This is a genomic window from Mycobacterium sp. M23085, assembly GCF_045343915.1.
In the GTDB taxonomy this organism is placed as follows: domain Bacteria; phylum Actinomycetota; class Actinomycetes; order Mycobacteriales; family Mycobacteriaceae; genus Mycobacterium.
In genome coordinates this window covers 2563940-3023608 of sequence record NZ_CP174280.1, presented here as the reverse complement: position 1 = coordinate 3023608, position 459669 = coordinate 2563940, and the positions used below count along the sequence as shown (strand labels likewise).

General features: G+C 67.4%; 426 protein-coding genes, 1 tRNA gene, 10 pseudogenes and 2 riboswitches (2 of these 439 only partly in view). Of the genes and pseudogenes, 248 read left to right on the top strand and 189 right to left on the bottom strand.

The window, feature by feature from the left end; all coding sequences use genetic code 11:
* The 3 genes from ACIUM1_RS13905 to ACIUM1_RS13895 form a co-directional block, all read left to right on the top strand.
* A protein-coding gene (locus ACIUM1_RS13905; RefSeq protein ID WP_406813272.1) for a LysR family transcriptional regulator crosses the window boundary here: on the top strand, window positions 1–284 show its end. Its footprint begins 673 nt before the window's first position; only the last 284 of its 957 coding nucleotides appear in the window; the start codon falls outside the window, past its left edge; the stop codon is at window positions 282–284.
* Between the two features lie 93 nt (window positions 285–377).
* The gene (locus tag ACIUM1_RS13900) at window positions 378–1655 is read left to right on the top strand and encodes an MmgE/PrpD family protein (RefSeq protein WP_406813271.1); all 1278 of its coding nucleotides are present in this window, start codon (window positions 378–380) and stop codon (window positions 1653–1655) included.
* Window positions 1656–1840: 185 nt separating this feature from the next.
* Window positions 1841–2605, top strand: coding sequence for a DUF2127 domain-containing protein (locus ACIUM1_RS13895; protein WP_406813270.1), 765 nt, complete (start codon window positions 1841–1843; stop codon window positions 2603–2605).
* A 20-nt stretch (window positions 2606–2625) separates the two neighbouring features.
* Here ACIUM1_RS13895 and ACIUM1_RS13890 read toward each other — a convergent pair whose 3' ends face one another.
* On the bottom strand, window positions 2626–3240 hold the full coding sequence (locus tag ACIUM1_RS13890; protein WP_406813269.1) for a PaaI family thioesterase: 615 nt from the start codon (window positions 3238–3240) through the stop codon (window positions 2626–2628).
* 90 nt (window positions 3241–3330) lie between these two features.
* On the opposite strand from ACIUM1_RS13890, the gene ACIUM1_RS13885 reads away from it, so the two are divergent.
* Together ACIUM1_RS13885 and ACIUM1_RS13880 are read left to right on the top strand one after the other, a co-directional pair.
* Window positions 3331–4176 carry an SDR family oxidoreductase gene (locus ACIUM1_RS13885; protein WP_406813268.1) on the top strand — a complete coding sequence of 282 codons (846 nt, stop codon included), beginning with the start codon at window positions 3331–3333 and terminating at the stop codon, window positions 4174–4176.
* 153 nt (window positions 4177–4329) lie between these two features.
* Window positions 4330–4494 (top strand): hypothetical protein, encoded by a 165-nt coding sequence (locus tag ACIUM1_RS13880; RefSeq protein ID WP_406813267.1) that lies wholly within the window; start codon window positions 4330–4332, stop codon window positions 4492–4494.
* 174 nt (window positions 4495–4668) lie between these two features.
* Here the strand turns inward: ACIUM1_RS13880 and ACIUM1_RS13875 are convergent, their stop codons facing one another.
* The gene (locus tag ACIUM1_RS13875) at window positions 4669–5277 is read right to left on the bottom strand and encodes a CGNR zinc finger domain-containing protein (protein ID WP_406813266.1); all 609 of its coding nucleotides are present in this window, start codon (window positions 5275–5277) and stop codon (window positions 4669–4671) included.
* Between the two features lie 85 nt (window positions 5278–5362).
* Between ACIUM1_RS13875 and ACIUM1_RS13870 the strand changes: the two genes are divergently transcribed.
* Both ACIUM1_RS13870 and ACIUM1_RS13865 read left to right on the top strand, forming a co-directional pair.
* Window positions 5363–6058 (top strand): SDR family oxidoreductase, encoded by a 696-nt coding sequence (locus ACIUM1_RS13870; protein WP_406813265.1) that lies wholly within the window; start codon window positions 5363–5365, stop codon window positions 6056–6058.
* Window positions 6059–6308: 250 nt separating this feature from the next.
* Window positions 6309–6767 carry an SRPBCC family protein gene (locus ACIUM1_RS13865; RefSeq protein WP_406813264.1) on the top strand — a complete coding sequence of 153 codons (459 nt, stop codon included), beginning with the start codon at window positions 6309–6311 and terminating at the stop codon, window positions 6765–6767.
* 11 nt (window positions 6768–6778) lie between these two features.
* Here the strand turns inward: ACIUM1_RS13865 and ACIUM1_RS13860 are convergent, their stop codons facing one another.
* The 3 genes from ACIUM1_RS13860 to ACIUM1_RS13850 all read right to left on the bottom strand — a co-directional run bounded on the left by ACIUM1_RS13860 (window position 6779) and on the right by ACIUM1_RS13850 (window position 9677).
* On the bottom strand, window positions 6779–7525 hold the full coding sequence (locus ACIUM1_RS13860) for a methyltransferase domain-containing protein (RefSeq protein WP_406813263.1): 747 nt from the start codon (window positions 7523–7525) through the stop codon (window positions 6779–6781).
* Window positions 7526–7661: 136 nt separating this feature from the next.
* Window positions 7662–9038 carry an adenylate/guanylate cyclase domain-containing protein gene (locus tag ACIUM1_RS13855; RefSeq protein ID WP_406813262.1) on the bottom strand — a complete coding sequence of 459 codons (1377 nt, stop codon included), beginning with the start codon at window positions 9036–9038 and terminating at the stop codon, window positions 7662–7664.
* 30 nt (window positions 9039–9068) lie between these two features.
* Window positions 9069–9677 (bottom strand): TetR/AcrR family transcriptional regulator, encoded by a 609-nt coding sequence (locus ACIUM1_RS13850; RefSeq protein WP_406813261.1) that lies wholly within the window; start codon window positions 9675–9677, stop codon window positions 9069–9071.
* Between the two features lie 110 nt (window positions 9678–9787).
* Here ACIUM1_RS13850 and ACIUM1_RS13845 point away from each other — a divergent pair, with 110 nt between their 5' ends.
* The 4 genes from ACIUM1_RS13845 to ACIUM1_RS13830 all read left to right on the top strand — a co-directional run bounded on the left by ACIUM1_RS13845 (window position 9788) and on the right by ACIUM1_RS13830 (window position 14383).
* Entirely contained in the window at window positions 9788–10723 is a 936-nt protein-coding gene (locus tag ACIUM1_RS13845; RefSeq protein ID WP_406813259.1) for an oxygenase MpaB family protein, read from the top strand.
* 149 nt (window positions 10724–10872) lie between these two features.
* Window positions 10873–11637, top strand: a complete 765-nt coding sequence (locus ACIUM1_RS13840) for an SDR family oxidoreductase (protein WP_406813258.1) — start codon at window positions 10873–10875, stop codon at window positions 11635–11637.
* A 242-nt stretch (window positions 11638–11879) separates the two neighbouring features.
* Entirely contained in the window at window positions 11880–12983 is a 1104-nt protein-coding gene (locus ACIUM1_RS13835) for a phenazine antibiotic biosynthesis protein (RefSeq protein WP_406813257.1), read from the top strand.
* Window positions 12984–13018: 35 nt separating this feature from the next.
* Entirely contained in the window at window positions 13019–14383 is a 1365-nt protein-coding gene (locus ACIUM1_RS13830; protein WP_406817673.1) for an aldehyde dehydrogenase family protein, read from the top strand.
* 21 nt (window positions 14384–14404) lie between these two features.
* Here ACIUM1_RS13830 and ACIUM1_RS13825 read toward each other — a convergent pair whose 3' ends face one another.
* Window positions 14405–15148, bottom strand: coding sequence for a cutinase family protein (locus ACIUM1_RS13825; RefSeq protein ID WP_406813256.1), 744 nt, complete (start codon window positions 15146–15148; stop codon window positions 14405–14407).
* A 294-nt stretch (window positions 15149–15442) separates the two neighbouring features.
* Here ACIUM1_RS13825 and ACIUM1_RS13820 point away from each other — a divergent pair, with 294 nt between their 5' ends.
* Window positions 15443–16339 carry an SDR family NAD(P)-dependent oxidoreductase gene (locus tag ACIUM1_RS13820; protein ID WP_406813255.1) on the top strand — a complete coding sequence of 299 codons (897 nt, stop codon included), beginning with the start codon at window positions 15443–15445 and terminating at the stop codon, window positions 16337–16339.
* Window positions 16329–17894: an AMP-binding protein gene (locus ACIUM1_RS13815; protein WP_406813254.1), complete on the top strand. Its 1566-nt coding sequence runs from the start codon at window positions 16329–16331 to the stop codon at window positions 17892–17894. The genes ACIUM1_RS13820 and ACIUM1_RS13815 overlap by 11 nt, the downstream gene beginning before the upstream one ends.
* Window positions 17895–17940: 46 nt before the next feature.
* Here the strand turns inward: ACIUM1_RS13815 and ACIUM1_RS13810 are convergent, their stop codons facing one another.
* Both ACIUM1_RS13810 and ACIUM1_RS13805 read right to left on the bottom strand, forming a co-directional pair.
* Window positions 17941–22773, bottom strand: a complete 4833-nt coding sequence (locus ACIUM1_RS13810) for an HAD-IC family P-type ATPase (protein WP_406813253.1) — start codon at window positions 22771–22773, stop codon at window positions 17941–17943.
* A 162-nt stretch (window positions 22774–22935) separates the two neighbouring features.
* Window positions 22936–23448, bottom strand: a pseudogene (locus tag ACIUM1_RS13805) (nuclear transport factor 2 family protein); the annotation flags it as partial.
* Here ACIUM1_RS13805 and ACIUM1_RS13800 point away from each other — a divergent pair.
* Window positions 23439–23564, top strand: a pseudogene (locus ACIUM1_RS13800) (DUF899 domain-containing protein); the annotation flags it as partial. The pseudogenes ACIUM1_RS13805 and ACIUM1_RS13800 sit on opposite strands and share 10 nt — an antisense overlap.
* Before the next feature lie 97 nt (window positions 23565–23661).
* Here ACIUM1_RS13800 and ACIUM1_RS13795 read toward each other — a convergent pair.
* The gene (locus tag ACIUM1_RS13795; RefSeq protein WP_406813252.1) at window positions 23662–23886 is read right to left on the bottom strand and encodes a hypothetical protein; all 225 of its coding nucleotides are present in this window, start codon (window positions 23884–23886) and stop codon (window positions 23662–23664) included.
* A gap of 39 nt (window positions 23887–23925) precedes the next feature.
* Complete coding sequence (locus ACIUM1_RS13790) at window positions 23926–24291, bottom strand: nuclear transport factor 2 family protein (protein ID WP_406813251.1); 366 nt, start codon at window positions 24289–24291, stop codon at window positions 23926–23928.
* 296 nt (window positions 24292–24587) lie between these two features.
* Between ACIUM1_RS13790 and ACIUM1_RS13785 the strand changes: the two genes are divergently transcribed.
* Complete coding sequence (locus ACIUM1_RS13785) at window positions 24588–25049, top strand: SRPBCC family protein (protein ID WP_406813250.1); 462 nt, start codon at window positions 24588–24590, stop codon at window positions 25047–25049.
* Window positions 25050–25076: 27 nt separating this feature from the next.
* On the opposite strand, the gene ACIUM1_RS13780 is transcribed toward ACIUM1_RS13785, so the two are convergent.
* From ACIUM1_RS13780 to ACIUM1_RS13755, 6 genes are read right to left on the bottom strand one after another with little or no spacing between them, the layout of a single operon-like run.
* Window positions 25077–26237 carry an NDMA-dependent alcohol dehydrogenase gene (locus ACIUM1_RS13780; RefSeq protein WP_406813249.1) on the bottom strand — a complete coding sequence of 387 codons (1161 nt, stop codon included), beginning with the start codon at window positions 26235–26237 and terminating at the stop codon, window positions 25077–25079.
* Between the two features lie 37 nt (window positions 26238–26274).
* Window positions 26275–27747: an acyl-CoA synthetase gene (locus tag ACIUM1_RS13775; protein WP_406813248.1), complete on the bottom strand. Its 1473-nt coding sequence runs from the start codon at window positions 27745–27747 to the stop codon at window positions 26275–26277.
* On the bottom strand, window positions 27744–28526 hold the full coding sequence (locus tag ACIUM1_RS13770; protein WP_406813247.1) for an SDR family NAD(P)-dependent oxidoreductase: 783 nt from the start codon (window positions 28524–28526) through the stop codon (window positions 27744–27746). The genes ACIUM1_RS13775 and ACIUM1_RS13770 overlap by 4 nt, the downstream gene beginning before the upstream one ends.
* On the bottom strand, window positions 28519–30162 hold the full coding sequence (locus tag ACIUM1_RS13765; RefSeq protein WP_406813246.1) for an AMP-binding protein: 1644 nt from the start codon (window positions 30160–30162) through the stop codon (window positions 28519–28521). The genes ACIUM1_RS13770 and ACIUM1_RS13765 overlap by 8 nt, the downstream gene beginning before the upstream one ends.
* Before the next feature lie 22 nt (window positions 30163–30184).
* Window positions 30185–30925 (bottom strand): GntR family transcriptional regulator, encoded by a 741-nt coding sequence (locus tag ACIUM1_RS13760; protein ID WP_406813245.1) that lies wholly within the window; start codon window positions 30923–30925, stop codon window positions 30185–30187.
* Entirely contained in the window at window positions 30925–32547 is a 1623-nt protein-coding gene (locus ACIUM1_RS13755) for an SMP-30/gluconolactonase/LRE family protein (protein ID WP_406813244.1), read from the bottom strand. The genes ACIUM1_RS13760 and ACIUM1_RS13755 overlap by 1 nt, the downstream gene beginning before the upstream one ends.
* Window positions 32548–32758: 211 nt before the next feature.
* Between ACIUM1_RS13755 and ACIUM1_RS13750 the strand changes: the two genes are divergently transcribed.
* The 8 genes from ACIUM1_RS13750 (at window position 32759) to ACIUM1_RS13715 (ending at window position 44399) form a co-directional block, all read left to right on the top strand.
* Window positions 32759–33613 carry an SDR family NAD(P)-dependent oxidoreductase gene (locus ACIUM1_RS13750; protein ID WP_406813243.1) on the top strand — a complete coding sequence of 285 codons (855 nt, stop codon included), beginning with the start codon at window positions 32759–32761 and terminating at the stop codon, window positions 33611–33613.
* A complete protein-coding gene (locus ACIUM1_RS13745; RefSeq protein WP_406813242.1) occupies window positions 33613–35013 on the top strand; it encodes an SRPBCC family protein in 1401 nt (466 codons plus the stop codon). The genes ACIUM1_RS13750 and ACIUM1_RS13745 overlap by 1 nt, the downstream gene beginning before the upstream one ends.
* Entirely contained in the window at window positions 35010–36857 is a 1848-nt protein-coding gene (locus tag ACIUM1_RS13740) for a flavin-containing monooxygenase (protein WP_406813241.1), read from the top strand. Before ACIUM1_RS13745 ends, ACIUM1_RS13740 begins: the two co-directional genes overlap by 4 nt.
* The gene (locus tag ACIUM1_RS13735; RefSeq protein WP_406813240.1) at window positions 36854–37804 is read left to right on the top strand and encodes an SDR family NAD(P)-dependent oxidoreductase; all 951 of its coding nucleotides are present in this window, start codon (window positions 36854–36856) and stop codon (window positions 37802–37804) included. The genes ACIUM1_RS13740 and ACIUM1_RS13735 overlap by 4 nt, the downstream gene beginning before the upstream one ends.
* Before the next feature lie 13 nt (window positions 37805–37817).
* Window positions 37818–39011, top strand: coding sequence for a CaiB/BaiF CoA transferase family protein (locus ACIUM1_RS13730; protein ID WP_406817672.1), 1194 nt, complete (start codon window positions 37818–37820; stop codon window positions 39009–39011).
* The gene (locus ACIUM1_RS13725; protein WP_406813239.1) at window positions 39011–40723 is read left to right on the top strand and encodes a thiamine pyrophosphate-binding protein; all 1713 of its coding nucleotides are present in this window, start codon (window positions 39011–39013) and stop codon (window positions 40721–40723) included. The genes ACIUM1_RS13730 and ACIUM1_RS13725 overlap by 1 nt, the downstream gene beginning before the upstream one ends.
* A gap of 15 nt (window positions 40724–40738) precedes the next feature.
* Window positions 40739–42166, top strand: coding sequence for an aldehyde dehydrogenase family protein (locus ACIUM1_RS13720; protein WP_406813238.1), 1428 nt, complete (start codon window positions 40739–40741; stop codon window positions 42164–42166).
* A 238-nt stretch (window positions 42167–42404) separates the two neighbouring features.
* Window positions 42405–44399 (top strand): acyltransferase family protein, encoded by a 1995-nt coding sequence (locus tag ACIUM1_RS13715; RefSeq protein WP_406813237.1) that lies wholly within the window; start codon window positions 42405–42407, stop codon window positions 44397–44399.
* Window positions 44400–44402: 3 nt separating this feature from the next.
* Here the strand turns inward: ACIUM1_RS13715 and ACIUM1_RS13710 are convergent, their stop codons facing one another.
* Window positions 44403–45062: a class I SAM-dependent methyltransferase gene (locus ACIUM1_RS13710; RefSeq protein WP_406813236.1), complete on the bottom strand. Its 660-nt coding sequence runs from the start codon at window positions 45060–45062 to the stop codon at window positions 44403–44405.
* A gap of 111 nt (window positions 45063–45173) precedes the next feature.
* A riboswitch (M-box (ykoK) riboswitch) is annotated at window positions 45174–45409 on the top strand.
* 236 nt (window positions 45410–45645) lie between these two features.
* Here ACIUM1_RS13710 and ACIUM1_RS13705 point away from each other — a divergent pair.
* Window positions 45646–45861: a hypothetical protein gene (locus ACIUM1_RS13705; RefSeq protein ID WP_406817902.1), complete on the top strand. Its 216-nt coding sequence runs from the start codon at window positions 45646–45648 to the stop codon at window positions 45859–45861.
* 61 nt (window positions 45862–45922) lie between these two features.
* Here ACIUM1_RS13705 and ACIUM1_RS13700 read toward each other — a convergent pair whose 3' ends face one another.
* Complete coding sequence (locus ACIUM1_RS13700; RefSeq protein ID WP_406813235.1) at window positions 45923–46867, bottom strand: NADP-dependent oxidoreductase; 945 nt, start codon at window positions 46865–46867, stop codon at window positions 45923–45925.
* 181 nt (window positions 46868–47048) lie between these two features.
* Here ACIUM1_RS13700 and ACIUM1_RS13695 point away from each other — a divergent pair, with 181 nt between their 5' ends.
* Complete coding sequence (locus ACIUM1_RS13695) at window positions 47049–47663, top strand: hypothetical protein (protein WP_406813234.1); 615 nt, start codon at window positions 47049–47051, stop codon at window positions 47661–47663.
* A gap of 11 nt (window positions 47664–47674) precedes the next feature.
* Here the strand turns inward: ACIUM1_RS13695 and car are convergent, their stop codons facing one another.
* The gene (gene car, locus ACIUM1_RS13690) at window positions 47675–51256 is read right to left on the bottom strand and encodes a carboxylic acid reductase (RefSeq protein WP_406813233.1); all 3582 of its coding nucleotides are present in this window, start codon (window positions 51254–51256) and stop codon (window positions 47675–47677) included.
* Window positions 51257–51398: 142 nt separating this feature from the next.
* Window positions 51399–52154 (bottom strand): L,D-transpeptidase family protein, encoded by a 756-nt coding sequence (locus ACIUM1_RS13685; RefSeq protein WP_406813232.1) that lies wholly within the window; start codon window positions 52152–52154, stop codon window positions 51399–51401.
* Between the two features lie 296 nt (window positions 52155–52450).
* Here ACIUM1_RS13685 and ACIUM1_RS13680 point away from each other — a divergent pair, with 296 nt between their 5' ends.
* Window positions 52451–53383 carry a LysR family transcriptional regulator gene (locus tag ACIUM1_RS13680; protein WP_406813231.1) on the top strand — a complete coding sequence of 311 codons (933 nt, stop codon included), beginning with the start codon at window positions 52451–52453 and terminating at the stop codon, window positions 53381–53383.
* On the opposite strand, the gene oxc is transcribed toward ACIUM1_RS13680, so the two are convergent.
* Window positions 53367–55118, bottom strand: a complete 1752-nt coding sequence (gene oxc, locus ACIUM1_RS13675) for an oxalyl-CoA decarboxylase (RefSeq protein ID WP_406813230.1) — start codon at window positions 55116–55118, stop codon at window positions 53367–53369. The genes ACIUM1_RS13680 and oxc overlap by 17 nt on opposite strands.
* A gap of 240 nt (window positions 55119–55358) precedes the next feature.
* Between oxc and ACIUM1_RS13670 the strand changes: the two genes are divergently transcribed.
* Entirely contained in the window at window positions 55359–57008 is a 1650-nt protein-coding gene (locus tag ACIUM1_RS13670; RefSeq protein ID WP_406813229.1) for a FadD7 family fatty acid--CoA ligase, read from the top strand.
* 11 nt (window positions 57009–57019) lie between these two features.
* Here ACIUM1_RS13670 and ACIUM1_RS13665 read toward each other — a convergent pair whose 3' ends face one another.
* Both ACIUM1_RS13665 and ACIUM1_RS13660 read right to left on the bottom strand, forming a co-directional pair.
* Complete coding sequence (locus ACIUM1_RS13665; protein ID WP_406813228.1) at window positions 57020–59188, bottom strand: elongation factor G-like protein EF-G2; 2169 nt, start codon at window positions 59186–59188, stop codon at window positions 57020–57022.
* 143 nt (window positions 59189–59331) lie between these two features.
* Window positions 59332–59757, bottom strand: a complete 426-nt coding sequence (locus tag ACIUM1_RS13660; RefSeq protein WP_406813227.1) for a TIGR03668 family PPOX class F420-dependent oxidoreductase — start codon at window positions 59755–59757, stop codon at window positions 59332–59334.
* 159 nt (window positions 59758–59916) lie between these two features.
* Here ACIUM1_RS13660 and ACIUM1_RS13655 point away from each other — a divergent pair, with 159 nt between their 5' ends.
* From ACIUM1_RS13655 to ACIUM1_RS13640, 4 genes are all read left to right on the top strand, one after another.
* The gene (locus tag ACIUM1_RS13655; protein WP_406813226.1) at window positions 59917–60999 is read left to right on the top strand and encodes a S1C family serine protease; all 1083 of its coding nucleotides are present in this window, start codon (window positions 59917–59919) and stop codon (window positions 60997–60999) included.
* Between the two features lie 121 nt (window positions 61000–61120).
* A complete protein-coding gene (gene treS / locus ACIUM1_RS13650) occupies window positions 61121–62893 on the top strand; it encodes a maltose alpha-D-glucosyltransferase (protein ID WP_406813225.1) in 1773 nt (590 codons plus the stop codon).
* A gap of 108 nt (window positions 62894–63001) precedes the next feature.
* Complete coding sequence (locus tag ACIUM1_RS13645) at window positions 63002–64354, top strand: maltokinase N-terminal cap-like domain-containing protein (protein ID WP_406813224.1); 1353 nt, start codon at window positions 63002–63004, stop codon at window positions 64352–64354.
* A 66-nt stretch (window positions 64355–64420) separates the two neighbouring features.
* Window positions 64421–65107, top strand: a complete 687-nt coding sequence (locus tag ACIUM1_RS13640; RefSeq protein WP_406813223.1) for a YoaK family protein — start codon at window positions 64421–64423, stop codon at window positions 65105–65107.
* A gap of 60 nt (window positions 65108–65167) precedes the next feature.
* On the opposite strand, the gene ag85C is transcribed toward ACIUM1_RS13640, so the two are convergent.
* The 5 genes from ag85C to ACIUM1_RS13615 form a co-directional block, all read right to left on the bottom strand.
* Window positions 65168–66193: a diacylglycerol acyltransferase/mycolyltransferase Ag85C gene (gene ag85C, locus ACIUM1_RS13635; protein ID WP_406813221.1), complete on the bottom strand. Its 1026-nt coding sequence runs from the start codon at window positions 66191–66193 to the stop codon at window positions 65168–65170.
* A 223-nt stretch (window positions 66194–66416) separates the two neighbouring features.
* A complete protein-coding gene (locus ACIUM1_RS13630) occupies window positions 66417–67235 on the bottom strand; it encodes an ABC transporter permease (RefSeq protein WP_406813220.1) in 819 nt (272 codons plus the stop codon).
* Window positions 67225–68055, bottom strand: coding sequence for an ATP-binding cassette domain-containing protein (locus ACIUM1_RS13625; RefSeq protein ID WP_406813219.1), 831 nt, complete (start codon window positions 68053–68055; stop codon window positions 67225–67227). The genes ACIUM1_RS13630 and ACIUM1_RS13625 overlap by 11 nt, the downstream gene beginning before the upstream one ends.
* A complete protein-coding gene (locus ACIUM1_RS13620) occupies window positions 68052–68504 on the bottom strand; it encodes a MarR family winged helix-turn-helix transcriptional regulator (protein ID WP_406813218.1) in 453 nt (150 codons plus the stop codon). Before ACIUM1_RS13620 ends, ACIUM1_RS13625 begins: the two co-directional genes overlap by 4 nt.
* 67 nt (window positions 68505–68571) lie before the next feature.
* Complete coding sequence (locus tag ACIUM1_RS13615; RefSeq protein WP_406813217.1) at window positions 68572–69069, bottom strand: metallophosphoesterase family protein; 498 nt, start codon at window positions 69067–69069, stop codon at window positions 68572–68574.
* Window positions 69070–69155: 86 nt separating this feature from the next.
* Between ACIUM1_RS13615 and ACIUM1_RS13610 the strand changes: the two genes are divergently transcribed.
* The 3 genes from ACIUM1_RS13610 to ACIUM1_RS13600 are packed head-to-tail and all read left to right on the top strand — an operon-like array spanning window position 69156 to window position 70497.
* Window positions 69156–69470: a metal-sensitive transcriptional regulator gene (locus ACIUM1_RS13610; RefSeq protein ID WP_406813216.1), complete on the top strand. Its 315-nt coding sequence runs from the start codon at window positions 69156–69158 to the stop codon at window positions 69468–69470.
* Window positions 69471–69501: 31 nt separating this feature from the next.
* The gene (locus tag ACIUM1_RS13605) at window positions 69502–70134 is read left to right on the top strand and encodes a DsbA family protein (RefSeq protein ID WP_406813215.1); all 633 of its coding nucleotides are present in this window, start codon (window positions 69502–69504) and stop codon (window positions 70132–70134) included.
* Window positions 70135–70146: 12 nt separating this feature from the next.
* A complete protein-coding gene (locus tag ACIUM1_RS13600; RefSeq protein ID WP_406813214.1) occupies window positions 70147–70497 on the top strand; it encodes a DUF302 domain-containing protein in 351 nt (116 codons plus the stop codon).
* Window positions 70498–70524: 27 nt separating this feature from the next.
* On the opposite strand, the gene ACIUM1_RS13595 is transcribed toward ACIUM1_RS13600, so the two are convergent.
* On the bottom strand, window positions 70525–70698 hold the full coding sequence (locus ACIUM1_RS13595) for a hypothetical protein (protein ID WP_406813213.1): 174 nt from the start codon (window positions 70696–70698) through the stop codon (window positions 70525–70527).
* A 150-nt stretch (window positions 70699–70848) separates the two neighbouring features.
* Between ACIUM1_RS13595 and ACIUM1_RS13590 the strand changes: the two genes are divergently transcribed.
* Complete coding sequence (locus ACIUM1_RS13590; protein WP_406813212.1) at window positions 70849–71304, top strand: MaoC family dehydratase; 456 nt, start codon at window positions 70849–70851, stop codon at window positions 71302–71304.
* Between the two features lie 14 nt (window positions 71305–71318).
* Here ACIUM1_RS13590 and ACIUM1_RS13585 read toward each other — a convergent pair whose 3' ends face one another.
* A complete protein-coding gene (locus ACIUM1_RS13585; RefSeq protein ID WP_406813211.1) occupies window positions 71319–72614 on the bottom strand; it encodes an acyl-CoA dehydrogenase family protein in 1296 nt (431 codons plus the stop codon).
* Window positions 72615–72694: 80 nt separating this feature from the next.
* Window positions 72695–73393, bottom strand: coding sequence for a GAF and ANTAR domain-containing protein (locus tag ACIUM1_RS13580; RefSeq protein WP_406813210.1), 699 nt, complete (start codon window positions 73391–73393; stop codon window positions 72695–72697).
* A 161-nt stretch (window positions 73394–73554) separates the two neighbouring features.
* Between ACIUM1_RS13580 and ACIUM1_RS13575 the strand changes: the two genes are divergently transcribed.
* On the top strand, window positions 73555–74454 hold the full coding sequence (locus ACIUM1_RS13575; RefSeq protein ID WP_406813209.1) for a manganese catalase family protein: 900 nt from the start codon (window positions 73555–73557) through the stop codon (window positions 74452–74454).
* A gap of 85 nt (window positions 74455–74539) precedes the next feature.
* Here the strand turns inward: ACIUM1_RS13575 and ACIUM1_RS13570 are convergent, their stop codons facing one another.
* Both ACIUM1_RS13570 and ACIUM1_RS13565 read right to left on the bottom strand, forming a co-directional pair.
* On the bottom strand, window positions 74540–75118 hold the full coding sequence (locus ACIUM1_RS13570) for a hemerythrin domain-containing protein (RefSeq protein WP_406813208.1): 579 nt from the start codon (window positions 75116–75118) through the stop codon (window positions 74540–74542).
* 88 nt (window positions 75119–75206) lie between these two features.
* A complete protein-coding gene (locus ACIUM1_RS13565; RefSeq protein ID WP_406813207.1) occupies window positions 75207–76301 on the bottom strand; it encodes a F420-dependent hydroxymycolic acid dehydrogenase in 1095 nt (364 codons plus the stop codon).
* A gap of 51 nt (window positions 76302–76352) precedes the next feature.
* Between ACIUM1_RS13565 and ACIUM1_RS13560 the strand changes: the two genes are divergently transcribed.
* Both ACIUM1_RS13560 and ACIUM1_RS13555 read left to right on the top strand, forming a co-directional pair.
* Window positions 76353–76958, top strand: coding sequence for a GNAT family N-acetyltransferase (locus ACIUM1_RS13560; RefSeq protein WP_406813206.1), 606 nt, complete (start codon window positions 76353–76355; stop codon window positions 76956–76958).
* A gap of 64 nt (window positions 76959–77022) precedes the next feature.
* Window positions 77023–77373 (top strand): hypothetical protein, encoded by a 351-nt coding sequence (locus tag ACIUM1_RS13555; RefSeq protein ID WP_406813205.1) that lies wholly within the window; start codon window positions 77023–77025, stop codon window positions 77371–77373.
* Between the two features lie 33 nt (window positions 77374–77406).
* Here the strand turns inward: ACIUM1_RS13555 and ACIUM1_RS13550 are convergent, their stop codons facing one another.
* Complete coding sequence (locus tag ACIUM1_RS13550) at window positions 77407–78108, bottom strand: TetR family transcriptional regulator (protein ID WP_406813204.1); 702 nt, start codon at window positions 78106–78108, stop codon at window positions 77407–77409.
* A 43-nt stretch (window positions 78109–78151) separates the two neighbouring features.
* Between ACIUM1_RS13550 and ACIUM1_RS13545 the strand changes: the two genes are divergently transcribed.
* The 4 genes from ACIUM1_RS13545 to ACIUM1_RS13530 are packed head-to-tail and all read left to right on the top strand — an operon-like array spanning window position 78152 to window position 82031.
* A complete protein-coding gene (locus tag ACIUM1_RS13545) occupies window positions 78152–79255 on the top strand; it encodes a ferredoxin reductase (protein ID WP_406813203.1) in 1104 nt (367 codons plus the stop codon).
* Between the two features lie 42 nt (window positions 79256–79297).
* Window positions 79298–80413: a fatty acid desaturase family protein gene (locus ACIUM1_RS13540; protein WP_406813202.1), complete on the top strand. Its 1116-nt coding sequence runs from the start codon at window positions 79298–79300 to the stop codon at window positions 80411–80413.
* A gap of 44 nt (window positions 80414–80457) precedes the next feature.
* A complete protein-coding gene (locus tag ACIUM1_RS13535; RefSeq protein ID WP_406813201.1) occupies window positions 80458–80982 on the top strand; it encodes an SRPBCC family protein in 525 nt (174 codons plus the stop codon).
* Window positions 80982–82031: an LLM class flavin-dependent oxidoreductase gene (locus tag ACIUM1_RS13530; RefSeq protein ID WP_406813200.1), complete on the top strand. Its 1050-nt coding sequence runs from the start codon at window positions 80982–80984 to the stop codon at window positions 82029–82031. The genes ACIUM1_RS13535 and ACIUM1_RS13530 overlap by 1 nt, the downstream gene beginning before the upstream one ends.
* 95 nt (window positions 82032–82126) lie before the next feature.
* Here ACIUM1_RS13530 and ACIUM1_RS13525 read toward each other — a convergent pair whose 3' ends face one another.
* The 3 genes from ACIUM1_RS13525 to ACIUM1_RS13515 form a co-directional block, all read right to left on the bottom strand.
* Window positions 82127–83371, bottom strand: a complete 1245-nt coding sequence (locus tag ACIUM1_RS13525; RefSeq protein ID WP_406813199.1) for an HNH endonuclease signature motif containing protein — start codon at window positions 83369–83371, stop codon at window positions 82127–82129.
* Window positions 83372–83588: 217 nt separating this feature from the next.
* A complete protein-coding gene (locus ACIUM1_RS13520; protein WP_406813198.1) occupies window positions 83589–84692 on the bottom strand; it encodes a DUF1214 domain-containing protein in 1104 nt (367 codons plus the stop codon).
* Window positions 84689–85264, bottom strand: a complete 576-nt coding sequence (locus tag ACIUM1_RS13515) for a TetR/AcrR family transcriptional regulator (protein ID WP_406813197.1) — start codon at window positions 85262–85264, stop codon at window positions 84689–84691. Before ACIUM1_RS13515 ends, ACIUM1_RS13520 begins: the two co-directional genes overlap by 4 nt.
* A gap of 28 nt (window positions 85265–85292) precedes the next feature.
* Here ACIUM1_RS13515 and ACIUM1_RS13510 point away from each other — a divergent pair, with 28 nt between their 5' ends.
* Together ACIUM1_RS13510 and ACIUM1_RS13505 are read left to right on the top strand one after the other, a co-directional pair.
* A complete protein-coding gene (locus ACIUM1_RS13510) occupies window positions 85293–86522 on the top strand; it encodes a sulfotransferase family protein (protein ID WP_406813196.1) in 1230 nt (409 codons plus the stop codon).
* Window positions 86523–86551: 29 nt separating this feature from the next.
* Window positions 86552–87439 carry an alpha/beta fold hydrolase gene (locus tag ACIUM1_RS13505; protein WP_406813195.1) on the top strand — a complete coding sequence of 296 codons (888 nt, stop codon included), beginning with the start codon at window positions 86552–86554 and terminating at the stop codon, window positions 87437–87439.
* A gap of 28 nt (window positions 87440–87467) precedes the next feature.
* Here ACIUM1_RS13505 and ACIUM1_RS13500 read toward each other — a convergent pair whose 3' ends face one another.
* Together ACIUM1_RS13500 and ACIUM1_RS13495 are read right to left on the bottom strand one after the other, a co-directional pair.
* A complete protein-coding gene (locus ACIUM1_RS13500) occupies window positions 87468–87680 on the bottom strand; it encodes a molybdopterin-binding protein (RefSeq protein ID WP_406813194.1) in 213 nt (70 codons plus the stop codon).
* A 102-nt stretch (window positions 87681–87782) separates the two neighbouring features.
* On the bottom strand, window positions 87783–88400 hold the full coding sequence (locus tag ACIUM1_RS13495) for a TetR/AcrR family transcriptional regulator (RefSeq protein WP_406817671.1): 618 nt from the start codon (window positions 88398–88400) through the stop codon (window positions 87783–87785).
* A 141-nt stretch (window positions 88401–88541) separates the two neighbouring features.
* On the opposite strand from ACIUM1_RS13495, the gene ACIUM1_RS13490 reads away from it, so the two are divergent.
* Window positions 88542–89858, top strand: a complete 1317-nt coding sequence (locus ACIUM1_RS13490) for a cytochrome P450 (protein ID WP_406813193.1) — start codon at window positions 88542–88544, stop codon at window positions 89856–89858.
* 64 nt (window positions 89859–89922) lie between these two features.
* Here ACIUM1_RS13490 and mdlC read toward each other — a convergent pair whose 3' ends face one another.
* Both mdlC and msrA read right to left on the bottom strand, forming a co-directional pair.
* Window positions 89923–91536, bottom strand: coding sequence for a benzoylformate decarboxylase (mdlC, locus tag ACIUM1_RS13485; protein WP_406813192.1), 1614 nt, complete (start codon window positions 91534–91536; stop codon window positions 89923–89925).
* A 186-nt stretch (window positions 91537–91722) separates the two neighbouring features.
* Window positions 91723–92235 carry a peptide-methionine (S)-S-oxide reductase MsrA gene (gene msrA / locus ACIUM1_RS13480; RefSeq protein ID WP_406813191.1) on the bottom strand — a complete coding sequence of 171 codons (513 nt, stop codon included), beginning with the start codon at window positions 92233–92235 and terminating at the stop codon, window positions 91723–91725.
* A gap of 87 nt (window positions 92236–92322) precedes the next feature.
* Between msrA and ACIUM1_RS13475 the strand changes: the two genes are divergently transcribed.
* Together ACIUM1_RS13475 and ACIUM1_RS13470 are read left to right on the top strand one after the other, a co-directional pair.
* The gene (locus ACIUM1_RS13475; protein WP_406813190.1) at window positions 92323–92829 is read left to right on the top strand and encodes a nuclear transport factor 2 family protein; all 507 of its coding nucleotides are present in this window, start codon (window positions 92323–92325) and stop codon (window positions 92827–92829) included.
* Window positions 92826–93869: an NAD-dependent epimerase/dehydratase family protein gene (locus ACIUM1_RS13470; protein ID WP_406813189.1), complete on the top strand. Its 1044-nt coding sequence runs from the start codon at window positions 92826–92828 to the stop codon at window positions 93867–93869. Before ACIUM1_RS13475 ends, ACIUM1_RS13470 begins: the two co-directional genes overlap by 4 nt.
* A 23-nt stretch (window positions 93870–93892) precedes the next feature.
* Here the strand turns inward: ACIUM1_RS13470 and ACIUM1_RS13465 are convergent, their stop codons facing one another.
* Window positions 93893–94291, bottom strand: coding sequence for a PPOX class F420-dependent oxidoreductase (locus ACIUM1_RS13465; protein WP_406813188.1), 399 nt, complete (start codon window positions 94289–94291; stop codon window positions 93893–93895).
* A gap of 139 nt (window positions 94292–94430) precedes the next feature.
* Here ACIUM1_RS13465 and ACIUM1_RS13460 point away from each other — a divergent pair, with 139 nt between their 5' ends.
* A complete protein-coding gene (locus tag ACIUM1_RS13460) occupies window positions 94431–94811 on the top strand; it encodes a DUF427 domain-containing protein (RefSeq protein WP_406813187.1) in 381 nt (126 codons plus the stop codon).
* On the opposite strand, the gene ACIUM1_RS13455 is transcribed toward ACIUM1_RS13460, so the two are convergent.
* The gene (locus ACIUM1_RS13455; protein WP_406813186.1) at window positions 94805–95206 is read right to left on the bottom strand and encodes a nuclear transport factor 2 family protein; all 402 of its coding nucleotides are present in this window, start codon (window positions 95204–95206) and stop codon (window positions 94805–94807) included. The genes ACIUM1_RS13460 and ACIUM1_RS13455 overlap by 7 nt on opposite strands.
* Window positions 95207–95266: 60 nt before the next feature.
* Here ACIUM1_RS13455 and ACIUM1_RS13450 point away from each other — a divergent pair, with 60 nt between their 5' ends.
* The 9 genes from ACIUM1_RS13450 to ACIUM1_RS13410 all read left to right on the top strand — a co-directional run bounded on the left by ACIUM1_RS13450 (window position 95267) and on the right by ACIUM1_RS13410 (window position 104774).
* Window positions 95267–96178, top strand: a complete 912-nt coding sequence (locus tag ACIUM1_RS13450) for a DNA-3-methyladenine glycosylase family protein (protein WP_406813185.1) — start codon at window positions 95267–95269, stop codon at window positions 96176–96178.
* Window positions 96179–96265: 87 nt separating this feature from the next.
* Window positions 96266–96814, top strand: a complete 549-nt coding sequence (locus tag ACIUM1_RS13445; RefSeq protein ID WP_406813184.1) for a Dps family protein — start codon at window positions 96266–96268, stop codon at window positions 96812–96814.
* Between the two features lie 159 nt (window positions 96815–96973).
* A complete protein-coding gene (locus ACIUM1_RS13440) occupies window positions 96974–97966 on the top strand; it encodes a pirin family protein (protein ID WP_406813183.1) in 993 nt (330 codons plus the stop codon).
* A gap of 2 nt (window positions 97967–97968) precedes the next feature.
* Window positions 97969–98604: a TetR/AcrR family transcriptional regulator gene (locus ACIUM1_RS13435; protein WP_406813182.1), complete on the top strand. Its 636-nt coding sequence runs from the start codon at window positions 97969–97971 to the stop codon at window positions 98602–98604.
* Window positions 98605–98676: 72 nt separating this feature from the next.
* The gene (locus ACIUM1_RS13430) at window positions 98677–99618 is read left to right on the top strand and encodes a class I SAM-dependent methyltransferase (protein ID WP_406813181.1); all 942 of its coding nucleotides are present in this window, start codon (window positions 98677–98679) and stop codon (window positions 99616–99618) included.
* Window positions 99619–99646: 28 nt separating this feature from the next.
* On the top strand, window positions 99647–100588 hold the full coding sequence (locus ACIUM1_RS13425) for a class I SAM-dependent methyltransferase (RefSeq protein WP_406813180.1): 942 nt from the start codon (window positions 99647–99649) through the stop codon (window positions 100586–100588).
* 113 nt (window positions 100589–100701) lie between these two features.
* Window positions 100702–102267, top strand: a complete 1566-nt coding sequence (locus ACIUM1_RS13420) for an LCP family protein (protein ID WP_406813179.1) — start codon at window positions 100702–100704, stop codon at window positions 102265–102267.
* 163 nt (window positions 102268–102430) lie between these two features.
* The gene (locus ACIUM1_RS13415; protein ID WP_406813178.1) at window positions 102431–103855 is read left to right on the top strand and encodes an aldehyde dehydrogenase family protein; all 1425 of its coding nucleotides are present in this window, start codon (window positions 102431–102433) and stop codon (window positions 103853–103855) included.
* A gap of 55 nt (window positions 103856–103910) precedes the next feature.
* A complete protein-coding gene (locus ACIUM1_RS13410) occupies window positions 103911–104774 on the top strand; it encodes an SDR family oxidoreductase (RefSeq protein WP_406813177.1) in 864 nt (287 codons plus the stop codon).
* A gap of 27 nt (window positions 104775–104801) precedes the next feature.
* Here the strand turns inward: ACIUM1_RS13410 and ACIUM1_RS13405 are convergent, their stop codons facing one another.
* Both ACIUM1_RS13405 and ACIUM1_RS13400 read right to left on the bottom strand, forming a co-directional pair.
* A complete protein-coding gene (locus tag ACIUM1_RS13405; RefSeq protein WP_406813176.1) occupies window positions 104802–105626 on the bottom strand; it encodes a tyrosine-protein phosphatase in 825 nt (274 codons plus the stop codon).
* Window positions 105623–106840, bottom strand: coding sequence for an acyl-CoA dehydrogenase family protein (locus tag ACIUM1_RS13400; protein ID WP_406817670.1), 1218 nt, complete (start codon window positions 106838–106840; stop codon window positions 105623–105625). Before ACIUM1_RS13400 ends, ACIUM1_RS13405 begins: the two co-directional genes overlap by 4 nt.
* A gap of 115 nt (window positions 106841–106955) precedes the next feature.
* Here ACIUM1_RS13400 and ACIUM1_RS13395 point away from each other — a divergent pair, with 115 nt between their 5' ends.
* From ACIUM1_RS13395 to ACIUM1_RS13380, 4 genes are all read left to right on the top strand, one after another.
* Entirely contained in the window at window positions 106956–107417 is a 462-nt protein-coding gene (locus ACIUM1_RS13395) for a DUF1348 family protein (protein ID WP_406813175.1), read from the top strand.
* A gap of 238 nt (window positions 107418–107655) precedes the next feature.
* Window positions 107656–108762: a Re/Si-specific NAD(P)(+) transhydrogenase subunit alpha gene (locus ACIUM1_RS13390; RefSeq protein WP_406813174.1), complete on the top strand. Its 1107-nt coding sequence runs from the start codon at window positions 107656–107658 to the stop codon at window positions 108760–108762.
* Window positions 108763–109101, top strand: a complete 339-nt coding sequence (locus ACIUM1_RS13385) for an NAD(P) transhydrogenase subunit alpha (protein WP_406813173.1) — start codon at window positions 108763–108765, stop codon at window positions 109099–109101.
* Window positions 109098–110522, top strand: a complete 1425-nt coding sequence (locus ACIUM1_RS13380; RefSeq protein WP_406813172.1) for an NAD(P)(+) transhydrogenase (Re/Si-specific) subunit beta — start codon at window positions 109098–109100, stop codon at window positions 110520–110522. Before ACIUM1_RS13385 ends, ACIUM1_RS13380 begins: the two co-directional genes overlap by 4 nt.
* Window positions 110523–110550: 28 nt before the next feature.
* Here the strand turns inward: ACIUM1_RS13380 and ACIUM1_RS13375 are convergent, their stop codons facing one another.
* Complete coding sequence (locus ACIUM1_RS13375; protein WP_003874194.1) at window positions 110551–110676, bottom strand: hypothetical protein; 126 nt, start codon at window positions 110674–110676, stop codon at window positions 110551–110553.
* Between the two features lie 158 nt (window positions 110677–110834).
* Here ACIUM1_RS13375 and ACIUM1_RS13370 point away from each other — a divergent pair, with 158 nt between their 5' ends.
* The 4 genes from ACIUM1_RS13370 to ACIUM1_RS13355 all read left to right on the top strand — a co-directional run bounded on the left by ACIUM1_RS13370 (window position 110835) and on the right by ACIUM1_RS13355 (window position 114907).
* On the top strand, window positions 110835–111470 hold the full coding sequence (locus ACIUM1_RS13370) for a TetR/AcrR family transcriptional regulator (protein ID WP_406813171.1): 636 nt from the start codon (window positions 110835–110837) through the stop codon (window positions 111468–111470).
* A 216-nt stretch (window positions 111471–111686) separates the two neighbouring features.
* The gene (locus ACIUM1_RS13365) at window positions 111687–112787 is read left to right on the top strand and encodes a diacylglycerol kinase (RefSeq protein WP_406813170.1); all 1101 of its coding nucleotides are present in this window, start codon (window positions 111687–111689) and stop codon (window positions 112785–112787) included.
* A 17-nt stretch (window positions 112788–112804) separates the two neighbouring features.
* The gene (locus ACIUM1_RS13360) at window positions 112805–113545 is read left to right on the top strand and encodes a glucose 1-dehydrogenase (protein WP_406813169.1); all 741 of its coding nucleotides are present in this window, start codon (window positions 112805–112807) and stop codon (window positions 113543–113545) included.
* Window positions 113546–113566: 21 nt separating this feature from the next.
* Entirely contained in the window at window positions 113567–114907 is a 1341-nt protein-coding gene (locus ACIUM1_RS13355; protein ID WP_406813168.1) for an FAD-binding oxidoreductase, read from the top strand.
* On the opposite strand, the gene ACIUM1_RS13350 is transcribed toward ACIUM1_RS13355, so the two are convergent.
* The 3 genes from ACIUM1_RS13350 to ACIUM1_RS13340 are packed head-to-tail and all read right to left on the bottom strand — an operon-like array spanning window position 114904 to window position 117169.
* On the bottom strand, window positions 114904–115449 hold the full coding sequence (locus ACIUM1_RS13350; RefSeq protein WP_406813167.1) for a TetR/AcrR family transcriptional regulator: 546 nt from the start codon (window positions 115447–115449) through the stop codon (window positions 114904–114906). The two genes, ACIUM1_RS13355 and ACIUM1_RS13350, sit on opposite strands and share 4 nt — an antisense overlap.
* A 52-nt stretch (window positions 115450–115501) precedes the next feature.
* Complete coding sequence (locus ACIUM1_RS13345) at window positions 115502–116335, bottom strand: thioesterase family protein (RefSeq protein ID WP_406813166.1); 834 nt, start codon at window positions 116333–116335, stop codon at window positions 115502–115504.
* Window positions 116336–116350: 15 nt separating this feature from the next.
* Window positions 116351–117169 (bottom strand): SMP-30/gluconolactonase/LRE family protein, encoded by an 819-nt coding sequence (locus ACIUM1_RS13340; RefSeq protein ID WP_406813165.1) that lies wholly within the window; start codon window positions 117167–117169, stop codon window positions 116351–116353.
* 232 nt (window positions 117170–117401) lie between these two features.
* On the opposite strand from ACIUM1_RS13340, the gene ACIUM1_RS13335 reads away from it, so the two are divergent.
* The 3 genes and pseudogenes from ACIUM1_RS13335 to ACIUM1_RS13325 all read left to right on the top strand — a co-directional run bounded on the left by ACIUM1_RS13335 (window position 117402) and on the right by ACIUM1_RS13325 (window position 120417).
* Window positions 117402–118292: an acyl-CoA thioesterase gene (locus tag ACIUM1_RS13335; protein WP_406813164.1), complete on the top strand. Its 891-nt coding sequence runs from the start codon at window positions 117402–117404 to the stop codon at window positions 118290–118292.
* 5 nt (window positions 118293–118297) lie between these two features.
* Window positions 118298–119218 carry an LLM class F420-dependent oxidoreductase gene (locus tag ACIUM1_RS13330; protein ID WP_406813163.1) on the top strand — a complete coding sequence of 307 codons (921 nt, stop codon included), beginning with the start codon at window positions 118298–118300 and terminating at the stop codon, window positions 119216–119218.
* An 18-nt stretch (window positions 119219–119236) separates the two neighbouring features.
* Window positions 119237–120417, top strand: a pseudogene (locus ACIUM1_RS13325) (acyl-CoA dehydrogenase family protein).
* Here the strand turns inward: ACIUM1_RS13325 and ACIUM1_RS13320 are convergent.
* Window positions 120401–121087, bottom strand: coding sequence for a DUF427 domain-containing protein (locus tag ACIUM1_RS13320; RefSeq protein WP_406813162.1), 687 nt, complete (start codon window positions 121085–121087; stop codon window positions 120401–120403). The pseudogene ACIUM1_RS13325 and the gene ACIUM1_RS13320 sit on opposite strands and share 17 nt — an antisense overlap.
* Window positions 121088–121184: 97 nt before the next feature.
* On the opposite strand from ACIUM1_RS13320, the gene ACIUM1_RS13315 reads away from it, so the two are divergent.
* The 8 genes from ACIUM1_RS13315 (at window position 121185) to ACIUM1_RS13280 (ending at window position 128535) form a co-directional block, all read left to right on the top strand.
* On the top strand, window positions 121185–122363 hold the full coding sequence (locus tag ACIUM1_RS13315) for a CoA transferase (protein WP_406813161.1): 1179 nt from the start codon (window positions 121185–121187) through the stop codon (window positions 122361–122363).
* Between the two features lie 150 nt (window positions 122364–122513).
* Window positions 122514–123077, top strand: a complete 564-nt coding sequence (locus ACIUM1_RS13310) for a hypothetical protein (protein ID WP_406813160.1) — start codon at window positions 122514–122516, stop codon at window positions 123075–123077.
* 3 nt (window positions 123078–123080) lie between these two features.
* Complete coding sequence (locus ACIUM1_RS13305) at window positions 123081–123785, top strand: NIPSNAP family protein (RefSeq protein WP_406813159.1); 705 nt, start codon at window positions 123081–123083, stop codon at window positions 123783–123785.
* 62 nt (window positions 123786–123847) lie between these two features.
* Window positions 123848–125023: a cytochrome P450 gene (locus ACIUM1_RS13300; RefSeq protein ID WP_406817669.1), complete on the top strand. Its 1176-nt coding sequence runs from the start codon at window positions 123848–123850 to the stop codon at window positions 125021–125023.
* A 1-nt stretch (window position 125024) separates the two neighbouring features.
* Complete coding sequence (locus tag ACIUM1_RS13295) at window positions 125025–125993, top strand: zinc-binding dehydrogenase (protein ID WP_406813158.1); 969 nt, start codon at window positions 125025–125027, stop codon at window positions 125991–125993.
* Between the two features lie 7 nt (window positions 125994–126000).
* Window positions 126001–126759: an HpcH/HpaI aldolase family protein gene (locus ACIUM1_RS13290; protein ID WP_406813157.1), complete on the top strand. Its 759-nt coding sequence runs from the start codon at window positions 126001–126003 to the stop codon at window positions 126757–126759.
* A gap of 74 nt (window positions 126760–126833) precedes the next feature.
* Window positions 126834–127562: an SDR family NAD(P)-dependent oxidoreductase gene (locus ACIUM1_RS13285; RefSeq protein ID WP_406813156.1), complete on the top strand. Its 729-nt coding sequence runs from the start codon at window positions 126834–126836 to the stop codon at window positions 127560–127562.
* 34 nt (window positions 127563–127596) lie between these two features.
* Window positions 127597–128535: an alpha/beta hydrolase gene (locus tag ACIUM1_RS13280; protein ID WP_406813155.1), complete on the top strand. Its 939-nt coding sequence runs from the start codon at window positions 127597–127599 to the stop codon at window positions 128533–128535.
* Here the strand turns inward: ACIUM1_RS13280 and ACIUM1_RS13275 are convergent.
* Window positions 128532–129644 (bottom strand): alcohol dehydrogenase catalytic domain-containing protein, encoded by a 1113-nt coding sequence (locus ACIUM1_RS13275; RefSeq protein ID WP_406813154.1) that lies wholly within the window; start codon window positions 129642–129644, stop codon window positions 128532–128534. The two genes, ACIUM1_RS13280 and ACIUM1_RS13275, sit on opposite strands and share 4 nt — an antisense overlap.
* A 14-nt stretch (window positions 129645–129658) precedes the next feature.
* Between ACIUM1_RS13275 and ACIUM1_RS13270 the strand changes: the two genes are divergently transcribed.
* Both ACIUM1_RS13270 and ACIUM1_RS13265 read left to right on the top strand, forming a co-directional pair.
* Window positions 129659–130144, top strand: coding sequence for an acyl-CoA thioesterase (locus ACIUM1_RS13270; protein WP_406813153.1), 486 nt, complete (start codon window positions 129659–129661; stop codon window positions 130142–130144).
* Between the two features lie 31 nt (window positions 130145–130175).
* Window positions 130176–130616: an SRPBCC family protein gene (locus ACIUM1_RS13265; protein ID WP_406813152.1), complete on the top strand. Its 441-nt coding sequence runs from the start codon at window positions 130176–130178 to the stop codon at window positions 130614–130616.
* 32 nt (window positions 130617–130648) lie between these two features.
* On the opposite strand, the gene ACIUM1_RS13260 is transcribed toward ACIUM1_RS13265, so the two are convergent.
* Window positions 130649–131326 carry a GntR family transcriptional regulator gene (locus tag ACIUM1_RS13260; RefSeq protein ID WP_406813151.1) on the bottom strand — a complete coding sequence of 226 codons (678 nt, stop codon included), beginning with the start codon at window positions 131324–131326 and terminating at the stop codon, window positions 130649–130651.
* Between the two features lie 182 nt (window positions 131327–131508).
* Between ACIUM1_RS13260 and fadD5 the strand changes: the two genes are divergently transcribed.
* From fadD5 to ACIUM1_RS13190, 14 genes are all read left to right on the top strand, one after another.
* Complete coding sequence (fadD5, locus tag ACIUM1_RS13255; protein ID WP_406813150.1) at window positions 131509–133104, top strand: fatty-acid--CoA ligase FadD5; 1596 nt, start codon at window positions 131509–131511, stop codon at window positions 133102–133104.
* Between the two features lie 293 nt (window positions 133105–133397).
* Window positions 133398–134213, top strand: coding sequence for an MlaE family ABC transporter permease (locus ACIUM1_RS13250; protein ID WP_406813149.1), 816 nt, complete (start codon window positions 133398–133400; stop codon window positions 134211–134213).
* Window position 134214: 1 nt separating this feature from the next.
* Complete coding sequence (locus tag ACIUM1_RS13245) at window positions 134215–135084, top strand: MlaE family ABC transporter permease (protein ID WP_406813148.1); 870 nt, start codon at window positions 134215–134217, stop codon at window positions 135082–135084.
* A gap of 4 nt (window positions 135085–135088) precedes the next feature.
* Window positions 135089–136396 carry an MCE family protein gene (locus ACIUM1_RS13240; RefSeq protein ID WP_406813147.1) on the top strand — a complete coding sequence of 436 codons (1308 nt, stop codon included), beginning with the start codon at window positions 135089–135091 and terminating at the stop codon, window positions 136394–136396.
* Window positions 136393–137433 carry a virulence factor Mce family protein gene (locus ACIUM1_RS13235; RefSeq protein ID WP_406813146.1) on the top strand — a complete coding sequence of 347 codons (1041 nt, stop codon included), beginning with the start codon at window positions 136393–136395 and terminating at the stop codon, window positions 137431–137433. Before ACIUM1_RS13240 ends, ACIUM1_RS13235 begins: the two co-directional genes overlap by 4 nt.
* Complete coding sequence (locus ACIUM1_RS13230; protein ID WP_406813145.1) at window positions 137430–139022, top strand: MCE family protein; 1593 nt, start codon at window positions 137430–137432, stop codon at window positions 139020–139022. The genes ACIUM1_RS13235 and ACIUM1_RS13230 overlap by 4 nt, the downstream gene beginning before the upstream one ends.
* On the top strand, window positions 139019–140635 hold the full coding sequence (locus tag ACIUM1_RS13225; protein ID WP_406813144.1) for a virulence factor Mce family protein: 1617 nt from the start codon (window positions 139019–139021) through the stop codon (window positions 140633–140635). The genes ACIUM1_RS13230 and ACIUM1_RS13225 overlap by 4 nt, the downstream gene beginning before the upstream one ends.
* A gap of 179 nt (window positions 140636–140814) precedes the next feature.
* On the top strand, window positions 140815–141912 hold the full coding sequence (locus tag ACIUM1_RS13220) for a virulence factor Mce family protein (RefSeq protein WP_406817668.1): 1098 nt from the start codon (window positions 140815–140817) through the stop codon (window positions 141910–141912).
* Window positions 141906–143456 (top strand): MCE family protein, encoded by a 1551-nt coding sequence (locus ACIUM1_RS13215; protein WP_406813143.1) that lies wholly within the window; start codon window positions 141906–141908, stop codon window positions 143454–143456. The genes ACIUM1_RS13220 and ACIUM1_RS13215 overlap by 7 nt, the downstream gene beginning before the upstream one ends.
* Window positions 143426–144181, top strand: a complete 756-nt coding sequence (locus ACIUM1_RS13210; protein ID WP_406813142.1) for an Mce protein — start codon at window positions 143426–143428, stop codon at window positions 144179–144181. The genes ACIUM1_RS13215 and ACIUM1_RS13210 overlap by 31 nt, the downstream gene beginning before the upstream one ends.
* Window positions 144178–145149 (top strand): RDD family protein, encoded by a 972-nt coding sequence (locus tag ACIUM1_RS13205; RefSeq protein WP_406813141.1) that lies wholly within the window; start codon window positions 144178–144180, stop codon window positions 145147–145149. The genes ACIUM1_RS13210 and ACIUM1_RS13205 overlap by 4 nt, the downstream gene beginning before the upstream one ends.
* The gene (locus ACIUM1_RS13200) at window positions 145146–145706 is read left to right on the top strand and encodes a mammalian cell entry protein (RefSeq protein WP_406813140.1); all 561 of its coding nucleotides are present in this window, start codon (window positions 145146–145148) and stop codon (window positions 145704–145706) included. Before ACIUM1_RS13205 ends, ACIUM1_RS13200 begins: the two co-directional genes overlap by 4 nt.
* Window positions 145673–146440, top strand: coding sequence for a mammalian cell entry protein (locus ACIUM1_RS13195; RefSeq protein WP_406813139.1), 768 nt, complete (start codon window positions 145673–145675; stop codon window positions 146438–146440). The genes ACIUM1_RS13200 and ACIUM1_RS13195 overlap by 34 nt, the downstream gene beginning before the upstream one ends.
* Before the next feature lie 37 nt (window positions 146441–146477).
* Entirely contained in the window at window positions 146478–147179 is a 702-nt protein-coding gene (locus ACIUM1_RS13190; RefSeq protein WP_406813138.1) for a YoaK family protein, read from the top strand.
* Here ACIUM1_RS13190 and ACIUM1_RS13185 read toward each other — a convergent pair.
* From ACIUM1_RS13185 to ACIUM1_RS13170, 4 genes are all read right to left on the bottom strand, one after another.
* A complete protein-coding gene (locus ACIUM1_RS13185) occupies window positions 147172–148278 on the bottom strand; it encodes a phosphodiester glycosidase family protein (protein WP_406817667.1) in 1107 nt (368 codons plus the stop codon). The genes ACIUM1_RS13190 and ACIUM1_RS13185 overlap by 8 nt on opposite strands.
* A gap of 80 nt (window positions 148279–148358) precedes the next feature.
* The gene (locus ACIUM1_RS13180) at window positions 148359–149789 is read right to left on the bottom strand and encodes a YhgE/Pip domain-containing protein (RefSeq protein WP_406813137.1); all 1431 of its coding nucleotides are present in this window, start codon (window positions 149787–149789) and stop codon (window positions 148359–148361) included.
* Window positions 149790–149845: 56 nt separating this feature from the next.
* The gene (locus ACIUM1_RS13175; RefSeq protein ID WP_406813136.1) at window positions 149846–150571 is read right to left on the bottom strand and encodes a pirin family protein; all 726 of its coding nucleotides are present in this window, start codon (window positions 150569–150571) and stop codon (window positions 149846–149848) included.
* A gap of 25 nt (window positions 150572–150596) precedes the next feature.
* Window positions 150597–151421 (bottom strand): MarR family transcriptional regulator, encoded by an 825-nt coding sequence (locus ACIUM1_RS13170; protein WP_406817666.1) that lies wholly within the window; start codon window positions 151419–151421, stop codon window positions 150597–150599.
* 128 nt (window positions 151422–151549) lie between these two features.
* Here ACIUM1_RS13170 and ACIUM1_RS13165 point away from each other — a divergent pair, with 128 nt between their 5' ends.
* Window positions 151550–152683, top strand: a complete 1134-nt coding sequence (locus tag ACIUM1_RS13165; protein ID WP_406813135.1) for a dihydrodipicolinate reductase — start codon at window positions 151550–151552, stop codon at window positions 152681–152683.
* A 185-nt stretch (window positions 152684–152868) separates the two neighbouring features.
* Here the strand turns inward: ACIUM1_RS13165 and ACIUM1_RS13160 are convergent, their stop codons facing one another.
* A complete protein-coding gene (locus tag ACIUM1_RS13160; protein WP_406813134.1) occupies window positions 152869–154278 on the bottom strand; it encodes an alpha/beta hydrolase domain-containing protein in 1410 nt (469 codons plus the stop codon).
* Window positions 154279–154290: 12 nt separating this feature from the next.
* Window positions 154291–155425 (bottom strand): annotated as a pseudogene (locus ACIUM1_RS13155) (sigma-70 family RNA polymerase sigma factor).
* Between ACIUM1_RS13155 and ACIUM1_RS13150 the strand changes: the two are divergent.
* The 5 genes and pseudogenes from ACIUM1_RS13150 (at window position 155418) to ACIUM1_RS13130 (ending at window position 159704) form a co-directional block, all read left to right on the top strand.
* Window positions 155418–156212, top strand: a complete 795-nt coding sequence (locus ACIUM1_RS13150) for an alpha/beta hydrolase (RefSeq protein ID WP_406817665.1) — start codon at window positions 155418–155420, stop codon at window positions 156210–156212. The pseudogene ACIUM1_RS13155 and the gene ACIUM1_RS13150 overlap by 8 nt on opposite strands.
* Window positions 156213–156255: 43 nt before the next feature.
* Window positions 156256–156333 (top strand): annotated as a pseudogene (locus tag ACIUM1_RS13145) (hypothetical protein); the annotation flags it as partial.
* Entirely contained in the window at window positions 156326–157075 is a 750-nt protein-coding gene (locus ACIUM1_RS13140; protein ID WP_406813133.1) for a DUF2786 domain-containing protein, read from the top strand. The pseudogene ACIUM1_RS13145 and the gene ACIUM1_RS13140, both read left to right, overlap by 8 nt.
* A 68-nt stretch (window positions 157076–157143) precedes the next feature.
* Window positions 157144–157584, top strand: a complete 441-nt coding sequence (locus ACIUM1_RS13135; RefSeq protein WP_406817664.1) for a TIGR04338 family metallohydrolase — start codon at window positions 157144–157146, stop codon at window positions 157582–157584.
* A gap of 44 nt (window positions 157585–157628) precedes the next feature.
* Window positions 157629–159704 (top strand): beta-glucosidase, encoded by a 2076-nt coding sequence (locus tag ACIUM1_RS13130; RefSeq protein ID WP_406817663.1) that lies wholly within the window; start codon window positions 157629–157631, stop codon window positions 159702–159704.
* A gap of 40 nt (window positions 159705–159744) precedes the next feature.
* Here ACIUM1_RS13130 and mymT read toward each other — a convergent pair whose 3' ends face one another.
* Window positions 159745–159891 (bottom strand): metallothionein MymT, encoded by a 147-nt coding sequence (gene mymT / locus ACIUM1_RS13125; protein ID WP_406813132.1) that lies wholly within the window; start codon window positions 159889–159891, stop codon window positions 159745–159747.
* 158 nt (window positions 159892–160049) lie between these two features.
* Here mymT and ACIUM1_RS13120 point away from each other — a divergent pair, with 158 nt between their 5' ends.
* Window positions 160050–160703 carry an O-methyltransferase gene (locus ACIUM1_RS13120; protein WP_406813131.1) on the top strand — a complete coding sequence of 218 codons (654 nt, stop codon included), beginning with the start codon at window positions 160050–160052 and terminating at the stop codon, window positions 160701–160703.
* Between the two features lie 44 nt (window positions 160704–160747).
* On the opposite strand, the gene ilvD is transcribed toward ACIUM1_RS13120, so the two are convergent.
* A complete protein-coding gene (gene ilvD, locus ACIUM1_RS13115; RefSeq protein ID WP_406813130.1) occupies window positions 160748–162460 on the bottom strand; it encodes a dihydroxy-acid dehydratase in 1713 nt (570 codons plus the stop codon).
* 117 nt (window positions 162461–162577) lie between these two features.
* Between ilvD and ACIUM1_RS13110 the strand changes: the two genes are divergently transcribed.
* The 5 genes from ACIUM1_RS13110 (at window position 162578) to ACIUM1_RS13090 (ending at window position 168396) form a co-directional block, all read left to right on the top strand.
* Entirely contained in the window at window positions 162578–162868 is a 291-nt protein-coding gene (locus ACIUM1_RS13110) for a metal-sensitive transcriptional regulator (protein WP_406813129.1), read from the top strand.
* A 134-nt stretch (window positions 162869–163002) separates the two neighbouring features.
* Entirely contained in the window at window positions 163003–164235 is a 1233-nt protein-coding gene (locus tag ACIUM1_RS13105; RefSeq protein WP_406813128.1) for an MFS transporter, read from the top strand.
* Between the two features lie 117 nt (window positions 164236–164352).
* The gene (locus tag ACIUM1_RS13100) at window positions 164353–165390 is read left to right on the top strand and encodes a L,D-transpeptidase family protein (protein ID WP_406813127.1); all 1038 of its coding nucleotides are present in this window, start codon (window positions 164353–164355) and stop codon (window positions 165388–165390) included.
* A gap of 167 nt (window positions 165391–165557) precedes the next feature.
* Window positions 165558–166154, top strand: a complete 597-nt coding sequence (locus tag ACIUM1_RS13095; protein WP_406813126.1) for a TetR/AcrR family transcriptional regulator — start codon at window positions 165558–165560, stop codon at window positions 166152–166154.
* The gene (locus ACIUM1_RS13090) at window positions 166144–168396 is read left to right on the top strand and encodes a molybdopterin-dependent oxidoreductase (RefSeq protein WP_406813125.1); all 2253 of its coding nucleotides are present in this window, start codon (window positions 166144–166146) and stop codon (window positions 168394–168396) included. The genes ACIUM1_RS13095 and ACIUM1_RS13090 overlap by 11 nt, the downstream gene beginning before the upstream one ends.
* On the opposite strand, the gene ACIUM1_RS13085 is transcribed toward ACIUM1_RS13090, so the two are convergent.
* Complete coding sequence (locus ACIUM1_RS13085) at window positions 168380–170368, bottom strand: M13 family metallopeptidase (RefSeq protein ID WP_406813124.1); 1989 nt, start codon at window positions 170366–170368, stop codon at window positions 168380–168382. The two genes, ACIUM1_RS13090 and ACIUM1_RS13085, sit on opposite strands and share 17 nt — an antisense overlap.
* A gap of 41 nt (window positions 170369–170409) precedes the next feature.
* On the opposite strand from ACIUM1_RS13085, the gene ACIUM1_RS13080 reads away from it, so the two are divergent.
* Together ACIUM1_RS13080 and ACIUM1_RS13075 are read left to right on the top strand one after the other, a co-directional pair.
* The gene (locus ACIUM1_RS13080; RefSeq protein WP_406813123.1) at window positions 170410–171084 is read left to right on the top strand and encodes a hypothetical protein; all 675 of its coding nucleotides are present in this window, start codon (window positions 170410–170412) and stop codon (window positions 171082–171084) included.
* A gap of 7 nt (window positions 171085–171091) precedes the next feature.
* The gene (locus tag ACIUM1_RS13075; RefSeq protein ID WP_406813122.1) at window positions 171092–171775 is read left to right on the top strand and encodes a hypothetical protein; all 684 of its coding nucleotides are present in this window, start codon (window positions 171092–171094) and stop codon (window positions 171773–171775) included.
* A 4-nt stretch (window positions 171776–171779) separates the two neighbouring features.
* Here the strand turns inward: ACIUM1_RS13075 and ACIUM1_RS13070 are convergent, their stop codons facing one another.
* Both ACIUM1_RS13070 and ACIUM1_RS13065 read right to left on the bottom strand, forming a co-directional pair.
* Window positions 171780–172316 (bottom strand): XRE family transcriptional regulator, encoded by a 537-nt coding sequence (locus tag ACIUM1_RS13070; protein WP_406813121.1) that lies wholly within the window; start codon window positions 172314–172316, stop codon window positions 171780–171782.
* Entirely contained in the window at window positions 172313–175348 is a 3036-nt protein-coding gene (locus ACIUM1_RS13065) for an MMPL family transporter (protein WP_406813120.1), read from the bottom strand. Before ACIUM1_RS13065 ends, ACIUM1_RS13070 begins: the two co-directional genes overlap by 4 nt.
* 348 nt (window positions 175349–175696) lie before the next feature.
* Between ACIUM1_RS13065 and ACIUM1_RS13060 the strand changes: the two genes are divergently transcribed.
* Window positions 175697–176239, top strand: a complete 543-nt coding sequence (locus tag ACIUM1_RS13060) for a hemophore (RefSeq protein WP_406813119.1) — start codon at window positions 175697–175699, stop codon at window positions 176237–176239.
* A gap of 106 nt (window positions 176240–176345) precedes the next feature.
* Here ACIUM1_RS13060 and ACIUM1_RS13055 read toward each other — a convergent pair whose 3' ends face one another.
* Window positions 176346–177536 carry a YbhN family protein gene (locus ACIUM1_RS13055; protein ID WP_406813118.1) on the bottom strand — a complete coding sequence of 397 codons (1191 nt, stop codon included), beginning with the start codon at window positions 177534–177536 and terminating at the stop codon, window positions 176346–176348.
* A gap of 169 nt (window positions 177537–177705) precedes the next feature.
* Between ACIUM1_RS13055 and ACIUM1_RS13050 the strand changes: the two genes are divergently transcribed.
* Window positions 177706–178854 carry an AI-2E family transporter gene (locus ACIUM1_RS13050; protein WP_406813117.1) on the top strand — a complete coding sequence of 383 codons (1149 nt, stop codon included), beginning with the start codon at window positions 177706–177708 and terminating at the stop codon, window positions 178852–178854.
* Between the two features lie 42 nt (window positions 178855–178896).
* On the opposite strand, the gene ACIUM1_RS13045 is transcribed toward ACIUM1_RS13050, so the two are convergent.
* Genes ACIUM1_RS13045 through trmB form a run of 3 tightly spaced genes read right to left on the bottom strand, consistent with a single transcriptional unit; the run spans window position 178897 to window position 183334 of the window.
* On the bottom strand, window positions 178897–181764 hold the full coding sequence (locus tag ACIUM1_RS13045; protein ID WP_406813116.1) for an MMPL family transporter: 2868 nt from the start codon (window positions 181762–181764) through the stop codon (window positions 178897–178899).
* A gap of 60 nt (window positions 181765–181824) precedes the next feature.
* Window positions 181825–182538: an NYN domain-containing protein gene (locus ACIUM1_RS13040; RefSeq protein ID WP_406817662.1), complete on the bottom strand. Its 714-nt coding sequence runs from the start codon at window positions 182536–182538 to the stop codon at window positions 181825–181827.
* A 13-nt stretch (window positions 182539–182551) separates the two neighbouring features.
* Entirely contained in the window at window positions 182552–183334 is a 783-nt protein-coding gene (gene trmB / locus ACIUM1_RS13035) for a tRNA (guanosine(46)-N7)-methyltransferase TrmB (RefSeq protein WP_406817661.1), read from the bottom strand.
* 191 nt (window positions 183335–183525) lie between these two features.
* Here trmB and ACIUM1_RS13030 point away from each other — a divergent pair, with 191 nt between their 5' ends.
* The 6 genes from ACIUM1_RS13030 (at window position 183526) to ACIUM1_RS13005 (ending at window position 191809) form a co-directional block, all read left to right on the top strand.
* A complete protein-coding gene (locus ACIUM1_RS13030) occupies window positions 183526–184623 on the top strand; it encodes a hypothetical protein (protein ID WP_406813115.1) in 1098 nt (365 codons plus the stop codon).
* Window positions 184620–186164, top strand: a complete 1545-nt coding sequence (locus ACIUM1_RS13025) for a hypothetical protein (RefSeq protein ID WP_406813114.1) — start codon at window positions 184620–184622, stop codon at window positions 186162–186164. Before ACIUM1_RS13030 ends, ACIUM1_RS13025 begins: the two co-directional genes overlap by 4 nt.
* Before the next feature lie 160 nt (window positions 186165–186324).
* On the top strand, window positions 186325–188151 hold the full coding sequence (locus ACIUM1_RS13020; protein WP_406813113.1) for a phosphoenolpyruvate carboxykinase (GTP): 1827 nt from the start codon (window positions 186325–186327) through the stop codon (window positions 188149–188151).
* Between the two features lie 66 nt (window positions 188152–188217).
* Window positions 188218–189735 (top strand): fatty-acid--CoA ligase FadD4, encoded by a 1518-nt coding sequence (fadD4, locus tag ACIUM1_RS13015; protein WP_406813112.1) that lies wholly within the window; start codon window positions 188218–188220, stop codon window positions 189733–189735.
* Window positions 189736–189738: 3 nt separating this feature from the next.
* Window positions 189739–190680, top strand: coding sequence for an enoyl-CoA hydratase/isomerase family protein (locus ACIUM1_RS13010; protein ID WP_406813111.1), 942 nt, complete (start codon window positions 189739–189741; stop codon window positions 190678–190680).
* A 43-nt stretch (window positions 190681–190723) separates the two neighbouring features.
* Window positions 190724–191809, top strand: a complete 1086-nt coding sequence (locus ACIUM1_RS13005; protein ID WP_406813110.1) for an IS630 family transposase — start codon at window positions 190724–190726, stop codon at window positions 191807–191809.
* 173 nt (window positions 191810–191982) lie between these two features.
* On the opposite strand, the gene ACIUM1_RS13000 is transcribed toward ACIUM1_RS13005, so the two are convergent.
* The 3 genes from ACIUM1_RS13000 to ACIUM1_RS12990 form a co-directional block, all read right to left on the bottom strand.
* Entirely contained in the window at window positions 191983–193227 is a 1245-nt protein-coding gene (locus ACIUM1_RS13000) for an HNH endonuclease signature motif containing protein (protein WP_406813109.1), read from the bottom strand.
* A gap of 199 nt (window positions 193228–193426) precedes the next feature.
* The gene (locus tag ACIUM1_RS12995; protein ID WP_406813108.1) at window positions 193427–193942 is read right to left on the bottom strand and encodes a CD225/dispanin family protein; all 516 of its coding nucleotides are present in this window, start codon (window positions 193940–193942) and stop codon (window positions 193427–193429) included.
* A gap of 81 nt (window positions 193943–194023) precedes the next feature.
* On the bottom strand, window positions 194024–195175 hold the full coding sequence (locus ACIUM1_RS12990; RefSeq protein WP_406813107.1) for an acyl-CoA dehydrogenase family protein: 1152 nt from the start codon (window positions 195173–195175) through the stop codon (window positions 194024–194026).
* A 75-nt stretch (window positions 195176–195250) separates the two neighbouring features.
* Here ACIUM1_RS12990 and ACIUM1_RS12985 point away from each other — a divergent pair, with 75 nt between their 5' ends.
* The 3 genes from ACIUM1_RS12985 to ACIUM1_RS12975 are packed head-to-tail and all read left to right on the top strand — an operon-like array spanning window position 195251 to window position 198827.
* Entirely contained in the window at window positions 195251–196267 is a 1017-nt protein-coding gene (locus tag ACIUM1_RS12985) for a MaoC family dehydratase (protein WP_406813106.1), read from the top strand.
* Between the two features lie 50 nt (window positions 196268–196317).
* Complete coding sequence (locus ACIUM1_RS12980; RefSeq protein WP_406813105.1) at window positions 196318–197523, top strand: CoA transferase; 1206 nt, start codon at window positions 196318–196320, stop codon at window positions 197521–197523.
* Window positions 197517–198827, top strand: a complete 1311-nt coding sequence (locus tag ACIUM1_RS12975) for an amidohydrolase family protein (protein WP_406813104.1) — start codon at window positions 197517–197519, stop codon at window positions 198825–198827. Before ACIUM1_RS12980 ends, ACIUM1_RS12975 begins: the two co-directional genes overlap by 7 nt.
* 6 nt (window positions 198828–198833) lie before the next feature.
* Here the strand turns inward: ACIUM1_RS12975 and ACIUM1_RS12970 are convergent, their stop codons facing one another.
* A complete protein-coding gene (locus ACIUM1_RS12970) occupies window positions 198834–199733 on the bottom strand; it encodes an alpha/beta hydrolase (RefSeq protein WP_406813103.1) in 900 nt (299 codons plus the stop codon).
* Window positions 199734–199912: 179 nt separating this feature from the next.
* Here ACIUM1_RS12970 and ACIUM1_RS12965 point away from each other — a divergent pair, with 179 nt between their 5' ends.
* The 5 genes from ACIUM1_RS12965 to ACIUM1_RS12945 all read left to right on the top strand — a co-directional run bounded on the left by ACIUM1_RS12965 (window position 199913) and on the right by ACIUM1_RS12945 (window position 205359).
* A complete protein-coding gene (locus ACIUM1_RS12965) occupies window positions 199913–200641 on the top strand; it encodes an alpha/beta fold hydrolase (protein WP_406817660.1) in 729 nt (242 codons plus the stop codon).
* 322 nt (window positions 200642–200963) lie between these two features.
* A complete protein-coding gene (locus tag ACIUM1_RS12960) occupies window positions 200964–201617 on the top strand; it encodes an SAM-dependent methyltransferase (protein WP_406813102.1) in 654 nt (217 codons plus the stop codon).
* 168 nt (window positions 201618–201785) lie between these two features.
* Entirely contained in the window at window positions 201786–202991 is a 1206-nt protein-coding gene (locus tag ACIUM1_RS12955) for an alpha/beta hydrolase fold domain-containing protein (RefSeq protein WP_406813100.1), read from the top strand.
* Between the two features lie 44 nt (window positions 202992–203035).
* Complete coding sequence (locus ACIUM1_RS12950) at window positions 203036–204445, top strand: WS/DGAT/MGAT family O-acyltransferase (protein WP_406813099.1); 1410 nt, start codon at window positions 203036–203038, stop codon at window positions 204443–204445.
* A 128-nt stretch (window positions 204446–204573) separates the two neighbouring features.
* The gene (locus tag ACIUM1_RS12945; protein WP_406813098.1) at window positions 204574–205359 is read left to right on the top strand and encodes a crotonase/enoyl-CoA hydratase family protein; all 786 of its coding nucleotides are present in this window, start codon (window positions 204574–204576) and stop codon (window positions 205357–205359) included.
* Window positions 205360–205366: 7 nt separating this feature from the next.
* On the opposite strand, the gene ACIUM1_RS12940 is transcribed toward ACIUM1_RS12945, so the two are convergent.
* Entirely contained in the window at window positions 205367–206386 is a 1020-nt protein-coding gene (locus ACIUM1_RS12940; RefSeq protein ID WP_406813097.1) for an MIP/aquaporin family protein, read from the bottom strand.
* Window positions 206387–206620: 234 nt separating this feature from the next.
* Here ACIUM1_RS12940 and ACIUM1_RS12935 point away from each other — a divergent pair, with 234 nt between their 5' ends.
* On the top strand, window positions 206621–208156 hold the full coding sequence (locus ACIUM1_RS12935; protein WP_406813096.1) for a class I adenylate-forming enzyme family protein: 1536 nt from the start codon (window positions 206621–206623) through the stop codon (window positions 208154–208156).
* 20 nt (window positions 208157–208176) lie between these two features.
* Window positions 208177–208473, top strand: coding sequence for a hypothetical protein (locus ACIUM1_RS12930; protein WP_406813095.1), 297 nt, complete (start codon window positions 208177–208179; stop codon window positions 208471–208473).
* Window positions 208474–208478: 5 nt separating this feature from the next.
* Here the strand turns inward: ACIUM1_RS12930 and ACIUM1_RS12925 are convergent, their stop codons facing one another.
* The 4 genes from ACIUM1_RS12925 to ACIUM1_RS12910 form a co-directional block, all read right to left on the bottom strand.
* Window positions 208479–209066 carry a TetR/AcrR family transcriptional regulator gene (locus ACIUM1_RS12925; protein ID WP_406817659.1) on the bottom strand — a complete coding sequence of 196 codons (588 nt, stop codon included), beginning with the start codon at window positions 209064–209066 and terminating at the stop codon, window positions 208479–208481.
* An 89-nt stretch (window positions 209067–209155) separates the two neighbouring features.
* Entirely contained in the window at window positions 209156–209287 is a 132-nt protein-coding gene (locus tag ACIUM1_RS12920) for a hypothetical protein (RefSeq protein ID WP_406813094.1), read from the bottom strand.
* A gap of 236 nt (window positions 209288–209523) precedes the next feature.
* The gene (locus ACIUM1_RS12915; protein ID WP_406813093.1) at window positions 209524–211005 is read right to left on the bottom strand and encodes an aldehyde dehydrogenase; all 1482 of its coding nucleotides are present in this window, start codon (window positions 211003–211005) and stop codon (window positions 209524–209526) included.
* A gap of 94 nt (window positions 211006–211099) precedes the next feature.
* Window positions 211100–211867 carry a methyltransferase domain-containing protein gene (locus tag ACIUM1_RS12910; RefSeq protein WP_406813092.1) on the bottom strand — a complete coding sequence of 256 codons (768 nt, stop codon included), beginning with the start codon at window positions 211865–211867 and terminating at the stop codon, window positions 211100–211102.
* Window positions 211868–211932: 65 nt separating this feature from the next.
* Here ACIUM1_RS12910 and ACIUM1_RS12905 point away from each other — a divergent pair, with 65 nt between their 5' ends.
* Complete coding sequence (locus ACIUM1_RS12905) at window positions 211933–213099, top strand: glycosyltransferase family 4 protein (RefSeq protein ID WP_406813091.1); 1167 nt, start codon at window positions 211933–211935, stop codon at window positions 213097–213099.
* Here the strand turns inward: ACIUM1_RS12905 and ACIUM1_RS12900 are convergent.
* Together ACIUM1_RS12900 and ACIUM1_RS12895 are read right to left on the bottom strand one after the other, a co-directional pair.
* Entirely contained in the window at window positions 213079–214821 is a 1743-nt protein-coding gene (locus ACIUM1_RS12900; RefSeq protein ID WP_406813090.1) for a hypothetical protein, read from the bottom strand. The genes ACIUM1_RS12905 and ACIUM1_RS12900 overlap by 21 nt on opposite strands.
* Window positions 214822–214842: 21 nt before the next feature.
* On the bottom strand, window positions 214843–216129 hold the full coding sequence (locus tag ACIUM1_RS12895; RefSeq protein ID WP_406813089.1) for a DUF3068 domain-containing protein: 1287 nt from the start codon (window positions 216127–216129) through the stop codon (window positions 214843–214845).
* A 184-nt stretch (window positions 216130–216313) separates the two neighbouring features.
* Here ACIUM1_RS12895 and ACIUM1_RS12890 point away from each other — a divergent pair, with 184 nt between their 5' ends.
* Together ACIUM1_RS12890 and ACIUM1_RS12885 are read left to right on the top strand one after the other, a co-directional pair.
* Window positions 216314–217483 (top strand): acyltransferase family protein, encoded by a 1170-nt coding sequence (locus tag ACIUM1_RS12890; RefSeq protein ID WP_406813088.1) that lies wholly within the window; start codon window positions 216314–216316, stop codon window positions 217481–217483.
* A gap of 156 nt (window positions 217484–217639) precedes the next feature.
* On the top strand, window positions 217640–218983 hold the full coding sequence (locus ACIUM1_RS12885; protein WP_406813087.1) for a lipase family protein: 1344 nt from the start codon (window positions 217640–217642) through the stop codon (window positions 218981–218983).
* 50 nt (window positions 218984–219033) lie between these two features.
* On the opposite strand, the gene ACIUM1_RS12880 is transcribed toward ACIUM1_RS12885, so the two are convergent.
* Together ACIUM1_RS12880 and ACIUM1_RS12875 are read right to left on the bottom strand one after the other, a co-directional pair.
* A complete protein-coding gene (locus tag ACIUM1_RS12880) occupies window positions 219034–220506 on the bottom strand; it encodes an AMP-binding protein (protein WP_406813086.1) in 1473 nt (490 codons plus the stop codon).
* Window positions 220499–221479 (bottom strand): phosphotriesterase-related protein, encoded by a 981-nt coding sequence (locus ACIUM1_RS12875; RefSeq protein ID WP_406813085.1) that lies wholly within the window; start codon window positions 221477–221479, stop codon window positions 220499–220501. Before ACIUM1_RS12875 ends, ACIUM1_RS12880 begins: the two co-directional genes overlap by 8 nt.
* Window positions 221480–221601: 122 nt before the next feature.
* Here ACIUM1_RS12875 and ACIUM1_RS12870 point away from each other — a divergent pair, with 122 nt between their 5' ends.
* The 3 genes from ACIUM1_RS12870 to ACIUM1_RS12860 all read left to right on the top strand — a co-directional run bounded on the left by ACIUM1_RS12870 (window position 221602) and on the right by ACIUM1_RS12860 (window position 225104).
* Window positions 221602–223323 carry an acyl-CoA dehydrogenase gene (locus ACIUM1_RS12870; protein WP_406813084.1) on the top strand — a complete coding sequence of 574 codons (1722 nt, stop codon included), beginning with the start codon at window positions 221602–221604 and terminating at the stop codon, window positions 223321–223323.
* 153 nt (window positions 223324–223476) lie between these two features.
* On the top strand, window positions 223477–224172 hold the full coding sequence (locus ACIUM1_RS12865; RefSeq protein WP_406813083.1) for a TetR/AcrR family transcriptional regulator: 696 nt from the start codon (window positions 223477–223479) through the stop codon (window positions 224170–224172).
* Window positions 224169–225104, top strand: a complete 936-nt coding sequence (locus tag ACIUM1_RS12860) for a R2-like ligand-binding oxidase (protein ID WP_406813082.1) — start codon at window positions 224169–224171, stop codon at window positions 225102–225104. The genes ACIUM1_RS12865 and ACIUM1_RS12860 overlap by 4 nt, the downstream gene beginning before the upstream one ends.
* 22 nt (window positions 225105–225126) lie before the next feature.
* Here ACIUM1_RS12860 and ACIUM1_RS12855 read toward each other — a convergent pair whose 3' ends face one another.
* A complete protein-coding gene (locus ACIUM1_RS12855) occupies window positions 225127–226545 on the bottom strand; it encodes an NADP-dependent succinic semialdehyde dehydrogenase (protein WP_406813081.1) in 1419 nt (472 codons plus the stop codon).
* Between the two features lie 90 nt (window positions 226546–226635).
* Here ACIUM1_RS12855 and ACIUM1_RS12850 point away from each other — a divergent pair, with 90 nt between their 5' ends.
* Window positions 226636–228282 (top strand): acetolactate synthase large subunit, encoded by a 1647-nt coding sequence (locus tag ACIUM1_RS12850; protein ID WP_406813080.1) that lies wholly within the window; start codon window positions 226636–226638, stop codon window positions 228280–228282.
* Window positions 228283–228300: 18 nt separating this feature from the next.
* On the opposite strand, the gene ACIUM1_RS12845 is transcribed toward ACIUM1_RS12850, so the two are convergent.
* On the bottom strand, window positions 228301–228423 hold the full coding sequence (locus ACIUM1_RS12845; protein ID WP_406813079.1) for a hypothetical protein: 123 nt from the start codon (window positions 228421–228423) through the stop codon (window positions 228301–228303).
* A 128-nt stretch (window positions 228424–228551) separates the two neighbouring features.
* On the opposite strand from ACIUM1_RS12845, the gene ACIUM1_RS12840 reads away from it, so the two are divergent.
* Window positions 228552–229472 (top strand): LysR family transcriptional regulator, encoded by a 921-nt coding sequence (locus ACIUM1_RS12840; protein WP_406813078.1) that lies wholly within the window; start codon window positions 228552–228554, stop codon window positions 229470–229472.
* A gap of 95 nt (window positions 229473–229567) precedes the next feature.
* Window positions 229568–230722, top strand: coding sequence for an NAD-dependent formate dehydrogenase (locus tag ACIUM1_RS12835; protein WP_406813077.1), 1155 nt, complete (start codon window positions 229568–229570; stop codon window positions 230720–230722).
* 13 nt (window positions 230723–230735) lie between these two features.
* On the opposite strand, the gene ACIUM1_RS12830 is transcribed toward ACIUM1_RS12835, so the two are convergent.
* The 4 genes from ACIUM1_RS12830 to ACIUM1_RS12815 all read right to left on the bottom strand — a co-directional run bounded on the left by ACIUM1_RS12830 (window position 230736) and on the right by ACIUM1_RS12815 (window position 236979).
* Window positions 230736–232187: a lipase maturation factor family protein gene (locus tag ACIUM1_RS12830; protein ID WP_406813076.1), complete on the bottom strand. Its 1452-nt coding sequence runs from the start codon at window positions 232185–232187 to the stop codon at window positions 230736–230738.
* Window positions 232188–232274: 87 nt separating this feature from the next.
* Window positions 232275–236465, bottom strand: coding sequence for an alpha-(1->3)-arabinofuranosyltransferase family protein (locus tag ACIUM1_RS12825; protein ID WP_406813075.1), 4191 nt, complete (start codon window positions 236463–236465; stop codon window positions 232275–232277).
* A gap of 52 nt (window positions 236466–236517) precedes the next feature.
* Window positions 236518–236691: a DUF2613 domain-containing protein gene (locus ACIUM1_RS12820; protein WP_007769006.1), complete on the bottom strand. Its 174-nt coding sequence runs from the start codon at window positions 236689–236691 to the stop codon at window positions 236518–236520.
* A gap of 84 nt (window positions 236692–236775) precedes the next feature.
* Window positions 236776–236979 carry a DUF2613 family protein gene (locus tag ACIUM1_RS12815; protein ID WP_406817658.1) on the bottom strand — a complete coding sequence of 68 codons (204 nt, stop codon included), beginning with the start codon at window positions 236977–236979 and terminating at the stop codon, window positions 236776–236778.
* 121 nt (window positions 236980–237100) lie between these two features.
* On the opposite strand from ACIUM1_RS12815, the gene ACIUM1_RS12810 reads away from it, so the two are divergent.
* The 3 genes from ACIUM1_RS12810 to ACIUM1_RS12800 all read left to right on the top strand — a co-directional run bounded on the left by ACIUM1_RS12810 (window position 237101) and on the right by ACIUM1_RS12800 (window position 240252).
* Entirely contained in the window at window positions 237101–238258 is a 1158-nt protein-coding gene (locus ACIUM1_RS12810) for a glycoside hydrolase family 3 N-terminal domain-containing protein (RefSeq protein WP_406813074.1), read from the top strand.
* 64 nt (window positions 238259–238322) lie between these two features.
* Window positions 238323–238973: a TetR/AcrR family transcriptional regulator gene (locus ACIUM1_RS12805; RefSeq protein ID WP_406813073.1), complete on the top strand. Its 651-nt coding sequence runs from the start codon at window positions 238323–238325 to the stop codon at window positions 238971–238973.
* A 25-nt stretch (window positions 238974–238998) separates the two neighbouring features.
* Window positions 238999–240252: a chloride channel protein gene (locus ACIUM1_RS12800; protein ID WP_406817657.1), complete on the top strand. Its 1254-nt coding sequence runs from the start codon at window positions 238999–239001 to the stop codon at window positions 240250–240252.
* A gap of 43 nt (window positions 240253–240295) precedes the next feature.
* On the opposite strand, the gene ACIUM1_RS12795 is transcribed toward ACIUM1_RS12800, so the two are convergent.
* Window positions 240296–241138, bottom strand: coding sequence for a MaoC/PaaZ C-terminal domain-containing protein (locus ACIUM1_RS12795; RefSeq protein WP_406813072.1), 843 nt, complete (start codon window positions 241136–241138; stop codon window positions 240296–240298).
* Window positions 241139–241164: 26 nt separating this feature from the next.
* Window positions 241165–242529: a 3-oxoacyl-ACP reductase gene (locus tag ACIUM1_RS12790; protein ID WP_406813071.1), complete on the bottom strand. Its 1365-nt coding sequence runs from the start codon at window positions 242527–242529 to the stop codon at window positions 241165–241167.
* A 152-nt stretch (window positions 242530–242681) separates the two neighbouring features.
* Between ACIUM1_RS12790 and ACIUM1_RS12785 the strand changes: the two genes are divergently transcribed.
* Window positions 242682–244016, top strand: coding sequence for an acetyl-CoA C-acetyltransferase (locus ACIUM1_RS12785; RefSeq protein ID WP_406813070.1), 1335 nt, complete (start codon window positions 242682–242684; stop codon window positions 244014–244016).
* Between the two features lie 276 nt (window positions 244017–244292).
* Here the strand turns inward: ACIUM1_RS12785 and ACIUM1_RS12780 are convergent, their stop codons facing one another.
* Window positions 244293–244661, bottom strand: coding sequence for a VOC family protein (locus ACIUM1_RS12780; RefSeq protein ID WP_406813069.1), 369 nt, complete (start codon window positions 244659–244661; stop codon window positions 244293–244295).
* Between the two features lie 63 nt (window positions 244662–244724).
* On the opposite strand from ACIUM1_RS12780, the gene ACIUM1_RS12775 reads away from it, so the two are divergent.
* Window positions 244725–245177 carry a MarR family winged helix-turn-helix transcriptional regulator gene (locus tag ACIUM1_RS12775; RefSeq protein WP_406813068.1) on the top strand — a complete coding sequence of 151 codons (453 nt, stop codon included), beginning with the start codon at window positions 244725–244727 and terminating at the stop codon, window positions 245175–245177.
* 84 nt (window positions 245178–245261) lie between these two features.
* Here the strand turns inward: ACIUM1_RS12775 and ACIUM1_RS12770 are convergent, their stop codons facing one another.
* Window positions 245262–247097 (bottom strand): acyl-CoA dehydrogenase, encoded by a 1836-nt coding sequence (locus ACIUM1_RS12770; RefSeq protein WP_406813067.1) that lies wholly within the window; start codon window positions 247095–247097, stop codon window positions 245262–245264.
* Window positions 247098–247297: 200 nt separating this feature from the next.
* Here ACIUM1_RS12770 and ACIUM1_RS12765 point away from each other — a divergent pair, with 200 nt between their 5' ends.
* The gene (locus ACIUM1_RS12765) at window positions 247298–248323 is read left to right on the top strand and encodes an isopenicillin N synthase family dioxygenase (protein WP_406813066.1); all 1026 of its coding nucleotides are present in this window, start codon (window positions 247298–247300) and stop codon (window positions 248321–248323) included.
* An 84-nt stretch (window positions 248324–248407) separates the two neighbouring features.
* A complete protein-coding gene (locus tag ACIUM1_RS12760) occupies window positions 248408–248896 on the top strand; it encodes a flavin reductase family protein (RefSeq protein WP_406813065.1) in 489 nt (162 codons plus the stop codon).
* A gap of 23 nt (window positions 248897–248919) precedes the next feature.
* Here ACIUM1_RS12760 and ACIUM1_RS12755 read toward each other — a convergent pair whose 3' ends face one another.
* The 5 genes from ACIUM1_RS12755 to ACIUM1_RS12735 form a co-directional block, all read right to left on the bottom strand.
* Window positions 248920–249084 (bottom strand): hypothetical protein, encoded by a 165-nt coding sequence (locus ACIUM1_RS12755; protein ID WP_406813064.1) that lies wholly within the window; start codon window positions 249082–249084, stop codon window positions 248920–248922.
* Window positions 249085–249213: 129 nt separating this feature from the next.
* Window positions 249214–249960, bottom strand: a complete 747-nt coding sequence (locus ACIUM1_RS12750; RefSeq protein WP_085291123.1) for a succinate dehydrogenase/fumarate reductase iron-sulfur subunit — start codon at window positions 249958–249960, stop codon at window positions 249214–249216.
* On the bottom strand, window positions 249957–251888 hold the full coding sequence (locus tag ACIUM1_RS12745) for a fumarate reductase/succinate dehydrogenase flavoprotein subunit (RefSeq protein ID WP_406813063.1): 1932 nt from the start codon (window positions 251886–251888) through the stop codon (window positions 249957–249959). Before ACIUM1_RS12745 ends, ACIUM1_RS12750 begins: the two co-directional genes overlap by 4 nt.
* A 43-nt stretch (window positions 251889–251931) precedes the next feature.
* Window positions 251932–252759, bottom strand: coding sequence for a hypothetical protein (locus ACIUM1_RS12740; protein WP_406813062.1), 828 nt, complete (start codon window positions 252757–252759; stop codon window positions 251932–251934).
* A gap of 81 nt (window positions 252760–252840) precedes the next feature.
* Window positions 252841–253155 carry a hypothetical protein gene (locus tag ACIUM1_RS12735; RefSeq protein WP_406813061.1) on the bottom strand — a complete coding sequence of 105 codons (315 nt, stop codon included), beginning with the start codon at window positions 253153–253155 and terminating at the stop codon, window positions 252841–252843.
* 106 nt (window positions 253156–253261) lie between these two features.
* On the opposite strand from ACIUM1_RS12735, the pseudogene ACIUM1_RS12730 reads away from it, so the two are divergent.
* Window positions 253262–254022, top strand: a pseudogene (locus tag ACIUM1_RS12730) (isocitrate lyase/phosphoenolpyruvate mutase family protein).
* Between the two features lie 136 nt (window positions 254023–254158).
* Here the strand turns inward: ACIUM1_RS12730 and ACIUM1_RS12725 are convergent.
* Window positions 254159–254272: pseudogene (locus tag ACIUM1_RS12725) on the bottom strand (Hsp20/alpha crystallin family protein); the annotation flags it as partial.
* 227 nt (window positions 254273–254499) lie between these two features.
* On the opposite strand from ACIUM1_RS12725, the gene nirB reads away from it, so the two are divergent.
* Window positions 254500–257082 carry a nitrite reductase large subunit NirB gene (gene nirB / locus ACIUM1_RS12720; protein WP_406813060.1) on the top strand — a complete coding sequence of 861 codons (2583 nt, stop codon included), beginning with the start codon at window positions 254500–254502 and terminating at the stop codon, window positions 257080–257082.
* 10 nt (window positions 257083–257092) lie between these two features.
* Complete coding sequence (gene nirD / locus ACIUM1_RS12715; protein WP_406817489.1) at window positions 257093–257443, top strand: nitrite reductase small subunit NirD; 351 nt, start codon at window positions 257093–257095, stop codon at window positions 257441–257443.
* Between the two features lie 33 nt (window positions 257444–257476).
* Here the strand turns inward: nirD and ACIUM1_RS12710 are convergent, their stop codons facing one another.
* The 7 genes from ACIUM1_RS12710 to ACIUM1_RS12680 form a co-directional block, all read right to left on the bottom strand.
* Window positions 257477–257929, bottom strand: coding sequence for a hypothetical protein (locus ACIUM1_RS12710; protein WP_406817488.1), 453 nt, complete (start codon window positions 257927–257929; stop codon window positions 257477–257479).
* Between the two features lie 58 nt (window positions 257930–257987).
* Entirely contained in the window at window positions 257988–258812 is an 825-nt protein-coding gene (locus ACIUM1_RS12705; protein WP_406817487.1) for a sirohydrochlorin chelatase, read from the bottom strand.
* On the bottom strand, window positions 258803–259966 hold the full coding sequence (locus ACIUM1_RS12700; RefSeq protein WP_406817486.1) for a uroporphyrinogen-III synthase: 1164 nt from the start codon (window positions 259964–259966) through the stop codon (window positions 258803–258805). Before ACIUM1_RS12700 ends, ACIUM1_RS12705 begins: the two co-directional genes overlap by 10 nt.
* 77 nt (window positions 259967–260043) lie before the next feature.
* Entirely contained in the window at window positions 260044–261444 is a 1401-nt protein-coding gene (locus ACIUM1_RS12695; protein WP_406817656.1) for an MFS transporter, read from the bottom strand.
* 464 nt (window positions 261445–261908) lie between these two features.
* On the bottom strand, window positions 261909–262820 hold the full coding sequence (locus ACIUM1_RS12690; protein ID WP_406817485.1) for a 5-oxoprolinase/urea amidolyase family protein: 912 nt from the start codon (window positions 262818–262820) through the stop codon (window positions 261909–261911).
* 94 nt (window positions 262821–262914) lie between these two features.
* The gene (locus ACIUM1_RS12685; RefSeq protein ID WP_406817484.1) at window positions 262915–263589 is read right to left on the bottom strand and encodes an allophanate hydrolase subunit 1; all 675 of its coding nucleotides are present in this window, start codon (window positions 263587–263589) and stop codon (window positions 262915–262917) included.
* 112 nt (window positions 263590–263701) lie between these two features.
* Window positions 263702–264715, bottom strand: a complete 1014-nt coding sequence (locus ACIUM1_RS12680; protein WP_406817483.1) for an ABC transporter substrate-binding protein — start codon at window positions 264713–264715, stop codon at window positions 263702–263704.
* Window positions 264716–265006: 291 nt separating this feature from the next.
* Here ACIUM1_RS12680 and ACIUM1_RS12675 point away from each other — a divergent pair, with 291 nt between their 5' ends.
* Complete coding sequence (locus ACIUM1_RS12675; RefSeq protein WP_406817481.1) at window positions 265007–266398, top strand: MFS transporter; 1392 nt, start codon at window positions 265007–265009, stop codon at window positions 266396–266398.
* A 12-nt stretch (window positions 266399–266410) separates the two neighbouring features.
* Here ACIUM1_RS12675 and ACIUM1_RS12670 read toward each other — a convergent pair whose 3' ends face one another.
* Entirely contained in the window at window positions 266411–267724 is a 1314-nt protein-coding gene (locus tag ACIUM1_RS12670) for a DNA polymerase domain-containing protein (RefSeq protein WP_406817480.1), read from the bottom strand.
* A 57-nt stretch (window positions 267725–267781) separates the two neighbouring features.
* On the opposite strand from ACIUM1_RS12670, the gene fadD2 reads away from it, so the two are divergent.
* Window positions 267782–269461, top strand: a complete 1680-nt coding sequence (fadD2, locus tag ACIUM1_RS12665) for a long-chain-fatty-acid--CoA ligase FadD2 (RefSeq protein ID WP_406817479.1) — start codon at window positions 267782–267784, stop codon at window positions 269459–269461.
* Here fadD2 and ACIUM1_RS12660 read toward each other — a convergent pair.
* The 5 genes and pseudogenes from ACIUM1_RS12660 to ACIUM1_RS12640 all read right to left on the bottom strand — a co-directional run.
* Window positions 269458–270465, bottom strand: a complete 1008-nt coding sequence (locus ACIUM1_RS12660) for an IS481 family transposase (RefSeq protein WP_406817655.1) — start codon at window positions 270463–270465, stop codon at window positions 269458–269460. The genes fadD2 and ACIUM1_RS12660 overlap by 4 nt on opposite strands.
* A 156-nt stretch (window positions 270466–270621) precedes the next feature.
* The gene (locus ACIUM1_RS12655) at window positions 270622–270984 is read right to left on the bottom strand and encodes an ATPase (protein WP_406817478.1); all 363 of its coding nucleotides are present in this window, start codon (window positions 270982–270984) and stop codon (window positions 270622–270624) included.
* Between the two features lie 997 nt (window positions 270985–271981).
* A complete protein-coding gene (locus tag ACIUM1_RS12650; protein WP_406817477.1) occupies window positions 271982–274183 on the bottom strand; it encodes an acyl-CoA dehydrogenase in 2202 nt (733 codons plus the stop codon).
* A 133-nt stretch (window positions 274184–274316) separates the two neighbouring features.
* Entirely contained in the window at window positions 274317–275447 is a 1131-nt protein-coding gene (locus ACIUM1_RS12645) for an alpha/beta hydrolase (protein WP_406817475.1), read from the bottom strand.
* A 35-nt stretch (window positions 275448–275482) separates the two neighbouring features.
* Window positions 275483–275614 (bottom strand): annotated as a pseudogene (locus tag ACIUM1_RS12640) (TetR/AcrR family transcriptional regulator); the annotation flags it as partial.
* Between the two features lie 95 nt (window positions 275615–275709).
* On the opposite strand from ACIUM1_RS12640, the gene ACIUM1_RS12635 reads away from it, so the two are divergent.
* From ACIUM1_RS12635 to ACIUM1_RS12620, 4 genes are all read left to right on the top strand, one after another.
* The gene (locus ACIUM1_RS12635) at window positions 275710–276291 is read left to right on the top strand and encodes a VOC family protein (protein WP_406817474.1); all 582 of its coding nucleotides are present in this window, start codon (window positions 275710–275712) and stop codon (window positions 276289–276291) included.
* Between the two features lie 29 nt (window positions 276292–276320).
* Complete coding sequence (locus ACIUM1_RS12630) at window positions 276321–276869, top strand: hypothetical protein (protein WP_406817473.1); 549 nt, start codon at window positions 276321–276323, stop codon at window positions 276867–276869.
* Window positions 276870–277220: 351 nt separating this feature from the next.
* A complete protein-coding gene (locus ACIUM1_RS12625; protein ID WP_406817472.1) occupies window positions 277221–278696 on the top strand; it encodes a condensation domain-containing protein in 1476 nt (491 codons plus the stop codon).
* Window positions 278697–278698: 2 nt separating this feature from the next.
* Complete coding sequence (locus ACIUM1_RS12620; protein WP_406817471.1) at window positions 278699–280048, top strand: hypothetical protein; 1350 nt, start codon at window positions 278699–278701, stop codon at window positions 280046–280048.
* A gap of 15 nt (window positions 280049–280063) precedes the next feature.
* On the opposite strand, the gene ACIUM1_RS12615 is transcribed toward ACIUM1_RS12620, so the two are convergent.
* A complete protein-coding gene (locus ACIUM1_RS12615) occupies window positions 280064–280726 on the bottom strand; it encodes a TetR/AcrR family transcriptional regulator (RefSeq protein WP_406817470.1) in 663 nt (220 codons plus the stop codon).
* An 83-nt stretch (window positions 280727–280809) separates the two neighbouring features.
* Between ACIUM1_RS12615 and ACIUM1_RS12610 the strand changes: the two genes are divergently transcribed.
* The 4 genes from ACIUM1_RS12610 to ACIUM1_RS12595 all read left to right on the top strand — a co-directional run bounded on the left by ACIUM1_RS12610 (window position 280810) and on the right by ACIUM1_RS12595 (window position 285348).
* Window positions 280810–281724 carry an oxygenase MpaB family protein gene (locus ACIUM1_RS12610; protein ID WP_406817469.1) on the top strand — a complete coding sequence of 305 codons (915 nt, stop codon included), beginning with the start codon at window positions 280810–280812 and terminating at the stop codon, window positions 281722–281724.
* A gap of 190 nt (window positions 281725–281914) precedes the next feature.
* Entirely contained in the window at window positions 281915–283558 is a 1644-nt protein-coding gene (locus tag ACIUM1_RS12605; RefSeq protein ID WP_406817468.1) for a PPE family protein, read from the top strand.
* Window positions 283559–283617: 59 nt separating this feature from the next.
* On the top strand, window positions 283618–284610 hold the full coding sequence (locus ACIUM1_RS12600; RefSeq protein ID WP_406817467.1) for a permease: 993 nt from the start codon (window positions 283618–283620) through the stop codon (window positions 284608–284610).
* Window positions 284611–285348: a TIGR03943 family putative permease subunit gene (locus tag ACIUM1_RS12595; protein WP_406817466.1), complete on the top strand. Its 738-nt coding sequence runs from the start codon at window positions 284611–284613 to the stop codon at window positions 285346–285348.
* A gap of 10 nt (window positions 285349–285358) precedes the next feature.
* Here ACIUM1_RS12595 and ACIUM1_RS12590 read toward each other — a convergent pair whose 3' ends face one another.
* Genes ACIUM1_RS12590 through rpmB form a run of 5 tightly spaced genes read right to left on the bottom strand, consistent with a single transcriptional unit; the run spans window position 285359 to window position 286719 of the window.
* Entirely contained in the window at window positions 285359–285748 is a 390-nt protein-coding gene (locus ACIUM1_RS12590) for a hypothetical protein (RefSeq protein WP_406817464.1), read from the bottom strand.
* Window positions 285745–286011: a 30S ribosomal protein S18 gene (gene rpsR, locus ACIUM1_RS12585; protein WP_406817463.1), complete on the bottom strand. Its 267-nt coding sequence runs from the start codon at window positions 286009–286011 to the stop codon at window positions 285745–285747. The genes ACIUM1_RS12590 and rpsR overlap by 4 nt, the downstream gene beginning before the upstream one ends.
* Window positions 286011–286316, bottom strand: coding sequence for a 30S ribosomal protein S14 (gene rpsN / locus ACIUM1_RS12580; protein ID WP_406817462.1), 306 nt, complete (start codon window positions 286314–286316; stop codon window positions 286011–286013). The genes rpsR and rpsN overlap by 1 nt, the downstream gene beginning before the upstream one ends.
* Window positions 286317–286318: 2 nt before the next feature.
* Window positions 286319–286483, bottom strand: coding sequence for a 50S ribosomal protein L33 (rpmG, locus tag ACIUM1_RS12575; protein ID WP_068275540.1), 165 nt, complete (start codon window positions 286481–286483; stop codon window positions 286319–286321).
* On the bottom strand, window positions 286483–286719 hold the full coding sequence (gene rpmB, locus ACIUM1_RS12570) for a 50S ribosomal protein L28 (RefSeq protein WP_406817461.1): 237 nt from the start codon (window positions 286717–286719) through the stop codon (window positions 286483–286485). Before rpmB ends, rpmG begins: the two co-directional genes overlap by 1 nt.
* Window positions 286720–286815: 96 nt before the next feature.
* Here rpmB and mrf point away from each other — a divergent pair, with 96 nt between their 5' ends.
* Together mrf and ACIUM1_RS12560 are read left to right on the top strand one after the other, a co-directional pair.
* A complete protein-coding gene (gene mrf / locus ACIUM1_RS12565) occupies window positions 286816–288009 on the top strand; it encodes a ribosome hibernation factor-recruiting GTPase MRF (RefSeq protein ID WP_406817460.1) in 1194 nt (397 codons plus the stop codon).
* Complete coding sequence (locus ACIUM1_RS12560; protein WP_406817459.1) at window positions 288009–288305, top strand: type B 50S ribosomal protein L31; 297 nt, start codon at window positions 288009–288011, stop codon at window positions 288303–288305. The genes mrf and ACIUM1_RS12560 overlap by 1 nt, the downstream gene beginning before the upstream one ends.
* A gap of 29 nt (window positions 288306–288334) precedes the next feature.
* On the opposite strand, the gene ACIUM1_RS12555 is transcribed toward ACIUM1_RS12560, so the two are convergent.
* The 5 genes from ACIUM1_RS12555 to ACIUM1_RS12535 all read right to left on the bottom strand — a co-directional run bounded on the left by ACIUM1_RS12555 (window position 288335) and on the right by ACIUM1_RS12535 (window position 293249).
* On the bottom strand, window positions 288335–289210 hold the full coding sequence (locus ACIUM1_RS12555) for a metal ABC transporter permease (RefSeq protein ID WP_406817458.1): 876 nt from the start codon (window positions 289208–289210) through the stop codon (window positions 288335–288337).
* Window positions 289207–290052 carry a metal ABC transporter ATP-binding protein gene (locus ACIUM1_RS12550; protein WP_406817457.1) on the bottom strand — a complete coding sequence of 282 codons (846 nt, stop codon included), beginning with the start codon at window positions 290050–290052 and terminating at the stop codon, window positions 289207–289209. Before ACIUM1_RS12550 ends, ACIUM1_RS12555 begins: the two co-directional genes overlap by 4 nt.
* A gap of 4 nt (window positions 290053–290056) precedes the next feature.
* Window positions 290057–290980 (bottom strand): metal ABC transporter solute-binding protein, Zn/Mn family, encoded by a 924-nt coding sequence (locus ACIUM1_RS12545; protein WP_406817456.1) that lies wholly within the window; start codon window positions 290978–290980, stop codon window positions 290057–290059.
* 132 nt (window positions 290981–291112) lie between these two features.
* Entirely contained in the window at window positions 291113–292069 is a 957-nt protein-coding gene (locus ACIUM1_RS12540; RefSeq protein WP_406817455.1) for a hypothetical protein, read from the bottom strand.
* Window positions 292056–293249: a cupin domain-containing protein gene (locus tag ACIUM1_RS12535; RefSeq protein WP_406817454.1), complete on the bottom strand. Its 1194-nt coding sequence runs from the start codon at window positions 293247–293249 to the stop codon at window positions 292056–292058. The genes ACIUM1_RS12540 and ACIUM1_RS12535 overlap by 14 nt, the downstream gene beginning before the upstream one ends.
* A 228-nt stretch (window positions 293250–293477) precedes the next feature.
* On the opposite strand from ACIUM1_RS12535, the gene ACIUM1_RS12530 reads away from it, so the two are divergent.
* The 13 genes from ACIUM1_RS12530 to eccE all read left to right on the top strand — a co-directional run bounded on the left by ACIUM1_RS12530 (window position 293478) and on the right by eccE (window position 311156).
* Window positions 293478–294383 carry a class I SAM-dependent methyltransferase gene (locus ACIUM1_RS12530; protein WP_406817453.1) on the top strand — a complete coding sequence of 302 codons (906 nt, stop codon included), beginning with the start codon at window positions 293478–293480 and terminating at the stop codon, window positions 294381–294383.
* Window positions 294384–294620: 237 nt separating this feature from the next.
* Window positions 294621–296072: a PPE family protein gene (locus ACIUM1_RS12525; RefSeq protein ID WP_406817452.1), complete on the top strand. Its 1452-nt coding sequence runs from the start codon at window positions 294621–294623 to the stop codon at window positions 296070–296072.
* A 332-nt stretch (window positions 296073–296404) separates the two neighbouring features.
* A complete protein-coding gene (gene eccA3 / locus ACIUM1_RS12520; protein WP_406817451.1) occupies window positions 296405–298246 on the top strand; it encodes a type VII secretion system ESX-3 AAA family ATPase EccA3 in 1842 nt (613 codons plus the stop codon).
* A complete protein-coding gene (gene eccB, locus ACIUM1_RS12515) occupies window positions 298243–299859 on the top strand; it encodes a type VII secretion protein EccB (protein WP_406817450.1) in 1617 nt (538 codons plus the stop codon). Before eccA3 ends, eccB begins: the two co-directional genes overlap by 4 nt.
* Window positions 299856–303857 carry a type VII secretion protein EccCa gene (gene eccCa, locus ACIUM1_RS12510; protein ID WP_406817449.1) on the top strand — a complete coding sequence of 1334 codons (4002 nt, stop codon included), beginning with the start codon at window positions 299856–299858 and terminating at the stop codon, window positions 303855–303857. Before eccB ends, eccCa begins: the two co-directional genes overlap by 4 nt.
* Before the next feature lie 2 nt (window positions 303858–303859).
* Window positions 303860–304168: a PE family protein gene (locus ACIUM1_RS12505; RefSeq protein ID WP_406817448.1), complete on the top strand. Its 309-nt coding sequence runs from the start codon at window positions 303860–303862 to the stop codon at window positions 304166–304168.
* A 2-nt stretch (window positions 304169–304170) separates the two neighbouring features.
* The gene (locus ACIUM1_RS12500) at window positions 304171–305664 is read left to right on the top strand and encodes a PPE family protein (RefSeq protein WP_406817447.1); all 1494 of its coding nucleotides are present in this window, start codon (window positions 304171–304173) and stop codon (window positions 305662–305664) included.
* 63 nt (window positions 305665–305727) lie between these two features.
* On the top strand, window positions 305728–306021 hold the full coding sequence (esxG, locus tag ACIUM1_RS12495; RefSeq protein ID WP_406817446.1) for a type VII secretion system protein EsxG: 294 nt from the start codon (window positions 305728–305730) through the stop codon (window positions 306019–306021).
* 32 nt (window positions 306022–306053) lie between these two features.
* Complete coding sequence (locus tag ACIUM1_RS12490; protein ID WP_083066139.1) at window positions 306054–306344, top strand: WXG100 family type VII secretion target; 291 nt, start codon at window positions 306054–306056, stop codon at window positions 306342–306344.
* Between the two features lie 12 nt (window positions 306345–306356).
* Window positions 306357–307313, top strand: a complete 957-nt coding sequence (locus tag ACIUM1_RS12485; protein WP_406817445.1) for an ESX secretion-associated protein EspG — start codon at window positions 306357–306359, stop codon at window positions 307311–307313.
* A gap of 14 nt (window positions 307314–307327) precedes the next feature.
* The gene (gene eccD / locus ACIUM1_RS12480) at window positions 307328–308752 is read left to right on the top strand and encodes a type VII secretion integral membrane protein EccD (RefSeq protein ID WP_406817654.1); all 1425 of its coding nucleotides are present in this window, start codon (window positions 307328–307330) and stop codon (window positions 308750–308752) included.
* Window positions 308749–310158 (top strand): type VII secretion-associated serine protease mycosin, encoded by a 1410-nt coding sequence (gene mycP / locus ACIUM1_RS12475; protein ID WP_406817444.1) that lies wholly within the window; start codon window positions 308749–308751, stop codon window positions 310156–310158. Before eccD ends, mycP begins: the two co-directional genes overlap by 4 nt.
* Complete coding sequence (gene eccE, locus ACIUM1_RS12470; RefSeq protein WP_406817443.1) at window positions 310155–311156, top strand: type VII secretion protein EccE; 1002 nt, start codon at window positions 310155–310157, stop codon at window positions 311154–311156. The genes mycP and eccE overlap by 4 nt, the downstream gene beginning before the upstream one ends.
* On the opposite strand, the gene ACIUM1_RS12465 is transcribed toward eccE, so the two are convergent.
* A complete protein-coding gene (locus tag ACIUM1_RS12465; RefSeq protein WP_406817442.1) occupies window positions 311146–312345 on the bottom strand; it encodes an alpha/beta hydrolase family protein in 1200 nt (399 codons plus the stop codon). The two genes, eccE and ACIUM1_RS12465, sit on opposite strands and share 11 nt — an antisense overlap.
* 165 nt (window positions 312346–312510) lie before the next feature.
* Between ACIUM1_RS12465 and ACIUM1_RS12460 the strand changes: the two genes are divergently transcribed.
* Complete coding sequence (locus ACIUM1_RS12460; protein WP_406817441.1) at window positions 312511–313296, top strand: trans-aconitate 2-methyltransferase; 786 nt, start codon at window positions 312511–312513, stop codon at window positions 313294–313296.
* Here ACIUM1_RS12460 and stf0 read toward each other — a convergent pair.
* The 3 genes from stf0 to bluB all read right to left on the bottom strand — a co-directional run bounded on the left by stf0 (window position 313285) and on the right by bluB (window position 316318).
* Window positions 313285–314088: a trehalose 2-sulfotransferase gene (gene stf0, locus ACIUM1_RS12455; RefSeq protein ID WP_406817440.1), complete on the bottom strand. Its 804-nt coding sequence runs from the start codon at window positions 314086–314088 to the stop codon at window positions 313285–313287. The genes ACIUM1_RS12460 and stf0 overlap by 12 nt on opposite strands.
* 64 nt (window positions 314089–314152) lie before the next feature.
* On the bottom strand, window positions 314153–315571 hold the full coding sequence (locus tag ACIUM1_RS12450; RefSeq protein ID WP_406817438.1) for a sulfatase: 1419 nt from the start codon (window positions 315569–315571) through the stop codon (window positions 314153–314155).
* Window positions 315572–315649: 78 nt separating this feature from the next.
* Entirely contained in the window at window positions 315650–316318 is a 669-nt protein-coding gene (gene bluB, locus ACIUM1_RS12445; protein WP_406817437.1) for a 5,6-dimethylbenzimidazole synthase, read from the bottom strand.
* A gap of 76 nt (window positions 316319–316394) precedes the next feature.
* Between bluB and ACIUM1_RS12440 the strand changes: the two genes are divergently transcribed.
* Window positions 316395–316679, top strand: a complete 285-nt coding sequence (locus tag ACIUM1_RS12440; RefSeq protein WP_406817436.1) for a hypothetical protein — start codon at window positions 316395–316397, stop codon at window positions 316677–316679.
* Here the strand turns inward: ACIUM1_RS12440 and ACIUM1_RS12435 are convergent.
* Complete coding sequence (locus ACIUM1_RS12435) at window positions 316663–317145, bottom strand: hypothetical protein (RefSeq protein WP_406817435.1); 483 nt, start codon at window positions 317143–317145, stop codon at window positions 316663–316665. The genes ACIUM1_RS12440 and ACIUM1_RS12435 overlap by 17 nt on opposite strands.
* A 197-nt stretch (window positions 317146–317342) precedes the next feature.
* Between ACIUM1_RS12435 and ACIUM1_RS12430 the strand changes: the two genes are divergently transcribed.
* A complete protein-coding gene (locus tag ACIUM1_RS12430; RefSeq protein WP_406817434.1) occupies window positions 317343–318020 on the top strand; it encodes a phosphatase PAP2 family protein in 678 nt (225 codons plus the stop codon).
* 99 nt (window positions 318021–318119) lie between these two features.
* Window positions 318120–318779: a L,D-transpeptidase gene (locus ACIUM1_RS12425; RefSeq protein WP_406817433.1), complete on the top strand. Its 660-nt coding sequence runs from the start codon at window positions 318120–318122 to the stop codon at window positions 318777–318779.
* Window positions 318780–318783: 4 nt separating this feature from the next.
* On the opposite strand, the gene ACIUM1_RS12420 is transcribed toward ACIUM1_RS12425, so the two are convergent.
* Both ACIUM1_RS12420 and ACIUM1_RS12415 read right to left on the bottom strand, forming a co-directional pair.
* The gene (locus ACIUM1_RS12420) at window positions 318784–319278 is read right to left on the bottom strand and encodes a nuclear transport factor 2 family protein (RefSeq protein ID WP_076053801.1); all 495 of its coding nucleotides are present in this window, start codon (window positions 319276–319278) and stop codon (window positions 318784–318786) included.
* A gap of 89 nt (window positions 319279–319367) precedes the next feature.
* On the bottom strand, window positions 319368–320030 hold the full coding sequence (locus ACIUM1_RS12415; RefSeq protein ID WP_406817432.1) for a TetR/AcrR family transcriptional regulator: 663 nt from the start codon (window positions 320028–320030) through the stop codon (window positions 319368–319370).
* Between the two features lie 38 nt (window positions 320031–320068).
* On the opposite strand from ACIUM1_RS12415, the gene ACIUM1_RS12410 reads away from it, so the two are divergent.
* The 5 genes from ACIUM1_RS12410 (at window position 320069) to ACIUM1_RS12390 (ending at window position 326559) form a co-directional block, all read left to right on the top strand.
* Entirely contained in the window at window positions 320069–321298 is a 1230-nt protein-coding gene (locus ACIUM1_RS12410) for a hypothetical protein (RefSeq protein ID WP_406817431.1), read from the top strand.
* 153 nt (window positions 321299–321451) lie between these two features.
* On the top strand, window positions 321452–323410 hold the full coding sequence (locus ACIUM1_RS12405) for an Hsp70 family protein (protein ID WP_406817430.1): 1959 nt from the start codon (window positions 321452–321454) through the stop codon (window positions 323408–323410).
* 131 nt (window positions 323411–323541) lie between these two features.
* Complete coding sequence (locus ACIUM1_RS12400; RefSeq protein ID WP_406817429.1) at window positions 323542–324930, top strand: hypothetical protein; 1389 nt, start codon at window positions 323542–323544, stop codon at window positions 324928–324930.
* 112 nt (window positions 324931–325042) lie between these two features.
* Window positions 325043–325381 carry a hypothetical protein gene (locus ACIUM1_RS12395; RefSeq protein WP_406817653.1) on the top strand — a complete coding sequence of 113 codons (339 nt, stop codon included), beginning with the start codon at window positions 325043–325045 and terminating at the stop codon, window positions 325379–325381.
* 155 nt (window positions 325382–325536) lie between these two features.
* A complete protein-coding gene (locus ACIUM1_RS12390; RefSeq protein WP_406817428.1) occupies window positions 325537–326559 on the top strand; it encodes an NADP-dependent oxidoreductase in 1023 nt (340 codons plus the stop codon).
* 101 nt (window positions 326560–326660) lie between these two features.
* On the opposite strand, the gene ACIUM1_RS12385 is transcribed toward ACIUM1_RS12390, so the two are convergent.
* A complete protein-coding gene (locus tag ACIUM1_RS12385) occupies window positions 326661–327224 on the bottom strand; it encodes a hypothetical protein (RefSeq protein ID WP_406817427.1) in 564 nt (187 codons plus the stop codon).
* 317 nt (window positions 327225–327541) lie between these two features.
* Here ACIUM1_RS12385 and ACIUM1_RS12380 point away from each other — a divergent pair, with 317 nt between their 5' ends.
* Window positions 327542–328369, top strand: a complete 828-nt coding sequence (locus ACIUM1_RS12380; RefSeq protein ID WP_406817425.1) for a family 16 glycosylhydrolase — start codon at window positions 327542–327544, stop codon at window positions 328367–328369.
* A gap of 3 nt (window positions 328370–328372) precedes the next feature.
* Here ACIUM1_RS12380 and ACIUM1_RS12375 read toward each other — a convergent pair whose 3' ends face one another.
* Window positions 328373–329827 carry a hypothetical protein gene (locus ACIUM1_RS12375; protein ID WP_406817652.1) on the bottom strand — a complete coding sequence of 485 codons (1455 nt, stop codon included), beginning with the start codon at window positions 329825–329827 and terminating at the stop codon, window positions 328373–328375.
* A 231-nt stretch (window positions 329828–330058) separates the two neighbouring features.
* Between ACIUM1_RS12375 and ACIUM1_RS12370 the strand changes: the two genes are divergently transcribed.
* The 3 genes from ACIUM1_RS12370 (at window position 330059) to ACIUM1_RS12360 (ending at window position 331830) form a co-directional block, all read left to right on the top strand.
* Window positions 330059–330364, top strand: coding sequence for a hypothetical protein (locus ACIUM1_RS12370; RefSeq protein ID WP_067134226.1), 306 nt, complete (start codon window positions 330059–330061; stop codon window positions 330362–330364).
* A gap of 75 nt (window positions 330365–330439) precedes the next feature.
* Window positions 330440–331093, top strand: coding sequence for a GAP family protein (locus ACIUM1_RS12365; protein ID WP_406817651.1), 654 nt, complete (start codon window positions 330440–330442; stop codon window positions 331091–331093).
* A gap of 65 nt (window positions 331094–331158) precedes the next feature.
* Window positions 331159–331830: a GAP family protein gene (locus ACIUM1_RS12360; RefSeq protein WP_406817423.1), complete on the top strand. Its 672-nt coding sequence runs from the start codon at window positions 331159–331161 to the stop codon at window positions 331828–331830.
* Here the strand turns inward: ACIUM1_RS12360 and ACIUM1_RS12355 are convergent.
* A complete protein-coding gene (locus tag ACIUM1_RS12355) occupies window positions 331818–332591 on the bottom strand; it encodes a hypothetical protein (RefSeq protein WP_406817422.1) in 774 nt (257 codons plus the stop codon). The two genes, ACIUM1_RS12360 and ACIUM1_RS12355, sit on opposite strands and share 13 nt — an antisense overlap.
* Window positions 332592–332619: 28 nt before the next feature.
* On the opposite strand from ACIUM1_RS12355, the gene ACIUM1_RS12350 reads away from it, so the two are divergent.
* The gene (locus ACIUM1_RS12350; RefSeq protein WP_406817421.1) at window positions 332620–334119 is read left to right on the top strand and encodes a bifunctional phosphatase PAP2/diacylglycerol kinase family protein; all 1500 of its coding nucleotides are present in this window, start codon (window positions 332620–332622) and stop codon (window positions 334117–334119) included.
* Here the strand turns inward: ACIUM1_RS12350 and ACIUM1_RS12345 are convergent.
* From ACIUM1_RS12345 to ACIUM1_RS12330, 4 genes are all read right to left on the bottom strand, one after another.
* Complete coding sequence (locus ACIUM1_RS12345; RefSeq protein WP_406817420.1) at window positions 334064–335506, bottom strand: FGGY-family carbohydrate kinase; 1443 nt, start codon at window positions 335504–335506, stop codon at window positions 334064–334066. The two genes, ACIUM1_RS12350 and ACIUM1_RS12345, sit on opposite strands and share 56 nt — an antisense overlap.
* Window positions 335503–336906, bottom strand: a complete 1404-nt coding sequence (locus ACIUM1_RS12340; protein ID WP_406817419.1) for a mannitol dehydrogenase family protein — start codon at window positions 336904–336906, stop codon at window positions 335503–335505. The genes ACIUM1_RS12345 and ACIUM1_RS12340 overlap by 4 nt, the downstream gene beginning before the upstream one ends.
* 49 nt (window positions 336907–336955) lie before the next feature.
* Window positions 336956–337270, bottom strand: coding sequence for a DUF732 domain-containing protein (locus tag ACIUM1_RS12335; RefSeq protein WP_406817650.1), 315 nt, complete (start codon window positions 337268–337270; stop codon window positions 336956–336958).
* Window positions 337271–337497: 227 nt separating this feature from the next.
* Window positions 337498–337836 carry a DUF732 domain-containing protein gene (locus ACIUM1_RS12330; RefSeq protein ID WP_406817418.1) on the bottom strand — a complete coding sequence of 113 codons (339 nt, stop codon included), beginning with the start codon at window positions 337834–337836 and terminating at the stop codon, window positions 337498–337500.
* A gap of 376 nt (window positions 337837–338212) precedes the next feature.
* On the opposite strand from ACIUM1_RS12330, the gene ACIUM1_RS12325 reads away from it, so the two are divergent.
* Window positions 338213–338752, top strand: coding sequence for a hypothetical protein (locus ACIUM1_RS12325; protein WP_406817417.1), 540 nt, complete (start codon window positions 338213–338215; stop codon window positions 338750–338752).
* A gap of 239 nt (window positions 338753–338991) precedes the next feature.
* Here ACIUM1_RS12325 and ACIUM1_RS12320 read toward each other — a convergent pair whose 3' ends face one another.
* Complete coding sequence (locus ACIUM1_RS12320; protein WP_406817416.1) at window positions 338992–339807, bottom strand: L,D-transpeptidase; 816 nt, start codon at window positions 339805–339807, stop codon at window positions 338992–338994.
* A 340-nt stretch (window positions 339808–340147) separates the two neighbouring features.
* Here ACIUM1_RS12320 and ACIUM1_RS12315 point away from each other — a divergent pair, with 340 nt between their 5' ends.
* Complete coding sequence (locus tag ACIUM1_RS12315) at window positions 340148–342772, top strand: ATP-binding cassette domain-containing protein (RefSeq protein ID WP_406817415.1); 2625 nt, start codon at window positions 340148–340150, stop codon at window positions 342770–342772.
* A 4-nt stretch (window positions 342773–342776) separates the two neighbouring features.
* Here the strand turns inward: ACIUM1_RS12315 and ACIUM1_RS12310 are convergent, their stop codons facing one another.
* On the bottom strand, window positions 342777–345959 hold the full coding sequence (locus ACIUM1_RS12310; RefSeq protein ID WP_406817414.1) for a protein kinase domain-containing protein: 3183 nt from the start codon (window positions 345957–345959) through the stop codon (window positions 342777–342779).
* 132 nt (window positions 345960–346091) lie between these two features.
* Complete coding sequence (locus tag ACIUM1_RS12305) at window positions 346092–346895, bottom strand: mycofactocin-coupled SDR family oxidoreductase (protein WP_406817413.1); 804 nt, start codon at window positions 346893–346895, stop codon at window positions 346092–346094.
* 195 nt (window positions 346896–347090) lie between these two features.
* On the opposite strand from ACIUM1_RS12305, the gene ACIUM1_RS12300 reads away from it, so the two are divergent.
* Complete coding sequence (locus ACIUM1_RS12300) at window positions 347091–347639, top strand: tat pathway signal sequence (protein WP_406817412.1); 549 nt, start codon at window positions 347091–347093, stop codon at window positions 347637–347639.
* 160 nt (window positions 347640–347799) lie between these two features.
* Here ACIUM1_RS12300 and ACIUM1_RS12295 read toward each other — a convergent pair whose 3' ends face one another.
* Together ACIUM1_RS12295 and ACIUM1_RS12290 are read right to left on the bottom strand one after the other, a co-directional pair.
* The gene (locus tag ACIUM1_RS12295) at window positions 347800–348564 is read right to left on the bottom strand and encodes an alpha/beta hydrolase family protein (RefSeq protein WP_406817411.1); all 765 of its coding nucleotides are present in this window, start codon (window positions 348562–348564) and stop codon (window positions 347800–347802) included.
* A gap of 744 nt (window positions 348565–349308) precedes the next feature.
* Entirely contained in the window at window positions 349309–351075 is a 1767-nt protein-coding gene (locus ACIUM1_RS12290; protein ID WP_406817410.1) for an ATP-dependent nuclease, read from the bottom strand.
* A gap of 127 nt (window positions 351076–351202) precedes the next feature.
* Between ACIUM1_RS12290 and ACIUM1_RS12285 the strand changes: the two genes are divergently transcribed.
* The 3 genes from ACIUM1_RS12285 to ACIUM1_RS12275 all read left to right on the top strand — a co-directional run bounded on the left by ACIUM1_RS12285 (window position 351203) and on the right by ACIUM1_RS12275 (window position 352990).
* Entirely contained in the window at window positions 351203–351376 is a 174-nt protein-coding gene (locus ACIUM1_RS12285) for a hypothetical protein (RefSeq protein ID WP_406817409.1), read from the top strand.
* A gap of 175 nt (window positions 351377–351551) precedes the next feature.
* Window positions 351552–352649, top strand: a complete 1098-nt coding sequence (locus ACIUM1_RS12280) for a hypothetical protein (RefSeq protein WP_406817408.1) — start codon at window positions 351552–351554, stop codon at window positions 352647–352649.
* Window positions 352650–352741: 92 nt separating this feature from the next.
* Window positions 352742–352990: a hypothetical protein gene (locus ACIUM1_RS12275; RefSeq protein WP_406817407.1), complete on the top strand. Its 249-nt coding sequence runs from the start codon at window positions 352742–352744 to the stop codon at window positions 352988–352990.
* Window positions 352991–353518: 528 nt separating this feature from the next.
* Here ACIUM1_RS12275 and ACIUM1_RS12270 read toward each other — a convergent pair.
* From ACIUM1_RS12270 to ACIUM1_RS12210, 13 genes are all read right to left on the bottom strand, one after another.
* On the bottom strand, window positions 353519–353968 hold the full coding sequence (locus ACIUM1_RS12270; RefSeq protein ID WP_406817406.1) for a hypothetical protein: 450 nt from the start codon (window positions 353966–353968) through the stop codon (window positions 353519–353521).
* Window positions 353961–354524 carry a hypothetical protein gene (locus ACIUM1_RS12265; protein WP_406817405.1) on the bottom strand — a complete coding sequence of 188 codons (564 nt, stop codon included), beginning with the start codon at window positions 354522–354524 and terminating at the stop codon, window positions 353961–353963. Before ACIUM1_RS12265 ends, ACIUM1_RS12270 begins: the two co-directional genes overlap by 8 nt.
* A gap of 900 nt (window positions 354525–355424) precedes the next feature.
* Entirely contained in the window at window positions 355425–355883 is a 459-nt protein-coding gene (locus ACIUM1_RS12260) for a hypothetical protein (protein ID WP_406817404.1), read from the bottom strand.
* A complete protein-coding gene (locus ACIUM1_RS12255) occupies window positions 355880–356089 on the bottom strand; it encodes a hypothetical protein (RefSeq protein ID WP_406817403.1) in 210 nt (69 codons plus the stop codon). Before ACIUM1_RS12255 ends, ACIUM1_RS12260 begins: the two co-directional genes overlap by 4 nt.
* Before the next feature lie 100 nt (window positions 356090–356189).
* On the bottom strand, window positions 356190–356384 hold the full coding sequence (locus ACIUM1_RS12250) for a hypothetical protein (protein ID WP_406817402.1): 195 nt from the start codon (window positions 356382–356384) through the stop codon (window positions 356190–356192).
* A 30-nt stretch (window positions 356385–356414) separates the two neighbouring features.
* Window positions 356415–356732, bottom strand: coding sequence for a hypothetical protein (locus tag ACIUM1_RS12245; protein WP_406817401.1), 318 nt, complete (start codon window positions 356730–356732; stop codon window positions 356415–356417).
* 186 nt (window positions 356733–356918) lie between these two features.
* A complete protein-coding gene (locus tag ACIUM1_RS12240) occupies window positions 356919–357647 on the bottom strand; it encodes a hypothetical protein (protein WP_406817400.1) in 729 nt (242 codons plus the stop codon).
* 25 nt (window positions 357648–357672) lie between these two features.
* A complete protein-coding gene (locus ACIUM1_RS12235) occupies window positions 357673–357828 on the bottom strand; it encodes a hypothetical protein (RefSeq protein WP_406817399.1) in 156 nt (51 codons plus the stop codon).
* Window positions 357825–358181, bottom strand: coding sequence for a hypothetical protein (locus ACIUM1_RS12230; protein WP_406817398.1), 357 nt, complete (start codon window positions 358179–358181; stop codon window positions 357825–357827). The genes ACIUM1_RS12235 and ACIUM1_RS12230 overlap by 4 nt, the downstream gene beginning before the upstream one ends.
* Window positions 358178–358729, bottom strand: a complete 552-nt coding sequence (locus ACIUM1_RS12225; protein WP_406817397.1) for an HNH endonuclease — start codon at window positions 358727–358729, stop codon at window positions 358178–358180. Before ACIUM1_RS12225 ends, ACIUM1_RS12230 begins: the two co-directional genes overlap by 4 nt.
* Before the next feature lie 32 nt (window positions 358730–358761).
* The gene (locus tag ACIUM1_RS12220; RefSeq protein WP_406817396.1) at window positions 358762–360372 is read right to left on the bottom strand and encodes a hypothetical protein; all 1611 of its coding nucleotides are present in this window, start codon (window positions 360370–360372) and stop codon (window positions 358762–358764) included.
* Window positions 360369–360983 carry a DUF2742 domain-containing protein gene (locus tag ACIUM1_RS12215; protein WP_406817395.1) on the bottom strand — a complete coding sequence of 205 codons (615 nt, stop codon included), beginning with the start codon at window positions 360981–360983 and terminating at the stop codon, window positions 360369–360371. The genes ACIUM1_RS12220 and ACIUM1_RS12215 overlap by 4 nt, the downstream gene beginning before the upstream one ends.
* An 88-nt stretch (window positions 360984–361071) precedes the next feature.
* Window positions 361072–361338 (bottom strand): helix-turn-helix domain-containing protein, encoded by a 267-nt coding sequence (locus tag ACIUM1_RS12210; protein WP_406817394.1) that lies wholly within the window; start codon window positions 361336–361338, stop codon window positions 361072–361074.
* 108 nt (window positions 361339–361446) lie between these two features.
* Between ACIUM1_RS12210 and ACIUM1_RS12205 the strand changes: the two genes are divergently transcribed.
* Window positions 361447–362091 carry an XRE family transcriptional regulator gene (locus tag ACIUM1_RS12205; protein WP_406817393.1) on the top strand — a complete coding sequence of 215 codons (645 nt, stop codon included), beginning with the start codon at window positions 361447–361449 and terminating at the stop codon, window positions 362089–362091.
* A complete protein-coding gene (locus ACIUM1_RS12200; RefSeq protein WP_406817392.1) occupies window positions 362088–363293 on the top strand; it encodes a tyrosine-type recombinase/integrase in 1206 nt (401 codons plus the stop codon). Before ACIUM1_RS12205 ends, ACIUM1_RS12200 begins: the two co-directional genes overlap by 4 nt.
* Window positions 363294–363319: 26 nt before the next feature.
* Here the strand turns inward: ACIUM1_RS12200 and ACIUM1_RS12195 are convergent.
* Window positions 363320–363393, bottom strand: a tRNA-Gly gene (locus tag ACIUM1_RS12195).
* A 170-nt stretch (window positions 363394–363563) separates the two neighbouring features.
* Between ACIUM1_RS12195 and ACIUM1_RS12190 the strand changes: the two genes are divergently transcribed.
* The 11 genes and pseudogenes from ACIUM1_RS12190 to rfbA all read left to right on the top strand — a co-directional run bounded on the left by ACIUM1_RS12190 (window position 363564) and on the right by rfbA (window position 376706).
* Window positions 363564–364199, top strand: a complete 636-nt coding sequence (locus ACIUM1_RS12190) for a hypothetical protein (RefSeq protein WP_406817391.1) — start codon at window positions 363564–363566, stop codon at window positions 364197–364199.
* A 30-nt stretch (window positions 364200–364229) separates the two neighbouring features.
* Window positions 364230–364802 carry a dCTP deaminase gene (dcd, locus tag ACIUM1_RS12185; protein ID WP_406817390.1) on the top strand — a complete coding sequence of 191 codons (573 nt, stop codon included), beginning with the start codon at window positions 364230–364232 and terminating at the stop codon, window positions 364800–364802.
* Between the two features lie 115 nt (window positions 364803–364917).
* On the top strand, window positions 364918–366852 hold the full coding sequence (locus tag ACIUM1_RS12180) for a hypothetical protein (protein ID WP_406817649.1): 1935 nt from the start codon (window positions 364918–364920) through the stop codon (window positions 366850–366852).
* 127 nt (window positions 366853–366979) lie between these two features.
* Window positions 366980–368193, top strand: a pseudogene (locus tag ACIUM1_RS12175) (IS110 family transposase).
* A 591-nt stretch (window positions 368194–368784) separates the two neighbouring features.
* Window positions 368785–370212 carry a hypothetical protein gene (locus ACIUM1_RS12170; RefSeq protein ID WP_406817389.1) on the top strand — a complete coding sequence of 476 codons (1428 nt, stop codon included), beginning with the start codon at window positions 368785–368787 and terminating at the stop codon, window positions 370210–370212.
* A 177-nt stretch (window positions 370213–370389) separates the two neighbouring features.
* Complete coding sequence (locus ACIUM1_RS12165; protein ID WP_406817388.1) at window positions 370390–371514, top strand: hypothetical protein; 1125 nt, start codon at window positions 370390–370392, stop codon at window positions 371512–371514.
* Between the two features lie 209 nt (window positions 371515–371723).
* Window positions 371724–373172 (top strand): hypothetical protein, encoded by a 1449-nt coding sequence (locus tag ACIUM1_RS12160; RefSeq protein WP_406817648.1) that lies wholly within the window; start codon window positions 371724–371726, stop codon window positions 373170–373172.
* Window positions 373173–373275: 103 nt separating this feature from the next.
* Window positions 373276–374601, top strand: a complete 1326-nt coding sequence (locus ACIUM1_RS12155; protein WP_406817387.1) for a UDP-glucose dehydrogenase family protein — start codon at window positions 373276–373278, stop codon at window positions 374599–374601.
* Between the two features lie 45 nt (window positions 374602–374646).
* Entirely contained in the window at window positions 374647–375402 is a 756-nt protein-coding gene (locus ACIUM1_RS12150; protein WP_406817386.1) for a maleylpyruvate isomerase family mycothiol-dependent enzyme, read from the top strand.
* Window positions 375403–375431: 29 nt separating this feature from the next.
* On the top strand, window positions 375432–375803 hold the full coding sequence (locus tag ACIUM1_RS12145; RefSeq protein WP_406817385.1) for a nuclear transport factor 2 family protein: 372 nt from the start codon (window positions 375432–375434) through the stop codon (window positions 375801–375803).
* Window positions 375804–375830: 27 nt separating this feature from the next.
* Entirely contained in the window at window positions 375831–376706 is an 876-nt protein-coding gene (rfbA, locus tag ACIUM1_RS12140; RefSeq protein WP_406817384.1) for a glucose-1-phosphate thymidylyltransferase RfbA, read from the top strand.
* Here the strand turns inward: rfbA and ACIUM1_RS12135 are convergent.
* The 5 genes from ACIUM1_RS12135 to ACIUM1_RS12115 form a co-directional block, all read right to left on the bottom strand.
* Window positions 376648–377913, bottom strand: a complete 1266-nt coding sequence (locus ACIUM1_RS12135; RefSeq protein ID WP_406817383.1) for a YibE/F family protein — start codon at window positions 377911–377913, stop codon at window positions 376648–376650. The genes rfbA and ACIUM1_RS12135 overlap by 59 nt on opposite strands.
* Window positions 377914–377945: 32 nt before the next feature.
* On the bottom strand, window positions 377946–379238 hold the full coding sequence (locus tag ACIUM1_RS12130) for a pyridoxal phosphate-dependent aminotransferase (protein WP_406817382.1): 1293 nt from the start codon (window positions 379236–379238) through the stop codon (window positions 377946–377948).
* 32 nt (window positions 379239–379270) lie between these two features.
* Window positions 379271–382219 (bottom strand): heterodisulfide reductase-related iron-sulfur binding cluster, encoded by a 2949-nt coding sequence (locus ACIUM1_RS12125; RefSeq protein WP_406817381.1) that lies wholly within the window; start codon window positions 382217–382219, stop codon window positions 379271–379273.
* 251 nt (window positions 382220–382470) lie between these two features.
* Window positions 382471–384141, bottom strand: coding sequence for an Hsp70 family protein (locus ACIUM1_RS12120; RefSeq protein ID WP_406817380.1), 1671 nt, complete (start codon window positions 384139–384141; stop codon window positions 382471–382473).
* 133 nt (window positions 384142–384274) lie between these two features.
* Window positions 384275–384826, bottom strand: a complete 552-nt coding sequence (locus tag ACIUM1_RS12115) for a hypothetical protein (protein WP_406817378.1) — start codon at window positions 384824–384826, stop codon at window positions 384275–384277.
* A gap of 113 nt (window positions 384827–384939) precedes the next feature.
* Here ACIUM1_RS12115 and ACIUM1_RS12110 point away from each other — a divergent pair, with 113 nt between their 5' ends.
* Window positions 384940–385590, top strand: coding sequence for a DUF1345 domain-containing protein (locus ACIUM1_RS12110; RefSeq protein ID WP_406817377.1), 651 nt, complete (start codon window positions 384940–384942; stop codon window positions 385588–385590).
* Window positions 385591–385599: 9 nt separating this feature from the next.
* Here ACIUM1_RS12110 and ACIUM1_RS12105 read toward each other — a convergent pair whose 3' ends face one another.
* From ACIUM1_RS12105 to ACIUM1_RS12090, 4 genes are all read right to left on the bottom strand, one after another.
* Complete coding sequence (locus tag ACIUM1_RS12105) at window positions 385600–386328, bottom strand: hypothetical protein (protein ID WP_406817376.1); 729 nt, start codon at window positions 386326–386328, stop codon at window positions 385600–385602.
* A complete protein-coding gene (locus ACIUM1_RS12100) occupies window positions 386328–386894 on the bottom strand; it encodes a hypothetical protein (protein ID WP_406817375.1) in 567 nt (188 codons plus the stop codon). The genes ACIUM1_RS12105 and ACIUM1_RS12100 overlap by 1 nt, the downstream gene beginning before the upstream one ends.
* Before the next feature lie 10 nt (window positions 386895–386904).
* On the bottom strand, window positions 386905–388122 hold the full coding sequence (locus ACIUM1_RS12095; RefSeq protein ID WP_406817374.1) for a hypothetical protein: 1218 nt from the start codon (window positions 388120–388122) through the stop codon (window positions 386905–386907).
* A gap of 263 nt (window positions 388123–388385) precedes the next feature.
* Window positions 388386–388718, bottom strand: coding sequence for a hypothetical protein (locus ACIUM1_RS12090; RefSeq protein WP_406817373.1), 333 nt, complete (start codon window positions 388716–388718; stop codon window positions 388386–388388).
* A 445-nt stretch (window positions 388719–389163) separates the two neighbouring features.
* Between ACIUM1_RS12090 and ACIUM1_RS12085 the strand changes: the two genes are divergently transcribed.
* Together ACIUM1_RS12085 and ACIUM1_RS12080 are read left to right on the top strand one after the other, a co-directional pair.
* Complete coding sequence (locus tag ACIUM1_RS12085) at window positions 389164–389343, top strand: hypothetical protein (protein ID WP_406817372.1); 180 nt, start codon at window positions 389164–389166, stop codon at window positions 389341–389343.
* 456 nt (window positions 389344–389799) lie between these two features.
* Window positions 389800–389997, top strand: coding sequence for a hypothetical protein (locus ACIUM1_RS12080; protein WP_406817371.1), 198 nt, complete (start codon window positions 389800–389802; stop codon window positions 389995–389997).
* Window positions 389998–390013: 16 nt separating this feature from the next.
* Here ACIUM1_RS12080 and ACIUM1_RS12075 read toward each other — a convergent pair whose 3' ends face one another.
* From ACIUM1_RS12075 to ACIUM1_RS12055, 5 genes are all read right to left on the bottom strand, one after another.
* Complete coding sequence (locus ACIUM1_RS12075; RefSeq protein WP_406817370.1) at window positions 390014–390424, bottom strand: hypothetical protein; 411 nt, start codon at window positions 390422–390424, stop codon at window positions 390014–390016.
* 436 nt (window positions 390425–390860) lie between these two features.
* The gene (locus tag ACIUM1_RS12070) at window positions 390861–391106 is read right to left on the bottom strand and encodes a DUF732 domain-containing protein (RefSeq protein WP_406817369.1); all 246 of its coding nucleotides are present in this window, start codon (window positions 391104–391106) and stop codon (window positions 390861–390863) included.
* A gap of 186 nt (window positions 391107–391292) precedes the next feature.
* Window positions 391293–391748: a hypothetical protein gene (locus ACIUM1_RS12065; protein ID WP_406817368.1), complete on the bottom strand. Its 456-nt coding sequence runs from the start codon at window positions 391746–391748 to the stop codon at window positions 391293–391295.
* Between the two features lie 217 nt (window positions 391749–391965).
* Window positions 391966–392370, bottom strand: a complete 405-nt coding sequence (locus tag ACIUM1_RS12060) for a hypothetical protein (RefSeq protein ID WP_406817367.1) — start codon at window positions 392368–392370, stop codon at window positions 391966–391968.
* Window positions 392371–392841: 471 nt separating this feature from the next.
* Window positions 392842–393135, bottom strand: coding sequence for a DUF732 domain-containing protein (locus ACIUM1_RS12055; RefSeq protein ID WP_406817366.1), 294 nt, complete (start codon window positions 393133–393135; stop codon window positions 392842–392844).
* Between the two features lie 342 nt (window positions 393136–393477).
* Here ACIUM1_RS12055 and ACIUM1_RS12050 point away from each other — a divergent pair.
* The 12 genes and pseudogenes from ACIUM1_RS12050 to ACIUM1_RS11995 form a co-directional block, all read left to right on the top strand.
* Window positions 393478–393729, top strand: a pseudogene (locus tag ACIUM1_RS12050) (helix-turn-helix domain-containing protein); the annotation flags it as partial.
* 102 nt (window positions 393730–393831) lie between these two features.
* Window positions 393832–395580: a serine/threonine-protein kinase gene (locus tag ACIUM1_RS12045; protein ID WP_406817365.1), complete on the top strand. Its 1749-nt coding sequence runs from the start codon at window positions 393832–393834 to the stop codon at window positions 395578–395580.
* A gap of 58 nt (window positions 395581–395638) precedes the next feature.
* Window positions 395639–397192, top strand: a complete 1554-nt coding sequence (locus ACIUM1_RS12040; RefSeq protein WP_406817364.1) for a protein kinase domain-containing protein — start codon at window positions 395639–395641, stop codon at window positions 397190–397192.
* Window positions 397193–397491: 299 nt separating this feature from the next.
* Window positions 397492–397614, top strand: a complete 123-nt coding sequence (locus ACIUM1_RS12035) for a hypothetical protein (RefSeq protein WP_406817363.1) — start codon at window positions 397492–397494, stop codon at window positions 397612–397614.
* A gap of 17 nt (window positions 397615–397631) precedes the next feature.
* Complete coding sequence (locus ACIUM1_RS12030; protein WP_406817362.1) at window positions 397632–398204, top strand: VOC family protein; 573 nt, start codon at window positions 397632–397634, stop codon at window positions 398202–398204.
* A 416-nt stretch (window positions 398205–398620) separates the two neighbouring features.
* Window positions 398621–399589, top strand: a complete 969-nt coding sequence (locus ACIUM1_RS12025; protein WP_406817361.1) for an aldo/keto reductase — start codon at window positions 398621–398623, stop codon at window positions 399587–399589.
* 33 nt (window positions 399590–399622) lie between these two features.
* Window positions 399623–400372, top strand: coding sequence for an SDR family NAD(P)-dependent oxidoreductase (locus tag ACIUM1_RS12020; RefSeq protein WP_406817360.1), 750 nt, complete (start codon window positions 399623–399625; stop codon window positions 400370–400372).
* Window positions 400373–400388: 16 nt separating this feature from the next.
* The gene (locus ACIUM1_RS12015; RefSeq protein WP_406817359.1) at window positions 400389–400814 is read left to right on the top strand and encodes a nuclear transport factor 2 family protein; all 426 of its coding nucleotides are present in this window, start codon (window positions 400389–400391) and stop codon (window positions 400812–400814) included.
* 25 nt (window positions 400815–400839) lie between these two features.
* A complete protein-coding gene (locus ACIUM1_RS12010; RefSeq protein ID WP_406817358.1) occupies window positions 400840–401706 on the top strand; it encodes an LLM class F420-dependent oxidoreductase in 867 nt (288 codons plus the stop codon).
* 43 nt (window positions 401707–401749) lie between these two features.
* A complete protein-coding gene (locus ACIUM1_RS12005) occupies window positions 401750–402481 on the top strand; it encodes an SDR family NAD(P)-dependent oxidoreductase (RefSeq protein WP_406817357.1) in 732 nt (243 codons plus the stop codon).
* Between the two features lie 131 nt (window positions 402482–402612).
* On the top strand, window positions 402613–403737 hold the full coding sequence (locus ACIUM1_RS12000; protein ID WP_406817356.1) for a histidine kinase: 1125 nt from the start codon (window positions 402613–402615) through the stop codon (window positions 403735–403737).
* A gap of 17 nt (window positions 403738–403754) precedes the next feature.
* Complete coding sequence (locus ACIUM1_RS11995; RefSeq protein WP_406817647.1) at window positions 403755–404399, top strand: response regulator; 645 nt, start codon at window positions 403755–403757, stop codon at window positions 404397–404399.
* Between the two features lie 18 nt (window positions 404400–404417).
* On the opposite strand, the gene ACIUM1_RS11990 is transcribed toward ACIUM1_RS11995, so the two are convergent.
* A complete protein-coding gene (locus tag ACIUM1_RS11990; protein WP_406817355.1) occupies window positions 404418–404768 on the bottom strand; it encodes a response regulator in 351 nt (116 codons plus the stop codon).
* 162 nt (window positions 404769–404930) lie between these two features.
* Here ACIUM1_RS11990 and ACIUM1_RS11985 point away from each other — a divergent pair, with 162 nt between their 5' ends.
* The 5 genes from ACIUM1_RS11985 to ACIUM1_RS11965 all read left to right on the top strand — a co-directional run bounded on the left by ACIUM1_RS11985 (window position 404931) and on the right by ACIUM1_RS11965 (window position 409879).
* Window positions 404931–405863 carry an SDR family oxidoreductase gene (locus ACIUM1_RS11985; protein ID WP_406817354.1) on the top strand — a complete coding sequence of 311 codons (933 nt, stop codon included), beginning with the start codon at window positions 404931–404933 and terminating at the stop codon, window positions 405861–405863.
* 129 nt (window positions 405864–405992) lie between these two features.
* On the top strand, window positions 405993–406757 hold the full coding sequence (locus tag ACIUM1_RS11980; protein WP_406817353.1) for an SDR family oxidoreductase: 765 nt from the start codon (window positions 405993–405995) through the stop codon (window positions 406755–406757).
* A 506-nt stretch (window positions 406758–407263) separates the two neighbouring features.
* Complete coding sequence (locus ACIUM1_RS11975; protein WP_406817352.1) at window positions 407264–407875, top strand: recombinase family protein; 612 nt, start codon at window positions 407264–407266, stop codon at window positions 407873–407875.
* Between the two features lie 50 nt (window positions 407876–407925).
* Window positions 407926–408786 carry a hypothetical protein gene (locus ACIUM1_RS11970; RefSeq protein ID WP_406817351.1) on the top strand — a complete coding sequence of 287 codons (861 nt, stop codon included), beginning with the start codon at window positions 407926–407928 and terminating at the stop codon, window positions 408784–408786.
* A 61-nt stretch (window positions 408787–408847) separates the two neighbouring features.
* Window positions 408848–409879, top strand: a complete 1032-nt coding sequence (locus ACIUM1_RS11965; protein WP_406817350.1) for a hypothetical protein — start codon at window positions 408848–408850, stop codon at window positions 409877–409879.
* A 125-nt stretch (window positions 409880–410004) separates the two neighbouring features.
* Here the strand turns inward: ACIUM1_RS11965 and ACIUM1_RS11960 are convergent, their stop codons facing one another.
* Window positions 410005–411270, bottom strand: coding sequence for a hypothetical protein (locus ACIUM1_RS11960; protein ID WP_406817349.1), 1266 nt, complete (start codon window positions 411268–411270; stop codon window positions 410005–410007).
* A 97-nt stretch (window positions 411271–411367) separates the two neighbouring features.
* Window positions 411368–411478, top strand: a riboswitch (SAM riboswitch).
* Between the two features lie 242 nt (window positions 411479–411720).
* On the bottom strand, window positions 411721–411945 hold the full coding sequence (locus ACIUM1_RS11955) for a hypothetical protein (RefSeq protein WP_406817348.1): 225 nt from the start codon (window positions 411943–411945) through the stop codon (window positions 411721–411723).
* Between the two features lie 179 nt (window positions 411946–412124).
* Between ACIUM1_RS11955 and ACIUM1_RS11950 the strand changes: the two genes are divergently transcribed.
* Window positions 412125–413144 (top strand): TIR domain-containing protein, encoded by a 1020-nt coding sequence (locus ACIUM1_RS11950; RefSeq protein ID WP_406817347.1) that lies wholly within the window; start codon window positions 412125–412127, stop codon window positions 413142–413144.
* A 340-nt stretch (window positions 413145–413484) separates the two neighbouring features.
* On the opposite strand, the gene ACIUM1_RS11945 is transcribed toward ACIUM1_RS11950, so the two are convergent.
* The 3 genes from ACIUM1_RS11945 to ACIUM1_RS11935 all read right to left on the bottom strand — a co-directional run bounded on the left by ACIUM1_RS11945 (window position 413485) and on the right by ACIUM1_RS11935 (window position 416687).
* Entirely contained in the window at window positions 413485–414249 is a 765-nt protein-coding gene (locus tag ACIUM1_RS11945; RefSeq protein WP_406817346.1) for a hypothetical protein, read from the bottom strand.
* 575 nt (window positions 414250–414824) lie between these two features.
* Complete coding sequence (locus tag ACIUM1_RS11940; protein WP_406817345.1) at window positions 414825–416363, bottom strand: AAA family ATPase; 1539 nt, start codon at window positions 416361–416363, stop codon at window positions 414825–414827.
* 111 nt (window positions 416364–416474) lie between these two features.
* Window positions 416475–416687 carry a hypothetical protein gene (locus ACIUM1_RS11935; RefSeq protein WP_406817344.1) on the bottom strand — a complete coding sequence of 71 codons (213 nt, stop codon included), beginning with the start codon at window positions 416685–416687 and terminating at the stop codon, window positions 416475–416477.
* 477 nt (window positions 416688–417164) lie between these two features.
* On the opposite strand from ACIUM1_RS11935, the gene ACIUM1_RS11930 reads away from it, so the two are divergent.
* Window positions 417165–418349, top strand: a complete 1185-nt coding sequence (locus tag ACIUM1_RS11930) for a tyrosine-type recombinase/integrase (RefSeq protein ID WP_406817343.1) — start codon at window positions 417165–417167, stop codon at window positions 418347–418349.
* A gap of 24 nt (window positions 418350–418373) precedes the next feature.
* On the opposite strand, the gene ACIUM1_RS11925 is transcribed toward ACIUM1_RS11930, so the two are convergent.
* From ACIUM1_RS11925 to ACIUM1_RS11915, 3 genes are all read right to left on the bottom strand, one after another.
* Complete coding sequence (locus ACIUM1_RS11925; RefSeq protein WP_406817342.1) at window positions 418374–418961, bottom strand: hypothetical protein; 588 nt, start codon at window positions 418959–418961, stop codon at window positions 418374–418376.
* Window positions 418962–419110: 149 nt separating this feature from the next.
* Complete coding sequence (locus ACIUM1_RS11920; RefSeq protein ID WP_406817341.1) at window positions 419111–420061, bottom strand: amidohydrolase family protein; 951 nt, start codon at window positions 420059–420061, stop codon at window positions 419111–419113.
* A gap of 5 nt (window positions 420062–420066) precedes the next feature.
* Window positions 420067–421551, bottom strand: a complete 1485-nt coding sequence (locus tag ACIUM1_RS11915) for an aldehyde dehydrogenase family protein (protein ID WP_406817340.1) — start codon at window positions 421549–421551, stop codon at window positions 420067–420069.
* Window positions 421552–421638: 87 nt separating this feature from the next.
* On the opposite strand from ACIUM1_RS11915, the gene ACIUM1_RS11910 reads away from it, so the two are divergent.
* The 5 genes from ACIUM1_RS11910 to ACIUM1_RS11890 are packed head-to-tail and all read left to right on the top strand — an operon-like array spanning window position 421639 to window position 426850.
* Window positions 421639–422640, top strand: a complete 1002-nt coding sequence (locus tag ACIUM1_RS11910) for a LysR family transcriptional regulator (protein ID WP_406817339.1) — start codon at window positions 421639–421641, stop codon at window positions 422638–422640.
* Between the two features lie 59 nt (window positions 422641–422699).
* The gene (dnaK, locus tag ACIUM1_RS11905) at window positions 422700–424562 is read left to right on the top strand and encodes a molecular chaperone DnaK (protein WP_406817338.1); all 1863 of its coding nucleotides are present in this window, start codon (window positions 422700–422702) and stop codon (window positions 424560–424562) included.
* Window positions 424559–425218: a nucleotide exchange factor GrpE gene (gene grpE, locus ACIUM1_RS11900; protein ID WP_406817337.1), complete on the top strand. Its 660-nt coding sequence runs from the start codon at window positions 424559–424561 to the stop codon at window positions 425216–425218. The genes dnaK and grpE overlap by 4 nt, the downstream gene beginning before the upstream one ends.
* A gap of 55 nt (window positions 425219–425273) precedes the next feature.
* Window positions 425274–426452 (top strand): molecular chaperone DnaJ, encoded by a 1179-nt coding sequence (gene dnaJ, locus ACIUM1_RS11895; protein ID WP_406817336.1) that lies wholly within the window; start codon window positions 425274–425276, stop codon window positions 426450–426452.
* Window positions 426452–426850 carry a heat shock protein transcriptional repressor HspR gene (locus tag ACIUM1_RS11890; protein ID WP_406817335.1) on the top strand — a complete coding sequence of 133 codons (399 nt, stop codon included), beginning with the start codon at window positions 426452–426454 and terminating at the stop codon, window positions 426848–426850. Before dnaJ ends, ACIUM1_RS11890 begins: the two co-directional genes overlap by 1 nt.
* 26 nt (window positions 426851–426876) lie before the next feature.
* Here the strand turns inward: ACIUM1_RS11890 and ACIUM1_RS11885 are convergent, their stop codons facing one another.
* The 3 genes from ACIUM1_RS11885 to ACIUM1_RS11875 are packed head-to-tail and all read right to left on the bottom strand — an operon-like array spanning window position 426877 to window position 429439.
* Complete coding sequence (locus ACIUM1_RS11885; RefSeq protein WP_406817334.1) at window positions 426877–427779, bottom strand: aldose 1-epimerase; 903 nt, start codon at window positions 427777–427779, stop codon at window positions 426877–426879.
* A gap of 2 nt (window positions 427780–427781) precedes the next feature.
* Window positions 427782–428963, bottom strand: coding sequence for an FAD-binding oxidoreductase (locus ACIUM1_RS11880; protein WP_406817333.1), 1182 nt, complete (start codon window positions 428961–428963; stop codon window positions 427782–427784).
* Window positions 428964–428995: 32 nt separating this feature from the next.
* Window positions 428996–429439: a DUF3060 domain-containing protein gene (locus tag ACIUM1_RS11875; protein ID WP_406817332.1), complete on the bottom strand. Its 444-nt coding sequence runs from the start codon at window positions 429437–429439 to the stop codon at window positions 428996–428998.
* A 133-nt stretch (window positions 429440–429572) separates the two neighbouring features.
* Between ACIUM1_RS11875 and clpB the strand changes: the two genes are divergently transcribed.
* From clpB to ACIUM1_RS11835, 8 genes are all read left to right on the top strand, one after another.
* The gene (gene clpB, locus ACIUM1_RS11870) at window positions 429573–432119 is read left to right on the top strand and encodes an ATP-dependent chaperone ClpB (RefSeq protein WP_406817331.1); all 2547 of its coding nucleotides are present in this window, start codon (window positions 429573–429575) and stop codon (window positions 432117–432119) included.
* A gap of 106 nt (window positions 432120–432225) precedes the next feature.
* On the top strand, window positions 432226–433104 hold the full coding sequence (gene ttfA, locus ACIUM1_RS11865) for a trehalose monomycolate transport factor TtfA (protein WP_406817330.1): 879 nt from the start codon (window positions 432226–432228) through the stop codon (window positions 433102–433104).
* A 57-nt stretch (window positions 433105–433161) separates the two neighbouring features.
* Entirely contained in the window at window positions 433162–433938 is a 777-nt protein-coding gene (locus ACIUM1_RS11860) for an SDR family NAD(P)-dependent oxidoreductase (protein ID WP_406817329.1), read from the top strand.
* Complete coding sequence (pyrE, locus tag ACIUM1_RS11855; RefSeq protein ID WP_406817328.1) at window positions 433925–434464, top strand: orotate phosphoribosyltransferase; 540 nt, start codon at window positions 433925–433927, stop codon at window positions 434462–434464. The genes ACIUM1_RS11860 and pyrE overlap by 14 nt, the downstream gene beginning before the upstream one ends.
* Window positions 434465–434476: 12 nt before the next feature.
* A complete protein-coding gene (locus tag ACIUM1_RS11850) occupies window positions 434477–435379 on the top strand; it encodes a hypothetical protein (RefSeq protein ID WP_406817327.1) in 903 nt (300 codons plus the stop codon).
* Complete coding sequence (locus tag ACIUM1_RS11845; protein ID WP_406817326.1) at window positions 435376–436023, top strand: TrmH family RNA methyltransferase; 648 nt, start codon at window positions 435376–435378, stop codon at window positions 436021–436023. The genes ACIUM1_RS11850 and ACIUM1_RS11845 overlap by 4 nt, the downstream gene beginning before the upstream one ends.
* A 41-nt stretch (window positions 436024–436064) precedes the next feature.
* Window positions 436065–437180: a glycoside hydrolase family 76 protein gene (locus ACIUM1_RS11840; RefSeq protein WP_406817325.1), complete on the top strand. Its 1116-nt coding sequence runs from the start codon at window positions 436065–436067 to the stop codon at window positions 437178–437180.
* Between the two features lie 14 nt (window positions 437181–437194).
* Window positions 437195–438547, top strand: a complete 1353-nt coding sequence (locus tag ACIUM1_RS11835) for a 3-oxoacid CoA-transferase (protein ID WP_406817324.1) — start codon at window positions 437195–437197, stop codon at window positions 438545–438547.
* Between the two features lie 21 nt (window positions 438548–438568).
* Here the strand turns inward: ACIUM1_RS11835 and ACIUM1_RS11830 are convergent, their stop codons facing one another.
* On the bottom strand, window positions 438569–439261 hold the full coding sequence (locus ACIUM1_RS11830; protein ID WP_406817323.1) for a DedA family protein: 693 nt from the start codon (window positions 439259–439261) through the stop codon (window positions 438569–438571).
* Window positions 439262–439402: 141 nt separating this feature from the next.
* Here ACIUM1_RS11830 and fbaA point away from each other — a divergent pair, with 141 nt between their 5' ends.
* Window positions 439403–440440 (top strand): class II fructose-bisphosphate aldolase, encoded by a 1038-nt coding sequence (gene fbaA / locus ACIUM1_RS11825; RefSeq protein ID WP_406817322.1) that lies wholly within the window; start codon window positions 439403–439405, stop codon window positions 440438–440440.
* A 108-nt stretch (window positions 440441–440548) separates the two neighbouring features.
* Here fbaA and ACIUM1_RS11820 read toward each other — a convergent pair whose 3' ends face one another.
* Entirely contained in the window at window positions 440549–441421 is an 873-nt protein-coding gene (locus ACIUM1_RS11820) for a hypothetical protein (RefSeq protein WP_406817321.1), read from the bottom strand.
* A gap of 119 nt (window positions 441422–441540) precedes the next feature.
* Here ACIUM1_RS11820 and ACIUM1_RS11815 point away from each other — a divergent pair, with 119 nt between their 5' ends.
* Window positions 441541–441954, top strand: a complete 414-nt coding sequence (locus tag ACIUM1_RS11815) for a DUF3151 domain-containing protein (protein ID WP_406817320.1) — start codon at window positions 441541–441543, stop codon at window positions 441952–441954.
* A gap of 4 nt (window positions 441955–441958) precedes the next feature.
* Here ACIUM1_RS11815 and ACIUM1_RS11810 read toward each other — a convergent pair whose 3' ends face one another.
* From ACIUM1_RS11810 to ACIUM1_RS11800, 3 genes are read right to left on the bottom strand one after another with little or no spacing between them, the layout of a single operon-like run.
* Entirely contained in the window at window positions 441959–442855 is an 897-nt protein-coding gene (locus ACIUM1_RS11810) for a cation diffusion facilitator family transporter (protein WP_406817319.1), read from the bottom strand.
* 40 nt (window positions 442856–442895) lie between these two features.
* Window positions 442896–443678 (bottom strand): site-2 protease family protein, encoded by a 783-nt coding sequence (locus ACIUM1_RS11805; RefSeq protein ID WP_406817318.1) that lies wholly within the window; start codon window positions 443676–443678, stop codon window positions 442896–442898.
* Between the two features lie 9 nt (window positions 443679–443687).
* Window positions 443688–444266, bottom strand: coding sequence for a peptidase M50 (locus ACIUM1_RS11800; protein ID WP_406817646.1), 579 nt, complete (start codon window positions 444264–444266; stop codon window positions 443688–443690).
* Window positions 444267–444644: 378 nt separating this feature from the next.
* Here ACIUM1_RS11800 and ACIUM1_RS11795 point away from each other — a divergent pair, with 378 nt between their 5' ends.
* The 6 genes from ACIUM1_RS11795 (at window position 444645) to ACIUM1_RS11770 (ending at window position 450834) form a co-directional block, all read left to right on the top strand.
* On the top strand, window positions 444645–445577 hold the full coding sequence (locus ACIUM1_RS11795) for a histidine phosphatase family protein (RefSeq protein ID WP_406817645.1): 933 nt from the start codon (window positions 444645–444647) through the stop codon (window positions 445575–445577).
* A gap of 178 nt (window positions 445578–445755) precedes the next feature.
* On the top strand, window positions 445756–447054 hold the full coding sequence (locus ACIUM1_RS11790) for an adenylosuccinate synthase (protein WP_406817317.1): 1299 nt from the start codon (window positions 445756–445758) through the stop codon (window positions 447052–447054).
* Window positions 447051–447695, top strand: a complete 645-nt coding sequence (locus ACIUM1_RS11785; RefSeq protein WP_406817316.1) for a PaaI family thioesterase — start codon at window positions 447051–447053, stop codon at window positions 447693–447695. The genes ACIUM1_RS11790 and ACIUM1_RS11785 overlap by 4 nt, the downstream gene beginning before the upstream one ends.
* 51 nt (window positions 447696–447746) lie before the next feature.
* Window positions 447747–448994, top strand: coding sequence for a formate-dependent phosphoribosylglycinamide formyltransferase (gene purT / locus ACIUM1_RS11780; RefSeq protein WP_406817315.1), 1248 nt, complete (start codon window positions 447747–447749; stop codon window positions 448992–448994).
* Window positions 448995–449159: 165 nt separating this feature from the next.
* Window positions 449160–449600 (top strand): rhodanese-like domain-containing protein, encoded by a 441-nt coding sequence (locus ACIUM1_RS11775; protein ID WP_406817314.1) that lies wholly within the window; start codon window positions 449160–449162, stop codon window positions 449598–449600.
* A gap of 7 nt (window positions 449601–449607) precedes the next feature.
* On the top strand, window positions 449608–450834 hold the full coding sequence (locus ACIUM1_RS11770) for an O-succinylhomoserine sulfhydrylase (RefSeq protein WP_406817313.1): 1227 nt from the start codon (window positions 449608–449610) through the stop codon (window positions 450832–450834).
* Here the strand turns inward: ACIUM1_RS11770 and ACIUM1_RS11765 are convergent.
* The 4 genes from ACIUM1_RS11765 to ACIUM1_RS11750 form a co-directional block, all read right to left on the bottom strand.
* Window positions 450831–452210, bottom strand: a complete 1380-nt coding sequence (locus ACIUM1_RS11765) for an NAD(P)/FAD-dependent oxidoreductase (RefSeq protein WP_406817312.1) — start codon at window positions 452208–452210, stop codon at window positions 450831–450833. The genes ACIUM1_RS11770 and ACIUM1_RS11765 overlap by 4 nt on opposite strands.
* 881 nt (window positions 452211–453091) lie before the next feature.
* Window positions 453092–453718, bottom strand: coding sequence for a hypothetical protein (locus ACIUM1_RS11760; RefSeq protein WP_406817311.1), 627 nt, complete (start codon window positions 453716–453718; stop codon window positions 453092–453094).
* 103 nt (window positions 453719–453821) lie between these two features.
* Window positions 453822–454970 (bottom strand): acyl-CoA dehydrogenase family protein, encoded by a 1149-nt coding sequence (locus ACIUM1_RS11755; protein ID WP_406817310.1) that lies wholly within the window; start codon window positions 454968–454970, stop codon window positions 453822–453824.
* Between the two features lie 11 nt (window positions 454971–454981).
* The gene (locus ACIUM1_RS11750) at window positions 454982–456166 is read right to left on the bottom strand and encodes an acyl-CoA dehydrogenase (protein WP_406817309.1); all 1185 of its coding nucleotides are present in this window, start codon (window positions 456164–456166) and stop codon (window positions 454982–454984) included.
* A gap of 46 nt (window positions 456167–456212) precedes the next feature.
* On the opposite strand from ACIUM1_RS11750, the gene ACIUM1_RS11745 reads away from it, so the two are divergent.
* From ACIUM1_RS11745 to ACIUM1_RS11735, 3 genes are read left to right on the top strand one after another with little or no spacing between them, the layout of a single operon-like run.
* The gene (locus tag ACIUM1_RS11745; RefSeq protein ID WP_406817308.1) at window positions 456213–456584 is read left to right on the top strand and encodes a DUF3054 domain-containing protein; all 372 of its coding nucleotides are present in this window, start codon (window positions 456213–456215) and stop codon (window positions 456582–456584) included.
* A gap of 7 nt (window positions 456585–456591) precedes the next feature.
* The gene (locus ACIUM1_RS11740; protein ID WP_406817307.1) at window positions 456592–457473 is read left to right on the top strand and encodes an SAM-dependent methyltransferase; all 882 of its coding nucleotides are present in this window, start codon (window positions 456592–456594) and stop codon (window positions 457471–457473) included.
* Between the two features lie 6 nt (window positions 457474–457479).
* A complete protein-coding gene (locus tag ACIUM1_RS11735; RefSeq protein WP_406817644.1) occupies window positions 457480–457983 on the top strand; it encodes a GNAT family N-acetyltransferase in 504 nt (167 codons plus the stop codon).
* 110 nt (window positions 457984–458093) lie between these two features.
* Here ACIUM1_RS11735 and ACIUM1_RS11730 read toward each other — a convergent pair whose 3' ends face one another.
* The gene (locus tag ACIUM1_RS11730; protein WP_406817306.1) at window positions 458094–458840 is read right to left on the bottom strand and encodes an MBL fold metallo-hydrolase; all 747 of its coding nucleotides are present in this window, start codon (window positions 458838–458840) and stop codon (window positions 458094–458096) included.
* An 85-nt stretch (window positions 458841–458925) separates the two neighbouring features.
* Between ACIUM1_RS11730 and fgd the strand changes: the two genes are divergently transcribed.
* Window positions 458926–459669 carry the 5' portion of a glucose-6-phosphate dehydrogenase (coenzyme-F420) gene (gene fgd, locus ACIUM1_RS11725; protein ID WP_406817305.1) on the top strand. It continues 267 nt past the right edge of the window, so the window shows 744 of its 1011 coding nt (coding positions 1–744); it begins with the start codon at window positions 458926–458928; its stop codon lies beyond the right edge, outside the window.

Below are 459669 nucleotides of genomic sequence, written 5' to 3'. Positions count from 1 at the left end.
ATGTGCGCAAGATCAGAAGCGCTGTGCTGGCGTCACCCAAGCGCCACACCGCCCCACTCCCAACCCGATTGGGCCAGCGTCCGGTCGCCGATCCGATCCCGCTGTGGACATGGTCGCTGCTGCATCGGCAAGACGATGACCGGGCCAGTGTGCGCGGTGTCGTGACTTCGTTGCTGGCGGTTGCGCGCGGCCGGGAATGGCTGACTCCTCCCACCGGGCGGTGGTGGATTCCGCCCGACGATCCCCACCGGAGCATTCTTGATCCCGGGGCCGATCCGCGGTGAAAAGTTCCGTCAACCACACATAAGGAATCGATCCTGGACGGCGCCTCATCGCTGGGCTTCAGTGGGAGTAGTAGAGCGGAGAGGCGAAAAGTGGTGGCACAGAGCTACGTTGTTGACGAGCTGGCCGAATTCGTCGTCGGCGCACGACCGGCCGATCTGGGCGGGCAGCCGCGCGAACTGTTGAAGCGCAACGTGCTGGACAGCATCGCGTGCGCCGTCGGTTCGCTGGGTGGGGAGCTGATCCCGACGATTCGTGAGCACACGACTCAGTTCGGCGGGACCCCGACCGCCACCCTGGTCGGCGGCGGCCGCGCATCGGTGGACCAGGCCGCGTTCTTCAACGCGGTGCTGGTGCGCTATCCCGACCTGCTCGACACCTATTTGACCGTGGGCGGGCTCTGCCATCCCGCCGACAACGTCGGCGCCGTTCTGGCCGTGGCCGAGCACACCGGCGCCAGCGGGGCCGACTTCCTGCTGGCGCTGGCAATCGCCTACGAGATCCAATGCCGTTTCAGCGCACAGGTTCCCGTGATGGCCCGCGGGCTCAACCACGCGCTGCAACTTTCCATGTCGGTTGCGGCCGGCAGCGCAAAGCTGCTGGGGCTCGACGCCGAACAGACCGCCAACGCCATCGCCGCCGCGGCGGCCGACAACGTGTCGCTGGCGACCATCCATGCCGAACCGGTCTCGAACTGGAAGGGCATCTCGCCGGCGATCACCGGCATGCGCGCCGTGTACACGACCATGCTGGCCGCCCGCGGCATCACCGGGCCCAAGTCGTTGTTCGAGGGCCCACACGGGTTGGCGCAGCTGTTCGATCAGCCCATCGATTTGCACACCGCCGACCGCAGCCTCGCTTGCGTCGAGCAGACTTACTTGAAGCAGTACTGCTCGCTCATCCACGGCCAGGTGGTCATCGACGCGGTGCTGGCCGTGCGCGGCGAGACCGCTTTGCGTGGTACGGATGTCGCGAGGGTAGTTCTCGAGGTCTTTCAGGGGGCATATGACTTCGCCGGTGGCGGTGCGTATGGCGGCAAAGAACATCCGACCACCAAGGAGCAGGCCGACTACAACCTCAAGTACCTGACCGCGGTCGCCCTCCTCGACGGCGGCGTGGGCCCCGAACAGCTTGAGAATGAACGTGTTTCGCGAAGCGATGTCCAGGGTCTGTTGGCACGGGTGCAGGTCAGGCCGGCCGACGATCTGACCGCCGACTACCCGCATCGCACGGCCGCGCGGGTTCATGTGATCACCAACGACGGGCGGGAGTTCAGCCGCGAGCAGTCGGATTACGAGGGGTCACCCACCCGTCCGATGTCCTGGGAACGCGTCGTGGACAAGTTCGGCTGGCTCCGCCGAACCCTTCTGTGACGGTCCACTGCGCGATGACATAGTCGCCGCGGTGGCTCGACTCGACGAGATCGGAGTCGCCGAACTCACCGGGCAGCTCGGTGCGGTGCTTCCCGCCGCCCGGTGCGCGCGCAGCAAGCCGCGCTTCTGACGCCCGTGTGCGTGCCCCCTTGCGTGGCCGCCCGCCCGCCATGAATGATCCGGCAATGGGGAAACAACACCGCCGCAATCGGTGGGAGCTCATCACCTGCGCCGTTGCCGGCCATGTGACCTATGCACCCGACGAGAAGGCGCTCGCAGACCGGCTGAGGGGCTGCACCGGGCTGGGCGAAGTGTGGCGCTGCTTGCGGTGCGGCGAGTTCACCCTCGGCGAGCCGCACGGCCGTGGCCGCGCCGAGGATGCGCCGATGATTATGCGCGGCAAGGCCTTACGTCAGGCCATCATCATCCGCGTATTGGCGGTGGAGCGCTTGTTCCGGGCGGTGGTAATCGCGCTGGCGGCCTACGCGGTGTGGAAGTTCCGCGGGGCGCGCGGCGCCATCCAGGCCACCCTCGATCGCGATCTGCCGATCTTTCGCACCGCCGGATTCAAGGTCGATCAGATGACCATCGTGCATGAACTGGAGAAGGCGCTGGCTACCAAGCCGTCCACCCTGGCCCTGCTGACCTTGGCGCTGGCGGGTTACGCGCTGATCGAAGTCGTCGAAGGGGTGGGCCTGTGGCTGCTGAAGCGCTGGGGTGAATACTTCGCGGTGATAGCCACGTCGGTCTTCTTGCCGCTGGAGATCCACGATCTGGCCAAGGGCATCACGATGACCAGGGTGGTGACCTTCACCATCAACGTCGCCGCGGTGATCTACCTGCTGGTGTCGAAGCGGCTGTTCGGGTTGCGGGGCGGACGCAAGGCTTACGACGAGGAACGACGCGGCGAGCAGCTGCTCGACGTCGAGCGGGCCGCAGCCGAGAGCTGACCTGTCACGGGCGTCGACGGTTATGCCGGCGGCTGTTTGGGAGGGATGAAAACGCCCTCGGCCTCCACCGTGACGCCGTCCTCGTCGGCCAGGTGGCCGACGACGAAGATCTTGACCCCTTCGACGCGGTCGACGTGAGCCTGCGCGCGCAGTTGCCGGCCCAGCGCGGTGGGCCGTCGATAGCGCAGGGTCAGGGTGCCGGTGTACGCGGGCCGGTCGGGCTGGTGGGCCGCCGCGCCGAGCACATGATCGAGCACCAGGGCGCACACACCGCCGTGCACGGTGCCCGGCGGCCCCTCGTAGGCGGCGCCGAGCACGAACTCCGACCACACCAGCCCGTCGGGATCGTGATGGATGACCAGCGGCGGTGCCATCGGGTTCCGCAGACCTACCACGGCGTTGCCCCAGGCAACGGTCTGTCCGTCCGGGGTGCGGTGCACGCCGAACGGGCCGGGCAGCAGCGCATCACTCAATTCGTCTGAGGCGCTGTCGATTCTGGCTATTGCCGCAGCTACCGCCGCCGGGCCGGCTTCCGTGCGGATGCTGATGTCGAGCAGCCGGCGGACCGATTCGGCCAGCGGCGCGTACACCGACTCGAGTTGGCTGAAATCGATGCAGGGCGTCTGGTCAGGCATGCTGGCAACTTAACAGTGCGGCCACGGAGGGGCGTGCCCGTCGGGGGGCGGCCCGTTCCCCGGGCATACTGCCCTGGAACGGAGGCGTCAATGGGGACTTATGCCATTACCGGGTCGGCGTCGGGAATGGGCCGTGAGACCGCCCAGCGCCTTCGGGACAACGGGCACACCACCATCGGTGTCGACATCAAGGACGCCGATATCGTCGCCGACTTATCCACACCTGGTGGGCGCAAAGAGGCGGCCGACCGCGTCCTGGCGACCGCCGGCGACAGGCTTGACGGTGCCGTGCTGGCGGCCGGCCTGGGGCCCGGCCGCGGCCGCGACCGGATCCGCCAGATCGCAGCGGTCAATTACTTCGGTGTCGTCGAATTGCTCACTGCCTGGCGCGCCGCGCTTGCGGCCGCTGAGCGCGCGAAGGTCGTTGTCGTCGCCAGTAATTCGATGACGACGATGCCCGGTGTGCCGCGCCGGGCCGTCAACGCGCTGCTTGCCCACGATGCCGACAAGGCGGTGCGAACGGTGCGGCTGTTGGGTCCGGCGGCGCCGACGATGATGTACGGCGCTTCCAAGACCGCCGTCAGCCGTTGGGTGCGGCGACACGCGGTGCTTCCGCAGTGGGCCGGGGCGGGAGTGCGGCTTAACGCGTTGTCGCCCGGCGCGATCATGACACCGCTTCTGCAGGAACAACTGTCGGACCCCAGGCAGGCCAGGGCGGTCCGGTCGTTCCCTGTCCCGCTCGGCGGCTTCGGTGACGCGGGGCACATGGCCGACTGGATGTGCTTCATGCTGTCGGATGCCGCCGACTTCCTCTGCGGCAGTGTACTATTCGTGGACGGCGGTACCGACGCGTATTTCCGCCCCGACGACTGGCCGAAACCGGTGCCAGCGTACCGACTGCCAGGCTATCTTCGCAGGTTCAAGGGTTTTCACTAGACGCAGTGTTGCGTGCCTATATTTACGTCACCGATGTGCCGTACGCCACAAAGCGGTTTTTGTGGGGTTTACCGCGGCGCGGTGCCGTCGTAAAACGCCCGCGGTGCAATTGACTGAGTCGGCGTACAAGCCGAAAGAACAAAGGAACACACTGTGGCCACACTTCCGGCCTGGGTCAGCCAGGCTCCCGTCACTTTCGACGTGATCGCGCCACTGAAGTCGCGCGCGTACGACGTCATGCACACCGTGCTCAAAGGCACGCGACGCCCAGCGGCCGCGAGTCCGCGGCTGATGCCCAGGGGCGTCGAGCGCTGCTGAGGGCCAGTTAAGCGTCCTGGCCATCGATGCCGACTCCCCATCGGTGCGTCGCGCAAAGGAGCGATTGCGGCCGATCGGTAACGCCTCGATGGGAATTGCTGCGCCTCGAAAGCGCGCCAAATGCTGTGCTCCGCAAGGGAATTGGCGGTGGTCGGGCTCTGCTACCGGTATCGCCTACTCTGGCGGGGCACCTGACTCCGCCGCTCGAGCCCGTTCGCGCCGCCGGGCCCGGGAGGCGCGCAGGTTGACGGCGTTGCCGCACGTTTTGACGTCGTGCCACACCCCGCTGTTGTTTTTCGAGCGGTCGTAGAACGTCGACCCGCAGCGGTGGTTGTGGCATCGCTTGATCCGCCGCCAGGTGCCGGCTTGCTGGCTCAGCAGGATCTCGCCCCACAGCGCCGACGCCATCCAGCGCCAACCGCTGCCGCTGGGATCCAGCCGGACCTCCCCGGAGTCGGACAGCGCGAACGACGCGGCGACACCGCCGGGGGCCCGCCCGCTCGGCGGTTCGCCGCCCACCAGCCGCTCCACGGCGGCCCGCAGGCTGCGCAGCCTGACCACATCCGTGTCGTCCAGCTCCGGCGCCCGTAGATCCACGCCGCGCGCGGCCGACCACGCCCGCACCGCGCCGGCAGCCCAGTCGCCCGCGAGCTCCCGGTCGGCCAGCAGGTCCGGTCCGTACCCGTCGATGGCCCTGGTGTTGAGGAAGTCCTGGACCAAGCCCAGGCCGCCGGGCGCCGGGACGCACCCGTATCGCTGTGACGCACCCCACCATGAAGACATATACAAAGACTACTTGCCTATGTCGCTATGGTCAACTAACCTGACGCAGGCAAAGTGTTTTTGCCTAAGTCAAAGGAGCAGGATCATGGTCAACGTCAAGGGGTCGACGGTAGTGGTCACCGGCGGGCAGCGCGGGCTCGGCAAGGCCATCGTGGCGGAGTTGCTGGACCGCGGTGCGGCCAAGGTGTACGCCACCGCCCGAGCGCCGAAGCCCAGTCAGGATCCGCGCGTGGTCAGCGTCGAATTGGAGGTCACGGACGCGGATTCGGTGGCCGCGCTGGCGGCCCGGGCCGCTGACGCCGACATTGTCATCAACAACGCCGGTGTGCTCGGCGCCCGGAGCCTGCTCGCCAGCGACATCGAAGAGGTGCGGGCGGTCTTCGAGACGAACTACTTCGGCGCGCTGCGCGTGGCCAAGGCGTTCGCACCGATCCTGGCCGACAACGGTGGTGGGGCGCTGGTCGACGTCGCCTCGATCCTGTCCTGGATGCCCGGATCCGGCGGGTACGGCGACTCCAAGGCCGCACTGTGGTCGACGACGAATTCGCTGCGTATCGAGCTCGAGAAGCAGGGCACCCTGGTCATCGCCGCGCACCTCAGCTTCACCGACACCGAGATGGCCTCCGGCTACGACGCACCGAAGAACGACCCGCGCCAGGTTGCCCGCGCGATCGTCGACGGCATCGAGCGAGGTGACGTCGAGGTGCTGGCCGACGACGACACCCGCTACGTCAAGGCGGCGCTGTCCGGACCGGTCGAGGCGCTGCCCCGGATGGGGTGAACGGCCCGGGCGCTTGAAGGTCTGTCCGAAGGCAGCACCCCGTGGTGTGACGGTGGGTCAAGCGGGCCCTTGCGGTGGCTCACTTGGTCCGAGCCCGGACCGGGCTCGCTGCACTTCGGACAGACCACCGGGTTGTCCCGGCACCATTACCGTCGCATGCGCGCGCCGGCGCTGCGATGGCCAAAGGTCCTCAACGGCCCGACCCGAAGTCACCAGCGCATCGACCGGCGCGCCGTGTTTGGATGGCGATATGCCCGATACGGAACTCGATCGCGTAGTGAGCGCCACGCGCGTGATCTCTGCCCACGCCGCCCGGATTTTCGAACTGATCGCCGACCCGTCCCGACAGCCGAGCTGGGACGGCAACAACAACCTCGCGTCGTCAGCCGCCGGTCAGCGCGTTCATCGCGTGGGCGACATCTTCAAAACGACGTTGACCAACGGGGCGGTGCGGGAGAACCACGTCACCGAATTCGTCGAGGGCAGCAAAATTGCCTGGCGCCCGGCCGAACCCGGCAAGCAGCCCCCCGGCCACCTATGGCGCTGGGAGCTCAGCCCGGTCAACGCCGAACTCACCACGGTGACGCACACCTACGACTGGACGGCGCTCACCGACCCCAACCGCATCGAGAAAGCCCGTGCGACGACGGCCGACATGTTGCGCGAGTCGATGGACCGGCTCGCCCTGCTGGCGCAATCACCGGATTAGGCTTCGGCGGGTCAGCCCTTCTTACCGCGCACCCACTGGAAGGTGCCGAAGTTCTTCACCCGCACGCTGGTGAAACCGTTGTCCTCCAACACATCGCCGATTTCGTCGTCGTCGAACGCGTGCGCCCCGACGTTCGGCAGCAGCTGCCAATACCGGGCCAGCCGCCCGGCGGTCGGGACCATAACGGCCAGCCTGCCGCCAGGCCGCAGCACACGTGCGATCTCGGTGAGGGCGGCCGTCGGCTCCGGCACCAACTGCAGCACAGCGGTCGACACCGCCACGTCAATAGTGCTGTCGCGCAGCGGAAGTCGCTGTGCATCGGCCTTGATGAAGCCGACCTGCGGCCCCGCCTCGTTGCGGACGGCGCGGGCAAGCATCGGCTCGGAAATATCGACGCCGAGTGCCAGACCGTCGGGACCCGCGGCGCGCGCGAGCGACGCGGTGACATTGCCCGGACCCGAGCCGACGTCCAGCGCGATACCGCCCTGCGGGACGCGCAACCACTCCAAAGGCAGTTGCCACGCGCTGATCCAGCGCCGGGAAAGCGCTTGGGCGTTGTCGTAGAGCATTGATCCGATGGGGGACGCCCAGGCCGCCTGGATCGGACCGGTGTTCTTCCCGACGGCACCGTCTTCGGCGGAGCCGGTGCCGAGCAGGTCGAGATAACCCCGGCTGACGTCGGGGTCGGCCGGTGGGTCGATAAGGAGGTCCAGCGCTCGCCGGAGCGCGGGAGGCATTGAGATGTGCACGTCGGTCATGCGTACTCCTTCGATCAAATTCCAAGCTGGACGCCAACTCTCGAATGGCAAGCCGTCAAGCCTCGGCTCCGGTGAGTCCCGCCCGCAGCCTACGCCGCGGGCGGGGACGCTTCGACCGCTGCGAACCGTGGGTTGGTTAGCGCCGCGCGGCGGCGTGCTCGCGGACCAGGGCGTACAGCCGCCAATAACCGGGCACACCCTTGAGCGCGGTCTCGCGGTATTCGCCGAACCGGTGCCGTGACCCGGTGACGATGTCGCGCAGCGTGGACGACACCAGCACCTCGTTGGGTCCCGCGAGTGCCGCCACTCGCGCGCCGATGTGTACGGCCATGCCCGCGACGTCAGCGCCGCGCACCTCGACTTCACCGGCATGAATTCCGACCCGGACCTCGATGCCCAGCACGTGAACGGCGTCCACGATGGCGTCGGCGCAGGCGATCGCCGCGCTGGGGCTGCTGAACGTCGCGACGAATCCGTCTCCGGCAGTGTTGACTTCGCGGCCACCGAAGCGCTGCAGTTCGTGGCGCACGATCCTGTCGTGGTTGTCCAGCAGATCGCGCCAGCGGTGGTCACCCAGGGCCGCCGCGCGCTCGGTGGAGCCCACGATGTCGGTGAACACGATGGTGGTGAGCAGTCGCTCGGCGTCCGAGCCGCCGCGCACCCCGGTGATGAACTCTTCGATCTCGTCGAGCATGGGCGCGGTGTCACCGACCCAGTACAGGGCGTCGCCGCCAGGCAGTTCGACGAGACGCGATCCGGCGATGCGCTCGGCCAGGTAGTGCCCGTGCTCGACGGGGCTGAAGGCGGGGTTGTCGCGATGCACGATCAGCGTCGGCACGGCGACGCGAGGCAACCGGTCGCGGACATCGCCCTCCCGGACCTTATTGATGAACGCGCGGGCCATGCTGGGTGACGCGGCCCGGTTGCCGGCCATGTCCCACCACGCGCGGAATGCGTCGTCGTGGGCGACGCTGGGGGCGATAATGCCGAGCATGTCGAAACCCTGCTCGACGGCGTCCGGCTCCATCCCGACCGATGTGAATCGCTCGGCATCATCGAGCCCGGCGCCGATCGGGTAGTCCGGACCCCGCAGCGTGCGCGCCGCACCGTTGACTATGACGAGGCTGTTCACTCGGTCGGGGTGGTCGGCCGCGAGAACCACACCGGCCAGCGAAGTGAAACCCGGGGCGAAGATCGTGGCTCGCTCGCAACCGACCGCGTTCATCACCGCGAGCGCGTCCTGAGCCCAGGATTCCGGGCCGATCATGTCCAGCGAGGGAACCCGGGACGACAGGCCGATCCCGCGCTGATCGAAGCGGATCACCCGGCAGAACGACGCCAGCCGGCGATGAAAGCGGTACATCGAGGGCTCCAGGTCGACGCAGTCGATCGGGATCAGCGGGCCCGGTAGCACGAGCAGGTCCATCGGGCCATCGCCGAAGACCTGATAGGCGATGTCGATTTCGCCGCAACTGGCGTACCGGGTCCGCGGAGCCGCAGAACTCCCAGCCACGTAGTCAAGGCTAGTTCAGGATGCCGACAGTTAGCGGCCCTGCTCGCGGCTGATGATCGGGACCAGATAGCGGGCGGCGTACTCGCGCACCGCGGCTGGGTCGGAGGTGTCGAGCCGGTCGGTGGGAAAGACGATGATGCCGAGGGCGACGCGAAGCAGGATGTCGGCGATGTTGTCCAGGTCGGACTCGGCCAGGTCGGCGCCGCAACGCCGCAGCGTTCGGGCGATGCCGTCGGCGAACTGGCGAATCGGAAAGGCGTGCGAGCGGGAGAACATGCCGAACAGTTCGGGTTCGCTGTCGGCGATCCGCGAATACAGCGGGGAGTCCTGGACCAGCCGCACCCCGAGTGCGAACGCCTCGACCACCGCCTGTTGCGGGTCACAGCCGGTCGTCGCCTGGTCCAGGGTGCTGAAGAACAACCCGGCCTCGCGGCGGACCACCTGGGCGAACAGGTTCTCTTTTGAAGCGAAGCGACGGTAGATGGTGCTGCGGCTGACCCCGGCCCGGGCGGCCACGTCGTCGATGTTGGCGCGGCGCACACCGTAGGTCTCGAACACGCTTCGCGCGGTGTCCAAGATGGTGCGATCGAGATCGCTGAGCGCCTCGCCGAGATCGCCGGCTGGGCGGTGGATCGGCATCGGATCACGACCCCCACGGCAGGCTCGGCGGAAGAATGCTAGTTTGACACAAAGATACGCTTTTGTTTCTCTGCTTCACAATCCGGCCGGCATGGCCGCAGGAGGTTGGGATGACCGCGCAGTGGGCTGCAGACTTCGACTCCGGAGTCCGCGAAGCGATTCCGATGCCCATCGACGACGAGGTCGCCGACGCCGCCCCGCGGCTGGGCCCGGATTCATTGATCTGGAAGTTCTACGGGGACAATCGAACTCAGCTCTTCGGATTCCAGCGCACCGCCGGGGTGGAGAACTGCATCGAACAGCTCGCCCAGGGCGTGCTGGATCACTCCGTCATCTTCAGCGACACGCTGGGCCGGGCCAAGCGGACCGCGCCGCCCCTGATGAACACCGTCTATTCCGACGAGCCGCACGAGTGGGGCCGCAAGGTGCGCGACTTCCACAAGGCGATCAAGGGCACCGTCAGCGACGGCTCGAGGTATCACGCGCTGAATCCGGAGCTGTTCTACTGGGCACACGCCAGCTTCGTCGACCAGGTCATCTACAACACCGACATGTTCATCCGCCGGCTTTCCCGCGCCGAGAAGGAACAGATCTTCAACGAAGGCAAGGTCTGGTACAGCCTGTACGGCGTCAGCGACCGCGGGCAACCCCATACCTACGACGACTTCCTGGCCTACTGGGACGAGATGCTCGACCGGTTCGTCCCGCACAAGACCGTGCTGTACGGCACCGGCTACATCCGTAAGGGCATCCCGGGCCCGCGCCGGATCCCCAAGCCGGTGTGGAAGGTCCTGTCGGCGCCGTTGAACGCCTACACCCGGCTGGTCGTGGTCGGAACGTTGCCACCCCAGATGCGCGAGGTGTGCCAGCTGCAGTGGGACGCCAAGAAGGAGAGGCGGTTTCAGCGCGTCGCCGCGGCCATCCGCGCGCTCAACCCGCTGCTGAACCGGCTGCCGGTCCGGGTGCTCTACACGAGCTGGGCGGCCGCGGCGTGGCAGCGCGCCGGCGTCGACCCGCGCCGGCTGCACAACCGCCCGGCCGGATAACCTCATCCGCCGCGCCCGCCATTGCCGTGACACCGCACGGGCGCATAGGGCATCGTGGTTAGCCGGCTCCGCATTGGGGCATTCCGCTAGGTCGGCGGAATGGGCCGGTGGAGCGAGCCGTTGGCAGGGCGACCCGAAGGAGCACCGCGATGCAGATGACCGGCAACACCGTTCTGGTCACCGGCGGCGGCAGCGGCATCGGCCGCGGCCTGGCCGAGTCTTTCCACCGATTGGGCAACCAGGTGATCATCGCGTCCCGGCGCGGCGACCACCTGCGCGCCGTGGCCCAGGCCAACCCGGGCATGCAGACCCTGTCCCTCGATCAGGGCGACCCCGCCGACATCCGGCGATTCGCCACGGAGCTGACCGACCGCTACCCGGACCTCAATGTGGTGGTCAACAACGCCGGGATTCAGCGGGTCGAGGACCTGACGAGCAGCAACGTCGGCTTGGCCGAACAAAGCATTGTCGTCAACCTGCTGGGCCCCATCCGGCTGACCTCGGCGCTGCTGCCGGCGCTGCTGCGCAAGCCGCACGCCACGATCCTCAACGTGACGTCCGGGCTGGCCTTCATGCCCAGCGCGCTCACCCCGACCTACTGCGCCGCCAAGGCGGCGCTGCACTCCTACACCGAATCGCTGCGGTTTCAGCTGCGCGGCACCTCGGTACAGGTGATCGAGATCATTCCGCCGCATGTGCAGACCGCGCTGCAGGGCGAGCGGGGATTCGACCCCCGGGCGATGCCGCTGGAGGACTACATCACCGAGACGATGACGCTGCTGCAGACGCAGCCGCAGGCCAAGGAGATCGTGGTGGAGCGCGTCAAGGCGTTCCGGTTCGCCGAGCGTGACGGCACCTACGACGACATGTATCCCCGTTTCAACGAGGCCATCACCGCCATGCTCGGCAGCTAGGCGGCGACGGTTCGCCCGGGGCGGGATGCGATGCGAGCCGCGCTGATGGGTGCCACCTGCCGGCACGCCCACCTGGTGTCGCCCCAGCTGAACCGACGCGGCGTCACGGCTGGCGTGGCGTTGAACACCGCGTGCACAACGATGAAACTCCCTGTGAAATAAGGCGATAAAGCAACAGGCCGGTGCGGGTGGACGCCCGGTGTCCTTGGCGGAGCGGTCCAGGATGGGACAGGATCGAGGGCATGGCCGAAGTCGACTTCTCGTTGTTGGACGTCCCACGCGCGGCACCCGTCGAGGACGCCGAGGCCTATTTACGCGCGGCGATGGCGTGGCACTTCGGCGCCGACACCGGTTCGCCGTTCTGGCTGCGCGCCGCCCGCGCCCTGGACTTCAACCCGCTGACCGACGTCACCACCTTTGCCGATCTGCGCTTGTTTCCCAACCTGGTCAACGAATTGCGCAGTGGCCCAGTCGAAGATCTCATTCCGCGGGGCTATGCGGCCCAGGGATCGCCGCCGCCGCTGCCCCAGGTCTTCGAATCCGGTGGAACCACCGGCGCCCCGAAACGCACTGCGCAACTGCCGGATTGGATCGCGCAGGTCATCGAATGGCAAACCGAGGACTTCGCCACGGGCGGCTTTCGGCGGGGCCAGGGCTTTCTGTGCCTGATGCCGAGCGGGCCGCACGGCGTCGGCTACTTCTCCCGGCTGGTGTCGCAGCGGCTCGGCGCGGTTTTCCACGCGATCGACATCGATCCCCGCTGGGTCAAGAAGCTCGCCGCCCGCGGCGCCGCCGCCGAAGTGGCGGCCTATGTCGACCACGTCGTCGAGCAGGCCGTCTTCGTGTTGCAGACACAGAACGTCGCGAACCTGCACACCACCCCGCCGGTGCTGGAGGCGATCGCCCGCAACGATCGGGTGGTCGACCTGGTCAACGACAAGATCCGCTATCTGCTGCTCAGCGGCGCGCACGTGGATGCCGACACGCTCGATCTGCTGCGCGGCATCTTCCCGGCGACGACCATCACCATGGCGTTCGGCAGCACCATGGTGCTGTCGCAGGCCGTCACCCGGATCGTCGACGGCGACGCATTCGTCTTCGACCCGCGCACCCCGTACGTAGTGTTCTGGGTGGTCGATCCCGACACCGGGAAACGGGTGCCGTACGGGCAGCAAGGTCAGGTGGTGATGAACCACATCAGCAAGGGCATGTTCATCCCGAACAACCTGGAGCGCGACCTGGCGATCAGGATGCCCGGGCCGGCCGGCGAACTCAGCGATTCGGTCAGCGAGGTGCGCCCGGTGTCCACGTTCGAGGGCGAGGCCGTCATCGAAGGCGTGTACTGAGCGTGGTGGGTGAAAACGCCGTCACCGCGACCGGTTTGGTGGCGCTCGACGCTCTCGGTGCCGACGGTGAGTACCGCACCCGCAAACGTGAGGTCATCACCACCACCGCGGGCATCGCGGTCGCGGAGTTGAGCTTGGTGCCGTCGCTCTACGTTTCCCGCACGTTGGGCGCCCAGCGCAAGGCCGCGCCGCTGCCGGTCACACAGCGCGCGGCCGCGCTGTCCCGGGCCGCCGAGATCTTCGCCAACGGCGTGATAGCCGGACTGGATTTCGAGGCCTATGCCGGACTGGCGGGACGGATTTCGGGGATGCCCATCGCGCTCACCCGGGCCGGGGCCCGCGGTGTGGCCGACGCGGTCGCCGACGCGTTCGACGCGGTGCGGCCGGCTCAGCCGGTGGGGGCGACGCTGGACTGGCGCGAGCAGCGCACCCGCGCGGGTGGTGCGGTGTGGGTGCGGCGCGGCGAGGTTTTCGCGGTGCACGCCGCCGGGAACGGACCGGGCGTCCATGGGCTCTGGCCCCAGGCTCTGGCGCTGGGCTATCGGGTCGCGGTGCGCCCATCGCGGCGCGAACCGCTGACGGCGCATCGGCTGGTGTGTGCGGTGCGGCGGGCCGGGTTTCGCCCCGAGGACGCGGTCTATCTGCCCACCGACCATGCCGGCGCCGACGAAATCATCCACTCCGCCGACCTCGCCCTGGTGTACGGCGGCCAGCAGGTGGTGGACAAGTACGCCGGCGATCCGGCGGTGATCGTGAACGGCCCGGGGCGTACCAAGATGGTGATCACCGCCGACCGGGACTGGCGTGACTATCTCGACGTCATCGTCGACTCGATCGCCGGCCACGGCGGCATGGCGTGTGTCAACACCACGGCGGTGCTCTGCGAGGGCGATCCCACCGGACTGGCCGGGGCGATCGCCGAACGGTTGGCCGTCATCGAGCCGCTGCCCACCGATGACGAGCGAGCGATCCTGCCCACCCAGCCGGTCGACAAGGCCCGCGCCCTGGCGAACTTCTTGGCGGCCAAGGCCGCCGGGGCGGCCCCGCTGCTCGGCGCCGATCAGGTGGTCGCCGACCTCGGCGACGGGTATGCCGCGCTGCGTCCGGCCGTGCATGTGCTGGCCGAGCCCGACGTGGATACTCTCAATGTCGAATTGCCGTTTCCCTGTGTGTGGGTGGCGGCCTGGTCGCGCGAGGACGGGGTACGGCCGTTGCGGCATTCGCTGGTGGTCACCGCGATCACCGGCGACGAGTCGCTGATCGAGGAACTGGTCGCCGAACCGACCGTCGGCAACGTCTACGCCGGGCGTCATCCGACGTGGTTGCACGCACCGCAGATTCCGCACGACGGCTTCCTGGCCGACGCCCTGATGCGCAACAAGGGCTTCGTCAAGGACTAGACCGGAATCCCGGTCGGCCGGTTACTCGCCGAAGCCGCCGTGCGGCGACGAGACCGACTGTGCGCCGGGCCCACCCATGCCCAGGTGGCTGGAGGCGAAGGCGACGCCCTTGTCGATCATGGCGCCGTCGTCGGCGTAGGTGTCGTGCGCCGCGAAGTTGAGGCCGTCGGAGCAGACCGGGTCCTCGGTGGCGCACACCTTGATCGTCTTGTCTTGGTAGAGCGGGCCGATGACCACGGGTGGTTCGTTGAGGAAGTTCATCGCCCGCACGTTGGGCATGCCGAACAGCACCACCGAGGAGACGTGGTTGGCGACGTCGGGGGACAGCGGTTTGGGGACGGTGTTGGGGTCGATGCCATCGGGCACCGCGGCCGAGGTGACAAAGCCCATCACGGCCGCGCCCTGGGAGTAGCCGCCGAGCACCATCTTGGTGTTGGGGCAGTCGTGGGCCATCGAATTGATATGGGCGCCCGCGTCTCTGATGCCGTCGATGCCGGTGTTCCATTGGTCGCTGGCGGGGTAGTTGACCGGGTACACGTCGAACGACCGATCGCCGACGCGTTGGTGTAGCGCGTCGACGAAGGCCTGGCCGGTGGGGCCGACGCCCGGCTCTTCGCCGGTGCCGCGGGCGAAGACCACTTGCACGTCCGGACACTGGGCCGAGGCGGAGGGGATAACGGACGTGGACAGTGCCGACACGGCCACGCCCGACGCGGCGATAACTGCTGCTGAACTGAGGGAACGGACTAATTGACGCGCAATCATGCCGCCATTGTGCCCAGCCAACACGCCGCTTAAACACCGGAAACACCGAAATTACTGTGTTCTCATAAAAGAACCGCCGCTGATGCGGACGGCCGAGAGTGGTTGCGCGCGGCGCTCATCCGGCACCGGCGGCCGAGGAACTCGAGCCCCCTGCCGTCGAGGCAGTCCCGAACCACCAGGGCCGGAGCGCGGGCCCGTGCTGCAATGTGGTCTGCTACTTGTAGTTACGAGCCCGGGGCCCGGTGAAGCAACAGCCGGCCTCGGCAAGCGGCTCGAGTGGATGCGGCGGCGAAGTTGAACGCAATAGCGCAGGCCCTGAACACGGTCACGGACCACGTGGCCAACCCGGCGCGGCTCTCGGATCCCGACAAGTTGCGCAGCACCGTGTTCGGCAAGACCGCCTTGGTGACCGGCGCCTCCTACGGCATCGGTGAGGCGACCGCGCGCAGCCTGGCCGCCGCGGGGGCGACCGTCCTGGTGGTCGCGCGGTCCGAAGAACGGCTCCGCGATCTGACGGCGTCGATCAACGCCGGTGGGGGCCACGCGGTCGCCTACCCGACCGACCTCACCGACGAAGCCGCGGTGAGCACCTTGACCAGGCGGATCACCGAGGAGCACGGCCCGCTCGACATCGTGGTGAGCAACGCCGGTAAGTCCCTGCGCCGCTCGTTGCACGACCAGTACGACCGGCCGCACGACTTCCAGCGCACCATCGACATCAACTACCTGGGCCCGGTGCGACTGCTGCTGGGGCTACTGCCGGCGATGCGCCGCAACCGCAGCGGGCACATCGTGAACGTGTCCAGTGTCGCGGTGCGGGTGGCGCCGGGTCCGCAATGGGGGGCCTACCAGGCCTCCAAGGGCGCCTTCGACCGGTGGCTGCGCAGCGTGGCCCCGGAACTGCACACCGACGGCGTCGATGTCACCATCGTCTACTTCGCGTTGGTCCGAACCAGGATGATCGCACCGACCCCGCTGCTGAGCCGCCTGCCGGGACTCTCACCCGACGAAGCCGCCGACGCCATCGCCAAAGCCGTCATCGAGCGGCCGCGCACCATCGCACCGCCCTGGGTGCTGCCGGCCGAGCTGGCCTCGGTGCTGCTGGCCGGCCCGGCCGACTACGCCGCCCGGCTGTGGCACCGCCGGTTCTTCAGCGAGTCCGACACCGACGAGGCCGACGATGACGAATGATCGCGTGGTCACCACTGCCGCCCGGGCGCTGCTGCGCTCCGGCCTGCTCCACCCGCCTGCACCGGTTGCCGTTTTCCGGCTGCTCCGCGAGGCGCGCCGGGGCGGCACCAATCCTTACACCCTGCTGGCGGTCACGGCGGCCCGTTGGCCCGACCGCACGGCGATCGTCGACGACGACGGCGCGCTGAGCTATCGCCAACTGCGGGAAGTGACCGAGTCGCTGGCTCGGCGGTTGGCCGGCGAGGGTGTCGCGCCCGGGCAGGCGGTCGGGGTGATGTGCCGCAACGGACGCGGTTTCGTGGCGGGTGTTTTCGCCGCCGCCCTGCTGGGCGCCGACGTCGTGCCGATGAGTACGGAGTTTCGCAGCGACGCGCTGGCGGCGGCGGTGCAGGCCCATCGCATCTCGACCGTGGTCGCCGATGACGAATTCGCCGAACGGGTGCGGGCCGCGGACGAATCGGTTGTCGCGGTCGATCCGGCTTCGGTCGGCCCGGACGAGGGCGTCGGCAGACCGGATATCGCACCACCGGGCCGCATCGTGCTGCTGACATCGGGCACCACCGGCACACCCAAAGGCGTGCCGCGCACACCGCAACTGCGCTCCGCGGTGGGGTTGTGGGTGACGATCCTCGATCGCACCCAGTTGCACACCGGGTCTCGAATCTCGGTGGCAATGCCCATGTTTCACGGGCTGGGGTTGGGCATGCTGATGCTGACCTGCGCGCTCGGTGGCACCGTGCTCACGCGCCGCGAATTCGACGCCGAAGCCGCGCTGGCCCAGGCGTCGTTGCACCGCGCCGACGCCTTCACCGCCGTGCCCGTCGTCCTCGCGCGCATCCTGGAGCTGCCCGAACAGGTGCGGGCGCGAAACCCGCTGCCCTACCTGCGCACGGTGATCTCCAGCGGCGACCGCCTGGATCCCACGCTCGGCCAGCGGTTCATGGACGCCTACGGCGACATCCTCTACAACGGCTACGGCTCGACCGAGGTGGGGATCGGCGCGCTGGCGACCCCGGCGGATCTGCGCGAAGCGCCCGAAACCGTCGGAAGGCCCGTCGTCGGCTGCCCGGTGCGCATCTACAACAAGAACGACAAACCGGTGGGCCCACGGGTCACCGGGCGGATCTTCGTCGGCGGCGAATTGACCAGCGGGGGTTACACCGATGGCGCCGCGAAAACCGTCATCGACGGCATGACCAGCACCGGCGACATGGGCTATCTGGACAACGAGGGCCGGCTCTTCATCGTCGGCCGCGAAGACGACATGATCATCTCCGGCGGCGAGAACGTCTATCCGCGCGCGGTGGAGAACGCGCTCGCCCAGCATCCCGCCGTCGCCGACAACGTGGTCATCGGCGTACCCGACGAGCGGTTCGGTCAGCGGTTGGCGGCGTTCGTGGTCGCGCAGCCGGGCAGCGAGATCGACGTGCCGGAGTTGCGTGAGTTCCTCAAGGGCCGGGTCTCTCGCTTCGAACAGCCCCGCGACATCAACGTCGTGGACAGCATTCCGCGCAATCCCACCGGCAAGGTGTTGCGCAGGGAGCTGTCCGGCTGAACACGATCGTCCGCCTCACGGCGCTCACCGCCGGCGGACCGAAGGCTCACTCTTCGCCGGGCGCCAGGGCGGCGACCTGCTTGGCCAGCCAGTGGGGTGCCAGCGCAGAGATCGCGGTGGCGCCCGCCGTCGAACCCAGCACCCCCGACCAGGCGACCGGCCCCAGCGGTGTGCATCCGAAGAACTGACTGATCACCGGGGTTTGCACGATGCCGACCAGCACGCCGGCGCTGCCCAGCGCGGTCGCCACCACCAGCGGGCTGTGCCGGCGGGTCAGCAGCGTCTGCGCCAGCTGCGTCGTCACCAGCGCGGTCAAACCCATTGTCGCCGTGCGGCGTTCGGTCCCCGGCGTCCAACGTCCGATGGTCCAGGCGGCCGTTGCCCCGGCGGCCGTGACGGCGCCGCGGGTGACGATCTGGCGCATCAGCGGGGCATCGAGTGAGGGCGTGGGTCCGGTCAGCACCGCGCGGCGGTGCAGGCGGCGCGCCTCTTCGGCGGCTTCGGCCGATTCGTATTCAGTTTCGTCGGGTTCGACGTACTGCGACGTGACCGCCACCGCGAGCGCCGGGAACATGTCGGTGAGCAGGTTGACCAGCAGCAGCTGACGGGTTCCCACCGGGGCGCGGCCTTGGCCGAAGGCGGTCCCGATGATGGTGAACAACACCTCGCCGACGTTGCCGCCGACCAGGATCGTGACGGCGTCGCGAACGCCGGCCCACATGCTGCGGCCCTCGACCAGGGCGTCCATCAGCACACCCAGGTCCTCGTCGGTCAAGACGATGTCGGCGGCGCCGCGGGCGGCCGACGATCCGCGACCGCTCACCCCGATGCCGACGTCGGCCATCCGGATGGCGGCGGCGTCGTTGGCGCCGTCGCCGACCATCGCGGTCACCCGCCCGCAGCGCTGCAGGGCGGCCACGATCTGCACCTTCTGCTCCGGGCTGACCCGGGCGAACACCTGCACGTCGGCGACCATCCGGGCGCATGCGTCCTCGTCGAGCCCGGCGAGTTCGGCCCCGGTCACCACCCGGGCGTCGGCGGGCAGGCCGAGCTGGCGGGCGATCGCCCGCGCGGTGATCGGGTGGTCGCCGGTGATCAGCACCACGTCGCGGTCTGCGTCCACCAGCGCTTCGATCAACGGGCGCGCCGATGCCCGGGCGGTGTCGGCGAGGCCGACGTAGCCGAGCAGTTCGAGGTTGTGCGCCGCGGCGTCCACCGCGTCGGCGTCGGTGTCGTCGTCGTCGGTCTCGTGTTTCCAGCTGCGCTGCGCCACGGCGAGCACCCGCAGGCCCTGTTCGGCCAGGCCGCGGACCACCGCCTCGGCCCGCTCCTGATCTGCCTGCGGGTCGGCGAACTTGCAGCGCGGCAGGATGACCTCGGGGGCTCCCTTGAGCACCAGCACCGGCGTCTTCGCGGGGTGGCCGTTGTCGTGGCCTAACGTGCCGATGGCGGCGGCGAAGCCGCGGCTGGACTCGAACGGCACCTCCGCGATCATCGTCCAGTCCGAATCAGCTTGGCCGTTAAGCGAACTCGCGGCGGTGAGGATGGCCTCGTCGGTGGCGTGCGCGTGTCCCTGGCCTTCCTGTGGCCGTGCGGAAGCCCGTGCGGCGGCGCGCAGCAGGCCCGCCGACTCGGGGTCGGTGAGTTTCGGGAACGGGTCGTGCGGGTCGACGTCGGCGGGCACCGCACAGACCACGCGGAGCCGGTTCTCGGTGAGCGTGCCGGTCTTGTCGAAGCAGACGGTGTCGACGCGGCCCAGCGCCTCGATGGTGCGTGGCGCCCGGACCAGGGCCCCGCGGGCCGTCAGCCGCTGGGCGGCTGAGAGCTGGGAGAGGGTGGCCACCAGCGGCAGCCCCTCGGGGACGGCGGCCACCGCGATCGCGACGCCGTCGGCGACCGCCTGGCGCAGCGGCGCGCGGCGCAGCAGCGCCAAAGCCGACACCGTTGCGCCGCCGGCCAGTGTCAGCGGCAGCACCTTGCTGGTCAGTTCGCGCAGCCGGGCCTGAATTCCGGCCGCGGTCTCGACGTCGGCGACGGCCGAGATCGCGCGGTGCGCGGCGGTGCCGACGCCGGTGGCGACGACGATCGCCCGGGCATGGCCGGCGACGATGGTGCTGCCCTCGAACAGCATGCTGGCGCGGTCGGGGTCGTTGACGGCGACGGGGTCCACCTGCTTGTTGACCGGGAGCGACTCGCCGGTCAGCAGCGACTCGTCGACTTCGAGGTCTTCGGCGATCAGCAGGCGGGCGTCGGCCGGCACCACTTCGGGTGCGGCCAGGTCGATGACGTCGCCGGGCCGCAGGGATTTCGCCGACACGGTGGCGGTGCGGGTCGCGTGCCGGGCGGCCTCGAGCCGGCGGCGCGTCGTCGCGACGGCCGGAACGACCACCCGGCGCACCATCTGGTCCTGCTCGGCGAACAGCTCGGCGGCCGCGGATTCGGCCCGCAGCCGTTGCGCCCCACCGGTTATCGCGTTGACGGTCATGACGCCGGCGACCAGCAGCGCGTCGATGTTACTGCCGACGATCGCCGACGCGGCCGCGCCGACGGCCAGGATGGGAGTCAGCGGATCGGCGAGTTCGGTCCGGGTGGCGGACGCCAGCCGGGCGATGTTGTGCAAGGGCGTGCGCAGGGGGGCCAGCGCCGGGCTGTACGACAGGTCGTCGAGACGGCGCCGCCAGGATGACTCGGTTTCGACGGCGATCGGTCGCGCACCGCCGGCCAGTCGCGAGTAGACGATCTCGGGATCCAGCGCGTGCCAGGCGGTCAGCGGCTGGGGGGTGGGGTCGGGCAGCCGGAGCACTCGGGTGGCCGAGAAGGTTCCCGCCAGCAGCGCGGTGGCCGCGGCGGCATTGACCGGGTTGAGCCAGCGCCGGAAGCTCAGCGGACTGGTACTCGCCTCCTCCTCGCCGGTGACGAGCAGCAGCCCGGCCAGCGTGGTGCCGCCCTGCGCCAGGTGCACCGCCGATTCGCTGGCCGACCGGGCCACCGGGATCGCCGACAGGATGCGCACCGCGTCGGCCAGGTCTGTGCCGGTGATGATGTCCGCGGTCCACGCGGTCGCGGCGCGTGGATCATCAAGTGCCACACCGATATCGGCGATCGCAAGCGCGGCCAGGGTGTCGGTGGAGGCGAAGTCGCGATGCAGCGCGGTGATCAGCAGCACCGGTCCACGATCGGCTCGCAGCTCACGGACCACGTTCAGCAGCGGCGTGCCGGGCGGATGCGTGGTGCCCACACTGGCGGTGAGGTCTTCGGTGCCCGCGACATGGCGCAACACCACTCGCGCCCCGGTGCGATGCGCGGTCTGAAACAGCGGGATCGCGTAGGGGTCGACCTCCCAGCCCACGTCGACACTGCCGACGCGTTCACCGTCGACGATCAGGTCGGCGCTTTCCAGACCCTGCGCGGGTGTCGCCGAAGGCCCTTGGGCCCGAACCCATCGCAGCCGTGCGCCGGTCGCGGGCAACTCGTCCGGGTCGGGCTCGGGCGCCTCTTCGCCGTGCAACAGCGCGTCGGCCACCTCGTAGACCCGGTCGTCGTCCCAGCCGGGAGCGTCTCCCCGGACGCGCAAGACCGCGCGATGGTCACCCCGCAGCGCGGCCCCGTCGATCACGACCACCTTCACCCGATCCAAGCGACGCAGCGCGCCCGGGTCGAGGACCAGTTGTCCGGAATTGGCAAGCCCGCGGCCCAGTATCGCCGCGAACGCCTGGCGGCCCATGTGCGCCGCTCTCGGCACGGCGGCCTCGATCGCGCCGGCCGCGTCTTCGGTACCACCGCCGGCCACCAGCGCGCTGACCGCGGCGATCAGTGCGCCGTTCGCCGCCGAATCGACGTAGCTCTCCACCGGCCCGGCCATCGAGCCTTTGGCCTGGTCCATCGCGGCGTCGATCGTCCCGCCGACCACCACGTGGGAGGCCTCGCCGGCCGCCGCCGCGGCCCAGCTGTGCCGGGGCACATCGGACTTGGCCGAGGAGATGACCGGGACCACCGGAGCCTGCGGTCGGTCGGGCGAGGCCAGCTGGGACTCGCGGTCTCGCCACACGCGACGGTGTGCCGACGCCTCGGAGACCTGGAGGGTGCGTTGCACCAGATCGAGCACCGGGGTGCCGACCGTTTGAGTCAGCCCGTAGGCCGCCGCCGTGGTCGCCGCGAGCGCGATGTCAGTGCCCACCCGGCCCAACCGGCCCTCCAGGATCGCGACCATGCGCGGTTGATGATTGATGAGCGCGGCCGCCGCCCGGGTGGTTTGCGGCGCGGCGGGCAGTCGGGTCGCCCATCCGGTGACCGCCGCCCCGATTGCGACCAGATCCATTGCCGCCGCGGTGAGTGGCACCAGGATCGCCAGCGGATTGCCCGGGTCGGCGAACGGCGCGGAGGGCGGCGCCGACTCACCCTTGGTCCACGTGATGTCGGAGGCGATCGAGGAGACCGTCGCGCGTACCTCGTCCAGAACGTCGCCGTTGTCCGCGTCGTCGGACAGTTCGATCACCAGGCGGCCCAGTGAGCCCTCGACGTGGGCCTTGGTCACGCCCGGTATCCGTCGCACCGGTTCTTCTACGGCGGGTGCGTACTCGTGCCAGCGCGGGAACGGCAGCAACGGATCCAGGTCCAGGTGCACCCGGTTCCCGCTGTGCCAGCGCACCGGCGGCAGGATGGTGGGCGGGGAGCCGTTTGAGTAACCGTTCAAGCCGATCGCCCGGCCCGTAGTCTGGGCGACCGATTGAATGACCGGGCCGGCGAGCTCGGTTACCGGACTGGCCAACATCTGCAGCGCACCCGCGGTGCCCGCCGCGGTGGAGACACCGGCTCGCACCACTTGCGCGGCTCCGCCAGCTACACCAGCGACGACGTCGGAAACGCCGGGAATTTTCACTCGTCACCCTTCAATTACGTCTACCGCGCCTAATGATCCTGGCGTGTGGAAGACCTGTCCACACGTTGGCCGGGAAGGTAAGACCATGCGACGGCGCCGATGACGATGCAGGTCGAGCCTCCCTGAGAGAAGCAAGGGTGCGATTACGTCCCTGCCCAGAGGTTACCGGCTTGATGACAAACCAAACGTACTGACCAAGCCGGGGTCGAGGAAGACGGTTATGCCGGCGATCCCGGCGGTGCCGGCGGTCAGAACGTGAATGGAATGGGCGCGCATCGTTCCGTCGGCGCTGCGCCGGTATTCGGCAACGGCGGGTTGCGCATTCGCGGCTGTCGGGACCATCACAATATCGCCGGGCTTGGCCAGAGCGCGTCCGGCGAGGAACCGCAGCACCGCGTCCTGGCCGGTGAACCACACTGGCATGGGCGGCATTTCGAGTTTGATGTCCGCTTGCAGCAGCGCCGTGAGCGCCGCCATGTCCGCGTTCTCGAACGCCGCGCAATACCGGTCGAGCAGCTCTCGACGCGCGGCATCACCGGGCTCGGACACCTCGTCCTCGGCGGGGGAGAGTTCGGCAAGGTGGGCCCGGGCGCGCTGCAGCGCACTGTTGACCGCCGCGGGCGTGGTTTCGAGGAGCTCGGCGACCTCGGCTGCGCTGAACTGCACCGCAGACCGCTCCCTACGAGTGGTGGGACTGGCACGACACGTACGGCAGGCACGAGCCGTCACGCTGGTTCGGTGAGCCCGACCCGAACGATCCCAACGACATCCGGCCGGCGCGCGAGGACTGAACGGGTTCGCTCAATTGCCAGAATTCGGCTCGAATAACACGAATGCGCGGTAGCCGTCGGACGGCTACTCGCGCATTATTCACAGCGACGGAATTCGTCAGAGAATTCGGTGGTGTGCCCTGTTGACCTGGTACCCGGCCGGGAATGACTTCTCGATGACTTGCAGGTGGTGATCCACCCTGGACTCCAGCTCGAGGACCACGCAGCTGTCGCTCAAGGATTTTGATTCGAGAACTATGTACCGCTGACCACAATCGGTGATCGGGTCGCCCGAGTGCAATTTCTCGACCGACACCGACTCCGGAGTTGCATCTGCCTCCATTCGTGACACGTTAGGTCAATTCGGTGGGGGAGGGAATAGTCAGCCGGCACCCCGCTGCTTGAAGAACACGCTGACGTAAGCGATCAATCCGTCGTCGTCTTGCTCGAACAGGATGCATTCGGGCCAAGTGGTCGCCACGTTGTCGATCTCGAACGTCTCGGACAGCTCGGCGAAGGACACCCGGGAGTCCACATGCGAGACCCGCCGCACGTGCAACCGATGGCCCCGCAGATCGGTGCACACCTTGCGCAGAAAGGCGACGTAGCGCGCCTTGCCCTGCACCACGTCGCAGAACGGGCCCTCCCGGGTCAGGCCATCCTCGGCGATGGTGTCGGCCAGTCCGTCCCAGTCGTGAGCGGCCAGGCATTCCAGGTAGCGCTCGACCACGTGGCCTCGGGTGCCCATGTCTTCTCCGCTCGCTCGTGGGTCCACGGTAAGCGCGGCACGGCCGCGGGGCTAGGCCCGATTGCCCGGCTCCTCCTCCCGCCGCTGCGCGGCGCGCATCGTCGCAGGGCTGGGTCCGATTGCCCGGCTCCTCCTCCCGCCGCTGCGCGGCGCGCATCGTCGCAGGGCTGGGTCCGATTGCCCGGCTCCTCCTCCCGCCGCTGCGCGGCGCGCATCGTCGCAGGGCTGGGTCCGATTGCCCGGCTCCTCCTCCCGCCGCTGCGCGGCGCGCATCGTCGCAGGGCTAGGTTCCTCTTATGAGCTGGTGGACCGTCCACGCCGACCGGACGCTGTCTGAACACGTGCCCGCGCCGCCCGACGCCGTCCGCGCCTTCTACGTAGACCTGGACAACATCAAGCTCGTGCACCCGCTGATCGTGTCCGTGGAAACAGTGTCCCGCAGCGAAACCCTGGACGGCTACCAACAGGACTACCGGGTTGTCGACCGGATCCCGTTGGGGCCGTTGACCATCCGAGTCAGCTATCGGGCCCGGCTGCGGGTGCCCATCCGCGGAGACGTGCTGACCGCGGCCCACCAGTCGCCCGGTGTGCGGTTACGCGGCGTGGTGAGCTTCGAGGCCGCCGACGGCGGCACCCGGGTTACCGAACGGATCGGGATAACCGCCCCGCGGCCGTTGGCCGGGCTGACCATCCGCGAAGGGATCAAGGCGCACATCAAGATGTTGGCCGGCATCCGGAGTCACTTCGAGTCCCGGTAAACGCTTGCGCGCGGACTGGACCGGTGATCACGCGGCGGCGAAATCGATTACGCCGCGAATGTTGCGGCCCTCCCGCAGGTCTGCCATCGCCTCGTTGATCTGGTCGAGCGTGTAGTGGCGGGTGACCAATTCGTCGAGTTTCACGGCGCCGGCCTGATACAACGACAACAGCATCGGCACGCTGGTACGAGGATTCATCCCGCCGTAGAGCGCTCCCCGGAGCTGTTTGGCCGACAGCGTCATCTCCTGCAGGACAAGCGGAACCGGGGGTTCGGTGAATGGGGTGATGCCGGTAAGCACGCAGACACCACCCTTGCGGAGCAGCGTCAGCGCCAACGGGATCAGGTCCACATGCACCACGCCGGGACAGACCACGACGCGGTCGGCCATCAGGCCGGCGGTGATCTCTTTGACCAGGGGGATCGCCTCCTCGGCCGAGGCGGCGGTGTGGGTGGCGCCGAAAATCTTGGCCGAATCCCGCTTGGACTCAACCGGATCCACTGCGACGACATACTTTGCACCAACGGCGCGCGCGCCTTGCAGGGCGTTCATCCCGACGCCGCCGGCGCCGATGACGACCACGGTGTCACCGGGCTCGGTGCCCGCCGATATCGTCGCGGAGCCCCAGCCGGTGCTGACGCCGCACGACACCAGCGAGGCGGCATGGAACGGGATCGCGTCGTCGATCTTGATGACGGACCGTTCGGAGAGCACCGCGTACTCGGCGAACGTGCCGAGTTGGCCGTACGCCAACAGGTTTTCGTCACCCAGGTGCCGGCGGCAGGTTCCGTCGGTGGGCATCTCCCGTACGAACAGGCTCGCGCCGACGTCACAGATGTAGCTCTGCCCGTTCACACAGAACCGGCAGCTGCCGCACGCCGGAATGAACGAGAGCGCCACGTGGTCGCCCGGCCGCACCGACGTCACGCCCGGTCCGACTTCCGCGACGACACCCGCTCCCTCGTGACCACCCAACAGCGGGAACCAGTCCGGTGCGGGTTGGCCGCTGACGGCCAAAGCCTCGGGCGTCGGGACCACGTCGCCGGTGAAAAGGTGGTCGTCGGAGTGGCAGATTCCGGCGACGGCCATCCGCACCATGACTTCGCCCGCGTGGGGTGGATCGAGCTCGATCTCGCGGATCTCCCAGTCCTGGCCGACCCCGCGGATGACAGCGGCACGACACTTCATTTGCGACCTCCCTCGATTCCTTGTGGCACAGCCGGGCTCAGCGCGCCAGGCCGGCACGCAGTGCCCGCTTGAGCACCTTGCCGTAGCTGTTTTTCGGTAGCTCGTCGACGAATTCGTAGCGCTTCGGCCGTTTGAAGCGGGCGATGCGCTGCAACAGATGCGCGTCCAGCGCCGCGGGATCGGCCGCGCCGACGATGAACGCGACCACCACCTCGCCCCACTCGGCGTCGGGGACGCCGACCACGCACGCCTCCGCGACGCCGGGATGCTCGAGCAGGACCTCCTCCACCTCGCGGGGGTAGATGTTGCTGCCACCGCTGATGACGACGTCCTTCGACCGGTCGCGCAGCGTGAGAAAACCGCGTGCGTCGAACGACCCCATGTCGCCGGTGTAGAGCCAGCCGTCTTTGAGCGTGGCGCGGGTCGCGTCCGGATTCCGCCAATACCCGGACATGACGGCGTCGCCGCGGCAGACGATCTCGCCGATTTCGCCCGGCGGCGCTTTGCTGCCGTCGCCGCGCAGCACCGCGACCTCCATCCCCGACCTCGCATAGCCGACCGAACCCAGGATCGCCTCATCACCGGATTCATGGTCCGCGCAACGCAATCCCGTGATGGTCATCGGTGACTCGCCCTGCCCGTAGATCTGCGCGAAGATCGGCCCGAACGCCGAAATCGCCTTGCGCAGGCTTTCGACGTACATCGGCCCGCCGCCGTAGACAATCCGCTTGAGATTGGCCGGACGGCAGCGGCCCGTATTGACCAGCCGCTGCACCATCGTCGGGGCCAGGAAGGCGCTGGCGGCCGGGTGGTGCTCGCAGAGATCGAGGAACTCCTCGGGATCGAAGGCGCCCGAGGGCGGAAGCACCTGGCGGGCGGCGCGCAGCACATAGGGAAGGATGTAGAGCCCGGAGCCGTGTGACATCGGGGCCGCGTGCACCAGGCTGCAGTCCTCGTCCGGCGCGTCGATGTCGGCGAGGTGTGCGACCGTCATCGCGGTGAGGTTGCGGTGCGTCAGCATCGCTCCTTTGGACCGGCCGGTGGTGCCGCTGGTGTAGAACAGCCACGCCAGCGCCGACGGGGCCGTGCTCGGCGGCACCGACGGGACCGTGCCGAAGCGGCGCGAATAGTACTCGGAGCCAATGACTTCCGTGGTGGTTGTGGTAACAGATGCGAGTTCGGCGCCGATGGACGACGAGGCGAAAACCCGAGCAGCGCAAGCATCGTCGAGGATCTGCGCCATCTCGCGCGGATGCAGCTTGTAATTGATCGGGACCACGACGCACTCGGCGGCCCAGGTCGCGAACATCAGCTCGACTATCTCGGGGCGGTTGTGGGTCGCGATCGCGATGCGAGCACCCGGGCCGTGCTGTTGGCGAATGGATGCCGCCAGACGCAAGGCCCGGTCCCGCAGCTCGATCCAGGTGCACACGCGCCGATCCCCCTGATACACCGCACCGCGGTCGGGAAACCGGCTCGCGGCGGCGTCGAGCATCGCGAACAGATTCATCGCTCGACCCACTGCGCCGCCAGCGCCGCCTCCGAAAGATATTTCGTCGAGCTCCAACCGCCGTCGACGACGATCGTCTGACCGTTGATGAAGCTTCCGCCCGGTGAGCACAAAAAGGCGACGGTGCTGGCGATGTCGTCGATGCGGCCCAACCGCTGATGTGGGGTCATCTCGGTGTTGATCTTGCGGAAACGCTCATCCTGCAGGCGCTTTTCGACCATCGGCGTCACCGTCACGCCGGGCGCGACGGCGTTACAGCGAATACCGGACGCGCCGTACTGGCAGGCGATGTGGGTGGTCAGCGCGGTCAGCCCGCCCTTGGCGGCGGAGTAGGCGCCGCCGCGCAGGCCGCCGATGACCGCGAAGGTTGATGTCACGTTGATGATCGCCGATCCCGGTGCCATGTGTGGCAGCACCTCTCGAGCGAGCCTAAACGGCGCGCGCAGCATCAAACCCAAAAAATAGTCCAGGGTCTCGTCGTCGGTTTCGTGCAGCGGCTTGGGGCTGCCCACTCCGGCGTTGTTGATCAAGAAGTCGATGTGGCCCCACCGGCCGACCGCGAGGTCCACGATGCGGCGGGGCGCGTCATCGTCGGTGAGATCGACGGCAACCGTCGCGACGCGGTCCGAATCACCTACCGCGGCTTCCAGTTCGGCCAGCCGCGCCTCGTCGCGACCGGTGCCGAGGACCGCCATGCCCTGCTCGGCGAGCTTGGTGGCGCAGCCCAGGCCGATACCGCTGCTGGCTCCCGTGACAATTGCGACCTGCATCTCACCCATCCTTAGCCCCGCGCGGCGCCCCACCGCGGCCGGCTTCGCCGCGCATCAGCGTCGCCCGGATCTGGTGCTTGAGTATCTTGCCCGCGTCGTTCTTCGGCAGGGCGTTCCAGAGCAACACCTGCTCCGGCGCCTTGAATTTGGCGACGCCCTTGCTGACCAGCAGCGCCAGCAGGCTCGCGACGTCCGGGCGCTCCCCGCCCGCGGGGACGATCACCGCACAGGCCCGCTCACCGGTGCGCTCGTCGGGCAGCCCGACGACCGCGATCTCGGCGATCCCGGGGTGGTCGGCAAGCAGGTCCTCGACCTCCTTGGCCGAGATGTTCTCGCCGCTGCGGATGATGACGTCCTTGGTCCGGCCGGTCACCACCAGGTAGTTGTCATCGACCCAGCGTCCCAGATCCCCGGTGCGGAAAAAGCCTGCCGCATCGAAAGAATCGTCTTCGGGATGACGGTAACCCAGCAGCATCTGAGGGCCGCGCACGCAAATCTCCCCGTCGCCGGCGGGCGCGGCTTCGTGTGCCGCGAGCTTGATGTCGGCGATCCCGGGCCTGCCGTCGGTGTCCGCCGCGTAATCGGCCTCCTCCGGACGCGGTGCACCGACCGTCGCAACGGGCACTTCGGTGCAGCCGTACACCCGGGTGACCACCGAGCGGTCGAAATACGCTGCCGCGCGGCGGATCAGCGACGGCGACACGGAGGCGCCCCCGCAGATGAACACCTTCAAGTCGGGTAGGCGGGTCTCGGCGCGCTCGGCGGCGGACAACAGTTGTTGCAGAAACGGTGTGGCCCCCGCCATGTGGGTGCACCGATGCGAGTTCATCAACGTGACCGCCTCAGCCGCATCCCAGCGGTCCATCAGCACCGCGGTGGTGCCCAGCAGCAGCGGGCATTCGAAGGCATAGATCGAGCCACCGATGTGGGCGACCGGCGACGGTACCAAAAAGGTGTCGCCCGGTGCGACCGTCCAGTGCTCGCGGATCTGGCAGATGAGCGCGTGCAGCGAATTATGAGTGTGCAACACGCCCTTCGGGCGGCTCGTGGTGCCGGAGGTGTACAGGATCATCCGCACGGAATCGGGGTCCAGCGTGGGAAGCGCCGCCGGCCCGGGCGGCCGCTGAAGCAGGGCCCGATACGGCGTGTGTGAGCCGGTTTGGTCGGTTTCGGGGCCGCGCAGGACCACCACCTCGGGCGGGCGGTCCATCTCGGACGTCACGCGCTGCAGCATCGCCACGTAGTCATGGCCGCCGTAACTCTGCGGGACGAAAAGCATGGCGCTGCCGGCGTCTTCGAGAATCAGGCGCAGGTCGTGGTCGCGCAGCGATGGCAGGATAGGGTTGACCACCATGCCGGCCAGCGTCGCGGCCAGGTAGATGACGGCGCTCTCGTGCCAGTTCGGCAACATGAACGACACGGTGCTGGCCGTCGGTATCCGCGCCAACAGGGCGCCCGCCAGCGCCTCGGCCTGACTGTACAGTGTGGCGCAATTCAGCCGAATATCCTTGTCCACCAACAACGTTCGGCGCGGCGATTCCGTCGCTGCGGTGCGCAGCGCATCGGCCAGCGTCGTGTCCACCCACAACCCGCGCCGGTACGCCTCCGCCGCGTGTGCCGCGTGCTGGGCGGTCCTGGCGATCACCGCGACCTCATCGTGGGACGCCCTATTCGTCCACGCGACGCATCGTCATCGCGTACCGGAACCTCGACGACAGGTGGGTGTTGATCGTCACCTGGGCCACCTCGCCGTCGGAGGTCGTGTAGGTGCGCCGCATCTGCAGCGCGGCCGTTCCGGCTTGGACACCGAGGCCGTCGGCCAACTCCGGGGACAGCAATACGGCGGCGATCTCCTGATGCAACTGGGCGACGCTCACACCGAACAGGTCTTCGATCAATGGGAATATCGGGCCGACGTGGCGCTGCAGCAACCGACCGACCGCGGCGAAACTGCGGTTGATGTAGTACTCGGTTCGGCACAGCGGAACCGATGCGCCGTCGGCCTGCCGGTAGCCCCGGACCGACAGCCACTGGGTGCCCACCTCGAGCCCGGTCCTGGCGGCGAGGTCGTCGTCGATCGTGACCATCGCATTTCTTTCGATGGTCAGCTGCGCGCCGGCCGCGAACGCCAGCAGGTCGTCGATCGACATCGCATCCTGGGCATAAGAACTCGAGACGGGCCGGGGAACCACCCGGGTGCCCGCCCTCGGTCGGGACGCCACCAGATTGTCCTCGCGCAGCCGGCGCAGCGCCTCGCGGATGGTGTAGCGGCTCACCGCAAAGCGCTCGCACAGTTGGTGTTCGGTGGGCAACTGCGAACCCACCGGGTAGACGCCGTCGACGATCTCCTTGCGCAGCGTGCGCGCGATCTGTAAGTAGCGGTGGTCACCCGCGAGCGCCTGCGACATCACGGCCCGCCCGGTGTCGGCCGCAATGCCAGCACGCTGCCGTCGCCGTCGGCGGAGACGTAGAGCGTTCCGTCGGCCGCGGCGGTGATGCCGGCGAAGGGGCCCTGCGGTCCGGAGAACGGCGGCATCCCGCGCAGCGGCTTGGGTGTCACCCCCGGCGGGGGGCCGACCGGCAATCCGGCGGCGATCGTCTGTCGTGCGTTGCTGTCCAGATCGAACGCGATCAGCTCCTTGGCGCCTGCGTCGACGGTGTACAGCACGCCGTCTCGGACCAGAATGCCTTGCGGGCGTTGCAGATCGGCGAGCACGGTGTCGGCCTTCGAACCGCTCACCCGGATCACCCGGCCGGCGCCCGCCTCTGCCACCAGGCACGCACCCTCGGCGTCGATCGCGACGCCCACCGGCTCACGCAGCCCGGTCGCGAGCACCTCGACACCACCGGGCTGCAGCGATAGCACCCGTCCGGTGCCCAGCTCGGTGAACACCACCCCGCCGTGGCTCAGGGCGACACCGTAGAGCTGATCGAAACCGTCTGCCAGCACCTCGGTTTCGTTCACCGCCGGCCGGTAGCGGCTGACCTGGCCGCCGGACGTGGTGACGACGAACTCACCGGGACCGCTCGACGCGACGCCGCGCAGGAAGCCGGGATAGCCGGGGCTGAACAGCATCCCCGCGGTTTGCAGCGACCCGTCGGGCAGTGCGACGTAGAAGTAGGTGCCGTCGGCGATGTAGAGCCGCCCGTCGTGGCCGATCGCCAGGTCCATCGGCCAGTTGAGACCGCCCGTCAACACGGATCGCGGTGTGCCATCCGGTGATATCTCGGTGATTTCGCCGGTGAAGTTGGACACGAACAGCCGGTCGCCGACGAAGGTGCAGTTGTCCAGGCCCGGATTCAGCTGGGCGAGCAGGCGCCGTTGGCCGGTGCGGGGATCGATGCGCAGCACCTGCCCGCTGGCCACCTGCGTGGAGACGATGTGGCCCTGCGTGTCGAACTTGACCGAGTCGGGCACGCCGAGATCGCCCGCGACGCATTGCGGTTCGCCACCGTCGGGGTCGATGCGCCAAATCTCGTTGGCACCCATCACGGGGAAATACAGCAGGCCGTCCGGGCCGACCTCCATTGCATTGGGCGACGGCACGTTGTCCAGCAGCACCCGTGGCGGGCCGCCGGCCAGGTCGAATTCCAGCAGCCGTCCGCCCTCACGGCATTCGCCGATGAACAACCGGCCCTGGTGGAAGGTGATGCCGTTGGCGGACGGAACATCGTCGCGCAGCACTCGTGTCCGGCCGCTGGTGTCGCGCACGCTGACCCGGCCGTCCATCACTTCGGTCGCGTACAGGTTGCCGCCGGCGTCGAACGCGACGTCGTCGGGTGCGACGATGTCGCCGCCCTTCGGACTGGCGGTCACCAGTTCCCCGGTGCGGTGATCGAGCGCGCTGATCTGGCTGCCGGTCACCTGCGCGATGTAGATGCGACCGTCCGGGCCCGTGCGCAGACCGTTGGCGCCGAACAGCCGACTGGGCGCGGTGACCCGTTCGAGTTCCCAGCCCTCGGCGACGTCAATGGCGGGCGCCGGCGCGTACCGCGAGGGCAGCGTTGCGATGGCCCGTGAGATGGACATGCTCGCCGAGGTCCTTCCGTCAGCCGTTTGGGCTGGACGCTATCAACTCCGCCTAGTCCAGACAATAGCCGCCGGTGGGCGCCAAACCGACCTTGACATGAAAGTCCACCGATCGGAATAGTGTTCTCCAATGGACAGAATGCGATATTTTGTCCGGACAAACAGATCCCGCCGCGCGCGACGACGCAATGGCGGCAGGGGAAAGCAGGACATGGCCGATCACGAGGATCTGTTGGGGCTCGACGGTCGCGTTGTGGTGGTTTCCGGCGCCGGCGGCGGCGGCATCGGCACGACCGTGACGGCCATGACGGCGCGCGCCGGGGCCACCGTGATCGCGGTGAGCCGGTCGAAGGAAAACCTCGATGAACACATCGTTCCGCTGGCACAGCAGGGTCTGCCCGTGGTGCCCGTCGCGGCCGACGCGTCGACCGACGACGGCATCGCCGCGGTGATCGACCGCACGCGACAAGCCGGCGGCGTCCTGTACGGGCTGGTGAACGTCGCCGGCGGCGCCGAGCCGTCGACGTGGATGCCGTCCACCCGGGTGACGCGCAACGATTGGCGCAAGATCTTCGCCGACAACCTCGAAACGGCATTCTTCATGAGTCAGGCCGTCGCAGCCGAACTCGTCTCGCAGCAGCGGCCGGGATCGATCGTGTCGATCTCGTCGATCAGCGGCATGAACACCGCGCCGTTTCATATCGCCTATGGCACAGCCAAGGCCGCGATCGCGGCGATGACCCGCACGATGGCGCTTGAGTTGGCGCTCGCGGGGATTCGGGTCAATGCGGTGGCACCGGGCGTCACCGAGACGGCGGCCTCGCGCACCTACGTCGAGGAGGACCCCGATCGTGACCGGCAGGCGATCGCGATGGGCCGCCGCGGGCGGCCCGAGGAGCAGGCCGGTGCCATCCTCTTTCTGCTCTCGCAGATGTCGAGCTATATCACCGGCCAGACGCTGCTCGTCGACGGCGGGCTGGACCTCAAGTGGAGCCACCTGGACTCCGACAACACGTCCCTGTTCCTCAAAGACGAATCCTTCCGCGCGGCGATTAGGAGGATGTGATGACCGATCTGGCCAAGGACGCGAACCTTGAAGTGGCCGAAGAACTCTCGGCGCCGATGACGATCGGGGTAGAGGCGTACATTTCCGAGGATTACGCCCGCGCCGAGCGGGACAAGCTGTGGCGCAAGGTCTGGCAACAGGTCGGCCGCGTCGAGGAGCTACCCGACGTGGGCAGTTACCTGACCTACGACATTCTCGACGACTCGATCATCGTGGTGCGCACCGGCGAGCACGAATTTCACGCGCACCACAACGTGTGCATGCACCGCGGCCGCCGGCTGATCGACACCCCCGCGGGCGCCAAGAACGCCTGTGCCCGAGCCCGAAAGTCGTTTGTCTGCGGCTTTCACGGCTGGACCTATGGCCTGGACGGCGCATGCACGCACATCCGCGAGCAACAGGACTGGCAGGACGCGCTCACACCCGACAACACCCACCTTCGACCGGTCCGGGTCGATACCTGGGGTGGCTGGTTGTGGATCAACATGGACCCCGACTGCGAGCCGCTGGCCGATTACCTCTTCCCCGCCGCGAAGATTCTCGACCCGTTCGGGTGTGAGAACATGCGCTACAAGTGGCGCAAGTGGGTTGAATTCGACTGCAACTGGAAGGTCGCGCTGGAGGCCTTCAACGAGACCTACCACGTCTACACCACGCATCCGGAATTCAACAAGTTCGGCGAATTCAAAGGATGGGCGAAAGCCCAGGGCAAGCACAGCAACATCGGCTACGACGCTCCGGAGGACATGGAGGCCACCAAGTCCAAGATCCGCCTCGGCATCGGCGCCGATCCCCGCGTCTCGACCGCCGAGATGCAGGTGTACACGATGGAGGAAACCAACGCCACCACCACCCAGACGCTGGTGAACGCGGCCAGGCGACTGGTCGACGAGTTGCCTGAGGGCACACCGGCCGACAAGGTTCTCGAGCACTGGTTGGCGTCGGCCCGCCGCGACGACGAGGCCCGCGGGGTGTTCTGGCCGACGATCCCCGCCGACATCCTCGGGCAGGCCGGCACCGCATGGCAGATCTTCCCGAACTTCCAGATCGGCCAGGGCCTGACCAGCGCGCTGTGCTACGGCGCGCGCCCGCATCCCAGCTACAACCCGGACAAGTGCATCTTCGAGGTGTCGGTCTTTGAGCTGTACCCGAAAGGCGAAGAGCCGCAAACGGAATGGGAGTACACGCCGGTCGGCGACCCCAGATGGCGTTCGGTGCTGCCGCAGGACTTCTCCAACATGGCCGCCGTCCAGCAGGGTATGAAGTCTTTCGCCTTCCCGGGCACCAAGCCCAATCCGTATCGCGAGCGCAGCACCGTCAACCTGCACTACCAATTATCGAGGTATATGGGTACCGGTGAGCCCCAACCACTCTCAGGTGAGGAGCAGCCACGGGCATGACGATGTATCAAGACGGTTGCGGTCCCACCGAGACGCCCGACGACATCGACATCGCCGCGCTGCGGGAGAAATACGCCCAAGAGCGCGAAAAGCGGCTGCGCAAGGAGGGTTCCAAGCAATACATCGAGTTGGAGCACGACTTCGCCGGCTACTACGAGGTCGATCCCTACACGCCCGTGACGCCGCGCGAGCCGATTCGCCAGGATATCGACGTCGCGGTCCTCGGCGGCGGATTCGGGGGCCTGCTGTCGGCGGCCTACCTGAAGAAGGCCGGTGTCGACGATGTCCGCATCATCGAGCTCGGTGGCGACTTCGGCGGCGTCTGGTACTGGAACCGGTATCCCGGCATCCAGTGTGACAACGAATCCTACTGCTACATACCGCTGCTCGAAGAGCTCGACTTCATGCCGTCAAAGAAGTTCGCCGACGGCGCCGAGATCTACCAGCACTGCCGCAACATCGGCAAGCACTTCGGCCTCTACGATTCGGCGATCTTCTCCACCCAGGTGCGCGACCTGCGCTGGGACCAGGACACCAAGCGGTGGCGGATCAGTACCAACCGCGAAGACGACATCCGGGCCCGGTTCGTGGTGCTGGCGTCGGGTCCCTTCCACCGGCCGAAACTACCCGGCATCCCGGGGATCAAGGACTTCAAAGGCCACGCGTTCCATTCGTCACGCTGGGATTACGACTACACCGGCGGCGACACGAGCGGCAACCTGCACAAGCTCGCCGACAAGAGGGTCGCCGTGATCGGCACCGGCGCCACCGCGATCCAGATCACCCCGTTCCTGGCCCGAGACGCTCAGCACCTCTACGTCTTCCAGCGCACCCCCTCGACGGTCGACGAGCGCAACAACGCGCCCACCGATCCGGAATGGGTCAAGACGCTGCGGCCCGGCTGGCAGCGGGAGCGGCAGCGCAACTTCCACTCCTGGACCTTCGAGGGTATGGCGCTGGGTCAGCCGGATCTGGTGTGCGACTTCTGGACCGAGCTGGGGCGCAACACCGCGGCCCGGGTGCTCGCCCTGGACGACCCGGCGTCGATGACACCCGAGCAGTTCATGGCGATCCGCGAAGAAGAGGACTACAAGTTGATGGAACGGCTGCGCCGCCGCATCGACGCCATAGTCGAGGAGCCGCAGACCGCCGAGGCGCTCAAGCCCTACTACCGGTTCCTGTGCAAGCGGCCGCTGTCCAATGACGAATACCTGCCGATGTTCAACCGGCCCAACGTCACCCTGGTCGACGTCTCCGATTCCAAAGGCGTGGAACGCATCACCGAAACGGGCTTGGTTGCGGGCGGCGTCGAGTACGAGGTCGACTGCATCATCTATGCCAGCGGCTTCGAAATCACCACCGAGATCAGCCGCCGCTACTCCATCGAGGCGATCGAGGGCCGCGACGGGCTGTCACTGTTCGACTACTGGAGCGACGGCTACCAGACGCTGCACGGAATGACCAGCCGCGGCTTCCCCAACCAGTTCTATACCGGCTTCACCCAGGTCGGCATCTCGGCCAACATCGCCGCCAACTACGAGCTGCAGGGCGAGCACATCGCCTACATCATCGCCGAGGCGCTGAAGCGCGGCGCGACCACGGTGGAACCCAGCCGAGCCGCGCAAGAACAATGGTGCGCGACGATCCGGGAAACCGCGATCGACAACTCGGCGTTCGACGCCCAGTGCACACCCGGCTACTACAACAACGAAGGCGGCGGCGGGGGAGAAGGAATCCGGTCGCACCTGGGCGAACCGTACGGTCCCGGCTTCTACGCCTTCGAGGACCTACTGCGGGTCTGGCGCGACAAGGGTGACCTGGACGGGTTGGTGCTCGGCACTTGAGCGAAACCCTTGGCCCGCAACTGCGATTCGACGGCCGCGTTGCCGCGGTGACCGGAGCCGGTCGCGGGTTGGGCCGCGCGTACGCACAACTGCTCGCCTCGCGCGGGGCGAAGGTGGTCGTCAACGACGCCGGCGGCAGCCTCGACGGCGCCGGGGTCGACGCCGGTCCGGCCGAGCGCGTGGTCGCCGAGATCACGGCGGCCGGGGGTGAGGCCGTCGCATGCATCGCGTCGGTGGCCACCCGCGAAGGCGGACAGGAAATCATCCAGACGGCGGTCGACCGCTTCGGCGGCATCGACATTCTGATTCACAACGCCGGCAACGTTCGTCGCGGCTCGCTCAAGGAAATGACTTACGAAGACTTCGACGCTGTGCTCGACGTCCATCTGCGCGGCGCCTTCCACGTGCTGCGTCCGGCGTTCCCGCTGATGTGCGAGGCGGGTTACGGCCGCATCGTGCTGACGTCGTCGATCGGCGGCCTGTACGGCAACCACAACGTGGCCAACTATGCGGCCGCCAAAGCGGGTGTGGTCGGGTTGTCCAACGTCGCCGCGCTCGAAGGCGCCGCCGACGGCGTGCGGTGCAACGTGATCGTGCCCGCGGCGGTCACGCGGATGGCGGAAGGCATCGACACCTCGGCCTACCCGCCGATGGGTGCGGAACTCGTTGCACCCGTGGTGGGCTGGCTCGCACACGAATCCTGCTCGGTGAACGGTGAGCTGTTCATCGCGCTCGCGGGTCGCGTCGCGCGGGCGGTCATCGCGGAGAGCCCGGGCGTGAGCCGGGGATCGTGGACCATCGAGGACGTCGGCAGCCACCTGGAGGCGATCCGCTACGTCGAGGCGCCACTGATCTTTCCGGTCGTCCCGGACGGACACAACGAGCACATCCGCTACAGCTTCGGACTCGCTCACCGCTCAACCGACCAAGGAGCGCTCAATGGCTAGTCCGACGGGCCCGCTGGCCGGTGTGCGCGTCATCGACCTCACCGCGATGGTGATGGGGCCGTACTGCACGCAGATCATGGCCGACATGGGCGCCGACGTGATCAAAGTCGAACCGCCGCAAGGGGATAACACCCGCTACATCTCGGTGGGCCCGGCGCAGGGCATGAGCGGGGTGTTCGTCAACGTCAACCGGGGCAAGCGCAGCATCGTGCTGGACCTGCAGACCGATGCCGGAGCACGCGCGTTGCGCGCCCTGGTCGAGACCGCCGACGTCTTCATCCACTCGATGCGCGCCAAGGCGATTGCCAAGCTCGGCTTCAGCTACGATGACGTGGCCGCGATCAATCCCGCTGTCGTCTACACCAATTGCTACGGATACGGGCGACGCGGACCCGACCACGACCGCCCCGCCTACGATGACACCATCCAGGCCGAATGCGGCCTGCCCGCGGTGCAACAGCAACTGACGGGAGAGGCCGACTACGTCGGCACCATCATGGCCGACAAGATCGCCGGCCTGACCGCGCTGTACGCGACGACCATGGCGCTGTTCCACCGCGAGCGCACCGGGCAGGGCCAGGAGGTCGAGGTCGCCATGTTCGAGACGATGGCCTCGTTCATGCTCGTCGAACACGCCAACGGGGCCCTGTTCGACCCGCCGCTCGGGCCCGCGGTGTACCCGCGCACCGTGACGCCCAACCGCCGCCCGTATCGCACCAGCGACGGCTATATCGCCGCGCTGATCTACAACGACAAGCACTGGAACGCCTTCATGAAAGCCGTTCAACCCCCGTGGGCCAGCGAGCTGTACGCGACGCTGGAGCAACGCGCTCGCGAGATCGACACCGTCTACGGCCTGGTGGCCGAAACCATGAAGCAGCGCTCGACCCAGGAGTGGCTGGAGTTGTTGCGAGAGTTGGAGATTCCGGCGGCGCCGCTGAACACCCCCGGCGCGCTGTTCGACGACCCGCATCTCAACGCCGTCGGCATGTTCGAAACGGTGGACAGCCCGCACGGGCCGGTGCGCTTCCCGGGTGTGCCCACCTGGTTCTCGCAGACACCGGGCCGTGTCGCCGGGCCCGCACCCGAGCTCGGCGCACACACCGAAGAAGTGCTCGCCGAAATCGACGCGAGCAGACGCAAAAGCACCCGACACGCCGTGCCAGAAGGTGCTTTTGTGTCTGCTCGCGAGGGAAAGGAACTGTAATGGGCGTCCCCGTTTACCAGCGCATCCTCGACCTGTTCGAGGCCGAGGGCGTGAACACGATCTTTGGCATCCCCGACCCGAACTTCGTGCACATGTTCGCCGAGGCCGACGCCCGCGGCTGGTCGGTGGTCGCACCGCACCACGAGCTGAGCGCGGGATTCATGGCCGAGGCCGCGTCGCGCATGACGGGCAAGCCCGGACTGTGCATCGGCACGCTCGGCCCGGGCATGGCCAACATCGCCGGAGCGATTCAGTGCGCGCTCGTGGAGAACTCGCCGGTGATCTTCCTCGGCGGCCAGCGCGCCCGCATCACCGAGCGCCGGGTGCGGCGCGGGCGCATCCAATTCGTGCGCCAGGAGCCGCTTTTCGCGTCATCCGTCAAGTACAGCGCATCCATCGAGTACGCCGACCAGACCGACGAGATCATCCACGAGGCGATCCGCCGGGCCATGTCCGGCACCCCCGGCCCCGCCTATGTCGAGTACCCGTCGCACGTGATCCTCGAGGAGCTCGACGTCGCCGACCCGTTGCCGCCGCACCGCTACCGGCTGGTCAACCAGGGCGCCGGTACCCGCGAGGTGGCCGAGGCGGCGAAGTTGATTCGCGAAGCGAAGAGCCCGATTCTGTTGGTGGGTCACGGCGTGCACACGTCGCGCACCGGTCCCGCGGTCAAGGAGCTCGCCGACCTGATGGCCTGCCCCGTCATCCAGACCTCCGGGGGCACGTCATACATCCCTGGACTACAGGACCGGACGTTCCCCTACTTGTTCTCCCCGGCTGCCAACGAGGCAGTCGAGGAATCCGACCTTTGCGTCGCGCTGGGCACCGAACTCGGCGAACCCATGCACTACGGCAGGACCCAGCACTGGGCGGCCAACGATGCGAACCGCAAATGGGTGTACGTCGAGCAGGACCCGGCCGCCATCGGCGTCAACCGTCAGTTTGACGTACCACTGGTCGGCGATTTGCGCGGGGTGGTGCCGCAGCTTGTCGAGGCACTCAAAGACACGCCGCGCCAACCCATGCCCGCGCTACCGACCCTGATCGAGAAAGACGCGAAAGAGCTTGCCGATGTGGCGGAATCGGCACCGTCGGGACGCTCACCGATCCACCCGGCGCGTTATGTCGTCGAAGCCACCAAGGCGTTCAACGAACTCGAGGATGGCATCCTGGTGCGCGACGGCGGCGCGACCGTCATCTTTCAGTGGACGTACTCGCAGTGCAAGCCGCGCGACGTCATCTGGAACCAGAACTTCGGCCACCTCGGCACCGGATTGCCGTATGCCGTCGGGGCGTCGGTCGCCGAGGGCGGTAGGCGGCCGGTGATGCTGCTGACCAGCGACTCCGCATTCCTGTTCCATATCGCCGAGCTGGAAACCGCAGCGCGGCAACAGCTTCCGCTGGTCTGCGTGGTGGGCGTCGACCACCAGTGGGGTTTGGAAGTGGGCGTTTACAAGCGCACCTTCGCCCAGCCGTCGCCGCAGCCGGGGGTGCATTGGAGCAAGGACGTCCGGATGGACAAGGTCGCCGAGGGCTTCGGGTGCCACGGCGAGTACGTCGAGAAGGAAGAAGAGATCGGCCCGGCAATCGCTCGTGCCTACGCCAGTGGCAAGGTCGGTGTGGTGCACGTGTGCATCGACCCCAAGGCGAACTCCGAGGAGATGCCCAAATACGACCGATTCCGGACCTGGTACGCCGAAGGCACCCAGTAAGAGAAGGATGAGCTGATGCGCGAATACCTGAAGTTCTACATCGACGGACAATGGGTCGACCCGGTGCGCCCCAACAGTTTCGACGTAGAGAACCCGGCTACCGAGCAGGTGTCCGGGAAGATCTCGCTGGGGTCGGCGGCCGATGTCGACGTGGCGGTCAATGCCGCCCGGCGAGCCTTCGCCGGCTGGTCGCAGAGCACCCGCGAACAGCGCCTGGACCTGTTGCAGGCCATCCTCGCCGAATACCAGAAGCGCGCGGACGATCTCGCCGAGGCGGTCACCGAGGAGATCGGCGCACCGCCGTCGCTGGCCGCCGGGCCGCAGGTCTTCCTCGGAATCGGCCACCTGACCACCGCCATCGACGCGCTGAAGAACTTCGAATTCTCCGAACAGAAAGGCGCGACCCTGATCGCCAAGGAGCCGATCGGCGTCTGCGGTTTGATCACCCCCTGGAACTGGCCGATCAACCAGGTCGCGGTCAAGGTGTACCCGGCGCTGGCGACCGGCTGCACCGTCATCCTGAAACCGTCTGAGGTGGCACCGTATTCGCCCTACATCTTCGCCGAGATCCTGGATGCCGCGGGCGTGCCGGCCGGGGTGTTCAACCTGATCAATGGCGACGGCCCGGGCGTGGGCGTGGCCCTGGCCGGCCATCCCGACATCGACATGGTGTCGTTCACCGGATCCACCCGCGCCGGTATCGACGTGGCCACGAATGCCGCCGCGACCGTGAAGCGAGTGACCCAGGAGCTCGGCGGCAAGAGCCCCAACATCGTCCTCGACGACAGCGGCTTCGCCGAGGGCGTGCGGGCCGGCGTGGCCAACATGATGCCCAATTCCGGGCAGAGCTGTAACGCGCCCTCGCGCATGCTGGTCCCGAATTCCCGTATGGACGAGGCGATCAGCATCGCGCGTGAGGTCGCCGAACACACACCGGTGGGCGGCGACGACGCGACGGCCATCGGCCCGGTGGCGTCGCGGGCACAGTTCGAGAAAGTTCAGCGCCTGATCCAGCAAGGCGTCGACGAGGGCGCGACCGTGGTGGCGGGGGGCCCGGGCCGGCCGGCGGGACTGGACAAGGGCTACTACGTCAAGCCGACCGTCTTCGCGCATGTCACCAACGACATGACGATCGCCCGCGAGGAGATCTTCGGGCCGGTGTTGTGCATCCTGGGCTACGACGACCTCGACCACGCCGTCGAGATCGCCAACGACACCCAGTACGGCCTAGCCGGCTTCGTCTCGGGCGCCGACCTCGACACGGCGCGCGACGTCGCCGGCAGGATCCGCGCGGGATGGGTGACCATCAATCACGCGTTCGACCTGAACGCGCCGTTCGGTGGCTACAAGCGCAGCGGCAACGGTCGCGAATGGAGTGAGTTCGGCTTCCACGAGTACCTGGAGGTCAAGAGCACCCTGGGCTACGCGCCCGACAAGGCCTGACCCGGCGGACCGAAATCCGAACGCAGCAGGGCGAAAAACGCCTCGCGTGTCCTCCACCTGATCCCGCGCGCCCGCCTTTAGGCTGGCTTGCTGAACTCAACAGGAGGGGCAGCGACGTATCGGCATCAACCATGGCGCCGGGCGAGATGGTAGTTACGGCGCGCTGACAGCAAGCACAGAGCCGGGCGGGTCTCATCCCGCACCGGCTCGTCGTACTCGGCCCCGATGGGTGGCCCCGGTGCGCCGGGTCGGGCGGCTGGCGATCTGGGACCGACCGGAGCGGGCCAGCGGAATCCCGGCGCTCGACGGGCTGCGCGCGATCGCGGTCGCACTGGTGCTCATCGGGCACGGTGGCATCCCCGGCGTCAGCGGCGGGTTCATCGGCGTCGACGTCTTCTTCGTCCTCAGCGGATTCCTGATCACCTCGCTACTGCTGGACGAGCTGGGACGCAACGGCCGCATCGAGTTGACCGGCTTCTGGATCCGGCGCGCGCGGCGATTGCTGCCCGCCCTGGTGCTGATGGTGCTCACCGTGGCCGCGGCCCGCCAGCTGCTGCCCGACCGGTCGTTGACCGGGCTGCGCGACGACGCCATCGCGGCGTTCGTGTGGATGGCGAACTGGCGGTTCGTCGCCCAGAAGACCGACTACTTCACCCAGGGCGCGCCGCCGTCACCGCTGCAGCACACCTGGTCACTCGGAGTGGAGGAGCAGTACTACTTCGTCTGGCCGGTGCTGCTCATCACGGTCACGCTGCTGCTCGCCGCCCGAGCGCGGCGCCGCGGGACCCGGGCCACCGTCGGTGGGGTGCGGTTCGCCACGTTCCTGATCGCCACCGTGGGCGCGCTGGCGTCGGCGGCGGTTGCCATCGTCATGACGTCGGATGGCACCCGCGACCGGATCTACTTCGGCACCGACACCCGCGCGCAGGCGTTGCTGGTCGGCGCGGCGGCGGCCGCCCTGCTGGTTCGAGACTGGCCGTCGATGAACCGCGGCTGGTGCATGATTCGCACCCGGTGGGGACGCCGCGTCGCACGGATCCTGCCGCTGCTGGGCCTGCTGGGACTGGCGGCGGCGACGCACTACGCCACCGGCGCCAGCGACGAATTCCGCCACGGCTTGCTGATCGGGGTCGCGATCGCGGCGGTGATCGTGATCGCACCGGTGGCGCTGGAACAGCGCGGAATCGTGGCCCGCGCGCTCGCATTGCCCCCGCTGGTCTGGCTGGGCACCATCTCCTACGGCGTCTACCTGTGGCACTGGCCAATCTTCTTGGCGCTCAACGGTGAACGCACCGGGTGGTCCGGCCTGCCGTTGTTCGCCGCCCGTTGCGGCGCCACCCTGGTGGTGGCCGCGCTGTCGTATTGGCTGCTCGAGCAACCGATCCGGCGTTGGCGACCGGCGCGGGTGCCGCTGCTGCCGCTGGCGGCCGCGACCGTGGCCAGCGCCGCCGCGGTGACGCTGCTGGTGGTCCCGGTGGGCACCGGGCCCGGCCTGCGCGAGGTCGGTCTACCGCCCGGTGTGTCGGCGGTCGCGGCGGTCTCGCCGTCGCCGCCCGGGCCGAGCCGGCCCCGGGATGCCAACCGGCCCTTCACCGTCTCGGTGTTCGGCGATTCGATCGGGTGGACCTGGATGCACTACCTGCCCCCGACACCGGGCTTCGCCTTCCTCGACCACACCGTCATCGGATGCAGCCTGGTGCGGGGAACCCCCTACCGCTACATCGGCCAGACGTTGGAGCAACGACCCGAATGCGACGGTTGGCCGATTCGCTGGTCGACCCAGGTCAGCCAGGATCAGCCGGACGTCGCGCTGCTGGTCATCGGCCGCTGGGAAACGGTGGACCGGGTCAACGAGGGTCAGTGGACCCACATCGGCGACCCGACTTTCGACGCCTACCTCAACGGCGAGCTGGAACGGGCGCTGACCATCGTGGGCGCTACCGGTGTCCACGTGGTGGTCGCCACCGTTCCCTACAGCCGGGGCGGTGAAAAGCCGGACGGCCGGCTGTATCCGGAGGACCAGCCGGATCGGGTCAACCTCTGGAACACCATGTTGCGCAAGACCGTTAGCCACCACCCGAACGTCGCGATCCTCGACCTCAACAAAAAGCTGTGCCCTGACGGCGTCTATACCGCCAAGGTCGACGGCATCAAGGTGCGCAGCGACGGCGTCCACCTCACCCCCGAAGGGGTGAAGTGGCTGACGCCGTGGCTCGAGGAATCGCTGCGCTAGTCCCTAACCGCTTGTGCGGCAGCTGATCTCCATGCTGTCGCTGTCGCGGACCTGGAAGTTGAAGCTCACGTAGCCGTTGTCCTGGTTGCGCACGCGATCGAGATAGGGCGCCATATCGGCCGAGCTGGCGTTGTCGGCGATGACCAACGCACCCGTGGACAGCCGGGGCTCCAGCAGCTCGATGATCGGCAGGTACAGGTCTTTCCAGCCGTCGAGCAACACGAATTCGACCGGTCCGGCCACGTCGGCCAGCGTGGACAGCGCGTCGCCTTCCAGGATGGTGATGACATCGTCCAGGCCGGTCTCGGCGAAAGTCTTTTTCGCCGCGGCGATCTTGCTGTCGCTCAACTCGGTGGTCACCACGCGCCCGGTGCCGTTGTCGCGCACCGCCGCGGCCAAGTGAATGGCGGAGATGCCGAAGGACATCCCGAATTCGATGACGGTCGACGGGCGGGTGGCCCGAACCAGTGAATACAGCAGCCGGCCGGCCTCCGGTGTCACCGGGATGTAGAACTCGCTCATCGCCTCGGCCCGCTCCTGCGCGGTCATCGGCCGATCGAAGGTGCCGCGCCGCTCGCGCAGCAGCGACATCTGGTTTTTCGACTCGGCATACATGCGGTCGAGCGTCGACGCGACCCGGGGATCCTGCAAGGTTGTGGTCATGACATCGAGCCTAGGCGCGCAGCCTGAGCGGGCGCTGGCAGAGCGGCGGCGGGCGTCAGGGATCCGTTAAGCGTTTGACGAGGCCGCGACGCCGGTGTCAGTATGGACGCGCAAGCACCTCGGTAGGTGAGGCGTCTGCATGGATACAGGCCACTGACCCCGAACGTCGAGAGACGCCCCGGGTCAGGACAGCTCTTCCCGGACCCAAGGGTTGAGCCCAAGTGGCTTCTGGACCATCGGTTAAGGAGCGATCGCAAGCGCGGCGAAGCCGCGCGCAGGGGGTCGCGACCATCGATCAAGTCCGGATACGCCGTGCAGTGCCGAAGCTCCGACGAGAGGGGTGCGACCCACGCCATGCGCCGTGGGTCATGCCTGCCTCTTTCGTTCAGGTGACTGTGGTGACACCCGCGTGTGTCTTGGCCGTGAGGAGGTGAGGGCGAGATGTGTCCCGGCGATAGTCCCTATCCGAAATCCGTCTTGTCCCGATCCGGTTCCGGCAGTTCGTCAACCGCCTGACCTCCCGTGGTCGCGGGGGGTTGACCAGCCGTGTCGACGCCGATCGGGCCTCCGTGAGGAGAAGATCATGGCTTTTGTTGTCACACATCGTTTTTCCACTGCGTCCCGGATGCGCGGACGGTCGATGCTGCGCGCAGGCCGGTTGCTGGCCAACAGGTTTCACCTGCGGGCCTGTCTGACCCCGCAGGAGCGGGCCAACCTGTACGTCTCGAGGATGCCGATCGCAGTGGTCACCGCGTCGCTGGGTGGACACGCCTCGGGTTCCGACGGCAACCACGGTTGAGCACGGCCCCGGCGGCCGGGCGGCACAGTGTCGCCCGGCCGGTGTGGCCGGGCCGGCCGCTTCATTGTGAGTTGGTAGGCAGCAGAACGATTTTCCCGTGGGTGTGCCGCTGCTCGAGCTCGGCGTAAGCGTCGGCGACCCGGTCCAGCGGGTAGGTCGCGGCGATGTCGAACTCGATGGCGCCGGAAACGATGAGGTCGGCCATCTCGGCGAGCACCTCGGGCGTGGAGGCTTCCATGCTGCCCTCGGTCTTGGCGCCCACCTCGGCCGCCTTCTGGAACGAGATGATGGTGTCGATCCGCTCCGGGGCCACGCCGAGATCGACGGCGAGCTGGACGTAGTCCGGACCGAACAGGTCGATGAATGCGTCGATTCCGTCCGGCGCCGCCTCCCGCAGCCGCTCGGCGAGCCCGTCGCCGTACGCGATCGGAATGACGCCATGCGCGCGCAGCCAGTCGGCATTACCCGGCCCTGCGATGCCGAGCACTCGCGCCTTGCGCAACATCAGCAGCTGCACGACCAGGCTGCCCACCCCGCCGGCGGCGGCCGACACGGCGATCGTCTCGCCCGGTTGCGGCGCTACCGCGCGGACCGCCGCATACGCGGTCACACCCGCCACATAAAGCGATCCCGCTGCCTCCCAACTGAGTTGGGGAGGTTTGCGGATTAACTGGCCGACCGGAACGGCGGTGTGGGTGGCGTGGCTGGACCGGCGCAGGCTGAATCCCAATACTTCGTCGCCGACCGAAAACTCGGTGACGCCGGGCCCCGTGGCGGTGACGACACCGGCCAGGTCGCTGCCCTGGCCGGACGGAAAGGTGGCCGGGAACATCTCGTGCATCGCCCCGGCCCGGATGCCCGCTTCACCGGGGTTGATCCCGGCGGCGCGGACTTCGACCACCACCTCGCCCGGCCCGGGGGACGGCATGTCGATGTCCGCGACGTACAACACCTCACGTCCCCCGTAACGGTCGAACCGTACCGCGCGCGCCGCTGCAGCCGTCATGCCGATCTCCTTTCGGGCGAGGATGCCCTCACCCCCGCCAGCATAGGCACGTCGAAGCGCTACCCACGGGGCACCGAGTGGGCATATGTTCGTAGCAAGGGTGGTTTACGTCAGCATTTCGCCGGCGGCATCGGGAGCCGCGGTGGAAGCCGGATACCGATGACACGTGGAAGGAACGTGCGTGCACATTGATCGGATCGGCGTCCGCATCGCCGGCCGGGCCGTCGCCATCATCGCGGTCGGCGCCGCGAGCGCCGGATGCGGAGGCGCTCACCATGCCTCGCCGTCGGCGTCGAGTTCCGCAGCTTCGACCAGCTCCAGCGCCGTCACCGGCCCGCCCTCGGCCCAGCCCACGGATTACGGCGCTCTGCTGATAAAGCCGAACGATGTCGGCGGCGGTCTCACCGCACCGCAGTCGCCCATGCTCAACCCCAACAACGCACCGGGGGTCGCCCAACTGTTCGCCAACGCCGACAGCAGCCGTCGGCTCTGGGACACCATCGTCGTCGCCGCCGATCCGGCCGGGGCCGCCGCCGAATTGGCTGCTACCCAAGGCAGTTACACCGGCAAGGTGAATGGAACCTGGCAACCGCTTGCGGTCGGCGCCCACGGGGTGACGATTTCGGGTACCGCACCGGACAACTCGCAAGCGATGACCGTCTTGGTCTTCACCGAGGGTAAGGCGCTGGTCACCCTGGAATTCGACAACGCGCCCAACGATCCCGTCGACCCGGCGGTAGCCGTCGACATCGGCCGCAAGCAGGACGCTGCGATCAAGAACGGGCTACCCGGCTAGCCCGGCAGTGGTTACAGCAGACCCAGCACGCGCAGATCCGCGACATACTTGTCGATCAACTCCACCGAGAGATGCGGAATGTCCCCTACTGCACCGATTTTCGCCGCCTGCACGGCGCTGCGGAACACCTCGGTCGGGGCCGGTGCACCGCGCAGCGGCGTCTCCGGCTTCCGATAGGCGTCCAGCAACGGCAGCACCGAATGTTGCCGCTGCTTGTCCGGGAGGGCGCGCAGGGCGGTCGTGAACCGGGTCAGCCATTCGTCGTAGTCGGCGATGCGCCGGATGTCGTGGCCGGCGGCGATCAACCAGTCGACGAACACATCCAGCGAGATGCCGTCGTCGTGCGGATTCATGACGTCGAAAGACCGATAGACGCCGGAATCCTCTGCTGCGGTGGCGATCTGTTCGCCGAGTGTGGTTACCGCCTCGGCCACGAAGTCGGCGGGCAGCCCATCGTAGTGCGCCACCGGCCGGTTTCCCTGCGGATCGGTCTGATAGAAGGAGGCCGGTGCGATACCGGTGGCCAGCACGCTGAATATCAACCGGGTGAACGCATCTGGAACGTTCAGCTGTCCGGCATACCGGCTGTGCGCCAAGATCATGTCGGACCGGAACACCACGACCGGCAAGCCACACAGATCGTGCGCCTCGCGCAGCAACACCTCGCCGGCCCACTTGCTGTTCGCATAGCCGTTCGCGTAGCTGTCGTCGACCGGCCGCAGCGCGCTGACGACACGGATGTCACCGTCCTCGGTGAACGCGCCCGGATCGACCGACAGGGCCACGGCGACGGTCGACATATACGTGACGGGCTTGATCCGCGTCGTCATCGCCAGGCGAATCAACTCGGCGGTGCCCACGACATTGGGTCCGAACAGTTGGTCGTAGGGCAACACATGGTTGACCAGCGCTGCCGGATGCACGATCAGGTCCACGCTCTCGGCGAGGCGCGCCCAGGTATCTTGCCCCACACCGAGTTTCGGCTCGCCGATGTCGCCGACGATGACCTCGAGGTGGTCGGCGGCCAGCGTGCGGAACCGCTGCACCAATTGCGGGTCCCCGCTGTCGAAAACGGCCTCCAGCCGTTGGGTGGCCGCTGCGGTGTCGCCGGCGCGGATGATGGCGATGAGCCGTCCGCCGGTTTCGGCAAGCCGTTCGAGCCACTCCAGAACCAGGAAGCGGCCGAGGTAGCCGTTGGCGCCGGTGAGCAGGACGGTGTGCGGCGTGCCGTTCGCTCGCGGCAGCCCCGCGGCCTCGGTCAAAGTCTTCGCATCGATGAACTTGTCCAAGGTGAGGTCCGCGGCCCGGGCTTGCGTCGCGTCCCGACCGTGTACCGCGGCGAAGGTCGGCCGCCTCGATCCCGATTCACGCTCGGACTCAACGTATTCTGCGAGCTGACCCAGGTCGGTCGCCGGGCCGGTGATCATTCCCACCGGCACGTCGACGTCGAAGATGTCTCGCAACAGATTGGAGAAGGTCAATGCGGACAGGGAATCGCCGCCGAGTTCGATGAACAGAGCATCGGGTTCCGGTGGACCGCCGGCCAAGCCGAGCAGCGCCTCGGCGGCGCGGGTGAGGGTGAAGATCACCGGGTGCTCGGCCGCGCCTTCGCGCAGGGCACGCAGTTCGGTCACCCGATTTTCGGCCAGCTCAGCGTATAGCTGCTCGAGCCGGGCGCCGTAGCGTTCCTTGAGCTTGGGCCGCAGCAGCTTGCCCACCCCGGACAGCAGGCCGTTGTCCTCGCTGAACGGCTCCGTCTCGACCACGAAGTCGACCGGTACCTCGTAGGACTGCAGCTCGGCCAATTTGGCAGACTGCCGCAAGGATTCACCGAGGGCGGCCTTCAATGCGCCGGCGTCGCCGGCGAACCTCTGCGCGGCATCGTCGGTCGGCACGACGACCGCCAGCAGATAGGGCCGTTCGCTGTTGCCGTAGACGAAGATCTGGCGCACCAGGGCCGCGCTGGAGAACACCGCTTCCAGGCGGGCCACGGCGACGAACTCACCTTGCGCCAGCTTCAGCACGTTGTTGCGGCGGTCGACATAGGCGAGCCGGCCCGGCTCCAGTTCGGCCATCACGTCACCGGTGCGGTAGTAGCCGTCGGGGTCGAAGGCCTTGGCGGTGACATCGGGCCGTTTGAAGTACCCGGGTGTGGCGGTCAGCGACTTCACCAGCAATTCGCCTCGCGGGTAAGGCTTGTCGGTGAGGAAATAGCCCAACTCGGGAACATCGATCAGCTTGTAGTCCAGCACCGGAGGTTGGTTGATCCGGCCGTCCTTGGTCACCATGCCCACCTCGGTCAGGCCGTAGCCGTCGAGAACGTGGACGCCCAAACAGGTCTCGATGAAATTGCGCATCTCCGCCGCGAGTGGAGCGGTGCCGCAGAAGGCGGTCACGATGCGGCCCCCGAGAACCTGCTCGCGAAGCTCGGCTTGCGCCTTCGCCTCGGCCGTGGCGGTGTCGGCGCCCGCAACTTCGAAACGATCGACCGCACTCTGGTAGCGCTGGTACAGCATTTCGGCCACCCGCGGCACCAGACCCATTTCGGTGGGCCGCACCAAGTTCCAGTCGTCGAACAGGGTGGACAGATCGCTTTCCGGGACGAAGTAACTGGTACCACCCGCCTGGAACGCCGTCGACAACGGTATCCGGCCACCCAGGTGATTCAGGGGCATGAAGTTCACGTTGATCACCGGCGTATCGGCGAAGTCGGGCATCAGTTCGTTGGTCCACAGCCTGCAGAGCATCCGCTCGGTGTACATGGCGCCCTTGGGCAGTCCGGTGCTGCCCGACGTGTACATGATCATGGCCAGCCGCTCATCGGTGCCGCCGGTGAACATCGGCTCCGGCGGCAGGACTCGGCCACGTTCGATGACGTCGTCGAGGGTCTCGATCGTCACCGGGCTGCCGGCATTCACCAGCTTGACCTGCGCGCGTTCGACGGCCTCGCGCTGCTCGTCGACCTCCGGCCGGTAGTCGAAAACCAGCACCCGCCGCAACGACGAGCTACCCAGCGCCGCTTCGATGGCGAGGTCCAGATAACCGACACCGGCGGCCAATATCGATGGTTCGACCTCCTCGACGATCGGCTTCAGTCGCGTCGCCGTCGTGTTGTGCTGCAGGGGCACGGCCACCAGCCCGAGGTAGGCGCACACCAGATCGATGGTGAGGTACTCGGCGCTCGCGAAGCCGACGGTGGCGACGAAGTCGCCGGGCGCAACGGGATTGGTGGCATCGTGTCGCCAAGCGCCGGCGACGGCGCGGACGTTGGCCCACAGTTCGCGGTAGGTCATGGTGTCGAACCGCGGCAGCAGTTGCGCGCCGGTTCGGCCGGCGGCGGGATCGGTGTCCAGCGAGCGAGCGCGCCAGCCCAGCGCGGGACGATCGGCGTAGCCGTGGGCAAAAATTTCCAGGATCTGTGGTAGCCGAAGGCCGGGCCGGCGGGCCGCGTGCTGCACGGCGGGATCGGGCTTGGCGCTGCGGAACTCTTCGTCGTGGGCGTCTAAGTCGCGGATGCGGTCGGCTACCCGCTGGCGCGCCACGCTGATCGGGCCGGTAGAGCTAACTTCCGCGCGCTTGGCTGGATCGGTCATGGCCCGCCTCTCGTTCAGAGCACCCGTCTACCTGAACCAACCCCCGCGGGTCAGGCTTCCGTTCAACGGATGTGAGCGTCGTCACACAGCGAGCCAGGCGCCGCGGTGAGTTCGCACCACGCCGGAGAAACGTCGTTGGCGCTCAGGCGACGACCTGAATGGGGTCGCCCACGTTCACCTCGTTGAAGTACCAGGCGGCGTTGTCGGGGCTGAGGTTGATGCAGCCATGGCTGACGTTGGCGTTGCCTTGGGAATCAACCGACCACGGTGCGGAGTGCACATAGACGCCGCTCCAGGTGACGCGGACGGCGTACTGGGCGGTGATTTTGTACCCCTCGGGGGAGCTGAGCGGGATGCCGATGGTCCGCGAGTCCATCACCACGGTGCGCTGCTTTTCCAGCGCGGTGAAGCTGCCGATCGGGGTGGGCCGGCTGGGCTTGCCCATCGACGCCGGCATGGTGCGCAGCACCTCACCGTCCCTGCTGACGGTGAAGGTGTGCTTGGAGATGCTGGCGACCCCGAGCAGCGCATCACCGGTGTCGAAGCCCGTCGACAGGGCCTGCACGCCGACCGATACGTGCGTGTGGGCGGGCCAGTACTGGTCGGGCACCCACTGCACGACGGTGTCCTGAACCCACTCGAAGTGCCCGGGGGTGCCGCTGGGCGAGCTGACGTGGATCGACCGCTGCACGGCGGCCCGATCGGCGACCGGAGCGGTGAACGTCACCACGACCGGATGCGCCACACCCACCACGGCGCCGTCGGCGGGCAAAATCGAGGCGACCGCGGGGCTGGGTTGCGGCAGCGGCACGGCGGCGGTGCTGCGCGCGACCGGCGCCACCAGGCCCACAACCGTGATCGCGACCATAACAAATAGATAACGAACACCCCGACGCATAGCGTCCACCCTTCGAGATGGTGCGATCAACACAGCGACATTCTACTGGTTACCCACTCACCACCGATTTCAGCAAACAATGGCAGGCTGACCATCGCTCGAACGCCGACCGACGTCGGGTGAAACCGACACCGACCCTAGAGGTTTCGCGGCCACCACACCTTGGCACGCCCTTGTGGCCGAATCTGTCTGTATAGCCGCAACAGTCGTGGCGCAAACGTTGGCTTGGCCCTTCGGCCCACTGGGCGTTAGCCTCAGCGGAAGCGATGCGTGAGGCCTGAACCCGAGGAGTGCGGGTGCTCTTCCGTCAACTGGAGTACTTCGTTGCGGTCGCTTCCGAGCGGCACTTCGCCAGGGCGGCCGAAAAATGCTTCGTCTCCCAGCCGGCATTGTCGGCCGCGATCGCCAAGCTGGAACGAGAATTGAACGTCACGCTGATCAACCGCGGGCACAGCTTCGAGGGCCTCACGCCCGAAGGCGAACGGTTGGTGGTGTGGGCCAGGCGGATCCTCGCCGAGCACGACGCGTTCAAGTCCGAGGTGGACGCGGTGCGCTCGGGCATCACCGGGACGCTGCGGCTGGGCACCGTCCCCACCGCCTCCACGACCGCGTCCTTGGTGCTCTCGGCGTTCTGTTCGGCGCACCCGTTGGTGAAGGTGCACATCCTCTCCCGGCTGGCGGCCACCGAGCTGTACCGGCGGCTGCGCGAGTTCGAGATCGATGCCGCCATCGTGCATGCGGCGCCCGGCGAGGCCAACGACGTGCACCTGGTTCCGCTCTATCAGGAGCGCTACGTGCTGTTGGCACCCGCGGACATGGTGGGATCCGGTGCGGCGACGATGACCTGGGCCGAAGCGGCCCAGCTGCCGCTGGCATTGCTCACTCCTGACATGCGCGACCGCCAGATCATCGACAAAGCGTTCGCCGACCATTCGATCACCGTCAGCCCGCAACTCGAAACCGATTCCGTGGCATCGCTGTTCGCTCAGGCAGCGGCGGGCAACTGGGCATCCATCGTGCCCCACACCTGGCTGTGGACGTCGCCGCTGGGGCCGGACATCCGGGCGGTGGAAATGGTCGATCCGGTGCTCAAAGCCGACGTCGCCCTGGCCACCAACTCGACCGGACCCGGGTCGCCGATAGCCCGGGCGCTGGCCGGCTCCGCCAGACCGCTGGCGCTGAACGAATTTTTCGACGCCCAGCTGTTGGGGCTCACCCGCCGGCGCTGACTGCCGCCGGCGCTCGGCTGGCCGCGCTGGCCGGGTTCAGGTTGGACAGATGCCCGCTCTCCACCCCCGCCGCCGGGTCGAGTTCGCAGTCGATGATCGACGGTGCGCCCGAGCCGATCGCCGCGGTCAGCGCCGCGCGCAGCTCCGACGGGGTGGTGACGTGATATCCCTTGCCGCCGAAGGCCTCCGCGAGCAGCTCGTGTCGCGCCCGGGCGTTCAGCACGGTCGGGGCCGGATCCGATCCCGTTGCCGCCGCGCCGGCGGTGGCCTCGTCGCCGCGGTAGACGCCGCCGTTGTTGAGGATGACGACCGTCACCGGCAGCCGATAGCGGCAGATGGTCTCGATCTCCATGCCGCTGAAGCCGAAAGCGCTGTCACCCTCGATCGCGACCACCGGCCTGCCGGTTTCGACGGCCGCGGCGATGGCATAACCCATTCCGATGCCCATCACGCCCCAGGTTCCGGTGTCCAGCCGGTGGCGCGGCAGCTCCATGTCGATGACGTTGCGGGCCAGATCGAGGGCATTGGCTCCCTCGTTGACGACATACACGTCGCGGTTGTCCTGCAGCACAGCGCGAATCGCGCCCAGAGCGTTGTAAAACCGCATGGGGTGCGGATTCTCGGTCAGTCGTTCTGTCATCTTGGCGTCGTTTCGTGCCGTGCGCTCGGTCAGTTCGTCGATCCATTCCGGGGGCGCGGTGATCGGGTGTGCGGCCACGCCGTCACGCAGTGCGGACATCACCGAGCCGATGTCGCCGGCCAGCGGCGCCTCGATCCGCTGGTTGCTGTCGAACTCGGACGCGGCGATGTCCACCTGCACGAATTTGGCGTCCCGGTTCCATTGCGGCGACTCCCCGTGGCCCAGAAGCCAATTCAGCCGGGCACCGACCAGCAGGACCGCGTCGGCACGCGCGATCGCCAGCGACCGGGCGGCCGCGGCGGACTGCGGATGGGAATCCGGCAGCAGTCCCTTGGCCATCGACATCGGCAGGAACGGAATCCCGGTCGCCTCGACGAATTCCCGGATCACATTGTCGGCCTGGGCATACGCCGCACCCTTGCCGAGCACGATCAACGGCCGCTGCGCTCGGGCCAGCACGCGCAGCGCGCGATCGACCGCGTCGGGTGCGGGCAGCTGCCGGGGTGCGGGATCGACGACCCGCCACACCGTGCCCGCCGCGGCGGCGGCGTCCATGGCCTGACCCAGCACCTCACCGGGGATGTCCAGGTAGACACCGCCGGGCCGCCCGGACGCCGCGGTGCGAATGGCGCGCGCGACGCCGCGCCCGATGTCCTCGATCCGGTCGATCCGATACGCGGCCTTGGCGAACGGCTTTGCGGCGTTGAGCTGATCGAGGTCCTGGTAGTCGCCACGTTGCAGGTCGACCAGGGCCCGATTGCTGGAGCCGGAGATCTGAATCATCGGAAAGCAATTCGTCGTGGCGTTCGCCAGCGCGGGCAGGCCGTTGAGGAAGCCGGGCCCGGACGTGGTCAGGCAGACGCCGGGGCGCCGGGTGAGAAATCCGGCGGCGGCCGCGGCGTTGCCGGCCGAGGTCTCCTGCCGAAAACCGATGTAGCGGATTCCCGACGCCTGCGCGACGCGGGCGAGATCGGTGATCGGGATGCCGACGATGCCATAGATCGTCTGGACGTCGTTGGTCTTCAGCGCGTCCACCACGAGGTGAAAACCATCGATCATGCCCGCCGGATCGGGCGATGCCGAAGCTGTGGACATGTGGCGACTCCTCGGATGGTCTGCGGTATTGCCTTGGCCATCACTGTGACCCCGGCGCGCCGGTGATGTCCAAGACGCGGGCACTATCCGGCGATTCACGTTATCTATCGTTGCAGCTCAGCGGCCAGGCGACGTCGGTCAATAGCCAGCGGTTATCGATCGTGAGCGAACCGATATTGGACGGAGCAGAATCCCGCCCGGCAGGGTGGCATCGGTAGCAAGAGTGCAAGGAGGCCCGCGATGACGTCTGACGCGATCACCACATACGAGGGGGCGACAGGATCGGGGAGCCCCGGCGTCGCCGATCTGGTCGAGGCGGCGGCACGCCGGTCGCCGGAGGCGACGGCGCTGGTCGTCACCGCCGAGCGCATACCGGTCAGCTACCGCGAGGTGATCCGGTTGGTCGACGACCTGGCCGCCCAGCTGAAGGCCGGTGGCCTGCGGCCCGGGGACCGGGTCGCGCTGCGCGCCGGCAGCAACGCCGAATTCGTCGTCGGGCTGCTGGCCGGGTCCCGCGCGGATCTCGTTGTGGTTCCACTGGATCCGGCACTGCCCGTCGCCGACCAGCGTGCCCGCAGCGCGGCGGTGGGCGCCCGGGCGGTGCTCGTCGACCGGGCCGTCGACGCCGACAGCGACGCGCCTGCACCGAGCGACCCGCCGCGGTGGCCGATCGCGGTGAGCGTCGAACCCGGCGGCAATGCCGCGTCGGTCAGCCTGAATGTCACCGCGGCACCCGCGCGTGACGTGTCGACGCCGGAGGGGCTGCGCGACGACGACGCCATGATCATGTTCACCGGCGGAACCACCGGCGCGCCCAAGATGGTGCCCTGGACGCGCCACAACATCGCTCGTTCGGTGGCGGCCATCGTCGCCGGCTACCAGCTGGGTTCGCGGGACGCGACGGTGGCGGTGATGCCGCTCTACCACGGTCACGGTCTGCTCGCCGCGCTGCTGGGCACGCTGGTGTCCGGAGGAGCGGTGTTGTTGCCCGCGCGCGGGAAGTTCTCGGCGCATACATTCTGGGACGACATCGAGGCCGTCGGTGCCACCTGGTACACCGCCGTCCCGACGATTCATCAAATCCTGTTGGAGCGCGCGCGAACCGAGCAGCCGGGCACGACGCATGCCCTGCGGTTCATCCGCAGTTGCAGCGCGCCGCTGACCGCCGAGACGGCTCAGGCGCTGCACGACACGTTCTCGGCGCCGGTGGTGTGCGCATTCGGGATGACCGAGTCGACCCATCAAGTGGCGACGACGGCCATCGGCGGCGCGGGCCACAGCGAAAACCCCGGTGCCTCACCCGGTCTCGTCGGCCGGTCAACCGGACCGGAAATCCGGATCGTTGGGCCCGACGGCCGGGCGCTGCCCGCGGAGACCGTCGGCGAAGTCTGGCTGCGCGGCCCGACCGTGGTGCGCGGCTACCTCGGCGATCCGTCCATCACTGCAGCCAACTTCACGCAGGGTTGGCTGCACACCGGCGACCTCGGCACGCTGTCGCCGGCGGGCGACCTGATCATCCGTGGCCGCATCAAGGAACTCATCAACCGGGGCGGCGAGAAGATTTCGCCGGAACGTGTCGAGGGCGTCCTGGCCACCCACCCCGATGTGCTCGAGGTGGGGGTGTTCGGCGTGCCGGACAAGCTGTACGGCGAAACCGTCGCCGCGGTCATCGTCGCGCGCGGATCCGCCGCGCCGACGGCACAGGAGCTGACGGCGTTCTGCCGTGATCGGTTGGCCCCCTTCGAGGTGCCGGCCGAGTTCCAGCGGGCCGACGAGTTGCCGCATACCGCGAAAGGCTCGCTGGACCGACGCGCGGTTGCCGAGCGGTTCGGCCGCTGGGGGCACCGCCCGCTTGCGGGGGAGGCGTCGCCGCCCTCGGGCAGGGCCTGAACGGCGGGGTGCTAGACGGCGGCGTGGAGCCGGGCGGCCGCGGATTCCGGCATGGGTTCATAGCGAGCGAACGATCGGGTGAACGAGGCGGCGCCGTGCGCGAGTGAACGCAGGTCGATGGCGTAGCGGGTCAGCTCCACCTGCGGCACCTCGGCTCTGACCACGGTGCGCTCGTTGCCGGCGGTGTCGGAGCCGAGCACCCGGCCGCGCCGGCTGGACAGATCGCCCATCACCGCACCGACGAAGTCGTCGGGCACCAGCACCGAGATCTCGTCGATGGGCTCGAGCAGCGCCACCTTGGTCGCCGCGGCGGCCTCGCGCAGCGCTAGCGAACCCGCCATCTGGAACGCGAAGTCCGACGAGTCAACGCTGTGCGCCTTGCCGTCGAGCAGGGTGACGCGGATATCGACTACCGGGTAGCCCGCGTGTACGCCCTTTTCCATCTGGGCCCGCACCCCCTTCTCCACGCTCGGAATGAACTGCCGCGGCACCGCTCCGCCGACCACCTTGTCGACGAATTCGAAGCCGGAACCTTCCGGCAGCGGCTCCACCTCGATGTCGCACACCGCGTACTGGCCGTGCCCGCCGGACTGCTTGACGTGGCGGCCGTGACCTTTTGCCTTGCCGCCGAACGTCTCTCGCAGTGGGACCCGCAGCTCCACGGTGTCGACCGTGACGCCGTACCGATTGGCCAGCGCGTCGAGCACCACGCCCGCGTGCGATTCGCCCATGCACCACAGCACCATCTGATGGGTTTCGGGATTCTGCTCGATGCGCAGCGTGGGGTCTTCGGCGGCCAACCGTCCCAGTCCCACCGACAGTTTGTCCTCGTCGGTTTTGGCGTGCGCCGCAATCGCGACGGGCAGCAGCGGCTCGGGCATGGCCCAGGGCTTCAAGACCAACGGTTCGGATTTGTCCGAGAGTGTGTCACCCGTTTCGGCGCGGCTCAATTTGCCGATCGCGCAGATGTCTCCCGCCACCACGCTCTGCGCCGGGCGCTGCTGCTTGCCCAGCGGGAAGGACAGCACCCCGATGCGCTCGTCCTCGTCGTGGTCGGGGTGCGCTTGGCCCTTGGCGTCGAAGCCGTTGGGGGTGCCGAAAAACGACGCAAAATGGCCCGACACATGAACCGTTGCGTCGGGCCTGATCGTGCCGGAGAACACCCGGACCAGGCTGACCCTGCCCACGTACGGGTCCGACGTCGTCTTCACCACCTCTGCGAGCAACGGCGCGTCCGCCGCACACGTCAGGCCGGCGTGCGGTGCACCGACCTGGGTAAAGACCTCTGGCAGCGGATGTTCCATCGGGGATGGGAAGCCGCGGGTGGCGACCTCCAGCAATTCCAGGGTGCCGACGCCGGTGCTGCTGCAAACGGGGATCACCGGGAAGAACGACCCCCGGGCGACGGCCCGCTCCAAATCCTGGATCAGCACGGACTCGTCGATGGCCTCGCCCCCGAGATAGCGCTCCATCAGTGACTCGTCCTCGGACTCCTCGATGATTCCTTCGATCAGGGCGCCGCGCGCATGCTCGATCTGCTCGGCGTCGGATTGATTCAGTGGCCGCACGGCGCGCTTGCCGTCGGTGTATTCGTAACGCGTCTGCGACAACAAGCCGATCAGGCCGCGACAGGAGGGCAGGTCGGTGGGCAGGTAGAGCGGTAAAACCTTGTCGCCGAACGCGTTCTGTGCGGCGGCGAGTGCCTCCTGGTAATTCGCCCGGGTGTGGTCGAGCTTGGTGATCACCACGGCGCGGGGCATGCCGACCTGGTTGCATTCCTGCCACAGCGATTTGGTGGGCTCGTCGACACCTTCGTTGGCCGCGATGACGAACAGCGCGCAGTCCGCGGCCCGCAGCCCGGCGCGCAACTCGCCGACGAAGTCGGCGTATCCGGGCGTGTCCACCAGGTTCACCTTGACGCCGTCGTACGACAGGGACGCCACGGCGACACCTACCGACCGTTGTTGGCGGATCTCGGCATCGTCGTAGTCGCACACCGTGCTGCCATCGGCGACCGACCCGCTTCGGGTCAACACACCGGCGGCGACCAACAGGGCTTCGACGAGTGTGGTTTTGCCACCGCCCGACGGACCCACCAGCACCACGTTGCGAATCTCGTCCGGACCGTTGGCGGTGGGAGCGTTCCCCGCTCCTTGGGAAGTATTTGTCCTGTCGGCCATGACTTTCCTCCAGGTTGCCCAGGGCGCGCCGTTGCTGACCTAGTTAGCACCTATCTAGCTACCATTCACCCAACTTCGGTCGACCACAAGACCGTCGGGCCACATCGGTTAGCCGGCGCACTGCGGCGGCGCCGGCGCGCCACTCAGTAATGCCAACTGGACCAACGCTGCACCGCGACGGCGATCACCGCGCCGTCCAGCGAAACCGACTGATACTGAAGATATTTGGCGCGCAGCAGGCTGCGCCCGAGATCGACGGCCTGTCCGTCGCGGTGGACGGTGGCGACGCCGTCGGCGCGCACCCACCACAGCTGGGTCCAATCGTCGGCGTAGTGATCGACAAGCAGGCTTACCTGAGGGTTGCTGTCGATGTTGGCCAGGCGGCGCAGCCGCCGCGTCGTTTTCGGTTTGGCGTCGACGGCCGTGTAGATCACGTCGGCTCCGTCCCGGTCGTCGGCGGCGACCGCGAAGACCACCGGCACCAGGTGCGGCAGGCCGCCGGGCGCGACCGTGGCCAATCGGGCTACCGGGGAGCAGGTGAAGCTGGCCCTGGGGTCGAATTCGCCCACCGTGTCAGCTTAGGACGCGGCAAAAGCCGCCGGGGTCGTCAGACCTGACGCCTGCCATGCATAGCTACCTGCATTACGGTTATATACACACACATGTGCCGCCAAGATCCTCAGGCCGGGACAGCTTGTTCTCTACCGCGAAGCAGGAGGGTGACACCGATGAGCAAATCGCACCACCGCCCGGTCTGGTGGGCCTGGTTGGCCAGCGTGCTGACCGTGGTGGGACTGGGCCTCGGCCTGGGCTCCGGTGTCGGCCTCGCGCCGGCGTCGGCATCACCATCCGACCTGGCGCTGGACCGGTATACCGACCGTCCCCAGGCGCCCATCGATCCGTCGGCCATGGTCGGTCAGGTCGGGCCCCAGGTGGTCAACATCGACACCAAATTCGGCTACAACAACGCGGTGGGCGCCGGAACCGGCATCGTGATCGATCCCAACGGCGTGGTCCTGACCAACAACCACGTGATCTCCGGCGCCACCGACATCAGCGCATTCGATGTGGGCAACGGGCAGACCTACGCGGTTGACGTGGTCGGCTATGACCGCACGCAGGACATCGCGGTGCTGCAACTGCGCGGCGCCTCCGGCCTGCCCACCGCCGCGATCGGCGGCGAGGCCACAATCGGGGAGCCCATCGTCGCGCTCGGCAACGTCAACGGCCAGGGCGGCACCCCCAACGCCGTGACCGGCAAGGTGGTCGCGCTCAACCAGAGTGTCTCGGCGACGGACACGCTGACCGGCGCGCAAGAGAGCCTCGGCGGCCTCATCCAGGCGGACGCTCCGATCAAGCCGGGTGACTCCGGTGGGCCCATGGTGAACAGCGCCGGACAGGTGATCGGCGTGGACACCGCCGCCACCGACAGCTACAAGATGTCCGGTGGGCAGGGCTTCGCCATTCCGATCGGGCGCGCGATGGGGGTCGCCGGGCAGATCCGGTCCGGCGCCGGCTCCAACACGGTGCACATCGGTCCCACCGGCTTCCTCGGCATGGGTGTGATGGATAACAACGGCACCGGCGCGCGGGTGCAACGGGTGGTCGCCACCGGTCCGGCCGCCGCCGCCGGGATTGTGCCCGGCGATCTCATCACCGGCGTCGACAACGTTGCGATCACCGGCGCGACGTCCATGACCGAGGTGCTCGTCCCGCATCACCCCGGGGACAACATCACAGTGCATTACCGGTCCAGCGACGGTGCCGATCGCACCGTCAACATAACTTTGGCGGAGGGACCGCCGGCCTGACATCCGCGCCGACGCGACCAGATCGGTGGCGAATTCGTTTGCTACCGGGCGTATTTCGTCGTAAACGTGGGGGTGTGATTCCGAAAGTCGCACCCAGGGTATCCGTGGCATCGTGGATTTGATGAACGACGCAAGAGAAGCTGTCGAGCACCATCCCGAGGGTGGCAGCCACGTCCAGGACGGCGTGGTGGAGCACCCCGAGGCCGAGGACTTCAACAACGCCGCCGCGCTACCCACGGACCCGACCTGGTTCAAGCACGCGGTGTTCTATGAGGTGCTGGTGCGGGCGTTTTTCGATGACAACGCCGACGGCGCCGGTGACCTGCGCGGTCTGTTGGGGCGCCTCGACTACCTGCAGTGGCTGGGCATCGACTGCATCTGGCTGCCGCCCTTCTACGATTCGCCCCTGCGCGACGGCGGGTATGACATCCGGGACTTCTACAAGGTGCTGCCCGAATTCGGCACGGTCGAGGATTTCGTCGCGCTGCTCAACGCCGCGCACGAGCGGGGGATCCGGGTCATCACCGACCTGGTGATGAATCACACTTCGGATTCACACCCCTGGTTTCAGGAATCGCGGCACGACCCGGACGGCCCATACGGCGACTTCTACGTGTGGAGCGACACCGCCGAGAAGTACAGCGACGCGCGGATCATCTTCATCGACACCGAGGAGTCGAACTGGACCTTCGACCCGGTGCGCAAGCAGTTCTACTGGCACCGGTTCTTCTCCCACCAGCCGGACCTCAACTACGACAACCCTGCCGTGCAGGAAGCCATGATCGATGTGCTCCGGTTCTGGCTTGGGCTGGGTATCGACGGATTCCGGCTGGACGCGGTGCCCTACCTCTTCGAACGGGAGGGCACCAACTGCGAGAACCTGCCCGAGACGCACGCGTTCCTCAAGCGGGTCCGCAAGGTCATCGACGACGAGTTCCCCGGGCGGGTGCTGCTGGCCGAGGCCAACCAGTGGCCGGCCGACGTCGTCGAGTACTTCGGCGACGCCACCACCGGCGGTGACGAATGCCACATGGCGTTTCATTTCCCGCTGATGCCGCGCATCTTCATGGCCGTTCGCCGGGAATCCCGCTTCCCGATTTCGGAGATCCTGGCCCAGACGCCCGAGATCCCCGAGATGGCGCAGTGGGGGATCTTCCTGCGTAACCACGACGAGTTGACGCTCGAGATGGTCACCGACGAAGAGCGTGACTATATGTACTCCGAGTACGCGAAGGATCCGCGGATGAAGGCCAACGTCGGCATTCGCCGCCGGTTGGCGCCGCTGCTGGATAACGACCGCAACCAGATCGAGCTGTTCACCGCGCTGCTGTTGTCGCTGCCCGGCTCGCCGGTGCTGTATTACGGTGACGAGATCGGCATGGGCGACGTGATCTGGCTGGGTGACCGCGACGGGGTGCGCACCCCGATGCAGTGGACGCCGGACCGCAACGCCGGGTTCTCCAAGGCCAACCCCGGCCGGTTGTATCTGCCGCCAAGCCAGGACTCGGTCTACGGCTATCAGGCGGTCAACGTGGAGGCGCAACGCGACACCTCCACGTCGCTGCTCAACTTCACCCGGACGATGCTGGCCGTGCGGCGCCGTCACGAGGCCTTCGCGATCGGGACCTTCGAAGAGCTGGGCGGTTCGAACCCGTCCGTGCTGGCCTTCGTGCGGCAGGTGTCCGACGACGGCGACACCGTGTTGTGCGTCAACAACCTGTCGCGCTTCCCCCAGCCGATCGAACTGAATCTGCAGCATTGGAGCGGGTGCACGCCGGTTGAGCTGACCGGGCAGGTGGAGTTCCCCCGGATCGGTCACCTGCCCTACCTGCTCACGCTGCCGGGACACGGGTTCTACTGGTTCCAGCTGACCGGATGCCAGGAGGACTCATGATCTCCACCCGCGCCGTGACGATGCAGAGCGAAGCGATGAAGAGGAGTGGCGCAAAATGACCGCGCCGCCGACGATGCAGAGCGAAGCGATGAAGAGGAGTGGCGCAAAATGACTCAGCCGGCCAAGCTGCCTTGGTCTGAGTGGCTTCCGCAGCAACGTTGGTACGCCGGACGCAACCGCGAACTGTCCAGCGCCGAGGCGAGCGTGGTCGTTCCGCTCGACGACGGCCTCGACCTGGTGCTCGTCGACGCCGATTACGCCGACGGGTCCCGGCACCAATACCAGGTGATCGTGCGGTGGGATGTCGGCCCGGTCTCCGAATACAGCAGCGTCGCGACCATCGGCGCCGCCGACGACCGCACCGGTTTCGACGCGATGTACGACGCCGATGCGCCGCGGTTCCTGCTCTCGCTGATCGACTCGAACGCCTCGCGCCGCGGCGCGTCGGGCGCCGAGGTGAACTTCGCCAAGGAACCGGACGCGGTGCTGCCGCTGGAGGCGATGGCGCACGTGTCCGACGCCGAGCAGTCCAACACCAGCGTCATCTTCGACCGGGACGCCATCTTCAAGGTGTTCCGCCGGGTCAGCAGCGGCATCAACCCCGACATCGAGCTGAACCGGGTGCTCGGGCGGGCCGGCAACCCGCACGTCGCGCGCCTGCTGGGGACCTACGAGATGGCCGGCTCCGACGGCAGCGCCGACGCGGCGTGGCCGCTGGGCATGGTGACCGAATTCGCCGCCAACTCCGCCGAAGGTTGGGCGATGGCCACCGCCAGCGTCCGTGACTTGTTCGCCGAAGGCGACCTGTACGCGTACGAGGTCGGCGGCGACTTCGCCGGTGAGTCCTACCGCCTGGGCGAGGCCGTGGCGTCGGTGCACGCCACCCTGGCCGAGACCCTCGGGACCTCGCAAACCGTCTTCCCGGTGGACAACGTGCTGTCGCGGCTGACCGCGACCGTGGCCCTGGTGCCCGAGCTCAAGGAGTACGCGGCGACCATCGAAGAACGCTTCCAGAAGTTGGCCACCGAGACGATCACCGTGCAGCGGGTGCACGGCGATCTGCACCTGGGCCAGGTGCTCCGCACGCCGGAGCGCTGGCTGCTCATCGATTTCGAGGGCGAACCGGGACAACCGCTCCAGGAGCGCCGCGCGCCCGATTCGCCGCTGCGCGACGTGGCCGGCGTGCTGAGGTCGTTCGAATACGCCGCCTACGGACCGCTGGTCGACCATGGCGACGACAAGCAACTGGCGGCCCGCGCCCGCGAGTGGGTGGAGCGCAACCGGACGGCGTTCTGCGACGGGTACGCGGCCGCGTCCGGCATCGATCCGCGCGATTCGGCGCAACTGCTGGCCGCCTACGAGCTCGACAAGGCGGTCTATGAGGCGGGATACGAAGCGCGGCACCGACCGGGCTGGCTGCCGATTCCGTTGCGTTCCATCGCTCGTCTCACCGCCGCCTAGCTGTCGCCCGCACCGGCCGCCATGGGGCCGGCCTCGCACCCGTGCCTGTCTGAAAGCATGTGCGGTGTGCCAAGTGACATATTCAACAGCGAGTCGCGGTTGTCGTGGGTGCTGGCGGCGCTCGCGGGCGTGCTGGGGGCTACCGCCTTCACCCACTCCGCCGGCTACTTCGTGACTTTCATGACCGGCAATGCGCAGCGCGCGGTGCTCGGGTACTTCCGCGGTGACGTGCTGCTGTCGGCCACAGCGGGGGTGCTGATCGTCTGCTTCGTGGCGGGCGTGGTGGTTGCCTCGGTCTGCCGACGGCATTTCTGGGTGGCGCACCCGCACGGCCCGACGGTGCTGACGACTTTCAGCCTGGCGGCGGCCACCGTGGTCGACGTCATCGACGAAGGCTGGGAAGAAAACCTGCTCGACTTTGCGCCAATCATGTTGCTGACCTTCGGAATTGGCGCTCTGAATACGTCGTTCGTCAAGGACGGCGAGGTGTCGGTCCCGCTGAGCTATGTGACCGGCACGCTGGTAAAGATGGGCCAGGGTATCGAGCGCCACATCGCCGGCGGATCGGCGGGGGACTGGCTGGGCTACTTCCTGCTGTTCGCCAGCTTCGCGGTGGGCGCAGCGGTGGGCGGCTTCATCAGCACGCTGGTCAACGGGACCTGGATGCTGGTGGTGGCCACCGTCGTGTGCGCGCTGACCACCGGCTACACGTATTTCCACTCCGATCGCCGGGCCCTGCTCGACGAGGCGTGAAAAAAAGGAGCATCGGCAGTAGCGCTGACCGGTGCGCTACTGCCGATGCTGGCTTTTGCCTCAGGCCGCCGGTGGGTTGGCGGCGGGCGGGGGGGCCGCCGCGGCGTTGACGGTGTTGAGGGTTTGCAGGATATCGGGCTTCATCGCGACCAACTGCTGGTTCCAGTACGGCCAGGAGTGCGTCCCGTTCGCCGGGAAGTTGAACACCCCGTTGCGTCCGCCCGCGGCCACATAGTTGTTCTGGAACTGCTGGTTGGTACGCAGCGTCATGCCCTCCAGGAACTTCGCCGGCATGTTGTCGCCACCGAGGTCGCTGGGGGTGCCGTTACCGCAGTAGACCCAGATGCGGGTGTTGTTGGCGACCAGCCGCGGAATCTGGACCATCGGGTCGTTGCGCTTCCACGCGGGGTCACTGGACGGCCCCCACATGCTGTTGGCGTTGTAGCCGCCTGCATCGTTCATCGCCAGCCCGATCAGGGTGGGCCACCAGCCCTCGGACGGGTTGAGGAAGCCCGACAGCGCGGCGGCGTACGGGAATTGCTGCGGGTAGTAGGCCGCCAGGATCAGTGCGGAGCCGCCCGACATCGACAGCCCCACCGCCGCGTTGCCGGCGGGCGAAACCTGCTTGTTGGACTGCATCCACAGGGGCATTTCCTGGGTCAGGAACGTCTCCCACTTGTAGGTGTAGTTCTGCCCGTTACCCGAGGACGGTTGGTACCAGTTGCTGTAGAAGCTGGACTGGCCGCCGACCGGCATGATCACCGACAGCCCGGATTGGTAGAACTCCTCGAAGGCGGGGGTGTTGATGTCCCAGCCGTTGTAATCGTCCTGCGCCCGCAGGCCGTCGAGCAGGTACACGGCGTGCGATCCGCCGCCCTGGAACTGGACCTTGATGTTGCGGCCCATCGACGGCGAGGGCACCTCGAGGTATTCCACCGGAAGCCCTGCCTTGGAGAAGGCTCCCGCGACGGGGGAGCCGCCGGAGGCCACGGCGAGACCGGACAGCAGGGAGGCCCCCATGGCCGCGATCGCCAGTCGGCGCGGCATGGTAGCCGCTGCGCCACGCAACTTTTCGAAGAACGACATAGCTCTCTACCCATCCCAACTTTCATCTGCCGCATGGTGCGGTCGAATCTGTTCTCGGGGAGTGAAACACAGTGAGAGGGCCGAATTCGGTTGTCGCGGCCGGGAGGACAGATCGCGGTTAGCTAACGATTGGGCCTCGCCCGGAAATCGTCACAGTCGGGTCACGATCGGCTCTCGGAACCATACGCCCATCTTGCGATGCGATAGCACGTGCGCTAGTGCATCAGGCGACCAGGCGCCGCAAAAGTGTTGACGCCGTGACGATTCCGAGGACGGCGGCCACCACCAGCACCACGATGTCCACGGGGTTGAAGGGGGTGCCGATCAGCAGCGCCCGCAGCGCGTTCACCTCGTAACTGAGCGGGTTGACCTTGCTCAACACGTGCAGCCACGCCGGCATCACGTCGACCGGATACAGCGCGTTGGACGCGAAGAACAGCGGCATGGTGATGGCCTGGCCGATTCCCATCAGGCGGTCGCGGCTGCGCACCAGGCCGGCCAGCGTCATCGACAGGCAGGCGAAGAACGCCGCGCCGAGCATGACGATGGCCATCGCCGCAACGATGCGCAGCGGATTGACCGTCAGGCCCACGCCCATCAGGTACGCCAGCGCCAGCACACCGACCACTTGGGCCACCGAACGGACCCCGGCGGCGAACGCCTTTCCGGTGATCAGCGCCGACGCCGGGGCCGGCGTCACCATGAGTTTGGCCAGCACCCCGGCGTCCCGGTCCCAAATGATCTGTATCCCATAGAAAATGGAGATGAACAGAGCGGATTGGGCGATGATCCCCGGCGCCAGGAAAGCCAGATACGACACCGATCCGGTGGGGATGACATGTAGGTGACTGAACGTGGTGCCAAAGATCAACAGCCACAGTGCGGGCTGCACCATCCGGGTGACCAGCTCGGTCCGGTCGTGTTGCAGCTTTTGCAGCTCGACGATCGCGAACGCGCCGATGCGACTGGACAACGCGCCGATTCGTTGCCAGCCACGCGGGGCGCGAATTAAAGCTCCCGTTGCGGCGAACTCAACCGACACGGCGCGCCACCTTTCTGCTGGAACGGATTTCGCGGAAGGACCCGTTGGCTTCCGACGAATCCTCATCCGCGTCCAGACCCGATGCCGCATAGTGCCGGAACACATCTTCGAGCGTGGCGTTCGGCGACACCCGGGCCTTCAACTTGTCGGGGGTGCCGACGGCCCGCAACTGACCGCGGTGCATCAGGGCGACCCGGTCGCACAGCGCGTCGGCTTCCTCCATGTAATGGGTGGTCAGCAGCACGGTCATGCCGAACTCCGCCTGCATCTTCTGCACCTGTGTCCACACGCCGTCACGCGCAATGGGATCCAGCCCGACCGTCGGCTCGTCGAGCACCAGCAGCGACGGCCGGTTGACCAGCGCCTGCGCCACCTCGAGGCGGCGCACCATGCCGCCGGAGTACGACGACGCCAGCCGGTCGGCCACGTCGATGAGATCCATGGCGACCAGCGCCTGATCGACTCGGTCGGCGCGCTGGTTGCGGGGCACGCCGTACAATCGCGCGAACCACTGCACATTCTGTCGGCCGGTCAGCGCCGGCTCGATCGAAAGCTGTTGTGGCACATAGCCGATATTGCTTCTGATGTCGGTGGTTTGGCGGCGTGCATCCATTCCGAAGATGCGCAGTTCGCCGTGCTGCACCGGGGTCAGTGTGGTCAGCATCCGGACCATGGTGGTTTTGCCGGCGCCGTTGGGCCCCAGCAGGCCCATGGTCTCGCCGGGCCGTACCTGCAACGTCACATCGTCGACGGCGGTGAACTGACCATAGCGGTAGGTCAGGTTCCGGCCGTCGACCGCCATCGGCAGCGATCCGCTCATGATCGCAGCTCCCGCAGTTTTCGGGTCATCGTGTCGAGGACCTCCAATCCCTTTGTCAAAGACTCAATTTCGTCGTCGTCGAGTTCGTCGATCACCTTGGACAGCAACGCCCGCCGGGTGGCACGGGACGCGTCGACGATCTGCTGGGCGGGCTCGGCGAGCCGGAGTTGGCACACTCGGCGGTCGGTATCTCCGGCCGTTCGCAGCAGCAGGCCCCCGGACACCAGCTTGGTGACCAGGGTCGACGCGGTGTTGGGCACCAGCCCGAGCTCGGCGGCGGCGGCGCTGACCGAGATGCCCGGCCGGCGCCCGACGAGCCACAACAGCTCCGACTGCGACTCGGATAGCCGCGACGAATCGAAGCCGCGACCGGCCGATCTGCGGAGTTGCCGGCGAAACCTACCGACCACACCGAACAGCTCGCCGGCCACATCAGTGCGCGATCTCATATGCACCCAGAATACCTCTGTAGTCGAGCTATCTATGTGTGGAAGCTATGTGTGGCTTATGTACCCATTACCTGGGCAGACGATGCAGCAGGACGTCGGTCAGCGCGCCGTCATCCACGCGCGCGGTCATATAGGTGCAGAACGGTTGTCGCCGGCGGTCCGTCGGGGAGCCGGGATTGAGCAGGCGCATCCCCGTTTCGGTGGTGGTGTCCCACGGGATGTGGCTATGCCCGAACACGAGCACGTCGCTGTCGGGGTAGAGCCGTGACATCCGGGCGTCTCGACCGGCCGCGGCGCCGGTCTCGTGCACGACGGTGAATCGCACGCCCGCCAACGTCGCGTCCGCACGTTCGGGCAGCCGCGCCCGCAATGCCGGGCCGTCGTTGTTTCCCCAGCAGGCCAGCAGTCTGGACGCCCGGGCCCCGAGTTCGTCGAGGAACTCCGGTGCGATCCAGTCGCCGGCGTGGACGACGACGTCGGCCGCGGCCACCTCGTCCCATACCGCTGCGGGCAGGTCACGGGCGCGCTTGGGGATGTGGGTGTCGGCGATCAGCAGCAGCCTCACGGCTCCATCTTGCGTCACCCGGGGGCGGGCGCGGCCCGGACACCTTCGGCGCCCGCGGCCCGTATACCCTACGGGGTATGGTATAAATGGGCATGGCAATCGAAGGCAATGGCAGCGGACCGCGCAACGCAGGTGCCGTCGGGCAACATTCCGGCGACATGGATGCCGTTCTCACCCGGTTGCGGCGGGCGCACGGTCAGCTGGGCGGCGTCATCTCGATGATCGAGCAGGGCCGCAACTGTAAAGACGTCGTCACCCAGTTGGCCGCGGTATCGAAGGCCCTGGATCGCGCCGGCTTCAAGATCATCGCCTCCGGCCTGCGTGACTGCATCGCGCAAACCGAGGATCAGCCGGCCGTTTCCGTCGACGAACTGGAAAAGCTGTTTTTGAGTCTGGCCTGACGGCCCGGGCTGTCGAGGAAGGGGACGGTCGATGTCTACCGCTGAAAGTGATCGAACCGAACCGACGGTGACCCTGTGGCTGGACCCGGTGTGTCCGTTCTCGTGGAACACCGCACGCTGGCTGCGTGCCGTCGCCGAGCGGACCGGATTGGTGATCGATTGGCAGTTGATGAGCCTGGCGATTCTCAACGAGGGACACGAGCTGCCGCCGCCGCAGCAGGCCGAGATGCGTGATTCGCGGCAGATCGGCCGGCTGATGGCCGCCCTCGGGCGCGAGCACGGCGCCGCGGGATGGGCCGCCGCGTATTTCGCCTTCGGCGAGCGATACTTCGACCGCTCAGAACCCGTCAGTGCCCACCTCGTCGCGCAGGTCTTGATGACGGTGGGCGCCCGGGGCGCCATGGCGGCGGCGGTGTCGGACGCGTCCATGGATGACGTGGTGCGGGATCAACATCAGGCGGGGCAACGCGCGCTGGGCGAAACCGGGGGTAGCCCGATCCTGCGGATCGGCGACCACACTTTCTTCGGGCCGGTGCTGACCGGGCTCCCGGATGCCGCGACCACCACCGCCCTGTTCGACGCGGTTGCGACTTTGGCAGCGACTCCGCAATTCGCCCAGCTGCAACGGCCGCGCCCCGCGGCGGATCGGCCGAACGATGATTGAGGAGGGCATGCGGTGGAGCGGACCACAAAAGCGCTGGCGGACCAGGGATTTGGCGTGCTCACCACGATCGACGTGAAAGCAACGCTGAAGCACAAGCTCGGCGAGGATATGGAGGACTATCTCATCCTGGGCGCCTGCAACCCGACGCTCGCGCACCGCGCGCTGGGCATCCACCGCCCGATCGGCCAGTTATTGCCGTGCAATGTGGTGGTGCGGTCTGACCCCGCCGGCAATGGCGATGCGGTTCTGGTCGAAGCGATGGATCCCCAGCTCATGGTCGAGGTGACCGGCGATCGGGCGGGTTTGCAGGACGTTGCCGATCAGGCCACCGCCAAGCTGCAAGCGGCCATCGGCGCGCTCTGATAAGGGGGTTGACGCAGACCGCGGGGGCTAGCTGTCTTGGCTGCGGGCTTCGGCGCCCGACTCACCGGCATCAAACGAGTCGTCCGAACCGGCAGCCCCCACATAGGAGCCGTCTTCCTCGCCCGCGGCGGCGCGGGACTGAGTCTGATGCGTCTCAGCGTCCACGTCTGCCTCGGCTTTGTGGCCCTTGCGATCTGGCATGGTGGCTTCCTTTTCTCTCCGTGCGGCGTCCCCCGGGGGATTCCCCGGACCGCTCTCCCGAAACGCGCCCGCGTGCGGCGCATCGGCCGGATGGCCGGGGCACCGAAGCGCGGCGCTATTGTTAGCAGCCGAAACCAAGGAGGACACCGTATGCGCACCTTCGAATCAGTCGCCGAACTTGCCGCCGCCGCGGGTGAAGCCCTCGGGCACAGCGACTGGGTCACCATCACCCAGGAAGACGTCAACCTGTTCGCCGACGCGACCGGTGATCATCAGTGGATCCACGTCGACCCGGAGCGGGCCGCGTCAGGTCCGTTCGGCAAGACCATCGCCCACGGTTTCATGACTCTGGCGTTGCTGCCGCAGCTGCAGCACCAGATCTACACCGTCAATGGCATAAAGCTCGCAATCAACTACGGCCTCAACAAGGTTCGCTTTCCCGCCCCCGTACCGGTCGGCTCACGGGTGCGCGCGCAGAGCTCGTTGGTCAGCGTCGACGACGTGGGCAACGGCGCCGTGCAGGCCACCATCTCCACCACCGTCGAGATCGAGGGCTCGGCCAAGCCGGCATGTGTGGCCGAGAGCGTGGTTCGTTTCGTCGCCTGACCCCGGCGGCGCCGTCAGAACTCGGCGACCGCGTGTTCGAGCCGCTCGGCCAGTCGCGCCTGCGCTTCGGCGCGCCGAGTCGGGATATGCGCGGAAGGGAAAGGCGTTGTCACCGGCTCGTATTCACGCAGGGTCCGGCGGGCCACCGTCATCTTGTGCAGCTCGGTCGCGCCGTCGGCGATGCCCAGCGACTCGGCGGCCACCAGCATCTTGACGAACGGCATCTCGTCGGAGACGCCGAGCGCGCCATGCAGGTGCAGCGCGCGTTGCGCGACGTCGTGCAGTACCTGGGGCATGGCGACTTTCACCGCCGCGATGTCGCGGCGCACCTTCTGATAGTCGTGGTGCTTGTCGATCAGCCACGCGGTGCGCAACACCAGCAGCCGGAATTGCTCGATCTGAATCCAGCTGTCGGCGATCTTCTCCTGCGTCATCTGGAAGTCGGATAGGTGGCCATGCCTGGTCTTGCGTGACACAGCGCGTTCGCACATCATGTCAAAAGCCTTGCGTGCCAGTGCGATCGTACGCATCGCGTGGTGGATGCGGCCGCCGCCGAGGCGGGTCTGCGCGATCATGAACGCGCCACCTTCGCCACCCAGCACGTGATCGGCCGGCACCCGGACGTCGTGGTAGCGGACGTAGCCATGTGAGCCGTGCCTGCCCGACTCGCCGCCCACTGCGACGTTTCGGATGATCTCGATGCCCGGGGTCTCGCCCGGGACGATGAAGAGCGACATCTTGTCGTACGTGCGTGCGTCGGGCTTGGTCACCGCCATGACGATGAAGAACGACGCGTGCTTGGCGTTGCTGGAAAACCACTTTTCGCCGTTGATGACCCAGTCGTCGCCGTCGCGGACCGCGCTCGTCACGAACATCCCCGGGTCCGAACCACCCTGTGGTTCGGTCATCGAGTAGCACGAGGTGATCTCGCCGTCCAGCAGCGGCTGCAGGTAGCGGGCCTTCTGCTCGTCGGTGCCGAACAGCGCGAGGATCTCGGCGTTGCCGGAATCCGGCGCCTGGCAGCCGAACACCGAAGGCGCCCAACGGGAACGACCGAGGATTTCGTTCAGCAGCGCGAGCTTGACCTGGCCGAAGCCCTGACCACCGAGCTCGGGACGCAGGTGGGCGGCCCACAGACCCTGGTCTTTCACCTGCTGCTGCAGGGGCCGCAGGATGGCCATCATCTCGGGGTTCTTCTTGTCATACGGGTCGAGCGCGACCAGGTCGAGCGGTTCCAGCTCGTCGGTCATGAATTTTTCGACCCAGTCCAGCTTTGCCTGATACTCGGGGTCTGTTTCGAAGTCCCACACCGTGGCCAACCAATCCCCGGCGCAACGTCGTGCCGGACTCGTAGATGAAGCCACTTCATCCTAGAGCGCGGCAGCGGGGATCAGTCGTTGCCGCGGGTGTCAATCACGCGCTGGGCGACGTCGATGAGCTTGGTCTGGCTCTCCTGAGAAAGCCTGCGCAGCAACTCGAAGGCGCGCACGTCGTCGATTCCATAGCGCTCCATGATGATGCCCTTGGCCTGGCCGATGCGGTCTCGCGTGGACAGGGCCGATTGCATCTGCTGTCCATGCCGCGAGGCCATGATCGCCGAGGCGGCATGCGCGGCGAACACCGATCCGATGGTCTCGGCTTCGGTGTCCCACACGCCGGGCCGAAAACTGAACAGGTTGAGCGCGCCGGCGGTGCGTTCCGCGGTGTACAGCTTGAACGAGAGGCTGCTCAGCACGCCATGTTCCACGGCCGCCGGGGCGTATTGGGGCCAGCGAGGTTCCTCGCGGAGGTCGTCGGAGCGCACGATCGTTTGCTTCAGCGCGGCGTCGTGACAGGGGCCCTCGCCGAAGTCGTGCTGCAGCTTGTCGAGCTTGGCGACCAGGCTGTCGGTGTCGGCGAGCGATTCGAAATCGCCGCCCCCCTTCACGAGCAACACTCCCGCGAGGTCCGCCGCGGGTATCAGCTCCACCGCCGCGGTGGTCACGTCGGCCAAAACCCGGTTGAGCGAGCGCGGCGCAGCTATCTCCCGGGACAGCTCCGCCATGCGCGTTGCTAGCTCGTGCCGAGAGGTGGCGTCTAAAGGCTCCATGGGACCGGATTGTGCACGATGAGCCCCGCTGCGTCACCCCCGCCGTCTGCCGCGGCGCCGAACCGTCGGGCGCGTCAGCAAGCTGCTGTCTGCCGAGTTTGGGGCCAAAGGCCCCGGGTATCCGGCGTCGACAACCCGATCTCGACCCTTAGGGAGGCCCAGTGTTTGTGCACAACAAAGATCTTCAATTCGAGGTTCGCGTCGACCGACCCGATCCACGCTTCGCGTCGTTGCTGATGGAGCAGTTCGGCGGCGCCAACGGCGAACTCACCGCGGCGATGCAGTACTTCACGCAGGCCTTTGTCCTGCGGCAGAAGAACCCCAAGATGTATGACCTGTTCATGGACATCGCGACCGAGGAGCTGAGCCACCTGGAGATGGTCGGGTCGATGATCACCATGTTGCTCGACGGGCTCAACGACAACCTCAAGATCGCCAATGAGAAATGCGACTGGATGCCGGCCGTGGCGTCCAACGGCGGTGGCCGGGACGGCCTAATCCACTCGGTGGCGGTCAACCCGCTGTTTCTGGTGCTCAGTGGTGGTGGGCCGGACGTCAAGGACTCCGGAGGAAACAACTGGACCGGCGCCTACATCGATGCCAACGGCGATCCGACCGTGGACCTGCGCAACAACGTCGCGGCGGAATCGCGCGCCAAGATCGTCTACGAATACCTCAAGCAGTTCACCGACGACCCGGGCGTGCAGGACACCTTGACGTTCCTGATGACCCGTGAGGTGGCGCACTATCAGCAGTTCACTGCGGCGCTCAATGAGCTTCCGGTCAACTTCCCGCCCGGACAGCTGCCCGGCGACCCGCGCTTCCAGAACGTGGCGTTCAACATGTCCAACGGCGGCGGCGAGTCCATTCGCGGTCCCTGGAACCAAGGGCAGGGTCCCTGGCCCGAGGGTACGGAATGGGAGTACGTCGAAAAGCCCGAAGAGCAGTGGCTGGGCGGCACCACTCGCAAGAACACCGGAGCCGCGGAGAACCCGCAGGGCTCACCGGCTGTCAACGCCGAGAAGCCGTTCACCCACGAACAGCACGTTCCGACAGGGTAATTGCACGAATAGTACGTTCCCACAAGGTAATTGGGGCCGGAAGGGGCCGGGCGCCTAAAATCGGTGCCCGGCCTTAAAACCGGTATCAGTGCATCTGGGGATCTGGCGGGTTGTCCTGGCCCCGACCGGTTACCGTGTCGCGCACGTGGTCGACCACCGCCGCACCCATACCCATCGTCTTCAGCACCGCGGGATTCGGCGGGGTCCCGGGATGCGGTCGGGTCGGGGCGATCTTCTTCCCGGCTTCCAACTTCGCGCCGATCTTCTCCAGATCCTCACGGCTGAGCACGGTTTCGACCTGAGGCCACACCTCGTTCTGTTCGTAGGCGATGTGTTCCCGGGCCGCCTTGACGAATTCCTGCAACGCTTCGTGGTAGTCCGGCTCGCCCGGCTGACCGTCCTCGAGGCGCTGCAGCAACTTCTTTCCGGCCTGTTCCTGCTCGAGCGCCTTGTCGACCAGTCCGTCACCGATCGCGTCGCGTACCGCGGGCCAAAAGAACTGTTCCTCAATCGCTTCGTGCTGCGACTCGGCGATGATGAGGTTGTTCACCATGGTTTCCAGGCCGCTTGCCTGCGCACCGGAGCCCGACGGCGCGCCGTCGAGCGTTTCCAACAAACCAAGCACGCTCTTATGGTCTTGGCGAAGAAAAGTGATTGCGTCCATGCCATGCCTTCCAGTCGGAGCTGTTACGCGAAGTTGCGTGCGGATACCCGGGGTGACGGTGCCGAAACGGTAGCGGGACGAGGTCCGTTCAGCGCAACTTCGGCAAGACGTTGGTGCGGTAGAACTCGATGGCGACGACGGGATCGTCTTGCGGAAAGTGCAGGAAGGGGATTGCACCGGCATCGAGAACCCGCTGCACTGCGTCGATGTGCCGGGCCGGGTCGGTGCCGACGGTCCAGCCGGCCAACACCTTGTCGATGGGGTTGGAATCGGCCGCGCGCTGGATCTCGACGGGATTGGGCTGATCCACTGCCCCAGCCGTGAAACGCCACAGCGTGGCGGCGCGGGTCGCCTCGGCGTTGTCGCCGACGACCGCGAACAGTTCGGCGCGCTTGCCCAGCGTGGCGGCATCACGGCCAGCGTCTTGCGCGCCGGTAGCGAAGGCCGCCAACAGTTTTGGGTTCGTGACATCGCCGGCCTGGGTGATCCAGCCGTCACCACGCTGGCCGGCGAGCTTCGCGCTCTTCGGTCCGGCGCCGGCTACGAAGATTTGTGGAGGCGTGGCCGGGACATCGTAAAGCTTCAGCGAATTCGTCTGGAAATAGCGTCCAGAGAAGGAGATTCGCGAGCCACTCCACAGTTGGCGGATCAGGTCGATCGCTTCGGCCAGCCGGTCGTGACGCTCGGCGTAGTTGCCGTAGGTGTTGGTGGTGGCCTGTTCGTTGAGCCGCTCGCCGGTGCCCACTCCAAGAAACACCCTGCCCGGGTTGAGGATCGCCAAGGAAGCGAAGGCCTGGGCGACGGTGGCCGGGTGGTAGCGGTAGGTGGGACAGGTCACCCCGGTGCCGAACGAAACACGGCTGGTGGCGTTGCCGACCAGCGCCAGCGTCAGCCAGGGAAACATGGCGTGGCCTTCGTTGTCCTGCCATGGCTGGATGTGGTCGCTGGCCCACACGTATTGAAAGCCGGCCTGTTCGGCCGCCTGAGCCTGTGCCACCAGTCGATCGGTGCGGAACTGCTCGTGGGAGAGCACGAATCCCACGCCCTTGCCTTGCGGCGGCGGGCCGCTGGACTTGCCGTGCTCGCCGGCCGGCTTCGCGCATGCGTGGGTGAGCCCGACGGCCCCGAGCATTCCCGCACCGGCCGTCATCCGCCCGAATACTCGCCGCGAGATGCCGGTCACCGGGTCGGCATACCCGTCCCGCCGGGGCTCACACGCACTAGCCTGATGCGGGTGACCCCGCAGGCCCGACCGGCAGTCAAGGGCGACGTCCGTAAGCTCTCCCGCACGCTGGCGCGCGCCTTCTTCGACGACCCGGTGATGATCTGGCTCATTCCCGATCAGGACAAGCGGATCGCGCACCTGTCCCGGTTGTTCGCGACGATGACGCGCCACCACCACCTGGCCCGCGGGGGCGTGGAGGTCGCCGACGCGGACGCGGGTATCGGCGCGGCGGCGCTGTGGGATCCGCCCGGCCAGTGGCAGGAGACATCCGCTGGGCAGCTGGCGATGACGCCGACATTTCTCCGGGTATTCGGCCTGCGCTCGATGCGCGGGCGCGCGGTACAGGAGTTGATGAAGAGCGTGCACCCCGAAGAACCGCACTGGTATCTGGCCGTGATCGGCAGTGACCCGGCCGTCCGCGGCAAAGGATTCGGTCAGGCGTTGATGAGGTCGCGGCTGGACCGCTGCGACGCCGAATACTGTCCGGCCTATCTCGAGTCGAGTAAGCCCGAAAATGTGCCGTACTACCAGCGATTCGGTTTTGCGGTCACCCGTGAGATCGTGCTGCCGGACGGCGGCCCGAGCCTGTGGGCCATGTGGCGCACGCCGCGCTAGCGGCTCGATGGAATCGCGCGTTGCCCGCGTTTAACCCCCCGATGCGGCGGGCAACCGTTCGGACATGAGCGATAACCCTCAGGCCGATCTGGTAGATCCCGCGGACTTTCCCGAGGAGGGCGGCCCGGGTGACACATTGAACCCGAGCGAAGGTACCGATTCGGACGAAGTGCGCAACGACGACGGCGACATCGTCGTCGACCCGCCGGACGGCTGGAGCGAGGCCGACCGGTTCGGGATGACGGCCAGGGAAGAACGCGAGGGTGAATCGCTCGACGCCCGGCTGGCGGCCGAGGAGCCCGACGTTCCGGATGCCATCGAGCCGATCGACGACCAACCCCGGCGCGCCCATCGAGGGCAGATCGATGGCACCCCCGAGGATGGCGACTCGCTATACACGGTCGTCGACGAGTAAGTCAGTGCTCGGCTGTTTACTGCAGCCGACGCGTCAAGGCATGCTCTTCCAGCCGGCGATGCCGGTCGCGATCATGCGCAACTGTTTGACGGCGAGCCGCCGGATGTCTTCGGTGGCCTCGACGCTCTGGGAATCCTCGATGGCCTCGGCGATCACGATCATGGCGTTGACGAACAGGGTCGCCAGCACGTTGAGATCCTCCGTGGTCCACTTGTTGAGCCCGGGGAATCGCGCCAGGTCAGTGGCCAGTTCGGACGTGATCAGCCGGATCTCGGTGCGAATGGCGTACCGCAGCACGGACAGGCCACTGTTGCGTTCCCGGCCGATGAGTCGCCAGTGTTCGCGCCTGTCGGCGACGCTGGCGACCAAAATCTCGACGGAGGACTCGATCACCCTGTTCGGGTCGAGCTTGCCGGCACGCGCGTCGCGCAAGGTGTCGCGCAAGCTGCGGAAGGACTCGTCGATCAGGACCAGGCCGAGGGCCTCCATCGATTCGAAATGCCGGTAGAACGCTGCCGGCACGATCCCGACCTCGCGGGTCACCTCGCGCAGGCTCAGGCTGGAGAAGCTGCGGTCCTGCAACAGCTTGAGCGCCGCGGCGATGATGGCCCGGCGGGTTGCCTCCTTGCGCTCCTCACGTGACTGGCTTTCGCGCGTCCGCTCGCGACCAGAGCCGCGCCCGCGTGAGCTAGGAGTACGGCTGTTCACTGTGTGAACCCTACCACAGCCAGGCATTAAACCCTTGACTGCATAGCCGTTGCAGTCGCACGGTGTACATATGTTCACTCAAACCGCTCAAACTTCTGGCCGAGTCCTCGCGCGGACCCTTCGGCAGCGCGTGTTGGGTTCCGAGCTCTTAGACCTGCTGACCGGTCCGCATGGCGTCGACCGCTATACCGAGCTGGTGGCGCCGACCTGGACGCTGGGCGAAGCCCGCGCCAAGGTGACCGATGTGCGCCGGACCACACCGCGCAGTGTCACCCTGACCCTCACCCCCAACGACGCCTTCTTGTCCGCACACACCCTCAAGGCGGGCCAGTACGTCAACCTCACCGTCGAGATCGACGGTCGCCGGCACACCCGCTGCTATTCGCCCGCCAATGCCGAAGGAACGGCCGGCCTCGAGTTGACCATCGGTCGACACGAGGGTGGCCTGGTGTCGAACTATCTGTACGAACACGCCCACCGCGGCATGGTGGTCGGTCTGACCGGCACCGGTGGCGACTTCACGTTGCCGGCACGCGGACCGCAAAGCCCGCAACGCATCCTCTTCGTCTCCGGAGGCAGCGGCATCACACCCGTGCTGTCGATGGCACGCACCCTGGTCGCGCAGGGACATCCGGGCGAGATCGCCTTCATCCACTACGCCCGCACACCCGCCGAGGCGTGCTACCGCGACGAGCTGGCGGCGATGGGATCGGTGCGGGTGCTGCACGGCTACACCCGATCGGACGACGGCGACCTCGCCGGGCGCTTCGGCCCCGAGCACCTGGCCGCCGCGATGCCCGCACCCGATGCGGTATTCGTCTGCGGGCCAACGCCTCTGGTCGAGGCCGTCCAATCGCACTGCGACAACGTATACACCGAGAGCTTCGTGCCGCCGGTGCTCGATGCGCCGGCGAATCCGTCGGGCGGACGAGTCACATTCTCCGACAGCGGAGTTGACGTCGTCGACGATGGACGACCGCTGCTGGAACAAGCCGAATCGGCGGGCCTGTCTCCCGAAAACGGGTGCCGAATGGGCATCTGTCACACCTGCACGCGGCGCAAAACCGCCGGCACCGTGCGCAACCTGGTCACCGGCGCGGTCTCGACCGCTCCCGATGAGGACGTGCAGATCTGCGTGTCCGTTCCGGTCGGTGACGTGGACCTGTCGCTGTAACGACGAACCATCACAGCCAACAGAACGCTTGGAGGACAAGCAATGTCGAACGACAAAATCACCCTGACCCGAGAACAGGCCGACGCTTTCGGCCGTGAACTCGACGCCATCAAGGAACGCGTGATGGCAGAACTCGGCGAACAGGACGCCGACTACATCCGCCGCGTCATCAAGGCGCAGCGGGCGCTGGAGGTCGGTGGCCGGGCGCTGTTGCTCGCCGGATTCCTGCCGCCGGCATGGCTGGCAGGCACCACGATGCTGGGCCTGTCGAAGATCCTGGACAACATGGAGATCGGCCACAACATCATGCATGGCCAGTACGACTGGATGCGCGATCCGGCGATCTCCGGTCGCACCTTCGAGTGGGACACGGCATGCCCAGCGGATCAATGGCGGCACTCGCACAACTACATGCACCACACCCACACCAACATCGTCGGGATGGACCGCGACATCGGCTACGGAATTTTGCGGATGAGCGAAGACCAGCGGTGGCAGCCGTACTTCCTTGGCAACCCGGTCTACGCGTTCCTGCTGATGGTGTTGTTCCAGTACGGCGTCGCCCTGCACGAACTGGAAACCGAGCGCATTCGCTCCGGTGAGATCCGCCTCGAGGACAAGCGTGAGGTCCTGCGCGCCATCTGGCGCAAGACTCGTCGGCAGACCCTCAAGGACTATGTCGCCTTCCCGCTGCTGGCCGGGCCCGTCGCGCCGTTCGTCTTCACCGGTAACCTCACCGCCAACCTGATGCGCAACGTGTGGTCGTACATGATCATCTTCTGCGGCCACTTCCCGGACGGGACGCAGGAATTCACCATCGAAGAGACCAAGGACGAGTCACGCGGCATGTGGTACTTCCGCCAGGTCCTGGGTTCGGCGAACCTGACCGGCGGCAAGCTTTTCCACCTGTTGTCCGGCAACCTGTCACACCAGATCGAGCACCACCTGTTCCCCGACATGCCGGCCCGTCGTTACTCCGAGATCGCGTCGGAGGTTCAGGAGATCTGCGAACGCTACGGCATCCCGTACAACCGCGGCCCGCTGCTGCGCCAGTTCGGCACCGTCGTCCGCAAGATCGTCCGGTTGACCTTTCCCGACTCGTGGGTGCAGAAAGCCGGCGCCGAGAAGTCCCCGGAGCCCGAGCGGGTCGCCGCGTAAATCCGCGCGGCCCCGGCATTGCCTCCCGCCGGGACAGGGGGACAATGAGGTCCGTGGAATGGACCGGCGCGCGCTACGCGGACACCCCGACAGTGGAAGCCTCGACGTGGATCGACGCCGACCCGGCCCGGGTCTGGGGCCTGGTCTCCGATATCGCGCTGATGCCCGCGTTCAGCAGCGAGCTGAAGGCCGTGGAATGGGCCGACGGATCGGAAGGCCCGCGGGTCGGCGCGCGCTTCATCGGACACAACGAGCATGACGCGTTCGGGCAGTGGAGCAGCACCTCGCAGATCGTTGCCTGCGATCGGCCGCGCGAATTCGCCTGGGCCGTCGGCGAACCCAGCGAGCCTGCGGCAACCTGGCGATTCCGGCTGGCGCCGCGAGACGGCGGAACCACGCTGAGCTACTGGATGCAGATGGGCCCCGGTCGCTCGGGCCTGTCGGTGGCTATCGAGTCGATGCCCGATAAGGAACAGAAGATTGTGTTCGTGCGGCTGCGCGAGTTCGAGGGCGCGATCGGAAAGACCCTGGCGGCGATCAAACGGTTGGCCGAACACGGAGTGCATTGATGCGCACGGCCACGACGGTCGAGCTGTCCGGCGCCGGCAGCGAGGTCGCTGAGGTCCGGACGCTGGTCGTCGAGGCGGAGAAACTGGGGCTGGACATCTGCTGGGTTGCCGAGGCGTGGGGCGCGGACGCGCCGTCGGCGCTGGGCTATCTGGCGGCGTGCACCGAGCGGATGTTGCTGGGTTCCGGCGTCCTGCAGGTCGGCACCCGGTCACCCGTCCTGCTCGCCCAGACGGCGATCACGCTGTCCAATCTGTCGAACGGGCGGTTTCTGCTCGGCCTGGGTGCCTCGGGGCCGCAGGTGATCGAGGGCCTGCACGGCGCCTCGTTCAGCCGACCGCTGGCACGGATGTCGGAAACGATCGACGTCGTGCGGCAGGTGTTCGCGGGCGGGAAGATCTCTTACGCGGGAAGCGAATTCCAGATTCCCCGGCCCGGGGGTGAGGCGGTGCCGATGCGGCTGGCGACCCGCGCCGAGCACGCCATCCCGGTGTATCTGGCCGCGTTGTCGCCGGCAATGCTGCGGTTGACCGGACGGGTCGCCGACGGTTGGCTGGGTACCAGCTTTGTTCCCGAAGGCGCCGGCGATGCCTACTTTTCCCACCTCGATGACGGGCTGGCCGCCGCGCACCGCACTCGCGCCGATATCGACATCTGTCAGGGCGGCGAAGTCGCCTTTGCCGCAGACGAAGACGAGTTGCGCGACATGGTCGCGGGCCGCAAAAAGGAACTGGCCTTCAGCCTCGGTGGCATGGGATCGTCGAACACCAATTTCTACAACCGGGCCTACAGCCGGCAGGGCTGGGCCGACGTTGCAGCCGAGGTGCGTGAACGCTGGCAGCGCGGGGACCGGGACGGGGCAGCGGACTTGGTGACCGACGAGATGGTACTGGCCACCACGCTCATCGGCACCGAGGAGATGGTTTCGGCGCGCCTTGCGGTGTGGCGCGATGCCGGCGTCAACACCGTGCGACTGTATCCCGCGGGCGACACGCTGGACGCCAAGCTGGAGACCTTGGGCCGGGCGATCGAGCTGGTCCGGAATACCTAGCGGCAAAGGGCGCTTGCGCACCAATCCGCACCACCTTGATAGCGGCGGCTAATCCAGCGAAACTCCCTGTGTGCGCATATGTTTCAGCAAACAATCTAGTTGGTTGTTGGTGGTGGCTGCGCCTGAAAGGGTTCGTACCACCACCAGTCGGCGCGTTCGCCGGTGGGTCCTGGGCAGGGTGGCACCGCGGGTGGGAGTTGGGTCGGTGGGCGCGCCAGCGATCCCGGGCGAAGCGGTCGCCCGGCGTCATCGGTGACGACGAGGGCGTCCGGGGATCCGGTAATGGCGATCAGGCCCCGGTGGTGGGCCCGGTGGTGATAGGGGCAGACCAGCACCAGGTTGTCCAACTCGGTGGGGCCGCCGTCTTCCCAGTGCCGGATGTGATGGGCGTGCAGACCCCGGGTGGCCCCACAGCCGGGAACCACGCACATCCGGTCGCGATGCTCCAGGGCACGGCGCAGCCGCCGGCTGATCAGCCGGGTCGCCCGCCCGGCCCCGACGACCTGACCGTCACGTTCGAACCACACTTCACCGGTGGCATCACAGGTCAGGTATCGGCGATCGACATCGGTGAGCAGCGCACCCAGATGCAGTGCGGCCGCGCGCTCGGCGACGTCGAGATGCACCACCACCGTGGTGTGCTGCCCGTGCGGGCGGCGGGTCGCCTCGGCGTCCCAGCCCGCCTCCACCAGGCGCATGAACGCCTCAACACTGCCCGGCATCGGGGGTGCGGTATCTGATGCGGAGCCGCCATGGTCACGCTTCCACTCGGCGATCAGCGCATCCCGATGCGACGCCAGGGCCGCGTCGAACTTCGCCGCGTCCAGGTGGCCCAGGGTGATTCGATAGCAGCTGCCCTGCTCGCTGGAGGTCGAGGTGATCGACCGCTCCAGCGCGGGCCGAGGCTCGGGTTCGGGTCGCGGCTCCAGCTTGACCGCGGTACGCAGCTGGTTAACCGTCGCAACCGACGCAAGCTCTGCGTAATGCTCATCAGAACCCTGCCCAGCCCGCGCCGCAATCACCCCAACCTGGTCCAGCGACAGCCGGCCCTCCCGCATTCCTTGGGCGCAGCGCGGAAACTCTTGCAGCCGGCCCGCGATGGTGGTGATCGTGTGCGCATTGGCCGATGACCAACCCAGCTTCCAGGCAACCAACGCCGGCACCGACCGCGCCCCGGTCATCCCGCACAGCTCATCGCGATCGATCTCGGCCACGATCTCCACAATGCGGCCATCAATCGCATTGCGCTGACCGGCCAACTCCGCCAACTCCTCGAAGAGCACCTCGAGACGTTCCGTAGGGGACGCTTCGACGCTGGCTGCAGTCGCGGTCGGGGACATGACATCATCATCGCAGGGGGGTACGACAATTCTCGGCCGCCCAATCCGGGCCAGCGTGCGTCCATCAGCGCGGCGCACTTTGCCTGGGGCAGCCCCGTCCTCCGACCCTAATGCGCAGATCTCAGCAGCCCGAAACCAAAGAACAAGAGGTCAACCCGCTGCGGTGGCGATCACGAGGGCGGTGATCAGAAACGACGCGGGTCGACACCGCCGAAACTCAGCTCACCTCGGTGGGGGCGTCGGCCGCCTTGACGAGTTTCACCTCCGGCCGCTGCGGTACGCCGTCGGCAAGGAACCATCGAAACGCCAGATTGCCCCGCGGATACCCCAAAGTGGTAAGCGAATTCGGGTGTGCGGTGTTGGCGGCGGACAACACGACCGTCACCGAGCCGTCGCTGTTGACGACGGCGCTGTGGCCGTTCAGCGAGCACCGTGCATCTCGCGCGCCGAAGGTCGCCATGAACTGGTTCCACACCACTAAATTCCAGAACCTGCACGAGGGCGGCCGGTGTGTGATGACCAGCGCCTCGTCCTCGTCGAGCACGAAACTGCCGTAGGCGTAACAGGCGTCGCGCGCCGACCAGCCGAAGTTGGCATCCGGCACCTGATAGGGCTCGGCGAATGCGTTTGCGCCATGCGCGGTTTCGTGCCCCAGGGCGTGCTGCTCGTCAACCCGGTTCCCCACCGTCAGCGGCACGATGGCGAACATGGTGCGCAACCAGGTGGCGGCGGCCCGCAGGCTCGCCGCGGTCTCGGCGTCGCCGTGCCGGATCGCCTCGGGCTCGTCGAGCGCCTCGATGTGCCACGTCACCGGACGGCCGGTCAGCGGATCGGCCTGGTAGTCGCGGGTCATCAGCACGGCCGCGTCGGGCGTGGCGGGAAAATCGAAAGCGAAGTTGCCTTCCGCGTCCAGATCGAGATCGGTATCGCGGACGATCGCGACGACCCGATCCGACCAGGCGCCCGGCGACGGCTCGTTGTAGGCCGTCACCGAAAAGTACACGCTGTCACCCTTGTTCCCGGTGATGCGGTAGCGGCGGCTTGGATCGATTGGGCAGATGAAGTAGTAGGCGTCGGTGTTGTCCCCACCCCAGCGGCGGTCGCGACGGAAGGGTGTGTTCACCGCGACGAACTGTGGCCGTCCCGGTTCGGGGAAGAGGTAGGTGTCCAGGGCCACGCCCAGGGTGGCCGCCAGCATGCGGTGGCCGTCGGCGACGTGCCGGTCGTCGGTCACGGCACGGTCACCCTCGAGGAACGAGTGGCCGAGCTCGCCAAGGGTTTTCAGTAGATCGTGCCATGCGTCCGTCGATTGGTACGTCATGCGCTGATTCCTTTCAGGAGCAATCTGGTGGTGCGATCGACCCAGGCGTCATCGAGTTCGGTGGCATGGGTGAGCAGTGCTACCAGCGTGACGCCGGCAATGGTCTCGGCCAGTTCGGCGGCGGTCACGTCCGTCCGCACCTCGCCGCGGGCCGCGGCCGCCGAGAGCCAGCCGGCGAGACCGCCGCCGATGATGACGGCGAAGCGCTCCAGCAGCGCCGAATGCAGCGTCGGGTCGGCGGCCATCTCGCCGATCAGCCCGGGCAGCGCCGCCCTGGCGGCCGGCGTCGTGAGGAAAGCCATTGCGCGGCTGACCATTTCGTACAGGTCTTGGTGAGTTGATCCGGTGTCGGGGATGACGGTGCCGGCGCCGATCGGAAACACGGCCTCGTGCACCAGGTGTGCCTTGCTGGGCCAGCGGCGATAGATGGCGGGCTTGCTGGTCCCGGCGCGTTCGGCGATGGCGGAAACCAACAGGCCCGGGTAACCGGTTTCGCCCAGCAGTTCAACGGTCGCGCGCAGCACCGCGGCGTCGATCCGGGGGTCACGGGGTCTGCCAAAATCCACTACCATTACGGAACTCAGAGTAACATAAGTCGCCGTGACCGTTCGCCTTGACGACCTCGCTTGTCCCCGATTCACCGCCGAGGGTCAGCAGATTCTGGACATGATGGCCGCGATGGCTCCGCAGTGCCCGCTCGATGCCCGCGCGCTGCACGCCAGGGCCAGCGCCGATACCGGACTGCACGATTTCGGGCCGGACGATTACCGCGAACGCCTCGAGGTCTACCTCGCCGCGCTGCGCGAGATCGACGGACTGCACGACGCCGGCGTGGTGAACTTCTACGGGCAACTGCTGCAAGTCCTCAAAAACCGGCTGCTGTTGACCGAGCTGCTGACGCGCCATCCCGAGATCAATGACATCGAACTGCGTTCGCCGGTGGTCATCGCCGGGCTGCCCCGCACCGGCACCACCCATCTGCACAACTTGCTGGCCGCGCCGTCCACCTTCCGCACCATGCCCTACTGGGAAAGCAACGAGCCCTTCCCGATGCCGAACGAGGTTGGCGTCGAACCGGATCCGCGGCGAACCCGGATGGACGTCGCGGTCGGGGTGATCAACATGGTGATGCCGCATTTCCCGCTCATGCACGAGATGACCACCGACCATGTCCACGAAGAAATCCAATTGTTGGCCAATGACCTGTCCACGATGCTGCTCGAGACGCTCGCCGAGGTGCCCCGCTGGCGCGACTACTACCAGGCCCACGATCAGACGCCGCACTACGAGTACCTGGCCACCCAACTCCGGGCGATGCAGTATTTGCGCGGCGGACGGCGCTGGCTGCTCAAATCGCCCCAGCATCTCGAGCAGGTGCCCGTCCTGGACCGGGTGTTTCCCGACAGCATCGTGGTGTTCACTCACCGCGACCCCGTGCCCGTGGCGCTGTCGATGATCGCGATGATCACCTACTCCGCCCGTATGCATCGCTCGCCGGTGCCGGTGCGGCACATCGCCAACTCCTGGATCGACCGCCTCGATCAGATGCTCACCGCGCTCATCCGCGACCGCGACACCATCGGGCCCGACCGCTCGGTCGACGTCCGGTTCGACGACTTCATGGCCGACGAGCTTGGTGTGGCCGAGCGGGTCTACGCCCTGGCCGGCGAGCCGTTCACCGACGAGGCGCGCGCGGCGCTCGGCGGCTACCTCGCGGGCCACCGCCGCGGGCGGCTGGGCAGTGTCGAGACGTCCTGGGAGATGTTCGGGCTGGACGAGGGCGAGCTGCGCGAGCGCTTCGCGCCATATGCCGAGCGGTTTCTGGCCTAAACCCTTGCGAGCCACTACGTTCTCAACTCATGGTCACTATGCCCGCGCTGGACGGTGTCGAACACAGATTCGTCGATCTGGGAAGCGGTGTGACGATCCACGTCGCGGACGCCGGACCGGCGAGCGGGCCGGCGGTGATGTTGGTGCACGGCTTCCCGCAGAACTGGTGGGAGTGGCGCGAGCTGATCGGCCCGCTGGCCGCCGACGGCTACCGGGTGTTGTGCCCGGACCTGCGCGGCTCTGGCTGGAGTTCTGCGCCGCGCTCCAGCTACACCAAGGACGAGATGGCCGACGACCTGGCCGGGGTGCTGGACCGGCTGGGTGTCGCGACGGTCAAGCTGGTGGCCCACGACTGGGGTGGGCCGGTCGCCTTCATCACGATGCTGCGCCACCCGGAGCGGGTGACGGGTTTCTTCGGGGTGAATACCGTTGCGCCATGGGTGAAACCGAGCATGTCAGCGCTGCGTAATCTCTGGCGGTTCTGGTATCAGATCCCGATTTCGCTGCCGGTGATCGGGCCGCGGGTGATCAGCGATCCGAACTCGCGGTTCGTCCGCCTGCTGGGTTCCTGGGTCGGTGGCGGTTTCACCTTGCCGGAGAAGGACATTCGCATGTACCTCGAGTGCATGCAGCAGCCTGGCCACGCGGAGGCCGGTTCGCGGTGGTACCGCAGCTTCCAAACCAAGGAGATGCGCAGATGGCTGCGCGGCGAATACAACGATGCCCGCGTCGACGTCCCGGTCCGCTGGCTGACGGGCACCGAAGATCCGGTGATCACCCCGGACCTGACCGACGGATATGCCGATCACATCGATGATTTCAAGGTCGAGCTGGTCGACGGCGTCGGCCATTGGATCGTCGACCAGCGGCCTGACCTGGTGCTGGACCGGGTGCGCGCGTTCCTCGCCGAGAAATGAACGGGGTCAGGGGTTTTCGGCGTCGGCGCTAGTCGACGCCGAGGGTGACTTCCGTCGATTTGATGAACACGGTCGCCGGCTGCCCGACCTCGAGTCCGAGGTCGGTCGCGGCATCCTTGGTGACCGACGACGTGACGACCTGATCGCCGCCGTCGAGCGCCACCTTCACCACGGCCATCACGGTGCCGAGTTCGACCTCGATGATGGTCCCCCTGAGCTGGTTTCGGGTCGAGAGCCGCATCGCTGGATCCTCCATGTCAGAACTGGTCTGCGGCGAGCCTAGCCCCGCCGAAGCGTCGCCGGAATGGGTTGCCACGCTTTCGGTTACGGCGACGACGATCCGCTAATGCCGCGGTCCGAGCAGTGCTGCGGATGCATCCACGGCCGGTTCCACGATTTCTCGGACCGGTTGACCGTCTTCGACCGCAAGTGCGGTCAGCTCCCGCAGGCCCCCCAACAGGATCACGGCCAACGGCGCCGTCAACGGGGGCAGTTCGGCGCGCCGAAATCCGGGACTGGCGCTGAGGTCGATCAGCAGGCTGGTCAGCAGTTGCAGCCCGCGGCGCTGGACCGGCCGGGCGGCCGCGCCCAGTGAGGGGAGCTCACGGATCCAGCTCAACGTAATGGCCGGCCGGGACTCGATGTATCCGACGTAGGCCTCGACGGCCTGGCGGATCTGCACGTGCCAATCGGCCTCCGGATCGACCGACGCCGCGATCTTGGCGCCGAGTTTCTCGATGTCGACGGCCAGCAGCTCGAGAAAGCATTCTTCCTTGCCGGCGAAATGGTCGTAGAAGGTGCGCTTGGAGGTGCGTGCGTAGCGGACGACGTCGGCGACCGTGCTGGCGCGGTAGCCGCGCTCGGTGATCGAGGTAGCGAGGCCGTCGAGCAGCCGCTGTCGAAATGGATCCGGCTCGTCGGGTGCGTCGCCCGCGACCGCGCCGGCGGCCGTCGCTGTCACCGCTGGTGTCACGCGGGCACCCCTTTCGGTGAGTGCGCACCTTGTCAGGCCTGGTACTTCAGAGTACCGTACCGGGAAGAAGCTGCGGTACATCGCCGTACCACCCCGGTGCCGGGGCAGATGCTGGGAGAAGCCAACGTCATGAGCCAACAAGTCGCCGCCCCGCCGACCGCCATCAAGTTGCCTCCGGCGGTCCGAAGCCCGAAGTTGTTGCAGGGTGCCGGCTTTGCCGTGTCGCGACGCATGATGATGCGACGACTGTCACGCCGTTACGGAAGCGTCTTCACGCTGCGCCTGCCGATGTGGGGGCGCGTCATTATGGTCAGTGACCCACAGCTGGCCAAGCAGATCTTCACCACCAGCCCCGACGAACTCGGCAACATCCAACCCAACTTGAGCAGGCTGTTCGGTCCCGGCTCGGTATTCGGGCTCGAGGGCGACGACCATCGCCGCCGGCGGCGGCTGCTGGCGCCGCCGTTCCACGGCAAGAGCATGAAGAATTACGAGAGCATCATCGAAGAAGAGACGCTGCGCGAGATGGCCGACTGGCCGGAAGGCAGCCCGTTTGCCACGCTGCCGCCGATGATGCGGATCACGTTGAACGCGATCCTGCGCGCGGTTTTCGGCGCGGAAGGCGCCGAACTCGACGAGCTGCGCCGGCTGATCCCGCCGTGGGTCACCCTGGGCTCACGCCTTGCGGCGCTGCCGAAGCCGAAGCGCTATCCCCGGTTCGGCCCGTGGGCCCGGCTGGACAAGTGGCGGAGCCAATACGACAAGGTCATCGAAAAGCTGATCGCCGCGGAGCGGGCCGACCCGAACTTCGCCGAGCGGACCGACGTGCTCGCGCTGCTGCTGCGCAGCACTTACGACGACGGTACGACCATGTCACACAAGGAGATCGGCGACGAGCTGCTGGCCCTGCTGGCCGCCGGGCACGAGACCACCGCATCCACGCTGGCATGGGCATTCGAGCGCATGAGCAGGCACCCTGAGCTATTGGCGAGGCTTGTCGAAGAGGCCGACAACGGTGGCAACGAGTTGCGCCAAGCGACGATCCTGGAGGTCCAACGGGCAAGGACCGTCATCGATTTCGCCGGCCGCCACGTCTACCCCGAGGCCTACCAGCTCGGCGAATGGGTGATCCCACGCGGCTATTCGATCATCGTCGGCATCGCGCAGATACACGACAACCCAGATGTGTTCCCCGATCCCCGGCGGTTCGACCCGCAACGCTTCATCGACACCAAACCGTCGGCGCTGTCCTGGATCCCGTTCGGTGGCGGGACCCGCCGGTGTGTCGGGGCGGCGTTCGCCAACATGGAGATGGACGTCGTGCTGCGAACGGTATTGGGCCGCTTGACGATCGAGACTACGGACGCCCCCGATGAACGGTGGCATTGCCGCGGAGTCGCGTTCACCCCGAAGGACGGCGGCCGGATCGTGGTGCACCGGCGCTGAACTCGGTGCGGTTCGGCGCTAGAGTTCCGGCTTTGCGGCGCAGCGGGCGGTTTCCAGCGGCCGCTCAGCCCAGGTGCGCAATTTGGGGTTTCGTGGGCACCACGATGACGGTGGGCCCATCGGCGGACAGCGCCGCCTTGAACTCCTTGACCAGCTGCTCGGTATCGCCCACCGTGACGGCGTGGCAGCCGAATCCGGTCGCCAACGATTCGATATCGAGGCCGGGCAGATCCAGCCCGGGCACTCCCGGTGTCTTCTCCAGCAAGGCAAACGACTTCAGGACGGCGTATTCACCGTTACGCATCACGACGAATACAACCGGTAATTTGTGTTGAGCTGCCGTCCAGATCGCCTGAATCGAGTATTGAAACGATCCGTCACCGATCGTTGCCACCACGGCACGCTTGCGGCTGCGGGCGCGATCGCCCAGCGCGATGCCGACCGCCCCCGGCACGCCCCACCCGATGCCTCCGCTGCCGGTGGCGAAGAACGAGTTCGACCGGACGGTCGGCAGCCAGCGTGCCTGCTCGGCCATGGTCGACGTCGACTCGTTGACCAGCGCCGCCTCCGGCGGTTTCACCGTGCTCAGGGCGGAGTACACCTGAGCCGGGGTCAGCGGGGCACTCGCCGGCTCCACTGTTCCGGGCGTGCGGTCCAGTGGGCTGGGTGTTGGCCGGTGAGAACCGGTTTCGATCAACGGTGTCAGCTGCTGCAGGGCGAGCAGCGTGTCACTCAACAAGCTGTCACCCACCGGGGCGGCGCCCGTCAGCCACGGATCGGCGGAGATGTGCAACAGCTCGGTGCCCTCGGGCAGATAATCCCCGGCCACGTAGGGGTAGTAGCGGAACACCTGCGCGCCGATCACCACCGCCAGGTCATGCCCGCGCAACGTCTCGCTCACCTCGGCGATGGTCATCGGCAACATGCCCTGATACAGCGGATGATCCTCCGGGAACGACAACCGGTCCGGTAGTGGGCTGGCGTGCACAGGCGCGTTGACCTTCTCGGCGAACGCAACCGCGGCATCCCAGGCGCCGGCCCGGTCGACCTCGGGTCCGAACACCAGCAGCGGCCGCCGCGCCCGGTTGATTCGCTCGGCGAATACCCGGAGCCGATCCGCGTCGGGCGCATACCGTTGACTCGCGCTGCGAACAACGGCCGGGCCCAGCGCCGGCTTTTCCCAATCATCAAGGGGGATCGATAGATACACCGGGCCCGCTGGCGGCTGTACCGCGATGGTGTACGCCCGCATGAACGCCGCCGGCACGTCCTCGGCGCGGGCGGGCTGATACGCCCACTTCACCCACGGCAAGGGCAGCTGTGTCTCGCTGGTGTTGGTCAAATACGGTTCGCAGAGCATCATTTCGCGAGTCTGCTGCCCGGCCGTGACGATCAGCGGAGTGTTGCTCTTGTATGCCGCGATCAGGCTGCCCATGGCATTACCGGTGCCCGCCGCCGTATGCAGGTTCACCAGCGCCGGCTCGCCGGTGGACTGCGCGAACCCGTCCGCCATGGCCAGCACCGATGCTTCCTGCAGCCCCAGCACGTAGCTGAAGTCGTCGGGAAAGTTCTTGAGGAACGTCTGTTCGGTTGATCCCGGATTGCCGAATATCGTCGTCAATCCCAAGGCGCGCAACAGATCGTAGGTCGCATCCCAGACAGTAGTCGAAGACGACATGAACAAGTTCCCTTCGCCAGCGGACTTTTCACGCCTATGGAAAAGCCCATCCACGCTGGCGCGCACTGCATCCGATGGATTAGATCTTGCGCCTGCGGGATCGCGATGTCGATGTTGTCAGCGACATCGTTGCGTGCCGTTAACGGTGGCGCCGCACAGTGGGCGGTGCGGAGCCCGCCGGCGCCGCTACTGGTCCGCGGTCGCCCGGCGGGGCAATTTCCAGCCAGGGCGGATGAAGTGGCAGGTGTATCCGCCGGGATAGTGCTGCAGGTAGTCCTGGTGTTCGGGCTCGGCTTCCCAGAAGTCGCCGGCCGGACTGACCTCGGTAACCACCTTGCCGGGCCACAGCCCGGACGCCTCGACGTCGGCGATGGTGTCCAGCGCGATCCGCTTCTGCTCGTCGTCCAGATAAAAGATGGCCGACCGGTAACTGGTTCCCCGGTCGTTGCCTTGTCGGTTTTTCGTTGTCGGGTCGTGGATCTGGAAGAAGAACTCCAGCATCGTGCGGTAGTCGGTGACCGAAGGGTCATAGATGATCTCGATCGCCTCGGCGTGCGTGCCGTGGTTGCGGTAGGTCGCATTCGGGACGTCACCACCGGTGTAACCGACCCGGGTCGACACCACGCCCGGCTGTTTGCGGATCAGTTCCTGCATCCCCCAAAAGCAGCCGCCGGCGAGAATCGCTTTCTGGTTGGTCATCGTTCGTCCTCCATCACCGGCCAGCACTCGGGCAGGAACAAGCCCAGGTTACACTCCGCCGATGAGCCGCAACGCTGCCGCTAAATCATGAGCAGGCCGAAGTTCTCCCGTAGCGAACTGGCCGCCGCCTTCGAAAAATTCGAAGCGACCGTCGATGCGGCGGCGCAATCGCAGGACTGGGACGCGTGGGTCCAGCACTACACACCCGACGTGGTGTACATCGAACACGCGGCGGGCACGATGCATGGCCGTGACGAGGTCCGTGAGTGGATCAGCCGGACGATGGGCAGCTTTCCCGGCAGCCACATGGTCGCATTCCCGTCGCTGTGGTCGGTGATCGACGAGCCCACGGGACGCATCATCATGGAACTCGACAATCCGATGCGCGATCCCGGCGACGGCACCGTCGTCGGCGCGACAAACATCTCGATCATCACCTACGCCGGTGATGGCCTGTGGCGCCAGCAGGAAGACATCTACAACCCGCTGCGCTTTGTGCAGGCCGCGTTGAAGTGGTGCCGCAAGGCGCAGGAGCTCGGCACCCTCGACGAGGACGCCGCGCGCTTCATGGACCAGTACGGAGGGGCCCAGTGACCACCAGACCCAAACTCGTCATCGGCGCCAACGGTTTCCTGGGTTCACATGTGACCCGACAGCTTGTCGCCGACGGTGCCCAAGTCCGGGCGATGGTGCGACCGAACGCCAACACCCGCGCCATCGACGACCTTGCGTTGACCCGGTTTCACGGAGACGTGTTCGACACCGCCGTGCTGCAGGAGGCGATGGACGGTGTCGACGACGTCTACTACTGCGTCGTGGACACCCGCGCCTGGCTGCGCGATACCTCGCCACTGTTTCGCACCAACGTCGAAGGGCTGCGCAACGTCCTCGATGTGGCCGTCACGCAACCCGACCTGCGCCGGTTCATCTTCACCAGCACTTACACGACCGTGGGCCGGCGGCAGGGGCACGTCGCGACCGAAGAGGACGTCGTGGACACCCGCGGCTTGTCGGACTACGTGCGGTCCCGGGTCCAGGCCGAGAACCTGGTGATGCGCTACGTGGCCGAAGCCGGGCTGCCCGCGGTGGCGATGTGCGTGTCGACGACGTATGGCAGCGGTGACTGGGGCCGCACGCCGCACGGCGCGTTCATCGCCGGCGCGGTCTTCGGCAAGCTGCCCTTCACGATGGAGGGCATTGCACTGGAAGTCGTCGGCGTCACCGACGCCGCGCGGGCGATGATCCTGGCCGCCGAACACGGACGCATCGGCGAGCGGTACCTGATCTCCGAACGGATGATCGCGCTGAAAGAGGTCGTCCGGATCGCGGCCGACGAGGCGGGTGTGCCCCCGCCGCGGCGCTCGATCTCCGTCCCGGTGCTGTATGCCCTGGGTGCGCTGGGCAATTTGCGGGCCTTGCTCACCGGCAAGGACGCCGAACTCGGCCTCGCATCGGTGCGCATGATGCGTGCCGAGGCGCCCCTCGACCACAGCAAGGCCGTCCGTGAATTGGGCTGGCAACCCCGCCCGGTTGAGGAATCCATCCGCGAGGCGGCCCGATTCTGGGCGACGCTCAAGAGCGCGCAGGCCGACCGGAAAGACACCCAGGACAGCGGCGCTGCCAAGGCTGAATAGGTTGCGCCGCAGCAGTTTTCGGCTCAGCCCGGTTCGGCGATCGAATCGGCCTCGATGGTGACGATCACCCGCGTCTCGGGCACGCCGCGGAAGTTGGGATAGGGCCGGCCCAGATACTTCTGCGACAGCTCGTCGATGCTCTGGGCGCCGCCCTCGGTGGTGGTCTTGATGACCCGGCCGCGGATCGCGTAGAACCGCGCGACGTTGTCGGGGTCGGCAACGTTGATGGCCACCCGTGGATCGCGCGCGATGTTTCGCGCCTTCTGCAGGCCCTCGACGATGTTGATCACGACGTGTTCACCGTCGGTGGTGACCCAGGTCTGGGTGAGCTGCGGCGAACCGTCCGGCATCACCGTGGCCACGAAGCACGGGCTGGGGCGGCCGAGCAGGTCGAGCAGTCCGGCGGGCAGCGGTACGGACAACGTAACTCCTTCGAATCGACTTTGTTGACCGCAACCTACCTATGCTCAAAGGCGGGTCGCCCGATGGCGCACCGACCGTTGGGAAGTGCTGGCCATCGACCGGTGTTGCAGTATTGGTCGCACTCAAGGAGGAACCATCATGGCCCACCCAGAAATCAAAGAACCCAGCGCCGGGCACCCGATCACCATCGAGCCGACGAAGGGCCGAGTGCAGGTGCGCGTCAACGGCGAGGTCGTCGCCGACACCACCGCCGCGCTGGAGTTACGCGAAGCCACTTTGCCTGCGGTGCAATACATCCCGATCGCCGACGTGGTACAAGACCGGCTCACCCGGACGGATACCAGCACGTATTGCCCCTTCAAGGGAGAGGCCAGCTACTACAGCGTGACCACCTCGGCCGGTGACGCCGTCGAGGACGTGATCTGGACGTACGAGCAGCCGTATCCGGCGGTCGCGGCCATCGCCGGGCATGTCGCGTTCTACCCCAACAAGGCCGACATCACCGTCTCGGCTCAGTAGGGGATCCACCCGGGAAGAGCGGTCGCCACCGAACGGGTGTCGCCGTACAGGCGCATCGAGACGATCAGCCCGTCACGGGTGTCGAAGATGCACACGAACGGGCTGTCGTATTCGATGCCGTCGGACGTGGTGCCGGTGGCCTGCGCCTCCACCACCACGGTGTCTGCCTGATTGACGCAGCGCACCAAGTCGATGGTCACCTCGAGGTCTTGTTTGCGCCGCTCGATTCCACGCCGAAATGCGTCCTTGTCGCAGGGGGTGCGGGTGTAAAGGGTCCAGTAGGTGAAGTCGTCGCTGAGCAGGGCGAAGCCCTCGTCCAGATCGCCGCCGTCGCTGATGCTCTGCAGGAACATCCAAGCCAGTTCGCCCTGCGGGTCGTCGAACGGCGTCATCACAACGCAATACTGACCTGGGACGCAGTTGACGGTCAATCAGAACAGTCGGAGAGTCATCAGGTGAAGAGCAGGCGCACGGTCGTGTTTCCCGCAGCGGTGAGCTTCGGGCACACGCTGGCGCCCCTTCGCCGCGGCTCGGGGGATCCGTGCTTCCGGGCTCCCGGTGACGGCTCGATCTGGCGGACCAGCCTGCTGCCCAGCGGGCCCGTGACGGCCCGGATCAGCCGCGTCGCGCCCAACGCCGCGCACGCTGTGGCATGGGGCAGCGGCGCGCAGGAGTTCGTCGAAATGCTGCCCGCCATGTTGGGTTCGGAAGACGACGACTCGGACTTCGTCCCGCGCCATCCCACGGTCGCCGCCGCGTACGAACGGGTTCCACACCTGCGCCTGGGTCGAACCGGGCAGGTGCTGGAGGCCCTCATCCCGGCCATCATCGAGCAGCGGGTGCCCGGCGCCGATGCGTTTCGCTCGTGGCGGGTGCTGGTGTCCAAGTACGGGACGCCGGCTCCGGGACCGGCGCCGGCGGGGATGCGCGTCATGCCGTCGGCGCAGGTATGGCGGCACATCCCGTCGTGGGAGTTTCATCGCGCCAACGTCGACCCGAGGCGGGCACAGACCGTGGTGGCGTGCGCGCGGCGGGCCCCCTCGCTGGAACGGTTGGTGTCACGGTCGACGGAGCAGGCCCGCGCGGCGTTGATGTCGCTGCCGGGGGTGGGGGAGTGGACCGCCGCCGAAACCGCACAACGCGCCTTCGGCGACGCCGACGCATTGTCGGTGGGCGACTACCACATTCCCAAGATGATCGGCTGGACATTGTTGGGCCGGCCCGTCGACGACGCGGGCATGCTCGAACTCCTCGAGCCGATGCGGCCTCACCGCCAGCGTGTGGTCCGGCTGCTCGAAGCCAGCGGACTGGCATACGAACCCCGCCGTGGACCACGGCTGCCGGTGCAGCAAATCCACTCGCTTTGATCCTCGTGTTTTTCAGCGCGGCCATCGGGTACCCGACCTCGCAGTAACCGTGTGTGAACCCCATGGAAGGAAGCTAGGAAAGAAGCGATGACTCAGTTCACAATTCCGGGATTGACCGACAAGCAGGCAGCGCGGCTCACCGAACTGCTGCAAAAGCAACTGAGCACCTACAACGATCTTCACCTGACGCTGAAGCACATTCACTGGAACGTGGTTGGCCCCAACTTCATCGGCGTGCACGAGATGATCGACCCGCAAGTGGACGCCGTCCGCGGCTTTGCCGACGATGTCGCCGAACGCATTGCGGCCCTTGGTGCTTCGCCGCAAGGCACGCCCGGCGCCATCATCAAGGACCGCTCGTGGGACGACTATTCGGTGGGTCGGGACACGGTTCAGGCGCACCTGGCCGCGCTGGACCTCGTCTACACCGGCGTCATCGAGGACATTCGTCAATACATCGCCGAGACAGACGAACTCGACCAGGTGACCCAGGATTTGCTGATCGGTCAGGCCGCGCAGTTGGAGAAGTTCCAGTGGTTCGTCCGTGCGCATTTGGAAAGCGCCGGCGGCGAGCTGGCGCACCAGGGCACCAGCACCGAGAAGGATGCCGCGAGCAGCGCTCGTGGCAAATCCTGACCTACCCGTTTCCAGCCAAACGCCTCCACACATGCGCCCCGCCGCCTCGCAGCGGGGCGCATGTGTGCGGTCGATCCCTCTCCGCACCAGCGTCGCACGCTCCGGAATAAGTGGACCCTAGTCCGGTTATATAGGGCATTCCCTATATGAGGAGGCCAGATGCCCGCAGTCACGGCTGACACGCTGACGTTGCCCCGAGTCGGCGGTCCCGGTCCCGCCGACACCGAACGACCAGTCCGATCGATCACCACGGGCGTTCGTGGCTACGAGGGCGAGGGTTTCCCGGTCGTGCGTGCTTTCGCGGGAGTCAGCGCCGCCGCGCTGGACCCCTTCGTGCACATGGACCAGATGGGCGCGGTCGAATACGAGCCGGGGGAGCCCCGAGGCACCGACTGGCATCCACATCGCGGCTTCGAAACCGTGACCTACATGCTCGACGGGAAGTTCGCGCACCAGGACTCCCATGGTGGCGGCGGCCTGATCGCCGACGGCGCGACGCAGTGGATGACGGCCGGCTCGGGAATCCTGCACATCGAGACGCCGCCGGCCGAACTGGTCGACAGCGGCGGGCTCTTTCACGGAGTCCAGCTCTGGGTGAACCTGCCAAAAAAAGACAAGTTCGCGGCCCCGCGCTATCAGTCCATCGAAGGCGGCGACGCCGGGTTGCTCGCCTCCGACGACGGTGGAGCGCTGATCCGCATCATCGCCGGCGAAATCGACGCCCACCGCGGCCCCGGCATCACCCATACGCCGATCACTCTGGCGCACGCGACGATCGAAAACGGCGCGCGGCTCAACATTCCGTGGCGGCGCGACTTCAATGCACTGGTCTACGTCTTGTCCGGCAGTGGATACGTCGGTCCGGCCGCCCATCCGCTCCACCAGGGCCAGTTGGCGGTCCTGGGACCCGGCGATCGGATCACCGTGGGCGCCCAGCTACCCCGGGAATCGACCGGTGCGCCGGTGCGTGGCGCCATTGATGTGCTGCTTCTGGGTGGGCGGCCGATTCGCGAACCGGTATTCCACTACGGGCCTTTCGTGCTGAACACCCGCGCTGAATTGCTCGAGGCGCTAGAGGACTACCAAGCCGGAAAATTTGGCAGCATTCCGCCAAATGGGCTAATGCCGCACCGCAGGGGTGGCACACTCTAGCAATGCATCCACGGGGGAATCGCAGGCCCGGGCGTCCGCCCGCTGCGAAGGCTGATGAGACGCGGCAGCGGATCATCCAAGCTGCCCGTTTGGTGTTCAGCGAACGCGGCTACGACGGCGCGACATTCCAAGCCATCGCCGCGCGCGCCGACCTCACCCGGCCGGCGATCAACCATTATTTCTCGAGCAAGCGGGCGCTTTATCGGGAAGTTATGGACGAGACGAATGAATTCATTATCGGAACGGGCATTAAACAGGCGGAGGGCGAGACTGGGCTGGTAGCACGGCTGACGGCGTTCATCTCCGCGGCGGTGAAAGCCAATTCGGAAAATCCCGCCGGTTCGGCGTTCATTATTGGCGGCGTACTCGAATCGCAGCGACACCCAGAATGGAGCGGCACCGAAAACGAGTCCGTGCGGGTCGCCCGGGAATTCGTGCTGCGCGAAGTCAACGACGCGATCGAGCGCGGCGAGCTCGTCGGCGACATTGATGCGTCGGCGTTGGTCGAATCGCTACTCGTGGTGATCTCCGGGGTGGGCCTCTACGCGGGCTACATCAAGAGCTACGAAGAGATGCTGGCTGTTACCGGAATGCTGCGCCAACTTCTGGAAGGCGCCCTATGGCGCCCAGAGAAATAGCGCGGGAGCCGCAGTGAAGTTGCACACAAAGCGTATAGGCTAACTAACTTATCCCGGTAGCATGGACGGGATATGACTGACCTGGATGCCTCGTTACCGCCTTCCGCACGGTCTGCCGGCGACAGCTGGACCATCACCGAACTCGTCGGCGCCACCGCGCTGGGCGTGGCCGCGTCCCGTGCCGCGGAAACCGCCGGGCCCGATCCGCTGATCCGCGACGACTTCGCGCGCCTGCTGGTATCGTCCGCCGGTCCGGCGTGGGCGCGACTGGCCGACCCCGAGCTGGCCTGGCTCGACGGCGACGAACACGGACAGCGCTCCCATCGCTGCGGCATCGACTACCAGGCCGTGCGCACCCACTTCTTCGACGAGTACTTCGTGAACGCCGCCGCCGCCGGGATCCGGCAGGTGGTGATTCTGGCCGCCGGGCTCGACTCCAGGGCTTACCGGCTGGACTGGCCGACCGGCACCATGGTCTACGAGATCGACCAGCCCCAGGTGCTGGAGTACAAGACCGGAATCCTGCAGCAGCACGGCGCCGTTCCGACCGCGATCCGCCACCCCGTCGCGGTGGACCTGCGTGACGATTGGCCCGCGGCCCTGACCGCCGCCGGATTCGACGCCGCCCGACCCACCGCGTGGCTGGCCGAAGGGCTGCTCCCGTACCTGCCCAGCGACGCCCAGGACCGGCTGTTCGAAATGGTCACCGCGCTCAGCGCCCCGGACAGTCACATCGCGATCGAGATGTTCGGCATGAACTCCCGGAGCAACTCGCAGCGCTGGCTGCGGATGCGGGACCGGCTCGGACTGGACGTCAACGTGCAGGCGCTGACCTATCACGAGCCGGACCGCGCGGACGCCGCGGCGTGGCTGGCCGACCACGGCTGGCACGTGCACAGCGTGAGCAACCGCGACGAGATGGCCCGACTGGGCCGTCCGGTGCCCGACGACCTGTCCGAGGAGGCGGTCCGCAGCACCCTGCTGCGGGCGCGCCTCGGCACACCCACCGACTGACCGAGGATCGATCCAAGGAGCTACCGCCATGAGTTCACTGCGCACCCACGACGACACCTGGGACATCAAGAGCAGCGTCGGCACCACCGCGGTGATGGTGGCCGCGGCCCGCGCCATCGAGACCGAGCAGCCCGACGCACTGATCCGCGACCCCTACGCCCGGCTGCTCGTCAACAACGCCGGCGCCGAGGTCTTATGGGAGGCCATGCTCGACCCGGACGTCGTGGCCAAGATCGAAGCCATCGACGAAGAATCCGCCGCTCGGATCCAGCACATGCGCGGTTACCAGGCGGTGCGGACCCACTTCTTCGACTCGTATTTCGCCGACGCCGTCGCCACCGGGATCCGCCAGGTGGTGATCCTCGCGTCGGGACTGGACTCGCGGGCATACCGGCTGGACTGGCCGGCCGGCACCACCGTCTACGAGATCGACCAGCCCGAGGTGCTGGCCTACAAGTCGACCACGCTGGCCGAGAACGGGGTCACTCCCTCGGCCGATCGCCGCGAAGTCGCCATCGACCTGCGACAGGACTGGCCCGCCGCGCTGCGTGCCGCCGGCTTCGACCCCGCCCAACCGACCGCATGGCTGGCCGAGGGATTGCTGATGTACCTGCCCGCCGAGGCGCAGGACAAGTTGTTCACCCAGATCGGCGAGCTGAGCCCGGCGGGTAGCCGCGTGTCCGCCGAAACCGCACCGATGCACGCCGAGGAGCGGCGCCGCCAGATGCGGGAACGGTTCAAGAAGGTGGCCGAGGAACTCGGCTTGGAGGAGACCGTCGACGTCGGCGAGCTGATGTATCGCGACGAGCACCGTGCGAACCTCGCCGACTGGCTCAACGAGCACGGCTGGCGCGCTACCGCGCAGAACTCGATCGACGAGATGCACCGCCTGAACCGCGGGGTGCAGAGTTCCGAGGTGGACGAAGACAGGGACGCGTTCTCCGACTTCGTGGTGGCCGAGCGGCTGTAAAGCCCACACCGCTGGGCGGTGCCCACCTCGTCGTGCGCTGCACGTCTCATCGGTGGCTCGCGGTCCCGGTTACCGGGAATTGAGCAGGTCATCGGGAACAATGGTCACTCATTATGGGCAGCGGTCGGTCTGATCAATCGCATCGCTGGGTGCTGAGAAAGGGCCGGTTCGTCGCCGCCGCCGCTTCGGCCGTCGTCATGACCATCACCGGTATGGGCTGGACGGGCTACCACACCGCCCTGGGCAAGATCATCATCTCCCACGCGCTACCGAATGCGGCGACCACGCTGGACGGCAACCAGAACATCCTGCTGATGGGTCTGGACAGCCGGCTGGACCAGTACGGCAAGCCGCTGCCCCAAGAGATCTACGAGGCGCTGCATGCCGGTGATGAGAGCTCGGGCGGCTACAACGCCAATGTCCTGATCGTCGTCCACATTTCGGATGGTGACGGACCGATCACCGCGATATCGATTCCGCGCGACGACTACGCGGAGCTGCCGGGCTGCCCCGGGTCGGTGTGCGCCGGCAAGATCAAGCAGGCATACGGGCTGGCCTATCAGCAGTCGCTGAACTCGCAGGCGGCCGGAAATTCGGGTGGGGCGGGCGCCAACGACCTGACGGCTCGCGAGCAGACCGCCCGCGAGGCGGGCCGTAAGGCCGAAATCAACGCCGTCAACGACTTTCTCGGCATCTCGGTCGACCACTTCGTCGAGGTCACGCTGGGCGCGTTCTTTCAAATCGCCAAGGCCGTCGAGCCGATTACGGTGTGTCTCAACGCCGACACCCGGGACGGCTATTCGGGCGCCGACTTCCATCAAGGAGTTCAGCGCATCGACGCCTCGGACGCGATGGCCTTCGTGCGCCAGCGGCGCGACGAAAACGACGGCTCCTTCACCGATTTCGACCGGACGCGGCGGCAGCAGGCGTTCCTGGTCTCGTTGGTCGAGGCTGCCCGCAGCGGCGGTGCGCTGTCCAGCGTGAGTGGGCTGCGCAAACTGCTGCAGGTGGCCCGCGACAACGTCGCCGTCGACGACGGTCTGGACATCATGGAATTCGCTTCGCGCGCTTCGCAACTGAGCGAGCGGCCGCTGTCGCTCTACACCCTGCCCATCGCCGGCTTCGGCAAGGACTCGAACGGGTCCGACATCAACCAGGTAGACCTGCCGACCATCAGGCGCATCGTCAACGAGCGCTTCATGTCGGACACACCGGTCGCACTCGAGGCCGCAGCGCCGGCCACCCAGCAGCCGCCGCCACTGGCCCAACCCGCGATCCTCGATGTCGTCAACGCCACCTCACGCGACGGGCTCGCGGCGGCCATCGAGGAGGCCTTCACCGCTCGTGGCTTCACCCGTGGCAGCGCCACGACGGCGTCGGCGCCGGCCGACGACAGCGTCATCGAGTACGGCCCCGGCGCCGAGCAGGCCGCGCATGTGCTGGCCGACCAACTGCACGTGCCGGCGACGCCGAACGACACCGTGGCCGCCGGGACGGTGCGGCTGACCGTGGGTACCCGGTTTCCCGCGGCGGACTACCTGGCCCACCCCGGAGCGACAACCGACCCGTCCGGTTCCGGGCAGGTGAGCGCCGTGGCCGCCACCGGCGCCGGTGACCGCGCCCCGGCGCCCACCGACCTCAGCCAGATGACCGCGGCCAACGTCCCCTGCGTGAAGTAACCGCACCGGTCGTCGCGCCTGCGGGTGGGCCCGCGACCATCTGGCCGGGAACGGGACCGGGGTTGGGCGGATCCTTCCTATTGCTCTCCCAACCGGATGGTTAGGATCGCGGTTATCACCGATGAGCGGCCGCGGTGCAGCGGGACTCTGCTCGGGAAGGACAATGATGACCACCGAATCGGTTGCATCGAAGACATCGGGCTCCACCAACGGGACCGCATCGGCCGATGTCGCCGCCACGGTTACCCGGCTTCGTCAGACCTTCGCCACCGGACGCACCCGCGACATCGAATGGCGCAAGCGCCAGCTGCTGCAGCTGGTGAAGTTGATGGAGGAGAACGAGGCCGCGATCGCCGCGGCACTGGCCGAAGACCTGGACCGCAGCCCCTTTGAGGCCTATATCGCCGACATCGCCACCACAGCCGGTGAAGCCAAGTACGCGGCCAAGAAGGTGCGGAAGTGGACGCGTCGCAAATACCAGCTGCTGGAAGTGCCGCAACTTCCCGGCCGCGGCTGGATCGAATACGAGCCCTACGGCACCGTGCTGATCATCGGGGCCTGGAACTACCCCTTCTACCTGACGCTGGGTCCGGCGGTCGGCGCCATCGCCGCGGGTAACGCAGTCATCCTCAAGCCCTCGGAAATCGCCGCGGCGTCGGCACACCTGATGGCCGAGGTGGTGCCGAAATATCTCGACAATGACGCCATCGCGGTGGTCGAGGGCGACGGCGCGACGAGCCAGGAACTCATCGCGCAGGGCCTGGACCGCGTGCTGTTCACCGGCGGCACCGAGATCGGCCGCAAGGTCTACGAGGGGGCGGCGCCGCACCTGACCCCCTGCACCTTGGAGCTCGGCGGCAAGAGCCCGGTCATCGTTGCGGCGGACGCCGACGTAGAGGTGGCGGCCAAGCGAATCGCCTGGATGAAACTGCTCAACGCCGGACAGACTTGTGTCGCACCCGATTACGTGCTGGCGGACGCCACGATTCGCGATGAGCTGGTGGACAAGATCGGTGCTGCCATCACGAAATTCACCTCGGACAAGCCGAGCGGTATGCGGGTGGTCAACCGGCGCCAATTCGACCGGATCAGCGGCTACCTGTCCAGCGGCGACGGCAAGGTCACCGTCGGCGGGGCCTGCGACGCGTCGAACCTGCGCATCCAGCCCGCCGTGGTGGTGGATCCCGACCCGGACGGGCCGCTGATGCAGAACGAGATCTTCGGACCGGTTCTGCCGGTGCTCACCGTCCGAAACCTGGACGAGGCAATACGTTTCGTGAACTCACGGCCCAAGCCACTGTCGGCCTACCTGTTCACCAAGCGGCGTGAGACCCGCGAGCGGGTGATCAAGGAGGTGCCGGCCGGCGGCATGCTGGTCAACCACATCGCCTTCCAGGTGTCGACGGCCAAACTGCCGTTCGGCGGCGTCGGCGCATCGGGCATGGGTGCCTACCACGGCCGCTATGGTTTCGACGAGTTCAGCCACCGCAAGTCGGTGCTGACCAAACCCACCCGGCCCGACCTGTCGAGCTTCATCTACCCTCCGTACACCGAGCGGGCCTTCAAGATGGCCCGCCGGATGTTCTGACGCTTTGCTTCGAATCGATTGCTAGACCGGATTTTTCACAGCAGAGAGGAAACATATGCCTGGAGTGCAGGATCGCGTCATTGTCGTCACCGGAGCCGGCGGAGGGCTGGGGCGTGAGTACGCCCTGACCCTCGCCAAGGAGGGCGCCAGCGTCGTCGTCAACGACCTCGGCGGTTCGCGCGACGGCACCGGCGCCGGCCACAACATGGCCGACGAGGTGGTCAAGGAGATCAAGGACGCCGGCGGACGGGCCGTCGCCAACTACGACAGCGTCGCGGAGCCCGAGGGCGGCGAGAACATCATCAAGACCGCGCTCGACGAATTCGGCGCGGTGCACGGTGTGGTCAGCAACGCCGGCATCCTGCGTGACGGCACCTTCCACAAGATGTCGTTCGAGAACTGGGACGCCGTGCTCAAGGTGCACCTCTACGGTGGCTACAACGTTATCCGCGCCGCATGGCCGCACTTCCGCGAGCAGAGCTACGGCCGCGTGGTCGTCGCCACCTCCACCAGCGGGCTGTTCGGTAACTTCGGTCAAACCAATTACGGCGCAGCCAAACTCGGTCTGGTCGGATTGATCAACAGCCTGGCGCTGGAGGGTGCGAAGTACAACATCCACGCCAACGCGGTCGCCCCGATCGCGGCGACCCGGATGACCGAGGACATCCTGCCCAAGGAAGTGCTGGCGAAGCTGACGCCCGAGTACGTCGCGCCGGTGGTGGCCTACCTGTGCACGGAGGAAAACCCCAACAGCGCTTCAGTTTTCGTGGTCGGCGGCGGCAAGGTGCAGCGCGTCGCGCTGTTCCAGAACGAGGGCGTCACCTACGACAAGCCGCCGACGGTGGAGGACATCGCCGCGCGGTGGGACGAGATCACCGACCTGTCCTCGGCCAAGCAGGCCGACTTCAAGCTGGGGTAAGCGCGTTGCGGCCGGGTGGTCAGCGAGTCAGGCGAGCAGTTCGCCGCGCAGGCGTTCCACGTCCGACTCGCTGACCCCCGCGTCGCGCAGATAGCCGTCCAGCGAACCGAATTGCTCGTCGATGGTGTGGCGTGCGGCGTCCAGGTACTCCGGGCGCACCCCGAGCACTCCGTCGGACAGCCGGGCCTCGGTGAACGTGACCACCTCCGGGGTGAGCTCGACGTCGGAGCGCTGCTTGATCATCTCGGAGATGTGTTCTCGGAGTTGGGGAACCGCGGTGTTGCTGCGCAGGTAGTCGGCGACGATGGTGTCGCGGTCGACGCCGAGCACCTCCAGCACCGTGGCTATCACGAAACCGGTGCGGTCCTTGCCCGCGAAGCAGTGAGTGAGCACCGAACGCCCGGCGGCCAGCAACGAGAACACCTGCCGCACAGCGCGTTGCGCCCCGTTGCGGGTCGGAAACTGGCGGTACTCGTCGATCATGTGGCGGACCGCGGCCTGGTTGACCTCTTCGTCGGACTGGACGGCGTCGCCTTCGAACAGGCGCCGGAACGCGTGTTCGTGCGGGGCCTCGTTGACGCCCGGTGCATCGTCGCCGAGGTCGGGCAGGGGGAGCCGATGGATCTCGATGCCGTCGGGAACCAGGCCCGGACCGCGCCGGGCGACTTCCTGATTCGCGCGCAGGTCGGCGACGTCGGTGATGCCCAACTCGCGCAGCGTGGCACGCCCGGCGTCGTCGAGCCGGCTCAGCTCACCGGACCGGAACAGCCGTCCGGGCCGCAGCGCGGGCGCACCGTCGGCGACATCGCGAAAGTTCCACGCGCCGGACAGTTCTCGCACCGCCTCGGTCATTCGCCGGTAACCGCCGCGGCGAAAGCGGACTGCTCGCGGCCGATCTCGGTGCGCGCGATGGTGCGCATGTGCACCTCGTCGGGTCCGTCGAAGATCCGCATGGCGCGGTGCCAGCCGTACAGGCGGGCCAGCACCGTGTCGTCGCTGACACCGGCGGCGCCGTGCACCTGGATCGCGCGGTCGATGACGTCGCACGCCACCTGAGGAGCCACCGCCTTGATCTGCGAGACGAGTAGGTGGGCGGCCTTGTTGCCGTGCTGGTCGATCGTCCACGCCGCCTTTTCGCAGAGCAGTCTGGCCTGGTCGATCTCGTTGCGGGACTTAGCAATTGCCTGCTGAACCAGGCCCTGGTCGGCCAGCGGCCGACCGAAGGCGATGCGGTTGTTCGCGCGGTGCACCATCAGCGCCAGGGCACGTTCGGCCCCACCGAGCGCCCGCATGCAGTGGTGGATGCGGCCGGGCCCCAGCCGGGCCTGGGCGATGGCGAAGCCGCCGCCCTCTTCGCCGAGCAGGTTGGTGGCCGGCACCCGCACGTTGTCGTAGCTGATCTCGCAGTGCCCGTGCTGGTCCTGCCAGCCGAACACCGGCGTGGAGCGCACCACCGTCACGCCCGGTGTGTCCATCGGCACCAGCACCATCGACTGCTGTTGGTGACTCGCGGCCTCGGGGTTGGTGCGGCCCATCACGATCAGGATCTTGCAGCGCGGGTCGGCCGCGCCGGAGGTCCACCACTTACGCCCGTTGATGACGTAGTCGGCGCCGTCGCGCACGATCGAGGTCTCGATATTGCGTGCGTCGCTGCTGGCGACGGCCGGCTCGGTCATCGAGAAGGCGCTGCGGATCTCGCCGGCCAACAACGGCTCCAGCCACTGCTTGCGCTGCTCCTCGGTGGCGAACAGGTGCAGAGTCTCCATGTTCCCGGTGTCCGGCGCCGCGCAGTTGACCGCTTCGGGGGCGAGTTCCAGGCTCCAGCCGGTCAGTTCGGCCAGCGGAGCGTATTCGAGGTTGGTCAAGCCCGACTCGGCCGGCAGGAACAGGTTCCACAGGCCGCGGTCCTTGGCCTTGGCCTTGAGTTCCTCGATGACGGGCGGAACGGTGTGATCGTTGGGGCCGGCCTCGTGGCGGTAGTTGTCGTAGACGGCCTCAGCCGGGAAGACGAACTCGGTCATGAAGTCGGACAACCGCTTGTGGTAGTCGGTGGCTTTGGCCGACATCGCGAAGTCCATGCCCGTCACGATAGGACACCTGTCGAGTCGCCGCGTTTGCGGTCGTCAGCGCAATGCTTACGCCGCGGTGAGAACGCGGTGGCGCGGGGGCACGATAGACGGCATGAGCGAATCCCGCCCCCCGCTGCCTCCGTTCAGCCACGAAACCGCGATGCAGAAGGTCCAGGCGGCCGAGGACGCCTGGAACACCTGCGATCCTGAGCGCGTCAGCCTGGCCTACACCGTCGATTCGCACTGGCGGAATCGAGAAGAGCACATCGTCGGCCGTGACGCGATTGTGGAGTTCCTGACGCGCAAGTGGCAGCGGGAGCTCGATTACTCGCTGCGCAAGAGTCTTTGGAGCTTTGACGGCAACCGCATCGCGGTGCGGTTCCAGTACGAATGCCACGACCAGTCCGGCCAGTGGTACCGCAGCTACGGCAACGAGCTGTGGGAGTTCACCGAGTCCGGACTGATGGCACGCCGCGAAGCCAGCATCAACGACGTGCCGATCGACGAATCGCAGCGGCGCTACTTCGGGCCACGCCCGGAGTCCGAATACGGCCACGAGATCCCGCTTTGGTAGCGCAATCAAGCCCGCGCACAACCGCGTCTTGTGACCTCACAACGGTGCGGGCGCTACTGCATTGCTTCGGGGCGGCGAAGCATCGACCGGGAGTGTCGAGCGGTCGGGGGTATCCCGCCGTGGGCGTTCGCGCGTCCATGGGGAAACCTGGTTAAGGTAGCCAAGCGCGCGGCCGAGCCGGCGCCACGCCCATCGGCAGGGACAGTACGGGAAAGTACGGAAAGTAGATGTACGCGCCATGACAAATGCGCAGACGACGGTAGGAGTGGTCGCCGAGTCCGGCGCCGACGAGCGACGGGTCGCGCTGGTGCCGAAGGCGGTCGCGTCGTTGGTGAGCAGCGGCGTAGCGGTGGTGGTCGAGTCGGGTGCGGGCGAACGGGCCCTGCTGCCCGACGCGCTCTACACCGAGGCCGGGGCCAGCATCGGGGACGCGTGGGCCGCCGACGTGGTGGTCAAGGTCGCGCCGCCGACCCAGGCCGAGGTCGCCAAGCTGCACAGCGGCCAGACGCTGATCGGTTTTCTCGCGCCACGCAACGCCGAGAACTCGATCGGCGCGCTCAAGCAGGCCGGCGTGCAGGCGTTCGCGCTGGAGGCCATTCCGCGGATATCCCGGGCCCAGGCGATGGATGCGTTGTCGTCGCAGGGCAACGTGTCCGGCTATAAGGCCGTGCTGCTGGCGGCCTCCGAGTCGACCCGGTTCTTCCCGATGCTGACGACGGCGGCCGGGACGGTGAAGCCCGCCACCGTGCTGGTGCTCGGCGTGGGTGTGGCCGGCTTGCAGGCGCTGGCGACGGCCAAGCGGCTGGGCGCGCGCACCACCGGCTACGACGTCCGCCCCGAGGTGGCCGACCAGGTGCGCTCGGTGGGCGCGCAGTGGCTTGAGCTAGGCATCTCAGAAACAATCACAGCCTCCGGTGAGGGCGGCTACGCCCGTGAGCTCACCGACGAGGAGCGCGCCCAGCAGCAAAAGGCGCTGGAAAAGGCGATCAGCGGCTTCGACGTGGTGATCACCACGGCGCTGGTCCCGGGACGCCCGGCACCGCGGCTGGTCACCGCGGCGGCGGTGGAAGCGATGAAGCCCGGCAGCGTGGTGGTCGACCTGGCCGGAGAGACCGGCGGTAACTGCGAGCTCACCGAGCCCGGACGGACGGTCGTCAAGCACGACGTCACCATCGCGTCGCCGCTGAACCTGCCGGCGACCATGCCCGAGCATGCCAGCGAGCTCTACAGCAAGAACATCACCGCACTGCTGGACCTGTTGATCAAAGACGGCAAGTTGGCCCCCGACTTCGACGACGAGGTCGTCGCGGACTCGTGCGTCACTCGCGACAAGGCGGAGGCCTAGATGTACGACGAGCTTTTGGCCAACCTGGCGATCCTGGTGCTCTCCGGATTCGTCGGGTTCGCGGTCATTTCCAAGGTGCCCAACACGCTGCACACGCCGCTGATGTCGGGCACCAACGCCATCCACGGCATCGTGGTGCTCGGCGCGCTGGTGGTGTTCGGCTCGGTCGAGCACCCGTCGCTGGCGGTGCAGATCATCCTGTTCGTCGCGGTGGTGTTCGGCACGCTGAACGTCATCGGCGGGTTCATCGTCACCGACCGGATGCTGGGCATGTTCAAGGGCAAGAAGAAACCCGTATCGGCCGCCACGGCCGAGAAGGAAGGGTCGGCGGCCAAATGAATTACTTGGTGATCGGCCTCTACATCATTTCCTTCGCCCTTTTCATCTACGGCCTGATGGGCCTGACCGGGCCCAAGACCGCGGTGCGGGGCAACCTGATCGCCGCGGTCGGTATGGCGCTGGCGGTGGCGGCGACCCTGATCAAGATCCGCCACACCGACCAGTGGGTGCTGATCATCGCCGGCCTGGTAGTGGGCGTCGTGCTCGGCGTCCCACCGGCCCGCTACACCAAGATGACCGCGATGCCGCAGCTGGTGGCGTTCTTCAACGGCGTCGGCGGTGGCACGGTTGCGCTGATCGCGCTCTCGGAATTCATTGAGACCAGCGGCTTTTCGGCTTTCCAGCACGGCGAGTCACCGACCGTGCACATCGTGGTCGCGTCGCTGTTCGCCGCGATCATCGGCTCGATCTCGTTCTGGGGATCCATCATTGCGTTCGGCAAGCTGCAGGAGATCATCTCCGGCTCGCCGATCGGCTTCGGCAGGGCGCAGCAGCCGATCAACTTACTGCTGCTGGCCGCCGCCGTGGCCGCCGCGGTGGTGATCGGGCTGCACGCGCATCCCGGCACCGGGGGGGCGCCGCTGTGGTGGATGGTCGGGCTGCTGGCCGCCGCGGGGGTGCTGGGGCTGATGGTGGTGCTGCCCATCGGTGGCGCCGACATGCCCGTGGTCATCTCACTGCTGAACGCGATGACCGGGCTCTCGGCCGCGGCCGCGGGCCTGGCGCTGAACAACACCGCGATGATCGTGGCGGGCATGATCGTCGGCGCGTCCGGCTCGATCCTGACCAACCTGATGGCCAAGGCGATGAACCGGTCGATCCCGGCGATCGTCGCCGGCGGCTTCGGCGGGGGCGGGGTCGCCCCGAGCGGCGGCGACGGCGGCGACAAGACCGTCAAGGCCACCTCGGCCGCCGACGCGGCGATCCAGATGGCCTACGCCAACCAGGTGATCGTGGTGCCCGGCTACGGCCTGGCCGTCGCGCAGGCCCAGCACGCCGTGAAGGACATGGCCGCCCTGCTGGAAGACAAGGGCGTGGAGGTCAAATACGCCATCCACCCGGTGGCCGGCCGGATGCCCGGGCACATGAACGTGTTGCTGGCCGAGGCCGAGGTCGACTACGACGCCATGAAGGACATGGACGACATCAACGACGAGTTCGCCCGCACCGACGTCGCGATCGTCATCGGCGCCAACGACGTCACCAACCCGGCGGCCCGCAACGACGCGTCCAGCCCGATCTACGGCATGCCGATCCTCAACGTGGACAAGGCCAAGTCGGTGATTGTGCTCAAGCGGTCGATGAACTCCGGTTTCGCCGGCATCGACAACCCGCTGTTCTACGGCGAGGGCACCAGCATGCTGTTCGGCGACGCGAAGAAATCGGTGACCGAGGTCGCCGAGGAACTCAAGGCGCTGTAACCGCGAACGGCGCCGGTGCGCTGGGAGTTTAGACGGGCGGGTACGCCGGCGGCGGGTATCCGTTTCCGTCGGTGACCCCGCGCAGGCCCCAGGTCAGGTACCGCATGAAGAACTCGATCTCGTCGCTTCCGTCGTAATCCGGACTCGGATCCATCGGCCCCACCTCTCGACTCATCTCGTTCGATGAGGAGTCTAGTCGCATACGCCTGCACGTGACACCCGGCGTTTTGCATAAACTGTCCAACCAGTTGATTGATAGCTATTCTGGCCGCACCGGCCCTGGCCTGGCCATACCGACGATAGTGAGAACAGATGCCCACCGACAGCGTCACCCCGAATGGGCTGACCCGGCGCGAAGAGCTGCTGAAGGTCGCGACGAAGCTGTTTGCTGCGCGCGGCTATCACGGGACCCGGATGGACGACGTGGCCGACGTGATCGGGCTGAACAAGGCGACCGTCTATCACTACTACGCCAGCAAGTCGCTGATCCTGTTCGACATCTACCGTCAGGCCGCCGAGGGCACCCTGGCCGCCGTGCACGACGACCCGTCCTGGACGGCGCGGGAGGCGCTCTACCAGTACACGGTCCGCCTGCTCACCGGCATCGCCAGCGATCCGGAACGGGCCGCGGTGTACTTCCAGGAGCAGCCGTACATCACCGAATGGTTCACCAGCGAGCAGGTCGCCGAGGTCCGTGAGAAGGAAGCCCAGGTCTACCACCACGTGCACGGCCTGATCGACCGCGGGATCGCCAACGGCGAGTTCTACCCGTGCGACTCACACGTGCTGGCGCTGGGCTACATCGGCATGACGCTGGGCAGCTACCGCTGGCTGCGGCCCAGCGGCCGGCGCTCGGCCAAGGAGATCGCCGCCGAGTTCAGCACCGCGCTGCTGCGCGGACTGATCCGCGACGAAGCCATCCGTACGACCTCCCCGCTGGGGCCTTAACCGCGCAGGTGCTTCTCGAGGACCCGACGTGGCCGCACCTCGCTGTCGACGAAGTCGCGGTAAGCCGTTGCCGCTCGCGAGCGTAAGCACACGGCGAGATTGCGGTCGATTTTTCGCACTGTGCTTACGCTCGCGAGCGATCGCGCTCGGGGACGCCGGAAGTTATGGACTAGTGTCTAGAAAAGTTGTCCAGGGTTTTCAGGGACGGAGACTGTCATGGCGATCCGTGTCGCGCACGTCGGTACCGGGAATGTCGGAGGGTTGGCCCTCGCCGAACTCATCACCAACCCGCAGTTCGAACTGACCGGGGTGTGCGTTTCCACGCCCGAGAAACTGGGCAAGGACGCCGGCGAACTGTGCGGCGTCGGCCTGGACACCGCTGTTGTCACGGGCGTCAGGGCCGTCAACGACCTGGACGCGATCATCGCCGCCAAGCCCGACTGCGTCGTCTACTGCGCGATGGGCGACACCCGGTTGCCCGAGGCGATGGCCGACGTGATGCGCATCCTGGCCGCCGGCATCAACGTCGTCGGCTCCTCACCGGGGCTGCTGCAATACCCTTGGGGTGTCATGCCCGACAAGTACATCGCCCGCGTGGAAGACGCTGCCCGGCAAGGCAATTCGAGCATTTTCATCAGCGGCGTCGACCCTGGGTTCGCCAACGACCTGATCCCGTTCGCGCTCGCCGGCACCTGTCAGCGCATCGAGCAGGTGCGCTGCATGGAGATCCACGACTACGCGTCGTACAACGGGACCGAGGTGATGGACTACATGGGATTTGCCAAGCCCATGGACGAGATCCCGATGCTGCTGCAGCCGGGCATTCTCAGCATCGCGTGGGGCACCGCGATCCGTCAGCTGGCGGCCGGCCTCGGCATCGAGGTCGACGAGATCACCGAGTCCTACCAGCGCGAGCCCGCACCCGAGGATTTCGACATCGCGGTCGGCCGCGTGGCCAAGGGCACCGTGGCCGTGCTGCAGTTCGAGATTCGCGGCATGGTCAAGGGCCATCCGGCCATCGTCATCGAACACGTTACCCGCTTGCGGCCGGACCTGCGTCCCGACCTGCCCCAGCCCGCCTCCGGCGACGGGTCGTACCGCGTCGAGATCACCGGCGAGCCGTCGTACGCGGTCGACATCATCCCGAGCAGCCGCAAGGGCGACCACAACCACGCGGCGATCGCCGGTGCCGCGGGCCGCGTCGTCAACGCCATCCCCGCGGTGATCGCGGCGCCGCCGGGCATCCGGACCACCCTCGATTTGCCGCTGGTAACGGGCAAAGGCCTTTACGCACCAAGCACTTTGGTGACCACCTAAATCGAAAGGAGACCAACATGGGTCGGGTAGACGGCAAGGTAGCGCTGATCAGTGGTGGCGCCGGCGGTATGGGCGCCGAAGACGCGCGGCTGCTGGTCGAGGAGGGCGCCAAGGTCGTGATCGGTGACATCCTGGACGACCAGGGCAAGGCGCTGGCCGACGAGATCGGCGACTCGGCGCGCTACGTGCACCTCGACGTCACCCAGCCCGATCAGTGGGACGCCGCCGTCGCCACCGCAATCGGTGAATTCGGCAAGCTCAACGTGCTGGTCAACAACGCAGGTACCGTCGCGCTCGGTTCGCTGAAGAATTTCGATCTGGCCAAGTGGCAGAGGGTGATTGACGTCAACCTGACCGGGACCTTCCTGGGCATGCGGGTCGCGGTCGAGCCGATGATCGCGGCCGGGGGCGGCTCGATCATCAACGTGTCGTCCATCGAGGGGCTGCGCGGCGCGCCCATGGTGCACCCCTACGTCGCGTCCAAGTGGGGCGTTCGTGGGCTGGCGAAGTCGGCGGCATTGGAGCTGGCGCCGCACAACATTCGGGTGAACTCGGTGCACCCGGGGTTCATCCGCACCCCGATGACCGCCCACCTGCCCGAGGACATGGTGACGATCCCGCTCGGGCGTCCGGGCGAGGTTCGGGAAGTCGCGACGTTCGTACTTTTCCTGGCCAGCGACGAGTCGTCCTACTCCACCGGCAGCGAGTTCGTGATGGACGGCGGCCTGGTCACCGACGTGAATCACAAGGAGTTCTAGGGCGGTGCTATAACCGCGAGCATGCTGCGCAGCCTGGCGAGCCTGGTCGGATCGAACCACGTCGTCACCGACCCCGACGTGCTGGCGGCGCGCAGCGTCGACCACACCGGCCGGTACCGGGGCAGGGCGAGCGCGCTGGTGCGGCCGGGCACGGCCGAGCAGGTCGCCCAGGTGCTGCGGGTGTGCCGGGACGCCGGGGCGCATGTGACGGTGCAGGGCGGCCGGACCTCACTGGTGGCCGGCACCGTTCCCGAGCACGACGACGTGTTGTTGTCCACCGAACGACTGCACGCCGTCGGTGAGGTCGACACCATGGAGCGGCGCATCGAGGCCGGCGCCGGAGCCACCCTGGCCGCGGTCCAACGGGCCGCCGGCGCGGCCGGTTTGGTGTTCGGCGTGGATCTGGCGGCCCGCGACACCGCGACCGTCGGGGGGATGGCGTCGACGAACGCGGGCGGCCTGCGCACGGTCCGCTACGGCAACATGGGCGAACAGGTGCTCGGCGTGCAGGTGGCCCTGCCCGACGGCACGCTGCTGCACCGGCACAGCCGGGTTCGCCGGGATAACACCGGCTATGACCTGCCGGCGCTGTTCGTGGGCGCTGAGGGCACTCTGGGCGTCATCACCGAGCTGGAGCTGCGGTTGCACGCCACCCCGGAGCACCGGGTGACGGCGATCTGCGGGTTCGCCGACCTCGACGCGCTGGTGGCCGCCGGGCGCACCTTCCGCGACGTGGACGGCATCGCCGCCCTGGAGTTGATCGACGGCCGCGCCGCCGCGCTGACCGAGGAGCACCGCGGCGTCGGCTCCCCGGTCGCCGGCGACTGGCTGCTGCTGATCGAATTGGCCGCCGATCATGACCAGACCGAGCGGCTCGCCGAATTGCTCGACGATGTGCCGATGCGTGCCGATCCCGCGGTCGGCGTGGATCTTGTTGCGCAGCAACGGTTGTGGCAGGTGCGCGAATCGCTGGCCGAGGTGCTCGGCGTGTACGGGCCCCCGCTGAAGTTCGATGTCTCGCTGCCGCTCTCGGCGATCAGTGAATTCGAAACTCACGCGGTCGATTTGGTGCACACCCATGCCCCCGACGCGCTGCCGGTGCTGTTCGGCCACATCGGTGAGGGCAACCTGCACCTGAATGTGTTGCGCTGCCCGGCCGACCGGGAGCGGGCGCTGTATGAGCCGATGATGGAGCTCATCGCGCGATCCGGCGGCAACGTCAGCTCCGAGCACGGCGTCGGTAGCCGCAAACGCCCCTACCTCGCCATGTCACGCGATGCCGCCGACATCGCCGCGATGCGCACGATCAAGGCCGCGCTGGACCCGAGCGGATTTCTGAATGCGGCGGTGCTGTTCGACTAGCTGCCCTTGATGCCCACCGCGTGCCGCAGCTGCGCCAGGAACTGATCGGCGTCATCGCTGCGCACGATGTAGTGCGAGATCGCGATCCGGATCACCGTCGCCGCCTTCACCGCCGCGTTGGGACCGGGCATATGCCGCTGTAGGCCCTCGCGCATCTGCGGGATGACCCAGGAGAACTGCGCGATGGTGTGCTCGGGCTCGACGTCGACCATGCGCACACCGGAGTACGAATGCTGGTATTCGACGATGAACCGCAGCACGGCGTCGAGCTTGTCCACGCCCTTCAGGCCCGCGGTGGCCTTCACCAATCCACTTTCGAAGATCTGGCGCTCGTAGGCCGAAAACGCCGACAGCAGCTCCTCTTTGGAGGCGAACCAGCGATACAGCGTCGGGCGGGAGACCCCCGCCTGGGTGGCGACGTCGGACAGGCTGAGCTTGGTCTTGCCGTTGCGGCCGAGCACCTCGGCGGTGGCCGCCAGGATGCGCTGACGCGTCGAGGTGTCGGTTTCGGCGAACGTCGTCGCACGGGCCGGCTGGCTCATGATTCAAACTTTTCGAAGTAGCGCGCAGGTGTCATGGTCATTCGCTCCCACGTTAGGCCCGAGGCGGGCGCCGGCGCACCAGCACCGACTGCTGGATGGCGCCGACGGCGCCCTGCTCGTCGAACAACGTGCCGATGGTCGTCCCGATACCGTCCGGCCCGTAGCTGGTCTCCGCCCGAATTCCGATCCAGTCGCCGTCGGGCACACGAAACACGTGCACGGCCAGATCGGTGTTGAGGAACGTCCACTTGGTGATGTCCAGCTTGCTGCCGATGCCGTTGGCGCAGTCGGCCACCGCGAACAGCCGTTCCAGCTGCGTCATCGATTCGCCGTTGACCAGGTCGACGGTCGGACTGATCCAGGACTCGCCGGGGCCGTGGCTCAGCGGCTCGGTCAGCCACAGCCATTCGAGGCTGTGCACGTAATTGCGGTCCCAGTCCCGCGCCTTGAGGTTGCGGTTGAAGGCCTCGGTCCTCGGTCGGGGCAGGGCAGCGGCGGCGTGCGCCAAAGACCGTGTGTCCTGGTGCTGCAACCGCCACCCGGTGGCGCGTGCCACCGGCCGCGGTGTGCCGTCGGGCCCGGGGGCCAGCATCTCGGCGCCGAGCAGTTCGATCTGCTTGCCGGGGCGTTGCACCTCCGCGTGCACCCACAGGTCGCCGTCGGCCGGCACCCCGCCCAACAGGTCGATGACGACCCGGGACAGGCGGGTGTCGTCGCGCTGCTCGCACCGCTCAAGCGCCCGCACCAGCAGCGCCGACACCGGACCCCCGTGCTGGATGGCCGCCGACCAGGTGCCGCGCGCCAGATCGGTCGCCCGGAACTTCTCGCCCAGCGCGGCGTCGTCATCGCCGGCCGACTCGATCAGCTCGTAGTAGGCGTCGGTCATCGTCAACCTCTCGGGTCAGGGCAGGCCGGCGCCGGGAGTGGTCACCGTGACGGCATCCAGCCGGGAAAGCCGGGTGCCGACCAGGCGCTGAGGATAAGCCTCCGTGCTCGACAACAGAAACAGGGTCCGTCGCTGCGGCCCGCCGAGTGCGCAGGCGATGGCGACCCGGTTGCCCATGTCGATGCGGTCGGTGACGGTGCCGCCCGCCACGATCCGCTCGAACTGATGGGCCAGCGTCATCGACGCCCACACCCCGCCCTCGGCGTCCAGCGCGATGCCGTCGGGCGGACCGTCCAGGCCGTCGGCGAAAACCCGGCGGTCGGACAGTGCGCCGTCGTCGGCGATGGAAAACGCGGTCAGCCGCCGGCCCGTCGATTCGGCGACGATCAGCGTCCTGCGATCCGGGGTGATCGCCATGCCGTTGGGGAAGTCGAGATCTTCGGCCACCACGGCGGCACCGTCGTCGGGGTCCAGACGAAGGATGGCCCCGCCGTGCAACGCCTGGCAGCCGATGTAGGCGCGGCCCGCGTCGTCGATGACCATGTCGCCGAGGCTGGCCGGCGCCAGGTCGGCGAGATCGGCGATGGGGACCACGGTTTCGCCGTCATAGCGCAGCACCTGCCGGTGCTCGGTCGAGGCGATCAGCAGCGACCCGTCGGGCCGGAAGCCCAAACCCGACGGTGAGTGACCGGGCACCGGCAGCGTGGTCAGCGAACCACTCATGGTCGCGGTGTGGACGGCCTCGCCCAGCATGTCGGAGAACCACAGCAGGCCCTCGAACCAGCGCGGGCCCTCACCGAAGCAGAATCCGTTGGCCAGCGGCTCGGGAATCATCCGTGCCCGCTGTCGGCAAATCGGCCCGCTTTACAAAACACCGAAAAAGTGTCATGCACCGCGGGTACCGGTGTCAATCCGCCGAGCGGGCGGGCTCGCGCGCCAAGGCCCGCTGGTAGGTGTCGACCTCGGCCGGATTGCGCTGGCGCGCCGTCTTGTTAGCCGAGCTTTACAAATCTTACTGAGAGTGTCACGCTGAGCGCTGAGCCGCGAGCGCGAGAGGTGGAGTGGGTTGACGAAGGCGCCTGAGGATTCCGCGCAAACCGAATGGACTGTACAGGGCCTGCTGGACTTGTTCGACGTCCGGGAGGATGGGGACGACCGGTTCACCGGTGAGACCGGCATCGCGGTGGGCGACGAACGCCAGGTGGTGGAGGGCACCCAGGTGCTCGCGCAGGCGATTGTCGCGGTGGCCAAGCGATTTCCCGACAAGTCGGTGCGCTCGGCGCACGCGGTCTTCTCCCGCGCCATCACGGTCGGCCCGCCCATCGAACTGGTTCTCGACGTCGTGGCCGAAGGCCGCTCCACCGCCACCGCGGTGGTCGCCGTGCATCAGAATGGCCGGCGCTGCCTGAGCATCACCGCGCTGGCCGACGTCCCGACCGACGACGTCATCCGCCACCACCTGCCGCTCCCCGATGTCGCCGGCCCGGCGGACGCCAACCACTCGCCGATGCCGATGGTGGGCCGCGAGCTGCGCCTGGTCGACGTCGTCGAAGTCAACAGCCCCGACGAGGTCGGCCCGCCGGAGCTCTACGCGTGGCTGCACTACGACCCGATCCCCACCCGCGACGAGCTGGCCAAGGCGCTGCTCGCGTACTTCACCGGGCATCTGGGCATTTCCACCACGATGCGCGCGCATGAGGGCATCGGTACCGCACAGGCGCACCTGACCGTGTCCACCGCGCCAATAAGCATCTCGGTCGCGTTCCACGAACCGGTGGACTGGACCGGGTGGCTGCTCTACACGCACGAGAGCACCCAGGTCGGCGCGGGCATGTCGTACGTGCGCGGCACCGTGCACGCGCAAGAAGGTGAGCTGCTGGCCTCGTTCGCCCAGGAGGCGCTGATCCGCCCGCTGCGCACCAGCGACACGGCGATCGACTCACGCGCGCGGTTCTAACGACCATGCGGTTCACCATCACCCACCCGATGCACAGCCATCCGTACAACCCGGAGCTGGTCAGTGGGGACGGTATCGGCAAAGTGGCCTCGGCTGCCGAGACGGCCGGGATTCACGGTTTCGGCTTCACCGATCACCCGGCGCCCTCGCAGCGGTGGCTTCAGGCGGGCGGACACGATGCGTTGGATCCGTTCGTCGCATTGGGTTTCGCGGCGGCGACGACGTCCACGCTGCGGCTGATCCCCAACATCGTGGTGCTCCCGTACCGAAACCCGTTCGTGGTGGCCAAGTCCGGCGCCACCCTGGACCTGCTGTCGGGTGGGCGATTCACGCTCGCGGTCGGCGTGGGCTACCTCAAGCGCGAGTTCGCGGCCCTGGGGGTGAGCTATGACGAGCGTGCCGAGCTGTTTGAGGAATCTTTGCAGGTGATTCGGGCCATCTGGACTGGCGACGATATCTCGTTCGAGGGCAAGCACTTCAGCGCGCGCGGCATCACCGCCCATCCCCGGCCGGTCAGCGATCCGCATCCGCCGATTTGGATCGGGGGAAACACGTCGTCCTCGCGGCAGCGGGTGGCCCAGTACGGTGACGGGTGGTGCCCATTTCCCGCGCCGCCCCAGTTGGCCCAGACGGCCGGCACCGCCGCCATCGACTCCGTGCAGAAGTTGGCCGATGGCATCGATGACCTGCGACGCAGATGCGATGCGGCGCAACGGGATTGGTCGACGATCGACATCACATTCACCAACTTCGAGGGCGGCGGCCCCGCCGACGACGACTTCAACGCCGACGCCTACCTGGAGGGCCTGGACGAGCTGGCGAAGCTGGGCGTGACCTGGGTCAGCATCGGACTGCCCGGCGACAGCATGACGCACGCGCTGGAGACGCTCGACCGGTTCCGCACCCTGGTCGTCGACGCGGCGTAGCTGGATCACGGACGTCAAATGGACTTCTCCCGTGTGGTGCTCTCACCCGAGGATCAGGACTTCTTCGACCGGACCCGGGCGTTCATTGCCGAACACGTCACCGATGACGTGCGGCGGCGTGATCGAGAGACAGGCGAAAACTTCAGTGAGCCAGTGCATTTAGCGCTGGGCAAAGCGGGTTACCTGGCGTCGGATTACAAACTGGAAGCCGAAGGGGGATTCAATCCGGTGCGCCGGCGAATCTTCCACCTCGAGATCGGTCGTGCCCACACCCCGTGGTTCCACTGGGGCACCACGGCGGTCGTCGCGCGGTTGGTGAAGCAATTCGGGGCACCCGAACTCGCCGACGCGATCCTGCCGGGCGTGCTGTCCGGCGAGATCCGGCTCTGCCTGGGCTACACCGAGCCCGAAGGCGGGTCCGACGTCGCCACCTGCAAGACCCGGGCCGTGCGGGAGGCGGACGGATCGAGCTGGGTCATCAACGGCTCCAAGATGTTCACCTCGAACGCGCAGAACGCCCAGTACGTCTTCCTGCTCACCAACACCGATCCGCAGGGACGCAAACACAAGAACCTCACCATGTTCCTGGTGCCGCTGGATTCGGAGGGTATCGAGATCCAGGGCATCCGCACGCTGGACGGCGACCGCACCAACATCGTGTACTACAGCGACGTACGGGTCGATGACCTCTACCGGATCGGTGAGGTCAACGGCGGCTGGACGGTGATGCGGTTCGCCCTCGATGCCGAACACGGCATCACCGACCCGCAAGCCATGGCCTGCAGAACATTTCGATGCTGTCAGAGCACGGCCACCTGATGGCCGAGGCGGCCGACGGCGTCGCGGCGGTGCTGTCGACACCCGATGCGGCCGGCCGGCGCCCGATCGACGACGACGCGATCAGATACCGGCTCGGGCGCAGCATGGCCCGCATCGAGGCGGCCATGTCGACGCCCGGGATGTACGGTCGGGTGGCGCTCATTCAGACCATGCGTGAAGTCTCCCAGGAACTGATGGACCTGCTCGGGACGGCATCGGCACTGCCCGCCGATGCAACGGGGTCCGCCGACGACGGCGGGATCGAGTTCATCTTCCGGCACGCCGTGCCCGCCGGCATCTACGGCGGCACCATGGAGGTGTTCCGCAACATGATCGCCCAGCACGAGCTGGGGCTCGGGCGTCCTAGCTACGGCCGCTGACCGGCAGCTCGGCCGTCATCTCGACGCAGGTGTCGTCGAAACTGAGGAAACCTCGGATGGGCAGGCTTTCCGGCGGCGGGCCAAGATAGCTCCACGCGACGTCCTCGACGTACTGGTCGCCCCCGACGTACGACCAGTACGTCGCAAAGCCCTTGTAATTGCAGTAGCTCTGCGTTTCGGAGCGCCGCAGCAGGTCGGTGCGCACGTGTGCCGGATCAACGTAAAGCCGTGGGGCCAGCGATGTCTCGAACAGAATCATGGTGTCGTCGGTGTCCACCAGGGTGGTGCCGCCGACACGGACGCGCAGGCGGCGGCGCGTCGGACGGCAGTCGACGCGGTGATAGGGGTTGGGTGGGTAGTGCACCAGCGTGCGCCCCTCTTCCAGCCAGGTGTCGACCGCTTCCCAGGGCACCTGGACGAAACCCGGCGCCTCGGGTTCCGGCTGGCTGGGCAGGTCGCCGACGTCGGCGGCCGCGAAGGCGTAGCTCAACGGCCGGCCACGCCGGTGCACCAGCAGCGCCCGCTCGGTGTCGATCACCACCCGCCCGTCCTTGATGGCCTGCACCCGCCGGGGATGCGGCTCGACGTAGACGACGTCGTCGGGTATCGCGGGCGAGAAGCGCCCGGCCGGATCGTTGCTGAGCGGACCACGCCCGGCCACCAGAGTCATGCGTGCAAGCCTATAAGCCGACGAGCGTGTGCCCTATGGACCGCATTGGGGCAGTTCCGGTGCATCGGGCCCACACTCGGCCGCTTAGGGTGAATCCATGGCGGGACCGGTAGCAGGCGTCAAGGTCGTCGAACTCGGGGTCTGGGTGGCCGGGCCGGCCGCCGGCGGCATCCTGGCGGATTGGGGCGCCGACGTGATCAAGATCGAACCGCCGACCGGTGATCCGGGGCGCATGTTCGGCCGCATGCTGGGCTGCGATCTGGGCCTGAACCCGCCGTTCGAGATGGATAACCGGTCCAAGCGCAGCGTCGTACTGGACCTCGGCACCGAGGCGGGCCGCGCAACCGCCTTCGAATTACTTTCCGACGCAGATGTTTTCCTGACGAATGTGCGACCCGGCGCGTTGCAACGTCTTGGCCTCGACTTCGATTCGGTGGCGGCCGAAAACCCCCGTTTGGTCTATGGGCTCATCACCGGCTACGGCGAAAGCGGGCCGGACGCCGACCGCGCCGCGTTCGATGTGGCCGCGTTCTGGTCCCGGGCCGGGGTGGCCCACCTGCTCACCCGGCCCGGCGACACGCCACCGTTTCAGCGCGGCGGCATGGGCGACCACTCCGCCGGGATGACGCTGGCGGCCGCCGTATGCGCGGCACTGCTGGCGCGGGAACGCACCGGGGCGGGTCAACTGGTGACCACCTCGCTCTACCGGCAGGGCGCCTACACGGTGAGCTTCGACCTCAACACCTATCTGATGAGTGGGCAGCCGATCGCGATCGGCCAGCGCGAAACGATGGGCAACCCGTGCATGAACAACTACGCCGCCTCCGACGGGCGCCGGTTCTGGATTGTCGGCCTGGAGCCCGAGCGGCATTGGCCGGCGTTGTGCCGCGCGGTGAGCCGGCCCGAGTGGCGCGACGATCCCCGGTTCGCCGACGCCCGCGCCCGGGCGGCCAACTCGGCAGCGCTGATCGCCGCGCTGGATGACATCTTCGCGACGCGCCCGCTCGACGAGTGGGCGGAGGTTTTCGCCGGCGAACCGGACTTCTTCTGGTCACCGATCAACACCCTTGAGGACGTCGTCGCCGACGAGCAGTTCCACGCCGCGGGTGGAATTGTGTATGTGCCCGACGGCGCTGACGAACAAGCCGCCGTGCCGATGGTGGCCACACCGGCGGATTTTCATGGGACGCCGTGGGCACCGCGTTCTGCGGCACCGCAACTCGGGCAGCACACCGAGGAGGTCCTGGCCGACCTCGAGGCACGCCGAGGTTCTTGACGGGCCGCCAGGAGCTTTACAAAATTCGCCGGAAGTGTCACGCTGTCCGGTGAGTCGCATCGCCCGGGGCGTGATGCGGCTGCAGTCCCTGAGAAAGCCCATGACAAGCGCTTGAGACCCGCCAGCGAACTGGTGGTGAGGATTGGATCGATGGCCGCTCCCACATTCGACGTCAGCAAGAGCAGCGCTGCGAAAGCAACTCGCGCAAACGGCGAGGGCCTGCGTTACCGCCTCGACGTCGTCGCGGCCAGCGCCGTCGATGTCGTCCAGTCGGCCGGCGGCTGGCTCTACGACCGGGCCATGGCCGGTTGGGAAGTGACCGTGCTGCTGCCGCGGGCCTGCGACACCCGGTCGCTGCGGATCCTGGGAGTGCGGGCATCCGACCTCGAATCGGAGGTCGCCGGGTTGGGCGCGGGCCCGACGAGCCTGGCCGTCAGCGCCGAGGCGTTCACCGCCGACACGCGGGTGCGTGACGCGGTGCTCGAGTCGCTGGACAGCCGGTTGATCGAGGTCGCCCTGTGGGGTGAGGGATGGCCGCTGGGCGTGAATCGTGCGACGACCCGCGCCCAGCATCTGCTCAGCGGTGCGGCCCGCATGTTCAAGGGCTATGCCCTTGCGGCGGCGGGGATTCCGGGCGCCACGGTCGATGCCACCGAGACGCTGCTGTGCGACGTCGGCTCGGGGGCCGACTCAGAGCTGATCCGGCTCGACTAGACCATGAAGAAATACTTCGGACACACCCTGCTCTACCTGCACGAGACGATCTCGCTGGGATCCGGCCGAAGCGAGGGGTTCACCGAGATCTTCGCCGACACCTATCAACCGATGATGGAGCAACTCGGTGCCCGGCTGTTCGCGATCTGGGAATCTACGCCGTACAACGGTCACTGGCCGCAGGTGACGGTCATCTGGGAGATCGACGGCTTCGCCGATTACGCCAGGATCGGCGCCGCACAGGCCCGCGGCGGCAGCCACGAGGCGGCGTGCGGCAAATGGTCGGCGTTCCTGGCTGACGCTGGCGCCTCGGGGGAGGGGCGCATCATGTACCCCGGGCCCAGCAACAAGACGCTCACCCAGCTGCGGGAGGCCAATTTCACTGCGCCGCTGGTGATTCAAGAGATCATGCAAACCAAGCCGGGACGCCAGGACGACTACATCCGCGAACTGGAGCGGCTCTACGTTCCGTGGTCGGAACGTACCGGTAAGCGCTGGCTCGGTTCGTTCACCACCACCTTCCGCTACAACGAGGTCATCCACTACTGGGCACTGGACGGCGGCTGGGACTGCTTCGCCGAGCACTATCCGTCTTGGAAAGAGAGCCCACCGGCCGAGATCGTCACGTGGATGAGCGTGGCTCCCGCGTTGCGGGACGGCTGGGAGGATTCCATCCTGCAGGCCCTGCCGCCATCGCCCCTGCAGTGACGAAGCGACGCAACCAGTTGAACGCCGACGACTTTCACTACGATCCCTTCGACGCGGCGGTGATGACCAACCCGTTGCCGTACTACCGCGTCCTGCGTGACCATCATCCGGTGTACTACATGCCGCAGTGGGACACGTTCGCGCTGTCGCGCTTCCAGGACATCTGGACGGTGCTGGAAGTCAACAACGGCACGTTCGTCGCCTCGGAAGGAACGCTGCCGGCGGCATCGGTGCTGGCGCAGCACAACAGCGGGCCGGTGGACGACCCGCCGCTGCACCCGCTGCCGTTTCACGCCGTGTTCGACGCCGACCTGTACGGCGAGATCCGGCGCACCCACTCCCGGCCGTTTCGGCCGCGGTCGGTCACCGACCTGGAGGGCCGGATCCGCACGCTGGCCAACGAACGCCTCGACGCGCTGCTGCCGGGCGGTTCGTTCGACCTGACCCAGGACTACGGCGGCATCGTGGTGACCGCCATCGTCTGCGAATTGCTCGGCATCCCAACCGATCTCGCTCCTCAGGTGCTTGCCACGGTCAACGCCGGCAGCCTCGCCCAGCCCGGCGTCGGCGTGGATACCGGGCAGGCGCGGCCCAACTATTTCGAATATCTGCTGCCCGCGGTGGCGCGCCGCCGCGCCGATCAGTCCGGCGAGCCGCTCGACGTGGTCGACGGTCTGCTGGGCTATCGGCTACCGGACGGCAGCGCACTCGATGACATGGAAGTCGCGACCCAGATGCTGTGCATCTTCATCGGGGGAACCGAGACGGTGCCCAAAATCGTCGCCCACGGCCTGTGGGAACTCAGCCGGCGGCCCGACCAGCTGGCCGCCGTGCGCGCCGACCTGGACAACAACGTGCTCGTCGCCCGCGACGAGATGATCCGCTTCTGCGCGCCGGCGCAGTGGTTCGCGCGAACGGTGCGCAAGCCCTTCGAGATCCACGGCCATACCCTGAATCCGGGCCAGCGCGTCATCACCCTGCTCGCATCGGCCAACCGCGACGAGCGCGAATACCCCGAGCCCGACGAATTCATCTGGAATCGGCCGATCCGTCGCTCGCTGGCGTTCGGCCGTGGCCAACACTTCTGCATCGGATACCATCTGGCGCGGCTGGAAGTGGCTGTGCTGCTGGCCGAATGGCTTCGCCGGGTGCCCGACTACACGATTCAGACCGAGGCCGCCACCCGGCTGCCGTCCAGCTTCCAATGGGGCTGGAACAACATTCCGGTGGAGGTCTGACGTGTGGTCCTATCGGATCATCGCCCCATATCTGTTCGAGCGCACCACGATCGACGACAAGACACCCGAGTGCCTGGCCGACGGGCAGGTGCTGCTGCGGTTCCTGGCCGCCGGTGTCTGCGGCAGCGATCTGCCGGCCTTTCGCGGTGCCAAAGGCCGGATCCCGGGTGATGACGGCCGAAGCGGCCCGGAGAAAGACGGCTTTCCCATCCACGAGGTCGCCGGTGAGGTGATCGCCAGCCGGCATACCGCACACCGTCCCGGAGATCACGTCGTCGGCTGGGCGTCCGGGTTCGACGGAATGATGGAACGCATCGTCAGCGACGGTGACGGGCTGGCACCCTACGATCCGGCGCTGACCCCCGCCCAGGCGGTCGGGCTGCAACCGCTGGCCTGTGTTCTCTATGCCTGCGAGCAACTCGGCGACCTGGCCGGCCGGCACGTCGCGATCATCGGTCAGGGATCGATCGGCCTGCTGTTCTCGTACGTCGCCAAGGCGGCCGGCGCGCGACGCGTCACCGGAGTCGACCCGATCGATCGTCACGATCTGGCCAGGGCTTTCGGGGTCGACGACGCGGTGCGCGCCACCAGCGACCGCTGGGTCAGCCGACTTGGGCCCGCCGACCGCGCCGACGTCGTCATCGAGGCCGTCGGCCACCAGGTCGCCACCCTGAACCACGCCATCGACGCCGCCGCCCCGGGCGGCACCGTGTTCTATTTCGGTGTCGCCGACGACGAGATGTATCCGATCAGCATGCGGGCGATGCTGCGCAACAACCTGACACTGAAATCCGGTGTGACGCTGGACCGGCGGCGAATGCTGGAGCTGGCCGGCAAGTTCGCCGCCGAGCACCCCTGGCTGCTGGGCACCTACCTCACCCACACGTTCGGACCCGACGCGGTGCAGGACGCCTTCGACCTGGCCTGCCGGCCGGTCGCCGACCGGGTCAAGATCGCGATCGCCGGATGAGCCGACCATGACGGACGCTTCGCCGAGCAACCTGCAGCTGGCGCTGAGCCGCAAAGCCCCGATATTCGGCGGCTGGATCACCGGGCCGACGGCGCTGGGCCCCGAGGAATTCGCCCGCGCCGGTTACGATTACGTCGGCTTCGATGCCCAGCACGGCTATCTCGACGACGCCGACATCGCCGGCATCTTGCGCCACATCGAGCACGTGCCCGTCGGCACCGTGGTGCGGCTGCCCAACGCCGACGCGGCACCGATCGGGCGGGTGCTCGACGCCGGTGCCGACGCCGTCATCATCGCGATGATCGAGTCGGCGGCCCAGGCCGCCGCGGCGGTGGCCGCCACCCGCTACCCGCCCCGCGGTGTGCGCAGCTTCGGTCCGCTGCGCGCCAGCCTGGGCCACGACCCCACCGCCCACGAGTCGCGGGTCAGCGTCTTCGCGATGATCGAGACCGCGGCGGCGCTGTCCGGCATCCACGAGATCTGCGCCGTCGACGGCCTGACCGGAATCTACGTCGGCCCAGCCGATCTGGCCATCTCGCTGGGCGCCGGTGTGATCGGCGCCACCCGGCATCCCGACGTGCTCGACGCGATCGTGCGCGTTCATCGGGCGGCCTCGGACGCGGGGCTGGTCACCGGCATTCACGCCGGCGACGGCAAAACGGGCAAGGCCATGGCGCAGCTGGGATTCGGCATGATCACGCTGGCCGCCGAGTCGCAAGCGCTGCGGCGGGGAGCCACCGAACACCTGCGCGAGGCGACCCGATGACGGGTGACGACCACGCAAGGCCGCGGCCTGCTGGCCGGCTACGCCCTGGGCGACAGCCCCGAAGAGAGTCCAGCATGAACCAACGCGTCGCACTGGTGACCGGCGCCGCCGGCGGACAAGGCCGGGCCATCGCCAAACGATTGCGGGACAACGGCTTTGCGGTTGCCGCGTGCGACCGGCGAACCGACGAACTCGTCACCGCCGTCGGTGACGCGGGCGACGACGGCATGATCGCCCTCGAGCTCGACGTCACCTCGCCCGAGCAGTGGGACATTGTGGTCGCCGAGGTCGTCGGGCGCTTCGGATCGCTGAGCACCCTGGTCAACTGCGCGGGCATGCTGCACCGCGCGTCACTGACCGAAGAGACCGCCGAGGGCTTCGAAACCGCCTGGCGGGTCAACTGCCTGGGCCCGTTTCTCGGGATGCGCGCGGCGTTACCAGTGTTGCGCGCGGCGCCCAAGGCGTCGATCGTCAACATCTGCAGCACCGGAGCGATCCGGCCCTTCCCGCAGCACAGCGCCTACGGGTCATCGAAGTGGGCGCTGCGCGGCCTCACCCAGACCGCCGCGGCCGAACTCGCACCCTGCGGCATCCGGGTCAACGCCGTCTTCCCCGGACCGATCGCCACATCGATGCTCGACGAGCTCACCCAGACACGGCTCGCCGAGGCGTCGATGTTCGGGCGGATCGGCGAGGCTCGTGAGGTCGCCGACGCGGTGGCCTTCCTGGTGTCCGACGAGGCGTCATTCATCACCGGGTCCGAACTCATCATCGATGGTGGGCAATGCCTGCAGATCCGATGAGCGTCGGCATCATCGACACCGACCGGGGGACCCGATGACAGAACTCGACGGCGCCGATCGCCTCGATCCGGCGCTGCGTGACGTCGCGACGACTCGCACCGAATTCTCCGTGCCCGCAATCCAACTCATCCGCGGACCGTTCAACGAGCGGCGCCGGCTGACCGCCGAGCAGACCGATGCGCACGGGGTCCGGATCGTCGAGGGCAGCGTGCCGACGCCGGCCGGCGGCATCCGGGTGCGCATCTATCGCGGCGGGCCCGCGGACCGGGCGCCGGTCGTGGTGTACTGCCACGCCGGTGGTTTCGCGCTGGGCAACCTGGACACCGATCACCGCCAATGCGTGGAGCTTTCGCGGCGCGCCCGCTGCACGGTGGTCTCGGTCGATTACCGGCTCGCCCCCGAGCACCCCTTCCCGGCCGCCCTCGAGGACGCCGGCGCCACCCTGCAGTGGGTGGCCGCGAACGCGGCGCGACTCAACGTGGATCCGGATCGCCTGGCCGTCGCGGGCAGCAGCGCGGGTGCCGCGCTGGCCGCCTGCCTGGCGCAGCGGGCCGCCGGCGGGGACCTGCCGCCGGTGACGTTCCAGTTGCTGCACCAACCGGTGCTCGACGATCGGGTCACCCCGTCGAAGGCGCAGTTCCGCACCAGTCCGGCGTTCGACGGCGAGGCCGCCGATTTGATGTGGCGTCACTACCTTGGGCCGGCCGGCGCATCGGAATCCGCGGTGCCCGCCCGGCGCGCCGAATTCACCGGGCTGCCACCGGCTTTGATCACCTGCGCCGAGATCGACCCGTTCCGCGACGAGGCGATCGACTACGCGCTGCTGCTGCTACGCGCCGGCGTATCGGCCGAACTGCACGTCTTCGCGCGTACCTGCCACGGCTTCGATTCGCTGCTGCCCGATTGGGTGGGCTCCCAACGTTTGTTCGCGCTGCAGGGCAGCGCTTTGTCCGGCGCCTGGCTCGGCGACTAGTGGTCGAATCTGATCAGCTGTCGCACCGCGGTGCCGTCGGCCAGGTTGTCCATCGCCTCGTTGATGTCCTCCAACCGAATCGTCGACGACACCAGCGATTCCACCGGCAGTCGGCCCGACTGCCATAGCTCGACGAACCGGGGGATGTCCCGGCTGGGCACGGCGGAGCCCAGATAACTGCCGATCAGCGACCGGCCCTCGGCCACGAAACCCAACGGCGACACGCTGATTCGCGCGGCCGGCGGCGGCAGCCCCACCGTGATGGTGCGCCCGCCCGGCGCGGTCAGGTCGATCGAGGTCTCCAGCGCGGCGGGATGACCGACGGCCTCGACCACTACCGCGGCCTTCACCTTGGCGTCGGCGGCCTGCTGCGGCGTGTAGGCGTCGTGGGCGCCCAGGCGACGGGCGGCGGCCAACTTCTCCGGCAGCTGATCGACGGCGACGACGCGCACGCCGTCATAGGTGAGCGCGGTGAGCAGCGCCGCCATCCCGACACCACCCAATCCCACCACGGCGACCGTCTGGCCCGGGCGCGGATTGCCGACGTTGAGGACAGCGCCACCGCCGGTCAAAACGGCGCAGCCCAGCAGCGCGGCGACGTCGGGTGGCACGTCGGCGGGCACCGCGACCGCGCTGGCCCGATTGACGACGGCGTGCGTCGCGAAACCCGAGACCCCGAGGTGGTGGTACACCGGGTGGCCGGCCCGGCTGAGCCGAATGTCACCGCCGAGCAACGTACCGGCGCCGTTCGCCGCGCTGCCCGGTTCACACGGCGTCAGGCCCTCGGTTGCGCACGCCGCGCAGTGACCGCAGCGCGGCAAGAAGACGAGCACCACCCGCTGGCCCACGGCCAGGTCGTCGACGCCTTCGCCGACCCGCTCGACGATCCCGGCGGCCTCGTGGCCGAGCAGCATCGGCACCGGCCGTACCCGGTTGCCGTCGACCACCGACAGGTCGGAATGGCAGATGCCGGCCGCCTCGACGCGGACCAGCACTTCGTCGCGGCCCGGGGGCGCGAGGTCGAGTTCGGTGATGGTGATCGGCCGCGACCGCGCATAGGGCCGAGCCGACCCGATGTGCTCCAGCACCGCGCCCCGAATTCCAGACATGTTGGAATACAACCATGGCGTCGGCTTCCGTAGTTCCGCCCGCACCGGACGAGCTGAACAGCAACGACTTTCCGGTGCTGTGGCCGGTCGGAACCCGGTGGGCCGACAACGACATGTTCGGCCACCTCAATAACGCCGTCTACTACCAGCTGTTCGACACCGCGATCAACGCCTGGATCAACACCGGCACCGGGCTGGACCCGATCACCACGCCCGCACTGGGCATTGTCGCCGAATCGGGTTGCCGCTACTTCTCCGAACTGCAATTCCCCCAGGACCTCGTGGTGGGCCTGGCCGTCACACGGCTGGGCCGCAGCAGCGTCACCTACCGGTTGGGCGTGTTCCGGGCCGACCGGAACGAGCCCGCGGAAAACGTGCCGCGACCCATCACCGCCCTGGGGCACTGGGTGCACGTCTACGTCGACCGCGCCACCCGCAAGTCCGTCCCGATTCCCGACGACGTCCGCGCGCTGCTGGCGACCGCCACCGTGGAGCAGTAAGGGCTGACAAAGCCCCCGATATGCTTCGCGCATGCCAGTCATGAGCAAGACCGTCGAGGTGGACGCCGACGCCGAGTTGATCATGAGGATCGTCGGCGACTTCGAGGCCTACCCGCAGTGGAACGAGGAGATCAAAGGTCTCTGGGTGCTTGCCCGCTACGACGACGGGCGCCCCAGCCAGCTGCGGCTCGACACCGACTACCAGGGCATGCAGAGCATGTTCATCCAGGCCGTGTACTACCCCGGGGAAAACCAGATTCAGACCGTCCTGCAGCAGGGCGATCTGTTCACCAAGCAGGAGCAGCTGTTCAGCGTGGTGTCGATGGGAGCGTCCAGCCTGCTGACGGTGGATCTGGACGTCGAGACCTCGATGCCGGTGCCGGCGCCGATGGTGAAGCAACTCCTCAACAACGTGCTCGACCACTTGGCCGAGAGCCTCAAGCAGCGCGCCGAGCAGCTGGCCGCCAACTAGCTACCGCGCTACCCGGGTTCTCGCGATCGCCGCTAGAAGATTCCGGACCGGTCGCGCATCTCGGTCAGCCGGGTCGCCGCGTCGGTGAATTGCCACAGGGTGTGCTCGATCACCGCGGCGGTGTCGCGGCGGCGCAGCGCGGCGATCATCTGGCGGTGGTTGTCCACGGCGGCCTCTCCCCAATCCGGATCGGCGGCGTAGACCAGCACCGGCATATAGCGTGCGGCGTTCAGCAGGAACCACGCCAGTTTGATCCGCCCACTCGCCTGATTGAAGACCCGATGGAAGGCGAACTCGATGCCCGCGATGGTCTCGGCGTCGGCGGACTTGACGGCGGCGGCCAGCGACCCGTTGATCCGGTCCAGCTCGTCGATCTGGGCGTCGGTGATATGGACGGTGGCCGCGGCCGCCAGCTCCCGGGCGATCGATGCCTGCAGCCAGAAGATGTCTTCGATGTCCTGCCGGGTCAGCGGCAGCACGACGTGGCCGCGGTGCGGTTCGAGCTGCACCATGCCCTCGCCGCGCAGCTTGAGCAGGGCTTCACGCACCGGGGTGACGCTGACTCCGAGCTCGGCCGCGGTCTCGTCCAGCCGGATGAACGTCCCGGGGCGCAGCCTGCCGGACATGATCGCCGCCCGCAGATGCCCGGCCACCTCGTCCGACAACTGCGCCCGGCGCAGTGGCCGCCGACTCCTCGGTTGCATTGACATCGGTGCGTTCACGGGGGCTGCCAGGGCTTTCGTGGACTTGGCGGGACGGAGTTCAACTTTTGACCGGCGCTAACGGGGACTTGTCAGTGGACCGTCAACGCCATAGTGTGACCCACACAACACCAAGTTTTATCAAATATCAACCTGGCGCAAGCGGTGCGCGAGTGAAGGGAAGTCGGGGTTTGACCGCGCAATTGGCGAGCCAAGCGACACAGGCTAGTGAGCAGCCGTACCTGGCCCGGCGACAGAACTGGGTGAACCAACTCGAACGGCACGCGCTCATGCAGCCGAACGCGACGGCGCTGAGGTTCCTCGGCAAGACCCTCACCTGGGGCGGCCTGCACAGCCGGGTGGCCGCGCTGGCCGATGCGTTGAGCCGCCGGGGTGTCGGCTTCGGCGACCGGGTCATGATCCTGATGCTCAACCGCACCGAGTTCGTCGAATCGGTGCTGGCCGTCAACATGCTCGGCGCCATCGCGGTCCCGCTGAACTTCCGGCTCACCCCGGCCGAAATCGCGTTCCTGGTCCAGGATTGCCAGGCGCGCATGGTCATCACCGAACCGGTGCTGGCCGCGGTCGCCACCGGCGTCCGCGACCTCGAGCCGCTGCTGGGCACGATCGTGGTGGCCGGCGCTTCGACCGATGACAGCGTGCTCGGCTACGAGGACCTGATCAACGAGTCCGGTGAACAGCACCAGCCCGTCGACATCCCCAACGATTCGCCCGCCCTGATCATGTACACCTCGGGCACCACCGGGCGACCGAAGGGCGCCGTGCTGACCCACACCAATTTGACCGGGCAGACGATGACCGGGCTGTACACCAACGGCGCCGACATCAACAACGACGTCGGGTTCATCGGGGTGCCGTTCTTCCATATCGCCGGCATCGGCAACCTGCTGACCGGGATGCTGCTCGGCATCCCGACGGTGATCTACCCGCTCGGCGCGTTCGAGCCCGGACAACTCCTCGACGTGCTCGCCGCGGAGCAGGTCACCGGAATCTTTCTGGTGCCCGCCCAGTGGCAGGCGGTCTGCGCCGAACAGCACGCCCGCCCGCGTGACCTGAAATTGCGGGTGATCTCGTGGGGCGCCGCGCCGGCCCCCGACGCGTTGCTGCGGGAGATGTCGGCGCGGTTCCCGGGCACCCATATCTTGGCCGCGTTCGGCCAGACGGAGATGTCGCCGGTCACCTGCATGTTGCTGGGCGACGACGCCATTCGTAAACGCGGCTCGGTCGGCAAAGTGATCCCCACCGTGGCCGCCCGCGTCGTCGACGAAAACATGAACGACGTGCCGATCGGTGAGGTCGGCGAAATCGTTTACCGCGCACCGACTTTGATGAGTGGCTACTGGAACAACCCGGAGGCCACCGCGGAAGCGTTCGCCGGCGGCTGGTTCCACTCCGGCGACCTCGTCCGGATGGACTCCGACGGGTACGTGTGGGTGGTCGACCGCAAGAAGGACATGATCATCTCCGGTGGCGAGAACATTTACTGCGCCGAGGTGGAAAACGTCCTCGCCGGCCACCCCGGCATCGTCGAAGTCGCCGTGATCGGGCGGCCCCACGACAAGTGGGGGGAGGTGCCCATCGCCGTCGCCGCTGTCGCCGACGACAATTTACGGCTCGAGGAGCTGGACGAGTTCCTGACCGAGCGGCTGGCGCGGTACAAGCACCCCAAGGCGCTCGAGATCGTCGACGCGCTACCGCGCAACCCGGCCGGGAAGGTGCTGAAAACTGAACTGCGGATCCGCTACGGCGGCGGAGGAATCGACTAAATCCATTCTAGGGCAAGAGATTTTAGGGACAGAAAGGGAAGTTGTCGGGAGCTGTAACGTTTGCCAGTTGTTGGCGAAGGGTTAATTGTGCGGATGCGGTTCACACCTGCTTGGCCATCGGGTACATTCCTGTGGTCTCCGTTACTACTTGCCAGTAGGGAGCCGATGGTCACAGGCATCAAGCCGGGGCGAGGTGGGGGCACCCCCAGCTACATAGTGGTGAGGGGGCGAGGCGTGCTAGACGATCCGCCGCGACGCCAGGGAGCGCGCGGTGACGGCCTGAGGGGGGAGCGGTGACTTCGACGTCGACAAGTCGGCAAGGCCCCCAATTGGTCGGCTATGTGCGCGACCAGCTGCAGACTCCCCTGACGCTCGTCGGGGGATTCTTCCGGATGTGCGTGCTGACCGGGAGGGCCCTGTTCCGCTGGCCCTTCCAGTACCGCGAATTCATCCAGCAGTGCTGGTTCATCATGCGAGTGGCGTTCCTGCCGACCATATTCGTCTCGATCCCGTTGACCGTGCTGCTGATCTTCACGCTCAACGTGCTGCTCGCTCAGTTCGGTGCCGCTGACCTGTCCGGCGCCGGTGCGGCGATCGGTGCGGTCACCCAGCTCGGCCCGTTGACCACGGTGCTGGTGGTCGCCGGCGCCGGCTCGACGGCCATCTGCGCGGACCTCGGTGCTCGCACCATCCGCGAAGAGATCGACGCGATGGAGGTGCTCGGCATCGACCCGATCCACCGCCTGGTGGTTCCCCGGGTGATCGCCGCGACCCTGGTCGCAACCCTGCTCAACGGCCTGGTGATCACAGTGGGCCTGGTCGGTGGCTACCTGTTCGGCGTCTACCTGCAGAACGTGTCGGGCGGTGCGTACCTGGCCACCCTGACCACGATCACCGGCCTGCCCGAGGTTGTCATCGCGACGGTCAAGGCCGCCGTCTTCGGCCTGATCGCCGGCCTGGTCGGCTGCTACCGCGGTCTGACCGTGCGCGGCGGCTCCAAGGGCCTGGGCACCGCCGTCAACGAGACCGTCGTGCTCTGCGTCGTCGCGCTGTATGCCGTCAACGTGGTGCTGACCACCATCGGCGTGCGGTTTGGAACGGGGCACTGACATGTCGACCGCAGCCGTCTTTCGCTCCCGCTTCCCGCGGGCGGCAGAGAACCTCAACCGCTACGGCCTGGCCGCGGCCCGCGGTCTCGACGACATTGGTCAGATGGCGTGGTTCGGCGCGATCGCCATCGGGCACATCCCGCACGCGCTGCGCAACTACCGCAAAGAAACCCTGCGGCTCATCGCCCAGATCGGCATGGGCACCGGCGCCATGGCGGTCATCGGCGGCACCGTCGCCATCGTCGGCTTCGTGACGCTGTCCGGTAGCTCGCTGGTCGCCATCCAGGGCTTCGCCTCGCTGGGCAACATCGGTGTCGAGGCGTTCACCGGCTTCTTCGCCGCGCTGATCAACGTGCGCATCGCGGCGCCCGTCGTCACCGGGATCGCCATGGCCGCCACGGTCGGTGCCGGCGCCACGGCGGAGCTGGGCGCCATGCGCATCAGCGAAGAGGTAGACGCCCTGGAAGTGATGGGCATCAAGTCGATTTCGTTCCTGGCCTCCACTCGCATCATGGCCGGGCTGGTGGTGATCATCCCGATCTACTCCATGGCGATCATCATGACTTTCCTGTCCCCGCAGATCACCACCACGGTGATCTACGGGCAATCGAACGGCACCTACGAGCACTACTTCCGGACGTTCCTGCGTCCCGACGACGTGTTCTGGTCTTTCGTGGAAGCCATCCTCATCACCGCGGTCGTGATGATCACGCACTGCTTCTACGGCTATGAGGCCGGTGGCGGTCCCGTCGGCGTAGGTGAGGCCGTCGGCCGATCGATGCGCTTCTCGTTGGTGTCGGTTCAGGTAGTGGTGTTGTCCGCCGCGTTGGCGCTGTACGGCGTCAACCCCAACTTCGCACTCACGGTGTGACGCCATGACCCGACCGATTCAAACCAACGCCCCGCGAACCCCGCCATACAAGCTGGCCGGCGTGGCGCTGCTGGTCGTCTTCGCGCTGGCAATGGCACTGATCTACGGGCAGTTCCGGGGGGACTTCACGCCCAAGACGCAGCTGACCATGTTGGCGTCACGGGCTGGGTTGGTGATGGATCCGGGCTCGAAGGTGACCTATAACGGGGTGGAGATCGGCCGGGTGGGGTCGATTTCGGAGACGGTGCGTGATGGCAAGCCGGCGGCGAAGTTCGCCCTGGAGGTGTATCCGCGGTACTTGAAGCTGATCCCGTCGAATGTGAATGCCGACATCAAGGCGACGACGGTGTTCGGTGGCAAGTATGTGTCGTTGACGACGCCGGCTCATCCGTCGCCGCAGAAGATTTCGACGCACACGGTGATCGATGCCCGTTCGGTGACCACCGAGATCAACACGTTGTTTCAGACGATCACCTCGATCGCGCAGAAGGTTGATCCGGTGAAGTTGAATCTGACGTTGAGCGCGGCGGCGCAGTCGTTGTCGGGGTTGGGGGAGAAGTTCGGTCAGTCGATCACCAACGCCAACGCGTTGTTGGATGATGTGAATCCGCAGATGCCGCAGGCGCGCAAGGACATTCAGGGGTTGGCGGCGTTGGGCGACACGTATGCCAACGCGGCGCCGGATCTGTTGGACTTTCTGAACAACTCGGTGATCACGGCGCGCACCATTAACGCCCAGCAAAAGGATCTGGATCAGGCGTTGTTGTCGGCGGCCGGGTTCGGTAACACCGGTGCGGAGCTGTTCAACAAGGGCGGGCCGTATCTGGCGCGTGGGGCCGCCGACCTGGTGCCCACCGCGCAGCTGCTGGACACGTACAGCCCCGAGCTGTTCTGCACCGTGCGCAACTACCACGACATCGAGCCGAAGGCCGCGTCCTTCCTGGGCGGCAACGGCTATTCGCTGGTCGCCCACACCCAGGCGCTGTCCGGTTTGGGCCTGGTCGCCAACCCGCTGTCGCTGGTCGCCGTCGCCGCGCTGACGCTGGGCCTGGGCGGTGTCGCCGGTCTGGTGGGCGGTGCGCCCAACCCCTACACCTACCCGGAGAACCTGCCGCGGGTGAACGCGCGCGGCGGCCCCGGCGGCGCGCCGGGATGCTGGCAGCCGATCACCCACGACCTGTGGCCCGCACCGGAGCTTGTGATGGATTCCGGCAACAGCATCGCGCCGTACAACCACCTGGACACCGGATCGCCGTATGCGATCGAGTACGTCTGGGGCCGCCAGGTAGGGGATAACACGATCAACCCATGAAAATCACCGGAACCCTTGTCAAACTCAGCATCTTCTCGGTGGTGCTGCTGATCTTCACCGTGATGATCATCGTGGTGTTCGGTCAGATGCGATTCGACCGCACCAACGGGTACTCAGCGGAGTTCACCAACGTCAGCGGACTGCGTGCCGGCCAGTTCGTCCGCGCCTCCGGGGTTGAGGTCGGCAAGGTCGACAAGGTGGAGTTGGTCGACGGCGGCAAACGGGCGCGGGTGAAATTCAACGTCGACCGCTCAATCCCGCTGTACCAGTCGACGACCGCCCAGATCCGCTACCTCGACCTGATCGGTAACCGCTACCTGGAGCTCAAGCGCGGTCAAGGCGAAGGGGCCGACAAGGTTCTGCCGGCCAACGGCTTCATCCCGCTGTCCCGCACCCAGCCGGCGCTCGACCTCGACGCCCTGATCGGCGGGTTCAAACCGCTGTTCCGCGCGCTCGACCCGCAGAAGGTCAACACCATCGCGACTGCGCTGGTCACCGTGTTCCAGGGCCAGGGCGGCACCATCAACGACATCCTCGACCAGACCGCGCAGCTGACCAACCAGCTCGGTGAGCGCGACCAGGCCATCGGCGAGGTCATCAAAAACCTCAACGTCGTCCTGGACACCACAGTTCGGCACCGGCAGCAGTTCGACCAGACCATCAACAACCTCGAGGTGTTGATCACCGGCCTGAAGGACCACGGGGATCAGTTGGCCGGGGGGACCGCGCACATCAGCAACGCGGCCGGCACGGTGGCCGACCTGCTGGCCGAGGACCGCGGGCTGCTGCACAAGACGCTCAACTACCTGGACGCGGTGCAGCAGCCGCTGATCGACCAGCAGGACCAACTGCAGGACTACCTCAAGAAGGTGCCGACGGCGTTGAACATGATCGGACGCGCCATCGGGTCCTACGGGGACTTCGTGAACTTCTACGCCTGCGATATCACGCTGAAGATCAACGGTCTGCAGGCCGGCGGCCCGGTCCGCACGGTCCGGCTGTTCCAGCAGCCCACGGGTAGGTGCACGCCGCAATGAGAACACTGGAACCACCCAACCGGGTCCGCATCGGTCTGATGGGCATCGTGGTGACGGTGCTGGTGATCGGCGTGGGCCAAAGCTTCACCAGTGTCCCGATGTTGATGGCCAAACCGCACTACTACGGGCAGTTCAGCGACACCGGCGGCCTGAGCAAAGGCGACAAGGTGCGCATCGCCGGCGTGGACGTGGGCAAGGTGGAGGGCCTCAAGATCGACGGCGATCACATCGCGGTGCAATTCAACGCCGGCACCGCACGATTCGGCACCGAGAGCCGGATCGCGGTCAAGACCGACACCATCCTCGGTAAGAAGGTCCTCGAACTCGAGCCGCGCGGCAACCAGCCGCTGCGGCCGGGCGGAACATTGCCGATCGGCCAAAGCACCACGCCCTACCAGATCTATGACGCGTTCTTCGACGTCACCAAGGCCGCCCAGGGCTGGGACATCGACACCGTCAAGCAGTCGCTGCACGTGCTGTCGCAGACCATCGACCAGACCTATCCGCACCTGAGCCCGGCGCTGGAAGGGGTGGAGAAGTTCTCCGCCACCATCGGCAAGCGCGACGAAGAGGTCAAGCACCTGCTCGCCCAGGCCAACCAGGTGGCCGGCATCCTCGGTAACCGCAGCGACCAGATCGACCGGCTCCTGGTCAACACCAAGACGCTGCTGGTCGCCTTCAACGAACGGGGCCAGGCCATCAACGCCCTGCTGGGCAACATCGCTGCGTTCTCCGAACAGGTCAAGGGCCTGATCAACGACAACCCGAACCTGAACCATGTGCTGGAACAGCTGCGCACGGTCAGCGACATCCTGGTGCAACGCAAAGACGACCTGGCCAACGGCTTCACCGAGGTCGGCAAGTTCCTGCCGTCGCTGAACGAGGCCATCGCCTCGGGACCGTTCTTCAAGGTGGTCCTGCACAACCTGGCCCTGTACCAGATCTCGCAGCCGTGGGTCGACGCCGCCTTCAAGAAGCGCGGCATCGATCCGGAGAACTTCTGGCGCAGCGCCGGTCTGCCGGAATACCGCTGGCCCGACCCGAACGGGACCCGGTTCCCGAATGGTGCGCCGCCACCGGCGCCGCCGGTGCTCGAGGGCACCCCCGATCACCCGGGTCCGGCCGTCCCACCGGGGTCGCCGTGCTCGTACACGCCGGCCAACCCCGGCGGCAATGTCACCGTCGGCGACGAGGGTCTGCCGCGGCCGTGGAATCCGTTGCCGTGTGCGGGTGCGGCGTCGGGCCCGTTCGGTGGGCCGGGCTTCCCGGCGCCGGTCGACGTGATGACGTCGCCGCCGAACCCCGCGGGTCTGCCGCCGACGCCGGGCATCCCGATCGCGGGCCGGCCGGGCGACCCGCCCCCGGATGTTCCGGGAACGCCGGTGCCGTTGCCGGCGCAGGCGCCCCCGGGCGCACGGACCGAGAACCTCGCACCGGCCGGACCGACGCCGCCGCCGTCGACGTTCGCGCCGGGATTCCCGCCGGGACCGCCGGCACCACCCGGACCGGGCAACCAACTGCCGGCACCGTTCATCAACCCGGGTGGGACCGGAGGCAGTGGCGCAGCGGGGGGAGGTAGCCAGAATTGAGCACCATCTTTGATATCCGCAACCTGCGGCTGCCCAAGCTGACTCGGGCGTCGGTGATCATCGGATCGCTGGTGGTGATCCTGGCGCTCGTCGTCGGCTACGTCGGTTGGCGGCTGTACCAGAAGGTGACCACCAACACCGTGGTCGCCTATTTCCCGGCGGCGAACGCGCTGTACCCGGGCGACAAGGTGCAGATCATGGGGCTGCGGGTGGGCGCGATCGACAAGATCGAGCCGGTCGGCAACAAGATGAAGGTGACGTTCCACTACGAGAACCAGTACCGGGTTCCGGCCAACGCGTCGGCGGTGATTCTCAACCCGACCCTGGTGGCGTCGCGGGCCATTCAGTTGGAGCCCGCCTACAAGGGCGGCCCGGTGCTGGCCGACAACGCCGTCATTCCCGAAGAGCGCACCCAGGTGCCGGTGGAGTGGGACCAGCTGCGCAACAGCATCACCAACATCATCTCCAAGCTGGGCCCCACCCCCGAGCAGCCGAAGGGCCCGTTCGGTGAGGTCATCGAGTCGTTCGCGGACGGGCTGGCCGGCAAGGGCAAGCAGATCAACAACACGCTGACCAGCCTGTCGCAGGCGCTGACCGCGTTGAACGAGGGTCGCGGCGACTTCTTCGCGGTGGTGCGCAGCCTGGCGCTGTTCGTCAACGCGCTACACCAGGACGACCAGCAGTTCGTCGCCCTCAACCAGAACCTGGCCGACTTCACCACCCGGCTCGCGCACTCCGACACCGACCTGGCCAACGCGATCTCGCAGTTCGACAGCCTACTGTCCACCGTGCGCCCGTTCCTCGACAAGAACCGCGGGGTGCTGGTCCAAGACATCAACAACCTCGAGACCGCGACGAACGCGCTGCTGCAACCCGATCCGCTGAACGGACTGGAGACCGCGCTGCACGTGCTGCCGACGGCCGCGGCCAACATCAACCAGATCTATCACCCATCGCACGGTTCGGTGGTCGCCATCCCGTCGATCACCAACTTCGCCAACCCGATGCAGTTCATCTGTAGTGCGATCCAGGCCGGCAGCCGGTTGGGTTACCAGGAGTCGGCCGAACTGTGCGCGCAGTACCTCTCGCCGATCCTCGACGCGATCAAGTTCAACTACCCGCCGTTCGGGTTGAACCTGTTCAGCACGGCCGAGACGCTGCCCAAGGAGGTCGCCTACTCCGAGGATCGGCTGCACCCGCCGAACGGATATAAGGACACCACCGTGCCAGGCATCTGGGTGCCCGACACCCCGACGTCATACCGCAACACCACGCCGGGCTGGATCGTCGCGCCGGGCATGCAGGGCCAGCAGGTCGGGCCGATCACCGCGGGCCTGATGACCCCGGACTCGTTGAACGAGCTCATGGGTGGTCCGAACATCGCGCCCGTCCAGTCGACCCTGCAGACCCCGCCGGGCCCGCCAAACGCCTACGACGAGAACCCGATTGCGCCCGTCATCGGCCAGAACCCGCCGCAGGTTCCCATCCCGCCGCCGCCGCCGGGTCCCGGCGTGGTGCCGGGCCCGGTCGCCCCGACACCGGCGCCGGTGTACGCGCCCGCCCCCAACGCGGGTGGCCCCGCATCACCAGCTGACTTCGGAGGTGGCCAGTGAGGCGCGGGACGAGCGCGGTACGCGCGAGGAGCAAGCCGAACATTGGGCCAGTGAGGCGCGGGACGAGCGCGGTACGCGCGAGGAGCAAGCCGAACATTGGGCGAGTGAGGCGCGGGACGAGCGCGGTACGTGTGCTGCGGCATCGGGCCTGGCAGGGGCTGACCCTGCTGATCGCCGCGATGGTGCTGAGCTCGTGTGGCTGGAAGGGCATCTCCAACGTCCCGATCCCCGGCGGTCCGGGCAGCGGCTCGGGGGCCATGACCATCTACGTGCAGGTGCCGGACACCCTGGCGATCAACGGCAACAGCAAGGTGATGGTCGCAGACGTCTTCGTCGGCTCGATCAAGGCGATCCAGTTGAAGAACTGGATCGCCACCCTGACGCTGGGCTTGGACAAGAAGGTCAAGCTGCCCAAGAACGCCACCGCCAAGATCGGCCAGACCTCGCTGCTGGGTTCGCAGCACGTCGAGCTCGCCGCGCCCCCGAACCCGTCGCCCGAGCTGCTCAAGAACGGCGACACCATTCCGCTGAAGAACTCGACCTCGTATCCCACCACCGAGCAGACGCTGGCCAGCCTGTCGCTCATCCTGCGCGGCGGCGGCATCCCCAACCTGGAGGTGCTGCAGAACGAGATCTACAACATCTTCAATGGACGCGGCGAGGCGATCCGGGCCCTGCTCGGCAAGCTGGACACCTTCACCAACCAGCTCAACGCGCAGCGCGACGACATCACCCACGCGATCGACTCGACCAACCGGCTGCTGACCTACGTGGGTGGCCGGGCCGACGTCCTCGACCGGGTGCTCACCGACATCCCGCCGCTGATCAAGCATTTCGCCGATACCAGAAACCTGCTGATCAACGCCGTCGACTCGGTGGGACGGCTCAGCCAGGCCGCCGACCAATACCTGTCGGAGGCGCGCGGCCCGCTGCACACCGACCTGCAGGCGCTGCAATGCCCGCTCAAGGAACTCGGCAAGGCCTCGCCGTACCTGATCGGCGCGCTGAAGCTGATCCTTACCCAGCCGTTCGACATCGACACGGTCCCGAAGATCTTCCGCGGCGACTACATCAACATCTCGCTGACGCTCGACCTGACCTACAGCGCCGTCGACAACGCGTTCCTGACCGGGACCGGATTGTCGGGAGCCCTGCGGGCCCTCGAGCAGTCGTTCGGGCGCGATCCGGAGACGATGATTCCGGACGTGCGCTACACGCCGAACCCGAATGACGCACCGGGTGGACCGCTGGTGGAAAGGGGGGACAGGAATTGCTGACTCCCTTCATCCGACGCCAGCTGATCGCCTTCGGGGTCCTGACCGTCATCTCGCTGCTCGTGCTCGGTATCTACTACCTGCAGATCCCGAGCCTGGTGGGCATCGGCCGCTACACGCTGAAGGCCGACCTGCCGGCCTCCGGCGGGCTGTATCCCACGGCCAACGTGACCTACCGTGGCATCACCATCGGCAAGGTCACCGACGTCGAGCCGACCGAGCACGGCGCGCTGGCGACGATGAGCATCGACAGCCACTACAAGATCCCTGCCGATGCGACGGCCAACGTGCACTCGGTCTCGGCCGTCGGTGAGCAGTACCTCGACTTGGAGTCGGCCGGTAACCCCGGCAAGTACCTGGCGGACGAGCAGACCATCACCAAGGGCACCGTGCCCGCCGAGATCGGGCCCGCCCTGGACACCGCGAACCGCGGCCTGGCGGTGCTGCCCAAGGAGAAGATCGGCCAGTTGCTCGACGAGACGGCACAGTCCGTCGGCGGGCTGGGCCCCAACCTGCAGCGGTTGGTCGACGCCACGCAGGCGATCGTCGGCGACTTCAAGAACCAGATGAGCGACGTCAACGACATCATCCAGAACTCCGGCCCGGTGCTGGACAGCCAGGTCAAATCCGGTGACAACATCGAGCGCTGGGCGCGCAACCTGAACAGGCTGGGCGCCCAATCCGCGCAGGAAGACCAACACCTGAAAAGCATCTTGCGCCAGGCGGCCCCGACGGCCGACCAGGTGAACTCGGTCTTCAACGACGTCCGGGATTCGCTGCCGCAGACGCTGGCCAACCTCGAGGTCGTGTTCGACCTGCTCAAGCGGTACCACACCGGCGTCGAGCAGGTCCTGGTCTTCCTCCCGCAGGGTGCGTCGATCGCGCAGACGGTGGCCGCGCCGTTCCCCAACATGGCCGCGCTCGACCTGGCGCTGTCGATCAACCAGCCGCCGCCGTGCCTGACCGGATTCATTCCGGCCCCGGAGTGGCGGTCCCCGGCCGACACCAGCATCCAGCCGCTGCCCGAGGGCACCTACTGCAAGATCCCGATGGATACCCCGGCCAACAGCGTGCGCGGATCGCGCAACATCCCGTGTACGGACATCCCGGGCAAACGGGCCGCGACGCCGCGGGAATGCCGCGACCCCAAACCGTATGTGCCCGCGGGTACCAACCCCTGGTACGGCGACCCCAACCAGACCCTGACCTGCCCCGCACCCGCGGCGCGCTGTGACCAGCCGGTCAAGCCGGGCCTGGTGATACCCGCGCCGTCGGTGGACAACGGGCTGAACCCGGCCCCCTCGGACCGGGTGGCGGGCACACCCCCGCCCACCAGCGATCCGTTGTCCCGGCCGGGGTCGGGTACCGTGCAGTGCAATGGCCAGCAGCCCAACCCCTGTGTCTACAAACCCAGCGGGCCTCCCTCGGCGATCTACAGTCCCCAAAGCGGTGAACTGGTAGGGCCAGACGGAGTTAAATACTCCGTCGAGAACTCGACCAGAACAGGAGACGATGGATGGAAGGAGATGCTGGCACCAGCCGGCTGAACCCCATCGACACGGACGATCCGTTGACCACCCAGGACACGAACGAGGATTCGACGGCACCCGAGAACGGAGCCGAACAGGCCGGCCCGCAGGCCGCCGCCGAGGATCCAGTGGAATCCACCGACGGTGCTTCCGACGTCGACGTCGACGCCGACCGGTCCGAGCCCGACGGCGCCGCCGAGCATGACGCGGAATCCCTCGAGCCCGCCGCCATCGTCCCGCGCGGCCCGTCCCGGGTGGGCCGCGGCTGGCTGGCAGCCATCGCCGCGGTACTGGCACTGTGTGCCGCCGGCGTCGGGGCGGGCGGTTACCTCGCGTTGCACTACCACCAGCAAAGCCAACGGATCGCCCGCAACGACGCGGCGGCGCTGAAGGCGGCGGTGGAATGCGTCTCGGCGACGCAGGCGCCGGACACCAATGCGATGACCGCCAGCGAGCAGAAGATCATCGACTGCGGTACGGACGCCTTCCGCTCGCAGGCGCTGCTGTACACCAGCATGCTCGTGCAGGCGTATCAGGCCGCGAACATTCACGTCCAGGTGTCCGATGTGCGGGCGGCCGTCGAGCGCAACAACCCGGACGGATCGATCGACATCCTCGTCGCGCTGCGCGTCAAGGTGGCCAGTGACCAGAACCAGAGCGAGGCCGGTTACCGGTTGCGGGTGAAAATGGCCTTCGCCGAGGGGCAGTACAAGATTTCCAAGCTCGACCAGGTGACGAAGTGACGGTGGTGGTCGAACAGACTGCGCCCACGGCAATCCAAGACTCATCACGGGAAGCCTTGGCGGCCTGGCCTTCTCGCGTCGGCGCATTCGCCGTCGACGTGCTGCCGGGCATCGCCGTCATCATCACGATGGCGTTGGTGTTGCTCACCGTGCCGGCCCGCGGCGGGTGGTGGTGGCTGGCCATCTGCATCCTCGGCAGCGTCACCCTGCTGGTGCTGGTCAACCGGTTGCTGCTGCCGGTGATCACCGGCTGGACCCTGGGCCGCGCGCTGGTGGGGATCGAGGTGACGCGGCGCACCGGTGACGCTCCGGGACCGTGGACCCTGCTGCTCCGCGACGCCGCCCACCTGCTCGATACCGCGACGATCGTGGGATGGCTTTGGCCGCTGTGGGATTCACGCCGCCGCACCTTCGCCGACATGGTGGCGCGCACCGAGGTGCGCCGCCGGGTGCCGGACACGGCGCCGCCGCACATCCGGCGCTGGACCGCGGCCGCGGTGTCGAGCGCGGTGGCGCTCTGCCTGGCCGGGGCCGCGATCAGCTTCTTCGTGGTGTATTCCACGGACCGGGCGACCGATCGAACACGCGCGCAGCTCGCGACCCAGGGACCCAAGATCGTCGCCCAGATGCTGACGTACGACCCGAAGTCGCTGCACGACGACTTCGCCCGGGCGTTGTCGCTGGCGACCGACAAGTACCGACCGCAGCTGGCGGCGCAGCAGGACTTGGTGCAGAAGGGGCACCCGGTCATCAACGAGTACTGGGTCACCAACAGCTCGATCGAAGCGGCGGGCCCTGACCGGGCGACGATGCTGCTGTTCATGCAGGGCCGGCGCGGCACCGGGCCCGAGCAGCGCTACATCAGCGCGACCGTGCGGGTGAACTTCGCCAAGGGCAGCGGAAACGCCTGGCGCGTCGACGATCTCAATGTGCTGACCAAACCGAAGCAGCCCGGGGGCGGAAAATGAGCCCGCGCCGCAGGTTCGCGGCCGGCGAGCGACCCCTGCTCGTCGCACGCCCGGTCGAGGTGGAAACGCAGCGGCCGTGGCTGGTTCCGTTGGCCAGCACGCTGGCGGCACTGCTGATGGTGACGGCGATCACGGCCTGCGCGCTGATGCTCGTCTCGCACGAGTCCCGGGCGCGGACGGCGTCGAAGGACCGCGAGGTGCTCACCTATGTCACCGGTTTCATGACACAGTTCGTCTCCATCGATCCTTTTCATGCCAACGACTACGTGAACCGTATTCTGGCGCAGGCGACCGGCGACTTCGCCAAGCAGTACCAGAAGAACGCCAACGAGATTCTGCTCCAGGTCGCCCGGGCCGAACCGGCCACCGGCAGCGTACTGGACGCCGGCCTGGAGCGATGGAACGACGACGGCAGCGCCAATGTCATGGTGGCCACGGCGATCACCACCAAGTCGCCGGATGAAAAACAGGTGCTGGAGAACGCCAACCGCTGGGCGGCAACCGCGACGCAGGAAGGGAACAAGTGGAAGATCAGCAGCCTGCAGCAGGTGACGTGACCGACGAGGAGAACCCGGCCGCCCCCGTGAACGAGGCGAGTGGACCGGTAGCCGGCGACGCCCCGGCGCGCGACGGCGAAAAGCCGGACCCGGCAACAGAATCCGAAGGCGCCGACGGGGACGCGGCCGAGACCGAGAGCGCCGGCGCCGAGGCAACGGCCGAGGACGCCGAGCGGGTCACGGACCCGCCGCCGGCCGACGGTGCGGGGAAGAAGCGGCGCACCGGAAAGGCCTGGGGCGTCGCCGCCATGATTGCCGCCTTGCTGTTCGTCGGATCCGCCGCTTTCGCCGGCGCGATGCTGCAGCCGTATCTGGCCGATCGTGCCACCGCCGCAACGAAACTGAACGTCGCGCGGACCGCCGCCAACGCGATCACCACGCTGTGGACGTACACGCCGGAAAACATGGACACGCTCGCCGATCGCGCATCCCGCTATCTCAGCGGCGACTTCGAAGCGCAGTACCGTAAGTTCGTCGACGCGATCGTGGCCCCCAACAAGCAGGCCAAGATCACCAACAGCACCGAGGTCACCGGCGCGGCGGTCGAAACGCTCGACGACCCCAACGCGGTGGTCATCGTCTACACCAACACCACCTCGACCAGTCCGCTGACCAAGAACGTTCCGTCACTGAAGTACCTGTCGTACCGGCTGTTTTTGAAGCGTTCCAACAGTCGTTGGCTGGTGACCCGGATGACGACGATCACGTCGCTGGATCTGACGCCGAAAGTTTAGCGGCGACGACCGGCGGCACCGAAATATACTGCAGCCCATGGCCGTCACGTCGCCGGTATCCGAACGATGGACGGTAGCGGCGTTGCTGTTGTTGACCTTCGCCACCGGATTGGCCGACTCGATCAGTATCCTGGCGCTCGGTCATGTGTTCGTCGCCAACATGACCGGCAACGTGATCTTCCTCGGATTCTGGCTGGCTCCGAGCACCACCATCGACCTGACCGCCGTCGCGGTGGCCCTGCCGACCTTCGTCTGCACCACGATCGTCAGCGGCCGATTGGCACGGCACTTCGGCGAGCGCACCCGACCGTGGATCAGCACGGTGCTGATGACCGAGATCGTCCTGCTGGTGGCGCTGTCGGTCCTGGCGGGCGCGGGAGTGCTGCGCTATCAAGGGAATCCCAAACTGGTCATGATCGGCATCCTCGCGGTGACGTTCGGCTTACAACATTCCAGTGCGCGCCAGTTCGGCATTCGGGAGCTTTCCACCACCGTGCTGACGTCGACGATCGTCAGCCTCGGACTGGACAGCCGCCTGGCCGGCGGCACCGGGGAACGTCACCGGCTGCGCATCGGCGTGGTCGCCACCATGTGCGCCGGCGCCTTCTTCGGTGCGACGATGTCGAGATACGTGATCGCCCCGGTGTTCGCGGTCACCGCTGCGGTGATAGCGACGAGCCTGCTGATCTTTCGGCTTGGTCCTGCGGCACCGAAAACGCCTGCGGCCGTTGTTAGTTGAACGCCAGCCAGCTGGGCAGCGCCCGCTCGTGCGAATCGCAGAGCACCTGGCGGGTGTCACACGATCCGCGCGGTGATCCCGCGCCGGCCCACATGCCCCCGGTGTCGCGGCGCAGCACGATCGCCGACGAGCCGCCGCCATCCAGCAGCACGGCGTTGTCGCTGCCCAGCCCGCGGAACAGGTCCTGCATGTTGTCCGGGGTGTAATTGCCGCCCTCGAAGATGTACATCTCGTCCTTTTGCCTGGCGTAGGCCAGGGCCGTCCGGGCCGCGCTGGGCCCACCGTCGTGCAGCTGTCCGGTGTTGCCGGGCGCCAACAACCCGATGCCCGACACCGCGACGAACTTCTCGTTCTTGTTGAGCAGGTCGGCGACCACCGGAGTGGCGGCGTCATAGTCGCTCTTCGTCTTGGGCCACACCACATATGGGGCGCCGCCGGACGGCAGGATCATGGTCGACAGGGCGCTCCAGCTTTCGCCGCCGCCGGACAGGCCCTGCTTGCCGGGGTAGGCCACGGTGCCGGTGACCGCCTGGTTGGCGCGGCCCTGGCCCTGGGTGTTGTCGACGAAGGCACCCAGCGGCGAGCTGCAACCGGTCTGGCGCCAGGAGCCGCCCTTTTGGCCGCGGACGTCGAAGAAGTTGGCGTTGATCGCGATGGTCGGCTGACCCATCCGCTGCCAGGCCTGCAGCGGTGCGTACAGCTCCGAGGCCTGCCAGAGGCCCTCGGCGGTGCGCGCCCCCGGGTTGTTCTCGCAACGCGCCTGATCGCCCTGATGCGTGTCGACGAGCAGATGCGGAGACAGGCGTCCCGCCGCGTTCTTGATGATCATCAGGTGCCCGCCGTTGTTCATCTCGTACCAGCTGCCGCCGGCGTTGAGCATCGGTGCGGGATGGCCGGGGCCGAAGTTGTAGACCAGGTAGGAACCACGGGTGCTGCCGATGGCGTTGGCCAGCAGGTCACGACCGTCGGCCGCCCGCGCGAGGGGCTGCCCCGCGGTGACGGCCAGCGCGAAACAGGCGACCACGGCGGCGCAGCACGCAGCCAGCCGGCGGAAGCTGGCGCGTCGGGTCAGCACGATAGCCTTTCCGCCCGGGATCAATGCAACAACAACATCATCAGTCCCAAATGTCACACTGTCAACAAAGATCACGGTGCGGTGACGGGCCGGATACGCGCGAATTACGCTTGCTCGCTTGAGCTTTCGGGTTCGGGTTCGGCGGCGGCGGGCTCGGCCGGCTCGGGCGGCTCGGTGGCGGCGGGCTCGCCCGGCTCGGTGCGCTTGCCGCGCCGGGCCTGGTGCTGGACCTGGTGCTCCTGGGCGATGGCCAGTTCGACGGCACCCGGAATGCGGTGAAAGCCCTTGCGGTCGTAGAGATGCGTGACAATCCCACCGACCAGCAAACCGATGACCAGGCCGATCGTCGACATGATCAGCGCCTGTGTCAGGCCGGCATCGCCACGGCCGCCGAAGTACAGCAGCGACCGCGTGCCGAGGAAGACCTGGTGCATCGGTTCGAATTCGGCCAGCCAGCGGAAGAACGACGGCGTGGCCTCCAGCGGCACCGTCGCGCCGGCCGACGGCAGGCCGAGGATCACAAAGATCAGCATGCTGACCAGCAATCCGGCCGTGCCCAACACCGAGAGCAGCGAACCGGACGTGATGCCCACGGCGGCGATCGCGAAGACGCCGAACGCCCATAGCTGCCAGCTGTGATCGATGGGCATGCCGAGCCCGTCGGCGATCGCCAGGTATACCGCCGAGGTGATCAGCCCCAGCAGAACCATCATGGCCCACTTCACCAGCAACGTCTGGAATCTGGAGATCCGGACCTGCTCGGCGAATCGATACACCGGGCCGAATTCGGCCGGCACGTAACCGAGCAGCGCGTCCACCAGCGTGCTGACCACGATGCTTCCGGTGAAGCCGGCGAGCAGCAGCAAGAGTGCGTAATAGAACGCCGACAGGCCGTTACCGGTGCCGTTCGGCAGCGGGTTGTAGACGTTCGACTGGATATCGATGGGGGCGCTCAGACCCACCTGGGCCGCCTCGGGTAGCGGTGCACCACCGGTCTGCGCGACCACCTCTGCGGTAACCCGTTGTCCGGCTACGCCATTGGCCATCCCCATCGCGGAATTGAGGGTCTGGCCGGCGATGCTCGCGCCGAGGGTGCCGGCCCTCGGATTGGTGGAAACCGTGATCGACGGCCGGTCCGGGCGGGCGGGCAGCAACGCACTGGTCGCGAAGTCCCGCAACTTCGACGAGAAGCTCGGTGGGATCAGCACCTGGCCGTACACCCGCGCGGTGTCCAGTTGGCGCTTGGCCTCGCTACGGGAGAGCACGCGGACGTCGAACTTGTTCTTGTCCAACCCATTGACCAGCCGGTCGGCGATCTGTGCGCCCCCCGGGCCGGCGTCCTCGTTCACCACCGCGATGGGGAAATGACGCAGGTTGGTCGTCGGGTTCAAAATGCCGCCGAGATAGAGCGCGCACAGCGTCGACATCAGCGCCACGGTGATGACCAGGGGTGCCGCCCAAAAACGCACGGTGCGGATCGCCTTGATGTTGCGGTCGGGGTTGGGCGCCGCGTGCTGTGGCTGCGAGTGAGGCATGCCGACTCCTGTCTGTCGTGCCCACTCTATGGGCTGCGGCGCGAGCCCCTCTATCGTCAGTCACCCAGCTTCGCGTGCATCTCCCAGACCAGCAGTTCCGACGGCTCGCTCGCCGACACCCGCCGGCCGCCGGCATCGGTGCATCGCAGCGCGTCGCCCTCGTACACAGCGCCGATCCCCTCCACGTTGACCGCGCCCCGGGCTACGAAAAGGTGCAGGTAGGGGGCCTCTGGAAGGCTCACCGCCGTTCCGGCCGCCAAGCGGGTGCCGTGCAGCGCGGCGTTGCGATTGTGCAGCGTGATCGCGGCGTCATGGGCGGATCTCCCTGAGGCGATCGTCACGAGATCGTCCGCCAACAGCTTCTCGTCGATCTCATGCTGTTGGTAGCTCGGTTGGACACCGGGCTCATCGGGGACCACCCACATCTGCACAAAATGTACCGGCTCCGTGTGCGAGTCGTTCCGCTCGGAGTGCAGGATTCCGCTGCCGGCCGACATCCGTTGTGCCAGGCCGGGATAGATCACCCCGTAATTGCCGGCGGAGTCCTGATGCGACAGTTCGCCACGCAGCACCCAGGTGACGATCTCCATGTCCCGGTGCGGGTGGGTATCGAATCCCTTTCCCGGCGAGACGATGTCGTCGTTGTTCACCAACAGCAGCCCGAAATGAGTGTTGTCCGGGTCGTAGTGGTCGCCGAAGGAGAACGAGTGCCGGGAGGTCAGCCAGGGGGTGCTGGTAACGGCCCGGCCTGCCGCACGCCGGATCTCGGTGGTGGCCGACATCGTGCCAGCCTAATCTCTTCCCGGATCAGGTCACCGCCGCGGTGAGCAGCCCCTGAGCGTGCCGCAGCGCGGTGTCGAGCTCCGGCAAGGTCAGCCCGCTGGAGTGACCCAGGTGGATCTCGATCTGGTACTCCGGCTGGCCGTCAAGGCCGAATATCGGTAGCACCACGAATTCTGTTGTCGCCAAATCTCTCTCGAGCGTGTCGGTGACCGACCGCAGGGTAACCATCGTCATCAGGGTGGTGAGCTGGCGGGTGACCTGGGCCGTCGGCTCCAGCGAGGCCAGCACGTCGGCGAGCCGAGTGTGCAGCGACCGGTGCGTGTCGTCGAACCGCCATGCGCCGTAGCCGCGGGCCCGGATATCGGCCAGTACCCGCTGGTGGTCGGCGATTTCGGTGCGGGTGAGCCGGGGCATCACGCGGTGTAGCCAGCCTTGCACGAAGTCGTCGTCCCGCCAGGCCATGGCGACCAGGCCGAACGGCGGATCGATGGGGAAGCGCTGGCCCACCGCGTGTTCGCCGTCGGTGCCGTGGCCGACCGCGTCGACGGTGGTCAAATGCTTGGCGCCGATTCTCGACATCGAACAGCCCGCCCCGAGCGCGTCGTGCAGGAAGCGCAGCGCGTCCCGCCCCCGATCCAGCAGCGGAAACTGCTCGCGCAGCCCGTGGACCAACCCGAACAAGCCGCTGCCCAGCACGTAGCGGCGATCACCGCGACGCGCCACCCAGGCGCGCCGTTCCAGCTCGGCCAGTACCAGGGCACAGGTCGAGGTGCTGATCGCGCAGGTCTTCGCCAGTTCGGCCGAGGTCAGACCGCCCGACGAATTCGCCAGGGCGGCAAGGACATCCATCACGCGGGCGGTGGGAGGGGATTTGGCGCCCGGTCCGGCGCGGGTCTTTGCCATTGACGTATCCACCGTCACCTCCCTACGATCCGTCCAAAATGCAAGCGTATACGTCCTAATATTAGGAGACCGTCGTGATCAAGGTGGGAGTTTGGGGGCCGGGCTCGATGGGCGTGATCGCCCTGCGTGGGGTGATCGACCACCCGGGGCTGGAACTGGTGGACGTCGTGGTGCACAGCGACCGGAAAGCCGGCCGCGATGCCGGGGAGTTGTGCGGCATTGCGCCGGTCGGCGTGGTGGCCACCCAGGACCCGTCGGCCCTGCTGGCCGGCGATGCCGACGTGGTGGTCTACGCGGCCGGCGCCAACCTGCGGCCGCTTGATGCTACGGCCGACATGGTCTCGATCCTGCGGTCCGGCAAGAACGTGGTGTCCTGCTCGGTCGTGCCGCTGGTGTTTCCCGACGGGCTCGACGTCGCCTTCACCGGCCCGCTGCGACAGGCCGCGCTCGACGGCGGTGTGTCGTTCTTCACCACCGGCATCGACTCCGGGTTCGCCAATGACGTGCTGCCACTGGTGCTCACCGGCGTCTCGCGGGCGATCGAGTCGGTGCGGGTGACCGAGATGTTCAACTACGCGACCTATCCGGACAAGTCCGCTGTCTACGAGATCCTCGGATTCGGCCAGCAGCCCGACTACCCGGCCTTCGCGGCCCAACCGGGCATCTTCACCTTCGGCTGGGGTCCGGTGCTGCACCAGCTGGCCGCCGGCCTGGGCGTCAAGATCGACAACATTGAGGAGAGCAACGAGCGGATTCCCGCCACCGAGTCCTTCGACACCCCGACCGGTCACATCGCGGCCGGAACCATCGCCGCGATGCGCTCCACCCTCACCGGTTATGTCGACGGTAAGCCGACTTTCGTGATCGACCACGTGACGCGGATGCGCGACGACATCGCCCCCGACTGGCCGCAGCCGCACATCTCGATCCCGCCGAAGGACCTGGGCTACGGGTTGGCCTCCGGACAGGGCCTCTACCGCGTGGAGATCGAGGGCTCCCCGAGCATGCGGTGCGAATTCGAGATGGCCGAAGACCACGACCACGACCTGGGTGCGCGCATCGCGGGCGCCTCACGCATGGTGAATGCCATCCCGGCGGTGTGCGCGGCCCCGCCCGGTCTGCTGTCGGCACTGGACCTGCCGATGGTCACCGGGGCCGGATTGGTCCGCCCGGTGCAGGGGCCGCCGCCCGACAGCCGGCTGTTCTAGCTGGGCGATCGGGTCTAGCTCGGCGACGGTGAGCGCCGGAACGGCGGGAGTGAGGAGCCGGGGTATCGGGCCTAGCTCGGCGACGGTGAGCGCCGGAACGGCGCGAGTGAGGAGCTGGGCGATCGGGTCTAGCTCGGCGACGGTGAGCGCCGGAACGGCGCGAGTGAGGAGCTGGGCGATCGGGTCTAAGCCCGCTTGCCGGGATACGTTGCGGCGGCGAGCTGCAAAATTTCGGCGCGGTCGGCAGGCAGGATGAACCCGGAGCCGATCGCCTCGTCGAGGGCCGCGGTGAAGCTCTGCAGGTATTGGCTGCTGCCGCCCGGGTAGAGACGCTGAATTGTATTGGCGTCGAACGGCTCTCCGGAGCCGAAGATCGACGACATGATGCTCTCGTTGCCACCAAGCCCTGACGTCCTGGCGACCGGTACGTCGACCCATGGGGTGCGGATGCCACCCTGGGCGAGTCCGTTGCCGTCCGGAACGGGTTGCGGCGCAGCGCTTTCGGACACCTCGAGCGGGTCAGCGCCCGGCGCGGGTTCGCCGGTGGCGACCCAGGTGTCCAGCGCCGCGAGCGCCGCCTGCACCACGTAGTGGTGCTGCGGGCCGAAGTTGATGTGGTGCGCCAGTTGCTGGCCCATCAACACGTTTGTCGGCTTATAGCCGGCCACGATGGCCTCCAGCGGTGCCGAACCGTTGTCGATGAACGCCACCTGGATCGTGTAGTTGTCGGCGTGGGCGGCGCCGGCGATCTCCCACACCCGCAGCCGTTCGTTGTCCGGTTGCCTGGCGAAGTAGTAGCCCTCGCGGGGTCCGCCGAAGACGTCGGTCTCGGTGACCACCGCGAGCAATGGCACGCGCAAATCCGGGCGGAACGTCACCGCCTGCGTCACGCGGGATTCGTCGAAAATCGAGCTGCCGTCCAGCGGAGCGGCCGGACCGAACCGGGAATGCACCAGGAATCCGTCGTAGACGGGGGCCACCGGGTCGACGGCGTTGATGTAGGTGGTGAGGAACATCGCGGACTGGGATTCGCCCACTGCGATGACGCGTTGCGCGGGCAGGTTGCGCAGGATGGCGCCGTGTTCGGCACCTTTGATGAGCGTGCCGATCTGGGAGAAGATGTCGTAGGGGAACTCGTCACCCGGATGGTGCAGGGCCGCATACCGTTGCGGGTCTTGGCTTTTCAGTGACATGTCCGCGCCCAACAAGCTTTCGCCGCCCTCGACGCCCACCCGCTGGGCCGAGACCGCCACGTAGGCGTAGCCGGAGCGCAGCATTTCGCGGTGGGCCATCATCCACACGGCGGCGGCGTCGATGCCACCGCTCACGTTGAGCCATTCGACGAGCACCGTCCCGTTGAACCGCGCCGGGTCGGTCGGCGTCAACGCCACGATGCGGTTGCTGTACTCGGCCGAACCCGAAGCGGTTACGTCCCAGCGGCCGTCGGGGCCCAGCTCGCTCACCGGGCGGTAGCGGGAGGCGGTGCCGGCGACGAAGAACTCCTCGACGGCATAGCCCACGTCGGCCAGGTCGAAGGCGCTCAACAGCAGCGCCGGCGTGCCCGGCACGGGTGTCACCTGGGCGGTGTTCGCCATGACAGCAACCTCTCAGGTCTGGCTCGCGGGCAGCGAAGCGGGCAGGCCGAACCTGGCGAACAAGCTGTCGTCGAGGAAGGCTACGACGTGGGATACCTTGCCGCCCTGCACATCCAGCACATGTAGCTGAAAGGGGACGTGGACCTCGCCGGCGCGCATGTACATCGCCGCGGCGAGCTGGCCGTTGGCGATCAACGGCAGCATGCTCATGTCCCCGCTGCCCTCCGCCGGGCACCGCTGATGAATCAGGGTGACGATGTCCCGCGCGCCCCGATACCACCCGGTGTATGGCGGCATCTCCCAGATCGCCTCCGCGGTGAACAGGTCGACCAGTCCATCGACGTCGTAGGTTTCGAACGCGGCGATGTAGCGCGCCAGCAGGTCCTGGGCTTCGGGTGAATCCGGCTGCACCAGCGCGTCTTCGGAGCTGGGACCGGCGGCCTCGAGCTGGGACCGGGCCCGCTGCAGCAGGCTGTTGACGGCGGTGGTGGTGCTGCCGACCGCCTCGGCCACCTCGGCGGAGCGCCAGCCCAGCACGTCGCGCAGCAACAGCACCGCCCGTTGTCGTGGCGGAAGGTATTGCAGCGCAGCGACGAACGCCAGCCGCACCGACTCCCGCGACCCGACGACGACCGACGGGTCGGCCGGATGCTCGGTCAGTTCCGGTAGCGGCTCCAGCCACGGCACCTCGCGTCGCTCCACCAGCTCGGCGGTCGGGTCGGAGCTCCGACCGCCCAGCCCCACGGGCAGCGGCCTGCGCTGGCGCCCCTCAAGCGCGGTCAGGCAGGTGTTGGTGGCGATGCGATGCAGCCAGGTCCGCATCGAGGACTTGCCTTCGAACCGGTCGTACGCCTTCCAGGCCCGTAGCAGGGTCTCTTGCACCAGGTCCTCCGCATCGTGCAGGGATCCGGTCATCCGGTAGCAATGGGCCAGCAGCTCGCGCCGATACGGTTCGGCGTGCGCCGAGAAGTCCGCGCCGGCCGCCGGGTCACCTTCAGAGTTCTGCGCGAGAAGGCTCATCCGGATGAGCCTACGCAGTGTCGGGCGAGGCGGCCCGCATCAACAGCCATTACGCTGCCCCTAATGATGAGGACCTCCGAGTGAACCGCAGCGAACGCAGTTTCGACGGGTTCGGCGGTGTGCGCATCGTCTACGACGTCTGGACACCCGATACCGCACCGCGGGCGGTCCTGGTGCTGTCACACGGTCTCGGCGAGTACGCCCGACGCTACGACCACGTCGCCCAGCGCTTCGGCGAGGCCGGCCTGGTCACCTATGCGCTGGACCATCGGGGGCACGGCCGCTCCGGCGGAAAACGGGTGCTGGTGCGCGACATCCACGAGTACACCTCCGACTTCGACACCCTGGTCGGCATCGCCACCCGCGAACATCACGGCCTCAAGTGCGTCGTGTTGGGGCACAGCATGGGCGGCGGGATCGTGTTCGCCTACGGCGTCGAACGCCCGGACAACTACGACCTGATGGTGCTGTCGGGGCCCGCCGTGGCGGCCCAGGATCAGGTCTCGCCGCTGCTGGCGCTGGCCGCCAAGGTGCTCGGCGCCGTCGTGCCGGGGCTGCCGGCGCAGGAACTTGACGTCGACGCCATCTCCCGGGACCCGGCGGTGGTGGCGGCCTACAAAGAGGACCCGCTGGTGTACCACGGCAAGGTGCCGGCCGGCATCGGCCGCGCGCTGCTGCAGGTCGGCGAGACCATGCCGCAGCGGGCGCCGGCGCTGACGGCGCCGCTGCTGGTGGTACACGGGGAGCGGGACCGGCTGATATCCGTCGATGGCAGCCGTCGCCTCGTCGAGTGTGTGGGGTCCACCGATGTCGAGCTGAAAATCTATCCGGGGCTCTACCACGAGGTTTTCAACGAGCCCGAGCGCGAGCAGGTGCTCGATGACGTGGTCGCCTGGATCACCGCCCGGCTGTGAGGCCGGCATGTCGGCACTCTCCCGTAGTTTGTCGCCTATGACTCGCGCTGGCGACGATGCAGTGGGGGTACCGCCCGCTTGCGGGGGACGAAGCGATGAAGAGGAGCGGCGCTATGACTGACGACAAGATGCTGGCGCGTATCGCCGCCCTGCTGCGTCAGGCCGAGAGCACCGACAACACCCACGAGGCCGACGCGTTCATGTCGGCCGCGCAGCGGCTCGCGACGGCCTCGTCCATCGATCTCGCGGTGGCGCGCTCCCATTCGGCCCAGCGGTCGGCGGCGCAGGCGCCGACGCAGCGCACCATCACCATCGGGGAGGCCGGCACCAAAGGCCTACGCACCTACGTCCAGTTGTTCGTGCTGATCGCGGCCGCCAACGACGTCCGTTGCGATGTGGCATCCAATTCGACCTTCGTGTACGCCTACGGGTTCGTCGAGGACATCGACGCCAGTCACGCCTTGTACGCCAGCCTGGTGGTCCAAATGGTCCGCGCATCCGACGCCTATCTGGCCTCGGGCGCGCATCGTCCCACGCCGACCATCACCGCCCGGCTCAACTTTCAGCTGGCGTTCGGGGCGCGGGTCGGCCAGCGGTTGTCCGAGGCACGCGAGCAGGCCCGGCAGGAAGCCACCAGGGACCGTCGTCGTGCGCCGGGCACCGCTATCGCGTTGCGGGACAAGGAGATCGAGCTGGTGGACTACTACCGCGGCGCATCGAAGGCGCGCGGTACCTGGCAGGCCAGCCGGGCCTCGGCCGGGTATTCCTCGGCGGCGCGGCGCGCCGGCGATCGGGCCGGCAAGCGAGCGCGCCTGGGCAACAGTCCCGAGCTCCCCGGGGCGCGGAGCGCACTGAGCGGGTGACTGCGGGGAACTCGCCACGGCGGGATTCTCAACGCTCCAAGGTCTATGCCGCCGAGGAGTTCATCCGAATGCTGTTCGACCGCACCGCCCAGCACGGTTCGCCGGTGGTGGAGTTCTTCGGCACCCAGCTGACGCTGCCCCCGGAGGGGCGATTCGGTTCGGTGGCCTCCGCGCAGCGCTATGTGGACGACGTGCTGGCGCTCCCCGCGGTGCGGCGGCGCTGGCCCGATGTGCCGCCGCTACGGGTCCGGGGACGGCGCGCCGCCAGCGCGGCGCACTACGAAAACCACGACGGCACAGGCATTATCGCGGTCCCCGACCGCGACACCGCCGACTGGGCGCTGCGCGAGCTGGTGGTACTGCATGAAGTTGCGCATCATTTGTGCCAGGCCGGGCCGCCGCACGGACCCGAGTTCGTCGCGACGATGTGTGAGCTGACGGAGCTGGTGATGGGACCGGAACTGGGGCACGTGCTGCGGGTGGTCTACGCCAAAGAGGGCGCCCGGTGAACCCCGTCGACCCCGACGCGCGGGCGTGCGAGGTCGAAGCCCAGATGACCGACGACGAGCGGTTCGCGCTGCTGGTCTCGGTTATGGGGGCCGGCGACACGTGGCCGGTGCGCGACGAACGCATCCCCGAAAACGCCCCGATGTGCGCGGGATACGTGCCGGGGGTTCCCCGGCTCGGTGTGCCCGCACTGCTGATGAGCGATGCCGGCCTGGGCGTCACCAACCCCGGATTCCGCCCGGGCGACACGGCCACCGCGCTGCCCGCCGGTCTGGCGCTGGCCGCCAGCTTCAATCCGGCGCTGGCCCGGGCCGCGGGAGAGGTGATCGGCCGCGAAGCCCGCAGCCGCGGGTTCAACGTACAGCTCGCCGGCGCGATGAACCTGGTCCGCGACCCGCGCAACGGCCGCAATTTCGAATACCAATCCGAGGACCCGCTGTTGACCGCCACGATGGCCGCCGAGTCGATCGACGGCATCCAGCGCCACGGCGTCATCTCGACGGTCAAGCACTACTCACTGAACTGCAACGAAACCAATCGGCACTTCCTGGACGCCGTCATCGATCCCGATGCGCACCGCGAATCCGATTTGCTGGCTTTCGAATTGGCGATCGAGCGTTCGCAACCCGGCGCCGTGATGGCCGCCTACAACAAGGTCAACGGCGACTACGCCGCGGCGAACGCCGTCTTACTCGACGACGTGCTGAAGGGCGCCTGGGGCTACCGCGGGTGGGTGATGTCGGATTGGGGTGCCACGCCGAGCTGGCAGTGCGCCCTGGCCGGACTCGATCAGGAGTGCGGGGCCCAGATCGACGCGGTGTTGTGGCAGGCCGAGCCCTTCGGTGCCCCGCTGCGCGACGCGTACGCCGAGGGCGGGCTGCCCAAGGAGCGCCTGTCGGACATGGTCCGCCGGATCCTGCGGTCCATGTTCGCCGTCGGTGTCGACGACGCCGGCACCGTACCGCCGCCGGACCTGGCCGCGCACAACGAGATTGCGCTGACCGTCGCGCGGCAGGGAACGGTGTTGCTCACCAATCGAGGGCTGTTGCCGTTGGCGCCCCGGCCGGGCACGCGCATCGCCGTCATCGGCGGATACGCACACGTGGGTGTGCCGGCCGGATACGGTTCCAGCACCGTCGTGCCGCCGGGTGGATACGCGGGTGTGGTTCCGATCGGTGGCACAGGTTTGGAGGCCGGGCTGCGCAATCTCTACCTGCTGCCGTCGAGCCCGGTGGAAGAGTTACGAAAGCTGCTGCCGCAGTCCGAGATCGAGTTCGATCCCGGGATCAGTCGCGCCGAGGCGGTGCGGGCGGCGCGCGGTGCCGACATCGTGATCGTGTTCGCGGTTCGTGCGGAGGGCGAGGGCTTCGACATCGCCGACCTGTCGCTGCCGTGGGGTCAAGACCAGCTGATCACGGCGGTGGCGGACGCCAACCCCAACACCGTGGTGGTGCTGGAAACCGGCAATCCGGTATCGATGCCTTGGCACGGCTCGGTGAATGCCGTTGCGCAAGCATGGTTTCCGGGCCAGGCCGGTGCCCGGGCCATCGCAGAGATCCTCACCGGGAAGGTGAATCCGTCGGGCCGGCTGCCGATCACCTTTCCGGTCGATCTGGCCCAGACGCCGCGTCCGCAGCTGCCCGGCGCCGGTGCACCGTGGGGAACACCGACCACGATCGACTATTTCGAAGGAGCCGACGTCGGCTACCGCTGGTTCGCCGCGCGCGGTCACGAACCGATGTTCGCGTTCGGTCATGGGTTGTCCTACACCAGCTTTGACTACCGCGACCTGGTGATCAGCGGCGATGACACCCTCCGGGCCAGTTTCACCGTCGTCAATGTCGGCGACCGCGCCGGGGCGGATGTGGCCCAGCTGTACCTGACGGCCGCCGCAGGTTACCCGTGCCTACGATTGCTGGGCTTCGCGCGGGTGGAGCTGGCGCCGGGGGGCACCCGCCGGGTGACCGTCGAGGCGGACCCGCGCCTGCTCGCCCGCTACGACGCCGGCGCCAGGAGCTGGCGGATCCGACCGGGCGCCTACACGGCGGCGGTGGGTGCGTCGGCGATCGCGATGCGGCTGCAAGCCACGGTAGAGCTGACCGGTCGTACGTTCGGGCGCTGACTACACGGGCACACGCCCCAACGCACGACCGGGCCGGCGGTTACTTGACGGGAACCAGCTCGTCGCCGCACGTGCAGCGGTACGGCTCACCCGAACCCGAGCAGTGGCAGGGGACCTCGATGCGGACGCGACAGCCGCAGCCTTCGTGGCCGCATGTCAGCTCGGTACCGGCCTCGTAGTTCGCCATTTAACTCACCCTTTTCTCGTTGTGGTGACTCCTGCGGTGCGGGTCGACCGCCCCCTTACTATATACCCCCCATGGGTATACCGTAAATGGCCGTGATCGGTGCGACACCAACCCGGCTGCCGGGCCAACACCGTCGGGCACCCGCTAGCCTGGGCGCCATGACCGACCAACCAACTCCCAAAGATGTCGACGCATTCTTGGACAGCACCGTGGCGGACGGCGATCCGGTGTTGAGCGCGGCCCTGGAGGCCAGCGACGCGGCCGGATTGCCACCGATCGCGGTTTCGGTGCAACAAGGGAAGTTCTTGAGCCTGCTCGCCGGCGCCATCGGGGCGCGAAGCATCCTTGAGCTCGGCACGTTGGGTGGTTTCAGCACCATCTGGCTGGCGCGTGGCGCCGGCCCGCAAGGGCGAGTGGTGACACTGGAATACGAGCCCAAGCATGCCGAGGTGGCGCGGGGCAACCTGGACCGGGCCGGCCTCGCCGACCGCGTCGAGGTGATCGTCGGGGCCGCGCTGGACACGCTGCCGACGCTGACCGGTCCCTTCGATCTGATCTTCATCGACGCCGACAAAGAGAACTACCCGGCGTACCTGGACTGGGCGGTGCGATTGGCCCGTCCGGGCGCGGTCATTGTGGCCGACAACGTGATTCGTGAGGGGCAGATTCTCGAACCGGAGTCTGACCCCCAAGCACGGGCGGTGCGTGAGACCCTGCAGGCGATGGGAGAGGATCCGCGGCTTGACACCGCGGTGATCCAGACGGTGGGTTCCAAGCGTTGGGACGGCTTCGCGCTCGCGTTGGTGCGTTAGGGCTCAGCGCTGCTCCGGGCCGGCGACGTCCTGCTGGGCGACGATCAGCCGCAGACCGCACCGATCGCGGCCGAGCTGACCAGCTTCACGTACTTGGCCAGCACGCCGGTTTTGTAGCGCGGCTCCGGCGGGGTGAAACCCTTTTGCCGAGACTCGAATTCGGCGGGATCGGTCAGCACGTCGAGCAACTGGTTGGCCACGTCCAGGCGGATGCGGTCGCCGTCCCGAAGGAACGCGATGGGTCCGGCGTCGACCGCCTCGGGTGCAATGTGGCCCACGCACAGGCCGGTGGTACCGCCGGAGAACCGGCCGTCGGTCAGCAACAGCACGTCCTTGCCCAGACCGGCGCCCTTGATGGCGCCGGTGATGGCCAGCATCTCGCGCATGCCGGGGCCGCCCTTGGGCCCCTCGTAGCGGATCACCACGGCGTCACCCTTGGTGATGGTGCCGTCCTCCAAAGCGTCCAGCGCCGCCCGCTCGCCGTCGAAAACCCTTGCGGTGCCCTCGAACACGTCGGAATCGAAGCCGGCCGACTTGACCACCGCCCCCTCGGGCGCCAGCGAACCGCGCAGGATGGTGATGCCGCCGGTCGGGTGAATGGGATTGCTCAGTGCCCGCAACACCTTGCCGTCCGGGTCGGGCGGCGCGATCTCGGCCAGGTTCTCGGCCACCGTCGCGCCGGTCACCGTCAGGCAGTCGCCGCGCAGCAGCCCGGCATCCAGCAGCGCCTTCATCATCACCGGCACGCCGCCGATGTGGTCGACGTCCGACATGACGTGGCGGCCGAACGGCTTGACGTCGGCCAGGTGCGGCACCTTGGACCCGATCCGGCTGAAATCGTCGAGCGACAACTCCACGTCGGCCTCGTGGGCGATGGCCAGCAGGTGCAACACCGCGTTGGTGGAGCCGCCGAACGCCATCACCACCGCGATCGCGTTCTCGAACGCTTCCTTGGTGAGGATATCGCGGGCGGTGATGCCGCGCCGCAGCAGCTCGACGACGGCCGCACCGCTGCGCCGCGCGAACCCGTCGCGGCGGCGGTCGGTGGCCGGCGGCGCCGCGCTGCCCGGCAGCGACATGCCCAGTGCCTCGGCGGCGCTGGCCATCGTGTTGGCCGTGTACATGCCGCCGCACGCGCCCTCGCCGGGACAGATCGCGCGCTCGATGGCGTCGACGTCCTCGCGGGGCATCAGGCCCCGGGCACAGGCGCCCACCGCCTCGAACGCGTCGATGATGGTGACCTCGCGCTCGCTGCCGTCGGACAGCTTGGCGACCCCGGGCAGGATGGATCCCGCGTAGAGGAACACCGAGGCCAGGTCGAGCCGGGCGGCGGCCATCAGCATCCCGGGCAGCGACTTGTCGCAGCCGGCCAGCAGCACCGAGCCGTCCAGGCGCTCGGCCTGCATCACCGTCTCGACGCTGTCGGCGATCACCTCGCGCGACACCAGCGAGAAGTGCATGCCCTCGTGGCCCATCGAGATGCCGTCGGACACCGAGATCGTGCCGAACTCCAGCGGGTATCCACCGGCGGAGAACACGCCCTCCTTGACCGCCTTGGCAAGCCGGTCCAACGACAGGTTGCACGGGGTGATCTCGTTCCAGGACGAGGCGACCCCGATCTGCGGCTTGGCGAAGTCTTCGTCTCCCATGCCTACCGCCCGCAGCATGCCACGGGCGGCGGCCTTCTCCAGGCCGTCGGTGACGTCACGACTACGCGGCTTGATGTCGGCGGTTGCAGCCGAATCGGTGGTGGGCATTGTTCAAGTATGCGCTGGCCAGTCGCGATGCCATCTTCCGGGGTGATACCCCAACGGGGTATAAGCTGGAGTCCGGCGTGATGCCGCCGCAGGCGGGCGATTCAGCAGGGGTGACAGATGACGGACGACCACGGGTACTCGCAGCAGAAGGACAATTACGCCAAGCGGCTGCGGCGGATCGAGGGCCAGGTGCGGGGCATCGCCCGGATGATCGAGGAAGACAAGTACTGCATCGACGTCCTCACCCAGGTCAGCGCCGTCAACAGCGCCTTGCGTTCGGTCGCCCTGAGTTTGCTCGACGAGCATCTGAACCACTGCGTCACCCGCGCCGTCGCCGACGGCGGCGAGGAGGCCGACACCAAGCTCGCCGAGGCCTCGGCCGCAATCGCGCGCCTGGTTCGTTCCTGATCGGTGACCTAGTTGAGACCCGTGTCTCGGCCCTGATTCGGGGGGAGGCGTAGTTGCGGTCCGTACGGTAAGGCAGTGTGATCGCATTAGGCGCGACAACCCAGGAAGTGGGTAGTCCGGCCGATACAGACGCCATGACTGCCGAAACCAATGCCGCCGCGCGAACGTGGACCCCACGGATCGCGGCCCAGTTGGCTGTGCTGGCCGCCGCCGCCTTCACCTACGTCACCGCCGAGATCCTGCCGGTCGGCGCGCTGCCGGCCATCGCTCGCGACCTGCACGTCAGCCTGTTCGCGGTGGGAACGCTGTTGACCTGGTATGCCTTCGTGGCGGCCCTGACGACGTTTCCGCTGGTGCGCTGGACCGCGCACTGGCCCCGGCGGCGCGCGCTGATGCTCAGCCTGACCTGCCTGACCGCCTCGCAGGTGATCTCGGCGCTGGCGCCCAATTTCGCGGTGCTGGCCACCGGGCGGGTGCTCTGCGCCATCACCCACGGCCTGCTGTGGGCGGTCATCGCACCCATCGCGACCCGGCTGGTACCGCCGACCCACGCCGGGCGCGCCACCATGTCGATCTATGTCGGCACCAGCCTCGCGCTGGTCGTCGGGAGCCCGCTGACCGCGGCCCTGAGCCTGATGTGGGGCTGGCGCCTGGCCGTCGTCTGCGTCACCGTCGCGGCCGCCGCCGTCACGGTCGCCGCCCGGGCGATGCTGCCGGAGATGATGCTCACCCCCGGCCAGCTGGCCCACGTGGGTCCGCGCTCCCGTCACCACCGCAATCCCCGGCTGATCCTGGTGAGCGTGCTGGCGATGATCGCGGTCACCGGCCACTTCGTGTCCTACACCTACATCGTCGAGCTGATCCGCAACGTCCTCGGGGTGCGCGGGCCGAACCTCGCCTTCGTGCTGGCCGCCTACGGCCTGGCCGGCCTGCTGTCGTTGCCGCTGGTGGCCCGGCCGCTGGACCACCGGCCCAAGAGCGCCATCATCCTGTGCATCACGGGGTTGACGGCGGCTTTCGTGGTGCTGACCGGGCTGGCGGTCGGGGGTAGAAGCGGCGTGGCCACCGCGCTCATCGGGACCGCCGCCATCGTGCTGTGGGGCGCGATGGCCACCGCGGTCTCACCGATGATGCAATCCGCGGCGATGCGCAACGGGGCCGATGACCCCGACGGCGCGTCGGGGTTCTACGTGACCGCGTTTCAGGTCGGCATCATGGCCGGCTCGCTGGCCGGTGGCCTGCTCTATGAGCGCAGCATCACGATGATGCTGACCGCTTCGGCGGTCCTGATGGCCGTCGCGCTGGTCGGCATCGCGGCCAACCGGCGGATGCTCGACGTTGCTCCGACAAGCTCACCCGATTCATAGCCGCCCAGGTCAACCCGGCAATCACCGCCCACTCCGGGGCGCCGGCCGGCGCCGGTGACGGTAGCTGGCAGGGGTCCTATGCCACACTGTGTCGAGAACACGAGTGGAGGTATGCATATGTCGGGCTGGACGAGGGCCGGTATCAAGAAGGGCCTCTTCGCCGCTCTGAGCACCACCGGCTTGGCGTCCGTGGTGGGCTTGGCACTGGTACTGAGCGCGGGTCCCGCACTGGCGGATCCGGACCCGGCCCCCGCTGACCCGGGTGCGGTCGCGGCTCCGCCCCCGCCCCCGCCGCCCGACCCGCTGGCGCCCCCGCCACCTGCTGACCCGCTGGCGGCGCCGCCGCCGCCCAACCCGCTGGCACCGCCGCCGTGGATGCCCCCGGGGGCACAGCCGGTCGCGACCTCGGCCGACGGGCAGAACCCCACGCCGTTCACCGGTACGCCGCCGTTCGGGCCGCCGTCGTTGGTGCCCAAGAGCGGCTCGACCGTCGGTGTGGGCCAGCCGATCATCATCAACTTCCCCGGACCGGTGGACAACGCCGACGCGGCGATCGGCGCCGTGCACGTCTCGTCGGTCCCGCCGGTACCGGGCAAGTTCTACTGGATGACCCCAACCCAGTTGCGTTGGCGCCCAATCAATTTCTGGCCCGCGCACACCGCGGTGACCGTCGACGCCGGTGGCACCGTGTCCACCTTCCAAACCGGCGACACGCTGATCGCCACGGCCGACGACGCGACTCACCAGCTGACCATCACCCGCAACGGCACCGTGGAGAAGACCTTCCCGATGTCGATGGGCATGACGTCGGGCAATCACCAAACCCCCAACGGCACCTACTACGTGCAGGACAAGAAGGCGTCGGTGGTGATGGACTCCTCGACCTACGGGGTCCCGGTCAATTCGACCTACGGTTACAAGGTGACGGTGGAGGACGCGGTCCGCTTCGACAACGTCGGCGACTACGTGCACAGCGCGCCGTGGTCGGTGGATGACCAGGGCAAGCGCGACGTCAGCCACGGGTGCATCAACATCAGCCCCAGCAACGCCAAGTGGTTCTTCGACAACTTCGGTCCGGGTGACCCGATCGTCGTGAAGAACTCCAGCGGAGGCAACTACAAGAAGAACGACGGATCCGCCGACTGGATGAACTAACCCGCATCACCGACGCAGAATCGCCCATTTCCTCACGGAGATGGGCGATTTCGCGTTCGTGCGCCGGCCGAGACGCTCCCTGACGCGCGCGCCGAAATGAGGGGCTTTCGCCGGCCGGCGAATTATGTATAGCATCATACATAAGCCCCGACGCTTGAGGAGCTGCGATGCGTGGTCCACGCGAGCGGATGGTCGTTTCCGCCGCACTGCTGATCCGGGAGCGGGGCGCGCACGCTACCGCGATCTCCGACGTGCTCGAGCACAGTGGCGCGCCCCGCGGATCGGCCTACCACTACTTCCCCGGCGGGCGCACGCAGCTGCTCTGCGAGGCCGTCGACTATGCGGGTGACCACGTCGCTGCCCTCGTCACCGGCGCCGCCAACGGTCTGCAACTGGTGGACACGTTGATCGACAAGTACCGCCGGCAGCTGCTCGACAGCGACTTCCGCGCCGGGTGCCCGATTGTGGCGGTCTCCATTGAAGCGGGGGAGCCCCACGACGCCGAACGCGTGGTGATCGAGCGCGCCGCGGCGGTCTTCGACCGGTGGAACGGCCTGATCGCCGCGCGGTTGATTGCCGACGGCCTTCCGCCGGAGCGTGCTCGCGACTTGGCGGTGCTCGCCACCACCTCGCTCGAAGGTGCCATCGTGCTCGCGCGGGTGCGACGCGACCTGACGCCCCTCGACGTCGTCCACCACCAGTTGCGCGACCTGCTGCTGGCGGCGGCGCCCCCATCGGAAAGGAAACCCCGCGATGACCGGTGAATGGCACCCCAGCGCCTGCATCCTGTGCGAATGCAACTGCGGCATCGTCGTCCAAGTCGAAGACCGCCGGCTGGCCCACATCCGCGGCGACAAGGCGCACCCGGCCTCGCAGGGTTATACCTGCAACAAAGCGCTGCGGCTGGACCACTATCAGAACAGTGGCGTCCGGCTGACCTCCCCGCTGCGCCGCCGCGCCGACGGCAGCTACGAAGAGATCGATTGGGACACCGCGATCGTGGAGATCGCCGAGGGGTTCAAGCACATTCGCGACAGCTACGGCGGCGACAAGATCTTCTACTACGGCGGCGGCGGACAGGGCAATCACCTGGGTGGGGCGTACAGCGGCGCCTTCCTGAAGGCCTTGGGCTCGCGCTACCGGTCAAATGCGCTGGCGCAGGAGAAGACCGGTGAGGCCTGGATCGACGGGCACCTCTACGGCGGTCACACCCGGGGCGAATTCGAGCACGCCGAAGTCGCGGTATTCGTCGGGAAGAACCCGTGGATGTCGCAGAGCTTCCCGCGGGCCCGGGTGGTGCTCAACGAGATCGCCAAAGACCCGGCCCGGTCGATGATCGTCCTCGATCCGGTGGTCACCGACACCGCCAAGATGTCCGACTTTCACCTGCGGGTGCGACCCGGCACCGATGCGTGGTGCCTGGCCGCGCTGGCCGCCATCCTCGTCCAGGAAAACCTTTGCGACGAAACCTTTCTCGGCCAGCATGTGCGCGGCGCGGATGCCGTGCGCGCCGCGCTGCGCGAGGTCCCGGTGGCCGACTACGCCCGGCATTGCGGGGTCGACCTGGAGCTGCTGCGCGCGGCGGCACGGCGCATCGGCTCGGCCGCCAGCGTGTCGGTGTTCGAAGACCTCGGCGTGCAGCAGGCCCCGAACAGCACGCTGTGCTCCTACCTGAACAAGTTGCTCTGGATCCTCACCGGCAACTTCGCGAAAAAGGGCGGCCAGCACCTGCATTCGTCCTTCGCCCCGCTGTTCGGCCAGTTCTCCGGGCGCACACCGGTCACCGGCGCGCCGATCATCTCCGGACTGGTGCCCAGCAATGTGGTGCCCGAGGAAATTTTGACCGACCATCCGGACCGCTTTCGGGCCATGATCGTGGAAAGCAGCAATCCCGCGCACTCGCTGGCCAATTCGGCCGCCTGCCGGGAGGCCTTCGCAGCCCTGGAACTGATGGTGGTCATCGACGTCGCGATGACCGAGACGGCCAGGTTGGCACATTACGTGCTGCCCGCCGCCTCCCAATTCGAGAAGCCGGAAGCCACCTTCTTCAACCTGGAATTCCCGCACAACACCTTCCAGCTGCGCCGGCCGTTGCTTCAGCCCCTGCCGGGAACCCTGGCCGAACCCGAGATCTGGGCGCGGCTGGTGCGCGCGCTCGGTGTGGTGGACGACGCGGATCTGCGGCCACTGCACGAAGCCGCACAAAACGGCCGGCAGGCATACACCGAGGTGTTTCTCGCTGCCGCGGCGACCAATCCCACTGTGGCGCAGCTGCTTCCGTATGTCCTGTACGAAACGCTCGGGCCGACACTGCCGGATGGGTTACGCGGTGCGGCCGCCCTGTGGGGCCTTGCCCAAAAGACCGCGCTGAGCTATCCGGATGCGGTGCGGCGAGCCGGGCACGCCGACGGCAACGCCCTGTTCGACGCGATCCTGGACAACCCGTCGGGGGTGACGTTCACGGTGCACAACTACGCGGACGACTTCGCGCTGATCAGCCACTCCGATCACAAGATCGCGCTGGAGATCCCGTCCATGCTCGACGAATTGCGGGGGCTGTCCGGCGCCCCGGCCCAGCTCACCACGGCGGAATTCCCGATCGTGCTGTCGGTGGGGGAGCGGCGTGCCTACACCGCCAACGACATCTTCCGCGACCCGAGCTGGCGCAAACGCGACGCCGACGGTGCGCTGCGGGTCAGCGTCGAGGATGCCCAGACGCTCGGCTTCACACAGGGATGTCGGGCGCGCATCAGCACCGCGGCCGGTAGCGCCGAGGCCACCGTCGAGATCACCGAGACCATGATGGCCGGTCACGCGGCGCTGCCCAACGGTTTTGGGCTGGATTACATCGACGACGACGGGTGCACCGTCACTCCCGGCGTCGCCCCGAACGTGCTCACCTCGACCGAGTGGCGCGATCCATATGCCGGCACGCCATGGCACAAGCACGTGCCCGCGCGGATCGAGGCCGCCGCGGTGCCCAGCGGCGTCAGTTCCAGATCTTGACCCGCCGGTTCGGCTCCAGAAACAGGGCGCCGGCGTCGGCGCCTTCGAAGGCGTCGTAGAAGGCGTCCATGTTGCGCAGCACCCCGTTGCAGCGGAACTCCGGCGGCGAGTGCGGATCCACCGCCAGGCGCCGGATCGCCTCCGCTTCACGGGATTTGGTGCGCCACACCTGGGCCCAGCCGTAGAACACGCGTTGCACCCCGGTGAGGCCGTCGATTACCGGAGCGGGCTGGCCGTTCAGCGACAACTGGTAGGCCAGCAGCGCGATCGACAGGCCGCCCAGGTCGCCGATGTTCTCCCCGACGGTGAAGGCGCCGTTGACGTGGTGGCCGGGAGGTAGGCCGCGCGGCGTATAGGCGTCGTACTGCTCGATGAGAGCCTTTGTGCGGGCGCCGAATTCGGTTCGGTCGGCGTCGGTCCACCAGTCGACCAGGTTGCCGTCACCGTCGTATTTGGCGCCCTGATCGTCGAAACCGTGGCCGATCTCGTGACCGATCACCGCGCCGATGCCGCCGTAGTTGGCCGCGTCGTCGGCCTCGGCGTCGAAGAACGGCGGCTGCAAAATGGCTGCGGGAAAGACGATTTCATTCATCCCGGGGTTGTAGTAGGCGTTGACCGTCTGCGGCGTCATGAACCACTCGTCTTTGTCCACCGGCCCGCCGAGCTTGGCCAGCTCACGATCGTGGTTGACCGCGTACCCGCGCTGATAGTTGCCGTACAGGTCGGTGCGGTCGATCACCAGCGTGGAGTAGTCACGCCATTTCGCCGGGTAACCGACCTTGGCGGTGAACTTCTCCAGCTTGGTCAGTGCCCGTTCCCGGGTCTGCGGTGTCATCCAATCCAGGTCGCTGATGCTTATCCGGTAGGCCGCCCGCAGGTTGTCGACCAGCTCGTCGATGCGGGCCTTCGCTCCGGGCGGGAAATGCCGCTGCACGTAAAGCTTTCCGACCGCGTCACCCATCAGGCTCTCCACCAGCGACACCGCGCGCTTCCACCGGTCCCGGATCTGTTCGGTGCCGGTCAGCAGGCGGCCGTAGAAGTCGAAGTCCGCGGATACCAGCTCGTCGGTCAGCAAGGCGGCCCGCGCCCGGATCAGCCGCCACCGTGCCCAGCTCTTCCACACCTCGAGATCCTCGTTGCGCCACAGCTCGGCGAAGGTGCGCAGGTAATCGGGTTGGCCGACAATCACTTCCGCCAGCGACTCGGGGCGGGCACCCAGTGCGGTGGCCCAGCCCGCCCAGTCGAAGCCCAGCGCCTCGTCGTGAAGTTGGGCGAACGTGCGCAGGTTGTAGCTGAGCTCGGCGTCGCGGCGCTTGACCACATCCCAGTGCGCTTCGGCCAGTTTCGTCTCCAGCGCGACGATGCGTTCGGCGGTCTGCACGTGGTCGCCCGGGTCCCCGCCGAACACCAGGCCGAGCATCCGCGCGATGTGTGCGGGGTAGGCCTCCAGCACCTCGGCGTGCCGCTCCTCGCGGTAGTAGGACTCGTCGGGCAGCCCGAGGCCGGACTGGGTGAAATGCACCAGGTAGCGCGCCGAGTTCTTGGCGTCGGTGTCGACGTACACCCCGACCCCGCCGCCCGCGCCGGTGCGCTGCAGCGCGCCGATGGCGCGGGCCAGCGCGTCGGCATCGGCGGCGTCGTCGATCACCGCCATCTCGTCCAGGAGCGGCCGCACGCCGCGGCGCTGCACGGTGTCCTCATCCAGGAAGCTGGCATACAGGTCACCGATGCGCTGCGCGTCGTCGTCCGCGGCGGCCGAACCCTGCTCGCTGGCCTCGACGATCAGGTCGCGCACCTGCTCTTCGGCGCGGTCGTACAGTTGGCGGAAGGCGCCGTCGGTCGCCCGGTCCGCCGGTATCTCGTATTCGGCCAGCCAGCGGCCGTTGACGTGACCGAACAGGTCGTCTTGGGGGCGGATGCTGTCGTCGACAAAGCTCAGGTCGATGCCCGAGCGGATGGCCGTATTCGTCACCCCGCCATCCTTCCATCTTTCCCGGGTGCAACGATCGGGCCATGTCCGAGGGCGAGCGAACGAAGCCACCTGCCGAAGTAGATGCCGTTGACGTCGACCCCGACGACTCGGACGACGACGCGAACGACGGCGACGAAGACGAATCCGACAGCGCCGAAGTCTTTTCGAATTACGGCATCGCGTCAGCGGTGCTCGGTGTGCTGTCGGTGGCCGCGGTGGTGCTCGGATTCATGATCTGGTCCGGCCACCGCGACCAGGTCGCCGAACGCGGCTACCTGAGCCGCGCCATGCAGACCGCGGCCGACTGGGCAACCGTGCTGATCAACATGAACAGCGGCAACGTCGACGCCAGCCTGCAGCGACTGCACGACGGCACGGTCGGCGAACTCAACACCGACTTCGACGCCGCGATGCAGCCGTACAAGGCGGTGGTGGAGAAGCTGCAGTCCAAGAGCGCCGGGCGGATCGACGCGGTGGCGATCGAAACCGTGCACCACGACCTGGACACCCAGCCGGCGGGCGCAAGGCCGCCAAGAGAGGTAGTCACCACCAAGCTCCCGCCGTTCGCGAGCCGCACCGACTCGGTGATGCTGGTCGCCACGTCGGTCAGCGAAAACGTCGGCGCCAAGCCGCAAACCGTGCACTGGAACCTGCGGCTGGACGTCTCCGACGTAGACGGCAAGCAGATGATCTCCGGATTGGCTTCGATCAGGTGAGGATCCGATGAGGAACATCTGGCGGCTGTTCGCCTTCGACGTCCTGGCGCCGCTGGCCGCCATCGCGGCCCTGCTGGCCATCGGTGTGGTACTCGGCTGGCCGCTGTGGTGGGTGTCCGCCTGCTCGGTGCTGATACTGCTGATCGTCGAGGGCGTGGCGGTCAATTTCTGGCTGCTGCGCCGCGACGCGGTCAGCCTCGGCACCGACGACGACGCACCCGGGTTGCGGCTGGCGGTGGTCCTGCTGTGCACGGCGGCGCTGTCCGCGGCCGTCGCGACCGGCTACACGCACTGGACGAAGGCCGACCACGACTTCAGCAGCGATTCGCGCCAGGTGATTCAGATCGCCACCGGGATGGCCGAGGCGATGGCGTCGTTCAGCCCCACCGCCCCGACCGGTTCCATCGACCGGGCGGCGGCGATGGTCGTCCCGGAGCACGCGGCCGCGTTCAAGGAGCAGTACACGAAGTCCAGCGCCGAGCTGGCCCAGCACAACGTCACCGCACAAGCCAGCACGGTGTCGGCCGGAGTCGAGGCCCTCGGGCCGTCGGCGGCCAGCGTGGCGGTAATCCTGCGGGTGACGCAGAACGCCCCGGGACAGCCGCCCAGTCAGGCGGCGCCGGCGCTGCGGGTGACGCTGACCAAGCGGGGCAGCGACTGGCTGGTCGCCGATGTGCTGCCGGTCAGGTAGCGGATCAGTTGGCCTCGGCGGACCGAGCGGATTTCACCTTGACGAACCGATCCGACAACCGGCGGATCCGGATCATCAGCGCGGCCGTCGGGCTGGTGCTGCCGTCGAGATAGCCGTCCAGCTCCTCGGCCGTGACCCCGATGCGGGACGCGAACTCCTGCGGGGCCAGACCCGATCGGTCGATCAGGAGCCGCACATGGCGCGCCACCTCGGCGCGCTCGTTGACCTCCAGGTGGGTGCGGGCCCGCTCGAGCACCTCCCACAGCGCCTTGGCGATGCCGTAGGGCCGGGTGCCCTCGAGGACCTCCTCGACCTGGCGGGCGGTTCGCCCGTAAGGGTCGCGCTTCAGGGCGCCGGCGATGCGCTTCCACGTCGCGATGTCGCCGCCCTGCAGGGCGGAACGGATGGCCGCGGTCGGCCAGAATTCCACCGGCTGGTCGGGGTCCTGGAAGGATCCGGAAGGCGCGCTGCCGCGTTGATGCTGTTCGGGGCCCGGCCGGTGGGGCGGCGGCGCAGGGCGTCGGTCGGGTGCCAACGTCACCTCGCCTCCTCCAGCATCGCTACGGCCACGGACAGGCAGCGCTGCCTGATTGCCTCCCAGTCCGAGTCGGCCTCGGCTTCCGATCCCTGATCTTCCGGGTAGTCGCAGGGGTTGGGATCCGCGAGTCGACGGACCAACTGGGTGGCAATGCATTGCCGCCTGGACGATTTACAACAGTAATACCTGTCCATTCCGGCCAGCACCACCGCGGCGGTCTCGGGCTCCAACACATCCACCATGTCTGCAAAGTCGGCATAGTCGCGCCGACTGTTACGGCACATGATCAGGTAGCCCTTCAACCGCAGGGTCTCGGCACCGGTCGGGACCAGCAGCCGGTCGCCGGTGGGCAGCTGCACGTTGGTGGTCTCCACCGGGCTGCGCCGCTCGTATTGCGGTCCGTCGCCGACGGCGGCGCTTTCCAGCGCGTCGATGGCCACCGACAGCCGTCCCCGCCACAGCGTCACCGGGTGAACGGGCCGGTCGGTCCCGGCGATCGCCTTGGCGATGCTGTTGCGCGACGTCAGGCCGCCGACCAGTTTCTTGGCCGCCGGGGAGCCGGGGGTGTGGCCGTTGGGGCCGGGCCGCTGCTCGGCCGCGCCCACCCCGGCGCCGACCTTCTCCTCTCTGAGGGCGACCTGGTGGGGGATCTGCCCGGGCCCCAGGCCGCGGGTCTGGTCGTCGTCGTCGCCCGGCGACGCCTGGGCGTTGCGGCCGCAGCCGGTAAAGGCGAGCGGATCGGTCACGCAAATGGCGTCGGGCGCCAGGTGCTTGAGCTTCGCGGCGGACTTGAGCACCATCCGCAGGTCGGCGTTGGGCGCCACCAGGGCCGAGATGTCGTCGGGGATGACGACGACGTCGCCGAGATCGACCTCCGGCAGCGGCCGGTCGAAGTCGACCGACGGCAGCACCCGGGACAGCCACGCCGGCAGCCACCAGTTCCACTGGGCGAACATCGCCATCAGCGCGGGCACCATCACCAGCCGCACCACGGTGGCGTCCACCGCGATCGCGACCGCGCAGGCCACGCCGATCTCGGCCACCAGCGGCATGCCGGCGAACGCGAACCCGACGAACACCGCGATCATGATCAGCGCGGCGCTGGTGATGGTGCGGGCGCTGGTACTGACGCCGTAGGCCACGGCGTCGCGGGTGTTGCCCGAATGCAGGAAGCGCTCGCGGATGCGGGTGAGCAGGAAGATCTCGTAGTCCATCGACAACCCGAAGGTCATCGCCAGCACCAGCGGGGGGACGGTGCTGTCGATCGAGCTGATCTGGGCGAAGCCGAGGTCCTTCAGCCACCCCCACTGGAACACCATCACCAGGCTGCCGTAGGCGGCGGCGACCGACAGCAACGTCATCAGGACGCCCTTGAGCGCCAGGAACACCGAGTGGACCGAGACCAGCAGCATCACGAACGCGATTGCCGCGACGATGGCCAGCACCAGCGGCTCGGTCGCGGATACCTGGTCGTCGAAGTCCTTGATCAGCGCGGTCGGGCCGCCGACGTCGACGCGCGCCGTGCCCGCCTCGGCGACCTTGGGTAGCTGTGCGCGCATCCAGCCGACGGTCTCGCGGGCCTTCATGTCCTCGGGGTCCACCGACAGCACCGCGGACAGCAACGCGCTGCCGTTGTCCTCGGCGAATTGCGGCGGCGACACCGAGACGATGTTGGGTGCCTGCGACATCCGCTGACGGATCGCGCCGACGATGTGGCTGTGCTCCGGGGAGGCCGCACCGCCGTCCGGGAAGTTGATCAGCACCCGGATGGGGCCCAGCGCGCCCGGACCCAGGGCCTGGGCCGCGGCGCCCACCCCGGCGCGGATCTCGTGCGAGGAGTCGAACTGGCGCAGCAGGCTGTTGCCCAGCACCATCGACGCCGCCGGCGCGGCCATCGCGAGCAGCACCAGCGATGCCGCCAGCGCCGACATCCACGGCCGGCGCATCACCCAGCCGATCCAGCGGTTCCAGAACCGCGACTGGGTGCTCTCCGGTCGCCGCGACCAGTGCAAAAAGCCCGACCGCTTGGCGGCCGCGCGCCCGAACGTCGCCAGCGCCGCCGGCGTCAGGGTCGTCGAGGTCAGCATGGCCACCGCGACGGCCAGGATGGCGCCGGTGGCCATCGACTTCAGCGCCGGGGTGTTGATCACGTAGATCCCGGTCAGTGAGGCGATCACCGTCATCCCGGACAACACCACGGCCAGCCCGGAGGTGGCCATGGCGGCGTCGACGGCTTCGCGGGGCTGGCGCCCGGTGCGCAGTTCCTCCCGGAACCGCATCAAGATGAACAGCGAGTAGTCCACGGCGAGCGCGATCCCGAACATGGACACCGTCGAGGTCACGAACACCGACATGGTGGTGTAGGCGGACAGCAGGTAGACCAGGCCCATCGTGACCACGACCGTGCAGATGCCCAAGGCGAGCGGGATGGCCGCGGCGGCCAGCGAGCCGAACACGGCGAGCAGCACGATCAGGATGACGGGCAGGTTCCATTTTTCGGCGGCGGCGATGTCGTGCTTGGTGTTGGCCGCGGCGGCCGCGGACAGCGCGCCCTGCCCGATGACGTAGAGCCGCACGCGGCCGTTGGCGGTCTGACCGGGTTGATCGCCCTTGATGCCGACCTTGGTGCGGAGCTGCTTGGCGACGTCGCTCGTGTTGCGGGAATCCAGCCGCACCGACAACACATACGGCCGGTCGGGCTGCGGCGGCCGTTGGGCCGGGTTGGGGATTTCGGTGGTGCCCGGGATGCCGGAGGCGATCTGTCGCAGCTGCGCGACGGCGTCGTTCATGTCCTGGTAGCTGGCGTCGGGCCGGGGTGCGGCCACCAGCGCCAGCGACGAGCCGCCCTGGTCGTGGTAGAGGTCTTCGAGCTGGTCGTGCACCGCCAGCGACTGCGATCCGGCCACGTCGAACCCACCGCCGGTGAGGTTGCCCGACTGCGTCATCGCCAAATAGACCGCCGGAACCAATGCCAGCAACCAGCCTGTGAAGACCAACCAGCGGTACTTACGCAGGCTGCGGCTGAGGCGCATCATTAACTGCTGGATTTTCGCTCCCCGGTTCTCGCGTTACGCGTGTTGGCGACGATACCGCAGCAGCCTGTGGATTATGTGGGCTTATCTAGTTCCTGAGCTGCGGTGACGGGCTTGTTGTCAAGTCGCTGCGAAGACGTTGTGAACCGGTGATCCAGCGGGATTTCGGTCACACATGCACCCCCGGCTCCGTTCGGACTGGCAGGGGTGATATCGCCGGTGGCAGGATGTCGGATGGCCCGCGAGGCCCCCGGGGATTCGGGGTAAGCCCGCGCTCAGTGTGGCCGTCTGTCGCAGCCGTTTGCGAGGCGCCGATCCCGGCGGTCCGTCGCAAAGCCGTAAGGAGTTTCCATGACCAGAGCCACCGCTGGGCGGGGACGCAAAATCTTCGCCGGACTGATCGCCGCCACGGTGCCCGGTGCGGCCGTTGCGGTGCTCGCCGGCGCTCCCGCGACCGGCGCCAACGACCCGTGCGCGGCCAGCGAGGTCGCCCGGACGATCGGCTCGGTCTCCAAGTCGATGGGCGACTACCTGGACTCGCACCCCGAGACCAACCAGACGATGACCTCGATGCTGCAGCAGCAGGCGGGCCCACAGTCGGTGTCCGGGCTGAAGTCCTACTTCGAGGCCAACCCCAAGGTCGCCGGCGACATGACATCGATTGCGCAGCCGCTGACCAACCTGTCGCTGCAGTGCAAGCTGCCGATCTCGATCCCCCAGGCGATGGGCATGATGCAGCAGGCGCAGGGCGCGGCCGGCGGGCTGCCCGCGCTGCCGGGTAACCCCGCGGGCGCGTCGCCGTTGGGCGGGACCACCGGCGGCGCCCCGGCGGCGGCGCCGCCCGCGGCGACCAGCCCGCTGCCGGGCCCGTCGCGCGGCAACACGGTCGGCTAGGCCGGGGGTGGCGACCCGCTTCGCCCGGCCACGCCCTGTAGTGGCGACCCGCTGCGCCCGGCCACGGCCGCGCTTGCGATCGCCACGGCCGCGCTTGCGATCGCCACTAGGCCGGGCCGTCTTTCTCTGGATTGCGATCCGCCGGATTCCGGTCGGGCGGTAACGGCCCCTGCAGGGCGGTCTCGGTGGGATCGGCGGCGGGGTCGGCGTGAAGCGGCACGATGGGCAGCGGTCCTGTGATCGGGTCCTCGTCGGCGTCGGCGACATTCTCCGTGCGGAACACGAAGAAAAACACCACCCAGCCGATCGCGGAGATGAGCAGCCAGCTGATCAACCGGTAGATCAGCATCGCCGAAATCGCGTTGGGCAGCGACATCCCGCTGGACACCAGGCCGGGCACCAGCACCGCCTCGACGATCAACAGGCCGCCGGGCATCAGCGGTATGGTGCCGACCGCGCGGGCGGCCGCGTAGGCCACCGTCAATCCGGCCACCGAGGCGTGATCCCCGGCGGCGTACGCGGCGAAGCCCAGGCAGGCGACGTCGGCGATCCAGTTGAACATCGACCAGCCGAACGCCACCCCCAGGTCGCGCCGGCCCAGGCTCACCGATTCCAGCTGCATCAGCGTCTCGCGCCACTTGTCCAGGCCGGCGTCGGCCGGCCGGCCGCGCACCGCGTTGACCCACGCCAAGACCCGGCTGCCGATGCCGTCGATCAGTTCCGGCCGCGACGCGACGGCCTGCGCCAGCAGCAGCAGAGCGACGAAGCCGCCGAGGGTGAACAGCAACGAGAACGGGTTGTTCTTCGCGCCCAGCAGGAAAGCGCCGCCCAGCCCGAGCAAAGCCAACCCCACCGCCTGCAGCACGCCCGACATCACCAACTGCCACGACGCCACCACCGTCGAAGCGCCCCAGAGCCGCTGCTGCCGGAACAGGAAGGTCGCCGACAGCACGGGCCCACCGGGCAGCGTGGTACTCAGCGAATTGGCGGCATAGAACGCGGCCTCGGAGCGCAACTGCTTGACGTTCACGCCGGCCGACTTGAGCAGGGTCCGCTGGATCTGGGCAAAGCTGTGCATCGACGCGGCCGCCGCCGCCACCGATGCAAGCAGCCACCACCAGTTCGCCTCGTACGTGCTCCGCCAGGCCTTGGCCAGCTGATCCCAGCCCAGCGAAACCTCAACGGCAAGGACGACGGCCACCGCGCCGAGGATCACCCATCGCGCCCACCAATACTTCCCGCGGGCGGCTTCTTCGCGCGGGAAGTGGAGATTGCGGGCGGGTGCGTCGTGCGGCACGTGATTTAGGGTAACTGTGCAGGTGGCGCCGCGATCGGTGCGCATCGCCAACCGTGTCTCGGACGTTCTGGGGTCGTAACCGGATCGTGGCGGCGGCGCTCGCTCCGGATGACGCGCGGACGCCCTCGAGTCACGTTTGGCCGCGCGTCGCGGCGGATAGGCTGGCCAAATGTCAGCAAACGTCGACGATGAGTCGGTCGAACCCCTTGTCCGCAAAGCCGCAGCCTGGGCCTGGCGTTTGCTCGTCATCCTGATCGCCGTGCTCGCCCTGTTGTGGGTGGTGCAGAAGCTCGAAGTCATCGTCGTTCCGGTGCTGGTGGCGCTGCTGCTGAGCGCGTTGCTGGTGCCGGTGGTGGACTGGCTGGACACGCGGGGCCTGCCCCGCGGTGGCGCGGTGGCGCTGGTGTTGTTCGGGGGCTTCGCGATCCTGGGCGGCATCCTGGCGTTCGTCATCCTGCAGTTCATCGACGGCCTGCCCGGCCTGACCGAACAGGTGACGCAGAGCATCGAGTCGACGCGGCGCTGGCTGATCCACGGGCCTGCGCATTTGCGCAACGAACAGATCGACAGCGCGGGCAACGCCGCCATCGAGGCGCTGCACAACAATCAGGCGAAGCTGACCAGCGGGGCGATCTCCACCGCGGCCACCGTCACGGAGCTGGTCACCGCGGCGGTGCTGGTGCTGTTCACGCTGATCTTCTTTCTCTACGGCGGACGCAACATCTGGCGGTACGTCGTGCAGATCATCCCGTCGCACGTCCGCGACCGAGTGCACGAAGCCGGCAACGCCGGATACGGGTCGCTGATCGGGTATGTGCGGGCCACCTTCCTGGTGGCCCTGACCGACGCGGCCGGGGTGGGCACCGGTTTGGCCATCATGGGCATCCCGCTCGCGCTACCGCTGGCGTCGCTGGTGTTTCTGGGCGCGTTCATCCCGCTGGTCGGTGCCTTGATCTCGGGCCTGGTGGCCGTGATGGTCGCGCTGCTGGCCAAGGGCGTCGTGTACGCGCTGATCACGCTGGGCTTATTGATCGCGGTCAACCAGATCGAGGCCCACCTGCTGCAACCGCTGGTGATGGGCCGCGCGGTCTCGATTCACCCGCTCGGCGTGGTGCTCGCGATCTCCACCGGCGGCGTGCTCGCCGGCATCGTCGGCGCCCTGCTGGCGGTTCCGACGGTGGCGTTCCTCAACAACGCGATCCACGTGCTGCTGGCGCCGGATCCGTCCGCCGAAGCCGAGAAACAGACCGAGGACGCGGACGAGAAGAACACCATCCTGCAGGCCGAACCCGACCAGCCCGAGGACGAACCCGCCTGAGGCCCAAGCCTTTCCGGACGTTCGTCGGCGCAGGGCGCTGAGCTACAGCCGTCCCTCGCGACGCAGCAGATCCGCAGCGGACAAGCCGCCGCCGGAACGCCGGCGTTGCCGCGCCGGGTCGCCGTTCTCGCCCTGGCCGCGCGCATCCACCTGGTCGGCGGGGGCGTCGGGGTCGGTGCCCTCCGGGCGCAACTTCGGCAGGGCGGTGGTGGGCTCGGCGGCGTCGCCGTTGTCGTCGGGCCGGTTGCCGGGCACCGGGATGGCCCGCGTCTGATCGCCCGACGGCGGTGCCGCCGGACCAGGCGCCGGGGGTCGCGGGGGAGTTTGCGGGGCCTGCGGTGGGGGAATGGTGGGCGGCCGGTCACGGCCGGGCGCTCCCTGCGCGGCGAAGCGCGTCGTCTTCGCTTCGGTGGGTTGGCTGGGTCGGGCCGGGATGCGGGTCGTGCTCGCGACGGGATCCTGCGCGGGCCGCGGATCCGCCGGGCGCACCGGGCGCGCCGGCTCCAGCGCTCCGGGGTGGGTCGGGTCGTGCGGGGGCCGCGGTGCCGCGGCGACCAGGCTGGCCGCCACGGGTGGCCGCGCCGGCCGACCGTTGAGCGTGGGCCGCTTGCGCTCGTCGGGCAGGTCGATCTCGCCGAGCCCGATCTTGTTCTGCAGGCGCCGGGCCCAGCGGGGCGCCCACCAGCAGTCGTCGCCGAGCAGCTTCATCACCGAAGGCACCAGGAACATCCGGACCACGGTGGCGTCCAGCAGCAGCGCCGCCATCAGACCGAAGGCCAGATATTTCATCAACACCAGATCGGAGAACACGAACGACCCGGCGACCACCGCCAGCACCAGGGCGGCGGCCGTGATCAGCCGGCCGGTGGTCGCGGTGCCGATCCGGATGGCTTCGGCCGTCGACATGCCGCGTTCGCGCGCCTCGACCATGCGCGAGACCAGGAACACCTCGTAGTCGGTGGCCAGACCGAATCCGACGGCGACGACCAGCGCGATCACCACCACCATCAGCGGGGTTGGCGTGAAATTCAGCACGCCCGACAGGTGCCCGTCGACGAAGATCCACGTCAGGATGCCCATCGTGGACCCGAGCGTCAGTGCACTCATCACCGCCGCCTTGACCGGCAACACCACCGATCCGAACGCCAGGAACATCAACAGCATGGTCGCGCCCAGCAGCAGCACCAGCATCAGCGGAGCCTTGTCGAACAGACTGTGGATGCTGTCCTGCTCCAGGGCCGGCGTGCCGCCGACATAGAGGTTCAGCCCCTTCGGGGGGTTCACGGCCCGCAGTTCGGCGATCTTCTTGGCCGCATCGTTTTTGTTGACCAGGCCGTTCTGGATCACCCGCACCGAATCGTCCTTGGGCACCGTCGTCCCGTTCGGGCCGGGCACGCAGGGGTTGCCGGCGATGGCCGGACACGGCCGCTCCTGCCACTGTTTGTCGGTGAAGCCGCCGATCGAGGAAATCCGGTTGCGGATGTCGGCCACCTGCTGGTCGGTGACCTTGCTGCCGTTGCTGCTCTGGATCACCACCGTCAGTTGCTCGGTCCGGTAGCCGGGGAATCGCTTGTCGAAGTGCTCCTGGGCCAGGCGCACCGGGTTGTCCGGCGGCAGGTACTTCTCGCTCATGCCGCCGAAGGACAGGTTGCCCAGCGGAATCACCAGCAGAATCATGCCGACGGCGATCGGGATGGCGAACGCCAGCGGTCGCTTCATCACCCAGTTGACCAGCTTGCCCCAGAAGCCGGCCTCGACCTCTTCGCGGGTCTTGGTCTTCTGCAGCCGGTCCGCGAGCCAGTTCAGGTAGGCGCGCGACCACTTCCAGTTCCGCAGGAACGGCACCCGGAACGCCGTCCGCACCCCCAGCGCGTCGACGTGGCGGCCCAGGATGCCCAGGCAGGCCGGTAGGAACGTGATCGACAGCAACGCCGCCAGGCCCACCGCGGCGAAGATCGCGTAGGTCAGCGAATGCACGAAGCCCTGCGGCAACACCAGCAGGCTGGCGCTGGACGCGATGATCAGCACCGCCGAGAACGTCACGGTGCGCCCGGCGGTCATCACGGTTCTGCGCACCGCGGCCTCGGTGTCGTAGCCCTCGGCTATCTCCTCCCGGAACCGGCTCACCACGAACAGCCCGTAGTCGATGGCGATACCCAGACCGATCAGCGAGACCACCGGCTGGGCGAAGAAATGCACCGGCCCGAACACGGCGACCAGCCGCAGGATGCCCAGCGAGCCCGCGATGCTCAGGCCACCCACAATGGCCGGCAGGCCGGCGGCGACGGCGCCGCCGAACACCAGGAACAGCACCACCGCCACCAGCGGCACCGCCAGGACCTCCATGCGGCGCTGGTCGGTCGCGATGGTGCCGGTCAGGGCGTTGGCGATCGGCTCCAGGCCGGCGAGTTCCACCGCGCCGCCGTTGAGCTTCTGCAGCGCCGGCGCGATGGCCTTGTAGTTATTGAGGATGCTGTCGTCGTCGTCGCCCTTCAGTGGGATGGAGACGAACGTGTGCTTCTTGTCATCGCTGACCATGCCCTTGATGACCGGGTTCGTGCTGTCGGGAGCGGCCAGCCAGCCGGCCCAGCCGACGACCTGATCGGGGTGGTCGGTCTTGAACTTGTTGAGCTCGGCGACGACCTTGTCCCGCCAGGAGGAATCGTTGACCGTTTGCCCGTTGGGCGCCGTGAAGGTGGCCACCACGTGGCTGGTCCGGTCCCGGCCGTAGGTCTTGTCGCCCAACACCGAGGCCTTGACGGATTGGCTGCCGTCGTCGTAAAAGCCGCTCTGTGTAACATGCTTGCCCAGGCTGATTCCGAAGACGCCGCCCAGCAGACACAGAGCTACCGTGACCCCGATCACGATGTACCGGTATCGGTACACAGTTCGACCCCACCAGGCGAACACGCAAGCTCCTTACTGGATCGTTAACGACCCGCGTGGTGTCTTTCGGTTTCCAAGCCAGTGTCACACACGCGCGGTCAGCAGCGCGGACAGCGGCCGGAACGGCTGCAGCCACGCACCCTGGTCAGGCAGCGAATCTAGGCCGATCCGCGGCAACGGTTCCCGGAAGACACCAGCGATATCCTCCAGATCAACGAAGTCCAAGGTATCCGACGCTAGCGCCCAACTCGCGTGTTCGCGAAATCCGATCACCTGGACGCTGACGCCGCTTCGTGCGATGTCTTCGAGCGGCTGACGAAACGCCTGACCGTCGGCGGACGCCACCACCAGCGCCGCCAACCCTTCGGTACGCCGCAGTTCGATATGAGCCAGCATGTCGCGGTCGACGTCGCTGTCCTCGTCGATCTTCGGCTTGGCGAACACCGCAAACCCCACGTTGCGCAGGGCGTCCACCCAGGGTCGGACGACCTCGGCGCTGCCCGGTGCGATGTTGGTGAAGACGGTGGCCTCGGGCTCCACCACGACGCCCGGGCGATCGGCGCTGACCTCGGCCGTGCGCGCCAGCAGCCATCGCCCCAGGGCGTCGAACCGCGGGCGTTCCAGGGCTGTCGGGCGGCGCCCCAGGATGGAGCCCAAACCCATGTCGAGGTTCGGGGCGTCCCACACCAGCAACACGCGTCCACCGGGAGGGGAGAAGCCGCCCAGCTCGTCGCCGCTCAGCAGCGCCGGCGGCGCGACGGGTTCGGCCCCCGAAGCGGTCTCTTCGGCCAGGCTCATACTCATCGCCTACTCATCGTCTAAGCCAAATGAATTCGGTGACGGCGCTGCCCGCTTCTTGAGCCTTCGTCTCGTACTTCGTGGTCGGGCGCACAATCGAGACCGGCAGCGCAGTGCCGGGGTCAACCGGATGCAGCCGGGGCTCGCCCGCACCGACTTCGGCGATGTGCTCGGCATAACCCGCATGGTCCGTCGCAACGTGCAGGACACCACCAGGGAGTAGCCGGTCGGCTATCAAGCCAATCGTGCCGGGCTGCAGGAACCGGCGTTTGTGGTGCCGCGCCTTCGGCCACGGGTCGGGAAAGAAGACGCGAACCCCGGTCAGCGAACCCGGGGTGATGAGGCGTTGCAGGACGTCGAGGGCATTGCCGCGGATCAGCCGGATGTTGCTCACCTGGTCGCGGTCGATCGCGCACAACAGCTGCGCCAGCCCGCGGCGGTAGACCTCCACCGCGACCACATCGACATCGGGTTCCTCCTTGGCCATCGCCAGGGTGGATGTGCCACTGCCGCAACCGATTTCGAGTACTACCGGGGCCTGCCGCCCGAACCATGCGCTGATATCCAGCGGGGGCTCGGGGCCGTCGGCCTCCTCGACCGCGGCGCCCACCGACACGCCGAGTTCGGGCCAGCGCCGCTCCCACGTCTGGCGCTGGGCATCGGACAGCGCCGATCGCCGCGATCGGAACGCCGTGGCCGGGAGATAGCGCTGGTCGGGACGGTCCGGGTCCCCGGTTGGCGTGTCGGCAGACGTCGCCACCCCGCGCTGCGCATGCATTTGTCCATGGTGGCCTATAAACCCGGGATGTAGCCGCCCCTGGTCCGGATTGATACCCAACAGTTGCCTTGAACTGGTAACTGATTAACGGTGGCTCGCTTCTTGGTGACGCGGGTGCCACCATTCGGTGGGACCGTCCGGCCCCGACGTTGCTTCAAGTAGCGGCAGCGCCGGCCGGGCACGGGTCATCCAGACCGAACAGGCGGGATATGAGGGGACAAGGACACCAGACTTTCGTCGACGAGTTGGCGCGGTTTGCGGCCGATCAGGCCGACCCGCGCGTCACGGCGATCGCGCGGCGATCGGGCGCGCCCCTGCGGGTGGTGGTGCGCGGCCGCCGGGGGGTCGGCTGCCGCACGGTGCGCCGCGCCCTGGACGGCGCGGGACGCGCGGCGGGCATCGCGGTCGACGCCGGGCTGACCGATCGCGAGGTCGAGGCGGTGGTCTACGTGATCGCCGAGGTGGTCAAGCCGGAAGACACCCAGGCGATCACCCAGATGTCAGCGACCGGGCGCCCGGCGCTGGCGGTGCTGAACAAGGCCGACCTGGCGGGCTCGCTGTCCGGCCGGGGCGGCGACAGCCCGATCGCCGCGGCGCGCGCCAGGTGCACGCAGCTGTCGGCGCTGATCGGCGTGCCGATGGAACCGATGACCGGCCTGCTCGCGGTCGCCGCGCTCGACGACCTGGACAGCGCCCAGTGGACGGCGCTGTCCGCGCTCGCCGCTCACCCCGGCACCGCCTGCTTCGACGGCTCCTTCGCCGCATTCCTGGCCGCCGACGCCCCGGTGCTCACCGAGGTGCGGCACCGCCTGCTGGCCACCCTCGACCTGTTCGGCACCGCGCTGGCCGTCGCCGCGTTGCGGCAGGGCCGGACCCCGGCCCAGGTGTTGACCCTGCTGCACCGGATGAGCGGCGTCGACGCCGTCCTGGCCGGGATCGGCGCGCTGGGCGCCGAGGCGCGCTATCAGCGGGTGCTGGACGCCGCCGCCGAACTCGAGGCGCTGGCCGTCGGGGGTGGCAGCCTCGGCGAGCGGATCAGCGGGTTCCTGTCCCGGGACGACACCGTGGTCGCCCGGATGGCGGCCGCCGTCGACATGGCAGAGGCGGCCGGACTGGAGCCTGGCGATCAACGGCCGCTCGACGTGCATCGGGACCCGTCGGCGCACCTGCCGCGGGCGGTGCGGTGGCAGCGCTACAGCCGCGCGTCGGCCAGCGAGCTGCACCGCGCCTGCGGCGCCGACATCGCCCGGGGATCGCTGCGGCTGTGGTCCCAGGCCTGCGCCTCGCTGCCCGGGGAGTCCTGGTGAGCGGCGAAGCGAGCGACAATCCCGTCGCGGCGGTGGACGCCCTGGTGGCCGCGGTCGCCCCGGAGCTGGATCCGCCGGCGATTCACCGCTCCGACGTGGTGCTGGTGACCGGCCCGTGGATGGCCGGGGTCACGGCGGTGGCCGACGCCCTGCGCGAGCGGCTGCCGCAGCACAAATTCGTGGAGTCGACCGACCTGGGGCCCGGCGAGGTGCCGACGGCGGTGGTGTTCGTCGTGTCGGCGGCGGCCAACCTCACCCCGTCGGACTGTGCACTGCTGGACGCCGCGACCGAGCACACCGACGCGGTCATCGGTGTGGTGTCCAAGATCGACGTGCATCTGAACTGGCGCGACATCGTCAGCGCCAACCGCGGCTCGCTGGGCGCGCACGCGCCCCGCTACGGCCGGGTGCCCTGGGTGGGTGCGGCGGCCCTGCCCGACCTGGGTGACTCAGACGTCGACGACCTGGTCGAAGCCGTAGCGGCGCAACTGAACGACCCCGATCTCGCACGGCGAAACAGGTTGCGTGCGTGGGAATCTCGGCTGCAGACGGCGGCGCGGCGGTTTGACCGGGAGGTCGAGGGGTCGGGCCGGCGGGCTCGGGTCGAGGCGCTGCGTGATGAGCGCAGCGCCGCGTTGCAGCAGCGTCGGCAGGCCAAGAGCGAACGCACCATCACGCTGCGCGGTCAGATCCAGCAGGCCCGCGTCCAGCTGTCCCATTCCGCGCGGAACCGGTGCGCGACGGTGCGCACGGAGCTGCAGGAACACGCGGCCGGTTTGTCCCGGCGCAACATGTCCGGCTTCGAGGAACTCACCCGCGACCAGCTGGACTCGGTGGTCGCCGAGGTCAGCGAGGACACCGACACACAACTGGCCGAGGTCGCGCAGGTGGTGAACGTGCCGATGGAATTGCCGCCACCCGAGCGGCTGCCGGCCGTCGACGTCTCGCCACCCCCGCTGAAATCGCGCCGGCAGGAGACCTGGCTGACGATCCTGCTGGGCGTCGGGTTCGGACTCGGGGTGGCGGTGACGCTGAGCCGGCTGATGAGTGGGCTGGCCTCGCGGCTGAACCCCGCGCTGGCCGTCGTCGCGGCCCTGGTGTGTGTGGCGATCTCGCTGGCGCTCACCTTCATGGTGATCAACATCCGGGCGCTGCTGCACGACCGGGCGCTGCTGGACCGCTGGGCGGCCGAGGCGACGTCGTCGCTGCAGTCGGTCGTCGAGGAGCTGGTCGCCACCCGGGTACTGGCGGCCGAGTCGCTGTTGAGCAAAGCGCTGCTGGCCCAGGACGAGTCCGAGAACGCGCAGGTGTCGGCCGCCGTGGGAGTCATCGACACCGAACTGCGCGAGCACGCCCTGGCCGCCGCGCGGGCCGCGGCGGTGCGTGATCGGGAGATGCCGGCGATCGCAGCGGCCCTGGCGGCCGTGCGTGCAGAACTGGGCGAGCCGGGTATACGAGAGGACGAAAGTCACTCCGAAAACGCCGGCGGTGACGAGACCGAAAAACCCGCTTCGAGGAGCGAACATGGCGATTCGTCGTGAACTTCTGAATCGTTGTAGTGAGAAGGCTTATACCCGCCCGAGACTTCCCCGACAAGATCCTCAGGATAACCTGTAGTTAACGCCACCAAATCCTTAATCGTGTGGGCGAGAGCATAGCGAGCAGCACCAGCCCGATACGCAGAAGATCCAGGAGAGTTCGATGACCTCAGCGACCATTCCCGGTTTGGACACAGCACCCACGAATCACCAGGGCTTGCTGTCATGGGTGCAGGAGGTCGCCGAGCTCACCCAGCCCGACCGGGTGGTTTTCGCTGACGGCTCCGACGAGGAGTTCAACCGGCTGGCCACCCAACTGGTCGAGGCCGGCACGCTGAAGAAGCTCAACGAGAAGAAGCACCCCAACTCCTACCTGGCGCTGTCGGACCCGTCCGACGTGGCGCGGGTGGAATCCCGAACCTTCATCTGTTCCGAGCGCCAGATCGACGCGGGCCCGACGAACAACTGGATGGACCCGTCCGAGATGCGGTCCATCATGACCGATCTGTACCGGGGCTGCATGCGCGGTCGCACCATGTGGGTGGTGCCGTTCTGCATGGGCCCGCTGGGCGCCGACGACCCCAAGCTGGGCGTGGAGATCACCGACTCCGAGTACGTCGTCATCTCGATGAAGGTGATGACCCGGATGGGCAAGGCCGCGCTGGAGAAGATCGGCGACGACGGATTCTTCGTCAAGGCGATGCACTCGGTGGGAGCGCCGCTGGAGCCCGGCCAAAAAGATGTGCCGTGGCCGTGCAACGACACAAAGTACATCACCCACTTCCCGGAAACCCGCGAGATCATGAGCTACGGCTCGGGCTACGGCGGCAACGCGCTGCTCGGAAAGAAGTGCTACTCGCTGCGCATCGCGTCGGCGATGGCCCACGACGAGGGATGGCTCGCCGAGCACATGCTGATCCTCAAGCTCATCTCCCCGGAGAACAAGGCCTACTACTTCGCCGCCGCGTTCCCGTCGGCGTGCGGCAAGACCAACCTCGCCATGCTGCAGCCGACCATCCCGGGCTGGCGCGCCGAGACGCTCGGTGACGACATCGCCTGGATGCGGTTCGGCAAGGACGGCAGGCTGTACGCGGTCAACCCCGAGTTCGGTTTCTTCGGCGTCGCGCCGGGCACCAACTGGAAGTCCAACCCCAACGCCATGCGCACCATCGAGGCCGGCAACACCGTCTTCACCAACGTGGCGCTCACCGACGACAACGACGTGTGGTGGGAGGGCCTGGAGGGCGAGCCGCAGCACCTGATCGACTGGAAGGGCCGGGACTGGACGCCCGAGTCGGGCGAAAAGGCCGCCCACCCCAACTCGCGCTACTGCACCCCGATGTCGCAGTGCCCGATCCTGGCGCCGGAGTGGGACGACCCGCAGGGCGTGCCGATCTCGGGCATCCTGTTCGGCGCCCGCCGCAAGACCACGGTGCCGCTGGTGACCCAGGCCCGCGACTGGCAGCACGGCGTGTTCATGGGAGCCACCATGGGCAGCGAGCAGACCGCCGCGGCCGAGGGCAAGGTCGGCACCGTGCGCCGCGACCCGATGGCGATGCTGCCGTTCCTGGGCTACCACGTCGGTGACTACTTCCAGCACTGGATCGACCTGGGCAAGAACTCCGACGAGTCCAAGATGCCGAAGGTGTTCTTCGTCAACTGGTTCCGCCGCGACGAAGACGGCGGTTTCTTGTGGCCGGGCTTCGGCGAGAACAGCCGGGTGCTCAAGTGGATCGTGGACCGCATCGAGCACCAGGCCGGCGGCCAGGACACTCCGATCGGCATCGTCCCCACGGCCGACGACCTGGACCTGGACGGTCTGGACGTCGACGGGGACGACGTGGCCAAGGCGCTCGCGGTCGACCCGGCTGAATGGCGCGAGGAACTGCCCCTGATCGAGGAGTGGTTCGAGTTCGTCGGGGACAAGCTGCCCACCGGCGTCCGCGACGAGTTCGAGGCGCTCAAGCAGCGGCTGTCCGAAGCGGGCTGAACCCGTGGGCGGCGCGGCCGTCGACCACTTAACACCCGTCAAGTTTGGCGGCGGTACAGTCTGCGCATGCAGATCCGCCCCTACCTCGGCGCTGACAAACCTGCTCTCATCCTGTACCCGTCCGGAACGGTCATCACTTTTGACGACCTCGAAGCCCGTGCCAATCGACTGGCGCACCGGTTTCGCGACGCGGGTCTGCGCGAGGGCGACACCGTCGCGATCCTGATGGAGAACAACGAGCACATCCACGCGGTGATGTGGGCGGCTCGACGCAGCGGTTTGTACTACGTGCCGATCAACACCCATCTGACCGCGGCAGAGGCGGCCTACATCATCGACAACAGCAGCGCGCAGGCCATTATCGGCTCGGCGGCGCTGCGCGACACCCTGGCCGGCCTGGCCGAGCATCTGCCGGGTGGACTTCCCGAGCTGCTGCTGATCGCCGACGGCGACCTGCCGGGCTGGGAGCGTTACCCGGAATGCGTTGCCGGCCAGCCCGATACCCCGATCGATGACGAGATCGAGGGCGACCTGCTGCAGTATTCGTCGGGCACCACCGGCCGGCCCAAGGGCATCAAACGCGAATTGCCGCACGTGCCACCGGCCGAGGCGCCCGGCATGATGTCTGCGCTGGTCGGTTTCTGGATGACGCCCGACTCGATCTATCTGAGCCCGGCGCCGTTGTACCACACGGCACCGTCGGTGTGGTCGATGAGCGCGCAGGCCGGTGGGATCACCACCGTCGTGATGGAGAAATTCGACGCCGAAGGCTGCCTTGACGCCATCCAGCGGCACCGGATCACGCACGGCCAGTTCGTTCCGGCGATGTTCACCCGCATGCTGAAACTGCCTGAGCGGGTTCGCCATTCGTATGACTTGTCCAGCCTGCAGCGGGTGATGCACGCGGCGGCCCCCTGCCCGGTGGAAATCAAGAAGCAGATGATCGACTGGTGGGGGCCGATCATCGACGAGTACTACGCGTCCTCGGAGGCGCACGGGTCGACGCTGATCACCGCCGAAGATTGGCTGGCGCATCCGGGTTCGGTCGGCAAACCCATGGGGGGCGCCGTGCACATTCTCGATGAACACGGCAACGAATTGCCGCCAGGGCAGGCCGGCGAGATCTACTTCGAGGGCGGTTATTCCTTCGAATACCTCAACGATGCCGCGAAAACCGCCTCGTCGCGCGACAAGCACGGCTGGGCCACCGTCGGGGACATCGGCTACCTCGACGAGGAGGGTTACCTGTATCTGACCGACCGGCGTCACCACATGATCATCTCCGGCGGGGTGAACATCTATCCGCAGGAAGCCGAGAACCTGCTGGTCACTCACCCGAAGGTGTTGGACGCCGCGGTGTTCGGGGTGCCCGACGACGAGATGGGCCAGCGCGTCATGGCGGCCGTGCAGACCGTCGATCCTGCCGACGCCACCGACGAATTCGCCGACGAGTTGACGGTGTGGCTGCGAGACCGGTTGGCGCACTACAAATGCCCGCGATCGATCGCGTTCGAAGCGCAGCTGCCGCGCACCGACACCGGCAAGCTCTACAAGAATGGGCTGATCGAGAAGTACTCGGTGTGACCGATGCTCCGGGTGGTCGACCTGTCGAGCGCGCCGCAGCACGGCCCGGCGTCGCCGCCCGGTGTGATCGTCGCCGTCGGCTCGGCCGCCGATATCGCCGCGGCCGGATTGTGGCTTGACGCAGCGACTTTCACGCTGACCGAGGCGCCCTGCGCCGACCGGCGGGTGGTCACCGTGGATTCGGTGCCGGCGGCCGTCGACGAGCTGACGGCGCGCTGCGAACGCTGGCCGCAGGCCAGCGCGATCTGTGACGACGTGCTGCGTGGCGTCGATCCGCATGCCCCGACGCTGTCCGGGGTGGTGGCGGAGTCGTTGGCGTACTCGACCCTGCAGGCCGGTCCGGAGTTCGCGCGGTGGTTACGCGACCGCGGCCCGGTCCGCATGCCGGAGATCGTCGACCCGGTGCGGGCGAGTCGCGACGGCGATGTCGTGCGCATCGCGTTCAACCGGCCGCAACGGCACAACGCCTTCTCCACCGATGCGCGCGCCGCGCTATTGGAGGCATTGACGGTCGCGCAGCTGGATCCGTCGGTCACCGGCGTCGTGTTGAGCGGCAACGGTCCGTCCTTCTGCAGCGGCGGGGATCTGGCCGAATTCGGCACCTTCGCCGATCCGGCGAGTGCGCACCTGGCTCGCACCCGCTACAGCCCGGCTCTTGCCCTCGACGCACTGGCCGCCCGGCTGGGCCGCGGCTGCCGTGCCGAGGTGCACGGCCGGGTGCTGGGCAGTGGACTGGAGATGGCGGCGTTCTGCGGATGGGTCACCGCCCGCGACGATGCGGTGTTCGGGCTGCCCGAGCTGGCGTTGGGGCTGCTGCCCGGGGCCGGCGGCACCGTCAGTGTCACCCGGCGGATAGGCCGTTGGCGCACAGCGTATCTCGTATTGTCCGGCCGTACGGTTGACGCGCGGACCGCGCTGGCCTGGGGGCTGGTGGACGAGATCTAGTGTCGCGAGTCGTTAATTCGCGATCACTGGGTAGACTTGGGGTGTGCCGAGTCCGATTGCTGTGCCCGTGGTGTTGACCGATGAGGAACGTGAGCAGTTGCAGGGATGGGCGCGCCGCCCCAAGAGCGCCCAGGCGTTGGCCTTGCGCTCGCGGATTGTGCTTGCCTGCGAAGGGGATTCGAGTAATACCGAGGTAGCACGCGATCTGGGTATCACGCGGGGAATGGTGACCAAGTGGCGTAATCGCTTTGCCGCTGACCGCCTGGAGGGATTGCTCGACGAGCCGCGCCCGGGCCGGCCCCGGGTGGTCGGTGATGAGCGGATTGAAGCGTTGATCACCGCGACGCTAGAGACCACGCCCCCCGATGCCACGCACTGGTCGACGCGGTCGATGGCCGAGCATCTGGGTTTGAGCCAGTCGATGGTCTCGCGGGTGTGGCGGGCGTTCGGATTGGCTCCGCACAAACAGGATTCGTGGAAGCTGTCCAAAGACCCGCTGTTTGTCCAGAAGGTCCGTGACGTCGTCGGGTTGTATCTGAACCCACCCGAGCGGGCGGTGGTGTTGTGCGTGGATGAGAAAACCCAGATCCAGGCCCTCAACCGCACCGCACCGGTGTTCCCGATGCTGCCCGGCACGCCGGCGCGAGCCAGCCACGACTACGTCCGCCATGGCACCTCGAGCTTGTATGCCGCCCTGGATCTGGCCACCGGCCAGGTCATCGGTGCCCTGCACTCGCGTCACCGCGCCCAGGAATTTCTGGCCTTCCTCAAGAAGATCGACACCGCGGTGCCTGCCGACTTGGACTGCCATGTCGTCTTGGACAATGCCTCCACGCACAAAACACCGCAGGTCAAACGCTGGCTGAACGCTCACCCACGCTTCGTGTTGCACTTCACCCCGACCAGCTCAAGCTGGCTCAACCTCGTCGAGCGCTGGTTCGCCGAACTGACCACCAAAAAACTGCGCCGTGGCACCCACACCTCGGTGCGCCAACTCAACACCGACATCCGCGCCTGGATCGACACCTGGAACGACAACCCGCGCCCCTACGTCTGGACCAAGACCGCCGATCAAATCCTCGAATCCATCGCCAACTACTGCAAGCGAATTAACGACTCACAACACTAGCGTCCGTGCTGCGCCGACGGTCTTTGCGCGGGCAAGCGTGTTGAATACCCTGTGTCCGTTGGGTTTACGGCCACCGTCAGCCGTCAACGGTCAGCGGTCAGTAGAGCAGTGATCGATGCCCAGCGGGAAACCGTATGACCCGTCAACGTGTTTCACCCACCCCGGTAACCGGGTTAGTTGTTGGTGGGTGGTGGTTGGGGTTGGAAGGGTGTGTACCACCACCAGTCGGCGCGTTCGCCGGTGGGTCCTGGGCAGGGTGGCACCGCGGGTGGGGGTTGAGTGGGTGGGCGTGCCAGTGATCCCGGGCGAAGCGGTCGCCCGGCGTCATCGGTGACGACGAGGGCGTCTGGGAATCCGGTGATGGTGATCAGGCCGCGGTGGTGGGCGCGGTGGTGATAGGGGCAGACCAGCACCAGGTTGTCCAACTCGGTGGGGCCGCCGTCTTCCCAGTGCCGGATGTGGTGGGCGTGCAGACCCCGGGTGGCCCCACAGCCGGGAACCGCGCACATCCGGTCGCGATGCTCCAGCGCGCGGCGCAGCCGCCGGCTGATCAGCCGGGTCGCCCGCCCGGCCCCGATGACCTGACCGTCACGTTCGAACCACACTTTACAGGTGGCATCACAGGTCAGGTATCGGCGATCGGCATCGGAGAGCAGCGCACCCAGATGCAGTGCGGCCGCGCGCTCGGCGACGTCGAGATGCACCACCACCGTGGTGTGCTGCCCGTGCGGGCGGCGGGTCGCCTCGGCGTCCCAGCCCGCCTCCACCAGGCGCATGAACGCCTCAACACTGCCCGGCATCGGGGGTGCGGTATCTGATGCGGAGCCGCCATGGTCACGCTTCCACTCGGCGATCAGCGCATCCCGATGCGACGCCAGGGCCGCGTCGAACTTCGCCGCGTCCAGGTGGCCCAGGGTGATTCGATAGCAGCTGCCCTGCTCGGTGACCGTCGAGGTGATCGACGGCTCCACCTCACGCCGGGGCTCGGGGTCCGGTCGCGGCTCCAGCTTGACCGCGGTACGCAGCTGGTTAACCGTCGCAACCGACGCAAGCTCTGCGTAATGCTCATCAGAACCCTGCCCAGCCCGCGCCGCAATCACTCCAACCTGGTCCAGCGACAGCCGGCCCTCCCGCATTCCTTGGGCGCATCGCGGGAACTCCTGCAGCCGGCCCGCGATGGTGGTGATCGTGTGCGCATTGGCCGATGACGAACCCAGCTTCCAGGCAACCAACGCCGGCACCGACCGCGCCCCGGTCATCCCGCACAGCTCATCGCGATCGATTTCGGCGACGATCTCCACGATGCGCCCATCAATCGCATTGCGTTGACCGGCCAATTCCGCCAACTCCTCAAACAACACCTCAAGACGCTCGGCGGGACTCACCACCACAGCGCCAGCAGACGCGATCGAAGACATGACCCCATCATCGCAACCACCACCGACAAAATCGGGCCGGCCGATGCTCGGCTCCCAATCCCCAGCGCAGCTGTGATCAGTGGGCAGAGACGTCGAAACAAGCCGGACAACCGGCCCATTCAACGACAGGAAACGATGAATCCGTTGGCATTTGGCGCAGCGCGCTTTCGACGCTGCCCGCCACCGGGATCCGCCAGCCTCAGTAACCCGAATAGGTGGTGGTGGTCGTCGAGGGGATGGTGGAAACAACCGCCGCCAGGATCCCGAACCACAGCACCACGCCGATCACGAGGGCGACGGCGCCCACGACCGCGCCGATGATGGCCCATTTTTTGGCGTTGTTGGACGCCTCATAGGCCTCGGCGTAGCGGCCCTGCGCCCACAGCGCGGACACCTTGTTGGAATAGACGATCGACACGATCCCGAACGGCAGGCAGCACAGCACCGTGACCAGGATCGCCCAGACCAGATAGTTTTCCGGCTCCGGCTGACCCTGCCAGCCGGGCTGCGGCGCCGGCCATCCCGCGGGCGGCTGGGCCGGCCACGCCGGCGGCGGCTGCGGCGGGTACCCGGGCGGCGGCTGGCCCTGCCAGTCCGGTTGTTGGCCTTGCCATTCCGGGTGTTGGCCTTGCCATTCCGGGTGTTGGCCTTGCCATTCTGGTTGTTGCCCCGGCCATTCGGGCGAACCTCCGGGCGGCGCGGGAGGATAACTCATGGCGGCTGCCTTTCCCTTCGGTTCAGAAGTCAGGTAAATATACTCTCAACCTTCGTTCTGCGGCCGCAGAGCTTCACGGGATCAGATCCCACCCCGGGTCACCAGTTGCCGGGCGATGACATTGCGCTGGATCTCGTTGGTGCCTTCGCCGACGATCATCAGCGGCGCGTCCCGGAAGTAGCGTTCGACGTCGTACTCGGTGGAATAGCCGTAGCCCCCGTGGATTCGCACCGCGTTCAGCGCGATCTCCATGGCGACCTCCGAGGCGAACAATTTGGCCATCCCGGCCTCCATGTCGCAGCGTTCGCCGCTGTCGTATCGTTCCGCGGCATACCGGGTGAGCTGGCGGGCCGCGGTGAGCTTGGTCGCCATGTCGGCCAAGTAGTTACCGATCGACTGGTGCTGCCAGATCGGCCGGCCGAAGCTCTCGCGCTGCTGGGCGTAGGCCAGCGCATCCTCGAGCGCCGCGGTGGCAACGCCCAGGGCGCGGGAGGCCACCTGGATGCGTCCCGTCTCGAGCCCCTTCATCATCTGTGAAAAGCCTTCGCCCGCAACGCCGCCCAGCAACGCCGTTCGCGGTGCCCGAAAGTTGTCGAATGACAGCTCGCAGGATTCCACGCCTTTGTAACCCAACTTCGGCAGATCGCGCGACACCGTCAGACCCGGTCCGTGCTCGACGAGCATGATCGAAATGCCCTTGTGCCGCGGCCTGGCGTCCGGGTCGGTCTTGCACAACAGCGCGATCAGGCCGGAACGGCGCGCGTTGCTGATCCAGGTCTTGGATCCGTTGATCACCAGGTGATCGGCATCGTCGGCATCGGGCAGCGCGGTGGTCGTCATGTTCTGCAGATCCGAGCCGCCGCCGGGCTCGGTCAATGCCATGGTGGCGCGCATTTCACCGCTGGCCATCCGCGGCAGGTAGGCGCGCTTCTGCTCCTCGGTACCGAACAGCGCCAGCAGCTTGGCGACCACAGTGTGCCCGCCCATCGCACCGGCCAGGCTCATCCAGCCGCGCGCCAATTCCTCGGTGACCCGCACGTAGCAGGGCATTGACACCGGCGAACCGCCGTATTCCTCAGGAACGGCCAGACCGTAGATGCCGATCCGCTTCATCTGTTCGATCCACGCCTCGGGGTAGGTGTTGGCGTGCTCGACCTCGCGAATGCGCGGCTTGACGTCGCGGTCGATGAACGCCCGCACCGTGGCGATCAGCATCTCTTCTTCGTCGTTCACCTGTGATCGGCCTCCGTCTTGATGGAGGCGACCCGCGCCGCCCCTCGATTCCACAGCGTGCCAGCATGGGGCGTTGTGACGAGTGAGGGGTATGCGGCCATTCGCGAGGGCGGACCGTACTTCGACGACCTTGCGGTGGGGCAGGTTTTCGACTGGGCGCCGTCGATGACGTTGTCGTCCGGGTTGGCGGGGGCTCACCAGGCGATCGTGGGAGACCGGCTGCGTCTGTCGCTGGACGCCGACCTGTGCGGGGCGGTGACGGGCCTGCCGGCGCCGCTGGCCCATCCGGGTCTGGTGTGCGACGTGGCGATCGGGCAATCGACGCTGGGGACCCAGCGGGTCAAAGCCAACCTGTTCTATCGCGGCCTGGTCTTTCACCGGTTTCCGGTCATCGGCGATTCGCTCTACACCCGCACCGAAGTGGTTGGGCTGCGTGCCAATTCGCCCAAACCGGGCCGTGCGCCGACCGGGCTGGCGGCGTTGCGGATGATCACCATCGACCAGGCCGATCAGCTGGTGCTCGACTTCTACCGGTGCGCCATGCTGCCCGCCGGCCCCGATTTCACGCCCGAGGATGCGCCGCACGACGACCTGTCCATCATCGGTGCCGACGTACCCGGCCCGGCCCACGATCCGACCGCGCAGTGGGACGGCGCGGCGTTCCGCGACAAGGTGCCCGGCCCGCACTTCGATGCCGGCCTGGCGGGTTCGGTGTTGCACAGCACCGCCGACGTGGTCAGCAGCGCGCCCGAACTCGCTCGGCTGACTTTGAATATCGCTGCCACGCATCATGATTCGCGGGTCGGTGGGCGCCGGCTGGTGTATGGCGGGCATGCCATCGGGCTGGCCCTGGCGCAGGCGAGCAGGTTGCTGCCCAATCTGGTGACGGTGCTGGACTGGCAATCCTGCGACCACACCGGACCCGTCCACGAGGGCGACACCCTGTACAGCGAGTTGCACATCGAATCCGCCGAGCCGACCGAACACGGCGGCGTGCTGGGGCTGCGCTCGCTGGTGTACGCGGTCAGCGAGACCGCGGGCGAGCCGGACCGTCCGGTGCTGGACTGGCGGTTTCGCGCGCTGCAGTTCTGAGCGGGTTTGCCGGTCGCCGCGGCGCAGCGGGTTACGCGCACAATGGGGGCGTGAGTTCGGCTTCGCTAAAGCGGGAGTCCAGTCAGGTCAAGGAGTGGGCGAGCAGCGGTCTGGCCTACTTGACCGGGCTGCCCGATGGCCCCGCCGACTTCTCCCGCGCCAGCGTGCTGACCCGCGCGCGTGAGGTCGCCGCGGCCGTCGGCGAGCGACTGGGTATCGGTGTCGACGCGGCAAGCCTGCTGGCGGGACGGGCCGCGTTGCTGGGGCTGACGCGTGCCGGCCGGGTGTCGCCCGGCGGCGGCACCCGCCTGCTCGCCGCGCGCGACGGCTTCTGCGCGCTGACCCTCTCGCGCGCCGACGACGTCGAGGCCGTCCCGGCGCTGCTGCAGGCCGATGCGGTGGCCGCCGACCCGTGGCCGGTGCTGCAACGCTGGGCCGCCGCCCGTCCGGTGGCCGAGATCGTCGAGCGGGCGGGGCTGCTGGACATCCCGGCGGCCTGCCTGGGCGAGGCGACGCCCGCGCCGGCGTGGATACACCCCACCGGATCGCGGGTGGGACCGCGTGGCCCGCGTGGCCTGCTGGTGGCCGATCTGTCCTCGATGTGGGCGGGCCCGTTGTGCGGACGGCTGCTGGCCCGCGCCGGAGCGACCGTCGTGAAGGTCGAAAGCCCGCGCCGCCCGGACGGCACCCGGGCCGGGGTGCCCGCCTTTTTCGATTGGATCAACAGCGAAAAGCTCAGCTACCGAGTCGATTTCGACAGCCAGGCCGACGAGTTGGGTGAACTGCTCGCGGTCAGTGACGTCGTCATCGAGGGTTCGCGGCCGGCGGCGTTGGCGCGCCGGGGACTCGGGCCCGATGCCGTAACGCCGCGCGCGGGCCGAATCTGGTTGCAAATCACCGGATATGACGGCCTGAGGCCGGGCTTCGGCGACGACGCCGCGGTGGCCGGTGGCCTGGTCGGCAGCAGCGCCGAGGGGCCGGTGTTCTGCGCAGACGCCATCGCCGACCCACTGGCCGGGCTGGAGGCAACACTGGCGGTGGCCGAATCGCTGGGCCGCGGTGGTGGTGAGTTGATTCGGTTATCCATGGCAGGGGTGGCCGCGACCTATGCGGCGCTGCCGGTCGCGCCGTCGGCCTCGTCGGCGCCGGTGTCGGCACCGTCGGCCCCGACGGCGTCGCGTCCGGCGTCCGGGCTGGGTGCCGACAACGACGTGGTGCGCCACCTGGTCGGTCAAAGGCGTTTGCTGTCATGCTGATTCAACGCGCTACCCTGCTGGACGGCACCACCACAGATATCCGGGTGGGCGCGCTGATCGAGGAGATGGCGCCGGGCGAGGGTCTGGCGCCCAGAGCGGGGGAGGGTGTGCTGTACGCGGGCGGCGGCACCGTGCTGCCCGGCCTGCACGACCACCACGTGCACCTGCGCTCGGCGGCCTCGGCGCTGGATTCGTTCTTCGTCGGGCCGCCCGGGGTCAGCACCGAATCGCAGTTCACCCGATTGCTGGCGAACGCCACACCGGGTCCCGACGGCTGGATTCGCGCGGTGGGATACCACGATTCGGTTGCCGGAGAACTCGATCGGGGCGCCCTTGACGCCATCGTTCGGGACGTTCCGGTGCGCATCCAGCATCGCAGTGGGGCGCTGTGGATTCTCAATTCCGAGGCGCTGGGCCGGGTCGGCCTGGCCGAGCATCCGGACGGGCGGCTGCGCAGCGCCGACCGCGGCTGGTCGCTGGCGTTGCAGCGGCGCGAATCCGACCTGGCGGAACTGAGCCGCCAGATCACCGCGACCGGGGTCACCGGCGTCACCGACGCCACCCCCGATCTCGATGCCGACGACATGGCGTCGCTGACGGCGGCGCACCAGCGCGGTGAGTTCCGGCCGCGGCTGAGTTTTTTGTCACCGGGCAAGATGATCCTGCACGACGATCGCCTGGACCTGAACGATCTCACGGAATGGATTGTGCGCCAGCATGATAGCGGGCGGCCCGTCGCCGTGCACTGCGTGACGGCCGCCCAGCTGGTGGTGACCGTCGCGGCCCTGCGCGAGGCCGGCGGTCATCCGCAGGACCGCATCGAACACGCCGCCGTGGTGTCCGACGACCAGCTGGCCGACCTGGCCGAGCTCGGGGTCACGGTGGTGACGCAGCCGAACTTCGTCGCCGAGCGTGGCGATCAGTATCTGGCCGAGGTCCCTGCGGCCGAGCACGATCAGCTGTGGCGGGTCGAATCTCTGCGCCGCGCGCAGGTGCCGGTCGCGCTGTCCACCGACATGCCGTTCGGTCATGGCGACCCGTGGACGGCGATGCGCGCCGCGGTACACCGCACCACGCCACGGGGCGCCGTCCTGGGACCGCGCGAATGTGTCTCGGCGAGAGCGGCTTTGACGATGTTCTTGGGCCGGGCGGATCAGCCCGGCCGACCGCGCACCGTCGAAGTCGGGCAGCCGGGGGACCTGTGTGTGCTGAACGAACCGCCGGCCACGGCGCTGGCCGCCCTGGACGCCGGCCTGGTGGCGGCCACGGTCATCGGCGGTGAGCTGGTGTACTTCGCGATGTGATCGGTCTCAGCCGGCCGGGACGAGCGCGGCGCGCAGGCTGTCGCATTGGCTGTCGAAAAATCGCCGGGACACTCGAGCTTTCGGCAAGACCAGATCGAAGCCGTGGAAGGCGCCCGGAATGGTCTCGACCTGACACGGCACCCCGGCGGCCTTCAGTCGTTCGGCGTAGGCCAGGTCTTCGTCGTGGAACAGGTCGTGCGTGCCCACACCGATCCACGCCGGCGGCAATCCGCTGAGGTCGTCGCGGCGCCCGGGGACGGCGACGGCCGGGTCGGCGTTGCCGAGATAGGCCGCCCAGCCGAACCTGTTGCTGCGGTTGTCCCACAGCCGGTAGTTCGCACTGGGCGCGGTGGCCGAGCTGCGGTCGTCGAGCATGGGGTAGGTCAGCAGTTGGAAAGCCGGGCTCACCTCGGCGCGGTCCCGCGCCAGCAGGGCCAGCGCCGCCGCCAAGCCGCCGCCGGCGCTGGCCCCGCCGATGGCGATGCGGTAGCGGTCCACCGATGGCAACCCGGCCAGCCAGGTCAGCGCCGCATAGCAGTCTTCCAGCGGTGTCGGATACGGATGTTCGGGGGCCAGCCGGTAATCCACCGACGCGACGGTGATGCCCAGCCGCCTGCTGAACGCGCTGCAGAGCTGGTCGTCCTGCTGGGCGGTGCCGACCACGTATCCGCCGCCGTGGATCCACAGCAGCGCGGGCGTGGTCTCGGTGGCCCCGGCGGGCCGGAACAGCCGCACGCCGACCCCCGAACCGAGGGTGATCGTCTCGACGCCGGCGACGGGCTTGCCGAGGCGCCCCCGCCACGTCAGCCCGGCCCGCATCAGCGGAAGGGTCCGGGGGCCGATCAGCCGCCGTGGCGCGATGCGGGCAAATCGCTGCAGGTCAGGATGAACATCGTTGTTCGTCACCGCATCAGTATCACCGACGGGGAAAATCAGGGGACGGCTAGTTGGGAACTGCCGTGCCCGATCGGACATCAGGAGGCAACGTGACCGCCCGTCAGCCCCGGCTGGCCTCGCGGGTCGTCGATACGGCTCTCGGAACGCTCCGCGTTCAGGTCAGCGCGGGCACCGGGCCCGCCGTCCTCATGTGGCCCAGCCTGTTGATGACGGGCGACCTGTGGGCCGGCCAGGCCGCGCGCTTCGGCGACAGCCATCGCCTGGTGCTCATCGATCCGCCCGGCCACGGTGGCAGTGCGCCGCTGCGCGCGATGTTCAGCTTCACCGACTGCGCCCGCTGCGTCGTCGACCTGATGGACGGGCTCGAGATCGACAGGGCGCACTTCGTGGGCAACTCGTGGGGCGGGATGATCGGCGGCACCTTCGCCGCCCGCTACCCCGACCGCCTCGACCGCGCGGTGCTGATGAATTGCACGGCGTCGGAAGCCGGTGTCGCGCAAAGGATTCAGTATGCAGCCATGCTGTGGTTGGCGAGGGCGCTTGGCGGGATCCGGCCGCCGCTGACCCGCTCGGCCATCCGCGCTTTCTTGGGGCCGACGACGCTGCGCACCCGCCCGGACGTGGTGCGGGGCGTGCGGGCAGGGGTGCAGTCGGTGGACACCGGTTCGGTCCGCTGGGCGGTGCGCAGCGTGGTGTCCGCGCGGCCCGACCAGCACGCACTGCTGGCTGGGGTCACCGCCCCGGTGCTGGTGGTCGCCGGCGCCGAAGACGCCACCTTCCCGGTTGCCGAGACCCGTGCCATGGCCGACTCGATCCCCGGCGCGTCCTTCACCGTGCTCGATGGGGTCGCCCACCTGGCGGCGCTCGAAGACCCCGCGCGGGTCAACGATCTGCTGGACGCGTTCTTGTTCGGCTGATTTTGCGGGCCGGTACGGGCCCACCGGGCGCCGTAAAGCCTTGGCCAAGAATGTAACTCGGTAACGCCCGCGACCGCGGCGATGATGACGCGCGCGTCCGACCGCCGCGGGTGTTGAACCAAGCCGGGCGCTGCACCGTGGCCGCAGACAATGCCTGGAATGACGAATGGATTAGCCGAGCCGCGATCGGGGTATCGGAGCAGTGCTGACGCGCGGGCTCGCCGTCAGTTTGTTGGGGTTTGCCGGTACGTCGCCGCAACGTCCCGCGGGGGGACCGAGCGCCGACCCGCCGCCCGGTCGGGCAGGACGCGAGGGGCGTGAAATGCTTGGGCAACTCTACGATCGGGCTCTCGGCGGCGAGCGATGTTGGATTCGCCATGACGACGGCGAACTGCGGCCCCTGCCGGCGCACCGATGGTTGGGTGTGCGATGTCCCGATGACGGATCTGGTGGCGCCTTCGACGAAGTCTTCGACGAAGCCGTCACGCAGATGTGCACCGGGCCGACAATCGAGCTGGGATGCGGACCCGGCCGGTTGGTGGCGAGGCTGATCCAGCGGGGCATCCCGGCACTCGGCATCGACCGGTCGGTGACCGCGGTCCAGCTGGCGGGTCGCGGCGGCGCACCGGCCCTGTTGGGCGACGTGTTCGAGCCGCTGCCGGGCACCGGTTTGTGGCAGACGGTCCTGTTGGTCGACGGCAATGTCGGGCTCGGCGGGGACCCGTTGCGGATTCTCGGGCGCGCCTTCGAGCTACTGGCCCGCGGCGGCCGCTGCGTCGCCGAATTCGAAGCGGAGGCCATCGGCATCTGCTCGCGGTGGGTCCGGCTGGAGGTGGCGGGGGAGGTCGGTCCCTGGTTTCGCTGGGCATCGGTCGGGGTGGACAGCGCCGCCGCACTGGCGGCGCAGGTGGGATTGACGCTGAGCGGCGTCCGTCTTGTCGGGGGCCGGGTGCTCGCCGACCTGACCGCCAAATAAGCGTGTCGTCCACAGCAAAACGCCCCGCACTCAGCGAACCGCGAAAAACGGTCCGAACAGCGTAACTACCCGATCCAGCGAGCGCGTCGGGCAAAGCGCTCACGGAATCGTCGCCCGCTCTACGGAAACGTCAGTTTGCGAAACGTGGCGAGGGGTACAGTCCCGTTCATGACGGTGAATGGACCGGGCATTACCGATTGCGTGAAATGGTTGCTCCGGGCCCGCCCCGGCGACTATGCGCTGGCATTGAGCGTGGCGGGGGCTTCGCTGCCGGTGGTCGGCAAGCACCTCGAGCCACTGGGCGGTCTGACCGCCATGGGCGTGTGGGGCGCCCGACATGCACCGGAGGCGATCTCCGCGGCGACCAAGGACTGGTTCACCCCCGGAATCAACGATGTCCGGCGCCGCGACCGGGCGAGCACCCAGCAGGTGTCCCTCGCCGCGTTGCGCGGGGTCGTGTCGGCCGCGGATCTCGAGTTGGATTGGCCGGTCGCGGAGAAGACGCCGCCGATCTGGGACGGTCTGCGCCAACGCCGTTATCTCCACCGCCGCGGCGTCCACTATGGCGACCACCCCGATCAGGTGCTCGACGTCTGGCGGCGCAAAGAGCTGCCCGTACAGCCCGCGCCGGTCCTGATCTTCTTGCCGGGCGGAGCCTGGGTGCACGGCAAGTGCATGGGCCAGGGATCGGCGCTCATGTCACGGCTCGCCGAACAGGGCTGGGTATGCCTGGCGGTCAACTACCGCGTCTCGCCGCACCACCGCTGGCCGCGCCACATCATCGACGTCAAAACCGCCATCGCATGGGCACGTGCCAACGTCGACAAGTTCGGCGGCGACCGCAATTTCGTTGCGATAGCAGGGTGTTCGGCCGGCGGCCACCTGTGCGCGCTCGCCGGGCTGACCCCCGACGATCCGCAATTCGAGGCGAAGCTGCCCGAGGGCGCGGACACCTCGGTGGACGCGGTCGTCGGAATCTATGGTCGCTACGACTGGGAGGACCGCTCGACGCCGGAGCGCGAACGCTTCGTCGAGTTCCTGGAGCGGGTCGTGGTGAAGAAGTCGATCGCCCGTCGTCCCGAGATCTTCCGCGACGCGTCCCCGATCGCGCGCGTGCACCGGAATGCGCCGCCATTTTTGATCATTCACGGCAGCAAGGACACCGTCATCCCGGTCGAACAGGCGCGCAGCTTCGTCGAGCGGCTGCGGGCGGTGTCGCATTCGCTGGTCGGTTACCTGGAATTCCCCGGGGCGGGCCACGGCTACGACCTCATCGACGGGGAACGGGCCGGCGCCGCCGCGCACGTCACGTCGCTGTTCCTCAACCAGATCTACCGCACCAAGACACGCGTTGGGGCGAAAGAGGTTATCTGAATCGCCGCTGCTGAGTATGGTCCGTCTATGGGCAAGGGGCAGCGGTGAAAAGGCTTAGCGGGTGGGACGCTGTACTGCTGTACAGCGAAGCTCCGAACGTCCACATGCACACCATCAAAGCGGCCGTCATCGAACTGGACGCCGATCGCCGATCGTTCAACGTCGACGCGTTTCGGGAAGTCATCGCCGGGCGGCTGAACAAGCTCGAGCCGTTCTGCTACCAGCTCGTCGAGGTGCCGTTCAGCTTGCACCACCCGATGTGGCGGGAGAACTGCGAACTCGATCTCGACTATCACATCCGGCCGTGGCGGGTAGCGCCGCCCGGGGGCCGCCGCGAATTGGACGAGGCCATCGGTCAAATCGCCAGCACGCAACTCGATCGCAGCCGTCCGCTATGGGAGATGTACTTCGTAGAAGGCTTGGCCAACAACAGGATTGCGGTCGTCGGCAAAATTCACCACGCCCTGGCCGACGGTGTGGCCTCGGCGAACCTGATGGCCCGTGGCATGGACCTGCAGCCGGGCCCGGAGGGCGGGCCGCGCCTCTGCGACCCCGCGCCGACCGCGCGGCAGCTGGTGGCGTCGGCATTCGCCGACCACATGCGCCACGTCGGGCGGCTGCCGCACACCATCCGTTACACCGCCCAGGGTCTGGGCCGGGTCCGCCGCAGCTCGCGCAAGCTCTCGCCGGAACTGACGCGGCCCTTCGAGCCGCCGCCGACCTTCATGAACCACAAGATCACCGCGGAACGCCGGTTCGCCACCGCCACCCTGGCGCTGGCCGACGTCAAGGAGACCGGCAAGCGACTCGGGGCGACGATCAACGACATGGTGCTGGCCATGGCCACCGGCGCGCTGCGCACCCTGCTGCTGCGGTACGACGGCAAGGCCGAACCGCTGCTGGCGTCGGTACCGATGAGTTTCGACTTCTCGCCGGAACGGATCTCCGGCAATCGCTTCACCGGTGTGCTGGTAGGCCTGCCGACCAATGCCGACGACCCGCTGGAACGAGTGCGGTGCTGCCACGAGAACGCGATCGCGGCCAAGGAAAGCAACCAGCTGATGGGACCCGAGCTGGTCAGCCGGTGGGCGGCCTACATGCCACCCGCACCCACCCAGGCCTTCTTCCGGTGGGCGTCCGGCCGCGACGGACACAACAAGCTACTCAACCTGAACATCTCCAACGTGCCCGGCCCGCGGGAGCGTGGCCGGGTGGGCGGGGCGCTGGTCACCGAGATCTATTCGGTGGGTCCGCTGACCGCCGGCAGCGGCCTCAACATCACCGTGTGGAGCTACGTCGATCAGCTCAACATCTCGGTGCTCTCCGACGGGTCGACCCTGGAGGATCCGCACGAGGTTTCCGAGGCCATGGTCGCCGACTTCATTGAAATCCGCAGAGCCGCAGGGCTTTCCGATCAGTTAACGGTCGTCGAGGCCGCCATGGCTCCGGCGTGAGCGGCCCGGTTCAGTAAGTAATCGCCAGCGGCGGTAAGCGGGATCTCGGGGGACGTTAACGCCATTTCCGGCGACGGTTACCATCGGTCCGACAGCAGCCACCCCTACTCGAAGGAGCTGTGCGGCACGTGAGCACTGAGACCGAAGCAGCCGACGAACCCGAAGTTCTGGTCGAACAACGGGATCGCATTCTCATCATCACGATCAACCGGCCGAAGGCCAAGAATGCGGTCAACTCCGCGGTGGCCAACGGCCTGGCCGCCGCCGCGGATCGGCTCGACAACGAGACCGGCCTGTCGGTCGGCATCCTCACCGGGGCGGGCGGCTCGTTCTGCGCGGGCATGGATCTCAAGGCCTTCGCCCGCGGCGAGCTTCCCATCGTCGAGGGCCGCGGCATGGGCTTCACCGAGCGTCCGCCGGTCAAGCCGCTGATCGCGGCGGTCGAGGGCTACGCGCTGGCCGGCGGAACCGAGCTGGCCCTGGCCACCGACCTGATCGTGGCCTCGAAGGACGCGGCTTTCGGCATTCCGGAGGTCAAGCGTGGCCTGGTCGCCGGCGGCGGCGGGCTGCTGCGGCTGCCGCAGCGCATCCCGTCCGCGATCGCCATGGAGCTGGCGTTGACCGGTGAAAACCTCAGCGCCGAACGCGCGCATGCGCTGGGCATGGTCAATGTGCTGGCCGAACCCGGCGCCGCGCTGGACGCCGCGATTGAGTTGGCCGAAAAGATCGCGGCGAACGGGCCGCTCGCGGTGGCCGCCACCAAGCGGATCATCGTCGAGTCCCGCGGCTGGAGCCCCGAGGAGATGTTCGCCGAGCAGAACAAGCTGTTGACTCCGGTGTTCTCCTCCAACGACGCCAAAGAAGGCGCCATCGCCTTCGCCGAGAAGCGGCCGCCCAAGTGGACGGGCACCTGATACACCGCTAGGCGGCCCGATCGTCTTCTGCCGCTGAACCTTCCGGATCCGCGCTGTCCTCGACGGTGACGGGGCCGGCCACCGTCGATGCGGCATCGGTGGTCGGCAGCGGGGCCAGACCCGGCTCCGGGGTGAGCAGCATCGTCGCGCGCGCGTCCAGCACGTGCCCGATGAAGAAGTCGTAGAGGAAGATGCCGATCACCGCGCCGATCAGCGGGCCGACGAGCGGGATCCACCAGTACTGCGTGGTGCCGCCGTAATCGCCGGGGAAGGCCAGCTTTCCCCAGCCCATGAGGTAGGCGAACACGCGTGGTCCCAGGTCCCGGGCGGGGTTGAGCGCGTAGCCCGCGTTGGTCCCATACGAGCACCCGATCACCGCGACGACGAGGCCGATGACCAAGGGCGCCATGTTGCCGGCCGGCGCCTGGTTGCGGTGGTCGATCAGCGCGGCGATCAGGGCCACCAGGATGGCGGTGCCGACCAGCTGGTCCACCAGCGGTCCCAGGTAGCCGCCGTGGAAGTAGGGGGCGGGAAACGTCGCGAAGATCGAGTAGGTGTCCTGTGACTCCGGCCTGCTCAGATGGTTGGCCGCGGTGTAGTTGTCGATGGCCGGGCCGTAGACGGCGTACACCGCGGCCGCGGCGCTGAACGCCCCGAGCAGCTGGGCGATCCAGTACGGAATGACGTTGCGCCAGTCGAACTTTCGCGCCACGGCGAAAGCCAGCGTGACCGCAGGGTTGAGGTGTGCACCGCTGATTCCGCCGGCGACGTAGGCCGCGAGCATCACCGCGAACGCCCAACCGAACACGATGATCAGCCAGTTCGCCGGGCCGAACGGTACGGTCTGGCGTCCCGAGCCCGGCAGGCCGACGACGTTGAGCGCGCAGGTGCCCAGTCCGAGCAACAGCAGGACAAAGGTGCCGAAGAACTCGGCGAGCATCGCGCCGGGCAGCCCGGCGCGCAGTCTGGTCATCGTGGTGGCGGTGACCCGGGTCTGTTCGTCGATGGTTGTCGATGTCGATTCCACGTCGTTCCCAACTGAGTCGGCGGGCTGTGCCGTCGGGCGCCTGGAAGGGCGGCCCGGGCGGGCTTCGGGGTGGGTTAACCCAGCGTCAGCTGGGGGTAAACCTCGGCGGCACGCTTGGGCGATGCGGCGGGCCGACGGTGCTGGACCGCACGATGGTTGCGTGATCTAAACTACAGTCGGGCATGACACTTTTGGTCAGCTTTGTAACGTGCGGATACCGAAGAAAGATCGAGGATGAGCATTTCGCTGCTGCTCGAGATGGCCGCGTCGGGCAACCCCGAGCGCACCGCGGTGGTGTCCGGAGACCTGCGGCTGACAACGCAACAGCTCAGCGATCTCGCCGACGGCGGCGCGGGCGTGATCGCCGGCTCGAACGCCGAGCACGTCGCGTACGTGGGAACCGGCGGCGCGATGCTGCCGGTGCTGATCTTCGCCGCGGCGCGCGCCGGGGTGGCCTTCACGCCGATCAACTACCGGCTCTCCGCCGAGGGCGTCCAAGCGCTGATCGAGCGGCTGCCCGAGCCGTTGGTGATCGTCGACAGCCGTTACCGCGACGCGGTCGGCGACGTGTCGGACCGGGTGATGGTGTCTGACGACTTCTTGGCGGCCGCGGGTGAACCCGGTGCGGCCGCGGAAGTGCCCGCGTTTCCCGATCCGGACTCCGTCGCGATCGTGCTGTTCACCTCGGGCACCACGTCGCAGCCCAAGGCCGTCGAACTCTCGCACAACAACCTGACCAGTTACATCACCGGGACAGTGGAGTACGGGGCCGCCTCCGACACCGATGCCGCCCTGATCTGCGTGCCGCCGTACCACATCGCCGGGGTCAGCGCGGCGCTGTCGAATCTGTATGCCGGACGAAAGATGGTGTACCTGCCCAATTTCGATGCGCAGGAATGGGTTCGGCTGATCAACGCCGAGAACGTGACCACCGCGACGGTGGTGCCGACGATGCTGGACCGCATCGTCAACGTGCTGGACAACGGCGACGGGACGGCCATCGAACTGCCGTCGCTGCGCAACCTGGCCTACGGCGGCTCCAAGGTCGGCCTGCCGCTGGTCCGCCGTGCCCTCGAACTGCTGCCCAACGTGGGCTTCGTCAACGCCTACGGGCTGACCGAGACCAGCTCGACGATCGCGGTGCTGACCCCCGACGACCACCGCGCGGCGCAGGCGGCGGAGGGCCCCGACCAGGAAAGCTGGGCCCGCCGGCTGGGATCGGTCGGCCAGGCGGTGGCGGGCATCGAACTGCAGATCCGCGACGAGGCGGGCAATGTGCTGCCGCCGGGCCAGACCGGCGAGCTGTTCGTGCGGGGCGACCAAGTGTCGGGCCGCTACACCGGGATCGGCTCGGTGCTCGACGAAAACGGCTGGTTCCCCACCAAGGACATCGCCATGCTCGACGACGAGGGCTATCTGTTCATCGGCGGGCGCAGCGACGACACCATCATCCGCGGCGGCGAGAACATCGCCCCCGCCGAGCTGGAAGAGGTGCTGGTCGAGCACCCGCACGTGCGTGACGTCGCCGTGGTCGGTGTCGAGGATCCGCAGTGGGGGCAGGCGATCGTCGCGGTGGTGGTGCCGGCGGCGGGCGTGGACCCCGACCCCGACGAATTGCGCGAATTCGTCCGCAAGAGTTTGCGGGGATCGCGCACCCCCGACGAGGTAGTGTTTCGCGACGAGCTGCCCACCACCGCCACCGGCAAGGTGTTGCGGCGGGAGATCATCCAGACCCTCACCGGATTGCGCGCCGCACCGGCCCAGCAGTAAGCGATCAAGGACGGAAATCAATGATCAAGAACGGAACTCGTCTTGCCAGCCAGGTCTGTGACACGCAGGTGATCGTCGTCAGAAGTGCCGACAGCCTGGACGACCTGCGGTGCGGGGGTGCGCCGATGGTCCCGGTCGGGGGCGAGCGGTCCGGCGAATTGGACCCGTCGTTCGCCGACGGCACCGTGATGGGCAAGCGCTACGTCGACGAAGCCGGCGCCGAGGTGCTGGTGACCAAGCCGGGCGCGGGGAGCCTGAGCATCGGGCAGACCGCCCTGCAGCTCAAAGAGGTCAAGCCGCTACCGGCCAGCGACTGAGCAGGTTACTGCGCGGCGTCCTGCTTGCCCGAAATCTTGTTCCGGGCAACGAATTCCTTTGCCTTGATCAGGAATTCGAGCTGCTCGCCCACCTGGTGCAGCGGGCCCGCGTTGCGCGTCGAGCGGGACAGCACGATGGCGCCCTCCAGCGCGGCGATCGACATCACGGCCAGCGACGCGGCATCGGCATGGTCGAAGCCGTCGTTGACGAACGCGCGGGTGAGCGCGGTGCACCAGCGACCCAGGATAGCGCCGGCCTCGGTGGAGAGTTTGGGACCGTCGCCGTCCGAACAGCCGATCGCCGCCGCCACCACCGGACAGCCGGCGGTGAATCCGCCGTCGGTGAGCAGCTGCTCCCAGAATCCGACGAACTCCTGCAACAACACCCGGGCGCCCCGGCCGGCGGCGTCGTCGATCATTGCGGTGATCGAGTCGCCGGAGTAGCGCAGCGCCTCGGCCAGGATCTGGTTGCGCCCGTCGGGAAAGTGGTAGTACACCGAGCCGCGTGGGGCGCCGCTGCGGGCGAGCACCGCGTCGATGGTGACGCCCGCCGCTCCGCGCTCGCGCATCACCTCGGCGGCGCTGGCCAGCATCTTCGTCCGGGTGTCTCCGCGCTTCGCCGGGGCTTGCGCCGCCGAAGATTCACCGATGGTCTGCGTATGCGTACCTGTCATGGCCGGGGTCATGCAGCGTGCGAGTGCCGCAACGCCGGCCAGTGCATGTGACGTGGACTGAAGCGGAATGTGCGGCGCCGCACGTCGGGCATCTCGCGGGTGAATTGGTAGCCGGCGACGTTGAGCTCAATGATCCACATGGTGTTCTCCCGGCCTGTGTACAGCCATTGATTATGCTATGAACCATATAAGACATCCGTAAATTAAGCAATTTCTCAGGCGAAGTGTGACGTACGCCGCACAAATACCCGGTGGACCGGCGCAACGATGGCGCGCGCAAATCCCCCGGATTATGGGCTATCGCATAATCCCTACGGTGACGGAACGTTCCGCTACCGGTTGAGCAGTCCGCAGTGCACGTTCGGCGCGCGGAATCCTAGCTCTCGATGGTGTAGCCCATCGGCATCAGCACGCTCTTCTGTTGGGTGAAGTGCTCGACGCCTTCGGGCCCGTTCTCACGGCCGATGCCGGAGTTCTTGTACCCGCCGAACGGGCAGCACGGGTCGAAGGCGTACCAGTTGATCGCGTAGGTCCCGGTGCGGATCTTCTCCGAAACTTCGAGGCCCCGTTGCACATCGGAGGTCCACACGCTGCCGGCCAGGCCGTACACCGAGTCGTTGGCGATCTTGATCGCGTCTTCTTCGGTGTCGTAGGGGATGATCGACAGCACCGGCCCGAAGATCTCCTCCTGGGCGATCGTCATCTTGTTGTCGACATCGGCGAACACCGTCGGCTGCACGAAGAATCCGCTGTCCAGGCCCTCCGGGCGGCCGCCACCACACACCAGCCGGGCCCCCTCCTCGATGCCCTTGGCGATGTAGCCCTCGACCCGGGCTCGCTGCTTCTCCGAGATCAGCGAGCCGATCTGGGCGGCCGGGTCCGACGGCAGGCCCACCGGCAACGCCTGCACGAAAGCGCTCACCGCGTCCACGATTTCGTCGTACCGCGACCGCGGGGCCAGGATGCGGGTCTGGGCGACGCAGGCCTGCCCGGTGTTCATGATCCCGGAGAACACCAGCATCGGGATCGACGCGGCCAGGTCGACGTCGTCGAGCACGATGGCCGCCGACTTTCCGCCCAGTTCCAAGGTGCACGGCTTGAGCATGTCCGCGGCGCGACGGCCGATCTCCTTGCCGACCGCCGAGCTGCCGGTGAATGAGAAGATGTCGACGTCCGGGTTGGAGGTCAGCGCCTGGCCGGTCTCGATCCCGCCGGGCACCACCGACAGCACGCCCTCGGGCAGGCCGGCCTCGGCGAAGGCCTCCGCCAAAGCGTTTGCGCTCAACGGTGTTTCGGCGGCCGGCTTGAGCACCACCGTGCAGCCGGCCAGCAGCGCCGGGCCCAGCTTGTTGACGGCCAGGAACAGCGGCACGTTCCACGCCACGATCGCGCCCACGACGCCGATCGGCTCGCGGTGCACGATGCTCTGCCCGTAGCCGCCGGTGCGGACCTCTTTCCACTTGACCTGGTCGACGGCCGGGCCGGCGAAGAAGTTCAGCGCCCCGATCGAGCTCATCCAGTGCATGGTCTCGACGCCGGTCGGCGGCTGCCCGGTCTCGGCGGCGAGCAGCTGGGTGAATTGGTCCTTGCGCTCCTCCATGAGCTTGAGCGCGTTGGCGATGACGGCCGCGCGCTCCTTCGGCGGGGTGGTGGGCCAGGGGCCGTTGTCGAAGGCCGCGCGCGCCGCCGCGACCGCGGCATCGACGTCGGCGGCCGCGGCCAGCGGCACCTTTCCGACGTATTCACCGGTGGCCGGACAGTGCACCTCGATGACATCGGCGGTGGACGGTTGGGTCCACTTGCCGCCGATGAAAAGCTTGTCGTATTCGGTCTTGGCCGCAGTCTTCGTGTCGCTCATATGCGCCGCTCCTCCTCATTGCTCCGCGCTGCATCGTCGCCGGCGCGCATGGCGCCACCCTACCCAAGCCGAGGCAAAACGAGAACACGTTTCACTATTGGGGTTGCAGTACCAGCACCAGATTGCTGACCAGGAACTCGCGCAGCAGCGGCACCGAGGTCAGCCACCACGCCCATCGCGGGTGGTAGCGGGGAAATGCGGCCACCATCGCCCCGGTGTTCTCGGCCCAGCGCAGACCCTCGGCCGCGGACACCTCAAACAACGACGACCCGTAGTGGTTTTTGGCCGGGTGGCCGTGCTTGCGGGCATAGCGGGCGGCGGCCCGGGCGCCGCCGAGGTAATGGGTCAGGCCCATCTCGTGGCCGCCGAACGGTCCCAGCCAGACGGTGTAGGACAGCACGACCAGCCCGCCCGGCCTGGTCACCCGCAGCATCTCGGCGCCGAGCTGCCAGGGCCGCGGCACGTGCTCGGCGACGTTGGAGGACAGGCAGATGTCCACGGAGTCGTCGGCGAGGGGCAGCGCCATTCCCGAGGCGCGCACGAAGGTACCCGCCGCCCCGGCCACGGCGGGCCCGGCCGCATGCATTTCGCCGGGATCGGGTTCGACCCCGATATAGCGGACGCCGGCGCCGGTGAACGCGGTCGCGAAGTAGCCCGGGCCGCCGCCGACGTCGAGCAGGGTGCGGCCGGACGGCGGCTCTCCGTGCGCGGATTGCCACAGGTCGCTCACCATCGCCGCGGTATCGGCCGCCAGGGCGCCGTAGAAGCGGACCGGATCCGGTTGCTCGTAGCGAAATGCCGACAGCAGCCGCACCGAGCGGCCCAGCGTCGCCCGGCGCGCGAAGATCTCGGTGGCGGCCACCGGCCACACCCTACGGATGTGCGGCGCTGCCCGGTGCACATCATCGCCGGTTAGGCTGACGACCGATGTCTTCCGTGCGCTCCGTGCTGCTGCTGTGCTGGCGCGATACCGGGCACCCGCAGGGCGGCGGCAGCGAAGCCTATCTGCAGCGCATCGGCGCGCAGCTGGCCGCATCGGGAATCGCCGTCACGCTGCGCACCGCCCGCTACCCTGGAGCGCCGCGCCGCGACGTCGTCGACGGCGTGCGGATCGACCGCGCCGGAGGCCGCTACACGGTGTACGTCTTCGCGCTGCTGGCGATGGCCGCGGCCCGGCTCGGGGTCGGGCCGCTGCGAAAGGTGCGGCCCGACGTCGTCGTGGACACCCAGAACGGCCTGCCCTTTCTGGCCCGGCTGGTCTACGGCCGCCGCGTGGTGGTGTTGGTGCACCACTGCCATCGCGAGCAGTGGCCGGTCGCCGGCCCGGTGCTCGGCCGGCTCGGCTGGTTCGTCGAGTCGACGCTGTCGCCCCGGGTAAACCGGCACAACCAGTACGTCACGGTGTCGCTGCCGTCCGCGCGTGACCTGGTCACGCTGGGCGTCGACGGGACCCAGATCGCGGTGGTGCGCAACGGGCTGGACCAGGCGCCCGCACAGTCGTTGGCGGGCCCGCGGTCGGCGGCCCCGCGGGTGGTGGTGCTGTCGCGGCTGGTGCCGCACAAGCAGATCGAGGATGCCCTGGAGGCGGTCGCTCGGCTGTTGCCGCGGATACCGGGTCTGCACCTGGATATCGTCGGTGACGGCTGGTGGCGCGAGCGGCTCGTCGAGCACGTGCAGCGGCTCGGCATCAGTTCTGCGGTGACGTTCCACGGTCACGTCGACGACGTGACCAAACACCATGTCCTGCAAGGGGCCTGGGTGCATGTGCTGCCGTCGCGCAAGGAGGGCTGGGGGCTGGCGGTGGTCGAGGCGGCCCAGCACCGGGTGCCGACCATCGGCTACCGGTCCTCGGGGGGTCTGTCGGACTCGATCGTCGACGAGGTGACCGGAATCCTGGTGGACGGCCAGGCCGAGCTGGTGGATCGGCTCGAGGACTTGCTCGCCGATCCGGTGCTGCGCGATCAGCTGGGCGCCAAGGCGCACACCCGCAGCGGTGAATTCTCCTGGGCGCAAAGCGCCGACGCGATGCGCGCTGTGCTGGAAGCGGTGCAGGCCGGCCGCACGGTCAGCGGGCTAGTCACCGGGCGGGGCTGAGCGTGCGCGGCGCCGCCACGCACCGATCATCGCGCCGGCGCCGCCGCCCATCAGCATCGCCAGCCACGCCAGGTGCGCGATCACCGTCGCCGTCCGCCGTCCGGCCGCCACCGCCCCGGCGGTCTGCCCGCCGATCCGGTAGAGCGCAATCTCGTGGTCCCGGTAGACGGGCGCCAGCGCACCCAGGGTGCGGGCGGCCGCCCCCATGTCGCCGGCGCTGTCGGATTCCACCACCAGCCAGCCCACCCCGGCCGCGGCCAGCGCCGACGGCTCCGGCCCGGACAGCAGCAGGTCTTGCACCGCCCGGGCGTGCGCGCCTTCCCCGGCGATGGTGGTTCCCGAGATCACCAAGTCCCCGGTGCTCAGCACGTCGGCGCGCACCCAGCGGGGCAGCGGGTCGAGCACCGGTGCGGGGCCCGACCAGGAGAACAGCCGCATGGTCCCGGCCGGCAACACCGCTATCGTTCCTGGATCCGCGGCGGCCTCGTTGATCGCCGCCGTGACGGCGGGCCAGCCGCGCGGATAGCGCACCGGCGTCAGCTTGCCGAACACACCCCAGGCCAAATCGGGCAGCGCCAGCAGCAGCGCCAGGCAGCAGACCAGCGCCGGGGCGGCCGCGCCGGAAAGCCGTAGCCGGCGGCGCAACGTCACCGCCGCGCCCGCCCCCGCAAGGGCGTAGCCGGGCATCGCCAGCGCCACCCACTTCTGCCCGTCGCGCAGCACCCCGAAGCCGGGCACGGCGTCGACCACCGTGCTCAGCAGCTGCACGCCCGGGCCGGTCGCCAGCGCCGCCGGGACCAGCACCGACACCGCCGCCAGCGCCAGCAGCGGCACCGCCGCCGGGCGCCGGATGACGGTCGGCAGGCCCACCGCCACCACACCCAGCAGCACCACGGTCGAGGCCACCGCGAAAAGCGTGGTGCGCGAACCGGGGACGGCGTCGCCGTTCCAGATGCCGCCGAGGCCGGCCAGGCTGGCCAGGGTGCCCAGCCCGGGCTCGGCGCGCGGGGCGAACGCCTCGACCCCCAGCCGGTTGGCCGCCGTGTGGGCGGTCAGCGACGAACCCATCGCCGACGCCGTCAACCACGGCAACGCCGCCACCAATGCGGCGCCCGACGCCGCGGCGGCGCACCATGGGCGCGGCCAGGCCCCGCCGGGACCGTCAACCGGGGCGGCCACGCAGACCACCGCCACCGTCGCGGCGAGCAGCAGCCCGGTCGGGGTCAGGCCGGCCAGCGCGATCCAGAACGCCAACGCGAAGAACGCGGACCGGCTCGCCGTCGTCGTCCGCAGCGTCAGCATGGCCGTGGCCACCCAGGGCAGGCAGCCATAGCCGACCAGCAGGCTCCAATGGCCCTGCAGAAGCCGTTCTGCGACATAGGGATTCCAGATCGCGACGGTGGTGGCGACGAACTGGCCGGGCACCCCCGCACACGGCAGCGCGACGGCGACCAGCCGAGCCGCGCCCCACCCCGCCAGCCACAGCCCGAGAACCAGCAGGGTCTTCACCACGACGCCGCCGTCGACCAGATGGGACGCGAGCGCCACCGCGAAATCCTGCGGTGTGGCGCGCGGCGCCGAGGTCAGCCCCAGCGCGGTATCGGACAGATACGACCGCGGCGTCGACACCGCGTCGCGCAGCAGCAGGTATCCGGGCGCCAGGAGCGGCCCGACCACCAGCAGCGCCAACACCAGTGCGTACCCGGGTCGGGTCCAGCGCACGGTTAACGCATCCGGGCCGGGCTATTCCCGGTCGTGCGGGGCGGGCGGATTGATCTCGGTCGGTCCCGCCTCAGTCGGCTCATCCGGGCCGGGCGGATCGGAGCCGGGCGGACCGGACTCCTGGCGCGCCTCGGGACGCTGGGTGGGCAGCTTCTCGGTCTCGGCTTCGGCGCCGGACACCGGCTCCTCGAGGCCGCTGCGGCCGAAGAAGTCCTGGTCACCGCGGTCCAGGCCGGGGTCGGTCAGCGCGCTTTCGCTGCGCAGGCTGAACGAGGCGAGCACCCCGCCACCGATCAGCGCGATCAGGCCCACCGCGGTGAACGTGATCGGCAGCACCCGCGACCACAACGCCAGCCGGTCGCGCTCATCGCGGGCCGCGTTGATCTGGGATTCGATGGTGTCCTCGTTCGAGGTGACCTTGTAGTCGGCCAGCGTGAGCTCCGGCTTGAGCGGGTCACGGGCGAAGTAGTGGTCGGCGTGCTCGGTCTGCTTGACGATGGTGCCCGACACCGGGTCCACCCAGAACGTGCGCTGCGCCGCGTAGTAGCGGGTCATGGTGATCTGCTCGTTCGGATCGCCGCCCTGGATGCCCCACATCGACGCCGACGTGGTCTGCTTGGCGTCCTCGTTGCCGGGCAGCAGCGACGGGTAGGCCACCGGGGCCACCAGCTTGCCGTCGGCGTTGAAGCCGACGTTCTGGGTGAACTTGTACGTGGTCAGGCCGTTGACGTCTTCCTGGCTGTCGTAGTTGACGTCGAATGCCTTCTGCGCGATCGGATCGAAGTAGGGATAGGTCTTCTTCTCGGTGTGGAACGGGAACCGGTAGGCCAGCCCGTCGTGCCGCAGCGGCATCGCGGTGGGCGGGTTCTCGTCGTTGACGGCGCGCGGCTTCTGCACCGAGCCGCCGGCGTGGGTGTCGTCGGAGACGGCCAGCGCGGTCTTGCGGTTGAGGGTGACGGTGTCGACGATCGCCAGCAGCAGCCCGCTGTCCTTCTGCTTGTCGGTGCGCCGCAACGAACTTCCGACCTGAAGCGTGACCACGTCGGCGTTGGCGGGCGACTCGACGCTGATCTGCTGTTGGGAGACCAGCGGCACGTTCTGGTTGACGACGACGTGGTCGGTCGACAGCGACGAGGAGTCAAGTGCCGTCCCGGTGCCGTCAGCGATCAGCGTCGCGTCGATGTCCAGCGGGACCTTGGTGATCCTGCTGGTGGTGTACGTCGTCAACAGCAGCGCGGCAATAAGCAGGGCAGCTCCGAGGCCGATGATCCCGCATGCGGCGAACCGCAACATGACTGCTCGGTTCACGTCGCTGTGCCCTCCTCAATTCCTTGCTTCATCAGCCGCGACCCGACCCGAGCAAGCAGCCCGGGGCAAACTCGTTCGACCCTAACAGCACAACGTAAGGCAGCGGCTTACGAACCTGTTGCTCACGCGGACGGGTCCTGCGGGTGTACCCCTTCGGCGGGTGACCCGGCACAGGCAAACTGTGATGGTGAGCGATGACCAGCGGGTGGGCGGGGTCCGCAGCTTCCTGCCGGCCGTGGAGGGCATGCGCGCCTGCGCGGCCATCGGCGTGGTGGTCACGCACGTCGCGTTCCAGACCGGGCACTCCAGCGGCGCCACCGGCAGGCTGTTCGGCCGCTTCGATCTTGCCGTGGCGGTGTTTTTCGCGCTGTCGGGTTTTCTGCTGTGGCGCGGCCATGCCGCGGCGGCGCGAGAGCTGGGATCGCGCCCGCGCACCGGCCACTACCTGCGGTCGCGGGTGGTCCGGATCATGCCCGCGTATGTGGTCGCGGTCGTCGTGATCCTGACCCTGTTGCCCGACGCCGACCACGCCAGCCCGACGGTGTGGCTGGCCAACCTGACGCTCACCCAGATTTATGTGCCGCTGACGCTGACCGGCGGGCTGACCCAGATGTGGAGCCTGTCCGTCGAGGTCAGCTTCTATCTGGCGCTGCCGGTTCTGGCATTGCTGGCCCGCCGCCTGCCGGTGCGGGCGCGGGTGCCGGCGATCGCCGCGTTGGGGGCCCTCAGCTGGGCGTGGGGCTGGGTGCCCGTCCATGCCGGGTCCGGCAGCAATCCCCTCAACTGGCCCCCGGCGTTCTTCTCCTGGTTCGCCGCGGGCATGCTGCTGGCCGAGTGGGTGCACAGCCCGATCGGCCAGCCGCATCGGTGGGCGCGGCGGCGCATCGTGATGGCCGCCGTCGCGGTGGTCGCGTACCTGGTGGCGGCCTCCCCGTTGGCCGGCCCGGAGGGCCTGATTCCCGGCACGGCCACCCAGTTCGCGGTGAAGACGGCGGCGGGCTCTGTGGTGGCATTCGCACTGGTCGCACCGTTGGTGCTGGACCGCATCGATACCCCGCACCGCATCTTGGGGACCACTGCGATGGTGACCCTGGGGCGCTGGTCCTATGGGCTGTTCGTGTGGCACCTGGCGGCGCTAGCGATGGTGTTTCCCGTGCTCGGGACGTTCCCATTCACCGGCCGCATGCCCACGGTGCTGGTGCTGACGCTGCTCTTCGGTTTCGCGATCGCCGCCGTCAGCTACGCACTGGTCGAATCGCCGTGCCGAGAAGCGTTGCGCCGCTGGGAGAAACGCGAGAAGCCGGGCGAAACGCCGGAGGCCGTCGACGCGGAGGCGGACGCGATCGCGCCGTGATCCCGCCCCCGTCGCACCCGGTTCCCCGTAGTACGGTACCGAAGGTCTCGAAAGCTCATTTCTGGGTAACCCCCGGTGTGATAGCGCGGCGGGTTCCCGGGTGCCGTCAGCGGCGCGGGCAACGAAGTCGCTTCAGTGGGGGAGAGGCGTTCAACGATGAATAACGACACGATCGCGGCGCGGTCGACGGCGGACGCGCCACACGAGGAGTCGCATCCGGGCGCGCGTCCGCTCTCGCCGGACGACGACCCGTTCTACCAACCGCCGCCGGGGTATGAACACGCCGAATGTGGCACCGTGCTGCGCTCTCGCACCGTCGAGCTGGGCTTCCTGGGTGTGCTGCCGCAAAGCATTCCGGCCACCCAACTCCTCTACCGCAGCACAAACCTGCACGGCGACCCGGAGGTGGCCGTGACCACCGTCTTGCTGCCCGAACACCGCGATCCGCACACGGTGTGTCCGGTGCTGTCCTATCAGTGCGCTATCGACGCGGTGGCGTCCCGGTGTTTCCCGTCGTACGCGCTGCGCCGCGGCGCCGGGCCGATCGGGGCGTTCACGCAGGCGGAATTCCTCCTCGTCGCCGCGGCCTTGGCCGAAGGGTGGGCGGTCTCGGTGCCCGACCACGAGGGCTGTCACGGCATGTGGGGTGCACCCCGCGAACCGGGATACCGGATTCTCGACGGTGTGCGCGCCGCCGTGAGCTGCGAACGGCTGGGGTTGTCACCGTCGGCCCCGGTGGGGCTGTGGGGTTATTCGGGCGGTGGTTTCGCCTCCGCGTGGGCGGCCGAGGCGGCCGCCCACTACGCGCCAGAACTCAATATCGTCGGCGCGGTGCTCGGCTCACCGGTCGCCGACCCAGAAAGCGTCGCGCGCCGCCTCAACGGGTCGTTTTTCGCCGGACTGGCCGCGCTGATGGTTGCGGCGCTGACCGAGGTGTTCCCGGAAGCGCAGCGGGTCGTCATCGAGCACGCCACCGAAGAGGGCAGGGCGGTGCTCAACGAATTGCGGAAGCTGACCACCGCGGGCGCCGTTCGGCGGCTGCGCAACGCCGACATCGGCTCCTACGTCGACATTTCCACCGACGAACTGTGGGAGCTGCCGGAGGTGCGCCACATCTTCGACGAAACCACGCTCGGCAAGACCCCACCCGTACTGCCCCTGCTGGTGATCCAGGCCGTGCACGACAGGATCATCAGCGTCGACGACATCGATGAGCTCGTCGAGACGTACATCGCCGACGGGGTAGCGGTCACCTATCACCGGGACCGATTCTGCGGCCATCTGCTGCTTCACCCGCTATCCGCGCCGATGGCCCTCAGGTGGCTGCGCGACCGGTTCGCCGGACGGCCGCTCGACGAACACAAGAGCCGTACCGTGTGGCCGACCCTGTTCAACCCGTCCACCTACCTCGGCATGCTGAAGCTCGGCGCGATCACGGCCAAGGTGATCTTGGGACGGCCGGTCCGGTCCAGTCCGCTCTCCAAATCCGACGCGGCGTAGGCGGTTTGGGCGGATATCCCGCGTGCGCACGGCCACCGGTCCGCCGGCAATCAGCCGGTCTCCGCGGTCGCCAAGCGCTCGATGATTTGTTCCCGCACCGCCGAGCGGCGGGCCTTGCCGGCGTCGTCGCGCAACGGCTCGTCGACGAATTCGACCGTGTGCGGGACCTTGTAGCCCGCCACCTGCTCGCGCAGGAACGCTTGCACCGCAACGGAATCCAGCGTCGATCCGTCGGCCGTGTGCACCAGGGCGTAGGGCACCTGGCCGAGATCTTCGTGGGGGACGCCGACGACCAGACAGGACAACACGTCGGGGTGTGCCGAGAGTGCGCTCTCGATCTCCGCGGGGTAGACGTTGCGGCCACCGACGGTGAACATGTCGACCCGCCGGTCCGAGAGGTACAGGAACCCGTCGGCGTCGAAATACCCGAGATCGCCCAGCGAGTCCCAGCCGTCGCGGCTTTTCGCCGTGGCACCGACATAGCGGTAGGTAGGCGCACTGTCCGGGCCGGGCCGCATGTAGATCTCGCCGACCACGCCCGGCGGGCAGGGATTGCCGTCGTCGTCCAGCACCTTCATTTCCCCGGCGACCACCACGCCGACCGACCCGCGGTGCGCCAGCCACTGGTCCCCGGAGATGAACGTCAGCGCCTGTAATTCGGTGCCGCCGTACAACTCCCAGACTTTCTCCGGGCCCAGCAGGTCGATCCAGGCCTGCTTGATGGCGGGCGGGCAGGGCGCCCCCAGATGCCAAAACCGCCGGATGGACGAGAGGTCGTAGGCGCCCGGGTCGGCCTGGTATACCGGCAGCGTCCGCTGCATGATGGTCGGCACCGTCGTCAGGAACGTCACGCGATGGTCGGTGATCAGCCGCAGGAACTGCTCGGGATCGAACCGGCTCATCAGCACCAGGTGATGGCGCATCAGCAGCGCAATGGTCGCGATGGTGAAGCCGGTGTTGTGGCTCAGCGGCACCGGCACCAGGGTGGTGTCGCCCTCCTGGGCGCCCAGCGGATAGCCGATCGCCGCCGGTATCCGGCTGTCGCCGCCGGATTCGATCAGCTTGGGCCGGCCGGTGCTGCCGCCCGAACCCATCGCCTTCCACACCGGCGACACCGCCTCCGGTAACGCACCGTCCGAAAGCTCCGGATCGGGCGTGAAAACCATTGGCAAGCTTGGTATCTGGTGATGCTCGCGACCCACCAGCAGGGCTGGTGGCCGCAGGTCGAGCAGGCCCTGCAGCTCGGCATCGGGCAACCGCGCGGACAACGGCTGCGGCACCGCGCCCAGCTTCCAGCACGCCACCGCGGCCTGGATCCACTCGACCGAGTTGGGCAGCACCATGGTCACGTAGTCCCCGACGCCCACACCGCGCTCGGCATAGGCGCGGGCCAGCCGGTTCGTCGAGCGGTCGAGCTGGATCCGGGTGAGGGTCACCCCGTCGCAGCTGACCGCCGGCTCGTCGGGCGCGAGCGCGGCCAGCGCCGAGAGCTGGGTGCCGATCGGCGGGATCGGCTCACTCATATCCGCCCTGCCGCTCGAAGATGCGGCGGGGGTTGTCGACCAGCATGGTGTGCAGCTGGTCGTCGGTGACGCCGCGCTCCTTGAGCGCGGGGATGACGTCGTTGTGGATGTGGAGGTAGTGCCAGTTCGGCATCACCTGTGACACCAGTTCGTCGGGCAGCGCGTCGAAGTAACAGTTGGCGTCGTGCGACAGCACCATCTTGTCGGCGTGCCCGCGCTCGCACATCCGCGCCACGGTGTTCACCCGGTCCTCGAAGGGCAGGAACGCGTCGATGCCGAAACGGTCCATCCCGAGGTAGGAACCGGCGGCGATGAGCTCCTCGAGGTAGCCGATGTCGGTGCTGTCACCGGAGTGCCCGATGATCACCCGGCTCAGGTCGACGCCCTCCTCCTCGAAGATCCGCTGCTGTTCCAGGCCGCGGCGCAGCCCGGCGTGGGTGTGCGTGGAGATCGGCACCCCGGTGCGCTTGTGCGCCTGGGCGACCGCACGCAGCACCCGCTCGACGCCGGGGGTGACGCCCGGCTGGTCGGTGGCGCATTTGAGGATGCCGGCCTTGATGCCGGTGTCCGCGATGCCCTGCTCGATGTCGCGGACGAACATGTCGGTCATGATCTCCGGGCCGCCGAGTTCACCGCCCGGGCCCAGGTAATGGAAGTACATCGGCACGTCGTTGTAGGTGTAAAGCCCCGTTGCCACAACGATATTCAGCTCGGTGGCCGCCGCGACCCGGGCGATGCGCGGGATGTAGCGGCCCAGGCCGATCACGGTGAGGTCGACGATGGTGTCCACCCCGCGGGCCTTGAGCTCATTGAGCCGGCTGATGGCGTCGGCGACGCGCTGTTCCTCGTCGCCCCACGCTTCGGGATAGTTCTCCGCGATCTCGGTGGTCATGATGAAGACGTGCTCATGCATGAGGGTCACGCCCAGCGCAGCGGTATCGATGGACCCGCGAGCGGTATTGAGTTCTGACACGCCACTGATGCTAGGTCGACGGGCACCCGACCAACAGGGCCCTTTTGTTCCGGTCGCCCCGACGGGGCGGCTATTGCAGTACCGTCACCCTCGTCTAATCGAGAATTCCGGGGAGTCAGGTCATGTTGCTCAATCCCAACCACCTGCAACGCCAGTACCCAGACCGCCGCTCGGGCGAGATCATGGCCGCGACGGTGGACTTCTTCGAGTCCCGGGGCAAGGCCCGGCTGAAGTCCGACGATCACGAACGAGTCTGGTACTCGGACTTTTTGGACCACATCGGCCGGGAGCGCATCTTCGCGTCGCTGCTGACACCTGGCGCCTACGGGGCCTCGGAGCAGTTGGCTTGCCGCTGGGACACCTACCGGATCAGCGCGTTCGCCGAGATCGTCGGCTTCTATGGGCTGAACTACTGGTACCCCTTCCAGGTCACCGCCCTGGGACTGGGCCCGATCTGGATGAGCGCCAACGAGGACGCCAAACGCAAGGCCGCCGCGCTGCTCGAGGCCGGCGAGGTCTTCGCGTTCGGCTTGTCGGAGCAGGCGCACGGCGCGGACGTCTACCAGACCGACATGAACCTGACGCCCTCGCCGGGCGGCGGCTGGAGCGCCACCGGGGAGAAGTACTACATCGGCAACGCCAACGTGGCCCGGATGGTCTCCACCTTCGGCAAGTTCGCGGGGACCTCGGAAAATGACCGCGCGTACGTGTTTTTCGCCGCCGACTCCCACCACGATCGCTACCACCTGATCAAGAACGTGGTGAATTCGCAGAACTACGTGGCCAATTACGCGCTGCGCGACTACCCGGTGACCGAGGCCGACATCCTGCACCGCGGCCCCGAGGCCTTTCATGCCGCGCTCAACACCGTCAACGTCTGCAAGTACAACCTCGGCTGGGGCGCGGTCGGCATGTGTACCCACGCGATGTACGAGGCGGTCACCCACGCCTCCAACCGCATCCTGTACGGGACCGTGGTCACCGACTTCACCCACGTGCGGCGGCTGCTCACCGACGCCTACGCGCGGCTGGTCGCGATGCGGCTGGTCGCCACCCGGGCCTGCGACTACATGCGCAGCGCGTCGGCCGAGGACCGCCGCTACCTGCTGTACAGCCCGCTCACCAAGGCGAAGATCACCAGCGAGGGCGAACGCGTCATCACCGCACTGTGGGACGTCATCGCCGCCAAAGGCGTGGAAAAGGACACCATCTTCGAGGCGATGACCCGCGAAATCGGCCTGCTGCCAAGGCTGGAGGGCACCGTCCACATCAACATCGGGCTGCTGGGCAAGTTCATGCCCAATTTCTTGTTCGCCCCCAGCAGCGCGCTGCCGTTGATTGGCCGCCGCGACGACGCGGCCGACGACACCTTCCTGTTCGCGCAGGGCCCGACCGGCGGCCTGGGCAAGGTGCGCTTCGGTGACTGGCGCGCGCCGTTCGACAGCTTCGGGCACCTGCCCAATGTCGCGCTGCTGCGCTCGCAGATCGACGTGCTCGCCGACATGCTGGCCGGCGCCACCCCGGATGCCGCGCAGCAGAAGGACATCGACTTCGCGTTCGCGGTGGGTCAATTGTTCGCCACGGTGCCCTACGCCCAGCTCATTTTGGAGGAAGCCGGGCTGTCGGGCGTCGACGAGGGGTTGATCGACGAGATCTTCGCGGTCTTGGTGCGCGACTTCAACGCCTACGCCGTGGAACTGTCCGACAAGCCGGCGACGACGGACGACCAGGCCCGCTTCGCGCTGCGGATGATCCGCCGGCCCATCCACGACCCGGCGCGCTACGACCAGATTTGGAAGGATCACGTCCTGCCACTGAACGGCGCGTACCGGATGCGTCCCTGACGTTCGCCGCTCGACGGGCGCCCGTCCAGCGGGGCGTTGGGATTCGAGCGCCCGCCCGGCCGGGAGCTCAGCGAGAAGGCGCCGTCGGCGACCCCTTGACTGTGAGGTCCATCACAGTAGGATGACCAGTGGTCATTCGATCGAGGAGGGGCATTGCCAACGGTCACCTGGGCGCGCGTCGACCCAGCTCGTCGCGCCGCAATCATCGAAGCCGCGGAGTCGGAGTTCGGGGCGCACGGCTTCTCGCGCGGCAGCCTGAACGTCATCGCGCGCCGCGCCGGCGTCGCCAAGGGCAGTCTGTTCCAGTACTTCGCCGACAAGCGTGATCTGTATGCGTTCATCGCCGACATCGGCAGCCAGCGGGTGCGTGCCTACATGGAAGACCGCATCCGCGAACTCGACCCCAGCCGGCCCTTCTTCGACTTTCTCACCGACTGGCTCGACGCGTGGGTGGCCTACTTCGCGGACCATCCGCATGAGCGCGCGCTGCACGCCGCGGCAACCCTGGAAGTCGACACCGAAGCCCGCGTCAGCGTGCAGAACGTCATCCACCGCCACTACCTGGAAGTGATGCGACCGCTCGTCCGCGACGCGCGCGTCCGCGGCGACCTGCGTGCGGATTCCGACACCGACGCGCTTTTGTCGTTGCTGCTGTTGATATTTCCGCACCTGGCACTCGCGCCGTACATGCGTGGCCTGGATCCGGTCCTCGGGCTCGACGAGCCCACACCGGAGCAGCCGGCGCTGGCCGTGCGCAGGCTCGTCGCGGTGCTGGCGGCCGCCTTCTCGGCTGCGCCGAAAACGCCGCCAATCAGCTCAACCCGCAAACGATCTGAGGAGGTCACATGAACCGCACCCATATAGCTTCGATGGCCCAGGGGGGCCTCAACTGGGACAGCTTGCCGCTCAAGCTGTTTGCCGGCGGCAACGCAAAGTTTTGGAATCCGGCCGATATCGACTTTTCCCGCGACCGCGAGGACTGGGAACGGCTCACCGACGACGAACGCAGCTACGCGACCCGGCTGTGCGCCGAATTCATCGCCGGCGAGGAGTCGGTGACCCAGGACATCCAGCCGTTCATGGCCGCGATGCGTGCCGAAGGCCGGCTCGGCGACGAGATGTACCTGACCCAGTTCGCCTTCGAGGAAGCCAAACACGTTCAGGTGTTCCGCATGTGGCTCGACGCCGTCGGCGTCACCGAGGACCTGCACTACTACCTCGATGATGTGCCGACCTACCGCACGATCTTCTACGAGGAGCTGCCCGCCTGCCTGAACGCGCTGACGATTGATCCGTCGCCGGCCGCCCAGGTGCGTGCGTCGGTGACCTACAACCACATGGTCGAAGGCATGCTGGCGCTGACCGGTTACTTCGGCTGGCACAAGATCTGCGTGGAGCGCGGCATCCTGCCTGGCATGCAGGAGTTGGTGCGGCGCATTGGCGACGACGAGCGACGGCACATGGCCTGGGGCACCTTCACCTGCCGGCGCCACGTCGCCGCCGACGACGCCAACTGGGGCGTCTTCGAGACGCGGATGAACGAGCTGATGCCACTCGGCCTGCGTCTGATCGAAGAGGGCTTTGCCCTCTACGACCCGATGCCCTTCGGTCTGTCGGTGGACGAGTTCATGCAGTACGCCGCCGACAAGGGCATGCGACGCTTCGGCACCATTTCCAGCGCACGCGGGCGCCCGCTCGGCGAGATCGACCTCGACTATTCACCGGTGCAGCTCGAAGACACCTTCGCCGAGGAGGACGAGAAGCTGCTGGCGGGAGTGTGATGGCGGCGGCCCGGCGACGCGGTCACTCGACCTTGTCGCCGCCGGCCGCGGAGCCGCTCTCGGATTCTCCGACCCACACCGTCTTGGCGTTGACGAACGCGCGGATGCCCAGGCCGGCGAGTTCGCGTCCGTACCCGGACCGCTTGATGCCGCCGAACACCAATTCGGGATAGGACACCGTCATCCCGTTGATGAAGACCTGGCCGGCCTCGATGTCATCGATGAAGCGCTGCTGCTCGGCCTCGTCGTTGGTCCAGGCGTTGGAGCCCAGGCCAAACGTGGTGGCGTTGGCGATCTCGATGGCCTCGTCGATGTCGGCCGCCCGGTACATCGACGCGACCGGGCCGAACACCTCCTCGGTGTACAGGGCCATGTCCTTGGTGATGTCGGTGACCACGGTCGGCGGGTAGAACCACCCCGGCCGGTCGATCGGCTTGCCACCGAGGTGGATCGTGGCGCCCGCTGCCGCGGCGTCGTCGACCTGCTTGGCGATGTCGTCGCGGCCCGACTCGGTGGCCAGCGGGCCCACGTCGGTGTCCGGGTCCGTCGGGTCGCCGACGGTCAGCGCCTCCATCTGCTCGGTGAACTTGTCCACGAACTCGTCGTAGATGTCGGTGTGGATGATGAACCGCTTTGCGGCGATGCAGGACTGGCCGTTGTTCTGCACCCGGGCGGTGACCGCGGTCTTGGCGGCCTCGTCCAGGTTCGCCGAGGGCATCACGATGAACGGGTCGCTACCGCCGAGCTCGAGCACGGTCGGCTTGATCTCGTCGCCGGCGATGGCGGCCACCGACTGGCCGGCCGGTTCGCTGCCGGTCAGGGTGGCCGCCGCGACCCGGGGGTCGCGCAGGATGCGCTCGACCGCGCTGGAAGACACGAGCAGTGTTTGAAAACACCCCTCGGGGAATCCGCCGCGGGTGATGACGTCGGACAGGTAGAGCGCGGTCTGCGGAACGTTGGACGCGTGCTTGAGGATCCCGACGTTGCCGGCCATCAGCGCCGGCGCGGCGAACCGCACGGCCTGCCAGAGCGGGAAGTTCCACGGCATCACGGCCAGCACCACCCCGAGCGGCTGGTAGTGGGTGTAGGCCTTCTTGGCGCCCACCGCCTTGGCGTCGGCCGGCTCGTCGGCCAGCAGCTGTTCGGCGTGCTGCGCGTAATAGCGAAAACCCTTGGCGCACTTCAACGCTTCGGCCTTGGCCGATTTCAGGGTCTTGCCCATCTCCAGCGTCATCATGGCAGCGACGTCGTCGGCCTCCGCCTCCAGCAGGTCGGCGGTCGCGTTTGCCCACTGGGCGCGCTGGGCAAACGTGGTGTTGTGGCGGTAGTCGAGGAAACGTTCGTAGGCGCGGGCAATCGCGGCGTCGACTTCTTGATCGGTGGCCGGGGTGAAGGTCTTCACTGTCTCGCCGGTAGCCGGGTTAATGGTGGCGATGGGCACGGCGGCCCTCCTTCATCGGGTTCGTGTTGCTTGGTGGCTGAGAGTCCAACACCTAGCCTGCCACTATCGTTCCCATAAGGGAGGTGTCGGATGAGCAAAGCCGCTGAGCTGATCGTCAAGTGCCTGGAAAACGAGGGTGTGTCCGTCGTGTTCGGGGTGCCCGGCGAGGAGAACATCCGGTTCGTACAGGCGCTGGCGTCGTCGACCATCCGCTATGTGCTCACCCGGCATGAGCAGGCCGCCTCGTTCATGGCCGAGATGTACGGCAGGGTCACCGGGCGAGCGGCGGTGGTGTCGGCCACGTTGGGCCCCGGCGCGATCAACATGCAGCTCGGTGTGGCCGACGCGACCACCAACAGCACCCCGATGGTCGCCATCTCCGCACAGGTGGGTCACGACCGGGAGTTCAAGGAGTCGCACCAGTACGTGGACCTGGTGTCGATGTTCGCCCCGATCACCCGGTGGTCGGCCGGCGTCCCGACCGCGCGCGCCATCCCCGAGATGGTCCGCAAGGCGTTCAAAGTCTCCGAGGCCGAACGTCCGGGCGCGGTCTATCTGGCGGTGCCCGAGCACATCGACGCCGACGAGACCGACTACGACCTGGCGCCGTTGCCGCGCAACGTCGTCCGCGCCGACGCGCCGGCCCCCCGCCAGGTGGCCCGCGCGGTCGACGTGCTGCGCAACGCGAAGCGCCCGGTGGTGCTGGCCGGGCACGGCGCCGCGCGCGCCGACGCCACCAAAGCCCTGGTGCGCTTCTCGGAAGAATTCGGCATCCAGGTGGCCAACACCTTCCACGGCAAGGGCGTCATGCCCGACGATCACCCCAACAGCATCGGCACCCTGGGCTTCATGCGGCACGACTACGTCAACTTCGGGTTCGACAACGCCGACGCCGTCATCGCCGTCGGCTACGAGTTGCAGGAGTTCGACCCGGTGCGGATCAACCCGCAGGCCGACAAGAAGATCATCCACATTCACCGGTTCCCGGCCGAGGTCGACGCGCACTACTCGGTCGACGTGGGAATCATCGGCGACATCAGCGATTCGCTGAACGCCCTCACCGACGCGCTGTCCGGTCACACCTTCGCCCATGCCGCCGAGGTGCCAGGGTCGGGCCTGCTGAGCGAGGAATTCGAACGGGGTCAACAGGATTCGCGCTATCCGTTGGCGCCCGCGCGGGTGGTCGCCGACACCCGCGCCGCCCTGGGCCGCAGCGACATCGTGCTGGTCGACACCGGCGCCACCAAGATGTGGATGGCACGGCTGTACCCGACGTACGAGCGGAACACGTGTTTGATCTCAAACGGGTTGTCCACCATGAGTTTCGCCCTGCCGGGGGCGCTGGGCGTCAAGCTGGCGCAGCCGGAGGCCAAGGTGCTGGCCGTCGTCGGCGACGGCGCGTTCCTGATGAACTCGCAGGAGATCGAGACCGCCGTGCGGGAGCGCATCCCGCTGGTGGTGCTGATCTGGGAGGACGGCGGTTACGGCCTCATCGAATGGAAGATGGACCTCGAACTCGGGGCGCACTACTACGTGAAGTTCAACAACCCCGACGTGGTGACCTATGCACAAAGCTTCGGCGCCAAGGGATATCGGATCAACAGCGCCGAGGAGCTGCTGCCCACGCTGCGGACCGCGCTGGACGACGACGGTGTCTCACTGATCAGTTGCCCGGTCGACTACTCCGAGAATCTACGGCTGACCGACCGCCTCGGCGAGCTGGACGAAACGCTGTAGACGGCGCGCCGGCCCGGGTCAGGACGACGACTGCTTGATCTGTATCTGGTCGGTGCAGGAGTAGCCCGCCGGGTGCCCGCAGGCCGGGATCATGTAGGTCCGCTGTGCCGTGCCCACCAGGGTGTCGGGATCCCACGTCATGTGGGAGCTGGCAGCATACTGAACCGCACTACCGTCGGCGCAGGCGACGTTGTTGATCGTGTCCAGGACCCATTGACCGGCGAGCGCGCCTGGAACGGGTATCCCCCGGGCCCGTGGTCGAATAGCACATGCTGTTCCGTCAGCTGGAGTACTTCGTCGCGCTCGCGCAAGAGCGCCACTTCGCGCGCGCGGCGAGCGCCTGCTACGTGTCACAGCCGGCACTGTCGGAAGCGATTCGCAAGCTCGAGTCCGAACTCAACGTGCCGCTGGTGCGGCGGGGTCAAAAGTTCGAGGGTCTCACCCCGGAGGGCGAGCGGCTGGTGCCGTGGGCGCGGCGCATCCTGGCCGACCGCGACGCCCTCAAACAGGAAGTCACCGCACTGCGGGCCGGCCTCACCGGCGAGCTGCGGCTCGGTGTGGTGCCGGCCGCTTCGACTACCGTTGCGCTGCTGACGGATCCGTTCTGCGCGGCGCATCCGCTGGTGCGGGTTCAGCTCGAGGTCAACCTGCGCTCGGCCGGAATCGTGCAGCGGGTGCGCAAGTTCGAACTGGACGCGGGCATCCTGTATCCGGATCAACAGGACACCGCCGACCTGCTGGTCACCCCGCTGTATCACGAGCGGCCGGTGCTCATCGCCGCCGCCGAACTCGTTGGCGGCCAGGCGAACACCATGGCGTGGTCCGACGCCGTGCAGCTGCCCCTGTGTCTGCTGACCCAGGGCATGCGGGGCCGGCGGGTCATCGACGACGCGTTGGCCACCCACGGTTTGCAGGTGACCCCGCAGCTGGAAACCGATTCCGTGGCCGCGCTGTTCGCTCACGTGCGTACCGGCCGCTGGGCGAGCATCGTGCCGCAACCATGGATCCACACCCTGGGCGTACCCGCCGGGGTGAGCGTGTTGCTGCTGCGCCGCCCGTCGGTCACCGCGTTGATAGCGCTGGTGACCAACCGGGCGGAGCCGGGCTCGTTGTTGGCGCGCGCGCTGCGCCAGACCGCGCGTGAGGCCCGCATCGGCGCGACGCTCAGCGAGCTGTCCGAACCGCGCTGATCGGCGTCGCCTATCAGCCGGTCGGAATCCTGTCTTGGACACCGCGGCGGAGCGCTGGCGAGACTGGGTTCGACCGCCGGTTAAAGGAGACTTCGATGGCCAAGTGTGTGATGGTGCTCTACCCCGACCCCGTCGACGGGTATCCGCCGAGCTACGCGCGCGACAGCATTCCGCCCATCCACAGTTACCCCGACGGCAGCGCCGTGCCCAGTCCGTCGAAGATCGACTTCACCCCTGGTGAGCTCCTCGGCTGCGTGTCGGGCGCCCTGGGGCTGCGTAAGTTCTTCGAAGACGCCGGGCACGAATTGGTGGTGACCTCGGACAAGGACGGCCCGGACTCGGAATTCGAACGTGAGCTGGCCGACGCGGAAATCGTTATCTCGCAGCCGTTTTGGCCGGCCTACCTGACCGGTGAACGCATCGCGCGGGCACCGGGACTCAAGCTGGCCCTGACCGCCGGCATCGGCTCGGATCATGTGGACCTGGATGCGGCCCAACAGCGCGGGATCACCGTGGCCGAGGTGACCTACAGCAACAGCATCAGCGTCGCCGAGCACACGGTGATGCAGATACTGGCGCTGGTACGCAATTTCGTCCCGTCGCACCGGTGGGCGACCGAAGGCGGCTGGAACATCGCCGATTGCGTCGAGCGTGCCTACGACCTCGAGGGCATGGATGTCGGCTTGATCGCGGCCGGCCGGATCGGGCGTGCGGTCCTGCGTCGGCTGGCGCCGTTCGACGTCAACCTGCATTACACCGACACCCGCCGTCTATCCCCGGAAGCGGAGAAACAACTCAACGTCACGTTCCATCCCACGGTCGAGTCGCTGGTGCGGGCGGTCGACGTGGTGTCCATCCACTCGCCGCTGTATGACGACACCCGCAGGATGTTCAACGAGCAGCTGATCTCGACCATGCGGCGGGGTTCATACATCGTCAACACCGCCCGCGCCGAGGAGACGGTCCCAGAGGCGATCGCGGACGCCCTGAAGTCCGGGCAGCTGGCGGGCTACGCGGGAGACGTGTGGTATCCGCAGCCGCCACCGCCCGACCACCCCTGGCGAACCATGCCGAATAACGCGATGACACCGCATGTTTCGGGCACCACACTGTCGGCTCAGGCGCGTTATGCGGCCGGCACCCGGGAGATCCTGGAGAGCTGGTTCGCCGGCACGCCCATTCGTCCTGAGTATCTGATCGTCGAAGGCGGCAAGCTTGCGGGCACCGGAGCGCTGTCCTACCGGAAGTAGCCCCGGGCGACCCTCAACCGGCGCTGGTCGCCGTCGACAAGGCCGTCGGTGGCACGTAACCGCCGATCAGGGCGCGATGCCACCAGGCCCGATCGCGCCGCAGCTCGGCCGGCGTAGTGAAGCGGTACTGGTAAAGCTGGGCCCGCACATAGCGGGGCGGCGAATCGGGGAACGGGTTGTGACGCAACAGCCGCAGCGTCGGTCGATCGTTTACCAGCAGCCGGTACAGGAACGGCCCGAGCCACGGCTGGGCGTAGCCCGGCGAGATCGCCGCGAACCACATCAGCCAGTCCAGGCGCAGATGATAGGGCGCCCACTGCCTCGGCAGCCGGCGCAGCGCGCCCGGTTTGCCCTTGAATTCGTATTCCTGCCATACGGTTTGAGCGGAGATGACCGCGTCGTCGGTGCCTTCGATCACCACCTCCCGCCGGACCCGTCCGATGCTGCCGAAGGCCCCGTAGGTGTTCACCAAATGAAACGAGTTGAACGACATGTTCATTCGCTGCCGCGAGGACAACATGTTCGCCAGCGGCCAGTAACTCATGAACAGCACCGCGGCCGTGATCGCGGCCACCAGTACGACGAACCACAGCGGTGGCGCAGCCACACCCGCATGCGCGGGCACCAGACCGTCGGGCAGCACCATCGCCAGCGACGCGTCGTCGATGGCGCTGAACGCCAACACGATCGTCACCCAATTGAGCCAGGCGAAATTGCCCGAGGCGACCAGCCACAACTGGGTGACGACGATGATCGCGGCGGCGGCGCTGGCCACCGGCTGCGGTGCGAACAACCCGAACGGCACGATCAGCTGCGCGAAATGATTGCCCGCCACTTCAATTCGATGCAGTGGCTTAGGCAGATGGTGGAAGAACCAACTCAACGGCCCCGGCATGGGTTGCGTCTCATGGTGGTAGTACAAACAAGTCAGATCACGCCAGCACGGGTCGCCGCGCAGCTTGATCAGTCCGGCCCCGAACTCCACCCGGAACAACAGCAGCCGAACCATCCACAGCGTCAGCACCGGCGGCGCGACGTCGTGATTGCCCAGGAAGATCATCAGGAATCCGGTTTCGAGCAGCAGCGACTCCCAGCCGAACGAATACCAGGTCTGGCCGACGTTAACGATCGACAGGTAGAGCACCCACAGCGCCAGCCACATCGCCATCGCGGCCCCCAGCGGTACCGCGTCGGCGGCGCCGGCGACGATCGCCGCCGACAGCGCCGCGCCGAACCAGGCGACCGCTGAAAACAGCCGATCGGAATAGCGCAGGTGAAAAAGGCTGGGCGTCCGCCAAAATGAGTGCCTCGCCAAGAACTGCGGAACGGGCAGGATGCCATGCTCGCCGATCAGCGCGCGGAACTGGAGCGCGGCCGCGACGAAGCCGAGCAGGTAAATCGCCGCCGCGCCGCGTTCGAGCACCAGTCTGCCCACCCAATATCCGGGTGCGGAAAACCACTCCATGGCGCGAACTCCTCGGTTGGTGACGGTTACGCCGACCCGCATATCCAGTCAATCAGCCGGTAAACGGGTAGCCAATAGCCCGGCCAACTATGTGTCGAGCGGCCCCCGCGCGCGGCCGGGGATGGCAATCACCGAAGCGGCAAGCACCGCAAGCGAAATCAGCGCCAGCAACTGGACACTGGCGGAATGGCCGGCGTAGCCGTCGGCCGACCGCCAGGGCTGCCGTGACAGCGCCGCCCCGGCCAGGATCAGCCCACCGGCGCTGCCCACCGCGCTGAGGCGTGCCCAGCGCCACGGGTGCAGCGCGTACCGCAGGCCCAGGGCGGCGCCCATCACCGCCAGACCGCCCAGGCCGGCGATCACGCCCGCCGCGGCCAGCGCCGGGATGGCCGCCCATGCGCCGGGGCGCCATGGCCGCACGGGCACGTCGTCGACGTCCTTTCGTCGGCTGCGCCACAGCGCGAGCATCGCCAGCAGCGGCAACAGGGCCAGGCCCACCGCCAGGCCGGCCCGGTAGAGCGAGTTGTAGGCGAACGTCAGCGTGATGGTGCCGGCCTGCCCCGCGGGCACCACCCAGCCCTGCTGCCACCCGTTGACGGCGATCGGGGTCAACCGGGCCCCGGTGCTGGTGTGCGCCACCCAGCCCGGGTTGATGCTTTCCGGGATGACCAGTACCCGGGAGGTGGGCGACGCGGGTGCCTGCACTTCGCGTCGCGCCGGGCCCCAGGTTTGCCATGACGAAACACGCACGGGCCGTGCGGTTTCGGGGGCGGACGGAGTGGTCAGTTCGGCCCCGTCCACCACGAACTGAGCGCCGGGGCTGATCAACAGCTCCTGTTGGCCCGCGGGTAGCGCGATCGGGTCGCGGTCGCAGGGCACCGCGGGCAGGGGCGCGTCGTCCAGGATGGCCCCCACGGTGGTGTGTATTGCGGTGTGCACGAACCGACCCGCGACCGCGATGACGGGTCCGTGGTCGCAGCCGACGGTGACGTCCCGGCTGCGGTTGCGGGCCGCGTCGGCGGGTGCGATCGGGTTTCCGTCGGCGCCCAGCGCCGCGACCTCGGCCAGCCCGGGTGGCTTGAGCTGGTCGAAACCCAAGGCGTTGCGGTCGATGACGTCCTGCCAATTCAGCAGGCTGACGGTCACGGTGTCGGTCACCCGAGGTTTCAGCGACACGATCTGCGCGCCGTCGGGTTGCACGGCGGCGGCTTGCGGGCCATCGCCAAGGTTGACGGCCACCATGGTCGGGTGCGCGGGCAGCGTTGACCGGCTGGGAGCCAGCCGCACCCCGGTGACCTCAGTGGGGCGGGGCAGCGTGAGGGTCAGGGTCGCCGGCGTCTTGTGCTGCACCACCCGCTGCGGCGCCGTCCACGCGGTGGCCGGGTCGCCGTCGGTGGCCGCGTACGCCGAGCCGAGGACATCCACCGTATCGGAATCGCCATGCGCCACAGCGGTATTCGGCTCGGTGAGCAGGTCAGCCAGCTTGGGTCCCTGGCGCGGACGCACCCACACCATCGGCGTCACCGACATCGCCGTCGGCACGGTCAGGGTCCGGCTGAAAGTGACCGGCTCTTCCGGGGCCAGGGCCATCGACGGCGCGCAGCGCACACCGTCGGGCGCCTGGGCGCAACCCGGCCTGCCCAGCAGTCCCGATCCCAGGTCCCACCCGGTGATCGCCGATCCCGGCGGGGGTCCGGGCACCCGCACGGTGTGCCGCAGGTCCACCTGATGGGCGAATCCGGACGCGTCGTACTGGGTGATCGACAGATCGGTGATGCCGAACTGCACCCCGGCGGACCCGTCGTCGGTGCCCGCCGCGGTGATCCGTACCCAGGGGGTCTCGCCGAAGGGGAGCGCTGCGGCAAGCGGCTTGCCCGGCTCGTCGAAGCGCAAAGTGGTGCTGCCGGTGGCGGTTTCGATCAGGATGCGGCGTACCTGGGCGCCGACGGCGGTGGCGCTGGGTGTCAACGTGATCGCCGCGTTCGTCACCGGGTGGTCGAAATCGATCTGCATCCATTGACCGACGGCGGCCTGCAGCGAATTGGACACCCAGGCGGTCCCCGAGTCGCCGTCGACCGCCGCGGCCGGTGAATTCGCCGGTGCGACGTCGGGCATTGCGGTGGAATCCGATGACGAACTCGAGACAGTGATCCGGCCGCCGGTCCAGGCGCCGGCCACCGGATCGGCGCCGGGCACCGGATAGTCGGGCACCCGGTTGTAGGTGTGTCGGGCATCGCCGGGGGCCCGGATGGCCGACGAATGTTGGTCCACCCGGCCGTAATCCGTCTCCCGTGCCATCGGGGTGTCGGTGATGGTCACCCCGGCGTTCATCGGCAGCCCGGCACCGCGCGCGTCGGCGGTCAGCAGTGCCGGTCCCAGCGGCGGCTGACCGAGCAGCCGCCGCCGCTCGTCGAGACGCAGCAGCGCCTCGGGCCCGCCGTCGACCAGGGCCAGCCGGTCGGTGTCGACGAAATACGGTGTGGCAGGGTCGTCGTCGCCGCCGACTGCAAAGATCTCGACCGCCGGATACCGCGGCCGCAGTCCGCTGTCGGTGACGAACCCCGCCAGCGTGCCGGGGCCCACCGGCGCGCCGAACTGTGCGACCTTGCGGAGTCCGGGCGACCCGTCGATGGCGCGGTGCACCAAAATGGGGCGCGCCGAGCGTGACGTGTCGGGGTCCAGGTCGTTACGTAGCGCGATGAATGAAATGCCTTGCCGGGCAAGGGTATCGGCCAATCCGGCCGATGGGCGGCCGGCGGCGAACAGGCGCTGCACCGAATCCAGCGCCCGGATGGTCTGCGGTGGGGTCAGCGGAATGGAATCCCGCACGCCCCACGGGCTGGCACCGAGCACCTGCAGCGGCTCGTCGTGGCTGGTGCCCCACACCTGGGTGGCGAACGGCGCACCCGGAACCACGAGCACCCGCCCGGGTGTCGGTTTCCCGGTGTTGTGCTCGGTGAGCCAGTCGGCGGCCTGCTGCCAATACTGCGGGATCGCGGTGAAGGTTCCCGGCGGGGCCAGCCGCCCGGTCCACGCCAGTGACGTGCTGACCATCAACGCCGTCACGACCACGATCGCGGTCGCGATCCGTTTGTCCCGCTCCGGGTGTGCAAAGGCCCGCGACCACACCGACATTGGCGCGCTGCCCGGCAGCGGAATCCGCCCCAGCAGCTGGGCCAGGCCCAGCACCACCGGGATCCTGATCACCGACCCGAGCTTGTGCACGTTGCGCAGCGGGGCGCCGCCGGCGTCCAGGAAGGCTTGCACCGCGTGCGCCACCGGTGAACCAAGGCCGCCGCTGTATCCCGCGGCCATCAACACCACGCCGGCCAACAGCATGGTCACCAGCCGCCCGCGCGCCGGCATGGCCGGGCTCGCGAGCCCCGCCAGTCCGGCCGCCGCGACCAGGCAGGTGCCGAGCACGGCCGCCGAGCCGGTCACCAGGGGAGCGCCCGCGGTGGCGGTCGGCGCCACGTACGGGGTCCAGCTGTCGGTGCCGCGCAGCATCTCGACCAGTGACGACCATTGCGTCGTCACGCCGGAGGATTCGATGAAGTCCAGAAACGGCGGGCTGATGGCGCGCAGCATCACCAGCGCCACCACCCACCACAGCGTCGCCAACACCAGCGCGACGAGCCACCACCCGGTGTACCGCCACCACAACCGGTTCGGCCGGTGGCATGCCCACCAGATGACTGCCGGCAGGCAACCGGCCACGGTCGCGATGGCGTTCACCGCGCCCATCAGCGCGACGGCCAGGCCCGCCTGCCCGGCCAGCGCGCGCACCGACCGGTCGCTGGAGCCTCGCAGGGCCAGGATCGTGGGCAGTAACACCCACGGCGCCAACATCATCGGCAGTGTTTCCGACGAGATCGATCCCAGCGTGGTCAGCACCCGCGGCGACAGCGCGAACGCGGCCGCGGCGAGCACCCGTGAGGCCGGGCTGCCGATCCGCAGCGCCTCGGCGACCCGCAACAGCCCCCAGAAGCCCACGGTGAGCAGCAGCGCCCACCACAGCCGCTGGGTGATCCAGCCGGGAACGCCCAACGCGTGGCCGACCAGAAAGAACGTGCCGTGCGGAAACAGGTACCCGTAGGCCTGGTTCTGCGCCTGTCCGAACGGCAGCTCGCTGTTCCACAGATTGGTCGCCCGGGCCAGAAAGCGCAGCGGGTTCGCGGTCAGGTCAAGCTTGGTGTCGGGGGAGATCCGACCGGGGGACTGGGCGAACGTCAGGGCCAGCGCGATCGCACCGACCACCCACAACCACCGGCGCGCCACAGGCCCAGCCGTGGAGCATGAGACCGGCGGTTCGGTCCCCGTCCGCGACCGGCTAGCTACGGTTGCCGTACTCGACCCGGTTGAGCACTGACGACTGCGGATCGCCCCCGGGGAGTGGCGGCTTCGTGTCTTGCTGGACCATCAACGTGATCCCGAAGATCGCGGCCGCGCCGAGCAGCAGGCCAACCACAACGCTCGCTGCGGCGGGCGCAACGATCCGGTTCATCGACGGCTCCTGAGTGTCGGCTCGCGGTCATGACTTCGACTTAGCCAACCTAGCAGAAGCGTGCCGGCTTCCCCGGAGCGCTGGTCACCAGTGCAGACAGTGTCCGTGGAAACAGCGGTCGCCGTATTCCACCTGATAGGGACCGGCCGGAAGGGCGGGACGCTGCAGGCTCGGCACCTGAACCAGGCTGTGGTCGGCCACCGCGAGTGTGATCCCGACCGTGCTCGCCACCCCGACCGACAACCCCACCGCGACGCTGACCGCGGCGGCCAACGTGAAACCGTTAATCGCTGGCTCCTCCCTGCCAGTCAATCGGCGCCGCGACCGGCACCAGCCCCCCCGATCAGCAACGTACCGTTGATGCCCCCTGCAGCCGAGCACGAAACGCCCGCCGTGAAAGCATGGCCCGATGGCATTTTCGCGCGCCTTGGCCGCGCTCGCAGCCGCGTCGATGCTGGTGGCCGGTTGCGGCCACCACGCCGCGCACCCGTCCCGCCCGTCGACGTCGACGTCGAGCAAGCCGGTGGCCGCCCCGGCGCCGCCGGTGTGCGCCGACCCGTCGGCGGTGCCGGCGACGCTGGGGATCCGTGACAAACTCGCCCAGTTGCTGATGGTGGGGGTGAAGAACGCCGACGACGCCCGGGCCGTCGTCAACGGCTATCACGTGGGCGGCATCTTCATCGGCAGCTGGACCGACCTGTCGATCTTCCAGGGGCCGCTGGCCGACATCGCGGGCAAGGCGGGGCCGCTGCCGCTGGCGGTCAGCGTCGACGAAGAGGGCGGCCGGGTCTCGCGGCTCAAGTCGCTGATCGGGACGTCGCCGTCGCCGCGCGAGCTGGCGCAGACGCAAACGGTCCAGCAGGTGCACGACCTGGCGGCCGACCGCGGCAAGAAGATGCACGACTTGGGCATCACCGTCGACTTCGCGCCCGTCGTCGACGTCAGCGACGAACCCGACGACGCCGTGATCGGCAATCGGTCGTTCAGCGCGGATCCGGCCAAGGTCACCGATTACGCCGGGGCCTATGCGCAGGGCCTGCGGGACGCCGGCCTGCTGCCGGTGCTCAAACATTTTCCCGGCCATGGGCACGGCTCGGGTGATTCGCATACCGGGGGCGTGGTCACGCCGCCGCTGGACGCCCTGCAGAACAATGACCTGGTTCCGTACCGGACGCTGGTGGCCGTCCCGCCGGTCGGAGTGATGGTGGGCCACTTGCAGGTTCCCGGTCTCACCGGTGACGTCCCCGCCAGCCTGAGTCCCGAGGCGGTGCAGCTGCTGCGCAACGGGGTCGGCTACAAGGGCCCGCCATTCACCGGCCCGGTGTTCAGCGACGACCTGTCCAGCATGGCCGCCATCTCCGACCGGTACGGGGTATCGGAGGCGGTGCTGCGCAGCCTGCGCGCCGGCGTCGACGTCGCGCTGTGGGTCACCACCGACGAGGTGCCGGCGGTCTTGGACCGGTTGCAACAGGCGGTGGCGTCCGGCGACCTGCCGGCCAAGCAGGTCGACGAGTCGCTGGTGCGGGTGGCGACCATGAAGGGCCCCGGCCCCAACTGCGGCCACTAGCCGGTGTGACACCCCACCGCATTGCTTACTCTTGAGTCAGATAGACGGGCTGGAGAGGCAAGCGATGGCGGGTGGTACCAAGCGGCTACCTCGTGCCGTCCGCGAGCAGCAGATGCTCGACGCCGCCGTGCAGATGTTCTCGGTCAACGGCTATCACGAGACTTCGATGGACGCCATCGCGGCCGAGGCTCAGATCTCCAAGCCGATGCTGTACCTGTACTACGGCTCCAAGGAGGACCTGTTCGGCGCCTGCCTGAACCGGGAGATGGGCCGGTTCATCGACGCGGTGCGCGCCGACATCGATTTCCAGCAGAGCCCCAACGACATGCTGCGCAACACCATTGCGGCGTTCATGCGCTACATCGACGCCAACCGGGCGTCCTGGATCGTGATGTACACCCAGGCCACCAGCTCGCAGGCGTTCGCCCACATGGTCCGTGAGGGACGCGAGCAGATCGTCGACCTGGTGGCCGGGCTGATGCGGGCGGGTAGCCGCAACCCGCGCTCCGAGCAGGAGCACGAGATGATGGCGGTCGCCCTGGTGGGTGCCGGTGAGGCTGTCGCCAACCGGCTCAGCGCCGGCGACGTCGACGTCGAGGAGGCCGCGCAGCTGATGATCGACCTGTTCTGGTACGGCCTCAAGGGCTCGCCGGCGGAGCGGGAGCCGGCCGGGGTCCACCCCGACGCGGGCGGCTCGGAGAGCGCCGGCGACTAGGCCTACATTCGTTCAGGTGGCCCGCATCAGCGCCCCCAGTTCGGAGCGTGGGAACCTCGACTTCTTTTGCGCGGTGATCATCGTCGGGTTGCTCGCCGGAGTTGCCGGATTGACGACGACGTTCGTGCTGCGCGTCGTCCAGCACGCCATCTACCACTACAGTTTCGGCGCGCTGCTGGCCGGGGTGGCCGCCAGCAGCCCGATCCGCCGCGTTGTCGGCCCGATGATCGGCGCCGCCGTCGCGGGCCTGGGGTGGTGGCTGCTGCGGCGCCGGGCCGAGGTGCCGCCGCTGGCACAGACCATCGCCCGTCGCGAACCCGTCCCGTGGCTTTCCTGGAGCGTCGACGCCATGCTGCAGGTGCTGCTCGTCGGATCGGGGGCATCGCTCGGAAGAGAAGGGGCCCCACGCCAATTCGCTGCTGCGCTAAGCGATTTGGGAACCGGATGGCTCAAGCGGCTCGCAGCGCGCGACCGCGAGATCCTGCTGGCCTGCGCGGCGGGGGCAGGCCTGGGCGCGGTGTATGCGGTTCCGCTGGCCGGCGCGCTGTTCTCGATCCGAATCCTGCTCACCACCTGGCAGCCACGGGCGGTCGGTGCGGCGTTTCTCTCCTCCGGCTTGGCGGTCGCCGTCGGCTCGGCGATCACCCGCGATCAGCCCAACCTGCAGTGGCCGATCGAGGAGTCGACCTATCTGCTCACCGCGCACGGCTTGCTGCTGGCGCCGGTGGCCCTCGCGGTGGGACTGGCTTTCAACCGGTTGATGGCCGTGGCCCGGCCGGCCCGCCAATGGCGGACTCCGATGCTGATCCCCGCGCTCGCCGGTGCGGGCCTGGTGATGGGGATCTGTTCGCATTGGTGGCCCGAGTTGCCCGGCAACGGCCGAAGCATCCTGACGGTCAGCCTGACCAGCGGCATGACCTTGCTGTCCGCGCTGGCGATTCTGGCGCTGAAACCCCTACTGACCGCGCTGTTTCTGCGCGCCGGTGGGGCCGGCGGACTGCTCACGCCGTCGCTGGCCACCGGCGCCGCGGCCGGGGCGGCGCTGGTGTTGGCGATCAACTGGGCGACCGGGACGCACCTGCACGTGCCGGCGGTGTCGCTGGCCGGCGCCGCCGGCGTGCTCGCCGTCACCCAGGGCTCACCGATCTGGGCGGCGATCTTCGTGTGGGAACTCGCCCGGCCCCCGCTGTGGCTGTTCCTACTCTTCCTGCTGACCGCAACCAGCGCCTACGCGCTCAAAGTACTTGCCCAGGGCCGCAGTACGACGCATGCGGGCTAGTGACGGTCGAGAGCGCGGCGTTGGCGGGTCGCCGCGGTCATAACTAAAGCGCCCGGACCGTGCCGGTCAGGTGCGGGTATCCCTTGGCGATGTTGCGCAGCGAAATGTCCCAGCCGCCGTCGTGTTCGTCGATGTAAAGCCCGGCGGTCGCGGGCAGCACCACTGGTTTGCCGAACCGCACCGAATACCGGACCGCATCGGGAATTTGCGCCTCGATGTTCGCCAATACCGCTGCGGCACTGAACATTCCGTGCGCGATCACGGTCGGGAACCCGAACAGTTTGGCCGCGACCGGGTTGGTGTGGATCGGGTTGTGATCGCCCCCGACATCGGCGTAGCGCCGGATCAGCCCCGGGCTGATGCGCAGCACGGTCGACGGCGGCGCCAGCTTGGGCTGCTTCTGCGGGGGCGGCTTGGGTTCGTCGGACAGGCTGGTCCGCTGCTGGTGCAGGAAAGTCGTCACCTGGTGCCAGGCGGTGTCATTGCCGACGCTGACGTCGGTCACCACATCGACCAGCAGGCCCTTGCGGTGTTCGCGCAGGTTCTCGGCGTGCACGCGCACGCCGACGGTGTCGGTGACCGCGATCGGGCGGTATTGGGTGATGTGGTTCTCGGTGTGCACCGAACCCATTGCGGCGAACGGGAAGTCGAAGCCGGTCACCAGCGACATCACCGCCGGGAAGGCCAGCGCGAACGGGTAGGTCAGCGGCACGTGGTTGCCGTAGCGCAGGCCGGTGACGCCCGCGTACTCGGCCACGTTCGCGCGGTCGATCGGCAGTTCCTCGACGGTCACCGTGCGGGTGGGCACCTCGTTTCCGCGGGATACCACCGGCAGAGTCCCGGCGGCCGCGCGCAGCATGTTCTTCAGGCCGCTTGGCTGGTTCATGGTGTTCTCCTCGACAGCCTTTTCCTCTAGGCGCCCAACATGGCCTGGCCGCAGACGCGAATGACGTTACCCGTCACCGCATTTGACGCCGGGCTGGCGAAGTAGGCGATGGTTTCGGCGACGTCCACCGGCTGCCCGCCCTGCAGCAGCGAGTTCAGCCGGCGCCCGACCTCGCGGGTGGCCAGCGGGATGGCCGCCGTCATCTGGGTTTCGATGAATCCCGGAGCGACGGCGTTGATCGTGATGCCCTTGCCGTAGAGCTCCGGGGCCAGCGCCTGGGTGAGGCCGATCATTCCGGCCTTGGTGGTCGCGTAGTTGGTCTGGCCGCGGTTGCCGGCGATGCCGGCCATCGACGACAGGCCGATCACCCGGCCGCCCTCGCCGAGAGTGCCGTTGGCCACCAGCCCTTCGGTAAGGCGCAGCGGGGCAAGCAGATTGACCGCCAGCACGGCATCCCAGCGAGCGTCGTCCATGTTGGCCAGCAACTTGTCGCGGGTGATGCCGGCGTTGTTGACCAGGACGTCGGCGCGGCCGCCGTGATGCTCGCGCAGGTGCTCGGTGATCTTGTCGACGGCGTCCTCCGCGGTGACGTCCAGCCACAACGCGGTGCCCCCGACCCGACTGGCCGTCTCGGCCAGCGCCTCGGCGGCCGATTCCACGTCGATCGCGACCACACGCGCGCCGTCGCGGGCGAATACCTCGGCGATCGTCGCACCGATCCCGCGGGCCGCACCGGTCACGATCGCGACCTTGCCGTCCAGCGGGCGATCCCAGTCGGCCGGGGGCGTGGAGTCCGCATCCCCGACGTAGAAGACCTGGCCGTCGACGTAGGCAGACTTGGCCGACAAAATGAACCGCATCGTCGATTCCAGGCCCGTCGCGGCGGGTTTGGCATTCGGCGACAGGTACACCAGCGCCACCGTCGAGCCGTTGCGCAGCTCCTTGCCCAGCGAACGGGTGAAGCCCTCCAGGGCGCGCTGGGCGATCTGCTCGTGCGGGCTGGCGGCGGCGTCGGGCGTGGTGCCGACCACGGCCACGCGCGCGGAATGGCCCAGATTGCGCAGCAGCGGGGTGAAGAACTCGTACAAGCCCCTGAGCTTCTCGGGCGTGGTGATGCCGGTGGCGTCGAACACCAGGCCGCCGAACTTGTCGGCCCACCGGCCGCCCAGGTTGTTGCCCACCAGGTCGTAGTCGGCGTCCAGCGCGGCGCGCAGCGGCTCGACGACCCTGCCCTCGCCGCCGATCAGCAGGGCCCCGGCCAGCGGCGGTTCACCGGCCCGGTAGCGGCGCAGCGTCTCGGGTTGGGGAACGCCGAGCTGCTTGGCGAGAAACGATCCAGGACCGGAATTGACGATCTGAGAGAACAGATCGGACGAAGCCTTGGGAGCCACCGGAGCTACCTTTCATGTTCTTTCGAAGTCGGGGTATGCATACAGCACAACCGTATCGGGGACGAACTTACTGCAGAGTAAGAACAGTGGGTAGTATGGCCCCAGACGGACGGTTCCCAAACCGATAGACCGCAGAAACACGGAGACGAACAGTGGCCCCTGCAAGTTCTGAGGCAAGCAAACAGCGCAGTTCGGAGCGGCGGCGCGTGGCCGTCCTGGGCGGCAACCGCATCCCGTTCGCCCGATCGGACGGTGCCTACGCGGAGGCGTCCAACCAGGACATGTTCACCGCCGCCCTGGGCGGGCTGGTGGATCGCTTCGGATTGGCCGGTGAACGGTTGGGCGTGGTGGTCGGCGGCGCGGTGCTCAAGCACAGCCGGGACTTCAATCTGACCCGGGAATGCGTGCTCGGCTCGAAGCTGTCGTCGTACACGCCCGCGTTCGACCTGCAGCAGGCCTGCGGGACGGGGTTGCAGGCGGCCGTCGCCGCCGCCGAGGGCATCGCGGCCGGCCGCTACGAGGTGGCCGCCGCCGGCGGCGTCGACACCACCTCCGACGCGCCCATCGGCCTGGGTGACAACCTGCGCCGGACCCTGCTCAAGTTGCGTCGGGCCAAGTCCAACGTGCAACGGCTGAAGCTGGTGGGCACGCTGCCCGCGACCTTGGGGGTCGAGATCCCGGTGAACAGCGAACCGCGCACCGGGCTGTCGATGGGGGAGCACCAGGCGCTCACGGCCAAGAAGATGGGCATCAGCCGCGTCGCCCAGGACGAGCTGGCCGCCGCCAGCCACCGCAATATGGCCGCCGCCTACGACCGCGGCTTCTTCGACGACCTGGTCACGCCGTTTTTAGGGCTGTACCGCGACGACAACCTGCGCCCGGATTCGTCGGCGGAGAAGCTGGCGAAGCTGCGGCCGGTGTTCGGCGTGAAGGCCGGCGACGCGACGATGACGGCCGGGAACTCGACCCCGCTGACCGACGGCGCGTCGGTGGCGCTGCTGGCCACCGACGAGTGGGCGGCCGCGCATTCGTTGACGCCGCTGGCCTACCTGGTGGATTCGGAGACGGCGGCTGTCGACTACGTCAACGGGCGTGACGGCCTGCTGATGGCCCCGACCTACGCCGTGCCGCGGCTGCTGGCCCGCAACGGCCTGAACCTGCAGGACTTCGACTTCTACGAGATCCACGAGGCGTTCGCGTCCGTGGTGCTGTGTCACCTGCAGGCGTGGGAGTCCGAGGAGTACTGCAAGGAGCGGCTCGGCTTGGACGCCGCGCTGGGCTCGATCGACCGATCCAAGCTCAACGTCAACGGGTCCTCGCTGGCCGCCGGACACCCGTTCGCGGCCACCGGCGGGCGGATCCTGGCTCAGGCTGCCAAGCAGGTTGCCCAGCGCAAGGCCGAGCAGAAGGGCGGCGGCACCGTGCGTGCCCTGGTCTCGATCTGCGCGGCCGGCGGTCAGGGTGTCGCCGCGATTCTGGAGGCCTGACGGCGGTCGTCGCCACAAAGCCCCGGTAATTCGTCGCCCGCGATGAGTTGAGTCACACGGGGTTAGTGAGTTGGGGGCGCGGGTACCCGACCCACCGGATGGCCCCGTGTTGTGGTCTGACCCCCCGACCCCGACGGCAATACGGGGCATCCCCTAAAGCGAGCGTTGGTCCGTTACCGCGGACCGGCGTACCAAAAGGGCCGCCGCTGGAGTGAGGGGATCCAGCGGCGGCCTTTTTTGCGCCATCGACTGGCCGGCCATTTTGCGCCGAGGTTATTAGGCGCGGTCGTGCAGGGTGACGCGATAACCGTCGGGGTCGGCGAAGGTGAATGTCCGACCGAAGGGGCCGTCGATCGGTTCGGAGACGATGGTGTGACCGTCGGCGACGAGAGCATCGTGGATCGCCTGGACGTCTGTCGCGTGGAGCCAGATCGCGGTGCCGATGCCCGGCTGAGCCACGGATGCCAGATCGGTGCCGGGAACGACGTCGCGGAGTGCAAACGAGATCGGCGTGGTCTCGAAGACGACGGCGTGCGGGGGTCCCGCCTTCGAGCGGACAAGGCCGAGGTATCGCTCGTAGAACGCCTGCGAAGCGTCAAGGTCGCGCGCTTGGAGGGAGATGAAGTCGGGGCCGGTGGCGGGCATCGGGATGCTCCTTCGATTCGTGTCAGTTTTCTGACAAAGTCCAAGCTATGTCAGAATACTGACATGGGTCAAGATGTTTCCGGCGTCAATCTTCAAACGTCCCTGGGCTACTTGCTGAAAGAGGCATCGAGTGCCCTCCGCGCCGCCATGGAGGAGGTGCTGCGGCCGCTCGGAATGACCGTGACGCACTACTCCTGCCTGGAGTTGCTGGCTCAACGACCGGGTCTGTCGAACTCCGAGCTCGCTCGCGGCGCGTTCGTGACACGGCAGTCGATGAACGTACTGCTCCAGGCCCTGGAACGAGACGGTTACGTGACCAGGCCCGCGCAGGCACCAGTCGGGAAGGTTCTCCCCACGCGGCTCACGCCTCGCGGTCGACGGAGCCTGGCGAAAGCGAGCAATGCGGTCCGGTCCGTCGAGCTCAGAATGCTGGCCGGCCTGACGGATGCCGAGCAGTCAGACGCGTTTCGGATCCTGCAGAGCATGGTCCGCTGCCTGCGAGACGGCGACACATAACCGTCTGTGTTGCGATGAGTCAGACAAAAATCCCCCGCTTCGGCAGGCGAAGCGGGGGATTTTTGCGTTGCTGTCCGAGGCGGCCTAGAAGGCGGCCTCGTCGAGCTCCATGATGTCGTTGTCCAGCGTGTCGATGACCTCGCGGGTGCTGGTCAGCATCGGCAGGAAGTTCTTCGCGAAGAACGATGCCACCGCGACCTTGCCCTCGTAGAAGGACCGCTCCTCGCCGCTGGCGCCGGCGTCCAGCGCCGCCACGGCGACCGCCGCCTGACGCTGCAACAGCCAGCCGATGACCAGGTCACCGACGCTCATCAGGAAGCGCACCGAACCCAGACCCACCTTGTACAGGCTGGTCACGTCCTCCTGCGCCGCCATCAGGTAGCCGGTCAGCGTGGCCGCCATGCCCTGGACGTCGTCCAGCGCCTTGGCCAGCAGCTCCCGCTCGGTCTTCAGGCGGCCGTTGCCGGACTCGCTGTCGACGAACTTCTGGATCTGCTCGGACACGTGAGCCAGCGCCACACCCTTGTCGCGGACGATCTTGCGGAAGAAGAAGTCCTGCGCCTGGATGGCGGTGGTGCCCTCGTAGAGCGAGTCGATCTTGGCGTCCCGGATGTACTGCTCGATCGGGTAGTCCTGCAAGAAGCCGGAGCCACCGAAGGTCTGCAGGCTCTCGGTGAGCTTGGCGTATGCCTGCTCCGAGCCCACACCCTTGACGACCGGCAGCATCAGGTCGTTGACCCTGACCGCCAGCTCGGCGTCCACCCCGTGCAGGGCCTCGGCGACGGCCGCGTCCTGGTAGGTCGACGTGAACAGGTACAGCGCGCGCAGACCCTCGGCGTAGGCCTTCTGGGTCATCAGCGACCGGCGCACGTCCGGGTGGTGCGTGATGGTCACCCGCGGTGCGGTCTTGTCGGTCATCTGGGTCATGTCCGCGCCCTGCACACGGGACTTCGCGTACTCCAGCGCGTTCAGGTAACCCGTCGACAGGGTCGCGATGGCCTTGGTGCCGACCATCATGCGGGCCTGCTCGATGACCTCGAACATCTGCGCGATGCCGTTATGCACCTCGCCGACCAGCCAGCCCTTGGCGGGCACGTCGTGCTGGCCGAAGCTCAGCTCGCACGTCGCCGATACCTTCAGGCCCATCTTGTGCTCGACGTTGGTGACGAAGACGCCGTTGCGCTCGCCCAGCTCGCCGGTCTCGAAGTCGAACAGGAACTTGGGCACGAAGAACAGCGACAGGCCCTTGGTGCCTGGTCCGGCGCCCTCGGGGCGCGCCAGCACCAGGTGGAAGATGTTCTCGAACAGGTCGTCGGAGTCGGCGGAGGTGATGAACCGCTTCACACCGTCGATGTGCCAGGAGCCGTCCTCCTGCTGCACGGCCTTGGTCCGCCCCGCGCCCACGTCGGAGCCGGCGTCCGGCTCGGTGAGCACCATGGTCGAACCCCAGCCGCGCTCAGCGGCCAGCACGGCCCACTTCTTCTGCTCCTCGGTGCCGAGGTGGTACAGGATGTTGGCGAAGCCCGCGCCGCCGGCGTACATCCACACGGCCGGGTTGGCGCCCAGGATGTGCTCGTGCAGCGCCCACAGCAGCGACTTGGGCATCGCGACACCGCCAAGCGCCTCGTCGATGCCGACCTTGTCCCAGCCGGCCTCGATGACGGCGTGTACGGACTTCTTGAAAGAATCCGGCAGCGTCACCGAGTGCGTCTTGGGGTCGAAGACCGGCGGGTTGCGGTCGCCCTCGACGAACGAGTCCGCGATCGGCCCTTCGGCCAGCCGGCTCATCTCGGTCAACATTTCACGGGCGGTGTCGACGTCCAGATCGCTGTATTCGCCTTGGCCCAATGCCTTGTCAACGCCCAGAACTTCGAACAGGTTGAACGCCTGGTCGCGGACGTTGCTCTTGTAGTGGCTCACTACGGTCCTCCTCGTTGAGAATGCCACTTATGGTTGGGTACTAGGTCTAAGTTACCCACCAGTAACACCGCTAAAATATCGCTAGCGTCAGAACTATGCAAGCCAATGTGAGCTAGATTTCACTGCCTAATTAACCAACCGGTTGGGAAGCCGCAGGTCATGCCGTCAAAATCCGATTCACCTGCGGAGATGAGGCACATATGACGGATGTGCGTGGCGTCACTGCGCCGCCCCTGGAGCTGCCCACAGTCGACCTGCGGGCCGAGCCGGGCCGCCTGCGCGACGCCCTGCGCGACGCCGGTCATCAGGTCGGTTTCTTCTACCTGACGGGTCACGGCGTGCCACCGGGCCTGGTGGCGCGGATCCTGGACGCCGCTCGCCGCCTGTTCGCGCTGCCGCAGCCGGACAAGGACGCAATCGCGATGGTGCGCAGCCCTCATTTCCGCGGGTACACCCGGCTCGGCGGCGAGTTGACCCGCGGACAGGTGGATTGGCGCGAACAGATCGATATCGGGCCGGAACGCCCGCCGATCGATGGGCTGCGCACGTCCGACTATCGGTGGCTGCAGGGTCCCAACCAGTGGCCGGCGGCGCTGCCTGACCTCCCCGGCATCGTCGAGGAGTGGGACGCCGCGCTGTCGGCGGTGGCCCGCACCCTGCTGCGGCACTGGGCGGCGTCGCTGGGCAGTCCGCCCGACGTGTTCGACGCGGCCTTCGCCGATGCGCCGGCCACGCTGATCAAGATCATCCGCTACCCGAGGCACGCGGCCAGCACGCAGGGCGTGGGTGCGCATCGCGACGCCGGGGTGCTGACCCTGCTGCTGGCCGAGCCGGGCAGCACCGGTCTGCAGGTGCGGCCCGCCAGGGATTCCCAGCAAGGCTGGATCGACGTGCCGCCGCGCCAGGGGGCGTTAATCGTCAACATCGGTGAGCTGCTCGAGGTGGCCACCCGCGGATACCTGCGGGCCACCGAGCATCGGGTCAACCTGAAGAAGCCGGCGGTCGACCGCATCTCGGTGCCCTTCTTCTTCAACCCGCGGCTGGATGCTCAGATACCGGTGCTGTCGCTGCCCGGCGAACTCGAGGCGCACGCGCAGCGGGTGGACGATCCATCGGATCCGATGTTCGCCATCTACGGCCGCAACGCCTGGAAGAGCAGGCTGCGAGCCCATCCGGATGTGGCCGCGGCGCACGGATATTCGGCAGAACGCTTAGAAAACGGGTAAGGGCGGGCGCGCCGGGGCGGCCGGCGCCGGGTAGGGTCGACACTCGATGAATCCCGTCTCCGGCTCTAGGGGCGAATTGGTCCGGTGAACTCGAACAACAAGCTGACAGCGTCGTCACTTCGGGAGGCCTTCGGTCATTTCCCGTCCGGTGTGGTGGCCATCGCCGCCGAGGTGAACGGAACCCGGGAAGGCCTGGCGGCCAGTACCTTTGTGCCCGTCTCCCTGGATCCGCCGTTGGTGTCGTTCTGCGTGCAGAACACCTCGACGACGTGGCCCAAGCTCAAGGATTTGCCCATGCTGGGCATCAGCGTCCTCGGCGAGGAGCACGACGAGGCCGCGCGGACGCTGGCCGCCAAGACCGGCGACAGGTTCGCCGGTTTGGAGACGGTTTCGCGGCCCACCGGCGCTGTGTTCATCAAGGGCACCGGCCTGTGGCTGGAAAGCGCGATCGAACAGCTGATCCCGGCCGGGGATCACACCATCGTGGTGCTGCGGGTCACCGAGATCACCGTGGACGCCGACGTGGCGCCCATCGTGTTCCATCGGAGCGTCTTTCGCCGGCTCGGCGCATGATCGCCCCGCCCAGCCGGTGACGGCTAGGGGCGGTGGCTCAGCTCTTCCCGGAAGCCCTGGATGCGGCTCTCCAGTTCGGCGGCGTCGCTGTACCGGCCTTCCTTGTTGGCGAGCTGGGCGCGGACCGACAACTGCCGGATCGCGGTGCGAATGTTGTTGATGCTGGCGGTTTGTCGCATCGGTTCCATGAACTGCCTTTCCGGTCGTAAGGAACTGGCCGCAGAAACGGCCCGACAGGATGCAGTTCGGTTACCCGGGTCCCGCGGCGGCCTAACGTGCATGACCGGATGGGCAGGGATTACCGCGGCGTTGGCAGGTCAGCGACGGAACAGCTTGTTGCCGAGCCACACCACCGGGTCGTACTTGCGGTCGGCGACCCGCTCTTTCATCGGGATCAGCGCGTTGTCGGTGATCTTGATGTTTTCCGGGCAGACCTCGGTGCAGCACTTGGTGATGTTGCAGTAGCCCAGGCCGTGCTCGTCCTGAGCGTCGTTGCGCCGGTCGCGGGTGTCCAGCGGGTGCATTTCCAGCTCGGCGATGCGCATCAGGAAGCGCGGGCCGGCGAACGCCTTCTTGTTCTCCTCGTGGTCGCGGATCACGTGGCACACGTTCTGGCACAGGAAGCACTCGATGCACTTGCGGAACTCCTGGGAGCGCTGGACGTCCTCCTGCGCCATCCGGTATTCCCCGGGCTGCAGATCCTTAGGCGGCGCGAAAGACGGTATCTCGCGGGCCTTTTCGTAGTTGAACGACACGTCGGTGACCAGGTCACGGATCACCGGGAACGTCCGCAGCGGCGTGACCGTGACGACCTCATCCTCGGCGAACGTGGACATCCGGGTCATGCAGAGCAGCCGTGGCTTGCCGTTGATCTCCGCCGAGCAGGAGCCACACTTGCCCGCCTTACAGTTCCACCGGACCGCCAGGTCGGGCGTCTGGGTCTGCTGCAGGCGATGGATGATGTCGAGGACGACCTCGCCCTCGTTGACCTCAACCGTGAAGTCCTGCAGAGCGCCGTTGGCGTCGTCGCCGCGCCACACCCGCATCGTCGCGTTGTAGGTCATTTGCCACTCCCGTCTGGGGTCCGTCCCGGGTGCCCGGCGAGTTCTTCGTCGGTGTAGTACTTCTCCAGCTCGGAGATGTCGAACAGCTCCAGCAGATCGGGCCGCATCGGCGTCTGTTCCTTCTTCGTGATGGTGATGTCGGGAATCACCTCGTCGCCGTCGGACGCCTGGCAGACCAGCAGCACCTTGCGCCACGACGAATCCATCGCCGGGTGGTCGTCGCGGGTGTGGCCGCCGCGGCTCTCGGTGCGCTGCAGCGCGGCCTTGGCGACGCACTCGCTGACCAGCAGCATGTTGCGCAGGTCGATGGCCAGGTTCCAGCCCGGGTTGTACCGGCGCTGCCCCTCGACGTGGAGGTTCTTGAACCGCGCACGAAGCTTGTCGAGCCGGGCCAATGCCTCCGAGATCTCGTCGGCGTTGCGGATGATGCCGACCAGGTCGTTCATCGACTGCTGCAGCTCCAGCTGCAGCGTGTACGGGTTCTCCCCGGCAGCGCCGTTGGCCGGCGGTTCGAAGGGGGACAGCGCCCGCTTGGCCGCCGCGTCGACGGCGCCTTCCGCGATGGTCGGACGGCTGCTCAGCGCCCGCACGTAGTCAGCCGCGCCCAGCCCGGCCCGCCGCCCGAACACCAGCAGGTCCGACAGCGAGTTGCCGCCCAGCCGGTTGGAGCCGTGCATGCCGCCAGAGCATTCACCGGCGGCGAACAGGCCCGGGACCGTGGCCGCTCCGGTGTCGGCGTCTACCTCGATGCCGCCCATCACGTAGTGGCACGTTGGGCCGACTTCCATCGGCTCCTTGGTGATGTCGACACCGGCCAGCTCCTTGAACTGGTGGTACATCGACGGCAGGCGTCGGTTGATCTCCGCCGGCGTCAGCCGCGAGGCGATGTCCAGGAAGACGCCACCGTGTGGGCTGCCGCGGCCGGCCTTGACCTCCGAGTTGATCGCGCGCGCGACCTCGTCGCGCGGCAGCAGGTCCGGAGTGCGGCGGGCCGAGTCGTTGTCCTTGAGCCACTGGTCGGCTTCTTGTTCGGACTCGGCGTACTGCCCCTTGAACACCGACGGAATGTAGTCGAACATGAACCGCTTGCCCTCGGAGTTCTTCAGCACCCCGCCGTCACCGCGGACACCCTCGGTGACCAGGATCCCCTTCACACTCGGCGGCCACACCATGCCCGTCGGGTGGAACTGGACGAACTCCATGTTGATCAGCGACGCGCCCGCCCGCAGGGCCAGGGCGTGGCCGTCGCCGGTGTACTCCCACGAGTTCGAGGTGACTTTGAACGACTTGCCGATCCCGCCGGTGGCCAGCACCACCGCGGGCGCCTCGAACAAGATGAAGTTCCCGCTTTCGCGGATGTAGCCGAATGCCCCGGCGATCGCGTCGCCGTCCTTGATCAGCTCGGTGATCGTGGTTTCGGCGAAGACCCGGATCCGGGCTTCGTAGTCGCCGAGTTCGGCGTAATCCTCCTGCTGCAGCGAGACGATCTTCTGCTGCATGGTGCGGATCAGCTCCAGGCCGGTGCGGTCACCGACGTGGGCCAGCCGCGGGTAGGTGTGCCCGCCGAAGTTGCGCTGGCTGATCTTGCCGTCCTTGAGGCGATCGAACAGCGCGCCATAGGTTTCCAGCTCCCAGACGCGGTCCGGGGCCTCCTTGGCGTGCAGTTCGGCCATCCGCCAGTTGTTGAGGAATTTCCCGCCGCGCATCGTGTCGCCGAAGTGGGTCTTCCAGTTGTCCTTCGGGTTGGTGTTGCCCATGGCCGCCGCGCAACCACCCTCGGCCATCACCGTGTGGGCCTTGCCGAACAGGGACTTGCACACCACCGCGACCCGCAAACCCCGTTCGCGCGCTTCGATAACCGCGCGTAGCCCGGCGCCACCGGCACCGATCACGACCACGTCGTAGGAGTGCCGCTCGATTTCAACCATGAAACCCTCGCTAGCTAAATTCTGATTACTTTGAAAAGGCTCGTCAGCCAACAAATCTCAGGTCGGCAATGGTGCCGCTGGCGACCAGCGCGATGTAGAAGTCGGTGAGCATCAGGGTGCCCAGGGTGATCCACGCGTACTGCTTGTGCCTGGTGTTGATTTTGCTGACCTGGGTCCAGATCCAGTACCGCACAGGGTGTTTGGAGAAGTGCTTGAGCCGCCCACCGGTGATGTGCCGGCACGAATGGCAGGACAGCGTGTAGACCCAGAGCATGATGACGTTGCCGACCATAATCACGTTGCCCAGGCCGAATCCGAATCCGCCGGGTCCGTGATCGGAATGAAACGCCACGATCGCGTCGTAGGTGTTGATCACCGAGATGATGCCGGCGATGTAGAAGAAGTACCGGTGCGTGTTCTGAATGATCAGCGGGAATTTGGTCTCGCCGGTGTAGTGCACGCGGGGCTCGGCCACCGCGCAGGCGCTGGGCGACTGCCACACCGTGCGGTAATAGGCGCCGCGGTAGTAGTAGCAGGTCAACCGGAACAGCAACAGGAACGGCAGTGTCAGCGCCGCGAACGGCAGCCACCAGACGTTCGGCAGGATCTGCGGCCAGAAATCGCTGGCGCCGCCGCAGGCGGTGCTGAGACATGGAGAGTAGAACGGCGTCAGGTAGTGGTATTGCGCGACGAAGAAGTCACCCCGCTGGAAAGCCCGCGCTGTCGCATAAATAATGAATGCGGCGAAGCCGAGATCGATTCGCAGCGGCGACATCCACCACCGGTCGGTGCGCAGGGTGCGCTGCTGAATACGGGCGCGCGTGGGTGAAAAGACACCGGACGCAGGACGGTTCGCCGTGGGTGCGCTCATTTAGTGTGTTCCTCTTCGAACGGGCTGTAGGTCGAAGGGTACACAGACTGCAGCCCCCCTCTTCTGGGGGGCTTGGGTTGTTCAGGCCCGGTTGTGCCCGCCGACACCCTCGTCGTCGACGTCGCGCCAGAATTCGCTGTCGTACTGGGTGTCGGGAATGACGATCTTTTCGCCGGACTGCTGCACGGTGGCGCCCGCCAGGTCCAATTCGGACACGTCGGTGTCGAGCAGGTCGACGTCGGACATGATGCGGTCGGCGTCGATGACGATGCGCCGCATGGCCGGGCTGTCACCGTAGCGGGCCCGCAGCGAGCTCACGCACCGCCGCAGGCCGCCGATGAGGTCGTGCAGTTCGGCGAATTCGGTCGTGCCAGTCGTGCTCGGCGTGGGAGTCAAGGGATCTCCTCGGCAGTGTTTCGGATCACAGTACGCCCTCGATACTATCCACGGCACACGCCGGGCGTCAGTCCGTGGAGCCGGGATGCCGAGGGAGCAAACACTTATGACGGGACCCACCACACCGGCTGAGCGGGCCGCCGCCCTGCTCGAACTGCACCGTCCGGGTGACCCGGTCATCCTCCCGACCGTGTGGGATGCCTGGTCGGCGCGGCTGGCCGCCGGTGCCGGGTTCGCCGCGCTCACCGTGGGCAGTCATCCCATCGCGGACTCGATCGGCAAACCCGACAACGAGGGCATGTCGTTCGACGATGTCCTCACCCGGTCGCACAGATCACCGCCGCGGTCGATGTCCCGGTGTCGGTGGACATCGAATCCGGTTACGGGCAGCCGGCGGCCCGGCTGATCGAGGGCCTGCTGAGCGTCGGGGCCGTCGGGCTGAACATCGAGGACACCGTGCACTCGGAGGGCAAGCGGCTGAGGTCCCCCGGCGAGCACGCCGAGCTGGTCGCTGCGCTGCGGTCGGCCGCCGACGCGGCCGGGGTGCACGTCGTCATCAACGCCCGGACGGACCTGTTCCTGCGCCAGGATGGCGAGGCATCCGACCGTGTCGACCGGGCGGTGGCACGCCTGAACCAGGCCGCCGCGGCCGGCGCCGACGTGCTGTATCCGGTGGGCCGCCACCACCCCGACACGTTGCGGCGCTTGACCGCCGAGTTGGAGCTGCCGGTCAATGCGATCGCGCTGCCCGACCAGGACGACCCGGCGTCATTCGGTCCGCTGGGCGTGGCGCGCATCAGTTTCGGACCTTTCCTGCAGGCCGCCTTGGCGACGCGGGCCAAGGAGTTGCTGGCCCGCTGGGGCTGACGCGGTGAATCCGGCGGAACCGTTGCGGTTGTGCCGGATTCGGCTACTTCCGCCGAACTGGGCGGGGGCTATTTGGCGATCTCGATGCGCTGCGCCTGGCGCCCGGTGTAAACACCCGCACCGTCAGGACGCCGCTGAAACCGCTGGTCGCCGGGGTGTTCCAGTCAGCCGCGGCGGCGGGGCCGAAAAAGTCGGGTCACCACCGGTCGGTGTGCCAGGCCGGTCGCAACCACAATGCGAGGTTGCTCATGGCGCTTCCCTTCCAGTTCCTTGAGCTTCATTGTGAGATTCCTGTGACCGGCGCCCCTGCGACCGGCTATCGGGACAAGCATGAGCCGACCGCGCTTAAGTTCCACCTGGCCGTTCGTCGCCGGCGAACGCTCAATCACAGACCGCCCTGTGAGTTGTGAGATCCTCGTCATAGGACCGTCATATTGCGCGAGAAGACCGTAATTTCTGGCCGTTACTCTCAAAGCCATGTCTGCAGACGGGATTTCGCGCGCCAACTGTGCGCCTCGTCACATTATCGTAGTCGGACATGGCATGGTGGGGCACCGGTTCGTCGAGGCGCTCCGCGCCCGTGACACCGAGGGACTATGGCGCATCACGGTTTTCGCCGAGGAGGCCGACGCGGCCTATGACCGCGTGGGACTGACCTCGTACACCGAAAGCTGGGATCGCAAGCTACTGGCATTGCCCGGCAACGATTACGAGGGTGACGAGCAGGTCCGGCTGGTACTCAACCAGCGCGTTACCGAAATAGACCGCGCCGCAAAGGCGGTGGTGACCGCAGACGGCCGGCGGCACGGTTACGAGACGCTGGTCCTGGCAACCGGCTCGTACGCCTTCGTGCCGCCGGTGCCGGGCCACGATCTGCCCGCATGTCACGTGTACCGCACGCTTGACGACCTCGACGCCATCCGCGCGGACGCGCAGCGCACCGTCGAAACCTCGCACGCCACCGCCGGTGTCGTGATCGGCGGCGGCCTGCTCGGGCTGGAAGCCGCTAATGCGCTGCGCCAGTTCGGGTTGCAGACCCACGTCATCGAGATGATGCCGCGGCTGATGGCCCAGCAGATCGATGAGGCCGGCGGCGCGCTGCTGGCCAGGATGATCGGCGAGCTCGGCATCTCGGTGCATGTCGGCACGGGCACCGAATCGATCGAGGCGGTCGACCATTCGGACGGCACCACCTCGGTGCGGGTGAGCCTGACCGACGGCCAGGTCATCGACGCGGGCCTGGTGATCTTCGCGGCCGGGATCCGGCCGCGTGACGAGCTGGCGATCGCCGCCGGCCTGGCCCGCGCGGACCGCGGTGGCGTGCTCACCGACGTGGCTTGCCAGACAAGCGATCCCGACATTTATGCGATCGGCGAGGTCGCCGCGATCGGCGGCCGGTGCTACGGCCTGGTGGGGCCGGGTTACACCTCCGCCGAGGTGGTGGCCGACCGATTGCTGGACGGCGTAGCGGAATTCGGCGAGGCGGACCTGTCCACGAAGCTCAAGCTGTTGGGCGTGGACGTGGCCAGCTTCGGTGACGCGATGGGGACTACCGAGAACTGCCTCGAGGTCGCCATCAACGACGCGGTCAATCGGACCTATGCCAAGCTCGTGCTCTCCGACGACGCCAAGACGCTGCTGGGCGGCGTGCTGGTCGGCGACGCCTCGTCCTACGGGGTGCTGCGGCCGATGGTCGGCAGCGAGCTGCCCGGCGACCCGCTGGCGCTGATCGCGCCGGCGTCCTCCGGCGGCAGTACCGCGTTGGGCGTTGGGGCGCTGCCGGATTCGGCGCAGATCTGCTCCTGCAACAACGTCACCAAGGGCGATCTGAAGTGCGCGATCGGCGACGGCTGCGCGGACGTCCCCGCGCTCAAGGCGTGCACCTCGGCCGGCACGTCGTGTGGATCGTGCGTCCCGCTGCTCAAGCAGCTGCTGGAAGCCGAGGGCGTGGAACAGTCAAAGGCGCTGTGCGAGCACTTCAGCCAGTCGCGGGCGGAGCTTTTCGAGATCATCTCCGCCACCGAGATCCGGACCTTCTCGGGTCTGCTGGAGCGCTTCGGCCGCGGAAAGGGTTGCGACATCTGCAAACCCGTGGTCGCCTCCATCCTCGCGTCCACCGGCTCGGACCACATCCTGGAAGGCGAGCAGGCCTCGCTGCAGGATTCCAACGACCACTTCCTGGCCAACATCCAGAAGAACGGCAGCTACTCGGTGGTGCCCCGGGTACCCGGTGGTGACATCAAGCCCGAGCATCTGATCCTGATCGGTCAGATCGCCCAGGACTTCGGGCTCTACACCAAGATCACCGGCGGGCAACGCATCGACATGTTCGGCGCGCGGGTGGACCAGCTGCCCGAGATCTGGAAGCGCCTGGTCGACGGCGGCATGGAATCCGGCCACGCCTACGGCAAGGCGTTGCGCACGGTGAAGAGCTGCGTGGGCACCGACTGGTGCCGTTACGGGCAGCAGGATTCGGTGCAGCTGGCCATCGATCTGGAACTGCGCTACCGCGGACTGCGGGCACCGCACAAGATCAAGATGGGCGTCTCGGGTTGCGCGCGGGAGTGCGCCGAAGCCCGGTCCAAGGACGTCGGCGTCATCGCCACCGAAAAGGGCTGGAACCTCTACGTCGGCGGCAACGGCGGCATGACTCCCAAGCACGCGCAGCTGCTGGCCAGCGATCTGGACACCGAAACGCTGGTCCGCTACGTCGACCGGTTCGTCATGTACTACATCCGGACGGCCGACCGACTGCAGCGCACGGCGCCGTGGGTCGACTCGCTCGACGGCGGGCTCGAACACGTGCGCAAGGTGGTGTGCGAGGACTCGCTCGGCCTGGCCGGGGAATTCGAAGCCGCAATGGAGCGGCATGTGCAGAACTACAAGTGCGAATGGAAGGGCGTGCTGGACGACCCGGACAAGCTGTCGCGGTTCGTGTCGTTCGTCAACGCCCCGGACGCCGTCGACTCCACGGTGGCGTTCACCGAGCATGCCGGGCGCAAAATCCCTGTGTCCATTGGCATGCCGCGGGTCCGTTCAGCGACAACTTCGCAGGAATGAGGGAGACATCATGACCCTTCTCAACGACATTGCGGTGTGGACCACTGCGTGCGCTTACGATCACCTCATTCCCGGTCGCGGTGTCGGCGTGCTACTCGACGACGGTTCCCAGGCGGCGTTGTTCCGGCTGGACGACGGCGCGGTGTACGCCGTGGGCAACGTCGACCCGTTCTCCGGGGCCGCGGTGCTCTCCCGCGGAATCGTGGGTGACCGCGACGGCCGCGTCGCGGTTCAGTCGCCCATCCTGAAGCAGGCGTTCTCGCTCGAAGACGGTACCTGCCTGGACGATCCGGCCGTCTCGGTGCCGGTGTACGCGGTGCGGATCACTGATGACGGCGAGGTTCAGATCGGGCGCGAGTAACAGCCGCGGGTTGCCTGAGCCCGACCGCCGGGTTCAGCGGGTGATGTCGCCCACCAGGTAGCGCTGCATCGTCGGCCCGATCGCGTCGACGAGTGCGTCCACCGGCATGGAGTGCAGCGGCTCGGAGCGAATGCCGTAGCGCATGATGCCCAAGCCCACCAGCTGGGAGGCGCATAGCGAGGCCCGCAGGGCCGCCTTGTCGGCCCCGAGCATTCTCAGCAGGGGGCCGAACACCGGACCGATGAACATGCTCTGCACGATCTCGGCGGTCTTCGCCATCCCCGTCGACGCGATGGCGCTGGCCGCGAACGGGCCGCCGCCGGCGGCGTCCCACGTCGTGATCAGCGTGCGCAAGGTCCGCCGGCCCACCTGATTGACGCCGCCGGTGACCATCCGGTCGATGAATTCCGGTGTGCCGAAGGGCAACCGCAGCATCTTGGCGACGGGATCGAGGATCCGAGGCGACGGCTCTTCGCGACGCGGCATGGTGCCAGGATCGCCCGTCTGCGACCAAAGATCAAGGAACGCCGTGCACCGGCGCGCCTCACGAGCAGGCGTTTTGGGTTACGGCGGAGCGCGCATGCCGCGGCCGCGGGCCCCGTGGCGGCTCACCCGGCGCGACGCGGGCCAGCCGATGGGGGCTCACCCGGCGCGACGCGTGCCGGGCGGTGGGGGCGGGGACCGGTGGCAGTGCTCGCCGGAATCGGTTCGCGACCAAGCGCGCCAGCCCCGGATGGGTGCCCAGTGGCTCACTGACCAGGTCGGCGCCGCAGCTGTGCAACCGTTGCTGGAACAGGCCGTCGGCCAGGAGATATGAAGCGACCACGACGCGTCCGCCGGCGCGGCGCGCACGAGTCCGCGCCCGGTCCACCGCCTCGGGCAGCTGCGGATCGCCGGTGGCCGCGAACGCCAGGCTCACCCGCGATCCGGTCAGCGCCGACAACAACGTCGCCGTGGTGTGCAGGTCGGTTCGGGCTTTGTCGTCCGAGGTCCCAGCTGCCGCCAGAATTACCGAATCGCCGAGTCGCCAGCCGCATTTCACCAGCTGATCGCCGACGATCCGGGCGATCTGGCCGCTCGGCCCCAGCGCCGGGGCGACAATCACGCTCGGGTGCCCACTGATCTCGACGTGGGCGGGCAGATCAGCTCGGACGTGGTATCCGCGGGAGAGGAAGGCGGGCACCACGATGGCGGGCCGGTCGGCGGCCTTCGCGCGAACCAGGACTTCGCTGGGGGTGGGGCCGACCACGTCCACGAAGGCGACGTCGACGGTGCGGCGAACCACCGTACTCACCTGTGCCGCAAGGTCTTCGATCATCGCCACGCCACCGGGCCTGCGGGTGCCGTGCGCCACCAGGATCAGTGCCATGGGGAATCTGTCGGATGGTCGATCGCGAGACGGTAGCCGCGCTTGACCACAGTCGCGACGATGTTCTTGTCGCCCAGGGCCGTTCGCAGCCGCAACACCGCGGTATCGACGGCGTGTGGATCATTGCTGTTGCCGGGAAGTACTCGTAACAGGTCGTTGCGCGCCACGACATCACCGGGGCGTTGCGCCAGGGCGCGCAGCGTTGCCATGCCCGACCCCGAGAGCGACTTGACCGAACCGTCGACCAGCACGCAGCTTCCGCGGATCTCGATGTCGTGTCCGGCCGCGCGGATGGCGCACGACCGCAGCGGAGGCAGCTCCTGGGCGATGTGGCGGGCCAACGCTCCCAACCGCATTCGCTCCGGCGACGACGTCGGGATCCCCGCGCGGATCAACGGCTGCGCGGTGACGGGGCCAACACACATCGCGTGCACATCGCTGCGAAGAGCTTGCAGCAGTTGATCTTCGATGCCCAACTCGCGGCTGCGTTCCAGCATCGCCGCGCAGGCCGGGGCCGAGGTGAAGGTCACCGCGTCGAATTGCCGCCGCGCGATCGAGGCGACGAGTTGGTCGAAGTCGCCGCCGGGCGGCGTCGGCTTCCAGCGGTATACGTGGATGGGGACCACCTGCGCGCCCGCCGTCCGCAACCCGTTGATGAACTCTGGGAAAGGATCCCACCCGTCGGCCGCGCCGTGCAGCTGAACGGCGATCCGCTTACCGGCGACATCCGATTCGAGGAGGTAGCGCAGGACTTCGCGCGACGATTCGGACTTGGGGGACCATTCCTCGTGCAGCCCGGCGGCGCGCAGTGCGCCGGTCGCCTTGGGTCCGCGGGCTACGATCCGCGACTTGGCAAGCGACGCCAGCAGATCGGTGGCCAGCCCCCAGCCGTCGGCCGCGGCGACCCAGCCGCGAAAGCCGATGCCGGTGTGTGCCACCAAAATATCGGGGGCCTCGGCGATTACCGCTTCGGTGTGGTTCTTCAGTGCGTCGTCTTCGGGCAGGGCGATGATGTTGATGGCCGCGGCACTGGAGACCTCTGCGCCGTTACGGCGCAGCAACGCGCACAGCTCCTCGGCGCGGTTCGCCGACGTGACGGCGATCCGGTAGCCGGTCAGCGGCGCGGCGTCGGGTGGGGCCAGTTGGGGGGCCATGTGAGTTGTGTATGCCTGCGACGTTTCGGTTGCGTTACCGGTCAATTGCTGTGCCATTGCCCGTGTTGCGAGTCCACTCACACCCGGGCGGCCTCGGTTTCCGGCGCCGGCTCGGGCAGCCCGGCGGGGGCCGGCGCGGGACGGCGTACGTAGACCGTCCAGGTCATCAGTGCCGCCACCACGTAGGAGACCAGAAACGCCCAATATGCTGACGTTTCCGTGCCGGTGCTCAGGTAGGACTGGCGGAGCGCCAGGTTGATTGCCACGCCGCCGAGCGCCCCGACGGCTGAACAGACGCCGATCAGCGATCCGGACATCGCGCGGGCCCAATGACGGCGTTCGTCCTCGGTCGCGTCCAGCGAGCGACTGCGCGCCTCATAGACGGAGGGGATCAGCTTGAAGACCGAGCCGTTGCCCATGCCGGACAGGATGAACAGCACCATGAAACCGATGACGTAGCCGATCATGCTCACGGAGTGGGCCGCGCCGCGCTGATCGTCGGCGGTGCTGACGGTGACCAAGAGCCCGGCGCTCAACGTCATGCCGGCGAGGACGCCCAGGGTGACGCGGCCGCCGCCGATGCGATCGGAGAGCCGGCCACCGTAGATGCGCGCCAGCGAGCCCAGCAGGGGTCCGAGGAAGGCCAGTTGCGCGGCGTGCAGCGCCGCGTGTTTGGGGGTTTCCCCGTCGGCCAGGAAGTTGACCTGCAGCACCTGCCCGAAGGCGAAGGAGAAGCCGATCCAGGAGCCGAAGGTGGCGATGTAAAGCAGCGAGATCACATGGGTGTCGCGCTCGAACAGGATCGAGCGCATGGTGCTCAGCTGGGTGCCGTGGTTGACGTTGTCCATGAACAACGCGGCCGCTACGCCCACTACGGCCAGGAGCACCAAGTACACCGCGCACACCCAGTACGGCGCCTCGTGCCCGGCGGTGGCCAGCACCAACAGGCCGACCAGCTGGATCACCGCGACCCCGAGGTTGGCCACGCCGGCGTTGACGGCCAGCGCGCCGCCCTTGAGCCGCTGCGGGTAGAAGGCGTTGACGTTGGCCAGCGAGGCCGCGTAGTTGCCGCCGCCCAGCCCGGTGAGGGCGGCGCACAGGACGAACGGCCACAGCGGCAGGCCGGGATTGGCCAGCAACACGATCGTGCCGGCCGTCGGGATCAGTAACACGAAGGCGGAGAACGTCGTCCAGTTGCGGCCCCCGAAGGCGGCGATGCCCAAGGTGTACGGGATCCGCGCGCAGCCACCGACCAGGGTGGCGACCGCGCCCAGCAGCAGCTTGTCGCCCGCGGAGAAGCCGTAGACGGCACTCGGCATGAACAGCGCCATGACGGGCCACAAGGTCCAGATCGAAAACGCAACGTGGTCACCGGCGACGGTGCACAGCATGTTGCGCCGGGCGATCTTGTTGTTGCCGGCCTCCCAGGCCGCTGTGTCTTCGGGGTTCCAGTCCGCGATGCGGTGGTTGCGGCCCATCTGATTGTCGCCTTTCTTCGGCATAACGCTCATGCGCGTCCACTTGTCGAGGAAACGGCCTGCGTGGCAATGACATTGCACGGGATGGCGTGCATTCAGATCCCTCTCGTCAGGCCCAATGAACCACCGCGCCCGGCCGCCGCGCCAAGGGCCACCGAGCTCGCCCATGCCGGGAAAGCGGTTCGGAGGCTGGCTTTCGGGGCTTGGGCGGCCCGAATGAAGGGGCATGCCCCGCAGTACGGTCCGATGCTCACATTTACGACGCGAGCGGGTCAACCGGAGCGGGCCGATATCGCCTGTTAGTTTTTTACCAGTTATCTGGTAACAACCTGAGGGGCAATCGGTTCGCGGACGCGCCGGTGAGCGGGCCTGAAACACCAAGTGAATTCACGCATACGCCCGGTCTCATGTGAGCTGGAATACATGAGGATTTCCGGGCTCCGCTTTTTCGCGGACGAATTGCGTTAGGAAAAAGGCCAACTCGCGGCGGCGGACTGGGCGCCGACCAAAACCCTGGGCCGCGCCCAGTGCAGCCGCACCGTCTGGCCGGGCCGCACCTGGGCGATCTTGTCGACGTCCTCGTCCACCACGACGCCGATCACCGGATAGCCACCGGTGACGGGATGGTCCGGTCCCAGGATCACCGGTAAACCGTTGGGCGGCACCTGGATTGCGCCGCGGGTGGCTCCCTCACTGGGCAGCTGCCGGTCCGGGTAGCAATGCTGTAGGGGTCGGCCGACGAGCCGCATCCCCACCCGGTCGCTGCGATCGGACGCCACCCAATCGGTGTGCACCAGGGCATCGGGATCGACGAACCAATCGTCGCGCGGCCCGGGCACCACGAACAACTCGACGGCGCCGCCGGTGATTGCCGCGACCGGCGCCTGGTCCAGTTCGGGATAGGCGTCGGTGTGCTCGCCGATCGGCAGCCGGTCGCCGGCCCGCAGCGGGGCCGGCCCGATGGCCGACATCACGTCGTAGCTGCGCGAGCCCAGCACCGGCTCTGCGCACAGGCCGCCGCGGATCGCCAGGTAGCTGCGCAGTCCGGCGCGGGGGACGCCCAGCGAGATCACCTCGCCGTCGCGTACGTGATGAATGCTGTTGGTGCCGAACTTGATTCCGTTGACGGTGGGGTCGGTGTCGGCGCCCGTCACCGCGATGTCGACATCGCCGCCGGACACCCTGGCCGCGAAACCGCCGAACGTGACCTCCACGGTGGCGCGGTCGTCGGGATTTGCCACCAGGCGGTTGGCCAGCCTGTGCGCACGCCGATCGGCGGCGCCGGATCGGCTGACCCCCAGGTGCGCCAGCCCCGGACGGCCGAGGTCTTGCAGGACGGCGAGCGGTCCGGTGCGCAGGATCTCCAAGATTGGCACGGCTATCTCCTTAACTGATGGTGGCGACCCGTTTCGCTCGGTCCCCCCGCAAGCGGGTGGTGGCCCCCAGCGCCGCGCTTGCGATCGGCACTGGCTAGACGGCTCGAAATTGAACCCACAACCCCCGCGTCAACAACGCAGGGTCCGGACGCTGCAGATCCCACAGCACCGCATCGGTGCGGCCGATGAGCTGCCAACCACCGGGGGATCGGCGCGGATATACCGCGCTGAATTCACCCGCGAGGGCGACGGAGCCGGCCGGCACCGCGGTTCTCGGTTCGGGGCGGCGCGGTACCCGCAGCCGCGGGTCGCCGTCGACCAGATATGCGAATCCGGGTGCGAATCCGCTGAATCCGACCCGCCACAGCGTGGACGTGTGGGCGTCGATCACCGCCGCGATGGTCAGTCCGGTGTGGCCGGCGACCTCGGCCAGATCCGGGCCGTCATAGACGACGTCGAGGACCACGTCGGCGCGCCGTTCCGCGGCCGCAGAGGGGGTGGCGGCCACGCGCATCTTGCGCAACCGCTGGCGGATAGCGCCTTGGTAGCGCGAGCCGTCCAGCTTCACCAGCACCGTGCGGGCCGCCGGGACGACGTCGATCACGCCCGGTATCGCCGCGGCGCGCAGCGCATCCGCCCACGCCAACACCTCGGCGGTGCTGCCGCATTGCACCATCAGCGCGCGGTCGCCGTAGTCCACCACGGTGTTGCCGACCAGCTCCGTCGGCAGGTTGTGGGCCAGGTCGCCGCTAAGATCCGTCACGCTCATTACTCGACGGTAACCCCGGGATCGGGGCCCGTGCGAGGGTCGCGGACGGGATTTTCGAGCACTGCCAGAGCTGCCTTAGCAAACGCTCAAACAGCGGCGACGTCGCGCGTGGCTAGCCCAGGATCTTGGTGATCAGCGGGGGCAGTTGGTCGGCGATGACGGGGTAGCTCAGCGGCGACGCGAACGCGATCGCGCCGGCCTGGTCCTTGGTGGTGAAGATGTGGCGGTTCTGCGCGGTGGTCAGCGACCCGGCCACCTCGGGGTCGGCGAGTACCGCCTTCTGGTCGTCCGGGCTCTCCGTCGTCCAGATCACCACGTCGGCGGAGTCGAGCACCGATTTGATGTGATCGCGGGGGATGACCGCCCGCTGATCGGTGCCGAACGGCTTGATGGTGTCGGAGATGACCAGCCCCATCTGGTTCAGGAAGTCCGTCCGCCACCCCGCCATGGTGGCGACGACCGTGCCCTGCCACAGCGCGCCGTGCATCAGCAGCGCCTTCTTGCCGGTCCACTGCTGGTTCTTTTTGCCGATGTCGGTGAACTTCTGGTCGACGCCGGCGATCAACGACTTCATCTGGTCGGCTTGGAAGACCGCCTGGCCGACGGTGCCGGCCTGTTCCTTCCACGGCTCGAAGAACGCGTCGCCGTCCGATTGCGCGACGGTTGGGGCGATCGCGGACAGTTTCTGATACGTGTCGGCGTCCAGGCCGGCGTTGACGGCCACGATCAGGTCCGGTTTCAGGCCGGCGATCTGGTCGACGGGAATGCCGTTGTCCAGGTTCAACACCGTCGGCTGGGCGCCGCCGAGTTTGGCCGCGGCCCACGGCCAGACGGCGGAGGGCTGGTCACCGAACCAATTGGTCACCGCGATCGGCACCACGCCGACCGCGAGCAGGTCGTCCTGTTCGGTGTAGCCGGCGCTGACGACACGCTTGGGCGGCTCCTTGATCACGGTCTGGCCGAACAGGTGGGTGACCGTCACCGAACCCGGGGTGGCTCCGGGAGCCGGCTTGCTTGACGAGCATCCCGTCAAAAGCTCCGAGAACGCGGTCGCACCGCCGATCGCGGCAACCCCGGCAGCCCCTGCGAGCTGCAAGAATCCCCGTCGATTCCATCCCTGTCGCATCGCGTGAGAGTATCGCGTTCCGCCCCCGCAGATGCATCGCCGCGCTGTGCAGGCCCGTCAGCCCGGCGGCATGCCGGCGTCGAGGAAATCCAGGGCGCCGATTGTCGCGCATCGACACCCGGCCGTGTGCTCGCGGCGTAGCTGCGTTGCCGAGTTCTGACAAACGTGACCGGGCCGTTGCGATTTCTGCGTATCGCCCACGTAACTGTGCACACCCAGTCCGGTAACAGGGCGTCTTTAGCGTCGAGTGGTCACTTCCCGCCGCCTCATTCAACTCAGGAGTCCCACCGGATGACCACGACCATCAGCCCCGTATCGCAGCCCGCGCCGCAGCGCGAGCGTCATGCGGGACGGCACTGGATCGATGACTGGCGGCCCGAAGACCCCGAATTCTGGAAGACGACCGGCAAGCCGATCGCTCGCCGGAACCTGATCTTCTCGATCTTCGCCGAGCACGTCGGGTTCAGCGTGTGGATGTTGTGGAGCATCGTGGTGGTGCAGATGACGGCGGGCGCGCATGGGCACCCCGCCCCCTCCGGGTGGGCACTGACCGCCAGCCAGGCCCTGTGTCTGGTCGCCGTGCCCAGCGGCGTCGGGGCGTTTCTGCGGTTGCCCTACACCTTCGCCGTGCCGCTGTTCGGCGGCCGTAACTGGACCACCATCTCGGCGGCGCTGCTGCTCATCCCGTGTCTGCTGCTGGCGTGGGCGGTGAGCCATCCCGGCCTGCCGTTCGGCGCCCTGGTGGCGATCGCCGCGACCGCCGGTTTCGGCGGCGGCAACTTCGCCTCGTCGATGGCCAACATCTCCTTCTTCTATCCGGAGCAGGACAAGGGCTGGGCGCTTGGCCTGAACGCGGCCGGCGGCAACATCGGTGTGGCGGTGGTGCAGAAGCTCATGCCGCCCATCGTCGTCGCCGGCGGGGGGATGGCGCTGTCCCGCGCCGGGCTGTTCTACGTGCCACTGGCCGTGGTGGCCGCGGTCTGCGCGTTCATGTTCATGAACAATCTCACCGAGGCCAAGGCGGACGTGCGGCCGGTGCTGGAGTCGCTGCGGCACCCCGACACCTGGGTGATGTCGCTGCTGTACATCGGCACCTTCGGATCGTTCATCGGCTACTCGGCTGCCTTCCCCACCCTGCTGAAAACGGTCTTCGGACGCGGCGACATCGCCCTGGCGTGGGCGTTCCTGGGCGCCGGCATCGGCTCGGTGATGCGCCCCCTGGGCGGCAAGCTGGCCGACCGGATCGGCGGCGCCCGCATCACCGCCGCCAGCTTCGTGATGCTGGCGATCGGGGCGGCGGCGGCACTGTGGTCGGTGCAGGCGGTGAACCTGCCGGCCTTCTTCGCCAGCTTCATGTTCCTGTTCGTCGCGACCGGCATCGGCAACGGCTCGACGTACCGGATGATTTCGCGGATCTTCAAGATCAAGGGGGAGCTGGCCGGCGGCGATCCGGACACCATGGTGGGGATGCGCCGCCAGGCGGCCGGGGCGCTGGGCGTCATCTCGGCGGTGGGCGCCTTCGGCGGGTTCGTGGTTCCGCTGGCCTACGCGTGGTCGAAGTCGCAGTTCGGCAGCATCGAACCGGCGCTGCGGTTCTACATCGTGTTCTTCCTCGCCCTGCTCGGCGTCACCTGGTACCGCTACCTGCGCAAGCACAACGCGATAACCCGGGTGGGAATCTAGGCGGGACCGGCATCAGGTCGGCGGCTGCTGCTTGTCGCCGTATCCCTGCCCCTCCTTTTTCCCCTCCTTTTTCCCCTCCTTTTTCCAAGGGCTGTAGTCGGCGATCAGCTCCTCCTGGGGTGGCCGTTGGTCTTCGGGAACGTGCTGCAGGTTGATCCGGATCCGATACCAGATCGAACTGGGCCCGCGCATCCCGTCGATCAGGACGTCAACCGGCTGCAGCCGGCGGGCCGCCGCGGGGTAGCGGTCGCGCCAAACGTCCAGCGCGGCCAGCGCCTCGTCCTTGGTCTTGGTGCGGGCGATCTCGATCAGCGGCATCGCGGAGCGCCTACGGCCAGCCGCTCCGCCGGGACGCTTGCCCGACCCTTTCGGCGCGCGTTCGGGCGGCCCCATCTCCTCGGCCAGCACCAGCAACCGGTCCAGCTCGCCGACGGCGTCGTCCATTCCCGACCACGGGTCACCCAGGTCCGCGAACCGGGCGGGCACGGTGTCGAGGGTGAACGCCACGGGGTCACAGCCGGCGACCTCGTCCCAGTGCAGCGGTGTCGACACCCGGGCATCGGGGGTCGCCCGCACCGAGTACGCCGATGCGACGGTGCGGTCCTTCGCGTTCTGGTTGAAGTCGACGAACACCCCTTCGCGCTCCTCCTTCCACCAGCGGCTGGTCGCCGCCTCGGGCACGCGCCGCTCGACCTCGCGGGCAACGGTCTGCGCGGCCAGCCGCACCTGGCGAAACTCCCAGCGCGGGGCGATGCGGGCGTAGATGTGAAAGCCGCGCGATCCCGACGTCTTCGGCCATGCGGTGAGGCCGTAGTCCTCGAGCACCTCGCGGGCCACCAGCGCGACGTCCACAATGCGCCGCCAGGTGACCCCGGGCATCGGATCCAGGTCCACCCGCAGCTCGTCGGGGTGGTCGAGGTCCTCGGCCAGCACCGGATGCGGGTTGAGATCCACGCAGCCCAGGTTGACCGCCCAGGCCAGGCCGGCGGCGTCGTGGATCACCGCCTCGGCGGCGGAAGTGCCTCGCGCGTAATGCAGTTCGGCAACGTCGACCCAGTCCGGCCGTTTGGCCGGCGCGCGCTTCTGAAACACGGCTTCTTCGGTGATGCCCTTGACGAAGCGCTTCAAGATCATCGGGCGGCCGGCCGCACCGCGCAGCGCCCCGTCGGCCACCGACAGGTAATAGCGGACTAGGTCGAGCTTGGTGTGCGGGCCGGCCGAGGTTTCGCCGGCGCCCACGCGGGGGAACACCACCTTGTCCGGATGGGTGATGGTGACCTGGCGCCCGGCCACCTCCAGCGAAACTGGACGGGTCATGCGGTTCATGCTAATTCGCCAGAATTTCTGGCCGTACTGAGACGGACGTCACATATGGTGGATTCCATGCCTAACCTCCTCGGCCTACCCGGTCAGGCCGTCGCCAAAGTTCAGCAGTACGTCGAACGCGGCTCGGCCGAACTGCACTACGTGCGCAAGATCTTCGAATCGGGCGCGTTCCGGATCGAGCCGCCGCAGAACTACGCCGCGATGGCCGCCGACATCTACAAGTGGGGAGAGTTCGGCATGCTGCCCTCTCTCAACGCGAGGCGCCATCCCGATAAGGCGGCGTGCATCGACGAAGACGGCGAATTCTCCTACCGCGAACTCGACGAGGCGGCACACGCGGTGGCCAACGGGCTGATCGAGAAGGGCGTCAAGGGCGGCGACGGCGTCGCCCTCCTGGCCCGCAACAGTCGCTGGTTTCTGATCGCCTACTTCGGCGCCGCGCGGGTGGGTGCCCGCATCATCCTGCTCAACAGCGAATTCTCCGGCCCGCAGATCAAAGAGGTGTCCGAGCGCGAGGGCGCCAAGCTGATCATCTACGACGACGAGTACACCAAGGCGGTCAGCAAGGCGGATCCGGAACTTGGCAAGCTGCGCGCGCTCGGGACCAACCCCGATGCCGACGAGCCGTCCGGCAGCACCGATGAGACGCTGGCCGACCTGATCGAGCGCAGCGGCAAGAAGCCCGCGCCCAAGGCGAGCAAGCACTCATCGATCATCATCCTGACCAGCGGCACCACCGGTACCCCCAAAGGCGCGAACCGCAGCACCCCGCCGACGCTGGCGCCGATCGGCGGCATCCTGTCGCACGTTCCGTTCAAGGCCGGCGAGGTGACCTCGCTGCCGGCCCCGATGTTCCACGCGCTGGGCTTCCTGCATGGCACCATCGCGATGTTCCTCGGCTCGACGCTGGTGCTGCGCCGGAAATTCAAGCCGCCGCACGTGCTGGAAGACATCGAAAAGTACAAGGTGACCGCCATGGTCGTCGTCCCGGTGATGCTGTCGCGGATCCTCGACACACTCGAGAAGATGGACTCCAAGCCCGACCTGTCGAGCCTGAAGATCGTCTTCGTGTCGGGATCGGCGCTGGGAGCCGACCTGGCCGAACGGGGTCTCAAGGACCTCGGCCCGGTCATCTACAACATGTACGGCTCGACCGAGATCGCCTTCGCGACCATCGCCGAGCCCAAGCACCTGGAGTTCAACTCGTCGACCGTCGGGCCCGTCGTCAAGGGTGTCCGCGTCAAGATCTACGACGACAACGGCAAGGAGCTGCCGCAGGGCGAGGTAGGTCGCATCTTCGTCGGCAACGCTTTCCCGTTCGAGGGTTACACCGGCGGAGGTAAGAAGCAGATCATCGACGGGCTGTTGTCCTCGGGCGATGTCGGTTACTTCGACGAGAACGGCCTGCTCTACATCAGTGGGCGCGACGACGAGATGATCGTGTCCGGCGGCGAGAACGTCTTCCCGGCCGAGGTCGAAGACCTCCTCTCCGGGCATCCCGATGTCGTGGAGGCCACCGCGATCGGGGTCGAGGACAAGGAATGGGGCCATCGGTTGCGCGCCTTCGTGGTGAAGAAGGACGGCGCCGACCTCGACGAGGACACCGTCAAGCACTACGTGCGCGACCACCTGGCTCGCTACAAGGTGCCGCGTGAAGTGGTCTTCCTCGACGAGCTGCCGCGCAACCCGACGGGCAAGATCCTCAAGCGCGAGTTGCGCGAAATGGACGTCGACTAGCTGTGATGTCCAGGGAGGTTGGTCAGTCGAGTGACTGGTGGCTGGCCTCCGATGGCGGAGTGGGCTCGATGGTGATTATAGAAATGCAGCCAGGCTGGCAACGCGGTGTCGCGCTGTTCGGTTGAGTCATAGAGCCGGGCATAGGCCCAGCCGTCGGCCAAGGTGCGGTGGAATCGCTCGATTTTTCCGTTGGTCTGTGGGCGATAGGGACGGGTCCGCTTGGGGGTGATCTGCAGATCTGCGCAGGCATCACGCCATGCGAAGGATCTGTAGGCAGATCCGTTGTCGGATAGGACTCGCTCGACGGTGACGCCGCGCTCGGTGAACCATGCCACCGCGCGCTGCAGCACGCCGATCGCGGTGGCAGCTTTTTCGTCGGTACAAATCTCGGCGTAGGCCATGCGGGAGTGATCATCAATGACGGTGTGCACGAACGCTGTTCCGATCCTCGGGCGCCAGTTCTTGGCGCGGTCGCCGCGATTACCGGTGCGGTGAGCCGTCTGGGCGGCGTTGTGCTTGCTTTGTTGTCGACTCACGAACTTGTGGCCGCCACCGTCGGGGATGTTGCCGAACTTGGTCACGTCAACGTGAATCAGCGCTCCGGGATGGGCATGCTCATAACGGCGCAGCGGCTCACCGGTAATGCGATCGATGGCCGCCAGGCGGTTGATCCGGCATCGGGTCAGCACTGCGTGCACAGTCGAGGCCGGCATGCCCAGACGACCAGCAATCTGCACGGGACCGTATCGGTGACGCCACCGTATGCCCACGATTAGCCGAACGACCTCAGGACGGGTGCGGGTAGGGCTGGTGCGCGGTCGAGAACTGCGGTCGACCATCCCGGCCACACCTTCGGCACGGAACCGATCGGCCCACTTTTTAGCAGTTCGCGGTGCGACCATGAACATCTTGGCGGCCGCGGCGTAGGTCCAGCCGCCCTCGACGATCAACTGAGCCAGTCTCAACCGAGCACGAGGGGTCAAAGCAGCGTTAGCGTGGGACACGAAGGCCTCCTGGTTGACGAAGCGGTTCCTAGACAGCTCCACTTCACAACCGGAGGCCTTCACCTGTCACACAGGCTCACCGATACCAGACCGGACAACGTCCCTGGACATCACAACTAGCCCGTTTGGGCCGGCGGGTCTTGAAGGTGGACGGGGTCAGCGGCGCTCTTTGATGGCGCGGGTGATCTGCGCCGTCAGCTTCGGGTCGACCAGAAGCTGGTCGATGAGCGCGGTGAGGACCTCCTGCCCGGTCACCCGGGCGACTCCCAGCCGGTCGGCCGCCTCGCGCTGCCAGATGTCGAGGGCCCGGTGAGTGGCCGCCGGCAGGTCGACGGTTCGACGTGTCCGCTGGGTGCGCCCCTGCTGGGCGGCCGGTTGGCTGGCGATCCGCGGGCCGCCCGGCTGTCCGAGGCTGGTGAGGCGCTCGGTGGGGGCGGCGTCCCCCGAGGGCCCAGTGGCCGAGTTGGGGGCGCGAAAGGCTCCGGCGCTGGGTCCGCTGTGACTGCTGTTGAAGTTCACTTCGGTGTCTTCCTCCGTGAGTGCCAATCAGTAAATCAGCGCTCGGTGCCGTTGTGTCAATACTGATTCTGTCACCGACGCCAGCCTAAGTCGCGTCGGCGACCCGCCCGCGTTCCGGCCGCCGCTGCGGGGTGGCAACGCAGTTGCGGCTCGCGGCGGCGCCCCGCCCCGCGGATCGCGTCGCAAATTGATAAAAGTAGCTGGTCGCCCTCAAAATGGTTGTTTTTTCCGGACGCCGATGCTGCTGGTCGGTGTCCGGGAGACCCATAAACTCAGAACATCCGTTACTGCGGATTATCTGATATCAGTAGATACTACCGCCGTAAGACAGTACATCAGTAAATCACCGACAAGCTGCGCCAACACCGATCGAACGCGCGGAAAATCAGTATTTGTGTATAAATTGATTACGGAAATACGCATCGGATAACGACGACAGAAATTGGCTGAATCGCCGCCATTGTTATCCAATTCACAGCGTAAAACGCTGAATTTCTCTTGTTTGCTCAGAAAGGTGCGACTAGCGTTTTTGGCAGTGGTAGCAAGTGGTTGGAGAGGAAAACTTCGATGAGCTTCGGGCGGTCATTACGCGGCGCGGCCGCAGGTGCCCTGGGGGCCGGGGCGCTGGCCGGCGCGCTGATTTTCGGCGGCGCCCCCACGGCCCAGGCCACTCCTGCGCCCGTAGCCACCACAAGCTTCGCCAGTGCTGGGCCGCACAGCGGACCGGGCTTCATCCCTGACCGCCCAGGCGGCGGTGGATGGGGCGGCCATGATGGTCGGGGAAATGGCAATTGGGGGCACGGCAATGGGGGCCGTGGCGGTGGCTCGTGGGGCCCCCAGCACTGGTGGAACTGGTGGTGGTGACCACCAACTCCGCGCGGTAGGGACCATCGCCGACACGCCAACCCTCGCCGATGGCCACCGCGTATGGGGGGAACCATGCCGGCCTGACGTAGTCAGGTCGGCATGGCCCTGTTTCGGGCCCTTTTGCGACGCCTTACGGGTCGCGGGGCAGGCCGAGCAGCCGCTCGGCGATGATGTTCAGCTGCACCTCGGAAGTGCCGCCGTAAATGGTGGTGGCGCGGCTGGCCAGCAGGTATTCGCCCCATTTGCCGGGTAATTGGTCGGGGTCACCGATCGCGGCATCGGTGCCGAACGACGAGACCGCGAATTCGGCGTAACCCTGGCCGGTGCGCATGGACAGCAATTTCGAGATCGCCGCCGACGGCATGGCGTCCCCACCGGCCAGCGTCAACAGCGTCGAGCGCAGGTTGAGCACCTTGGCCGCGTGACCCTCGGCGATCAATTGGCCCGCTCGATGCTGGGCGATCTGGTCGAAGTGGCCGTCGCGGATGAACTCGACGAACTGGCCCAGCGTGGCCAGGAAGTTCGCCTCGCTGCTGCCGATCGACACCCGCTCGGCGGTGAGGGTGTTGCGGCTGACCTCCCAGCCCCGGTTGACCTCGCCGAGCACGCACTCGTCGGGCACGAACACGTCATCGATGTAGACGGTGTTGAACATGGCGTTGCCGGTGAGCTCGCGCAGCGGCTTGACGTCGACGCCGTCGCTGCGCATGTCCAGCAGGAAGTAAGTGATGCCGCCGTGTTTCGGTGCGCTGGGGTCCGTCCTGGCCAACAACGCACCCCACTGGGAGAACTGCGCGGCGGTGGTCCAGATCTTCTGGCCGGTGATGCGCCAGCCGCCCTCGGTCCGGGTGGCCTTGGTGGTGAGACTGGCCAGATCCGATCCGGCGCCCGGCTCGGAGAACAGCTGGCACCAGATCATCTCGCCACGCAACGTCGGCGGCAGGAACTTCTGCTTTTGCTCCTCGGTTCCGAACGCCACGATCGACGGGATGATCCAGGTCGCGATCCCCGTCTGCGGCCGCTTGACCCGCCCCGCGGAGAACTCCTGGGCGATGATGATCTGCTCCACCGGACTGGCCGCCCGGCCCCACGGCTTCGGCAGATAGGGCAGCACCCAACCGCCCTCGGCGATGGCGATCTTGCGCTGCTCTCGCTCGAGCTCCTTGAGCGCGGCGACTTCGGCCCGGATCTCTGCCCGCAGCTTTTCGGTGTCTGGGTCGAGATCGATGTCTACCGCACGCATGCCGGTGGTGGTCGCGGTGTCGACGACTTTTTGCGGATAGTCCGAACTGCGACCGAAGGAGGCGGCCAACATCAGGGCCCGGCGGTAGTAGACGTTAGTGTCGTGCTCCCAGGTGAAGCCGATCCCGCCGTGCACCTGTATGCAGTCCTGAGCACACCGCTGGGCGGCCGCCGGCGCCAGCGTCGCCGCCACGGCGGCGGCGAAGTTGACATGCGAACTGGTTGTGTCCCAACCTTTTTCGCGGGCCTCATCGATTGCGCGGGCGGCATCCCACACCGCCGCGGTGGCCCGCTCGGTGTCGGCGATCATCTCGGCGCACTTGTGCTTGATGGCCTGGAACTGGCCGATCGGGCGGCCGAACTGCTCACGGATCTTGGCGTACTGCGAGGCCGTGTCGGTCGCCCAGCGCGCCACACCGATGGCTTCGGCGGACAGCAGTGTGGTCATCAGCGCGTGCGCCGTCGCCATGCCCAGGTTCGTCAGCACCGCGTCCTCGGCGACCTCTACGGCATTGGCGCGCACGTCGGCGATGGGGCGCAGCGGGTCCAGGCTTTTCACCGGCTCGATCTCGAGCTGGTCGGCGCGCAGCACCACCCACGCCTCGCCGCTGTCGATGGCGACCGGCAGCACCAGCAGCGTGGCTTGCGCGGCGGCCGGGACCGCGCGAACTTCGCCGCGGATCACCAGTGCGTTGCCCTGGCGGGTGGCGGTCAGCGCACAGCAATTCAGGGCATAGCAGGCGATCTCGGCGCCCGACGCCAGCTCGGCGAGCACCTTCGCGTCCGGGTCGTGCGCGGAGATCAGTGCGCTGGCGATCGCCGACGGCACGAACGGGCCCGGCACCGCGCCGTAACCGAATTCGGCCAGCACGATGGCCAATTCGAGGATGCCGAAGCCCTGTCCGCCGACTGACTCGGCGAGATGGACGCCCTGCAGTCCCTGGTCGGCCGCGGCCTGCCAGTAGGGCGGCGGATCTTCGATGGGGGTTTCCATGGCCGCGTGCAGCGTCTCGGACGGCGCGACGCGCGCCACCAGTGATCGCACGGAATCGGCCAGGTCTTGATGCTCGGGATTTATCGCGATCGGCATTGGTCGCCCTCCGTTGCTGCAGGTGGCCGCGTCGGCCAAGTACCTTCCAAGCTAACAACCGGTCGGTTGGTTGACGATATGGGCTGGCGGCTGTCCGTCGCACAGGCGGCGGAGACGAAATGCGCGACAACTCTCAGCGCCACCGCTTGCCGATCCATTCGGCGATGGTGTCGGCCTGCTCGCTGCGTGCCCCCGGCGTGGTGAAGTAGTGGTCGGTGTCCACCGAGGCCCGCGTTTTGTCGGTGCCGGCGAGTGCGTCGAAAATGCGTTGGGCGTCAGAGGGAAACACACCGGTGTCGGCCTCGGCGTTGATCACCAGGGCGGGACAGCTGATCCGGGACAGATGCGGTTCGGCGCGGGTTTGCGCCACCCGCAGGCTCCACATGCTCAGCCAGTTGCGCAGCGTGCAGGCCGCCGCGATGCCGAGCGCCGAGCGGTTCGCCTTGGCGGGGACGCCCGCGTAGCAGGAGTTGGGTTGGCGCTTGGTGGGCTCGATGCTGGCATCGACCATGCGCGGATCGGCCCAGGTGCGCATGACGGAAAACGGGCGATCGGAAAACCCGGCCGCGCGAACGCGTTTGAGTTCGTTCTCGGCCCAGTCGGTGATCGCGTGGTTGCGCGCCGTCTGCGCGCTGCGGTAGCGGGTGAGAAACTCCGGCGAGTAGGGCGGCCCGTTGCGTTCGTTGAACAGGTCGAGGCCGGCATCGGTGGCGACGGGGTCGTTCTCGTCGACCACGGCGGCGTCCATCCAGGCGGTGAGCACCTCCGGGCGCCCGGGATGGGCGGCGGTGGCCACGAAACCGTCGGCCGGTGGCAATTGGGTCAGCCCGGCGGCCGGGCGCATCCCGTCCAGGGGAGTGACATTCGGCTCTACGGCCTGTGACTGGTAGGCGGCCATCAATGAGCCCCCACCCGAGTTTCCCAACAGCACAACGGTATCGACGCCCTGAACCTCACGTAGCCAGCGCACCCCGACGCCGATGTCGACCAGCGCGTGGTCGAGCAGGAAGCTGCTTTCGAAGCCGCGAAACCTGGTGTTCCAGCCCAGGAAACCGATGCCGCGGGTGGCCATGTAGTCGGCGAGATAGTGCTCGGAGAAGTCGATCTGGTAATGCGTCGCGATCATCGCCACTTTAGGTTTGCGGCCCACCCCCCGGTGATACAAGCCCTGGCACGGGTGCCCGCCCGCGCCCGCGCGGCCCGCGGTGGGCGAAGCAAGCCCGACGAATTCGCGGATGACTCCGGCACCGGTACGACCAGTCAATGCAGCGGTCCCCTCAGCTATAGATGGCTCGGTATGGCCAGGACACCCTTGCGTGCGATGACGATTCGGGCGGCCATGTCGATGGCGGCCCGCGTGCGCCTGCCGCGAAGAGTGGGAAGCCCGGCGGGCGGGCCGTCCCGGCCGGCAGGGGACGCCGTGGTCGACACCTGCGCACCTCCTGGGCCAAAACTGAAACCGATGTTAGATTCAGATTCGGGCCTTGGCCAGGATCGTCGAGCCGGGGACCGAGGGGAGCCACCAGATGATCAAGCCGCACAACATCAACACGGAATTCGAACTCGGTGGGATCAACCACGTTGCGCTGGTGTGTTCGGACATGGCGAAAACCGTGGACTTCTACACGAATATCCTCGGTATGCCGCTGATCAAATCGCTCGATCTCCCCGGCGGTGCCGGCCAGCACTTCTTCTTCGACGCCGGCAATGGCGACTGCGTCGCCTTCTTCTGGTTCGCCGACGCCCCCGACCGGGTGCCGGGGATCTCGTCGCCGGGCGCCATCCCCGGGGTCGGCGACATCACCAGCGCCGTCAGCACCATGAACCATCTGGCCTTCCACGTGCCGGCCGAGAAGTTCGACGACTACCGTCAGCTCCTCAAGGACAAAGGGGTGCGGGTCGGGCCGGTGCTCAACCATGACGAAAGCCCCATGCAGGTGTCGGCGACCGTGCATCCCGGCGTCTACGTTCGCTCGTTCTATTTCCAGGATCCCGACGGGATCACACTTGAATTCGCCTGCTGGGTGAAAGAATTCGAAAGCGGCGACGCCCAGGCGGTGCCCAAAACCGCGGCGGACCGCCGGCCCCCGGTGGGCGCCGCCCACTGAGCTGACCGGACCCGGCCGGAGGATGTTTCATGACCGACGGCATTCTGACCGACGCGCAGATCGCGGCGCTGACGCCTGAGCAACGGCGGGAACTGATCACCCGGCTGGAGCAGCCCCTGGGTGACGTGATCGACCCCGAGTTCCTGGCGCGGGTGCGGCGCATCCGATTGAGTCTGATGGTAGGAGGGGCCATGGCGATGGTGCCGTGGCTGGGCTATCTGTCGATGACGCTGCCGGAGAACTACGTCGCCCACAACTGGCCGATCACCTGGGTCGGCTTCGACGTGCTGCTGGTCGGGTTCATGCTGACGACGGCGGTGCTCGGGTACCTGCGTCGTCAGCTGCTGGTGCTCGCGGCCTTCACCACCGGGGTCCTGCTGTTCTGCGACGCGTGGTTCGACCTGATGACCGCCGGCCCCAAAGACATCTGGCTGTCGGTGATCACGGCGCTGCTGATCGAGGTGCCGCTGGCGATCTTCATGATCGCCAGCGCGGTGCGCATCATGCGGCTGACCATGATGCGGTTGTGGTTGCTGGATCCCGGCATGCGGCTCTGGAATCTGCCGCTGTTCCCCTGAGACGGTAGAGGTTCGGCTCGAGCCGAGGGGGTCCGGGCACCTGCGGCATGTTCCTTGGCGGCCGTGCGACCGGTAAGCGAAGTAGGCTACCGCAGCACCGATGATCACGCGGGAGAATGCGAGTCTTCGCAAAACCGCGAAATCGTCGCCGCCGTCAACTAGCGTCCACAGCAGCGACATAGGGGGTGTAAGCGACGCGGTAGTTCAGCCCGACATACCGAAGAGTACGTCGCGAAACTTCAAGCGCGAAACCAACACGTGATGCTCCAAAAGCCCAGCGCTGATTGCTCTTTGACCGCCCCCCGGACCGCACAACAGCCGCCGGTATCTCACAGCACAAGGACTCGATGAATGGTCGCACTCGGAAACATCAACGAATGGCAACCGCCGCACGGCCCGGTTACCATGTGGATGGCCGCCCCTACGGCGCTTGAAGCGGCTCGCGCCGCACGTCGAAGTGATCTGGCTCCGAGTTATCAACAGAACCAACATCTCTGGGCCTCCTATCACGGCAAGAACCTGAAACGGCAGCTGCCCCGGTTGATGATCGTGGCGTGGGATATCCCCGGCAGCTGCGACATCGAGGCGATGACCGCGACCATCAACACCCATGTGCGCCGCCAGGATACGTACCACTTTTGGTTCGAATTCGACAACGGAATCTTCGTGCGCCGCGAGATCGAGGATCCCGAAAGCATTGAATTCGTCCCCGTGGCGCTCGGCGAGATGACCCCGGACCAGGTGCGCACCCATGTCTTGACCACGACTCCTGAAACCCTGGACTGGGGCTGCTTCACCTACGGAATCGTCCAACACACCGACTATTTCACGTTCTACGCCAGCGTCGACCACCTGCACATCGACGGGCTGTCCGCCGCCCTCATCTTCCTGGACATCCACCTGATGTATCAGGAACTGGCGCAGAGCGGGCGCAGGGCCGCCGCACTGCCCGAGGTCCGGAGCTATCGCGACTACGTTGCGCGGCAGCGGCAGAAGGCCGCGATGCTGGACCTGTCTTCGCCCGAGATCAAGGATTGGATCGCGTTCGCGCGTGACACCGACGGCGACTGGCCGAGTTTCCCACTGCCGCTGGGTGACTTCTGGTCGAGCACCAAGGGTGATCTGCTGACCGTCGAGCTGATGGACGCCGCCGAGACCGCGGCCTTCGACGCCGCGTGCGTCGCGGCCGGCGCCCGGTTCATCGGGGGAGTCCTGGCGTGCGCCGGTTTCGCCGAGCACGAATTGACCGGCAAGGACACCTATCATGGGTTCACCGCCAAGGACACCCGGGTTGCCGGTGTCGACACGATGACCGTGGGGTGGTTCGCCAGCCTGATCCCGATCACCGTGCCGACCGCCGGCGAGACGTTCGCCGAGGCGGCCAGGGCCGCGCAGAAGTCATTCGACGACGCCCAGCGCCTCGCCGACGTCTCGGTCGAGCGGGTCCTGGAATTGGCCACTCCGGACGAACTGGGCATCAAGCTGCCCACGAAGCTGCCGATGATGCTGTCCTACCTCGACTTCCGCAAGATCCCCCTGAACGGGTTGTGGGCGGAGACGAAGTTCGGCACGTATGGCGACAGCCTTTCCCACGGCGGGATCAACATGTGGATCAACCGCCAGGCCGAGAACACCACCGTGACCATCTCCTTCCCGGACAACGCCGTCGCGCGTGAGTCTGTACTGCGCTACATCGCGTCACTGGCGCAGGCGTTTTTGCGGGTCGCCAAGCGCACCACGGATGAGCCGATTGTGGTTGCACCCCAGGCCTATTCGGAAGAAACCCAGCCGCTGGCGCCGGACGCGGACGACAACGAAGCGGCATAAAGATGAGCAACGTGCTGGACCTGGCCGACCAGACCCTCTTCCTCGGCGAGCGGGCGACGGGAGCCACCAGCCTGCTGCAATGTGTGTGGGTGTACGACCACGCCGTCGACACGGGCGGGTTGCGCGAGTTCCATCACCATCTGGGCAGGGGGCGGTTGTCGCGCCGGATCCAACGCTCTCCCTTGCCGTTCGGCCGCCACCGCTGGGTATCGCCCAACGACCGGTGCGCCCTCGAAATGGTCGGGACGCCGCGGCGCCGCGACGAGATCGACGCGTGGCTGGATGAACAGGGCACCAAACGTCCGGACGCCGAGCACGGCCCCGGCTGGCACCTGGCGGTGCTTCCGCTCACCGATGGCGGCGCGGCGGTCAGCCTGGTCACCACCCATTGCCTCACCGACGGCGTCGGGCTGTGCGAAGCGTTGGCGGATGCGGCCTGTGGGCGTGACGACGAGATCCGCTGGCCCGCCGCGGCGGCACGTCGGCGGTGGCGAGCGGTCCGTGAGGACGCGCGCCAAACTGCGCATGACGCGGGCGATGTCGGCCGCGCCGTCAGCGCGGCGATCCGAATGCTCCGGCAGGGCCGCGACGCTGTGCAGGCCGCGTCCGCGGAGAAACCGCCCACGCCGCCCACCGCCGGGGATGACCACATCATCTTGCCGATGACGACGTTCTTCGTCGGCGCCGACGAGTGGGATGTTCGCGCCCGCGCCCTCGGCGGCACCAGCAACGCGCTGCTCGCGGGATTGGCCGCCCGGCTCGCGCAGCGAGTGGGCCGCGTCGCGGCCGACGGCTCGGTCAACGTGGGGATGCCGGTCAACGAGCGCACCCGCGGCGATACTCGCGCCAACGCGGTGACGAACGTCGACGTCACGCTGAGCCCCTCGGCGATCGGCACGGACCTGCGCGAGATCCGCACCGCGATCAAGGACGCGCTGATTCGCCATCAGGACGTTCCCGACGAGCGCTGGGCGTTGTTGCCGTTGGTTCCCCTGATCCCGAAGCGGCTCTTCCGCCGAATGATCAGCGTGGTCACCGGCGGCGCAACGACTGTCGTATCGTCCAACCTCGGTGCTTTGGACCCGGCGGTGAATCGGCCGGACGGCAGCGAGGCCGGCTACTTCGCGATGAGGTCGGTGTACCCGGGCGTGACCAGGGCAACGATGCACCGCACCAACGGGGCGCTCGCTTTGCTGTCGGGACGGGTGCACGGACAGGTCTTCGTCTCGGTCCTCGGGTATCAGCCCGGTGGTCACAACTCGGAAGGCCGCTTGGCGCAGCACATTTCGGCTACCCTGAGCGACTTCTCGCTCACCGCCACGACGGGCTGGCGCGCGGCAAGCCGGGTGTGAGCTCGTGCCGCCGCGCTAAGCGTCGGCACGTGTGTCGGTGAGGCGGTACAGGTTTGGCTCGGCGAGCTCGTCGAGCAGCGCCGCCAGCTGGTCGACGAGCTGGTCCGGTTCGAGCTGGACGTCACCGGCCAGCCAGGCGCTGATGGTCTGTCCGACCCCGCCGACCACGAAATGCGCGGCGGCCTTGATGCGCTCGTTGGTCGGGACCTGCAGCGCGTGGCCGACGTGCTGGCCGGACAGCATGGCGAACAGCGCGCTGGACTCGGCGCGTTTGCGCACGATCACCGGGTCGGCCAACTGCGTGCTGAACAACAGGCGCCCAACCCGTGGGTCCTCGGTGACGGTCCGGACGATGTTGGCCATGCCCGCACGGGTTTGCTCGGCCGCCGGCACCGCGGCCACCGCCGCCTGGGTGGTGGCGGCCAACTCCGCGACCACCCAGTCGAACACGCACGCGACGAACTCGTCCTTGTCGGCGAAGCTTTCGTAGAAGTACCGGGCCGCCAAGCCGGCGCCTCGGCACACGCCGCGGACGGTGACCGCCGAGACGTTCTGCTGCTGCGCTCCGAGCAGGTCCAGCCCTACGGCGAGGAGCCGTTGGCGGCGGGTGGCCAGGCGTTCGGCCGCCTCGACCCCACGGTAGGGCCGTGCCCGGGACGTCTCGCTCATGCAGACCATCTTGACACCAACGCCTGGCCGCGACAATATCAGGAAACACGCGTTCGCACATTAGCGGACCGGCGCTGCGGGAGGACCTGACGATGGCAATTCACCAGCAGGTGCACCAGCCGATCGACCACGTCGAGCGCAGGATCACCGACCCGCCCCGCGCGCAGCGGCGCAGGCGGTGGCGGGCGCTGGGGATCGACGAGGGGTTGATGGGTGTCGCATTGCTGGCCGGCCCGGCGAACGTGATCATGCAACTGGCACGGCCCGGCGTCGGATACGGGGTGATGGAGAGCCGCGTCGAAAGCGGCCGGGTCGATCTGCACCCGATCAAGCGCGCCCGCACCACCTTCACCTACCTGGCCGTGGCGACCAACGGCAGCGATGCCCAGAAAGACGCCTTCCGCCGGGCGGTGAACCGAGCGCACGCGCAGGTCTACTCGACCCGGGAAAGTCGAAGCCCGGTGGCTTACAACGCTTTCGACCCCGCGCTGCAGCTGTGGGTGGGGGCGTGCCTGTACAAGGGCGGGGTCGACATCTACCGCATGTTCATCGGTGAACTCGAGGGCGAGGATGCCGACCGTCATTATCGCGAGGGCATGACGCTGGCCACCACGCTGCAGGTGCCGCCGACGATGTGGCCCGCCGACCGCGCCGCGTTCGACCGCTACTGGGAAGAATCGCTGGACAAGGTGCACATTGACGACGCCGTGCGGGAGTACCTGTTTCCCATTGCCGCCAATCGGATTCGGGGCGTGAAACTGCCGCGGCGGTTGCAGCGCCTCTCGGACAACGTCGCGTTGCTGATCACCACGGGCTTCCTGCCGCAGCGGTTCCGCGACGAGATGCGGCTGCCCTGGGACGCGACCAAGCAGCGCCGTTTCGACCGGTTGATCGCCGTGTTGGCCACGGTGAACCGGTATCTACCGCGGTTCATCCGGCAGTTCCCCTTCAACGTCTTGCTGCGTGACCTGGACCGCAGGATCAAGAACGGCCGTCCGCTGGTGTAGCGCGCAGGGCGCAACCCCCCAATTGATAACGACAACCATATTCATTAAGCTCACGGCAGTCCCTCTCAGCCCTCCAGCCCGAGGAGTTGCCGGTCATGAGTCTGCGCGTCGTACTCGAAGGACCAACTGTCGGTCGCCCTGCCGGTGACATGACCGCGGCGACGTCGTATCTAATCGAAGGCCGCGGGCGATGACGGCGCCGATCTGGATGGCCGCGCCGCCGGAGGTGCATTCCGCATTGCTCAGCAGCGGTCCGGGACCCGCGTCGCTGCTTGCGGCCGCCGGCGCGTGGTCGGAGTTGAGCACCGAATACGCTTCGGCCGCAGAACAATTGAGCGCCTTGCTGGGCGCGACTCAGGCCGGGGCCTGGGAAGGACCAAGCGCGGAGTCCTATGTGGCCGCCCATGTCCCGTACCTGGCGTGGCTCGTCAAATCCAGCGCCGACAGTGCGGCCACCGCAGCTCAACACGAGGTCGCCGCGACTGCCTACGCCGCGGCGTTGGCGGCCATGCCCACATTGCCCGAACTGGCGGCCAACCACGCGGTGCATGGCGCGTTGGTGGCCACCAACTTCTTTGGCGTCAACACCATCCCGATTGCCGTCAATGAAGCCGACTACGCGCGGATGTGGACCCAGGCCGCCACTACGATGACCACGTATCAAGCGGTCTCCACTGCCGCGGTGGCGTCCACGCCACAGGCGGACCCGGCGCCGACGATCGTGAAATCCGACGCTTCGCCGGCCGACCCAGGGGTAGACGACACAAACGACTTCCCCGACCCCACGGTCGACAACCCGCTGAATGACTTCATCGCGCAGATCCTGCGGCTGTTCGGCATCGATTGGAATCCCGGACAGGGGACCGTCAACGGCCTGCCCTACGACTCCTATGCGAACCCGGGCCAATTCATGTTCTGGGTCGTTCGGGCGCTGGAACTTCTCGAGGATTTCGAACAGTACGGCGTCTACCTCCAGCAGAATCCGGCGTTGGCTTTTCAGTATTTGGTCGCCCTCGAGACGTCGGATTGGCCCACCCACATCGCCGAAATCACCAGTTGGCTGTCGAGTTCGCCGCAATTGCTGCTCATCCCCGCCCTTGTGGCAATAACCCCCCTTGGGGCGGTCGGCGGATTGGCGGGGCTGGCCGGGCTGGCCGGAACCCCGCAGCCCCTGGTGGCACCGGCACCTCCTGCTCCGCCAGCGCCTGCGCTGCCCGCCGTGGCTCCAACCCCCACACCAGCCCCGATCGCCGCGGCTGCCGCGGCTCCCGCCTCGGCGCCTACTCCGGCACCCGCTCCCACGGCGGCCACAGCGGCCAGTCCGGCGCCGCCGCCGGCGCCAAATCCGCCCGGGCCCGGATTTGTGCCGCCCTATGTCATCGCACCGCCCGGCGTCGGATCCAGGACGGGCATGAGCGCCAGCTCCAGCGCCAGAAGGAAGGCGCCCGAGCCCGACGCCACCGCGGCGGCGGCCGCCGCATCCGCGCGAGAGGCGGCGGGGGCGCGTCGGCGGCGGCGGCAGCGGAAACGGCAGCGCGGGTATGGCGATGAGTTCATGGACATGAACGTCGAGGTGGACCCCGACTGGGCCGCGCCGCCCAGCACCCAGACATTGGCGTCGGCTTCCGGAGCCGGCCTGGTGGGCTTCGCCGGCACGGCGCGCAGCGCAGCGGCCCCTACCGCGAGCGGGCTGGCCACCATGGCCGGTGACGAGTTCGGCGGCGGTCCCACGATGCCGATGATGCCGGGCACCTGGGACCCCGACGACGCCGGCGAAGGGATGCCGGACGGCGAAGGCCTGGACGGCGAAGGCCGGGACGGCACACCTGAATAAGCGGGGCGCCCCGGCTTGTCCGGAACCTCGGGGTGCGGACGCGCTGACATACTGAGACGGTGGCGACGCTGAAGTCCGGCCGCAGGTTGCGGTTCGGGTCGATGGAAGTGCTGGTGGGCATCCTGCTGGCCTGCGCGCTGGCCGCCACCTCCCTGCGCAACGTGGTCTTCAACAGTGCCGCGTTGTCGACGGTGGGCACGGTGTTCTGCGGTGTTTTCGTGCAAGCGTTTCCCTTCCTGGTGCTCGGGGTGGTCGTCAGCGGGCTGATCGCGGTGTTTGTGTCGCCGGAGCGCTTGGCTCGCTGGCTGCCGCGACGGCCCGCGGTGGCCGTGGTCGCGGCCGGCGTCGGCGGGGCGGCGCTGCCCGGGTGTGAATGTGGGTCGGTTCCGCTGGCGCGACGACTGTTCGGCGACGGAGGTGCAACCGGAGCCGCAGCGTTGACCTTCATGTTGGCCGCACCGGCGATCAACCCGGTCGTGCTGGTGGCCACCGCGGTGGCGTTTCCGGGTGCGCCGCGCATGGTGTTCGCCCGGCTGGGCGCCTCGTTGCTGACCGCGGTCGTCATGGGGTGGGCATGGTCGCGGTGGGGCCGCCCGGAGTGGGTCACCCGCCGGTTACCCGCCGCACCAACACAGAGCGAATCACGCCGGGTGGTTTTCACCGAGGCGGCCCGCCACGACTTCCTGCAAGCCGCATCGTATTTGGTGGTAGGTGCCGCTGCCGCGGCATTGCTTCATGTGGTGGTGCCGCAGTGGGTGTTCGCGCATTTGGCGAGCGACCTGATCCTCGGCGTCGCGCTGATGGCTGTCCTGGCGGTGGTTTTAGCACTGTGTTCGGAGGCCGACGCGTTCGTGGCGGCCAGCATGACGATGGTGCCGCTGTTGCCGCGGCTGGTGTTCCTGGTCGTCGGCCCAGCCGTCGATGTGAAGCTGTTCGCCATGCAGGCGGGAATGTTCGGCCGGTCATTTGCGGCGCGTTTTGCGCCCTGCACGTTCCTGGTGGCAACGGTGAGTGCTTGTGCGGTCGGGCTGTTCGTCCTGGGCGGCGGATAGATGAGCCGGGAGACCGAGAACACCGTGCTGTTGTTGGTGGGCATCAGCATCGTCATGATCACCGTGTCCGGTGTGTTCACCCGCTACGTCAAGCCGGGATTGCTGCCGTGGCTGGCCGCATCGGCGGTGGTGTTGATCGGTTTGGCGCTGTTGGCGATCATCGGCGACATCCGCCGGGGCGGCCCCCGCACCAGCGATCTGACCGACGATCACGGCCCCGAACACTCCCACCGGACCGGCATCGTCTGGCTGCTCGTCGTTCCCATCCTGGTCTTGATGTTCGTGTCGCCCCCGGCGCTTCGGCCATCGGCCGCAGCTCCGTCGGTGACGTCGGTTTCCAATGACGTTCTCAATAGGGCCTTTCCGCCGCTGCCGCCGGGCCGGGCCCCAGAAGTCTCGCTACCGGAGGTGTTGATGCGCGAGGCGCACGACAACACCGGGTCATTGACGAACCGAACTATCACGGTGACCGGTTTTGTGCTCAACGAGGCACAGGGGGTGGACCTCGGTCGCGTCGTCATCATCTGTTGTGCCGCCGATGCGCAGTTGGCCCGCATTCATCTTCGTGGCCCGGCCGCCGGCGGCGCCGCCGGGCTACCGGACAACACCTGGCTCAGGGTCCAGGGCCAGGTCATACCCGCTGCGCGGCAACCGAATTCGGACGCGGTCCCGACGCTGCAAGCGACCGTCGTCACCCGCATTGACGCTCCGCCCAACCCCTACGCCTATCCGCACTGACGATTCTTCGTCAATTCCTTCGACCGGAGTTACGCAACCAATATTGGTGGCGGCCAAGCGGATTGGGAACCGGTGTGCTTTCCCACTGTCCCAGCTCCAGCCAATCGCTCAGCGCCGCAGTATCGTCGCTGTCGGTGATGGGGCCGACCCAATGGGGCGGCCCGCACGCCGCCCGATCAGTCGTGCAGGGTTGCACCATGGCCATCACGCCGCATCCGGTGGGACGCGAGGCGCAGGTGAGTGGCCCGAGCATGCAGGCAGCCTCTACCAGCATGGAGTGTGGGCAGCGCCGGATGACGGGACGTAGTTCGTCGATGACCGACATGTCGTGGTCGGCCGCGCAGGCGCCACACACGATGACGGTGAACGGGCGGTCGGTGCCGCGGCGCGAAGACGTCACCGTGCCGCGCTCCCTCCCGGATAGGGAAGCAGCGCCATTTCGCGTGCGTTCTTGATGGCCGTCGCTACCTGCCGCTGTTGTTGGACGGTCAGACCGGTGACCTGGCGTGACCGGATTTTGCCGCGCTCGGAGATGAATACTCGCAGGGTGGCGGTGTCCTTGTAGTCGACCGCGTCCAATCCGAGGCCGTCGAGGAGGTTCCTTTTCTTGGCTCTGACACCCGGCGGGGCGGCACGACGAGTCCGCTGAGGTTTCTTGGCCATCACCAGCTCGCCTTCCGCACCCCGGGTAGCTGCCCGTTATGAGCCAACTCGCGGACCCGCACCCTCGACAGCCCGAACTTGCGCAGGTGGCCGCGTGCACGCCCGTCGACAGCGTCGCGATTGCGCACCCGAACCGCGCTGGCATCGCGGGGCTGGCGCGCCAATTCCGTTTGGGCCGCGGCCCTTTGCCCGGCGGTGCTCAATGGGGAGCGGATGATGTGTTTGAGTTCGGCGCGGCGTTCCGCGTAGCGCGCCACGATCGCCCGACGACGGTCGTTCTTGACGATTTTGGACTTCTTGGCCACGCTCAGCGCTCCTCTCGGAAGTCCACGTGGCGGCGGATCACCGGGTCGTACTTGCGCAGCACCAGCCGGTCGGGGTCGTTGCGCCGGTTCTTGCGGGTGATGTAGGTGTAGCCGGTCCCCGCCGTGGACCGCAGCTTGACGATGGGACGAATCTCGTTGCGCGCCATTAGATTCGCTGCCCTTCGCGGCGCAACCGCGCCACCACTGCCTCGATGCCGTCGCGATCGATGACCTTGATGCCCTTGGCGCTGACCCGCAGCCGAATCCTGCGGCCCTCGGTGGGCAGGTAGTACGTCTTGAGCTGGATGTTGGGCGACCAACGCCGCGACGTCCGGCGATGGGAATGCGACACCGCGTTACCGAAACCCGGTCGCCGGCCGGTGACCTGGCAATGGGCGGACACCGTGCACCTCCTATTGAAAATCATTTTCGACAAGTCCTATCAGGCACGGTACCGTAAAGGCGGCCTAGATGAAAACGATTATCAACAAGGAGGGCGATGCGGACACCCGTCATCCTGGTAGCCGGCCAGCAGGACAGCGACACGGTCGTGGGCACCCTGCTGCGCACCCCGGGAACGTTGGTCGTCGAGCACCGCTTCGATGGCCACGTCGTACGCCGCACAACGGTCACGTTGCAAGACGGCGTCTTGGCGAGCGCCGAGAGCGGACTCGAGCTCACGCACGGCTGTGTGTCGTGCACCATCCGCAACGATCTGTTGATCCTGTTGCGGCAGTTGCATCGTCGCGACGACGTCGACCGGATCGTGGTGCACCTGGCGCCCTGGCTGGAACCCGAACCGATCTGTTTCGCCATCAACCACGTTCGGGTGCGGGTGGCGCCAGGATATGTTGACGGGCCCGCCGCCCTGGATGTGTCGATCGCCGCGGTGGTGACCGCTGTCGATTCGAAGACGTGGCTGAATCAGGCGCTGGGCGAGGAGGAACTCGTCGACGGCCGCACCCAGGCCCAAGTGGTGATCGGTCAGGCCGAATTCGCCGATGTAGCCGTGCTCAATCGCGCCAACCCGTTCGTGGCTGCGGTGTTGCGCCGGCTGTGCCCGCGCGCCCGTGTTCTGGTGGGTGCCGACGGCATCGAGGACGCGCTGAACAACCTTTATCGCGACGCGCGACGCGGGCGCAGCGACGACCCGCACGGTCCGCTGCTGGCCGGGCAGCCGCCGCTGGAGTCCCGCGGCCCGATCAACCTGGTGGAATTCGACGCCCGACGCCCCTTCCATCCGCAGCGCCTGCATGCATGCCTGGACCTGCTACTCGAAGGCGTGATCCGAACCCGGGGGCGGCTCTGGCTGGCCAGCCAACCCGATCAGGCGATGTGGCTGGAGTCGGCCGGTGGCGGTCTGCGGGTCAGTTCCGCCGGCAAGTGGCTGGCCGCCCTGACGGGTCCGGAACTCGACGGCATCGACACGGAGCGGCGCGCGTTCGCCGAATTGGGTTGGGACGACGTCTACGGCGACCGGCACACGGCGATGGTCATCTTGGTGTGCGGCGCAAAGCCCGCCGACATTCTCGACGCCCTGCACGGCGCCCTGCTCACCGACGCGGAATTTGTGTCGCCACACGACTGGGCCCACTTCGACGATCCGTTCGGTGACTGGCACGAAGAACCGTGTGAAGAAGACCTGGCCGAAGCCACTGATACCACCCGATACAGGCAGGATCCAGACCGCTGATGAAGCCCGACATCCATCCCGACTACCACCCTGTCGTCTTCCAGGACGCCAATACCGGTGCGATGTTCTTGACCCGCTCCACGCTCACCAGCGCGCGCACCGTCGAATGGCAGACGCCGCAAGGGACCTCGACCTACCCATTGGTCGTCGTGGAAGTCACCTCCGACTCACACCCGTTCTGGACGGGCGGCCGCCGCATCGTCGACACTGCCGGGCAGGTGGAGAAGTTCCACCGTCGTTACGGCCGCCGGCAATCAGCCCCGGGCCAGCGCGCCGCCGACCCCTCCGAAACCTAGGGCGGCTCCGTTATTGTGGGTTGCTCGGGCTAGCCGTTCGCCACCTCACGAGGGCCGGACGACGTCCACTTGGCGGCGCGGCCGCTGGAGAGGGACTGGCGCAAACCTGGGCTGGTCAGCCGGACGACGGCGTAGATCGCGAAGCTGATACTGCTGATGAATACGCTGGCTTTGACGGTGGGTCGCAGCAGGCCTAGCAACAGTCCGCCGTCGGCGGCGATCAAGGCGAATCCGATCGACAGGGCGATCAGCACCGGGGTGCGGGCGGTGAGCCGGGTGGCCGCGGCTGCGGGGGTGATCGCCAGGCTGAGGACCAGTAGCGTGCCGACGATTTGTGCGGCTTCGGTGACGGTCAGCGCGAGCAGGTAGACGAACAGCAATCCCACCAACCGGGTCGGCACGCCACGCGCGAGGGCGACGTCCGGATCGACCGAGGCGAACAGCAGCGGGCGGTACAGCAGTGTCATCGTGGCGAGCACCGCGACCGCCACGACGATGAGCAGGGCGATCTGGCTGGGGCTGACGCCGAAGAGTTGACCGAACAGTATGTTCGTGGCGGCCGTGGCGAAGCCCGTATACAGCGAGAGCAGGTACACCCCCACCCCCAGCCCGAAGGCCAGGATCACCCCGATCGCGGAGTTGCGCTCGCGGGGCCGATTACCCAGCAGTCCGATCGCGGTGGCGACGACCACCGAACCGAGCAGCGCTCCCAGCACCGGGTTGTTGGCGACCAGCAGGCCGGCCGCGGCGCCGGTGAACGCCAGCTCGGCGGTGCCGTGCACCGCGAAGGCGAGATCGCGGATGATCACGAACGGACCGATCAGGCCGGCGGTCACGGCCACCAGGGTGGCCGCGATCAGGGCGTTCTGGACGAATGTGACGTGCAGATAATCCCACAGCGTCACTGCGCCGCCACCTTGTCGTCCCGGACCGCATGGTGGTCCGGAGTCCGCACCGCCTCCGGCGCGCCGACGATGATGATGCGTCCCTGGACCCGCAGCACTTCCACCGGGGTCTGGTACAGCTCCGAGAGCCTGGCACTGGTCAGCACCTCCTCGGGCGGGCCGATCGCCCAGCGGGTGCCCACCAGGTACAGCACTCGGTCGACGACCCCCAGGATCGGGTTGATTTCGTGCGTCACGAACAGCACCGCAATGTTGGAGGCGCGGCGTTGTCGGTCGAGGGTGTCGACCACTTCGGCCTGGTATCTGATGTCCAGCGATAGCAGCGGCTCGTCACACAGCAACAGCTTCGGGTTGCCCACCAGGGCCTGGGCGATGCGCAGGCGTTGCTGTTCTCCCCCCGAGCACCGTCCAACCGGGGCGTCGGCGAATCGGGACGCCCCGACAGCGTCGACTGCGGTTTCGACACGGCGACGGCGCCCCAGGCTGGGCAATCCGATTCCCCATCGGTGACCGTCCACCCCGAGCCGCACCAGGTCACTGCCCCTGACCGGCAGATCGTGTTCGAAGCCCCGCTGTTGCGGGACGTAGCCGATCGTGTGGTTGCCGCGCCGCGGCGGCGAACCGCACACCCGCGCTGATCCCGACGACAGGGCGGTCATCCCGAGCAGCACCTTGATCAGCGACGATTTGCCCGAGCCGTTGGGCCCTAGCACGGCGACGAACTCGCCGGGCGCCACCGCGAGGTCGACGTTCTGCCACAGCCGCCGCGAACCGTAGGCCAGGCCGGCGGCGGACAGCTCGACGATCGGCTCCGCGGATCTGGGGTCGGCCGAGAGGGTCATCTGGTCACTTTCCTAACGCGCTGGTGAGCTCGTTGACCTGTCGTAGTTGCCAGGCCTGGAAGTTCGCGTCGCTGGTCGGCAGTGTCTCGGTAACGCCGACGATCGGCACCCCACTTTGCTGGGCCAGTGTCTTCAGGGCATTGGTAGCGGGACTGGTGACCTGGGCGTTGTACAACAGCACCTTGATCGCCTTGGTTTTGACCGCGGTGTCCATCGCCGAGTTGTCGGCGGGGCTGGGGTCGTTGCCGTCCTCGATGGCTTGGGCGAACGAGGGGGGCGTGGCCAACTTCAGCCCGGCGGCGTCCACCAGATAGCCCGGCACCCGCTCGGTGTAGCCGACCGGCGCGCCGGAGTACTTCGTTTTGATGTTGGCGATCGCGGCGTCGGTGGGGGCCAGGCTGTCGCTGAACGTCTTCGCATTGGCCGAAAAGGTGGACGCCTCGGCCGGGTCGAGCGCGCCGAGCTGGGCGGCGATCGCCGAGCTCACCTGGGGAAGCTTGGCGATGTCGTACCAGATGTGCGGGTTGGCGTCGGCGCCGGAAATCTGCATTACGTCCGCCGCGGTGAGCACCTTGCGGTCGGAGTTGGGCGACGCGGACAGCATCTTTGCCATGAAGTCGTCGTAACCCAGGCCGTTGACGATGACGAGCTGCGCGGCGCTGACCGCGGCAGCGGTTCTCGCGTCGGACTCGTATAGGTGCGGGTCGGCATTCGGATCACTGATCACCGATGTCACCTGTACGTGGTCGCCGCCGATCTGCTTGGCGATGTCGCCCCAGAAATTCTCCGCGGCAACCACCTTCAGCTGCGTCGCGGAGCCCGGAGGCGGCCGCGTCGGCGAATGGGAACAACCGACCAGCGTCAGGGCGACCGCCGACAGGACGGCGACAACGTTCAGCGTGACGCAACGACGCGTGCGGGCAGTCACATGGGGCTCCCGTTCGGCTGGCCGATAAAGCGACAACGATTTTCATTAGCATAGGTGCTGACGCCCTACGGGGAAAGCCGAGCCGACAGAGCTCGATGTTATGAGGGATATCGGCGTAGCGGTGTCGGGCTATCACCCGCCCAGTGCCGCGAGCGCCCGGTAGCCGGGCTCCGCGAAACGCCGCGCGGCCGCGCGGATCTCGTCGGTCAACGGACGTTGTTCGGGAAGGTCGCCGGTGAAGATCCGCGGCTCGAGGCTTTTGGAATCGAACCGGGCTTCTTCGGCCATCCGCGCAACCGCGGAAGCGTCCACGTCGAGCCCGAAATGCGATGCCACGCTGAGCCATACCGCGCTCGGCAGGTCGGCGTAGTCGACGCAGAGACGCCCGGCTTGATCGGCCGCGGCCGATTCCAGCATCGCGCCGAGGGCCCGGGCCGCGTATTCGGCGCGCGTCATGGCCGGAACCGCGGCCTCGTCGATGCCGAACCGGCGGGCGGCACGGTGCGCCTGCGGTCCAAGCCATCCCGGCGGACTGGCCAGCAGTGAGGCCAGGACGCGCGCTGGTTCGCGTTGGACCCAGATCCAGGGCGTGTCGGCAAAAGCGGCCGCGAGGATGTGACGCCTTCGAATGTTCCAGCTGGAGCACTTCAGCACCAGCCGCCGCTCGTCGCCGTGGCGACATCGGCCCAGCGCTCGCACCAGGACCCGCACCGCCGCCACCAGTTCAGGCGCGTCGAGCCGTTCGGGGCCGAGCCCCAGCAGATGATTGAGCGGCATCGGTTCGTTGAGGACGACGACCCCCGGCAGCGTGCCCAAAAGTCTTGAGACCAAGGTGGATCCGCATCGTGAGAGGTGAAAGATGATGCCGGTCGGCTCGAGTGACGCCTCACGGTCGAGCGCGACGAGCGCGTCGAGCCCGGTTTCGACGAGCGGCCGCGCGGCCGGGGTGGCGGCCCAACGTGCCACGGTCCGGTCGAAAAACGGTTCGTCGAATCGCACGCCGGTCAGGTCGGCCCAGAAAACCGCCGGGACTGGCCGGGAAAGGTCCAGCCGCACCGGCGTCCAGCGGGCCAGCTCAGCCAGGTCCATGCGGCGAGTCGCTTTCGGAATCAGTCGGTGACGCACGGACCAGGTATCCGCTCACGAGCAGCGATCGCACCAACTCGATCTGCTGTGCCGCGTCGAGCCCCGGCAGGTCGGCAATCCGGAACGGCGCGGTGCTCGTGGAGATGAATTCCAGGGCGGCTCGGTGATCGGACTCGGCACGTATCGACAGCGTCGCGAACTGCAGCGCAACACCTTCGGGATCGGTTTTCACGCGCGAGTACAGCGGTCGATACTTCTCGACCAGTGTCTGGGCGCCGATTCCGGCGGCGTCGGCGATCTGGCCGATCGGCGGACAGCGGCCGCGGCGGATGAGAACGTCGGCCAGTGTGTCCAGGCCGCCCTTCACCGCGCCGGGCCCCTCGATGCTGCGCAGCGCGTCGCGCAGCATGGCGCTCAGCGGCGCGTGCAGGTCCGCGTCATCGAGGTGGCGCAACGGCAGACGGGCGTTCAGGGCATCGTTGCGCAAACTCTCCGAGTACAGCGCTCCGATGGCCAGCATGAGGACACTGGGCGTATGAAGACCCACGGTCAGGTGCACCGATGGTCCCGACGTCGGCGTCTCGGCCGCGTGCACCCGGCCACGCGGCAGGTAGAGGACGTCGCCGGGTTGCAGGTGTAAATCGGTGGACGATGCAAGCGCGCCGATCCGAACCGTTTTGTCGTCCCGCCGCAATCGGTGCGGTGCGATGTCGACCCCGTCATACAGGTGCCAGACCTTGGAGCCTTCGATCTGCAGGATCAACACGTCGTGGTCGTCGTAGTGGGGAACCAGACCCTGGGAGCCCGGCGGAGTGACGTAGGCGTTGACCTGGATCGGGACGTTCAGCTCCACCTCGATGGCGTGGGCCAGCAAGCCAACGTTGCGCGAATAGCGCTCGACGGCGTCCACGACAATCGTGTAACCGTCGGCAAAGTCACCGCGAATCGCGGCGACGTCGAGGCCGCCGTCGCCAAGCCGGTAGCTGTCGGCGCCCTTCTTGTCCGGGCCCCGCATCAGCCGCACCGTGGGTGGCTCCCGGCGAAAAAGGTCCAAAAGGTGGTCGAGTGCCGAGGGGCCCGACAGCAGGCCGTCGAAGTAGCCACCCCGGCATCGCGCGACGTGGTAGTGCTTTTGCGCCCATATCTCGTCGAGAAAGGTCTGCACCGACAGGGGTTCAAGCAACCCGGCTAGCGACAGCTCGATGGCACGGCCTCCGCGATCGTCGTGGTGATCGGCCGGCAGGGCGGACGGCGCCGTGCCGGCAACCCAGTATGACGGATCGGTAGCTGAGCGGATCCTCGGCGACGTCGCCCGTACCGGCGCAGCGGGTGGCCAGCTACCACCGCGTTCGCCAGTACCGTTGCGCGACAGGGGAAAAGGAGTGTCGGGCGGGCGGCGTAGGGTGGTGGGGTGCGAAGCGAAGGCGATACCTGGGACATCACAACGAGTGTGGGTTCGACCGCGTTGTTCGTGGCGACGGCACGGGCTTTGGAGGCGCAGAAGCCCGACCCACTGGCCGTGGACCCCTACGCGGAGATTTTCTGCCGCGCCGTGGGCGGCTCGGCGGCGGACGTGCTCGACGGGAAGGACCCGGACCACCAGCTGAAGAACGCCGACTTCGGTGAGCATTTCGTGAACTTCCAGGGCGCCCGCACCAGGTATTTCGACGAATACTTCCGCCGCGCGGCGGACGCGGGAGTGCGGCAGGTGGTCATCCTCGCGGCGGGCCTGGACTCGCGTGCCTACCGGTTGGATTGGCCCGCCGGGACGACGATCTTCGAGCTCGACCAGCCACAAGTCCTCGACTTCAAGCGTGAGGCGCTCAGCCGGGTCGGCGCCCAGCCGCGCGCCGAACGCCGTGAGATCGCCATCGACTTGCGTGAGGACTGGCCACAAGCGCTGCGCGACAGCGGCTTTGATCCGGCGAAGCCGTCCGCCTGGATCGCCGAGGGCCTGCTGATCTACCTTCCGGCCAGCGCTCAGGAGCAATTGTTCACCGGTATCAACAGCCTGGCCGCCCCGGGCAGCTATGTCGCCGTCGAGGACGGCGCCCCGATGCAGCCCGACGCTTTCGAGGCCGCCGTGGCAGAAGAACGGGCCGCCACGGCCCAGGGCGACGGGCGGGTGTTCTTCCAGCTGGTCTATAACGAGCAGCACGCGCCGGCGACCGAATGGTTCGACAAGCACGGCTGGAATGCGGTCGGCACGCCGTTGGCCGATTACCTTCGCTACGTCGGCCGCCCGGTGCCGGGCCCCGATACCGAATCCGGCCCGATGGTCGCGCGGAACACCTTGGTGACCGCCGTTCGAGCCTGATCGGCGAAAACCGGCCGTGCTCGCTGACGATGGCTGGTTTTTCATGAGTTTCCCCTGAACCGGGCACCCGCCGGAACTTTCTCGGGACGCCGTCCGACTACTACCGGGCTCATGCTTGCGCCGCCATACAGCCCAGGCGGTCGCCGAGGCAGCCCGGCAAGGAGTCTCCGGCATGACGTCATGCGTTTTTTCCCATCGATCGGCCGCGTCGTCACCCGCGGCGGGGGACGGGGGAGTATGACCGCGCCCGTGTGGATGGCATTTCCACCGGAGGTCCATTCGGCGCTGCTGTCCAGCGGTCCGGGGCCCGGTGGCCTGCTGGCCTCGGCCGCGGCGTGGACGTCGTTGAGCCAGACCTACGCCGCGGTGGCCGACGAGCTCAGCCAAACCTTGGCGGCGGTGCAGGCCGGGGCGTGGGAAGGACCCAGTGCTGAGCGATACGTGGCCGCGCACGTGCCGTATCTGTTGTGGCTGACCCGCGCCAGCGCCAACAGCGCGGCCATGGCCGCCCAGCAAGAGACGGCGGCCACCGCCTACACCACCGCGCTGGCCGCGATGCCGACGCTGGCGGAACTTGCCGGCAACCACGCCGTGCACGGGGCGTTGGTGGCGACCAACTTCCTCGGCATCAACACGATTCCGATCGCCGTCAACGAGGCCGACTACGCGCGAATGTGGACTCAGGCCGCCACCACCATGTCCACCTATCAGGCGGTCTCCAGCATGGCGGTGGCCGCGGCCCCGCAGACCGATCCTGCCCCGCAGATCGTGAACGCCAGTGACAGCTCCGACAGCAGCGACGGCTACCAAGACATCGTCGACAACGACTCGGGCAACCCCTACGACGGCAGCTGGTATCTGAACCGGGTCACCGAGATCACCGATACCTTGTCCCGGGACTTCACCGAAATCGCACACAACCCCGTCAAAGGGTTTCTGCAGCTGTTGCACGACATCATCGGGCTGATCGTCGACGAAATCGGCCACGCCATCCAATTCTTTCAGGCGTTCCCGCAACTGCTGGCGGTTCCGGCGTTCGCGCCGGCCGCGTTCGGCGGTGGCTTCGCGGCCCTGAGCGCGCTGGCCGCGATACAGCCGCCGGCGGCGGCGCCGATCCCCGCGGTGACGGCGGCACCCGCGCCCCAGACCACGGATCTTCCGGCGGTGGCCACCAGTCCTGTCACGGTGAGCGCCGCCGCCCCGGCGTCGTCGGCACCGACGTCTGCGCCCTCGCCCGCGTCAACGCCGGCCACCGCCGCCGCGCCGGCATCGCCGCCCCCCGCTACGGGAGGCGCCGCGTTCCCCTACCTGGTCGGCGGTCCCGGCATCGGCACCGGGGCCGGCATGGGCAGCGGCGCCCAGCGCAAGGCGTCGGAGCCCGATGCGGCCGCGGCGGCCGCACCGGTCGGCGCCTCGGCGGCCGAACGGCAGCGGGCGCGGCGGCGCCGTCGCGCAGCAATGAAAGACCACTACCGAGGGCACGAGTTCATGGACGTCGAGCAGGAGACGCCGCCGGTACCCGATCCCGACGTGCCGGTGGCCTCAGATCGCGGCGCGGGGCCACTGGGCTTTGCCGGAACGGCGCCTGCGCGGGCCGCCGAGGCGGCGGGGCTGGCCACGCTGACCGGTGACGAGTTCGGCAACGGGCCGTCGGCCCCGATGTTGCCGGGCAGCTGGGAGCGCGACTGATGGCGGAACTTTTTCGGTCCGCCAAGCGACTACTGGCTGCGTGATCGGTTCGACGCCTGCCGGCGCGGCGGATGCTATCTGGGGGGCAAGCCGAGTTGATAATGAAAATGGTTTTCATTAAGGTGAAGCCTTGCCGTGAGCGCGCCCGGCACGAGAGCTGTGAATCTGCCGGAAATGCGGACAATCTTGGCGGAAACATCCTCATGCGCGGTAAAAGAAGGGCGGCGCAGTGGTGAGTCGGGCAGGCTCGGGCACCTCGACAGTTAGCTTATGCAATGCTAACTTCAGGCGAGCTAGGTTAGGGGAGGCTAAATACATGGAAAGACGCGGCCGTGGAACTCGGTGACACCGGCATGCTCGTCGCTCCGCCTGTCAGCGCGCGGGTCGACGAGGACGTCGTCAGCCGGTTCGCCACCTGCTGCCGCGCGCTCGGCATCGTCGTCTACCAACGCCAGCGTCCCGCCGACCTGGCCGCCGCGCGCTCGGGTTTCACCGCACTGACCCGCATCGCCCACGACCAGTGCGACGCGTGGACGGGCCTGGCGGCCGCCGGCGATGTGTCCCTGCGGGTGCTCGAGGCAGTGTCGCGCAACGTCGCGACCGCGGGCATGCTGCAGCGCCAGGTCGATCTGGCCCCCGGCTCGTTGGGTTTCCGGTACGACACCGGTCTGTATTTGCAGTTTCGGGCCGCGACGCCCGACGACTTCCACCTCGCCTATGCGGCCGCGCTGGCAATGGCCGGAAGATTTGCTGACGCCAACGAAATCGTCACCGGCCTGACCGCCGCTCGCCCGAACTGGCGCGACGCCCGCTGGGTGTCCGTCGTCATCAACTACCGCGCCGAGCGCTGGTCAGATGTCGTCAAGCTGCTGACCCCGATCGTCAACGACCCGGATCTCGACGAGGCCTTCTCGCACGCCGCCAAGATCGCGCTGGGCACCGCGCTGGCCAGGCTGGGCATGTTCGCCCCGTCGCTGTCGTACCTGGAGGAGCCCGACGGGCCCGTCGCAGTCGCCGCCGTCGACGGCGCGCTGGCCAAGGCGCTGGTGCTGCGCGCACATGTGGACGAGGACGCGGCGAGCGACGTGCTGCAGGATCTGTACGCCGCTCACCCCGAGAACGAACAGGTCGAACAGGCCCTGACCGACACCAGTTTCGGCATCGTGACCACCACAGCGGCCCGCATCGAAGCCCGCACCGATCCCTGGGACCCCGAAACCGAGCCCAGCGCCGAGGATTTCGTCGATCCCGCCGCGCACGAACGCAAAGCCGTGCTGCTGCACGAGGCCGAGCGCCAGCTCGCCGAATTCATCGGACTCGACGAGGTCAAGAACCAGGTATCGCGGCTGAAGAGTTCGGTCGCCATGGAGCTGGTGCGCAAGCAGCGCGGCCTCGCGGTCGCGCAGCGCGCCCACCACCTGGTCTTCGCCGGCCCGCCCGGAACAGGTAAGACCACCATCGCCCGCGTGGTCGCCAAGATCTATTGCGGCCTGGGGCTTTTGAAGCGGGAGAACATCCGAGAGGTACACCGCGCCGACCTCATCGGCCAGCACATCGGCGAGACAGAGGCCAAGACCAACGCGATCATCGACAGCGCGCTCGACGGTGTGCTGTTCCTCGACGAGGCCTACGCGCTGGTTGCCACCGGCGCCAAGAACGACTTCGGACTGGTGGCCATCGACACCCTGCTGGCGCGGATGGAGAACGACCGCGACCGCCTGGTGGTCATCATCGCCGGATACCGGGCCGACCTGGACAAGTTCCTGGACACCAACGAGGGCTTGCGTTCCCGGTTCACCCGCAACATCGACTTTCCTTCCTACGCGCCGTCGGAGCTGGTCGAGATCGCGAACACGATGGCCGAGCAGCGCGACAGCATCTTCGAACCGGCCGCGCTCGAACACATGGAGGCGTTGTTCACCAAGTTGGCGACCGAGTCGACACCGGATGCCAACGGAATCTTGCGACGCAACTTGGACATCGCCGGTAACGGCCGGTTCGTCCGGAACATCGTCGAGCGTTCCGAGGAAGAACGCGAGTTCCGGCTGGATCATTCGGAACACGCCGGAACCGGCGAATTCAGTGACGAGGAGCTGATGACGATCACCGACGACGACGTCGCACGGTCGGTAGAGCCGCTGTTGCGCGGCCTGGGGCTGTCGGTGCCGGCATGACCAACGAGTCCGACGAACGCCGTTCGTTCACCTCTCGCACGCCCGCCAACGACAACCCTGACCGGGTCGAGTACCGCCGCGGTTTCGTCACCCGCCACCAGGTCACCGGCTGGCGGTTCGTGATGCGCCGGATCGCCTCCGGTATTGCGTTGCACGACACCAGGATGCTCGTCGACCCGCTGCGCACGCAGTCACGCGCGGTGGCCATGGGTGCGGTCCTGCTGGTCACCGGTCTGGCGGGTTGCTTCGTGTTCTCGTTGATCCGGCCGAGCGGCACGGTGGGCACCAACGCGGTGCTGGCCGACCGGTCAACCGCCGCGCTGTATGTGCGCGTCGGCGACGACCTGCACCCGGTGCTCAACTTGACCTCGGCCCGGCTGATCACCGGCCATGCTGTCAACCCCACCATGGTGAAAAGCAGTGAGCTGGACCGCTTTCCGCGCGGCAACCTGATCGGCATCCCGGGTGCGCCGGAGCGCATGGTGCAAAACCCCTCGCGCGACGCGAACTGGACGGTGTGTGACGCCGTCAGTGAGCCGGCCCAGGGTGGGCACGCCGCCCACAGCACCGGCGTCACGGTGATCGCCGGCCGGCCGGACAGCAGCGGCGCGCGTGCGGCGACGCTCCCGTCGAGGCAGGCGGTCCTGGCCGACCGGGACGGCAGCACCTGGCTGCTGTGGGACGGTAGGCGCTCGCAGATCAACCTGGCCGACCACGCGATCACGAACGCACTTGGCTTGGGGCAGAACAACTCCGAGGTGCCCGCGCCGCGGCCCATCGCGCTGGGCTTGTTCAACGCGATACCCGAGGGGCCGTCCCTGACGGCGCCCGGCATCCCGAACGCCGGTGCCCCCGCGTCGTTCAGCGTGCCCGCTCCGATCGGGGCGGTGGTCGTGTCCTACGCCCTGGATCAGAGTTCCTCGGGCGCACCGCGCTACTACGCAGTCATGCCCGATGGCTTGCAGCCGATCTCGCCGGTGCTCGCCGCGATCCTGCGCAACACCAATTCCTATGGGCTGGACCAACCGCCGCGGCTGGGTGCCGATGCGGTGGCCAAGTTGCCGGTGTCGCGAATGCTGGACACCGCGCGGTATCCGGATCAGCAGGTCAACCTGGTCGACGCGGCCAAATCCCCGGTCACCTGTGCCTATTGGAGCAAGCCGGCCGGGGCCGCGACCAGCTCGCTGAACCTGATGTCCGGCTCGGCGCTGCCGATCGCCGAATCGATCCGCACCGTCGACCTGGTGGGCGGCGGCGCCGAGCCGAATGGTCTGGTGGCCACCCGCGTCGCGCTGGCGCCGGGCACCGGCTACTTCACCCAGACCGTCGGCGGCGGCCCGGACGCCCCCGGGGCCGGATCGTTGTTCTGGGTCTCTGACACCGGCGTGCGCTACGGCATCGACAACGAGGCCGAGCATTCGGCCGCCGGGCATGGCAAAACGGTAGAGGCCCTTGGCCTTAGCGATCCGCCCGTGCCCGTGCCGTGGTCGGTTCTGTCACTGTTCGCCAATGGTCCGACGTTGTCGCGCGCCGACGCGCTGCTGGCTCATGACGGGCTGACGCCCGATCAGAAACCCGGCCGTGTGGCATCTGCCGAGGGAGCCCCCCGATGAGCCGACTGATTTTCGAAGCGCGCCGCCGCCTGGCGCCGCCGGTTACCCGCAAGGGAACCATCGCCATCGAGGCGCCGCCCGAGCTGCCCCGGGTGATTCCGCCGTCGTTCCTGCGCCGGGCGATGCCCTATGTGCTGGTGATCCTGATCGTCGGCATGATCGTCGCCTTGTTCGCCACCGGGATGCGGCTCATCTCTCCGCAGACGCTGTTCTTTCCGTTCGTGCTGTTGCTGGCCGCGACCGCGATGTATCGCGGCAACGACAACAAGACGCGCACCGAGGAGGTCGACGCCGAACGCGCCGACTACCTGCGCTACCTCTCGGTGGTCCGGGACAACATCCGCACCCAGGCCACCGCGCAGCGCGCCGCCGCGCAATGGTCACACCCGGAGCCGTCCGCGCTGGCAGCCGTTCCCGGATCACGCCGCCAGTGGGAACGTGACCCGCACGATCCCGACTTCCTGGTGCTGCGGGCCGGCCGTCACCACGTGCCGCTGGCCACCGCCCTCAGGGTCAACGACACCGCGGACGAGATCGACCTGGAGCCGGTGTCGCACAGCGCATTACGCAGCCTGCTCGACACCCATCGCACGGTGCGTGACGTGCCGACCGGAATCGACCTGACCAAGGTCTCCCGCATCACCGTGCTGGGCGAAGCGGACGAGGTGCGTGCGGCGCTGCGCGCCTGGATCGCTCAGGCGGTGACCTGGCATGACCCGACCGTGCTCGGCGTCGCGCTGGCCGCCCCGAATCTGGAGAGCCCGGACTGGTCCTGGCTGAAGTGGTTGCCGCACATCGACGTTCCCGGTGAGCTGGACGGGGTCGGACCGGCCCGCTTCATGTCGACCAACGCCGACGACCTGGTGGCGAGCCTGGGCTCGGCCCTGCTCGACCGTCCGGCCTTCACCGGCGAGCCCGCCGATGCGCTGCGCCACCTGCTCATCGTCGTCGACGACCCCGACTACGACCTGAATGCCTCAACGCTGGCGCTGGGCCGCGCCGGTGTCACCGTCGTGCACCGCAGCACCACGGCGCCGAACCGTGAGCAGTATTCGGACCCGGAAAAGCCGATCTTGCGCGTCAGCCGCGGGGACGCCGGGAGCGGCCGGGCCGGTGCCATCGAGCGCTGGCAGACCGGCGGCTGGCAGCCCTACGTCGACAACGCCGACCAGTTCGGCGCCGACGAGGCCGCGCACCTGGCACGCCAGCTGTCGCGGTGGGATTCCAACCCGACCCATACCGGCCTGCGATCGGCGGCGACCCGCGGTGCCACGTTCACCACGATGCTGGGCATCCCCGACGCCTCCCAGCTGGACGTGCCCGCGCTGTGGGCGCCGCGCCGCCGCGAGGACGAGTTGCGCGTTCCGATCGGGGTCACCGCGACCGGCGAGCCACTGATGTTCGACCTGAAGGACGAAGCCGAGGGCGGCATGGGCCCGCACGGGCTGATGATCGGTATGACGGGTTCGGGTAAGTCCCAAACGCTGATGTCGATCCTGTTGTCGCTGTTGACAACTCATTCGGCGGATCGGTTGATCGTCATCTATGCCGACTTCAAGGGCGAGGCCGGCGCCGACAGCTTCCGTAACTTCCCGCAAGTGGTCGCCGTGATCTCCAATATGGCCGAGAAGAAGTCGCTGGCCGACCGCTTCGCCGACACGCTGCGCGGCGAGGTGGCCCGGCGCGAGACGCTGCTCCGTGAAGCGGGCCGCCGGGTCCAGGGCAGCGCGTTCAACTCGGTGGTGGAGTACGAGGCCGCTTGCCAATCCGGGGCCGCCGGTACCGCCGACCTGCCGCCGATCCCGACGCTGTTCGTGGTCGCCGACGAGTTCACCTTGATGCTGGCCGACCACCCGGAATACGCGGAGTTGTTCGATTACGTTGCCCGCAAGGGCCGCTCGTTCCGCATCCACATCCTGTTCGCATCGCAGACCCTGGATGTCGGCAAGATCAAGGACATCGACAAGAACACCTCCTACCGCATCGGTTTGAAGGTGGCCAGCCCCAGCGTCTCGCGCCAGATCATCGGTGTGGAGGACGCCTACCACATCGAATCCGGCAAGGAGCACAAGGGCGTGGGCTTCCTGGTGCCCGCCCCTGGCGCGACGCCGATCAAATTCCGCAGCACCTATGTCGACGGCATCTACGATCCGCCGAAAAAGACCAAATCCTTTGTGGTGCCGTCCATCCCGGAGCCAAAGCTGTTTACCGCCGAGCGGGTCGAACCGGATCAGGACACCGTGTTCAGCACACCCGAGGAAGACGAATTGACCGGGCCGCCCCGCAAGCTGATCGCCACTATCGGCGAGCAGCTCGCCGGTTACGGTCCGCGTGCGCCGCAGCTGTGGCTGCCGCCGCTGGACGAGCCGATCCCGCTGACCGCCATGCTGGCCCGCGCCGGCGTGCCGCCTCGGCAATGGCAGTGGCCGCTCGGCGAGATCGACAAGCCGTCCGAGATGCGCCGCGACCCGCTGGTGTTCGACGCCGCCTCGTCGGCCGGGAACATGGTCATCCACGGCGGCCCGAAGTCGGGCAAGTCGACGGCGCTGCAGACGTTCATCCTGTCCGCGGCCAACCTGCACTCGCCGCGCGAGGTCACCTTCTACTGCCTGGACTACGGCGGCGGCAAGCTGCGGGCGCTACAGGATCTGGCGCACGTCGGCAGCGTGGCCTCGGCGCTGGAGCCCGAACGGATCCGGCGTACCTTCGGCGAACTGGAACAGCTGCTGCTGTCGCGGCAGCGGCGAGAGGCGTTCCGGGACTCCCGTGGCGCTGCCCCCGACGACGGGTTCGGCGAGGTGTTCCTGGTCATCGACAACCTCTACGCGTTCGGCCGTGACAACACCGACCAGTTCAACACCCGAAACCCATTGCTGACCAAGGTCAGCGAGCTGGTCAACATCGGTCTCGCCTACGGCATCCACGTCGTCATCACCACGCCCAGCTGGTTGGAGGTGCCGTTGGCCATGCGCGACGGCCTCGGACTGCGGCTCGAACTCAAGCTGCACGATCCGCGGGACAGCAACGTGCGGGTGGTCGGCGCCCTGCGTCGCCCCGCCGAGGCGGTGCCGCACGACCAGCCCGGCCGCGGATTGACCATGGCCGCAGAGCATTTCCTGTTCGCCGAGCCCGAGCTGGACCAGATTGCTGCGCTCAACGCCCGCTACCCGGACATGACCGCGCCGCCGGTGCGACTGCTGCCGACCAACCTGGCGCCGGAGTCGGTCGGGTCGCTGTATCGGGGGCCGGAGCGGGTCGTCATCGGTCAGCGCGAGGAGGACCTCGCGCCGGTAGTGGTCAACTTCGCCGAGAACCCGCTGCTGATGGTGTTCGGTGACGGCAAGTCCGGGAAGACCACCTTGCTGCGTCACCTCATCCGCACGGTGCGCGAGCACTCCACACCCGATCAGGTGGCCTTCACGGTGCTGGATCGGCGGCTGCACCTCGTCGACGAGCCGCTGTTCGCCGACAACGAGTACACCGCGAACATCGACCGCATCATCCCGGCGATGCTGGGGCTGGCCAACCTGATCGAATCGCGGCGCCCACCGGCCGGCCTGTCACCCGGCGAGCTGGCCCACTGGCGCTACGCGGGACACACCCACTATCTGATCATTGATGACGTCGACCAGATACCGGATTCGCCGGCGATGAGCGGCCCCTACGTCGGGCAGCGGCCGTGGAGTCCACTGATCGGATTGCTCTCGCAGGCAGCCGATCTGGGGCTGCGAGTGATCGTCACCGCACGTGCCACCGGTTCGGGACACGCCTTGATGACCAACTCGCTGCTGCGCCGGTTCAACGATCTGCAGGCAACCACGTTGATGCTGGCGGGCAATCCGCAGGATAGCGGCAAGATCCGCGGTCAACGATTCGACCGGCTGCCTGCCGGGCGGGCGATCCTGTTGGGCGACAGCGACGGCCCGACGTACGTGCAGTTGGTCAACCCCCTGATCGGGGAGTCCGTAATGGCAAGTGAAGCGCAACGGGAGGAGTAGAGATGACCTTGCGAGTGGTTCCCGAAGGTCTGGCCGCGACCAGCGCGGCGGTGGAGGCCCTGACGGCGCGGCTGGCGGCCGCGCATGCGGCCGCCGCTCCGGCGATCACGGCGGTGGTGCCGCCGGCGGTCGATCCGGTATCGCTGCAAACGGCCGTCGGATTCAGCGCTCAGGGCCAGGAGCACGCCGCCATGGCCGCCCAGGGCGTCGAAGAACTGGGACGGGCCGGCGTGGGTGTCGGGCAGGCCGGCGCAAGCTATCTCGCGGGCGACACCGCGGCCGCCGCGACGTTCGGAATCGCCGGCGCCTGAGCATGACATCCCCCTTCGGACCCATTTGGATGGCTTCGCCACCCGAGGTGCATTCGGCGTTGCTCAGCGCCGGTCCGGGCCCGGGACCGCTGTTGGCGGCCGCCGGCGCCTGGACTTCGTTGAGCACCCAATACGCCTCGGCGGCAGCCGAACTCAGTGGGCTGTTGGGGCAGGCGCAGGCTGGGTCCTGGGAGGGGCCGAGCGCCGAGCAGTATGTGGCGGCCCACCTGCCGTACCTGGCGTGGCTGCAGCAGGCCAGCGCGGACAGCGCGGGTGCCGCCGCGCAGCAGGAGGTCGCGGCGACGGCATACACGGCCGCGTTGGCGGCCATGCCGACCCTGGCGGAACTGGCCACCAATCACACCGTGCATGCAGTTTTGGTCGGGACGAATTTCTTTGGCATCAACACGATTCCGATCGCGGTCAACGAGGCCGACTACGCACGGATGTGGGTCCAGGCCGCCACGATCATGGGCACCTACCAGGCGGTGTCGGGTTCGGCCCTGGCCGCGGCGCCGCGGACCATGGCGGCGCCCGCGATCGTGAATCCCGGGGGCCAAGTCAACAGTCTCGCGTCCAACGCCACGCAGGGCAGCCCCGGGGATTGGTGGCAGAACTTCATCGAGCAGCTGTCCAAGTTTTTTCAGGACTTTTTCCAGAACATCCAGCAGATGGTGCAGAACTTCTTCTCGAATCTGCCGGCGTTCCTCGCGGCCAACGGTCCGTTGCTGTTTTTCGTTGCCTACCAAGTGTTTTTCAACGCCGTCGGCTGGCCGACCTGGGGTGCCATCCTGACCGCACCGCTGCTGATCCCGCTGCTGTTGGGTATCGGGCTCGGTTCGCTGCTCACCACGCCCGTCGAGGTCGCGCCGGATGCCGCCCCCGCCGTCGTGGCTCCGACGCTGACGTCGAACAAACCGCCGTCCATGCTGCCGGCGGTCGCGCTGGCCCCGACGGTCCCGGCTCCGGCCGGCGCCCCGGCCACCACGGTCACCGCGGGTTCCGCGGCACCCGCCGCGCCGGCCCCGGCTGCACCTGCCGGCAACTTCGCCTACCTGGTCGCCGTGGGCGGTGACCCGGACGCCGGGGTCGGCCCCACCCTGGGCGGCCGCGGCGGGGCCAAGGCTCCGGCGGCGACCATCCCGGCGGCCGGTGCCGCGGCGGCCAGCCGTGCCGAGTCCCGGGCCCGGCGCCGCCGGCGTGCCACGCTGCACGATCACGCCGATGAGTTCGCGGACATGGACTCCGATTTCGGTGTCCCCCCGGGCTTCGGCGACGAGGAGGAACTGGCCGCGGCCGTCGGGTCCGCTCAGGGAGCCGGAAGGTTGGGATTCGCCGGAACCACTCAGCGACAGAAGGCGTTTCAGGCGGCCGGGTTGACCAAGCTGGCCGACCACGACTTCGGCGGCGGCGCCCGCGCGCCGATGGTGCCCGGCACGTGGGAGCACGAAGACGGGACCAAAACGGGCTCAACCGAACCGGGGAAAGGGGGGTAAGGCAGTCAGCCAGATGAAGGTGAATTACCGAAACCCCAACGGACGCAACAGAAAGGTATCAACATGAGTATGTTGGACGCGCACATTCCGCAGTTGGTGGCCGCGCAGTCGGCCTTCAGTGCCAAGGCGGCGCTGATGCGCAGCACGATCAGCCAGGCCGAGCAGGAAGCGGTGTCGGCACAGGCATTCCACCAGGGCGAGTCCTCCGCCGCCTTCCAGGCCGCGCACGCACGGTTCGTCGAGGTCGCAGCGAAGGTCAACACCCTGCTCGACATCGCCCAGGCCAACCTCGGGGACGCCGCCGGCACCTATGTGGCCGCGGACGCCGCCGCCGCGTCCGGCTACACCGCGTTCTGACCACACCGCTAGCAACCGCGAAAGGACTTGTCATGTCGCAGATCATGTACAACTACCCGGCGATGCTGAGCCACGCCGCCGACATGTCGGGCTATGCCGGCACGTTGCAGGGGCTCGGTTCCGATATCGCCAGCGAGCAGGCCACGTTGTCCAACGCCTGGCAGGGTGACACCGGTATGACCTATCAGGTGTGGCAGGCTCAGTGGAACCAGGCCATGGAAAGCCTGGTGCGCGCCTACCAGTCGATGGCCAGCACCCACGAGGCAAACACCATGTCCATGCTGGCCCGCGACCAGGCCGAAGCCGCCAAATGGGGCGGTTAGTCCGCAGCTGAAATGAACGCATCGCCCAACGCCGTCGAGCTGACGGTCGATCACGCGTGGTTCATCGCGGAAATGATTGGGGCGGGGAGCTTTCCCTGGGTATTGGCGATAACCTCGCCCTATCGTGATGCCGCGGAGCGCAACGCGTTCCTCGACCGTCAGAAGGCCGAGCTGACCGACCTCGGCCTGATCTCGGATGGCGGAGTCATCAACCCCGCGGTCGCCGAGTGGATCAAGGTGGTGTGTTTCCCTCAGCGGTGGCTGGACCTGCGCTTTGTCGGCCCCGGCAAGGACGGCGCTGAGGGCGGTCCGGAAATGCTGCGTGGTGTCGTCGCGCAGCGCACCGGCGCCGCCGGCAAGCCGTCGCTCACGGTGGTCGCGTTGCGCAGCGCGCAGCTGATCACGTTCACCGCCATGGACATCGATGATCCGCGGGCGCTGGTGCCGGTGCTCACCGTCGGACTCGCGCAACGGCCGCCCGCACGGTTCGACGAGTTCAGCATGCCGACGAGGGTGGGTGCCCGGGCCGACGAACGGCTGCGTTCGGGCGCACCGCTCGCCGAAGTCCTTGATTACCTGGGTATTCCGCAGTCGGCGCGGCCGGTGGTGGAATCGGTGTTCAACGGACCGCGCAGTTATGTCGAGATCGTCGCCGGCTGCCACCGCGACGGCCGGCACTCCACCAGCGAGGTGGGGATGAGCATCGTCGACGCACGCGAGGGACGGGTGCTGGTCAGCCCGTCCCGCGCCTTCGACGGCGAGTGGGTTTCCACCTTCGCGCCCGGAACACCGTTCGCGGTCGCTGTCGCGATAGAACAACTGACCGACCTACTGCCAGACGCCGAATGGTTCTCCGATCACCGGCTGGCCCGAGACTTTTCCACCGCAACAGTGTCCGCCCAACGTAGACAAAGAGAAGAGAGCACGATGTTCCAGCAACGGCCACAACACTTTTCGAGGGTCCGGTGACGTCGGGAACCGTCATGCCGATCGTCCGGGTGGCAATCCTCGCGGACAGCAGGTTGACGGAAATGGCCTTGCCTGCGGAGCTGCCGCTGCGCGAAATCCTGCCCGCCGTCCAGCGTCTGGTGGTTCCCGCCGCGACGAACGGCGACTCCGAACTCGCCGCCGCCTCGCGCGGTGCCGCCGAGATCGGGGCGGCGATCCAGCTGAGCCTGGCCCCTATCGGCGGTGCGCCGTTCAGCCTGGACGCCAGCCTGGACACGGTCGGAGTCGTCGACGGCGACCTGCTGGCGCTGCAGGCGGTACCGGCCGGTCCGGCCGCGCCCGGCATCGTCGAGGACATCGCCGATGCGGCCATGATCTTCTCGACGTCACGGCTGAAGCCTTGGGGCACAACGCATATCCAGCGCGGCGCCCTGGCCGCTGCGATCGCGGTGGCGTTCCTGGTCACCGGGCTGTCGGTCACCTACCGGGTGGCTACCGGTGCGCTGTTGGGCCTGGTCGCCGTCAGCGCTGTCGCAGCATTGACCGCGATCGTGGGCCTGCTGGTCACCGCCCGCTCGCCGCGGACCGGAATGTCGCTCTCGATCGCCGCGCTGGTTCCCATCGCCGCCGCACTCGCGCTGGCGGTACCCGGCAAATTCGGGGCCGCCCAAGTGACCCTGGCCGCCGCCGGTGTCACCGCGTGGTCGCTGATCGCGCTGATGGCGCCCAGCGCCGCGCGCGAGCGCATCGCCGGCTTCTTCACCGCAACCGCGGTGGTGGGCGCCGGGGTGCTGCTGGCCGCCGGCGCCGAAATGCTATGGCAGCTCAAACCGATTGCCCTCGGTTGCGGTCTGATCGTGGCGGCGCTGCTGGTCACCATCGAGGCTCCCCAGCTGTCTGCGCTGTGGGCGCGCTTCCCGTTGCCGGTCATTCCGGCGCCCGGGGACCCCACCCCGTCGGCGCCGTCGTTGCAGGTCCTCGAGGACCTGCCGCGCCGCGTCCGGATCAGCGACGCGCATCAGAACGGATTCATCGCCGCGGCAGTGCTACTCAGCGTCTTGGGCTCGGTGGCAATCGCGCTGCGGCCCGAATCGCTCAGCGGTGCGGGCTGGTACGTGGTGGCCGCCACCGCCGCGACGTCGGTGCTGCGGGCCAGGGTGTGGGACTCCGCCGCGTGCAAGGCGTGGCTGCTCGCCCAGCCCTTCCTGACCGCCGGTGTGCTGCTGGTGCTCTACACCTCGACCGGACGCTACGCCGCGGCCCTCGGGGCGGCGCTTGTGCTGCTGGTGCTGGTGGCGGTGTGGATCGTGGTGGCGCTGAACCCGGGTATCGCCGCGCCGGAAAGCTATTCGCTGCCGGTGCGCAGGCTGGTGGGCTTCGTCGCGACCGGACTCGACGCGTCGCTGATCCCCGTGATGGCGTTCGTGGTCGGTCTGTTCGGCTGGGTGCTCAATCGATGATTCGGCCGGCATCAGCCTGCTTCGCCGCGGCATTGGCCTTGCTGCCGGCCGCCGCGACGTGGTCGAGTCCGCCGGCATCAGCGATCAGCCCGCCGTCGGTCGATCCCGGCGTCCCGCCGCCCAGCGGGTCGCCGGGGCCCGGGCAGCCGATGGAGCAGCGCGGACCCTGCAGCACGTCCGGGGTGGTTCCCGGCAGCGATCCGGGTGCCATCACGCCGAGCCAGGCGGTGCTGAATCTCCCTGCGGCATGGCAATTCTCGCGGGGCGAGGGCCAGCTGGTGGCGGTGCTCGACACCGGGGTGCGACCGGGTCCGCGGCTGCCCAACATCGAGCCGGGCGGTGACTTCGTCGAGACCACCGACGGCCTGACCGACTGCGACGGGCACGGAACCTTGGTGGCCGGGCTCATCGCCGGCCAGCCGTCGGCGGACGACGGCTTCTCCGGCGTGGCGCCCGCGGCACGGGTGGTGTCGATCAGGACCTCGTCGGCCAAGTTCTCGCCGCGGACGCCGGGTGGTGATCCGCAGCTGGCGCGGGTGTCGGCCGAGGTGTCGACGCTCGCCCGGGCGATCGTGCACGCCGCCGACCTCGGCGCGCGGGTGATCGACATCGGCTCGACCACCTGCATGCCGGTGGACCGGCCCGTCGACCAGGCCGCCCTCGGAGCCGCCGTCCGCTACGCGGCGGTCGACAAGGACGCGGTGATCGTGGCCGGCGCGGGCGACGGCGGGCCGACCGGAGCGGCCGGCGGCGGAACCTCCTGCGAATCCAATCCGCTCACCGACCTGAGCCGGCCGAACGATCCGCGCAATTGGGCCGGCGTCACGTCGGTGTCCATCCCGTCGTGGTGGCAGCCGTACGTGCTCTCGGTGGCCTCGCTGACCCCGGACGGCCAGCCGTCGAAATTCACCGTGGCCGGGCCGTGGGTGGGGGTGGCCGCGCCTGGCGAACGCATCGTGTCGGTCGGCAACGCCGACGGCGGCGGACTGGCCAACGGCCTGCCCGACGAGCACCAGCAATTCGCCGCTCTCAGCGGAACCGGTTACGCGGCCGGCTATGTGGCCGGTGTCGCGGCGCTGGTCCGCAGTAAGTATCCCGACCTGAACGCCACCGCGGTGCTGCGCCGCATCACCGCAACCGCGCACAACGGCGCCCGCGACCCGTCCAATGTGGTCGGCACCGGCAGCGTGGATCCGCTGGCAGCCCTGACATGGCAACTGCCCTCCGGTAATCAGCCCGGCGCGGCGTCGGTGAAGCCGGTGGCCGTGCCGCCGGCCCCCGCCCCCAGGGACACCACACCACGCACCGTGGCGGTGGCCGGCGCCGCCGCGCTGGCCGTGCTCGTCGCGGTGGCCGCCGCAGTCACCGCAGTCACCGCACGCCGTCGAAAGGACCCCACCCCGTGAGCAAGCATCGGATACCGAATCCCGGGAGCGGCCGAATCACGTTGGCGTTCTTGGTCATTGCGCCCGCGGTGATGGCCTACCCGTGGCGAACGCCCCGCGACTACTGGGTAGTAGGCATCGCGGCCGCCGTCGTGATCCTGTTGTTCGGCTGGTGGGGCGGTCTGCATTTCACCACGATCCTGCGCCGCCGCCTGGCGATGATCGGCCGCGGCAATGGCGTGCCCGCGAGCACTTCCGACACCGCGACAACCGCCCTGATCCGGGTTGGCGCGGCGGCGGGCGACGCCGATGTACTCCCGCTCCCGCTGATCGCCAGCTATCTCAACCGCTACGGCATCCGGGCGGACAAGATCAGGATCACCAGCCGCGATAACGCCTCAGACGCGAGCAGACGCGAGACCTGGATCGGGCTCACCGTGTCCGCCCCGGACAATTTGGCCGCACTGCAGGCTCGCTCACCGCGAATCCCGTTACACGAGACCGCTGCGGTCGCCGCTCGCCGGCTGGCCGATCATCTCCGGGAGATCGGATGGGAAACCACCACCGTCGGGGCCGACGACATTCCCCGGCTGCTGACCTCCAACCCCCGCGAGAGATGGCGGGCCGTGCAGCGCGGCGCTTCCGATTACCTTGCCGCATACCAGATTCAGGTGGACGACGCGCTGCCGGAGACGCTGGAGAACATCCGGACCTACCCGGCGCGTGAAACCTGCATTGCGCTCGAGCTCGCCGGTGAGAAAAGCCATCCCACCGTGGCGGTGGCCTGTGCGTTCCAGACCGAGACCGCCCCGGACGGCAAAGCCCCGGTGGACGGGCTGACGCCGCAGCGGGGGAATCACCTGCCCGCCTTGACGGCGCTGGACCTGCTGTCCACCCGGCGGCTGGACGGGCACACCGCTGCGCCAGGGGAATTGCTCTCGCAGCTGCACTGGCCCACCCTGGCCGGCGGCGCTCACCGGGCCTCGCTCGCCGACACCGTCGAGGTGGTCAGAACATGACCGCCTGCAGGAACGCCGTCATCCGGCGCAGGTAGTCCAGCTGGCTGACGTGCAACACATGGCTGCCCGGAAACCAGTGCAGCGCACACTGATCCCAGTGTTGCCATAGCTTGACGGCGTGGTCGGGCGGCGCCATCCGATCGCCGAGGCCGGTGATGATCATCCGGCGGTCGCGCGGCACCAGCGGCCGGTAATTCAGCGGGCAGTGGTAGGCCAGCCCGGCCGCCAGGTCGTCGTGGCCGATGTCGGCCAGGCGCAGGCCCAGCCGGACCAGCATGTTGGCCGGGAACCATTCGTCGAACAACGTCGACGGGGTGACCACCGGACAGTTGGGGATGACGGCCTCGAGCCGATCGTCGACCGAGGCCACCAGTGCAGAGGTGTACCCGCCCAGCGAGATGCCGGTGAGTGCGATGCGGTCGACGCCGGTGTGGCCCAAATAGTCCATGACGGAACGAAAGTCGTGCACGGCCTGGGCCATGGCCTCGGCGAAACCGCTGAGCCCGCCGGCGAAATAACCGAAACCGCTGAAGGGCGAATGTTTTTCGGCCCGCTTCCCATGAAAGGGCAGCGTGTACAGCAGAACGTCGTAGCCGGACCGGTAGTACCAGGGCAACGAAAAGAACCGTCCGTTGGCCAGATACGACGATCCCACGAAACCGTGAATCACGCATAGGGTGGGACGCGGCCCGTCGTCGTGGCGCCAATGCTGTGCGCGCACGATGTTGTTGGACCGCCAGGCGCCCCACTGCCTGCGCATGGTGGGGTTGACGGCGGTGAAAGTGCTGGGGAACGCGATGTTGTCGACCGTGCCGCGCGCGATCCACTCCGCCAGCGGGCCGGCCCGTCGCGACGACACCCGGGGTAGCTCGGTGGGTGCCGGGAACGATAGCGTCGGGTCTCCGGCCGCGCCCAGCTCGGCGTAGAAGTCGAGGTTGCCGCGTTCGGTGGCGGAATCGGATTGTCGCAGCGCGCTGGCGACCACGAATGGCGCCACCGTGCTGGTGAGCAGCGACGCCACCCAGGTGCGCAGGGCCAGATCGCCGCAGGCCGATGCCTCGACTACCATTCGCTGGCGGGACGACAACGCCGAGCGGGGGGGTAATCCGCCGGCGCCGGCCGGTAGATCGGCGCCGGGAACGTCCGGAACGGGGATGGGCGGATCGATCGGATCTGAGTCGGGCGCCACGAACGCCGATGGTAGCCGGGCAGGGCCGCGCCTCCTGGACGTTTCGACCGGATTCGATCGTCGCGGTGTTGTCCCCGAAACCATCCGGGCCGCGTCGGCGCACCATGGGAGTTATACGGTTTGCTATCTGCCGTTGGCGGCGGCGCGAGGATCGGGAGGACCGACATGTGGGATCCGGATGTTTACCTGGCCTTCGCCGACCACCGTGCCCGCCCCTTCTACGACCTGTTGTCGCGGGTGGGTGCCGAGCGGGCGCGCCGCGTCGTCGATCTCGGTTGTGGGCCCGGTCACCTGACGAAATACCTGGCCCGGCGCTGGCCCGACGCGGTGATCGAGGCGGTGGACAGCTCGCCGGAGATGGTGGCCGCGGCCAAGGAGCGCGGCATCGACGCCGTCACGGGGGACCTGCGTGACTGGAAGCCCAAACCCGACACCGACGTGGTGGTCAGCAACGCGGCCGTGCACTGGGTGCCCGAACATTCCGACCTGCTGCTCCGGTGGGCGGGGGAGCTCACGTCCGGATCGTGGATCGGTGTCCAGATGCCGGGCAACTTCGAGTCGCCGTCCTACGCGGCGGTGCGGGCGCTGGCCCGCCGCGAGCCTTACGCAAAGCTGCTGCGCGACATACCCTTTCGCGTCGGGGCGGTGGTCCAGCCGCCGTCGCATTACGCGAATCTGCTGCTCGACGCGGGGTGCAAGGTCGACGTCTGGGAGACCACCTATCTGCACCAGCTGACCGGCGAGCATCCGGTGCTGGAGTGGATCACCGGCACGGCGTTGGTCCCGGTCCGCGAGCGGCTGGACGACGAGACGTGGGAGCAGTTCCGCGAGGAGCTGATCCCGCTGTTGCAGGACGCCTACCCGCCCCGGTCCGACGGCACGACGATCTTTCCGTTCCGGCGGGTGTTTATCATCGCCGAGGTGGGTGGCTCCAGCCGCTCAGCTGGGTAGCCCCAGCAGCGGCGCCTCCCGACGGTAGCGTTCGGCCCACTCGTCGGAGCGGTGGTCGGCCTGCCGTTGCAGCATCGGCGGTGGGGCCGTCCCGGCGTCCAGGCCCAGCGCGTCGAGAACGGTGGCAACGATGGCGGTCAGGTTGCGCCACAACACCGGATACGCGATGTCGATCGGCGTGATGCCCTCCTCGGCGAACCAGGCCCGCCAACTTTTCTCCTGACATCGCAGGTTGTCGACGATGTGCCCGATGGCCCCGGCGTGATAGCAGGCCTGGGAGTCGCGTTCGGGCTCGGCGTTGCCCTGCCACACCTGGGTTTGCGCGGCGCGCCAGAACGACACCGCCTGAGACACCACGTCCGGCCGGTAGACGTGCACGTACAGCGGCTCGTCGCCGATCACGTCGCGGATCGCCGAGCGCAGGCCCACTCCGGAACGGTCCGGCAGCGCGGCCGCTCGCCGGGTCAGCAGCGGCGTCTGGTTCCACATCAGCTTGCCGCCCCACACGCCGTTGGGCGTGCGACCCGCGCTTCGGATGCGCGCGCGCCAGGCGACCGGTGACTGGCGGTCGGGCGCCCCGGGATGCAGCGGATCGAGCAATCGCAGGATCGACTCGTCGTCGACGCCGGCGAACCTTTCCCGCGGCTGCGGTGGCATGCCGGTGGCCGGCAGGCACTCGAAGAATTCCTTTGGATTACCGGCGATTCCGGTCGCGCGCAGCGACTCCACCAGCAGCGTGCTACCGCTGCGCTGGGTGGCGAGCACCAGATACGAATTCGCGCCGCCGGGCACTCGATGAGCCTAACCGCAATCACGCGTGCCGGTGCGTGACGACTTTGCGTCATTGCGAGCCCAACTAGCGTTGGGTGGGCTTGCCCTCCTCGATCCCACGATCGGCGGCGATACCCGAGCGGGGGGTCGGCTTCGCATGATGGATCTGCAGGTATGTTTCGGTGTACCGCGCGGAGATGCGGGTGCCGGCAAAGTCCGAAGGAATCACATCACCGGTGCGTTGACGCCAATCATGCAGTCTCACAGCAAGATTGGCCGCAACCTCATCCGAGTCATTGCCGTCGCCGGCCAGCAGGTTGGTGGTCTCGGTGGGGTCGGCGCGCAGATCGTAGAGCTCGCGCTCGGGCCGCGGCGCCGTAACGAACGGGGCGACGGCCAGCCCGGACGGGCTTTCCCTGATGTCCAGCGGCAGCTCCAGCAATGGCCGGGGCACGTAGTTCTCGATGTAGCTGTAGTCCTTGGTGCGAATGGCGCGAATCGGATCGAACGAGTCGTGGTAGGTCTTCATGGTGTAGACGTGATCGCGCACCGGCGCGGCCGCCGGATCCGGCTCCAGCAGGACGGGCGCGTGTGAGACGCCGTCGACGTCGGCCGGAGTGTCGATACCCAACAGCCCCAACAACGTCGGGACCAAGTCAACCGCGCTGAACAGCTCGTCGTAGACCCGGGGGGCAACGGCCCGATTGGTCGGCGGCCGGATGATCATGCCGATGCCGGTCCCGGCGTCATACAGCGTGGATTTCGCCCGGGGGAACGCCGGACCGTGATCGGTGAAGAACACCACCCAGGTGTTGGCGTCCAGACCGGTGTCGGCCAGCGAGTCCAGCAGCCGCCCGACGGCGGCGTCGGCCGTGCTGATGGCCCCGTAGAAGTCGGCGAGGTCGCCGCGCACCTCGGGGGTATCGGGCAGGTAATCGGGCGGATCCACCTCGGCGCTGTCCGCCGGCGTGTAACGGTCCCGGGGATAGGGCCGGTGCGTCTCGAAGAAGCCGGCGGTCAACAGAAATGGTTGGCCGACAAGGCCATCGGCGCTTTGCCGCAGCCACTCGTCGGCCTTGTCGGTCACGTAGTCGCAGTACGAGTTCGACACGTCGAATTCGTCGAATCCCAACCGCTTCGGGTAGGAAGTCTCGTGCTGCATCCCGAAAAGCGCTGAATACCAGCCGGATTCGGCCAGGATCTGGGGCAGGGTCCGGATCCCGTCCCGGTATTCCCAGCCGTGGTGGGCCAGCCCGATGAGGCCGTTGTTCTGTGGGTAGCGGCCGGTGAACAGCGACCCGCGCGACGGCGAGCACAGCGGCGCGGTGGCGTGCGCCCGGGTGAACAGGATGCCCTCGGCGGCAAGGCGGTCCAGTCGCGGGCTGGACACGTCCGGGTGGCCGTAGGCGCCGAGGTAGCGTCCCAGGTCGTGCCAGTGCACGATCAGCACGTTGTCTTTATGGCTCGTATTCCGTTTTTGGTCGGCTGTCTCGCCCGGCGTCAATTGGCGTCACCTCTCACATTGCCTTGCGACCGGCGACGTTACCGCAACTTCCCTTGGTGATTGCTGAGTGCCGACGCGTCAGGCCGTCGGCAGTCGACCCCACCGGTTCTCGCAGACGAACTCCGACAACGGGCGCCCGACGGTCCAGCCGTCCAGCTCCAGTGCCGGCCGATCGGGGAATTCGGGCACCGGCCCCAGGCACAGGATGGCGACCGGTTCGGCGCCGGGCGGCATGCCCAGCAACGACGCCAGCCGGTGCGGATCGAACAGTGACACCCAGCCCATGCCGAGGCCTTCCGACCGGGCCGCCAGCCACAGGTTCTGGATGGCGCACGACACCGACGCCAGGTCCATCTGCGGCAGCGTTCGCCGGCCGAACACGTGTGCGTCGCGGTCGTCGCCCAGCGCCACCACGAACAGCTCCGCGCACTCGAGAATGCCCTCCACCTTGAGCGCCAGGAACTCGTCGGCCCGCTCGCCCAGTGCCTCGGCGGTGCGCGGGCGTTCCTCGTCCACCAGGGCGTGAATGCGCCGCCGCAGCGCGGCGTCGGTGATCCGGATGAAGCGCCACGGCTGCATCAGCCCGACGCTGGGCGCGGCGTGCGCGGCCTGCAGCAGGCGGGCCAGCACGGCCTCGTCCACCGCCGCACCGGGGACGAACCGGCGCATGTCACGGCGTTCGTAGATGACGCGATAGACGGCCCGCCGCTCTTGCGGACTGAATGCCTCTCCAGCCACGTCAGCCATCGTAGGAAATCGGCGTTAGCGTGGAGCGTGCCACCGTCTGAGACCTGGTGACCTCCTAGGAAGGGAGTGGTTTTCAGTGCAACCCTCCGATGTGCTCGATCAGCTGGCGGCCGATCCCGGCGCCGGGCGCGGTTACGGCGAGCCCTATCAAACCCCCGACGGCACCACCGTCATCGTGGTCACCAAACCGCTGGGCGTGTTCGCCATCCGCGACGGGCAGGCCCGCTGGACGCCGGCGGTGGACAAGGGCCGGGTCGCGCTGATCGGGGTGGTCACCGGCCTGCTGGCCGCGGTGATCGGCAGCCTGGCGGTGCTGCGCCAGCCGCCCTGGCCCCGCATCACGATCAGGGACTATAGGTAACACCGACCGCGCGGAACACGTATTCGGGCGGCATGTCGAACGCCAGCGACCGCCGGGGCAGGGCGCTGAGCACGTCGTCCGGAATGGCGACCTTATAGTGCAGCGACAACTCGCCACTGAACTTCTCGTCGACCCCCGAGACGTCGACGTCGACCTGCAAGCCGCTCGGCGAAATCTCGACCTGCGCCGCCCCGCTCTGCGGCGCGTCCCATCGCACGTTGACGGTCGGGCCGGCCAGGCGGGGCAGCATGGACAGGGTGGCCAGCACCCGCTCCGAGGTGAACGCCAGCGAACCCGTGTAGCTGGCGACGCTGTGCGGCAACCGCACGCCGGGAATGGTGCCGCTGAATCGCCGGGTCACGGCGACGTAATCGGCGAGGTAGATGAGGCCTTCCGACTCGACCTGGGCATGCAGTTCGTCGGGCAGCTTGCCGATGCCGAACAACCTACGGACAAAGACGGCCATATCGACAGTATGACCGCGCGAGCGACTCGGTGGGCGGGTCGCCCGCATGTGACACCGGGCGATCGCAAGCGCGGCGCGTGTCGCCGGGCGCAGCGGGTCGCCCGCATGTGACACCGGGCGATCGCAAGCGCGGCGCGTGTCGCCGGGCGCAGCGGGTCGCCCGCATCTGACACCGGCACTGCTGGTATCGGTTGGATATGACCCGCCCGAGGACGCCGGTGGCCATGTGGATCGCCGTGCTGGCTGCGGCGGTGTACGCGGTGATGTGGGTGGGCTGCTGCCAGCACTGGAACTGGCTGTACCGGATGGATTGGTCGTTGCTGAACGCCGCCCGCCACATCGCGCTCAAACACCCGCTGTGGCTACGGTTTTGGGAAGGTGTGTCCTATGCGTTGGGTCCGGTCCCGATGTCCGCGCTGGGCATCGCGATGACGGTGTTCGCGCTGGTGATGCGCAATCTGCGGGCCGCGCTGGTGCTGGCGTTCGCCTGCGGGCCGCTCAACGAGTTCGCGACCGCGGCGGCCAAGGCCCTGGTCAACCGTCCCCGCCCGGTGACCATGCTGATCGCCGCGCCGTCCACCTCGTTCCCGTCCGGTCATGCGCTGGAGGCGACGGCGGCCCTGCTGGCCACACTGTGCTTCGTCTTTCCGATGATGAACCGGTTGATCCGGAGCATCGCCGTCGCGGCGGTGACGGTGTCGCTGCTGATGGTCGGCATCTCCCGGGTGGCGCTCAACGTGCACTACCCGTCCGACGTGCTGGCCGGCTGGTCGCTGGGCTACCTGTATGTTCTGTTGTGTCTCTTGATTTTTCGTCCCTCGAACGGACCATCCGGCAGCCAGCGGCGCGCGAGCGAGACCGTCGTGCAGCGCTAACAACGCTGTCCCGGTGAGCATTTGGTCACGGCGTGGTGACCTGACTGGGGCTAAAGCTTTACTTGACCCTGACGACGTGCCCGTTTGACGATGGAGTGCATGCACCGACTGCTCACTTCGCTGTGCGCCGCGGCGTGCGTTATTTTCGCCTCGGTGGTGCTGGCGCCGACCAGTGCCGCCGCCGGCGCTCCCTGGTTCGCCAACGCGGTTGGCAATGCGACCCAGGTGGTTTCGGTGGTGAGCACCGGCGGTTCCAACGCGACCATGGAGATCTTCCAGCGCACCGGCACCGGTTGGCAGTCGCTACGGTCCGGCATTCCCACCCACGTCGGTTCGGCGGGGATGGCGCCGCAGGCCAAGAGCGGTGTTCCGGCCACCCCGATGGGCGTGTACAGCCTCGACTCCGCGTTCGGCACGGCGCCCAATCCCGGCACCGGCCTGCCCTACACCCAGGTCTCGGGTCCCAACTACTGGTGGAGCGGCGACGACCACAGCCCCACGTTCAATTCCATGCAGGTGTGCCAGAAGGCGCAGTGCCCGTTCAACACCGGCGACAGCGAGAACCTGCAGATCCCGCAGTACAAGCACGCCGTGGTGATGGGCGTCAACAAGAACAAGACCCCGGGCGGGGGCGCCGCGTTCTTTTTTCACACCACTGACGGCAAACCCACCGAGGGCTGTGTGGCGGTCGACGACGCTCAGCTGGTGTCGATCATGAAATGGCTGCGGCCCGGGGCGGTCATCGCCATCACCAAGTAGCTGCTCAGTCGGCGGCGATCGCGCGGCCGGGCTTGAGCGTGAAGTTCAGTCCCTCCAAAGACATTGTGGCGTCGTAGGTTCGGTCGTAGCCGGTGCCGCTGATCTTCCAGCCCGCGTCGGTGCGCCGGTAGGTGTCGCGGTAGAAGGCCGCACCGATCAACATGAAGTTGAAGTCGGCGACCATCACCCGGTCCTGCAGATACCAACTGCCCGTTGCGGTGTCGCCGTCGACGGTGATGTCCGGATGCGTCACCCGGTGTTCGGTGATGACGTTCGCCGGCAGGGAGGTCCGCATGTACTCCACCAGGTCGGCGCGGTTGGTGAAGTGCAGCTCGTTGCCGATCGACGGCCCGTAATCGGCCTTGATGTCCTCGGCCAGGGTGTCGGTGAAGTCGTCCCAATGCTTGGTGTCCAGCGCGCGCAGATACCGGTATTTGACTTGCTTGATCGCTTCGATATCGGCAAGGTCGTCGAGGGTCATCAGGTCATTGCAGCACATGTTGACCGGCCGCCCGCGCTCGCACCGAGGAGTCGGCGCCGCCGAGACTTAAACCATGGTCACGGTGTGCGGCGTGTCGTGTGCGTGGTTTAAGTGTCGCGGTTGCCATGACCCGCGGAGTCGCCATGACCCTCGGCCAGCACACGGGTGACCATGTCCACCAGGGCCCGTCGTTCCAGGCTCCAGTCGATGGCGGTGCCGGTGACCATCTGCGCCAGCACCACACCGCGCAGCGTGGCCCAAATAACCTCGGCCACACCGGCATGCGCGGGATCGGTGGTGATCAATCGTCCCAGCTGGCCCACCGCGGAGTTCATGTCGAGCAGGTGGCGCCGCGAGGACGGGTCGGGGTCGCCGCGGGTCTCGCGCAGGATTTCGAACGCGGCCATCGACGTCGGGCTGCTGTAGCAGCTCCAGGCGGTGTCGATGACGACCTCGATGCGCCTCCGCAGCGGCAGCTCGCTGACATCGGCCGCCGACAGGCTGTCCACCAGCCGGGCCACCCCGTCGTCCACCACGGCCCGCAGCAGGCCGTTGCGATCCCCGAAGTGGTACTGAATCACCCCCCAGGTCACGCCCGCGCGTTCGGCGACGTGCTTGGCCGTGGCGGCGGAGAACCCCTCCTCCACGATGCAGCGGACCGTCTCGTCGATGATTTTCGCCCGGGTGTCATCGCCGCGCTTGCGGGGCGCGGTGGTCCGCCGGGTGGGGCCAGCCGGACGATCCGGCGTCTGGCCTGCAACAATGGGCATTGTTGACTTTATAACATAGCCGGATCTATTTTTGGGGCGTGAGCAGCCCCTCGCGCTATGCGCAACTGTCCCGCGCCGAGCTCGCGGTCCTGGTTCCCGAACTGCTGCTGATCGGGCAGTTGATCGACCGGTCCGGGATGGCGTGGTGCATTTCCTCGTTCGGCCGCGATGAGATGGTCCAGATCGCTATCGAGGAGTGGGCCGGCGCCAGCCCGATCTACACCCGGCGCATGCAGAAGGCGCTGAACTACCAGGGCGACGACGTGCCGACGATCTTCAAGGGCCTGCAGCTCGATATCGGTGCCCCACCGCAATTCATGGATTTCCGGTATACCGTGCACGACCGCTGGCACGGCGAGTTCCACCTCGACCATTGCGGCGCCCTGCTCGACGTCGAGCCGATGGGCGAACAGTATGTGTTCGGCATGTGCCACACCATCGAGGACCCGACCTTCGACGCCACCGCCATCGCGACCAACCCGCGCGCCCAGGTGCGCCCCATCCACCGTCCGCCGCGGAAGCCGGCGGACCGGCATCCGCACTGCGCGTGGACCGTCATCATCGACGAGTCCTACCCCGAGGCGCAGAGCATTCCCGCGCTGCACATTATCGCCCAAACCCGCGCTGCGACCTGGGAACTGGATGCCATCGACCCCTCCGACGAGGGGCAGGCGGACTACTCGGGCCCCTTGCTGTCCGATTTCGACTTCGCCGCCTTCTCGCATTCGGCGCTGGTCCGGATGGCCGACGAGGTGTGCCTGCAGATGCACCTGCTGTACCTGTCGTTCGCGATCGCGGTGCGGGCGCGTGCCGCCGACGACGACGAAGCCGAGGGCGTGTGCACCCGAGGCCTGATCGGCATCGCGGGTATGGCCGCCGAGCGCATCCACCGCGCCCTGAAGCTTCCGGGCGGCACCGAAGGGGTGCTGCGCGTCCTCGAGCTGCACCCGCTGCTGAACCCGGTGGACTACGTTGTCGCCGAGACGGAATCGCACCGGCTGCACGTCCACTCCTCGCCGGCCCACGACGACAAATCCTGGATCTCGTTGTGCTCGCCGGAATCCGTGCAGCCGCTGCAGGCGATCGCCACCGCGGTGGAACCGCGCATCGTGGTCCGAGTTAGCGGAACGGCCACCGACTGGACGGCCGAGCTGGTTGAAACCGACACTCCCACCGAGGAACTGCCAGAGGTTTCGGTGGTCAGAGTCAGTGGGGGATCGACATTCCAGTTCCAGCCCAGGCGTTCGCTGCCACTGACGGTGTTGTAACGAAAAGCCCTTTGTCAAGGGGTTTTCGGTACCGCTTCGGTGTCGCAAGCGCATCGAGCGGATACCAATGACATTGCGAAGCATCGGCTTTCCGCGTGTCCGCGGCTATCGTTAACGCTGGCCACCGACCCCTATAGACGAGGTTTTCGCTCTATGTACGACCCACTAGGGTTGTCGATCGGGACCACGAACCTGGTCGCTGCGCGTAATGGAAGCCCACCGGTTAGCCGCCGGGCCGTGCTTACCCTTTACCCGCACTGTGCACCGAAAATCGGTGTGCCTGATGAGAATCCGCACCTTGCCGAGCCCGGCGTGCCGATGAAGGGTTTTATCGAGCGCATCGGTGATTCCGTCGCGCTGGTGTCACCCGACGGTTCCGCGCACGATCCGCAACTGCTGGCGGTGGAGGCGCTGGACGCGATGGTGCTCGCGGCGGGTGCGGACGCGGCCTGCTCGGAGATTTCCATCGCCGTGCCCGCGCATTGGAAGCCCGCGACGGTACAGGCGTTGCGGGACGCCCTGCGGACCCATCTGGGCTTCGTGCGAAGCGGCATGGCGCCGCGGCTGGTCTCGGACGCGATCGCGTCGTTGACCGCGGTGAAGGCCGAGCTCGGCCTGCCCGACGAGGGCGTGGTGGGGCTGCTGGACTTCGGTGGCAGCGGCGCGTCGGCCACCTTGGTCAACGTCGCGGGAGATTTCGAACTCGTCAGCGCCACAATGCGTTACGCCGCCCTCTCCGGTGACGAGATCGATCAGGAGTTGCAGCTGCGCGCCTTCGAAGAGCTGGGCCATGGCAGCGGCCTCGACCCGGGCAGCACCGCCGGTGTCGGACAGCTGATCGAGCTCAGGGAACAATGCCGCGCGGCCAAGGAGAGGCTCTCCACCGACATGGCCACCGACATCACCGCGGTGCTCGGTGGGCGCAGTTGCAGCCTGACGCTGACGCAAGACGACCTCGAGGAGCTGATTCAGGACCGCCTGACCGGCTTCATCTACGCCTTCGACGACATGCTGGTGCGCTACCGCAAGAGCTGGTCGGACCTTGCCGCGGTGGTCACGGTCGGTGGCGGCGCGCGCATTCCGCTTGTCACCGAACGGCTTTCGATGCACGGCCGCACGCCCATCCTGACGCCCGCGCAACCGGCCCTGGCCGCGGCCAGCGGGGCGCTGATCCTGGCGTCGCGCGGCGGCGAGCTGGATCTGCGGACCCGGACGTCGATAGGCCTGCTGGCTTCGGCCGACGCCGCCGGTGACGTCGTCGACCTGGGCGCCGGCGATGTGCTGGTGATCGACGACGAGGCGCTGACCGATCGCGAATTGGCTTGGTCGCAGACCGAATACCCCGGTGATCTGCGGATGCGGTTCGGCGGGGAGACCTACGACGAAGACGGCCCGGCCGGCTGGTCGATGCGGCTCAACGTCATCCAACCGCCGCGGGAGCGCCGGCCCCGGCTGCGGCTTCGGTTCTCCCAGTTGGTCATCGGCATGTCGGCCCTGGTCGCCATGACGGCGATCGGCGGGGTGGCCTACACGCTGACCGGGATCGAAAACCGTCAGGCCCCGCCGGCGCCCTCCGTCGCGCCGCTGCCGGCGCCGCCGGCCAACTCCGTGGCCCCACGTCCGGCCGCACCACCGCCGCCCACTGCGGTACCGCCGCCACCCCCGCCGCCCAGCGCGCAACCCGTCCCCAGCCCGGCGCCGCCACCGCCGCCACCACCACCGTCGCCGCCTCCGCCGCCGCCACCGCCACCCGTGGTGGTCACCACCGCGCCGCCGGCGCCCGTCTACACCCCGCGGCACACGGCGCCGCCGACCACCGCGCCGCCGCAACCGACGGTCACCACCACGGTGCCGCCGCCACCTGCGGAAACCACCACCACGCCGCCGCCCCCACCACCGCCACCGACCACCACCAGCACGACGGTGCCGATGACGACGGAGTGGATACACGTGCCGCTGCTGCCGATACCGATTCCGGTGCCGGTGCCCCAGCAACAGGCGCCGGCGACCCCGCAGTATCCGCAATATCCGGGGAACCAATATCCGCAGTATCCGGGTAGCGCGCAGTACCCGGGCGGCTCGCAGAATCCGTTCCTGGGGCCGGGATATTAGCGTCGTTCCTGCGTACGCACGCGTACTGCGCGACTAGTCGCACGCGCGTAACGTTTATGTCACCAAGTTCGGGCGGGGTTCATCCCGCCATGCCCTCATAGAGGGCTTGAAAAAGACCTTGGAGGCGTTACGTGGACATCGTGCTTGGGGTGTCGATGGCTCCCAGGACAGTCCGCCTGGTAGCGATCGAAGGCCAAAATGCTGACGGCGTGACCGTCGAACAAGAAGAGTTCGCGGTTGGGGCCGGGGGGAATTCGGCCGCGGGTGCGGTCGATCAAGTGATCGACGCGATCATCGGCAGCCGTGAAGGGGTGCTGGAGGGCGGTCACCGGTTGACCTCGACCGGGGTCACCTGGAGTGACCCCGCCGGCGTCGGCGCGCTGCGCGAGGCGCTCGAAAGCCACGAGTTGGACGGCGTGATGTTGGTCGCACCGTTGCTCGCCGCGGCCGCGCTGGCGCAGACCGTGGGGTATGCGCTGGGTTACGAACGCCTCGCGATGCTGTTCGTCGAGCCGGCGAACGCCACGCTGGCCGTCGTCGACGTCGCCGACGGATCCATCGTCGACCTGCACCGGCGCCAGACCGGCGACGTCCGCGCGGGCGGCCTGGCCGAAGAACTGGCGACGATGGTCTCGCGCCTGGACGCCCCCGGGTCCCGGGCCGACGGCGTGTTCCTGATCGGCTGCGGAACCGACATCGTCGCGCTCATGCCCACGCTCGAGGCGGCAACGTCACTTCCGGTCACCGGGCCCGAGGAGCCCGATATGGCATTGGCCCGCGGCGCGGCGCTGGCGTCGGCGAACGCCCCGCTGTTCGCGTCGTCGACGGCCGCCCTGGCCTACGCGCTGGACCCGGGCACCGGAGAGTTCCCGCCTGCCCTGAGCCCGACCTACCTGGACGTCTGGGACAACGCCGACGTGCGCACCGGCGCCCTGGCCTACAGCGCCGTCGCGGACGACGACGAGAGGCCCCCGCGCCGGCCCTGGTCCATGCTGCTGGCCGGTAGCGCCCTGGCCGCGATCGTCGCCGCGATAGGCGCGGTGGTGCTGGTGACGTTGACCTCGGATCGCCCGGGGGCCGACGTTCGACACAATTCCGGCGTCGGCGTGGCCACGCCCGGCGTCCGGCTGCCGGCGCCTCCGCCGAGCAACCCGCCGCAGGCGCAGCTGCCCGCTCCGAGCCCGGCGCCACCGCCGCCCGCACCCAGCCCTTCGGAGGTGGCCGCCGCCCCGGCGCCCGCACCGTCGCCGGTGCGGCAGCCCGCGCCGCAGGCGCCGGTCACTACGCCGCCGGCGGCACCGGTGCGTCGCGCCCCGACCCGGCAGGCGCCGCAGTACGTACCGCCGCCCGTCGAGCAGCCCGCGCCCGCGCCGGTCGCGGCGCCCGCGCCCCCGCCGGCCGCGCCGCCACCACCCGCGGCGCCGCCGCCACCCCGGCAGCCGCCGGTGACGATGTATCTGCACTTCCCGTTCGTCACGGTGCCGATTCCAATCAACCCACCGCCGCCGCCTGGCCAGTAGGCGTGGCAAACGGTCGCGACTGAGCGCACACTGGCAGTTACGGCACGAGCGCCAGGGAGGTTCCGTGGGCGAGCACAGTGGATTCGGATTCGACCCCGAAGAATTCGATCGAATGATCCGGGAGGGCAGCGAAGGGCTGCGCGACGTGTTCGAGCGGGTCAGCAAGTTCGTGGCCGCCCCCGGTGCCCGGACGGGCTGGTCCGCCGTCTTCGAAGACCTGGCGCGGCGCCCGCGCGGTGCCCCGGAAACGGCCGGCGAAGCCGGTGACGGCGTGTGGGCCATCTACACGGTGGACGCCAACGGTGGCGCGCGCGTCGAGCAGGTCTATGCGACCGAACTCGACGCCCTGCGGGCGAACAAGAACAACGTCGATCCCACACGCAAGGTGCGTTTCCTGCCCTACGGCATCGCTGTCAGCGTCCTCGACGACGACGCTGAAGAGCCTGCGTAACAATCGTTTTCGGCTCAAGGCTGCTGCACCACGTTCGAGCCGCCGGAGTTGCCGATCTTCGGCGCGCCGCAGTGGCAGGTCTGACGAACTTGCCGTTGCAGGCGACCGTCCAATTTTCGTGGATCCCGGCGATCCATTCGGTAGTTTCTACGATCGTGCCCGAACTGCCGAATCGCCAGGTCTTGTTGCGTCGACGCCCCTCCGGCCTGGTCCAGCCCGGTGACACGGAAATGGTCACCACGCCCGCGCCCGAACCCGCCGAGGGTGAGGCGCTGTTGCGCACCACCTACGTCGGCATCGACGCCGCCGCCCGCACCTGGCTGGACGACCAGCCCGGCTACCTCCCACCCGTGCAGCTCGGCGAGGTCATCCGGGCGGCCGGGATCGGCGAGGTGGTCGCGTCGCGGTGCGACGCCTACGCCGTCGGCGACGTCGTCACCACGCTGACCGGCTTTCAGGAGTACGCGATCATCCGCGACGACCTGTTCAGCACCCCGATCCCGGGTGAGGACGACCAGCTGGCGATCATGTCGGTCTACGGGCCGACCGGCGCCACCGCCTACTTCGGGATGACCGACATCGGCCGCCCGCAGCCCGGGGAAACGGTGGTGGTGTCCGCGGCCGCCGGTGCCACCGGATCGGTTGCCGGGCAGATCGCCAAGATCGCGGGCGCCCGGGTGGTGGGCATCGCGGGCGGGCCGGAGAAATGCCGGGCGGTGGTGGAGGACTTCGGGTTCGACGGATGCATCGACTACAAGAACGATGACGTGGCGGCGGCGCTGAAAAAGCACTGCCCGCAACGCGTCGACGTCTACTTCGACAACGTGGGCGGGCCCATCCTCAACGCCGTGCTGGGCCGCCTGGCCGCCCGCGCGCGCGTCGTGCTGTGCGGCGTCATCTCCAGCTACCTGACCGGCGACCACCCCGGGCCGGCCAATTACGTGAACCTGCTGTCCAAGACCGCGCTGATGCAGGGGTTCAACGCGCTCGATCAGTGGGGCCGCTTCGACGAGGCGTTCGCCGCGCTACGCCGGTGGGAGGCCGACGGCCGACTTCACCACCGGCAGACCATCTTTGAGGGCATCGAGTCGTGCGTCGATGCCCTCAACGGCCTGTTCACCGGCGTCAACATCGGCAAGACCCTGGTCAGGCTCAGCGAACCCTCAAGGAACCAGTAGGCGCTCGCTCGGGGTACGAGGTAGGCGCCGAGATTGCCGCTATGGCTGTCATTCGGAGGGCAAGCACAACCACCACGGCAATCTCGGCAGCCTCCTGACCGCTAGGCCTCGCCAAGCACGCGGTGCAGCGCCTTGCGTGCGTCGGTCAGCGCCTCGAGCACCTTGGTCCGGGTCTCGGCGAGCTGCTGCTTCTGCTCCTCGGTGCCCGTCCAGGCGATGGTGCGGGCCAAGCCGGCGATCTCGAAGAGCTCCTTGCGGATCTTCACCACGTCACCGAACTTGGCCGCCCGGCCCAGAAACGCGTGCGCGGTTTCGCTGCTGATTCCCCGCCAGGCCAACAGGTTTCGGCCGAGTTCGGTCAGCGTCGCCACGCCGCCGTCGACGGTGACCACGCCGCGCCCGGCGAGAATGCCGATCGCAAGTTCCGCCACGTCCTGCGGAGGGGTGAATGCGCCGCCGGTCGCATCGGTTACCCGTTGCACCACCTGCGCGGCGTCGGCCGGCCCGTCCAACAGCAACGCCGCGGTAACGAACGCCGCGCGCTTGAGGCCGTGACGCCCCTTCTTGCCGTACGGTGCGGCACCAGGACCGCCGAAGCCGGGACCACCGAAGCCCGGACCGCCGAAACCGGGTCCACCGAAACCACCGAAGAATCCATGAGACATGTTTGTTGTCCTTTCTTAGACCATCAATCTCCTTGATACCACCGGCCGAAAGGATGTCAACTTACTTGATGGTTAGGGGGTGAAAGCCCAGGAAATCGGCGCCGCGGCCGCTATCGTCGCTTGCTTATGCCAGGGCATGGCGGCGACGGACCGGCGCGCGGACGGTGACGGGAACGCACCGATGCCGGTGGCGCGCGCGGGCCCCGACCGCGGGTGCGTGGCACCCCACCGCGTGGTTTCATAACACCGTTTGCGAGAGTTGCCTGGGGAGATCTCGCCGAGCTTGACGAGCCGGCTTCGAACGATTGGTGGTTTAGATGGATCGTCGCAGCATGATGCTGATGTCGGGCCTCGGCATGATCGGGGCTGCGATGCGCTTACCGGGTGCCTGGGCCACCCCGTCGGCGCCGGAAGCGCCGCCGTCAGCGGGCGGCGGGAATTACATCTTCGCCGACGAGTTCGACGGACCCGCGGGCTCGCCTCCCGACCCGGGCAAATGGACCATTCAAACCTGGCAGGACGACGTGTTCCCGCCGGTGGACGGGATCTACCGGAATGACCGCCAAAACGTGTTTCAGGACGGCCATTCCAATTTGGTGCTGTGTGCCACCCACGATGTGCTGAGCAACACCTATTACAGCGGCAAGCTGCGCGGCAACTTCCGCAGCATGATCAACCAGACCTGGGAAGCGCGGATCAAGCTGGACTGCCTGTTCCCCGGTCTGTGGCCCTCGTTCTGGGGAGTCAACGAGGACCCGCTGCCCGACGGCGAGGTGGACATCTTCGAGTGGTACGGCAACGGCTCCTGGCCCGCGGGCACCACGGTGCACGCGGCGTCCAACGGCAAGACCTGGGAAGGGAAATCGATTCCGGGTCTGGTGGACGGTGCGTGGCACACCTGGCGAATGCACTGGGGCGAAGAGGGATTCGAGTTCTCGCGGGACGGGGCCGAGTACTTCAAGGTGCCCAACAAGCCGATCCACGTCGCCGGCGGCGCCCCCGACGACTTCCGGTGGCCGTTCAACCTCCCCGGCTACTGGATGACCCCCATGTTCACCCTCGCCGTCGGCGGGGTGGGGGCCGGCGACCCGGCCGCGGGCCAGTTCCCGGCGTCCATGCTGGTGGACTACATCCGCATCTGGTAGCGGTCACTTCGTCGCCTTGAGCACCTGAACCAGGTTGAACTGCCAGCGCTCGACCAGCCGGAAGCCCAGGTCGTGCGGCACCGCGAAGGCGGTGCTCGCCCAGTAGACCGGGCCGGGCGGCAGCGCCGCGCCCTGCTCGTGCGCCGGCTGGGAAGGGTCGGCCTGGGTGATGATCCAGACGACGCCGCACTGGCTCAACGGCCTGGCCACCACCTCGGGGATGAGGTTGGTGTCGAAGACGTCGTTGCGATCGGTCGCCCGTTGCCACAGCGTGAGATCGATCAGCTTGCGATAGGCATCCGGCCGCGCCGCCAGCAACGGCCGCATCGGGGCCGGCATGAAAGTCACCGTGTCGTTCACCAACAGGCAATCGCCCGGCGCCGCCTTCGCGGTGATCAGGTCGGCGACCTGACTGTAGTCCATTCCGTACTTGGCATACGGATTACGTTGTACCCAAACATAATTCGGTGCGGCGGCGACGGCGAAAAGACCGACGACCGCCGTCGTCACCCATGGCCTGGAGGGGCCACGCGCGGTCACCGCGCCACCGCAGACGCCCAGGATCAGCGCCAGCGCCGGCGCGGTGAAGCACAAGTAGCGCGGCGTGTAGATCGAATGAACCAGCGCCGAATACGTCACGATCGCGACCGTCGGCGCCGCGAGCCACCCCGTCGAGAGCACCAGCAGCCGGCGCTCGGACCCGGCCAGCCGGGCGGACCCGCTGAGCCACAACACGATTGCCGCACCGATCAGCAGCGCCGACAACACCGCGAACGGCGGGCACCGTTCGAAGTACTGCTGCATCAGCACGTCTTCGATGGTGCGATGACCGATGGGTGCGACCCAGCTGATCTGGTGTGCCTGCCCGGCGACCGTGGTCAGGAACGGCGTCAGCGCGCCGACGGCCGCGGCCGACGCGATCGCGAAGCCCAGCAACACCGTTCGGCTCCGGTGATAGACGCCGAGGAACACGACATAAGCCGCCAGTAACAGCGCAAGGTACGCGTCGAGCACGATGGAGCAGGCCAGCGCGACTGCATACGACAGCCACAGCCAACGGTTGTCCCGGCGCGCGGCGTAAACCAGCAGAACGGTCAGCCACACCGCGGCCATCATCGACATGGCGTAGGGGCGGGCCTCGATGCCCGCCCAGGTGGTCCGCGGCAGGATTCCGCAAAACACCCCGGCGGTCACCGCGACGGAGCGGGACGAGAACTGCTTGCCCAGCACCACCACCCCGGCGGCGGCGCCGCCCACCGCCAGGGCGCTGGGCGCGCGCGACCAGAACTCGGTGGGCGGGAAAATTTGGAACCACCCGTGCATGAGCAGGTAATACAGGCCGTGCACGGCGTCGACGTTGCCCAGCATGTGCCACAGCTGGGTCAGCGAACGGCTATAGGCGGCCGAGATGGTCGCCGCCTCGTCGTACCAGAAGGAGGGCCGGGCCGCGCCGGCCATGCTCACCGCGCACGCCACGATCGCGACGAGCAACGGGTCCAGCGCGGCCGGTAACGCCGGTCGTCGACCGCCCAGCACGCCGCGGCGGGCCCGTGGCTCCTCGGTGGCTGCGATGCTCACCGAACCGCCCGGGACGTCGCGGTCTGGCTGAACACACCGCTATGTTGCCAGAAGCCAACCGGCCCGATCGGCAGCCTCAACCCGCCGCGCATTCGAACGTATGATCGATCAATGGGTCCGCTGGCGTCGATCGGGTACAACGGCCAACCGGTCCGGAGCCCCTTTCGGGTGGTCCGCCCGGCGATCGCGGTCCTGGTCGACCTGACGGTGCTTTTCCCCCGCGAGCCGCACCGCTCGGGGCGGTACCAGCCCAACGGTCTGCAGCTGCACAAGGTCGTCGAGGGCTGGCTGAGCTGCTGGGCCCTGTGCGAGCAGGGCGACTGGTGGGGGCTGGTGACCTATCCGGTCGCCTACGGATCCAAGCGCAGAACCGTGACGCACTGGGTGCCCGCGTGGACGCTGCGCCGCAAAGGCTGAACCGTGCGGTCAACCCGCTGCGTCTGCGCCACGCCGATGCGATGATTGCTGCCCGTGGACGCAAGTTGGGCCTCGGTGCTGAGCAAACTCCTTGCGTTGGCGGCGGTCATCGCGCTGTCACCGATCACGGTCATTCCCGCGGTGCTGGTGCTGCACGCGCCCCGGCCGCGTCCGACCAGTCTTTCGTTCCTGGGCGGCTGGCTGCTGGGCCTGGTCGTCCTGACCGCCGCATTCGTCAGCGGCTCGGAGCTGCTCAGCGGCATCCACGCGACCCCGCCGAAGTGGGCGTCCTGGGTGCGGCTGGCGCTCGGCGTGGCACTCATCGCGCTGGCGGCCTACCACTGGTTCACCAGACATCGGCAGCGCAGCATGCCGCGCTGGATGCGTTCGTTCTCCATGCTCTCGCCGGTACGCGCCGGGGTGATGGGAGCGGTGCTGGTGCCGCTGCGCCCCGAGGTGCTGATCCTGTGCGCGGCCGCCGGCCTGGCCGTCGGCAACAGCACCATGAGCGCCGGGGCGCAGGTGGTCGCGGCCGCGATCTTCGTAGTCGTCGCCGCGTCGACGGTCGCCATCCCGGTCGTGGCCTATGTCGGCGCCGGGGACCGCCTCGACGATGCCCTGGAGCGGCTCAAGGCATGGATGGAGGCGAACCACGACGCGATGATGGCCGTCATCCTGTTTCTGATCGGGTTGATGGTGCTCTACAACGGGATACACACATTGGCCTGACCGGTTCGCCGGAGTACGGCGCGTTTGGGCGCCGCATCGCCCGCGGCAATGAAAGGATGCCGCGCATGGCAGGAAGCTGGGGGACGGTGCTGACCGGGCTCGTTCCGCTTGGACTGGTCATCTCGCTGTCACCGCTCACGGTCATCCCGGCGGTGTTGGTGTTACAGGCGCCGCGGCCGCGGCCGAGCAGCCTCGCGTTTCTGGGCGGCTGGGTGCTGAGCCTGGCCGCCCTGACGGCGGTCGCCGTCGCCGCCTCCGGCCTGCTGGGCGGCCTGGACAAGGCGCCGCCGCGGTGGTCGTCGTGGCTGCGCGTGGTGCTGGGGTCGGCGCTGATCGTGTACGGCATCTACCGCTGGCTCAACCGGCACGGCCAGGCCGAATCACCGGGCTGGATGCGCTCGTTCGCCAGCATCACCCCGGCCCGGGCGGGGATCACCGGGGCGGTGCTGGCGGTGGTGCGGCCGGACGTCGCGCTCATCTGCGTGCCCGCAGGATTGGGCATCGGCACCAGCGGGCTCGGCCTCGCCGGTGACTGGGTGGCCGCCGCGTTCTTCGTGGCCGTCGCCGCCTCCAGCGTGGCGATCCCGATATTGGCCTACGCGGCGGCCGGTAGCCGCCTCGACGACACGCTGGCGCGGCTCAAGGACTGGATGGACCGCAATAACGGCGCCCTACTCGCGGCGGTCTTCGTGGTGATCGGCGCGATGGTGCTCTACCACGGGATTCACGCGCTATAGCCACCGTCGGCCAGGCCGGCATCGTGCTCCAGCCTGTTCACCGCGCCAAAGACCAACTCGCGGAACAACTCCCGGCCATAGCTGGCGAGCATGCCCAGATAGCCGCGGTCGGCCCATTGCGCGGCGTGCCGCTCTTCGTGGTGCAACACCCGGTCCAGGTCGAGGCGGCTCGCGCGGGGCGTGCCGCTGCGGTCGAGATACCAGGCACGCCCGGACGAGACAATGCGGCGCAGCTGCTCGCCGGGGTCGGTGACCCTGCCCGCGTTGACCATGAAGAGGTCACCCCAGGTGGTGCCGCCCCGCCGGCTGAACAGCCGTTGGATCCAGTTGCCGCCCAGGCCCATGAGCATGCCGTTCGGGGTGGTGACCAGGCGCCCGCCGTTGCGGTGCACAAAGGCGACGTCCCGGCTGTAACTCCAGCGGTTTGCGTTCTGCCGGGCCAGGATTCGCGCCACCTCGGCGGTGCCGTAGGGGGTGGCCGGAAAGTCGGCGGGCCGCGCACCCGGCTTACCGTAGCCGGTGTCCGCGTTCAGGACGTAGGTGATCAGCGCGGCGTCGCGGGCCCGGGCGCCGTCGAGGTAGGGCGGGATCAGGAAGAAGGATTTGCCGTGCGGGTCGTTGAGCTCGGCCATGTTCTCGAGGACTCCGAAGCGCGAGGTGGTGATGCCGTGCCGGCGGGCGATCTCGGCGACGACCGGTGCGGTCACGCCGCGGCGTTCGGCGTTGTCCCGCCACCTCGTGCAATAGCCCTGTGCGTCCATGTCTTCGGACCAATTTAGGGTGTAGCGAATGAACAGGGGTCCCTGGCAGCGCGCACGTGGCATCAAACAGATCACCCGGGGACTGGGCACGCTGGATCGAGAACTGTTCGACGCCATCGCCGAGACGGACACCCCGTTACTCGACACGGTCATGCCGCCGCTGACCCGGGCGGCCGACCATTCCAAGCTGTGGGTGGGCCTCGGCGCGGCGCTGCTCGCCACCGGCAGGCAAAGCGCGCAGCGCGGCGCGACCCGCGGGCTGGTGACGCTGGCGGTCACCAGCCTGGTCACCAACCAGGTCGCCAAGCGGATCCGTCGGCGACCGCGCCCCGGCTACGACTTGGTGCCCTTGGTCCGGCAGGTCCGCCGCCGCCCGACGTCGAACTCGCTGCCGTCGGGACACTCCGCCAGCGCGGCCGCGTTCGCCATCGGGGTGGGGCTGGAAAATCCGCCGTTGGGCTTCGGGCTGGCGCTGCTGGCCGGGCTGGTGGGTCTGTCGCGGGTGGCGACGGGCGCGCACTACCCCGGCGACGTCATCGCCGGGTTCGGCATCGGCTCGGGCCTGGCCGTGTTGGGCGGCCGGCTCGTTCCGCCGATCGTCGAAACCGCCCTCCCGCGAACGGAACCGCTTCGCGTCGCCGCGCCGCAGCGGCCCGACGGCGCCGGTGTGGTCCTGGTCATCAACCCGGAGTCGGGCAGCGGCACCGGGGCCCGGGTCATCGACGAGGTGCGCGCCGAACTGCCGAAGGTCGACATCCGCGAACTGGGCCCCGACGAGGACCCGACGCAGGTGCTGCGCGGCGCGGCCGAGCGCGCCGAGGTGCTGGCGGTGGGCGGCGGTGACGGCACCGTCGCAGCCGCCGCGGGCGTGGCCATCGACGCGGGACTGCCGCTGGCGGTCTTTCCCGCCGGGACGTTCAACCATTTCGCCAAGGACATCGGCTGCGACACGGTGGCCAAGACGGTCGACGCGATCCGGCGCGGCCACGTGGCATGCGTGGACCTGGTGTGCCTCAACGAAACTCAGATGGTCCTCAACACCGCCAGCATCGGCGCATATCCGGCCTTCGTGCGGCGGCGCGAAAAGCTGGAAAAGCGCATCGGCAAGCCGCTGGCCGGCCTGTACGCCATGCTGCACACGCTGCGCAAGGACCAGCCGGTGCGCATCCGCTACGACTACAAGACCCTGCTGACATCGCTGTTCTTCCTGGGTAATTCGCTATACCTGCCGAGCGGATTCGCACCGGCGCGCCGGACCCGGATGGACGACGGCTTGATCGATGTGCGCATCCTGGAGACCGGCCGGCGCTGGGCCAGGACCAGGATTCTGACCGCGCTCGCCCTGGGCCGGCTGGAGCGCAGCCCGCTCTATCACGAGTTGCAGGTGCCGGAATTCAGCTTCTGCGCCGTCGACGGCCCCACGGTGATCGCCTGCGACGGCGAGGTCGGCGACGAATACGACAAGGCCAGCTTCACCGCGAAATACCGGGTCCTATCGGTGTTTCGGCCGCTTCCCGACGACCGCTGACTCCCTCGGTGAGGTCGCGCACCCGCGCGTAGTGCGCCAGCACCTCGGGTGCGGGGCCTGCGGTGTATTCGTCGGTGGGCGGCGGATTCCACGCGGGTGGCCGGGGTGATCCGCTCAACGCCCATGCCGCTTGGCGCGCAGCGCCCAGCGCGACATACTGCGCCGGCGTGGGGACCAGCACCGGCATGCCGAACACCGTCGGCGCGATTGCGCGCAGGGCCTGCGATTGCGCGCCGCCGCCGACCAGCAGGATGCGGCGCGCGACGACGCCCTGCGCGGCCAGATGCGCTACCCCGTCGGCGAGCGAGCACAGCAGCCCCTCCACCGCGGCCCGGGCCAGGTTGGCCGGGGTCGCATTGGACACCCGCAGGCCGTGCAGTGCTCCAGTTGCGTTGGGCCGGTTCGGAGTTCGCTCCCCCTCTAGGTAGGGCACCAACACCAGCCCCGCGCTGCCCGGCGAGGCCGACAGCGCGAGCCGGGACAGCTCGTCCTGGTCGGCCTGCAGCATCGTGGCCGCCGCCTCCAGCACCCGTGCGCCGTTGAGGGTGCACACCAGCGGCAGATAGCGTCCGGTGCCGTCGGCGAATCCGGCGACGAAGCCGGCCTCGTCGCGGACCGGGTCCGCGGTGACGGCGGCCACCACCCCAGAGGTTCCGATCGAGACGATGACGTCGCCCTCCTCGGCGCCCAGACCCAGCGCCGCGGCGGCGTTGTCGCCGAGGCCGGCCCCGAAAACCCTTGTGCCGCCCACGGTTCGGCTCGACGGGCTCAGCACGGTGGGCAGTTGGGGGCGACGGCCGCGCAGCGCCAGTTCCAGCAGATCGAAACGGTATGCGCCCGTTGCGGCGTCGTAGTAACCGGTGCCGCTGGCATCGCTGCGGTCGGTGCTCAGCGCCGCGATATCCGCCTCGCCGCGCAGCCGCCACGTCAACCAATCGTGCGGCAGGCAGACCGCCGCGGCGCGGTCCGCGTGCTCCGGCTCGTGGTCGGCCAGCCAGCGCAATTTGGCCACCGTGATCGCGGCCAGTGGCACGACGCCGACGCTCCGGGCCCACGCTTGTGTGCCGCCCAGCTCGCCGACGAGCGCCGCCGCGGCGTCGGCCGATCGCACGTCGTTCCACAGCAACCCGGGGCGCACCACCCTTCCGGTTGTGTCCAGGCAGACCATGCCGTGCTGCTGTGCGCCGACGGCGATCGCCTCGACGCCGTCCAGCCCACCCGCGGCGGCGATGGCCGCGTGGGCGGCGGTTTCCCATGCCCCCGGGTCGATTTCGGTACCGTGCGGGTGACCGGCGTGTCCCTCCCGGATCACCTTGCCGGTGGCGGCGTCGCACACCAGCACCTTGCAGGATTGGGTCGAGGAGTCGATGCCCGCGACCAGCGTCATGATGCGCCGGCCCCGGTCAGCGCCCGCAACGTTGCGCGGGCGCCGCGTCGGTGCAACGAGTCCAGCGCATCCAGGTAGGCCTCGCGGAGGCGCTCATCGTCGACGAGATCGCCGAAGACCGAACGATTGGCCAGGAATGCGACCGGGTTGTCACGTTGCGAGCGGGCGACCGGAACCAGGGTGTCGGCGAGCCGGTCCACCACCTCGATCGGTTGGCCCTGTTCGTCGATGCCCTCGGCGTAGCGTGCCCAGCTCGCGACGATCGCCGCCGACAGCCGCACCGGTCCACCGGAGCGCAGATTGTCGCGCACCACGGGCAACAACCACTTCGGAATGCGGTCCGAGGATTCGGCGCACAGCCTGGTCACGGTGTCGCGGATGTAGGCGTTGGCGAAGCGCGGCAGCAGCCCGGCCCGGAAGTCGTCCAGTCCCGGAATGCGCTTCAGCGTCGGCATGGCCTCCGAATCCAGATAGCGGGCAACGAATTCGGCGATCGCCGGATCTCGGGCCGCGTCGTGCACCAGCCGGTGTCCGGCGAGGTAGGCGAAATAGCACAGACCCTGATGTCCCGCGTTGAGCAGCCGCAACTTCATTGCCTCGTACGGCGCCACGTCGTCGACGAGTCGAACCCCGGCTTGATCCAGCGGTGGCCGGCCGTCGGCGAAATCGTCCTCGATGACCCACATGGCGAAGGGTTCCGCGATGACGGGCCAGGCATCGGCCACCCCGAATTCGGCGTCCAGTCGCTCGAGTACGTCGGGCGTGGTCACCGGTGTGATCCGATCAACCATCGAGTTCGGGAACCTGGTCTTCTCGCGCATCCATTGCGCCAGTTCAGGATTGATCGTTTCGGCATACGAGATGAAGACGCGGCGCGCCACGTCTCCGTTCCCGGCAATGTTGTCGCAGGACACGATCGTGGGGGAGGGCAGGTCACGCTCGCGTCGCCGGTTGCACGCCTCGGCCACCAACCCGGACACCGCGCTCAGCGGTGGCTGGTAACCACCCTCGGTGATGGTGAGCAAGATGATCCGGGTGGACGGATCGGCAAGCAGCTCGATCACCGAGTCGGGATCGTCAGGCGCATAACGGTAATCGACGATGGAGCCGATGACTCGCGGTTGCCGGGTGCCGTCGGGGTGTTCGAGGATCAGCGTGTAGAGATGGTCCTGATCGCGCAGCACGTCGCGCATGCGCCGGTCGCGCGGCAGCACGCCGACGCCGCAGATCCCGAAGTCACGGGCGAGCCCGTCGCTGAGCAACCGGTCTATGTACATGGCCTGGTGGGAACGGTGGAAACCACCGACACCGAAATGCGCTATGCCGATGCCGATTTGGCCGCGGTCATACGTCGGGCCCGGGATGTTGAGGCCGCTCAGGTTCCGTGCGTTCAGCTTCACTCGACTGTCACCTTAGCGCGGACCGCCGAGCGCAGCGGCTAACCCGTCGTCATGCGGTGGGGCACAGGTCGCGCAGGGCGTAGATCACCACGTCTGCGGCTTGCCGACCGTTGATACCGCCGGTGCCCTGGTCGGCGTCCGAGCGCTGTAAGGCCAAGCCCTCCAGCTGTTGCGGAGAGGCGCCCCACGAAAGCTGCTGACACAGGTCCGCGCCCATCTGCAACAGCTGCGGGTCACCGCCGTTGACGGCGTGGATACCGGCGTTGTGCAGGTCGTTGAGGAAGGCGGCCTGGTCGGCCCGCGCCGGGGCGGCGCACAGCACCCCGGCGAGCAGAAGTGGGCCACTCGCCAGCGCCGCGCCCATGAACCGCCCAGAAAGCCCGCGTACCGCCATCCAACCGTCTCCTATGTCTGTGCCCGATGCGGATGATGCACTTTTACACAAAAGTGCGAAGACCCGCTGCGCAAACAATTCGGGAGAGTGAATAGTCGGCGAATTCGGTTGGCGGATGCGACATGACCTGCGGGCCGACCCGCGTCCGACCCGGACCGCGCCGTTACGCCGGCGAAGCGCGAACGGTCAGGGCGCCGCTAGCCGGGGCACAGATCGCGCACGGCGTAGGTGACGACGGCGTCGGCCTGCTCGGGAGTGAGCCCGCCGGCGCCCTGCCGGTCGTCGGAACGCTGCAACGCCAAACCCTCGAGCTGCGCGGGAGGGGCGCCCCAGGATATTTGCTGACATACGTTCAGGCCGGCCTGCAGCAGGGCGGCGTCACCGCCGCTGACGGCGTGGATCCCGTCCCCGTGCATGTCGTTGAGGAAACCGGCCGCGTCGGCCTGTGCCGGGCCGGCCCAGACAAGGCCGGCGAGAAGCGGGCCGCCGAGCAGGGCCGAACCGATGATCCCGGTGGTGAGACGACGTGGTGACATAGCCCCTTCTCCTCTATTCGTCAACCATTGCGATCTCGATGTTAACCTCTGCGTAACCTCACCACCGATAACTGTTCACCAACAGTTTCCTGTGAAGGACCTGCGGAAAAATAAAGTCTGTGTGATCTGAAGTCGGTGTCGGCAACCGTCGACCCGCGATTGATCGGCGTCCCTGCCCGAGTCGGCCCTGGACTGCCGGCGGTGTTCTGATCCGTGACACCGTTGTGACGTCACCATTTGGAAACGGCGCGGTGCGGCGTGGCGCGTGTCGCGCGTCGGCTGCCGACAATTGGCGCGGTCGTGAAAGCGGCCACGGTACGGCTAGGCGGGCCTGCTGCACCAAATGGCAAATAGCTGAGCGTGAATATAAGGAGAGTTGACGCTGATGGCGATCGTCGATCGGTTCAACATCAAAGTGGTTGCCGGCGCTGGGTTGTGCGGAGCTGCTATCGCGTTGAGCCCCGACGCGGCGGCCGCCCCGCTGATCACGGGTGGGCACGCGTGCATCGAGGGGCAGTCGGGCGAGGTGGCGCCAGCCGCCGGTGGCCCGGTCGCAGGCGCCGGCACCGTGGCCGCGGGTGCACCGGCGGCCGGAGGCGTGTGCGCGGCGCCCATGACTGATATGTCCGGTGTGCCGATGGCTGTGCCGGGTCCGCTGCCGCTGGGGGCGCCGCTGCCGATCGTGCCGCCGCTGCCGCTCGCGCCGCCGGTGCCGGTGGTGCCGCCGGTGCCGGTCGTGCCCGCCGGCGCGCCCCTGATCGCACTCGGCGGGCCGGCGGCTGCCGGGGCTCCGCTGGAGGCGGCGGCGCCGATCATCGACATGTCCGGGGTGAAGGACGCGCCGACCGGCCCGGCTCCCACCGGTGGACCGGTGGCCGGGCAACCTGTTCGCCCCGGTCCCTCGGGCGCGAGCTGAGGCCTATTCCGGGTCCCGATTAGACGGGCCGGGCCCGCTGGTTTGAAACCAGCGGGCCCGTTTCGTTTGCGGGTGATGAATCGGTAACCGGTAGGTGGCAGTGTCTCCGGACGGTGACGCGTGGTAATTCCCTTGCGACAGTGAGATACCTTTGCCGCCAAGATGATTGAATGCCGCCAAGATGATTGAAGCTCCGCACCCGGCTTGCGCGCGGGTGCGGAGCTTCGTGAAATGCGGGGCTACTCCTGGACGATCACCGGGTCGCCGACGTGGACGTGGTCGTAGTACCACTCGGCGTCATCGGGGCTCAGGCTGATGCAGCCATGGCTGACGTTGTCCAGTCCCAGTGCCGGGACGGCCCACGGAGCCGAGTGCACGAACAAGCCGCGGCTGGTGATGCGTACGGCGTAATTGACCGTCAGCAGATAACCATTGGGGTCGTCGACGGGAATGCCGACGCTGCTCGAATCCATGGTCACCGCTTCCTCTTTGGACAAGACGGTGTACGAGCCGACCGGCGTCGGGTATTCCGGCCTGCCCATCGAGGCGGGCATCACGCCCTGCTCACCGAAGTGGGGCCGGTGGTGCGGCGCCGGCAGTGCGGTCGGCGGCCCCGCCTCGGCGCCGTCGATGCTCACGGTGAAGGTGTGCTCCGAGATGCTGGCGACGCCGATCACGGCGGGACCCGTTTTGATCTCCGCGGCCGCGCCGCCCACCGTCAACGCAATGGTGCTGTGCGCCGGCCAGTATCGGTCCGGCACCCACTGCACGACCTTGTTGTCGAGCCATTCGAACTTGCCGGTCATCGAGGGCGTCGACTTGACCTCAACCGAACGCTCGGCCGCCCGCCGGTCGGCCGAATTGGTGATGGGTGCGGTGAATTTCACCTGTATCGGGTGCGCCACGCCGACCACTTCGTCACGCCCCGGCGAAATCGACGCGATCCCGAATCCATGCGGCTGGTTTGACGCCGCCACGCTTACGCCGGCCGGCGTCACGACAACACTGGCGGCTGCTCCGAGCGCCGCGAGAACACACCGAACACCCGTCCGCATGACCCCAATTCCTTTTAACTGACATGGTTGTAATACGGATGGTAAATGCGCGCTGACCTGCGGAAGCGTAAGGGCGCGTGGATATTTGGCCACGCGACGGTCACAGTTCGGCAACGGCGGGTTTAGTGCAGTGGCGCCGTGACCAGGCGCGCAGGCCCCCGAAGGGAAACACCAGCCCGACGCATCGGCGGGAGTCAATTGCGATCGTGTTGTGACCGGGCCGTGACACGGACCGCCTCGAACCCTGCTGCCGCGGCGCACCAGCAAAGGCGATCGCGGACGGCGGACCAATATGGCGAAACCGCTGGAGTTTGCTGAAAGCGGATCGAATACTGAGTGGATGAGCACGCCCGCATCACCCGTGTTGACGGTTCAATCTAACTGGTCACGGCGTAGTTTTGCCGCTGGCAACGATGTCGTGGTGGGCAGTGACCTGCGCGCCGACATGCGCGTAGCCCATCCGCTGGTCTCCCGCTCGCACCTGCTGCTGCGTTTCGACCGGGGCAAATGGGTGGCAATCGACAACGGATCGCCGACGGGGATGTTCGTCAATGGCGGCCGGGTTACCGTCATCGACATCCGCGACGGCCAGACCATCAACGTGGGCAGCCCCGACGGGCCGCGGCTGAGCTTCCAGATCGGACGTGACGACAGGGCGGTGGGCCAGCTACCGCCGACGGTCGAGGGGATGCAGGCCATCGCGCGCCCCGCCGCCCCGCGGCCGTCTCGTCCGGAGCGCCCACAGCAGGGCAACGGCTCGCCGCCCCGCATCGCGCGACCGCAACCCCCGCCGCTGCGCTACACGCATGCCGGCCCGCCGCCACCGCAACCGCAGCCGGCCGGCGGCCCGCGCCGGGCCGTCGGCTATCCGATCCCACCGTCGCCGCCCCGCCGTCCCCAACCGGCACCGCCGCCCGAAAGGCCCGTCTGGTCGGCGCCAAAGGGTCAGCCGCTGACCGAGATCGGCGCCGAAGCACTCGAAGCCGCGCAGTTCGACAGCACCAACTTGCGGCGCGCGGTGCAGCGCTCTCGGTCGAAGCTCGCGGCGCCACCCACCGGGGCCGCCGTGATCGGTCGCGCCGAAGACAGCGACATCGTGATCTCCGACGTCTTGGCGTCGCGCCACCATGCCTACCTGGTTTCCGGTCCGAGCGGCATGGAGATCCACGACGCGCACAGCATCAACGGGACTTTCGTCAACGGCACGCGAATCTTGTCGGCGCCGTTGACCGAGGGCGACGTGGTCACGATCGGCAACGTCGACCTCGTGTTCAACGGTGAAATCCTGCTTCGCCGTGCCGAAGCGGCAACCCGCACCGGGGGGCTGGAGGTGCGCGAGGTCGACTTCGAAATCGACAGCAAACGGCTGATTCAGAAGGTCTCGCTGACCGCCAGACCCGGCACGCTAACCGCCCTGATCGGTGGCTCCGGCGCCGGGAAGAGCACGCTGTCGCGGCTGATCGCCGGCGCCACCTGCCCGACCTCCGGCTCAATCACCTTCGAAGGGCATGACATTCACGCCAGCTTCGCCTCGCTGCGCAGCCGGATCGGGATGGTGCCCCAGGACGACGTCGTGCATCGCCAGCTGACCGTGAGCCAGGCGCTGAGCTATGCCGCCGAGCTACGGCTCCCTCCCGATACCACCAAACAAGACCGCGCACAGGTCGTCGCGCAGGTGATCGAGGAACTCGGGTTGACCAAGCACGCCGGTACCCGGGTGGACAAGCTGTCCGGTGGGCAGCGCAAGCGCGCGTCGGTGGCACTCGAGCTGCTCACCGGGCCGTCGCTGCTGATTCTCGACGAGCCGACCTCCGGTCTGGACCCGGCGCTGGACCTCCAGGTCATGACGATGCTGCGGCAGCTGGCCGACGCCGGTCGCGTGGTGCTGGTGGTGACCCACTCGCTGAGCTACCTCGATCTCTGCGACCAGGTGCTGCTGATGGCCCCCGGCGGCAAGACGGCTTACTGCGGGCCGCCCGGCGAAATCGAGGCGACAATGGGAACCACCAACTGGGCCAAGATCTTTGGCATGGTGGGTGCGGATCCCGACGAAGCCAACCGCCGGTTCCTGGCCCAGCTCAAACCGCCGCCCGCGGGGGCCGAGGCGGAGAAGCCGGCCGATCTGGGCGCTCCGGCGCGCTCCAGCACGCTCCGCCAGTTCGCCACGATCGCGCGCCGTCAGATCCGGCTGATCGTGGCCGACCGCGCTTACTTCATCTTCCTGGCGCTGCTGCCGTTCGTGATGGGGGCGCTGTCGCTGACCGTTCCGGGCTCGACGGGATTCCGTGTCGCCGATCCCAGCGGCGACGGCTCCGATGAACCCGGCTCGGTCTTGATGCTGCTCACCATGGCCGCCGTCTTCATGGGCACCGCGCTGACGATCCGCGACCTCATCGGCGAGCGCCCCATCTTCCGCCGGGAGCAGGCGGTCGGCCTGTCCACCAAGGCGTATCTGCTTGCGAAGATGGCCGTGTTCTTCGTGTTCGCCGTCGTTCAGTCGGCGATCGCGACGACCATCACGATCCTGGGCAAGGGTGCCCCGACTCGGCCCGCGCTGCTGCTCGGCAGCGCCACGCTCGAGTTGTACGTCGCCACCGCCGCGATGTGCGTCGCCGCGGCGATGGTCGGCCTGGTCCTGTCCTCCCTGGCCCGATCCAACGAGCAGATCATGCCGCTGCTGGTGGTTTCCCTGATGCTGCAGTTGGTGCTCTGCGGCGGGATGGTCCCCGTCACCAACCGCATCGGCCTCGACCAGATGTCGTGGGCGGTCCCCTCCCGATGGGGCTACGCGGCGCAGGCCTCGACCGTCGACTTGTGGACGATCGAGCCCGGGCCGCTGGCCCCCAAGGACAGCCACTTCAAGCACACGGCGAACACCTGGCTGTTCGATGTGGGCATGCTCGCATTGTTGACGGTCGTGTACGGGGGATTCGTCGGGTGGCGCAGCCGGCTCAAGCGCCATTGATCCGCTAGATGAAGTCCAGGGCTTCGACCGTGGCGACGGGGCCTTCGTGGGTGGGCCGGTTCGCGCCGCCGATGCAGTAGACGGTGCTGCCCACCGCCGCGACCACCTCGGCGTGGCGCGGAGTGGGCATGGGACGCAACGTCGTCCACGTTCCGTCGCCGATGTCGTACATCTCGGCCACCCCCACCACCTGCGTCGGTTCCTCACCACCGACCGCCACGATTCGGCCATCGATGAACGCGGCGCCGTAGCTGCCGCGAGGCGTCGGCATGTCGACCAACTTCGTCCACGCCCCGGACTGCGGGTCGAACCGTTCGAACGCCGCGGAATTCTTGTCGGCCGACAGGAATCTGCCGCCGACCGCGTACACGTACGTGCCGTCGGACACCGCGGCCAGATGCTCGCGCGCGGTGGGCATGTCGGCCGCGTCGTGCCACGCGTTGCCGTCGAAGACCTCGGTCTGCGGGACGAGCTTCTTGGTGTTCTGCCCGCCGACGACGACGAGTTTGTCACCGACCACGGCGGCAGCCAGCGCGGCGCGGGCGTGGCTGAGATTAGGCAACTCGACCCACTTGCCGCCGCGCAACGCGAACACCTTGGCCGACGCCTGGGTGAGGTCGCCGCCGGCGCCCCCGAGCACTATCACCTCGCCGCGGTAGGTCGCGGCCGCGGCGTGGTGCAGCGGGATCGGCAACGCGGGTTGCGGTTGCCAGGCGCCGGCGCGCGGGTCATAGCTCTCGACCGTCTGCAGCGCGACCCCGTCGCGCAGGCCACCCACCACCCAGATCTTGTCGTCGAGCACGGTCCACGCCGTCATCAACCGCGCGGTCGGCGCGTCCGGTAGCGAACGCCACTGCGCGGCCGGCTGCATTCGGCGCGCCGGTAGTTGCAGCGCCTCCGCCGACGAGGTCGCCTGGCCGTCGCCGATGTCACCCGAACCGCCAATCGAGTACACGGCCTGTCCTATCGCGTCGACCGCCATGCCGTGCCGCGCTACCGACATGTCCGGCAAGGCCGCCCACGTGTTGGTCGTCAGATCGAGCACCGACACACTCTTGAGAACCTGTCCCGCCGACTGTCCCCCGACGGCGACCAGGCGCCGGTCGGCCAGTGCCACGCCGAGGTCGCCGCGCGGTTGGGGAAGGTCGGGCAATCGCGTCCAGCTTTTCGCGGCGGGGTCATAGGCCTCAACCGTCGCCAGGTCGGTGGTCCCGTTGTTGCCGCCCACCGTGTACACCACCTTGCCGTCCGACGCGGCGGCCAGCATCTGCCGAGGGGTCGGTATCGGGGTGCCCAGCGTCCACGAATTGCCGTCGAAGATCTCGACGGTGTTCAGCAGGGCGCCGTTCGAGTCGACGCCGCCCGCGACGATGATGCGCCCACCCACCACCGCCGCCGCAGCTGCCGCGCGGGGCTGCAGCAGATGGGGAAGCTCGACCCAGTGACTGTTGACCACGCGCCAAACCTGGTCGCTGGCAACCTTCTGCGGGCTCGCCGCACGCCAGCCCCCGAGCACGACCGGGTTTCCCTGCCACGTCACCGCCGTCGCGTGCTGAACCGGAACCGGGAGGTCGTCGCCGCTTTTCCAGCCGTCGATGATCGGGTCATAACCCTCGTGGTTTGCGACCAGTGCGCGGTTGCTGCCCATGCCGCCGAAGATCCAGATCGTGCCGTCGGCCTGGGTGGTCGCCGCCGCCTGCCGCGCGATGCGGGCGTTGGTGATCGGCTGCCACCGCGAAATGAGTTGGGCATTCGGTTGATCCGCGGCGGCGCTGTGGTGCCTGTTGCCCTGCGTCAGCAGTACGTAGACACCGGTGCCGAGCACCAGCACGGCCACGACGATCGCCACCGCGATCAACGCTGCCGTGGCGCGTTTGCGCTTCTTCCCCGACGGGCTCAACCACGCCACCGCTCCCGCGGCCGGCCCGCGGCGCGCGGGCGCAGGCGGGTCGGGAGGGCTCGACGGTGCGATCGCGTCGGTGACGCTGGTGTGCTCAGCGATCGCCTCGGTCGGATCAGACGTGTTGGGGGCTGCGGGAATTGGTCCACGTGGGACGGAGTTTCGTGAACCGGTTGGCCCTGGCGGCGACATGGTTCGGCGATCGTTCACCGGGCTGATCAGCGACGTGGCGCTGTCCGAGTCGGCACCGGGTGGGCCCGGTTTGGCGATCCTTGGCGGTCGGGGCGTGGGTGCGGCCGTGTTGCCGCCGCGTCCGCCTGACGACAGGGTTCGCGCCTTCGACAAACCCGCCGGCGCACCCGCCGTCCGCGCCGAACCGGCGCCGGCGGCGGTGATGGCCATCGCGTCCGCTTTCAAGCCGTTGCGGCGCTGACTTTCCTGCAACTCGCGACCGAAATCCGCTGCGGAGGCTGGTCTTTCAGTCGCGCCGGGCGCCATCGCCGTCTCGATCGCCGAGCACACCGCGTCCGGGATTCCGTTATGGCGCAAGTCGGGGACTGGCGTGCTGTTGATCCGCCTGTAGTGCGCCAGCAGGTCGTCGCTGCCGCGGCGCTCATACGCGGCGTTGCCGGCGATCAGCGCATAGATCGTGGCGCCGAGCGAATAGACGTCGCTGCCGACCGTCGCGGGATCACCCGCCATCACCTCCGGCGCCAGGTAATCGATTGTGCCGGAGAATAATCCGGCCGCCGTCTCGTACCCACCGGGGACGTGGGCGGTCCCGAAGTCGGTCAGTTGCGGTTCGCCGTAGTCGTTGACCAGGACGTTCGCGGGCTTGATATCGCGGTGCAGGGTGCCGCTCAGGTGCGCCGTTTCCAGTGCCCCGCACAACTTCACGCCGATCCGCACCGCCTCCGGCCACGCGATCGGACCCTCGCGCTGCACCCGCAGCCCCAGCGAACCCGCCCGGCAGTACGACATGACGATGTACGGGCGGCCCCCCGCGGTGACGCCGACCCGCAGGATGTTGACGATGTTCGGATGCCCCGAGAGTCCGCCCATGGCGAACCCCTCGCGGAGAAAGCGTTCCCGGCTCGCGTCATCGATGAACGGCGGTAGCACCTTGATCGCCACGTTGCGACCCAGGGCGGTCTCCCGGCAGCAGTAGACCACTCCCGCGGCGCCTCGCGCGATCTGGCGCGCGTTGTCGAATCCGGCGGCGGCTAACTCCGCCACGATCTCGCTCGGTCCCGGCGCGGGGGCGCGAGCCTTGGGTCTTTCAGCCATTACCTGGCCTCAACTTCCCAGGCGACGTATCAATCGGGGTCAAGCGTAGCGAACATCCACCCGCCGTCAGTACGGTTCAGGCGACGATCATTGGACGGCGCGACGGGACGTCCAGGCGCGGTCAGCCGTTCGTCAATGGATGCGGGCGCTGCCGCCGAGGCCGATCTCGAGCACGCTTCCGGTGATGACACCCGGGTCGGTGACCAGATACAGCACGCCGCGGCTGACGTCCTCGGGTTGCAGCCAGGGCTGGGGTATCGGGTTGGCTTTCGTCATCCGGCGCACCAGGTCGTCGGGGATGTCGTCGTCACCGGTGGGCTGCACCATCGGGGTCTGGGTGGTGGTCGGGCAGACGACGTTGATCGTGATGCCCTCCTTGGCGACCTCGAGGGCGGCGGATTTCGCCAGGCCGATCACCCCCCACTTGGTGGCGTTGTATGCCGCCAGTTCGGGAATGCCCATCCGGCCGCCCATCGAGGAGGTCACCACGATCCTGCCGAACCGCTGTTGTCGCATCACCGGTATGGCGGCCCGCAGGACATGAAATGCGCCGGTCAGGTTCGTGTCGACCAGCTGCTGCCACACCACGTCACTGACGTCCTGCAGCAGCCCGGTGCTGACGATTCCGGCGTTGGCCACCACGATGTCCAGGCTGCCCAGGTCGGCGACGGTCTGCGTGACCGCGGCGTTGACCGCGCCCGCGTCGCGCACGTCCACAGTCAGAGGCACGCAGCGTCGGCCCAGCTCGTCGACCAGTTTCGCCGTCTCGCGGAGGTCGTCCTCGTTGCCCAAGGGATAGGTCAGGTCGGTCATCGCCCGCGGGGCATCGGCGACGACGATGTCGGCTCCTTCGGCCGCTAAGGCCAGCGCATGCGAGCGGCCCTGCCCTCGAGCTCCGCCGGTAATCAAGGCCACACGTCCGTCCAAGGCACCCATGGGGGTAAAGCTACCAGTGGATAACGCGTTTACCGGTGGCTGGGTGACGCAGTGAAATCGATTGCTGCGGGCGAGGTCTCGGCGCCGCGGTCAGCCACTGGGACTGCCAGGGAGGCAGGCGGGGGATTTCCGCCGCGAGAATTCTGGACGGTGATGCGTCACTCTTGAATCAATGCAAGTACTGGGAGGCATCCGATGGGTGATATGGGATTGGATCGGCGATCGCTTTTGGCCGCAGGACCGCTGTTACTGGCGACGATCGCCGCTGGTGACAAGGCCGGCAACCTCGACGACATCAAATCGGCGCCGGCCCCGGGAGTCGGCCCGGACCCAACCGAAACTTTAGTCCAGCCGTACCGGGACATCGCTTTCGAGCCGTGGGCCAACTTGCCCCCACACAGCGGCGAAATGGCCATGCTTTATGGGGATTTCAACAGTCCTGGGCCATACCTGGTGCTGATGAAATGGAATCCGGGTTGGTTCAGCGCGCCGCATACCTACGCGACCGACCGCATTCAGGTGGTGGTGTTCGGCACCTGGTTTGTCAACAGCGGCAATGACTTTCAACCACGAGATGCGGTTCCGGTCGGGCCCGGCGGCTATGTGAAGCGCACCGCGCGTACCCCACACTACGACGGCGTACCAGCCGGCCAGCCCGACCCGGCCGTCATCGCCGTCTTCGGCCTGGGCCCCGTCGACCAGCAGCTGGTCGACCCGAGCCAGCCGTCATGGCGCCAGGTGTGACGACGGTACTGCTTTGAAGTGGAGCCGATGACGGGAATCGAACCCGCGTATTCAGACGCATGCGGCGCGGAATGAGCTTCGAATGGCATTGCCGGCTGGGTGTTTTCACGGTTAAGGGGATGATCTCCGACAACCAAGGGGGCGAGCCCGATTTTGCAATCTAGCGGGCATCATCGAGGTAGGCATCGGCCCAGGCACCGATGATTCGGCCCGCCCGATGAGCCTGGCCGCGTGCGGTCAGCAGGTGATCCGATCCCTCGAGGGAGACGAAGCTGCGCGGGTGGCGGGCCAAGCGGAAGATCTCGCTCGCGTTCTCGATGCCGACCGTGTTGTCGGTGGGCGAGTGCAGGATCAGCAGTGGCAGGCGCAAGCCTTTGATCTTGTCGTGCAAGTGTGCGGTGCGGACGTCCTCGACGAATGCCCGCTTCAGGGTCAGCCTGCGCCCGCCGACCATCCACTCCGCACTGCCTTCGGATATAGCGCGGTCGACGACTGCGTCGTAATGCTTTTCGACATGGCTGGGGTCGATCGGTGCCGCCACCGTGACAACCGCCCGCACGCCTGGCGACTCCATCGCCGCAGCGAGCGCGGCCGCGCCGCCCCACGAGTGCCCCACCAGCAGGTCGGGCGGGGTCCCGCGGTTGACCATGAACTTGCATGCCTCCACGATGTCGTCGACCTTGCCGGTGAACGATCCGTCACCCCAGTCTCCCTCGGATCCGCCCAGGCCGAGCGCATCAAAGCGCAGCATGCCGATACCGTCGGAGGCCAGCTGCTTGCAGATCCGGGCCGCGGCCGGCGAGTCCTTGCCGAGCGTGAAGCCGTGTGCAAACACGCCCCACCCCCGGGCCGCGGCCTCCGGCATGTCGATGATCCCTGCCAGATTCGCGCCGGTGGAGCTTTGGAACGTGACACGTTCGCGCATGGTGAAGATCTAACCTTCCCCGGATAGAGCGCGTAAGGTCCGGAGCTCCTCGCGGGCTGGTCAACGTGGAGCCGATGACGGGATCGAACCTGCGTATTCAGCTTGGGAAGCTGAGTCGAGGCGTATGAGTGAGTCTGACGACGATTGTGGAAGTCGCTGACCAGCGGAATCCCATCCATGTAAGTCCGGAGATGTCCGCCGAGGTGGTACCGAGTTGTGTCACCGATGTGTCATCGGGGACCGCCTATGGCGGTTGCTGGGTCGCGCGCGGCCGACCGCCGGTGCGGTTTCCTCGCGGGCCACGCTGGCGGCACGCGACCTCAAACTAATTCGCAGGGCACGCAAAGCTTGAACATAGAAAATTTGGCTACCTTCAGACCGTGACGTCGCGCGATTATGACCCCGCCTACACCTGCTGTCGCGATGCTGCGCTCACCTCGTTTGTCCGCTACCAGCGGAAACTCCAACTTGGCGATTGACAGCAGCGCAAATCTGTCGGACGCTATTGCTTCAATAAGTCCTGAGAAGAAGCTGAGAGCCGAGGGGAAGGGAGTTGGCCGTGTCGATTGCATCGAACCGTACGCACGTGCGTCACCTAGCCGCGCCCTATCCAAATGCGTGCCGGTGGTGTGGACGCGAGAAGCGCGGGCACGGGATTGAGTGGGCTGCATCCGTGCGCTATCACGGTTGGAGCGCACCGACCGCCGCTCAGCGGCGCGCGCGTATGCGTGCACGCCGCGGTCGTTAGTACTGTGCGCGTTCAATCAGCAGATCGAACAGCTCACGCACCTTCTCGGGCACCTCGTCTGGCGAGCTAAGGCCTAAGGCCAGCCTTTGCATGATGTGTGGCTTGCCACTGACTTCCACCGAGCTGTTTTCGCGGATCATGGCCGCAACATCCGAGCTGAACTTGCCAGTGCGGAGCTGCGAAAAGTCAGACGTCTCCCATTCTCGGCCGTCCACTCTTGGCCACTCGCGGTTCGCACACGCGGCCCATTGCTCGTCGGTGAATGTGTCTTCAAATTCGCGGGTTCCCACTGTCAATAGGTGGGTGTTCATGCTCAGTCCGTGGTTGCCCAAGCTTGCCTCGGAGAATAACTTCAATCCCCTGGAGTCTTCGTCGACAACGAGCAGCACGTCTCTGCCATGTGTGTGGAGGTACTGGGCAAACCGGAGCGCGCCATCGTTGTTGTCGCACGGCCAGATTGCGATTCCACACGCCTGCAGATGCCGGCCGGTTGCTAACTTGAACAGCACGGGAAATGCTCGGCTCTCGGTTGCACCTTCGACCCCGACAAACAGACGTTCATGGAGCAGAACGGTGTTCCTCAGGCCGAGAGACGCGGCAATCGCACCTAGGTGCGCACCGACTTCGGTGTCATCGGCGATCTTCTCTGCGACGGTTCGACTTTCTTCGTGCCGCAAGTGCACGACCTTCGAGATATCGACTCCATCAATAAGATTCATCGAGTGTGTAGCGACAACGACCCGAACATTCGGAAGCGCTGCCTGGTCGTCCAGCAGCTTCATGAAGCCGCGCTGGTTCCGGTAATCCAGATGTGTGTCCGGCTCGTCATAAAGCAATATGGTGTCTTCGCCAGATCCGCTCATCAGGTCGGCGTTGAATTCCCATACTGCCAACGCGATTCGACGAGAGCGACCGGTTCCCGACTGCCCAAGGTGGACCTGTTCTCCGCGAGCATTCCGGGCACTAACCTCGACGGACTTCAGCCCACTGTCCAGCCGAATGTTGGGGTGAATTTGGATCTCGCCGATGTCGCTGCACTTTTCTTTAATGTGGATACGCAGCGCCTCAGCATCGGCGACCACGCAATCCTGAAGTGCCTCAGTTACTTCCGTCAGACTTCCCTTGATGTTCTCGTCTTCGGTGTGAGCCGCATATGACGTCCGCAACGTCGCAAAGATGGCATCTTCGGGATTCTGCGTCGATGTTGCGTCAAACCGTTGAACACGCGGAAGCGCCCGCTTCACCTCAGCAGGCGCCGGCACCCACTCATCGACTTTCTCGGCCGTTGCGGCCCGTTCCTCAAGCCGCGTAACAAGATCCGCCTTCAGGCCATCTTGTGACAGGCCCAGGCTGCCTAGCCTGAACTTCAACGTCTTCACATCTTGCGCGCCAATATCTTTCAAAGTCGCGTCGACGGGCACAGCAGTGAGAACCTCCAGCGCCGTTCCACTCTCACGGTAGACGCGTCGCATCCTTACCTCGGATGGGAGCGACAACTCCGTCTGCTCTTCGGCACGAAGGTTGAATACTCCCTCCACGGAAGTCTCGCTTACCCGCGTTGGGTTGTCATCCGGGCCAGGGTCGCCATATGTGCGATCACGATCTGTCAGCTTGAGCGCGTCGAGTAGGAATGCAACCGCGTCGATGACAGCGCTCTTGCCGGCGTCGTTATGACCAGCCAAAATCGTTGGTGATCCCACAGGTATTTCAAGGTTGGCCTCGATCGATCGAAATCCGCGAATAATGACCGAGTTGAGTAGCACTAAATTTCCAATCTCATTTCGTCATAGGGTTGGGGCCGGCCCCTGCATGATAGGCGGAGCCTGGTGAGGAGGTTGAGGCGTCACAATCATCGGGCCGGGCAGAGGTCGCCGTGGCAGACTCTCCGCTATGGCGATTCGAGTCACATTTGCGAGTGGAAAAGAAACCTTTTACGACGACGGCACGTCGTGGGAGGTCGAGCACGGCGTTCTTAAGCTCGGCTCGCGCTCGCGGCCCGGCACCTGGGACAACCTTGTATCGCCCTCTGCGTGGCACTTCATCGACGCCGACGCGGAGGAGTGACCCCAAACGTGAGCAGTTATGACGCATCGCGTCCGCGCTGCTTTCGTACGATGACGCATTGAGGATAGTCCGCACCCATGGCAAGCTGGCGCCGTATCGATTCCGCGACTGTCTTCCTTAACTTGTGCGTTCGTCAGGTCCGTGCGCAATGCTGGCGGCCGTAGGCTGAGCTACCGTGGCGACACCCGAAGCGATCCAGCGGTGGCGAAGCGTGCTGCTGGACATCGAGAAATTGGACGGCCTTCAGCGCGGCCAAGAAATCCGTGCGCAGTTGAGCGCACCCGCGGCCACCGCCAATTGGCGCATCGTCAACGCAACCCCTGTCTACGGCACTGTTCGGGGATTTCTCACGAGCCTGGTCAACGATTTGTGGTCCGTTGATCCACCGGTGGATGCTGCACTGACGGCAGTACTGCTGCCGGTCAGGGATGCAGCCATGCGATTCACTCCATTCGAACCCCTTCTGCCGCAATGGGATCAGTATTCCACGACGGTCCGAGCTGCGCGCCAGGCGCTGGAAACACAGCAATTCGGGGCGCCGACCGTGGACGAGATAATCAACGAGATGATGTTGTCTCTCAAGACATCTCTGCTGCTTTCCAGCACCGCCGTCGTCGGGTCTTGGAAGGTGATTGCCGAAGAAATAACCAGGCGATACCTGAGTTTCGCGGCTCCCTTCGCTATGCCGCTGCGCTACTACGATTTCGAGTCGAAAGAGATGGTCGACCAGCCCTCCGCCACCACGCTCAGCCTGGCTGCGATCAAAGCCATCATCGACCCGGAACGTAACGACGAGATGCAATTATCGCAACCGCCTGGCATGAAACAGTTTGCGGCACAAGTCATTGTGGACTTTTACACGGACTGGGAAGAGCACTATCGGGTGGAACTCGCACGGGCGCATCAGTGCGAGAAGTACGACTTTCAGATCAACTATTTTGGCGACCTCGGCAAGCTACGGCACGACTATGTTCACAACCGCGGCATATGCAGCAACTCGGCGCACTGTAACACGTTAAAGTGGTTCAGTAAAGGGGATTTGATGATTCCGAGCCCAGCGAACTACGTCGAACTGCTCACAAAGTTTCCCGCTGATGAATTGCGGCGCAAACCTTCTCGTGTTGACAGTGGAACCGAACAGGTGAAGGGACGTGCCGAAATTCCGATCTTGCGCGAATTCGAGAAGGTCGCCCGCGACGTGCATGGGGGTGTCGGCCCAGCCCTGAACGAGGCACTTGCAGCGTGGACTAAGAAGAACAGCCAACAGGGGTAACCCCCCGATATGGCATAACCGCAGGTCAGGGAATAATCCGGCCTCAGCCAACGTTATGCCATGGGTAGGAACCGCTACGGAATAGGACGAGGATGCTCTACTACGCCAACGGTGGGCCGGGTCCAGCGAGCAAGCTGCTGAGGGTTGATGCACCGGAGGGCGGCGACTTCGCCGCTTGGCGGTGCGCCCCGGCGCAGCGCTGGCGGGTCAAAGGTGGCTGGAAGCCAGACGACGAAGCCCAGCACAAAATCCTGATGACCGGCGATTTCTTCATGATTGATGAGTCGCAGGTCGCGCAGGTTCAGGAAGAGATGCGCGCGGATTACGCAAGGTTCCATTGACGTTGAGCGCCAGCAGAATTTAGCCCTCAGTTCGCCGGGGGCTTTCTCGTAAACCCTGCGCCGGCGGTGTTAGTTAGCCCACCTTCGTTTTGGATACCGTTATTTTGACGGGCTAACCAGAGAACCGCCAGACCATCGGCCGGTGTCTCTACCCCGGGCGGCCCTGGTCGGCCGTCAGCGGCCCCCTCAGGCGCAGCGCGGGGCCGTCAGGCTCAGGTAAACAGGGCCTCACGTTCGTCGGCCGTGAGGTCCAAGGCTTCCGGCGCGGCAGCACCCACAGCCCGCGCCTGCGCGATCTTGCGCGACGGCTCGCGTTTTGGGTGGCGCGCTCGCCGGGCGAAGGCGTTCCCCACGAATCACATTGACCTCAGGCTCGCCAGGACGGGCGAAGCAAGGAGCGTACCCGGCGCGGGCGTCGACAACGTGCGGGCCGCTATCACCGTCAGACATCGCGATGCTGTTGGCCTTGCCCGGAAGAATGTTACTGAGTGCCATTGCGCCCCAGCCTCTCTCGCTAATCAACCTTCATCAGACCCCGTACTCTCGGGCCAGGTCGAACTTGGCCTGAAAGTAGGCGTGGTCGCAGTTCGGGAAATACCGCGCCCGCTCGTAGGTGGAGCGGGCGGCGTTAAACGCCTCCGAAGCATCCACCACGTCATCGGGATACACAGTCAGATACCGCGGCGCCGGGTCGCGGCCAAGCCCGTCCAGCGGCGGCGGCAACCCTGCCGGCAGCTCATACCACCTGCATTCGATCGGAGCGCCTGCACGCGCAGCGGCCAGCTGGTCGGCCTCGTCGGCGGCAGCGACCTCCCACGCGGCCAACGCGTCGGCGTCAGCCGACACCTCCAACCAACCGCCGCGACGCTCCTGGGCCTCACGCAGGCAGACGATGGCCAGCACACGCTGGTAAAGCCCGGGCACGCGAGGACGCCGGTCGACGGTTTCGACGGCCGCGCGCGACTTCCTGTTAGCCAATGTCGGCATCCTTCTGCATGTGCCGCACCCGCCACCGCGCGTTGGCGGCCTTGACCTTGGCCGGGTTCTTCGTGCCTTCCTCAAGGCTGATCGCCGACAGCAGCCGGGCCAGCACGGCACGCTGCCCCCGAACCTCCGCCAGCAACGGATGAGCGCGCGGCGGACCGCCCTTCGTCGCCGGCGCGAATACCAGCCCGTCGTCATCGATGCGTTGCTGCGCGGCGGCGATGATGTCGGCGGTCGCGCGGATCTCCGCGAGCAGGCCTTCCTCGCGCGCGTCGGGCTCCAAGCCTTTGCCGTCCAGCTCGGCGCGAATCTTGGCGACCAGCTCATCGCCCGCGCCAGTCACCGCCGCGGCCTGCAGCTTCGTCACCGACCGCAGCGGGCGGCCACGGTCGCGACCCGTGGGTAAAAGCCCACCCTTGCGGAGTTCGGCGACGTCGCGCTGAACCTGGCTCTGGCTGCACCCAAACTCGGCGGCCAACCGGTGCTGCGGCACCGAGGGGTCCTCGGCCAGCCGGCGCCCGATCGCCTCCCGGCGCAGGTCAGGGCTCATCCCACTCATAGAGCCCAATGGTCGCACAGGCCGGCGCCCCCAATGACGCGACGACGACCGCAGCGACGTATCGGGCGGTCCAGTCGGCAACCAGTCTTGCCCGGTGAGCGGCTCGTTCGCTGCCCCGCAGAACGGTTTTTGCTGCTGCATTACAGCCAGCCGGAATCGGTGTTTCGGCCATGGCGCGGCGACCCCCTGGGGGAGGGGTGGTCCCCCCTGGGTATGCCTCTGACCTGCGGATATGGTGAGGGTCGGATGGGTGTCGGGAGTGGTGGTCAGCGGCGTGATGAGGTGGTCTTGTTTGCTGTAGGCCGGACGGTCTTTGCTGTACGTGGATGGTGAGCAGGTGTCGGTGAATGGTGCTGTGGCGCAGTGCTGCTCAACTGTGGAATTTTCCACAGTTGGCTTCGCTTGCGGGACGGCCTAATTCAGACCGGCGGGGTAGTGGATATCCGTAACGCGTTGCCAGGTTTGCGGTATCGGCGGATGGTGCGCTCAGGTGCGGAATTATTCCGCACCTGGTGAGCAGGTGGCAGCAGTGCCGCGATGGTCGCAGGCGATAGCTTGGCCGTTGAACAGGCCGCACTACCTCGGATATCTCGCCGCCCAAACCACACGTGCCCGTCATCACTGACGGTAATACCGCGTGTGGTCAATCCGCTTCGCGGTGATCGGGGCACACGTGCTCGCTGGCGAAGCGCATCAACTGCTCGTCATCGCCGTACTCGACAACACCACACTGGTCGCAGAAGGCACCGTTCTCTGCGGTAGCGCCGTCAATGGATGGTCCGGCCGGGGAGGGTGCGGCAAGAGGCCGCGAAGACGATGGTCGTCGGCCGGTCGTCATGCTACGCATGGTCGGTGCTGATCGGATGGTGCTCACTGGATGGTGTCCGTCCCTCAGCCGGGTATCGGCCCGGCCTGATACTGCTGTTCGTAGAAGTCGGCAGGCCAGCTTTCATAGAGGTTCGGCTCCGTCCGCAGCACGCAGTTGCCCAGATGGGCGAGATGCAGTATCAGCTCTTCGAGCTGCCCGTCGTCGTGGGTCGTGTAAAAGCCGACGTGCTCCCAGAATTGGGTCCAGTCGCCGTTGAAGGCACCGTCATGGACCAGGCGGTGGGCGTCCTCGTGTTCGCCGGGCACCAGGTTGGACATGCGCACCTTCAGCCAGCGGTCGTCGTGCTGGTTGTGGGCGGCCAGCTCGCAGACGAACAGCGCCATATGGGCGAGCAGGGCGGCGATGGCCTCGCGGCCGTTGCACGCGTCGGCGGTGTAGTCGGCAATGATGGCGTCGCGGCCCGCGGTGTTGGCGGACTCGACGCAGCGCACCAACTGCACGGCGTCACGCGCGGGCCTCATGCTTCGAGGCCCGGCGAAGCGACGCTCGTGGATGGTCCGGCCGCGATCAGCACGGTCGGTGTCACCCGGTAGAACCTGCGCCGGCGCCGGCAGTAGCCCAGCCCGCGTAGGTGGTACTTGAGGCTGGCCGCGAGCTCAACGGCCGCGAAGATGTGGACCGCCAGCGACACGGCCAGCGCGATACCCAGCACCTGCTCGACGTTCACCGCTTGTCCTCGGCCAGCTTCGCCAGGATGCGAACCACGGGGCCGTCTAACGGCCGCAGCTTCGACTGGCGAGGGTCCTGCCGCTTGTTCTTGCGCCCCATCAGCCCTGGCCTCGGGTGAACTGGCTGCCGCTGGCCTGTTGATTTGCGACATTGCCCTTCTGTGTCGCAAGCCCCGACACTGCGTCAGACGCGCCCGTCGAGGTCGAATCCTGATCTACCCCAGGGATTTTCGTCTCGCCACTGGCAGCAGCGAACGCGGCTGCGTCCTTCGCGCCAGTTTGATTGTCTGCCATAATGTCTCCCTTCGTCGTGGTCTTCTCGGATCACCAGGGCTTGCCTGGCGAACGCCGTGCTGGCGGCGCTGGTGCCCCCCGATCGGCGAAGTGGTTGCCGCGGTAGGCCTCCATGACGGTCATGTCGGCCGGCACGGGCTGCTGCGGGACTGGGCCGTACGGGACAGCCGCAGACACCGCGGCAGTCGACGGCGGAGCCGGCGGCGGTGAGGTACGAGCTTTCCAATCGACTGCGGCCTGCGCGAGATGCCAGATGTCAAGGGGCGAGTCGGCAGTCTGCAGCAGCCAGGCCGGGACGGCGGTCTCCCGCGACACAGCCTCGATGAACTCCGGGTTTACGTCAGACATGCCGAACCTTTTGCGGTGGTTTGGAACCGCGGCGCGGGGCCGGGCGCAACGGCCGCGACCCGAAGCAGCACGAGGCGCACCGTTGCGGCGCAACGGGCCCCCGCGCCGCGGGCCGCCCAGGGCGCGTGTAGTCCACCGGCCACGAGGAAGCCGGCGGTCGGAAAGCCGCCCTGGACGGTGATCATGTCAGCCGACTGGGCTGCTCGTGCCGCCCTCGTAGGGGCGCGCCGTGATGCCCGGAGCGTACGGGTCCACCAGCTCCGGCGCGGGTGTCCCAGCCGCGAACGCCTTCACCAGTGCGTTGTGGTTCGCGGCCAGCACAGCCAAACGCTTGCCCTTCAGCGCGGCGTCAGCACGGAGGTCATCGACGCCCGGAATACGTTGCGCCAGAGCATCATTCAACCACACCGTGGGTGCGCCCAGGCTCTCAAGAAGAGACGGTAGCTCTTCGGTCAGCACCGCCAACTGCGCCGGGTCCGCGTTCGCAATCGCGGCCCGCGCGGCGGCAACCACCTTCGTGGTGTTGCCCTTCAGCGAGGCCAGGATGCGCTCGACGCGGCAAAGGTAGCGGTCGGCCGCGAGCTGCGAGCCGACGTCGTCGCCGACCTTCTGCCCACCCACCGCGGCAAAGACTTTCGCCTGCGCCTCGGCGGCGTGTGCCTTCGCGGCGTCGAGGGCCTGAGGCAAAGCCACCGCCGCGTCGGAGACCGTGAAGAAATTCGCGCTGTCCCGGCGGTCCTCCGGGTGGACGTTCGGGCTGAATGACCGCCGCCACGTGTGGTATTGGTCGGCGGCGGCTCGCTGGATTCTGGCGGCATGCTCGATAGGGTCGCCGCCACCAACGGACCGGGCGTCGAACGGCGGCAGCGGCGGCGGGGACGCCCTCTTCGCCGGAGCGGTACCTGGAAACGTCATAAGTTTTCCTCCTTGAGTGATTGAATCAGGTTGTGCTGTAACGGCATTCGTACGCCATGCCACGATCATGCGGGCTCGATTCGGCGGCCATCGGGGGCCGGACCCGCACCACGAGCGCGGCCCAGTCGTCCTCGTCCAAGGAAGCGAGGTATTGCTCGACTGCCAATTGCAGGTCACTCACGACCGTCTTCCCTCCGCGTATTCGATAACCACGGCTTCGCGGAACAGCCACCGGCCGCCGGCAATCTGCCCGTCCAAGTCGGCCGCTCGGCGCTGCACCTGACGCTTCGACCAACCCAAGAGCGCCGCGGCGTCGGGCGAGCCGATCCACTTGTCCACCACTTCCGATTGTTCGCCTTCGGCGACGTGTTGGGGTCGCGTGCGCGCCGCGCGGACCGCGGCGTCGAGGCGGTCGTAAAGCGCGCGAAGCCACGCAGGCACGGGCTGCCCGCACCGCCGTCGGCCCCGCACAACCTCGCTGACGCAGTAATACGCGCCGTGGACATCGCCATCGCTCAGCCCCGATCGACTCATGCGTCCAGCTCCCGGGTCGGCTCGCTGAAATCGCGGGCCGCGCCGGCGCGTTCGTCCACGCAGGTCGAGCAGGCCCGGACTCCGTCGCTGCGGATGAACACATTGGCACCCGCCAGCCGGTGGCCACTTGGGCACCATCTGCGTCTAACACCGTGCCGGATGGCGTCTGCAGCGTTGTCGCGGCGAGATCCATAAGCCAGGTTGCAGATCCAAAGATTGTTCGGGTCGTCGTCCTGGTGGCACACCACCTGGCCGGGCCACGGGCCGCCGAGGTACGTCTCTCCCATAAGTCGATGGACGGCGACGGTCCGGCCGCCCAAGCGCACGGAGGGGTATCGCCCCGACGCGGCCAGGATTCGGCCGGTGCGCCGGTTGCGGACCCTCCCGAAGGTGGAGACGTCGTAAGAGTCCTCGAAGCCCCACGCCGGCAGCCACACCTCCGCGCCGAAATGCTGGACCTCCACGCCGCTGTAGAACAGGATCGACCAGCCGGCGGCATGGCAGCGGTCGCAACAGCAAACGCCGTCAGGGACGGGCTGGCGGCACATGCCGCACCGCCTGCCAAGTTGATCCTGACCCATCATATCGCCGGCTCTTCCTCGGTGATGTCCGGCTCAGCCGCCGCTGCCGGGTTTGCGGCGGCATTTGCTCGGACCTTGTCGAGGATGTCCTTGACGTTGTCGGTGTAGCCGTCCGTCTTCTCCGTGGGCGCGCCATGGGGAGGGTCCGGTTGCACATGATCCTCGACGGGAGTCGGGGGTTGCGGTTCGTTTGCTGGCGGGCCGGAATTGGTGTGCGCCGGGTCCATCCCGTTGATTGGTGGGGTGGACCCCTCGGAACGGTGAAGATTCGACGTTTCCCCAGCTCGGCTGTCAGTGTCCGGTGGTGTTGGGGGGGACACGGTCCCCCCTTGTCCCTCCCAAGAATCCGCAGCTCGGGCGTGGGGGACAACGGGGGACGGGGGGGACGCGGTATACCCTTCTCCGCGTTGCGTTGGCACCTTGAAGGCAGCGCCCTCGTCGATCAATTCGGTGATTGCTGGGTCGAAGTAATCGCGGCGCAGATCCCCGCGCAGCGTGTGGCGCAGATCATTCTTGGTGATCACCTCGCCCGGGGACAACTTGGCGAGGTGCCCGGCGAGCGAACGCTTAGCGCGGTTGAGTTTGCTGCCCGACACGTATTCATCGTGCGCGACAGCATCGGCGGCCTTCGCGATCCGCTCCCGGCGGCGCTGCTCATCAGCGGCCCGCTGGATACCAGCCCGCGTGACCCGCGACACCTGCATGATGCGGCCAGCAATCTCCCAGTCCTCGTCGTTCACCTCGTCACGGCCGGCGAGAACCATTAGGCCGCACGCCACCTTGAGGCGGGTCAGCAGGGCGTGGCCGTCGAGCGGGTCGACGTCCGGTGCGCCCCGGTGAAGGCCAACTTGATGGCTGTCCATGGCCTCCTGGACCGCGTCACACACCTTGAGGTCGACCTTGGCATCGCCTGCAGGAGGGTCGGGAAGCCAGGGAACGGTAATGCCGCGAGGCTTCACCGGGTCCGGCCGCTCTACGGGCATCTCAGGGTCCAGCGTGGGCATCCACAGGAAGCGTTGCGGCGTTCCGCCATCCGCGCCGGCCAGTAACACCTTGGCCCGCAGCGGCTGCACCCCCACGATCAGGCCGGCGCGGTAGGTCAGCGCCTCGACGCGGGTCTTGGTGTCCTTGTTCGCGTTGCTGAAGCCGAGGCCCTCGCCCATAAACATCTTCCGCAGCTCGGCCTCTAGGGTCTGGCCGCGACGGGCGAATAATCCTGCGAGGGTGTCGATCTCGCTCGCAATGAATAGGGCTGTGCACTTGCCCTTGTCCATCTCCATCAGCGTGCGTGCGATGCCCTCGCCGCTGCCGGGCGAGAATTCGGGCGGCGGATCGGCCGGGTTAAGGTTCCGGTCCCAATATTGGATGGCGTCACGGCCGGCGTGCTCGCTTGCGCCCTTGCCTTCGCCGGGGCGGCCGACCATGGCGACGTTCAAGTTGATGGCGACCCTGCCTCCGATGGTCGGCGGCAGCACGACGTGCGGGGGGATTTGGCATGTTGCCCGTACCAGCGCGACGCCCAGCGTGGAGAGCGGGCCAGTCCTTCGGGATCGGGCGAAGTCGCGTATGTGGGCGAGTTCTTCCCGCGCCCAGATGTCGTCGGCGGTCATGCGACCACCCGCTTGGCCCATGCGCTCGCGGTCGCTGCGGGAACAGCCGCCGTGTTCTCCGCGTTCTCCGCGGTCGAGCCGGAGGACGTGTCCTCACCCCCGCGCGGGGTGTTCTCCGCGTTCGCCGCCTCGATCCGCGCGTCCTCGCCCAGCGTGGTGTTCTCCGTGTTCAAGCCGACCGGCATCACCCGCTTTGCCCACGGGTGTGCGGCGATGAACTCGGCGCGGTCGCGGTTGGCCTTGGCGATGGCCGGCCAGTCGGCCGCCGCTGCAATGGCTCTTGACGCGTCGGCTTCGGCGGTCTGGGACGCGCTGATGCCGTAGGCGGCGGCTTCGGCGGCGTTGAGCACCGCGGCCAGCTTGGCGGGATCGTTTTCGCTCAGGCGCAGCCAGGCGGGTGTGCCCAGCGGTGGGCCTGAGAGGTCCAACGCGCCCAGGCGGCGGCGCTGACGATTGATGTAGTCATGCACGGCCAGCCATGCGATCTGTCGGTTAGCGGCGATAGGATAGTTGTCGTTGTCGTGGATGGATGACTGATGTTGTGCGGGGGCCGGGCCTTGTTCCGGCCCTTCGCCATCTCTAGGGCCGGGTGACCTGTCCTTGAATTCCATTGTCGTTCAATGCCTTTCATCTATCTGTGCCCGCCTCTCTTCGGGTTGTGGGATGTGTGGTGCGTCCTGCCGCTGTCACGGAATGCTGTTACGCGGGCCTCGCCGGGCGCTGGCCCGCCGTGCTTCCCGTCTCCGTGACGTTGTTGATGAAGTCGACGATCGATTGCTCGGGGATGAGCCGGCGGCGCCCGACTTTCACCGATCGCAGCGTCCCGTTCCGCATGAGCGCGAAGACGGTGGAGCGTCCGACGCCTAGGCGTTTCTGCACGTCGGGGATGTCGTGCAGCGCGGCGGGTCTGGCGGCGTCAGCCACCAATCTGGCGACCTCTTCCCGGAGTTGTTCATCGGTGGCCATGCTGTTGGATCTCCTAAATGTGTTTCCGTAATGCGTACAAGGGCGTACACTGGCTTACTGTCATGGTGAGCGTACTCCTGCATTTGTTGCCATGCTGGAAGGTGTTTCATGCCGAGAGTTGAGCAATCTGCAAAAGAGTGGCAAAAGAGCCTGTCCCACAGAGTCGGCGTCGCCGTGCGCGAACGCCGGCACACGTTGAAAGTCAGCGCGGCCGACCTGGCCAGACGCACGACGGAACTGGGCTATCCGATCAGCCGCGTGGCCATCGGGAAGATCGAGAATGGGCACCGCGAAGGCAAGATGGACCTCGCCGAGTTACTGGTGCTGGCGGCTGCGTTAGCAATCCCACCAGTCATGCTGATCTATCCCGCGTTGCCGCATGGCTCCGTCGAGGTGTTGCCGGGCTTGGAAGTCGATTCGGTGGACGCCCTTGAGTGGTTCGTCGGAGACAGCCCCAAGTTGGCGTTCCGCATGACTGAGCGGTTCGGTACGACGCAGCAACAGGTTGTGGATGTCGGGGAGTCGCTGGTGCTGGCCCGTGAATTGAAGGGCATCGAGGCCGAGTTGGCGCGGGTTCGTGGACTACAGCAGCAGCTTGATAGCGATGAAAAGGCCAAGGCGGCTGATGGGTTGGACGGCGGGCGGTTCGCCCAAACGCTGAAATCCGCTATCGATGCCAACGAGCGGTCACGCCGGCACACTATCCGCCTCATGCAGTCGTTGGGTCTGCCAGTGAGAGAAGAGGATTTATGAGACAGCAGCTGCCGCCACAGATCACGAAGATCACGACAACTGACCGTAAAACGGGGAAACCTGTTGTGCGGTACCAACTTCGGGTTGATGGGGGTGTGAACCCGGCGACCGGCAAGCGCCAGCAGGTGCGGCGACGGTACAAGACTGAGGCCGAAGCGCGGCGCGCGCTGGCCGCCATCTCCGACGAGGCGGTCAACGGCCGGTTCGTGGCCCGCGCTGCGGTCACCGTCGAGCAGGTGTGCGCGCAGTGGTTGGCGGGCCGCCACAATCTGCGTGCCTCGTCGAAGTCGAAGGTGGCATATGATTTGGCGCCGCTGCGTGAGCGGCACGGTGACATGGCGGTCCAGCGGCTCAACAGGCGTCACATCGATGATCTGGTGGCCGATCTGCTGGCCGGTGGCACCAAGACCGCGAAGGGCCGGACACGGCGGCCGTGGGGCGCCGACGCGGTCAACAAGGTCATCGCCACCATCGCCCAGGTGCTCGACGACGCCCAACGTCAAGGGCTGGTGGCGCGGAATGTGGCCGAGCACGTCGACCGCGTCAACCGCCCACACAAGGTGGTCGAGACCTACACAGAGGCCGAAGTGCAGAAGCTGCTGGGCGTGATCTCCGATGACCGGCTCGCGCACGCATGGGAGTTGGCGTTGTCGGGGATGCGCCGGGGCGAAATCGCCGGCCTGCGATGGGCTGATGTCGACTTGGACGCCAAGACGCTGGCCATCGTGAACAACCGAGTCAGCGCGGGCGGTGTGACCGTGGAGAACGATCCCAAGTCCGCGACGTCGCGCCGGACGTTGCCGCTGCCCGAGCGGCTAGTGACGGTGCTCAAGGCCGCGAAGACCCGCCAGGCTCGCGAGCGGCTGGCGCTGGGCGCCTCCTATCGATCCGGTGCCTACGTGGTGTCAAACGAGGCCGGAGACCCATATTCGCCGGCCGTGTTGTCGCGGTATTGGCGTGAGACGGTCGAGGCGGCCGGCCTGCGGCATATCAAGCTGCATGCCGCACGGCATACGTGCGCGACGTTGATGCACCTTCAAGGCGTGCCGGTCGCGGTGATCGCGGCGTGGATCGGGCATAAGGACGCGTCGTTGACGATGAAGCTGTACGCCCATTCCCAGGCCGAGGCGTTGAAGGCGGCCGGGGCGAGTTTGGACAGGGTTGTGTCATCGTGTGTCACCGAGCATCGCGGCAGGATGTGAAGTGAGGCATACGCGCTGGTCAGGGGTGGAGCCGATGACGGGAATCGAACCCGCGTATTCAGCTTGGGAAGCTGATGTTCTGCCATTGAACTACATCGGCACTTCTCGCCAAGGAAGGCTAGCACTCGGCGCCGGACGGAGGGCCAGGAACTCGTCGACGTGGGGGCGCAGCGCGCCGCTGTGCTCCGTCGCGCCGAAACGCAGTCATTCCTCAAACAAATTCATATAGCCATATTTATTATTTCGTTATCGCACCGTAATCTGCTCTGGATGGGTCGACACCAATTAGCCAGGAAGCGACGCAAGCCGTCGGTGGCCCTGGCTGCAGTGCTGGTCCCCGCCGCAGCGTTCTTCGCGGTGTCCGCGGATGTCGCCCCATTCGCGCCCCACATCGAAGCCAAGCCCGTTATCAGCGACCCCGCTCCCTGCTGCGCGCAAATCGTGACGGCGGCGTCGAATCGGCTCATCAAAGGATTCGCCGACGGTGAGCCCGCCGCGGCGTCGCGGTATCACACTCGGGCCCGTTTCCTGACCGCCGACGTCGCACCGGAACGGGGCCTGCAGGTCCGGACAATCCTCACCGCGCGCAGCATCACCGCGGATTTCCCGCAGATCCACGAAATCGGGGGAGTGCGACCGGATCCGCTGCCGTGGCACCCCCTCGGCCTGGCGCTCGACGTGATGATTCCCAACCCGGAGTCGGCCGAGGGCATCGCGCTGGGGAATGCGATCGTCGCCTACGTGCTGCACAACGCCAACCGGTTCGGCATCCAGGACGCGATCTGGCGGGGCGTCTACTACACGCCCGACGGGGCCCAGCCGAGCCGGCTGGGCCACTACGACCACGTGCACGTCACGACCACCGGCGGCGGATATCCCACCGGCAGCGAGGTCTACCTCCGCTGAACGTGACGGGCAGCCGGTTAGGCTCGTCGCGTGCTGCTCTCCGATCGCGATCTCAGGGCCGAAATCACCGCCGGGCGGTTGGGCATCGAGCCGTTCGAGGAAAGCCTGGTGCAGCCGTCCAGCATCGACGTGCGGCTTGACTGCATGTTCCGGGTGTTCAACAACACCCGCTACACCCATATCGACCCGGCCAAGCAACAGGACGAGCTGACCACCTTGGTCGAACCCGCCGCCGGCGAGCCGTTCGTGCTGCATCCCGGCGAGTTCGTGCTCGGTTCGACGCTGGAACTCATCACCCTGCCCGACGACCTGGCCGGGCGCCTGGAGGGCAAGTCGTCGCTGGGCCGCCTCGGCCTGCTGACTCACTCGACCGCCGGGTTCATCGACCCCGGCTTCAGCGGTCACATCACCCTGGAGCTGTCCAACGTCGCCAACCTGCCGATCACCCTGTGGCCCGGCATGAAGATCGGTCAGCTGTGCATTCTGCGGTTGACCAGTCCCGCAGAACACCCGTACGGCAGCACGCAAGTAGGGTCGAAGTATCAGGGCCAGCGAGGACCGACGCCGTCGCGCTCCTATCAGAACTTCATAAGGTCTACATAGGTTCTCAGGGGCTCTTACGCACCGCTGGTGCGCGATACTTAGTTAGCCATGGTTTTTTCCTCCGCCTGGCCTTGGCTCATCTGCAATACCTTTGGAGGGGTTTGTATTGGATATCGTGCTCGGGGTGTCGATGGCACCGTCATCGATCCAAATGGTCGTCCTGGAAGGCGAATACGCCGACGGCGCCACGGTAGAAGAGGACACGTTCGACGTCGCCGACGTCGACGACGCTGCTACGACGACCGGGCCCGACCAAGTGATCTCCGCCATCCTGGGCACCCGCGAGGGCGCGGTCGATGCCGGCCTCGAGCTGTCGTCGATCGGCGTGACGTGGACCGATCACCTCGAGGCCGCGGCGTTGCGCGACGCGCTGACCGCCCACCGGATCGACAACGTGATGCTGGTTTCGGCCTTCCTGGCCGCGGCGGCGCTGGCGCAAAACCTCGGCGGCGCAATGGGTTACGAGCGTACCGCCGTGCTGCTGGTGGAACCCGACACCGCGACCCTGGCGGTCGTCGAGACCTCCGACGGGTCCATCCCCGACGTCTACAAACAACAGATCCACGCCGAGTCCTACGGTGAGGCCGCCGAGCAGCTCAGCGCCATGGTGGCCGGGATGGAGAAGCTGGAACTGCTGCCGGGTGGGTTGTTCCTGGTCGGCTCGGGCATCGACGTCACGCCGCTGCAGCCGGTGTTGCAGGCGACGACGTTCCTCGACGTGAGCGTGGCCGAGGAGCCGGAGACGGCGCTGGCCCGCGGCGCGGCGCTGGCGTCCGCGAACGCGCCGCTGTTTGCCTCGTCGACCGCCGCACTGGCCTACGCGCAGGACCCCGGCACCGGCGCGGTCGACCAGCACTCGCTTCCCGAGTACCTCTATGTCCCGTTCGGGCAGGAAGCCGGCGACGACGAGCTCGCCTACAGCGCGGTGGGTGACGACGACGCCGATTCTCCGACCGTCGTCATCGAAAAGCTCTTCCTTCCCGAAGAGACCCAGCCGAAGCGGCGCCCGGCCCTGCTGGTCGGCAGCGGGCTGGCGGTGGTCGGGATCAGCGCGGTGCTGGCGCTCGAGATCGCGTTGGCGATCGGCATCCGCACGACGGGCACCGTCGCCCTGCAGCCCACCCCCGGGCAGCACCTCATCGTCCCCGAGCAGGCGCCGGCTCCCGCGCCGGTGCAGGCGTCCCAACCGCTGTCGAAGATCAGCGTGCCCGCGCCGGCCGCGGCGCCCCGGCCGTTGAGTCCGCCGGCCGCCGCGCCGCTGCCCGCGGTTCCGCCGCCGGCCGCCCCGCCGCTGCCTGCGGCGCCGATTGTTCCGGTTCCCGTGGTGGCTCCCCCGGTACCGGTTCCGGTTCCGGTACCCGTGCACATCCCGGTTCCCAACCCGGTCCAGAGCCCCCCGATGCTGCAGGCCCCGCGGTTGTCCATCCCGCAGCCGGCGCAGCCCCAACCGCCGGTGCACCTGCCCCAACCCCCGCAAGTCGGCGGCACAGTTCCGCAGTCACCTCCGCACCAGACCTTTCCCGGCGAAGGCACCCCTCCCAAGCCGAGCGGTCCCGGCAATTACGGCGGTGGCCACGTTCCGACTCCCGGTGAGAACGGTCCCGGTGGCCTGGGCGGCGGCCATGTCCCGGGTTCGGGTGCCGGTGGTCCGGGTGGCTTGGGTGGCGGTCACGTCCCGGGTTCGGGTGCCGGTGGTCCGGGTGGCTTGGGCGGCGGCCATGTCCCGGCGCCGGGTTCGGGTGGTCCGGGTGGCTTGGGCGGCGGGCACGTTCCGACTCCTCCGGCGGGTGGCCCCGGCGGCGGGTTCGGTGGGTTCGGCGGCGGTCACGCTCCGGCCCCCGGCGAAGGCTTTGGCGGGTTCGGCGGCGGTCACGCTCCGGCCCCCGGCGGCGGGTTCGGCGGGTTCGGCGGCGGTCACGCTCCGGCCCCCGGCGGCGGCTTTGGCGGGTTCGGTGGCGGTCACGGCGGTGGCGGCTTTGGCGGTGGCGGCGGCTTCGGTGGCGGTCACGGCGGAGGCGGCTTCGGCGGCGGAGGCGGCGGACACCGCTGATATAGATCGAGTTGGTCCTTCTCAAATGCCTCCGGAGGTGTCAGGAAGGGATCTGTAACTGATTCCTGTCGGGGTCCGTGTGTTGGCGCACGTGGACCTCTTCCTGACACCCCCCGGAGGTGTTGTTGTGTCTGTGCAAACCGCTCCAGTCACGTTGTCGACGATCGTCGTTGCCGTTGATGTCGGCAAGACTTCGGCACTGTTTTCTGTGACCGATGCAAGTCGCCATCGGTTGCTTGGTCCGTTGGAGTTCACGATGAACCGGTCGGGCTTGTCCGCGGTGGCGGCTCGGGTGATGGCCGTGGTTCCTGCATCGGGGCGTGTCAAGGTCGGCGTGGAGGCTGCGGGCCACTATCACCGTCCAGTGCTGGACTATCGGTGGCCGCCGGGTGGGAGGTGCTCGAACTCAATCCCGCCCATGTCGCCGAGCAGCGCCGGGCGCAGGGCCGGCGGCGGGTCAAGACCGACGTCATCGACGTGGAGGCGATTGCCGAACTCGTGCTGGTCGGGCACGGGAATCCTGTGGCCGATCACGATGTCGTGATCGGTGAAATGAGCGCCTGGGCGGCGCATCGGAACCGACGGGTGGCCACGCGGACCGCGACGAAAAACCAGCTGCTCGGTCAACTCGATCGAGCGTTTCCTGGACTGACCGTGGCGCTGCCCGACGTGCTGGCCACCAGGATCGGCCGGCTGGTCGCCGCCGAATTCTGTGACCCCGCACGGTTGGCTGCACTCGGAGTCAACCGACTGATCCGTTTCGCCGCGACCCGAGACCTGCAGCTGCGGCGCCCGGTCGCCGAGCGTCTGGTCGCCGTAGCACGCGAGGCACTACCCACCCGGGATGCGGTGATCGCCCGCCAGATCCTGGCCGCCGACCTGAACTTGCTGGCTGACCTCGACGAGCAGATCCAGGCGGCCGAGACCGCGTTGAGCGCCCTGCTGCCGCGCAGCCCGTATGCCACCTTGACCACGGTGCCGGGTTGGGGTGTGGTGCGAGTATCCAATTATGCTGCCGCCCTGGGCGATCCGACCCGGTGGCCGGGACCGCGACAGGTCTACCGCGCGTCGGGGCTTTCCCCGATGCAGTACGAATCCGCTCACAAACGCCGAGACGGGGCCATTAGCCGAGAAGGCAGCGTCGCGCTGCGCCGCGCACTGATCGATCTCGGCGTAGGACTGTGGCTGACCGAGCCGGCGGCCAAGGCCTACGCCCTGGGCCTTAAGGCCCGCGGCAAGCATGGCGGAATCATCGCCTGCGCACTGGCCCATCGCGCTACCCGCATCGCCCACGCACTGGTGCGCGACCACATCGGCTACGACCGGACCCGCTGGCACTGACACCCAAGCCCGGACACCGTCGAGGAAGGACACGACGACACCCTTCACACCACCCACCGGCAGTGCCAAGCTCGAGGGACGGGACGAAGGGCCGGATCAGATGCCGTCGCCGCTATGGCGGGCCCACTAAGGGTTACGCCGTGACTAGCTTGGCACCCGGTCCTTCGCCTCCACGGCAGCCCGAACGACGCCAGATGACCCAAACCACGAGGTCGCATACATCAGCGTGGGCGCCCCGCACCCGATCCCCAGCCCATCACCGCCGACAACACCCGCACCCTCAACAGCACCCGCAACCCGGATGCCGACGAACCACGCCTGAACCCAGAACTTGACACGAACTACAGCCAGCTAGTCCGCTTTGCCAACCAACCCACAGCAATCGCGCCGCTCCCTGCCGCGATCACGCGGGTAGGGTCGTGGTGTTGAGGCTGGCCAAAGGATGCCGCCTCACCCGCCAGAATTTCATTGGCCCAGCAACCCGCGCGGGCATGCTGCTACGGCAAGAAATCCCTGGCGATGGACAAATTACCTGTGTTGCCTATGAGGGCATTGAGCAATACAGCAAATCGGGCAGGGGGAGTTTAAGCGGTGGTGGGCATCGTGCTCGGCGTCTCGATGACGCCGACGAAGGTGCGCATGGTGCTGGTCGAAGGCGAAAGCGCCGACGGGGTCACCGTCGACGAGGATTACTTCGACCTCGACACCCAACGCACCGCCAGGCCCGGCACCGCCCCCAATGAGGTCGTCTCGGCCATTCTCGGCACCCGGGAAGGCGCCGCCGACGGCGGCTATCAGCTGCTGTCGACCGGTGTGACGTGGACCGATCACGTCGAAGCGGCGATGCTGCGCGATGCCCTGATCGCACACAAGGTCGAGAACGTCATGCTGGTCTCGGCCTTCATGGCCGCGGCCGCGCTGACCCAGGCCGTCGGCGACGCCACCCATTACGCACGCACCGCGCTGCTGTTCGTCGAGCCCTACAGCGCCACCCTGGCCGTGGTCGATACCGCGGACGGGTCGGTCTCGGAGGTGCGCCGCAGAGTCCTCCCGGAAGACGAGGACCAAGCGGTGGCCGAGCTCGTCGACATGGCCGCCGGCGCCGAGTCGCTCGAAACGCACCCGGAGGGCCTGGTTCTCGTCGGTTCCGGCGTGGACATCCCGCTGATCAAGCCGGTGTTGGAGGCCGCGACCTCGCTCGAATTGTCCGTGCCCGACGAGCCGGAGATGGCGCTGGCGCGCGGTGCCGCGCTGGCGTCGGCGCACGCGCCGCTGTTCGCGTCGTCGACGGCGGCGCTGGCCTACGCCCTGGACCCTGGCACGGGCGAGGTCGATCCGGTCGTCCTCGCGGGCCAGTACCCCGGCCTGCTGCCCGCGTATCAGCCCGAATACCGCAGCCATATCGCGGCCCTGGCCGCAGACGTCGACAAGGGCAAGACCAACGTCGCCTACAGCGCCGTCACGGACGAGGACGCCGACGCGAAAACCGTCATCGGCCTCGACGAACGAGCGCGGCGGCGTAAGTCCTTGCTGCTGGTCAGCAGCTCCCTGGCGGTGATCTTCATCGCCGCGGTGGTGGCACTGGAAATCGCGCTGGCGATCAGCATTCGCCCGACCGTCGCGTTGCGGCCGAGCCCCAACGAGAACATCGTCGCCCCGGCTCCCACACCGGCCCCACCCAACCCCGGGCCACCGGTGCAGGCTCAGCCCAAGATCGCACCGCCGCGGCCGTTGGCCGCGCCGCGCCCGATCGCGCCGCCGCCTGCCGCCGCCCCGGCCATCCCGGTCCTGCCGCCGCCCGTCTTCGTCCCGCCGCCCCGGCTGCCGGTGCCCGGGCTCGGTGGTGGTCATGGCCCGTTCGGTGGCCGCGGTCCGTTCGGCGGCGGCCGTGGCCCGTTCGGCGGTGGTCATGGCCCCTTCGGCGGCGGGCATGGATTTGGCGGCGGCCATGGTTTCGGTGGTGGTCATGGGTTCGGCGGCCACGGTTTCGGCGGTGGTCACGGCTTTGGTCGTCGGTAGCGTTTCGCGGTTCGCGCGCTGGGTTGATTCGGCGCGCTATGGTGGCGGACTGGGGTGTGGCCGCGGCCGGAACTCTCGGTAACTCCGGCTGACTCTCAAATCGCGAGGGCCCGAGACAGTGGCCGTGCAGCTGTCGGGGCCTGGCGCAGCAACCAATTTGGACGATGTGGAGGAGCGGTGGACGTCGTACTCGGCGTGTCTATGGCGCCTGAAACGGTCCGCATGGTGCTCATCGAAGGTGAAGCCGCCGGCGGGGTGACTGTCGATCAGGACGGTTTCGATGTCGCCGGCGATGAAACTCCTGTCGCCGCAGCGAATCACGTCGTCGAGGCCATCCTGGGCACCCGGGACAGCGCCGCCCAGGGCGGCTATCGACTCAAATCCAGCGGAGTCAGCTGGACCGATCCCGTCAAGGCCGCGGCGCTGCGAGACGCCTTGGCAGCACGCAAGATTGAGAACGTGAGGCTGGTCTCGGCGGTCATGGCGGCCGCCGCGCTGGCGCAGGCCGTGGGAAGCGCAACCAACTGGGCGCGCACCGCATTACTCCTCGTCGAGCCGGACAGCGCAACCCTGGCGGTGGTCAACACCGCCAACGGGTCGGTCACCGACGTGCACCGGCACCGCCTGCCCGGTAGCGACGACGCCGCGCTGGCTCAGCTGACCGCGTTGGTCTCGGGCGCCGAGTCGATGGACGCCCGGCCCGACGGCGTATTCCTGGTCGGCTCGGAGGTCGACATCCCGGCGATCAAGCCGAGGCTCGAGGCGGCGACCGCGCTGTCGGTGACCACACCCGAGGAACCCGAGATGGCCCTGGCGCGGGGCGCCTCGTTGGCGGCGGCGAACGCGAAGCTGGGAGCGCCGCGAACCGTCTCGATGCCGGCCGCCCGAACTCCCTCGGCCGCCGCGATCGAGCTCGCCTACAGCGCCGAAGACGACCCGGGCTCCGACGCCCACCCGGTTGCCGAAGCCCCGTCGCGCCACCGGCGCAGCCGCAAGTCGGTATTGGCGATCGCCGCGGTGACGATGGTCTTCGTCGGCGGCCTCGCGGCATTGGCGCTGGCATTGGCCTTCGATATCCGTCCGCACTCCGACCAGCGACCCGACGTCAGCACCAACGTGGTGGCCCCGCAGCATCCGAACGCCGGCCCGCCCGGGCCGCCCCCGCCGTCGGAGGCTCCGGCGGCCCCGCCCCAAGCACCCCCGCCCTCACCGCAACCCTCGCCGCATTCCGGCGACCACCAACACTGGGACGACTGGCTGCACCGCCACCTCGGTACCCAACTTCCACTTCCGCCCCCTTAGCCCCGTCGCGGCCGGGTCCCGAGCCACCGTCGAAGTGCCCGACGAGCGTAAAATTGGGACTTTAGGGGAATAACGGTGGGGACTCAGCGATGTTTCGCGCCACCATGACGTGCGACGAGCCCGCCCCCACCGTGATGGGCTAGCAACCGACTATTGGAGGAGCTTTGGACACCGTACTTGGTGTGTCGATGGCGCCGACGGCAGTCCGGATGGTGCTGGTCGAGGGGGAAAACGGCGACGGCGCGACCGTTGATGAAGATAATTTCGACGTCGCCACGGCCGATGATGCAGCAACGGTAACCGCCTCGGACCAGGTAGTCTCGGCCATCTTGGGGACGCGTCAGGGCGCAGCAGAAGGCGGCTATCAACTGGCGTCGACCGGTGTCACGTTCACCGACCCCCTGGAGGCGGCCGCTCTGCGCGACAAGCTGGCCGCCCACAAGGTCGAAAATGTGATGCTCGTCTCGGCCTTCCTGGCCGCGGCGGCGCTGGCTCAGGCGGTGGGTCACCGGACCAACTACGCGCAGACCGCACTGCTCTACATCGAGCCCGACACCGCGACGCTGGCCGTGGTCGACAGCGCGGACGGATCCATCGCCAACGTGTCGCGGCAGGCTCTGCCCGAGGATGACGAGGCGGCGGTCGCCCAGCTGGCCGCGATGGTGTCCAACGCGGAGAACCTGGAGACCCGCCCGGACGCCGTGTTCGTCGTCGGCTCCGGCATCGACATCCCGCTGATCAAGCCCGCCCTGGAGGCGGCGACCACCCTGCCGCTGACGGCGCCCGAGGAGCCGGATACGGCGCTGGCCCGCGGCGCGGCGCTGGCGTCGGCGCATGCCCCGCTGTTCTCGTCGTCCACCGCGGCCCTGGCTTACGCGCAGGATCCCGGCACCGGTGCGATCAACCCGCTGGCCGTGGCGCCGGGCTACTTCGAAAACCCGGGCGAGGCCGGCGCGGACGGACTGGCGTACAGCGCGGTGCCCGACGACCCGGACGAGTTCTTCACCGGCTCGCAGACCGCCGCGACGGCCCTGGTCGGCGCCGACTACCACGAACGCAGCTCGATCAGGCTGGTGGGAAGCGCGGTGGCGGCGATCTTCGTCATCGGCGTGGTGGCCCTGGTGGTGTCTTTGGCCATCGCCATCCGGCCGACGGCCAACGTGCGCCCCAGCCCGAACCAGAACGTCGTGGTCGCGCCGACCCGGCCGGCTCCTGCCCCCGCGGCTCCAGCACCCGCGCAGGCACCCGCGCCGGCGGCGCCCGCTCCGGCCCCCGAGGCTCCGGCGCCGCAGGCTCCGGCGCCCCAGGCTCCGGCTCCCGAGGCCGTCGCTCCCGCTCCGGCCCCGGCGGCACCCGCCCCGGTCCCGGCGGCGCCCGCCCCCGTTCCGGTGCCGGAGGCCCCCGCACCGGCGCCGGTGGCCCCGCCGCCCCCGCCGCCCGCGGTGGCGCCGATCCCGGTGCCCATCCCGCTGCCGATCCCGGGCCTTGGCGGGCCGGGCTTCGGTGGGCCCCCGGGAGGCGGCTTCGGTCCGCACGGTGGCGGCGACGGAGGGCCACACGGCGGCGGTGGCTTCCCCGGATTCCCCGGTGGCGGCGGCCATGGCGGTGGCGGCTTCGGCGGCTTCGGGGGCGGCCACGGCGGTTTCGGCCGCCGTTAGTGGCCCGCCACAGGCGTCTGCGGCAGCCACCTGTCACCTTCCGTTTGCCTTTCGCTTAGCCCTGCGATGCGGTTAGCTCATCGGGGTGACCTACACCGGTTGTATGCGATGCACCGTGTTCGGCACGGGTTACCTGGGGGCCACCCACGCGGTTGGGATGGCCGAACTGGGACACGACGTGCTCGGGGTCGATATCGATCCAGGCAAGGTCGCCAAGCTCGCCGGGGGTGACATCCCCTTCTACGAACCCGGCCTGCGAAAGCTGTTGAACGAGAACCTTGCTGCGGGCCGGTTGCGCTTCACCACCGACTACGACCTGGCGGCCGACTTCGCCGACGTGCACTTCCTGGGCGTGGGCACCCCGCAGAAGAAGGGCGAATACGGCGCCGATCTGCGCCACGTCTATGCCGTCATCGACACGTTGGTGCCGCGGTTGAGCACCTCGGCGGTGCTGGTGGGCAAATCGACGGTTCCGGTGGGCACCGCGGCCGAACTGAACCAACGGGCCGCAGCGCTGGCGCCGCACGGTGTCGACGTCGAAATCGCCTGGAATCCGGAGTTTCTGCGTGAGGGCTACGCCGTCCAGGACACCCTGCACCCGGACCGGATCGTGCTGGGCATCAAACAGGATTCGACACGCGCCGAGGCCGCCGTTCGTGAGCTCTACGCGCCGCTGCTCGACGCCGGGGTGCCCTTCCTGGTGACAGACCTGCAGACCGCGGAGTTGGTCAAGGTTTCCGCCAATGCCTTTCTGGCGACCAAGATTTCGTTCATCAACGCGATCTCTGAGGTATGCGAGGCCGCGGGGGCCGACGTCAGCCTGCTGGCCGATGCGCTCGGCTACGACCCCCGGATCGGACGCCAATTCCTCAACGCGGGTCTGGGTTTCGGCGGCGGCTGCCTGCCCAAAGACATCCGCGCATTCATGGCGCGCGCCGGCGAGCTGGGAGCCGACCAGGCGCTGACCTTCCTGCGTGAGGTGGACAGCATCAACATGCGCCGCCGCACCCGGATGGTGGAACTGGCCAGCGCGGCCTGCGGCGGCTCGCTGCTGGGCGCCAACATCGCGGTGCTCGGCGCGGCGTTCAAACCCGAATCCGACGACGTGCGTGACTCGCCCGCACTCAACGTCGCGGGTCAACTGCAGCTCAACGGCGCCGCGGTCAACGTCTACGACCCCAAGGCGCTGGACAATGCGCAGCGGCTGTTCCCGACGCTGAACTACGCCGTCTCGGTCGAAGAGGCCTGCGAACGTGCGGACGCGGTGCTGGTGCTCACCGAATGGCGGCAGTTCGTCGACATGGACCCGGACGACCTGGCCGACCGGGTACGCGCCCGCGTCATCGTGGACGGCCGCAACTGCCTCGACGCCGCCCGCTGGCAGCGGGCGGGCTGGCGGCTGTACCGCCTGGGCGCGCCGCGGCCCTAGTGTCGAGGAGAACGGCGGGTATGCCGTCCGAGTAACCTGACGCCCGTGGACTATGCCGGAGCATTTCTTGACGAGAACCGGGCCTTCGCCGAGCTTTTGCAGGATGTCGACGAGTCCACGCCGGTGCCCACCTGCCCGGACTGGACGCTGCGGCAACTGCTGCGTCACGTCGGCCGCGGCGACCGCTGGGCGGCGCAGATCGTGCGCGACAAGCTCGACAGCTACCTCGACCCGCGCACCGTGGAGGGCGGCAAGCCGCCGCCCGACCCCGCCGACGCGATCTCCTGGCTGCGCGGCGGCGCCCAGCGGCTGATCGACGCCGTCGAGCTGACCGGGGTCCAGACGCCGGTCTGGACGTTCCTCGGGTCGCGCCCGGCGAACTGGTGGGTCCGGCGCCGGTTGCACGAGGTCGCGGTGCATCGGGCCGACGCGGCGATCGCGCTGGGCGGCGAGTTCACCCTGGAACCCGATGTGGCCGCCGACGGCATCACCGAGTGGCTGGAGCGAGTCGCGATCCAGGCGGGCGGCAACGGGTCGCCCCTTCCGCTCGAGGACGGTGACACCCTGCACCTGCACGCCACCGATCCCGGCCTGGGTGAGGCCGGCGAGTGGACGATCGCCGTCGACCAGGGCCGGATCACCTGGTCGCACCGGCACGGCAAGGGCAGCGCCGCGCTGCGCGGTGGCGCCACCGAGCTGCTGCTGGCGATCCTGCGCCGGCGGCCGCTGGCTGACACGAGCGTGGAACTGTTCGGCGACGACGCCGTGTGGGAGCGCTGGTTGGACCGTACGCCTCTCTAGCCGTGGTGGCGCACGGTAACTTGCACACCATGACCACATCGGAGATCGCCACCGTTTTGGCATGGCACGACGCCCTCAACTCCGCCGACATCGACACGCTGGTGGCATTGTCCAGCGACGACATCGAGATCGGCGACGCGCACGGAGCCGCGCAGGGCCACGAGGCGCTGCGCAACTGGGCCACCTCGCACCGGGCGACCGCGCAGCTGGGCCAGATGTATGTGCACGACGGCGTCGTGGTCGCCGAACAAAAACTGAGCGGCCGAGAGGGCCAGGGGGCAACCACCGACGCGTTGGCCTTCCGCGTCGTGCATGACCACGTCACATCGGTGTTCCGGCACGACAGCCTGGCGTCGGCGCTGGCGGCCACCGAGCTCACCGAGTCCGACGCCATCGAATAGGGACGATCAAGGCATTAGGAGCCAGCTATGCGCGGCATCATCCTGGCCGGCGGGTCGGGCACCCGCCTGCATCCGATCACCACGGGCATCAGCAAGCAGCTGCTGCCGGTGTACGACAAACCGATGGTCTACTACCCGCTGTCCACCCTGATGATGGCCGGAATCCGCGACATCCTGGTGATCACCACCCCACACGACGCGGCCGGCTTCCAGCGGCTGCTGGCCGATGGCTCGCAGTTCGGCGTCAACATCAGCTATGTGGCGCAGGAGAAACCCGACGGGCTGGCCCAGGCGTTCGTCCTGGGCGCCGACCACATCGGCAATGAGCCGGTGGCTTTGGTGTTGGGCGACAACATCTTCTACGGCCCGGGACTGGGCACCAGCCTGAGCCGCTTCCAATCCATCAGCGGGGGAGCGGTTTTCGCGTACTGGGTGGCCAACCCGTCGGCATACGGCGTCGTCGAGTTCAGCGACGATGGCAGGGCGCTGTCGCTGGAGGAGAAGCCCAAGACGCCGAAATCCAACTACGCGGTTCCGGGTTTGTACTTCTACGACAACGACGTGATCGAAATCGCCAAGGGGCTGAAGAAATCGGCGCGCGGCGAATACGAGATCACCGAGGTCAACCAGATCTATCTGAACCGGGGCCGGCTCTCCGTCGAGGTGATGGCCCGCGGCACGGCCTGGCTGGACACCGGGACGTTCGACTCGCTGCTGGACGCCAGCGATTTCGTGCGCACCCTGGAGCGACGGCAGGGCCTCAAGGTCAGCGTCCCCGAGGAAGTGGCGTGGCGGCGAGGCTGGATCACCGACGACGAGCTGGCCGAGCGCGCCCGTGGTCTGCTCAAGTCCGGCTACGGAGGCTATCTACTGGATCTGTTGGAGCGGAGTCGATTTCCGTAGGTTTGGCCAGCACCGCGGCGATCGCCGTGGTCAGCGGCACCGACAGCGCCAGCGCCATGCCACCCACCGCCGAGCGGGCGATCTCGATAGCCACGCTCTCGCTGGTCAACACGTCGGTCAACGAGCGATTGGCGACGCTGAACAGCAACAGCAGCGGCAGCGAACTGCCCGCGTAGGCCAGCACCAGCGTGTAGACCGTGCTGGCGATGTGATCGCGCCCGACCCGGATGGCGCCCAGAAAGATCGCCCGCCGCGAGCCGCCGAGGTGGGCCAGCTCGAACACCGTCGAGGCCTGGGTGACCGTCACGTCGTTGAGCACACCCAGCGACCCGATGATGAACCCGGCGAGCAGCAGGCCACCGATCGACACGTTGCCCAGATACGCGCTGACGGTGCTGTTCTGTTCGTCCGACAGCCCGGTCAGTTGCGCCAGTTGTATTGCCCCCCAGGACAATCCGGCGGCCAGCAGCAGCGCCGACAGGGTGCTCAGCAGCGCGGCGCTGGTCCGCAGGTTCACCCCGTGCGCGAGGTAGATCACCGCGTACAGGATCGCCGCCGACGCCACCAGCGCCACCGGAACCGCCGGCGCGCCGTCGCGTAGCGCCGGCAGCAGGAACATCACCAGCACCAAGAACGCGACCACGATGCCCACCAGTGCGAGCAGCCCGCGCCACCGCGCCACCGCCACGATCACCACCGCGAACGCGATCGCCAAACCGACCAGCGCCCAGCCACGTTCGAAGTCGTAGAACGCGTAACTGGTGGCGCCCTGGTCGTCGACCTGCCGGACCAGCCGTATGCGGTCTCCGACCGCGAATTTCGGCTGGCCGGGGCCGGGGGAGGACTCCAGCAGCGTCTGGGCGCCGGCGTTGGGGCCGGAATCGATCGAGACCTGGGTCAGGACGCAGCGTCCCGCGCCGGGCGGGGCCTGCTGGGGCGCGCCGGTCAGGACCTGACTGACCGACGGGCTGCCGCAGTCGCCCACGGCGCTGGACAGCACGTGCCCCGCCTGTGTGCTCACCGCGCCGCCGGCCGCGTTCTGCAGGGGCATCGGGATGTCGACGTGCTGTCGGCTGGGCCAGAGCACGATGGCGCCGACGGCTACCGCCACGCCGATCGCGATCAGTAACCCGACGACGATCCTGGCGGGTAACGGATCGACCGCCGATGGGCCCGGCGGCATGCTGTGCGAGTGGGAGTGCGTCACCCGCTCCACCGTAGAGGCGGCCGCGCGGGTGCTTACGACCGATAGCCGACGAGGAAGTTGCCCAGCCGTTCGATCGCGGCCGCCAGGTCGCGGGCCCACGGCAGCGTGACGATGCGCAGGTGATCCGGCGCCGGCCAGTTGAAGCCGGTGCCCTGGGTGACCAGGATCTTCTCCTGCAGCAACAGGTCGAGGACGAGCTGTTCGTCGTCGTCGATGTCGTAGACCTCGGGGTCCAGCCGAGGGAACGCGTACAGCGCACCCGCCGGCTTGACGCAGGACACCCCGGGGATCTCGTTGAGTTTGGTCCAGGCGACGTCGCGCTGCTCGAGCAGCCGGCCGCCGGGCAGCACCAGGTCGTCGATGCTCTGGTAGCCGCCCAGGGCCACCTGGATCGCGTGCTGCGCCGGGACGTTGGGGCACAGCCGCATGTTGGCCAGCAGGTTGATGCCCTCGATGAAGCTGCCGGCGTGGTCCTTGGGCCCGGTGATCGCCAGCCAGCCGGCCCGATAGCCGGCCACCCGGTAGGCCTTGGACAGCCCGTTGAAGGTCAGGCACAGCATGTCCGGCGCCAAGGTGGCCAGGTTGATGTGCTTGGCGTCGTCGTACAGGATCTTGTCGTAGATCTCGTCGGCGAGCAGCAGCAGCTCGTGCTTGCGCGCCAGATCGACGATCTGGGTGAGGACCTCGCTGGTGTAGACCGCGCCGGTCGGATTGTTCGGGTTGATCACCACCAGAGCCTTGGTGCGGTCGGTGATCTTGGACTCGATGTCGGCGATGTCCGGCTGCCAGCCCTGCGTCTCGTCGCAGAGGTAGTGCACGGGCGTGCCGCCCGCGAGTGAGGTCGACGCCGTCCACAGCGGGTAGTCCGGCGACGGGATCAGCACCTCGTCGCCGTTGTCGAGCAGGGCCTGCAACGTCATGGTGATCAGCTCGGACACGCCGTTGCCCAGGTAGACGTCGTCGACGTCGAACCGGGGGAACCCGTCGACCAGCTCGTAGCGGGTCACCACCGCGCGGCGGGCGGGCAGGATGCCCTGCGAGTCGGAGTATCCCTGGGCGTACGGCAGGGCCTGGATCATGTCGCGCATGATCACGTCGGGCGCCTCGAAGCCGAACGGCGCCGGGTTGCCGATGTTGAGCTTGAGGATGCGATGCCCCTCGGCTTCGAGCCGGGCGGCATGCGCGTGCACCGGCCCGCGAATCTCGTACAGGACGTCCTGCAGCTTTGACGACTGCGCGAAGGTGCGGTGCGGCCGGTGGTGAGCCGACGCGTGCAGAGGCAGGTGATGGGTGGTCACATCGTCAATGGTGCCATCACTGTCCACCGAAATTTGCTGTCAAGTGTGAAAGACGCAGCTCAGCGCTTGCCCGGGGGGCGCGCCCCGCGGGCAATGCCCAGGCCTTTGACCGGTGGCTGGGACGGTGCGTCGGCGCCGTCGGTCTGCTTTGCCGGCTCCGCTTTTGGCGCCGGCTCGGACTCGGCCTTGGCAGCTTCGGCCTTAGGTGCGTCGGCTTCCGGTGCCTCCGCCTTGGGTGCCTCCGCCTTGGGCGCCTCGGCCTTCGGCGCCGACTTCTTGGCGCCGGGCCGCTTGGCGCCCGCGGCGATGCCCAGTCCCTTGACCGGTGCCGCGGGTGCCTTGGCTTCGGGCTGGGCCTCGGTCTCGGCTGCGGGGGCCGCTTCCGCGGTCGCCTCCGCCTTGGGGGCCTCTGCCTTGGGGGCGGCCGGTGCGGCCTTCTTGGCGCCGGGCCGCTTGGCGCCGGCGGCCAGACCCAGGCCCTTCACCGGCGCGGCCGGAGCCTTGGCTTCCCCGCCGGATTCCGCCGGCGCATCGGCCGTGGCGGCCTCTGCCTTGGCGGCGGCCGGTGCGGCCTTCTTCGCCCCGGGCCGCTTGGCGCCGCCGGCGATGCCCAGCCCCTTGACGGGGGCGGCGGGAGCCGCAGCGGCCTCGGACTTCGGGGCCGCCTCCGCCTTGGCGGGCGCCTCCTCGGCCGGAGCCTCGGCGGGTGCGGTCGCCGTCGCGGTCGAGGCCTTGGGCGCCTGCGCCGCCCGCTTTTCGGCCTCCTTGGCGGCCGTGCCCTTCTCGGGCAGCGTCGCCTTGTCGTACTCGAGGGACCCGAGCAGGATCTGCGCGACGTCGAGCACCTCGACACCGCTGCGGCCGGCCTCTTCCTGCCGGTCGTTGACACCGTCGGTGACCATCACCCGGCAGAAGGGGCAGCCGGTGGCGATGGTGGCGGCCCCGGTGGCCAGCGCCTCGTCCACGCGCTCGTGGTTGATCCGCTTGCCGATGTGCTCTTCCATCCACATCCGCGCGCCGCCGGCACCGCAGCAGAAGCTGCGCTCGGCGTGCCGCGGCATCTCGGTCAGGTTCGCCCCCGCGGCCCCGATCAGCTCGCGCGGCGCCTCATAGACCTTGTTGTGCCGGCCCAGGTAGCACGGGTCGTGATAGGTGATGTCCTGCGACACCGGGGTAACCGGCACCAGCTTGTTGTCCCGGATCAGCCGGTTGAGCAGCTGGGTGTGGTGCAGCACCGAGTAGTTCGCGCCGAGCTGGCGGTATTCGCGGCCCAGGGTGTTGAAGCAGTGCGGGCAGGTGACGACGATCTTGCGGTCGACGGTCTCGGTGCCCTCGAACAGCCCGTCCAGGGTCTCGACGGCCTGCGCGGCCAGCTGCTGGAACAGGAACTCGTTGCCCGAGCGGCGCGCGGAGTCGCCGTTGCAGGTCTCCCCGGTGCCCAGCACCAGATACTTCACGCCGGCGATGGCCAGCAGCTCGGCGACGGCCTTGGTGGTTTTCTTGGCCTTGTCGTCGTAGGCGCCGGCGCAGCCCACCCAGAACAGGTACTCGAACCCGTCGAAGCTGTCGACGTCCTCGCCGTAGACCGGCACGTCGAAGTCGACCTCGTCGATCCAGCTGGTGCGGTCAGACGCGTTCTGTCCCCACGGGTTGCCCTTGGTTTCCAGGTTCTTGAACAGCACCGACAGTTCCGAGGGGAACTCGGACTCCATCATCACCTGGTAGCGGCGCATGTCGATGATGTGGTCGATGTGCTCGATGTCCACCGGGCACTGTTCGACGCAGGCGCCGCAGGACACGCAGGACCACAGCACGTCGGGGTCGATGACGCCGCCCTGTTCTTCGGTGCCGACCAGCGGCCGGTTGGCCTGCTCGGGGCCGGATCCCATGACGCGGCCGAACCCGGACTCGGGAACGTGGTGGGCCTCGGCGTGCTTCTCACCGGACAGTTCCTCGCCGACGCCGCCCTCCGGCGTGCTCTCGAGCGGGCTTTCCTTGTCGCCCAGGATGTAGGGCGCCTTGGCCATCCAGTGATCGCGCAGGTCCATGATGACCAGCTTGGGCGACAGCGGCTTGCCGGTGTTCCATGCCGGGCACTGCGACTGACAGCGCCCACACTCGGTACAGGTGGCGAAGTCCAGCATGGCTTTCCAGCTGAAGTCCTCGATCTTGCCGCGACCGAACTGCGCGTCGTCGGGCGGGTTTTCGAAGTCGATCGGCTTGCCGTCGTATTCCAGCGGCAGCAGCGGCCCGAGCCCGTTGGGCAGCCGCTTGAAGATGACGTTGATCGGCGCGGTGAAGATGTGCATGTGCTTGGAGTGCAGCACGATGATCAGGAACGCCAGCATGACCAAGATGTGCAGCAGCAGCGCCGTCGTTTCGATGATCTGGTTGGCCGGCTGGCCCAGCGGTCGCAGGATGGTGCCGAACAGTTGCGACAGGAAGGCGCCTTTGCCGTAGGGCAGCGTGCCGTTGTTGACCGCGGCTCCGCGCACGAACACGTAGGTGAAGACGACGTTGAAGATCATGAACAGCACCAGCCACGCACCGCCGGTGTGCGAGCCGTAGAACCGTGACGAGCGGCCGATCTCCTTCGGGCTGCGCACCAAGCGGATGATGGCGAAGGTGACGATGCCCAGGAAAACGGCGGTCGCGAAGAAGTCCTGCAGGAAGCCCAGCGCGTCCCAGCGCCCGATGATCGGGATGTGGAAGTTGTCCTGGAACAGCAGCCCGTAGGCCTCGATGTAAACCGTGAGGAGGATGAAGAAGCCCCACATGGTGAAGAAGTGCGCCAGGCCGGGGATCGACCACTTCAACAGCTTGCGCTGACCGAAGACCTCGGAGACCTCGGCCCAGACGCGTTTGCCGGGGTCGTCGGTGTGTCCCGGGGCCGGCTTGCCGGACGTGATCAGCTTGAACAGCCACAGGACGCGCCGTGCTGCGAGTGCGGCCACGACCAGCGTCATGCCCATGCCCACGACCAGCCTGATGAGCATCTGCGTTGTCACAGAAGGTCTCCCCAATGGATAGATAATTCGGCCTGTGCTTTATTTGCCTGCTTAAGCCTCGCTCATAGTTACATCTTCGCGGCTTTGGGCGCGAGAAAGGCTGCCCTAACTTGCCCTTCGTCGATGCCTCTGGCCTGCTGGTTAATACCCATTCACCGGATGGGCCGCGTGCCGGAGTGATGAGCGCCACCAAATTTCGCTGGATGACCCTTAACCGCGGTCGTTTGGCGGCCCGGCGGTAATTCGTAGCCTCAGCGCCCGAATGGGCGCCCGGGTGTGGGTCGTTCCCGGGTGGTCGTCGGCGCCGCGGTGGTGGTCGCCTGCGACGTCGTGGTGGGCGGCGCGGTCGTGGTCGTCGTGCTCGGCGGCGCCGTGGTGGTCGACGGCTCCGGTGCGGGCGTCGTGCTGGTGGCCGGCGCCTCGGAGGACGGCGGCGGCGGCGCCGGCAGCACGGTGACGGTGGTGCTGTCGTTCGGTCCGGTGATGGTCACCGTCTGCGGCGGCTGGCTGGGCGGCGACGTGGGAGCGACCGGTGTGGACTTGGTGAGCAACAGGTTGATCGCCAAAATCGCGGCCACCAGCACCGCCGCGCCCGCGCCGGCCACGCTCAACACCAGCGCCGTGCGTTTGTACCAGGGCAGCTTGCCCTGCCCGGCGGCGTAGCGGCTGCCGGTCGCGTCGTCGAATCGCCTGGCCTCGTCGGCGTACTCGCCGGTGGCGTCGCGGCCGGTGTAGGGCACCGGCTCGTCGTTGTCGGCGTCTTGCGACCACGCCAGGGCGTCGTCGACGTCGGTGGCCTGGGCCGCCCACGCGGCCTGGGTCATGTCGAGCCCGGCGGTGCCCACCTTTTCGGTCGGTGTTCCGGTGGTGTGCAAGGCGGCCGCCGCGGCGGTCGGAGCTGCGCCCGAGGCGTAATGCGGGCCGAGCACCGCCGCGCCGAGGGCGGCGCTGAATGCCGGCTGGGGGGTGCTGTGCACCGGCACCCCGAAGCGCTGCGACAACCGCGCTTTGAGCAGCGGGATGTTCGCGCCGCCCCCGGCGATCGCGACCGCGCCCAGCCGGCCGTGAGCAATTCCGTTGCGCCGCAACAACTCATCGACCGACGACAGGAACCGGTCCAGCGGCGCGGAGATCAGTTGCTCGAATTCGGTGCGGGACAGCTGGGCGCCCTGGCCCGCTGCCCCCGCGATGGTGGCCACCGCGGCCGTGGACAGTTGCTCCTTGGCGCGCCGGCATGCGCCGAGCAGGCGGGCCTGCGACCCGACCCGTGCGCCGCCGCCGAGCATGGCGGTGCTGACGTCGGAGGCCAGCAGGTGGTCCAGGATGAGCTGATCGATCGCGTCGCCGGAGAAATCGGTGTACCGCACCGCCGGGCCGATGGCCGCGAAGCCGGCCTTGGCATCCATCAGCGTGACGGTGGTGCCGCCGGCGCCGAAGTCGCACAGCGCAATAACGCCGTCGGCCCCGAATCCCGGCGTGCCGCGCAGCGCCGCGAGCGCGGCCGTGGCGTCGGAGACCAGCATCGGCGCCACCCCGCCGCGGGCCAGGTCGGACTGGGCGAAGAACTCTTCACGCAGCGCGGCGAACTGGTCGTCCGACCAGTAGGCGGGCACCGCGATGGTGATCGGTGTCCCGTAACCGACCGCGCGGGCCATGGCCTCGATCGCCTCGACCGTCAGCGCCGCACCGAGGTACTTGGTGCCGTCGGCCGCCACCAACGGCGCGCGGTCACCGACGCGTTCGACGAACCCCCGCAACACCAGCCCGGGCTCGGTCAGATTCGGATTTTCTTCTGGCAGGCCAACTTCGGTGGGCCGCTGTTCGAACAGGGTCAACACTGAGCTGCGGGTTATGGGAGCGCTGCCCGCGCGTGCGGCAACCAGGTTGGCCACCCCGATCGACAGCCCGAGCGACTCGCTCATCTGCTACACCCCTGTGTCAGTTGTCCCGTTGCCGTCGCGCGGTGGTCCGCACCGCAGCGACCGTGGATTGCAGCGAGTGTAGGGCTTCACCCGCGCCGAGCGGTGGAACCGTGATCGGGTCCGCCACCGACTGCTAACGCAGGCCAGGCGGCACCGTGACCGGATTCGGCACCCCCGGAACGGTGATCACCGACGGCAGTTGCGGGAGATGGTGGTGATGCGTCGGCTGCTGCGTCTGTCCTCCGGTGGGCTGCTGCCGCGTCGGCTGCTGCTGTGCCGGCGGCTGCTCGGCGCTGCTGCCGGGCAAGGACGTGGTGGCCGTGGTGGTCGTGGTGGTCGTCGGTGTCGTGGTGGTGGTGGTCGGCGTGCTCGTCGTCGTCTTCGGGGCGTGGTCGACGTTCTGTTGTCCGTGAATGAGCTCGACGACGCCGAAGATGATCAATGCGATCAGGATTACGACGGACACCAGCCAGGCGATGAGCATCGCGGGCTTGCGATACCACGGAGTCGGCTCGTCGGCCTGGTCAAACGGGTCGACGTCGCCGGATTGCTCGAATCCCTCGGGCGGGTTCGGCGGGGGACCGGGCGGCGGAATTTCGCCGGTCGGCGGCTGTTCGCGCACGCCGAAGTCGCCATGCTGCGTCGGCTGGTTATGGAAGTCGTCGCGTGGGCCATTGGATGCCACGGCAACGATGGTACTAACCGCTTCTGCCAATCTGCTGATGCCGACCCGGCCGGGCGCAATCGTGCGAGGGAGAACCTAAGCCGGCGCCCCGCGTTGGTGGTTAGGTCAAAGTCGTGGATTTACTGGTGAAGCTGCTGCGGGACACGGTCGCGGTCCGGATATCGGTCTGCGTGTCCTTCGGAGTCGCCGTCGCTGTCGTGGTGGGCAACACGGTCGGTTGGCGTTTCGCGCTGGCCGGCTGGATCGCCACCGCCGGAATGTATGCGGCGTGGACGCACCTCAGCCTGCTCGGCATGGACGCCGAGCAGACCTGCCGATGGGTGACACGGGAGGACCCGACGCGGTGGGTCGCCGACGCGGTCATCCTGTCGGCGAGCGTCGCGAGCCTTGGCGGTGTCGGCTACGTGGTGGCCGCGGGTTCCCGCTCGGGCCACGAAGCCGTCGCGGCGGCCGTCGTCGGTGTGCTGACCGTCGCGGCGTCCTGGGTGGCCGTGCACACGCTGTATTCCGTGCACTATGCGCGGCTCTACTACTCGGATGACCCGGGGGGCATCAACTTTCACGACCCCGAGCCGCCTCGCTTCCGGGATTTCGCCTACCTCGCCTTCACCGTCGGGATGACCTACCAGGTGTCGGACACCGAGATCGGCTTGGGCTCGATCAGGGCGACGGTCTTGCGCCATGCGCTGGTGTCCTACCTGCTCGGCGCGGTTGTCCTGGCGGTCACGATCAATCTGATCGCCGGGCTGGGCTCCAAGCTCTGACCGACGCGATCACACACCGGCGCGGGAACGGCCCCGGAGAATCCCGTCGATCCGATCCAGCAGCGCGCTCGGGTTATCGGAGGCGCCGTCTTTCCACGCCACCAGAGCCTTGAGCAGGTTGACCGGCTCGACACTGAGCTGCAGGCCCAGCAGCACAGTCCTGGTGTCGCTGCTCAAATCCGCTGTGCGGTAGGCGATCCCGACTTGCAGTGACTGGCCGCTCACGGAATTCGGCACAATCTTGGGCTCGATCGACAGAACGCAGTCGCGCCGGATTTCGGTCAACTCGTCCCTGGGCGCGGCCAAACGCACGGTCAGCGCCGACGGGGTGATACGGAGAAGGCACCGACGCCACATCCGCACGGCGCTGAACACGAACAGCGGCGTCGCGGCCAGCAGGATGATGCCGGTGAAACGAAGCCACAGCGGATTGCCGGGCGCCCATCCCGCGCCGACACTGGCCATGCCGAGCACCGGCACCAGCACGTTCAAGACGTAGACATTTCCCTCGTACCAGGGAACGTAGCGGCAGACGATCTCGTCGGCCGACCGGTTGACTCCCGCCCGGAAAATCCTGCGCCGGCCGAGGATGAGCATGAGCGCCAGGCAGAATCCGAACAGACATAAGTACCAGTGCACTCCTGCCCGCGCCGCCACGACCGTCACCACGCACAAGGCGGCGCCGAAGGTGTAGCGCAGTATCCGCCCCCACCGGCCGCCGGCCTGTCCGTTGGCCATCAGTCGCGGCCTCGCGTGGTGGTCAGGGGAGCGTTGCGGTGGCGGTCCTGCGAGGTTGCACCTGCCACCGCCGCACCCTGATGAACGGACAGCCAGATATGGGCCCGGTCCACCGGTGAATCGTGGAGCGCGGTTACCGTCAGTTGGGCGATCAGTGTCTCCTGTTCGGCGGTGATGATCCTCGATTGTGACGCGCTGTCGATGGTGCCGAGTTCATGGGCGATCCGCATTGCGAGCAACCCGGTGACGCCGGCGCCCTCGGTGGCCGCGGTCAGCTCGCGGCGCAGCTCAGTACAGCCGGGCACCGAGTGCAACTGCTGCTCGGCCAGCATCGCGAACACTTCACCGGGGTTCAAAGCGGCTTCGACGCGATGCATCGTCAGCACCGCGTTAGCGCCGAACACGTCGATGGATGGGTCGGCCGGCCACACCCACACCCGGGCCCCGGTGGCGGAATCGAAGGGTTCCCAGCCGCGCGGTACCGCCACCTCCACGACGAGACCGGCGAACCGATCGACCGGCAATACGGCAACGGCCTGCTCGTCTATGAACTCATCGAATCGCATCGTTGCCGACCTACCCGAATCCGAACACCGATTCCACGCCGTGTACCGCACTACCGACGGCATTCGAGACCGGCTCCCAGGCCTCTCCGACAAACTTAGATCCTCCCCATGCGACGAAGGCTCCCACGCCGGCGCCCACCACCAGCCCCACCGCGGTCCCCGCGCCCGGAACGACCGAACCGATCGCTGCACCGGCTACCGCGTCCGCGGCAAGACCGCCGACCGCCGCGCCCGCGTAAAGCCCGGCGGCGGTTCCCACGGTCTCGCGGGTGACGGCCTCGGGCACCGAGTTGCCGTCATGGATGTCGGACATGACGGCGGGCACCGCGCTGGCCGCCGCAACCATCCCGCCGATGCGGGAGAATCCCCTGAGTTCGACCCCGCCGATCTTCGGGTCCTCCAGCCACCTCAATAAGCCCGGATCGGCCTTGCCGGGACCCGTACCGGGAGACTCGGCGATCAACTGGGTCGTCGCCTGGCGCACACCGTCGGCGGTGCCACCGGCCACCGCTCCCGCGGCCCCGATCGCCACCTCCCCCTTGGTCGGGACCAACCCGGGGCCCGCGGCAGGCTGGCCGCCGGGTGCCGGGCCTGGTCCTGCCGGTCCTGCCGGCTGGGGACCGACAGCGTCATAGCCGTCCGCGTGCAGGGTCCCCATCGCGTTCTGGAACGAGCTCGAGTAACCGTCGCGCGTCGCCTGCAGCTGGGTCAGCGCGGCTTTGGTGTCAGCGACGGCGTCGTCTTCACATTTGGCGATAAATGCTTCCAGCGCATCGTAATCGGCCTGGCTGAGGTCGTCGTCGTCTTCCATCTCGTCGGCTTCGCCGATCAGCTCGTCGAGGTCCTGCAGTTTTGCCTCCAGCGACGCGATCTGACCGGCCGCGGTTTTCTGCGCCTCGGCCAACGTGGCCGCGATGTTCTCCAGGTCCGCGCCGATCTTCGGTATCTGCAGCGACTGCGCCCCAAGGGCTTTCGTCACCCGCTGCACTTCGTCGGAGTCGTTGATCGGGTGATCGCCGTCCTGATGGTTCCAGGCCGCCTCGAAACGGGTGCGAGCCTGCTCGAACGCGTCGTTGGCCTCTTGTGTGCAGCGCCCCGCTTTGCGAAAGGCCTCCGCGAGGTTGGAAATACGCAGCGGGCTGCCCGCCTGCAGGCTCGCGTTGATCGCCCAGGGGTCGCCGCCGGCCGCGCCGATCAGCGCCGGGATGCTGAGATATTGCAGTTGCATGGGTTCGTCAGCTGCTCGCCCGACCGCTGATCAACCCCGCTCGCATCGCCACCCCTCCTGAGCTCATGGGCAAGGTTACTGACGCAACCTCGGTAATCAACTCACTCGCACTCTCGAGTCGCCATCCCGGGCAAGCTGTCCTCATGGAGCGGGTGTTGCTGACCGTGGGGCACGGGGCGGCCGACCGGGAGCGGCTGGGGGAGTTGCTTGCCGGCAGCCAGCACACGGAGGCAGATTCACAGGGTGAGCGCCAGTCGCTGAGGTCAGGAACCGGGCCCTCCGAGCAGGCGTAATCGGGCCGCCGCTATCACTGCCTCGGCTTCTGCAATTACTGCTTCTGCCGCCGCCTTGGCCTCTGCCGCCTCGGCCTCGGCCTCCGCTGCCTCGGCCTCTGCTGCCTCGGCACGGCGCGCCACCTCTGCGCGTGCCTCCGCGAGAGCGTAAATCAACATCCCGGCGCAGGCTGCAACGGCCACCACCGGCCCCGCTGCGGCGGTGACGACGAACGCAAAAGAAAAGCTCAAGGCAATGAGCCGAGTAAGCCTCCGCATCGTCATGGACGTTAAGTCGGCCGGCACCGCGGTGGCGTTACCCAACGTGCACCCTGACCGCCACCGATGGCGCCACGAACCCTGCCCACCGAGCAGCCAACTTCCGCCGTCGCACCGAGTTCACGGCCGAAAGTCACTCAGAGTAAGCAAATTCCAAGGTTAATAAGCGAATTTATAGAGTTCGATCCGTGATCGTGTCGTGTTTCTCCTGTGATTCTTGACGAGCACTGTTACCGCATTGACTTGAGTGTCTGAAGCATTCGTGTTTCAGCGGAGTTTGAGGAGTATCCCCTTGTCCCGGAACATGTTTGCGATTTCGAATGCTCGCGGGCCACTGACCCGAGCGACGCTGGGTGTGGCGCTCGCACTGGCCGCAATTGGCGCAATTGTGTTTGGCAGCGGGACCGCTGGGGCGGCTCCGCAGCAACCTTTGCTTGTCGACGGTCCACTGCCCGTTCCCGCCCCTAGCGGGCCGGACCCGACCACGGCTGTGAATATCGCCAACGCGATCTTCGGCGAGTTCGGTTCTCTGTTGAACGGCTTGTTTCCCGGCCTCGGTCCCAGTGCGAACCCCCTGTCTCCGGGCTATCCGAACACGATGTTGCCGGGGCAGACTCCTGCGGTGCCGTATTCGCCGGGCGCAGCACTGCCCGATCCAGCGTCGTTCTAGGCCTGCGCGTGGTCTCTGAGCTGCGCTTCGCCATGCCCCTCGGGAGCGGGTGGGGACGGCCATGGCCGACGTTGATGGTCAGCGACAAGTTCGAAGGTGCAGGCCCTAGAACGTGTTGACCTTCTCGACGCTGACGAACCTATCTGGGCGTTTGGTGCGCCAAGCTGTGTTGGCAGTATTGCGAACCTCCACGTCAGAACGTTGGTTCTGATGGTTGCGAAGAACTGCCGCTAGCTTTACTGCGGACGGTCTGCGGACGGTTGGCGATACCGTCGGACATCCGGGACGACGCGGTCGGGGCTGCCAGTCAATGCCCTCGATTCCGCCGTGCTATCCAGCGCTCCCGTGGACGTCCCCATCGCCCCGCTCGGGCGCGACGAGCGGCCACAGGCACAAACTTCCCCAAAGCCGGGACAATGTGGCCCAGTTGAAGCCGCAGCCTAAGGAGGCCAGGCATTGACCACCGATGACCCCGGCCAGATTCAGCGGCTGGCCGCCCAAACCAACATGTTCATCACGCGATTACGCCATGACGAGTACCTGCTGTACGACAACGACACCACTCAGCTGGTGCTGGGCAGCCAGTCCGGGTGCCAGAAGACCGGAGTCAGCCTGGAACAGATCAAGCGGTACTTGGAGAGATTTCGGGAGTGAATTAGAAGATCAGACCTCAGCTGCGCCCGGCGATCGGCGTGGTGCTCAAGGCATCTTCGCAGCCAATGGCGGCCATGCGTGACGATAGCTGCTTGAGAAGGTCCCGAGCGGGGATCTCGCGGTCACCGGCATCACGGTAAGCGGCAACAGCAAGCACATGGAAGACGGAATTGAGCTGATCGAACGAATACCAGCGGCGCCTGTAGCAGCAAGCCGCGATGTCGATGACCAACCCGAATGTGAGATACCGGTAGCCGCTCGGCGACCGAAACGCCTGCACGCTCGTCCCGTCGGGCTGCACAAACTCGCCTTTGCGTAGTCGCTGATCAAGCCAGGAATAGCTTCTTCCCAGGAGCACAGCAGCTTCTCGAACCGAGTAAGTCGGCTCCAATCCGGTGAATTGCGTGATGAGATTGGCTGACATCATTCGGGCCTCCATCTTTGAGTGGCACTGGACCTACGCAGCAGCGTCACAAATTCAGATGGGAATCAGCGCGAATTACAGTCTGTAAAAAAATGGAGTCAAAGCGAGATACGAACGCTCAGAATTGCCCAGGCGCCCAAGGAGTCAGGACTTAATGAGGTGAGCTGCGGTTTTGCCTCAGGATGCCGTGTGTCTTCCTGGCGAAGTTGCGCAGAACCATCACAAAATCTGGAATTGAATCGCGACCTACGCCGACTGTCGTATCTGTTGTTCAGATCTGGCCCATGTACTTGATTCGATGTAGTCCTGGCCGCTAGCCGACCTGTACTCATCATCGGCTCGTTGCTCAGCACGCTGGAACCTGGGTATGTGGATCCGGGGAGAACCAGGAAATCAACGCCGGTCTCGGCGCCACCATGACGGCACGTTGCAATGTGAATCAGCGATGTGGCAAGAACCGGCAGAGGTAGACGTTCGTATCAACCACGAAGTCAGAAGCCTGTTGCAGGGTCATGCCGTTAGCCTTTAGGTAGGCGATGATCCCGGGCCCATTGCCCTGACCGGTCGCCTGTTCCCCACAGACCCATTCCCCGGCCTTGAGAAGATTTTCATCGGCCCCATGGAAGCCATCATTATGCAGCTGCTTGAGGTAGACATCGATGTCCAGGTGATCTGGGAGTGGCATCGGGCTCGAGGTGGGGTCAGCCGAAGCCTGGGGTGCTAGAGCGATAGCCGCTGCAGCCAGTCCGATGCTTATCGGCACCTTAATCATTACGGCCGCCGGGTCGTATTGCGCTAATGCTGTCTCGACAGCGGCGAGTATTCAACGATTCCCCATCGAGGATATGCCAGCCGAAAACATTGCAATCGCTTACGAATTCGGCGACGGGACGATCTCGAAGCCGTAGGCTCGCAAGGGTTCTAACATCGCGGCTTCGGCGGCGACCGCCGAGGTCGGAATCGTCCCGAACACAACATATTCAGTGCCGTCGTTGCCCTTGGCATAAGCGCCCAACTGAACTAGATCCTGGCTCATCACAGACTGCGACGTGTAGGTACCGATCGGAATGGGCACGGGTACACGCACCCCGTTGCCTTGCATCAAGCCGTGGCAAACCATCAGGTTTGCCGCCCCGCCCATGTAGCGCCCATGCGCCATGGGCATCGGGGGTGACTTAGGTTGGCAGACAGCGTTCACCCAGTCATTCATCGTCCCGGTCAGTCCGCCAGACGCACCTGTTCCTGACGATGTCGCATTCTGGTGCGATGAACATCCCGCCATCACCGTGATCGCAGAGATGGCGACCAAGCCAAGCAGCTTATTCAACTGTATGCTCCTCGGGTTCATTGGGCGGCCAGTAGAACTAGCAACCGGGCGACTGCGGGAAATCGGTGCAAACCCAAGGTATGGGAGCCAGAGTCAGCGTCGCCGACACGGCGGCGATGGCTGGAATGATGATTCTCACCGCTGGTACGTCCTATCGCCGGTGTGGCGTTGATATCGGACACCAGCTTGATCGACGAAAGCTCTGAACCTGGCCATTTCACAAACCCCTTCTGTGAGTAATGGTGTAGCAAAACTGATCTAGGGGTTGCAAGGACTGTCCGCTGGGATCCTTGGGAGAGAAGAAAGCCGAAACCTCATCGTTGTCACTGCGGGTCGCGATGCTGCCGGTGTTATAGGTCATCGCATCCCTGCCCATAGTGTCCATTGACTTGTACTGGCCGATCAGTATTGGGTTGCCCTTGAACGATAGGCAGAATCCCTGATCATCAGCGAATTGTAGGAATGGGCGGCTCTTATAGAAGCTGCCTGGTCTGCACACGGCCTCGATCTCATTGTTTGGTACGGCATGAGCGGATGCAGAAGTTGTTATTGCCAGCGCCCCGATTATGGCTGCGGCCACTGCCGTAACCCTTATCACCGTGTCGTCCGCTTCAACCGTCATTGATCTCGGCGGCTCACTGCCTCGCCCACCGGTCACCTCTCATAGTTGTCTAGGTGCTCCTGGCAGTAGGAGACCAAGAGATGATGTTCGTATTTGACGGTGGCCGGGAACCACTTGCCATTGTTCTCCTGGGCTGCAACGCACCGCTGCAGCTTCTGCCCAGGTGAGTTGTACCAGGACAGGACACCGATAAGGAGAATCGCAGCGACTAGACCAAGCACCCATTTCGCTTTCGTGGTCATCAGTCCCGCCCCCATCCGAGCTGGGTCACTTTTTGTTTGGTGTTGTAGCGGACCATCATGAATAGGAGGTTGCAGTTTGGGTTAACGTCGGCCGGACGAACCCGTTGAGGCAGCTGATGTCGGCCCAGGTGACGACGGAGGTCGACGCCGCTCCGGTCAACAGTCTGGTGATTTTCATTTGAGCCAGGTGTTCCCTGACAGGTGGTGGTCCCCACTACTACTGCGGCTCCTAATGGGGACTCTTGAATTGCAGATTGCTGTATTTCGGGCAGTAGTGCATCGCTGAAAACGACTCGAAGATTGCCGCCCTGTCGGATCGCAGCCCCAGCTGAGACACAAGAGCATCTGCGATGACATCCGGACTATTTCCGGCATCGAGACCTCCGCATACCTGGTGGGCAATGCGGATTAGATCAGTAGGAGCCCTAACGACGCCGTTGTTATTCACCTTCTGGACAAAGTCGTCGTCGTTGCTATCCGCATGAGCAACGCCTATCGGTAGCAGCACCAGGGATGCGGCCATGACCACGGCGGCTGGTCGGCTCAGTTGCATGACGTTACGCAGTGTTCGCCGGTGTTGCCGCTGTCGTAGCACTGTGTCTGACAATCAGCCTTGGCTACGCCGGTACCAAGCATGAACACCGCAGCCGTGGCGGCAACCAGTACTGCAATAGCTTTCATCGACTTATCCCTTCAGGAGACACTGCAACGCTTTATTCAGATGTCGCATACCCCAGGGCGTCTGACGACTAGCAGTGGCGGCATTCGCCGGGACGGCGCCCGCCGGGCGGCCGAGTGGCGCGGCGAATTGAGAGTACTACTAGTAGGGCAGACAGCAGGCAGCTTTGGCTAATTACTGGGACGGGTGCCCACGCGACCCGGTCAGAATGATCCTGAACGTGTTGCCGCTTGGGAACTTCGTCGCCGAGAAGTTGGGCAGCGGATCCGCGCTCTGCGCATTGAGCGAGGTCTAACCCAAGAAGGCCTTGCACTCCATTCAGGCGTCACTCGCAACGTACTCATCGACGTGGAACTTGGGCGACGAGGTTTGCTCTACGAGCGGCTCTTTGACATCGCCGAGGCGCTTCAGATTCCTGCAGGACAGTTGTTGGACGACGCGCGTAGCTCGCCTGATGTCGCCAAGGCTGCTCCTGGGGACCGCGATCCGGCTTCGCCGAAATTGGGGCAACGATCTGTCAGGAACTCCTAGTATTCCTCCGTGCCGTTATCTCGCGGTGAGACCTTCGCCGGATACACGATCGTTCGACAGCTCGGCGCTGGCGGGATGGGCGAGGTGTATCTCGCTCAGCACCCGAGGCTTCCCCGGCATGACGCGCTCAAGCTCCTCCCAACCGATTGGTCGGCCGACCCCGATTATCGGGCTCGCTTCGATCGGGAAGCCGACCTTGCTTCCACACTGTGGCATCCCCATATCGTCGGCGTGCATGACCGGGGTGAAGAAGATGAAAATCTCTGGATCTCAATGGATTTCGTTGATGGGCTCGATGCAGCCCAGCTACTGACCAGTCGATATCCGACGGGGATGCCGGTCGACGAAGTTGCTCGCATCATCACTGCGGTCGCCAGTGCCCTCGATTATGCCCATAAGCAAGGTCTACTGCACCGTGACGTCAAGCCCGCCAACATCATGATGACGCATCTTGATGATGAAGGTGAGCAGCGAATCCTGTTGACGGACTTCGGGATAGCCCGAAACATCAACGACATCAGCGGGTTGACGAAGACGAACATGACTGTGGGTACCGTCGCCTACTGTGCACGTGAACAGCTGCTGGGCGAAGACATCGATGGTGGGGCTGACCAGTACGCATTAGCGGCCACGGCATTTCACCTACTCACCGGATCCCACCTTTTCCCAAACTCCAATCCCGCCGTTGCCATCAGTCACCACCTCAATGTGCTCCCGCCAGCACTAGCGGAAACACGACCGGAGCTTGCAGCCCTCGACCCCGTCCTAGCAAAAGCGCTCGCCAAGGACCCCAATACCCGATTTGTCGGATGTTCGGATTTTGCACGGGCTCTAGCCGAGCAAGCCGTTCCCGGCACCACTACTATTGCGGCTCCGACTAGACCTGCTCCGGCAAGGAGTAAACCACCGTCATCGCCTGACAGCGACTCCTCTGGTCGAAGTCCACAGGCCGACCAGCCCCGCAAACGCTGGCTCAGCCTGGCGGTCCCGCTGGCTGTTATTGTTTCGGTGTCTGCCGGGGCGATCATCTGGCATCCGTGGCAGCGGGGACCGCGTCCGTCACCAAGCATGGCGATCTCAAGCGGTCAACCGCTCGGGGCATCGGCGGCGGCGCCGACAAAAAACGCAGCGGCAACTCCTGCACCAAGCTTGCCTGCCAGCTCCGGGAGGACTGAACTCGTCACCGAGGTCGCCGTTGGGGCAGATGGACAACCTGCCAACGGCTACACCGAAGTGCCTGCGAATAGTGGCATGTCACTCGGAGGCTGTGACTCATCATCGCCATCGGCTGTCGGCAAAAACATCTACAGCTGCTATCCCTCCGCAGCCGGGGCCGACGTCTGTTGGCCTTCGCCCCCCGCGTCCATGTTGTGCATGACTAATCCGTGGGACAAACAAGTCCGCCGACTTCCCTTCGACACAAGTCTGCTGACCACGGTGCAGCCTCCTAAAACGCCGAAACCGTTTGCCCTCATGCTCGATAACGGCACTCACTGCCACTACATCAATGGTGGAGCCCGACGTGGTCGAAGCGACGGATACATCCCTGACTACGCCTGCGGAGCAGACTTGATGTCAAGCGTTCTCGGCAATGGTAGTGGCAGCGATCCGATCAACCGGTCAAACCCGCTGTGGACTGTCACCTTTGAACAACCAGGGTTTCAGACACAAGTGCGATCGGTGACTACTGCTTGGTTGCGGGCAATTGATTCCAGGGCCTGTGCGACGGTCGAGAACCGCATTGGCGCGGGAGGATGACGTGAACGGGACGCCATTTGGGCGGTACCGGTTGATCGAGTTGCTAGGCCGGGGTGGCATGGGCGAGGTCTGGCGGGCCCACGACACCGTGATCCAGCGGACGGTGGCAATCAAGACGCTGCTCCCGCACTTCGCCCAGGTCAAAACCTTCGAGCAGCGATTCCGCCGGGAAGCCCGCGCCGCCGCACGTCTGGACGACCCGCATGTAGTACCGATCTACGACGTCGGCGAGATCAACGGACGTCTCTATGTAGCAATGCGCCTCATCAATGGGCAGGACCTGCAGACCCAGCTCGGTGGCGGACCACTAGAACCCGACCGGTCCTTGAGGATCACCGAGCAAATCGCCTCGGCACTCGACGCTGCTCATAAAGCTGGGCTCGTCCACCGCGATGTCAAACCGTCCAATATCTTGGTCACCGACGATGACTTCGCCTACCTCATTGACTTCGGCATCGCTCGCGCCGCTGGGGAGACCGGCATAACGTCCACCGGCGCGACCATCGGCACCTGGTCCTACATGGCACCTGAGCGCTTCAGCAGCGGGGAGATCGAACCCAGTTCTGACGTCTATGCCCTGACATGCGTTCTGTATCAATCACTCACCGGTGAGCTGCCATTCCCCGGCAAGACCATGGAGCAGGTGGCGATGGCGCACATGACTGCTCCGCCGCCGAAACCATCGACAAAGCGCCGGGCAATTCCGATGGCAATGGATGAGGTGGTTGCTACCGGTCTGGCGAAGGATCCCAGGCAGCGGTATCAAACAGCGAAAGATCTGGCAAATGCGGCGCGGGCGGCGCTCAACCAAAGCCAGACCGAGACCGTCAAGGCCCCCGCCCCTGGGCGACCCGCTTCCAAGTCAGCGCCGAGCGGATCTCGACGCCGGTGGCTCGTTCTTGCCTCCGCACTCACAGTCATCCTGCTGGCTGGTGTCATCGCAATGGTATGGCGTCCTTGGCAGCGAGAAGGTGGTTCCGAACCGAACGCAGCGCCGCCAAGCACGGCGCCGGTCACCTCAGCGCCGGCGGCCCCGCCACAACAGTCTTCCGCTGCTTCTCCACCGAGTACGACCACCATGGCCGCGTTGCCCGCGTATCTGCCGCCGAACTCCGGCTGCCCAGGACACGTCACCGCCCATCACGACATCGACCATAAGGCTCTGGGACCCGTCCGCATTTTTTTGACCGTAAGCCCTTCCGGCTCGGCCAGCGAGGCGTGCATCGCCTCGGTCACCGCGGGCGGCGCGTCCCTGCCCGCCATCACGTTCAACGCGGATACCACCTCATCGGTCGGGCCGTTCGGGTTCGCCAATCCGGCAACCGATTCCACGGGAAACACCTTCATCACCTACAACGCCGGCGGCGCGCACGCCTACAACGGAGTACTGGTGCTGATTCCCAACGCGGGCGGATTCGAAGACATCGGCTGGTCCAGCACCACCCTGCATATCGCCGGGCAGCACGCCTACCTCGACGCCGAGCTGCTCGGGCCCGGCGCTGACGACCGCTACACCATTAGGCAATCGAACAACGATTGCACGCCCTCCTGCGCCGGCGGCACGATTACCACCAAGGATCTGCACTGGAACGGATCCGATTACCTCCCGTGAGCGAACTGCGGCCTAGCGCCTGCGGTTGTCGGCTGAGCGCCGCGCACTTGGCTCATAACCACTACGGGAACAGCCCTACCTCCGTGCCGCAGCGGTGCTGTGGCTACATCTTGCCCGGCTCGACCCTCAATACCTGAACCGTTTGTCAGCTGTAGGTTCTCATCCAACATGGCGGAATTCTCATCTTCGTGACGTCAAAATGGCGGATCCGCCACGATGATGAGAATCTGATTAGCCTGGCTAGACATTAAGGTTCGCCTTGGCGGTACCCACTTGCTCTCCGCCTTACCCTGCTGCGCATGCGAGTGCTCACCGACGACGCGACCCGTTACGTCAAGGCGTCGCTTCCACACGACCTCACCTCGCTATACCCCGACGTTCAGAAACGTTGGGACGCAGGCGATCTGCCCTGGCCAGACTGACCCGAAAGGAGCCGCTGATGCCGCTCGAACAAATGGCCGGCCTTGCCATCAACCATGTGGGGGTAACCGTGCCGGACATCCATGCCGCGATCGATTGGTACGGCGCGGTCTTCGGCTTCCGCTGCATCATGGGTCCGCGGGTGCTCGATGCCGACGGACACCCAGAAGCCGGCAGCGTGTTCGGCAACAGATTTCGCAGGGCCTGGCAAGCGCATCTGATGAGCGGCAATTCCGTCGGTATCGAGCTTTTCCAATTCATTGACCCACCTACACGCGGACCGCGGCCGCCGCAGGAGCCGGTGCCCTGGCTCGATCGGGGTCTGTGGCATGTATGTATCACTCATCCGGACGTCGCGGCCATGGTTGACCGCATCATCGATCAGGGCGGTACGTTGCTGGCAGCTCCCTACCACTTCGTGCCCGGCCGGCCCTGGGTCCTGGCGTACACCACTGACCCGTGGGGCACGGTACTCGAGGTGATGAGTCATACCTACGCCGAGGCTTTCAGCAACTGGCCCCAACCTGGGCAGCTGTCTGCACCCACGCTCGTGCCGGAGCCCAACCGCGTCGACACCCGCACCCACGATTAAGTACACCGGGCGGCGACCGCGCTTGCAATCACGAACTTTCGGCGATGGGCTTCCGGCATTCGACAGATCCGGATGCCGCGTCGGCCGCCGCAGCTAGTGACACCGCCATCACCAGCCGCTGACGACGAGATCGGAGGGTTCACAATGGGGCCTGCTGGCGATGGTGGTTGTGGGGTTAGCCCTATTCCGGTGGCGCGTGCGGCGGTAGAAGATTGCACCGTGGGATCGACGGTGATGACCATCCACAACAAGCGCTTTGATCGGTGGGTCGGCTCTGCTGTGCCGCCCCTTCACGCAGCAGCCATCTCTTCGGTGACACCTCCATCGACTCGAACCACCACACAAACCATGCGATTGGTTCAGCGGCTGACGTCAAAACCCCTTCCCTCCAACCGCATTCAACGAAAGGAACCAGCATGAGACGAACTGATCTCGGCGGTCTCGACGTCTCCGCCCAGGGCCTGGGCTGCATGGGAATGAGCGAGTACTACGGAGCCTCGGACTGGGACACCAGCATCGCGACCATCCATCGGGCCATCGAGTTGGGCGTCACTCTGTTCGACACGGCCGACCAATATGGATCAGGCCACAACGAGGTGCTGGTGGGCCGCGGCATCGCCGGTCAGCGCGACAGCGTCCAGATTGCCACCAAATTCGGGATCGACCGCAGCAGCGGCGATGACCGGCGGGTCTACCGCGGCGATCCGCCGTATGTGAAACGGTCCTGCGAATCCTCGCTGCTTCGGCTCGGAATAGACCATATCGACTTGTACTACCTGCACCGTCCTCCGCAGAACGCCGAGATCGAGGACACGGTCGGCGCGATGGGCGAACTGGTCACCGAGGGCAAGGTGCGATTCCTGGGCCTCAGCGAAGTCGACGCCGAACTGCTGCGCCGCGCCCATGCTGTGCATCCGATCGCCGCCGTGCAAAGCGAATACTCACTGTGGACCCGGGAAGTCGAGCAGGTGACGCCAGTCATGGCCGAACTCGGTGTCGGCCTCGTGCCGTACTCGCCGCTGGGACGGGGCTTTTTGACAGGAGCGGTCCAAACCGCGGCGCTGGATCCCACCGACTTCCGCGCCCGCAACCCCCGATTCACCGGCGACGCCGCCACGCAAAACCAGGTGATCGCCGAGACCGTGCGCAACGTGGCAGAGCGGCTCGGTGTGCTGCCCGCGCAGGTCGCCCTGGCTTGGGTGTACGCACAGGCCCCTCGACTGGGGGTCCCCGTCGTACCGATCCCCGGTACCCGGCACGCCGACCGTCTCGAACAGAACATCGTCGCCCTGGACGTCGAACTTGATGGGGACACGCTTGCGCAACTGCAGCCGCTTAGCGACCTCGTTGTCGGTGGACGCTACGCCGACCACGGCGTGCGCTGACAGCACGGGACACGCAGGACGAGAGGACTCCGCATGACTCGACGACTCGAGGGCAAATCGGCCGTCATCACCGGCGCCTCCAAAGGTCTTGGCGCGGCGATCGCGCGGCGTCTCGCCGTCGAAGGCGCGCGAGTCGTCGTCAACTATGCCCACAGCAAGCGGGCCGCCGAGCAGGTAGTCGACGAGATCGTTGGGGCCGGCGGTGCGGCAGTCGCGGTCCAGGCGGACATGAGTGACGCCGACCAAGTGCACCGCCTTTTCGCCGAGGCCCACCGCACCTACGGTCCTCTTGATGTATTGGTGAACAACGCAGGGGTTTACGACTTTGAACCGCTGCAGAACCTGACACTGCAGATGTTCCGGCGACACTTCGAATTGAATGTCTACGGCTACCTGCTGGCGATCAAGGAAGCCGTCCAGTACATGTCGCGCGGCTCGAGCATCGTCAATATGAGTTCCACCGTCACCATCTTCGGTCCCGTCGACGCTTCGGTCTACACGGCTTCCAAGGGCGCGATCGACGGGCTCACCCGCGCCTTGTCCAACGAACTGGCTCCGAGGGGAATCAGGGTCAACGCCATCAAACCCGGCGTCGTGGACACCGAAGGCGTCGAGACCGGTGGCTTCCTCACCGACGGGTTCGGACGGGCTGTCACTGCCGAAACCCCGCTGGGCCGACTCGGTGTGCCCGACGACATCGCTCCGGCGGCGGTCTACCTGGCATCCGACGAAACCGCCTGGATGACAGGGGAATACGTCACCCTCTCCGGTGGGCAACGCTGACCACTAAGGAAACCGCATGACCACCACCCCCTCGGAGCCCACTGCCGGACAGGTCGTCCAGCACTACCTCGACACCTTCTTCAGCCACGACCTCGACAAGACGCTTCAATGCCTGACCGACGACGTCAGCTGGCACGTGCAAGGCGCACCGGACGTCCCCACCATCGGCACCCATCGCGGCAAGGCGCAGGTCCGCGAGTGGCTCGCGTTGTTCCCCAAGCATTTCCGGCCGCTCAACTTCCGCATCGACCGGATCTTCGAGAGTGGCAACGAGGTCGTAGTCACCGGACACTTCAGCCACCGAATCATCGACACTGGAAAGGAATTCACCAGCGACTTCGCCGCTGTGTGCAGTGTCCGTGACGGCAAGCTCGCCTCCTACAACTTCCTCGAAGACTCCTTCGGGCTGTGGAAAGCGTTTCAGCATCCCGACCCGACTTAGCAGACGCACGGTAAAAGGGATCTCGATGACTGAGGACACTCCACTGCGGCCCGACCTGGGCCGGTTCGGCGTATGGCTGCCGACGCGCTCAATCGAGCCGGACTTGGCCGTGCGAATCGAATCGCTTGGCTACGGCGCCATCTGGGTCGGCGGATCACCAGATGCCGATCTAGCCTGGGTCGACCCGGCATTGGCGCACACCACGTCGTTGAAACTTGCGACGGGAATCGTCAATATTTGGTCGGCACCGGCGCCAGCAGTCGCTGAGTCGTTTCAACGCATCGAAAGCGCCTATCCCGGAAGGTTTTTACTGGGTATTGGGGCGGGCCATCGTGAGCACACCCAAACCTACGCAAAGCCCTACCATGCGCTGGAGAGTTACCTCGACGAACTCGACGCCGCCGCGGTCCCGGCCGGACAGCGGGTGCTCGCGGCCCTGGGGCCGCGGGTTTTGCGACTGGCGGCGCAACGCAGCGCCGGCGCCCACACATATCTGGTTACACCGGAACACACGGCGCAGGCACGCGACCTGTTGGGAAAGGCGGCATTTCTCGCGCCGGAGCACAAAGTGGTTCTTTCCAAGGACGCCGACGAAGCCCGCGCAATCGGTCGCCAGGCTTTGGACCCATACCTTGGGCTAAGTAACTATGTGAACAACTGGCTCCGGCTGGGGTTCACCGACGACGACGTGCGCAAACCCGGCAGCGACAGGTTGATCGATGCGGTCGTAGCCCATGGCACCGCCGAGGCCACCGCCCAGCGTCTGCAGAGGCATCTGCAAGCCGGCGCCAACCACGTGGCGATCCAGCTGTTGGGCACCGCACGTGGAGATGAGCTGGTGACCTCACTCGGTCACCTGGCGCAGGCGCTGGGACTCGCCCCCGCCAGGTGACGCCCGCCCAGGCGTGCGATGTTTAACAGAATCAGGGGAAGTCATGGGCCATGTTGAAGGAAAGACGATCGTCGTGACCGGAGCCGCACACGGCATCGGCCGAGCGACGGCCGAACTCCTGGCGACCTCAGGCGCGCATGTTGTAGTCACCGACATCGACGAGGCGGGCGCCGAGGCAGCGGCGGAAGCACTCGGCGACCAGGCCGTGTTCTTCAGACACGACGTCTCGTCGTCCACGGAGTGGCAGCGCCTGATCACGCTCGTCAAGCAGCGATTCCCGACGATCGACGGCTTGGTGAACAATGCGGGCCGCTATCTTCCCGGAACCATTGCCGACACCACCGAAGAGAGCTTCGACTCGCAAGTCGCCGTGAATCAGAAAGGCACGTTCTTGGGGGTCAAATATGTGTCTCAGGAAATGAAGGGCAGCGGCGGATTGATCGTCAATACATCGTCGATCTGCGGCATCCGGGGAATTCCAGGCTGCATTGCGTATAACAGCACGAAGTGGGCCATCCGCGGCATTACTCGTACCGCGGCACGTGAGCTAGCTCCCTTCAATATCCGTGTGAACGCGGTTCTGCCTGGTTTTGTCGGCACTGCGCTCATCGCTGCGAATCCTCCCGAAATGAACGCGGCGGCGAAGGCGGACACCCCGTTAGGCCGGCTGGGCCATCCGCAGGACATTGCAACCCTCACCCGGTATCTCTTGTCCGATGAAAGCTCCTTCGTCACCGGAGCCGACTTCCTCGCCGACGGCGGTTACACGCTGTAACGGGTTGTGACGGTGCGTGACAGAATTCTTGGGTGACGGCGTGGCGATCCATGGACATTGCCGCTGTGATGCGCACGCCCTTGTGTTTTGCTGGGCAAGTGTAGGCTGGCTCGCCTAGAGGAGGGTCCGGCATGGTTCTCGAAAATTGTTCCTGGCTTCCCGGTGGGCCGTCCTCGTTGGTGGTCGAACACGTGCTTGCTGTCGCCCCCCAACCGGTGTTTGTGGTCGACGACACCGGCAGAGTCTTGTTCGCCAACCCCGCTGCCGCCCATGGCTTCGGATACCAGGACGCCCACGAGATGCAGGGCCGACTCAGTCACCAGACCTGGCACCACAGCCGTCCCGACGGGACGGCCTACCCGGCGCCGGAATGTCCGTTGTGGACAGCCGCACACCAAGGGAAGCCAGCGCATAGCCCCTACGAATGGTTCATCCGCGCCGACGGTTCGATGTTCCCAACCACGTGGCGGTGCGCACCTATCGAGATCACCGGTGGATTGGGTGCGGTATTCACGTTCACTGACCTGACGGAACGGCACGCGGCCGAAGAAGCCAACCGTGCCCGCGACGCGGCAGAAATCCGCGCCGCGGAATCGCTTGCCGCCCAACGCCGCATCTTGGAGGCGACCGCGGTCGCACGTCAGCAAATCGCCCGCGACCTGCACGACGGTGCCCAGCAGCGATTGATCAATCTACTAATTCAGCTCCAGTTGACGCGCGAGCATTTGCCGCCCGCCACCGAAGATGTCGGCGCGCAACTGTTGGAGACGGCGATGACCGAGGCGAAGGCCGCCATCAACGACCTGCGCGAACTCGCCTCCGGCATCCACCCGTCGATCTTGACCACGCGTGGACTCGTCCCAGCCATTCGGGCCCTCGCGGCGCACATCCCCGTCATTACCGGCGTAACGGCCGAAATCACCCACCGACCGGCACCGCAAATCGAAGTCAGCGCGTACTTCGTCATCGCCGAAGCGTTGACTAACGTGGTCAAACACGCTCACGCGACATCCGCGTCCGTCACTATCGGCGGCGACGCAGATTCGCTGTATCTGACCGTCTCGGACGACGGCGTCGGTAACGCAGCGCAGGGTCGCGGTTTCGGGTTGGTTGCCATGGCCGACCGTGTCGGCGCGCTGGGCGGCACCGTCCTGATCGATTCGCCGAGCGCTGGCGGCACAACGATTCACGTGGTACTTCCGTTGCGGTTGGAGGCGGGCGGTGCAGTCGACGTGCTCGGTACCGCAACCGATTGAATCAGCGCACACCCATGATCAAGGTCGTTGTGGCGGATGATAATCCGATCATCCGCGAGGGCGTGACCCGAATTCTGGAGCGAGGCGGCGTCAGTGTTGTGGCGGCAGCGGCTGACGCCGACGAGCTGCTCGAGAAGGTGGCCGCACACCGGCCCGATGTCGTGATTGCCGACATCGAGATGCCGCCTAATCGCGCCGAGGACGGCCTACAGGCAGCCGTCACCGTCCGTAACTCCTACCCGGATATCGGAGTGATCGTGCTTTCCCAATATCTGGAAGACGACTACGCATTGAGCCTGGTGGGTGACCGTCCCGAGGGTGTTGGCTACCTACTCAAAGAGAAGATCGCGGATACAGCCGTCGTCAACGACGCGGTGCGCAGGGTCGCCGCAGGAGAAGCGGTCCTGGACCCGGATGTCATCACACGCCTGGTGCGTCGGCACCGACGCGGAAAAGAGTTGGAGTCGCTGACCCCGCGGGAACGCGACGTGCTGACTCTGATGGCCCAGGGCCGCTCGAACACCGGCATCGCCGACGATCTCGTGGTCACCGTTGCCGCCGTCGAGCGCCACATCACCAACATCTTCGCCAAGTTGGGTCTCCATGCTTGCACCACCCAACACCGCCGCGTGCTGGCCGTTCTCACTTACCTCAAAAGCTAGTTCCCACGTGGCGTTCGGTTAGCCTGCCGTGAACAGCGCACCCAGGTCAGCGTCGGCAATACGGTCTTTGGTCACGAAGCGCACACCGGGTACGGTGGGCACATCGGCCAAATCGGCGTCGATTGACGTCACGAGGATCGCCAGCTTTGGGTGGCGGCGGCGCAGCCTGGCGGCGAGCTCATAGCCGTCCGTATCTGGCAGATGGACATCGACAAGTGCGCAGTTGGGGTTATGCCGGTCAATGGCCGCCGCACCGGAAGCACCATCCGCTGTTTCGGCGACGACGCTGAATCCCCGACGACTCAATAAGTTTCGAACCAATGATCGGAAACGCTCATCGTCGTCGATGATCACGACAGTCGCGCCCACCTGATCATGCTCGGTTATCGCGTCCGCATGGGGAATAGGGCTAACCCCACACCCTCATCGCAACCGAGGGTGCGCCGTGGCGAGTGGGGTTACCCCCACCAACCGCCGTGGTGCCAGCATGACAGACGAGTCCGCCGTGGCGAGAAACATTAGGAGCGAGAATTGGCATCGAGTACCAGAGGAGATCGTACTTTGAGCGGCAAAGTCATCGTAATAACCGGTGCCTCTAGTGGTTTCGGCCGCGGCTTCGCTGAGAAGCTGGCCCGTGCGGGTCACCGCGTTTATGCATCGATGCGCGATGTCGAAGGTCGTAACGCCGCGCAGGCCGACCGGTATGCGGAGCTGTCCAAGGCGGAGGGGGTTGACATTCGGGTCATCGATATGGATGTGCAGTCACAGCCGTCCGTCGATGCGGCAGTTCACGCGGTGCTCTCCGATGGCGGGCGCATCGATGTGCTGGTACACAACGCAGGGCACATGGTTTACGGCCCAGCTGAAGCCTTTATCCCTGAGCAGTTCGCGGCACTGTACGACGTGAACGTCATCGGCACCCAGCGAGTCAACCGCGCGGCGTTGCCTCAGATGCGCTCGCAGCAAGAGGCGCTGATGGTGTGGATCTCGAGCAGCAGCTGCGCGGGCGGCACGCCGCCCTACCTTGGGCCGTATTTCGCCGCGAAGGCGGCGATGGACTCGTTGGCCGTCAGCTATGCGCGCGAGTTGGCGCGCTGGGGAATTGAGACATCGATCATCGTCCCGGGGGCATTCACTTCGGGCACGAATCACTTCGCCAACGCCGGGACGCCGGACGACCGTGCCGTGGTGGACGAGTACGAGGCCGGACCCTATGCCGGCTTCGGCGCGCTCGTTCGGACGGCATTCGACGGCATCGTCCCGCCCGACGCCGATCCATCTGCTGTTTCAGACGCCGTGCGCGATGTCGTTGACACCCCGTTCGGCCAACGGCCCTTCCGGGTGTATGTCGACCCGACAAACGATGGATCCGAGGTTGGATTCGCCGTCCTGGACCGGTTGCGCGCCGAGATGCTCTACCGCGTCGGCCTGTCGGATCTGCTCACTCCGGTGCACCCCGGCTGACCGTCCCATAGTGTCGGACACGTTCGATGAAACAAATTGGAGGATAAGAAATTGCATGCGCAGCGGGCCGTCCGCGATGCCAGATAGCTCAACGATATGTCGTCCCATCTCCACTACCAAGGCCACAGCATGAAGATCACAGGTAATACAGTTTTCATCCCAGGCTCTACGAGCGGCATCGGCCTGGCCTTGGCGCTGCAGCTTCAGGCGCGAGGCAACACGGTCATCCTCGGCGGCAGGCGCAGTGAGCTACTCGACAAGCTGACGCAGCAACACCCAGGCCTCGATGCGGTCCGCATCGATACGTCCGACCCGTCGAGCATTCGACAAGCTGCCCGCGAGGTACTCGCACGACACCCGAATCTCAACGTTCTGGTGACCATGGCCGGCATCATGCAGGTCGAGGACTGGCACCGGGCCGCCGGGTTCTTAGAGTCAGCCGAATCGGTCATCACCACCAATGTGCTCGGACCCATTCGTCTCATCGCGGCATTCATCGAGCACCTTCAGGACCAGCCCGATGCCACGATCATCACCGTGTCCTCCGGTCTGGCGTTTGCACCTTTGCGCGTGACACCCAGTTACAACGCGTCCAAAGCAGCGATACACATGCTGTCGGAATCGATTCGGCTCCAGCTTGCCGATACCAACGTCCAAGTCATCGAGGTGGTACCACCGTCCGTTCGTACCAGCCTGATGCCCGGACAAGAAACCAACGAAGTCGCTGTGCCGCTCGACGATTTCATCACCGAGGTCGTTGACCTGCTCGAAAGCCAGCCGAACGCTCACGAAATACAGGTCGAGAGGGTGAAGTTTCTGCGTTACGGCGAAGCGCGCGGCGACTACGACGAGGTAGTGAGGGCTCTCAATGCTTCGGACCCACACGGAAACTAACTTGTCCTGGGGTTTCGAATGAAATCGCCGACCACCGTGCAACGTGATCGACAAGAATCGCGTCAACGCGGGGAGGACCAATCAGTATCTGACTTACCTTATGTAGCGAAGGCTACGACCCATCCGACATCGTGCACAAACATACGGTTCTAGGGTCCGCCACGAAGATGAGAAAAACGCGCCTGCCATCTTGATGAGAATTCTGCAAAGCCGAAGGTAGCGCCGCCGCCATCCGCCACGCAGTTTGAGACCTTACATCAGCCAATGGAACACCACACTCAACATGAACCGCTCACGCGCAAGGGCGAGACGATGACCATCACCGCCATGGTGACCTGAGCCTACGACCAAACCCACCAGGCCCGGACAGAAGTGAAGACTGTCGCAAAATAGACCACATCTGAGACACCGGGCGGTCAGCTAGAACCCGCCCCGTTCGCCGAGGTGGAACTGTCTCGAAAGTTCGTCTCGGAAATAACTTTCTCGAATCTACGATTGCAGTACTTATGAGTCATGCTCCCGCCATCCAGGGACACACGGTTGGCCAGCGCGTCGGGTACACCCGGGTCTCCACGGTCTCGCAGACCCTCGATCAGCAGAACGAGGCCCTCGAAGCGGCGGGCGCGACGAAGACGTTCTCTGACACCATGTCCGGCGCTCGCGACGATCGCCCCGGCTTGGCGGCACTTATGGAGTACGTCCGGGAAGGCGACACCGTCGTGGTCTGGAAATTAGACCGCCTGGGCAGGAACACATTGCACATCTTGGAGACCGTCAAGACTCTCACGGATCGCGGCGTCACCCTGATCTCGGTAACCGACGGTATCGATTCGTCGACTGCGGCGGGTCGGATGATGATCGGGGTGTTGGGTTCTCTCGCTGACTATGAACGGGAGTTGGTCAAAGAACGAACAGCGTTGAAGCGGGAGACATCTCGTGCGAATGGGACCCGATTCGGACGACCCCGTAAGGTCAATCACGCCGACCACATTGCTACCGCCAAGCGGATGCAGCTCGACGGGCATACCGGGAAGGACATAGCCAAGTACCTTGGGGTCAGTCGTGCCACCCTGTATCGGTACCTCGCTCAAGAGGACGGCGTAGCCGCCAGACACTAGGCCATCAATTCGCCTGCAGCAGTCCATGAAGTTCGGCAGCATGACTGGCTGTGAATCCAGACAGCGAGTCAGCATCGGGGCTAGGAGACCAACCGGCATTCAAGTGGTGGTCTGGACGGCGGCGACCATGGGGCGAACAGGACTTGGGATGGCAAGCCTGGTTTGGAGGCAAGGTCGTCGATGGACTGTGTGACCTTCTGGACGAACACCTTGAGCAGCACAAACAAGGTGCCCCAGCTGTAATCGGCTGCGTCCCATGGTTTGACAGCAAAGCGGTCGAGGACCGCCTGCTCAAGATGCGGGCGTGTTGCATCGTCATGGACAAGGGGTCCTGGCTACCAGGCAGGCTTGTAAGGGCGGGTATTGGCTTTCCGAACATCTACCTTCCTGGCTTGCAGTGGACAACCGCGGAGGCAGATGAGGACGGGACTTGGATCGGTCCGTACACCTCGATGCCGGAGCACCTGCTGGGCCCGGTTCGTGTCCTCGGATGGGGCAAGAGAGAAAAGAAGCCCCTTCTACACGCCAAGATGATGGTTCTTGGTGCGATCACTGATTTCTACCACGACGTGGATGGCTACGGTGAGCACCACGAACGTTATTTTGTTCCCGACAAGGTGTGGTTTGGGTCTGCCAACTGGACAAATCTATCGCGGTCACATTTGGAAGTTGGAGTGGTATTCACTGACCACGAGTTCATAAGCGAGGCACAGTCATTTGTCGCCGATTTGATCGGGTTCTCCGAACCTGTCGACACCGGGACTACACATGCAGGTCCTAAGCCCAACCTGGTCTACATGCAGTTCGACGACGCCGCTATGTCCGAGGCTGCCGAGGAGATGCGATCCGCCCACCTGGAGGAGCTTGCCGAGGCAGAAGACCAACCAGACACTGAAGGACCTGACTGGTAGATCTGGGCCACACCGCTGCGGTAATCCTCGATCATGCTAGTCAATTCCGCAGGCGATAGCGGTGGTCGTGCGGCGTGGGAAGCTCACCGAGCTGGTTGCCGTGGTTAACGTGCCGGGTGTGTACGTCCAACCCGAGATGCGTCAATGCGTGTGCTTTGTCTGCGCCAACATTGGTGGTGAGCTGAAGCCGGTGGGCACAGCTTTCTTTGTCTGCATTACGAATCCTCCGATCCGATGGATCTTTGTGGTCACTGCCCTGCACGTTCTGGCCAACGTGCAAAAGCAGAGTGCCGACGGGACGGCATTCGTCAACAGCGACGATGGCAAGACGTTCCTCCGCGTCAACACCAAAGACGGCGGTTTCAAGATTGTCGACGTCGCAGAAGACAAGTGGTTCAAACCCGACATGTCCGAAGAGATCGTCGACATCGCCTTCTGCCACTGGAACGAGCTGCCAGGTGCATCAGACTTCGACTTTCTTAGTGTCGACGCCGAGTTGGCAGCGACGAAAGCTGTGATGGAAGCCGAGCAGATTGGCGTCGGGAACGAGGTGGCGTTCGCCGGTTTGTTCGTCAATCATCACGGCAAGAAGCGGAATGAACCGATCGTTCGATTCGGCAACATCTGCGGGATCCCAGTCGAGCCCGTATCAACGAAGGCCGGGGACATCGAGGCCTACCTGGTTGAGTCACGATCGGTCGGCGGCCTCAGTGGATCGCCGGTCTTCGTGGACGTGGGAGTCTTTCGCATCGTCAACAACGTGCGTCAGTACCGCCAGGGCGGAAAGGTGCTCTACCTGCTCGGCGTCGTCAACGCTCACTTCGAGGCATTCGTGAGGAACACGACAGTCGACATCAGTCCTTCGGACGAGCATGTTAATAAGGGGATCGCCGTCGTTACGCCAATAGATAAGGTGCTCAACGTCATTCAGGAATCCAAATTCGGTCGGATCATGAGGACGGCGACTGAGGCGGCGACTAAGAAGCTGACAGAGATGGATCTCGCTGTCCTAGCCCGACGGATTGCTCAAGGCGATACAGTACAAATCGATTTTGAGTGGAAGCTCGACGACGATGAAGCCGGAAGTGACTAGACCAGGACTGCGAGTCAGAGCAGGCAGCAGACTCTAATTCCCTTCGAACAGGCTAGATGTGGGAAACTATGAGCGATGCTCGCCGGTTGGCTGACCATGAATTTACCCCTTCCCGAGACTGGGTTCTATCGGTCGTTGTTGGTTGCATCGAGGGCGAGTTGTGCGGACTCGAAGATGTCGACTTGCTCAACGGGCACCGTGAAGGGGTCGCCTTCGAATACGGTGCCGTACCCGTGTGCCGTCACGGTGTAGGTGACGGTCACCTCGCTCACAGCTGTGTCCCGCAGCACCAGCACCACGTCATCACGGGTGTGACGCCATGGCGGGTGGGGGCGTAGCTCGGCGAGAGTGATGGTTACTTCGAGGTCCCCATCGTCGTTGTGGTCCCATCTAACCGGGTAGTCGGCGGGGAGTGCCGGTTTGAACCGCAGCATTGACGTGGTGTTGAACGGCCCGTATGCCGGTGGCTCCCAATCTGGATCCTGAAGCCTCTCCCACTCGAACTCCTGCGGGTGGGCAAACTCAAGCCCTGCAGCACCTTGCAAAGTCAGTATTACCTGCACGTTAGTCAGGAAGGATTTCGCCCGGTTGGTGATGCGAAACCGCAAGGAAGGCCACGCAATCGATGCAAGATAGTCCTGGCAAGCATCCCACCTGCCCTCAAGTTCGTGACGAATCTCGACCAAACGCTGGCCGATTTCTTCATCCGAAATGGGTTGTGCAAGTTCGTCTGACGTCCCGAAGCCCAGTGCGGGCATCACCGACACTGCGGGCAAGGCCGTTGCGGGGTTGGGCGGGTTGGAACGCAGTTTCTCGTTGTGCTCGTGCAGCGATTTCCCTTCCATCTCGACAAGGGCATCCAGCAGCTCATCGCCACGAATGAACCTGCGAGCCACACCGATTACTTCTGCGGTCACGAGGATTGGAGGTGGTCCAGCCGGTATCCCGAGGAACTGTTCCCGCACCCCTGCCATGTGCGGACGATCAAGGATGGTCGTGATGCGTTCCAGGTGATATAGCTCGACCTTCGTGTCGCCGCCCACTTTGCCTAGCTCCTCGCGTTCGGCCAGACGTAGCTCCTGGTTGGTCACAAAGGCAACGCCAACCGGCTTGGGTTCTCTCGATTTTGCCTTGTCGACGTCGGACGTGAGTTTGTCTGTAATCTCCTTGAAGCTTTGCTGACCACGAGGGAAGTGCACCGCCATAATCCACGGCTCGCCGTCCTTCTGAACGAGTGCGTCAGCGCCGCCGTCCTTACCGCCCAGCGGATGTGAAGGGTCGATGCCCTCGAAGCCCTCCTCGTCGAGGATCAGGGCCGCCATCCGTTCCGATGGGGCCTGACCCAGGGTCCACTCCAGGAGTAGGTGCCAGGTCTCGTCGAATCTCCTCATGTGCCCTATCGTGCCGGTCAACGCCGGTATCGGTCATGACACCCTCTCCATGTCGGATGGCATAGCGAAGGTCCTTGGCTGATTTACACTGAACGTGCTTCACGAGATGCATCATCAAGCCCCGGTTCGGTGCACACCAACCCCACGCTCGTGGGTGGTCCGGGTGACGAAGCGGTCGGCACCAGCCGGTGCCCGGTAAGAGCGCCTCTGCTCACGGAGGCCCGGAACGGTGGAGTTCCTCGCGATGAACGAATTGACGCGGGCCGAGCTGACCAAGGGGTTGCGTCCCTCGTCTGCCGCGACGAGGGTATGGACGTGGACGTGGCAGAGGTGCGGCCGATACGAATATCGAAAGTGCTTGACGCACTCGACCAACCCTGACCACCCGATTTCACGAGGCCTGTCACCGACGGATGTGCTGCTCCTACGGAGTCGCCGTCCAATACGCCACTAAAAGGTCCGTCCCGTCACCGCTTTCCGATGCAGCATGAACGGAGGATGCAGGTGGTTGATCGCAGTTTCGTGCTCAGATGGGCACACCTGGGTCTCGGTCGCAACCCTCGCTACCGCGAAATCATCGACGAGCGGAAGCGTGCCCTTGACGCCCACGTCGCCGAGATCCAGGCCGAGCAGGAGCAGCGCAATGCCATCCTGCACAGGATCGACTACAGCCACATCCCGCCCCTGCAGATAGCAGAGCGGTACGCGGCTGGAAGGCCACGGGATTGCGGTCTCTACGGCCGGAGGACGTGACTGTCGAGTTCCCTCTGAGTGTTGGCCCCGTCCTCCGACGGCGAGCTGAGCCGATTCAATAAGCTGGTCGCTCGGTGCGCCGACGTAGAAGGGCGAGATTCTTGGACAAGAAGACGCGGGTGAGGCTGTCGCTGGCGGTCGTGGACTGCCTCAGCGATCAGAGTCTCAGTTTCCAGGCAACCAACCTCATCCTCCGCACATACGGGTTAGAAACACTCGGGGACTACGCCGACGGACCGAGCCTGCACGACATCGTGAGCTGGGCGAATGACGAGCAGCTGATTGAGATCGCCGAATACTTCGAACTAGAGGTGCCGCACGTAGCTGCCCCGAAATCGCAGGTGCCCACGATCGGCACGGCCCGTCCCCTCCGGATATTCGGTTCACACCTAAGCGATCACAAAGTCTTAGTCGGCGCAGTCCGCGAGCAGCTTCTTCGTTATGGGATCGACCTGTTCGTGGCGCACGACACCATCGAGCACGACAAGCTATGGCAGGACGAGATCGAGAAGGCGCTCGGCGTAGCCGACGCTGGGCTGGTATTCGTCCACGACGGCCTTCGGAAAAGCGCTTGGTGCGACCAAGAGATTGGCTGGCTGCTTGGGCGTGAGGTGCCGGTCATGGCCCTCCGATTCGATGAGACTCCCTACGGCTTCTTCGCAAAATTTCAGGCACAACCCGTACCTATCGGTGCGTCTGCCGCGACGATAGCTGAGATGGTCGTCGATCGGGTCGCGACGAAGCCAGAGCTTGCTGCCGGTTTCGCGGCGTCCTTGGTGTCAGCGATGGCATCTTCTTGGAGCTTCGCCACTACCGATGCGATCTGGAAGCGGTTGCGCGAGTTGTCGTCTCTGGACGCCGACCTTTGCTCGCAGCTACTCAAGGCGACCAAAGAGAACACCCAAATCCACTGGGCAAAAGCGGGTTCGGATGGAGGCCAGCCCTATTCCAGGGTTGTGACTGAATTCATTCGACGCCAACCGGGCGCTGCGGTCATCACCTCAGACATCCAGGCCTACGTCGACTACTTAGACGAGAAAGATGCCGAAATGGAGCGGCGCAACGATGAGACACGCAGGCGTCTTGAACAACAACTGGCGAGCCAGGACCCCTTCGCTTAGCCCCCAGCTTGCCCATTACGGTCGCGTCGTCACCTGCACCGTCCTGGTCCGACCTGGTGGTGGCGCGATCGCTGTCGGTCGATTTGGCGCCGCCCCTTTCCGGACCGATGTCCGCTTCGGATTCCATAGTGGCCGAGGGTAATGCGGTATTGGTCTCTGCAAGACCGATTTGCATGGCTTGGGTCACCAGCCCAGACCACCTGATTTCACGAGGCTTTGCGCCGATGAAGTCGCCGTCGCTGCGGGGCGCCCCCCGATACGCCATTGCGAGAACGAAGGTTTCGCGGGCGCCCGCGACTCGACGGGGAGTAACTGCTGGCTCCACGCTGGGCGGGCATGCTCACTCCTCTGGCTCGGGGAGCGAACCATCTTCGGGCAGGCCACCTTCGGGCTCCCCTAGCAACTCAATGTCTTCGTGGATTGGGCGCCAGATCTTCGGGTCGAGGTTCGACAAATCGGTGGGCATCTCGGTGCCCAACTCCGCGCTGTAGACCTGGCCCTTGATCTCGACACTGGTCTTGGCCAACACCGGCACCGTGAAGACTTCGGGATCAAGTTCAAGCAGTCCTTGTTGGACCAAGTACTTCACCAGGTAATACGTGGCGTTCACACACGAGCCCAGGCGGGCGTAAACACCTGTCGCTGCGCGGTAGCGCTGGTCCAAGCTCAGTTCCTTGCCGATCTCCGACTGAATGAGCTGCGTGTGGAGAGCATCAGAGTTCAGCCACATGTCGGCCAACTGGACGTCAGACAGCTGGCCTTTCTCGGTCACCACGTAGAAGGCCTGGGCGATCTTCTTTCCTTCTACAACGGTCTTCCAGTGCTCACGTAAATCTTCGAGGTCGATGATATTGGCCAGCGTGTCCTCGCTCACCAGCCCTTCCAGCGCGTCTAGCACCACCGCCCAGTAGACCGGCTCCTTGGGAATGGTGAAGGGCCGCACCCTGGCCGCGAAGGACTCGAAGGCCTCCTCAGGGGGCAACTCCATCGAAAACTGGTGCGTGGCTTCGCGGGTCACGGCGTTGAATTGGATCTGCACCTTAATCGTTCCGGAGGCCAAGTCGTTCAACAGTTCCGAGTGATCGCGGACCAGAGAATGCGACATTACTTTCCGCGCACGTAGAACAAACCTCTCCACACGTTCGCGAGGATCAAGAGCTGGCATGACCGCCACGATAGATGTGGCTACCGACAACTCAGGCGCCATACGGAGTGATGGCGTTGCCTAGCATCCGCCCGCCTGGGATCAGCAGGTATGACCGACGAACTACCGCAAGACTGGTGCAGCTCTAGCGCAGGGATCACACGCAAACCGGACAGTTGGGCCCGGCGTGCAGCATGACCGGTTCAGTCGCGAGGGTGGCTCCGGTCTACCCACTGAAAATCAGGTAGGTCGCCAGCGTCCTGATCATCGGTAGGCGTCGATAGCTCTCACTGGACCAAGTGGATTCAGCGCAATGGCACTTCGAACAGAAGTGCTAGACCACTGGACTGTTGGAGCCTGGCGGGCCCGTGGGGCCCGGTTCGGCCAAGTGCGTCCGGCTTGTCAGTAACTCACCAGCCCCTGAGTGCTGCAACCACTACTACTGCCCACTGCGTATGTATATACGCAGTTGGACGCAGTTCAGTAGCTGTATGTGGGTACGTCTGGGCGCAGTTTCGACGCAGTTGGACGTAGTTTCACAACTTCCCCCCAGATTCCCCTGGCTGAAGCTCCTCAATGGATTGGCCTGGCTGCGGTTCGGCGCCGGCCGGGAAGTGCTTTGTGGTCTTGCCCCGACTCCCCCCACCTTCGCGACGTAGCCTGCCTTTTTCTTCGGCTATCTTGATGGCCTCCCGAACGTCGGCGGCCTGGAAACCAACGGTGGTGCTCGCGCGCACACCCTTTTCGATGGCGTTCTGGGATGTGCCGGGGTTGGCATCGACGCACTGGCACACCGGATCAACCAGGGCTTGGGCCTTAAAAACCCGTTCGACCTGGGCGCGGGTGCCGGAACCGGTCGTCGTCAACAGCCGAGTCACCGGGTCATAGCTCAGCTGGTCCTGATCCACCGACACATCCCGGCCAATGGCCCGCAGGTACCTGGTCTGCTGGTCTCCACCGAAAGTCATGGTCATGATGGAGTCGGCCCAGTCTTCGACGGCCGAGCTGCCACGGGTGCGCTCAGCGTTCCACCCCGCGTGCACCGCCAAGATCACCTCTGTGGCTCCCACCTCGGAGCGGGCGAATACATCTAGATCTGCCAGCCACCTTCCCACCTCGTGAGGGTCGTTCTGGCTGGCGCCCGTGTAGGCCCGGCCGAAAGGGTCCACGATCAGTACTTCGACCCGGTGCTCCCGGAGCTTGTCGGCCAGTAGTTGACGATCTACCGGTTGTTGTAGCGGGTTGCGCCTGCCTCGCAGGTTCACCAGGAATAGCCGGTCTGCCGGGATGTCCGTCTGGTGTGCCCAGCGACCCAGCTGCCCACTCGATACCTCGAAGTTCAGGAAAGCTACCCGTCCAGTCACCGGCTTGGTGTCGAACCGGCCCAGGAAAGGCTCCCCAGTGATCAGGCTGCGGGCGAGGTTGAGCATCAGCGTGGTCTTGCCGGTCTTGCGCTGGGCGACGACTGCCATCCCACCCCCGGCTGGCAACAGCCCGTCGATGCGAAACGGGGACTCGTCGGGATCTTCCAGATCCGACAACAGGCCCCACTCGAAAGGCAATGCGGGACCGGCCTTTTCAGTAACCAGTCGCCGCCGGGCCTCCTCCCGGACCCGCTGGCGTCCCAACTCGGCCTCGACGGCCCGCCGGTGCTCTAACACAGCGTGCTGGTCAGGTCTCCCGGCAACGTCCAACATGGCAGTGGTGCCGTCGTGCAGGTGTTTGAGCGCCGCCACCGGATCGTCCGCAGCGAGTTGCGCGGACGAGATCAACATCTCGTTGAGCCCGTTTTTGGTATAGCGCTTGCGCAGCCGCTCGATTATGTAGCCTGCGGCGTCTTTGGAGTCTTCCAACGACTCCAGCAACTGCTTTTCCAGAGGGGGCCATTCCTGCACTAGGATCTCTCGGGTGGGGACCTTCCCATATTTTTGCCAGTAGTCCAGCGCGAATTCAAAGATCGCCCGATTGGGCGGATCCTCGAATACCTCGGGCCCCAGCTTCTCCTCGGTAACGAGAGCTATTCCCTCAGCGGTAGTGAGGTGCGAAAGCAATTGAATTTCGATATTATTGGACATTGGCAATCCTTTTGGCATGGGCTGGGAGACGGCCCCCGTCCCTGCGCGCTAACGCAGGGACAAACGGAGGTCGTTTTCATTGGTACTTACTTCCGGCCTCGAGGTAGGGGCTCAGAATGCTTTGTAAGCCACATTTTTATATGTAGCGTGGCGGGGGTCTCTGGTATGTGCTGCAATCCGTTCGGCATTAGACTGGCGGTCATGCGCCAATAAAATAGTCATTGAATCCATCAATTCCTCAGGACCTCGTTGTTTATTCGACGAGGTCCGGCTTTTATTTACTCCATAAAATCCAGAAGTAAAAAATAATGCGAGAATACGCATACGTCTTCTTTCGCATCTCGACACCGTCACGGTTTCGCTTCCAACTCGCGCAGCCAGGCCTCCACCGCTGAGCGGCGCCATACCCGTCGGCGCCCAAGCTTGAAACTGTGGGGACCTGTGCCCAGATACGCCCAATAACGCCACGTCGCCGCCTTGGTGCTAGTCCATTTTTCCAGGTCCATAGCTGATAGAAATTCGTCTTCCAACACGAGCCTCATCCGTTTCAACTACCAAGCAGCTCTTGGCTTAATTCGAATGATCCAGACGTAACCAATGACAGGCAAATGGCATTCCTGAGAAAGGGTACTTATTTTCCCGAAACCTCACGCTAAACGGGGTTGCTTCATACAGGAAAGCGCAGGCAGGAACTTTGGTAACGCAACACAGGAGATACCAAGTTCTGAAAACTCTCAGGAAAAAGTTTTGGGATGACGGCTTGGCTGAGGTTTGTCGTGGAAAAGCCGTACTCTCGATTTCATGAGACGCAACCGCAGGGCCGGTGTCGAGGACCGGTGGTACCGGACCATCCGCGATGAATACGGAAATTCTAGTACTGTCGCCAGCGCGAACTACGGCAAAGGAAGCCGTTGGCGGGCAAGGTATGTCGACGACGACGGTCGCGAGCACTCCAAAGCCTTTGCGCGCAAGGTCGACGCTCAACAGTGGCTCGACAACGAGATCACCGCGAAGCTCGCGACCGGGACATACATTGCGCCCGGCGCCGGGAAGGTGACGGTCGAGGGGGTCTACAAGTCCTGGGAGCGCTCGCAGGGCCACATAAAAGCCCGTACCGCTGCGGGGCGACGCGGCGTCTGGAAGAACCATGTAGCCCCGGTGTGGGCCGACGTGCCGGTGATCGACGTGAAGACTTCGGCGGTGCGGGCCTGGGTAGCGTCCATGGTGAGCGACGAGCTAGGGGTGCCGACCATCGAGAACGGATTCGGTGTCTTGCGCCAGGTCATGGGTGCGGCGCTGGACGACAACCGCATTTCCCGCAACCCGTGTGATGGCGTCCAGTTACCCAGGCGCAAGCACGCCGATCGCGGCTACCTCACCCACGCCCAGGTGGCTGCGTTGGCCTCCGCCGTCGAGTATCGGCCCGAAGTGGTGCGGTTCCTTGCCTACACCGGTCTGCGCTGGGGTGAGATGGCCGCCCTGCGGGTCGGTGATTTTGACATGCTTCGCCGCCGGGTGAACGTGTCTAGGTCCGTTACCGAATTCAACGGGCTCGTGTGGTCAACGCCGAAGTCATGGGAGCGCCGCTCGGTGCCATTCCCGGCGGTGTTGGCCGCCGAGCTATCGGCCTTGATGGTCGGGAAGGCGCGGGATGATCGCGTTTTCGCCAGCCAGCACGGCGATGTGTTGCGAGTGTCTAACTACCGCAAGCGATTCTTCGCGGCAGCAGTTGAGAAGTGCAAAGCCGCCGACAAGACGTTTCCCACGATCACGCCGCATGATCTTCGGCACACAGCGGCCAGCCTGGCGGTCAGCGCCGGGGCCAACGTCAAGGCCCTTCAGCGGATGCTCGGGCACGCCAAGGCGTCGATGACGCTGGACGTGTATGCAGACCTTTTCGATGACGATCTAGACGGTGTTGCTGCCAGCCTGGACGCGGCGATCAAATCTGCTGCGGACGCACTGCGGACGACATCCGCGCAATAGGCCGATTACCTGGGCTTTCAGGCCCTAGAACGTGTTGACCTTCTCGACGCTGACGAACATGCCGTGCTTGGTCTGGTCGTTGGTGAAGCGGGTGCCGTCCGTGTTGGCGATGATCGTCCAGCCCTGCGCCGCATAGGTCTTGTAGTCGATGGTGACGGTCGGGATGGCCCCCAGGTTGCCCAGCACCCACTGCACCTTGCCGCCCGTGTTGATGCTGACGCCGTTGGCGTGTTCCCCATCCTGCAGCGGGGAGTTGGTGAACGGTGCCTCGCAGCCGACGGTGTCCTTATTGATCTGGCAGCGCGTCACGCCGGACTTCGTCTCGATGAAGACGTAACCGTTCTGGTCGGGCGGCAACGGGATGGCGCCCGCCGGGGTGGTCGGGTTCACCGGCGCGGCGGACGGGCCCGGGGCCGGGGCGGCGGTCGCCGACGGCGGTGTGGACCGCGGCGTGGGGAAGGACGGTTCGGTGGGTCCCGCCCCGGGCGATGCCACCGGCCGGCCCCCGATGATCGAGCTGCAGCCCGACACCAGCTCCGAGCCGGCCACCAGTGCCACGAGCAACAGCGAACCACCGGCCAGGCTCCGCCGCGCATTCTCCGAAAACCGCACCCGCCGCTCCCCAGACGATTCGAATAGCGGACCTCACGTTACGCACCGAGAGGCGAAAGTCGCTGCCCCGGCGCGGCTATCGATACAGAGCCGATGGCCCAGGTTTATCACCGCGTGACCGACCCGTGGCGCCAAATCTGACCGGGGACTTACAGCCCCAACAGCTTTTCGGCGTTGCGGTGGCTGATGGCGGCCCGCTCGTCGTCGGACAGCGGCAAGCCGTCGAGGAAGGCGCGGGCCTCGACCATCGACCCGAACGGGTAGTCGGCGGAGAAGGCCACCCGTTCGATCCCCACCTGCGCCACCAGGTTCGCATACGTCGCGTGGTCATTGAAGTTGGCGAACGTGTAGTGAAAGTTCTCCCGCAGATAGGAACTCACGCGGCGCTGCAGACCGGTCAGTTCCGGTTTCAGGGTGGCGTCGAAGCGCGGCAGCATGAACGACGTCGCCTCGCCCATGTGCCCGATGATCATCTGCAACGACGGGTGGCGGTCGAACACGCCGCCGAGGATCATTCGCAGCGCGTGGGTGGCGGTGTTGATGTGCCACCCCCAGCCCACGGTGGCCAGCGCGAACGTGACGGGCTCGGCGAACCCGGCGTAGCTGGACTCGATGACGCCCGCCGGCGGGATGGTCGGATGCAGATAGATCGGCGCCTGCAGGGCGGCCGCCCGCTCCAGGATGGGCTCGAAGAACGCGTCGTCGAGGTAGCGGCCCCGGCTGTGCCCGTTGATCACCGCGCCGGGAAAGCCGAGCCGGCGCACCGCCCGCTCGAGTTCCTCGGCCGCCTGGTCGGGGGCGCTGATCGGCACGGTGGCGAAGCCCGCCAAGCGATCCGGGTACCGCGCCACCGCCGCGGCGAGCTGGTCGTTGCAGTCGCGCGCGAGCCGGACCGCTTCGTCTGGATCCAGTTGCTCCACACCGGGTGCGGCCAGCGACAGCACCGCCAGGTCCACCCCGGCCTCGTCCATCGCCGTGATGCGACCGTCGCCCAGATCGCTGGCCGGTTCCACGATGCCCGCCCGCGACGCCAGCCAGGTGCCCGGTCCGCGCAGGAATTCGGTTGTGGCGTAATGCTCTTCGAGAGCGATGACGCGCATCTGAGTTATCCTTCGAGGACTCGGGCGGCTGCGTCCCAGTACGGCAGCTCGTCGCGGTTGGCGGCCAGGCGGATGGTTTTGGTGTAGCCGTATTCGGCCAGCGTCTCCTGGGCGTGCTCGCGGCCGAACCCGCTATGGCCGACGCCGCCGAATCCGCTGCCGATGGCCACCCGGGCATAGTTGTTGACGAAGACGGCTCCGGCCCGGATCTGCCGGCTCACCCGCAGCGCCCGGTCGCCGTCGGCGGTGAACACCGCGGCGACCAGCCCGTACGGCGTGCCGTTGGCGATGCGCACCGCCTCGGCCTCGTCGCTGAACCGGATCAGGGCGACGACCGGGCCGAAGATCTCCTCCTGCGCCACCCGCATGCCCGGCGTGACGCCGGTCAGCACCGTGGGTGCGACGTAGAAGCCGTCCGCGAGCCGGGGATCCCGCGGCAGCGGCGCCTGGGCGGCGATGCGGGCGCCCTCGGCTACGCCGATGTCGAGATAGTTCAGGACCTGCTTCTGCTGGGCCCGGGTGACCAGCGGGCCCACGTCGGTGGCGGGGTCGGCGCCATCACCCACTCGCAATCGGCGCACCGCGGCGCACAGCTTCTCTTCGAATTCGTCATAGACGTTGTCCTGCACCAGGATTCGGGATGCCGCAGTGCACGCCTCACCCTGGTTGAAGAAGCCGCCGTCGACGGCGGCCAGCAGCGCCTCGTGCAGGTTGGCGTCGCCGAACACCAGCAGCGGGTTCTTCCCGCCCAGCTCCATCAGCGCCGGCGTCAGGTTGCCGGCCGCGGTCCGCAGCACGGCCGCACCAGTGAGTGGCGATCCGGTGAAGGAGATCTTGCCCACCAGCTCATGCTCGGCCAGCGCGGCGCCCACCTGACCGCCGCCCGGCACGGCGTGCACCACCGGATCGGGCAGCACCGACTGGATCAGTTCCACCAGCCGCAGCACCACCGAGGGGGTCTGCTCCGGGGGTTTCAGCACCACGGCGTTGCCGACGGCCAATGCGGGCGCGACCTTGCCGGCGGTGTGAATCGGCGGCCAGTTGAAGGGCACGATGCCGGCGATCACGCCGTACGGCTCCAGGGTGGTCACGTCGAAAACGGGGCCGTAGTCGCGCGCCTGACTCGGCAGCACCTCGACCATGCTGCCGAAGTATTCGAAGATTCCGATCGCCGCCTCGACGTCGAAATTGCGTGCCTGGGTGATCGGCTTGCCCATCTCCCGAGACTCGAGGGCGGCGATCTCGTCGGCGTGCGCGCGGATGACGTCGGCGATCTGCCGCAGGTAGCGGCCGCGTTCGCGGGCCGGGCGTTGCTTCCAGTTCAGGTGCCCGGCGTGCGCCGCCCGCACGGCCCGGTCCACCTCGTCGGTGCCGGCCCCGCGGACAACGGTGACGACCTGACCGGTGGCGGGGTTTTCCACGACGAACCGGTCGTCGGTGGACGCCGACGACCATGGCGTGCCGATCTCGGCGGGGGCTTGCTGATCCATGGGCATTGTCACGGTATGCCCGGCTTCCTGATCAGCGCCAACGATATCTTCTGATGATCGCCATCACCGATGGTGATAATCGCGGTCATGGAGCTTCGCCAGCTCGAGTACTTCCTGGCCGTCGCGGACTGCCGAAGCTTCACCGCGGCGGCAAAGCGCCTGCGCGTCGTGCAGTCCGGGGTGTCCACCACGATCAAGGCGCTCGAACGCGAGCTGGGTGCCGAATTGTTCGCCCGGGGCCCGTCCGGTGTGGCGCTGAGCCCCGCCGGCGAGGCGCTGCGGCCGCACGCCCGGAGCACCCTCGCCGCCGCGGGCGCGGCCAAGGACGCGGTCGCCGCCGCCCGGGGCGCCGTGCGCGGCACCGTGACCGTGGGGACGCTGACGTCGGTCAGCGTCATCGACGTGCCGACGGTGCTGGCCGAACTGCACGCCCGTCATCCCGAGGTCGTTGTTCACCTGCGTGCGGCCAGCGCCGGGTCGGCCGGCCTGGCCGGCCAATTGCGCGACGGGGATCTCGATGTCGCCTTCCTGGTTTTCACAGGACCGCCACCCGCCGACCTGCACACCCGGCTGGTGGCCGAGGTTCCCCTGCTGCTGGTCGTCCCTGCGGAGCACCCACTGGCCCGGCGCAAAACGGTTCCGCTGGTCGACCTGGCGGGCATGTCCTTCGTCGACGGGCCGCCGGGATACGGCAACCGCACCGTGGTCGACAACGCGTTCGCGGCCGCGGGCGTCGAGCGGACCGTCGCTGTGGAGGTCGCCGACATCGGCACCGCGGCGACCTGTATCCGTAAGGGCCTGGGGATCGGTTTTCTGAGCTGGTCCATCCTCGACGGCATCGACAGTTCGGGCCTGGTCAGCGTCCGGACCACCGGGCCCGACCTGCAGTGGCGGCTCTACGTGGCGACCTCGGCGACCCGGCAGGTCAGCGCGGCCACCCGGGCGTTGCTCGCGCTGATGGATGAAGTCAACGGCTTGTCGGCAGGCCCCGGGAACAAGGCGGGGTCGACCGCCGTTAACACGATCGACAAGTTGAGCGAACCACACTCAATACCGGTTGACAGCCCAGGCCCGCAAGGGCAGTCTTGAGCGGGGTTCACTCAGCATAGTGGCACCAGACAGGCTCTACACATTCAGGAGGAATCACTATGGCTCGTGCGGTCGGTATCGACCTCGGGACCACCAACTCCGTCGTCGCAGTCCTCGAGGGCGGTGACCCGGTCGTCGTCGCCAACTCCGAGGGTTCGCGGACCACGCCGTCCATCGTCGCCTTCGCCCGCAACGGCGAGGTGCTCGTCGGCCAGCCCGCCAAAAACCAGGCGGTCACCAACGTCGACCGCACCATCCGTTCGGTCAAGCGGCACATGGGCACCGATTGGTCCATCGAGATCGACGGCAAGAAATACACCGCTCAGGAAATCAGCGCCCGCGTGCTGATGAAGCTGAAGCGCGACGCCGAGGCGTATCTGGGTGAGGACGTCACCGACGCGGTCGTCACCGTGCCGGCGTACTTCAACGACGCCCAGCGTCAGGCCACCAAGGAGGCCGGCCAGATCGCCGGCCTGAACGTGTTGCGGATCGTCAACGAGCCGACCGCGGCCGCGCTGGCCTACGGCCTGGACAAGGGCGAGAAGGAACAGACCATCCTGGTCTTCGACCTCGGTGGCGGTACGTTCGACGTCTCGCTGCTCGAGATCGGCGAGGGTGTGGTCGAGGTCCGCGCCACCAGTGGCGACAACCACCTCGGTGGGGACGACTGGGATGACCGCGTCGTCGAGTGGCTGGTCGACAAGTTCAAGGGCACCAGCGGCATTGACCTGACCAAGGACAAGATGGCGATGCAGCGGCTGCGCGAGGCCGCGGAGAAGGCCAAGATCGAGCTCTCGAGTTCGCAGAGCACCTCGATCAACCTGCCTTACATCACCGTCGACGCGGACAAGAACCCGCTGTTCCTCGACGAGCAGCTGACCCGCGCCGAATTCCAGCGCATCACACAGGATCTGCTGGACCGCACGCGTAAGCCCTTCCAGTCCGTGATCAAGGACGCCGGTATCTCGGTCTCCGAGATCGACCACGTCGTCCTGGTGGGTGGTTCCACCCGGATGCCCGCGGTGACCGACCTGGTCAAGGAGCTCACCGGTGGCAAGGAGCCCAACAAGGGTGTCAACCCCGACGAGGTGGTGGCCGTTGGTGCCGCGCTGCAGGCGGGTGTCCTCAAGGGTGAGGTGAAAGACGTTCTGCTGCTTGACGTTACGCCGCTGAGCCTGGGTATTGAGACCAAGGGTGGCGTGATGACCAAGCTGATCGAGCGCAACACCACCATTCCCACCAAGCGGTCGGAGACCTTCACCACGGCCGACGACAACCAGCCGTCGGTGCAGATCCAGGTCTACCAGGGTGAGCGCGAAATCGCTTCGCACAACAAGCTGCTCGGCTCCTTCGAGCTGACCGGCATCCCACCGGCTCCGCGCGGCGTCCCGCAGATCGAGGTCACGTTCGACATCGACGCCAACGGCATCGTGCACGTCACGGCCAAGGACAAGGGCACCGGCAAGGAGAACACGATCAAGATCCAGGAGGGCTCCGGCCTGTCCAAGGAGGAGATCGACCGGATGATCAAGGACGCCGAGGCGCACGCCGAGGAGGACCGTCAGCGCCGCGAAGAGGCCGACGTCCGCAACCAGGCCGAATCGCTGGTCTACCAGACGGAGAAGTTCGTCAAGGACCAGCGCGAGGCCGAGGGCGGCTCGAAGGTTCCCGAGGACACCCTGTCCAAGGTCGACGCCGCGATCGCCGAGGCCAAGACGGCTCTGGGCGGCACCGACATCACCGCGATCAAGGCGGCGATGGAGAAGCTGGGCCAGGAGTCCCAGGCCCTCGGACAGGCGATCTACGAGGCCACCCAGGCCGCCGGCGAGCAGGCCGGTGGCGACGCGGCCGGCGGCGGGTCTGGCTCGGCTGACGACGTCGTGGACGCGGAGGTGGTCGACGATGACCGGGAGTCCAAGTGACGGAAAGCAATCCATCCGAACAGGTGACAGTCACCGACAAGCGCCGAATCGATCCCGAGACCGGTGAAGTACGGCAGGTCCCTCCCGGCCCCGAAGCAGGGGCGCCGGGAGGGGCGCCGGCCGGTGAGCCGGCGGGTCAGGCCGAGGGCAAAGTCGCCGAGCTGACCGCCGATCTGCAACGGGTGCAGGCCGACTTCGCCAACTACCGCAAGCGGGCGCTGCGCGACCAGCAGGCCGCGGCGGACCGGGCCAAGGCCGCCGTCGTGAACCAATTGCTGGGCGTGCTCGACGATCTCGAGCGGGCGCGCAAGCACGGCGATCTGGAATCCGGTCCACTGAAGTCGGTGGCCGACAAGCTGGAGAGCGCACTGACCGGCCTCGGCCTGTCGGCGTTCGGCGAGGAGGGCGAGGACTTCGACCCGGTACTGCACGAAGCGGTCCAGCACGAAGGTGACGGCTCTCGGCCGGTGATCGGCACCGTCATGCGGCAGGGCTACAAACTGGGCGACCAGGTGCTGCGCCACGCCCTGGTCGGTGTCGTCGACACGGTCGTCGATGACGGCGACGCAGCGGCCGCCACCGGTGAGTCCGCTGCGGCGGCTGGGGAAACCGAGCCGGCCGAATCGGACGATAACGCCGGCGCCTCCGGTGACTAGACCACACAATCAGCACAACAAAAGAGAGCAGAGAAAGGTGAGGAGGTGACGCGACATGGCCCAGCGTGAATGGGTCGAAAAGGACTTCTATAAGGAGCTGGGCGTCTCCTCTGACGCCAGTCCCGAAGAGATCAAACGCGCCTACCGCAAGTTGGCGCGCGATCTGCACCCGGACGCCAACCCCGACAACCCTGCCGCCGGCGAACGATTCAAAGCGGTCTCCGAGGCGCACAACGTCTTGTCGGATCCGGCCAAGCGCAAGGAATACGACGAAACCCGAAGGCTGTTCGCCGGCGGTGGTTTTGGCGGGCGCCGGTTCGACAGCGGCGGGTTCGGGGGCTTCAACGTCGGCGGAGACGGCGCTGAGTTCAACCTGAACGACTTGTTCGATGCCGCCGGCCGAAGCGGCGGCACCAACATCGGTGACCTGTTCGGTGGCTTGTTCGGGCGCGGTTCCGGCACCCGGCCCAGCCGGCCGCGCCGCGGCAACGACCTCGAGACGGAAACCCAGCTGGATTTCGTCGAGGCCGCCAAGGGCGTGGCGATGCCGCTGCGGCTGACCAGTCCGGCGCCCTGCACGAATTGCCATGGCAGTGGCGCGCGGCCGGGCACCAGCCCGAAGGTGTGTCCCACCTGTAACGGCTCCGGCGTGATCAACCGTAACCAGGGCGCGTTCGGCTTCTCCGAGCCCTGCACCGATTGCCGGGGCAGCGGTTCGATCATCGAGCACCCCTGCGAGGAGTGCAAGGGCACCGGCGTCACCACCCGTACCCGCACCATCAACGTGCGGATCCCACCGGGCGTCGAGGACGGACAGCGCATCCGGCTGCCCGGCCAGGGCGAGGCGGGGCTGCGCGGCGCGCCGTCGGGTGACCTGTACGTGACGGTGCATGTGCGACCGGACAAGGTGTTCGGCCGCGACGGCGACGACCTGACCGTGACCGTTCCGGTCAGTTTCACCGAGTTGGCCCTGGGCTCAACCATTTCGGTGCCCACGTTGGACGGCAAAGTCGGTGTTCGGGTGCCCAAGGGCACCGCCGACGGCCGGATCCTGCGGGTGCGCGGCCGGGGCGTGCCCAAGCGCGGCGGCGGCAACGGGGACCTGCTGGTGACCGTCAAGGTTGCCGTACCGCCCAACTTGGAGGGCGCGGCCCAGGAGGCGCTGGAGGCGTACGCCGCCGCCGAGCGTGCCAGTGGCTTCGACCCCCGGGCCGGATGGGCAGGCAATCGCTGATGGCCAAGGGCTCGAGCAATGCAAGGAAAGAGGATGCCCGGACCTTCCTGATTTCGGTGGCCGCCGAGCTGGCCGGCATGCACGCCCAGACGCTGCGCACCTACGACCGCCTCGGCCTGGTCAGCCCGCGCCGGACTTCCGGTGGGGGACGGCGGTATTCGGAGCACGACGTCGACCTGCTGCGTGAGGTGCAACGGCTCTCGCAGGACGAGGGGGTAAACCTCGCCGGGATCAAGCGCATCATCGAGCTGACCAATCAGGTCGAGGCGTTGCAGGCCCGGGTCAAGGAGCTGACCGAGGAGCTGGCTCAAACGCGCGCCGCCAGCCCGCGCCGCGATGTGGCGGTGGTGCCCAAGAGCACCGCGCTGGTGGTGTGGCAGCCGCGCCGCGGACGCTGATTCTCTCGCTCGGTTTCACTTCGTGGTCACACCCGGATCGAAAACTGCGTGACCGCCGGCTCGCCCGGTACGGCGCAGCGGTAGCCGCCCCGGCGCAGCGCGTCGGTCGGCGCGGCCATCGGCTCGAAGCACACGATCGCCTGCGCGGGGTCCTGTACCGGCGGCGCAAAAATCTGCGCCGCCGGATAGCCACGCTCGAAATGCACCTCGATGCGGCGACCGCCGCCGGACACCGCGAACACCGAACCTTCGGCCACCTGGTCGTAGGCATCGTCGAAAGCCTTGTCGCACAATGTTTCCTGTCGCGCCGGCTGTGGCTCGGCGTCTCCGGTGGGCAGCCCCTTGTCGTCGAGGCCCAGATGCCGCAGCGGCGGTGTCTCGATGACCCAGTCGGCCCGCGGCGCGTCGGGCAGCTGCAGGTAGGGATGAAATCCGAAGCACAGCGGCACCGCACGGTCGCCGGTCGCGGTGACCGTGGTCCGGACCGTCAGCGTCCGGTCGGCCAGCCGCGCCGCGACGGTCAGCAGGTGCGGGTACGGGAAGCTGGCCAGCAAGCGGGGATCGGCCCCGAAATCCAGTTCGGCGGTCAGCGCGTTGGCGGCCTCTTCGGTCACCCGCCATCCGGGGTAGGCGGCCAGGACGCCGTGGATGGGTAGCCCGTGCGGATCGGCGCGCACGCCGTTTTCGCCCGGCGTCAGGGTCACGGTGACGCCTTGTGCGGTATAAGTGTTCTCGCTCAACCGATTTGCCCACGGATACAAGATCGGGATGCCCATCGTCTTGCCGTCGGAGAGGTAGGCGTCCAGGCCGCGGCGCTGGCCCAGCAGCTCGACACCGGCGTCGCGCAGCGACGTGCCGATCATCCCCGCGTCGGGAACGTACTGCGCAACCACCGGCGACGTGGGATCGTGCAGGGTGACGACGTGCATGGCTACCTCCATAGCGGGTCATGCTGAATGTGTTCGGGCGGAGCGCCTTTGGCGATCAGGGCGGCCTTGGTGGCGCTGACCATCGCCGGCCCGCCGCAGATCAGGATCTGCCGGTCGCCCCAGCCGCCGTACTTGGTCACCACGTCGGGCAGCCGCCCGATCTGGTGCACGTGCAGCCCGCGTGGCGGCGTGACGTCGGGATAGTCCGCGGCCCATGGCGGGTCGCTGTTGTACTCCGAGACGGGCGAGACCGACAGCCAGGGGTTGTGCGAGGCGACCTGCCACAGGGTCGGCAGATCGTAGAGTTCGCAGCGGTACCGGCCGCCGAAGAACAGATGTATCCGTGGGTTCACCGCGAACCGCGACAGGTCCATGATCAGCGCCCGCAGCGGGGCCAGGCCGGTGCTGCCGGCCACCATCAGCACGTCACCGCCCTCGCGGTCGACCTGCAGGCCGCCGTGCGGGCTGGACAGCCGCCAGCGGTCGCCGATGCGGGTTTCGTTGACGATCGCGGTGCTGACCAGTCCGCCGGGGACCAGCCGGACGTGAAACTCGATCCCGCCGCCGGGGTCGGCCGGAATCGCGGGACTCAAATACCGCCAACGGTGCGGGCATTGGGGCACGTGGACGTTGACGTATTGGCCGGGGTGGTAGGGCATCGGCTGATCGAGCTGCAGCCGGACCACCGCCAGATCCCGCGACACCCGGATGTGCTCGATGACGGTCCCGTCCCACCACGCCGGCCCCTCCTCGGCGTCGGCGGCGCCGCTCATCACCCCGGTGATCAGGTTCAGCGACTGCCTGGCCGCCTCGTCGACGGCGTCGGTCCAGGCCGCACCCAGCTGAGCGCGCAGTGTGCTCAGCAAGGCGCGCCGCAGGGTTTCGTAATGGCGCGCCAGCACACCGTATTTGCGGTGATCGCGGCCGAGCTGTGCCAGGAACGCCACCGGCTCCCGCGCGCGCCGCGCGACGAGCTCGCCGTATACCCAGTGCAGCGCATGGCCGAAAGCGAGCCGCTGGGGGGCCATTTCGGGCGGGAACAGGTCGCGCACCGAGGGATCGAGGGCGAACCAATGGGTGTAGAAGCGGTGAACGAGCTCACCGGAAGCACCGACCGAGCCCGCCTCGCCCGGTGCGAAGGCATCGCGCAACACGTGCAGTGCGTCGACGTCCTCCAGGCTCACGGGCCCCGATTCTAGGCTCGGCCGTCGGCCACTCAGCCCTGTCGGACGGTGTTGGCGGTCCCGACGTCGTCGATCTTGGGCGAACCCCAGTGATAGACAACGACGTTGCCGGTCCCCGAGGCGCTCACCGCATCGGTGCTGTCGACCGCGACGTGGTTGCCGCTGCCCGAAACGCTGACGCTGGTGCAGTGCCCGGTGAGGGTGATGGTGTTCTTCTCCCCGCTCACCGACAGATAGCCGGCATGACAGGGAATCGTCTTCGTCATACCCGTCCCGCTCAACTGCAGCGTGCCGGACTCCGGGACCGTCGTCGAGGGGCCGCTGCCGGCGAGATCGGTGTGCAACCCGACCGCGACCAGCGCGGCGAGCGCCAGGCCGACGGCCACGGCGGCGAGCAAGAAGGTCAGCGGGACGCGGCGCGCGGTCCGGGCGAACTCGGCGCCGGCCTGGTCGGGGTGCTGGGTCGTCTGCGTCATCGATACAGGGGTACCCAGTACGCCGGGTCAACGAAAACTCGGTAGAGTTGAGCGGAACAGACTCAACCTTGACGGCGTTGAACAAGCGGACAAGCATTTTTGCCAACCTTTTTGTACCCGAATGGAGCTCGTCGTGGACTCTTTCAACCCGACTACCAAGACCCAAGCGGCGCTGACCTCCGCGTTGCAGGCGGCCTCGGCCGCCGGTAACCCCGAGATCCGGCCCGCGCACCTGCTGATGGCCCTGCTGACGCAGGCGGACGGCATCGCCGCGCCGCTGCTGGAGGCCGTCGGCGTCGACCCGGCGACCATTCGCGCCGAAACCGAGCGGCTGCTGGAGCGGCTGCCGCAGGCCAGCGGCGCCAGCTCGCAACCGCAGCTGTCGCGCGAGTCGCTGGCCGCCATCACCACCGCGCAGCAACTGGCCACCGAGATGAACGACGAGTACGTCTCGACCGAACATCTGCTGGTGGGCCTGGCCACCGGCGACTCCGACGTGGCCAAACTGTTGACCGGCCACGGCGCCTCGCCCCAGGCGTTGCGCGACGGGTTCGTCAAGGTGCGCGGCAGTGGCCGGGTCACCAGCCCCGAACCGGAGGCGACCTATCAGGCGCTGGAGAAGTACTCGACCGACCTGACCGAGCGGGCCCGCGACGGCAAGCTCGACCCGGTGATCGGGCGGGACAACGAGATTCGCCGGGTGGTGCAGGTGCTCTCGCGACGCACCAAGAACAACCCGGTGCTGATCGGTGAGCCCGGCGTCGGCAAGACCGCCATCGTGGAGGGCCTGGCTCAGCGCATCGTCGCGGGTGACGTGCCCGAGAGCCTGCGCGACAAGACCGTCATCAGCCTGGACCTCGGGTCGATGGTGGCCGGCGCGAAGTACCGCGGCGAGTTCGAGGAACGCCTCAAGGCCGTGCTCGACGACATCAAGAACTCCGCCGGCCAGATCATCACGTTCATCGACGAGCTGCACACCATCGTCGGCGCCGGCGCGACCGGTGAGGGCGCGATGGACGCCGGCAACATGATCAAGCCGATGCTGGCCCGCGGCGAGCTGCGGCTGGTCGGCGCCACCACCCTGGACGAGTACCGCAAGTACATCGAGAAGGACGCCGCGCTGGAGCGCCGGTTCCAGCAGGTGCTGGTGGGTGAGCCGTCGGTGGAGGACACCGTCGGCATCCTGCGCGGGCTGAAGGACCGGTACGAGGTGCACCACGGGGTGCGCATCACCGACTCGGCCCTGGTGGCCGCCGCGACGCTGTCCGACCGCTACATCACCGCGCGCTTCCTGCCGGACAAGGCCATCGACCTGGTCGACGAGGCCGCCAGCCGGCTGAAGATGGAGATCGACTCCCGGCCCGTCGAGATCGACGAGGTGGAGCGGCTGGTGCGTCGCCTCGAGATCGAGGAGATGGCGCTGGCCAAGGAGGAGGACGAGGCGTCCAAGGAGCGGCTGGAGAAGCTGCGCTCCGAGCTGGCCGACCAGAAGGAGAAGCTGTCCGAGCTCACCACCCGCTGGCAGAACGAGAAGAACGCGATCGACGTCGTCCGCGAGCTCAAGGAGCAGCTGGAGGCGTTGCGCGGGGAGTCCGAGCGCGCCGAGCGCGACGGCGACCTGGCCAAGGCCGCGGAGCTGCGCTATGGGCGCATCCCCGAGGTCGAGAAGAAGCTCGACGCCGCGCTGCCGCAGGCCGAGGCCCGCGAGAACGTGATGCTCAAAGAGGAGGTCGGTCCCGACGACATCGCCGAGGTGGTCTCGGCGTGGACCGGCATCCCGGCGGGCCGGATGCTCGAGGGCGAGACCGCCAAGCTGCTGCGCATGGAGGAGGAGCTGGGCCGGCGTGTCATCGGCCAGCGCAGAGCGGTGACCGCCGTGTCCGACGCGGTGCGGCGTTCCCGGGCCGGCGTCGCCGACCCCAACCGGCCCACCGGATCGTTCATGTTCCTCGGGCCGACCGGCGTCGGGAAGACCGAGCTGGCCAAGGCGCTGGCCGAATTCCTGTTCGACGACGAACGCGCGATGGTCCGCATCGACATGAGCGAATACGGCGAGAAGCACTCGGTGGCCCGGCTGGTCGGTGCGCCGCCCGGCTACATCGGCTACGACCAGGGCGGTCAGCTGACCGAGGCGGTGCGGCGGCGCCCGTACACGGTGATCCTGTTCGACGAGATCGAAAAGGCGCACCCGGACGTGTTCGACGTGCTGCTGCAGGTGCTCGACGAGGGGCGGCTGACCGATGGGCAGGGCCGCACCGTCGACTTCCGCAACACCATCCTGATCCTGACCTCCAACCTGGGCTCGGGTGGCAGCGAGGAGCAGGTGATGGCCGCGGTGCGCTCGGCGTTCAAGCCGGAGTTCATCAACCGGCTCGACGACGTCATCATCTTCCACGGCCTCGAGCCCGGTGAGCTGGTGCAGATCGTCGACATCCAGCTGGCCCAGCTGCAGAAGCGGCTGGCGCAGCGGCGCCTCACCCTCGAGGTGTCACTGCCGGCCAAGCAGTGGCTGGCGCACCGCGGCTTCGACCCCGTGTACGGCGCTCGGCCGTTGCGCCGCCTGGTGCAGCAGGCCATCGGCGACCAGCTGGCCAAGCTGTTGTTGGCCGGCGACGTGCACGACGGCGACACCGTTCCGGTGAACGTCAGCCCCGACGGCGACTCGCTGATCCTCGGCTGACCCCCAGAGGGGGACCATCGCGGTCCGGCGACACGCCCCACCTGTGATTGGGTTGTGACCTGGTCGCCTTCTGTGTTCCGGGCCAATAGCAGATACCCTGTTTTGGATGGTCCCCCTCTGGTTCACGCTCTCCGCGCTGTGCTTTGTCGGCGCGGGGGTGCTGCTGTACGTCGACATCGATCGGCGGCGCGGGCGCAGCAGGCGCCGCAAGTCGTGGGCGCGGTCGCACGGGTTCGACTACGAGCGTGAATCGGCCGACATCCTCAAGCGCTGGAAGCGCGGGGTGATGTCCACGGTCGGCGACGTCGTCGCCCAGAACGTGGTGCTGGGCCAGATCCGCGGCGAGGCCGTCTACATCTTCGACCTCGAAGAGGTCGCCACGGTGATCGCGCTGCACCGCAAGGTGGGCACCAACGTCGTGGTGGACCTGCGGCTCAAGGGACTCAAAGAGCCACGGGAAAGCGACATTTGGCTGTTGGGCGCGATCGGGCCACGGATGGTCTACTCGACCAATCTGGACGCCGCCCGACGGGCCTGCGACCGCCGCATGGTCACCTTCGCGCACACCGCACCGGACAGCGCCGAGATCATGTGGAACGAGCAGAACTGGACGCTGGTCGCCATGCCGATCACCAGCACCCGCACCGAGTGGGACGAGGGTCTGCGCACGGTGCGCCAGTTCAACGACCTGCTACGGGTGCTGCCGCCGCTGCCCGAAGAGATCCCGCAGGAGCCCGCGGCGCCGTCGGGACCGCGCAACGCCGCACCCAGTCGGCCATTGGCGCCGGCGGGCCGCGCCGAGCTGCCGCCCCGGCGCGCGCAGCAGGAGGTGACGGGGCTGCTCGGTGGCGATCCGCAGGCCGCCCGCCGTGCCGCCGAGCCGCTGCGCCGGGACCAGCCCCGACCCGACGGGCGGTCGGAAACCATCCGCCGCCCACCGCCCTCGGGACGCAACGGCCAGCAGGCCGGCAACTATCAGCGCTGACGGCGGACCCCGGGTAGCCACCAGGCCGACGCGGCCGGCGTCATTAGGATGTCGCTCATGCCTCGCCCCGTCGCCCTGATCACCGGTCCTACGTCCGGGATCGGCGCCGGGTTCGCGCGACGCTACGCCGCCGACGGCTACGACCTGGTCCTGGTCGCCCGCGACGTCGACCGCTTGACCAGGCTGTCCGACGAACTGCAGGAACACCGCGCCCATGTCGAGATCCTGCCCGCCGACCTGGCCGACGCCGCGGGCCGGCAACGGGTCTGCGACCGGCTCGCCGCCGGGGGAGTGCGCGTCCTGATCAACAACGCCGGCTTCGGCACCTCCGGCGACTTCTGGTCCACCGACCCCGCCGTGCTGCAGTCCCAGCTCGACGTCAACGTCACCGCCGTCATGCACCTGACCCGGGCCGCCCTGCCGGCCATGCTCGAGGCCGGCGCGGGCACCGTCATCAACATCGCCAGCGTCGCCGGGCTGGTGCCCGGGCGCGGGTCGACGTATTCGGCGTCCAAGGCGTGGGTGATCTCGTTCAGCGAGGGCCTGTCCGTCGGCCTGCAGGGCACCGGGGTTTCCGTGCACGCCGTGTGCCCGGGCTACGTGCGCACCGAATTCCATGACCGCGCCGGGATCGACATGGCCAAGTCGCCGTCGTTCATGTGGCTCGAGGTCGACGACGTGGTCAGCCAGAGCCTGGCCGACATCGCCCGCGGCAAGGTGATCAGCATTCCGGGCCTGCAGTACAAGGCGATCATCGCCGCCGAGCGCCTGATACCGCGGACCCTGATGCGGGCGGTCACCAAACGAATCGGGAGTGGCCGTGGCCGGACCTGACCGCGAAGAGCTGGCGCAGCTGGTGTCGCGCCTGTCGGTGGTGCACGGCCGGGTCACGCTGTCCTCCGGCAAGGAGGCCGACTACTACGTCGACCTGCGGCGGGCCACGCTACACCACCGCGCCTCGGCGCTGATCGGCACGCTGATGCGCGAACTGACCGGCGACTGGGACTACGACGTGGTCGGCGGCCTGACGTTGGGAGCCGATCCGGTGGCCACCGCCATCATGCACGCCCCGGGCCGGCCGATCGACGCCTTCGTCGTCCGTAAATCGGCGAAAACCCATGGGCTACAACGTCTTATCGAAGGCTCCGAGGTTTCCGGTAAGCGGGTGCTGGTCGTCGAGGACACCAGCACCACCGGCAACTCGGCGCTCACCGCGGTGCGCGCCGTCCAGGAGGCCGGGGGCGACGTGATCGGGGTGGCCACCGTGGTGGACCGCGCCACCGGCGCCGCCGAGGCGATCGAGGCCGAGGGCCTGCCCTACCGGAGCGTGCTGGGTCTGGCCGATCTGGGGCTGAGCTAGGTCCGCTGCACCGTGCGCACTTTCCTCGCGATAGTCGCCTGCGCGGCGGTCTGGCTCGCGGGCTGCTCCGGCCCGAGCCGCCCGGCGGCCCCCTACGGCGCCCAGGGCGCGCGGCTCGGCGAATCCCTGGCCCTGCTGGGCTGGAACATGTCGGTGTCGAACCTGCGTTGGGACGGCGACTACGTGCTGGTCGACGTCGACGCGAGCCCCGCCTCGGCCAAGGAACCGCACGCCAAACCCGAGGACATCCGCTTCGGCCTCTACGGCGCGCTGGCGCACCCGATGGAGGCCGCCGGCCTGGGCAGCTGTGACAACGCGAAGACCGGCGTGCGGGACATTCCCGCGCCGCTCTCGGCGCCGCGCGACCGGCTCACCGGCACGGTTTGCCTTGGGCCGCTGAAGGATCGAAGCCAGGTGCGCGGTGTCTACGGCTATTCGCCGCGCGACCGGATCCCGGACAGCTCGTCGGCCTACCCGGTCGCCTTCCCGGTCGGGCTGCTGCCGACCAACGCCAACGACAGCGGCGGCCTGGCGGTCAAGACGGTCAGCCTGTCGGCATGGCGAGCCGACGGCACCCCGGTGACGAAGATGCAGCTGGGCGACCCGGGGGCGTTCACCGGCGACGGCTACATGCTGCTGGGGCTGGAAGCCACCGCCGTCGCGGCCCGATATCGCGACGAGTCCGCCAAGCGGGGCGGCCCGATGATGCTGCTGGCATCGCCGACGCTGCCCGCCCCGGGATTGAACCCGGCCTGCTCGGCGTACGGGTCGTCGGTGCTGATCCTGCCCGACGCGTCCCTGGATGCGGTGCGCGTCAACGCGTCGCTGTGCACCCAGGGCGAGATCAACGACGCGCTGCTGTACGCGACGCTGGCCATCGACGGCACGCACGCCGGGGTGTGGACGCAGCGATGAGCGGACCCGGGCCCACCGAGTGGGCGGCGACCCCGCCCGCCGGCGTCGGCCCGTGGCGGGGCGAGATTCCCGACGACCCGCGGTATGACCCGATCCTGTTGCGCGAGGGCGACACTCGCAACGTCGTCGACGCCTACCGATACTGGACCAGGGAAGCGATCATCGCCGACATCGACCGGCGCCGCCATCCGCTGCACGTCGCGATCGAGAACTTCGGGCACGACGCCAACATCGGCTCGGTGGTGCGCACCGCCAACGCCTTCGCGGTGCACACCGTGCACATCGTGGGGCGGCGACGGTGGAATCGCCGGGGCGCCATGGTGACCGACCGCTATCAGCGGTTGTGCCATCACGACAGCACCGCCGAACTGCTGGGCTTCGCGGCCGCCGCCGGGCTGACCGTGGTCGCGGTGGACAACGTCCCGGGCGCGGCGCGTTTGGAGCAGGCTTCGCTGCCGCGCGAGTGTCTGCTGGTGTTCGGGCAGGAGGGGCCGGGCATCACCGACGACACCCGCACCGGCGCCAGCCTGACGGTGTCGATCGCGCAGTTCGGCTCGACGCGCAGCATCAACGCCGGCGTCGCCGCCGGGATCGCCATGCACGCCTGGGTCACGCAGCACGCCGATCTGTCCCAGGCCTGGTGAGTGAGCGTCGGGCGACATCCGGTAGGGCAGGATCGACAGGTATGGATCAGCTCTGGGCCAACCGCGCGGCCAGCAGCGAAGCCGCTGTCAGACAACGACACCTGAAACGGCTGTGGGGGCTGCCCGCGACCCAGCTGGGCGTGGTGGCCTGGCCGGCGACGCGGCGTGACCGCTGGTTCGGCACCTGGCACTACTGGTGGCAGGCGCATCTGCTGGATTGCCTGGTCGACGCCCAACAGCGCGATCCGCAGCCGCACCGGCGCGCCGAGATCAACCGGCAGATCCGCTCGCACCGGCTGCGCAACAACCTGTCGTGGACCAACAGCTACTACGACGACATGGCCTGGCTGGCGCTGGCGCTGGAACGCGCCGCCCGGATCGCCGACGTGCAACGCCCGGGTGCGCTCAAAAAGCTCGCCGGCCAATTCCTCGACGCCTGGGCGCCCGAGGACGGCGGCGGCATCCCGTGGCGCAAGTCCGACCGGTTCTTCAACGCCCCGGCCAACGGCCCCGCGGGGATCTTCCTCGCGCGCTACGGGGACCATCTGAAACGTGCTGAGCAGATGGGCAATTGGATCGACCGGACGCTGATCGACCCGGAGACGCACCTGGTGTTCGACGGCATCAAAGCCGGTTCGCTGGTGCGCGCGCAGTACACCTACTGCCAGGGCGTGGTGCTCGGGCTTGAGACCGAACTGGCCGCCCGCACCGCCGTCGAGGTCAGGCAGCGCCACGCCGCCCGGGTGCACCGGCTGGTCGCGGCCGTGCAGGAACACATGGCGCCGGCGGGCGTGCTGGCCGGCGCCGGCGGCGGCGACGGCGGCCTGTTCGCCGGGGTGACCGCGCGGTATCTGGCGCTGGTGGCCACCGCGCTGCCGGGCGACGCCGCCGACGACGCACTGGCCCGCGACACCGCCCGGCGGATCGTGCTGGCCAGCGCGAAAGCGGCCTGGGACAACAGGCAGACGGTGCACGGGCTGCCGGTGTTCGGCCCGTTCTGGGACCGCGACGCCCAGTTGCCCACGGCCGGCGGCAAAGAGGCGGAGTTCGTCGAGGGCGCGGTGATGGCTTCCGAGGTGGCCGAGCGGGACCTGTCGGTGCAGCTGTCGGGGTGGATGCTCATGGAGGCCGCCTGTAACGTCTCCGCCGAGTCGTAGGACAGGAGCGTTCCGTGAGTAACAAGGTTCACCACGACGCAGAGTCGGCTTTGCACGGCCTGCTGAAGGACGGCATCACCGTCGCCGCGGGCGGCTTCGGTCTGTGCGGTATCCCGGAGAAACTGATCCAGGCTCTGGTCGACAGCGGCATCAAGGACCTCACCATCGTCGGAAACAACGCCGGCGTAGACGATTTCGGGATGGGGCTGCTGCTGAAGGGCCGGCAGGTGAAGAAGGTGATCGCCTCCTACGTCGGGGAGAACAAGGAGTTCGAGCGCCAGGTGCTGGCCGGCGAGCTGGACCTGGTGCTGACGCCGCAGGGCACCCTGGCGGAGAAGCTGCGCGCCGGCGGCGCCGGCATCCCCGGCTTCTACACCCGAACGGCGTTCGGCACCAACCTCGCCGAGGGCAAGGACACCAGGGTCTTCGACGGCACCGAATACGTTCTCGAAGAGGGCATTCGGGCCGACTTGGCGATCGTCAAGGCGTGGAAGGGTGACACCGCGGGCAACCTCGTCTACCGCAAGACGGCGCGCAACTTCAATCCGATGATCGCCACCTGCGGCGCGATCACCGTCGCCGAGGTGGAGGAGCTGGTCGAGGTCGGCGAGCTGGACCCCGACCTGATCCACACACCCGGCATCTACGTGGACCGCATCATCGAGGGTTCCGGCTACGAGAAACGCATCGAGTTCCGCACCACCAGCGGTGGCGCCGCGCTGAAGCACGACAGCCCCATCCGCGAGCGGATGGCTCAGCGCGCCGCCCAGGAGCTGCGCGACGGCTTTTACGTGAACCTGGGTATCGGCATTCCGACGCTGGTGGCCAACTTCATTCCCGACGGCATCAAGGTCACGCTGCAATCGGAGAACGGCCTGCTCGGCATCGGGGCCTACCCGAGCGAGGACACCGTCGACCCCGATCTCATCAACGCGGGCAAGCAGACCATCACCAGCCTGCCCGGGTCCAGCTTCTTTTCCAGCGCCGACTCCTTCGCCATGATCCGCGGCGGTCACATCGACCTGTCCATCCTGGGTGCGCTGGAGGTCGCCGAGAACGGTGACCTGGCCAACTGGATGGTGCCGGGCAAGATGGTCAAAGGCCCTGGCGGCGCGATGGATTTGGTGTCCGGCGTGAAGCGGGTGATCGTCCTGATGGATCACACCGCGAAAGATGGCAGCCCGAAAATTCTCCGCCAGTGCTCGCTGCCGCTGACCGGCAGGAGCGTGGTCGACATGATCATCACCAACCTGTGCGTGTTCGACGTCGAGCCGGGCCAGGGGCTGGTGCTCACCGAGCTGCAGCCCGGCGTCACGGTCGACGAAGTCCGCGCCAAGACGGGCTGCGACTTCAAAGTCGCGGTCTGATCCCGCGGTTGCCCGGGCCGGCTACTCGACTGCCGGCAGCCGCTCGGCTTCCCGGTCGTCGGTGCTCTGCGCGTGCCGTCGTCCCCGATAGCTTCGCCAGGCGGCGATCAACGCCGGCATCAGGGAGATGACCAGGATCGCGAGCAGGATCTTCTGCAGGTTGTGGTGCACGAACGGCACGTTGCCCAGGAAATAGCCCGCCAGCGTCACACCGCCGCCCCACAGGATGCCGCCGACGATGTCGAAGCCCAGGAACACCGGGTAGCGCATGTAGGACACCCCGGCCACCGGCGGCACGAACGTCCGCACGAACGGCGCGAACCGGGCCAGGATGATCGCCCAGGGTCCGTATTTCTCGAAGAACGCGTGCGATTCGGTCACGTAGTGCTTCTTGAAGAACCGGGAATCTTCCTTCTTGAACAGCGCCGGACCGATCCGGCGGCCGATGAAATACCCGGTCTGGTCGCCCAGGATCGCCATGGTGGCGACGGCGGGGGCCAGCACCCAAATGCTGGCCGGCGGATTCGGGTGCGCGGCCAGCAGGCCGCCGGTGAACAGCAGCGATTCGCCGGGCAGCAGCGGGAACAGCAGCCCGGTTTCGATGAAGACGATGACCAGGATGCCGGGCAGCACCGCGGATCCGAAGACGCCGTCGGCGCCCAACCAATACATCGGGTCGAAGATGTGGGGCAGGGCCGTCACGGCGGTGCTCATGATCCCTCAACATACCGGCGGAATGACCCCGGCCCGCACGGACCGGGCCGTAACGGCCGGACTGGCCCACGCTCCGGTTCGCCGGGTAGCTGCTGACCACGCATCCATGGTTGGGTAGGACCAGCCGTCAGGAGGTGTCTGATGCCCATCGCCACGCCCGAGGTCTACGCCGAGATGCTGCGACGAGCCAAGGATGGCTCGTATGCCTTCCCCGCGATCAACTGCACCTCGTCGGAGACGGTGAACGCGGCCATCAAAGGCTTCGCCGACGCGGGCAGCGACGGGATCATCCAGTTCTCCACCGGCGGTGCCGAATTCGCGTCCGGGCTGGGCCTGAAGGACATGGTGGCCGGTGCGGTGGCGCTGGCCCAGTTCACCCGCTGCATTGCGGACAGATACCCGATCAACGTTGCGCTACACACCGACCACTGCCCCAAGGACAAGCTGGACAGCTATGTCCGGCCGCTGCTGGCGATCTCGACCGAACGGGTCGCGGCAGGCGAGGACCCGCTGTTCGGGTCGCACATGTGGGACGGTTCGGCCGTGCCGATCGACGAGAACCTGCGGATCGCGCGGGAGCTGCTCAAGCAGGCGGCGGCCGCCAAGATCATCCTGGAGATCGAGATCGGCGTGGTGGGCGGCGAAGAGGACGGGGTCGCCCACGAGATCAACGACAAGCTCTACACCACACCGGACGACTTCGAGAAGACCATCGACGCGCTGGGCCACGGCGAGCACGGCAAGTACCTGCTGGCCGCCACATTCGGCAACGTGCACGGCGTCTATAAGCCCGGCAACGTCAAGCTGCGCCCCGACATCCTGGCCCAGGGGCAACGGGTGGCGGCGGCCAAGCTCGGGCTGCCCGAGGAGGCCAAGCCGTTCGACTTCGTCTTCCACGGCGGTTCCGGTTCACTGAGGTCGGAGATCGAGGAGTCGCTGCGCTACGGCGTGGTGAAGATGAACGTGGATACCGACACCCAGTACGCGTTCACCCGCCCGATCGCCGGTCACATGTTCACCAACTACGACGGTGTGCTCAAGGTCGACGGCGAGGTCGGCGTCAAGAAGGCCTACGACCCGCGCAGCTACCTGAAGAAGGCCGAGGCGTCGATGTCCGAGCGGGTGGTGCAGGCCTGCACCGACTTGCACTGCGCCGGAAAGTCACTCGGCGCGAGCTAGCCGCTAGCCGCTGGCCGGCTTGCCGCCCGCGACACTTAAACCGCGCACACGACACGCCGATGAGGGTCGCCGTGGTTTATGTCTCGCGGAGGGCGCGGCACCCGCGCCTCAGCCGCTGGCCGACTGGCAGATCTTCCACTGGTCGTCGCGATACTGCAGATCCAGGCTACGGGTGGACCGCAGCTGCGGGTCGTAGGCCATGAACGTGGTGACGTTCGCCTCGGCGTGCTGGCCGTTGACCACCACCTGATCGATGCTGGCGATCACCGGATACTGCTTGGCCGCCGACACCCGCCGGTAGGTCTCGTCCCACGCGTGCTCGTCGTAGTCGGCGTAGCCGTCGCGGGTGGTGCCGCAGGTGATGGTGCGCAACGTGGTCAGGTCACCGCGCTGGATCGCGACGTCGAAGTTCGCGATGGTGTGGCGAACCTGGTCTTCCTGCGAGGTGGCCGCGTGTTTACTCCGGGTGAGCAGCACCGTACCCAGGATCGCGATCGCCACCAGCGCCAACACGATGACGACCAGCGCCAACACCCAGCCCCAGTTGACCTGCCGCGGGGTGCGCAGCTTCCCCCCGAACCGGGGCGGAATCGACTGCGGGACAGCGGCTTTGGGAGGGGCTCCGAACTGCGCGGTGGCGTCCTGTCCGGGCGGTGGCGCGAACACCTCGGTGGCGGGCTCCGAGGCGGTGGAGATGATCGCGGTTTCTTTGGCATCAAAGCCCGGCGCGGTGAAGCGACGTTCCCGCTGCGGCCCGTCCGGTACCTCCTGCGGGCCGCTGTGCGGGTCGGGTCTGTTGATCACCACGGTCTCGGTCTCGGAGTCGCTGGGGACCATGGGGACGCTCTCGGTGGCGTCGTCTCCGGTTTCGAAGCCGGACTCGGCCCCCCACTCATCGCTCGGTTCGGTGCGAGACTCGCGTGGGTCGAACCCGGGCCGTTTCGGCATGCCGCCGCGGTCGGGTTCGGATGGGTTGGGCATGAGTACTACTGTCCTCCCGCTTCGTCGGGTAGTTGCAGAGCTTAGCGACCGAGTACCCGGCTTCCGGCGATGGCCGAGGCGCGTCACACGGGCAAAGGAGCGAGCTGCAGAATAGAGCCATGACGCCGATGGGAGATCTTCTAGGGCCCGACCCGATCCTGCTGCCCGGAGATACCGATGCCGAGGCGGAACTGCTGGCCGGTGAGAAGCCCGGCATTGTCGCCGCCGCGCATCCGACGGCGTCGGTTGCCTGGGCGGCCCTGGCCGAACGGGCGCTGGCCGACGACCAGGCCATCACCGCCTATGCCTACGCCCGCACCGGCTACCACCGCGGCCTGGACCAGCTGCGCCGAAACGGCTGGAAGGGCTTCGGCCCGGTGCCGTACGCGCACGAACCCAACCGCGGCTTCCTGCGGTGCGTGGCGGCGCTGGCGCGCGCCGCCGACACGATCGGCGAAACCGACGAGTACGCCCGCTGCCTGGACCTGCTCGACGACTGCGACCCCGAAGCGCGCCCCGCGCTGGGGCTGTGACGCGTTAAAAGCTGTCCGAGCAATCGCGGTCGTCGGGGCAGTCGATCTGAACCGTGGCGTGTTGCAGCCCGCGAGCCGCCAACACCGCGCGCGCGTCACGCAGGACCCGGGCGGAGTCGCCGGCGCTGATCAGGTGGGCGGTGCACATGTCCTTGCCGGGCGATAGCGTCCACACGTGCAGGTCATGCACGTCGATCACCCCGTCGACGGCGCCGAGCGCGGTGCGCAGCTCCTCGACATCGATATGCGTCGGCGACGACTCGGACAGGATCCGCAGCGCGTCGCGGGCCAGTGCGACGGCCCGGGGCAGTACCCACAGCGCGACCAGCACGGCCACCACCACGTCGGCATAAGGCCAGTGCGTCGTCACCGTCACCACACCGGCGATCAGCACGCCGAGGCTGCCCACGGTGTCGGCGACGACCTCCATGTAGGCGCCCTTGACGGCCAGGCTGCCCGACGAATGGGAACGCAGCAGCAGCGCGACGACCAAGTTGGCGGCCAGCCCGGCCAGCGCGACCACGATCATCGGCACGCCGGGGACGGCGGGAGCTTCGCTGAGCCGCCGGATCGCCTCGTAGAGGATGAACACCGCCACGCCGATCAGCAGCCCCGCGTTGGCGACGGCGGTGAACACCTCGGCGCGATGCCAGCCGTAGGTGCGGGCGGGCGACGCGCTGCCGCGGCGGGCCAGCGCGACGGCGGCGAGCCCCATGAAGACTGCGACGACGTCGGTCAGCATGTGGCCGGCGTCGGCCAGCAGCGCGATGGAGTTGATCAGCACCGAGGTGACCAGCTCCACCACGAAGAACGCGGCCAGAATCGCCGCGGCCATGATCATCCGCGGGATCAGCCGAGCGTCGTCCGTCTCGGCGGGGGTGTGACTGTGGCCTGCGCCCATGGTGCGCAATATATGCGTAGTGACGCATATATTGCAAGGCTCAGAACCAGCGACTCCAGAAGCGGGTCAGCGCGTTGCCCCAGCCCACCAGCACGTCCGGCACCCCGGACACGTCGAACAAAGACAACACCACCCCGAAGAACCAGTGGTTGAGGACCGGCGCGAGGAGCAAGAACAGCAGGATGACGAAGCCCCACTGCTTGGCCGGCGCCAGCGCCCGCTGGGTCTCCGAACTCAGGTGCGGTTCCAGGGCGTCGTATCCGTCCAGGCCGGGGATGGGCAGCAGGTTCAGCAACATGGCGGTGAGCTGAAGGAACGCCAGGAACGCCACCCCGGACCACAACACCACGTGCGCCGGGTCGAAGAACAGTCGCGTCACCACCAGCAACAGCACCGCCAGCAGCAGGTTGGCCGCCGGTCCGGCCAGGCTCACCATGGTGCGACGGGCGGGCGTCATGAACCAGGTCCGCACGTAGACCGCCGCGCCGGGCAGGCCGATCCCGCCCAGCAGGATGACCACCATCGGCAGCAGCAGCGAGAGCGCGGGGTGGCTGTAGCGGCGCGGGTCTAGCGTCAGGTATCCGCGCACGGCGGTGTCGTGATCGCCGAATCGCCAGGCGGTCACCGCGTGCGCGAATTCGTGCAGGCACAGCGACACCAGCCACCCGGAGATCACGAAGACGAACACCCCGACGTAAGCCAGCGGGCGGGTGCTGATGCCGGCCGACCAGGCCAGCGCGGCGCCGACGCCGGTCAACGCGATCAGGCCGAGAAAGATCGGGCTGGGCCGTACCGGTTCGTGCCGGGAGGCGGGGAAGCTCACCGGTTGAAACTAGCGGACCAGCAGCCAGCCCTCGATGTTGCGGTAGAACGCCGAGCGGCGCACGGCGCGCGGCGCGGCAACGCCGTCCCGCAGCACGGTGACACCCGTGCTGCCCAGCTGGGCGGCGCGGCCGGTCACCCAGCGGCGCCACCGGCGGCCCGCGATCGCCGCCCGCAGGCCGGGGGGGGCGAGCATCGGCTCGATCCACACGCCGGCGACGTCGCCGTCGAACAACGTCGTGTCGTCGACCACCGCCTCGCCGTGGACAACCGGCGCGTCATCCGGCGGCATCCAGCCGGCCCGCCCGACGATCACCGACCCGGTCTCGTCGCGGATCAGCGGCACCCGCCGCGCGGCACCGCGCCGGGCCCGCCGCGCCGCCCGGCTACCGGCCGGCTGGCGGTAGATCCGGGTGGCCCGGGTGCGGCGCCGCGGCGCGTAGGCCACCTCGATGTCGAGCCGGTCGGCGCGCAGCAGCCTGGTCAGCACCGCGGCCAGGTCGGCGTCGGCGCCCACCACGACCAGCCGCCGGTATGGGCCGATGACGGCGTCGATGTCGGCTTCGTCGGCGACGCGGTGGGCGCGCATGCCCCGCAGCGGGCGGTGGCCGGCCCGTTGGTCGAACAGAACGGCCGCGACGGCTCTATCTCCTTGCGTCACAGGCTATCCAATCATTAATGGCCCAATGCCTTTGCCTTCCAACACCTCTGGTCCGATCGATGTCTAGACGTAGAACGATCTCGCCATAACGACACGGTCACAACATGGTGTCGACTACGAAAGTTGTTGCGACGCTAGCTGGAAACAACCGGATACTTTACTCCTGCCACAGGGCTGACGTTGCGCGGAATCCCGCCACGAGTGGCTAAGAGAACGGAGAACTACCATTCGCCGACTCACCGCCATCTTCTCAAGCGCGTGAATCGCATTGCTCGTGCCAGGCGTTGGCCCCGCGCGCGTGCATCGCTGACGAAGCAACTCGGCCGTGTTGGCGCCGCGCTGCTTTCGACGGCCCTGCTGTGCAATGGATCTGCGACAGCTTCGGCGGACGAACCGATCGTGATCGACCTGGTGCGCCACGGCCAGTCGACAGCCAATGCGGCGTCCCTGATCGACACCGCGCCGCCCGGAGCATCGCTGACCGCGCTAGGCCAGCAACAGGCGCAGACCGTCGCCGGTGTTCTCGCGGCGCAGGGGCCGGTCGCCGCGATCTTCGCGTCGCAACTGATCAGGACGCAGCAGACCGCGGCGCCGTTGGCCTCCGCGTTGGGGATGAACGTGCAGGTGTTGCCGGGGCTCAACGAGATCGACGCCGGCGCCTTCAACGGCCAGCCGCAGGTCAGCCTCGGCGGGCTGGCATACCTGCTGGCGCCGGTGGCGTGGATGCTCGGGCTGCGCATCGTGCCGATGCTGGCTCCAGGCTCCACCGATTCCAACGGGTTCGAGTTCCGCAGGCGTTTCGACGGCGCGCTGCAAACCGTGTACGGCAATGCCGCGACCAACGCCGGCCGCTTCAATGATGTGCTTCAGGCGATGTATTCCGGTGCCGTTGCCAACCCGGTGCGCGCCGCGAACGGCAGGATCACCGAGGTGGCGTTCTCCAGCGAATTCGCCATCGGCGTCGGGACGATGATGAGCGTCAAAAACCCCGATCCGTTGCTCTTGCTTTTCGACCCGCTGCCCAATACGGGCATCGTCGTGATCGAGGGCAGCCCGCACGACGGCTGGACGCTGATCAGCTGGAACGGGAAACCGGTGCACCCGACGTGGTCGGGCTCGAAGAGCGGTCGCCCGGCCAATGGCCTGTGCCTGATGTTGGACGCGTCTACCAGGACCGGTGTCTGCGCGGCCAAGCCGACCGTGCCGGCCGGCGGGCCGGCCGCGGCGCCGTACGGGTGAGGTCGGTGCACCCGGCACCCAACCGTTACCGGCTCTGTCACCCCGGTCTCGCCACGTCCTGGCTTAAGCTGATTTGCCCGGCTGCTCAGCTGGCCATCGGCGGCCCGCACGGTCGCCAGGCTAGGGTGGGTCACCGGCTGGACCACAATACGCAGGCGAGATCAGGTGGGAGCGTGTCATGCCGGCAATCGTCCTCATCGGCGCCCAGTGGGGCGACGAGGGCAAAGGTAAGGCCACCGATTTGCTCGGTGGGCGCGTTCAGTGGGTGGTGCGCTACCAGGGCGGCAACAATGCCGGGCACACCGTCGTCTTACCCACCGGCGAGAACTTCGCGCTGCACCTCATCCCGTCGGGGGTGCTGACCCCGGGTGTCACCAACGTCATCGGCAACGGTGTGGTGGTCGACCCCGGTGTGCTGCTGGACGAGCTCAAGGGCCTCGAAGACCGCGGCGTCGACACCTCCAAGCTACTGATCTCCGCCGACGCGCACCTGCTGCTGCCCTACCACGTGGCCATCGACAAGGTCACCGAGCGCTACATGGGCAACAAGAAGATCGGCACCACCGGCCGTGGTATCGGCCCCTGCTACCAGGACAAGATCGCCCGCATCGGCATCCGGGTCGCCGACGTGCTGGATCGGGAAGTGTTGACGCACAAGGTCGAAGCCTCGCTGGAGCTGAAAAACCAGATCTTGGTCAAGATCTACAACCGCAAGGCGCTGGACCCACACCAGGTGGTCGAGGCGCTGCTGGAGCAGGCCGAGGGCTTCAAACACCGCATCGCCGACACCCGGCTGCTGCTCAACCAAGCGCTGGAGGCCGGCGAGGCCGTCCTGCTGGAGGGCTCGCAGGGCACGTTGCTCGACGTCGACCACGGCACCTATCCCTATGTGACGTCATCGAATCCGACGGCGGGCGGCGCGGCCGTCGGGTCGGGTATCGGCCCCACCCGGATCACCGCCGTGCTGGGAATCCTCAAGGCCTACACCACCCGGGTGGGCTCGGGCCCGTTCCCCACCGAGCTGTTCGACGAGAACGGCGAGTACCTGTCGAAGACCGGTGGCGAATTCGGCGTCACCACCGGACGGCGCCGGCGCTGCGGCTGGTTCGACGCCGTCATCGCCCGCTACGCCACCCGGGTCAACGGCATCACCGACTTCTTCCTGACCAAGCTCGACGTGCTGTCCAGCCTGGAAACGGTTCCGGTGTGTGTGGGCTACCGGATCGATGGGGCGCGGCTGCACGACATGCCGATGACGCAGAGCGACCTGGCGCGCGCCGAACCCATCTACGAAGAGCTGCCCGGCTGGTGGGAGGACGTCTCGCACGCGCGGGAATTCGACGACCTGCCCGCCAAGGCGCGCGACTACGTGCTGCGGCTCGAAGAGCTTGCCGGAGCGCACATTTCGTGCATCGGCGTGGGTCCGGGGCGTGACCAGACCATCGTGCGCCGCGACGTCCTGGCGGCTCGTCCGTGACGGATGCCGCTCAAGATCCCAAAGACCTCGACCCCGAATACGAACACCACGGCGGCTTCCCGGAATACGGCGTGGCCAACCCGGGCCCGGGATTCGGCCGATTCGTGGCGGCCATGCGCCGGTTGCAGGACCTCGCCGTGTCGGCCGACCCCGACGACGACGTGTGGGACGACGCGGCCGACCGTGTCGAGGCACTGAGCGCGCTGCTCGGGCCGTTTCAGGCCGCCGAAGGCCAGGCCCCGGCCGGGCGGACGCCGGGCCTGCCCGGCATGGGCAGCCTGCTGTTGCCGCCGTGGACGTTGACGCGCTATGAGCCCGACGGCTGTGAGATGCGGGGTCAGTTCACCCGCTTCCACGTCGGAGGCAACTATGCGGTGCACGGCGGCGTCCTGCCGCTGCTGTTTGACCACATGTTCGGGATGGTGTCGCACGCCGCCAACCGGCCCATCAGCCGCACGGCCTTCCTGCACGTCGACTACCGCAACATCACCCCGATCGACGCGCCCCTGGTGGTGCGCGGGCGGGTCACCGACACCGAGGGCCGCAAGGCGTTCGTGTCCGCGGAGTTGGTCGACGCCGACGGCGCGCTGCTGGCCGAGGCCAACGGCCTGATGGTGCAGTTACTCCCAGGCCAGCCCTGAGCCCGGCGTCGCGTATTCGGAGCCCATTCCGAACCGACCTATCCTTGAGCCGTGACTGACGGCGTGACCGACGGACGGAACGACGAAACGACGGCGCTCGTCGTGCCCCAGCAGGCTCCCGCGGGCGCCGAAGCCCAGCCCGCCGCCCCCGCCGACGGCAGGCCGACGGTGGTGCTGCTGGGTTCCGGCGATATCAGCCGGGAGCTCGCGATCGCCCTGGGTCGCCTCGGAGCCCGGGTGATCGCCGTCGACGCGCACCCGCAGGCGCCCGCGCACGGCGTGGCCGACCGGGCCCTGGTGCTCCCACTGAGCGACGCCGCCGAGCTGTCCGCGGCGCTGCACCGGCTGCACCCCGACTTCGTGGTGACCGCGACCGACACCGTCGCCGCCGGGGCCCTCGACGCCGTGGCCGGCGACGACCACACCGTGCTGGTGCCCAGCGCCCGCGCCGTGCGGCTCAGCGCCGACCGCGAGGGGCTGCGCCGGCTGGCCGCCGACGAGTTGGGCCTGCCCACCGCGCCGTTCTGGTTCGCCGGGTCGCTCGGCGAACTCGAGGCGGTGGGCGCGCACGCCGGATATCCGTTGCTGGTCAAGCCGGTGGCCGGGCCGACCGGGCCGGGCCAGTCGGTGGTGGCGCGGCGCGAGGACCTCGGGCCGGCGTGGCAGCGCGCGGCGGGCGTTCACCCGGGGCCCGGGCAGCCGCGGGTGCTGGCCGAAACCGTGGTCGAAGTCGAGTTCTGCGTGACGCTGCTGGCGGTGCGCTGCGACGGGCCGGCGGGGCCGGCGATCGAGTTCTGTTCGCCCATCGGTCATAGCGGCTCCGGCGGCCAGGTGCTGGAATCCTGGCAACCTCAGAAGATGAGTGCGGCGGCGACGGACGCCGCCAAGTCGATCGCTGCCCGGATCGTCAAGGCGCTGGGCGGACGCGGTGTCTTCGCCGTCGAATTGATGGTCAACGGCGACGAGGTGTACTTCGCCGACGTCACCGCCCACCCGACCGACAGCGCCTGGGTGACGCTGCGCAGTCAGCGGCTCTCGGCGTTCGAACTGCAGGCCAGGACCATTCTGGGGCTGCCGGTGGACACCATGATGGTGTCGCCGGCCGCCGCCCGCGCGATCGACCCGGTCGACTCCCACGACCCGGCCGCGCTGACCGGCGCGCTGAGCGTGCCGGAAAGCGACCTGCGGGTGCTCGGCCGCGGCTACCGGGCGCTGGCGACCGCGCCGGAGGTGACGGCCGCCCGCGAGCGCGCCGGCCAGGTCGCCGGCCGGCTGGCCGCGCCCGAGTCACACGGCTGAGTCCACCCGGTAGTTCGCGCGAACCCACCGCCCCGAGACGCTCGCGGCGACGGCCTCGATACCATCGCAGGTCAGGTATCGCTGCGGGTACGGGGGGAATCCGGCCGGGGCTTGCCCGCCGCGGCGCGGATAGGGTGGCTGACAACGAACAACGAGGGAACGAGCATGAGCACAGATCGCGCACACTCCTACGCCGGGGACATCTCGCCGCTGGAGGCATGGAAGCTGCTCAGCGACAACCCCAACGCCGTGCTGGTCGACGTGCGGACCGACGCCGAATGGCGATTCGTCGGTGTGCCGGACCTGTCCAGCCTCGGCCGCGAGGTGTTGTTCCTGGAGTGGAATTCGTCCGACGGACGCCGCAACGCGAACTTCGGCGAGCAGCTGCGCGAGCAGGTGGCGCCGGCCGGGGCCGACGCGGAGCGCCCGGTGCTGTTCCTGTGTCGGTCCGGAAACCGCTCCATCGGCGCCGCCGAGGTCGCGACCGAGCTCGGCATCACGCCGGCTTACAACATTCTGGACGGCTTCGAGGGCCACCTCGATGCCAATGGGCACCGGGGCGAAACGGGCTGGCGGGCCATCGGATTGCCGTGGAGACAGGGCTGAACCGGCGATGACCCCAGCCGACGACGGCTCCGTTCGCACGCCCACGGCGCTGCCCGACGGCGTCAGCCAGGCGACCATCGGCGTGCGCGGCGGGTTGTTGCGGTCGGGATTCGACGAGACCGCCGAGGCGATGTACCTGACCTCGGGCTACGTCTACGAGTCGGCGGCCATCGCCGAGCAGTCGTTTACCGGCGACGTGGACCACTTCGTCTACTCGCGCTACGGCAACCCGACCGTGACGATGTTCGAGGAGCGGTTGCGTCTGCTCGAGGGGGCCCCGGCGGCCTTCGCCACCGCGAGCGGCATGGCGGCGGTGTTCACCTCGCTGGGTGCGCTGCTGGGCGCGGGGGACCGGCTGGTCGCCTCGCGCAGCCTGTTCGGCTCGTGTTTCGTGGTGTGCAACGAGATCTTGCCGCGCTGGGGCGTCGAGACCGTCTTCGTCGACGGCGACGACCCGGCGCAATGGGAGCGGGCGTTATCGGTGCCCACCACGGCGGTGTTCTTCGAGACGCCGTCGAATCCCATGCAATCGCTGGTGGATATCGCCGCGGTGTGTGAACTCGCGCACGCCGCGGGCGCAAAAGTCGTGCTGGACAACGTGTTTGCCACACCGCTGCTGCAGCAGGGCATTCCGCTCGGCGTTGATGTGGTGGTGTATTCGGGCACCAAGCACATCGACGGTCAGGGCCGGGTGCTCGGCGGGGCCATCCTGGGCGACAAGGAGTACATCGACGGCCCGGTGCAGAAACTGATGCGGCACACCGGACCGGCGATGAGCGCGTTCAACGCCTGGGTGTTGGTGAAGGGGCTCGAGACGCTCGCGGTCCGGGTGGAACACAGCAATTCGTCGGCCTTCCGGATCGCCGAATTCCTGGAGGACCATCCGGCGGTGAGTTGGGTCCGCTACCCGTATCTGTCCTCGCACCCGCAATACGACTTGGCCAAGCGGCAGATGTCGGGCGGAGGCACGGTGATCACGTTTGCGCTCGACTGCCCGGATAGCGTGGCCAAGCAGCGCGCCTTCGAGGTGCTGGACAAATTGCAGCTGATCGACATCTCGAACAATCTCGGCGACGCCAAATCCCTTGTCACGCATCCCGCGACCACGACGCACCGGGCGATGGGGCCGGAGGGTCGCGCGGCGATCGGGCTCGGTGACGGCGTGGTGCGCATCTCCGTCGGGCTGGAGGGCACCGACGACCTGATCGCCGACATCGACCGGGCGCTGGGCTAGCCGGCCTGTTTCTCGACCGAGTCGACGCGCTCGGCCGCCGCCAGTGTCCCGTCCTGCGCCCGGCGCTCCAGCCAATCCACCACCGGCCGGGCGTAGATCATTTGGCTGGTGATGGCCATCTGGCCGCGGGTGCGGCCCAAAAACGAGATGCCCCAGGCGAACATCGCGGCAATGCGGTTGCGGTGGCCGATCAGGTAGTAGAGGTGCAGCAGCAGCCACGCCAGCCAGGCGATGAATCCGGCGAACTCGACCTTGCCGACCTGAGCGACGGCGCTGTACCGGGAGATCAGCGCCATGCTGCCCTTGTTGACGTACTTGAACGGCTTGCGTTCGGCCGGATTGTCCTGGCCCTTGACCGCCCGCTTGACGATGCCGGCCGCGTATTTCGCTCCCTGGATCGCGCCTTGGGCCATGCCCGGCACGCCGGGCACCGACATCAGGTCACCGACCACGAAGACGTACGGGTGTCCCTTGACGGTGAGGTCGGGCTCGACGATCACCCTTCCGGCGCGGTCGGTTTCGGTTCCGTCGGACTGCTCGGCGATCATCGCGCCCAGCGCGCTGGCTTGCACCCCGGCCGCCCACACCTTGCACGCGCACTCGATGCGGCGCTCGCTGCCGTCCTGCTCCTTGACCGTGATGCCCATGTAGTCGACCGCGGTCACCATCGCATTGAGCTGGACCTCGACATCCATCTTCTCCAGCCGCCGTTGCGCCTTGAGTCCGAGCTTGGGGCCCATCGGCGGCAGCACCGCGGGCGCCGCGTCCAGCAGGATGACGCGGCATTCGCTGGGGGTGATGGTCCGAAACGCCCCGGCCAGGGTGCGCTCGGCCAGCTGGACAATCTCACCCGCCAGCTCGACGCCGGTGGGGCCGGCCCCGACCACCACGAAGGTCAGCCGGCGTCGGCGCTCGTCCGGATCGGTGGCGACCTCGGCGGCCTCGAACGCGCCGAGGATGCGGCCACGCAATTCCAGGGCGTCGTCGATGCTTTTCATGCCGGGTGCGAAGGCGGCGTACTCGTCGTGGCCGAAGTAGGACTGTTGGGCTCCGGCCGCCACGATCAGGCTGTCGTAGGGCGTCACCGTGTTCATCCCCATCAGGTGGGATTCGACCGTCTTGGCGTTGAGGTCGATGGCCGAGACGTCTCCCCACAGCACCCGGACGTTTCGCTGCCGGCGCAGGATGAGCCGGGTGCTGGGCGCGATGTCGCCCTCGGACAGGATTCCGGTGGCCACCTGATACAGCAGCGGCTGAAAAACGTGCGTGGTCGTCTTCGAGATCACGGTGATGTCGACGTCGGCGCGTTTGAGCGCCTTGGCCGCGGACAGTCCGCCGAAGCCGCTCCCGATGATGACGACACGATGGCGCGACATGCCTGCCCCCTTCTTCACGCGTGGGCCTGGGTGTCAAACCTCCCAGCGCATGTCCACCGTACGACGCCACCCGGGAGAAAGGCGAGGCATCCCCTCAACACCGCAGCGCCGGACCCGGCCATCACGGGTGGCCGAAGGGGGCAAGGAGTGAAAACCCTTGGCAACAACCGGGTCTCGGCACCTCACCGTAGGTGTGGTCGGATAACCGCCCGAAATGCCTTGTGCGGTAGAGGATCCCGGCCGGAGCCATGCAGGTCTGCGACCCATTCGCGGCTCCGGCCGGGATTCTGCAGTTCTTCGCTAGGCGCGAAGGTTTATCCGAACGAGAAGGCCCATGATGATTTCGCGGGCCTCGTTCGGTTGGTGCGCTTTTACGGTCCGACGATGGTCAAACCGCTGGTTCCGGGATCGACGGTTACCGGAAACGTACAAGCCGAAGTCATCGGCGCTGCAAAGGCGAGAGCCAATCCAACGATGATTTTGGCAGTACGACGTGACATAAGAAACCCCTTCGTCTGGGAGAGGACTGTCTGATGCCCGACGCGGAGGAGTTTACGCGGTCAACGACTCGTGGATAACGGATTTCGCGAATTATCCGCTCCGATGCGTCGAACGGACGATTCGAGATCGCCGACGGCATACGGCCGCCCTCGCGCGAATGGAATTGCGGCAAAATCCAGTGCCGCGCGGAATTGGCAATTTCCTGCGCGGTTATGTTGGCGCCGCTATATTGGGACGCTATTTTCGTGCTGTTCGGCGGCGACGCGCGCTCCCCGGATATGAATTCAAATCGGCGGCCGAATCGGCCGCGGCTCCGTCGCGGCGAAACCGTCAACCCGGCAACCGGTTTGACCGGCGGCTCGGCGACACCCGAGGTCGGCCTAGAACGGCCACGCGTTGGCGTCGCTCTTGTACTTGGCGTTGAGGTCGCTGCAGAAGTCGGCGGCGGTACCGGCGAGCAGGATGTAATAAGTCTCGCCGCGGCGGCTTTCGTAGGAGATGGGGGTGGTCCAGCCGTTGTCGCACATCGCGGCTTCGCCGCCGGCCGCCGTCCTGCGCCAGTTGGTCTTGGCGCAGGCGACCAGGCTGTCGACGTTCGGGGTGGCGCTCTTGGCCGCGACCAACATCGCGCCTCCCCATTGCCCGTCGTTGCGCCGATAGGCACGGGCGCCGAATCCGGCGTTGTTGGTCTGGCAGGTCAACGCCCGGCGCAGCAGCGCGAAGGGGCTCGCCAGCTGCTGGTTGGCGGCCCCTGCCGCGGCGTTGATGAATTGCGCCGCGTCCGAGCCGTCCACCTCCTGGATGACGCCGGGGTTGCCAAAGCTGAAGAGCTGCTGGGAGATTCCCTGCCCGGCCGCCGAGCCGCCGCCGATGATCGGCCCGCTGCCGCTGGACGTCATCGCGGGTAGCGCCGCGGTGGGATCGGCGCTCGCCGCGGGCATCCCGGCGGCGGCACCCAGGGCCAGCAGCGCGATCAGGCTGCGAAGCGGGCGCGCGGTGAGTCTCATGACCTTATTTCAGCACGCGCGGGTAATCGGCGCGGCGGTCGTCGGCAATCCGTCCGATCGCCTCCTCGACGGCAAGATCGCTGTAGGCGGTGACCAGCGCACGTCAGATGCCCAGGTCCTTGGCGATGATCGTCTTCATGATCTCGTTGGTGCCGCCGTAGATGGTCTGGATCCGGGCGTCGACGAAGGCGCGCGCCACGCCGTATTCGCGCATGTAGCCGTAGCCGCCGTGCAGCTGCAGGCAGCGGTCGGCGGTGCGTACCTGCAACTCGGTCGTCCACCACTTCAGCCGGGCGGCGCGCGCGGCGGTGAGTTCACCGGCCAGGTGCTGGGCCAGGCAGTCGTCGAGATAGGTACGGGCGATGTCGATTTCGGTCGCCAGCTCGGCGAGGACGAACTGGCTGTTCTGGAAGCTGGCGATCGGTGCGCCGAACGCCGTGCGGTCACGCACGTAGTCGAGGGTCTGCGCCAGGATGCCTTCGGCCGCGGCCACCGCGCCCACCCCGAGCGCGAGGCGCTCCTGGGGCAGGTTCTTCATCAACTGGTAGAAGCCCTTGCCCTCTTCTTCGAGCAGATTCGGCTTCGGCACCCGCATGTCGGTGAAGCTGAGCTCGCTGGTGTCCTGGGCGTGCAGGCCGATCTTCTCCAGGTTCCGGCCGCGGGAGAAACCCGGGGTGGCGGGGTCGACGACCAATAGCGACAGCCCGTGGTGGCGGTCCGGCGAGGTGCGCACCGCGATGACGAAGAGGTCGCCGATCTGTCCGTTGGAGATGAACGTCTTGGCGCCGTTGACGACGTAGTCGTCACCGTCGGGCACCGCCGTCGTGCGGATGCCGGCCAGATCGCTGCCGGTCCCGGGCTCGGTCATCGCGATGGCGAGCACCGTCTCGCCGGTGACCACGCCGGGCAGCCAGCGCTGTTGCTGCTCCGGCGTGGTCAGATCGGTGAGATAGGGCAGCACCACGTCGTTTTGCAGCGTGAAGGCGATGGCTTCGGCGGCCGCTCCCGCCCGCTGCAGCTCGTCGATCACGATCGCGTTGTAGCGAAAGTCGCTCACCCCCGGACCGCCGAATTGCTCGGGCACCGAAAAGCCCAGCAGCCCGAGCTTGCCGGCTTCGATGAACAGCGAGCGATCCCACTGGCCGTCGCGTTCCCAATCCTCGTGATTGGGCAGCACCGTCCGCTGCACGAAATCGCGGACCAACTCCCGGAACTGGTGATGCTCGGACGTGTACAGCGGGCGGTCGGCCATCGGTGCTCCTGTCAGCGGAAGGCGTCGCTGCCGGTGAACGCCTGGCCGAGGACGAGCTGATGCATCTCCGGGGTGCCCTCGTACGTCAGCACCGATTCCAGGTTGACCATGTGCCGGATGACGGGATATTCCAGCGATATCCCGTTGCCGCCCAAGATGGTTCGCGCGGTCCGGCAGATCTTGATCGCCTCACGGGTGTTGTTGAGCTTGCCGAAGCTGACCTGCTCGGGACGCAGCCCGACGCTGTCCTTGAGGCGGCCGAGGTGCAGCGACAACAGCTGGCCCTTGTGCAGCTCGACGGCCATGTCGACGAGCTTGGCCTGGGTCAGCTGGAATCCGGCGATCGGGCGGCCGAACTGGGTGCGCTGGGTCGAGTAATCCAGCGCGGCCTGCCAGGCCGAGCGGGCGGCGCCCATGGAGCCCCAGATGATCCCGTAGCGGGCCTCGGACAGGCAGGACAACGGCCCCCGCAGCCCCTTGGCCTCGGGCAGCATCGCCTCGGCGGGCACCCGCACGTCGTCGAGCACCAGCTCACTGGTGATCGAGGCCCGCAGCGACAGCTTGTGGTGAATCGTGTTGGCGGAAAACCCCGGTGTCTTGGTGGGCACCACGAAACCGCGGATCCCGTCGTCGGTGCCAGCCCAGACGACCGCGACGTCGGCGACCGAGCCGTTGGTGATCCACAACTTGCGTCCGTTCAGCACCCAGTCCGAACCGTCTTGGCGCGCGCGGGTTTTCATCGCGGCGGGGTCGGAACCGACATCGGGCTCGGTCAGCCCGAAGCAGCCGAGCAGCTCGCCGGTGGCCATGCCGGGCAGCCATTGCTGCTTCTGCTCCTCGGACCCGAAGTTCCAGATCGCGAACATCGCCAGCGAACCCTGCACCGAGACCATCGACCGGAGGCCCGAGTCGGCGGCCTCGAGCTCCACGCAGGCCAGCCCGTAGTGCACGGCCGAGGCGCCGCCGCAGCCGTACCCCTGCAGGTGCATGCCCAACAGGCCGAGCTGGCCGAACCCCTTGGCCAGCTCGCGGACCGGAAGGTCGCCGATTTCGAACCACTCTGCGACGTGCGGCAGGACGTGCTCGGCGCAGAACTCCCGGACGGTGTCGCGCACCGCCAGTTCGTCGCTGGATAGCGAGGCGTCGAGGCCGAGGGGGTCGTCGCGGTCGAAGGCGGGTGCTGTCTTGGTGCTCATGGCATCAGCCTGCCATCGTTGGGGAACGTCCGGGTAGTCTGCCTGCATGCTTAGCCTCCGGCGGCCGGCCTGGCTGGTGGTGGACGTCATCGGCGTGCTGGTGTTCTGCGCCGCGGGGCGCCGCAGCCACGACGAGGGTCTCAACGTCACGGGCCTCGCGGTGACGGCCTGGCCGTTTCTCACCGGCACCGTCGTGGGGTGGCTGATCTCGCGCGCCTGGCGGCGGCCCACCGCGGTGGTGCCGACCGGGGTTGTCGTGTGGCTGTCCACCGTGGTGGTCGGCATGCTGTTGCGCAAGGCGAGTTCCGCCGGCGTGGCGGCAAGTTTCGTGGTGGTGGCGACGACGGTCACCGCGCTGTTGCTGCTGGGCTGGCGGGCGGCCGCCGGCCTGACCCTGCGGCGTCGCTCCGGCGTCTGAGACGACCATGGCGCAGACGGCCGACGTGGCGGTGACCGCGACCTTCGGTGCGGCCGCGCGGGCGGTGGCCACCGACCGGGGCCAGCTGAACGACCCGTTCGCCGAGCCGTTGCTGTGTGCCGTCGGGATCGAGTACCTGACCCGGGCGATCAGGGATCACGTCTTCGCGGAGGACGACGGCGACGACCCGGCGATGACGGCGCTGATGGACGCGCTGGCGGCGCACACGCGGTTCGTGGACGAATTCCTGGCTGACGCCGGCCGCGCGGGCATCCGCCAGGTGGTGATCCTGGCGTCGGGCCTGGACACCCGGCCGTACCGGCTGTGGTGGCCGCGGGGGACGACGGTGTATGAGATCGAGCGGCCGCAGGTGCTCGATCTCAAAGCCGAAGTGTTGCGCGGGCTGGACGCCGAATTGGCCACCCACCGGTGTGCGATCGGCATTGATCTGCGCCAGGATTGGCCGGCCGCGCTGCGCCGGGTCGGCTTCGACGCCGCCCAGCCCACCGTCTGGGTCGCCGAGCAGTTGCTGGTCGGCTATCTACCGCCCGACGAGCAGAATCAGTTGCTGGACGGCGTCACCGGCGCGAGTGCGGTGGGCAGCCGGTTCACCGCCGATCACATGCCGACCTGGAATCCGTTGCAGCTCGGGGCCGAACGCGCCTTCGTCGACGGCTGGCGGCAGCGCGGTCTGGACGTCGATCTGGCCAGCCTGACCTATCCCGGCGAATACCATTACGTGCCAGAGTATTTGGCGTCGAACGGCTGGGAGGCGACCGGGCGCAACATCGCCGAGCTGCTGGGCGAGCTGGGGCTGGGCAGGCGGCGGCGGACCGGGGCCGGCGACTCGGAGTTCATCCCGGAATACGTCACCGCGACACGCGTTTGAGTTTTGGTGATGCCGGAACCAAGCCCGACCCACGGCCGACTACGGTTCGTGTCGGCGACTCACGACGATCCGCTGGCCGCGCCGCTGCTGGCCGAACTGTCGGTCGAGTATGCGCAGCGCTACGGCGGCACCCCGAGCACCCACCTGAGCTGGCTGCCGGTGCCCGCGGCCGAGTTGGCGCCGCCGGACGGCGGGCTGCTGATCGGGGTGGTGGACGGCGTGCCGGTGACCGGGGGTGCGTTTCGCCGCTACGACGCCGATACCGCCGAGCTCAAGCGGATCTGGACCGACGGTGCGCATCGGCGTCGCGGCTACGCCAGGGCGCTGCTGGCGGCGTTGGAGGCCGAGACCCGGGCGCGGGGGTACCGGCGGCTCTACCTGATCACCGGCAATCGCCAGCCCGAGGCGGAGGCGCTCTACGACGCGACGGGGTACACCCGGATAGCACCGGACCCGCTGCCGTCGTGGGGCCCGTTTCTTCCGATCGCATTCGAGAAGTGGCTGGCGTGACTTGTGTTCGCTCGCAACGAGTTTGAAGTGAAGACCGCGCCCGCGATTCAGCGGGCCGTGCCGGCGCGGGTGCGAGTCACGCAATAGAAACTTCGGCGGTGCCGGTCCGGTCACCGAGCCAACGCGGTGGCCCGCGCGGTCGCTTCCCGGATGGGGCCGCGCCACATGTCGCCGTGTCCGGGCAACAAGATCTCGGTGTCCAGCAGGGCCAGCGCGTCCAGGCTGCGCAGCGAATCCTGCTGGCTGCGGCTGAACACCGCCGGCAGCAGCTGCGGCCCCCCGCGGCGCAGCAGCGGGTGCCCGGTGATCAGCGCGTCGCCGCTGACCAGCACGCCGTCCACCACGTACGAGCAGTGCCCACTGGTGTGCCCGGGGGTGGACACCGCCCTGGGGTGGCCCGGCAGGCCGGCGGCCACCTCCGCAGTCAGCGGCCGGGTGGACGGGATGCCGTCGCGGATCAGGCCGCCGCTGCGCAGCACGTGCAGCCCCCAGGCCGCCCAGCGTGGCCGCCAAATGCGCAGCGCCACATCGAAAACCGACGCCTGCTCCAGATACTCGCGCTTGGCGTGGCCCACCTCGTCGGCATGGCAGTACACGTCGGTGCCGTACTCGTCGGCGAGCCAGATCGCCGAGCCCAGGTGGTCGATGTGCGCGTGCGTCAGCAGGACGGCGCGCACGTCGCCGGGGCCATAGCTCAGCTCCCGAAGCGACGACAGCACGTCCTCGCGGTCACCGGGATAGCCGGCGTCGATCAGCATCACGCCGGTGCCGTCGACGACCAGCGTCCAGTTAACGGCCGCTCCCTGAGCGAGGTACACCGTGTCGGTCACTTGAACGAGAGCCGGCGCCGATCCCATGCCCGCGAGTGTAGGGGCGGCCCGCGCCGGCCCGTCGGCCCGGCTCAGCCGCGCCGGCGATCGGCGCGAGGAGTAGAAAAGACTCGTGGCTGAACTGAAACTCGGATACAAAGCGTCCGCTGAACAATTTGCACCGCGCGAGCTCGTCGAACTCGCTGTCGCCGCCGAAGGGCACGGCATGGACAGCGCCACCGTCAGTGACCACTTCCAGCCGTGGCGGCACGAGGGCGGACACGCCCCGTTCTCGCTGGCCTGGATGACCGCCGTCGGCGAGCGCACCAAGAGGCTGGTGCTGGGCACCTCGGTGCTCACCCCGACCTTCCGGTACAACCCCGCCGTCATCGCGCAGGCGTTCGCCACGATGGGGTGCCTGTATCCGGATCGCATCTTCCTGGGCGTGGGCACCGGCGAGTCGCTCAACGAGATCGCCACCGGCTACGAGGGCGAGTGGCCGGAGTTCAAGGAACGCTATGCGCGGCTGCGCGAAGCGGTGCGGCTGATGCGCGAACTGTGGCTGGGCGACCGCGTCGACTTCGAGGGCGAGTACTACCACACCAAGGGCGCCTCCATCTACGACGTGCCCGAGGGCGGCATCCCGATCTACATCGCCGCCGGCGGCCCGCAGGTGGCCAAGTACGCGGGCCGCGCCGGTGACGGCTTCATCTGCACCTCCGGCAAGGGTGAGGAGCTGTACAGGGACAAGCTGATGCCCGCCATGAAGGAGGGCGCGGAAGCGGCGGGGAAGAATCCCGACGATGTCGACCGGATGATCGAAATCAAGATCTCCTACGACACCGACCCGGACAAGGCGCTGGAGAACACCCGGTTC

Coding starts and splice junctions, on each gene's coding strand:
- eccB (WP_406817450.1), top strand. CDS start 298,243: ATGACCAACGAGTCCGACGAACGCCGTTCGTTCACCTCTCGCACGCCC.
- ACIUM1_RS13355 (WP_406813168.1), top strand. CDS start 113,567: ATGCTGCGCAGCCTGGCGAGCCTGGTCGGATCGAACCACGTCGTCACC.
- ACIUM1_RS12275 (WP_406817407.1), top strand. CDS start 352,742: ATGCTCTACTACGCCAACGGTGGGCCGGGTCCAGCGAGCAAGCTGCTG.
- ACIUM1_RS12285 (WP_406817409.1), top strand. CDS start 351,203: ATGGCGATTCGAGTCACATTTGCGAGTGGAAAAGAAACCTTTTACGAC.
- ACIUM1_RS12160 (WP_406817648.1), top strand. CDS start 371,724: ATGGTGCTGGTCGAGGGGGAAAACGGCGACGGCGCGACCGTTGATGAA.
- ACIUM1_RS12680 (WP_406817483.1), bottom strand. CDS start 264,715: ATGCGACAGGGATGGAATCGACGGGGATTCTTGCAGCTCGCAGGGGCT.
- ACIUM1_RS11745 (WP_406817308.1), top strand. CDS start 456,213: ATGCTTAGCCTCCGGCGGCCGGCCTGGCTGGTGGTGGACGTCATCGGC.
- ACIUM1_RS12095 (WP_406817374.1), bottom strand. CDS start 388,122: ATGCAACTGCAATATCTCAGCATCCCGGCGCTGATCGGCGCGGCCGGC.
- ACIUM1_RS12955 (WP_406813100.1), top strand. CDS start 201,786: ATGACGGTGAATGGACCGGGCATTACCGATTGCGTGAAATGGTTGCTC.
- ACIUM1_RS12320 (WP_406817416.1), bottom strand. CDS start 339,807: ATGCGGACGGGTGTTCGGTGTGTTCTCGCGGCGCTCGGAGCAGCCGCC.
- eccCa (WP_406817449.1), top strand. CDS start 299,856: ATGAGCCGACTGATTTTCGAAGCGCGCCGCCGCCTGGCGCCGCCGGTT.
- ACIUM1_RS13780 (WP_406813249.1), bottom strand. CDS start 26,237: ATGAAGTGTCGTGCCGCTGTCATCCGCGGGGTCGGCCAGGACTGGGAG.
- ACIUM1_RS13445 (WP_406813184.1), top strand. CDS start 96,266: ATGACTCAGTTCACAATTCCGGGATTGACCGACAAGCAGGCAGCGCGG.
- ACIUM1_RS12070 (WP_406817369.1), bottom strand. CDS start 391,106: ATGCCACTCCCAGATCACCTGGACATCGATGTCTACCTCAAGCAGCTG.
- ACIUM1_RS12010 (WP_406817358.1), top strand. CDS start 400,840: ATGACTGAGGACACTCCACTGCGGCCCGACCTGGGCCGGTTCGGCGTA.
- mdlC (WP_406813192.1), bottom strand. CDS start 91,536: ATGTCGTCTTCGACTACTGTCTGGGATGCGACCTACGATCTGTTGCGC.
- rfbA (WP_406817384.1), top strand. CDS start 375,831: ATGCGCGGCATCATCCTGGCCGGCGGGTCGGGCACCCGCCTGCATCCG.
- ACIUM1_RS13425 (WP_406813180.1), top strand. CDS start 99,647: ATGAGTTCACTGCGCACCCACGACGACACCTGGGACATCAAGAGCAGC.
- ACIUM1_RS13095 (WP_406813126.1), top strand. CDS start 165,558: ATGCGTGGTCCACGCGAGCGGATGGTCGTTTCCGCCGCACTGCTGATC.
- ACIUM1_RS12775 (WP_406813068.1), top strand. CDS start 244,725: ATGGGTCAAGATGTTTCCGGCGTCAATCTTCAAACGTCCCTGGGCTAC.
- esxG (WP_406817446.1), top strand. CDS start 305,728: ATGAGTATGTTGGACGCGCACATTCCGCAGTTGGTGGCCGCGCAGTCG.
- ACIUM1_RS11740 (WP_406817307.1), top strand. CDS start 456,592: ATGGCGCAGACGGCCGACGTGGCGGTGACCGCGACCTTCGGTGCGGCC.
- ACIUM1_RS12220 (WP_406817396.1), bottom strand. CDS start 360,372: ATGACCGCCGACGACATCTGGGCGCGGGAAGAACTCGCCCACATACGC.
- ACIUM1_RS11935 (WP_406817344.1), bottom strand. CDS start 416,687: ATGCGTATTCTCGCATTATTTTTTACTTCTGGATTTTATGGAGTAAAT.
- ACIUM1_RS12265 (WP_406817405.1), bottom strand. CDS start 354,524: ATGAGCCCTGACCTGCGCCGGGAGGCGATCGGGCGCCGGCTGGCCGAG.
- ACIUM1_RS13180 (WP_406813137.1), bottom strand. CDS start 149,789: ATGCCTCACTCGCAGCCACAGCACGCGGCGCCCAACCCCGACCGCAAC.
- ACIUM1_RS12995 (WP_406813108.1), bottom strand. CDS start 193,942: ATGAGTTATCCTCCCGCGCCGCCCGGAGGTTCGCCCGAATGGCCGGGG.
- nirB (WP_406813060.1), top strand. CDS start 254,500: ATGTCTGCAGACGGGATTTCGCGCGCCAACTGTGCGCCTCGTCACATT.
- dnaJ (WP_406817336.1), top strand. CDS start 425,274: ATGGCCCAGCGTGAATGGGTCGAAAAGGACTTCTATAAGGAGCTGGGC.
- ACIUM1_RS13400 (WP_406817670.1), bottom strand. CDS start 106,840: ATGTCGGCCAAAGCCACCGACTACCACAAGCGGTTGTCCGACTTCATG.
- ACIUM1_RS12395 (WP_406817653.1), top strand. CDS start 325,043: ATGATCCGGGAGGGCAGCGAAGGGCTGCGCGACGTGTTCGAGCGGGTC.
- rpmG (WP_068275540.1), bottom strand. CDS start 286,483: ATGGCGCGCAACGAGATTCGTCCCATCGTCAAGCTGCGGTCCACGGCG.
- ACIUM1_RS13500 (WP_406813194.1), bottom strand. CDS start 87,680: ATGCGGCTCTCGACCCGAAACCAGCTCAGGGGGACCATCATCGAGGTC.
- ACIUM1_RS13745 (WP_406813242.1), top strand. CDS start 33,613: ATGACCGATCTGGCCAAGGACGCGAACCTTGAAGTGGCCGAAGAACTC.
- ACIUM1_RS12795 (WP_406813072.1), bottom strand. CDS start 241,138: ATGAACCAGCCAAGCGGCCTGAAGAACATGCTGCGCGCGGCCGCCGGG.
- ACIUM1_RS13515 (WP_406813197.1), bottom strand. CDS start 85,264: ATGGTAGTGGATTTTGGCAGACCCCGTGACCCCCGGATCGACGCCGCG.
- ACIUM1_RS12625 (WP_406817472.1), top strand. CDS start 277,221: ATGGTCGCACTCGGAAACATCAACGAATGGCAACCGCCGCACGGCCCG.
- ACIUM1_RS13865 (WP_406813264.1), top strand. CDS start 6,309: ATGCCCGATACGGAACTCGATCGCGTAGTGAGCGCCACGCGCGTGATC.
- ACIUM1_RS13030 (WP_406813115.1), top strand. CDS start 183,526: ATGAGGGGACAAGGACACCAGACTTTCGTCGACGAGTTGGCGCGGTTT.
- ACIUM1_RS11930 (WP_406817343.1), top strand. CDS start 417,165: ATGAGACGCAACCGCAGGGCCGGTGTCGAGGACCGGTGGTACCGGACC.
- ACIUM1_RS12030 (WP_406817362.1), top strand. CDS start 397,632: ATGCCGCTCGAACAAATGGCCGGCCTTGCCATCAACCATGTGGGGGTA.
- ACIUM1_RS12965 (WP_406817660.1), top strand. CDS start 199,913: ATGTGGCCCAGCCTGTTGATGACGGGCGACCTGTGGGCCGGCCAGGCC.
- ACIUM1_RS13895 (WP_406813270.1), top strand. CDS start 1,841: ATGGGGAAACAACACCGCCGCAATCGGTGGGAGCTCATCACCTGCGCC.
- ACIUM1_RS13410 (WP_406813177.1), top strand. CDS start 103,911: ATGCCTGGAGTGCAGGATCGCGTCATTGTCGTCACCGGAGCCGGCGGA.
- ACIUM1_RS12230 (WP_406817398.1), bottom strand. CDS start 358,181: ATGAGTCGATCGGGGCTGAGCGATGGCGATGTCCACGGCGCGTATTAC.
- ACIUM1_RS13750 (WP_406813243.1), top strand. CDS start 32,759: ATGGCCGATCACGAGGATCTGTTGGGGCTCGACGGTCGCGTTGTGGTG.
- ACIUM1_RS12935 (WP_406813096.1), top strand. CDS start 206,621: ATGAGCATTTCGCTGCTGCTCGAGATGGCCGCGTCGGGCAACCCCGAG.
- ACIUM1_RS12245 (WP_406817401.1), bottom strand. CDS start 356,732: ATGTCTGACGTAAACCCGGAGTTCATCGAGGCTGTGTCGCGGGAGACC.
- dnaK (WP_406817338.1), top strand. CDS start 422,700: ATGGCTCGTGCGGTCGGTATCGACCTCGGGACCACCAACTCCGTCGTC.
- ACIUM1_RS12025 (WP_406817361.1), top strand. CDS start 398,621: ATGAGACGAACTGATCTCGGCGGTCTCGACGTCTCCGCCCAGGGCCTG.
- ACIUM1_RS12355 (WP_406817422.1), bottom strand. CDS start 332,591: ATGGACGCACAGGGCTATTGCACGAGGTGGCGGGACAACGCCGAACGC.
- ACIUM1_RS12240 (WP_406817400.1), bottom strand. CDS start 357,647: ATGACGTTTCCAGGTACCGCTCCGGCGAAGAGGGCGTCCCCGCCGCCG.
- mrf (WP_406817460.1), top strand. CDS start 286,816: ATGCGGACACCCGTCATCCTGGTAGCCGGCCAGCAGGACAGCGACACG.
- ACIUM1_RS13235 (WP_406813146.1), top strand. CDS start 136,393: ATGAAAATCACCGGAACCCTTGTCAAACTCAGCATCTTCTCGGTGGTG.
- ACIUM1_RS13710 (WP_406813236.1), bottom strand. CDS start 45,062: ATGACCACAACCTTGCAGGATCCCCGGGTCGCGTCGACGCTCGACCGC.
- ACIUM1_RS12615 (WP_406817470.1), bottom strand. CDS start 280,726: ATGGTCTGCATGAGCGAGACGTCCCGGGCACGGCCCTACCGTGGGGTC.
- ACIUM1_RS13545 (WP_406813203.1), top strand. CDS start 78,152: ATGTTCACTCAAACCGCTCAAACTTCTGGCCGAGTCCTCGCGCGGACC.
- ACIUM1_RS12205 (WP_406817393.1), top strand. CDS start 361,447: ATGCCGAGAGTTGAGCAATCTGCAAAAGAGTGGCAAAAGAGCCTGTCC.
- ACIUM1_RS13350 (WP_406813167.1), bottom strand. CDS start 115,449: ATGAGCCAGCCGGCCCGTGCGACGACGTTCGCCGAAACCGACACCTCG.
- ACIUM1_RS12705 (WP_406817487.1), bottom strand. CDS start 258,812: ATGGCACTGATCCTGGTGGCGCACGGCACCCGCAGGCCCGGTGGCGTG.
- ACIUM1_RS12460 (WP_406817441.1), top strand. CDS start 312,511: ATGTGGGATCCGGATGTTTACCTGGCCTTCGCCGACCACCGTGCCCGC.
- ACIUM1_RS13725 (WP_406813239.1), top strand. CDS start 39,011: ATGGGCGTCCCCGTTTACCAGCGCATCCTCGACCTGTTCGAGGCCGAG.
- ACIUM1_RS12560 (WP_406817459.1), top strand. CDS start 288,009: ATGAAGCCCGACATCCATCCCGACTACCACCCTGTCGTCTTCCAGGAC.
- ACIUM1_RS13595 (WP_406813213.1), bottom strand. CDS start 70,698: ATGCCAGATCGCAAGGGCCACAAAGCCGAGGCAGACGTGGACGCTGAG.
- ACIUM1_RS11910 (WP_406817339.1), top strand. CDS start 421,639: ATGGAGCTTCGCCAGCTCGAGTACTTCCTGGCCGTCGCGGACTGCCGA.
- ACIUM1_RS13760 (WP_406813245.1), bottom strand. CDS start 30,925: ATGTCGCAGGCGCTCGCGGGTGACCACCGCTACTTACAGATCGCGCGC.
- ACIUM1_RS12190 (WP_406817391.1), top strand. CDS start 363,564: ATGGGTCGACACCAATTAGCCAGGAAGCGACGCAAGCCGTCGGTGGCC.
- ACIUM1_RS12610 (WP_406817469.1), top strand. CDS start 280,810: ATGGCAATTCACCAGCAGGTGCACCAGCCGATCGACCACGTCGAGCGC.
- ACIUM1_RS13475 (WP_406813190.1), top strand. CDS start 92,323: ATGAGCAGGCCGAAGTTCTCCCGTAGCGAACTGGCCGCCGCCTTCGAA.
- ACIUM1_RS12920 (WP_406813094.1), bottom strand. CDS start 209,287: ATGTGGATCATTGAGCTCAACGTCGCCGGCTACCAATTCACCCGCGAG.
- ACIUM1_RS12685 (WP_406817484.1), bottom strand. CDS start 263,589: ATGAGCGTGACGGATCTTAGCGGCGACCTGGCCCACAACCTGCCGACG.
- ACIUM1_RS11920 (WP_406817341.1), bottom strand. CDS start 420,061: ATGCGCGTCATCGCTCTCGAAGAGCATTACGCCACAACCGAATTCCTG.
- ACIUM1_RS13815 (WP_406813254.1), top strand. CDS start 16,329: ATGACGAATGATCGCGTGGTCACCACTGCCGCCCGGGCGCTGCTGCGC.
- ACIUM1_RS13060 (WP_406813119.1), top strand. CDS start 175,697: ATGACCAGAGCCACCGCTGGGCGGGGACGCAAAATCTTCGCCGGACTG.
- ACIUM1_RS12870 (WP_406813084.1), top strand. CDS start 221,602: ATGTTGCTCAATCCCAACCACCTGCAACGCCAGTACCCAGACCGCCGC.
- ACIUM1_RS13040 (WP_406817662.1), bottom strand. CDS start 182,538: ATGAGCCTGGCCGAAGAGACCGCTTCGGGGGCCGAACCCGTCGCGCCG.
- ACIUM1_RS12000 (WP_406817356.1), top strand. CDS start 402,613: ATGGTTCTCGAAAATTGTTCCTGGCTTCCCGGTGGGCCGTCCTCGTTG.
- ACIUM1_RS11815 (WP_406817320.1), top strand. CDS start 441,541: ATGACGCCGATGGGAGATCTTCTAGGGCCCGACCCGATCCTGCTGCCC.
- ACIUM1_RS13555 (WP_406813205.1), top strand. CDS start 77,023: ATGAGCGATAACCCTCAGGCCGATCTGGTAGATCCCGCGGACTTTCCC.
- ACIUM1_RS11750 (WP_406817309.1), bottom strand. CDS start 456,166: ATGAGCACCAAGACAGCACCCGCCTTCGACCGCGACGACCCCCTCGGC.
- ACIUM1_RS11845 (WP_406817326.1), top strand. CDS start 435,376: ATGAGCGGACCCGGGCCCACCGAGTGGGCGGCGACCCCGCCCGCCGGC.
- ACIUM1_RS13700 (WP_406813235.1), bottom strand. CDS start 46,867: ATGACGGCTGCAGCGGCGCGCGCGGTACGGTTCGACCGTTACGGGGGA.
- ACIUM1_RS12880 (WP_406813086.1), bottom strand. CDS start 220,506: ATGAGTGAGCCGATCCCGCCGATCGGCACCCAGCTCTCGGCGCTGGCC.
- ACIUM1_RS13230 (WP_406813145.1), top strand. CDS start 137,430: ATGAGAACACTGGAACCACCCAACCGGGTCCGCATCGGTCTGATGGGC.
- ACIUM1_RS12055 (WP_406817366.1), bottom strand. CDS start 393,135: ATGGCCGCATCCCTGGTGCTGCTACCGATAGGCGTTGCTCATGCGGAT.
- ACIUM1_RS11790 (WP_406817317.1), top strand. CDS start 445,756: ATGCCGGCAATCGTCCTCATCGGCGCCCAGTGGGGCGACGAGGGCAAA.
- rpsR (WP_406817463.1), bottom strand. CDS start 286,011: ATGGCCAAGAAACCTCAGCGGACTCGTCGTGCCGCCCCGCCGGGTGTC.
- ACIUM1_RS11860 (WP_406817329.1), top strand. CDS start 433,162: ATGCCTCGCCCCGTCGCCCTGATCACCGGTCCTACGTCCGGGATCGGC.
- ACIUM1_RS12620 (WP_406817471.1), top strand. CDS start 278,699: ATGAGCAACGTGCTGGACCTGGCCGACCAGACCCTCTTCCTCGGCGAG.
- ACIUM1_RS13420 (WP_406813179.1), top strand. CDS start 100,702: ATGGGCAGCGGTCGGTCTGATCAATCGCATCGCTGGGTGCTGAGAAAG.
- fadD2 (WP_406817479.1), top strand. CDS start 267,782: ATGCCTAACCTCCTCGGCCTACCCGGTCAGGCCGTCGCCAAAGTTCAG.
- ACIUM1_RS11760 (WP_406817311.1), bottom strand. CDS start 453,718: ATGAGACTCACCGCGCGCCCGCTTCGCAGCCTGATCGCGCTGCTGGCC.
- ACIUM1_RS12145 (WP_406817385.1), top strand. CDS start 375,432: ATGACCACATCGGAGATCGCCACCGTTTTGGCATGGCACGACGCCCTC.
- ACIUM1_RS12375 (WP_406817652.1), bottom strand. CDS start 329,827: ATGGCCGGCGCGGCCCGGCCCTCCTTCTGGTACGACGAGGCGGCGACC.
- ACIUM1_RS12975 (WP_406813104.1), top strand. CDS start 197,517: ATGCTGATTCAACGCGCTACCCTGCTGGACGGCACCACCACAGATATC.
- ag85C (WP_406813221.1), bottom strand. CDS start 66,193: ATGTCGTTCTTCGAAAAGTTGCGTGGCGCAGCGGCTACCATGCCGCGC.
- ACIUM1_RS13525 (WP_406813199.1), bottom strand. CDS start 83,371: ATGTCCCCGACCGCGACTGCAGCCAGCGTCGAAGCGTCCCCTACGGAA.
- ACIUM1_RS13605 (WP_406813215.1), top strand. CDS start 69,502: ATGTCTACCGCTGAAAGTGATCGAACCGAACCGACGGTGACCCTGTGG.
- ACIUM1_RS13345 (WP_406813166.1), bottom strand. CDS start 116,335: ATGACCGACGCCTACTACGAGCTGATCGAGTCGGCCGGCGATGACGAC.
- ACIUM1_RS12710 (WP_406817488.1), bottom strand. CDS start 257,929: ATGCCGCGTCGCGAAGAGCCGTCGCCTCGGATCCTCGATCCCGTCGCC.
- ACIUM1_RS13415 (WP_406813178.1), top strand. CDS start 102,431: ATGATGACCACCGAATCGGTTGCATCGAAGACATCGGGCTCCACCAAC.
- ACIUM1_RS13075 (WP_406813122.1), top strand. CDS start 171,092: ATGAGGAACATCTGGCGGCTGTTCGCCTTCGACGTCCTGGCGCCGCTG.
- ACIUM1_RS13315 (WP_406813161.1), top strand. CDS start 121,185: ATGGCGGGACCGGTAGCAGGCGTCAAGGTCGTCGAACTCGGGGTCTGG.
- treS (WP_406813225.1), top strand. CDS start 61,121: ATGAACGACGCAAGAGAAGCTGTCGAGCACCATCCCGAGGGTGGCAGC.
- ACIUM1_RS12435 (WP_406817435.1), bottom strand. CDS start 317,145: ATGGCCGTCTTTGTCCGTAGGTTGTTCGGCATCGGCAAGCTGCCCGAC.
- ACIUM1_RS12885 (WP_406813087.1), top strand. CDS start 217,640: ATGAATAACGACACGATCGCGGCGCGGTCGACGGCGGACGCGCCACAC.
- ACIUM1_RS12430 (WP_406817434.1), top strand. CDS start 317,343: ATGACCCGCCCGAGGACGCCGGTGGCCATGTGGATCGCCGTGCTGGCT.
- ACIUM1_RS13535 (WP_406813201.1), top strand. CDS start 80,458: ATGAGGTCCGTGGAATGGACCGGCGCGCGCTACGCGGACACCCCGACA.
- ACIUM1_RS13050 (WP_406813117.1), top strand. CDS start 177,706: ATGTCAGCAAACGTCGACGATGAGTCGGTCGAACCCCTTGTCCGCAAA.
- ACIUM1_RS13265 (WP_406813152.1), top strand. CDS start 130,176: ATGCCAGTCATGAGCAAGACCGTCGAGGTGGACGCCGACGCCGAGTTG.
- ilvD (WP_406813130.1), bottom strand. CDS start 162,460: ATGCCCACCACCGATTCGGCTGCAACCGCCGACATCAAGCCGCGTAGT.
- ACIUM1_RS12595 (WP_406817466.1), top strand. CDS start 284,611: ATGAGCCGGGAGACCGAGAACACCGTGCTGTTGTTGGTGGGCATCAGC.
- ACIUM1_RS13210 (WP_406813142.1), top strand. CDS start 143,426: ATGGAAGGAGATGCTGGCACCAGCCGGCTGAACCCCATCGACACGGAC.
- ACIUM1_RS12500 (WP_406817447.1), top strand. CDS start 304,171: ATGACATCCCCCTTCGGACCCATTTGGATGGCTTCGCCACCCGAGGTG.
- ACIUM1_RS13540 (WP_406813202.1), top strand. CDS start 79,298: ATGTCGAACGACAAAATCACCCTGACCCGAGAACAGGCCGACGCTTTC.
- ACIUM1_RS12040 (WP_406817364.1), top strand. CDS start 395,639: ATGGGCGAGGTCTGGCGGGCCCACGACACCGTGATCCAGCGGACGGTG.
- ACIUM1_RS12100 (WP_406817375.1), bottom strand. CDS start 386,894: ATGCGATTCGATGAGTTCATAGACGAGCAGGCCGTTGCCGTATTGCCG.
- ACIUM1_RS13110 (WP_406813129.1), top strand. CDS start 162,578: ATGACGGACGACCACGGGTACTCGCAGCAGAAGGACAATTACGCCAAG.
- ACIUM1_RS13520 (WP_406813198.1), bottom strand. CDS start 84,692: ATGACGTACCAATCGACGGACGCATGGCACGATCTACTGAAAACCCTT.
- ACIUM1_RS12540 (WP_406817455.1), bottom strand. CDS start 292,069: ATGGACCTGGCTGAGCTGGCCCGCTGGACGCCGGTGCGGCTGGACCTT.
- ACIUM1_RS12840 (WP_406813078.1), top strand. CDS start 228,552: ATGCTGTTCCGTCAGCTGGAGTACTTCGTCGCGCTCGCGCAAGAGCGC.
- ACIUM1_RS12380 (WP_406817425.1), top strand. CDS start 327,542: ATGGATCGTCGCAGCATGATGCTGATGTCGGGCCTCGGCATGATCGGG.
- ACIUM1_RS13090 (WP_406813125.1), top strand. CDS start 166,144: ATGACCGGTGAATGGCACCCCAGCGCCTGCATCCTGTGCGAATGCAAC.
- ACIUM1_RS12490 (WP_083066139.1), top strand. CDS start 306,054: ATGTCGCAGATCATGTACAACTACCCGGCGATGCTGAGCCACGCCGCC.
- ACIUM1_RS11890 (WP_406817335.1), top strand. CDS start 426,452: ATGGCCAAGGGCTCGAGCAATGCAAGGAAAGAGGATGCCCGGACCTTC.
- ACIUM1_RS13850 (WP_406813261.1), bottom strand. CDS start 9,677: ATGCCGATCCACCGCCCAGCCGGCGATCTCGGCGAGGCGCTCAGCGAT.
- ACIUM1_RS13670 (WP_406813229.1), top strand. CDS start 55,359: ATGACGTCTGACGCGATCACCACATACGAGGGGGCGACAGGATCGGGG.
- ACIUM1_RS13365 (WP_406813170.1), top strand. CDS start 111,687: ATGGCGATCCGTGTCGCGCACGTCGGTACCGGGAATGTCGGAGGGTTG.
- ACIUM1_RS13770 (WP_406813247.1), bottom strand. CDS start 28,526: ATGGGTGAGATGCAGGTCGCAATTGTCACGGGAGCCAGCAGCGGTATC.
- ACIUM1_RS13285 (WP_406813156.1), top strand. CDS start 126,834: ATGAACCAACGCGTCGCACTGGTGACCGGCGCCGCCGGCGGACAAGGC.
- ACIUM1_RS11810 (WP_406817319.1), bottom strand. CDS start 442,855: ATGGGCGCAGGCCACAGTCACACCCCCGCCGAGACGGACGACGCTCGG.
- ACIUM1_RS13795 (WP_406813252.1), bottom strand. CDS start 23,886: ATGGAGGCAGATGCAACTCCGGAGTCGGTGTCGGTCGAGAAATTGCAC.
- ACIUM1_RS13135 (WP_406817664.1), top strand. CDS start 157,144: ATGCTGTTCGACCGCACCGCCCAGCACGGTTCGCCGGTGGTGGAGTTC.
- ACIUM1_RS11800 (WP_406817646.1), bottom strand. CDS start 444,266: ATGCGCGCCCACCGCGTCGCCGACGAAGCCGACATCGACGCCGTCATC.
- ACIUM1_RS13395 (WP_406813175.1), top strand. CDS start 106,956: ATGAGCGAATCCCGCCCCCCGCTGCCTCCGTTCAGCCACGAAACCGCG.
- ACIUM1_RS13825 (WP_406813256.1), bottom strand. CDS start 15,148: ATGATTGCGCGTCAATTAGTCCGTTCCCTCAGTTCAGCAGCAGTTATC.
- ACIUM1_RS12305 (WP_406817413.1), bottom strand. CDS start 346,895: ATGGGTGCCTTGGACGGACGTGTGGCCTTGATTACCGGCGGAGCTCGA.
- ACIUM1_RS11915 (WP_406817340.1), bottom strand. CDS start 421,551: ATGGATCAGCAAGCCCCCGCCGAGATCGGCACGCCATGGTCGTCGGCG.
- ACIUM1_RS11755 (WP_406817310.1), bottom strand. CDS start 454,970: ATGGCCGACCGCCCGCTGTACACGTCCGAGCATCACCAGTTCCGGGAG.
- ACIUM1_RS13430 (WP_406813181.1), top strand. CDS start 98,677: ATGACTGACCTGGATGCCTCGTTACCGCCTTCCGCACGGTCTGCCGGC.
- ACIUM1_RS12360 (WP_406817423.1), top strand. CDS start 331,159: ATGGCAGGAAGCTGGGGGACGGTGCTGACCGGGCTCGTTCCGCTTGGA.
- ACIUM1_RS12915 (WP_406813093.1), bottom strand. CDS start 211,005: ATGAGCGACACGAAGACTGCGGCCAAGACCGAATACGACAAGCTTTTC.
- ACIUM1_RS12860 (WP_406813082.1), top strand. CDS start 224,169: ATGAACCGCACCCATATAGCTTCGATGGCCCAGGGGGGCCTCAACTGG.
- ACIUM1_RS12925 (WP_406817659.1), bottom strand. CDS start 209,066: ATGCTGGCCAGCGCCGCCGAGGTGATGCGCGAGCGCGGAGCGGCGGGC.
- ACIUM1_RS13740 (WP_406813241.1), top strand. CDS start 35,010: ATGACGATGTATCAAGACGGTTGCGGTCCCACCGAGACGCCCGACGAC.
- ACIUM1_RS13835 (WP_406813257.1), top strand. CDS start 11,880: ATGGCCGAAGTCGACTTCTCGTTGTTGGACGTCCCACGCGCGGCACCC.
- ACIUM1_RS12830 (WP_406813076.1), bottom strand. CDS start 232,187: ATGGAGTGGTTTTCCGCACCCGGATATTGGGTGGGCAGACTGGTGCTC.
- ACIUM1_RS13220 (WP_406817668.1), top strand. CDS start 140,815: ATGGTGCTGAGCTCGTGTGGCTGGAAGGGCATCTCCAACGTCCCGATC.
- ACIUM1_RS12670 (WP_406817480.1), bottom strand. CDS start 267,724: ATGAACCGCATGACCCGTCCAGTTTCGCTGGAGGTGGCCGGGCGCCAG.
- ACIUM1_RS12385 (WP_406817427.1), bottom strand. CDS start 327,224: ATGTCTCATGGATTCTTCGGTGGTTTCGGTGGACCCGGTTTCGGCGGT.
- ACIUM1_RS13890 (WP_406813269.1), bottom strand. CDS start 3,240: ATGCCTGACCAGACGCCCTGCATCGATTTCAGCCAACTCGAGTCGGTG.
- ACIUM1_RS13570 (WP_406813208.1), bottom strand. CDS start 75,118: ATGGACGCAATCACTTTTCTTCGCCAAGACCATAAGAGCGTGCTTGGT.
- fbaA (WP_406817322.1), top strand. CDS start 439,403: ATGCCCATCGCCACGCCCGAGGTCTACGCCGAGATGCTGCGACGAGCC.
- ACIUM1_RS13260 (WP_406813151.1), bottom strand. CDS start 131,326: ATGTCAATGCAACCGAGGAGTCGGCGGCCACTGCGCCGGGCGCAGTTG.
- ACIUM1_RS12370 (WP_067134226.1), top strand. CDS start 330,059: ATGGGTCCGCTGGCGTCGATCGGGTACAACGGCCAACCGGTCCGGAGC.
- ACIUM1_RS12310 (WP_406817414.1), bottom strand. CDS start 345,959: ATGGCTGAAAGACCCAAGGCTCGCGCCCCCGCGCCGGGACCGAGCGAG.
- ACIUM1_RS12930 (WP_406813095.1), top strand. CDS start 208,177: ATGATCAAGAACGGAACTCGTCTTGCCAGCCAGGTCTGTGACACGCAG.
- ACIUM1_RS11770 (WP_406817313.1), top strand. CDS start 449,608: ATGACCCCAGCCGACGACGGCTCCGTTCGCACGCCCACGGCGCTGCCC.
- mycP (WP_406817444.1), top strand. CDS start 308,749: ATGATTCGGCCGGCATCAGCCTGCTTCGCCGCGGCATTGGCCTTGCTG.
- ACIUM1_RS13720 (WP_406813238.1), top strand. CDS start 40,739: ATGCGCGAATACCTGAAGTTCTACATCGACGGACAATGGGTCGACCCG.
- ACIUM1_RS13885 (WP_406813268.1), top strand. CDS start 3,331: ATGGGGACTTATGCCATTACCGGGTCGGCGTCGGGAATGGGCCGTGAG.
- mymT (WP_406813132.1), bottom strand. CDS start 159,891: ATGGCGAACTACGAGGCCGGTACCGAGCTGACATGCGGCCACGAAGGC.
- ACIUM1_RS13775 (WP_406813248.1), bottom strand. CDS start 27,747: ATGAATCTGTTCGCGATGCTCGACGCCGCCGCGAGCCGGTTTCCCGAC.
- ACIUM1_RS13340 (WP_406813165.1), bottom strand. CDS start 117,169: ATGATTCCCGAGCCGCTGGCCAACGGATTCTGCTTCGGTGAGGGCCCG.
- ACIUM1_RS12420 (WP_076053801.1), bottom strand. CDS start 319,278: ATGTGCTGCAATGACCTGATGACCCTCGACGACCTTGCCGATATCGAA.
- ACIUM1_RS12155 (WP_406817387.1), top strand. CDS start 373,276: ATGCGATGCACCGTGTTCGGCACGGGTTACCTGGGGGCCACCCACGCG.
- ACIUM1_RS12260 (WP_406817404.1), bottom strand. CDS start 355,883: ATGAGGCCCGCGCGTGACGCCGTGCAGTTGGTGCGCTGCGTCGAGTCC.
- ACIUM1_RS12215 (WP_406817395.1), bottom strand. CDS start 360,983: ATGGAATTCAAGGACAGGTCACCCGGCCCTAGAGATGGCGAAGGGCCG.
- ACIUM1_RS12765 (WP_406813066.1), top strand. CDS start 247,298: ATGACGGATGTGCGTGGCGTCACTGCGCCGCCCCTGGAGCTGCCCACA.
- ACIUM1_RS12005 (WP_406817357.1), top strand. CDS start 401,750: ATGGGCCATGTTGAAGGAAAGACGATCGTCGTGACCGGAGCCGCACAC.
- ACIUM1_RS13790 (WP_406813251.1), bottom strand. CDS start 24,291: ATGGGCACCCGAGGCCACGTGGTCGAGCGCTACCTGGAATGCCTGGCC.
- ACIUM1_RS13610 (WP_406813216.1), top strand. CDS start 69,156: ATGGGCATGGCAATCGAAGGCAATGGCAGCGGACCGCGCAACGCAGGT.
- ACIUM1_RS12960 (WP_406813102.1), top strand. CDS start 200,964: ATGCTTGGGCAACTCTACGATCGGGCTCTCGGCGGCGAGCGATGTTGG.
- ACIUM1_RS12835 (WP_406813077.1), top strand. CDS start 229,568: ATGGCCAAGTGTGTGATGGTGCTCTACCCCGACCCCGTCGACGGGTAT.
- ACIUM1_RS12015 (WP_406817359.1), top strand. CDS start 400,389: ATGACCACCACCCCCTCGGAGCCCACTGCCGGACAGGTCGTCCAGCAC.
- ACIUM1_RS13645 (WP_406813224.1), top strand. CDS start 63,002: ATGACTCAGCCGGCCAAGCTGCCTTGGTCTGAGTGGCTTCCGCAGCAA.
- ACIUM1_RS12350 (WP_406817421.1), top strand. CDS start 332,620: ATGAACAGGGGTCCCTGGCAGCGCGCACGTGGCATCAAACAGATCACC.
- ACIUM1_RS13755 (WP_406813244.1), bottom strand. CDS start 32,547: ATGTCCATCTCACGGGCCATCGCAACGCTGCCCTCGCGGTACGCGCCG.
- ACIUM1_RS13580 (WP_406813210.1), bottom strand. CDS start 73,393: ATGGAGCCTTTAGACGCCACCTCTCGGCACGAGCTAGCAACGCGCATG.
- ACIUM1_RS13280 (WP_406813155.1), top strand. CDS start 127,597: ATGACAGAACTCGACGGCGCCGATCGCCTCGATCCGGCGCTGCGTGAC.
- ACIUM1_RS13160 (WP_406813134.1), bottom strand. CDS start 154,278: ATGGCGAACACCGCCCAGGTGACACCCGTGCCGGGCACGCCGGCGCTG.
- ACIUM1_RS13705 (WP_406817902.1), top strand. CDS start 45,646: ATGGCTTTTGTTGTCACACATCGTTTTTCCACTGCGTCCCGGATGCGC.
- ACIUM1_RS13370 (WP_406813171.1), top strand. CDS start 110,835: ATGCCCACCGACAGCGTCACCCCGAATGGGCTGACCCGGCGCGAAGAG.
- ACIUM1_RS11820 (WP_406817321.1), bottom strand. CDS start 441,421: ATGCCCAACCCATCCGAACCCGACCGCGGCGGCATGCCGAAACGGCCC.
- ACIUM1_RS12780 (WP_406813069.1), bottom strand. CDS start 244,661: ATGCCCGCCACCGGCCCCGACTTCATCTCCCTCCAAGCGCGCGACCTT.
- ACIUM1_RS13020 (WP_406813113.1), top strand. CDS start 186,325: ATGACCTCAGCGACCATTCCCGGTTTGGACACAGCACCCACGAATCAC.
- ACIUM1_RS13065 (WP_406813120.1), bottom strand. CDS start 175,348: ATGATGCGCCTCAGCCGCAGCCTGCGTAAGTACCGCTGGTTGGTCTTC.
- ACIUM1_RS13860 (WP_406813263.1), bottom strand. CDS start 7,525: ATGACCGACGTGCACATCTCAATGCCTCCCGCGCTCCGGCGAGCGCTG.
- ACIUM1_RS12820 (WP_007769006.1), bottom strand. CDS start 236,691: ATGAACCGGATCGTTGCGCCCGCCGCAGCGAGCGTTGTGGTTGGCCTG.
- ACIUM1_RS11875 (WP_406817332.1), bottom strand. CDS start 429,439: ATGACGCAGACGACCCAGCACCCCGACCAGGCCGGCGCCGAGTTCGCC.
- ACIUM1_RS12120 (WP_406817380.1), bottom strand. CDS start 384,141: ATGAGCGAGTCGCTCGGGCTGTCGATCGGGGTGGCCAACCTGGTTGCC.
- ACIUM1_RS12405 (WP_406817430.1), top strand. CDS start 321,452: ATGTACGACCCACTAGGGTTGTCGATCGGGACCACGAACCTGGTCGCT.
- ACIUM1_RS12345 (WP_406817420.1), bottom strand. CDS start 335,506: ATGACGCTGGTCGCGGGCATCGACTCCTCGACCCAATCCTGCAAGGTG.
- ACIUM1_RS13245 (WP_406813148.1), top strand. CDS start 134,215: ATGTCGACCGCAGCCGTCTTTCGCTCCCGCTTCCCGCGGGCGGCAGAG.
- ACIUM1_RS12750 (WP_085291123.1), bottom strand. CDS start 249,960: ATGACCTACAACGCGACGATGCGGGTGTGGCGCGGCGACGACGCCAAC.
- ACIUM1_RS13170 (WP_406817666.1), bottom strand. CDS start 151,421: ATGGATGTCCTTGCCGCCCTGGCGAATTCGTCGGGCGGTCTGACCTCG.
- ACIUM1_RS12315 (WP_406817415.1), top strand. CDS start 340,148: ATGAGCACGCCCGCATCACCCGTGTTGACGGTTCAATCTAACTGGTCA.
- ACIUM1_RS13380 (WP_406813172.1), top strand. CDS start 109,098: ATGAATTACTTGGTGATCGGCCTCTACATCATTTCCTTCGCCCTTTTC.
- ACIUM1_RS13505 (WP_406813195.1), top strand. CDS start 86,552: ATGGTCACTATGCCCGCGCTGGACGGTGTCGAACACAGATTCGTCGAT.
- ACIUM1_RS12740 (WP_406813062.1), bottom strand. CDS start 252,759: ATGAGCGCACCCACGGCGAACCGTCCTGCGTCCGGTGTCTTTTCACCC.
- eccD (WP_406817654.1), top strand. CDS start 307,328: ATGCCGATCGTCCGGGTGGCAATCCTCGCGGACAGCAGGTTGACGGAA.
- ACIUM1_RS12300 (WP_406817412.1), top strand. CDS start 347,091: ATGGGTGATATGGGATTGGATCGGCGATCGCTTTTGGCCGCAGGACCG.
- ACIUM1_RS12335 (WP_406817650.1), bottom strand. CDS start 337,270: ATGGGCGCGGCGCTGGCGAGTGGCCCACTTCTGCTCGCCGGGGTGCTG.
- ACIUM1_RS12035 (WP_406817363.1), top strand. CDS start 397,492: ATGCGAGTGCTCACCGACGACGCGACCCGTTACGTCAAGGCGTCGCTT.
- ACIUM1_RS12700 (WP_406817486.1), bottom strand. CDS start 259,966: ATGGCCCCCCAACTGGCCCCACCCGACGCCGCGCCGCTGACCGGCTAC.
- ACIUM1_RS11775 (WP_406817314.1), top strand. CDS start 449,160: ATGAGCACAGATCGCGCACACTCCTACGCCGGGGACATCTCGCCGCTG.
- ACIUM1_RS12650 (WP_406817477.1), bottom strand. CDS start 274,183: ATGCCGATCGCGATAAATCCCGAGCATCAAGACCTGGCCGATTCCGTG.
- ACIUM1_RS13130 (WP_406817663.1), top strand. CDS start 157,629: ATGACCGACGACGAGCGGTTCGCGCTGCTGGTCTCGGTTATGGGGGCC.
- ACIUM1_RS11830 (WP_406817323.1), bottom strand. CDS start 439,261: ATGAGCACCGCCGTGACGGCCCTGCCCCACATCTTCGACCCGATGTAT.
- ACIUM1_RS12850 (WP_406813080.1), top strand. CDS start 226,636: ATGAGCAAAGCCGCTGAGCTGATCGTCAAGTGCCTGGAAAACGAGGGT.
- ACIUM1_RS11765 (WP_406817312.1), bottom strand. CDS start 452,210: ATGTCGCGCCATCGTGTCGTCATCATCGGGAGCGGCTTCGGCGGACTG.
- ACIUM1_RS12890 (WP_406813088.1), top strand. CDS start 216,314: ATGGTGAGCGATGACCAGCGGGTGGGCGGGGTCCGCAGCTTCCTGCCG.
- ACIUM1_RS13200 (WP_406813140.1), top strand. CDS start 145,146: ATGAGCCCGCGCCGCAGGTTCGCGGCCGGCGAGCGACCCCTGCTCGTC.
- ACIUM1_RS11945 (WP_406817346.1), bottom strand. CDS start 414,249: ATGTCGCATTCTCTGGTCCGCGATCACTCGGAACTGTTGAACGACTTG.
- ACIUM1_RS12105 (WP_406817376.1), bottom strand. CDS start 386,328: ATGGCCAACGGACAGGCCGGCGGCCGGTGGGGGCGGATACTGCGCTAC.
- bluB (WP_406817437.1), bottom strand. CDS start 316,318: ATGGCTGACGTGGCTGGAGAGGCATTCAGTCCGCAAGAGCGGCGGGCC.
- ACIUM1_RS13665 (WP_406813228.1), bottom strand. CDS start 59,188: ATGGCCGACAGGACAAATACTTCCCAAGGAGCGGGGAACGCTCCCACC.
- ACIUM1_RS13305 (WP_406813159.1), top strand. CDS start 123,081: ATGAAGAAATACTTCGGACACACCCTGCTCTACCTGCACGAGACGATC.
- ACIUM1_RS13120 (WP_406813131.1), top strand. CDS start 160,050: ATGACCGACCAACCAACTCCCAAAGATGTCGACGCATTCTTGGACAGC.
- ACIUM1_RS11885 (WP_406817334.1), bottom strand. CDS start 427,779: ATGCACGTCGTCACCCTGCACGATCCCACGTCGCCGGTGGTTGCGCAG.
- ACIUM1_RS13440 (WP_406813183.1), top strand. CDS start 96,974: ATGCCCGCAGTCACGGCTGACACGCTGACGTTGCCCCGAGTCGGCGGT.
- ACIUM1_RS13655 (WP_406813226.1), top strand. CDS start 59,917: ATGAGCAAATCGCACCACCGCCCGGTCTGGTGGGCCTGGTTGGCCAGC.
- ACIUM1_RS13100 (WP_406813127.1), top strand. CDS start 164,353: ATGTCGGGCTGGACGAGGGCCGGTATCAAGAAGGGCCTCTTCGCCGCT.
- ACIUM1_RS13010 (WP_406813111.1), top strand. CDS start 189,739: ATGCTCCGGGTGGTCGACCTGTCGAGCGCGCCGCAGCACGGCCCGGCG.
- ACIUM1_RS13550 (WP_406813204.1), bottom strand. CDS start 78,108: ATGCCTGGCTGTGGTAGGGTTCACACAGTGAACAGCCGTACTCCTAGC.
- ACIUM1_RS13360 (WP_406813169.1), top strand. CDS start 112,805: ATGGGTCGGGTAGACGGCAAGGTAGCGCTGATCAGTGGTGGCGCCGGC.
- ACIUM1_RS13845 (WP_406813259.1), top strand. CDS start 9,788: ATGACCGCGCAGTGGGCTGCAGACTTCGACTCCGGAGTCCGCGAAGCG.
- ACIUM1_RS12755 (WP_406813064.1), bottom strand. CDS start 249,084: ATGGAACCGATGCGACAAACCGCCAGCATCAACAACATTCGCACCGCG.
- ACIUM1_RS13385 (WP_406813173.1), top strand. CDS start 108,763: ATGTACGACGAGCTTTTGGCCAACCTGGCGATCCTGGTGCTCTCCGGA.
- ACIUM1_RS12550 (WP_406817457.1), bottom strand. CDS start 290,052: ATGACCCTCTCGGCCGACCCCAGATCCGCGGAGCCGATCGTCGAGCTG.
- ACIUM1_RS12250 (WP_406817402.1), bottom strand. CDS start 356,384: ATGGCAGACAATCAAACTGGCGCGAAGGACGCAGCCGCGTTCGCTGCT.
- ACIUM1_RS13870 (WP_406813265.1), top strand. CDS start 5,363: ATGGTCAACGTCAAGGGGTCGACGGTAGTGGTCACCGGCGGGCAGCGC.
- ACIUM1_RS12810 (WP_406813074.1), top strand. CDS start 237,101: ATGGCATTTTCGCGCGCCTTGGCCGCGCTCGCAGCCGCGTCGATGCTG.
- ACIUM1_RS12745 (WP_406813063.1), bottom strand. CDS start 251,888: ATGGTTGAAATCGAGCGGCACTCCTACGACGTGGTCGTGATCGGTGCC.
- ACIUM1_RS13685 (WP_406813232.1), bottom strand. CDS start 52,154: ATGCGTCGGGGTGTTCGTTATCTATTTGTTATGGTCGCGATCACGGTT.
- ACIUM1_RS13620 (WP_406813218.1), bottom strand. CDS start 68,504: ATGAGATCGCGCACTGATGTGGCCGGCGAGCTGTTCGGTGTGGTCGGT.
- ACIUM1_RS12635 (WP_406817474.1), top strand. CDS start 275,710: ATGATCAAGCCGCACAACATCAACACGGAATTCGAACTCGGTGGGATC.
- ACIUM1_RS13435 (WP_406813182.1), top strand. CDS start 97,969: ATGCATCCACGGGGGAATCGCAGGCCCGGGCGTCCGCCCGCTGCGAAG.
- ACIUM1_RS13840 (WP_406813258.1), top strand. CDS start 10,873: ATGCAGATGACCGGCAACACCGTTCTGGTCACCGGCGGCGGCAGCGGC.
- ACIUM1_RS13300 (WP_406817669.1), top strand. CDS start 123,848: ATGACCAACCCGTTGCCGTACTACCGCGTCCTGCGTGACCATCATCCG.
- ACIUM1_RS13270 (WP_406813153.1), top strand. CDS start 129,659: ATGGCGTCGGCTTCCGTAGTTCCGCCCGCACCGGACGAGCTGAACAGC.
- ACIUM1_RS13140 (WP_406813133.1), top strand. CDS start 156,326: ATGACTGACGACAAGATGCTGGCGCGTATCGCCGCCCTGCTGCGTCAG.
- ACIUM1_RS13190 (WP_406813138.1), top strand. CDS start 146,478: ATGGCCGTCACGTCGCCGGTATCCGAACGATGGACGGTAGCGGCGTTG.
- ACIUM1_RS12295 (WP_406817411.1), bottom strand. CDS start 348,564: ATGCGCGAACGTGTCACGTTCCAAAGCTCCACCGGCGCGAATCTGGCA.
- ACIUM1_RS12845 (WP_406813079.1), bottom strand. CDS start 228,423: ATGACGTGGGATCCCGACACCCTGGTGGGCACGGCACAGCGGACCTAC.
- ACIUM1_RS13330 (WP_406813163.1), top strand. CDS start 118,298: ATGCGGTTCACCATCACCCACCCGATGCACAGCCATCCGTACAACCCG.
- ACIUM1_RS13105 (WP_406813128.1), top strand. CDS start 163,003: ATGACTGCCGAAACCAATGCCGCCGCGCGAACGTGGACCCCACGGATC.
- ACIUM1_RS13240 (WP_406813147.1), top strand. CDS start 135,089: ATGACCCGACCGATTCAAACCAACGCCCCGCGAACCCCGCCATACAAG.
- ACIUM1_RS13530 (WP_406813200.1), top strand. CDS start 80,982: ATGCGCACGGCCACGACGGTCGAGCTGTCCGGCGCCGGCAGCGAGGTC.
- car (WP_406813233.1), bottom strand. CDS start 51,256: ATGACCGATCCAGCCAAGCGCGCGGAAGTTAGCTCTACCGGCCCGATC.
- ACIUM1_RS11980 (WP_406817353.1), top strand. CDS start 405,993: ATGAAGATCACAGGTAATACAGTTTTCATCCCAGGCTCTACGAGCGGC.
- ACIUM1_RS13785 (WP_406813250.1), top strand. CDS start 24,588: ATGAGCTGGTGGACCGTCCACGCCGACCGGACGCTGTCTGAACACGTG.
- ACIUM1_RS11840 (WP_406817325.1), top strand. CDS start 436,065: ATGGATCAGCTCTGGGCCAACCGCGCGGCCAGCAGCGAAGCCGCTGTC.
- ACIUM1_RS12485 (WP_406817445.1), top strand. CDS start 306,357: ATGAACGCATCGCCCAACGCCGTCGAGCTGACGGTCGATCACGCGTGG.
- ACIUM1_RS11730 (WP_406817306.1), bottom strand. CDS start 458,840: ATGGGATCGGCGCCGGCTCTCGTTCAAGTGACCGACACGGTGTACCTC.
- ACIUM1_RS11975 (WP_406817352.1), top strand. CDS start 407,264: ATGAGTCATGCTCCCGCCATCCAGGGACACACGGTTGGCCAGCGCGTC.
- ACIUM1_RS11960 (WP_406817349.1), bottom strand. CDS start 411,270: ATGAGGAGATTCGACGAGACCTGGCACCTACTCCTGGAGTGGACCCTG.
- oxc (WP_406813230.1), bottom strand. CDS start 55,118: ATGTCCACAGCTTCGGCATCGCCCGATCCGGCGGGCATGATCGATGGT.
- ACIUM1_RS11940 (WP_406817345.1), bottom strand. CDS start 416,363: ATGTCCAATAATATCGAAATTCAATTGCTTTCGCACCTCACTACCGCT.
- ACIUM1_RS13590 (WP_406813212.1), top strand. CDS start 70,849: ATGCGCACCTTCGAATCAGTCGCCGAACTTGCCGCCGCCGCGGGTGAA.
- ACIUM1_RS12905 (WP_406813091.1), top strand. CDS start 211,933: ATGTCTTCCGTGCGCTCCGTGCTGCTGCTGTGCTGGCGCGATACCGGG.
- ACIUM1_RS13490 (WP_406813193.1), top strand. CDS start 88,542: ATGAGCCAACAAGTCGCCGCCCCGCCGACCGCCATCAAGTTGCCTCCG.
- ACIUM1_RS12200 (WP_406817392.1), top strand. CDS start 362,088: ATGAGACAGCAGCTGCCGCCACAGATCACGAAGATCACGACAACTGAC.
- ACIUM1_RS12425 (WP_406817433.1), top strand. CDS start 318,120: ATGCACCGACTGCTCACTTCGCTGTGCGCCGCGGCGTGCGTTATTTTC.
- fadD4 (WP_406813112.1), top strand. CDS start 188,218: ATGCAGATCCGCCCCTACCTCGGCGCTGACAAACCTGCTCTCATCCTG.
- ACIUM1_RS13080 (WP_406813123.1), top strand. CDS start 170,410: ATGTCCGAGGGCGAGCGAACGAAGCCACCTGCCGAAGTAGATGCCGTT.
- nirD (WP_406817489.1), top strand. CDS start 257,093: ATGACCCTTCTCAACGACATTGCGGTGTGGACCACTGCGTGCGCTTAC.
- ACIUM1_RS12210 (WP_406817394.1), bottom strand. CDS start 361,338: ATGGCCACCGATGAACAACTCCGGGAAGAGGTCGCCAGATTGGTGGCT.
- ACIUM1_RS13460 (WP_406813187.1), top strand. CDS start 94,431: ATGGCCCACCCAGAAATCAAAGAACCCAGCGCCGGGCACCCGATCACC.
- ACIUM1_RS12505 (WP_406817448.1), top strand. CDS start 303,860: ATGACCTTGCGAGTGGTTCCCGAAGGTCTGGCCGCGACCAGCGCGGCG.
- ACIUM1_RS12075 (WP_406817370.1), bottom strand. CDS start 390,424: ATGATGTCAGCCAATCTCATCACGCAATTCACCGGATTGGAGCCGACT.
- ttfA (WP_406817330.1), top strand. CDS start 432,226: ATGGTCCCCCTCTGGTTCACGCTCTCCGCGCTGTGCTTTGTCGGCGCG.
- ACIUM1_RS12695 (WP_406817656.1), bottom strand. CDS start 261,444: ATGGGCCGCAACCACCGCATCGCGGACTGGAACCCCGAAGACACAGCG.
- ACIUM1_RS12525 (WP_406817452.1), top strand. CDS start 294,621: ATGACCGCGCCCGTGTGGATGGCATTTCCACCGGAGGTCCATTCGGCG.
- ACIUM1_RS13625 (WP_406813219.1), bottom strand. CDS start 68,055: ATGAGCGGATCGCTGCCGATGGCGGTCGACGGCCGGAACCTGACCTAC.
- ACIUM1_RS13000 (WP_406813109.1), bottom strand. CDS start 193,227: ATGTCTTCGATCGCGTCTGCTGGCGCTGTGGTGGTGAGTCCCGCCGAG.
- ACIUM1_RS13275 (WP_406813154.1), bottom strand. CDS start 129,644: ATGTCTGGAATTCGGGGCGCGGTGCTGGAGCACATCGGGTCGGCTCGG.
- ACIUM1_RS12805 (WP_406813073.1), top strand. CDS start 238,323: ATGGCGGGTGGTACCAAGCGGCTACCTCGTGCCGTCCGCGAGCAGCAG.
- ACIUM1_RS13875 (WP_406813266.1), bottom strand. CDS start 5,277: ATGTCTTCATGGTGGGGTGCGTCACAGCGATACGGGTGCGTCCCGGCG.
- ACIUM1_RS12415 (WP_406817432.1), bottom strand. CDS start 320,030: ATGCCCATTGTTGCAGGCCAGACGCCGGATCGTCCGGCTGGCCCCACC.
- msrA (WP_406813191.1), bottom strand. CDS start 92,235: ATGACCAACCAGAAAGCGATTCTCGCCGGCGGCTGCTTTTGGGGGATG.
- ACIUM1_RS12020 (WP_406817360.1), top strand. CDS start 399,623: ATGACTCGACGACTCGAGGGCAAATCGGCCGTCATCACCGGCGCCTCC.
- ACIUM1_RS13405 (WP_406813176.1), bottom strand. CDS start 105,626: ATGACCGAGGCGGTGCGAGAACTGTCCGGCGCGTGGAACTTTCGCGAT.
- ACIUM1_RS12675 (WP_406817481.1), top strand. CDS start 265,007: ATGACCACGACCATCAGCCCCGTATCGCAGCCCGCGCCGCAGCGCGAG.
- ACIUM1_RS13175 (WP_406813136.1), bottom strand. CDS start 150,571: ATGTCGGCCACCACCGAGATCCGGCGTGCGGCAGGCCGGGCCGTTACC.
- ACIUM1_RS13320 (WP_406813162.1), bottom strand. CDS start 121,087: ATGACTCTGGTGGCCGGGCGTGGTCCGCTCAGCAACGATCCGGCCGGG.
- ACIUM1_RS12330 (WP_406817418.1), bottom strand. CDS start 337,836: ATGTCACCACGTCGTCTCACCACCGGGATCATCGGTTCGGCCCTGCTC.
- ACIUM1_RS13375 (WP_003874194.1), bottom strand. CDS start 110,676: ATGGATCCGAGTCCGGATTACGACGGAAGCGACGAGATCGAGTTCTTC.
- ACIUM1_RS12605 (WP_406817468.1), top strand. CDS start 281,915: ATGACGGCGCCGATCTGGATGGCCGCGCCGCCGGAGGTGCATTCCGCA.
- ACIUM1_RS13310 (WP_406813160.1), top strand. CDS start 122,514: ATGGCCGCTCCCACATTCGACGTCAGCAAGAGCAGCGCTGCGAAAGCA.
- ACIUM1_RS12060 (WP_406817367.1), bottom strand. CDS start 392,370: ATGACGGTTGAAGCGGACGACACGGTGATAAGGGTTACGGCAGTGGCC.
- ACIUM1_RS12225 (WP_406817397.1), bottom strand. CDS start 358,729: ATGTGCCGCCAGCCCGTCCCTGACGGCGTTTGCTGTTGCGACCGCTGC.
- ACIUM1_RS13290 (WP_406813157.1), top strand. CDS start 126,001: ATGACGGACGCTTCGCCGAGCAACCTGCAGCTGGCGCTGAGCCGCAAA.
- ACIUM1_RS13390 (WP_406813174.1), top strand. CDS start 107,656: ATGACAAATGCGCAGACGACGGTAGGAGTGGTCGCCGAGTCCGGCGCC.
- ACIUM1_RS12630 (WP_406817473.1), top strand. CDS start 276,321: ATGACCGACGGCATTCTGACCGACGCGCAGATCGCGGCGCTGACGCCT.